This is a genomic window from Micromonospora sp. NPDC002389 (assembly GCF_040296095.1).
GTDB lineage: Bacteria > Actinomycetota > Actinomycetes > Mycobacteriales > Micromonosporaceae > Micromonospora.
The window spans coordinates 222,098-604,620 of the sequence record NZ_JBEOWP010000003.1; the positions used below are offsets into that span (position 1 = coordinate 222,098).

Genomic DNA, 382,523 nt, shown 5'->3' on the forward strand with positions numbered 1-382,523 from the left:
ACCGAATAGATCAGGCACCCGGTCCGCTCCCGGCCCGAGTTCTCCGTCCAGGCCCGGGCCAACTCCAGGAACCTCTCCCGGGGCAGGCCACACACCCGCTCCACCATCTCCGGCGTGTAGCGGGCGAAGTGCCGCTTGAGGATCTGGTAGACGCAGCGCGGATGTTGCAGCGTCTCGTCCCGGTCGGTCCGACCCGCCACCGGCGCACCGTGCGACTCGTGGCGCAGCCCCGCGGCGGTGTCCCGCTCGTCGGCGGTGCCACCGCTGCCCGAGTCGCCCTCGTGGCCCGCGTACTGCCAACTGTCCTGCACGTAGCTGCCGGTCTCCGGGTCCCACCCGGAGAACAGCCCCTCGGCGTCCTCGGCGTCGACGAAGTCGTCACTGACGATCGTCGCCGCGTTGGTGTACGCCAGCACGTACTCCCGGAAGTCCAACTCGTTGGCGAGGATGTGGTTCACCACCGCACCCAGCAGCACGATGTCCGTGCCCGCCCGGATCGGCAGGTACGCGTCGGCGACCGCGCTGGTCCGGGTGAACCGAGGATCGACGTGGAAGACCTTCGCCCCGCGCTTCTTCGCCTCCATCACCCACTGGAAGCCCACCGGATGGGCCTCGGCCATGTTCGAGCCCTGGATGACGATGACGTCAGCGTTCGCCACGTCCTGTTGGAAGACCGTCGCACCACCGCGACCGAAACTGGCTCCCAGACCGGGAACCGTGGCGGAGTGTCAAATCCGGGCCTGGTTCTCGATCTGCAACGCGCCCGCCGCGGTGAACAACTTCTTGATGAGGTAGTTCTCCTCGTTGTCCAGCGTCGCCCCACCCAGGCTGGCGAAGCCCAGCGTGCGGTTCAACGGACGGCCCTGCGCGTCGACGTCCTCCCAGGTCTCGGCCCGCGCGGCCAGCACCCGATCCGCGATCATGTCCAGCGCGGTATCGAGGTCGAGGTCCTCCCACTCGGTCCCGTACGGCCGGCGGTACCGCACCGTCGTCTGCCGCAACGGACTGGTCACCAGACTCTTGCTGGCCGCACCCTTCGGGCAGAGCCGTCCCCGGGAGATCGGGCTGTCCGGGTCGCCCTCGATCTGCGTCACCCGGCCGTCACGGACGAAGACCCGCTGACCACACCCCACCGCGCAGTACGGGCAGACCGACCTGGCCACCTCGTCGGCGTCCTCGGTGCGGGCGGTGAGCCCGGCGCTGCGCGCGGACTGGGCGGCGGCACCTCGACCCAGCGGGTCGGTGCCGGTGAGCTGCCGGTACACCGGCCACCCCAGCAGCACGTCCCGCAGTCCCACGCCCGCCTCCTCGGTCCCCGCTCTGTCCTGACCTTAGGCCAGCACCGGCAGGTAGGCGAGCGGGGCGGCAGAACCGACTCGGAACGGACGTCGCCCCCGACCCGTATCGGGCCGGGGGCGACGGTGGGTGTCGGTGTGCAGGTCGCCTCTCGGCGAGTGGCGCGACGCGGCTCCAGCCGAACGGTATTCCGCGACGGCGATATAGGTGAGGCCCGGGGACACTGGATCACACCGACGCTCGGTACAACCGACCCACGCCCACTCTTGTTCCCCCTCCCCCACCTTTCCAACCCCTCGCCCTGCTGTTGTGTAAGGAGGGGTCCCCTGCTATCGCCTGGTGTATAGGAAGGGACCCCTCCTAACATCTCCGCCACAGCAGACGCAGACGCCGCCGGCCGGCACCCCGGGTTGCGGGTGCCGGCCAGCGGCGTTGTTGCTTCCCCTGATTCGAGGAAAGTCTGCGGTTAGCTGTTCCAGTGTGCGGCGACCAGGTCAGCGGCCTGCTGCTCCCACTGCGCGTAGTGGTCGGGGAACGCCGACACCTGCACCGTCTGGGCGGCCACGGTCAGCGGCATGTCCTGCCAACCGTCGACCTGCTTCAGGCCCTTGAGGAAGGCGAGGGTGGAGTACTCGGGGTCGGTGATCTGCTCGACCGTGCCCCAACCCGAGGACGGGCGCTGCTGGAACAAGCCCTGCGAGTCGTGGTCGTTGCGGTCACCGAGGTGGCCCAGGTTCTCCAGCTTCGACTCCTGAAACGCGGTACCGATCGCGATCACCGCGGCACGCTCGTCCATACCGGCCTTCTTGGTAGCGGCGATGATGGCCTTCGCGTTGGCGACCTGCTCGTCGTCCAGATCGATGCGGGACTGGGCGCCCTGCACACCATGCGGAATCAACTTGCCCGTGTCGGGCTTGTCCGCCTGCACCGCCACCACCGAGGTCGCGACGGGGGTGGCGTCGGCCTGCGTAATCGGGCCGGCGAACACACCACCGGCGAACGCGAGACCAGCAACACCGAGAACGCTCTTACGCAGCAGCTTCGAGTTCATCACAAGCTCCATTCGGGGGTAGACGCCACCAGCCCAAGGGGGGACAGACAGGCGACGCGAACGCCGTCAGGCGCTAAGAAGAAGAGGGGAACCGACGCACCAGATCCGAGGGGGTCAGCGGGCCGTGCGGCGTCGGGTCGATGCACAACCACCTGCCGGGCCGGACCATTCCCCGGGGGAGGGTATCCGGGAGGCCCTTGCGGCGTCGGGATCACAACCACCGACCCGGCCACATCATTCCCGGGACCAACCACGAGCCCTCACGGCGTCGCGACCAGGTACAACGACCGACCGAGCCAGGCCATTCCGGCATCCGCCCACCAGCGTGGGGTCCTGCTCGGCCAGCCACCGGTTACAACGCCACCGACCCCACCCCGATTCCGCCCAGGCGTACCCGAGATTCGGACATTCGACGCGCCGAGGCTGAGATAGGCATACCCATCCACGGCATCCGTACCGCCTCGGAGCACCCGTACCCCTGCCTTTTTAGGGCGTCGCGCGGGCCGGGTGAGCGGGCGTTCCGGCAGGTGGGTGAAGCTCGTGGGTTCGATACGGGATCGGCTGGGGTTACCCTGACAGCATGCAGGCGGTCTCCCCCACCACGTCCGGCGTGGCCTTTCTGGCCCGGCCCGGTCGACCCACCCTGGTGACCGGGACGTTGACCGAGCTGCGCGGACCCACCCGGGGCGTGGTCGAGCTGCCGGTCCGCCTGATGTGGTGCGCCGACCGCGCCTTCGACCTGGCCGACCACGACCAGTTGCTCTGGATGTACGAGAACGTCCTGCGGGAGACCACAAACGTCGACGACCTGCGCAGTCTCGTCGACGGCTGGACGTTGCGGCGCGTGTGGCGACAGTTGAACCTGCCACGGGGCGTACGGCTGGCCTGGGAGACCCGGCACCGGGGTCTCCGATCGGCGTGACCGGACGACCGCACCCGCACGAGTTCTACCGCGAGGTGGCCCGGGTGGCGCTGGACGTCGCCGGGCCACACCGCTTCGTCCTCGGCGGCGGGGTCGCGTGGGCCGCGTACGGGCTGGTCACCCGCCCCACCGAGGACGTCGACCTGTTCGCGGACGTGGAGGGCGCGGCGGCGGCAGCGGCGACCGGGGTGCGGGAGGCGCTGGAGGCAGCGGGGTTCGAGGTGGCCGACGCGGACCCGGACAGTGACCTCGGCGGCCTCTTCGAGGGCTTCGACCGGGACATGCGGGACTTCGTGGTCGCCCGGAACGGCCGGCAGATCCGGCTCAGCCTGGCGCGGCTGGACCGACACCGTAGCCCGGTGGTGATGGAGTTCGGGCCGGTGATGGACGTCCGCGACCTGATCGCCAACAAGACCGCCGCCCTGGTCAACCGGCGGGAGGTACGCGACTACATCGACGTCGCCTCCGCGTTGGAGCATCGCTCCGTGGACGAGCTGCTGGGGTTGGCCCGGCAACTCGATCCGGCGCTCGACGACGAGGACGTACGGGAGGCCGGGCGCTACCTCGACCGGATCCCGAACGGGCGGTTCGCCCGGTATGGCCTCGGCCCGGCCGACATCGACCGGATCCGCCGACACCTGGCCGCCTGGCCCCGCTGACTCACCCGACGTCCGCGCCGTGCCCAGCGGGCGATGGCCGCCTCCGGCGCCGGGGTTTCGTGTTAGGAAGGGTCCCCTGCTATGCACGAGGCGTTAGCAGGGGACCCTTCCTTGCACCTCACTTGGTGAAGCGGCCGCCCGTGACGCCGAGGATCTCGCCGGTGATGAAGCTCGACTCCTGCGAGGCGAAGAAGACGTACGCGGGCGCCAACTCGGCGGGCTGACCGGGCCGGCCGACCGGCGTGTCCTGGCCGAACTGCTTGACCTTCTCCTCCGGCATGGTCGCCGGGATCAGCGGGGTCCAGATCGGCCCCGGCGCGACCGCGTTCACCCGGATACCCCGGTCCACCACGTCGGCGGCGAGCGCCTTGGTGAAGTTCGCGATCGCCGCCTTGGTAGTGGCGTAGTCCAGCAGCTGCGGCGACGGGTCGAACGCCTGGATCGACGAGGTGTTGATGATCGTCGCGCCGTCGCCCATGTGCGGCAGGGCCGCCTTGCACAGCCAGAACATCGCGTACAGGTTGGTCTTGAAGACCCGGTCGAACTGCTCGGTGCTGATGCCCGCGATGCCCTTCTCCTGGGCCATCTGGTAGGCCGCGTTGTTGACCAGGATGTCGATGCCGCCGAGGTCGCTGACCGCCCGCTCGATCAGCGTCTCGCAGTTGCGTTCATCGGCGATGTCGCCGCGAATCGCGATCCCCCTGCGGCCGGCGGCCTCGATCAGCCGTACGGTCTCCCGGGCGTCGGCGTCCTCCTCCTCGCCGAGGTACGAGATCAGCACGTCCGCGCCCTCGCGGGCGTAGGCGATCGCCACCGCCCGCCCGATGCCGGAGTCACCGCCGGTGATCACCGCCTTCTTGCCGTCGAGCTTGCCGGTGCCCCGGTACGTCTTCTCGCCGTGGTCCGGCTCGGGCGCCATCTCGTCGGTCCGCCCCGGCGGCGACTGCTGCTGGCTCGGCTGACCCGACTGCTGGCCGTACTGCTCGGTCGGGTCCTGCGGGGTGTGCTGGTTCTGGCTCACGGGTGTCTCCTCGGTGCGCTGACGGATGCCCTCATCGATCGCCCTACCCGACGTCGGTGGCCGGAAACAGCTGGGCACTCGTGAGACTGGCGTGCTTCTCGAGGCACTGTTCCGGTGCGGCGACGCTCACCCTCGCTAGGGCATCCTAGGATCCTGGTAGAAAAGGGATCAAGGGGCGGCGGGGGTACGCGGTCGGGGCAGCCGGGCGGCCACCGCCAGGGCCAACCGCACCGGCGCCTGGGCGACCAACTCGTCGAAACCGGCCTGCCCGGAGCAGAACCGGGTGAACGCGCGCCAGCCCGGTGGCGTCGCGATCGCCGCGTGCAGGATCTCCGGCCGCCGGGCGAACGCGTCGAGCAGGCGGTACCCGGCCCGCATGGACGGCACCAGCCGCTGGGCCACCGCCCGTTCGTAGCCGACCAGATCCCCGTCCACGACCGCGTCACCGGCCAGCTCGCCGGAGCGCAGGGCGTAGCTGATCCCCTCCCGGGTCCAGGGTTCCAGCAGGCCGGCGGCGTCCCCGGCGACCAGCACCCGCCCGCGCCGCAACGGCGAGTCCTCCGCCCGGCAACGGGTCAGGTGCCCCGAGTCGTGCGCCGGACGGATCCCGGCCAGGCCGAGCCGGTCCACGAACCGGCGTAGGTACTCACGGGTCCGGTCCCCCTCGCCGCGACCGGCGATCACCCCCACCGTCAGCCGGTCGCCCTTGGGGAACACCCAGCCGTACGACCCGGGCAGCGGACCCCAGTCGAGCAGTACCCGGTGTCGCCACTGATCCTGCTGCGCCGGCGGCACCGGCAACTCCAACTCCAATCCGAGATCCACCTGCCGGTGCCGCACCCCGACGTGCCGGCCGCTGACCCCGGAAGAGCCGTCGGCACCGACCACGGTCCGGGCCAGCACCGTGTCGCCGTCGGCCAGCCGCAGGCGTACCACCTCGGGGGTCTGATCGAGCGCGCGAACCGCGACCCGCTCGCGGACCTCCGCGCCGACCGCCACCGCAGCGGCCCGCAACCGGTCGTCGAACTCCTCCCGGCGCACCATGCTCACCAGCGGACCGTCCCGGTGCCGGCGGGTGAGCGCGCGTCGCCCGTCCAGGGTGAAGGTGACCCGGTCGACGACGTCGTGGGCGGGTACCTCGATCCGACCGGCCACGGCGGCGAGCGAGACACCCGTCAAGCCACCGCCGCACGTCTTGTACCGGGGGTGCGCGGCCCGTTCGAGGACCAGGGTGCGTACCCCTCGCCGGGCGGCGGTGTAGGCGGCGGAGAGGCCGGCGGGACCGCCGCCGATCACCACGAGTTCCCAGACGGTCACCGCAGCAGCCTAGGTCAGCCGCGACGCCGTGTGGGGGGCGGCGCGCCACCCCCGTCCGGGGTGCATCTTCGTCGCCGCGCCGGGTAAGCGCCCGACGCAGACCGCCCGTGACCGGCGGTGGAGCCCTAGGAGGAAGCCATGCAGCAGGTCCAGCTGTCGGACGTCGAGGCTCGGGTGTACGACGCGGTGGCGGCCCTGGAGGTACGCGGACAGGTCCCCTACCCCGACCTGATCGCCCAGGAGTGCGGCCTCACCGAGGAGGAGTTGCAGACCCCGCTGCACCTGCTCACCGAGAAGAACCTGTTGCACCGGGAGGACTCGCCGATGGCCGGGCTCGACTTCGGCCCACGCTTCTGCGCCCAGCAGCTCACCTGACGTCGTGGGTCCCGCACCGGGGCCGCGCCGGACGACGCCGATCGGGACAGGGGGACGATGAGTTCCACCGGCCCCGACACGTACGACGACCGGCGACGCTGGCAGGCCCTCGGCGTCGGGCTGGTCGCGGCGTTCATGACGCTGCTCGACATCAGCATCGTCAACGTGGCCATCCCGTCGCTGGACCGGGCCCTGAACGCCGGGCCGAGCGACCTGCAGTGGGTGCTATCCGGGTACGCGTTGACCTTCGGTCTGGTGCTGGTGCCGGCCGGCCGGTTCGGTGACGTGCACGGCCGGCGCAACGCCTTCGTGTTCGGCATCGCCCTGTTCACCGTGACCAGCGCCCTCGCCGGACTCGCCCAGTCACCCGGCTGGCTGGTCGCCGCCCGACTGCTCCAGGGCGCCGCCGCCGGTCTGGTGAACCCGCAGGTGACCGGCCTCATCCAGCAACTGTTCCAGGGGCCGGAACGAGCCCGACCGTTCGGGCTGCTCGGCGCCACCATCGGCATCTCCACCGCAATCGGACCGCTGCTCGGCGGCCTGCTGATCGCCGCCGGTGGCCCCGAACACGGCTGGCGGTGGGTCTTCTTCGTCAACGTGCCGGTCGGCATCGTCGCGGTGATCCTCGGCTGGCGGCTGCTGCCCCGCCACCCGATCGGCCAGGTGGTACGCCGTCGCCCCGACCCGGTCGGCGTGGTGCTGCTCGGCGTCGGCGTGACCCTGGTGCTGCTGCCGCTGGTGCAGCGGGAACAGTGGCACGGCCCGGCCAAGTGGCTGCTGCTCCCCGCCGGCCTGGTCACCCTGGTCGGTTTCGCACTCTGGGAGCGGCGGTACGCACGCCAGGGCCCACCCCTGTTCGACGTACGCCTGTTCACCCGCCAGTCGTACGCGCTGGGTTCGCTGATCGCGTTGATCTACTTCGGTGGCTTCACCGCGATCTTCTTCATCTTCACGCTGTACCTGCAGAACGGACGCGGTTACAGCGCACTGGTCGCCGGTCTGGCGATCACCCCGTTCGCCCTCGGGTCGGCCGTCGCCTCGGCCGTCGGCGGGCGGATCGTCAACCGCTTCGGTCGACCGCTGGTCGCCGTCGGGCTGCTCGCCGTGGTGGTCGGGCTCGGTCTGGTCGCGCTCGCCATCCAGCTGGCGCCGCACGCGCCCGTGCCCTGGGTGACCGCGGCGCCGCTGCTGCTGGCAGGGCTGGGCAGCGGCCTGGTGATCGCCCCCAACCAGACGCTGACCCTGTCACAGGTGCCGGTCCCGCAGGCGGGCAGCGGCGCGGGCATGCTCCAGACCGGTCAGCGCATCGGTTCGGCGGCCGGGATCGCCGCCGTCGGCGCGGTCTTCTTCTCGGTCGTGGCCAGCGGGAACGACGCTTGGTCGAAAGCCTTCGAGCGGTCCCTGCTGGTGTCCGCCGGCATCATCGCCCTGGCGCTGGTCGTAGCCCTCGTCGACATCGCCCGCCACCACCGCCGTCGGGGTGGGGTGTAAGGAGGGGTCCCCTGCTAACGCCTGGTGCATAGGAAGGGACCCCTCCTAACATCTCCGCCACCGCAGACGCAGACGCCGCCGGCCGGCACCCCGGGTTGCGGGTACCGGCCAGCGGCGTTGTTGCTCCCCCTGATTCGAGGAAAGTCTGCGGTCAGCTGTTCCAGTGCTCGGCGACCAGGTCAGCGGCCTGCTGCTCCCACTGCGCGTAGTGGTCGGGGAACGCCGACACCTGCACCGTCTGGGCGGCCACGGTCAGCGGCATGTCCTGCCAACCGTCCACCTGCTTCAAACCCTTCAAGAAGGCGAGGGTGGAGTACTCGGGGTCGGTGATCTGCTCCACCGTGCCCCAACCACTGGACGGACGCTGCTGGAACAGACCCTGCGAGTCGTGATCGTTGCGGTCACCCAGATGACCCAGGTTCTCCAACTTCGACTCCTGAAACGCCGTACCGATCGCGATCACCGCGGCACGCTCATCCATACCGGCCTTCTTCGTCGCCGCGATGATGGCCTTCGCGTTGGCGACCTGCTCGTCGTCCAGATCGATGCGGGACTGGGCGCCCTGCACACCATGCGGAATCAACTTGCCCGTGTCCGGCTTGTCCGCCTGCACCGCAACGGGCGAGGTGGCGACGGGGACGGCGTCAGCCTGACCGATCGGGCCGGCGAACACACCACCAGCAAACGCCAGACCAGCAACACCCAGAACACTCTTACGCAGCAGCTTCGAGTTCATCACAAGCTCCATTCGGGGGTAGACGCCACCCACCGGGGGAAGGGGTGACGCGAACGCCGTCAGGCGCTAAGAAGAAGAGGGGAACCGACGCACCAGATCCGAGGGGATTCACCGGACCAGGCTTACGGCGCCGGGTCGATGCACAACCACCTGCCGGGCCGGACCATTCCCCGGGGGAGGGATATCCGGAAGGCCCTGAGGGATATCCGGGAGATCCTTGCGGCGTCGGGATCACAACCACCGACCCGGCCACATCATTCCCGGGACCAACCACGAGCCCTCGCGGCCTCGGGACCAGGTATAACGACCGACCGGGCCAGGTCATTCCGGCATCCGCCCACCACCCGCCAGCGGGGTGAGGTCCTGCTCGGCCAGCCACCGGTTACAACGCCACCGACCCCACCCCGATTCCGCCGCGCACCCGCCCACCCGAACCCGAGAACCGGACATCCGGCCACGTCCGGGACGGACCTGCCCTCAGCTTCCCGGGTAGCGGCTCGATCTGCCTCGCCCCGCCGACCTCCCGGTTGACCAAGAGGTTTTAGTGCGGACACGACAGACATCCCGACTCAAACTTCTTGATCAACGAGGCGATCGCGGGGACGGGGGCGATCGCGGGGACGGGGGCGATCGCGGGGACGGGCGCGGGGTGGGGATGGGACGGCCGGCCCCTTGGTGGGGCCGGCCGGTGTGTCGGAGGGTGTCACCAGAGCTGGGTGACGATGTCCGCCGACTGCTCCTCCCACTGCGCGTAGTGGAACGGGTACGCCGACACCTGCACCGTCTGCGCGGCCGTGGTCAGCGGCAGATCCTGCCAGCCGCCGACGTTCTTGAGGGCCTCGAAGAACACCGTCGAGGAGTACTCGGGGTCGGTGATCTGGTCCACGCTGCCCCAGCCGGTGGACGGGCGCTGCTGGAACAGGCCCTGGGAGTCGTGGTCGTTGTACGCGCCCAGGTGGCCGAGGTTGTAGAGCTTCGACTCCTGAAGTGCGGTGGCGATGCCGATGACCGCGCCCCGCTCGCCGACGCCGGTCTCCTTGGCGACCTCGATGATGGTCTTGGCGTTCTGGCGCTGGGCGTTGTCGAGGGGAACCCGCGACTGGGCGCCCTGCACCCCGTGCGGGATCAGGTCGTCGCGGCTGGGCTTGCCGGCTCGGGGCTTGTCGGTGCTGCCGCCGGTGGTCAGGCCGGACTCGACGGTGACGCCGCTGGAGTTGCGTCCGGTGGCCTTGTCGATGGCGGCCACGGCGCCCTGGTGCGGGCCGGCGGTGATCGGCGCGGCCACGGCGGTGGGGCCGAGGGCCAGCCCGGCGAGGGCGGTCACGCCCACCACGCTCAGAGTGGTCTTCCGGTTCGGGTTCGTCGCGATGGCCGGGAGCCATCGAGTGAAGTCCAGCTTCACGATGGTTGCCCTTTCGATCGTACGAGCCGCTCGGGGTGAGCCGCTCTCGGGGGAACTGCCGCCGGTCGGGGTGTGGATGCCGGCGCTATGGGGAACACAACCCACCCGACGTGTCGGTCATTCCGGGCATGCCCGAGATGCCCGACGGCGTGACCCGGGTCACGCGCGAGACCCGGATCTCCGGTGCCAGAACCGAACAGAAGACTCAGACCTCGTACGGGGTGCCGAAGCGGACCAGGACGTGCCAGATCTGCTTGAGGTGTTGCAGCGTCTCGGCCGTGGACCCGCGATCGGCCCAACGGCCGGGGTCGGTGACCACCGAGGCGGCGGCCCGACCGATCAGCGCGGCGTGCACCGGCTCCCCCGACCCGGCGAACTCGGCGTGCACCCGGGCTGCCAGCGGCGGGATGGCCGGCCCCCGGAACTCGGCGTCGACCCGGTCCACCGGCAGGGCGAACCCGGCGTGCCAGCGCAGCGGGAAGCCGTACCGCTCGGCGGCGGACGCGAGGGTGACGCCGGTCGCGGTGCCCCGGAACGAGGGGTCGACCACCAGTTCGCGTACGTCCCGGGCCAGCGTGACCGGCCCGTGCACCTGCGCCTCGACGTAGTCGTCCAGCGCACGGCCGGCGCTGCGGGACACGGTGTCGGCCTCCCCGCGGCGGCGCAGCAACTCCTCGACCAGGGTCAGCACGTCCGTGCCCGGCCGCCCCAACGTGCTGCCGGTGTCGACGGTCGCCGTGAGCAGCGCCGCCAGCACCGGTTCGACCACGTCGACGGTGCCGACGTCCCGTGGGCCGAGGTGGCTGTCGCCGAGACAGAACGTGGTGCGGGTCAGCACCTCGGGGCGCAGCCGCAGGTGACACGAGCCGAAGCGCGGGCACGCGCCGTCCGGGTGGTCGAGCAGGTTCAGGCCGCCGTACTTCGGGCGGTCCGCCGGGCGCACACCCGGTCGCTGGTACGCGCCGCCGAACAGTCGCCGTTCCCACCGGTCCCGGTCGCCGCCCGGGTACGCGCTGAGCCCGCCGTTGGAGATGCCCGTCTCGAACTGGCTGCGGTAGACGCCCTCGGTGGCGAGCGCCTCGGCCACCGTCCGCCCGTCGGCGAGCAGTCGGTCGGGGTGGAAGTTGAGCGTCACGCGCCCGGCCCGGCCGAACGCGGACACCAGGCGTTCCGGATCGTGCCGGACGCCGCTGCCGGCCAGCGCCCGACCGATCCGGGCCAACGCGGCGGGACGGTCGCCCAACGCCACCTGCCGGACGTGGCGCAGCGCCGCACTCTGGGCGGCGGTCAGCGCGGCTCGCGGGACGGACATCCGCCGAGTGTGGCCAGGCCGACGGGCCGACGCCAACTCGTACCCGGCCGCAGGGGCGGCGAGGACACCCCTGCGGCCGTCAGGTCAGTGGCCCCGGGCCAGCCACTCGGATAGCTGGGGGGCCTCCGCGCCGATGGTGGTGCTGTCGCCGTGGCCGGTGTGCACCACGGTCTGTGGCGGCAGCGTGAGCAGCCGGTCCCGGATCGAGTCGACGATGGTGCCGAAGTCGCTGTACGAGCGGCCGGTGGCGCCCGGTCCGCCGGCGAACAGGGTGTCGCCGGTGAACACCACGTCGAGGTCGGCGGCGTACAGGCAGCAGGCGCCGGGGCTGTGCCCGGGAGTGTGCAGCACGGTCAGCGTGGTGCCGGCCACCGTGATCGCCTCGCCGTCGGCGAGCGGGCCGCCGGGTGCCTCGTCGGGGTGCACCATGTCCCAGAGCACCCGGTCGGCGGGGTGCAGCAGCACGGGCGCGCCGGTGACGCGGGACAGCTCCGGGGCGACGCGGACGTGGTCGTCGTGGGCGTGGGTGGCGATGATCGCGGTGACCCGGCGTCCGGCGACCACGGCGAGGATCGCGTCCACGTCGTGCGGGGCGTCGACGACGACGCATTCGGTGTCGTCGCCGATCACCCAGACGTTGTTGTCGACGTGGAAGGTCTGTCCGTCCAGGGAGAAGGTGCCGGAGGTGACGGTGTGGTCGATCCGGGCGGCCATCAGAAGACCACCACCGAGCGAAGGACGTCGCCGCGGTGCATCCGGGCGAACGCCTCCTCGACGCCGTCGAGCGGGATCTCCTCGGTGACGAAGGCGTCCAGGTCGAGGCGGCCCTGGAGATAGAGCTCGGTCAGCATCGGGAAGTCGCGGCTGGGTAGGCAGTCGCCGTACCAGCTCGACTTCAGCGCACCGCCCCGGCCGAAGACGTCCAGCAGGGGCAGCTCGATCCGCATGTCGGGGGTGGGTACGCCGACCAGCACGACGGTGCCGGCCAGGTCGCGGGCGTAGAAGGCCTGCTTCCAGGTCTCCGGACCACCGACGGCGTCGATCACTACGTCGGCGCCGAAGCCGCCGGTGGCGGCCTGGATCTCGGCCACCGGGTCGGACTCGGAGGCGTTGACGGTGTGGGTGGCGCCGAAGCGGCGGGCCCAGTCGAGCTTGCGGGAGTCGGTGTCCACCGCGATGATCGTCGTCGCGCCGGCCAGGGCGGCACCGGCGACCGCCGCGTCCCCGACGCCACCGCAGCCGATCACGGCCACCGAGTCGCCCCGGGTCACGTTGCCGGTGTTCATGGCCGCGCCGAGACCGGCCATCACGCCGCAGCCGAGCAGCCCGACGGCGGCCGGGCGGGCCGCCTGGTCCACCTTGGTGCACTGGCCGGCGTGCACCAGCGTCTTCTCCGCGAACGCGCCGATGCCCAGGGCCGGGGCGAGTTCGGTGCCGTCGACCAGGGTCATCTTCTGGGCGGCGTTGTGGGTGGCGAAGCAGTACCAGGGGCGACCCCGTCGGCAGGCCCGGCACACGCCGCAGACGGCCCGCCAGTTGAGGATCACGAAATCGCCCGGCGCGACCGCGTCGACTCCGGCACCGACCTGTTCGACGATGCCCGCCGCCTCGTGGCCGAGCAGGAACGGGTAGTCGTCGTTGATGCCGCCCTCGCGGTAGTGCAGGTCGGTGTGGCAGACCCCGCAGGACTGCACGCGTACCACCGCCTCGCCGGGCCCCGGGTCGGGTACGACGATGTCGGTGACCTCGACGGGCGCGCCCTTGCTCCGCGAGATGACTCCCTTGACCTGCTGGCTCACGCTCTCCTCCTCGTCCGCACCGACGCGAAGCGCCGCCGCCGTTGCGCCGCGACGTCGCCGGTGGGGCGGCGACGCGCGCGGTCACTCCCGCTGGCGAACCTACCTGCGGGCGGGCGGCTGGGCACAGCTTCGGCGCGGGTCGCCGCCGGTCGGTGCCCGCCCTGGTCGCGGCGGGCGGCGTTGCGCCAGCGCAGCACCTGCACCACGCCGAGCGCCCAGAGCACGTACTGCGCCGAGAAGGCCCAGCGGTACGCGGTCAGGTCGGGGGCGGCCTGGCCCGCCGGGGTGACCAGGTCCAACACCACCCCGACGGTGAGCACCAGCGTGATCGAGGCGACGAAGCCGCCGACGTTGACGATCCCGGCGGCGCTGCCGAGGCGGCTGACCGGGTTGAAGGTCCGGGCGTAGTCGAGGCCGATCATCGAGCCGGGGCCGCTGAGGGCCAGCACCAGCACCAGCGTGACGAGCAGCCAGCCGGGTGCCCGGCCCGGCCAGGCGAGCAGCACCGTCCAGACGGTGGCGGTGACGCCGACGACGGTGAAGACCAGCACCGAGCGGTGCTGCGGGTGGCGGGCGCACAGATGCGCGACCAGCGGCGCGGTCAGCAGCATGCCCAACGTCAGGACGGTGAGCAGGGAGGCGGCGGCGGTCGGGCTGAGGCCCTGCCCCTGCACCAGGAACGGGAAGCCCCAGAGCAGGGCGAAGACGGTGCCGGAGAACTGGGTGACGAAGTGGGTCCAGAGCCCGAGCCGGGTGCCCGGGTGCGCCCAGGCGGCGGCGAGCCGCCCACCGCCGGAGGCGGGGGTGGGTACGGCGGGCCGGTGCGGGGTGTCCCGGACGGCGGCGACCGTCACCAGCAGCACGGCCGCGCCGCCGCCGGCGGCGGTGAGGAAGGCGGTGGTCCAGCCGGTGTGGTGCAGCAGCGTCACCAGCGGTACGGCGGCGAGGACCGCGCCGAGCTGGCCGAGCGTCCCGGTCAACTGGACCAGCAGCGGGTTGCGGCGGCCCGGGAACCAGAACGCGATCAGGCGCAGCACGCTGATGAAGCTCATCGCGTCGCCGAGACCGATCAGGACGCGGGCCGCCACGGCCAGGCGTACGTCGGTGACCAGGGCGAAGGCGAGCTGACCGGCGACCATCAGGACGCCGCCGGTGATCAGGAGCCGGCGCGAGCCGTACCGGTCGAGGAGCATCCCGACCGGCACCTGCATCACCGCGTACACGGCGAGTTGGGCGACGGTGAGGGTGGCCAGGGTGGCGGCGCTGATGTCGAAGCGTTGCGCCGCCTCCACCCCGGTCACGCCGAGGGAGGTGCGGTGGAAGATCGACGCGATGTACGCGCTGAGCGCCACCGCCCAGACCAGCACGGCCCGTCCGGGGGGCGCCGGCAGTGGGGCCGGCCCGACGCTGGACGCGCTCACGAGGAGGTACCGGTGTGCGGCGCCATCACCGGGGACCCAGGAACACGCGTGCGGAGGTGTCGATGTGCGCGGCCACGGCGGCCACCCACGCCTGCGGGTCGTCGCCGTCGAGGGCGGCGAGTTGTGCGGCGTGCTCGGTCAGGGCCGCCTCGGCCCAGCGGGGCGAGAGCCGGAAGCTCGCCTCGCCCATGCGGACCTGCCGGTCCCGCAGCCGTTGGTACAGCTCGGCGAGGATCTCGTTGCCGGCGGCGTCGACCACGGTGGCGTGGAACGCCCGGTCGGCGGCCATCAGGGCGGTCAGGTCACCGGCGGCGTGCGCGACGCGCATCTCGGCGAGCCGTTCGGCCAACCGGTCACGGATCTCGGCGCGTCGGGGCCAGATCCGCTCGGCGGCGTGCACCTCGACCAGTCGACGGGCCTCCACCACGTCGGCGATCTCGCGGGCGGACACCGGCAGGATCAACGCGCCCCGCTTGGGATAGAGGCGGACCAGCCCTTCGGTCTCCAGGCGCAGCAGCGCCTCCCGGACCGGGGTCCGGGACACGCCGGTCGCCTCGGCGATCTCGCCCTCGCTGACCAGGGCACCGCCGGGGTGCAACTGCTCCAGGATGGCGCGTTTCAGGTGGCGGTAGGCCCGTTCGGCGGCGGACGGCGCGGCGGTGCGGCCGACCACCGAGGGATGCGTCATGTATCTATCATCTGTCCGACCATGGGCGTCGATGCGATCGGGGTGACCGGTGCGGGCTTCGCGCCCCGTGTCGGCACGCGACGCACCTGTGGTGTGGCTGAGCCGCCCCGGTCCCGATGACCCGGTGGCCAGGCTAGTGCGGGCGGCGTACCCGGCTGCGGTTTTTGAGGGCGGTCAGCAGGCGGCCGTGACCGACCGGCGCGACCCGGGCCATCAGGTCCGGCAGCCGGGCCGACCAGCCGATCAGGACCCGACCCCGGCGGCGGGCCACGCCACGCAACACCGCCTCGGCGGCGGTCTGCGGGGCGATGGTGAGCAGTCGCTCGAACCGCTGCCGACCCACCTCGTACTCGGCCCGGTCGACGCCGCTGCCCACCCGGGCGTCGCGGGCGATGCGGGTGCGGATGCCACCGGGGTGCACGCAGGTCACGCCGATGCCATCGGCGGCGAGTTCGTGGCGCAGCGCCTCGGTGAAGCCGCGCACGGCGAACTTGCTGGCCGCGTAGGCGACCTGCCCGGGCGGGGCGATCAGGCCGAAGAGACTGGAGACGGTGACCAGGTGCGCCCCGGGCGCGGCCTTCAGCGCCGGCAGCAGGGCGTGGGTCAGCTGCGCCACGGCCCGGAAGTTGACCTCCATCACCCAGCTGAACTCGTCGAAGGTCACCTCGTCGAAGCGCCCGCCGAGCGCCACCCCGGCGTTGTTGACCAGCAGTCGGATCGCCGGATGCCGGTCCCGGACCTGTCCGGCGACCACCCCGGTGGCCGCCGCGTCGGCCAGGTCCACCACGTACGTGTCGACCGCCCGTCCGGGGTGTGCGGCGCGGACGGCGTCGGCCACCGCGTCGAGCCCGGCGGCGTCGCGGTCCAGCAGGACCAGTGCCGCGCCGCGCCGGGCCAGGCCGTGGGCCAGCGCCGCCCCGATGCCACCGGCCGCGCCGGTCACCACGGCGGTGCCGTCGGTGAAGTCGAACCTACGCATCGACGGCACTCCCCCGTGGCGCGCCCGCCGCGTCGAAGCGGACCCCGGCGTCGGTGACCCGCCCGTAGCGCAGCATCAGCAGGTCACGCGGATAGTTCTGGTGCAGCCGCCAGGGTGGGCGGTGCCCCTGCGACGGCAGGTGCGCCAGGCTACGGCGGACGTACCCGGAGGTCAGGTCGATCAGCGGCGCCCGCCGCCCATCGGGCGGGGCGAGCGGGGTGACCACCCGGCTCCCGGTGCGGTCCAGGTGGCGCAGCAGCCGGCACACGTACTCGGCGACCAGGTCGGACTTGAGCGTCCAGGAGGCGTTGGTGTAGCCGAGCGTCATGGCGAAGTTCGGCACGCCGGAGAGCATCATGCCCTTGTAGGCGACGGTGGCCGGCAGGTCCACGTCGGCGCCGTCGACCCGCAGCGTCATGCCGCCGAGCGCGAGCAGGTCGAGCCCGGTGGCGGTGACCACCACGTCGGCCGCCAGTTCCGCGCCGCCGGTGAGCCGGACGCCGTGCGCGGTGAACGTCTCGACGGTGTCGGTCACCACGCTGGCCCGCCCGGCGGACAGGGCGTCGAACAGGTCCCCGTCGGGCACCACGCAGAGCCGCTGGTCCCACGGGTCGTAGCGGGGTGTGAAGTGGCGGTCGACGTCGTACCCGGCCGGCAGCCGTCGGGTCACGGCCCGCCGCAGCAGCGCGCGGACCAGCCCGGGCGCACGCCGGCTGAGCTGGTAGGTGGCGGCGGTGGCCAGCACGTTCTTCGACCGGATCAGCGGGTACGCCAGGCGGGCGGGCAGGCGTCGTCGCAGCGTGTCGGCGAACGCGTCGCGGGCGGGCAGCGCCAGCACGTACGTCGGGGACCGTTGCAGCATGGTCACGTGGGCGGCCCGCCGCGCCAGCGCCGGGACCAGCGTGACGGCGGTGGCGCCGCTGCCGATCACCACCACGGTACGACCCGAGTGGTCGAGGTCGGCCGGCCAGTGCTGCGGGTGCACGATCCGCCCGGCGAACCGCTCCTGCCCCGGGAAGTGCGGGGCGTGTCCGGCGTCGTAGCGGTAGTAGCCGGTGCAGGCGTACAGGAAGTCGCAGGTGAGCACCGTGGTGTCGGCGGTGTCGGCGCGCTGCACGTGCACCGTCCAGCGAGCATGCTCGCTGTCCCACTCGGCGCGGACGACCCGGTGCCGGAAGCGGATGTGCCGGGTCACGTCGTATGCGTCAGCGGTGCGCCGCAGGTAGTCGAGGATGGTGCGGCCCTCGGCGATCGCCGTCGGGGCGGTCCACGGCGCGAAGGAGTAGCCGAGGGTGAACATGTCGGAGTCCGAGCGCACCCCGGGGTAACGAAACAGGTCCCAGGTGCCGCCGAGGTCGTCGCGGGCCTCCAGCACGGCGTACGTCTTGTCCGGACAGCGACGGCGCAGGTGGCAGGCGGCGCCGATGCCGGAGAGCCCGGCGCCCACGATGAGCACGTCGACATGGTCGGACATCGGCTCGCCTCCCGCTGGCCTGCTGGTGCCCCGGACCCTACCGGGCGGCGTGCCCGGCCCCGGGTGCCGCTGGTCGGCTACCGTCCGGCAGCGGCGAGCAGGGTCGCTGCCGGGACGAGCAGGGCCCGTTCGTCGGCGCTCTGGGTGGGGTCGGCGCGGCGTCGCGCCACGGCCGCGTCGACCAGCGGTACGGCGTGACCGTGGATCGCGCGCAGGTAGGCGTGCAGCAGGTCCCCCGCCTCGGTGGCCACCGGCTGGTCCCGGTCCACGGCGACCTGGGCGAGGATCAGGGCGGTCATCGCCACGTCCAGCCCCGGCGCGCCGTGCCGCACGTTGCGCCAGTCGATCAGCACCGGTCCGGACGGGTCGAGGACGACGTTGTCCGGATGCAGGTCCAGGTGCAGGATCCGCTCCCCCTCGTCCGCCTCGGGTAGCGGCGCGACGGCGTGCAGGCGGCGGTGCAGGTCGGCCAGGACCGCGGCGGCCGCCTCGACGTCGATCCCGCCGGTGAGCAGGGCGTGCAGCATGGTCGGGCCGGACACCCGCCGCATCACCAGGTCGGTGCCGTCGGCGTGGTGCACCCGGGGCACCGGGAAGCCGGCCGCGTACAGGTGGGCCATGAACCGGGCCTCGACGGTCACGTCGCCGCCGTCCCGGTAGCGGCGCAGCACGCGCGCGGAGTCCAGCGCGAACACGTCGGCTTCCCGGCCGGAGGCCAGTGGGGTCGGGTCCGTCACGACAGCGACGGTAGCCCGTCGGTGATGCGGTTCCACCGTGGACCGCCGGGGACACCGTGCGTGGTCGACCTGTGTCACTCTGAACGGCGACGGTAGTCCGGAGGTGATGGTCACGTTACGCACGCAGGACCTCGTCGCCGTGCCGGACGTCCCACCGCTCGACGTCGAGGTGCCGATCGGGACGACGACGGCGCTGGTCGCCGAGCCCGGCGTGGGCACCGCCCTGGCCCGGGTGGTGGTCGGCCTGGTCACGCCGATCAGCGGCCGGATCCTGGTCGGCGAGCGGGACGTCACCGATCTGCCGCCGCCGCGTCGGCGCATCGGGTACGTGCCGGCCGGCGGCGCCCTGCTGCCGCACCTGACCGTCGCCGGCAACATCTCCTACGGTCAGCGCCGCCGCCAGCGGGTGCACGACGTCGCCGACGACTGGGCGTCCACCCTGGTCAGGCGGCTCGAACTCGCCCCGACTCTGGGGCTGCGCCCGCACCAGGTCTCGGAGGCGCAGCGGTTCCGGGTCGCCCTCGCGCGGGCCATGGCGTGTCTGCCCGAGGTGCTGGTGGTCGACCTGCCCACCCCGGTCGACGGGGTGCGCCTCACCCCGCTGCTCGACCGGCTGTCCCCACCGGACTCCCCCGGCGTGACCGTGCTGCTCTGCACGGGGCACCCCGAGGTGCTGACCGAGGTGTCCGCACGGGTCCGGGTGGGGGCCGCCGACGAGGCACCGGCGTGAACCCGGCCGGGCGGCTGCGCCGCCGTACCCTGCTGCGGGCCGCCGTGACGGCGACCGTGGCCGGGGCCGCCGGCTGCGCGCGAGGCCCCCGCCCGGTGCAGGTGGCGGTGGTGTGGAGCGGCAGCGAGCTGGCCCGGTTCCGCGAGGTGGTCGACGGCTTCCCCGACCCGGTCCGGGTGATCGGGGTGGGCAACGACATCGACGCCTTCCTGACCGCCCGGATGCTCGCCGGCACCAGCCCCGACGTGGCGATCCTGCCCCGGCCGGGGCTGATCGTCGAGTACGCCCGCCGGGGGTGGCTCGACCGGGTCGCCCCGGCCAGCAGCTACCTGGCGCCGACCGGGATGGCCGACCTGCTCACCGTCGACGGGCACCGGTACGGCCTGTGGATCAAGGCGGCGCACAAGTCGCTGTTCTGGCACTTCCCGTCGACGCTGGCAGAGCCGCCCCGCACCTGGGACGCGCTGGTCGAAACGACCCGTCGGCTCGGGGCACGGCACCGGGCCGCCGAAGGCCCGGCCCCGCTGGCGATCGGTGCCGCCGACGGGTGGGTGCTCACCGACTGGTTCGAGAACTCCCTCGCCGACATCGCCACTCCCGGCCGCTACGAGGCGCTGGCCCGGGGCGAGGCCGACTGGCAGGACCGGCCGGTACGCGACGCCCTCGACCGGCTCGCCGAGCTGTGGAGCGTCGACGGCGCGTTCCCCGGCGGCGGTCGACGCGCCCTGCTCACCCAGTTCGAGGAGTCGGTGATCCAGGTGGCGCACCACCGGGCCGCCGTCATGGTGTTCGAGGCCGACTTCGTCGACGGCGTGGCCGCCCGCTTCCGGCGCGGCACCGAGCCGCTGGTCACCTTCCGGTTCCCCGGTTCGCGGGTGGCCGACCAGCCGCTGGTCGTCGGCGGCGACGCGGCGGTCGCCTTCGCCGGCTCGACCTCCGGGGTGGAGCTGGTGCGCTGGCTCAGCGACGCGGCGGCGTTCCGGCCCTGGCTGGAGGCCGGCGGCTACCTCTCCCCCAACCTGGTGGTGCCGGTGAACCGCTACCGCGACCCGCTGCGTCGGCGGCTGGCGGCGGAGTTCCAGGCCGTCGAGGCGCTGCGCTACGACCTCTCGGACCGGCTGCCGGGCACCTTCACCGGCACCGACGGCGTCGGGATCTGGCGCATCATGCAGGACTTCTTCATGGACGTGACCGACGGGGTGGCCGCCCGGGAGGCGGTCCGGCGGGCCACCGGTCAGCTCGCCGCGGCGGCCCGGGCGGCGAGGAGCGGACGATGAGCCGGGAACCCCTGCTCGGTCAACTCGCCCTGCTCGACGACGTGGGACCGCCCCGGCGCGGGCGCGCGTACCCGGCGACCGGCGCCACCTGGGCGCTGCTCGCCCCGGCCGGGCTCCTGCTCGGTGGGCTGCTGGCCTGGCCGGTGCTGCGGACGGTGCAGGCCAGCGTCACCACCGACGGGCGGTGGGTGGGCGCCGAGCACTACCGGGCCGCCCTCACCGCGCCCGGTGCCGGTGCCGCGGTAGGCCGGACCGTGCTCTGGGCGCTGCTGGTGCCGACCGTGGTCACCGTCCTGGGGTACCTGCTCGCCGCCGCCTCGCGCCGGTCCCAGGAGGGCTGGCTGGTCCGGTTCATCCTGGTGGTGCCGACCGCGTTGCCGCTGGTGGTCACCGGGGTCACGTTCCGGCTGCTCTACGACCCGGACCCACAGCGGGGTCCGGTCACCCTGCTGCTGGCCCGGCTGACCGGCACACCCGAGCAGGTGCCGCACCTGCTCGGACCACGGCTGGTGACGGTGGCGGTGATGTCGGCGTTCGTGTGGGCCTGGGTCGGGCTGGCCGTGCTGGTGTTCCGGGCCGCACTCGACACCGTGCCCGCCGACCTGGTCGACGCGGTACGCGCCTTCGGCGGCTCCCGGCGCGACGTGTTCTGGGACGCCCAGTGGCGACCGTTGATGCTGCGTACGGTGGCGGTGGTCTTCGCCCTGGTCGCCGTCGGCACCAGCCGCACCTTCGACCTGATCCTGGTGATGACGCCAGGCTCGGTCCGGGACGAGGCGTCGGTGCTGGCGCTGCGGATCTGGCAGACGTCCGGGGCGACGACCACCGGGCAGGGCGCCGCCCTGGGGGTGATCTGGCTGGTCGCGGTGACCGCCGGCATGCTCGTGGTGGCGATGTTCATCCGGCAGGCGTGGCCCCCGCCACCGCAGCCGGCCGCACCCGCCCCCGCGCCCCCGCAGCGACGACTGGTCCGCCTGCTCGCCGCGGGGGCCGCCGTGGCGTGGCTGCTGCCGCTCGGGGTACTCGCGGCCACCTCGTTGCAGAGCCCGGTGCGGGCGGCCACCGACGCCTGGTGGTCCGGGCCACCGGGTCTCGACTCGTACCGGGCGGTGCTCGGCGGGGCGGGCCTGTGGCGCAGCCTGGGCTTCACGCTGGTGCTGGCCCTGGTCGTCACCGCCGTCGTGCTCTGCGTGGCACTGCTGGCCGCGTACCCGCTGGCCTGGCTGGCCGGGCCGCCCGCCCAGGCCGTCGGACTGGTGCTGCTGGCCGCCGCGGTGGTCCCGGTGCAGGTCGTCGCGGGGCCGATCAACGAGGTGCTCGGGGTGGCGCAATCCTCCGGCACCGCACGCGGACTGGCGCTGGTGCACATCGCGCTGGGGGTTCCGTTCGCTGTGCTGGTGCTGCGCAACGCCTTCGCCGATCTGCCCGCCGACCAGGTCCGGGCCGCCCACCTCGGCGGGCGTCACCTGTGGGACACGCTGCGACGGCTGGCCCGCCACCACCGCACCGCCGTGGTGGCGGTGGCCGTGCTGGAGTTCGTCCAGGTGTGGAACGACCTGGTGGTGGGTCTGCTGTTCAGCGGCCCGGACGCCACCCCGCTCGGCTGGTTCCTGGCCGAGCAGACCCGGGGTTTCGTGACCGCCAGCGGCACGCTCTCGGCCGGATCGGTGCTCGCCTCGATCCTGCCGGTGCTGGTGTTCGTGCTGGGCCGTCGACACATCGTCGCCGGACTGGTCGCCGGAGGCGTACGGTGACCGGCCCGAGCCGGCCCACCCGGCGACCTCGCCTGCTCAGCGTGCTGCTGGCCCTCGGCGGGGTGCTCGGCGCCGGGGTCAGCGCGCTGCTCGGCAACATCACCGGCAACCTGCTCTCCGAGTTGTCCGTCACCGCCCTCGGCTCGGCCAGCCTGGGTCTGGCGGCGCTCGGCGTGGCCGCCTCCTTCCTGGTGGAGTGGCGACGTCGGCAACGGACGCCGACGCCGGCCGACGACCACGCCGTCACCCCGTCGACCGTCAACGCCCCCACCCTGCCCCGGTCGGGCGGGTTCACCGGACGCCCCGGACAGGCGGAGGCGGTGGTCGCGCTGCTCGACCCCAAGCACGCGGTGGCGGTGGTGGGTCGGCGGGGCATCGGCACCTCCTGGTGCGCGATCAGGGCCGCCGACCTGTGCAAGGACCGGTTCCCCGACGGGCAGTACTACCTCGACCTGCGCCGAGGTGGCCGGGCGCGGTCGCCCCGGGAGGTCCTCACCGCGTTGGCCCGCATCCTCGGCACCGCTCCACCGGACTCGGGACGCGCCGACGACCTCGCCGACGCCGCGGACGCGCTGCGCGGCCAGGTCGACGGCCGCAAGGTCCTGCTGGTGCTGGACAACGTGGACAGCCCGGCTCAGGTCCGCGCGCTGCTGCCGCCGACCACCCGGGTCTGCCAGCTCCTGCTGGCCGGCACCGGACGGCTCGCCGCGCTCAACGGGGTGGCCCCCTACGGGCTGGAGGAGCCCACCGCACAGGACGCGGTGGAGATGTTCGCCGTCGCCGCCGCCGGGGCGCACCGACCGCCCCGCGACGACCCGCGCCTGGACCCCGACGTCCACGCGATCGTGGCGCTGTGCGGCCGCCAGCCCCGTGCCGTGACCGCACTGGGTCGACAGACCACCAACCACGGCTGGCGACACGCCGACGTGCTGCGCGCGCTGCGCCGTGCCGCCGACACACCGCCGCACCAGCGGGTCGACTTCTCGCCGATGGCCGAGCTGGTCGTCGCGCAGGACACCGCGTACCACGCGCTCGGCGACGAGGCGCGGCGGCTGTGGCGGCTGATGGCGCTCAGCCCGGTGCCGTTGGACCGGTCGAGCATCGCCGCGCTGGCCCGACGCCGCCCGGACCGGGTCGCCGCGCTGATCGACGAGCTGGCCGACGGCGCCTTCGTGGCCGCCGCGCCCGGCGACCGGTACGAGGTACGGGACCTGCTCGCCCCGTACGCCCGGATGCACCTGCGGGCGACGGTGCCGGTGCGCCGCCGGGTGAACGCCCAGGCGCGGCTGACCCGGCACCTGGCCCGCCGGGCCGAACGGCAGGTGACCGGGCTGGCGGCGACCGGCCCGGCGGAGGCGGACCGGCGGTTGCCCACCGTCGACCCGTACGACTGGTTCACCCTGCATCAGGACCTGCTGCTGGCCGTGGTCAAGGTGCCGGCCGGCGCGGTGGAGGCGCTGCCCCGGCGGGTCCGGGGCTGGTGGTTCCGGTTGGCGGTGGCGTCGTGCGGTTGGCTCGCCCATGCCGAGCGGCGCGACGAGTGGGAGGACCTGTGCCGGACGGTGCTGGCCAACCCGACCGCCCGGCAGCGACCGGAGATCGCCGGTTGGGCCCACAACCAACTGGGCGTGGTGCTGCGGCACCGGCACGACCCGCACGGCGCGATGGCCGAGCTGAGCCTGGCGGTGACCGCGCAGGGACGCCGGGACACCGCCCAGGCCCGGATGAACCTCGGTCTTGCCCTGCTGGACCTGGGGCGGCTGGACGAGGCCGTCGCCCATCTGGAGTTGTCCCGTCGGCACCGGGCCGGCGGTGACCGCGCCGGGCAGGCCCTCAGCGACCTGGGGTTGGGTGCGGCACGGCTGGCGCGCGGCGACCGGGAGACCGCCCACGACCTGCTGGTGCGGGCGGCGAACACGTTCCGCTCGCTGGGCGACTCGCGCGGCTACGCGGCGGCGCTGACCAACCTCGTCCTGGTGCACGCCGCGATGGGCGAGTACCTGGACGCGGCCCAGGCGTGGCGGGCCGCGCTGCGCGAGTACGAGACGGTCGGCGATCCGACCAACCGGGCGGCGGCGCTGCTCAACGCGGGGGCGGCGCTGCTCGGCACCACACCGGGCCAGGCCGACCAGGCGTCGGCGTGGCTGACCGAGAGCCTGCGGTTGCGCGAGGGGGGCCGGGTCGACGCCGGGTTGGGGCGGACGCTGTTGCACCTGGGCGACGCGGAGGCCGCACGGGAACGCCACGACATCGCCCGCCGACACTGGATCGACGCGTCGGCGGTCTGCGAGTCGGTCGGCGACGAGGATGGTCAGCGGGCGGCCGACGATCGCCTGGCCGGCACCCCCGGGTCGACGTCGGGTTGATCCGGCGGGCTTGCGGGCAGCGCTGCAGGAGTGGGTGTACTTGGTGATCCGCACGACGTGACGCTATGCGGATCGGCCGCCGGGCGTGGTCCCGCGACGGCGTCGGCGGGCGGACGGGTCGTCGGCTGCCGCCTCGACCGCCTGGCACAGGTCCACCAGCGGGTCGTCGGCCTGCGCCGCGCAGGCCACCTGCCTGAGCAGGTCCCGCAGTTCGCCGCGCTGCGCGGGGGTGAGCGCCTGGAGCAGTCGCGTCTCGACACCCGCCAGTGCCTCGCGCCGACGTCGGGCCGCGTCGCGTCCGGCGTCGGTGAGGGTGACCAGGCGGCTGCGACGGTCGGCGGGGTCGGGACGACGCACCACCAGCCCGTCGCGCTCCAGGTCGTCGATCAGGTACGTCAGGACGGTGCGGTCGATGCCCAACTCCTCGGCGACGGCTCCCTGGTTGCGGGCGGGCTCCCGGTCGGCGGCGACGAGCACCTGATAGCCGCGCGGGCCGCCGGGCAGGTCACCGGCGACGTGGTCGGCCGCGCGGATGTAGGCCCGGAAGACGACGCCGAGCATCCACCCGAGGTCGTCGGTGATCGGGTCGGTGCGGGGATCACTGGCCTGCGGACCGGTCATGCCCACAGATTAACCCAGATCACAGATTTTATTTAGCAAAGATGTTCTGTTCGCAATAACATCTGTGGCACGGGGTGATCGCCTCGTGAACGGGAAGGAAGGCAGACATGAGCGACTACGGGCACCCCCTGACCTTCGGGTCGTTCCTGACGCCCGGCAACGCCGACCCGGCCGGGCCGGTCGGCCTGGCCATGCTCTCCGAGCAGGTCGGGCTGGACCTGGTGACCTTCCAGGACCACCCCTACCAGCCGGCCTTCCTGGACACCTGGACGCTGCTCAGCTTCGTCGCCGCGCGTACCGAACGGGTGCGGCTGGCCGCCAACGTGACGAACCTGCCGCTGCGACCGCCCGCCGTGCTCGCCCGCAGCGTCGCCTCCCTCGACCTGCTCAGCGCCGGTCGGATCGAACTCGGGCTGGGTGCCGGGGCGTTCTGGGACGCCATCGAGGCGATGGGTGGTCGACGTCTGACCCCGGGCCAGGGCGTCCGGGCCCTGGAGGAGGCGATCGAGATCATCCGCCAGATATGGGACGCCGACGCCCGTGGCGGTGTCCGGGTCGACGGCGAGTTCCACCGGGCGGTCGGCGCCAAACGCGGTCCGGCGCCCGCCCACGACGTCGGCATCTGGCTCGGCGCGTACAAGCCCCGGATGCTCGCGCTGACCGGGCGGCGGGCCGACGGCTGGTTGCCCTCGCTGGCCTACCTGCAACCCGGGGACCTGGCCAAGGGGAACACGATCATCGACGACGCGGCCACCGAGGCCGGCCGGTCGCCGGGCGACGTACGACGGCTGCTCAACGTCAACGGGCGGTTCGCGGCGACCGGTCGCGGGCCGCTGGACGGCCCGGCCGAGCAGTGGGCCGAGGAGCTCGCCGACCTCGCCCTGACCGACGGCGTCAGCACCTTCATCCTCGGCACCGACGACCCGGACGATCTGCGGCGGTTCGCGGCCGAGGTGGCGCCGGCCACCCGGGAGCTGGTCGCCGCCGAGCGCGCCTCCGGTCGCGGTGGCGGCACGCCCGCGCCGGCCGACTCGCCGCCGGGTGAGACGACCCCGACCACCGCCACACGGACCGCCCGGCCGGCGCGCCCCCGGGCCGTGCTCGGGTCGAGCGCCTTCGCCGTGGTGCCCACACCCGACGACGGCGTACGCCGCAGCGACGTCCGGGTCTGGGACGAGTCGGCCCGCCCCACCGGCCCGGCACCGGACCCGACGCGCACCTACACGGCACACGAGCAGGCCGGCGCCCAGCACCTGATCGACGTGCACGACGGCCTGCGCAGCGAGCTGGCCCAGATCCAGGACCTGATCGAGCAGGTCGCGGCCGGGCTGGTCGACGTGGGCACCGCCCGGTCCCACATCAACACCATGACCATGCGGCAGAACAAGTGGACGCTGGGCACCTACTGCGAGTCCTACTGCCGGGTGGTGACCACGCACCACACCCTCGAGGACCGTGCGCTCTTCCCGCACCTGCGCCGCACCGACCCGCGACTCACGCCGGTGATCGACCGGTTGGAGGCGGAGCACCACGCCATCCACGACGTGCTGGAAGGTGTCGACCGGGCACTTGTCGCGTTCGTCGCCACCCCGGACGGGATGGCCGAGCTGCGCGCCGCCGTCGACCTGCTCAGCGACACGTTGCTGTCGCACCTGGCGTACGAGGAGCGGGAGCTGGTCGAGCCGATCGCCCGCCTGGGCGCGCACTGACCGGCGGCGGGGCCGTCCCCGTCAGGCTGCGGGTGCCCGGCGCATCCCCCACACCCGGGGGCCGCCGTCGGGCACCCGCACCTCACCGGTGACCAGGAAACCGAGCCGCCGGTAGAAGCCGACGTTGCTCTCCGACGAGGTCTCCAGCACCACCGGGAGGTGCGCGCGCGCCGCGTCGGCCAGCCCCGGCCCGAGCACCCGGGAGCCGAGACCGCTGCCCCACCGGTCGCGGCGCACGCCGACGGTGGCCAGCAGGTACGCCGGGTCCGCGGTGCGAAGTGGGGCACACGCGGCCTCGGCGGTCACGGCGGCCTCGTGCCGGTCGCCGGCCAGCTCCGCGTTCCGGGCGGCGAGGTCGGCCCAGATCTGGTCCGGTACCGGCCGGTCCGGTCCCAGCCACACCGCGACCGCGACGATCCGACCGGCCGGTTCGGCCGCCGCCCACACGTCGCCGTACGGCAGGCCCACCGCTTCGACGGTGAGGGCGAACAGCTCGGTCAGCCGCTCCCGGTGCCGGTCCGCCGCCACCGTCCAGGCGGTCCACGGGTACCCGTCGAACGCGTCGGCCAGCGTCTGCGCCGCCTCGGCCACCTCGCCGGCCGCCAGCCGCCGTACCCCGATCTCCATCCGTCGTCCCTCCCCCGTCGGCACCGGCAGGCATCCTCGCACGTCGTCCCCGCTCCGGCGGACGCCATGCGGTGACGGAGCGACCGACAGGGGCGGGGACAATCGTGCTGTCGGACGAGGCGGGGAGGTCGGGTGTCACAGTCCACGGGGTCGGCCGGAGCGGACGGGGAGACGCACCGCAGCGGCGCGGACGACCGGCTGCGGGCCGACTGTGCGCGATGCTTCGGGCTCTGCTGCGTGGCCCCGGCGTTCGCCGCGTCGGCCGACTTCGCGGTCGACAAGCCCGCCGGGCAGCCCTGCCGCCACCTGCGGACCGACTTCGCCTGCGACATCCACGTCGACCTGCGTGCTCGTGGCTTCCCGGGCTGCACGGTCTTCGACTGCCACGGGGCCGGCCAGCGTGTCGCGCAGGAGACCTTCGGCGGCCGGGACTGGCGGGCCGCCCCGGAGACCGCACCGCTGATGTTCGACGTCTTCGCGGTGATGCGTCCGCTGCACGAGCTGCTCTGGTACCTCACCGAGGCGTTGGCCCTGCGGCCACCCGCCGCGCTGCGCGAGGAGCTGGCCGCCGCGCTCGCCGAGACCGATCGGCTCGCCGGGGGCAGCCCGCAGGAGCTGCTGGCCGTCGACGTCGAGACGCACCGGGGGGAGGTCAACCGGCTGCTGTCGCGTACCGGCGACCTGGCTCGGGCCCGTGGCGGCGCACCGGGCGCGGACCGGCGTGGCGCCGTGCTGGTCGGCCGCGACCTGCGCCGGACCGACCTGCGGGGGGCGAACCTGCGCGGCGCGGTGCTGATCGGCGCCGACCTGCGCGGGGTGGACCTGACCCGGGCCGACCTGACCGGCGCGGACCTGCGCGGGGCGGCGCTGGACGGAGCCGACCTGACCGGTGCGCTGTTCCTGCACCAGTCACAGGTCGACGCCGCGCGCGGCGACAAACTGACCCGGCTGCCGGATCGGGTGACCCGACCGGCGCACTGGTCGGCGCTGTCGCTGACCCCTCGTCCGGCGGGCCGCCGGCCGAGGCGACGCTAGCGGCGGGCCGCGGCGACGGCCGCCCGCGCCTCGGTCATCCCCTGGTTGGCCAGCGCGTCGGCCCGCTCGTTCTCCGGGTGCCCGTTGTGGCCCTTGACCCACAGCCAGGTGACCTGGTGCCGGGCGCAGGCCGCCTCCAGCCGCTGCCACAGGTCGGCGTTCTTCACCGGTTGCTTCGCCGCGGTCCGCCAGCCGTTGCGCTTCCACGAGGCCAGCCAACTGGTGATGCCGTTGCGGACGTACGTGCTGTCGGTGTGCAGCTCGACGGTGACCGGCCGGGTCAGGCTCTCCAGGGCCTCGATGGCGGCCATCAGCTCCATCCGGTTGTTGGTGGTCGGCGTCGCCTCACCACCGCAGAGCTCCCGCTCGTGGGAACCGTAGCGCAGCAGGACACCCCAGCCGCCCGGGCCGGGATTGCCGCTGCACGCGCCGTCGGTCCAGATCCGCACCACCCGACCGGCCGCCTCGTCCACCATGGGGCAAACCTACCGAAGGCTTGCCCGGCGGCCGGGCCCGGCACCCCGGTCGACAGGCACCCGCGCGGCGGCTGAGCGCGGCGAGACGTGGGCGCCACCGGGCGGGCGAGCGCGGCGGGACGTCGGCGCGACCGGGCGGGTCAGTGCGGCGGGGCCTCCGCGTCCGACGGTCCGACCACGGCGGGCGGGACCGTCCAGGCCGGACGGCGCCCCGGCGCGATCCGGTCGCGGAGCCGACCGGCCGCGTCGGCCACGCCGGCGGTCACCATCGGCAGCGTCCGGGTGGAGCGCATCACCGCCAGATCCTCGGCGCGGGTGGTGCAGCCGTCGAGGAACCGCAGCACCCGTGACGCCGGGTTACGGTCGAACAGCCGACCGAAGAACTCCGGACCACCGACCAGGTCCCGGTCCAGGGCCCGCAACGCCACCGCGTCCATCCAGCGGTGCCGAGGCGGGTACGCGGACGCCGGCACCGGGTCCCGCCCGGCGGCCACCGCCCGGGCCACCTGCTCGGCCTGCCGGTGCATGGCGGAGAAGGTGAAACCGGTCGACGGTCGGGTGGCGCCGCCGGCGGTGCCGAGCCGGACCACCCGGGGCGAGGGGCGGGCCACGAACGGCCCGTCGGTCATCGGGATGACGCCGTTCTCCACCTCGGTCACCGTGAGCCGGGCCGGGTCGAGCCCGAGCAGGTCCCGATAGCCGTGCAGCGCCGTGTCGTACGCCGCCGAGGTGAGCAGGTCCGGTCCGAACTCGGTGTACTCGACGAGCGCGTACCGGCTGTCGACCGGCAACACGTAGCCGAACGAGACGCCCCGCGCCGGCTGCGGGGTGCGGAAGTCCATCAGCACGGCCCGTTCCGGGTCGAACACCGGCCGATCCGCCGCCAGCCACCAGCCACGGAAGTGCTGCAACCAGTTCGTCCGACCGGGTCGTCGCGGTGGCCGGGGCCGGGAGTCCAGCACCCAGGCGGCGCACAGCGGACCGTCGCCGGTACGCACCACCACCCGGTCACCGTCGTCGTGCACCTCCTCGGCACCGGCGACGATCCGGCGTACCCCGAGACGCCGTTCCGCCTCGGCGGCCCGGTCGTAGATCGGGCCGGAGCGCAGCATCGCGTACCGCAGGGGGGCCAGGTCCAGGGTGCGGTGCGTGCCGGGCGTGACCACCTCGACCTGCGTCCAGCTCGCCGTCAGCAGCTCGTCCAGGTCGTTGCCGGGCTCGTCCCAGAACGCCCAGGTGCGGTCCTGGCCGCGCCGGTGCACCGGGTCGACGACGGCGATCCGCAGGTCGCGGACGCCGTGCCGGGCCAACGCGGCCAGCACCAGCGAGGCGGCGCCGCCCCCGCCGACGAGGGCGAGGTCGACGTCGACCGGCGCGGAACTCATCCGGTCACGCTGTCACACCGGCCGTGCCGTGGTGGTGTCAGGCCCCGAACCGGGGCGGCGCGACGGTCGATAGGGTCACCGGACCGGCGCGTCACCGTGCCACGTGCCGTCACCGGAGGACGTCATGAGTACCCGCGCCGCGAACACGCTCACCGCCCGCTGGACCGCCACCCTGGACGACGAGGCCACCGTGCTCTCCGGCGCGGGCGTGCATCCGCTGCTGGCGCTGCTCGCCCGGTACGCGGACGGGCCGGCCCGGGCCAAACTGTCGGCCGTGGTCGGCGACCCGACGGACGTGGACCTCACCGACTCCCCGAGCACCCGGATGGCGCTCGGTTTCTGGTCGCGGCGCGGCCTGCCGCTGTCCGAGCGGTGGCGCACCGAGGTGCCGGCCGCCCTGCGCGGCGAGCTGACCGGGGACGAGACCGTCGACCAGGCGGCGCTGGACGCGTGGGCGGCCGCGCAGACCGACGGTCGGATCACCGCCATGCCGGTACGCGCCAGCAGCGGGACGGCGATGGTCCTCGCCAGCGCGCTGTCGGTGCTCACCACCTGGAAGCAGCCCTTCCACAGCACGCCGTGCCGACCCACCGACGGGCCCTGGGCGGGGCGGGACCTCGCCGGCCTGCGCCGACGCGGCCGTGACCTGCACGCCCTGCGGGTGGTCGACACCGTCGCCGGGCCGGTGAGCCTGCTGACGGTCGAGGGCGCCGAGGACGTCGACGTCGTCCTCGGCCTCGGTCCCGCCGGACACGGTCCCGCCGAGGTGCTGCCCGCCGCGATCGGCGCACTCGACGGCGAGGTCCCCGCCCTGCCGCTCACCGCCGGGCCGGGCGTGACCGAGCAGATCGTCGACGCCTCGGACGCCACCCCGGAGTTGACGGTCTCCACCGTCGCGTTCACCGTCGACGCCGCCCACGACCTGCTGCGACAGCCCGGCCTGTTCGGGTTGACGACCGCGACCGACGCCACCGGGGACCACTTCCCCGGCATCACCGAGCGGTTGTACGTGGCGCAGGCCGTCCAGAACGCCACCGCCACGTTCAACGCCACCGGCTTCTCCGCCGCCGTGGTGACGGCGTTCGCGATGCGGGCCGGTGCGATGCGGCCGCCCGTCACCGTACGCAAACGGCTGGTCAGTCTGACCGTCGACCGGCCGTTCGGCTTCGTCGCCGTACACCGACCGACGAACCTCGTCCTCGTCGCCGGCTGGGTAACCCACCCCACCGCGGCATAGGGGTTCGGTGTAAGGAGGGGTCCCCTGCTAACGCCTGGTGTATAGGAAGGGACCCCTCCTAACATCTCCGCCACCGCAGACGCAGACGCCGCCGGCCGGCACCCCGGGTTGCGGGTACCGGCCAGCGGCGTTCTTGCTTCCCCTGATTCGAGGAAAGTGTGGGGGTCAGCTGTTCCAGTGTGCGGCGACCAGGTCAGCGGCCTGCTGCTCCCACTGGGCGTAGTGGTCGGGGAACGCCGACACCTGCACCGTCTGGGCGGCCACGGTCAGCGGCATGTCCTGCCACCCGTCGACCTGCTTCAAACCCTTCAAGAAGGCGAGGGTGGAGTACTCGGGGTCGGTGATCTGCTCGACCGTGCCCCAACCCGAGGACGGGCGCTGCTGGAACAGACCCTGCGAGTCGTGGTCGTTACGGTCACCCAGGTGACCCAGGTTCTCCAGCTTCGACTCCTGGAACGCCGTACCGATCGCGATCACCGCGGCACGCTCGTCCATACCGGCCTTCTTCGTCGCCGCGATGATGGCCTTCGCGTTGGCGACCTGCTCGTCGTTCAGGTCGATGCGGGACTGGGCGCCCTGCACACCATGCGGAATCAACTTGCCGGCATCCGGCTTGTCCGCCTGCACCGCCACCGCCGAGGTCGCGACGGGGACGGCGTCAGCCTGCATCGTCGGGCCAGCGAACACACCACCAGCGAACGCGAGACCAGCAACACCGAGAACGCTCTTACGCAGCAGCTTTGAGTTCATCACAAGCTCCATTCGGGGGTAGACGCCACCCACCGGGGGAAGGGGTGACGCGAACGCCGTCAGGCGCCAGAAGACAAAGAGGGAACCGCGCGGCTCGTGAAGAAGGGGCATCAACGAACCGGCTCTTGCGGCGTCGGGATCACAACCACCGACCGAACCGCATCATTCCCGGGGCCAACCGCGAGCCTTCGCGGCGCCGGGACCAGGTATAACGACTGACCGAGCCAGGTCATTCCGACATCCGCCCGCCACCCGCCGCGGGGTGGGGTCCTGCTCGGCCAGCCACCGGATTACAACGCCAGCGACCCCACCCCGATTCCGCCCCGAAGCCACCCACCGGCGCACACGAAAGCGGACATTAAATCACGAACGACGCATACCCCATCCTCGCTTCCCACAGGGTCGCCTGGCCGCCCACCCGGGCCCCGCCCATTCCCCGTTGATCAAGAAGTTTTGGCGTGAATGCCGGGGGATCCACGGCTCAAACCTCTTGATCAACTCGTCCGAGTCCGAGTCCGAGTCCGAGTCCGAGTCCGAGTCCGAGTCCGAGCGGCCGGGGCTGGGTCCGGGGGGTGGTGGGAACGTCGGAGACCCGGTCGCCGCGAACCGGACGGGTGCCACGATCGGCGCGACACCGCGCCGACCTCGCCTTCCGCCCACCGGTCACGACGTGCGGCAGGCGGACATCGACCGGATGCCGGTGCCCGCCCGACTCGTGGCGGGACCTTCCGCGACGCCCGAGTCGGTCGGGCGGACACGTGACGGCAACGAAGATTTCTCATTTTCACCGGATCGGGTCCCAAGCCCACCTAGTGTTGGGCACACCGGTGCTAGTCGCGGAGTTGGCCACCCGAACGACGTCCCACGCAGTCAGCGGACGAAAAGTGAGGGAAGACGCGTATGAAGGCAACCAGAGTTCTCGTACCGGCTGCGGGCAGCATCGCCTTGGGCGCGCTGCTCATGCCCGGAGTCGCATGGGCGGACACCACGGTGTCACCGGCGACGACCCCGGTCGGGGGGACCGTCGTGCTCACCGCGACCACCTGCAACCCGAGCACCGGCGACGCGCTGTTCCGCGTCACCGGCCCCGACCGGGACCAGAACGTCCGCTCCACCACCGCCGCAGCCGGCGGCGGCCTGAGCGCCGAACTGTTCACCGCCGGTTTCACCCTCGGCACGTACACGGTGGCCGCCACCTGCGGGGACGGCACCTCGGACGGCAGCACCACGTTCACGGTCACCCCGATCGGTGGCGCCCAGGCCGGGGGCCGCACGAGCGACGACGGACTGGGCACCCTGGCCACCGGGGCGACCCTGATCGCCACCGCGCTCGGTGGCGGCGTCATCCTGGCCCGTCGCCGCCGGCACGCCGAGGCCGCCGCGCGTCTCTGACGCGCCAGCACTCCATCCATCCTGCGACGGGTGCCCGCGCCGTACGCCACGGTGCGGGCACCCGAGGGACACCGCACACCCGGTGTCCCGCCGACCGTCCGACATCCGGGAGCGGAGGTGACCGTGCGGGCGTACCACGGGGGACGCATGCTGCTCGCGCTGGTCGCGGCCGTCGGGGTGGCGCTGGTCGGCGCGGGGCTCGGACGGATGCCGGCCGGACCGCCGCAGCCCGACGGCGCTGCGCAGCGGGCGGGCACCGCGCCGAGCCTGCCGCCGCTGCCGCGCGCCGACCCCGTCGAGGTGCGGATCGAGGCCATCGGCGTACGCGCACCGCTGGTGCCGGTCGCCGCCGACGCCTCGGGCGCGTTGGAGGTGCCGCCGCTGGACCGCCCGCAGGTCGCCGGGTGGTACCGGCCCGGTGCCAGCCCGGGTGAGATCGGAAACGCGGTCCTGGTGGGCCACGTCGACTCCCGGGACGGCCCGGCCGTCTTCTTCGAGTTGGGGCGGTTGCGGCCCGGCGACACCGTCCACATCGCCCGGGTCGACGCCACGGTGGCCCGTTTCACCGTGGACGCCGTCGAGGCGTACCCGAAGGAGCGGTTCCCCACCGACCTGGTCTACGGCCCCGGCGGCCTGGCCGGGCTGCGGTTGATTACCTGCGGCGGCCGGTTCGACCCGACACGCGGCGAGTACGCCGACAACGTGATCGTCTTCGCCACCCGCACCGCGTGAGCCCGACACGGTGAGCCCGCACCGCGTGAGCCCGCGCGACTGGTGGCACGCGTTCGACCATCCGGACGCCGGGAAGACCCGAGCGTCCACGACAGACCCGAGGAGTAACGATGGCCCAGGCAGCGATCAGGAAGAGCACCGGAGCAGGCACGGCGGCGAAGCGGTCCACCGGGACGGCAGCCGCCAGGAAGACGACCGCCAAGGCGACCGGCGGCAGAGCCACCACCGGCAAGGCAGCCACCAGCACGACAGCCACCCGCAAGACGACGACCAGCAAGGCGGCGGCCGGTAAGGCCACCGGCAGGAAGGCCACGACCGGTACGACAGCGGCGACCTCCGCCCGTACGGCGCGGAAGAAGGCCGTCTCCGCCACCGCGAGCCCGACCCGGCGGCCCACCGCGAAGGCGACCGCCGCGAAGAAGGCCGCCGTCGCGAAGAAGGCGCCTGCGGCGAAGAAGACAGCGGCGAGGAAGACAGCGGCGAGGAAGACAGCGACCAGGAAGACAGCGGCGAGGAAGACAGCGACCAGGAAGGCACCGGCGGGCAAGGCCACCGGTGGTCGGGCGCCGGCCACGAAGACCGCCACGAAGAAGGCGGCGACCCGGAAAACATCGGCCAGCCAGGCCACCGCCGCGCGGTCCCGGGCAGCGAGCGCGCCCAGGCCGACGCGGAAGGCGACCACGATGGAGTCGTTCGGCAGCCGGCGCGGCGCACGGACCCGCTGACCGGCGCGCTACCCGTCGGACAGCCGGCTGAGGAAGCCCCGGACCTGCTCGCGGGCCCGTTCGGTGATCTCCGGACCGTGGGTGAAGGCGACCGCGTCGTACTCCAGCTCGCCGAGTACGTGGGCGGTCTGCTGGGTCATCTCGAAGTCGGTGCAGAACGCCTTGACCGGCCACCGGATGCCCGCCACGTTGAACAGCGCGTCGCCGGTGATCAACACCCGGGTCGGCTCGTGCAGCAGCGACACGTGTCCCGGCGAGTGGCCGGGGGTGTGCACGACGCGCAGTCCACCGCCGACATCGAGCAGGTCCCCGTCGGTCAACGGCTGCGCCACCTCGAAGGCCGGGAAGCGGCCCCCGGCGAGGCGGCCGAACAGCCGGGCACCACCGACGGTCGGATCCCTCGGCGGCGGGGTGCCGGACTCGGCGTACGGCATGTCGGCGGCGTGCAACGCGATCGGCGCACCGGTACGGCGAGCCACCTCGGCCGCCCCACCGACGTGATCGGGATGGGCGTGGGTGAGCACGATCCGGGTCACGTCTGCCGGGTGCTTGCCGATGGCGGCCAGCCCGCGCACGATCCGGGCCGGTGCGCGACGTATCCCGCAGTCGACCAGGGTGACGCTGCCGTCGTCGTCGACCAGGGCGTACGAGTTGATGAAGGACCTGCCCACGGTGGGGATACGCCAGACACCCGGGGCGATGGCCGCTGCGGCTGACCGCGCCATCGGCGCACCATACCATCCACCTTCCCCGATGTCCGGGGCGCGCCATGCCCCCGGCGTCACCCGTCGGGTCCGGTGCCGAGAGGATGACGAGGTGGCGAAGCGGAACAGGCGGACCGAGGTGACCGGGGTGTGCCCGTGCGGGCAGGGCATGCCGTACGCGGACTGCTGCGGACGACTGCACCGTGGCGAGGCGGACGCGCCGACGGCCGAGGCGCTGATGCGCTCCCGGTACGCGGCGTTCGCCGTCGGTGACCGGGACTACCTGCTGCGCAGTTGGCACTCCCGCACCCGCCCGCCCCGGCTGCACCTGGACCCGGCGCAGCGGTGGACCGGGCTGGAGGTCGTCGGCATCGGCGGTGGCGGGCTGTTCGACAGCACCGGGACCGTGGAGTTCCGCGCCCACTACCGCGAGGGCCGCGATCCCGGCACGGTGACCGAACGCAGCCGCTTCGTCCGGGAGGACGGCCGCTGGGTCTATCTGGACGCCGAGCGGCCCTGAGCCGGGCACGCTCACGCGTCGATCCGGGCGGACGGCACGTCGACCGGTGCGCGTCGGGTCCGACCCACGCGGAGCATCTGTGCCGCCGCGACCAGCAGGTACGGAACGACGGCCAGGGCGAACGCCCACGCGTTGTCCGTGGCCGTGGCGAGCAGGCCGAAGCCGACGTACACCGCGATCGTGGTCAGGTCGGTGAGCGTGCCCGCCAGCGAGGTGACGGTGGCCCGGGCCGGGCCGCTGATCCGGGCCTGGAGGCGGGCGTCGGCCAGCACCGAGGCGAGTTGGAAACCGGCGAACGCGGCCGCGACCAGCAGGAACCCCACCGGTCGGCGGAGCAGTGCCCCCGCCGCCAGGACCACCGCCGAGGCGGCCAGCAGCAGGGCGTACCCGCCGGTGCGCAGCCGCTGCCCGGCCGGGGCGAGCAGCCCGCCGGCCATCTGCCCGAGGGTGACCACCAGCAGCAACAGCGGCACGGTGGTCAGGGCGACGCCGGTGTCCCGGGCCAGCAGCGGGAGGTACTCCTCCAGCGCGCCCCAGATCGCGCTGACCACCGCCACCAGCAGCACCGCCGCGCGTACGGGCCGGTTGCCGCGCGCCTCGGCGACGCCCAGTCGTAGCCCCTGCCACCAGCCGGGCTCGTCCGGTTCGGACGGCTCGGCGGCGGGACGCCGGTGTTCGGGGAAGCGGGTCGCGACGGCGGCGGCCAGCAGGCAGGCCGCGACGCTGGCCGCCCCGACCGCCGGGTAGCCGCCGAGCCCGAGCACCGGCCCGGCGAGCAGGATCGACCCGAGCACCCCGGCGGTGCCGGCGGTCCGGGCACGACCGATGGTCCGGGCGTACCGGTCGGCGGCGCCGACGTGGTCGAGCTCGTCGAAGACCAGCGCCTCCAGCGCGCCGGAGGCGAGCGCACCACCGGCTCCCCAGAGCACGAACCCGACGGCGAACGCCGGATAGGACGGCAGGACCGTCCAGAGGCCGAAGCCGACGGCGCTGCACAGCGGTGCCAGGGCGAGCACCAGGCGTCGGGAGGTCGCGTCGGCCCAGGCACCGGCGGGGACCTCCAGCACCAGACCGGCCAGCGACCAGATCACGAACAGCGAGGAGATCTGCCCGACCGACAGCCCGGTGTCGGAGAAGAGCAGCACGTACACCGGGTAGAGCAGGATCAGGTCGGTGAGGAACGTGTACGCGTAGAGAGTGGCCGCCAGGCGACGGCCGGCGGCGGAAGCGAGGGTCATCGAGGCCGTCCGGATGGGTGGGGGCGATTACGGACACCGGTGTGCACGGTGTCCGAGGGCGGCCCCCGGCCTCGGTCGAGGCATCAATGTCGCCAGGTCATGCGGTGATCGTAGGCGGCCTCACCACCCGGTGCCACCCCGTTGCGGGCTCCGGCGGGGCGTCGCCCGGAGACGAAGACTGCCGGACGCGTCGCGGGACGGGACCGACCGGTCCCGTCCCGCGAGGTGACGCCGTCGGCTCAGCGACCGGGCGGGTCGTCGGACTTCGGCAGGATGATCGTCGACTCGCTCTCGTCGGCCGAGGTTCGCGGCGCCGGCACGTTCGGGCCGGTCGACGTGACCTGGGTGGTGTCCGCGTCGCCGGTCGTCGCGGCGGACTGGCGCGGGAACGCGGTGGTGGCGTCGGGGTCCTCAAGGCCCGCCGCCGACTGACGCGGGAACGCCGTGGTGGCGTCCGGGTCGTCGTGGGTCGCGGTGGACTGACGCGGCATCACCGTGGTGGCGTCGGAGCCGACGTGGGGCGGGGTGACGACCTGGGTCGCCTCCGGGTCGTCCGACACCGGCGTACCCGCCGACGTTCCGGTCGCGAACACCGGCGTGGCGGGCGGCGGGTCGGCGGCCGGCGCGCCGAAGGTCGCCCCGCCGGGCGGTACGGGTGCCGCCGCCGACTCGGCCAGCCGGCGCTCGGCGGCGATCCGCTGCTCCTCGCGCTCGCGGGCAGCCTGCGCCTCGCGCTCCCGGGCCGCCTGCGCCTCGCGCTCCCGGGCGGCCTGCGCCTCGCGCTCCCGGGCCGCCTGGGCCTCGCGCTCTCGGCGGCTGGCGGAGTAGGCGCGGGCGTGCTCGGCGATGGTCCGCGACTCCGCCTCGGCGCGGGACAGCCAGGACTCCCAGCGGTTCTGCATCGGACGGATCAGCCCGCCGCCGACCCCGACGACGAGGATGCCGCCGACGGTGGCGAGCACCGCGATCAGCACCGGAGTGGTGACGGCGGTGGCCACGCCGATCTGGTTCAGCGCCGCGATGATGCCGAGACCGAGGATGAACGCCGAGGCGATGGTGGCCAGCAGCCGGCCGTACGACAGCCCGCCGAGCGCACCGGAAATCAGGTCCTTGACGGCGCTGGCGATGGCGGCGGCGACCACCACGATGACGATGGCGACGAAGGCCCTCGGCAGCCAGGCGATGACGCCGGCGATCAGGTCCGAGATCGGGTTCGGTCCCCAGATGCCGAACGCCAGGTAGAGGGTGAGCAGCAGGATCCCGTAGTACGCGAGCCGCGCCACGATGTCGCTGGCGTCGTACCGGGAGCGGGCCAGCGCCCGACGGATGCCGCCACGTTCGACCGCCCGGTCGAAGCCGACGCGTTCCAGCAGCCGGCCGACGAGTTTCAGCACCGCCTTGGCGATCAGCCAGCCGGCGACCAGGATCGCCACGAAGGCGACGGCTTTGGGAAGGAAGAGGAGTATGGCGCGGAGGGTGTCCCCCACCGCATCGCCGAAGTTGTCTCGCATCCAATGGTCCTTTGCACGGGCGGTCGGTCGGTCCGGCCCGACCTACCCCCGGGCGTCGCGCGAGAAACGTCGCGGGTGTCCGCCTCTCAGCCCGGACAGGAGTACGCGACCTCGGTGACCGCTTGCGCCGACGACGGCGAGACGACGTTCACGGTGGCCGTCTCGGTGGTGCTGCCCACCCCGCTGAACGTCCACCGCAGGGTCAGCTCCACGGTCCGCTGCCCCGGGCCCACCCGCTCGGTCAGCAGGGCCCCCGGCGCGCTCCCGGACCGTAGCCACTGGTACTCGACGGTGCCCGGGCGGCCGTTGGTGCGTACCGTGGCGACCACGTCGACGGTGACGTCGCACCGCTGTCCCGCCGGCTGCGGCACCGCCACGCTGACGCCGCTGATCTCCAGCGGGTTCAGCCGCTGCCAGATCCAGAGCCCGACCGCCGCCAGCAGTGCGAGGGTGAGCAGCATGGACAGCACCGACAACGAGCGACGCCAGCGGGACCTGCGGCGCGGTGCCGGTGCGGGGGTCGGCCACGCGGGGGCCGACGGCGGGGCGGCCGGCACGCCGGGCCCGAAGCGCAGTTCACCGCCGGGTCCGGTGGTCGGCGCCGCGAACGCACCACCCCGCGCGGCGCTCGTACGCACCGTTGGGGTCCCTGCCGGGTACGCAGCCGGTCGCGCAGTGGTCGTGCCGGGCGGCGGGTAGGTCGCCCCCTGGGTGGCGTCGAGGTCCGAGGTGGCCCACGGTGCCGTGACGCCGAGACGGGTGGTCGGATCGGCGTCGGCCCAGCGGACCGTCGGTTCGTCGGACGGTGACACCGGCTGGGGCGGCAGTGCGTGGGTCGGGTCGTCGGGCTGGGTCACGGCGGGTCTCCCGGGTCGTGGTGGTGCACGCGCCCGGTCAGCCCGGCGTGCAGTAGGAGTAGAGGGTGACGTACGTCGGATCACCGGTGGTGGTGTTGCCGGCGGCGTCGGTCGCCACCACCGTCACCGGGATCCGGGCGGTGTTCCCGGGGCGGGGCAGGTCCGCGAGGACGCCCTGGAAGCGGCCGCCGCCGGCCGGAGCCATCCGCCGCTCGTACGTCTGCTTCTCGATCGTGTAGCGGACGCGGACCCGCAGGTCGTCGGCGTCCGTGCGGTCGTCCTGGACGAGTGCGGTGACGGTGCTCGCGGTCGGCCCGTACGGGCAGCCGGCGGGATCGAGTGTGGTCGGGCTCGCGGCGACCCGACCGACGGTGGGTGCGGTGACGTCCGGTGGCGGCGGCGGGCTGGTGCTCGTCGACGGCGACGGATCGGCCGTGGACGGTGTGGGTTCGCCGATGGGGGTCGCCGAGTCGGTCGGGTCGGCCGTGGCGGTGCCGCCGGTCGGGGTGGGGGGCGTGACGGACGTCGGGGTGGGAGTGGCGGTGAGGCCGCGCGTCGGCGTGGGGGTCGGTGCGGCCTCGGTCGGCGCGGGTGCCCCGGTCAGGTCGGTGGTCGCCTCGGACGCCGCACCGGTCGGCACCGGCGGCTCCTCCATCGCGTAGCCGAGCCCGGCGCCGCCGACCAGCATGGCCGCCACCAGGCCACCACCGACCAGCGCGGCCCGGGCCCGACCGGTCCGCCGCGACGCCGGTCGGCGGCCGGAGCCGTCGTCGGCGGTGCGCGCGCCGAGCGCGGTGGCGGCCACGCTGACGGTGCCACCGCTGCCGTCCCGGAACGGGAACAGGGCCGCCAGCAGCACGGCCCGCTGGGCCAGCTCGCGCAGCCCGCGCTCCTCCCAGTCCGCCCCGTACGCGCCGACGGCCGTCTCCTCCAGCTCGGCGAGGAAGACCCGGGCGGGCTGTGGCCGGTCGGCGGGACGTTTGGCCATGCCGTGCCGCAGCAGCCCGTGCACCGGTCGCGGGGCTCCGTCGGTGGGGATCGGCGCCCGCGCGTGCTGTCGGCGCAGGGTGGCCAGATCGCCCCCGTCGTACGGGGGGCGGCCGGTCAGGCACTCGAAGAAGGTCGCGGTGGCGGCGTAGATGTCGCACGCGGGTTCGGCCGGGGCGCCGGTCCACTGCTCCGGGGCCATGTAGCGGGGGGTGCCGGTGACGCTGCCACCGGCGTCGGCGCCGACCGGCATGGCGATGCCGAAGTCCGCCAACTTGCTGGTGCCCTCGGCGGTGACCAGCACGTTCTCCGGCTTGTAGTCGCGGTGCACCACCCCGTGCGCGTGCGCGGCGGCCAGCCCGGCCAGTGATCCCTTGAGGACACAGAGCGCCGACTCGGGTGTGGTGGGCCCCTGCGCGCGCAGCATTTGGCGCAGCGAGACGCCGTTCACCAACTCCATCACGATGGCCGCGCCGTCGGGTGCCTCGACGTACTCGTAGAGGCGGCAGACGTACGGGTCGTCGATCTCGGCCAGCAGTCGGGCCTCGTCCCGGAAGGCGTACCGGAACAGGTCGTCGTGGAGCTGCCCGGTCAGGTACTTGATCGCGACCGGGGTGCCGGTGACGTCGTGCACGGCGAGGTCGACGGTGCCGGACGCGCCGGCACCGAGCCGCCGGACCAGGGTGTATCCGGGAACCTGCCATCCGGTCATGTCGCCGCTCCCCGCGCTCCGCCCAGCGTGAGGGTGGGCACGCTGCTCATTGTGGCCGCCCGTGGGGGCGGGACCATCCGCCCGACAGGTGCCGTCGTCGGCCGGGTGGCCGCCCGACGGCTCGTCCGATCGACGAGGTGGCCGCCGGACGATCCGGCGGCCACCGCGCGATGGTCGGTCTCGGACACGCCGTCAGAGGTAGCACCTCGGGTCAACACCTACGGCGCGATCGCCACGGCGGGTCCGGATGTCGACCTCCGTCGACCTCTGGCGCCGAGCACGGCTCCGGCAATATCCTCCACCTCAGGAGTTTCTCGTGGCGCTGATTTTCACGCGCGCGCCCATCCCGGAGGAGACGCCATGCCTGCCGAGCACACCGAGTGGAACCGCCGGACGATGCTGCGCGCGGGCCTGGGCGCCGCCACGGTCGCCGTCGTCGGGACCGGCCTCGCCCGCCCCACACCGGCCCGGGCCGGCGACGACCTCGACTGGATCATCGGCTGCGACGAGTGGGGCGCCCGACCGCCGACCGGCCCACTGGCGGTCAGCGCGACACCCACCAACAAGATCATCGTGCACCACATGGCCTTCCCCAACGTCACCGACCACTCGCGGGAAAGGGCGGTCGCGCTCGCCCGGGAGTGCCAGGACCTGCACGTCGACGGCAACGGCTGGTCGGACACCGGCCAGCACTTCACGGTCAGCCGGGGCGGGTACGTCCTGGAGGGCCGACACGGCAGTCTGGACCGGCTACGGGCCGGTGACCGGCAGATGATCGCCGCCCACTGCCCCGGGGAGAACGGGCGGGCCATCGGCATCGAGAACGAGGGCACGTACGTCGACCAGACCCCGCCGGCCGCGCTGCTGGACTCGCTGGTGCGGCTCTGCGTGGCCGTGTGCCGCCGGTACGGTCTGCACGCGCACGACATCTTCGGACACTGGGACTTCCGCACCACCCAGTGTCCCGGCGCGGCCTTCTACCGGCAGTTCCCGACGCTGCGCCGCCGGGTCTTCCAAGCCCTGGGCACGCCACGGCGCGACGTGCCGGTCCGCCGTTGGCCGGACGTGTGGCGCTTCGTCAACGCCCCCACCGTCCGCGTGGCGCAGCACCTGCTCGCCCACCACGGCTACCCCGTAGAGCCGACCGGCACCTTCGACCCGGCCACCGTGGCGGCGGTGCAGGACTGGCAGGCCCGCCAGGCGCTCCCCGTCGACGTGGACGCCACGCTGACCGCCGCCACCTGGGAGACCCTCGCCCCGGACCTGGGCCGAGGTGGCGTCGGGCGGCCGGTCACCGCCGCGCAGGAGCTGCTCGCCGTCAAGGGATACGCGGACGTGGCGCCGACGGGTGTGCTCGACGAGCCGACCCGACGGGCGGTCCGCGACCTCCAGGCGCTGCACCGCCTGCCCCGCACCGGCACCGTCGACACCGACACCTGGTGCGCGATCGTCGGCGGGGTGGTGCGGCAGTCCCTGGTCCGTGGCTGAGCCGGGACGTTTGACCTGGCCCGGAGTCGGAAAGTGTGGCGGGATGAGATGGGCTCGTCACGCCGTACCCGCCGCCGTCGCCGCACTCGCCGCGCTCGCCGCACGCGATTTGCTCCAACGCGAACACGCGCTGCGTCGCAACTTCCCGGTGCTCGGCCGGGCACGCTACCTGCTGGAGTCGATCGGGCCGGAACTACGGCAGTACATCGTCGCCGGCAACAACGAGGAACGCCCGTTCACCCGCGACCAGCGCCGGTGGGTGTACGCCTCGGCGAAGCAGGAGAACAACTACTTCGGGTTCGGCACCGACAACGACATCGAGTACACCGCCGGTTATCCGATCATCAAGCACCGTACCTTCGGTCGGCCGGTCCCCCCGTCGATCCCGACCATGGGCCACGACGCACGGCTGCCGGTCGCCAAGGTGCTCGGCGCCGCCCGGGGTCGCGCCCGCGCCTTCCGGCCCGAGTCGGTGGTGTCCATCAGCGGAATGAGCTTCGGTTCGCTGTCCGGCCGGGCCGTCGAGGCACTGAACCGGGGCGCGGCCCTCGCCGGCTGCCTGCACAACACCGGCGAGGGCGGGGTGTCCCCGTACCACCGCAACGGCGGTGAGCTGATCCTGCAGATCGGCACCGCGTACTTCGGGTGCCGCGACGACCGGGGCCGGTTCGACCTGGCCCGACTCAAGGACGTGGTGGCCGCCAACCCGGTCCGAGCGTTGGAGATCAAGCTCAGCCAGGGCGCCAAGCCGAGCCTCGGCGGGCTGCTGCCGGCGGCGAAGGTCTCCGCCGAGATCGCCGAGACCCGGGGCATCCCGGTCGGCCGGGACTGCGTGAGCCCGTCCCGGCACGCCGAGTTCTCCGACTGCGACAGTCTGCTCGACTGGGTGGAGCTGCTGGCCGCCGAGACCGGCCTGCCGGTCGGCATCAAGTCCGCCGTCGGCGACCTGGGGTTCTGGACCGAGCTGGCGGACCTGATGCGGGACACCGACCGGGGCGTCGACTTCGTCAGCGTCGACGGCGGCGAGGGCGGCACCGGCGCCGCACCGATGATCTTCACCGACTCCGTGTCGCTGCCGTTCCAGCAGGGCTTCGCCCGGGTCTATCCGATCTTCGCCGAGCGTGGCCTGCACGAGCAGGTGGTCTTCATCGGCGCCGGCAAGCTCGGCCTGCCCGACAACGCGGTGGTCGCGTTCGCGCTCGGCTGCGACATGCTCGCCGTCGGGCGGGAGGCGATGCTGGCCATCGGCTGTATCCAGGCGCAGAAGTGCCACGACGACAGCTGCCCGACCGGAGTCGCCACCCAGAACGCCTGGCTGGCCCGGGGCCTGGACCCGACGTCGAAGGCCGACCGCGCCGCGCACTACATCAAGACCCTGCGGCGCGACCTGATGAAGGTGGCCGAGGCCTGCGGGGTGGAACACCCCGGTCTCATCGACGCCGACTCCGTCGAGATCCTCGGCGGCCGCACCAGCTCCACCCCACTGCGCGAGGTGTACGGCTACCAGCCCGACTGGGGCCTGCCCTCGGACGCCGACCGGAAGGCGATCGTGGACCTGATGTCCACCGAGGCCCCCCAGGGCGGCAGCGCTCCCCCGTCGCGCACCGCCCGCAGATGAGTTCCCGAACGCTCTGACCGGCCACCTAACCGCAGTTCATCGCTTGCTTTAGTGCAGGTGTGCGATGGTGGCGGCGTGTCGGTCGACGCCATCATCGCGCACGCGGACCTGGACGCGTTCGGCGACTGGCCGGGGCACCGGCCCGGAGATGCCGCTGCTGCCCGACCCCTGACCTCGGGCGGCGCGGGCCGGGCGGACCCGAGGACCGGTGCCGTGACCGGGTCGAGCCTCATACAGCCCGGTCACCGGACGAGCCGGGCGTCCGCGTCGACGGCGGGAAGGGCGGTGGCGCGGGGTGCGGCGATGCCCGCGCCGGACCGGACGTCGGAGAGTCGGTCGAGGCGGGCCTGCGGTGCGGGCCGCCAGAGCCCGGTCACCGGGTGCCCGTCCGCCCGGACGAGGCGGCACCGCTCCTGGTAGCCGGCGCGGCGATAGAGGCGGCGGTCGGCACCGTGGTGCGCCTCGGCGTAGGTGGGCAGCCCGAGCGCGTCCATCCACTGGTGACTCCCGGCGAGGAGGGTGGCCGCCTGCCCCACCCGGTCGGTGTCCGGCGGCGCAGCGAGCAGGGCCAGGTGCTGGTGGGGTTCCTCGGGGCGCCGTGCGGCGAGAACCTCGTCGAACCGGCGGAAGCGTCCGGCGTGCCCGCCGCAGGCGTCGTCGAGCCGCTCGTCGTAGCGGGGCGGTGGCGGGATCGGCCGGTACCGGTGGAACCAGACGCTGGCCGCCGCCCCGTTCGCCAACAGGAACGCGTCGCCGAAGAGGAGGGCGTGTTCGACCCAGATCCGGGCCACGGCGGCGAGGACGGCGGGGCGCCGTCGCGGATCGGGTACGAGCCACCCCCCGGCGGCGGTCGGCGCGACGGCGGCGGTGACGAGGTCGACGATCCAGTCGATGTCGCTCCAGCGGGCGCGGTGGACCGGCGGGGTGACCTGCACGGGGGCTCCTGTGTCGTCGGGCCGGTCCGCTTCGGTGACACGGACGTCGGAGAAGGCCGGTGCCGTACGGTCACGACCGGCGAACGCGACCGACCCTAACCCACAGCGATGCTCCGATCACAGAGTGCTCGATGTGTCGTGACAATGACACATCGGACGGACTGCTCCCACCAGTTGACGAGTGGAGGTGCACTGGGCACACTGCCCGGCATGGCATTCGGCCCCGTCACTCGGTCGTCCGCTGGCCGGCGGAACGGGCCGACGGACGCCCTCGGCCCGACGCGCCGCGTGGACCGGGTGGCGCGTACCCGGCGCGGCACGCCCTGGTTCTGGGCGTTCCTGGTGGTGGCGGTCGTGGAGCTGGTCGCCGTGGCGGTCGACGCGACCCCGGTGCAGTGGCTGGCCAAGCCGCTGCTCGCGCCGCTGCTGCTGGTCTGGCTGTGGCGGGTACGCGGACAGACCGGCCCGGTCGCTCTCGCGCTGGTCTTCGCCACCGCCGGTGACATCGCGCTGCTGGTGCCGGGCGAGGCCGCGTTCCTGGTGGGGATGGGCTGCTTCCTCGGTACGCAACTGGCGCTGATCACCGCGTTCGTCCGGCATCGGCGGCCGCCGGCGCCCGCGCTGGCCGGATACCTGCTGCTCTGGGCAGGCGCGATCGCGCTGCTGTGGCCGCGCCTCGGCGACCTGCGCTGGCCGGTGCTCGGGTACGGCCTGGCGCTGAGCCTGATGGCCGCGACCGCGACCAGCGTCAACCGCCGGGTCGCGGTCGGCGCCGCCCTGTTCCTCGTGTCGGACCTGCTGATCGGCCTCGGCGCGGCCGGCGCCACGCTGCCCGCACACGGGGTGCTGGTGATGACGACCTACAGCGCGGCACTCTTGCTGATCACCACCGGCTGGGCGGCGCGCGCCGACGAGCCCGCTCAGACCGGCGGCATCAGCCCGCCCCGGTAGGCGGCGGCGACGGCCTGGGCACGGTCGCGCAGTCCGAGTTTCATCAGGACCCGGCCGACGTGGGTCTTCACCGTCGCGTCGCCGATGTGCAGCCGGGCGGCGATCTCGGCGTTGGACAGCCCGTGCGCCATCTGCACCAGCACCTGCCGCTCCCGGTCGGTGAGCCGGTCCAGCTCGGCGGTGGTGGGCGCGCGGTGCTCGCCGAGCGCCGCGAACTCGGTCAGCAGCGTCCGGGTCACCGCCGGGTCCAGCCACGCCTCCCCGGCCGCGACCGCGCGGACCGCCAGGGTCAGTTCGTCGGGTACGGCGTCCTTGAGCAGGAACCCGGACGCGCCGGCCCGCAGCGCGGCGCGGACCGCGTCGTCCACGTGGTAGGTGGTGAGGACGAGTACCCGCACCTCGGCGGTGTCGGTGGTGATCTGGCGGGTGGCTTCCACCCCGTCGGTGCCCGGCATCCGCACGTCCATCAGCACCACGTCGGGGCGGATCCGGCGGGCCAGCTCGACCGCGGCGGCACCGTCGTCGCACTCGCCGACCACCTCGATGTCCGCCTCGGCGGCGAGCAACATGGCGATCCCGGACCGCACCAGCGGCTGGTCGTCGGCGAGCAGCACCCGGATCACGAGGTCACCGCCACCGCCGGTGCGGCGCGCAGCGGCAGGCGCGCGTACACCCGGAAGCCCTCGCCCGGCAGCGGCCCGGCGGCCAGCTCGCCGCCGACCACGGCGACCCGCTCGCGCAGGCCGAGCAGGCCCCGCCCGGTGGACGGCAGTCCGCCGGTCGCCGTGCCGCCGGTGTCGCGGACCTCGACCTCCAGGTCGTCGCCCCAGGTGAGCCGCACGGTGGCGGTGGCCTGCGGGCCGGCGTATCGGGCGGTGTTGGTCAGCGCCTCCTGCACAGTCCGGTAGGCGGCCAGGCCCACGCTCGGGTCCACCGGTCGCGGCGGGCCGTCGACGGTCAGGGTGACCGGGAGTCCGGCGTCCCGCATCCGGACCACCAGCTCGTCGACCTCGGCGGGCCCCGGATGCCGGTCCTCGGCGGGTGCCGGCGGGTCGCCGGGCGCGATGACGGCGAGCATCCGCCGCAGTTCCTCGACGGCCTGCCGGCCGGCCTGCTCGATGTGGGCCAGCGCCTGACCGGCCCGGTCCGGGTCGGTCGTCACGATCCGGCGGGCGCCGCCGGCCTGCAACACCATCACCGTGACGCTGTGCGCGACGATGTCGTGCAACTCTCGGGAGATCCGGGCCCGTTCGTCGGTGACCGCACGCTGCGCCTCGACCACCCGCAGCCGCTCGGCGGCGGCGAGCCGACGCCGGTTGCTGCCGGCCCACCGGCCCAGCGCCCACGTCCCGGCGACGACCGTGGCGTAGACCAGGGCGAGCCCGACGAAGACGGCGGTACGGCGACCGGCGTCCTCCCGTCCCGCCAGCCACGCCTCGTTGGCGGCGATCACCAGGTAGGGCGCCAGCGCCGGGACGGTGGCCCAGGCCCGGTCGGCCGGCGCGTGGGCGCCCACCGCGTAGAGGGCCACCAGCACGCCGAGCACCGGCTGGTAGCCGGGCACCACCGCGGTGCCGACCAGGCCGAGCGCCCAGACCAGCGCGAACACGATGACCGGTGCCCGGCGACGCCAGAGCAGGGCGACCGGGGCGAGCGCCGCGAACGCCACCAGCAGGAGCGTCGAACCGTCGGGTCCGGCCCGACCCAGGTCGGAGCCGGCGGTGGAGAAGATCGCCAGGTCGAGCACCCAGACCGCCGCGGCGACCAGGACGTCCCGCCCGGCCGGTCGGCGGGTACCAGCCGACGGGTCCAGGGCCGAGGGTGCCGGGGTGGCCTGCGTGGGCGGGGACCCGGTGGCGGTCGGAGGTCTGGGTGGGGTGGTCATCGGGGGCCGTGCGGCTGGCAGAAGCAGAACAGGATGCAGAAGCCGCCGGTCAGTTCCCGCAGCGAGTCGAACCGGTGCTCGGCGCGGCGCGGCTCGCGTTGGGCCTGCTCCAGCTCGCCGGCCCGACGGAGCAGGTCGTCGTCGATCAGGTGGATGTCGTCCCGGACGATCTCCTGCCGACGCAGCGCCTCCCACAGGTCACCACCGGCGGCCTCGATCGCCTCGGCCAGCGCGGCCGGGTCGGCGGCCCCGACCTGGGTGCGATAGCCGGAGGTCCGGCCGAGTGCGGCGACGAGCGCCAGCGGCGCCCGGTCGGTCAGCCCGAAACGCCGCCACTTCCACACCGGCGCCACCTCGACCGGCAGGTGTTCGGCCAGTCCGGCGGGGAAGATCACGACCTCGAGGTCGGCGTGCGGATCCAGCAGCGACTTCGGCGGGTCGGGTACGAGCACCTGGTCGCCGTCGATCAACACACCGGCGGCGAGGTGACCGGCGGCCCGGTCGGTCGCACGACGGTCCTGGATGGAGACTCTGATCTCGGCGCGGATGGCCGTGTCGACGCACACTCTGGTTCCTCCGGGGCAGCGGGTGCGTGAACCGTAGGCCGAAAACGATCATCCGGCTGTCAGATACCGACACCGAATCCGTCCATCCGCCGCTTGACAACTCCCCCCTCCCGCCTCCCGCCCCCCTCCCCCCCTCCCCCCCTCCCACCTCCCCTCCCCGCCCCACCCCCGTCCGGGTTGATCAAGGAGTTTGGGTCACGATCCACGAGCAGACAGGGCCCAAACTCCTTGATCAACGAGGCAAGGGTGGGTGGGTGGGGGTGGGGGGTCAGGGTTGGGGGTAGAGGGCGGCTATGTCGTCGGCGAAGTGGGACTCGACGGCGTTTCTCTTGATCTTGAGAGTGGGGGTCAGCTCGCCGTCGGCTTCGGTCAGGTCCCGGACCAGGATGCGGAAGGTCTTGACCTGTTCGGCGCGGGAGACCGTGCGGTTGGCCTTGTCGATGGCGTGCTGGATCTCGCCGCGCAGGTGCGGGTCGTCGCGCAGGGACGCGAGCGAGGCACCGGAGTGGCCGTGCGTCTCCCGCCACCGGAGCCACGCCTGCGGGTCGACCGTGACCAGCGCGCCCACGTACGGACGGCCGTCGCCGACCAGCATCGACTGGCTGACCAGCGGATGCGCGCGGATGAGTTCCTCGATCGGCGCGGGCGCGACGTTCTTGCCCGCCGCAGTCACCATGATCTCCTTCGTACGGCCGGTGATCCGCAGGTAACCGTCGTCGTCGAGCCGACCGAGGTCACCGGTGCGCAGCCAGCCGTCGTCGGTCTTCGCCTCCCGGGTGGCCTCGGGATTGTTCCAGTACCCCGGGAACACCACCTCGCTGCGGACGTGGATCTCCCCGTCGTCGGCGATGCGGACGCGCACCCCGGGCAGCGGCCGACCGACCGTGCCGATGCGGATCGCGGTCGGCAGGTTGGCGGCGAGGGCCGGGGAGGTCTCGGTCAGCCCGTACCCCTCCAGCACCGTGATGCCCGCGCCCCGGAAGAAGTGTCCGAGCCGCTCTCCCAGTGGCGCTCCGCCGACGATCGCCATGCGGCACCGCCCGCCGAGGGCGGCCCGCAGCCGGCGGTACGCGACGAGGTCGAACACCAGGCGGGCCAGGCCCAGCGGCAGTCCGGGCCCGCCCGGGTGGTCCAGGGCCCGGCTGTACCGAACGGCCACCTTCTCGGCGAGGGTGAACAGCACGCCCCGGTGACCGTCCTGCGCCGTCTGCCGGGCCTGGTCGTACATCTTCTCGAACATCCGGGGCACGGTGAGGATGAACGTGGGCCGGAAGCGGCGGAGTTGGTCGAGCACGCCGGACATGTCGGCGCTGTGCACCATGGTGGCCCGGCTGTGCACCATGCCGACCTGGATCAGCCGGGCGAAGGCGTGCGCCAGCGGCAGGAACAGCAGCGTCGACGCGCCAGGGTGCAGCAGTTCGGGCAGTACGGCGGTGGCGTTGCCGATGTCGGTGGAGATGTTGCAGTGGGTCAGCACGCAGCCCTTCGGCGCGCCGGTGGTGCCGCTGGTGTAGACGATCGTGGCGATGTCCCGGCCGGTCACCGCCGCGCGGCGGCGGTCCACCTCGTCGGCCTCGACGGCGCGACCCTGGGCCGTCAACGTGATCAGGTCGCCGGCGTCGATGCGCCAGGTCTGGTGCAGCTCGGGCAGGTCCGGCCGCAGTCCGGTCACCGTGGCGGCGTGGTCCGCGGTCTCCACTACGCACCCGACCGCACCGGAGTTGCTCAGGATCCAGCGGATCTGGTCGGTGCTGGAGGTGTCGTAGATCGGCACGGTGACCGCGCCGATGGACCAGAGCGCATAGTCGACCACGGTCCACTCGTACCGGGTCCGGCTGAGCAGCCCCACCCGGTCGCCGTGCGCGATGCCGACCGCGAGGAGGCCCCGGGCCAGCGCCAGCACGTCGTCGCGGAACTGCCGGCAGGTCACCGGCAGCGGGCCGCCGCGCCCGTAGCGGCGTACCGGCCAGGACCGAGGGTCGGGGTCGGGGCGTACGAACTGCACGGCGTCCGGGTCCTCCGCCGCGTTGCGCCACACCCGGTCGGCCAGGCTGCCGTCCTCGCCGCCGACGATCGGATCAACCGCTGTCTCCCGCACGTCCGCCCACCTGCCGTCGCGTCCCCGTCCGGCTGATGGTGGCCCGGTGGCGCGCGCCCGGTCCCGGGAACGCGAAAACCCGTCCCACACCACCCGGCCCGTGCTATCGCCCGCGCCGCCGCCCGGCCGCCCCGGCGAACCGGCCCGAGGAACGCGGACGGCGGTGGCCCGGCCGGGACAAGCCGGGACCACCGCCCCCCACGCGCCGTCCGACGGGTTACGCCGGAGGCTCGGCCACCGCAGGTACGCCGGCGGCCAGGTCACGCACCGGTAGGCCGAGTCGCCGTACCGCCGCCTCGATCAGTTCCCCGGTGGTCAGTTGCAGGTCGAGCACCACACCGCGCTCGTCGCGCCAGAGCGGTTCCAGCGTCGCGGTCTGCGAGTCCAGCAGACTCGCCGGCATGTAGTGGTCGGCCCGCAGCGACATCCGTTGCCGGATCGTCTCGGTCGGGCCGTCCAGGTGCACGAAGTCGACGCTCGGCGGGCCCTGCCGCAGCACGTCCCGGTAGGAGCGCTTCAACGCCGAGCAGGCCAGCACCGTCGACACGCCCTCCCGGTGCCGGTCGGCCATCCACCCGGCGAGAGCCCGCAGCCACGGCCAGCGGGCGTCGTCGTCGAGCGGTACGCCCGCCCGCATCCGCGCCACGTTTGCCTCGGAGTGGAACTCGTCGGCCTCGGCGAACACCAGCCCGGTCAGCGCGGCGACGCCCTGGGCCACGGTGGTCTTGCCCGCGCCCGACACCCCCATCACCACGATGTGCCGGGTCGCTGAGTCACCAGTCATGGACCGTGCCGTCCATCAGCCGGTTGAACGGCAGATAGGCCGGCTGGTACGGGTACCGCGCGGCGGCCTCCTCGTCGAGTTCGACACCGATGCCCGGCTGCTCGCCCGGGTGCAGGTAGCCGTCGGCGAAGGTGAACGACTGGCGGAACACCTCGTTGGTGAGCGGGCCGTGGCGCATGTACTCCTGGATGCCGAAGTTGTGGATGGCCAGGTCCAGGTGCAGCGCGGCGGCCATGCCGACCGGCGAGATGTCGGTCGGGCCGTGGATGCCGGACTTGATCTGGTACTGCGCGGCGAAGTCGAGCAGCTTGCGCATCGCCGTGATGCCACCGGTGTGGGTGACGGCGGAGCGCACGTAGTCGATGAGCTGCTCCCGGATCAGGGTCTGGTAGTCCCACACGGTGTTGAAGATCTCGCCGATGGCCAGCGGCGTGGTGGTGTGGTGGCGCACCAGCCGCAGCGCCTCCTGGTTCTCCGCCGGGGTGCAGTCCTCCAGCCAGAACAGGTCGTACGGCTCCAGCGCCTTGCCCAGCTTGGCGGCCTGGATCGGGGTCATCCGGTGGTGGCCGTCGTGCAGCAGCGGCAGCTCCGGGCCGAACTCGCTACGGACCGCCTCGAAGACACCGGGCAGGTGACGCATGTACGCGCGGGTGTCCCAGTCCTCCTCGGCCGGCAGCGGGGTGCGCTGGGCCGGCTCGTAGTCGTAGCGCTTGCCGCCGGTGCTGGGCTGCGCGGCGACCCCGTACACGGCGTTGATGCCGGGCACCGACGTCTGCACCCGGATCGACCGGTAGCCCTGGTCGAGGTGCGCGCGGATCGAGTCGAACAGCTCCGGCAGGTCCCGCCCCGAGGCGTGCCCGTACGCCATGATGCCGGTGCGGGACGCGCCACCGAGAAGCTGGTAGAGCGGCATCCCGGCGGCCTTGGCCTTGATGTCCCAGAGCGCCACGTCGACCGCGGCGATGGCGGCCATGGTCACCGGTCCCCGCCGCCAGTACGCCGAGCGGTAGAGGAACTGCCAGGCGTCCTCGATGCGGTGCGCGTCCCGGCCGATCAGCAGCGGGACGACGTGGTCGCGCAGGTACGAGGCGACCGAGAGTTCACGCCCGTTGAGTGTGCCGTCGCCCAGGCCGGTGATGCCATCCTCGGTTGTGATCTTCAAGGTGACGAAGTTGCGGTCCGGACTGGAGACGATGACGTCTGCAGCGACGATCTTCACGAGGGGTGCCTTTCTCGCAGGTGATGCTCAGCGAAGGGTGGTGCCGGCGGCGCTGCCGGTGATCAGGGACAACTCGTCGCGGCGGGGTAGGCCCTCCCAGTCGCCGTGTCCGGCGACCGCGAACGCCCCGAGCGCCACCGCGCGCCGGAGCCGGTCGGTCAGGTCCAGCCCGTCCAGGTGCCCGGAGAGGTAGCCGGCGGTGAACGCGTCACCCGCACCGACGGTGTCGACGGCGGTGACCGGCACCGCCGGCACGTGCTCCACTCCGTCGACGGTCCAGGCGCGGACGCCGTCGGCACCGAGCTTGACCAGCACCGTCGACACGCCCCGCCGGAGCAGGTCGGCGGCGGCGTCGCGCTCGTCGGCCCCGGCCTCGGCGACCAGGTCCAGCTCGTCGGTGGAGGCCACGACGACCGAGGCGTACCCGGCCAGCGGGGTCAGGGTCGCCCGAGCCTCCTCCCGGGACCACAGCCCGGCCCGGTAGTTGACGTCCAGGCTGACCGGGATACCGGACTCGGCCGCGGTGCGGACCGCCCAGCTCACCGCAGCCCGCGCGCTGTCGGACAGGGCCGGGGTGATCCCGCTCAGGTGCAGCAGGCGGGCACCGGCGGCGAGCGGAGCACGCAGGTCGTCGACGGCGAGCGCCGCGCCCGCCGAACCGGCCCGCAGGTAACGCACCCGGGACACGTCGGCGGTCCGCCGCTCCAGGAACATCACCCCGGGCGGGCGCTGCGGGTCCCGCCGTACGTCGGTGGTGTCGACGCCCTCGGCGCGCAACTGCCGCAGCACGAACTCGCCCAGTTCGTCGTCGCTGATCCGACCGGCCCAGGCCGCCCGGTGACCGAGCCGCGCCACCCCGATGGCCACGTTGGACTCGGCACCGGCCAGATGCATGGTCAACGGCCCGCCGGCCGCCAGCGGGCCGGACGACCGCAACGACACCAGCGCCTCACCGATGGTGAGCAGATCCCGCTGACGCTCGCTCATGTCAACGCACCGCGTCGAGGTAGCGGCGGGCACGGTCGCGTAGCGCGTCGAGGTCGCCGCCGGAGGCGGCGTCGCCCACCAGCGGGCCGCCGACGCCGACGGCGATCGCGCCGACCGCCAGGTAGCCGGGCAGCTCGGCCAGGCCGACCCCGCCGACCGCGACGAACGGGATGTCCGGGAACGGGTCGCGGAGCGCCTTGAGGTACCCGGGTCCGCCGACCGAGGCCGGGAAGAGCTTGACCACGCTCGCCCCCGACCGCACCGCCGTGTACGCCTCGGTCGGGGTCAGCGCGCCGGCCGCCACCGGCAAGCCCCGCCGGGCCGCCTCGGCGATCGACTCGACCACGGCCGGCGTCACCACGAACTGCGCGCCGGCCGCCGCCACGTCGGCCACGTCGGCCACGGTGAGCACCGTGCCGGCGCCGACGAACGTGTCGGCCGGGGCGTCGGCCCGGATGGCCGCGATGGCGTCGAGCGCATTCGGGGTGGTCAGCGCCACCTCCACCGCGCGTACGCCCTCGGCCAGCAGGGCGGTGCCGGCGGCGATGGCGGCGGCGGTGTCGGTGCCCCGGATGATGGCCAGCATCCGGGAGCGGGTGAGTTCGGCGGTGAGATCGAAGGTCATGGTCACCACTCCGCGTACGAGCCGTCGGGGTGCCGGAACATCGGGCTGCGCCAGGCGTGGCCGCGCTTGTCGGCCGCCCGCACCGCCTGCTCGTCGATCTCGATGCCCAGCCCCGGTGCGGTGAGCCGCTGCACGTACCCGTCGACGAAGGTCAGCGGCTGCTGGTCGACGCAGTAGTCCAGCACCTCGGCCCCGAGGTTGTAGTGGATGCCGATGCTCTGCTCCTGGATGAGATAGTTCGGCGTGGCGAAGCCGACCTGGAGGCAGGCGGCCAGCGCGATCGGCCCGAGCGGGCAGTGCGGGGCGAGCTGCACGTCGAACGTCTCGGCCAGCGCGGCGATCTTGCGTACCTCGGTGATGCCACCGGCGTGCGCGAGGTCCGGCTGGGCGACCGCGATGCCGGCCTGGAGCACCGGCAGGAACTCCTGCCGGTTGTACAGCCGCTCCCCGGTGGAGACCGGCGTGCTGGTGGAGCGGACGAACTCGCCGATCAGGTGGGAGTTCTCCGGCACCACCGGCTCCTCCAGGAACAGCGGCCGGAACGGCTCCAGCAGCGGCGCGACCCGGCGGGCGTTGGCCAGGGTGAACCGGCCGTGGAAGTCCACGGCCACATCCCGCTCGTCGCCGAGCACCTCCCGGGCGGCGGCGACCCGCTGCACCACCGCGTCGAGTTCGGCGACGGAGGCGAGCGGGCTCATCCGCCCGGACGCGTTCATCTTGACCGCGGTCAGGCCGGACTCGACCCGCGCCGCGATGTGGTCCCGGACCTCGTTCGGCTCGTCACCGCCGACCCAGCCGTAGACCCGGATCCGGTCCCGGACGGGCCCACCGAGCAACTGGTGCACGGGCGCACCGTACCGCTTGCCGGCGATGTCCCACAGCGCCTGGTCCAGGCCGGCGACAGCGCTGGCCAGGATCGCCCCGCCGCGATAGAAGGAGCCCTTGGTCATCACCTGCCAGTGGTCCTCGATGCGCAGCGCGTCCTGCCCGACGAGCAGCTCGGAGAGCTGCTCGACGGCGGTGCGGACGGTCTCCGAGCGGCCCTCGCAGGTGGCCTCGCCCCAGCCGACGATGCCGTCGGTGGTCTCCACCCGGACGAACAGCCAGCGGGGTGCGACGAGGAAGGTCTCGACGCGGGCAATGGTGGTCATGATCGGGTCAGCCCTTCGTCGCACCGGCGGTGAGACCGGAGACCACGTACTTCTGCACGAACAGGGCGATCAGCATGATCGGCAGGGTGACCACCGTGGTCGCCGCCATCAGGCCGCCCCAGTCGATGCTGGCGTATCCGACGAAGTCGAAGATCGCCACCGGCAGGGTCTTCGTGCTCGCACCGGAGAGCACCAGCGCGAACATGAAGTTGTTCCAGGAGAAGATGAAGGACAGGATGCCGGCGGTGGCGATGCCCGGGACGGACAGCGGCAGGGTGATCCGCCGGAACGCGCCGATCGGGGTCAGCCCGTCGACCAGCGCCGCCTCCTCCAACTCCTCCGGCAGGCCGTCGAAGTAGCCCATCATGATGTAAACGATGAGCGGCAGCGAGACGAACATGTGGCTCAGGATCAGCACGCTGAACCCGCCGACCATGCGCAGGTTCGAGAAGACGTAGTACCACGGCACCAGCAGCGAGACGCCGGGGATGATCCGGGCCATCAACACGACCAGTGCCGACTTCTTCATGTTGAAGCGGCTCATCGAGTACGCCGCCGGCACGCCCAGCAGCAACGACAGCGTCGTCGCCGCGAACGCCACCCAGAGGCTGTTGACGATGAACTGGACGTAGTTGGCCTGCTGCAGGACCGTGTTGTAGTTGTCCAGCGTGGGCGTGAAGACCAGTGCCTTGCTGGAGTCGTAGATGTCGACGTTGGTCTTGAACGACGCGGCGACCATCCAGATCAGCGGCGCCACCAGCGACAGCACCACGACGATCAGCGCGACCACCCGGAAGATCTTGAAACCCTTACCCGGTTTCATCGGCCCTCCTCCTTCTTCTTGCGCGCGGTGAGGACCCACATCAGGGCGATGATGAGCAGGAAGAACAGGATCAACACGGTCGACGACAGGCCGTACTCGTTGTAGTCGAAGCTCAGGCCGTACGCGTACACGTTGAGCGTCTCGACCTCGTTGAACGAACCACCGCCGCGCCCCTTGGTGGCGTACAGGATGTCGAAGGTCTTCAGCGCGTCGATACCGCGCAGCAGCACCGCGACGATCACGGTGGGCATCAGCAGCGGCAGGGTGACGTGCCGGAAGCGCTGCCAGGCGCTGGCGCCGTCGATCATCGCGGCTTCCTGCGGCTCGTCGGAGAGCGAGGTGAGCCCGGCGAGCAGGATCAGCACGACCATCGGCGTCCACTGCCAGATGTCGATGAAGATCGTGGTGGGCAACGCGGTGTGCTGACCGGCGAGCCACGGCTGCGGGCCGATGCCGACCCAGCCGAGCGCCTGGTTGGCCAGACCGATGTTCGGGTCGAAGATGAGCCGCCACATCATGCCGACCGCGACCGGGGTGGCCACCAGCGGCAGCAGGATGGCGACGCGGACCCACTTCTCGCCCCGGAACGGCCGCCACAGCAGCAGGGCGATCGCCATGCCGAGCACGACCTCGACGAGCAAGGCGACGCCGGTGAAGGCACCGGTACGCGCGACGGCGGGCCAGAACCGGTCGGTGTCGGTGAGGACGTCGACGTAGTTCCGGAAACCGATGAACTCCGACTCGGCGCGGACCGACCCCGAGGAGTCTGTGAGGCTGAGGTACGCCGTCCAGGCGAGCGGGAAGATGATCAGCGCGGCGACGAAGGCCATGGCCGGGGCCGCGAAGAGCCACTTGCGATGGTCGTTGGCCCAACGCGCCCAACCGGGCGTGTCGGGCATGACAGAGGCGCTACTGGTCGCCCGCTCGGGGGCGCTGACTGCTGACATCAGATCTCCGTGATGGGAAGGCCGGGCGGGGGTGGCGGGGCGATCGGCCCCACCACCCCCGCGCTCGGACCTAGCGGGCCTCGTCGTCCAGGAACTTCTGGAACGCCTCGTGGGCGGTGTCCGCCGAGGCGGCGGCGTCCCGACCGGTGATGGCGTCAACGATCGGCTGACCGACGATCTCCCGGGCCTGCGCCACGCGCTCGACCACGGGCCGGTCGTGACCCACGCCGTTGGCGAGGCTCACGGTGATCGCCTGCGCCATGTCCTCCGGGTAGGTCGAGGTGCCCTCCGGGTTCTCGAAGACGGAGGCGCGGGCGCCGGGGGTGCCGGCCTTCTGCTGCTCCAGCGACTGCTCCTTGCCGGCCGCCCACTCGATGAACTTCCAGGCGTTGGTCTGGTTGCCCGAGGCCTCGTTGATCGCCAGGCCCCACGAGGGGATGTTGTACGGCTTGGAGCCGGCCGGACCGGCCGGGAACGGCGCGAACCCGACGTTCTCGGAGACCCGCGACTTGCTCGGGTCGGTGGCGTTCGCGTAGAGCGAGTTGGCCTCCGGGTAGAAGGCGGCCTGGCCCTGGGTGAAGATGGCCATCGCCTCGGACCAGCTCATGTCGGTGCTGATGTTGGCCGGACCCTGCTCGCGCAGCAGCCCGCCGTAGAAGGCGTACGCCTGCTTGGCGGCCTCGCTGTTGACGGCGGAGTTGCCGGCCTCGTCGACGAAGTCGCCGCCGAAGCTGTAGAGGAAGCTGGAGAACTGGGTGACGGCGGCGGCCTTACCGGTCCGGGCCACGAAGCCGGCCACGCCCGGGTTGTCCGCCTGGATCTTGGTCGCCTGCGCCTTAAGCTCGTCGAGCGTCTGCGGCGGGGCGCTGAAGCCGGACTTCTCCAGCAGGTCCTTGCGGTAGTAGAGCACCTGCTGCTCGGTGATGATCGGGATGCCCACCACCTTCTCCTCGTAGGTGGTGGCGCTCACCGGGGCGTCCTGGAAGTCGGCGAAGTCGAAGTCCGCGCTGTCCTTGGCCTTGTCGGTCAGGTCGGCCAGATACCCGTTCTTGGCGAACAGCCGGCCTTCCTGCAGCGGCCGGTACATCATCACGTCGATGTCGTCCGAGCCGGCGTTGAGCTTCACGTTGTACTGGTCCGACAGCTGGTCCTCGCCGAGCTGGGTGACCTCGACCTTGAGACCGGTCTGCTGCTCGAACTCGGGCAGCGCCTTCCGGATGTTCTCGGTCCAGACGTGGTTGACCAGCGTCACGCGCACGGTGTCCGACGCGCCGCTGTCCTCACCACCACCGCCACAGGCGGAGAGGGTCATGGCGGCCACGACCGCCAGAGATGTCCCAACTATTGATCGACGTCCCACGTCCGTCTCTCCTTCTGTCCTGGCCGACGCCTCGGGGGGACGGGCGCGACCTCGGGCTGTTACATCCGCTTAACGTCCGGATGTTAGGCCGATAAAGCAGACTTATACAAGGGGGAGACCTAACTGATATGATCCGAGCCGTGAAGGTTCCCTCACCCGGGGTGACACCCGCCCAAACCACCCGGACCGAGAACGGTCTGCACGGCCGTGTCCTCGACCACCTCGGTACGGCCATCTGCGGCGGTGAGCTGACCTCCGGAGCGGTGCTCAACATCGACGACCTGGTGGACCGCTACGCCGTGTCCCGCTCGGTGATCCGGGAGGTCCTCCGGGTGCTGGCGTCGATGGGCTTCATCGAGACCCGCCGCCGGGTCGGTGTCATGATCCGCCCGGCCCACCACTGGAACGTCTTCGATCCCCAGGTGATCCGCTGGCGACTCGCCTCCGTCGGCCGCATCGCCCAGATCCGGTCGATCACCGAGCTGCGGACCGCGGTGGAGCCGCACGCCGCCTGGCTCGCCGCCCACCGGATCGACCACGACGAGGCCAGCGACCTGGTCGGCCTCGCCGCCAAGCTGTGGGCCGCCGGCAAGGCCGGCGACGAGAAGCGCTTCCTCGACCTCGACATCGAGTTCCACCAGCGGGTGCTGCGCGCCTCCGGCAACGAGATGTTCGTCAAGCTCCAGGACCTGGTCGCCGAGGTCCTGATCGGACGCCACCACTACCACCTGATGCCGCACTACCCCCACGAGCAGGCACTGCAACTGCACGCGGACGTCGCCCAGTCGATCCAGCGCCACGACGGCGAGACCGCGCGCGAGGCGATGGTGCAGATCATGGAGCATGCGTTCGAGGAGATGTCCTCGATCTGGGAGCAGGGAGTCACCCCCGAGCCGACACTCGCCCCCGAATCCGGGCCGACACTCGCCCCCGCGCCCGAGCCGGCCTGACCGGATCGGGACCGGCCAGGTCGGCGTGGTCGACCTGTTCCGCCCGGGTCCGGCACGCCCTGCCGACCGCGCCCCGCCGGTCTGGACATGCCGGCGGGGCGGTCGACCGGGTCAGACCGCCCCGCGGTCGACCAGGCTGAACGTGGTGTCGACCTCGGCGTCGCCGAGGAACTCCACGTAGATCACCTTTCGGCTCCGGCTCCACTGCACGAAGCCGTGCTCCTCGTTGTACAGCACATGGGTGGGGCGGCCCCGGTCGTCCTTGCCACCTTCGATGGGCCTGACGCTGAACAGCGTCGCCTGGGTCGCCACACAATCGGCACCCACCAACAAGGAGGACGTGCTGGGCTGGCGTTTCACCCCGAGGCAGGGCTTGTGCGCGATATCGGGGTTCAATGATTTGATCATGTAGTCGACGCCGAACGGCTGAAGGACGAAGACGGCGTCCGGACCGGTGCCGTCACCGACGTGGACCCTGCCGTCGCCGTCGACCGACAGGTCACGGTCGATCTCCACGACATGCAGCAGGGCCCGACGCTGGCCGTTGAGAATGCCGAGGGTGGCGTCGGCGGGAGACGGTGCGGTCGTCGGCCCACCCGATCCGGCGGACACCGAGTCCAGACTGCTGGAGGCGGACGGACCGGGGGTCGGCTCGGCGCCACCGAGGACGCCGCGCACCAGACGCGGGCCGACCAGAACGGCCGGCACCAGCAGCGCCGCCGCGACCACCGTGGCGACCAGCAACAGCCGGCTCCGCCGTTTACCCACCCGATCGCCGGACACCGGCTCCAGTGACACTGGGGCGTCGCTCCCGCGACCGAGGGCTTCGTTGCCGTCCACCGCGGACGCCGAGGAGACGACGGCGGGGCCGGTGGATGCCGACGCCGCAGCGGCCAACATGCCACGGGCGTCGCTCGACGACGGCGCCGTCGTCAACAGTTCGTCGAGCAGCGTCCGGGCCGTAGGACGCTCGGCCGGATCCTTCGCCAGCGCCCGCTCCACCAACCCGCGCAACGGCTGACCGAGGCCGGTGAGGTCCGGCGGCTGGCTGAGGATCCGCATCGCGGTGGCGGCCGGTGAGTCCCCGGCGAACGGGGTACGCCCGGTGGCGGCGTAGGCGACCACCGCGCCCCAGGCGAAGACGTCCGCGGCCGGACCGACCGTACGGTCCCGCCCGGTCTCGAACCGCTCCGGCGCCATGTACGCGATGGTGCCCACCATCTGGTTCGTTCGGGTGTGCTGACTGGTCGCCTCGAAGGCACGGGCGAGGCCGAAGTCGATGACCTTGATGCCGCCCAACGCGACCAGGACGTTGGCCGGCTTGAGATCCCGGTGGATCACCCCTGCGCCGTGGATCGCGGCCAGCGCCGTCGCCACCCCGACGGCCATGCTGTGCAGCGCGCCCGCGCCGAGTGGCCCCTGCGCCCGGATCACCTGGGCGAGGCTCGGCCCGTCGACGTACTCCACCACCAGGTACGGCGGATCGTGATCCGGATCGGCGTCCAACACCTCGGCGGTGCAGAACGGCGGCACCTGGCGAGCCTGGTTCACCTCACTGCGGAACCGAGCCCGGAACTCGCGTTCGTCGGAGAGGTCCGGGCGGATCATCTTGATCGCCACCTGCCGGCCCTGCCCACTCCGGGCCAGGAACACCTCACCCATCCCGCCCTCACCGAGCCGTCCGAGCAGGTCGTACCCGCCGAGCCGGACCGGATCACCGGGGCGCAACGGCTGGTTCACGTCCCCATTCCACAGTTCGTGGCCGACCCGTGAACCGTTCTGCGCATGATCTTCCCCTACGGATACTCGGAGGTCGATTCGACACCCTACCGCCACTCCTGATCGGCGCCACCAACGGTGAGTGGGGCTCCTGATCGTGGCGGTGTGGCTGTTCGCGCATCGGCGTGGCGGGCAGTCACACCGCCACGATCAGCGGAGTGGGCGTCCGTACGATGCGGGCATGGCGTTGCTGCACCGGGCGGAACTGCGCCCCACCAAACTGGAACTGTTGGCGACGTGGCTGCCCAGCCGCGTCTGGTATCGCGGAGACGCCGACGCCGAGGTGGTCCGCGTCGGCGCGTACCGGTTCGACGACCCGGCCGGCGAGGTCGGGATGGAGACCCTGCTGGTACGCGCCGGAACCGGCCCGGTGCACCAGGTGCCGCTCACCTATCGTGGCGAGCCGCTGGCCGGTGCGGAGGAGTGGCTGGTCGGGACGATGGAGCATTCGGCGCTCGGCCGGCGGTGGATCTACGACGCCTGCGGCGACCCGGTGTACGCCGCCGCACTCGCCGACGCGGTGCTCGCCGACGCCGGTCAGGCCGAGGAGTACTTCGAGGAGGACGGCGAGCGGCAGGTACGCCCACCGAACATGGAGATCGCCAGCGACGCCCCGGCAGCCGAGGCGCCCCCGGTCGGTGCGGTGCGTGCGGTGGCGGACGGCGACCTGACCGTGATCGTCACGGACGGCGTCGAGCTGACCGTGGTCCGCCGTCCGAGCTCGGGCGCGGCGGCGACCGGGGTCGCGTTGATCGGCACCTGGGACGACGTGAGCGCACCACTGGCGTACGCCGCACCGCGCTGACCACCGCCGATACGGCTTCCCCAGCCAGAGGCCGCCCACTGCATACCGAGTATGCTTCAGCGCCATGCGACCCGCCCCCGACCACCGACGCGTGGCACTCGTCGCCGTGCTCGGCGGTTTCCTGCTCGGCTTCCTCGACTTCGTGTGGATCAAGTACGTGCCGTACCCCTTCGCCAACCTGGGCAACTCCAGCGCGGTGTGGGCGGTGGCCGCGTTCGCCTTCGGGTTCTGGGTCCGCTCCGGCCTCGTCCGCGCGGCCGTCGGTGCCGCCGTCGCGCTCGTCGTCGCGGTGCCCAGCTACTACGTCGCGGCGGCCCTCATCCAGGGCGACGACTGGGCGGTGCTGTGGGCGACCACCTCGCTGACCTGGATGGCGTTCGGGGTACTCGCCGGAGTGATCTTCGGCGTCGGCGGCGTCTGGGCACGCGGGTCGGGGTGGCGGCGGGTGACCGGCACGGCGCTGCCCGCCGCCGTGCTGTTCGCCGAGGCGCTGCTGCAGGCGCAACGGATCAACCACCCGAGCTACGGGATCGAACCGCTCTGGAACGCCCTGATCAACGCGGTGCTCGGCGTCCTGGTCGTGGTCCTGGTCGGCCGCACCGCCCGGCAGCGACTGGTCGCGCTGGGCACGGCCGTGCCGCTGGCGCTGGCCGGGTACGTCGCGTTCCGGCTGGCGGGCTTCGCCTGACCGCCCGCGTCAGTCGGTGAACGCGGCGAGATCCAGCACGTCCAGGCGCTCCGGATCGGCGATCACGTCGATCTCGGCGATGCGTCCACCCACGACGGTGAAGGCCATCACCGACAACGGCCGACCTGCGGCGGTCACCACCACCCCGGCGACGCCGTTGACCAGCGCCGGCCGGGCGAACGGCGAGAACCTGCCGAACGAGGTGGCCTCGGCGGCGACGCTGGTGGCGCCCCTGATCACGGTGGTGAACCGGGCGCGACCGGCACCGCCGTCCGACCGCAGCACCACCTCCGGGTGCAGCACGGCGACCAGGGCGTCGAAGTCGCCGTCCCGGGCGGCGGTCAGGAACGCGTCGACCACCTCGCGCTGACGGGCGAGGTCGGCGTCCGGCAGCGGCGACTGCCCCCGCACCCGGCGGCGGGCCCGACTGGCCAGTTGACGCGCGGCCGCCGGCGTCCGGTCGATCATCGGGGCGATCTCGTCGAACGGCACCGCGAACATGTCGTGCAGGACGAACGCCAGCCGCTCCGCCGGGCCGAGCGTGTCGAGCACCACCAGCAGCGCCAGCCCGACCGAGTCGGCCAGCACCACGGCGTGCTCCGGATCGTCGGTGCCCTCCGGGCTGACCAGCGGATCGGGCACCCTGGCGTCGAGCGGCTCCTCGCCGCGACGCCGACGGGTCCGCAGGGCGTTCAGACAGACCCGCGCCACCACCGTGGTCAGCCAGGCGGGCAGGTTGTCCAGCGCGGCGGCGTCCGTACGGGCCAGGCGCAGCCACGTCTCCTGCACGGCGTCGTCGGCCTCCCCCAGGGAGCCCAGCATCCGGTAGGCCACCGCCCGCAGGTGCGGCCGGTGCTCCTCGAACCGCGCGGCCAGCCAGTCGGACTCGATCATCGTTCGCCCTCCTCCGGGTCCACCCACTCGACCCCGCCGCGCCCGGCGATGTGACGTCGGCCGGTCACATCCGGCGTCCGTGCGGAGTCGACCCCGGTGAAGCCACGAACGGTAGCCGACCGCACGACGGGCGGTCGCGACGCAGGGAGAGACGATGAACCCACCGATCCTGGTCACCGGCGGTACCGGCACCCTGGGCCGCCTGGTCACCCCGCTGCTGCGCGACACCGGCCGCCCGGTACGCGTGCTGAGCCGGCGAGGTGGCCGCAGCGTCCCCGGAATCGCGCACGTCCGGGCCGACCTGCTGACCGGCGAGGGCGTGGAGAGGGCGGTACGCGGTGTCGACACGGTGCTGCACCTGGCCGGCGGCCAGCAGGGCGACGACACGCTGGCCCGCACCCTGGTCGACGCCGCACGGCAGGCGGACGTACGGCATCTGGTCTTCGTCTCGGTTGTCGGCGCGGACCGCGTCCCGCTCGCCTGGCTGCGAACCAAGCTGCACGCCGAGGAGGCGATCAGCGGCTCCGGCCTGCCCTGGACCATCCTGCGGGCCGCGCAGCTCCACGACCTGGTGCTCACCATGGCGCAGAAGCTGACCGCCCTGCCGGTGGTGCCGCTGCCCGGTCTGCGGTTGCAGTCGGTGGACGGCCGCGAGGTCGCCGACCGGCTCGCCGAACTGACCCTGGGCACCCCGGCGGGTCTGGTGCCCGACATCGTCGGCCCCCAGGTGCACACCACGGGTGAACTGATCCGTGGCTATCTGCGGGCCAGCGGGAAGCGGCGGCTCACCCTGCCGGTCCGCCTGCCCGGAAAGGCGGGACGCGCCTACCGCGACGGGGCGAACCTGACGCTGCGCGGCGCCACCGTCGGCACCCGGACCTGGGAGGCGTTCCTCGCCGAACGGGTCGTCGCCGCCCGGTAGCCACGCGGGACAGCACGCAGCGCCACCGGTTGGTAACGTGGCGGCGTTCTGCGGTGGTGTCCCTTGGGGAGGGTCGCGTGTGGGCGGACGAGGCGGCCTTGGACGCGACGCAGCGCCGCCTCGACGAGTGGGAGTCCGCCGTCGCCGACCGGGCGCGGCGGGCCCAGTCGCTGGCGGCCCGGGTCGCGGCGCTCACCGGCACCGCACACAGCCCGGACCGCACCGTCACCGTCACCGTCGACTCGGCCGGGCTGCTCGTCGACCTGCGGCTTGACGACCGCGTACGCCAGCACCCCGCCGCCCACACCGCGCGCCTGATCGTGGCCACCACCCGCGCCGCACACGCGGACCTGCTGCGCCGCGTCACCACGACGACCCGCGAGACAGTCGGTGCGGACGACCCGACGGGACAGGCCGTCGTCGACTCCTACCGGCGACGGCTGGGCCACGAGCGAAGCCAGCCGGATGCCGACCGATGACGCGGTCCGGGTCGACCCGGACGACCTGACCACCCACGCGGAGCGCCTCGACCGGCACGCCGACACCCTCGACACCGCCCGCCGGGCCGGCCAGCAGGTCCGGCTCGACACCGGCGCGTACGGGCAGCTCTGCGCGTTCATGCCGACGTTGCTCGACGGCCTGCACCGCGTCCTGGTCGACGGGATCGGCACCGCCACCACCTCGGTCCGCGACACCGCCACCCGCCTGCGCACCGGCGCCGACCGATACCGGGCCGCCGACACGCGCGCCCGACACCGGCTCGACCGGGTGCGGGACCGGCGTGCCGGGTAATCCGCTCGTCGCCGCCCCGGCGCAGGTCGCGCCCAGCGCCTGGGCCGGGGTCTGGATCTGCGAGGACATCGAGCTCATCGCCCGGGGCGTACGCGAGGGAAGCTGGATCGACGGCAGCCTCGGCGTGGTCAGCGCCGGCCTGGACGCCCTCGCCTTCGTCTCCGACCCGGTCGGCGCCCTCCTCCAGTACGGTGTCGCCTGGCTCATCGAGCACGTCAAGCCACTCAGCGAGGCGCTGGACTGGCTGGCGGGCGACCCCGCGCAGATCACCGCACACGCCCAGACCTGGCGCAACGTCGCCGCCTCGCTGCGCGCCGAGGCAACCGGCCTCACCGACGCCGTCCGCACCCAGGTGACCGGCTGGGACGGCAGCGCCGGGAACGCCTACCGGACCTGGGCCGCCGAGCAGCACCAGGCCGTCACCGATTTGGCCCAGGGCGCCGAGACGATGGCCGCCATCACCGAGGGCACCGCAGGACTGGTCGCCGCCGTCCGGCTCCTGGTCCGCGACGCCATCGCCACCTGCGTCTCCCGCCTCACCGTGTACGCCGCCGAACTCCTCGCCACCGCCGGACTGGCCACCCCACTGGTAGTGGAGCAGGTCACCACGCTTGTCGCGTCCTGGGCGGCCCGCATCGCCAAACTGCTGCGCGGTCTGCTGAACAGCCTCCGGGCGATCATCCCCCACATCCGCCGCCTCGCCGACCTCATCGACCACCTCAAACGCGCCCTGAACCGGCTTCGGCGAGAGCCTCCAGCGCCTCACACGCCTGACGATCCCAGGCCGACCCGCACGCCAACTGACGCCCGCCAGCCCGATTTCACGAGTCCGGACATCGACCCGAAGAAGATCACGGCGTACGCCATGAATCCGGACCATCCCGTCGGCAAGAACAAGTACCGGGTCATCAACTCCGCCACCGGGCTGGGCCCCGACGACTCGGAGTCGATCCTTCAGCAGGTCAGAGACGGTGTCCACGCCGGCAGCCCGCTACGGGGGAAGTCAGATCAGTTCGGCGAGCGGTGGAGCGTCGACCTGCCGCTGACCGGTCCGAAAGGAACGATCATCGTCCGCACCGCATGGATACTTGAGAGCGGTGCCTCCACGCCTCGCATGGTGACCATCTCGTTCCCGCCGAAAGAAGGCTGACCGTTGAACCTGTATGACGTGGTCGAGTTGCGAGAGGCCATCCCGGACGAGAATCTGGCCCCCGGGGCGGTCGGCACGATCGTGCACGTCTTCGATCACGTCCCGATTGCGTACGAGGTGGAGTTCGCCGACTCGGACGGACGGACGACAGGCATGGTGACCCTCACCATCGATCAGATCCGTCCGCTCCACGCCCCGTCCTGACTGCTGTGGCTGAGGAAGCGCCTCAGGTCAGGATGATGGGGTTGGTGAGGGCGGCCATCTGGTGGGTGGGGTGGCGGACCTCGACGCGGACGTAGCCGGCCTCGTCCGCCGTGGTGTGCCACCGGGTCGTACCCGTTCCGGCGGGAGACAGCGCCTCGCGGTGCACGGTGCCGCGTTCGGTGTGCAGGGTGACGACACCGGACGGCACGCCGGACACCTCGACGCGTACCGTGACCTGCTCGCCGCCGGTGGGTAGGCGTTGGCCGACGGCGGCGACGCGGTCGGCGGTCGACGCCTCGACCTTGAGGTGGACGCCGGTCGACTCGGCGATCCAGCTCCGGCCCTGGCGGAGGCCGGCGAGGATCGCCTCGGTGCTCAGATCCTGCGCGAACACGACGGTGTGCGGGGTGCCGAGCTGGCCGGCAAGGTGGGTGTCGCTGTTGCCGACCGCCGGGCGCCAGCGTCCCCGGTGGACATCGTGGGCCAGGGTGCGTCCCCACTCGGCCAGGGCGGCCTCGTTGTCGGCGTTCCACGGCAGGTCCGAGGCCCAGCGGCCGTTCCACACCTCCACCGCGTCGAACCAACGGTACGGGTAGGCAGACGTCCCCGAGGGGTACGGCGCGTACGGGTGGGCCAGCACGCACAGTCCACCCGCGTCACGTACCCGGTGCAGGTGGCGCTCGACGGTGTCGTCGCGGATGCCGTAGCCGGAGTCGACGTGTTGCTCCGGTGGGAGACCGAGGGCCAGCCAGTGGCCGGTGCGGGTGGTGACCTCCTGCCCGAGGATCACCAGCAGGTCGTCGCCGGAGTGGGGTGGGGCCCACTGCGCGTGGCCACGGACCGTGTCGTGTTCGGTGGTGGCGACGAAGTCCAGCCCGAGCGCGCGGGCCGCCGTCGCGAGCTGCGGCACGCTCAAATCCGCGCCCTGGGAGAGCGTCGAGTGCAGGTGACAGTCTCCCCGGTACCAGGCAGGGCCACGGCCCGTCGCCCGAGCGGCCGGAAACCGGGGTGCGGCGTCCGGTCGGGTGACCATGCCGGCAGCGTACGCGGATCGCGTCCGCGCCAGGGGCACTCCCCCGGTCCGAGGCCCGAGGTACGGGAGCCACCTCCGACCTGGGTAGGAGACGCCCCTCGGACCGACGGCCGCAGGTGGGGCCGCTGGTCGGGCGCTTCCGGGTCGCCGCCCGAACAGCATCAGGACATGACTTCCGCGCTGCCCCTGCGGGCACCATGGCACCGTCCCCTGCTGGTCTTCGTCTCGGCGATGGCGGTCCTCGCCGTCGTCTGCGCCGTCGGCGTCTTCGCCGATCCCCGGGTACTGACCGGCGCGCCGATCTGGCTCAAGCCGCTCAAGTTCTCCGTCTCGTTGATGCTGTATGGCGCCACCCTGGCCTGGATGCTCACCCTGCTGCCCCGGCGCAGCCGGGTCGCGGAATGGGCCGGCACCGTCATCGTCGCCATGGGGGTGGTGGAGATGGTGATCATCGTCGGGCAGGTGCTGCGGGGCACCACCAGCCACTTCAACGTGAGCAGCCCGCTGAACGCCGCCCTCTGGCAGGCGATGGGGATAGCGATCAACGTGCTGATGGTCGCGCACCTGGTCATCGGCGTGGCGGTGCTGCGGCGACCGATTCCCGACCGGGTCGGCCGGTACGCGGTGGGGCTGGGTCTGGGTCTGACGCTGCTCGGCATGCTGACCGCGGTCCCGATGACGATGAACGGCGCGGAGTCGGCCGTCGCCGGGATCGCCGGGGCGCACAGTGTCGGCGTGCCGGACGGCGGCCCCGGGCTGCCGATCCTGGGCTGGAGCACCACCGGTGGGGACCTGCGGATCCCGCACTTCGTGGGCATGCACGCGTTGCAGGTGCTGCCGGTCCTGGCGCTGCTGCTGGGCCGGTTCCGCAACGAGCGGCTGGATCAGCGTGACCAGGTGCGGCTGCTGGTGGTCGCCGGCGCGGCGTACGGCGCAGGGACTCTGCTGCTGACCTGGCAGGCGCTGCGCGGACAGCCGCTGCTGGGCCCGGACGCGCTGACCCTGGGCGCCGCCGCGGCGCTGCTGGCCGCGACCGTGGTCGCCACCGGTGCGGTGCTCGTGCGGCGACGTCGACCCGAACCGGTGGCCACGCCCGTCGACGGCCCGGAGCAGGCCGACACCGAGCGGGTCGAGGTGACGGTGTGACCGGCGCCCTGTTCACGCTGACGTTCGCGCTGGCCGCACCCTTCTGGGTGCTGATGATCCTGCTGCCGCGCTGGCCCCTGACCGCCCGGATCATCTCCTCGCCACTGATCGTGGCACCGACCCTGGCGATCTATGCGGTGCTGGTGCTCCCCGCGCTGGGCGACGTGCTGCCGGCGGTGGCCTCGCCGACCCTGAACGGCATCCGCGACCTGCTGGGCACCGACGACGGTGCGGCGGCGGCCTGGGCGCACATGATCGCGTTCGACCTTTTCGTCGGGAGGTGGGCGTGGCTGGACAGCCGCGAGCGGCGGATGCCCGCACTGGTGATGGCGCCGGTGCTGGTATCGACGATCCTGCTCGGGCCGATCGGGCTGGCCGTCTATCTGGCGGTGCGTACCCGCTGGACACGGCCGATCTCGCCGTCGGACAGCAGGGCCTAGGCTTGGTCACCGTGGGATGGCTGGGACGCTTGTTCGACGCGCGGGACGCCCGCGTGCGGATGGCCCTGGTCATCATCGCGGGCGTCTTCTATCTGTCCTTCGGTGAGCTGCACGCCGGTACGCCCACCACCACCCAGTTGGTCCTCGCGATGGCCGCGTTCACCGCCGGGTTGCTGCTGTTCCGCCGGCTGGTGGGCAACCTGCTGGTGCAGGTGGCGTTGCTGGCGGTCGCGATCCACGTCATCGACGACGTGATGATCAACCAGGTGGGCGCCGGGTGGGCGTTGCTGGAGCTGACCGTGCGGGCGCGCCGGACCCGCACGGTCTGGTGGGGCGCCGGCCTGCTGGCCCTGGTCGACCTGACCGGCGTACGGGGCGAACCGGTCGAGTGGCTTCTCGCCGCGGCGTCCGGGCTGTTGGTGGACGTCGGCGTGCCGGTGCTGCTGGGCCTGGTCATCCGGACCACGCAGGAGCTGGGCCGGCAGGCGCAGCAACGCGCCGAGGAGGAGCAGCTTCGGCGCGAGTCGGAGAGCCGCGCCGCCCGGGCCGACGAGCGCAGCGCCATCGCGCGGGAACTGCACGACGTCGTCGCGCACCACGTGGCGTCGATGGTGCTGCGGGTCGGGGTGGCCCGGCACGTGCTGACCGACCTGGATCCACGGGTGAACGAGGTGTTCGACGACGTGCACGGCACCGGCAGCGCCGCCCTGGCCGACCTGCGCCGACTGGTCGCGGTGCTGCGCGACCCGGACGGCGTACGCGGTGACGCGGCACTCACCGCGATCGAACCGTCGGCGGTGCCGGCCGCCATCGGCGCGGCGGTGGACCGGGCCCGCCAGGCCGGGGTGACGGTGGAGGCGGAGGTCGACCCGGCGGTCGCGTCACTCGACGCGGTACGGGGTCTGGCGGTGCTGCGCCTGACCCAGGAGTCGCTGACCAACGTCGCCAAACACGCCGGTGCCGCCGCGCTGGCCCGGTTGAGCGTCAGCGTGGTCGACGGCGCGGTGCACCTGGAGGTGACGGACAACGGGCGCGGCGCGGTCCCGACGGCGGTGCCGGCGGGCGGCGGCCACGGCATCACCGGGATGCGGGAACGGGTCGAGGTCCTCGGTGGCCACCTGGAGGCCGGGCCGACCGGCGGCGGCTGGCGGGTCCGTACGATCCTGCCCGCCACGCCGGACCGTAACGTGCCACAGGCGAGGGAGGCGTCATGATCCGTGTGCTGCTGGTGGACGACCAACATCTGATCCGCGCCGGGTTGCGCATGCTCTGCGACGCGCAGCCCGACATCGAGGTGGTCGGTGAGGCCGACAACGGCCGCGAGGCGATCACGATGGCCGCGCGGCTGGTGCCCGACGTGGTGGTGATGGACCTGCGCATGCCGGGCGTCGACGGGATCACCGCGACCAGCCGCATCCTGGCCGACCGGCCCGCCACCCGGGTGCTGGTGCTGACCACGTTCGGCGACGACGACCACCTCTATCCGGCGCTCACCGCCGGTGCCTGCGGTTTCCTGCTCAAGGACGCACCGCCCACCGAACTGCTGGACGGCGTCCGGCGGGCCGCCGTCGGCGACAGCCCGTTCAGCCAGGACGTGCTGCGACGTCTGGTGACCCGGGCGGTGCACGCCCGCGCCGAGACACCGGCACCAGTCGACGGCCTGACCACCCGGGAGCAGGACGTGCTGGACCTGGTCGCGGAGGGCCTGTCCAACGCGGAGATCGGCGAGCGCCTGCACATCGGTGTGACCACGGTGAAGACCCACATCACCAGCCTGATGACCAAGACCGGCAGCCCCAACCGGGTACGGCTGGCGCTGTTCGCCCGTGGGCTGTGAGCCCGGCTATCCCCCGGCCATCGCGGAGGGCGGCTATCCCCCGGCCATCGCGCCCAGGACGATGTACGGCTCCGCGCCGGTGAGCACCGCCTCGGGCAGTGGTGCGTCGGGTGGGGAGTGGGAGAGGTCCTCCTCGCAGGCGTAGAAGCGGACGAAGGCGCGACGCTTGCCGCTGTGCCGGTCCCGGATGGTGCCGAGCAGCATCGGGTAGCGCGCCTCCAACGCGTCCAGCACCAGCCGCTGGGTGGCCGGCCCGCCGTCCGGACCGACCACCTCCAGGCGTACCTCGCCGGTGACCCGGGCGAGGGTCTTCAGGTGGGCCGGGAGGACGACCCGAATCACGGCAACACCTGGACTTCCACGGAGAGCACCGGGGGCAGGTCCCGGACGATCGGCGCCCAGGTGTCACCGCCGTTCGCCGAGTGGTAGACCTGCCCGCCGGTGGTGCCGACGTAGATGCCGCACTCGTCGAGCGTGTCGACCGCCATCGCGTCGCGCAGGACGTTGACGTAGCAGTGGGACTGCGGCAGCCCGTCGGTCAGCGGCTCCCACTCGTCGCCACCGGTGCGGCTGCGGTAGACCCGCAACCGCCCCTCCGGCGGGTAGTGCTCGGAGTCGCTCTTGATCGGTACGACGTAGATCGTCTCCGGCTCGTGGGCGTGCACCGCGATCGGGAACCCGAAGTCCGACGGCAGGTCGCCGCTGATCTCACGCCAGTTAGCGCCGGCGTCGTCGCTGCGCATCACGTCCCAGTGCTTCTGCATGAACAGCGTGTCCGGCCGCGACGGGTGCTGGGTGATGTGGTGCACGCAGTGGCCCACCTCGGCGTCGGTGTCGGGGATCTCCCCCGACCGCAGTCCCTTGTTGATCGGCAGCCAGCTCGCGCCCGAGTCGTCGCTGCGGAACGCGCCCGCCGCCGAGATGGCGGTGTAGATCCGGCCCGGGTGCACCGGGTCCAGGATGATCGTGTGCAGGCACAGGCCACCCGCGCCGGGCTGCCACGACGGGCCGGTCCGATGGGTCCGCAACGCGGTCAGCTCGGTCCACTTCTGGCCGCCGTCGCCGGAGACGTAGAGGGCGGCGTCCTCGGCACCGGCGTAGACCGTGTCCGGGTCGTCGCGGGACGGCTCCAGGTGCCAGATCCGCTTGAACTCCCACGGGCGCGGCGTGCCGTCGTACCAGAGGTGCTCGCCGACCTCGCCGGTGTAGGCGAAGTCGTTGCCGACGGTGGCCCAGGTCCGGCCGCCGTCGTCGGAGCGCTGGATCAACTGCCCGAACCAGCCGCCGGACTGCGAGGCGTAGACCCGGTCCGGGTCGGCCGGGGAACCGGTGAGGTGGAAGATCTCCCAGCCGCCGAAGTGCGGCCCGTCGACCGTCCAGTCGGCGCGTCGACCGTCCGAGGTGAGCACGAACGCGCCCTTGCGGGTGCCGACCAGCACCCGTACGCCGGTCATCGCGGCTCTCCCCGGAGCGCCGTACCGACCTGGTGTGGTGTTCGTTGTCGTGTGGCCATGTCGCTATTCTCCTGTCGTGTCCGATGAACCCCGATTGCCACGCCGGACCATTCACTGACGGTCATACTCGCCGGGTACGACAGGATCCGCCCGGCGGGCGCGGCACTCGTCCGCCCGGCGGGCTGACGAGTAGGGGTCGAACAGCTCAGCTCGACATCACGCGGGCGTGCAGGTCGGACACCACCTTGCGGGCCGACTCGAAGGCACCGGCCTGCCAGGCGATGTAGTGGCTGAGGTGGTCACCGGCGAAGTAGACCCGGCCGTCCGGCTCCAGCAGACGCCCGTAGTGCCCGCCGCTGGTCCGCGAGGGCCAGGACATCCAGCCGCCCTCGCTGTAGCGGGTCCGCTCCCAGGCCACCGAGAACGACGTCTCCACCTCGGTGCGGTACGCCTCGCCGTGGATCTTCACCCCCTGGGCGACGGCACGGGCCTCCCGCTCGGCGTGCGGCAGGGCCGCGTACGACTGGGCGTTGGCACCGAAGTTGTAGTAGCCGATGACCAGGCCCTTGGCGCCGTGGTAGCCGTACGACGGGTACCAGATCGCGGACAGGTCCAGGTTGGTGTTGGTGATGCCGGCGTAGATGTTCTCGTCCTGCTCCCACCAGCGCCGACGGTACTGCAACCCGATCTTGCCGGTGGCGTTCGGCACCGCGTAGCCGAGGGCGTCCCGGACCGGCTGCGACAGGTTCGACGGGATCCTCGCCAGCACCGGCGGTGGGATGGTGCAGACGCAGAAGTCCGCGGTGACGGTCCGCACCCGACCGCCGGGTCCGGCGTGGACGACCGAGACGCCGGACCCGGTGTTCGAGATCGACCGCACCTGGGCGCCGTAGGTGATGCGCCCGCGCCCCACGGCCTCCTCCAGGGCGTACGCGATGCGGTCCATCCCGCCGACCGGTTGGAACATCAGCATCGCCTGGTCGTAGCCGAACTCGAAGGAGAAGTACCGGCCGACACCGCTTGCCAGCACGTCCGTCAGGGAGTGCGGGGTCAGTTTCGGCGTACCCGCCTCGTGGCCGGCGCCCGGTTCGACCTGGTAGCCACGGCGGTTGGTGCCCGCGTACCGCCAACTCGCCGCCGGTTCGCCCGCCACCCGACCGCCGATCGCGCCGAACCCGCGCAGGAACTCCAGCAGCCGCTCCTTGTCGTCGGCGGTGAGGTGCCCGTCGAGCGCGCCCTGGTCGGTGGCCTTGGCGAGCAGCTCGGAGACGTAGCCGTAGACGTCCGCCTTCGCCTCGCGGTGCCGGATCGGCGTGCCGGAGAGCGGGCCGACGTTCTCGTTGTAGTAGTAGCCGTCGGCGTTCTGGTTGCCGAAGATCTCGACCGGTACGCCCAGCTCCCGGCAGTAGTCCATGGTCACCATGTGCTGGGCGATCCGCGCCGGACCGGCGTTCATGTACTGCCCGCCGGTGAACCGGGCCCGTTGGGTGCGCCCGTCCAGGTCGGTCTCGCTGGTGCCACCGCGCACCGTCCAGTTACGCCCACCCGGGCGGGTACGCGCCTCCAGCACGGTCACCCGGTAACCGGCCTTGCCGAGCTCGTACGCCGTCGTCAGTCCGGCGATGCCGGCGCCGAGCACGACGACGGACTTCGCGGACCGGCCGGTCAGCGTGAAGTCCGACCGGCTCGGCGCCCGGAACGGCGGCGCCGCCTGCGCGGCGGGGGCCAACCCGAGCGCGCCCATCGTCCCGTAGAGCACCCCAGCGCCGCCGGAGACCCCGACCGCCTGGAGGAACTGCCGTCGTGTGGTGGGTGTCGTCATCGCCGCCTCCTAGATCGATGGACGACGATCTCAGCGGTGTGTTTCATCGCCGTAGCCCATCGGTAACACCCGCCCGACCGGTCACCGAATCCGTGCGCCGAGCGCGGCCGCTGTCACCGAGGCGAGACCTGCGTGACCTTCACCAGAACCCTGACCGCCCTCGCCTCGCCGACCGCCGACCTACTGGTGATCATCGGCCTGCATTTGGCGCCGCTATCGCCGCCCAACTCACCAGTACGCCCTCGATCCGAGGCCGCATGGACGCGACACCGACCCGCAGCTCATAAGGCGGTTCTTCACCTGCGGCGCTTGTTCAGACTCGGAAGGCCGCCGGAGACAGTCCGCACGCTGCCGTCCGGGTTGCTACGGCCCGGTTTCTGCGGTGCCTCGATGACCCGCCGACCGGCAAGGTCTGCGGCGCTCAGGTTGACGACGGCACGATCCGAGGACCGCCAACTCCGCACTGCAGCGAACGCCTGCTGGTCGTCGGCGATGCCGGTCAGCGTACGTATCGCCGGCATCGCCCTGGACGGGTCAGCGAGCAGGAGTTGGGCGGCATCGGCGGAGCTCAGGCTGCGCGGCGAGCTGTTGTCAGCAGGTGCGAGGGAGGCGTGGATCTTCCCGTCCTGGAGCCGCAGCCACACCGGCCGCTTGCCGTCGCCGGCCCGAATCACCGGGGTAGCTGGTCTGGACGACTGTGCCGGGGAGACCGGCTTAGCTGTCAGGTGGGCTCGCAACCTGGCTGTCGGCCGAGCCTGTCGCCGCGACTGAGGCGGAACATCGACAGCCGTGCGGGATACCCCTTCCGGCGGCGATACCTTCGTCCTGGGTTGCGGGCCTGTTGCCTGGACCGCTTGCCGTTGCCGCACGAACCAACCGGCATGTTCCCACTGCTGCGGCGTGAACCTCACCGGAACGACCTCAGTGAGGTGTGGCGACGCCGGGTCCTGCAATGAGAGATGTGCGCGGCGCCTCGCGTGGTCGGCCGCAGTGAGCGACCCGATCTCGAGGACCGCAGTCAGCGGTATCCGACGGAGGTCCGCCTTCGGCCAGGGCAGCAGACGTCGGCGCCGGAGAACGAGGTGTTCCCCCTCGAAGCGGGCAACCCAGCGTCGCACTTGCACCACCTCCCGTGCTGCGCACGTTAGCGGCAAGACGACTGCCGCTGCCTCGGCACAATGGCCAGTTGAGACGGCAAGTCGTCCGGTTGTGTCAGCGACGCCACCAACCGCGACATCCTCCGGGGCGTACGTTCCTTACGTGTGCTCGATGGAGCGGTCCGAACGCGCGGCACCGACGTCGGACAGGAACGGACTGGGCGGACCACTCCATGAGACGTGCAGAGCTTCTCGGGCCCGGGTACTGGCAACGAAGAGTAGGCAGCGTTCCCGGAGCAGATCACTTCCGTGCTGGATGGAATCCACCTCGGGCGGCGTGACCTCCTTCGCGAACGGCACCGCCTTGGCCGTGACACCGACTATCGCGACACAGCGGAACTCCAGGCCCTTCATCGCGTGCATGGTGGCGAGCCGCACTCCGTCGACGTCGGCACCCGGCTGGTCTCGTACCCGGACCGACGGAACTCCGGCTCCGGCCAGCTCGTCCTGCACACTGCTCAACGTCGTGTTGAAGCGGGAGCAGACAGCGATCTCGCTCGGTCCCACGCCCTGCGCCAGCCACTCCCCCACCCGCTTGACGAGCCCCGCGATCTCGGCCTGCGACGAGGGATGTCCCTGCACGGTCGGTCGCTTGCCGTGCAACAGCGACCGGTAGCCGGTCAGGCTGTCCTCGCCCTCGCCGCCGAGGTCCTCGACCGGCGCCCTGACGAGGACCCTTGTGGACCAGGTGAGGATCTCCTCGGTGCTGCGGTAGTTGATCCGCAATCGGCTGCTACGGCCGGTGACCGAGATGCCGAGCGCGCTGAGTGACACCCGCGAGTCGTAGATCCGCTGGTGCGGGTCGCCGGTGATGAACAGGTCGTCGGGGCCGGGCGGCACGGCTGCCCGCAGCACCCGCCACTGCGCGGGGTGCAGATCCTGCGCCTCGTCGACCACCACGTGGTCGTACCCGTGATCAGCCAGGTCGGCGTCGCCGAGCAGCTTGGCCGCCTGCGCGCAGATCTGCAGGTGGGTGGCGGTGCCGGCGGCCGACAGTTCAGCGGTGAACATCTCGACGGCGTCCCACACCCGGTCGCGCTGCCGCGTAGCCAGCCCGGCGCCCCGGCCGCGCCGGCTGGCGACACGGTACGCCTCTCGCGTCTGCACGTCGTGGGCGAGGATGACATGCCGATATTCCTGGGCCAGGAACTGCTCGGTCCAGGGCAGAGTCAGCTTCCGGCACACCCGCCGCCAGGTCTGCCGCTCGTCGACGTCGCCGATCGGCGTCGACACCCGGCCGGCGAGGGCACGCACCGCGCGGTTGGCGACGGCGTTCACGGTGGTCACCTCCACCCGCGCCAACTGCTCCTCGTCGCCGAGAAGCAGCGCCAGGTTCTCCCGCAGGCTGGCGGCCAAAGCATTGGTGTACGTGGTGAGCAGCACCCGACTGTGTGGCGTACGGGAAAGCAAATGCTTGACCCGGTGCAGCGCAGCTACCGTTTTCCCGGTGCCCGGCCCACCGGTCACCTGAGCCGGACCGGTGTACGTCACCCGGTAGGCGACTCGCCGCTGCGAGGGATGCAGGAACACTCGCCAGGCAGCGAACGGCTTGTCGAGGATCTCGGCCAGTTCGTCGGGCCGGGTCACCAGGGTGATCCGGCTGGCGGTGTTGGCGATCGCGATTTCCAGGCTGTCGCTCGGGTCCGGCGTCGCGTCGACCGGTCGACGCGCGGTCACCAGGTCGCGGTAGACCTCGTCCGGGCTGAACCCCTCGGCGAGGTACTGCAACACCTCGAACTGATCCTCCGGCAACAGCGTCCCGAACGCCTCCAACTGCGACTTGTCAACGATCGTGCGGACCGCCCGCAACACCTGGTCATCAATGCCGAGGTGGCGCAGCACGGTGTCGGAATGTTTGGCGAACAACAGGCTCGGTGCCTGCGCGGCAGCCTTCTCCAGCGCCGGGGTGAGCTGCTCGATGGCGACGACGTTACGGACCTCCAGAGCACGGGTCGCGCTGTTGACCGTGTAGAGCCGCTTCGCGGCCCAGCCGTACGCGTCGTCGTGCGGCACGACGTTGAGCAGTAGGAACGTGTCGCTGCCGTCGTCCGGCGCGAGGACCACCCCCCGCCAGAAGTCGGTGATCCGGATGGTTCGCATCCGTGGATCACGGGCGTTGTTGACGGACTCCAGGTGCAGTCCCTTGTCGGCGTGCAACTCGGCGACGGTGAGCTGCTGGAACTTCTCCATCGCCTTGCGTACACCGGCCTTGACCGGCCTTTCGAGGACGTCGTAGCTCTGCCAGAAGGTGTTGGCGAGGGCGAGCTGCGGCACGGAGCCTCCTGCCTGATGATCGATTACGGCGGTGGATGCGACCCTACCGGCGATCCGTCGGGCTGCTCCCACGACGGAGCCGAGCTTGGTCCAGCCGGGCAACCCCGTAGTCGCTCTTCCGCCCCGTTCCAACAACGGCTTTTCAGCATGAGCGGAAGAATAATGAGTCGGATTCACGACACCTTCCGCCAGGAGTAGTCGTCTAGGCTGCGGCGACCTGAAATCAAGGGGACGGGCGAATATTCCGTGACGGACGCAACCAACAGTCAACACATCTGTCGGCAGTGCGGCGTGATCTGCGTCCAGTCTGGTAGCACCTGGGTCCACCCGGAACCGTGGCGCACCCTCAAGGCCCGGCGCATTTGCGAGCGCCCTGAGCCGCTTCGTGCAGCCACCCGCCAGGAGATCAAGAACGGCGCCATGGAACTGGTGCGACGCGACAGGTGGATCCAGGAGGAGCAACTCCAACCACTTGTCACCGCTGAGGGTAGTCCCATCGAAGTCGCAGTCGTCGGTTGCTACCAGTTACATCCGACCGGGCACGAGCACCCCCGTGGCTGGGGTTATCTGGCCGACGACGGCCACTACGGTTTTGGCGCGACAACCACACAGCGGCGCTTTGACGGCGATGGCGAGTTGGCGGCCGAGGCGAGGGCGCTGTTCTGGGCGCTGCACCGGCTTCTCCGGCGATACCGGGTGACGGTCGTGACCGACTATCCAGCGATCGCCGAGATGGTCGACGCCTGGCGCCGTGGCGAGCTGACTGCGGCGCCACCGGGATACGACCGATCCGATCGTCCGTCGGGTCGGCAGGCCAAGCTGATGTATCTGGCACCTCGTGTCCATCAGTACGCCGACCAGGTGTCTGTTCGGGTTGTCGGCGGATACGAGGACACCATCCTCGGCCGTGCGGCGAACGAACTGTCCGTCCTTGGCTGGAAGTGGAGCGCCGGTGAGCTGAGCAAATTCAGCGCCCGGGAACGTGGCCTTTCAGTCGCCAGCGACGCCCTCGGTGTCGAGCCGACTCTCGTGCCTCGCATGGATGGGAGCGACAGCCCCGACGAGCCGCGTACCAACCAGTCGCGAGGAGCAGGTTCCTCTCACGTACGGCAGAACGGAAGCACGAGAATGTCGAACGGTTCGTCATCCCGGAGCCGTCGGGAACTTCTGATCAACGGCCGCCGGGTCCGCATTGCCGACCTGATCGAGGCCGGATTGCTCACCGTCGGCGCAGAGCTGACCTTTCAGCAACGAATCGGCGAGGCGCCTTACCAGGCAACGGTTACGCAGCGGGGACAGCTCCGCCTGCCGGACGGCCGAGAGTTCCCTACCCCGTCTCGTGCCGCGGCGGAGTCCGCCGGGCTCGTCGCAGTGCCGGGTTGGGCGGTCTGGCGGGTCCAGCCCGGCGGGGAGACCTTGCACCAGTTGCGGGCCAAGCTACTCAAGGACGTGGCCGACGAGGTATCAGCCGACGAGGAGCAGCCCGATGAACAAGCAGAGGCTGTACGCCGCCGCTTCACGGTGCTCGAAGAGGCCCGGTCAGAAGCCGACGCCGGCAAGCCACGCAGCCTGACCGTCCGCGAATTTATCAAGTACTGGGGCTTGGAGGACCGCGACCGGACCGCCAGCGCGCAGATCGACGCGGACCTCGCGAACCACGGCCTGACCACAGCTCCCGACTTCCGTACCGTCAGCTTGGACAAGACGATCCGGATCATTTTGCAACCTGAGGGGGACGAAGCTGGCACCAAGGACGGGGGTGACATCTCTGACCCCTTGCAGTCCAGCAGCGACGAGGAAAGCGTCGACGTTGGACTGACGCTGGGCAACATGCTGCCGGACGATATGTCGCTGACCTGGGTGTCTCCCACGGCCTCGTTCGAAGAAGCCATCACGGCGATGCAGGTCGATGACTTTTCTCAGATCGCGGTGCTGGCCAACCCGTACACCCTTCATGGCGCCGTGAGCTGGGAGTCGATCGCTGCGGCGAAGCACCGCGATGCCAATGCCACGTTCAGCGAGGCGATCGATCGGCGCGCGGCTGCCCGAGTCTTCGATTACGACGTGCGCCTGCTCGACGTGCTGGAAACACTTCAGAAAAACGGCTTCATCTTTGTCCGAGACGACCAGCGGAAGATCAGCGGCATCGTCACCGCAGCCGACGTGGTACGCAAGTACGACGAAACAGCAACACCGTTCTTCCTCATCGGCGAGATCGACCAGGAGCTGCGGCAGCTCCTCCAGAACACGTTTGATGAGGAGACCGTCAAGCAGGCGTGTTCGGCGGCAGGCTCCTCCTTCAAGTCCTTCGACTCCATGTCGATCGGACAGTACCAAGCAGTGCTCGACAACCCGGACTGTTGGAAGCAACTCGGTTGGCCACTTGACCGAAAGACCTTCGTCAAACGCCTTGACCGGCTACGCAAGGTCCGCAACAACGTCATGCACTTCAACCCCGATCCGGTGCGACCAGCGGATGTCGGCAGGCTTCGCAACTTCCTCGACCTGATTCGCCGCTACAGCAAGTGAGAACCGAGGTTCTGCATGCCCGCATTGACGGCTGAGGTGAAGGACGCGAACAGTCCGGTGGCCCGATGGCTTCGGTCGACCTTCCCGCACCACGGGCAGGTGCAGGACGAGTACCGGCAAGCTGCGGGAGTTGCCCATGTGCTGCCCGGCCCTGCGGTGGCGCCGGGCACCCAGGGTGCGGCGATCGACTGGTGGCTGCGGTTCCTGATCGACCCGGCCCCGTCGGTCGGCCTGGCGGCAGCTGGGTTGCGCTCGGGTCGGGCACCCTGTCTCCGGGCTGGTGCTGAGCTCCTGGGCGAGCTGGGCGCGATCGATCACCACACACGCCAGCTGGCCTCGGTGGAGCCAGCCCGATTCGCCCACCGGGACGACGAATGGTGGGCCCGGGTGTCGTACGCCCTTGCCCTGCTTGCGGAGTTGTACCGGGCACCCCGAGTTGACGGCTCCCGGCTGATGCGTCTCAACCCCGACGACGGGGCAGCGCAATTGCTGGCGCTGGCCAATGCCGACGAGGTCGCCGACCTGGTCGCCATGCGTGACCTCGCGGTGAAGCGACTGCTACCGGCGCTGCCGCCGGGGCAGGTAGTCAGTGGGCCGACCTTCGAAGGCAGCGCGGACCTCAACGCCGACGCCGACCTGATCGTCGGCGGATTGCTGATGGACTTCAAGGCAAGCCAGGGCGGTCGACCTCGCTCGGACGGCACCCGGGCGGCGGCGCTGTCCCGCGCCGACCTGGACCAACTCCTGGGTTACGTGCTGCTGGACTATTCGGATGGCTTCCGGCTGGATGCCGTGGCGATCTACGCCGTGCGCTTCGGCCACTTCCAGACCTGGCCGTTGAGGGAACTCTGCACCAGGATGGCCGGTCATCCAGTTGACCTCGCGCTGCTCCGCAAGCAGTTCGCCGTCCTGCTCCGCCGATAGACCGCCCGCCGCTCAATCACCTCTCGTAAGGAGTTCCAGGCATGGCAACAGATGCCTTCGACGGGCCAGTCCCGGCAGCGGCCGCACCTGGGCAGCGAGTACTCGACCTTCTGGACAAGGCCATCGACATCCAGGGCCCACTGGTGCGCAAGAACATCGCCCGTGCCCGCCAGCGGAATCCAGAGGCGACACCGGCGCAGGTGATCCGCAGTCTGGAGCGGATGTACGTCAGTGCCCTGACCGGGACCGGCGCCGCAGTCGGGGGAACTGCGGCCGCGCCCGGCGTCGGCACGGGAATCGCACTGGCGCTGTCGGCAGGCGAGATCTTCTCGTCTCTTGAGCTGAGCGCGCTCTTCGCGCTCTCGATCGCCGAGGTCCACGGCGTCCCCATCGACGAGGTGGAACGCCGCCGGACGATCGTGTTGGGGATCATGCTCGGCGGGAGCGGCTCCGCCACCATCACCAAGGTCGCTGAGCGTACGGGGCAACACTGGGGACGTCAGGTCGTCTCCAAGGTGCCTGCCGAGACGTTGCGCCAGATCAACAAGATCCTGGGCAGACACTTCGTCACGAAGTACGGCACCAAGCAGGGCATCGTCGTCCTCGGAAGAGTGGCACCGTTCGGGATCGGAGCGGTGATCGGTGGTGCCGCCAACGCCGCCATGGCCTCCCTGGCGGTGAAGGCGGCCCGTCACGCATTCGGCCCACCCCCGTCGGAATGGTCGTGAACGCAGGGCGGTGAGGTGCCGCAGCCCGACGCGGCCAGCGATGGCAGCGCGGCGACTCGGGCCAGCACCGGCCGCCACGTGCCGTCCTTACCGTCCGGCCCGATCTCGACGCCTTCGAGCCACACCCACTGTCCGTCGTACCACTGGCTAACGTCCAGCCTGACCCGGACGATCCGCAGCCGCAGCGGACCGGCTGGATACCGGTAGTCGGCCATGTCCAGCCGGACCACGTCGCCGGGCGCGACGCAGACCTGCGGGACCACTGGTACGCGGACCACGGCCGCCCCGATCGGGCACTCCTTGTCGCACGGCAGCCCGACTCGGGCAGTCAGTGCCGCCTGTCGTGCCCGCAGGATCAGCCGGTTGCGGATCTGCGCGGGCGACAGGTCGAAGGCGCTCACCGCAGGTACGTCCGCAGAAAGCGAGTGAGGGTCTCCTCGGCCCAGGCCGCCCGAGGACATGTGCCGTTCGCGCGATAGTCCGGGCACTTCCGGGAACGCGGATCCTCGGCGGGCCGCCGCCAGTGTTGGTTCGTCAGCCGGTTCGCCCGCTCAAGCTGATCCGAGGTGATGTCGTCGCCCGTCCCCGCCCGATCGGGCTCGGCCGGCGGCCCCGCGCAGGCCGGCGTCGGGAACCTCCCCCGGTTCCGCCGCCCGGCCGGGCCGTCGTCGTAGCGCCCCTCCCCCTGGTTCCGCGCCCCCGCCGGACGCTCCTCGGGCTGCTCGTAAACCTCCGCGCCGTCGCAGCGCGAGGTCACCCGCAGCTCCGGTACGACATGCTCCACCGATACCCGCCGAAACCGCCCCGGCACATCCTCGTCCGGCACCGCCTGCCCGGTCAGGTCCAGCGCGACCGGCCCCGGCCGCAAGAACCACTTCCACCGCCTACCCATGTTCCGTCCCCGTTCTGTTGACAAAGGCAACTGTCGCTTTGCTTGCGCTGCGGCCGGTCACCGGTCGTAGCCCCGGGCTCGGGCCTGTGCGGACTGCCAGTCGCGCAAGGCGGCCTTGATCCGGGCGGTCTCCCGGCGACTCTCGGCAAGCGCCTGCTGGACGGCGGCCAGGTCGCCGGCGACCCGGTCGAGGAACGCGTACACCTCGTCGGGTGCCAGACCACGACGGCCTGGCCAGACCCGGCGGAAGCGACGCCCGCGCACCTGCCAGGGCAGCAAGCCGGTGGACGCGGCGGAGCGGTAGGTCGTCATATCGCTGCCTTCCAGGCTGGACGAAAGGGATGCGATCGAAACGCGGCGGCCGTCCGGGGGGAATCGGCCGGCCGCCGCGCTGTAGTCATGCTGCGACAGTCCGCACTGGATCCGCAACGTTCCAGAAGCAGATTTCGCGCATATGCATTGACTTTCTTTCCTGGAACCACTATGTGTTACAGAGAAAGGTGACGCAGCGTTGCGAGTTGGAACCAGGGAGTGCGCTTATGCCCGAAGACATCGGATCGACCGTGCCGCGCCGACAGCTCGGTCGGCTGCTACGCCAGTTCCGCAACGAGGCGGGGGTGACACTCGACGCCGCCGCCGAAGCCCTCGAATACAGTCGGCAGAAGATCTGGCGTCTCGAATGCGGCATGGGCTCGGTCCGCGTGCTCGACGTCAAGGCGATGTGCGAGCTGTACGGGGTGTCGCCGGAGATGACCGAGGCGATGCGCGGCCTGGCCGCCGAGACAAAATCCAAGGGCTGGTGGCACGCCTACGGCGACGCGGTGCCGAGCTGGTTCGAGCTGTACGTCGGCCTGGAGTCCGCCGCCGCCCATCTCCGCGAGTACGCGGAAACCCTCATCCCTGGACAGCTTCAGACGCGCGCCTATGCACTTGGGCTCTACCAGGCTGGAAGCCGGTTGACCGCCGAAGAACACGAACGGGCGGTCGATGTCCGGCTACAACGCCAGACCCTACTCAAACGCCGGCTGCCGCAGCCGCCACGCTTCGACGCGGTGCTCTCCGAGCCGGTGCTCCGACGGGTCGTCGCCAACCGAGAGGTGATGGGCGGGCAGCTCAACCACCTACTCGAAGTCTCCGAGCTGCCGAACGTCTCCGTGCGAGTGATGCCGCTAGCGGCAGGACCGCACCCGGGAGCCGTCGCCGGATCGTTCGTGATCCTGGACTTCCCGACGACCAATGGCGGTCGGACCGCTCCTGAGCCATCGGTGGTCTACAGCGAGTCTCTCACCGGTGCGCTCTACCTCGACAAGCCGGACGAGCTCCGGGCCTATGAGGACACTTGGAAGAGACTAGCCGCCCTTGCCCTTGGCGAGGCAGAATCGAGAGACATGATCAAGAGGACCATCGGGGAGATGCGGCATGACTGACCTGACCGGTGCCACCTGGCGCAAGAGCACCCGCAGCGGCGACAACGGCGGCAACTGCGTCGAGGTCGCCGACAACCTTCCCGGCCTCGTAGCCGTACGCGATTCCAAAGATCCGGCCGGTCCCACTCTCGCCTTCTCTCCCACGGCCTGGACCGCCTTCATCCGGACAGTTCAGCCAGCCAACTGAGTGCCGAACTGCGACTGACGGCTCTCCGCTGATCTGGAGGGCAACACCCCATACCGTTCCCGCTCTGACCTGGTCAGAGCGGGAACCCGACTGCACCTAGCCGATCGACAACCCGGGACAGCTACGACTGAGATGCTCGCCCTCGTGGCGCATCCAGATGACGATGTCGAAGACGCGGATGTCCGATACGTGGACCGGAATATCGGCGGCAACCCGGAGCTCCCGCAGCCGGCGGATCAAGCGAAGGTCGTCGGCGCGGAGCTGTTCGTGGAGCCAGAGCCAGAAGCCAGGGCGCCCACGAAGTGCACACTGCAACACGCTGTCGTAAATCGGGATCAGCCTGGGACGTTTGCGAGCGAGCAGCTTCCCCGCAATGGTCTCTTTCACGCCCGGACGCTCCACCAGTAGATGCCACGCGCGGTCCGCCGGTCCGCCGTCCTGGACGTACGTCCTTGCTCGCTTGTCACTGAGGTCGACCGAGGCCGGGATCTTGCGTAGCTCGTCGCTGATGCGCTGCCCCAGATCGCCTTGCAGGAGTTCGAGTGCGACCGCAGCCGGAACGCGAACCTCCAACAGCTGAACGGCGATCAGATCTTCAGCGGTCACGACATCGCGGTGCAGGGCGGCCGCTCCACCACCCAGCGTCTCGAACTGACTCCCGGTGAAGGGCTTCGGGTAGTTCGCAAAGTAGCGTCGAAGGTTTGGGACAGCGCACTCTTCGTCGAGGACAGCCATGATGTCGTGCAACGGCAGCCACCCGTCAGGCATTCACGCCTCCCCCAACGCGACCCGGCGGCGGATCTCCTTGAGTGTGACCACATCGCCCTTCACTGCGTCTTGTGCCTGCCAGAAGTCGAGCCCATCGGTCGCCTTACGGCTTCCGGTGATGTCCCGGCCATGGAGCGCGATCTTCACTGCCTCCCCCGCTCTGGAGGGTGAGTTGTGGTTCTCCCCCCGGTAGCGCACTCGCCCATCCGCTAACAACTCAGCGGTGTGCTGCTGCCCGAGGTAGCGGGCGATGAGCGTGGTCCCCGGCCGCAGGCGGCCAGCGGCAAGTAGATCCGCCAGCTTCAGCTTCCGCTCATCCGGTGTCACGCGGGTTGAGGCGCGTTGCGGGCGCCTCAACCCTGATGACTGAACTGTCGGCCTCGCAAGGGCCGGCGGAGGTACGGCCTGCTGAACCGAAGGCTGGTACGCCTGCGCCGAGGGCGCTTGCCGCTGAGGTGGCGCGGCCGACATCGGGAAGTCGAAGGTAGCGCGGGCACGGATGAGGCTTTGCCGAATCTCCTCGCGTGTCAGCCTGGACATCCGACTATCGAGCAGGGCGACCAGTTCGGGCGCAGGGTCCGACCCGGCGAACAGGTCCGTCAGTTCGGTGTGGACCTGCCGGTCAACGAAGAAGCCCTTCCACAGCTCCTCAATCCGGTTGTCGCCCATGTTCTGCTTGCTAAGCAGGCTCAGCAGTTCGATAGCGGCGTCGACATCGTCCTCGATCCGGACCGCGCGGAAGAGCTTGTGCTCGATCGGCACCGGTGCGTGCGCGTTGTAGACCCGCCACTCCGCGCCATCGGTCAGGGCAACCCACTCCACGCCGGCCATCGTCGCGTAACCGATGGTCTGGTTGGCCCAGCGCGGGTCGTCAAGGTTCTCACCAAGCCCCTTCGCCTCAATGAACAAACGCGGAGTACGCAGAAGCAGCAGGGCATAGTCAACTGGGTTGTCAACGCCCCGCCGTCGGTACTCTCGGTGTACCTCGTCGAGGTCGACGATATCCCAGCCCAGCGCACCGAGAATCGGCTCGATGAGGCTGGCTTTGGTGTTCTGCTCTCCGATGCGCTGGTGCTGCCGCCGGAACCGCGCCACCCGCTCGACACACTGCTTGATTACGTCTTCGAGTTCGTACATGTTCACTGCCTCTCACGCCGACCCGTGTCGTCCGCCCAGTGGGCCAGTTGTCTCGGAAGCACTACCCTGGTGGCGGGGACCATGACCGGGTAGTGGTGTCAAGGTGGAGGTGTAATTCTCTCCCTCGACGAGTGGATTGGTCAGGCCGACACCCGCAGCAGCCATCCGGTCGTACTCGGCGAGGACCAACTCCTTGGTTCGGTAAGAGCCGAACCTCGCCTCTTCCTTACGCTTGACGATCGGAAAGGTCTCCATGATGTATTCGGCATCAACACGGGATACCCCATAAAGGTGGAAGAAGAGGGCATCCAACTCGACCCGAATGGCAGTTCGCCTCTCCTCATCCCAACGAAAAGGGGCACCGTTATCCCCGAGGTCGAGAGCGAATGGAGCCATGTCGTGGGCAGTGTAAACGAGTTCGAGAACGCGCTCCCTGATGAATCGTTCGTGAGGCTTAAGCTGCGCAGGGGAGGCGACTGGCAACTGATAGGTCGTGAAGAACTTCAGATGAGTGCCTCCCACCTTCTGCCGAGCCGCGAAGTCCAGAACTTGCGAGGTCAGACAGGCAACGAGACCGGCAACTGAACGTTGCGGAAGCATTAGGAGTGTTCCGTCAGGGGCTGCGGCGCGAGGGAAAACGCTATCAATCATCGTTCGCTCATCCGTCGCACGACAGATATCGCGCCAACCAAGAAGCCAGCCCCGCTTCCAGTGCTTGGAGGCGAGCCTCTCGTCCACCTCACGTTCGGCGACCCAGTAGCGAGACACGCTAACAGCGCTCGGGCTCCGCTTCTCACTTAGCGAGAAGCTGCGGGTTAGGCCATCTTGACCATACGTGGCCCAGCGGTGGTCATAGTGGTGGAGCATCTTTGCTTCATAGAGTGGGAGCATTTTGGCGGAGCCCTTGGTAAAGATGTTCCCGGTGATGGTCCAGCCGTCGGATTCGAGTTCCTCGCGCGTGCCAAATAGGTGCGAGTCGCTCGTCATGTTGAACAGGCCCTGCATGAAAGAGACGGCCCACGGGTTACCGTTCGGATCACCCTCTCTGATCAGAACCGGAACGCGGCGGTAGATTCCCAGCGTGATTTCGGCATCTCGCCGGGAGCGGAAGATGGGGCAGGTGCCAGTATTCGGGTTAATCAGGTTGATCTCTTCGGGTGTGAGGGTAAAGACCTTCTCAGGGTCACCAAGTTCGGTCGGATCGTGCAGGAAGAAGGCGAACTTGGCAGCCGCTTCCCGACATACGCTCCCGACCAGGGAGAGGATACTGAACTTCATACGTGAGTCCACAGCGGGAAAGAGACCACTTCGGTTCTCGAAGTCGTAGAGGGCTGCGATTGAGCCGCTGATTACCAGATCCTTGAAGAAGAATTGGGTTGTGGCATCCGTCGCGATACCAGTTGGAAGGATCATTCCCATCCGGCCATCGCGGTCCGCCAAATTGCGCCCTTGCTCGGCGAAGATCGGATCTGTCTTGATCCTGCCACGTCCACAGAGCGGAAATACTCCCGAGCTGCTGGCAAAGTGCCGCATGCCGTCCACCTGGCGCTTCGCGGCCTCGTACGCCTCATGCAGCAAGGGGTTTGCGCTGCTCAGCCCGGCGATAAGCCTCTTCCGCCTTACTCCCGCCGCATCGGCGATCTCGGGCGCCCGCGCCGAAAAGAACTCCTGCTCCTTGAGTTCAAGGTGCTCCCACGGTGGGTTGCCAAGAACGCACGCGAAGCCGCCGATCCACCCCGTCGCCGGGTCGACGCCCGCGTCGTAGTCCGGCACCTCGAAGACCTCAGGAAACTCCAGGTGCCAGTGAAAAAACCGATACTGCTCGCGCAGCCGGACGATCCCGCCGTGAGTCGCCGGCAGTCCAGCCGAGGCGTCAGGATCCTCCAACGCCCGAAACACGTCGTGCGTAATGGCCCGTGGGGCATCCGCTGTCTTCCACCACATGAACGCAGCACACCAGGCGTCGGCGACGTTCAGGGCGCGGGCGTACTCGTCGGAGGTCTTCCAGGTTTGGTAGGCGGACGCCTGCCTGCGAACGTCGCCGAGGTTGTCGGCCGAGGCGGTGGTGATGCGACGCAGATCCTGGGCGAAGACGATGTTGGCGACCTTCGCGCCTCTGTCCACATCAAAGAGCGTGCCCTGTCCCGCCCGCTCTTTGGCGTTCTGCTTCTCTAGGGACTTGGCGTACTTCCTGTCGTCGCCCTCGATGGGCTTGAACGCCTCGTCGGGGATGCCCTTCTTGAGCAGGGCGGGCGTTGCGCCGATCAGGGCGTTGCCGCATTTGATGTGGGCGTCGAGGAAGCTCAGCGGCTTGCCTGGTTCCAGGGCTTCCATCCAGAGGGAGACCTTGGCGAGTTCGACGGCCATCGGGTTGAGGTCTACGCCGTAGATGCAGCGGGCGACGACCTCGTGCAGGGCGCGGCGGACGGCGTCGACGGTGGGTTCGGGGTTGCGTTCGCGGACGGCGGCTACCCGTTTGGCGATGCGGCGGGCTGCGGCGACCAGGAAGTGGCCGGAGCCGCAGGCCGGGTCGCAGACGGTCAGCGACAGCAGTTCATTGACGATGGTGTCGCTCGGGTCGGGTTGGCCGGCGGCGGTGGCGGCCTGCTCGGCACGCTTGACCGCGTCGTCGATGACCGGGTCTAGCGCGGAGTCGAGCAGGCAGTCGATCAGCGAGGACGGGGTGTAGTAGGAGCCGGTGGTCTTGCGGGTGTTACCGGCCAATTCGACCAGCTCGAAGATGCGGTCGACGGCGCTGTGCTTCGGCACCAGTTCCAGCAGCGACTCGTAGATCGAGCCGAGTTCTTCGGCGTCCAGGTTGCGGTAGTCGACCGACCGCCAGCGGCGGGTGCTGGCGTCGCGTACCAACGAAAGGTGCCGGACTGCGGTCAGCAGGTGGTCGTTCGACAGCGACAGGGCGCGCAGCGGTTCATCGGCGTCGGCGTGGTCGAAGAGGCCGCCGAGGCCGGGCAGGCCCAGCTCGGGGCGGCCGTTTTCGTGGCCGAGCGCATCGAGCACGAGGCGTAGCGCCTGGTAGAGGTCGCTGTGGGTGGTGCCTCGGCGACGGCGTGCCTGCGCGCGCAGCCGGGCCGACGAGAAGTAGGCGGCGTAGCGTTCGCGGGCCTGGTCGTCGGCGTCGGGGTGGTGCAGGGCGTCGCGGTCCTCGGCGACGAAGAGGAACAACAGCCGGTACACCAGGCGCAGCAGGGCGTTGTGCAGGGCTTGCGGGTCGATGTCCTCCCGCAGCGCGGCGTTGTCGGGGTGGCGGAGGAAGCCGGTGCCGAGCGCGGTGATCGCGTCCTGTACGCCCTTACGGAGTTGGTCGAGGGCGCGGGTGCCGGCGGCGATCGCCTCGGTGCGCCACTTCTCCAGCCAGCAGGTGGAGGGAGCCGCACCCTCGGTGACCTCGAAGCGGGAAACGTGGAGGAGGCGGTAGAGCAGCACGAATTCGCTGAACAGTTCGCCGTCGAAGATGGCTTCCAGGTCGAACTCGACGTAGGCGGCGGTGGCCAGGGCGTTGGAGTCGCGCAGCAGGCGCAGTTGCCGGCCGTTGGTGAGCACGCCCCACAGGTGGGCCTCGGAGCGGTTCAGCAACTCCTGCACCAGCGACTGCGGCGGCACGGTGCCCGCGCCGGCTGGGCGCTTGTCGAGGGTGGTGTTCCACGGCACCAGGTGGATCGGGACGTGGTTCCAGCGGTGGCTGATTTGGAAGGTCTTGTTGCCGTCGTCGGAGCTGAGGCCGGTGCTGCCGAGTTCGGTGAGCGGGCCGAAGCCGAGTCCTTCTCCGAAGAGAGGCTTCAGCCACTCGGCGACGGCCAGGCCGGTCGGGTCGGCCGGGGTGTCGGCCTGCGGCGCGATGGGGAGTCGGTTGCGCAGTTCCTTCCACACGGACTTGAGGTAGTCCCAGTGTCGTTCGGCGGCGTCGCTCACCGACCGGGAGCCGACCACTTTGTAGTCGGCGGGTTTGGCGCCGTTGACGTCGCGGCCCTCGGAGATGCGCACCAGCATGTCGGCGGGGATCAGCCCGCCGATGGTGTGCACGGCAGAGAAGACCTGGTTGCGGGCGGTGGCGGACATCAGGCGTTGCCTCCGGCGACGGGGGTGGACGCGGGCAGGTAGACGTAGGCGCCGAGGATGTCGGGGCGGTCCTGCGCGGTGACGGTCAGGCCACGGACGATCTCACCGGCGACGCTGCGCACCCGGCGGTGCGAGGCGAGCAGGCCGGCAGCCAGTTCCTCGCCGTACCCGGTCAGGTGGTCGGAGACCTCGGGCAGGCCGTCGAGGATGCGGCGCATGGTGCGTTCGCCGAAGTCCGGGTCGGTGTTCTCGTCGGCGCCTGCGTCGAGCAGCCGCAGCGCGTCGGTGGTGGGCAGCCAGGTGGCGTTGGCAGGTGCGCCGGAGAAGGCGACCAGCCGAGCGTCCTCGGCGACGAGCTGCCGGGTGCCGGACCGCGACGGCAGGGTGAGGTGGAAGCGGTAGCGGACCAGCAGCAGGGTGGTGCGCACGGTCACGGCCCGGGTGCGGATGACGCCGCAGCGGCGGGCCGGGCGTGCGCCGCTCACCTGGTCGTCCAGGGCGGCGTTGAGGACGTACCCGGCGAGCGCTCCCACCGTCGGGTCGGTGCGGACCAGGGCCGCTTCGCCGCGCGCCACGGCGGCGGTGTCGCGGAACGGCACGGGTCTGCCCTTCTCGACGGCGTCGCCGCCGAGCACCGGGGCGAGGGTGTCGCGTAGGCCGGCGGGAGTGCCGCTGACGTCGGCGGTGAAGTCGCCGGAGCGGTCGGGCGCGTCGCGCAGCACGCCGTCGAGGGCACGCAGCGACAGGCGTACGAAGTCACGGATCTCGGCGGCCCGGCCGAGCGTGTCGCGGATCTCGGCGACCTCGCGGGCCACCTCGTCGGGGCGGATGGTCTGCTGGGCGAAGCGGGACCGGGACGCCTTCTCCTTCTCGGCGGCGGACTGCCACTCGCTCTCCAGTGCGGCGGCCTTCTTGTCGACCGTGCGGTACTCCTCGGCGTCGAAGAGGCTGCCCTGCTCCTCCTCCCGGCCGCGCAGCAGCAGCCACTCCACGATCGCGTCGGTCACGCCCTGCGAGGCGGCGTCCGGGACGGAGACGGATACTCCGAGGTCCTTGCGGATCTGCCGGTGCTTGCGGATCAGCACATCGAGGACCTTGCCGTCGATGCCGTTGTCGCTACCCCAGAGCGTGATCACACGGACCTTGTCGCGTTGCTGGCCGTACCGGTCGACGCGGCCCTCGCGCTGGTCGTGGCGGGTGGGGTTCCAGGCCAGGTCGTAGTGGACGACGGCGTCGAAGTGGTGTTGCAAGTTCACGCCCTCGGAGAGGCAGTCGGTGGCCACCAGGACGCGGCGCGCGGCCGGGTCGTCCCCGGCCTCCGTAGCCAGGTCCTCAATGCGCTGGATGCGCTGCTGCGGGGAGAGAGTCCCGGTGACCGCGCGGACCACGGTCTTCTTGCCGAGGACGCCGGCCAGGTGTTCGGCGACGTACTCGGCGGTGGGGATGTAGCGGCAGAAGACGATCGGGTGGTAGCCCTTTTTGAGCAGGTCCTTGAGGTGCTTGATCAGGGCCGCGAGCTTGGGGTCACCGGTCGGACCCTCCAGCTCGGCGGCGCGGTCGGCCAGCTCGACGAGTCGCCGGCCCTGATCGACCTCCACGGCACCGGTCTCCGCACCCGGTGCCACGTCCAGCCCTTCCAGGGCATCGGTCTCGACGGAGTCGCTGGTCAGTGGGGCGCCGAGCCGGTCGGCTTCCTCTGCAGTGTCGGCGGTCGCGGTCGCCGATCGGGTGCGCAGCGTCTGTGCGGCGGCGCGGGGTGAGGAGACCAGGGAACGCAGTAGGGCGATCGCCGACCACCAGGCGATCCTGGCCTCGCGTCGGCCCCGGCTGTCCGCGGCGGTCACCCGCTCGCTGGCGTACGCGATGGCGTCGTCCAACAGCGCCCGGTAGTCCTTGGAGAGCTTGTACGTCTCGTCCTTGAACTCGCGGTCCGAGGGGAACGACGTCTTCTCGGCGAGGCTGTCGTCGGCCAGGCCGTCTTCGCGAGTCAGGTACCGGCGCACGTCGGCACGACGACGGTGCACGAAGTGCTGGGCGAGCAGTCGGCGGCCCGCCTCCGAGCCCAGGTCGACGGTGGCAAGTTCCGGCCGGACCAGGCCGAGCAGGTTACGGAAGGCGCTCTCCTTGCCGCTGTGCGGGGTCGCGGTCACCAGCAGCAGATGCCGTTCGGGGTCGGCGGCGACCCGTTGCAGCAGCTCGAAGCGGAGCTGGTTCTGGGTGGTGGTGTTGTCGTCGGCGGCCACGCAGGTATGTGCCTCGTCGACGATGACCAGGTCCGGGCAGTGCCGGACGAAGTCGTCGCGGTGCCGGGTGGACTTGATGAAGTCGGTGGAGACGATCACCTGCGGGTGTCGGTCGAAGAGCGACTGCCCCAGGTCCAGGCCGCGTTCCAGCCTGGACACCGTGGAGGCCAGCACCAGTTCGGCGTCGAGGCCGAACTTGGTCCGCAGCTCCTCCTGCCACTGCTCGGCCAGGGCCGGTGAGCAGAGCACCGCCAGCCGTGTGGCGCCGCCCTGCGCCAGCAGCTCACTGGCGATTAGACCCGCCTCGACGGTCTTCCCGATCCCCACATCATCGGAGATCAACATCCGTACCGTCTTCTGCCGCAACGCCATCAGCAACGGCACCAGCTGGTAGGCGCGGGGCTCGACGGCGATGCCGGCGAGTGAGCGAAACGGGCCGGCGCCGGAACGGAAGCCGATCCGCAACGCGGAGCGCAAAAGGCCCGCTGCCTGTGCGTCACCCAGATCGGTGGGCGACGGCGGGGCGAACTGTGCGTCGGTGACCGGCTCGAAGTCCGGAAAGACAGCCGCGACGTCGTCGTCGGCCCCGCCGAGCGGACGCAGGACCAGCATGTCGGTGGCGCTCTCAGGCAGCACCACCCACTCACGGCCACGGGCGGAGACGAGGGAACCAGGGGTGTACGAGGCAGGCATGGGGAGGGATCTCTCCGGTGTCGAGGGGGGTCGGCCGGGGATGGATGGTGCGGTGGTGGTTACGAGGTCAGACCGAAGTAGCGCTTGTGCTTGGCGACGATGGCGGCCCAGTCGGCGTCGTGCGGGAAGCGGACCACGTCCCAGGAACTGTCGTAGAGCCGTTCCTCTGCGTCCCGGTCGCGTTCGGCGATCACGGCGTGCTCGTGTACCGGGCCGTCCACGAAGACGGCCACGTTCACGCCGGGTAGCCGGTAGACGAAGTCGGGCCGGGCCACCGCCTCGAGGATGAGGGTCTGGGCCTCGTCGGGCAGGCGCAGCCCGCGTTCCTTGAGCCAGGTGACGAACTTGCTCTCCAGCGCGGTGTCCGACTGGTCGGCCAGCCGCCGAAGTTGCTCGGTGCGTGACTCGCCCTGCCCGGTCGAGGCGGCCGTGGCGGCGGCGAAGCGCAGCAGCAGGTCGCGCACGCTGTGCCGGTCGATGAACCGGTGGTTGAGTTGGTTGCCGTAGGTGAGCAGGCACTCGTAGCAGCCGAGTGCACACGGGCGCCGCTCGTCGGGGCCGCCGAGGTCGGTGCCGTCGGGGGCAAAGTGGCAGATCGCCAGCGCCTCGGCAGCGGCACGGGCGAGGGCACGATGGTCAGCCTGCATCAGGCGCAGCACCCCGGCACCGCCCTCGGCGGCCTCGGTGAAGAGCATCCGTTCGCGGGGGCCCTCGTCGGGCGGGAGGAGTTCGGTGGTCAGCTCCGAGTCCTCCAGCTCGAACGCGGCCTCGATGCCGCGTTCCAGCGCGTACATCAGGGACAGGGCGACCGGCTCGTCCAACGGTTCGTCGAGCTTGAGCACCAGGATGTTGCGCCGGTCCTCCACGTACGGGATGACCCGCTTCTTGCGGCGCTTGTCGTTGCCGTCGGCGTCGACGACGGGCATCTCACTGGAGTCGCCGGACGCCTCCGACGCGTCGCGTTCGTTCATCCACCGTCCGTCGGCCGGGTCCAGCCAGAAGCCGTCCGGCTCGCCGGTCTTGGCCCGTACCCGCCCCACATTGGTGATGCGGACCGTCGCCGAGTCGCCGTACGACAGGGTGGCGAACGCGCCGGCCTGGTCGGCCACGATGGCGTCGCGGCGGCCCGGTCGGGCCCCGTGGTCGTGGAAGCGGTACGAGGTGACCAGCCGATATCCAGCGCGGCGGCGCTCCTCCTCATCCGAGGAGATCCGTTCGCGGCGTTTGGTGTAGACGGTGTGCAGGTGCAGCAGGCCGACGGTCTGCTCCCCCAGCGGCGTGTCGCACATCTGGCAGCGGTCGGCCTTCTCCCGCACATCGTGGTGGTAGCCGCACTGCCCGCAGCGACGTGCCGCGCCGGTGACCACGTCGCCCGCCGCGTCAGGCGGCAGTTGGATGCGGGTGACCTGGTAGCGCGCGCCTTCGTGGTAGATCAGCGCGCCCGGCCCGAACTCCCGGATGGCCAGGAACCGTGGGCGTTGCAGGTAGTCACCGTCACCGAAGCGCCGTCCGGTGGTCGGCACGTAGGCGGCCAGCGGCAGCCGGGGGAACGAGTATCCGGGCAGGAAACCCTCACTCGCCAGGTAGCGGTACGGGTTGAAGTCAGACAGCACCGACTTGCTGTCCACGCTCTCGTTCTTGAGCAGGTTGAGCTGCGTCTCGGCCTCCTTGCGGCGGCCCACGGCGATCCGTCGGTCACGTTCGGAGAGCGTGTGGTCGAGCACCCGCCGGTTCTGCTCCGCCTGGTCGACCAGGGCGGCTCGGAACAGGTCACGCCACCGGTCGAAGGCCCGATCGAACCGCTCGGGTGTGGTGTGCACCGTGTCCTCGATCCACCGGTCGTCCCACCAGCTCGACTGCGCGTAATCGGGTAGCAGGCCGGCGAAGACGCGGCGAGCGGCCCGAGCGGCCCGGTCCTGGGAGTCGGCGTCGTGCAACGCGGCGGTGATGTGGTCGTGCAACGGCAGGGTCGGGTTCGGCACCCGTGAGTCTTCCGGGTAGCTGATGTCGATGTTCTCCGGAATGGTGCGGCCCAGCTTGATGCCGGCCTCCGCCAGCCAGATCGCCTGCACATGCGAGCGCACCAGGTCCTCGTTGGCCAGGTCGAGGCGGGGCGCGGCGACGGCACCGGCGACCATCCGGTCGGAGCGGCGGAAATAGTACTGGTCGTGGCTGTTGCCGGTGGCGCAGTAGGTGGTGACCAGCGCCGGTTGGCCCGACCGCCCGGCCCGACCGCTGCGCTGGGCGTAGTTCGCCGGAGTCGGCGGGACGTTCCGCATCATGACGGCGTTCAGTTCGGAGATGTCGACGCCCAACTCCATCGTGGGCGAGCAGTAGAGCAGCTTCAGCTCAGCCTTGCGGAACGCCTCCTCCCGCTTCTCCCGCTCCAGCGGATCGACCTGGGCAGTGTGCTCACGAGCGGCGAGGCCGGCAAGCGTACCGGCCGCGCTGCGGTAGAGCTCCCGGAAGAAGGTGTTCACCCGGGGGCCGTCTCCGCTGGCGTAGGTGCGGGTGAGCGGGTCGTGGGTGCCGGTCTCGCCGCTTCCGACCCGCCACAGCAGAGCTGCGACGGAGACCCGGTAGCCAGTCGGCGGCGCGGTGTGACGGCGGTAGCGGCCGGGGCGTTGCGGTGCTTCGGTGATCTCGGTGACCTGCCCACCGTCGCTGAGCACCTTCAGCAGTTCCACGATCATCTGCTGGGCGTCGTCGAAGGACAGGGCGGTGCCGAAGTGCGCCCGGCGGAGGTACTTGCCGAACTTGCCACGGCCGGACAGGAACAATCCGGAGCGGTCCAGGCCCGGCTTCGACGACTGTGGGTACGCGGTGCCGACCTTCGGCTGGTCGCTGTTGGCGAGCACCCACGGGTCGACAAGCAACTCCTCGCTCGCCCGCTGGAGAGAGTCGAAGTCTCCGCGGAAGTACTGCACGTCAACGGCGAGCGAGCGGCGCATCTCGTTGAGCAGGACCCTCATGATCTCGGCCCGCTGGCCGGGCTCCGCGTCCCTCAGTCGACGATCCGTCCCGGTCCACCGTTGCGGGGATTGGGCGAGCCAGTCGGCGTCCGGGTAGTCGATCACCAGAAGCCCGGTCTGCTCCAGGTTGGGCATGGTGATCCGCCAGCCTCGCTCCAGATCGAGGTAGAGGCGGTACGCGACCACGTCGCGCAGGGCCTTGCCAACCCGATTCATCATCATCGGCGGCAGATCGTCGCCTCGGGCGTAGTCACCAGGTCGCAGGTGCAGCGCCTCGGTCACCTTCGCGGCGAGGTCCTCGTGAGCGATGCCGTCGCTGGCCTCACTGACCGCCTGATAGAGGGCACCACGCAGTTGAGTGATCTGGACGAAGTCGTTGAAGTGCCCGGCCTGCAGTGAGGCGTCCTGCCGGTTGTCGACGAACGTCAGCAGCTTGCGGGCCTTGGGATCCAGTGTTTCGGCCGGCGCGCTGAGCAGCGAACGGACGATCGACGCCGAGACCAGGGAGGTCGCCGACGAGCGTCCCTCCTGGTCGAGGGTGGCCAGCTTGGCGAAGTCCCGGCCCCGGACCTGCTCGTAGCTGACCGCGCAGTGCAGGCAGAACAGAAAGGGCGACGGGATGAAGGCGGCCCGCAGATCACCACGGCCCTCGAAGCCCTGCGCGTCAACGGTCACGCCAATCGGCAGCCGATCGCGGTAGGAGGCGCGCACGGTCTCCTGACCGTGGTCGTCGGATTCCAGCCACGACTCCGGGAGGCGCCGATCCTCGATCGCTCGCTCCACCGTGGTCGGCCAGGGCCGGTCGGCGTCGACGTACAGATAGCCGTCGCCCGCACGACCGCCGGTGGCGTTGGTGTCTCGACGCGGCTCGTAGACGGCGCCACCGTCCCGGTCACTTCGGAAGACGGTGAGGTACTCCTGGCCACACTCGCGGCAGAACGCCAACGGCAACAGAATCTTGCGGTCCGGCCCAGGCAGGACGAGCTGGTACTCGCGGGTGAGATGGCGGGTGAGTTCGTCTTCGAGCGTCACGTAGACGGTGTCGCCCTTGGCCAGGAACTGGTGCAGCCGGAACGCGAACAGGGGACGCTCGGTTACCGGGTGACGCGCCTCCGAGCCGGCCTTGAGCACATCACGGATGGCCCTGGCGCAGTCGGCGGCGGACAGCCCGCTGCTCTGGGCCAGGTCGACGGCTGCCTGCTCGATCTTGGCGGGACGCTGCCGGACGAGCCGCCCGGTCGGGTCGCTGGCCAGACCGAAGCGGGTCTCGATCCATCGGGCCAGCGGGTCGTGGACCAGGTCCCCGTATGCCCGTGGGGCGCCGGGCGCGCGCAACCGTGCGGCGGAGACGGTGTCGGGGGCGGGGTCGGTGGCACGCACCAGGGTCTCCCCGATGACGTTGTCCGTCGTCACCTCGACGCCGAACAACGTGGTGGCGACCCGGGCGACGGCGACGCGCTGGTCGTCGAGGCTGCCCTCACTCGAAATGGTCGCGGAGGTGCCGACGCATTGGAGTCGATCGGCCCGGCACGCCTCACGAACCCGCCGGATGAGCAGGGCGACATCGGCACCCTGCCGGCCGCGGTACGTGTGCAGCTCGTCGAAGACCAGGAACTCCAGCCCCTCCGCCATCTTGATCAACGATCGCCGATCGTCGGGGCGGGTGAGCATCAGTTCCAGCATCACGTAGTTGGTGAGCAGGATGTCCGGCTTGCTGTCGCGAATCTCCCTGCGACGCTCGTCGCTCTCCTGACCCGTGTACCGGGCGTAGGTGACGGGCTCGCGACCGGGCCCGTAGCCGTCCTGAAGGAACTTGTCGAGTTCCTTGAGCTGGCTGTTCGCCAGCGCGTTCATCGGGTACACGATGATCGCCCGCACCCGCTTCGCCGGCTTGGCGCCCTCCTGCTGGCGGGCCTTGAGCACCCGGTCGACGATCGGGACGATGTAGGACAGCGACTTGCCGGAGCCGGTGCCGGTCGTCAGCACGTACGAGTCGCCCGACTGTGCCCTCTCGATCGCCTCGCGTTGGTGTTGGTGCAGCGTCAGTGGGCGACCGTCGCACTCCGTGCCGCCCTCGGTCTTGCGCGCCTGGAAGATCCGGGCGCACTCCTGGTGCAGTACGCCCTGGGTGAGCAGCTCCAATATGGAGCCGCCGGAGGCAAAGAACGGGTTCAGGGAGACCCAGGGGTCGGGCCACTGGGACTTGGCGTTCAGGTCCTCCTCGACGAACGCCGCGATCCGATCGTTGCGGATGACGGTGCCGCCTTCGGTGAAGGCCCGGTAGTCCTTGATGAGTCGCTCGTGTACGCCGAAGACGTCCATACCGGTGGGGTCCGCTGCGGCGAACACACCGTCGGCGGGTTGCGCGGGCGGCTTCGGAGTCGTCACGTCTTGGCGCGTCGTCGTGGCCAGGTGCCGGACCGGGTTGAACTCCTCCCATCCCGGCACGCTGTCGGTGCCCTTGGCATATGTCTCTAGTGACTCGCGGACGGTCGCCGCGTCGTCCGGACGGTCGGCGGGGTCTTTCGCGAGCAGTTGTGTGATCAGGCGCGCCAGCTCGGCCGGTACGTCCGACCGCATCATCCGGATATCGGGTACAGGTTCCTCGCGGTGCTTCTGACTCAGCTCGTACGCGGATTCGCTGAGGAAGGGCGGCACGCCGGTCAGGAGCTCGAACAGCACACAGCCCAGCGCATACAAATCGGCGGCCTGGGTGACGGCCGCAGCCTGGAATTGCTCCGGAGCCATGTAACGAGCGGTACCGACGGTGACGCCCGTGCTGGTCACCCAGCCCGCGTCACGGTCGTCGACGATGCGGCCCATACCAAAGTCAAGGACTTTGACCACGCCACCGCGCAACAGCATCACGTTGGCGGGCTTGAGATCCCGGTGCACCACACCGACGCCGTGCGCAGCGGCCAGTCCAGCGGCGGTTTGCGCACCTATCCCGGCCACCCAGGAAGTCGGCAGTTGTGGGTGCTCCGAGACCAGATCCCGCAATGTCTCGCCGTCCAGCAGTTCCATGGCGATGAAGGGCAACTCCCCAGCCTGGGCGGCGCCGGCGATGATGCGCGGCAGGTTGGCGTGGTCGAGCTTGCGCATGATGCGCACCTCGCGCTCGAAGCGCTGCCGCGCCCCACTGTCGGCGGCTGTGTCGATCACCGCGCCCGATCGGCTGCGCAGGATCATCTTCAGCGCCACGATCCGATCAGGAGACTCCTCCGCGGCGGACATGTCCTCCGCACGGTGGACCTCGCCCATGTTGCCCTTGCCGACCGCAGCCAGGATGCGGAACCGACCCGCAACCCAGTCGTTGATCCCCGTCACCCTCAGCGCCCCCAGCTCGTTGGTCCGTGAAGTATTACGGTCCACTAGGGAGATCAAATCGTCCGATTGGTGGAAACAACCAACCGGATGTGCGGCGACAAGGGGATTCAGGCTATCTATCTACATAGGTTCTGAGCAGCACGGTTGGGTCCCAGTTTAGGCATTCACCCAGATAGAGCTGCCAGATTGCGGCCCTACCAGGGCTTTCGTTAGCTGGGAACGTGCGACCGTCCACATCCGAAGTCGACAGACTGAGACCGCTCTGGCCTAACAGGACTGAGATAGGTCCAGTTCATCGGCGCCTGTCGGATCTCCGACTCATCTCGGCCAGCCACCCGGCCATACGCCGGATCGCCACCTCAGCGGTGAGATCGCTCGTTGTCGGCTGGTCATCGAGGGTCGGTCTTGGGTAGCAGTGACCCACGGGCCAGGCCGTCGGCGGTCAGCCGGACCAGATCCTCGCCGAGCTTCGCGGTCTGCCGGATCGCCGACTCGAAGGCGTCCAGCCGCCGGAACGCCTCCCCGTGTGCCCGCTGCTCGTCGAGGGAGAGCCGCCGCACCTGGGCCCGTCTGATGTCAAAGCGCAACGTGCCGGAGAGGCTCGACGCCTGCTTCTCGTTCGTCGACGTCCGCAACTGCCCGGCCAGGAACCACGGGTCCAGCGCCGCCGGGTTGGGCCGCAGCAGATAGAGGTTGCGCCCCAGCAGCGCCCCGTCGACCGACACCACTCGGGCGGTGAGGCTCCGGGCGATCATCGGTACCACCACGTCGCCGACGGCGAGCGGGATCTCCTGGCCGAGGCGACCGTCGTCGCGACCGGACGGACCTTCGCCGTTGATCACGTCCTGCACGGTGAGTACCTGCGGTCCACCGCTGGCCGCCTCGCTCTCGTCTGTCGATGCGGCTCGGACTGGGCCGAGTAGGTGCAGTGCGCCGGATTTGGCCAACTCCCCCACCGTCAGGAACTCACCGTCCGGCCCGTCGGGGGTGGGCGTGACCTGCGGCATCAGCGCCGCGAGGTCGCCGACGACGGCAGCGAGTCGTTCTCTGGTGCGTACCAGATGCGCTCCGGTGTCCACGCCCGATGCGGCGGGCTGCCGGCGCGCGGGGGTCAGGTCGACCTCCTCGTCCAGCAGCTCGATCACCGGGACCTCATGCGCGAAGCCGGTCTCCCCGATGTCGGCGTCGGCGTCGAAGGCTCGCCAGGCGGCGAGGATCCGGGGCGCGGTCTCGGCCAGGTCAGCGCCGGCGGCGTCGATCAGCAGCGCCCGCACCGGTGGCGGCGCGTCGGGCGCGGGTCGCCGCAGCACCCAGAGGTGCAGCGGTACGCCGTGCGGCGGCGCCGCCCCCGCCGCCAGCGCGATCACGGCCCGCAGTGCGCCACGGCGCAGCAGTTCGGCGCGGATCCGTCGGCCCGCGCGGCGGCTGGCCACGGTGGGCGGCATCAGGAGTACGGCAGTTGCCTCGGGCCGCAGGTGGGCCAGGGCGTGCTGGACCCAGGCCAACTCCGGTTCGGTACGCGGGGTGCTGCCGACTATCCAGCGGGGGTCGTGGCCGAGTTCGTCGTCGCCCCAGTTGGTGGCACCGAACGGCGGGTGGCAGACGACGGCGTCGAACGTCTCGCCGGCAAACCGGTCGCCGCGTAGGGAGTCGCCGACGTGCACCTCGCCGGGCACCTCCCGCAGGGCGAGCCACAGTCCGGCGAGGCGGCCCAGGTCGTCGTCCAGTTCCTGCCCGTACGCCGAGGTGTATCCGGCACGGACGGCGGCCCGCAGCAGGGCGCCGGAGCCGGCGGCCGGGTCGAGGACGGACCCGTCGCCCGGACCGGTCAGCCCGATCATCAGGTCGGCGAGTGCGTCAGGGGTGGCGAAGGCACGACCGGGGCCGGGTGCGGAGAAGCGTTGCCACAGCTCGTCGAACGCCCCCTGTGGACCGAGTTCGTCGGTGAGGGTGTCGAGGTCGGGCACCAGCGGTGCGAGGTGTGGGTCCTCGGGACGGGGGCGTCCCCCGCGTTGCCGGGCCAGCAGCAGCGCGCCGACGGCGGCGAGGCCAGCGGCGGAGGAGTCCTTCGTGGCGGCGAGGCGTCGCCAGAGCCGGTCGGCGGTGGCGAGTTCGGGGAGTTTGCCCTGGGCGCGTAGCCACTGCTCGACCTGGATCAGGTCGAATTCGGGGCTGGCCGGGGTGCCGCCGATCGGGTGGGGGAAGTCGGCGTGCCGTTTGCGCCAGTTGCTGACGGCGGCCCGACCGACGCCGGCGAGCCGGGCGATCTCCGCCGCCGTGATGGTCGGTGTCTCCTGCACGGTCGAAGTGTGTCACACCCGTCAAGCATGATGTCTGTTGACATGGTTCACGGACGATGCTCTTATTGACGCCGCCACACTCACATCAGGAGGACAACGATGCGTAAGACCACGACTTTCGCCCTGCTCGCCACCGCTCTCGTCGCGCTGGGCTGCGGCGCCGGCGCCACCGAGGAGGTCGCCGGCACGGCTGGTGCCAGCGGGGAGAAGGGCGAGAAGAAGGCCACGAAGATCGGTGACGCGGCTCGGGACGGGAAATTCGAGTTCACCGTCGAGTCCAGCAAGTGCGGGGTCAAGAAGGTGGGCAGCGACCTGCTCGGGGCCAAGGCTCAGGGCCAGTTCTGCCTGGTCACCGTCAACGTCAAGAACATCGGCAAGGAGTCGCAGATGTTCGACGGCAGCAGCCAGAAGGCGTACGCGGCCGACGGCACCGAGTACTCCGCCGACGGCTCCGCCGCCCTCTACGCCAACAAGAACGCCGAGACGTTCCTGAACGACATCAACCCCGGCAACCAGGTCACCGGCGTGATCGTCTTCGACATCCCCAAGGATGTCGAGCTCACCAAGCTCTCGCTGCACGACTCGATGTTCTCCGGCGGCGTGGTCGTCGCACTGAGCTGAGACGGCGGCACATCGCCTCTCGGGGCGGGTCCCGCGAAGCCCGCCCCACCAGCGCGTCCCTCCCCCGCACCACCCTCATTTCGAATCTCTACGCGAGGAGATCCGCCATGAACCGTGCGACGCCACGGACGAGCAGTCCTTTCGGTCGCCCGATGAGCCGCCGGGACAGCCGGCGCCCTCACCAGCCGGCTCTCTTCGAGGCCACGCTTACCGAACCGCCGCCCCGCGAGCTGTCGTCCACCTACCCGACGACCGTCTATCGGCTGCGCACCACGCCGACGTACGACGGTCTCACTACTGCGCTGCACCACCGCTACCTGCGGGAACAAGGTTTCACCGCGCAGCGACGCATCGTCGGCGACTCGCCGGCGCTGCTGGTGTACGGCGCCGTCGCCCGGCAGCGCGCCGACTGGTGCAACGCGCTTGCCTCGCTGACCGGTGAGGAGATGGAGCTGGGCTACAGCACCGGCGGCTCCGCTCTACTGCTGGGGGTCGACGAGCAGGCCTACGCGCTGACGTACGGCACGCTCGGCCGATTCATGATCGCCGAAGACGCCGTGGACTCCACGTTCGGCATCGACTTCGCCGTGCGCGCGCTGGTACCCGAGGACATCCGCCAGATCAGGCGCCGGGTGATGGGTACGCGCGGGCGGGTCGACCGCAGCCTGGTGCCCGGCGGCACGCACATCCGGATGTACGGCATCGACAAGTGGGGAGAGATCGTCGGGCAGATCAGTGGCCGGACCGACAACCCGAGGCTCACCGAATGTCGCCGCACACAGCGCTCGATGCGGGTGACCGGGAGTGACTCCCTCCAGCTCCGGCTGGCTGTCGAGCCTGCTGGCCTTCGGGCTGACCTACGCGAGGTGGCCCGGGTCTGCCGCCAGGCGTCACCGCTGGCGGATCTGGAGTTCATCACGCAGATCCGTCCGGTCCGGTCCACCGACAGCCGGTTGGCCACGCTGAACGACGAACTCGATCGGCAGTTGGGACAGGACGTTCCCGCAGACGTCGGTGTGGCGGTGCCGGGACACGCGGTGGAGGTCGTGGGACAGGCCGGCTCGTACAAGATCCGAATTCCTCGGTCAGGGCGCCGCCGGTCGGTCTCTCCCGACCTGGAGCTGGCCGACCTCCTCGCACACACCCGTGGAGTTCCCCCGGGCCGGCGGTGGGAAAGCATGCGGACGGGGCAGATCACCGTGTGCGCCGATGCGGGGGGTCAGGACGAGATCGCCACCGCTCCCGCCTCGCGCTGGCTTACCGCCCAACTGTCGCACGGCACGAGTCAGCTCATGCTGCACGAGGGCCGCTGGTACGAGATCGGCGACCAGCACCGGCGGTTCCTGCGCGACGAGATCGACCAGATCCTGGCCCGCCCCAGCGGAGTCACCCTGCCGGCCTGGCCGTTCGGGGAGAACGAGCAGACCTACAACCGGCGCTCGGCGGGCACGGGCATGGTGCTGCTGGACCGCAAGCTGCTGCGTACGGGCCAGCATCCCCGGGGTATCGAGGGCTGCGACCTGCTCGGGCCCGATGACGAATTGGTACACGTCAAGCGGGCGGACACGAGCGCACCGCTCAGCCATCTGTTCGCCCAGGGCGCGGTCTCCGTCGACGCGCTGCTCTACGACGAGGACGCGCGACGGGCGCTGATCGAGATGGTGGCGCAACAGTCCGGGCGGAGGTTGGCACCAGGCTTTCGGCCGCGGAAGGTCGTCTACGCCATCGCCCTGGGTTCTGGTCGCCCGGTCACCTCGGCGACGCTGTTCACGTTCGCGCAGGTGGCGCTCTATCGGGCAGTGAAGTCACTGCGTGCCGAGGGCGTGGAAGTCGAGGTCGTCGGGATCAACGCACCCGAATCGGCCTGACATCCGGTGACCATTCCGTCTCTCACCCCACAACGATCGGGAGGGAACCGCTGTGCCGAACGACCGGAACATGCCGCCAGACGCGGAGACTCTCGAAACCGGCGCGGACCAGATCATCGTGCGCCGGTACGTGCAGGAACGGTTGGCCGGACTGCCGACCCGGCCGGAGGATGTCGACGCCCGACTTCGCGGCCTGCTGGACCTCTACGAGGAGTTGAACGCGCGGGGCCATCCGGAGCCATTGACACTACTGGCCAGCGTACTGGGCATACCGGTAGAGATCCTGGTCGGTCATCTCCGGGCAGCGCAACGGAGGTGAGCAGTCCGACCAACCCGGTCCTACCGATGGTCCGGGTTCCGCAGCGTCGGCCTGCGTCTCGACAGCACGTACGGGTCAGCTCGACAGCAGCCGAAGCGGACACGGTGGCCTGGGCCACGAGCCCATGCCACCGTATCCACGTCGGCGGAGACGGCGCCGGCCGCTCCCGTGACGGCCGAGACCGCTCACCCGCCGGGGACGCGGGTGCGTTGGGTCCACACCACACAGACCAGCACGACCAGCGCGGCGAGGATCGACGCCGCGCTCACGGTCTCGGCGAGCAGCAGCGCGGACCAGAGCAGCGTGAGCACCGGCTGGGCGAGTTGGATCTGGCCGACCTGGGCGATGCCGCCTCGGGCCAGGCCCGCGTACCAGGCGAAGAAGCCCAGGAACATGGAGACCGTGGTCAGGTAGCCGAAGGCCGACCAGGCGGCGACGTCGGCCGTCGGCGGGTGGGTCACGGCGGAGGCGACGGTGACGGGCAGGGTGACCGGCAGCGAGAGCAGCAGGGCCCAGCAGATGGTCCGAGCGCCGCCGAGTTCGCGGGCAAGCGCGCCGCCTTCGGCGTATCCGAGGCCGCAGAGTACGACGGCGGCCAGGAGATAGAGGTCGGCCAGGGACAGGGCACCGTGCACGGTGCCGGTGGCGACGAGGAAGGCGAGGACGGCGAGCAGTCCGGCGGCACCGACGAACCAGAACCGCCTCGGTGGGCGTTCGCCGGCGCGCAGCACGGCGAAGACGGCGGTCATGGCGGGCAGGACGGTGACGACGACGGCACCGTGGGCGGCGGTCTGGGTGGTCAGGGCCAGCGAGGTGAACAGCGGGAACCCGACGACCACGCCGAGGGCGACGGTCGCCAGGCGTCGCCACTGGCGGCGGGTGGGTGGTGGGGCGGCGGTGAGTCGCAGGTACGCCCCGGCGAGCAGCGCGGCACCGACGGCTCGGCCGAAGGCGACGAACCAGGGGTCGAGGTGGTGCACGGCGACGCGGGTCGCGGGCAGCGACAGGGAGAAGGCGAGGACGCCGAGCGCGCCGAGGGCGAGGCCGAGCGGCCGGTCCACCGTTATCGCCGTGCGGACAGTACCGCTACTCTGTGCTCTCATGGATCACGATAACGCACCCGCTCGCGTTGTCCTGGACCTGCGGCGGCTGGTGACGACTGCGGAGCCCGGTGCCCGACTGCCGTCGGTGCGCGAGCTGACCGCCCGGCACCGCGCGTCGCCGGTCACCGTCGCCGAGGCCATCCGGCAGTTGGTGGGCGAAGGGCTGATCGAGGCGCGGTCCGGCCGGGGCACCTTCGTGGCCGCCCGACCGGACGAGCCACCGGCACCCGACCTGTCCTGGCAGACGGTGGCACTCGGGCCGCGCCCGGCCGGCGAGGAGGAGATGCAGGCGTTACTGGCGTTACCCCCGGATGGCGCGATCCCGTTGTCCGGTGGGTACCTGGGCGCGGAGTTGCAGCCGGCCGCCGCGCTCGGTGCCGCGCTCGCGCGCGCCGCCCGGCAGCCCGCCGCGTGGCAGCGCGGACCGACCGAGGGGCGGGCGGACCTGCGTGCCTGGTTCGCCCGCGAGGCGGGCGGCGGGTTGCGCGCCGAGGACATGGTGATCTGTCCGGGCGGGCAGGCCGCGTTGTCGACGGCGGTCCGGGCGCTCGCCGCGCCGGGCGACACCGTGCTCGTCGAATCGCCGACCTATCTGGGCGCGTTGGCCGCCGCGCGGGCCGCCGGGCTGCGGGTGGTGCCGGTGCCCGCCGACGCCGACGGCGTACGCCCCGACCAGCTCGCCGCCGCCTTCGCCCGGACCGGCGCGCGACTGTTCTACTGCCAGCCACTGCACGCCAACCCGCACGGTGCCACGTTGGCGGCCGACCGGCGAACCTCGGTCGCCGAGGCGGTACGGGACGCGGGGGCGTTCCTGATCGAGGACGACTACGCCCGCGATCTCACTCTGGACGGGGTGGCCCCGGCACCGTTGGCCGCCGACGACCCGCACGGGCACGTCGTCTATCTGCGGTCGCTGACCAAGTCGGCCGCTCCCGGTCTGCGGGTCGCGGCGATCGGGGCACGGGGTCCGGCCGGTGCCCGGCTGCGCGCGGCCCGACTACTCGACGACTTCTTCGTCGCCGGGCCGTTGCAGCAGGCCACCATCGAGGTCGTCACCGCACCGGCCTGGGCGCGACACCGCCGGGCGCTGCGGACCACACTGCGTACCCGTCGCGAAGCGCTGCTGGCCGCGCTGCGTCGGCACCTGCCGGACCTGGCCGGGCAGCCCGTGCCGCGCGGCGGTCTGCACCTCTGGGTACGTCTGCCCGACGGCACCGACGACGTGGCGCTGGCCGCGACCGCAGCCGCCGAAGGGGTCGTCGTCTTCCCCGGACGCCCCTGGTACGCCGCTGAACCACCGGCGCCGCACCTGCGCCTCACCTACGCCGCCGCCCCGCCGGAGGTGATGGACGAGGCCGTCCGCCGACTCGCCCGGGCGCTGCGCGGTCCGTCGTCGCAGGCCCGGTAGGTTCCGCCGCGCCGAGCTGCTGTGCTGCGCCGCCGCTGCCACCATGGGGCGCCGATCTCCTCCGGCCGTGGCCGCTGGCAACGGAGTGGTCACGAACGGCCGCTACCATCGCCGGATGGATCTTCGCGGAACGATCAGCCCGGACCGTCCGTTGCTCGTCCTGGCCATCGCCGAGGAGGCCGCCTACCTCGATGCGCGCCTGCCGGTGCTGCTCACCGGGATGGGGAAGGTGAACGCGGCGGTCGCGGTGGCGGCGACGCTGGCCCGGGGCCCGCTGCCGTCGGCGGTGGTCAACCTCGGTACGGCCGGTGCGCTGCACCCCGACTGGACGGGTACGCACCAGGTGGGCAGTGTGCTCCAGCACGACCTGGACACCGAGTTCATCCGTCGGTTGACGGGGCAGAGCGTCGGTGCCCCGCTGGCGTTGGGCGGTGACGGGCCGGTGCTGGCGACCGGTGACCAGTTCATCGCCGACGACGAGGCGCGCGCCGCACTGGCCGCACGGGCCCAGTTGGTGGACATGGAGGGCTACGCGGTGGCGTCGACCGCGCTGCGGTTCGGCGTACCGGTGCGGCTGGTCAAGCAGGTCAGTGACGAGGCCGGTGCCGGGGCGGACCGGACCTGGAAGGAGTCGGTGGACGACTGCGCGCGGCTGCTCGCCGGCTGGGTCCGGGACCACCTCTGACCGTGTCCCGGACCGTGCCGTGCGATCCTGCCCCCGGCCCCTATCGTCGCTCCGATCGGGACGAGGTCGTTGACGGGTCGGCCGACGGTTCGTCGTCGGCCGGTGGGGCGTCCTGGTCCTGCTCGGAGTAGCGCCACATCGATCGGGTCGCACCCCTGCGGCGGACCCCCGCCGGCCACGAGCGTGCCAGCACCGCGAGCACCAGCAGGACCAGTACGTTGAGCGCGAGCACCGCGCTGGTGAGCGGATCGGGCGGGGCACCGTGGTGGTGACCGGACGACGGGGCCACCGGTGGTGCGCCCGGCTCGGCCTCGCGGAGCGCGAGCGCCACGCCGACGGTGACGATCAGCGCGATCGCCGCGAGTCCCCACCGCCGGTACCGCGATGTCATCAGACGCCGGCGCCGGTGAGTTCGCGGGGTGCGCAGGTGCAGGTCATCTCGTCCGCCTCGTGCGGACCGGGGCGGCGGTGCAGGAACATGGCGACGACCATCGGCAGGAAGACGATGCCGTTGTAGAACAGGTGCAGCTCGACCCGAGGCACGACGAGCTGGGCGATGCTCACCGGGCCGGCCTGGCCGAAGAACGTGGTGCCGGACTGCACCTGGATGAGCAGCAGCAGATGCTCGAAGTGGTGCCAGACCTGAATGCCCAGGGCGACGGTCCACCAGGTCTTGGCCGTGCCGGTGAAGCCGGGGCGCAACGCGATGAACCCGGCCAGCATGATCAGGGCGTAGGCGTAGTGCATCCACTCCTCGGTGACCAGCCACGGGAACGGCATCCCGAGGACGCCCCGGGACTCGGCGGGGGTCCATCCCAGGCCCCAGATCTGGAACGCCTGCACGAGGTGCTCGGCCCAGTGCGCGACCACGATGACGAGGAAGAGCAGCAGCGCGGGACGGTGGTACTGGGAGTTGAGCCGATTCATCGGTGTCCTCACTTCACGGGTGCTCGGAGGTCGGGGGTGGTTGACGAACAGGCGACGCCAGGTGGACGAGATGACGACCCATCACCGTCGATGGGTGGCTCCCGTTTATCGAAACCGAAGAATTGCTTTCCCTCCACGCCGGACCGCAGCGCCTCGCCGCCAGCACGGCCGCCGACGTGGCGGGTGATGAAATACCCGCATCCGTCGCATTCCTCGACTGGATCGTTTCGGTCAGAACCTCTAGCAGCATCGACTCCCTTCAGTGGAGGGTGCCGTATCGAGCCTCTGAAGATTTAGCAACTTGCGCCGCCGAAAGCAAGGGGTCGATCGGCGCAGACAGCCGACGTGACGCCTCCGTCGCGTGCCGGGCCGGCACGCGACGCCGGACGAGCGCCGCCCCTCGTCCGACCGGGCACGGAGGTGGTTCGCCGCTGCGGACAAGGTACTCGACAGTGCGCGGTGTCGTCTTCGCAAACGGTCGTTCAGCACTCGCGTCGGCGGAGTTTCCCCTGGTCAGGGCGGCTAGAATTTGGCTGCCGATTGTCGCGTCTCGATGCTCAGGAGACTCCGTCCCACTTGCGCCGGCCATCTCACCTGTGGGATAACCACCAGTGTGGAAGTTCCGCCGAAGGACGGCGGCACCCACAGTGGACGGTCCCCTCAAGGTTGATTGTCATGGCTGCGGTGGTCGCTTTTCGCGTCCAGGACGCCACCGTTGTCTTCCGCTCAAGCGAACGCGACGCCAGCAGTTCCTCGGTTTCTCGCTGCAGGTTGGCTGGCACTTGAGAACTGGGAGTGCGATGCCGATAGGTTTCCAGGGACGACCGATGTACCAAGCGGCGCTTGTTGCGGTTCCTCTCGTCGCGATAACGCTGGGATTCGTCGTCCCGTCCGCCCCGAGTTCGGCGAGCGCCGAACCCTTTGCCCTCAGTGTCACCCCTATTCAGCCGGCGGTGGATCCGGTCCGGACGGTGCGCCAGGTCAATTCCTCCGTCGACCACATCGCGCCGTGGATCAGCTCGGTCGGTGCCGGCGCCGCCGTCGCCGATCTCGACGGTGACGCGTACGCCAACGAGGTCTGTCTGGTCGATCCACGATCGGATTCCGTCAGCGTGCACCAGATCGACCGGACCACGAAGACCAGCAGCCCGGTGGTGACGCTGCTCGACCAGAACGGGATCGCACCGGGCCCCAGCGGACAGCGACTCGCCTACGACAAGGACACGCAGGCCCCGATGGGCTGTCGACTCGCCGACCTCGACGGGAACGGCTGGACGGACGCGCTGGTCTATTTCTGGGGACGCGGGCCGGTCGCCTACCTCAACTCCGGCGGCATGACGTTCGCGCCGCACGAGGTGCTCGACGGGGGCGCCGACCTCGACTGGTACACGAACACCGCGGTCTTCAGCGACCTCAACGGTGACGGCATCATGGACATCTTCATCGGCAACTACTTCGCCGACGGTGCCCAACTCCTCGACACGGGATCACCGAAGAGAGTCGACATGAACGACTCACTGTCCCGGGCGATGAACGGCGGGAAGAACTACGTGCTGCTGGGCCGGGGCGGATTCCCCGCCGTCTCGTACGAGCTCGTCGCGGACGCCTTCTCCGACGACCACTCGCGGGGCTGGACGTTGGCGGTGGCCGCCGCCGACATGAACGGCGACGCGTTGCCGGAGATCTACGTCGCCAACGACTTCGGCCCCGACCGCTTCTTCGTCAACCGGTCGGTCGACGGCGAACTGAAGTTCGAGAACGTCGACGGCGGTAACAAGGGACTCTTCAACCCGCGCTCGACGATGATCGGCCGGGACTCCTTCAAGGGCATGGGCGTCACGATCGCCGACGTCGACCGCGACAACGAGTACGACGTCTACGTCAGCAACATCACCCACGAGTACGGCCTGTTCGAGAGTCAACTGCTCTTCCTCGGCGACGGTGTGCGGGACGACGGCGTACCCACCTTCCGGCCGGGAGCCGAGGCCCTCGGTCTCGCCCGCACGGCCTTCTCCTGGGACAACAAGGTCGGTGACCTCGACAACGACGGGCGGGTCGAGCTGCTCCAGGCGACCGGTTTCGTCCGCGGCCCGGTGAACCGATGGCCGGAGATCCAGGAACTCGCACTCTCCAACGACACGTTGATCGCCAACCCCCGTGCCTGGCCCGACCTGAGGGACGCGGACATCAGTGGTGCGGCGCCTCGGGTCGTCATGACACCGACAGACGACGGCCGGTACGCGAACGTCGCGGAATCCTCCGGCCTTGACGATGGGGGCGTGATGCGGGGCATCGCACTGGCCGACATCGACGGCGACGGCGACCTGGACTGGATCGAGGCGAACCAGTGGGCGGACGCCCGGCTGGTCGTGAACGACTGCGACGGCTGCGACGGTTTCGTCGGCCTGCGGATCCTGCGCAGCACCGAGGACGCCTCCCCCACCGGCTCCCGTACGCCGCAGGTGATCGAGGGTCTGCGGGCCACCCACGAGGTGCGGGGAGCGGCCGCGATGGGTGCCACGGCCACCGTCACCACCCCGAGCGGCAGCACGTTCCGCTCCTACGTCGACGGCGGCAACGGGCACAGCGGGCAGAGCAGCACCGACGTCCACTTCGGGCTCGGCGACGACGCGGGTGACACGAACACCGTGGCACTGACCTGGCGAGACGCCACCGGGACGGTGCAGAACGCCGAGGTGCAGGTGGGCCGCGGCTGGCACACGGTGGTGCTGCCATGACCGGGACGTTGACGCTTCCCACCCCGACGGCGCCACCCCGCACCCGGCTACGGGACCTGCCCGCCAAGATGCGGCCCACCGACCCGGCGAAGCTGCGCCTCGCGGCGCTGCGTCGGTTCGCCGTTGCGATCATGGTCCTCAACATCGTCGGCCATCTGTTCCTCGGCTTCGAGCAGACCATCGCCCAGATGATCCTCGTGGTCCTGATGTGCTACCTGACCGAGATCGCACTCGAGACGCTCGTGGCCAGGCGGGATTCGCGGCGGCCGGCGTATCTGGCGCGTACCGAGGCGCCCACCCGCCGGGAACGCGTCCTGTCGTTGGTCAACTTCCTCCTGCCGGCGCACATCAGTGGATTCGCGCTGGCGATGCTGCTGTTCATCAGCGATCGCCTCGACCTGTTCGTCGTCGCCGCGGTCGTCACGATCAGCAGCAAGTACATCTTCCGGGTCCGGACCGGGAGGGGCGACAAGCACTTCTTCAACCCCTCGAACTTCGGCATCACGGTGATGCTGGTGCTGTACGCGAGCACCGTCAGCATCGCGCCGCCGTACCAGTTCACCGAGAACCTCGGTCACTTCGGCGACATCGCACTTCCCGCCTTCCTCGCCTGCCTGGGCCTGTTCATCAACTTCATCTTCACCGGCAAGCTCCCGCTGATCTTCGCGTGGATCGGCGGCTTCACCGCCCAGGCGGCCCTCCGCGCGGTGTTCACCGACGACACCTCCTTCCTGGCCGCGATGTCCCCGCTCACCGGGATGGCGCTGCTGCTCTTCACGCTTTACATGATCACCGACCCGGGTACGACGCCGAGGTCCACGTCCGGCCAGATCACGTTCGGCCTCTCGGTCGCCGCGGTCTACGGCGTGCTGATGCTCTTCCACGTGGCCTTCGGCGTCTTCTTCGCGCTCACGATCGTCAGCGCCTGCCGCGGAGCCGGACTGTGGATCGCCGCGCGGCGAGAGTCGCGTACGGCGTCCAGCGAAGCCCGCACCGAGGGGAGCTCGCCGACGATCGCCACGAACCACGCGCCGTAGCGGGCCCCGAACGAGTTAGTCGCCACCTGGCTCCGGCGTTCGCGCCGGTGGACGGGTCGAAAGGAGAAACAGTGGAACTCACCGAGACACTTCGAGAGACGGTCGCGATGTTGGTCATGGCCGAGCCGGAGGAGATCGGCCTCGACACGTCCTTCGCCGAGCTGGGGGTCGACTCGCTGGGTCGCCTCGAACTGATCGCCCACGTCGAACAACACCTGGGCAAGATCCTGCCGGAGAACGAGACCCCACAACTGGACACCATCAACGAGGTCGTCGAGTTCGCCGATTCCCTGGCGGCCGCATGACCGCCAGGACACCCGTGGTCACCGGTCTCGGCGTCGTCAGCGCCGCCGGCATCGGTGCCACGAACTTCTGGCAGGGCCTGCGACAGGGCACACCCCGATTCCGTACGGTGTCGCTGTTCCCGACCGACGACCTGCCGAACCACATCGCAGGCGAGATCGGGCCCTGGACAGACGGCTTCGACACCGTCGACGCCGACCGGCTCGACGGCGACCGTACGGCCACGTTCGCGCTCGCGGCGCTGGACCAGGCGATCGCCGATGCCCGGCTCGGCGACGTCCGGCCGGACCGCGTGCTGGTCGGGACGACGGTCGGCGATGTCGCCGATCACGAGCGGGCCCGGCGCGAGGCCGTACGCAGCGGTGCCGGTCGGCCGGGGGCACTGGACGTGGACACGTCACTGCGTACCCGGATCGCGCGGCATCTCGACGGGTCGGTCCCAGTGGAGTTGTTCGTCACGGCGTGTGCCGCGGGCAACATGGCGCTGATCCGTGCCGCACAACTCGTCGCCGACGGCTCCGCCGACGTCGTGGTGTGCGGTGGGGCCGAGGCGCTCTCGCGGATGGCCTTCACCGGCTTCTCGCGGATGCGCGGCATGGCGCAGGAGCGCTGTCGCCCGTTCAGCGACGCACGGGACGGACTGCTGCTCGGCGAGGGCTCTGCCTTCCTGATCGTGGAGTCGGCCGCGCACGCCGCCGCCCGTGGCGTGCCGGTGCGCGCGACGATCGCCGGCTACGGCCTGACGTGCGACGCGAAGCACCCGGCGGCACCGGACCTGTCCGGCGACGGGGTGGCCCGGGCGATGCGGTCCGCGATCGCCGGCGCGGATCCGGCCGACGTCGCGTACGTCTGCGCCCACGGCACCGGCACGCCGCAGAACGACGCCGCCGAAGCGGCCGCCTACCGCAAGGTCTTCACCGGGTCGCTCCCGCCGATCAGCTCGATCAAGGCACTCATCGGGCACTCCCTCGGCGCCGCCAGCGCGATCGAGGCGGTCGCCTGCACCCTCGTGCTCGCGCACCAGCAGACGATCCCGCAGTGGGGTCTCGACGACGCCGGCACCTCGCTCGGCGTCCGGCCGGCGACCGGCGGTCACGACGAGTCGGCCCGGATCGACCTGGTACTGAACAACGCGTTCGCCTTCGGCGGCAACAACACCTGTGTCGGCCTACGGCGGCCCGCGTACGAGGAGGCCACCGCATGACGAACGAGATCCACTGTGCCACCGCGTCGGTCGCCGCCACCTTCGACCTCGGCCGGGTCGCCCATCTCACCGCTGCCCCGGCGTCATCGAGCGACCTGCCCGCCCTCGTCCGCCGGTACCGGTCGGCGCGTTCCGCCGTCGTGGTCCAGGCCCTGCAGACGTGGCTCCACCGCGCCGGAGCCGAGTTGCCCGCCCCCGAGCGGCGTGGCATCGCCCTCGGCACCGAGACCGGCGCCGGTCCGGACATCGACGAGTTCCTCGACGAGTCGATCCGCCGGGGTGACCACCTCGTCAACCCCGCGCTGTTCCCGATGACCGTCCACAACGCCGCCGCCGGCAACGCGGCGATCGCCGCCCAGTGCCGTGGCCCGAGCGTGGTGGTGAGCGCGGGTACCGACTCGGTGTGGTCGGCGCTCGACACGGCCCGCGCGCTGCTCGTCGACGGCAGCGCCGACATCGTGTTCGTCGGCGGCTTCGAGTCGCAGCGGCTCTCGGACGGCAGCACCGGCACCGTCGCCGCCTTCATCGCTCTCAGCACGGACCCGGCGGCCCTCGGGGACAGTCACCTGGCGCCGCTGGCAGCGCAGTTGCACCGGGCCGGTGTCGCGGCGGGACCGGCGGCGGCGCAGCCCGGCCCGTCCAAGAGGGGCGACGGTGGCGGTGTGGCGGCCCTCGTCGGGTTCGCGAACACGTTCGCCCCGCAGCCCGTCGCGGCAGGCACAGCGGAGGACGTCGCGGGCACGGCGGACGGCGCCGTCGGTGTCTCGGACGCGGTCGCGGCCGGGGCGGTCGCGCGATGACGGCCCCACCAGCGGTCGAGACGGACGCGACGACCGTGGGCCGGACGACGCGGTCGACCACGTTCCTCGTCGGCGCCAGCGGCGACATCGGGCGAGCGGTGGCCACCACCCTCGTCGACGCCGGCCACCGTCTCGCGCTCACCTGCCACGCGAACGAGGAGGCGATGCGCGACCTGCTGGCCCAGGCCGACAAGGCGGGCCTGGACAGCGTCGGCAGCCAGTGCGACACGCGGAGCCCGGCTGCGGTCCGCGCGACCTATGAGCGCTTCGTCGAGGCGCTCGGGCCGCCGGGCGTCCTCGTCTACTGCGCCGGGATCCGACGCGACCGGCCGCTGTTGCAGATGGCCGACGAGGACTGGGCCGACGTCCTCGACACCAATCTGCGGGGCGCGATGCAGTTCGTCCGGCTGGCCGGGGCGGACATGGTCCGCGCCGGTTTCGGCCGGATCATCCTGATCTCGTCCGTCTCCGGGCGGGCCGGCGTGGCGGGCCAGGCGAACTACGGCGCGAGCAAGGGCGGCATGGAGGCGATGATCCGTGCGTTGACCCGCGAGTTCGGGCAGTTCGGCGTCACCATCAACGGCGTCGCGCCGGGTCTGGTGGAGTCCGCCATGACCGCCGACCTTCCGTCCGCCGTCAAGCGCGCCTATCTGAGCCGGATCCCGCTGCGGCGCTTCGCGGAACCGGAGGACATCGCCCCGCTCGTGAGCTTTCTCGTCTCGGACGGCGCTCGATACATCACCGGGCAGACCTTCGTGGTCGACGGTGGGCTGACCGCATAGGAGGCGCGGATGACCAGGCCAGTGGTGATCACGGGACTCGGCGTCGTCAGCGCCGGTGGCATCGGCATCGAGCAGACCTGGCGGACCATCGAGGCCGACCCGCCCTGCGCCGAGCTGGTCGAGCTGCCCTCCGCGCGTCCGGAGGACGGCAAGTTCAAGGTCTTCATGGCCCCGGACTACCGCCTCGCGGACGTCACCGAGACGTACGTCGACGGCGCCCAACTCGAACGCGAGGGCATCGACCGGCAACGCGACATCAAACACCTGGTCGCCGCAGCCGGACTCGCCATCGACGACGCCGGTCTGCGGTCCTTCCCCGACCTCGACCTGCGGGAGGTCGGGCTGGTGGTGGCCGACGAACACCCCGGCGTCGAGCGTCTGGCCCGCACGTTGTACGGGGCGGTGGCCGACGACGCCACCACGGCGCAGGCCGACTACACCGACCTGTCGGAGCAGATCTTCGCACTGAACACGTTCCTCGCGCCCTACCTCGTCGCACGCGCGCTGCACATCGGCGGCGAGTGCGGCTTCGTCAACTCCGCGTGCACGTCCGGCCTCACCGCGATCGACAACGCCGCCACCCAGATCCGGCTCGGCCGCAACCCGCTGGCCATCGCCGTGGCCTCCGACGACCCGCTCAGCTCGGGCAAGTTCCGGTGGTTCGCCGACATGCACCTCTACGCGACGGACGGTGTCCCCCGGCCGTTCGACCCGGCGGCCTCCGGCACCGTCTTCGGCGACGGTGGCGCCGCAGTCGTCCTGGAGGACGAGGAGCACGCCCGACGTCGTGGCGCCCGGATCTACGGTCGCCTGCGCGGTGCCGGGTTCACGCAGGACGGGTGGCGGGTCAGCGCACCCAATCCCGCGAGCGCCAACCAGGAGCGGTCCATCCGGCGGGCGCTGCGCGAGGCGGCCCTCGACCCGGAGCACGTCGATGTCGTCGTGCCGCACGGCACCGGGATCCGGATGATCGACACCTACGAGGCCAGGACGATCCGGCGACTCTGGCCGGACCGAGGCCGCCAACCGGTGTGCCTCCCGCTCAAGCCGTACGTCGGGCACAACCTCGGCGGGTCGTCGCTGCTGGAGACGGCCCTGCTGCTCAAGGCGATGGCGGAGCGGCGGGTACCCGGGACGCCCGGCGCCGGGTCCGCCCACGGCCTCGACCTCCCCACCGCCTGGGAGTCGAGACACATCCGGTACGCCGTCAAGTCCGCCGTCGGTTTCGGCGGGTTCTACGGCGCGATCGTCCTGGAGTCGATCTGACATGCCCGACCAGACCCGGACCCAGACCCAGACCGGCACCGGCCACGTCGACGCCTACGTGGACGAGGCGTACCTCGACGCGTGCGCCGACGCGTGGCAGGTGACCGGCGACCTCGCGCAGTCGATCCTGGACACGCTCGATCCCGAGACGGTGGACCCCACCGACGACCACCGGCGGCACTGCGTCGACTGGCTACGCCGGGCTGCCGAGCGCCGGACACTCCCCCGGCCCACGCAGGTGGCGGACCCGTCGGCGGACGCCCACGCGCCGACGGTCGACCTGCTGCGCCACGCGGCCGGCGCGTACCCCCGGTTCCTGGACGGCACCTCCTCCGGCCGCAAGATCCTGCTCGCCGGTCCGGGCATGCGGCTGTGGCACGGCTACTTCCAGTCCGACAACCTGCTGTACCGGCCGCTGAACGCCGCCGCCGGAGCGGCGGTCGCCCACACCCTGCGGACCGGCGGCGGCACCCGGATCCTCGAAGTGGGCGCCGGCACCGGCGGTGCGACCGCGCACCTGCTGGCGCAGTGGCCCGACGACCTTCGCGGCGCCTACGACTACACCGTCACCGACATGAGCGCCAGCCTCCTGGTCGGCGCCCGCCGCAGGCACAGTGGGAACACCCCGCCCCAGGTACGCCTGGAGTTCCGCCGGTTCGACTTCGACCTCGCCGACGACCAGGGCCTGGCCCCGGAAAGCCACGACGTCGTGCTCGCCGTCAACGCGCTGCACGTGGCCGCCGACATCCCGTCGACGCTGCGCCACCTCCGGTCGCTGGTCCGCCCCGGCGGCGCGCTGGTGCTCAGCGAGTCGCTCTGCGCCACCGGCGACCTCGTGCACCAGGAGTTCATCTTCAACCTCCTGCCGATGCCCGCCGACGCCGTCCGGCGGGGAAGCCGCTTCTATCCGGCGGCAGCCTGGCAGGCGTACTTCGACGCCGCCGGGATCGACGCGGAGATCCAGGTCAACACCGCCGGCCCCGAGCTGGTGATGGTGGCCGTCGCCGCCGCCGAGGCCGCGCGGTGAGCGGACGGGGGGCGCTGCGTACGCCGGATGGCCTCGGTCGCGTACCGGCCGTCGAGGCGGAGGCGGCCGCGCGCCCGGTGCGGGTCCTGGTCACCGGGGCGACGGGTGTCCTCGGCAGGTGGGTCGCCGAGGGGTTCGCCGCACTCGGGGACCACGTCACCACCTTTCCCGGGCGGGAACTCGGCGTGGCGGGGGCGGGAACGGGTCGGGCGTTGCGCAGGGCGGTGGCCGAGGTCGACGCCGTCTGCCATCTCGCCGCCGCCACGCCGTTGCAGCCCGGCCGACGTACCGACCTCACCTACGCGCGGTGCAACGTCGACGCGACGCGCCTGCTCCTCGACGCCGTCGCCGCCACCAGCAGGTGCCGGGTCGTGTTCGCGTCGACCGCGATGGTCAACGGCCTGGGCCCGGCGGACACCAGACGGCACTCGGACCGGGCCGCCTATGCCGAGTCGAAGCTGCTCGCCGAGGGCCTCGTCGAGGCGTACGGCTGCGGTGTCTCGTTGCGGTTCAACGCCCTCGGCGGGCCGCGCACGCCGGCCGACCGGGGCATCGTCGCGGCGGCGCTTCGGGCCGTCGACGAGAACCGGCCGGTCGACGTCTACGGCGACGGGTCGTCGGGCCGCGACTACCTGCACGTCCTCGACGCCGCGCGGGCGGTCGTCTGCGCCGCCCGCCGACCGGTCGCGGGCTACCGGGTCGTCGAGATCGGCAGCGGCCGGTTGTCCACGATCGACGCCGTCATCGCGGCCGTGGAACGCGTCACCCGGCGGCGTGTGCCACGCCGACATCTGCCGGAACGCGCCGACGTCGACGACCGACCCGCCTGCGACCTGGGTCCGGCCCGCGCGGTGCTCGACTGGACACCACACCGGTCCGACCTCGCCACTCTCGTCGGCGACCAGTGGGCCGAGCAGCAGGAGCCGGGCACGTTCTCGGCCGGCCTCCGGTGGGCTCTCGACCCGTCGGGTCGGCCGCTGACCGTCGTCGCGCCGCGAGCAGGAGGCTGACCATGACGAACCCGCACGCCGGGTCGCCGACCGACCGCACACGCGACTTCGACCTGATCGTCGTCGGTGGTGGCGTCGCCGGACTGTCGGCCGCCTTCTACTGGATCACCGACGTCGACCGGGACGCGCGGGTGTTGATCGTCGAGGCCGGTCCGCGGATCGGCGGACCCGCGATCCAGCACACCTTCGACGTCGACGGCCGCCGACTCGTCTCGCCGGGCGGCGCACAGGAACTGACCTTCCCCTCCGCCTTCGCCCCCGCCGTCCGATCCGCCCTGTCCACCGTCGGCGTCGAGGTCGACCGCTTCCACTCCGACACCGTGTCGGCGCACTACACCGACCGGGGCGCCGGAGGGCACGGCTTCGCCTTCGCCGCGTCGATCTGGGGGCGAAGCCACCTGGTCGCCCACGGCCCGTCGGCCGCCGCCGACTTCGCCGACGCGCCGATCGCGCCACGGGCGAGGCCGGAGGTCGCCGCGCTCGTCAACGAACCCACCGACTGGCTGGTCGGCCGGACCGACGACGAGAAGCTCGCCGAACTGCGCGGGCGTAGCTGTGACGAGGTGCTGCGCGACTTCGCCGCGCTCGACGAGGACACCCACCGGTTCCTGCGTTACAGCACGTCCGCGCAGTCCGGCATGACGTTCGACCAGCATCCCGCCCTGGACGCCGCGCTCATCGGATACCTGGGCATGGACGGGATCGGTGTCCGCCCCGGCGGCGACCCGTGGAACGGGCTGACCCGGACCGGCGCGAGATTCTTCCCCCACCTGGACCCGCCGATCTTCCGGTTCCCGGACGGCAACGCCACCGTCGCCCGCGCCCTCGCCCACCACCTGGTCCCCGACCTGTTCGACGCCGACACCGTCGACGACCGGCTGACCGCCGAGATGTCCGTCGACGCGCTGGACCGGCCGGACAACCAGGTGCGGATCCGCCTGAACGCCACGGCCACCGCGCTCCGCCACGACGGCCCCGACACGGTCCTGGTCGAGGTGACACGGGCCGGTGCGGGCACGACCACGTACCGGGCCCGCGCGGCCATCGTCGCCGCCCCCGCCCACGCCACGGCGCGGCTCGTCCCGGAACTCGGGCCGGATCAGCGGGCCACCGCCGCCTGCCTCGGCCGGTACCCGATCGTGTCGGCCTCCGTCGCGGTGCGGAACTGGCGTGCCTGGCAGTCCCTCGGCATCTCCCGGCTCTCCTGGCCCGGCCACCCCACCTGGCAGATCGCCGGGCTGGAGTTCCCGGTCACCATCGGTGCCTGCGCACCGTCCGCGTCGCCCGACGACCCCACGACCGCGACCGCGCTCGGCGCGCTCACCGAGGCCGGTACCGCGCCCGCCGCCGGTGCGGCCACCGGCCGGCGACGGCTACGCGCCGCCACGGCACGCCGGGAGATAGCCACCGAACTGCGGACTCTGCTGGCGGAGGCGCTCGCACCCGGTGGTTTCGTGGCCGATCGCGACATCGTCGACGTCCGCGTCGAGATGTGGCCGCACGGTTACGCGCGGTACGCCACCTCGCGTGACCGTCCCGGCGACGGCAGCGCCGCGACCGAGGACAAACGCCGGCTCGCCGACGGTGTCGGACGGATCGCCGTCGCCGGTGTCGACGTCATCGACCATCCCTTCCTCGACGGCGCGATGGAGTCCGCGCATCTCGCCGTCGATCGTCTCGCGGGCGGCGGAGCCGACCGATGACGAGCCCCGTCTCTGCCCACCGCCCACGGCACCACTCACCACGGAGGAACGACTCGCCATGAGGTTGCTGTTCAGCAGTCTGCCGGCCCACGACCACCTGCTGGAACTGATCCCCGTCGCAGAGGCCGCGAAGCGCTGCGGGCACGACGTCGCCATCGCCGTGTCGGCGCGCTTCGCTGCCACCGTCGAGGCGCTCGGCATCGAGCACATCACCGCCGGTCCGGACTGGGTCGGCGACTTCCTCGACAGCCTCGACGGTGACGTCCTCCCCGAGGAGATGGAGGACTTCACGCAGAACTTCATGGCCGAACTGTTCTGCGGAGAGGCGTGTGTCGCGATGGGCGAGGACGTTGCCAGAGCGATCGCGGACTGGAATCCCGACATCGTGCTGCGCGACACCGGCGAACTCGGCGGATACCTCGCCGCCGAGCGGGCTGGGCTGCCGCACGTCACCGTCGGTGTCCTCGACTTCAACGGCATGATGCTCGGCAAGGGTGTCGTCGCCGCGCTGGACCGCCGCCGGAAGCAGTTCGGGCTGCCTCCGGACCCGGACGGCCTGCGGCAGTACGCCTACGGACACCTCAACATGCTGTCCCCGAGCTTCGCGCCGGAAGAGCTCGACCTGCCCAACGTGTTCACCGTGCGCGTGGACGGCGTCCGGCGCGGCGAGGTGCTGCCGGAGTGGATCGGTGACCTGGTCGACGACCGGCGCCCGCTGGTCTACGCCAGTTTCGGCACGGCGGCCTCGACGATCCCCTCCTACGGGCCGCCGCTGGCCAAGGTGATCGCCGGCATGGGCGCCGTCGACGCGAACGTCATCGTCTCCACGGGCAAGGGGTTGGACTGGCACGGGAAGGAGATCATCGAAGGCGTCCCGGTGCCCGACAACGTCCGCGTCGTCGAGTGGGTGCCGCAGGCGCTGCTCATGCGCTCCATCGACATGCTGCTCACCCACGCCGGCCCGGCCACCGCCCGCCAGGCGATCGTCAACGGTGTGCCCGTCGTCGCGGTGCCGCTGCTCTTCGACGCGTTCGAGATCGCCGAGCGCTTCACGCAGCACGGCATGGGCGTGCAGTTGGACTGGACGAGTTTCACCCCGGAGGACGTGGCGGCGGCGACCACCACCGTCCTCGGCGATCCGGCGTACCGGCGGGCAGCCCGCCGGTTGCAGGCCCGAACGCTGACGGTGCCGCCGATCGACGACGCGGCGGTCGGGTTCATCGAGCGGATCCACGCCGAGAACGCGCGCCGATGACCGGCACCGGCGAACGGGTACGGTCGCGCGTCGCGGCCCGGATGGCCCTCACCGACGAGCGGCTGGACCGTCGGCTCGCGCTGTTCACGCCGGTCGACGCCGCCGTGGGCGATCTCGTCCGCGCCATCAGCCGCGAGTTCGCGTACGGCTTCAACGACACGCTGCGCACGTACGATCCGGCGGCGGTACGCGCTCGGCTCGACGGCATGGCGGACGACTACCTGGCGCCCTTCTATGTCGAGGGTGCCGCGATGGCACTCGCCGCGGCGGGAGCGCTGTACCCGGGCCGGGCCCGTACGGCGCATCACCGCCTGCTCACCACGCTGCCCGGCCACCGGTATCTGATCTTCGCCGGGTGGGGATGGTGGTACGCCGTGCGGCCCTTCGCCGCGCGGGCGATGAGACGCAGTCCGCTCTGGCGTCAGGACGGTCTCTTCACCGGCCTCGGCATCGACGGCATGGCGTTCGCGACGTGCTTCCTCAAGGCGAAGCCACCGCGTTTCGACGTGCCCTGCCCCTTCCCCGAAACGGAGTACGAGACGCTCTGGTTGCAGGGTTACGGTCGGGCGCTCTGGTTCGTCGCCGGTGGTCGCCCCGAGGTTCTCCGGGACCAGTGCGCACGGCTGGCCCCGCAGTCGAGACCGGAGCTGTACGCCGGCCTCGGCCTGGCGACCGCGTTCGCCGGGATGCGCCGGATGCGGTGCATCCCGGAGGCACCCTCGGATCAGGAGTCCGAGCGACGCGCCTACTTCCAGGGGCTGGCGTTCGGCCTGACCGCGCGCCGGGAAGCGTCACCCCGCAGCTTCGAGAGCTTCCTCGACCAGCTCGACCGGTCCAGTGCCGGTTGGGTCGCCACGGTCACCGATCGGTGCCTGCAACCACCCGAACGGGACGCCAGCCTCGACGGCGGCTACGTGGCGTGGCAGCGGCGGCTCCGCACCGAACTCCCGCTCCCCGGACGACCGGCATGAGCAAGCCCCGGCACGTCTGCGCCATCCGCGATCCGATCCCGGCCTACCGGCAGGGCATCGCACGCGAACTCGACAACGCCGGCTACGAGACGGCCGAGCCGGGCGACTGCTACGCCTGGATCCGGCGTTTTCGTCATGCGGCCCACCCGACCGAGTACCGCCTCGCCGTGCTGCTCTCCGTCCGCAGCGACTCCGACATCGAGGTGCTCGCGGCGCTACGGGCACACGACGACGCCGTGGCACTGCTCGCCCTGTTGGTGGACCCCGCCGCCGACGACTACCGGCGCGCGCTCGACGCCGGCGCCTGGGGTGTCGTCGACTATGCGGCGTCACCGGACGAGATCGTGGCCGCGCTCGAAGCGACCTGGGCCGGTGCCGTCCGGCTGCCCAGGGCAGTCGCCGTCGACCTGCTCAGCCGCCCCGGACGGACCGAGGCGGACCTGTCGGTGGACGAGTCCGACGTCCTGCGCCTCGCGGCACTCGCCAGCGGATGGAGTGTCGAACGCCTCGCCAGCCACGAGAACTTCTCGACCCGGGCGATGTTCCGGCACCTCCAGGAGCTGTACCGCACGCTCGGCGTGTCGAACCGGCACGAGGCCGTGGTGGTCGCCGCGCGGCACGGCCTCCTCGACGGCTCCATGGAGGCCATGCGGCAGCGTGCGGCAGACGACGGTCACCGCCGGTCCGCCGTCCGCAACGGCACCGCACCCCGGGCGGTGCTGGCCGACACCGCGCACCGCGTGGACCGGCAGCCTCCCGCGACCGTGTCGGCGGCCCCGAGCCGCCGGTGACGCCCGGCTGATCGCGGAGGCCGACTTCCACGTCGTGCCCGAGCGCCCTGGGCAGACCGAGCCGTGCCGTGGCCGGCCCTGCGGGCGAAGGGGGCCGCACCGCCGGCGAGCCGAGCGCCCCGGACGGTCAGCCGCTCCGCCGCGTCACGCGGCGGACCGTGCGGCCGGGCGCCGCAGCGGGGTCGGGCGCGACAGCGACTCCCCCGCCACGGCGCCGACCAGGCACACCAGCGCGCTGCGCGCCTGCATGTTGACCTGATGGCTGTGCACCAGCATGGCGATCACCTCGCTGACCGGGCACCACCGGAAGCCCGCCGGGGCGTCGCGGTGGTCGACCACCACGACGAGATGCCGGCAGCGACTGTGCAGGAACCGTCCGCCCTCGTCGGAGAGGACCGCGTCGAACAGGACCGCCTCCGGCGGGCTGTCGAGAAGGAGGGTCAGCAGCTCCGCCTCCGCGCTGGATCGTGGCGTCTCGCCGCCCGCGATCTGCACGGTCGGACCCAACTCCACGTCGTCGACGAGGCCGGGCTCGGGACGGGCCTGCATGAGCAGGTGGAGTTCACCGTCGCGGTCGGCGACGGCGAGGCCCACCACGCCGAGACCGACCGGCCGGACCATCGGCTGGCACCACTGGTCGACCTCGCGTCCGGCTGCGTCGACGCTGACGGCGACGACCTCGAAACCCGTACCGTCGTCGCGCCGGAGCGCGTCGGCGCTCCGGCGCCAGCCCTGAAGGTCCGGCAGGGCGACACGGACGGAGACGGACGACTGCCGGGCTCGTTCGGCCGAGAGCCAGCGCGCCAGCGGCCGGACGTCGCACCTGGCGGCACCGGCCAGGGTCCGGGGTAGGACCGGCAACCGCGCCCCGGACACGGCGAACTCACCGGGCAGCGTCCACGGCGCGCACCCCAGGACGGCACGGGTGTCGGCGTGCACGAGGTCGTCGTCATGGAGCAACGCCAGCAGGTCGGCGAGCTCGATCCAGCGGAAGCCGACACCCGGCTCGAAGCGCGGTGTCCGGACGATCATCACCCGATTCCGCTTCCGCCAGAAGACGCCGCCGTGCTCGGACTGCCGCGAGTCGACGATGACGTCGGCCGTCGCGGGATCGAAGAGTTCGAGATACGGCACCGGTCGGCCGCCGTGGACCCGCTCCCGGTTGCTCCGGGTCGCCTGCACGGTCGGCGACAGTTGGATGCCGTTGATGTTGCCGGGCTCGGCCTTCGCCTGCACGAGCGCCGCGTAGCCCCGGTCGGAGGGTGTCACCGCGATCGCCAGCAGGCCGATCTCCGGCTGGTCGACCATCGGCTGCATCCACGAGTGCCGCCCGTCCTCGGTACGCACGCGGTGCCCCCGGACGGCGAAGAACCGGCCGCTGCGATGCGTGAGCGCCGCCTCCCCGACGCCGGTGTTCCAGCCCGGTACGGCATCGAGCGGAAGTCTCGACGGCCGCGCGTACCGGGTGCGACCCATCGCCTCTCGCCACTGTCGTATCTCGTCGAGCAGCGACGGATCTGCCCGCGACTCGACGAGATGCGACGGGGTGGCCACCCGGCGGTCAACCAACCCGCACCTCCGGCACATAACGGATCCACCGGCCGCCCCGGTCGACGAACTCCTGCTCCTTGGCGACGATCTCGTCGGCGTGGTTCCAGGCGAAGAGCAGGAAGGTGTCCGGGTAGTCGGCGAGATCCTGCGGGAACGGCTCGACCGGGATGCGGGAACCGGGAGTCGTGCGGCCCTGCTTCTCCGGCGTGGTGTCGTAGACGACGGGGAGGAGTTCCGGCCCGATGCCGCAGTAGTTCAGGACCGTGGCGCTCTTCGCGGTCGCGGCGTACCCCGCGACGCTCCGGCCGGCCTTCCGCTCTGCCACGAGTACGTCCCGTAGCTGCTCCCGGCGGTCGGCGACGCCGGCCGCGAAGGCCTCCAGCCGAGGCAGGTCGTGCGTCCCGTCCCGCTCCTCGGCGGCGATCAGCGCGCCGACGGCGGGCGCGGGGGTCCGCCCGTCCCGGGCGAGCGTGTAGCGCAGTTCTCCACCGTGGACCCCGAGGTGCTCGACGTCCACCAACGCGAACCCGTGCAACTCGGCGATGCGCGCGACCGAGGTGGCCGAGAAGAGATAGAAGTGCTCGTCGTAGATCTGGTCGAACGAGCCGAGACGCAACACGTCACCGAGATAGGGATCCTCGAAGACGACGACACCGTCTGTGGCCAACAACGTCTCCAGGCCCGTGAAGACACCGCGCAGGTCGGGAATGTGGCACATCGTGTTCGCCGCGTACACCACGTCGGCGGGGCCGAACTCGTCGCGTATCCGGTCGGCGGTGGCGGCGTCGAACCACTCCGCCCGGGCGTTGACCCTGCGGGCCACCGCTTCGTCCACCATGTTGGCGGCCGGGTCGACGCCGAGGTGTCGGATGCCGCGATCGGCGATCGTGGCGAGCATGGTGCCGTCGTTGCTGCCGATCTCGACGACGAAGGGATCCGGGGAGGTCAACCCGGCGACGAGGCGTTCGGCGGTCGCGGCGAAATGAGACGCCATTCGCCGCGACGACGAGGTGCGGAACGGATACTCCTCGTGGAACATCCGCTCGACCGGGACCGGATCGGCGAGTTGGACGACGTGACAACCGTGGCACACCACGGCCCTGAGGTGAAGCCAGAACTCTTCGGAGGGATCGTCGGGGATTCGGAATGCGTCGGACAGCGGTTGCCGGCCCAGATCCAGGAACTGCGTCACCGCGTCGCCACAGGCTCTGCAAGGCATGTAGCGGATGCTAGGTGCTGACCACCGGCTCAGCCTGGCGTCCGTCGTGGATCACCCCGACCGAGGCGCAGCCGCGCCGGTCGGCGTCCCAGGTGCGCCACATTTCCTGGCGTGCCTGTCGGATCGACTGGCGTGATTCGCCGGTGCCCGGTTACGCGATGCGCTCCTAGGGTTGCGATTACGAGCGAACCGCCGACCGGCAGCAATGACACCCGTCAAGACGACTCGCACGAAAGGTCGAAAAGATGATCAAAATCGGTGACATGCTTCTCGAAGAGCTCGACCGCGATCTCCCCAGCGAGATCGCCGACCCGGCCGCCGCCCTGCGGGGCCGCGCCGGCCAGGTGCTCGAGGTCATGACGCCTCGGCGCACCTTCGCCGACGGCAGCCGCGGCTACCACGCGATCGCACAGACCACGATCGAGGTCGTCGCCGGCAAGGACCCCAACGACACGACGATGCCGCGGGAGCGTTTCGAGTTCCCGGAGTCGCCCTGCGTCATCCAGCTCCACGACCCGGTGCTCACGCTCAACGGCGCCCTCCGGCTCGACCTCGAGATCAAGTCCTACCGGGCCGAGGCGACCAGTCAGGTGCTGTTCCCCGGGCAGAAGGTGGCCCTCGGCGTCGGGCGGTCGTTCGACGTCAACCTGCCGCCGTCGGTCGGCCGTCTGGAGATCCCGCTCGGGATCGACTTCGCCGCCGGTGACACGGTGCGCAGCCACCAGATGATCTTCCTGGCCGTCGAGACGCCGATCGGTACGCTGCACAACCCGGACGCGGCGCACATGTTCGCGACGGTCAACAAGGTCCCGCCGATCGGCTTCTCCTACTTCCAGGAGGGCCTCGTCCCGATGGCGAACGCCGACAACGAGGTCGTCGCCATCAAGGTGTTCACCGAGACCGCCCTGCGCCGGGTGGTCACGGACTGACCCGACACCGGGCAGAGGTTCGCTCGACGCTGCCGCCGTACCCTCGTACGAGGGTGCGGCGGCGCTCGCGGTCACCCACTGCCACAGATGCGAGGTCGCCGGTCCGACCAGTACGGACACTGTCGACAATGCGGGTTTCCGAGCGGTCCCGACACGCGACATTGTCGTCCGGCGACCCAGGCGAAATGTATGAAACGCTGATAACGTACACCTTCGCCTACCGCCTTGCGCGGCGCAGAAATTGACGAACAACCAACTGAAGGGACAGCCCAACGTGCCGAACCTGAAGAGTGTCACGGCGGTTCTGCCGGTCTCCGACCACGCCGCTGCTGTCGCCTGGTACAAGCAGTGGATCGGGCGCGACCCCGACGTCGAGCCCCAGGAGGGCGTCGCGGAGTGGCAGATCGCGGAGAACGCGTGGATCCAGGTCTCGCTGGATCCGGAGACCACCGGCAAGACCAACATCGTAATCGGTGTGGACGACATCGACGCCCATGTCGCCAGCCTCGCGAGCGCGGGCGTACCCACCGGCGAGATTCAGGACTTCGACTTCATCAAGCTGGTCGACATCGTGGACCCGGCCGGCAACAAGGTCAACTTCGTGTGGGAGAACCCGAAGTACGAGCCGCCGGCGGAATAGGACCACAGGACGACACCCGTTGACGGGTGTGCATGGTGGCCGGGCGTCGCGTCCGGCAGTTTCACCAGGTCGGGGCACCCGGAACTGATCGCACGACGGATCGGTTCCGGGTGCCCCGCGTCGTGTCGGCCGATCGGTGCCAGCCTCTTGTGGAGTGTGCGTCGGGTGTGCTGATGTGTGCATCGAGGCATTCGAATCTCCACCCCTGGATGGCAGGAGCCGACATGGCAGCGGAAACCTACGGCGAGGGTTACGCCGAACTCTTCGACTTCGTCTACGGCGCCGAGGCGCCCGACTCGATGGTGACGACCCTCGCCGACCTGGCCGAGGGCGGGCCCGTCCTCGAACTGGGCGTCGGTACCGGCCGGGTCGCTATCCCCCTCGCCGCTCGCGGGCTCGCCGTGACCGGTGTGGACAGTTCGACGGCGATGCTGAAGACCCTGGCCGGCAAGCCCGGCGGCGACACGGTGCGGACCGCGCTCAGCGAACTGCCACAGATCGCGGTCGATGGCCGCTACGGGCTCGTCGCGTGTCTCGACAATACGTTTCTGCTGCTGACCACCCAGGACGCACAGACGCAGTGCGTCCTGAACGCCGCCGAGATGCTGACCGACGACGGCCTACTGGTGCTCGAGACCTTCGCCCGCGCACCCGGCGACTTCGGGGTGATGCCCGCGCACCTGGGCGAGAACGCCACCGTGCTCTGGGCCTACCAGGTCGACCCGCTGTCGCAGCAGTTCCACATCCGCGAGATCATCTACGGCGAGAACCTGATGCGTGTCGTGCCGTTCGACGGCCGTGGGGTATCCCCCGCGGAACTCGACCTGATGGCTCGGCTGGCCGGGCTGCGGTTGCGTGAGCGCTGGTGCGACTGGGAGCGGACCCCGATCGAGTCGGACAGCCCACTCGTCATCTCGGTCTTCGAGCGAGCCGACAAGTGAGCTGACCCCGCCTCGACGGGACGGTGGTGGTCACAGACGGGACAGGACGGCGCGCAGCTCGTCGATCACCCGGGCCTGGTCCGACGCCGACAGCGTCGGGTACATCGGCAACGAGAAGACCTCGTTCGCCAGTCGTTCGGTGACCGGCAGCGAGCCGACCTCCTGTCCCAGGTGCGTGAACCCGCTCATGGTGTGCACCGGCCACGGATAGCTGACGTTCAGCATGATCCCGGCCTCCTTCATCTGCCGGATGATCTCGTCGCGGGCGGGGTGCCGCACCACGTACAGGTAGTAGACGTGCTCGTTCCCGGGCAGCACGGTCGGTAGTCCGAGGTCCGTTCCGGCGAACGCCTCGTCGTAGGTGGCCGCGATCGCGCGCCGGGCCGAGACGTACTGGTCCAGTCGCGAGAGCTTCCGGAGCAGGATCTCGGCCTGCACCTCGTCGAGACGGGCGTTGAACCCGGGCGTCTCGACGACGTAGTAGCGGTCCGCCATGCCGTAGTACCGCAGTCGCCGCAGGGCGGCGTCCACCTGGTCGTCGTCGACGACCACGGCGCCCCCGTCCCCGTAGGCGCCGAGCACCTTGGTCGGATAGAAGGAGAACGCCGCCGCGTCACCGAACGACCCGACGATCCGGCCGTCCTGACGGGCACCGTGGGCCTGTGCGCAGTCCTCCAGGACGGCCAGCCCGAAGTCCTGGGCGACCCGGCTCACCGCCCGCATGTCGACCGCCTGGCCGTACAGGTGCACCGGGAGGATGCAGCGGGTGCGTTCGGTGACGGCGTCGGCCAGGTGCGCGACGTCCATCAGTTGCGTTTCGTGGCGTACGTCGACGAAGGTCGGGGTCGCACCGACGGCGTCGATCGCGACGACCGTGGGGGCGGCCGTGTTCGACACGGTGATCACCTCGTCCCCCGGCCCGACACCGAGGCTGCGCAGCGCCAACACCAGCGCGTTCGTGCCGTTGTCGACGCCGACGCAGTGACTCCGCTGATGCATCGCGGCGAACGCCGTCTCGAAGGACCGCACGCTCGCCCCGAGCACCAGTTGACCCGATCTGAACACCTTGTCGACAGCGTCGAGCAGCTCTTCGCGTTCCGCCTCGTACTCGGTGAGGTAGCTCCACACGTTGATGCTCATAGCCGGTAAGGCTAGTGCCGCGACCGGTCGAGGTGGGCACGGGCGGAAACGCATCCGTAACGAATGGGCCTGGCCCGACGCTCTCCACCGGTGTAGACAAGATTCGATCATGCCGTGCGCCGGAACCGGCGGGACGGCGTGGGAGAGGGGGTGCGGTGCGGGGCGAGTTGCAACGCATCGTCGACGCGGTCGCCGCCCACGTCGGCCGTCCCGCACTGATCGAGGACCGGCGGCAACGCGTCGTCGTCTACAGCGAACAGACCGGGCTGATGGACGAGGTCCGCCGCGCGTCGATCCTGCGGCGGCAGACCGCGCCGGAGGTGATCGCCTGGCTGCGCGGCCTCGGCATCACCGACGCCCGCCGGGCGGTACGCACACCGGCCAGCCCGGAACTGGACCTGTTGCCCCGGCTCTGCGTACCGGTGCGTCACCACGACCTGCTGCTCGGTTTCGTCTGGTTCATCGACCCCGACGGGACCATGACCGAGGTCGACCTGGCGGCCACCGGCCTGCTCAAGGAGCTGTCGCTGGCGCTGTACCGGGAGAACCTGCTCGGCGAGTTGGCCGCGCAGAGCGAGACCGAGGCGGCCCGGACCCTGCTGGCCGACAGTCCGGGCAGCCGCGACCAGGCGGTCCGGGCGCTGCTGGAGGCCGGGATGATCAACGCCGACGGGCCACGGACCGCGCTGGTCGCCCGGCTCGTCGCCCCCGAGGAGCGGCAGCCGGACGAACGGGCCCGGATCGCGCTGGAACAGTCGCTGGTGGCCGCGCGCCGTCGGGCCGGTACGCGGGAGGCGCTGCACCTGGTCCGGCACGACCACGGGGTACTCCTGCTGCCGGCCGAACCCGCCGCCGGCCGGCCGACGCCGGAGGTGGCCGCCCGGCAACTCGACGACGACCTGCAACAGGTGACCCGCAGCCTGGGTTCCGTGGAGCGGACGGTGGTCGGGGTCGGCCGGACCAGGCCACGGCTGGCCGACGTCGTCGAGTCGTACGTCGAGGCGCTGCACGCCGCGCGGGTCGGTGCGCAACTGCCGGCGTTGGGCCGGGTGGTCGCCTGGTCCGGCCTGGGTGTCTACCGGGTGCTGGCCCGGCTCGGCGAGCAGCAGCTCACGGTGGCCGACGTCCACCCGGGGCTGGCCCGGCTGGTGTCCACGCCGGGCCACCGCACGCTGCTGACCACCCTGGAGCACTACCTGGACCGGGCCGGCAACGCCCACGCCACCGCCGCCGACCTGCGACTGCACCGGACCACGCTCTACTACCGGCTGCAACGCATCGAGGAGCTCGCCGGCACCGACCTCAAGGACGGCGGCGAGCGGCTCTGCCTGCACCTGGCGCTGAAACTGGCCCGGCTGGCGGAGCGGTACGGCGGCGAGGAGTGACGGTCGACTCCGACAGGCGTAGCAAGCGGAGGCGGAGATCTCCGACAGGTGACCGATGACCGGGCGGCGAGGCGGTCCATAGGTTCGGCGGGACCCGGGGCGTCCGGTGCGTCGGCGGGGAGGGGGCGACGTGGTGAGGGCACGCTGGCTCGGCCGGTATCTGCTGCCCACCCTGGTCGCGCTGCTGTTCGTCGCCCCGCTGTGGTTCATGGTGGTCGGTTCGCTGCGCCCCACCGGTGCCCCGCCACCGCGCTCGTTGGAGTGGTGGCCGGCCACGCCGACCACGGCCGCGTACACCCGCCTGCCGGAGCTGATCCCGATCTTCCGCTATCTGGCGAACTCCGCCCTGGTGGTGGCGCTGGCCGTGCCGCTGACCGTGCTGGTCGCCTCGCTGAGCGGTTTCGGGCTGCGGCTGCTGTCCCGACGCGGGCGGCGGCAGGCGTTGACCGGGCTGCTGGTGCTGCTGCTGGTGCCGGTCACGGCGGTCTGGGCGACCCGGTTCGAGGTGTTCCGGCTGGCCGGGGTGGTCGACACGTACCTGCCGTTGCTGGCGCCGGCGGCACTGGCCGTCAGCCCGTTCCTCGTCCTGCTGTACGCGTGGAGCTTCGGCGGGATACCGGACAGTCAGTTGCAGGCCGCCCGCCTGGAGGGCGCCGGCTGGCTGACCATCTGGCGGCGACTGGCGCTGCCGCAGGTCAAACCGGCCACGCTGGCGGTCGCGGTGTTGGCCTTCACCTTCCACTGGTCCAACTTCATCGACCCGCTGCTCTACCTCACCAGCGGTGACCGCTACACCTGGCCGCTCGGGCTGCGCTTCCTGCTGCTGCTCAACCCGACGGACTGGCCGCTGCTGATGGCCGGCAGCGTGGTCGCCACCGCGCCGTGCGTGCTGGTCTTCCTGTTCGCCCAGCGGGTCCTGCTCGCCGACGACCCGTTGGCGGCGCTTCGACCGAAAGGACGCCGATGACCCCGACCCGGTGGCGCACATGCGCGGCGCTGCTCACCGTCCTGCTCGTCGCCGCCGGCTGTACCTCCGGCGAGCGGGCGGCGGAACGCCGTGGCATCACCGTGGTGCTGTTCGGCGACGCCGAGGAGGTGGCCGGCTACCACACCCTGGTCGACGGTTTCACCGCGGCGAACCCCGACGTCCCGGTCACGCTCTCCCCCGTCGCCACCCAGGACGAGCTGATGGCGCGACTCACCACCTCGTTCGCCGGGGGCCGCCCGCCGGACGTGTTCCTGCTCAACTACCGCCGGTACGGACAGTTCGCGGCGCAGGGCGCGATCGAGCCGGCGCAGTCCTACCTGGACGCCAGTGACACCATCCGGGAGAGCGATTTCAGCACCCGGGCCCTGGACGCGTTCCGGTTCGACGGTGAGGAGCTGACCTGTCTGCCGCAGAATCTCTCCTCGCTGGTCGTCTACTACAACGCCGACCTGTTCGCCGCCGCCGGTGTGCCGACCCCGCGCCCCGGCTGGACGTGGGACGACTTCCTCGCCGCCGGGAAGGCGCTGACCCGCGACGGCCGGTACGGGGTGGGCGTGGAGGCGTCAGTCGCGCGGCTGGCGCCGTTCGTCTGGTCCAACCGGGGCGAGCTGGTCGACCATCCGGACCGGCCGACCCGGCTGACGCTGCGCGACGACCCGGCCGCCCGCGCGGCCGTGGACTGGTTCCTCGACCTGCGACTGCGACACGGCGTCGTGCCGCCGGACGCGGAGGAGCAGAGTGAGTCGAGCGAGGCCCGTTTCCTGCGCGGCACGCTCGGCATGTATCTCAACAGCCGGGTCGCCGTGCCCACCCTGCGGACGATCGACGGATTCACCTGGGATGCCGCGCCACTTCCGGTGGCCCCCGGTGGCGTGCCGGCGTCGATCCTGCACAGCGACGCGTACTGCATGAGCGCCGGCCTGCCGGACCATCGGCCGGCGTGGCGGTTCATCGAGTACGCCATGGGCGCCACCGGCCAGCGGGTGCTGGCCGAGTCGGGGCGGACCGTGCCGTCCCGGCTGGACGTGGCCGACTCCCCCGCCTTCCTCGATCCGGCCCGACCGCCCCGCTCGTCGCAGGTCTTCCTCGACGCCGAACCGCACCTGCGGGCCACGCCCCGCACCGGCACCTGGTCGCGGGTCGAGAAGGAGACGAACACCCTGCTGGAGGAGGTGTTCTATGGCCGGGTGGAGCGGGAGGAGGGGCTGCGTCGGCTGGAGGAGACCGTCCGCCCGCTGTTCGACCTGCCGGTGGGCAAGTGAAGGGTGTCATCCGGCTGGAGGAGCTGACCCGCACGTACGGGCGTACCGTCGCCGTCGACGGTGTCGACCTGGAGGTCCGGGCCGGGGAACTGCTCACCCTGGTCGGGCCCTCCGGCTCGGGCAAGTCCACCATCCTGCGGCTGATCGCCGGGCTGGACCGGCCGGACGCCGGCCGGATCCTGCTCGACGGTGTCGACGTCGCCACGCTGCCGCCGCACCGCCGCGCGGTGGCCATGGTGTTCCAGGACTACGCGCTGTTCCCGCACCTCACCGTGCACGGCAACCTCACCTTCGGGCTGCGGGTACGCCGGGTACGGCGCGCCGACGCGGACCGGCGGGCCCGGGCCGCCGCCGAGCGGCTGGGCATCGCCGACCTGCTCGACCGCTACCCCGACCAGATGTCCGGCGGCCAGCGGCAACGGGTGGCGCTGGCCCGGGCGCTACTGCGCGACCCCAGCGTCTATCTGCTGGACGAACCGCTGGCCAGCCTGGACGCGCCGCTGCGGTTCGCCACCCGGGCGGACCTGCTCGCCCTGCACCGGGAGCTGCGCACCACCACCGTGCACGTGACGCACGACCAGCACGAGGCGATGACCCTCGGCGACCGGGTGGTGGTGCTTGCGGACGGGCGCATCCGGCAGGTCGGCCCGCCGCAGCAGGTGTACGACGCACCGGCCGACACCTTCGTCGCCGGGTTCCTCGGCAGCCCGCCGATGAACCTGGTGCCCGGCGGCGGTGTGCTGGGCGGCGATCCGACGCTGACCGTCGGCGTACGCCCGGAGGACCTGGTGCGCGACGACGCCGGACCGGTCGTCGCCACCGTCGAGGCGGTCGAGGCGCTGGGCAGCGAGGCGATCCTGTTGACCCGCTGCCCGGACGGCACCCGGCTGACCGTCCGCACCGGTCCCCGCCCCGGTGTCGGGCCCGGTGACGAGATCCGGCTGCGGGTCGACCGGCGCCACCTGTTCGACGCGGCCGACGGGCGGCGCCGGTGAGGCGTACCCGCACGTCGGTGACCGGCTGGGTGTTCCTCGCCCCGTACGCGGTCGCGGTGGTCCTGCTGATCGCGGTGCCGGCGCTGCTCAACGTCGGGTACGCGTTCACCGACCACACCGGCCTGACCCGTGATCCGCAGTTCGTCGGGCTGGCCAACGTCCGCCGACTACTCGACGACCGGTTCCTGCTGGACAGTCTGGAGGCGTCGCTGGTGCACGTGGCGCTGGCCGTGCCGCTGCGCTTCGTCGCCGCGGTCGGGCTGGGTCTGCTGCTCGCCGCCCCGCGCGTCGGCGGTCGCTGGTTCCGCACCGCCGTGTACCTGCCCACGGTGGTGCCGGACGTGGCACTGGCGGTGTTGTTCCTCTGGGTGCTCAACCCGCTCTACGGGCCGTTGAACCAGGTGCTCGGGCTGTTCGGGCACGACGGCTACAACTGGCTGGCCGACCCGACCACGGCCCGGGTGGGCGTGGTGCTGATGCTCGCGTTCCCGATCGGCGAGGGCTTCGTGGTGGTGCTGGCCGCCCGGCGGCTGCTCGCCGGTCGGTTGTACGAGGCGGCGGCCTTGGAGGGGTGCGGGCCGTTCGGGCAACTGCGTCGACTGACCCTGCCGCTGCTGGCCCCGGTGCTGGTGCTGCTGGCGGTGCGGGACATCGTGCTCACCCTCCAGGTGAACTTCGTCCCGGCGTACGTGCTCACCGACGGGCGGCCGGCCAACGCCACGCTCTACCTGCCGGTCTACATCTTCGACCAGGCCTTCGAGTTCTCCGGTTTCGCGTACGGCTCGCTGGTCACCATCGTGCTGATGCTGATCACGGCGACCATCATCACCGGGCTGCTGCTCGCCGTCCGCCGCTGGCGGGTACCCCGATGAGCTGGCATCCTGCTGCGGTGAGATTGCGTCACCTCGCCGTCACCGTCGTGCTGCTGCCGGTGCTGGCCGCCTGCGGCGGTGCCGAGACGCCCGGCGGCGGACCACGGGACCTGCTGGCGAACCTGCCCAGTTGTGACCGGGTGCCGCTGGACGAGGACCCGGAGGTCGAGGCGGACGTGCCCGGCCTGGTGCTGCCCGACGGTGCCCGGGTCACCGCCGTGGTGCGGCAGGGCGTGCTGACCACGGTGGAGGCGACCGTCCGGATGTCCCCGCTGGACGTCCGCGCGCACTACGAGCAGCGGGCCGACGTGGACCTGCTGAAGATCGAGGACGAGATCTTCGAGACCGAGGTGCTGACCCGGGCCGAACAGCGCCGGATGTACCTGCGGGCCTCGGCGCTCTGCGCCGACGGCAGCACGCTCACCGTGATGGTCGGCCCGGACTCCGACGACGCCGGACTGCCCGAGTTCCGTAGCGGCAGCTGATCGACCTCGACAGATGTCCTAACCGGGCGGCGCGTTTCCCGACACCTGCTCGGTGACGTTCGCCGATCTCCTGTCTAGCCTGCGCACACAGCACTTTCCGCGCTCGGATCAGGAGAGACCACATGAGGGCCACCTTCGTCCGGCGACATCGCGGGCTGACGGCGACGGCGCTGGTCGCGCTGCTCGCCACGGTCGCGTTGACGGCGTCGTCCGCCACCGTCCCATCGGCCGCCCCGTCGCTGGCCACCAGCTATCCCACCGGACCGATGGAGGTCCCCGACGAGTGGATGACCGCCCAGCGGATGAGCGACGGCAGCCGTGACCTGTCGGTCGTCAAGTACACCCGGGCCCGCGGTGAGGCCGACCGGCTCGCCACCCGGACCCGCAGCGCCTACCGTCCGCTGGCCGAGCGTCCCTGGTCCTTCTTCGGCCCGGCCAACATCGGCGGCCGGGTGGTCGACATCGCGGTGGATCCGCAGGTCCCCGACCAGATCTTCATCGCCGCCGCCTCGGGTGGGGTGTGGAAGTCCAGCGACGCGGGTGCCACCTTCACCCCGGCCTGGCCGGACGGCTGGGCGCAGGCCATCGGCGCGATCGCGATGACCAGCGACGGGGTCCTGTTCGCCGGCACCGGTGAGGCGCAGCCGGGCGGCGGGTCGATCACCTTCGGCGGTGACGGTGTCTACCGCTCCACCGACCGGGGCGCGACCTGGCAACGCGTCGGCCTGGCCGACAGCCACGCCATCGGGCGCTTCGCCGTCGACCCGAGCGACGAGGACCGCGTCTTCGCGGCGGCCAGTGGCAACCTGTTCGTGCCCGGTGGCGAGCGCGGGGTCTACCTGACCGAGGACGGCGGGGACACCTGGCGGCAGGTGCTCGCCCCGCCGAACGACACCACCGGCGCCACCGAGGTCGTGATCGACCCGACCGACCCCGACCGGGTGTACGCCGCCATGTGGGACCACCTGCGCGAGCCGCACCAGCGCACGTACGGGGGTCCGGGTTCCAGTCTGTGGCGCTCCGACGACGGCGGCGAGACCTGGGCGCGGATGACCACCGGCCTGCCCACCGACGCCGACCAGGGCCGCTGGGGACTCACCCTGGCACCGAGCGACCCGCAGCGCCTGTACGCGTACGTGGGCACCGCCCTCGGCCCGTTCCGGGCGTTCTACCGCTCCGACGACGGCGGCGACACCTGGACGCAGACACCGGTCAGCACCAGCCAGGCGTCGCAGTCGACGTTCAGCTGGTGGTTCGGGAAGATCTTCGTCGACCCGGGCAACGCGGACCACGTGTTCCTGATGGGCGTCAACCTGATGCGCTCCACCAACGGCGCCCGGAGCTTCTCCTCCGTCGGCGGTGTGCACGCCGACCAGCACGTGATGCGCTGGGACCCGAAGGTGCCGAACCGGGTCTATCTGGGCAACGACGGTGGCGTCTACCGCTCCCAGACCAACGGCGCCGGCGGGTGGGTGAAGGCCGTCGACGAGCGGTACACCCAGTTCTACACCGTCGACGTGGCGCAGACCGATCCGAGCCTGAAGGTCGGCGGCACCCAGGACAACGGCTGCAACCGGGGCTACAACGGCGTCGGCGGCCCCTGGAACGCGATCGGCTGCGGCGACGGGTTGCAGACCCTGATCCACCCGGAGAACCCGAACATCGTCTTCGGGTGCAGCCAGTACGGCGCCTGCTACCGGTCGGAGACCGCGGGCGGCACCCCGCGCCAGTCGATCGGGACGGGCCAGACCACCTCGCAGCGGCGCAACTGGCTGACCCCGCTCCAGTTCGACCCGAACGACCCGAACGTCATGTACTACGCCGGCAACATCGTGAACCGGTCGACGGACAACGGTCGGACCTGGACGGCGATCAGCCCGGACCTGACCGGCGGCGGCCCCAACGACCCGTCCGGCTACCCGTGGGGCACGATCACCAGCGTCGCCGCCGCGCCGAGCGACAGCGCCACGCTCTATGTGGGCACCGACGACGGCCGGCTCTGGTGGACCCGTGACCTCGGCGCGACCTGGCAGCAGGTCGACCCGGGCCAGTTGCCGGGCACCTGGGTCACCCGGGTGGCGGTCAACCCCAGGGACGCGAACGTCGCGTACGCCACCTTCTCCGCCTTCCGGTCCGGCAGCGACCGGGCGCACGTGATGATGACCCGCGACGGCGGCCGGACCTGGACCGACATCGGACGGGGTCTGCCCGACGCGCCGGTCAACTCGGTGATCCCGACGGCCGACGGCCTGCTGCTGGTCGGCACCGACGTGGGCGTGTTCGTGTCGGCGTGGAACGGCGGCGAGTGGGCCGCGCTCGGCACCACCCTGCCGAAGGCGGCGGTGATGTACCTGCGGTACCACGAGCCGTCGCGGCAGCTCACGGCGGCGACGTTCGGTCGGGGCATCTACGACCTGACGGTCCCCCGCTGCCCGGCCGCGTCCACCCGACTGCCGGTGCGTGACCCGGGGGTCGGGGTGGTGGGCGTCCTGGCGTCCTGCCGGGCCTGAGAGGACCGGGGGCCGTCCTCCCCCGGCCCCGGTCCACCGGAGGCCACCTCCCCACGAGCCAGGGGAGGTGGCCTCCGGTGCTCCGGTCACCGTAACCGGCGCGCTGCGGTCACCGGGAGTGGCGTCCTGCGGTCACCGCAACCGGCGGGCGGGGAACCGGGCCGGTGGGTCGGCGATCGCCTCCTGGGCGGCGACCAGTTGCAGTTCGCGGGTGCCGGCCGCGAGCGTCGCCTCCAGCACCGCGAAGATCGAGGCAGTGGTGCGTTCCAGCGCCGTCGCGGGTGATCCGGTGCTGCGCAGGTGCGCCAGATAGAGCGCGGCGGTGACGTCGCCGCCGCCGTTCGGGCTGATCGGCAACAGTGGCGTGGTCACCGCCCAGGCGCCCTCGTCGGAGACGGCCACCACCTCCAGCGAGTCGGGCGGTGCGTCGCCGTGCAGCACGCTGGTGACCAGGACGTGTCGGGGGCCGGTGGCGCGTACCACGTCGACCGCCGCCAGCACGTCGTCGAGCGAGTGCGTCGACCGGCCGGCGAGGAACTCCAGCTCGAACTGGTTCGGGGTGACGATGTCGGCCCGGGGCACCACCACGTCGCGCAGGTACTCGGGGATGCCGGGCCGGACGAACATGCCTCGGCCGACGTCGCCCATCACCGGGTCGCAGCAATAGACGGCGTCCGGGTTGGCGGTCTTGACCAGGGTCACCGCGTCGAGGATCACCGCGCCCATCGCCGGGTCGCCCTGGTAGCCGGAGAGGATCGCGTCGGCGTCGCCGAGCACCCCACGGTCGGCGATGCCGGCGATCACCTCGGCGACGTCGGCGGGCGCGAGCAGTGGTCCGCGCCAGGCGCCGTACCCGGTGTGGTTGGAGAAGTGCACGGTCAGCACCGGCCAGACCTCGTGCCCGAGCCGTTGCAGCGGGAACACGGCGGCCGAGTTGCCGACGTGGCCGTAGGCGACCGAGGACTGGATCGACAGGATCTTCACCCGTCCATCATCGCGCCTGCCGCTCCCTGCGCGCCGCAGGGGTCGCCCTTCGGCCAGGTCACGGCCGTGCACCGGGTGGGGGCCGCCGTGTGGCGACCCCCACCCGGTGAGGTCCTACTCGAACAGGGACAGGGTCAGCGTCGAGGTGTACTCACCCGCGGCCACGTCCGCCGGAGTGCGCAGGAACAGGTCCGCGTCGACCGAGTACGCGCCACCCGCGACGGCACCGGAGTCGAACGTGGAGACCAGCAGCTCCTGGTCGACCAGACCCACGTTGTTGCCCGGCTGCGTCGGCTCGTCCAACACCGTCACGACCTCTTCACCCTCACTGACCAGACCGGTGTCCCCACCGTCGATCAGCCGCGGCTTCCAGCCCAGGTGCCCGGCACCGATCGGCTCCTGACCCGCCCCACCGGTGAAGTCCGTGGCACTACCCAGCACCGCCCACGCCGCACCCGAGGGCACCTCGTCAGCGGTACGCGTGTCGGTGACCGTCACCGTCGGCAACCCACCGACGAACTGACGCACCAACAACGTCGACCCCTCCTCGGTCAACGCCACCGAGTCACCCGCGACCGTCATCGCCAGCACACCCGGCTCGACCAGCTCCTCGATGTCCACCGTGACGGTGACGTCACCGCTGTCACCCGGGTCGGCCGACACCGGCGCGGCCATCGCCACCGACCCGACCAACAGGGCCCCGGCGGCACCCGCCGCCAGCAACCGCTTCCGATTGTCTGTGCTCATCTGCTTCTCTCCGTGTCGTTCGCGGTCACTGGGCTTGACGGGGGTCGGCGGCACAGTTGGCCGCGGCGTGGTCCCGGGTGACGACGGTGGTGACGCTCTCACCGTCGACCGAGCCGGTCGCCCGGACCGTCGCGGTGCCGGACGGGACCGACGCGGCACGGGTGGTGAACTGCTGGAACGCGCTCGCACCCGGCGCCACGGCCGACACCGACCGCTGCCCGTACGCGCTCTCCAACACCACGTCCACCGGACCGTCGTGATCGTTACGCGCCTGCACCGCCACGTACGCCTTCCCGGCCACACACCGCGCCTGCACGGTGACCGTCACCGGCACCTCGGGCTCGGCGTTCGGGTCGGTCAGCCGCTTGCGGTTGTAGTTGTCGTCCTGACCGTCGGGCTGGTAGTCGCGCTCCACGTTGCCCGCCGCGTCCACCGAGAACCAGTGCACGGTCGTGCCGACCGGGACGGTCAGCGTCTCGCCGCCCTCCCGGATGCCTCCCGAGCCGTAGAGCGTGGACTCGAACGTCGGCCGGCTGCCGTCGAGGGTGTAGAACACCGCCGCCGGTTCGCTGGTGGAGAACGTCACGTCGACCGAGCCCTCGGTGGCGCTGGTGGCCACCTCGACGGAGCTGGTGGGTGCCGACTCGTCGGTGTCGAAGTCGCGGGCCACCCGCAGCATCTCGACCAGGCCGTTGGAGAACTCCATCGTCTCCTCCCGGGCCGACGCCCAGGTCGGCTGGAAGGAGGTGCCGACCTCGAAGTTCCAGGCGTAGATGCCGTACTTGTACCAGAGCATGTCACCGGAGTTGCCGGCCGCCGAGTAGAGCACGTCGGCGATCGGACCGGTGCGCGCCGGGGTGACCGCGAGGTTACGGTGCCGCTTGATCGAGGTCAGGATCCGCGACGACGCACCCCAGAACAGCGACTCCTCGGCCAGCGTCGGACGCGGGGCGGAGACCCGGCCCGGAGTGGCGTACGAGCCCGGCGACCACATGAAGTAGTTGCCCGAGGAGTGCAGGTTCATCGAGAACTTGACGTTCGGCCGGGAGGCCAGCCAGTCGACGTTGCGGCTCTCCGGCTCGGACAGCTCGTCCGGCCCGGCGTACGTGCCGCTGGTGCAACTCGTCGACGCGCCCGAGTAGCCGTCGAAGAGGCTGTACTCGGTGTAGTTGCGGTTGTTGTCCACACCCCAGGAGGTCCGGCCGAGGAAGTCCCCGGAGGTCTCCGGCGTGCAGTGGTTGGTCATGTTCTTGCGCTGCGAGTTGAAGTCGTAGAACGAGTAGTGCCCGCCGTCCGGGTTGATCGACGGCGCGATCCAGATGTCGAGGTTGTCCACCAGCTCGCGGGTGTTCGCGTCGTGCGCGTAGTTGCGCAGCAACCGCTCGGCGGTCTCGATGGTCACCAGCGGAGGCACCCACTCCCGCGCGTGTTCCTGCGCGTAGGCGAGGACACCCATCTTGGAGCCATCGCGGTGCTTGCCGATCCGGATGGCGTACACCGCGTGCGGGTCACGGGAGACCGTCGTCGGCGCGGACAGGCCGTCGGAGAGCGCGGTCGGCGCGGCCGGCGCCACCACACCCGTGCCCGCGTTACCGCGGTAGGTGTACGCGGTGAGCAGCGTGCCCGCCTGGGCGTTGAGCGCGGCGGCCACCTCGGCGGCGGTGCTGGTGACGGTGCCGGCGGCGTCGGTGGCGAGACCGACGCGGACCTGGTTGCCGGTCACGGTCACCGTCAGCGACGCGCTCGCGGTGCCGGGGTTCGCCAGTTCGACGGTGATGTCGTTACCGCCCTGGTGCCCCCAGGCCAGCGAGTCGACGCCGACGCGGCTGGCGTTGGCGGCGCCGAGTACGGCCTGCGCCTTGCGGCGGTAGCCGTTGGTCTTGTGCGGCAGCTCGACGATCTCGGAGATCTCCGGGTACTGCGCGGACATCGACTTGATCCGGTCGTAGAGCTCTGTGGGGGTCAGGTAGCTGGTGACGAAGTCCTTCTGGTAGCCCGGTCCCTCCGGGTCGGTGTCCGGGATGGGCAGCCACTCGTGCACCTTGGCGACCGCCACGTCACCGGTCGGGCTGGTGATCCGTACGTAGTCCGGGCGGCTGGTCACCTGCGCCGCACCCCGGTGGTAGAGGTACACCCCGGCGTCGACGAACCGGGTGATGTTCTGCGTACCGCCGGAGCCGAACTCGGTGCCCGGCCCGCTGTCCCGCTCGACGGTCAGCGCGGTGGCGGCGGTCTGTCCCTGCGCCCACTTCGCCTCCACCGACAGCACCTGGGTGGTGCCCGAGGTGTAGTAGTCGGCACGGATGATCTTGACATCCGAGGCGGCGGACCGGGCGGCGACGGCGGCTCCGGAGAACTCGCGGTTGTCGGCCAGGTGGGCGGCGATGGTCGCCTCCCGCTCGGCGATGCGGTCCTGCGCGTCCTCCTCGGTGTGCAGCACCTTGCCGAAGGTGAAGCCGGCCCGGGTCAGCGTGGCGACCTCGTTGCCGGTCACCACGGCGTGCACCACGATGCCGTCGGCGGTGTGGTGGACGTGGTGGTCGAGGTCGACGCCGGTGGCCACCAGGGCGTCCAGCTCTGTGGTGTCGGCCACCACCACCTCGATCACGCTGGTCTGCTCGTCGGCCAGCCGGCCGAGGTCGGCGGGGGTCTCGGCGCCCGGCGCGGCGGTCTGCGGCACCACGGCCGAGGCCGGACTGACCAGCAGCAGCACGGCCGTGCCGGCGGCCAGCGCGGCGGAGAAGGGTATCCGGCGTCGCCACCGGGAACGGGTACTGAACTCCGACATGAGGCTCGTGGCCCCTTCTCGGCGTGCGGTGGGGGTGTGGGGGTTCGCACCTCACCTCGGCTGTCTCAGCTCCGGGGACAACCACGGCCAGGTACATCCGACATGGACACCGCCCGCATCGCCGATTACGCAGCGTCACACGTCGAGAGGTAGGAGTGATCAGGTTGCGGACCACTCTCACCTGGCGAAGGTCATCTGTCAATCGTCTCGAAGTATGGACAGCGCCGCCGCACGCACCCCCGCTGAGCACGGACGCCGCGTCCGACCCGCCGTCGCGGAAGGGTCGAACGCGGCGCCGTGCGCGGCTTCCGGGTTACGGAAGGCTGTAACCGAGGCTGTACGAGACCAGCGTCTCGCACGTCTCCGGGGTGTCCCTCGGTCCGCAGTGGTCGCGGGACGCCACCACCGTGAAGCTGCCGGTCAGACCCGTCAGCTTGCCGTAGCCCGTACCCGGCGTGATGTCGAAGATCATCGTGAACGTGCCATCGGCGCTCTGCTTACCCTCGGACTCGAAGACGAAGCCGCCCTCCAGCCCGTCCAGGGTGCCGGCGAAGACCCCGGCGCTGTCGATGGTGCCGTTGCCCTCGCGGTCCAGGATCTGGAACTCGACGTCCTCGGTCTCACCGACGAGTCCGCCCACATACTTCATGCCGTACAGGACACGCCACACCGAATGTCCGGCCGGCGTGCCCTTGACCTGCTCGAAAGCGACGTGGCGCGGATACAGGTCGCCGGTCACCACCTTGTACGCACCGGGCGATCCCGGCGAGACGGTGGGCAGCGGCCGGACGATGCGGTCGCGCGCCGCCGCGCGGTCCGATGTCGACCGCACCGCCTCCGACCCGTCGGCCGACGGTGTGGCGCCGGCTCCGGCAAAGCGCGACTGCAACACAGGCGGCACCGACGAAGTGCCCGAGTCGATCGTGGCGGCGGTCCTGGCGGTCGGGGCGGTGGCCTGCGGGACGATGGCGGCGGCGGGGCTGACCAGCAGCACTGCCGCGCCGGCCGCCAACACGGAGGAGACGGCGATCCGGCGTCGCCACGGGGAACGGGTACGGAACTCGGACATGAGGCTTGTGGCCCCTTCTCGGCGCGCGGAGGTGATGGGGTGGGCGTCGCCCCGCGCCTCGGCCCGCGGAAAGCGGGCGGCACGGAGCGTCCGGAGTGGACGCCGCCCGCGTCACCGATTGCGCAGCGTCACACCTCGGATGTGGAGGGTAATCGATTGCGCACAACTTTCACGCAACAAGCGACCACTGTCAATAATCCCGGGGGGCCGAATTTGTCACGCCCGCCTCCCCCGCCAACCCGGCGGTAGGCGTTTGACCTGGGCGCAGAGTGGAGACCAGGAACGGGAAGCTCGACAACGAGGGGGGACATCGCATGTCCGAATACACCACCGAGCGGCCGGATACAACCCACGAGCGCCCCGAACACGTCACAGATCCGCTGCTGTGGCGACTCGCCCTGCACGTCGCCGACGCGCACGCGCCGGCCGAGGACGGGGACTGCGCCCACCTGCTCTGCGCCGGCCAGGAGTGGCCGTGCGCGCCGTGGCAGCAGGCCCAACGCGCGCTCGCCCTGGCCCAGGGCGGCACGGCGAGCGCGCCACCGGCACCCACACGACAGAGCGAATGGTCGACGCAGCCGGCACTGCCGAGTCGGGCCGCGGAGCGTGCGCGCCGCGATTCCGCCGCCGCCTGAGCGGCGGGTCGGCCCGGTCGTCGCCAGGCGACCCGCCGCACTGCTGTCAAGATAACGTTGACACGTGCAGGATCCACTCGGCGACCTGGCCGGCGTCCCGGCAGCCCGAGACCGGCTGGACGAGGCGGAGCTGGATCTCATCGACCGCGCCCGACAGGCCGGCGCGGCCTGGCAGCAGATCGCGGCGGCGCTCGGACTGGGTAGCCGGCAGGCCGCCGAGCAGCGTCGCCAGCGGTTGGCCGCCCGCCGTCGGGCGCGGTTGGCCGAGTCCGACCAGCGCTGGCCGAGTGAGGTCGCCGCGCTTCGTGCCCTGCTCACCGGGTTGCAGCGCTGGATCGACGCCGATCGCCGCTGGGACAGCCGCTTTCCCGGAGCCACGCTGACCCGACACACCACGGCGCTGGCCCTGGAGGCCGCACCCGGCGCCCTGTACGACCTGGCCAGACACGTCGCCGCCGACCTCCGCCGGGCCGGGCGACGGCTGCCGAACCCGGTCCGCACCATCGCGCGACACCTCGACACCGCTCTGTCAACGACTCGTTGACGGGCCTCGACACTATTGCCCCTGGCCGACTCAAGGGTTGAGGCTATGAGTCACCTCGACTCAACCCGGGAGCGGCATGTGCGGCGCAACGCGATCCTGTTCGTGACGATCTCCGTGCTCTCCGGCTGCGGCGGCAGCGCCATGGCCCTGGTCTCCGGAATCTGGATCCTCGACCTGACCCGGTCCAGCAGCCTCGCCGCGCTCGCCGGGCTCTGCGTCTACGCACCCACCCTCGCCGGACCCTGGTGCGGTGCCCTGGTCGACCGGCTACCCCGACGACCGCTCGTCATCGCGGTCAACCTGACCCTGGCCGCCGTCCTGCCAACGCTGCTGGCCGTACGCGGACCCGGGCAGGTGTGGCTCCTGTTCTGCGTCTCCACGGTGTACGGCGTCGCGTACGTGCTCGTCGACGCGGGCGAGAGCGCACTGCTGCCCGCCGCGCTGTCACCGGACGAACTCGGTCACGTCAACGGATGGCGGTCCAGCGCACAGGAGGGCGTCAAAATCGTCGCCCCGCTGGCCGGCGCCGGTCTGTACGCCTGGCAGGGCGGACACCTCGTCGCGCTGCTCGCCGCACTCCTGCCCGCCCTGGTCGCCGCCCTGTACGCCCTGCTCCGGCTGCGGCGTCCCGCACCGGCAACCGCGTCCCGGCGCCCGGGAGTCCGGGCCGGCCTCGCAGTCCTCTGGGAGTCGCCGTCGACGCGGCTGCCGGTGGTCCTCGCGGGCGTGGCGATCGCCGCGTCCGGCTTCACCACCGCCGCCGGGTACGCCGTCGTCACCGACGATCTCGGCCTGCCGGCGACCTTCCTCGGCGTCCTGCTCAGCACGCAGGGCCTCGGCTCGATCGTCGGAGGGTTGGTCGCCGGTCGGCTGATCGCCCGGTTCGGCCCGACCACCGTCGCCGTCGGCGGCGTGGCGCTCTTCGCCGCGAGCTGTCTGGGCCGCTGTCTGCCCTGGTGGCCGGCGGTGGTCGTCGCCTCGGTGGTGGCCGGAGTCGGCCTGCCGTGGGCGCTCGTCGCGGCCGTCACCGCCGTGCAGACGCACAGCCCCGACGAGCTGCTGGGCCGGGCCGCCGCGACCGCCAACACGATCATGTTCGGACCGATCGCGGCGGCGATCCCGCTCGGGTCCGCCGCCGTGCTGCTGGGCGGCCGACCACCGCTCGTCCTCGCCGCCACCGTCTGCCTCGTCGCCGCCGCCGTGGTGTGGCGTCGGCAACGCCGGCTCACCGTGGCGCGGCCGCCGACTCCCCGTCGGGGCAGCAGACGGTCAGGGCAGCGGGTACGACCTTGACCTTGAGGCGCTTCGTCCGCGACCGGGCGCCACCGTCCATCTCGTACGTCTTCGGCTCGGCGAAGCGGACCCTGACCTTGCGACCCCGGGTGATCCGGAGGAACTTCGAGTCCTCGGACCGGCCGGTGGCCATCTTGCCGAGCGTCCGCGCCCAGTCGACGGGACCGCCGGCGATGGAGACACCGATCTCCAGCGAACCGCTGTCCGGGCGGGCGTCGTCGAAGGCGGGTATGCCACCGGTGATCGTGCCGACGTTGCCGAAGAGCACGCAGCTCGCGTCCCCCTCGAACCACAGGTCACCGTCGACGGTGATCCGGGTCCGGGTCAGTTCCCCACGGACGTGGCGCAGGCCGGTCCAGACGTACGCGAGCCGGCCCAGGCGGCCCTTCATGTCCCGGTCCGCCTCCCGGATCAGGTCGCCGTCGAACCCGGCGCCGGCCATCACCGCGAAGTGCTCCCCGTTGAGCCGACCGAGGTCGAGGCGGCACCGTCGGCCGTGCAGGCCGATCCGTACCGCCTCCGGCAGGTCCTCCGGGATGCCCAGGTTGCCGGCGAAGAGGTTGGCGGTGCCGGCCGGCAGGATCGCCATCGGGGTCTGCGTGCCGGCCAGGGTGTCGGCACAGCGCTGCACCATCCCGTCGCCGCCCCAGACGAAGATCAGCTCGGCGCCCTGGTCGAGGGCCTTGCGCACCTTCTTCGGTGCCTTGCGGCTCTTGGGCACCTCGTACCAGAGCAGGTCCCGCACTCCCGCGCCGACCAGCGCGGCGCGCAGTTCGTCCAGGCCACCGCCCAGCGTCTTCTTCCGATGGGCCACCACCGCCACCGTGCCGACCGCCAGGTCGGGGGCCGGCGGCCGGTCCGGGTCCACCACCACACTCGCGCTCATGGCCGCCGCAATACCCCGCCGCCCGAGAATCCACGCCTGGCTCGACTGTCCGCCGACGCCGTTCGGTCCCATCTCGGTGCCGGCCACCGCACACGGGTGACGCGGCGGATCGTGGTACGGGCACGCCCCCCGAAGGGCCGTTCCGCACCAAGATCTGTGAACGGGACACGACATGCGGAAACACGGGTGCCGCCTCGCACGGGCGGGACCTGACGTACCGGAACGCGGGCACACGCCCGGTGTGGGCGCGGCCCGCGTTCCGGTGACCGACTACAACGTGCGGGCGAGGCGGTCGGCGAGGATCCGGGCGAAGCGGGACGGGTCTGCCAGGTCGCCGCCCTCGGCGAGCAGGGCGGTGCCGTACAACAGCTCGGCGGTCTCGGCCAGGGCCGGCTCGGTGTCGCCCTGCTCGTGGGCCTTGCGTAGGCCGGTGACGAGCGGGTGGCCCGGGTTCAGCTCCAGGATGCGCTTGACCTTCGGCACCTCGTGGCCCATCGCCCGGTACATCTTCTCCAGCGTCGGAGTGAGGTCCTGGGCGTCACCGACCACGCAGGCCGGTGAGGTGGTCAGCCGCGAGGAGAGGCGGACCTCCTTCACCGACTCGGCCAGCACCCCGCCCATCCAGTCGAGCAGGGCGGCGTACTCGGTGCGCTGCCGCTCCCGCTCGGCCTCGGCCTCGGTGCGCTCCTCCTCGGTGTCCAGGTCGACCTGGCCCTTGGCGACCGAGCGCAGCGTCCTGCCGTCGTAGCTGCCGACCCGCTCCACCCAGACCTCGTCGACCGGGTCGGTGAGCAGCAGCACCTCGTAGCCCTTGGCCCGGAACGCCTCCATGTGCGGGGAGTTCTCGATGGTGGCCCGGTGCTCGCCGGTGGCGTAGTAGATGTCGGTCTGGCCGTCCTTCATCCGGCTGACGTAGCCGGCCAGGTCGGTCTGCTCCGCCGGGTCGTTCGTGGACGCGACCGAGACGATCTCCAGCAGGGTGTCCCGGTTGTCGGTGTCGTCGACCAGCCCCTCCTTGACCGCCGCGCCGAACTCGGTCCAGAAGGTGCGGTAGCGCTCGGGCTGCCCGGTCTTGAGGTCCTTGACGGTGGCCAGCACCTTCTTGACCAGGCGGCGACGCACCGCGCGGATCTGGCGGTCCTGTTGGAGGATCTCCCGGGAGATGTTCAGGCTCAGGTCGTGCGCGTCCACCACGCCCTTGACGAAGCGCAGGTAGTTGGGCATGAGCGCGTCGCAGTCGTCCATGATGAAGACGCGCTTGACATAGAGCTGCACGCCCCGACGGCCCTGCGCGGCGAAGAGGTCCAACGGCGCGTGCGACGGGATGAACAGCAGCGCGTCGTACTCGAAGGTGCCCTCGCCCCGCATGTGGATGGTCTCGAGGGGATCCGCCCAGTCGTGGCCGACATGCTTGTAGAACTCGTGGTACTCGGCCGGCTCGACCTCGCTGCGCGGGCGGGCCCACAGCGCCTTCATCGAGTTCAGCGTGACCGTCTCGGTGGTGGCCGGGGCGTCGTCCGCGCCGGGCCGCTCGACGGTCGTGCGGATCGGGTGGGCGATGAAGTCGGAGTACCGCTTGACGATCTCGCGGATGGTCCACTCGGCGGTGTAGTCGTGCAGGTTGTCCTCGGTGTCGACGGGCTTGAGGTGCAGCGTCACCGCGGTGCCCTGGGGCGCGTCGTCGAGCGCCTCGACCGTGTACGTGCCGCCACCGTCGGACTCCCAGCGGGTGCCGCCGCTCTCGCCGGCCCGCCGGGTGACCAGCTCGACCTTCTCGGCCACCATGAAGGCGGCGTAGAAACCGACGCCGAACTGGCCGATCAGGTCCTGCGACGCTCCGGCGTCCTTGTTCTCCCGCAACTGGCGCAGCAGCTCGGCGGTGCCGGACTTGGCGATCGTCCCGATGACGGAGACGACCTCGTCGCGGGTCATGCCGATGCCGTTGTCGCGGACGGTCAGGGTGCGGGCGTCCCGGTCGACGTCGAGGGCGATGTGCAGGTCGCCGGTGTCGACGTCGAGATCCTTGTCGACCATCGACGCCAGGCGCAGCTTGTCCAGTGCGTCCGAGGCGTTGGAGATCAACTCGCGGAGGAACACGTCCTTGTTCGAGTAGATCGAGTGGACCATCAACTGAAGCAGTTGACGCGCCTCGGCCTGGAACTCCAAGGTCTCGGTCCGGTCGTTCACGCCGTGTCCTCTCTCGGTCGTACGCATGACGGGTCGCACAAAGGATACGAGCCGTCATGACGTACGTGCGTCCGGTGGTCACCCGAACCGCCAAACGCCGTCGGCCCGCCCCGGGAACACCCCGGAACGGGCCGACGAAGGAGGAGGATCAGCGGCGGCGCCCGTACGCCCCGGCGACGATCGACACGCCGACTGCGGCGAAGGCCACCTGGATGAACAGCTCGATCCAGTCGATGCCGGCGGTGTCGTCCACGCCGAGCAGTCCGGCCACCACCGTGCCGAGGATCGCGGCCACGATACCGATCAGGATCGTCAACAGGATCGGGATCCGCTGCCGGCCCGGCACCACGAGCCGACCGAGCGCGCCGATGACCAGACCGATGACGATGGCCATGAAGAAGCCGGTGATTTCCACGAGAGCCGTCCCTTCGCGCTTTTGGTGTGACGACGTGGTGCCCCTGCCGCCGTACCGGTCAAACGCCACCGCGCGGGGGCTGAGGTGTTTGTCACGCAACCGTCACGAAGCTGCGGAACTCCCGTCATCGAGGACTGACGAGCACCGCGTAGTCGGCGGAGGTGAGCGGATCCGCCGAGAGCGAACCGTCCGCCCGGGGCACCCGCAGCGGAGTGCCGTCACCGTCCAGGAAGATCACCGCCGACACGTCGGGGCGGGCGCTGAGCGTGCTGACGATCTGCCCGTACGCGAGCAGTTCGTCGCTGCGGCCGGTGTCGGCGCCGGCCGGGGTGACCGTCACCCGGGCCTGCCCGCCGACGAGTTGCACCACGGCGGTGCTCAGCGCCCCGGGCAGGGCGCTGCCGACGCCGTCGTCCCGCTCCCCCGGCGTCGGCCCGGCCAGCAGGTCGCGGAGCTGCTCGTCGGGAGTGGGCACCTGGTCGACCCGGCGGGTCACCGGCACCAGCCGGTCGTCGCGCGAGAAGTAGAGCAACTCGGTGAGGGCCCCGGTCTCCGCCGCGGTGGGGGCGGCCGTCGCGGTGTACGGGAACGGGCCCGGCGGCGGCGTCACGGTCCGGGGCTGGTCCTCGGCGGGTACCCCGCACGCGGCGACCAGGGTCAGCACGAGGGCGGCCGAGACCCGCCCGGCGGTACGCCTCATCCGAGGCTGCCCGGCAGCGTGATCCGGAACCGTGCCCCGCCCTCGGGACGGTCGCTGACCGTGGCGTCACCGCCATGCGCGGCGGCGTGCTGGGCCACCAGCGCGAGGCCGAGGCCGGTGCCGTCGCCGCCACCCCGGAAGTTGGCCGCCCGGCCGCGCACGAAGCGGTCGAAGATCGCCTTCCGGTCCTCCATCGGCACCCCCGGTCCCTCGTCGTCGACCTCCACCACGCCGGTGTCACCGTCGCGGGACAGCGACACCGCCACCGGGCCGGCACCGTAGCGTTCGGCGTTGTCGAGCAGGTTGGTCAACACCTGCGCCACGCGTCGCCGGTCCACCTGCCAGGTGGCCGGGGTGTCCGGGGCGAGGTGCACCATCGACTCTGGCAGGTCCCGGTCCCGGCACGCCTGCCGGGCCAGCGCCCCGACGTCGACCGGCTCCCGGTGTGTCGGCTGATCGCTGCGGGCCAGGTCCAGCAGGTCGTTGACGAGCTGCTGGAACCGGGCGATCTCGTCGGCCACCAGCCGGGCGGCGGTGGTGGTCCGCTCGTCCTGGTTCTCCCGCCGCTTGCTCAGCACGCTGGCGGCTGCGGCGAGCGTCTGCAACGGCGACCGCAGCTCGTGGCTGACGTCGGCGGCGAAACGCCGGTCCCGGTCGATGCGGCGGGCCAACTCGTCCACCATCCGGTTGAACGAGGTGGAGAGCCGGGTCAGGTCCGGGTCGGTGTCCGGCGCGAGCCGGGTGGTGAAGTCGCCCGCGGCGATCCGCTCGGCGGCGTCGGCGACGGCGGTGAGCGGGCGCAGCCCGTGCCGGGTGGCGTACCAGCCGAGCGCCGCCCCGGAACCGGCCACCACGATCGCGACGGCGGTGAGCGCCAGCGCGAGCACCTGGAAGGTCTGGTCCAGCTCCCGCAGCGAGACGATCTCATAGAACGCCGCCGAGTCCGACAACGGCACACCCACCAGCACCACCGGTTGGTCGGCGACCCGGACCCGCTGCACGGCGGGCTCGCCGGCCATCACCAGGTCCTGCAACCGCTGTGGGATGGCCGGGGTGGTGCCGGTGTCGGCCCGCCGGCCGTACCACTCGCCGTTGAAGTACAGCACCGCCCGTCGGCTGGTGCCGGTGTCCAGGGCGCGCAGCGCCTCCGCCACGTCCGGCTCGTCGGTGGCCAGGCCCGCCCGGACCACCTCCGCGTCGTAGTACGCCGCTCGCAGCACGGTGCGTTCCCGCTCGTCGAGCAGGGTCCGGCGGGTCAGCTCGTACGACACCAGGGCCATCGAGGCGGACAGCGACAGCGCGCCGACGGCGAACGCCGCGGTGACCCGGGCACGCAGACCGAGGCGTGGTCTCATCTCTGCAGCTTGTAGCCGAGCCCGCGCAGCGTCACCAGGTGCCGGGGGTTGGCCGGATCGAGTTCGATCTTCTGGCGGAGCCGACCCACGTGCACGTCGACGAGCCGTTCGTCGCCGGTGTCGTAACCCCACACCCGGCTGAGCAACTGCTGCCGGGAGAGCACCCGCCCGGCGTGCTCGGCCAGCTCGCAGAGGAGCCGGAACTCGGTGCGGGTGACCGCGACCGGGGTACCGGACCGCCGCACCTCCCCCGCCTCCGGGCTGACCTCCAACTCACCGAAGGCGAGCACCGGCACCGACTCCTCCACCGGAGCCACCGTGCGGGCGCGGCGGCGCAGGGCCCGTAGCCGGGCGGTCAGCTCCTTGATCGCCACCGGCTTGACCACGTAGTCGTCGGCACCGGCCTCCAACGCGGCGACGATGTCGTGGGTGTCGTCGCGGGCGCTGACCACCACGATCGGCACGTCGTCGTCGCGGCGGAGCTGACGGATGCCCTCGAAGCCGTCGATGCCGGGCAGCATCAGGTCGACCAGGACGTAGTCGGCCGGGTCCCGGCGCTGCGAGCGCAGGCCCTCCTCGGCGGTGGCCGCGCCCCGGGCCTCGTAGCCCTCGTCCTCCAGGGCGAGCAGCAGCGCCAACCGGATCCGGTCGTCGTCCTCGATCACCAGTACCGCTGTCATACCGGCATCATCCCCAAGCCCTGGCCGGGCGGCCAACCGCCACCGACCTGCGGGGCTTTTGTCACGCAACTGTCATACGTCCGCGCGGTGCCCGCCAAGCCCGCTGGGCAGGGTGAGAACCGGCCTCGGGTTACCAGGAAGGGGGCCCTCGACGTGACCACGCCACGACGCCCCGAATGCGCGGTGCCGCTGGTCGAGGTGTCCATCACCGAGTTCGACCTGGCCTGCCTGCCGGAGACCGGCGCGGTCTTCGACCAGTTACTGGCCCTGCGGCCCCAGCAGGTCGTGATCGACCTGGCCGGCTGCCGGCACATCGACGCGGCCGCCATCGGCCTGCTGCTCGACGTGCACCGACGGATGGTGCGCCTCGGTGGGGTGCTGGCGGTCCGTAACCCCAACCCCCGTATCACCCGCATCCTGCGGACCGCCCGGCTGGACCAGATCCTGCCGGTGCACGGCGCGGCCGGGACCGCGCCGGAGCCGGGCGGCGACGCCGGGACACCGACCGGCACCACACCGGCCGCACCCGGTGTGGTGCCGCCCCGGCAGCCCGCGTCGCCGGAGGTCACACCACAGCCGGCCGGGTACGGCCGGGCGGCCGTGACCGTACGCACCTGACCCACCGTCGCCGACGCACCGACATCGCGAGTACGAGGAGCAGCATGACCATCGCCGGGATCGCCGCGGCCCTAGTCGTCGGTCTCGCCGTCGGTGCCGTGGGCCGGCTCGTCGTCCCCGGCCGTCCCGCCGTGCCGCTGTGGCTCACGATGACCATCGGCGCGGTCATCGCACTGCTCGGCGCGATCAGTGCCTGGCTCGCCGGCCTCCGCGGATTCAGCCTGTTGGGGCTGGTCGCGCAGGCCGGTCTCGCCGCGGTCGGCGTGGTGATCGTGGTCGCCACCGCCGGCAAGGAACGTTCCGACTCCCTCTGAGAAGTCCGTACGGCGGCGGCGCACCGCACCGACGCCCCCGAGTCCGTGTCCCGGCCGCACGGCTGCGGCACCGGAGAGGAAGCCGAATGACCGTCGTACCGGACGACAACCTGATGACCCTGATCTGCGACGTCTGCGGTGACACCACCACCGGCACCGCGTGTGTGCTGCCCGACGCGGAGGTGGTCTGGACGCTGGTGTCGGATCACGGGTGGAGCGGTTCCCCGTTCGCCACCGGTCCGCACCGCTGCCCCCGGTGCAGTGCCCTGCCGGCCGGCCCGGCCCCGCGCGCCGACGGTACGCCGATCGGCGTCGGCGGTGCCGACGACGCGCCCGTGGTCGCCGTGGGCGGCGAGGCCGTGGCCGGTCCCGAGGACGCGTTGCGCGTCGCGCTGCGGCAGGCGGTCGACGTGCACGGGACGGTCGTGGTGAACCTGGACGGCGTCCACGTCATCGACTCCGCCGGACTCGGCCTGCTGGTGCGGGCCCATCGGGAGGTACGCGAGCGGGGCGGACGGCTGTGCCTGGCCGCGCCGTCGCGGTTCATCCGCACGGTGCTGCACACCATGAAGCTCGACGGGGTGTTCCCGATCTTCGAGAGCCTCGACGAGGCCGTGGCGCAGTTGCGGCAGGCCGCCCTGGCGACGGCGGAGGTCGACGCCGAGGTGGTGGCGGAGCGCAGTCCCGCCGGTCACGTCACGGTCTGATCCCGCGCAGCCGGCACGATTTGCCCGAGGCGACGCCCCACGTCCACCGGTGGCCCGTCTCGCGGCCACCGGTGGACGGACGTGTCAGGAGGCGGCGGAGAACCCGCCCCGGCGGCGCAGCCGGCCGATCCAGCCCTGTGCGGTGTGCCGGGGCACGCCGTAGTGCTCGGCCACCGCGGTGACCGTGCCGGTGCGGTTGAAGACCTCGACGACGTCCTCCGGCATGCGCCGGTAGACCCGCCCCTTCGGCACCGCCGCCTCGGTCCGGCGTCGCGTCGTGCCGGAGCCGGCGCGGTTGGCGCCGGAGCGCACGGACCGGTTGCCGGTGGCCGGGGTGAAGGACTGCTCGGTGGCGGAGACCTCGGTGGGCGACTCGACGACGGAGGCGGGAGTCACCGGCGCGCCGCCGGCCGGGAACAGCGCGCGTAGTAAGAGATTCAGGTCGAACGAGGGAAGCGTCGGTGCCGAGATGCCGCTGCCGGCGCGCATCACGAGTTCGACCACGCGCGGCGTGGAATCGTCGATGTCGACACAGATAACGGTTTCCGTGTCGGCACCCTCGGCCCGGATCGTGATTGTGTAGTCACTCATCGCCACCCTCCGCTGTTCGTCACATCACACTGCACACTCCGGCAGTGTGGTGGTTGAACGCTTCACACCAGATTAGCGGATTGAGCGGCCTACTCACAGAAGCGACCCGGCATATGACGATATCACCGTCGGTAGTTAACAACCGCTTCACGCTCCGTCAGGCCCGGCGGAGCCGTCCGGAATGAAGCGTCCGGGCAATGACTTGAGGCCGTTAACGAAGTTGCTTTCCAGCCGGACGGCGGGTCCGGTCACCTCGAAGCGGGCCAGGTGCGGCACCAGTTCCCGCAGCATCGCCTGCGCCTCCAGCCGGGCCAGATGCGCGCCCAGACAGAAATGCGGGCCCATGCCGAACGACAGGTGTGGGTTGGGATTCCGGTCCAACCGCAGGGCGTCCGGGTCGTCGAAGACGGCACCGTCGCGGTTGGCCGAGACGTACCAGAGCACGACCTTGTCGCCCTCGGCGACGGCCTGACCGCACAACTCGGTGTCCTCAGTGGCGGTACGCCGGAACTGCATGATCGGCGTGACCCACCGCAACAACTCCTCCGTCGCCGCCGGCAACAACGACATGTCCCGCGCCAGCCGGTCCCGCTGCGCCGGCTCGGCCAGCAGTGCCGACACACCACCGGAGATGAGGTGTCGGGTCGTCTCGTTGCCGGCGACCACGAGCAGCAGCCAGAAGCTACAGAACTCACGGTCGGTCAGCCGTCGACCGTCCACCTCGCTGGTCGCCAGCAGCGTCATCAGGTCGTCCTTGGGCGACCGACGCCGTTCACCGGCCACCGCGAGGGCGTACTGGAACGCCTCGACGAAGGTGGTGCGGTACGCCTCCACGTCGCCGCCGCCGTACTCCGGGTCGTCGAAGCCGACCAGGTTGTTGCTCCACCGGTAGAGCAGGTGCCGGTCCTCGCGTGGCAGGCCGAGCAGGTCGGCGAGGACCAGCAGGGGCAGTTCGGCGGCGAGATCGGCGACCACGTCGCACTCGTCCGCAGCGATCGCTCGCCGCACCAGGTCGTGGGCGTGGGCGGCGACGCTGTCGTGCAGCGCCCGCACCGCCCGTGGAGTGAACACCGAGGTGACCAGCCGGCGGATCCGCGAGTGCTGCGGCGCGTCCATGTTGACCAGAAGCTGGCGGGCCTGCTCCAGGTCGGCGGCGGTACGCGGGTCGGGCAGGAACGCCCCCCTGCGCCCGGAGGAGAACAGCTCCGGCTGCCGGGACGCGGCGACCACCGCCTCGTGACTGGTGGCCGCCCAGAAGCCCGATCCCTGGCTGAGCATCCGGCCGCCGCCGCCCCGCCGCCACAGCGCCGGCTCGGGCACCCAGGACACCGGCTCCTCGCGGCGCATCCGGGCGAACTCGACGTGCGGCACCCCGGCGCCGTACGTGGCCGGGTGCGCCACGTCCGGACGCTGCGTCACCGGGCTCACGAGCGTCCCGCCGTGGTCTGCGGACGCAGCAGCTCACGCAGCACGTCGTGGCGGAGCTTGCCGGTGCCGTCACGCGGCAGCTCGGCGACGAACCGCCATCGGCGGGGCACCTTGAAACCGGCCAGCGAACGGCGGCAGAACGCCTCCAGCACCTGGGGGGCGGCGGCCGGGTCGAGCCGGTGCGGATCGAGTTCGACCACGGCCACCACCCGCTCGCCGTACTCGTCGTCGGGTTCCCCGGTCACCGCCGCGTCCCGGACCGCCGGGTGTTCCTGGAGCACCGCCTGGACCTCGGCCGGGTAGATGTTCACCCCACCGGAGATGATCAGGTCACGGGCCCGCCCGGTCAGATAGAGGTAGCCCTCCTCGTCCAGGTGGCCGGTCTCGCCGTAGGTGAAGACGCCGGGACGCAGATGCGCGTCGCGGGTCTTCTCCGGGGCGTTGTGGTATTCGAACGTCTTCCCGGCCCGGCGGACGAAGACCCGCCCCGGGCGACCGGGCGGCAGCACCGCGCCGTCCGGGTCGAGGATGACCACCTCGTTGGGGGGCACCGCCCGACCGACACTGCCCGGCCGACGCAGCCACTCCTCGGCACCGATCAGCGTGACCACCCCCGCCTCGGTCGCCGCGTAGTACTCGACCACCACCGGCCCCCACCACCCGATCATCTGTCGTTTCACCTCGACCGGGCAGGGTCCGCCGCCGTGCCACACCACCCGCAGGCTGCCGACGTCGGCGGCGGCCCGGACCGCGTCGTCCAGCCGCAGCAGGCGGACGAACTGGGTCGGCACCAGATGGCAGGCGGTGATCCGGTGCGCGGCCACCGCGGCCAGGAACGCCTGCGGGTCGAAGCGCTCGTGCAGCACCAGCCGACTGCCGCGCAGCAGCGGCAGCAGCGCGAAGAACAGTTGCGCGGAGTGATACCACGGACCGACCAGCAGCACCGCGCCGCGCGCCGGCACGTGCAGGGCGTGCCCGGCGTACGCCAGCAGCCGCTCCACCCGCCCGAACGGCGCCTCGGCGCGGAACAGTCCGTTGCGGACCCCCTTGGGCGCACCCGTGGTGCCCGAGGTGTAGAGCATGGTGGAGCCGCAGACCTGCTCCGGCGGCTCGTCGGCGGGCAGACTCGCCAGCCGTGGCTCGACCGCGACCGCGTCGCCGACGTCGTGCTCCCCCGTCACGAGCTGCCGTACCCGCACGGCGGCGGTCCGCACCGCCTGGTCCACCACGGACGCGTAGGCCGGCTCGGTCAGCACCAGGCGGCTCTCCGAGTCCGCCAGCAGGTACGCGATCTCCGGCGCGGTCAGGTGCCAGTTGACCGGCACCACCGTCACCCCGGTGTGCAGGGCGGCCAGCAGCGCCTCGAACGTCTCCCGCCGGTTGCCGCAGACCACCGCCATGGTGTCGCCGACCCGCAGCCCCTCGGCGCGCAGCAGCCGGATCCACCGGTTGACCCGGGCGTCCAGGTCGGTCCAGTCCAGCTCGCCGTCGGCGTCGGTCAGTGCCGGCTCGCCGGTGGCCCCGGCCAGGTCCCTCAGCAGTACGGCCATCGCGTTCCCTCCGGCTCAGTCCAGCAGGTCCGGCTGGGCCCGCACGATGTCGGCGTACAGCGGCCGGAAGTTCAGCCGGGCGATCCCCGGGGTGCCGATGACGCGCCGGGTCTCGGCGGCCTCGTCCGGGCCGATCAGGATCGGCCGGCCCGCCGCCTCGGCCAGCAACTGCACCTGGGCGCTGCGGTCCATGGCGATGAACCACCAGGCCGCCTCCGCCACCGAGCCGCCGACGGTCAGCAGCCCGTGGTTGCGCAGCACCACCGCCTTGGTGTCGCCGAGGGCGTCGGCGATCCGCTTGCCCTCCTCGTCGGCGAGCACCACGCCGGTGTAGTCGGCGAACACGGTGTGGTCCTGATAGAAGGCGCAGGCGTCCTGGGTGATCGGGTCCAGCGGCCGACCCAGCGCCGACCAGGCCCGCCCGTGGGTGGAGTGGGTGTGCGCGGCGGCGACCACGTCGGGACGCGCGGCGTGCACGTGCGAGTGGATGACGTACCCGGCCGGGTTGATCCGTCCGGTGCCCTCCAGCACCTCCCCGCCCGCGTCCACCAGCAGCAGGTCGCTGACCCGCACGTGTCCGAAGTGCATCCCGAACGGGTTGATCCAGAACCGGTCCGGGTCCTCCGGGTCGCGGGCCGTCACGTGGCCCCCGGCGCCCTCGTCGAACCCGTAGCGGGCGAAGAGTCGGCAGGTAGCCGCCAGTTGCCGCTGCCGACGCAGACGTTCCTCGGCCGGCGTACGTCCGGTCATCCGCAGCCTCCCGCGGTGTCGGTGTCGAAGGCGGCACCGGCGAGCACCGCCGCCGGGACGGCGGGACTCGGGTCCGCCGTGGGCGTGCTCTCCGGTCGCCACGCGGCCAGGAAGTGGTCCACCCGGTCCAGACCCCAGAAGCGGTGCCGACCGAAGCGCAGGTACGGGATGCCGAAGATGTCGTCGTCGTACGCGGCGGCCAGGCAGTCGACCCCCTCCGCGCGCAGCGTCTCGTCCTGCGGGGCGCTCTGTGCGGCCACCGGGTCGACGCCCGCCTCGGCGGCGGCCCGGGCGACGACCTCCGGGGTGCAGATGTCCTCGCCCCGCTCCCAGCGGGCCGCCACCAGCGCGTCGTAGAAGGGCACCGCCCGACCGGCCCGGCGGGCCAGCAGCCAGGCCAGGTGCGGCAGGTCCCACCACGGGTCCACGTCGATCGGCCAGGCCATCGGCAGCCCGGCCCGCTGTGCCAGCCGCTTGGTGTCCACCAGCAGGTAGCGGTGCTTGGCCCGGCTCATCTGCACGTAGTGCAGCTCGGCGCCCCGCTCGGCCAGTGCCGCGTTGGTCTTCTCGTCCGGGTCCCAGTACGGGAACCAGTCGACCTGCTCGAACAGGTCCGGCACCTCGGCACGCAGCCGGTGCACCGCCAGCCAGCTGTACGGGCTGCGGAAGGAGAAGTACAGCCGGGGCCGCCGCTTCACGCCACACCGCCGGCCAGCGCGCGCAGCACCTCGTCGTCGAACTCGGCCAGCTCGCCGGCGTTCGGGCCGGCGCTGATCGCGTACCCGTGCAGGATGCTCGCGGTCGCGGTGTGCACCAGCCGCTCGCCGCGCCGGACGTAGCAGTCCATCCGCGCGTCGAACATGACCCCGCGCAGCACGTCGGTGACGGTGAGGACGGTGTGCACGTCCTCCTCCATCCGGGCCGCCTCGACCATCCGGACCCGGGCCCGGGAGACCACCGGGATCCAGGAGCGCTCGCGGACCAGCCGGCCGACCGAGATGCCTCGGGCGGCCAGGAAGCGGTCCACCACCTCCTCCAGCGCCCGGACGTAGCCGGAGTGCTGCACCCGGTCGGAGAAGTGGCAGTAGAAGTAGGGCGCCCGCCAGCTCCACAGGAACGACCGGGACCCGACCGGGGTGAGCACGTCGGCGACCGTCTCGCCGGGACGGATCGGCCGGTGGTCGGGGCGGGTCACCGTCGCGGCGGCGCCGAGGGTGGGCACCACCAGTTCCGCCAGGTGCGCGGGGGCGGGCGCGGAGGTGGTGGCGGCGGGCTCGACGACCAGCGCCACCCGGACCTTGCCGCGCAGCACCACCTGCTCGCGGTCGTCGCGGAACACCGTCATCCGCACCGCCAGTCGATCGGCGGACTCGCCGGTGACCTCCACCCGGACCTCGTCGTCGACCTCCAGCACCGCCGGCAACTGCACCGAGCAGTCGACGATCTCGACACCCAGACCGTGCTCATGGAACAGGTCGCGGGCACCGGGGCCACGGTCCCGCAGCCACTGCAGCACCGCCTCCTCGACGAGATAGATGAAGTGCTTGAAACCGATCCAGGTGCGGATGTTGGCCCCCTCGTACCGGGGCCGCCCGACCAGGACGGTCAGCGGGGCGGTGGGCGCACTGGTCATGGTGGCTGCTCCTGTCGTCAGGGACGTACCGTCACCCGGTTCGCCTCACCGACGAACCGGGCGGCCTGATCCGCGACCTCGTCGGCGTGGCGGACGTGGCAGAAGTGGTCGTAGTGCTCGTGCACCAGCAGGGTGGCCCGGGGCATGTCCCGGCCCAGCGTGGCGGCGGCGGCCGGGGACAGGGTCGGGTCGGCCCCGCCGGCGAGGATCAACGTCGGGATGTCCACCGTGGTCAGCGCCAACCCGCCGCTGCTGACGAACTGGTCGAAGACGGTGAGGAAGCCGGCCGGACCGATCCGGTCGATGGCCTTGGCGAACATCGCGTCGAGCAACGCGGCGTCCAGCTTGCGCAGTCGCGCCCCGACACGCAGCCGCAGCCCGTCGCGGACGTGCCGGTCGAAGGTACGCCGGGCCCGGTCGAAGACCTGCCAGGTGATCGGCTGCTCGGGCGGGCAGTACAGCGGGCAGATCAGCACCGTCGCGCGGGCCGCCGGCTGGCCGCCGGCCAGCAGCTCCAGCGTCGCGTTCGCGCCGAAGGAGTGCGCGACGATGGTGTCCGCCGGGCGGGGCAGCCCGGCCAGCCCGGCGGCCAGCCACTGCGCCGGGCTGCCCTGGCGACGCCACCGGTAGTCGTTACCGGCCCGCCACGGCAGGTCCAGGGCGACCACGTGCCAGCGGGGGTCGAAGGCCCGGGCCAGCGGCCGCCACGACTCCCAGGAGTCCTCCAGGCCGTGGGCGAGGACCACCAGGTCTCCCCCGGGCGCACCGGGGGTCAGCTCGTGTCGCGTCGGGGCCGGGATCATCGGCCGGCTCCGGGGGCGGCGTCGAGGAGCAGTTCGCGTACGCCGTCGGTGTCGTCGCCGCAGGCGACCGTGACCGGGCCGGGCGCTCCGGCGTCCAGCAGCGTCGCGGCCAGCGCCAGGTTCACCACGCCGGCCGCGCCGTAGCAGTCCCCCCAGCGGGCCGCCGGGTCGAAGCCACCCGGCCCGATCCGGCGGTACGCGGCCCGCCCGTCGGACGGCCCGAGCACGGGTCCCGTGCCGGGTACGGCGGTGGTGGTGAGCACCAGGCAGGCGGCACCGGCGCGCAGCGGGAAAGCCGGGCGACCCGCCTGGTGCAGTTCAGTGGCCACCTCGTCGGCCGGTTCGGCACCTACCACCAGCACCCGATCGGCCCGTCCGGCGCGCAGCAGCAGCATCGCCGCGCGGACCGCGTCCAGGCCGGCGGTGGCGCCGGAACAGACCATCAGGTTGGCTGCGCCGAAACCGAACCAGAGCGCCACGGTGCTGGCCACCACGTTGCTCGACGCGTTCGGGGCGGCCAGCGGGCTGACCGCGCGACCGCCCTCGGCGTGCACGGTGCGGGCCAGGTCGGCGACGGTGGCGACGTTGCCGAGGTTGCCGGCGACCACCACCGCGGTCCGGGGGTCGACGCCGTCGGGCGGGTGGCGGCCGGGCGGCAGGCCGAGCGCGCGGTGCACCGCGCAGAGCGCGAGCCGGGTGGCGGGTTCCTTGTAGAGCAGGCCCTTGCGGCCGAGGACCTGGTGGGCGCGGTCGGCGGGCACCGCGTCGGCCAGGGTGGCGGTCAGCCGCGACGCCGACGTGTCGGACCACGCGGCCAGGTCGGCGGCGAGACCGTCCGCCTCGGGCAGGTGCAGGCTCCACCCGGCCACCCGCACCGTCACCGAGGCGGTGGTGCCGGTGGACCGGGTCGGGCCGGGGGCGATCAGTGGGCTGGTCACGGGGCCTCCACCAGGGTGACGGCGTTGACGCCGCCGAAGCCGAACGCGTCGGACTGGACCAGCCGGGCCGGGTGCCCGGTCGCCTCGGTGGGAAACCGCAGACCGGCACCCTCCGGCAGCGGACGGCGCAACCCCACCACCGGCGGCACCCGGCCCTGGCTCAGGCAGCGGCGCGCCACGTCGAGGTTGACCAACGCGGCGGCCCCGGAGGTGTGTCCGGTGGCGCCCTTCACGGCGGTCACCAGCGGGTCCGCGCCGCCGCTCACCAGCACCTGCCGGAGCGCCTCGCACTCGGCCGGGTCGTTGAGGGCGGTGCCGGTGCCGTGCGCCACGACCAGGTCGACCTCGGCCGGTTCCCGGCCGGCGCGGGCCAGCGCGTCCCGCATGGCGCGGGTGATCCCGGCCACCGACGGGGCGGTCTCGTGGTGGGCGTCGCAGGACAGGCCGGTGGCCACCACCCGGGCCAGCGCGGGTCGGGTGTCGTCGTCGGGCACCAGCACGGCTGCGGCGGCACCGTCGCCGAGCAGTACGCCCTGCCGGTCGGCGTCGAAGGGCCGTACCGTCTCGGTGGGGTGGTCGACGACGCGGCCGATCATCGCCAGCATCGACTCGGTGGTCGCGTCGACGCCGCAGACCAGCACCGCGTCGGCGTCGCCGAGCATGAGCAGGTCCTCGGCGAGGGCCAGGACGTGCCCACCGGCGCTGCACGCGTTGCTGACGGTCACCACCTCCCGCAGGCCGGGCACGGCCGCGTGCACCGCGTCGCCGAAGTGCAGCCGGTGGGCGGCGAACGCGTCACCGCCGGTGGCGTACGCCTCCACCGCGGCCAGTTCCCGCAGGCCGGTGCCGACCAGGGCGACCACGCGTCGGCGTCGGGGGTCCAGCGCACCAGCGGCGACCGCGCGGGCGGCGCACTCGGCCACCCAGCGGCTGGCCGCGAAGGCCCGGTCCGCGCCGTCGTCGATATGGTAGCCGTGGGCGACGTTGAGGGCGGTCGGTGCGCCGTGTCTCAGCGGGCCGATCCCGCTGGCCCCGGCCAGCAGGCCGGCGAAGGTCCGGTCCCCGTCGCCGAGGCAGGTGCGTAGCTCGCTAGCGGTCAGACGCGCCGGCACCCGGCCACCCCCTGACGATGGCGGCAGCGGTGCCGCCGTCCGGGCTGCGCGAGGTGATCAGCGCCAGGCGCGGCGTGTCGCCGGCCGGTGCGGTGGCGAGGAAGGTGGCCAGCGCGAGCCCACCGGTGGCCGCGTCGCAGCGCCCGAAGAGGCGGCTGGACCGGATCCGGGTCGGCACCCGGCCGAGCGCCGCGCAGGCCGGGTCGAACTCGGCGGTGTCGTCCTCGGCGGTCTCGCCGGTCAGGACGTAGTCCACCTCGGCCGGGTCGACGCCGGCGCGGCGGACCGCCCGGGAGACGCATCCGGTCAACGCCCGGTCGGCGGCCGGGCCGCCACCCGGGCCGTACGCGGTGGCCAGCGCGAGCACCTCGGCCTCCCGGCGCACGCCGGCCCAGGCGGGCTGTTCGGCGCGGGTGAGCACGAAGACCACGGCGGCCTCCCCGGTCGGCACCGGCTGCTCGGGGTGCCCGGTCAGCCAGGTGGTCCAGGCCCGGTGCGGGCTGAACTCCTCCACCGCGCCGACCAGCATCGCGTCGACGTAACCTCGGGCGATGGCGTTGCTGCCGTAACGCAGCGCGTCGAGGAAGGCCAGCGAGCCGGTCGCCACCGTGGCGTTGACCCCGCGCAGGCCGTGCCGGATGGCGGCCTGACCGGCCGCGCAGTTCATCACGGTGTTGGGGAACAGCACCGGGTTGACCAGATACGGCTTCTCCTGGACCAGCGTCTCCCGGGTGTAGTCGCTGGTGGAGCGGAAGCTGCCCAGCGAGGTGCCGAGCACCAGGCCGAGCCGGGCGCGGTTGGTGTCGTCCAGTTCCACGCCCGCGTCGCGAAGCGCGTCGCCGCACGCCACCACGGACAGCGCGGTGGCCCGGTCGTAGAAGCTGGTGCCCTTGCGGCCCAGGTGGTCGCGGACGTTGAAGTCGACCAGCGCGTGTCCGTTCGGGGTGGGCAACGGCTCGTCGCTCAGCGTGGTCACGTCGACCGGTTCGGCCCGGGGTGGCTCGCCCGGTACGCCGGCCGGGACACCCGCCGCGACGGCGGCCAGGCGTTCGGCCAGCGCGGTACGGCCCACCCCGGCCGGGCTGACCGCACTCCATCCGGTGATCACGACCCCGCTCATTCGACGGCTCCGATCAGGACGATGGCGTTGTTGCCGCCGAAGGCGAACCCGTTGTTCTGCACCACCCGGACACCGGCCTGCCGGGCGGTGTTCGGCACCGGGTCCAGCCCGGCCAGGGCCGGGTCCGGATTGGCCCAGTTGATCGTGGGCGGCAGGAAACCGTGCGCGATGGCGAGAGTCCCGGCGATCGCCCCGAAGCCGCTCGCCGCGCCCATGGTGTGCCCGATCATCGACTTGATCGAGCTGACCGGGGGCACCCGGTCACCGAAGACGTCGAAGATGGCCTGGGCCTCCACCGAGTCGTTGGCCGGGGTGCCGGTGCCGTGGGCGCAGATGTAGTCCACGTCGGCCGGCTTGACCGAGGCGTTGCGGTGGGCCGCGCGCATGCAGGCCGCGATGCTGCCCCGGTCCGGTGCGACGGGGTGGTTGGCGTCGCAGTTGACGCCGTACCCGAGGACCTCGGCATAGATCCGTGCGCCCCGGGCACGGGCGTGGTCGAGGGTCTCCAGCATCAGGATCGCCCCGCCCTCGCCGGTGAGGATGCCGGAACGGTCCCGGTCGAAGGGCGAACAGGCGTCGGCGGTGAGCGCCCCCAGGCGGTAGAAGCCGGCGTGCGCCCAGCGGCAGACCGAGTCGGCGCCACCGGCGAACATCACCTCCGCCTCACCGGTGGCCAGCATGTCGTACGCGTAGCCGATCGCGTAGTTGCTGGCCGAGCAGGCGGTGGCCAGGGTCAGCGACTCCCCCGCCAGATCCAGTTCGGTGCTCACCGCGTGTGCGAGCCGACCCGCCGGCACCTGCCGCAGCAGGTCCGGGTCCATGCCCTCGAAGCCGGACTCGACCTGTTGGGCGGTCACCGCCTCGACCACCACCGACTCGCCGCTGGTGGTGCCGACCACCACCCCGGCCCGCTCCGGCGCGACCGCCGCCGGGTCCAGACCGGAGTCGGCCAGGGCCAGGCGTGCGGCGGCGGCCGCGAACTGCGCGGACCGCCCCCAACGCGCCACGTCGATCCGGTTCAGCAGCGCCTCCGGGCGGAACCCGGGTACCTCACCGGCGTTGCGGTGGGGGAAACCGCTGGCGTCGAAGCTGCGGATCGGCGAGATGCCGGATCGGCCTTCACGCAGGCCGTCGGTGAACGCGGAGACGCCGATCCCGATGCTGGACACCGGGCCGAGCCCGGTCACCACGACCCGGTTCATGCTCAGGCCTGGTCGGCTGAGTGACGCACCACCGCGTCGTAGACCGCTTTGAGGTTGTTGAGCTGCGGCAACTCCGACTGCGGAATCTCGATCTTGAACTTCTTGTCGATCCGCGCCAGGATCTCGATCGCCCGCAGCGAGTCGGCCTCGTAGTCCTCGGCGAAGTCGCCGGTCTCGGTGAGCTCCTCCGGCTCGAGCTCCAGCACCTCCGCCACGATCTCGCGGAGTTCGGCCATGCGGGGGTCGGTCTGCGTCATGACAGGTCAGCCTTTCCAGCGGAGGTTTGACGAAGCCGGCGGCACCCCGGGCCGGGAGGACTCCCGTCCGGTGGGGACGCCGACGGTTCCCGAGGTGGCGGTCTCGGCGCCGGCCGTGGCCGTGAGCGCCGTACGCGGGCGTCGGGCCGCCATCAGCGTCCCGACGCGGGCGATGCGGCGGTCGCCGACGTACGTCTCGCCGGTGGCGAAGGCGGTGTCGGCGATCACCCGTTCCAGGTGGACCACGTGACGCAGCACGTCGCCCGGGTAGGCGACGCCGTCGAAGGTGAAGTCGCGCGCCCCGACGAACATCAACACGTGCTCGTCGCCGACCGGGGTGTTCGACCCGGTGAGCCAGAGCAGGGCGGCGGTCTGCCCGAGCGACTCCACCAGCAGCGACGCCGGGTAGGCGTAGTCGCCGGGCGGCGCGTCGTCGGTCAGCGCCCGGTAGCAGGGCTCGGTGGCGGTGACCGTCTTGACCGCCTCGATCCGGTCCCCGGGGGCGAGCCCCAGCACCCGGTCGACCAGCAGCAGCGGGTACCGCTGCGGCAGGAGTGCCCGGACCTGGTGGTGCCCGAGCCCTCCCCCGCTGACGGTGGGCGAGCCCGACGGGTCTGGCCCGGTCGGCTCGACCAGGTCGCCGCCGTCGAAGCGGGCGCGCATCGTCACGGTCACGGTGCCGTCGTCCCGGCGGCCGGAGGCGGTCACCGCCCACCGGTCCGGCCCGTCGGCGACGGCCTTGATGTCCAGGGTCAACCGGTCCGGTGGCAGCAGCGGCGCCAGGAACCGCACGGCCTCGACCGCGCGCGTCCGCAGGCGGGGCCGACCGGCGCCACGCAACGCGATGTCGACCGCCTGCGCGAGGGCCTCGAGGACGAACACGCCGGGGAAGACCGGGAAGCCGGGGAAGTGACCGCACAGGTTCGGGTCGTCCGGGCGGACCGGCACCGCGGCGATCACCTCGACGTGCTCGCCGACGGCGGTGACCTGGAGGTCGTCGACGGCGGCCAGCGGCGCGGCGCCGGGCGGGCAGCGGCGGGTGGTGACGGTCGGGGCGCTCACAACGTGATCCCCCCGTCGACCTGGAACACCTGGCCGGTGATGTACCCGGCGCGCGGCGAGCAGAGGAACTCGACCAGGTCGGCGACGTCCTCGGCGCGGCCGAAGCGGCGCAGGGCGATCTGGCCGAGGGCCTGTTCGCGCAGCTTGCCGGAGAGCGCGTCGGTCATGTCGGTCTCGATGAAGCCGGGGGCGACCACGTTGACCCGGATGTCGTACCGGGCCACCTCCTTGGCCAGCGAGCGGCTCAGCCCGATGATCCCGGCCTTGCTGGCGGCGTACGCGGTCTGGCCGGTGTTGCCGTACACGCCGGCCACCGACGACATGTTGACCACCACGCCGGCCCGACGCTTCATGAAGCGGAAGGTCATCGCGCGGCAGAAGTTCCAGGTGCCGGTGAGGTTGGTCGAGATCACCGCCGACCAGTCCTCCTCCTTGGAGAGCACCAGCGGGCTGTCCCGGGTGATGCCGGCGTTGTTGACCAGACAGTCGATCGGCCCGAGCGCGTCCTCGGCTGCGCCGACGAACGCCTCCACCGCGGCCAGGTCGGTCACGTCGCAGGGCGCGAAGTGCACCGGCACCCCGAACGCCGCGACCTCGGCCCGGGTCTTGGCCGCCGCCTCGCTGGCGGTGCTGTAGCAACCGGCCACCGCGTAGCCCTGTTCGGCGAGCCGCAGCGCCGTCGCGCGCCCGATTCCCCGCGAGACGCCGGTCACCAGAGCTCGAAGCTGAGTGGTCAAGCCAACCTCCCCTGTCGGACGACTGCCGACCGAACGCGATACAACACTCCACTGACGCGTATGTTGTATCTGTTCCGCGCCAACATACTGACCCACCGGCGACGGGCTCAGCAAGTGGTGTCGTATGTTTTTTTTGCCACCTCGACGGGCACCAGACCGAGCTCGTCGAGCACCTGCGCGGTGTGCTGCCCGGGGGCCGGCGCACCGTGTCGCACCCGGGTCGGAGTGCGGGAGAACTTCGCCGCCGGACCGACGATCGGAGCGGTGCTGCCGTCGCTGAGCACGGTGGGTTGCAACATCGCCCGCTGTGCCAGGTACGGATCGGCGGCCACCTCGGCCACGGTGCGGACCCGGGAGACGGTCAGACCCCGCCCGACCAGCTCGGCGACCACGGCGTCCGCTGGCCGTCCCCGGCACCACCCGGCCACCACGGCGTCCACCTCGACCCGGTTGACCAGCCGGTCGGCCGCGCGCCCGAAGCCGGGGGCACGGGCCAGCTCCGGGCGGTCCATCGCCTCGGCCAGGTCCCGCCAGTGCCGGTCCAGCGCGACGGCGAGATAGATCTGCCCGTCGGCGCAGTCGTAGACGTTGGACGGCACCACGAAGTCGGTCTGGTTGCCCCACCTGTCGGGTGGACGCCCGGCGGCGGCGAGGGTGTGCAGGCCGGCGCTGCCGGCGAGCATGGCGTCGAACATCGCCACGTCCACGTGCTGCCCCTCACCGGTGCGCGCCCGGTGCCAGAGGGCCGCCAGCGCGCCGATCGCCCCGTGCAGGCCGGCCAGCTCGTCGGCGAGGAACGTCGGCGCCCGGACCGGACCGGCGTCGGGTGGCCCGTTGAGCGCCATCCACCCGCTGGCCGCCTGCACGATCGGGTCGTAGGCCGCCTCGGTACGCCGGTCGCCGTACTGGCCCCAGCCGGAGATCGAGACGAAGACCAGGTCGGGGCGGACCGCCCGGCACTGCGCCCAGCCCACCCCCCATCCATCCAGCGTGCCGGGGCGGTAGTTCTCCACCACCACGTCGGCGGTGCTGACCAGCCGCAGGAAGGTCTCCCGGCCGGCCGTCTCGCGCAGGTCGAGCCCGGCGCTGCGTTTGTTGCGGTTGACCGTCTGCCGGAACCAGGACAGCCCGGTGCCGGGAATCCGGGGCGGCACCTCGCCGTCGCGCCCGTGCGGCAGCTCCACCCGGATCACGTCGGCGCCCATGTCGGCGAGAATCGCGCTGGTCAGCGGGCCGGACCAGACCTTCGTCACGTCCAGCACCCGGATCCCGTCCAGCGGTCCGGCGAGGTCGTCGCGGGCCTCGCGATAGAAGTCCCCGGCGTCGTGCCCGTGCACCGCGCTCACATCCGTTGCAGGATCGAGGCGGTGCCCAGCGCGCCACCGCAGCACATGGTGACCAGGGCGAGTTCCCGGTCGGTGCGTTCCAGCTCGTGCAGCGCGCTGACCAGCAGCCGGGTGCCGGAGGCGCCCAGCGGGTGGCCCAGCGCGATCGCGCCGCCGTTGACGTTGACCCGCTCCGGGTCGGCGTCGTGTGCCGCCGTCCAGCCGAGCACCACCGCCGCGAACGCCTCGTTGACCTCGGCGACGTCGATGTCGGACAGTCGCATCTTGGCCCGGTCGAGGATCTTGCGGGTGGCCACCACCGGCCCCTCCAGCAGCAGGGCCGGATCGGAGCCGGTGACCACCTGGTGCAACAGGCGGGCCCGCGGTCGCAACCCGAGCGCGGCGGCCCGCTCGGCCGACATCCAGAGGATCGCCGCCGCGCCGTCGGAGATCTGCGAGGTGGTGCCCGCGGTGTGCACGCCGCCCTCGACGGTGGGCTTGAGCGCGGCCAATCCGTCCGGGGTGCTCTCGCGCAGGCCCTGGTCCCGGGTCACCTCGACGGTGTCGCCGTCGGGGCCGGGGGCGCGGACCGGGACCACCTCGGCGTCGAAGCGTCCCTGCGCCCAGGCCGCCGCCGCGCGCCGTTGCGACCGCAGCCCGTACGCGTCGGCGGCGGCCCGGTCGACGCCGTACTTGGCGGCGATCCGCTCCGCGCCGCCGAACTGCGCCTTGGGCGGGTCGTCCCACGGGTAGTCGTCGGTCTTGTAGTGGCCGGGGCCCTGATAGAGGTTGGTGCCCACCGGCACCCGGGTCATCGACTCCACCCCGCAGGCGATCCCCACGTCGATCGCCCCGGCGGTGATCAGCGCGGAGACCAGGTGGTTGGCCTGCTGCGCCGAGCCGCAGGACACGTCCACGGTGGTGCAGGCGACCTCCGGGTCCAGCCCGGTGCTCAGCCAGGCGTTGCGGGTCACGTTGAGACTCTGCTCGCCGACCTGGGTGACGCAACCGCCGATGATCTGGTCCACCGCCGAAGCCGGCAGGTCGACCCGGTCGAGCACCTCCCGCTGCACGGTACGCAGCAGCTCGACCGCCTTGAGCCCGCGCAGCCATCCGTCCCGCCGACCGATCGGGGTACGCGCCGCCGCGACGATCACCGCCTCCGCCACGGCGCTCACTCCCCCCGCAACGACAGGGCGAGTTTCGGGCAGCCGCGTACCGCAGTCTCGACCTGCGGCAACTGCTCCGCCGACGGCTGCTCGACCAGCACGTACATCAGGTCGTCGTCCCGGATCTCGAACACCTCCGGGGCGCTGTCGGCGCAGACCCCGTGGCTGTCACAGCGGTCGTAGTCCACGACTATCCACATCGTCTTCTCCCACGCTTCGGGTTGGCCGGGGCACGCCCACGATAGATGACGCATGTAGGATTCGCCGACCAGAAACAACAGACACTTGCGCGAGAGAAGAAACGTCGCATAGCGTCGGGCGGTCCGCTGCGGCGGGTAGCTTCCCCGATGGCACGTCCTGGAGGCCGAGCATGCTGACCGGATGCGTCCCCTGGCCCGACGAGTTCGCCAAGCGCTACCGCCGCGACGGTATCTGGCGCGGCGAAGTGCTGGGTGACCTGCTGCGACCCTGGGCCGCACGGGACCCGGACCGGATCGCGGTGGTGACCCGGCACGGCCGGCACACGTACCGCGAACTGGACACCCGGGCCGATCGGCTGGCCGCCGGGCTGGTCGCGCTCGGCGTCGGGCCGGGTGACCGGGTGGTCGTGCAACTGCCGAACACCCCCGACTTCGTAGTGACGTGTGTGGCGCTTTTCCGACTCGGCGCGCTGCCGGTGCTGGCGCTGCCCGCGCACCGCCGGGCCGAGCTGGTCTATCTCGCCGAGTATTCCGACGCGGTCGCGCTGGTGGTGCCCGACGTGGTGGCCGGCACCGACCACCGGGACCTGGCCCGCGCGGTACGCCAGGCGGTGCCCTCGGTCCGGCACGTGCTGGTGGCCGGCGAGCCGCAGGAGTTGACCGCGCTGCGCGACGTCGACGCCGAGCCGGTGGACCTGCCCGCCCCCGGCCCGTCGGAGGTGGCGTTCTTCCTCCTCTCCGGCGGCACCACCGGCCTGCCCAAGCTGATCCCGCGCACCCACGACGACTACGCGTTCCAACTGCGCGCCACCGCCGAGGCGATGGGCTTCGACGAGCAAGGCGCGTACCTGGCCGCGCTGCCGGTGGCGCACAACGCCGCGCTCGGCTGCCCCGGGGTGCTGGGGGCGCTGCGGGCCGGCGGTCGCGCCGTGCTCGCCGCCAGCCCGGCCCCGGACGAGGTGTTCCCGCTGGTCGCGGCCGAGCAGGTCACGCTGACCACGCTGATGCCGGCGCTGCTGCCGGTCTGGACCGAGACCGCCGGCATCTTCGGCGCCGACCTGTCGAAGCTGGTCATCGAGGTGGGTGGCGCCACGCTCAGCCCTGAGGTGGCCCGCACGGTGCGCCCGGCCACCGGCGCCACGCTCACCCACTGGTTCGGGATGGCCGAGGGGGTGCTCTGCTTCACCCGCCCGGACGAGGGCGACGAGGCCGCCGCCACCAGCCAGGGCACCCCGCTGAGCCCCGCCGATGAGCTGCGCGTGGTGGACGACGCCGACCGCGACGTGCCCGACGGCGAGGTCGGCGAACTGCTCGCCCGGGGGCCGTGCACGCTGCGCGGCTACTACGCGGTGCCCGAGCACAACCGCACGGTCTTCACCGCCGACGGGTTCCTGCGCACCGGAGACCTGGTCCGCCGCGACGCCGCCGGGCGGCTGGTGGTGACCGGTCGGATCAAGGACGTGGTGAACCGGGGCGGCGAGAAGATCTCCGTCGACGAGGTCGAGGCCCACCTGATCGCACACCCGGCGGTGCGGACCGCCGCCGTGGTGCCGGTGCCGGACGCCCGCCTCGGCGAGAAGACCTGCGCGGTGATCGTCGCCCGGGACACCCCGCCCGACCTCGGGGACCTGCACGACTTCCTGCGCGAGCGCGGACTGGCCGACTTCAAGCTGCCCGACCGGCTGCACGTCGCGCCCGCGCTGCCGTACACGCCGGTCGGCAAGATCGACCGGCGGGCGCTGGCCCGCGAGGTGGCGGCGGCGTGACCCGCCCACCGCCCCTCGCCGGCACCACCGAGCGGGTGCTCTGGCTCGACGGGCTGCCCGCCGACCAGCTCGCCCCCCGCCCGCCGCTGGACGGCGACACCACCGCCGACGTGGCCATCGTCGGCGCCGGGTACACCGGCCTGTGGACCGCGTACTACCTCAGCGTGCACCGCCCCGAGCTGTCCATCGTGGTCGTCGACGCGGGGCGGGCCGGGTTCGGGGCATCCGGACGCAACGGGGGCTGGTGCACCGCCGAGATGCCGGCGCTGCTGCCCGGTCTGATCCGCCGACACGGACCGATGGCCGCGATGCGGCTGTACCGGGCCGGTCAACGCACCCTCGACGAGCTGCGCCGGGTGTTCGCCGCCGAGGACATCGACGCGCACTGGCGGCACGACGGCTCGCTCTACGTCGCCCGCAGCGCACCGCAGGTCGACCGGCTGCGCGGCTGGCAGGAGGTGCGGGACAAGCTCGGCATCACCGGCCTCACGCTCACCGTCGGGCCGTCGGCCGCCGCGCAGATCGGACTGACCGGGGTACGCGCCACCGCGTACACGCCGCACTGCGCCGCCGTGCAGCCGGCCCGCATCGCGCGCGGCCTGCTCGCCGCCGTCGAACGTCGCGGGGTCCGCGTCGCCGAGCGGACCCGGGCCCTGCGGATCGCCCCGGGTCTGCTGGTCACCGACTCCGGCACGGTGCGCGCCCGGTCGGTGCTCTGCGCCACCGAGGGCTACACCGGTCGGCTGCCCGGCCACGCCCGCCGGGTGCTGCCGCTGCACTCGTACGTGCTGGCCACCGAGCCGCTCGACGACGCGACCTGGCAGCGGCTGGGCCTGACCGACCACCGGACCGTCGCCGACGGCCGCTACCAGTTCGGCTACCTGCAACGCACCCTCGACGACCGGCTGGTGCTCGGCGGGCGTGGCGCCTACTACCGGTTCGGCTCGGCCACCGACCGTGGCCGCACCGCCGACCGTCGGGCGCACGACCGGCTGCGCCGCACCCTGGCCGAGCTGCTGCCCGACCTCGCCGACGTGCCGGTGTCGCACCGCTGGAGCGGGGTGTACGGGCTGCATCGGCACACCGAGCCCGAGGTGGTCTACGACCGGGACACCGGGCTCGGACACGCGGGCGGCTACGGCGGCGAGGGCATCGCGCTGAGCAACCTGGCCGCCCGGTCGCTGGCCGCGCTGGTGGCCGGGGTCAGTCGCCCGGAGACCCGACTCTGCTGGGTGGACAACGCGTCCCGCCGGTGGGAGCCGGAACCGTTGCGGTTCATCGGCGTGCGGGGCGTGAGCGCGGTCGCCACCGGAGCCGACCACTACGAGCACCGTATCGACCGGACGGCGCCCCTGGCCCGGCTCGCGCTACGCGCCATCGTGTGAGCCCCCGACCAGCGGTGCCTCCGACCAGCGGTGCCTCCGACCAGCGATGAGGAGCCTGGCATGGACGACCTGCAGAGAATGCGCAAGGTCTGGGAGTTCATCTTCCAGCAGTCGGTCACCGACGACGCCGACTTCTTCACCGATCTCGACGGCGACTCGATGGCCGCCGCCGCCCTCGTGCACCACGTGGCCGAGGAGTTCGGTGTCTCGCTGCCCCTGTTCGAGGTCTTCGACCGCCCGACGCCCGCGGAACTGCTCGCGGCCGTACGGGAACAGCTCACGGTCGGCTGACCGCCGGCCACCCCAGCGAGGAGCACGATGGACCAGCTCACGGCAACCGGGTTCGGACTCAGCGACCTCCAGCAGGCGTACCTGATCGGCGAGCTGGGTGACTTCCAGCTCGGCGGCCCCGCGCTGTTCTACGAGGAGTACGCCGCACCTCCCTTCGACACCGACGCGTTCGCCACGGCCGTGCACGCCCTGGTCCGCCGGCATCCCATGCTGCGCTGCGCGGTCGGCGAGGACGGCCAGGTGCGGATCCTGGACGACCCGCCGTCCCCGCTGTCGGTCCGGTCGCTGCGCGGTGAACCCGCCCACCGCCGCGCCGAACTGCTGGCCGCCGGCCGCCGGGAACTCTCCGGCGACGGACCGCCGCTGACCGGACCGGCGGCCTTCCGGATGCTCGTCTGGTGCGACGACGGGGAGTACCTGGTCCAGATGGCCGGGCGCCTGGTCGTCTTCGACGGCCAGTCCGGCGAGGTCTTCGCCCAGGAGTTGCGCACCCTGCTCGCCGGTGGGGACCTCGCGCCGCTGGACTTCACCTACGAGCGGTACCGCCGGGAGCTGGACCAACGGCGGGACGGCCCGGAGTACGCGGCGGCCCGCCGGTACTGGACCGACCGGCTCGACGACCTGCCCGGTGCGCCGGAGCTGCCGCTGCGCCGGGGTGGACGGCACGACGGCCCGCTCATCCGGCGCGTCTTCACGCTGCCGGTCGCGGTGACCGACGCGTTCTCCGCCGCGCTGCGCCGCCGTCGGCTCACCCCGACGATGGCGGTGGCCGCCGCGTTCGCCCGGGTGCTGCGGCACTGGAGCCGCCAGGAGCGGTTCACCGTCAATATCATGTACGGCGAGCGGCTCAACCTGCACCCGGACGTGTCCCAGTTGATCGGCAGCTTCGCCAGCACCCTGCTGCTGGAGTGCTCACCGGCCGGCGGGGAGAGCGACTTCGCCGCCGACGCCGCCGCGTTGCGGGGCCGGATGCTGCGCGACATGGCGCACGGCGCATTCAGTGGGGTGTCGGTGATCCGGGAGCTGAACCGCCGCTCCGGGACGGTCTCCGGTGCCCGGATGCCGGTGGTGTTCACCAGCATGCTCGGGCTCGGCTCCGACACCGATCCGGTCTTCCTGGAGCTGCTCGGTTGGCAGCGCCGCGAGTCGCTGGTCCGCACCCCGCAGGTCGCCTTCGACCACCAGGTGTTCATGCGTAACGGCGAGATGGTGTTCAGTTGGGACACCGCCGACGGGCTCTACCCGCCCGGCATGGTCGACGAGATGTTCGCCGCGTACCGGGCTCTGCTGGTCGACCTGGCCGGCGACGACGCGGCCTGGTCGACGGCGCGGGGCGACCGGCTCACCCCGGCGCGGCAGCTCGCGGTCCGGGCGCAGGTCAACGACACCGCCGAAGAGGTGGCCGCGCAGACCCTGCACGGCGGCTTCCTGGCCCAGGCCCGCCGCACCCCGGACTCCGACGCGGTGGTCACCTCCGCGGGCACCGTGACATACCGGGAGCTGCGGGCCCGGGCGGGTGCGGTGGCCGCCGCGCTGCGGGCCGCCGGGCGTGGCCCGGGTGACCTGGTGGCGGTCGTCGCCGACCGGGGCGTGGGCCAGATCGCCGCGCTGCTCGGGGTGCTGATGACCGGCGCGGCCTACGTGCCGGTGGCGCCGTCGTGGCCGCTGCCGCGCCGCGCGCAGATCCTCGCCGGGGCGGGCGTGGCCGGGGTACTCGGCGACACCGACGACGATCTCGACGGGGCCCCCGCCGACGCGCTCCGGTGGCGGTTGGCCGACCTGCCACCGGGCGACCTGTCCGACGCCGAGGTCGCCGACGACCCGGAGGCGCTGGCGTACGTGATCTTCACCTCCGGCACCACCGGTACGCCGAAGGGCGTGATGATCCGTCACCAGAGCGCGGCCAACACCATCGTGGACGTGAACACCCGCTTCGGTGTCGGGGCCGCCGACCGGGTGCTGGCCGTCTCGGAGTTCACCTTCGACCTGTCCGTGTACGACGTCTTCGGCCTGCTCGCCGTCGGTGGCGCCGTGGTCGTCCCCGATCCGGGCCAGGCCCGCGAGGTGGTGCACCTGCACGAGCTGGCCGTCCGGGCGGGCGTGACGGTGTGGAACTCGGTGCCGGCCTACCTCGCGATGTTCGTCGACTACGTCCGGGCCGCAGCGGACCGGGAGCGCCCGGAGGCGCTGCGGACGGCGATGGTCAGCGGCGACTGGGTGCCGTTGTCGCTCGGCCGCGAGCTGGCCGAGATCGCCCCGAGGGCCCGGTGTGTGGCGCTCGGCGGGGCCACCGAGGCGTCGATCTGGTCGAACTGGTTCGACGTGCCCGCCCGGGTGCCCCCGGAGTGGACCAGCGTCCCGTACGGCTGGCCGCTGCGGAACCAGCGCTTCCACGTCCTGGACTCCCGGCTCGCCCACCGGCCCGACTGGGTGCCCGGGGACCTGTACATCGCCGGACGCGGGCTGGCCGACGGCTACCTGCACGCGCCGGAGCTGACCGCCGCCGCGTTCGTCACCCACCCGGTCACCGGCGAGCGGCTCTACCGCACCGGCGACCTGGGCCGGTACCGCCCGGACGGGGTGATCGAGTTCCTCGGCCGCGACGACCCGCAGGTGAAGATCAACGGCTTCCGGGTGGAGCTGGGCGAGATCGAGGCGGCACTGGTGGCGCAGCCGGGGGTGACCGACGCCGTGGTGGTCGCCCGCCGGGGCGAGCGGGACGCGTCGCTGGTCGCCTTCGTGGCCGCCGAGACGGCGAAGCCGGACCTCGCCGACGAGGTCCGCGCGGCGCTCGGCGCGACGCTGCCCGCCTACCTGGTGCCGCCGGTGATCGAGGTGCGCGAGGCGTTGCCGCTGACCGGCAACGGCAAGGTGGACCGGGCTGCCCTGGTCGCGGACGCGGCCGGGCTGGCACCGAGCGGCGGGCGGTTCCGCGCCCCGCACACCGCCACCCAGCGGCGGCTGGCCACGCTCTGGTCGGACCTGCTCGACCTGCCCTCGGTCGGCGTCGACGACCCGTTCTTCGCCCTCGGCGGCAGCTCGTTGCAGGCGGCACAACTGATGAATCGGGTCGAGCGGGAGTTCGGCAGCCGACTCCCGCTGGCCGCCCTCTACCAGCACCGGACCGTCGCCGAGCTGGCCCGCCTGCTCGACGAACGGGACGGCACCGCCCGGTCCTCGCCGGTGCAGTCGCTGGCCCCCGGCGACGGCACGCCGGTCGTGCTGATCCACCCGGTCGGCGGCGACCTGCTCTGCTACCGCGAGCTGGTCGCGCGGCTGCCGGAGGGCTGGCCGGTGCTGGGGGTCGCGTCGCCCGCGCTGGACGGTACGGCCACCGTGCCGCCGACCCTGACCGAGCTGGCCCGCGTCTACCGGGACGAGCTGACCGCCGCGCTGCCGGCGGACGCCCCGGTACGCCTGGTCGGCTGGTCGCTCGGCGCGGTGCTGGCGTACGAGGTGGGTCGGCAGTTGACCGAGGCGGGCCGCACCTGCACGGCGGTGCTGATCGACCCCTGGGTCGGTCCGCCCGGTGCGCCCGTCGAGCCGAGCGCCGCCGAACTGGTCCGGGCGTTCCTGACCGACGTGACCCGGGGCGAGGTGTCCGACGACGCCTCGGTGGGCCCGGACGCCTCCGGAGTGGAGGCGTTGCGGGCGGCGTGGCCGCAGGTGGCCGCCGCCCGGCCGGCGCTGGCGTCGCTGGGCCTGGACTCGGCCGAGCGGCTGTTCGGGGTCTTCGCCGCGCACACCCGGGCGCTGGTGCGCTACCCGGTCCCGGCGGCGCCCGGCCTCACCGTGCACCTGCTGGAGGCCCGGACCGCGCTGGGCGGCGCGGCCGGTGGCTATCTGGTGCCGCTGGGCGAGCGGCTGCCCGACGGTGCCGTGACGACCCGGCGGCAGGTGCCCGGCGACCACTTCGCGGTGACCGACCCGGACGCGGTGACGCCGACCGCCGCCGCGGTGACCGACGTCCTGACCGCGTCCTGACCGACGGACGCCCGGGGTACGGAATCCGTACCCCGGGCGCGTGGTCGACGGGTGGTTCAGCCCCAGTGCAGCCGCTCGATCAGATCGGCGCGGATGCCCGGGCGGGTGCCGAAGACCAGCAGGAACAGCGCCTCCCGCATCAGCCGCTCGGCCGGTCGGTGCCGCAGCACGGCCGCGCTGCCGGTGGTGGTGGCCAGCAGTCCGGCGGCGCGCAGGGCCAGGGCGGCGGCCGCGCCCCGGGCCGAGGGCAGCTCCTCCGGGCCGGCGGCGTCGAGGGTGGCCCGGCACTCGTCGATCGCCGCGTCCAGCGGACTCGGCCCGATCAGCCGGGCGCAGCGGGTCGCCACGCCCAGCGGCAGCGATCCGTTGAACCGCAGGGTCGCCGGGTCGCGTTGCAGATAGACCTCGTGCGGAACGACGCCGGTGACCCGCTCCTCCGGCACGAAGTGGCCGGTGAAGGTGACCTGCACGGTGCGGCTCGCCGCCACCGCGACCATGTCGACCGGCGTGACGCTGAGCGTGTCGCTCTCGGTGGCGTCCAGCAGCGACCAGACCAGCGTGTCCGAGGCGTCCCGGGCGGCGGTGAACAGGGTGTCGACCAGACCCCACCCGGTCACCCAGGAGGCGGTGCCGTGCAGCAGCCAGCCGCCGTCCACCGCTTCGGCGCGTACCGCCGGGGGGCCGGGCCGGGTGGCGGAGAGGATGGCCAGGCCGGCGCGTCGCTCGCCCCGGCACAGTGGCTCCAGCCACCGGTCGGAGATGCCCGGCCGCTGGCTGTGCGTCGCCGCCATCACCGCGCTGTGGTGTTGCGCCCAGACGAACGCCGTGGTCAGGCATCCGCTGGCGATGATCTCCAACGCGCGGGCCGCGGTGGCGGTCTCCTCGGCGGCCATCTCGCTGAACTGCGGCGGTCCGGCCAGGCCGTAGAAGCCCTCGGCGGCAAGCAGGTCGAGGTGGGTGCCCGGGACCGTGTCGGCGGCGTCGACCTTCTCCGCCGCCGGGAACAGCACCTCCTCGGCGAGGCGCTCCGCGCGGTCCAGCACCTTGGCAGAGTTGCTCATCAGTCGGTCCACCGTCCGTTCCGTCATCAGTCGGTGTGGGTTCTGCGCACAGCCTAACCAAGGCGTCACCGACAACCTAGAAGCTACATAAAGACAGTGTTGTGTTTGCCGCAGTCACTGGACACTATGCTGAGAACCGTCAATCCACGGGGGAGGTCGCAGGTGACCGAAGATCCAGCAACACGGGCCGAACGGGTCGGTCTGTTCTATGACCTGATGGGCCCGTTCCTCGACGCCGTCTACGGCGACAACCTGCACTACGGCTACTGGTCCGACGAGCACGACCCGGCAGGCGTCGCGCAGGCCCAGGCACGGCTCAACGACGAACTCGCCGTTCGGCTCGCGGTCGGGCCCGGCGACCACGTCCTGGACGTCGGCTGCGGTACGGGCGGCCCGAGTCGCCACGTGGCCCGGGTGACCGGCGCCGAGGTCAGCGGTGTCTCGCTCTCCGGCCGTCAGGTCGAGCGCGCCGGTGAACTCGCGGTCAAGGAGGGCCTGGCCGACCGGGTCCACTTCGCCCGGGCCGACGCCACCGCCCTGCCGTACCCGGACCGGTGGTTCGACGCGGCGCTGGTGCTGGAGGTGCTGGTGCACGTGCCGGGCAAGGCCGCCGCGCTGAGCCAGGTACACCGGGTACTGCGCCCCGGCGGGCGGCTCGTCCTCGCCGAACTCACTCTGGTCCAGCCGATGGACGACGCGCAGGCGCGGATCTGGTCGGGGATGCCGATGTCCACGCCGCCGACCGCCCCGGACTACGTCGAGCTGGTCCGCGCGGCCGGCTTCGAGGTGGTCGACGTCTTCGACGCCGGGGCCCACGTCCGCCGCTCGCACGAGGCCACCCGGGAGGCGGTGGCGCGCGAGCGTGAGCGCCTCGCCGGCACGTACGGGCCCCGGGTGTTGCGCCAGCTCGGCGACGCGGTCCTGGACCTCCAGGCGGTCGCTGAGTCCTGCCTGGGCTACCTGCTGCTCACCGCGCGCAAGCGGGGGTGACACCCGCAGGCCCCGGCCCGGCGGCCGGTGCCGACTCCCGCACTACCCGAGGAGGAACCCGTGTACCGACCACGCGCCCTGCACCGCGCTCTCGCCCGGCTCACCGGGGCGCCCCGGGGGCGTACCTGGCCCGGTGGTTTCACCGACCGGCTCACGCACCCGGTGCCCGGCCCGGCGGCGGTGCTGCGGCTGATGCGCGAGCGCGGCACCCGCCCGGTCGGCGCGACCGGTGGCCGGGTGCCGGTGGTGGACGAGGCGGTGCCCCGGGTCGGTGCCGGGCAGACCGCGGTGACCTGGGTCGGGCACGCCACCTGCCTGGTGCAGATCGGCGGCCGGGCGGTGCTGACCGATCCGGTCTTCGCCGACAAGATCCCGGGTACGCCGCGCCGGTACACCCCGCCCGGGGTGCGCTGGGAGTCGCTGCCGCCGATCGACGCGGTGGTGATCAGCCACAACCACTTCGACCACCTCGACGAGCCGACCGTACGCCGACTGCCCCGGGACACTCCGGTGCTGGTGCCGGCCGGGCTGGCCTGGTGGTTCCAGACGCGGGGTTTCCGCCGGGTGGTGGAGCTGGACTGGTGGGAGTCGACCGTCGTCGGCGGCGTACGGTTCGACTTCACCCCGGCGCACCACTGGAGCCGGCGGGGCCTGTTCGACACCTGCCAGAGCCTCTGGGGCGGGTGGCTGATGACCAGCGAGGACGCACCGACCCACCGGGTCTTCTTCGCCGGTGACTCGGCGTACGGGCCGGCCTTCGCCGAGATCGGCGCGCGCTTCCCCGGCATCGACGTGGCGTTGCTGCCGGTCGGCGCGTTCCGCCCGCGCTGGTTCATGAAGCCGCTGCACATGGACCCGGCCGAGGCGGTCCGCGCCTGCGGCGACCTGGGCGCGGAACGGATGCTCACCATCCACTGGGGCACCTTCGCGCTCTCCGCCGAGCCGGTGCTCGCCCCGGTCGAGCTGGCGCGCAAGGCGTGGGCCGAGTCGGGCCGACCGGCCGACACCCTCTGGGACCTCGCGGTCGGGCAGAGCCGGCTGCTGGACACCACCGACCGGAGCTGAGCTGAGCAGGCGGCCCGGCCGGTGGTGACCGGCCGGGCCGTTGTCGCTGTGGTTCCCGGTCGTCGGGCCGGGCCGCTGCGTGGTGCGAGGGATCAGCGGCTGGCGCCGGCGGCCCGGCGTGCGGCACGTCCGGCGAAGAACGACCGGGGCGCCAGCGCGGCCGGGTGCGGCAGCATCAGCGGCAGCCGGTCACCGGTCTCCTGCCGCCAGATGAACAGGTGCGCGCCCTTGTCGCCCATCGCCCCCTTGGCGAACTTCGGCTGGTTCACCGTCACGTACGCCAGGTCGGTGTACTCGGTGTTCCGCCGCAGCACCAGGTCCCGCAGGATCTTGCCGCCGGTGTGGCTGGGCGCGATCCCGTTGCCGGTGTAGCCGTGCCCGTACACCAGGCCGTCGTCGGTGCGGCCGAACTGCGGGATGAAGGTGCGGCTCCAGCCGATCGGGCCGCCGAAGGCGTGGCTGAACCGGACGTCCCGCCAGGCCGGGAAGAAGCGGGCGAAGGACTCCCGCAGGGCGGCGTGGGCGGCGTCGTTGCGCAGGTGCGAGCGGTCGGTGTCCCGCTGGTCGTAGTAGTACCAGCGACCGCCGGACCAGACCACCCGGTTGTCGGCGGTGAGCCGCGCGGCGTGGGCGAAGGACAGCGAGTTGCTGACCCCCTCCCGGCCGGGCCAGGCGACCCGGGAGAGCTGCGCGTCGGTCAGCGGTTCGGTCACCATCAGGTAGTTCCACACCGGCATGACCTTGGTGTGGGTCTGGGCGAAGCTGTGCTGCCAGGCGTTGGTCGCCAGGACGACCTCGTTGGCGGTGATCGTGCCGGTGGGGGTGGTCACCCGGTACCGTCCGCCGACCTTGCGGACCTCGGTGACCGGGGTCCGCTCGTGGATGTCCACGCCCTGCTCGCGCACGACGCGGGCCAGGCCCTGCACCAGCCGGTGCGGGTTGACCAGCGCGCCGGTGGTCCGCAGCGCGCCGAGCACCTGCGGGGAGCCGATGCGCTGCTGCGCCTCGTCGCGGTCCAGCAGCTTGAACGACCCGCGCAGGCCGGTGCGTTCGCTGCGCTTGACCTGGAGTTCGAGCCGGGCCAACTGCTTGCGGTCGGTGACCACTTGGAGCACGCCGTTCATCGCGAAGTCGGCGTCGATGCCGTACTGGCGGCAGAACCGCCCGATGTCGATGATCGACCGGGCGCCGCTGCGGTAGACACCGGCGGCCTTCTCCCGGCCGTAGTACCACAGCAAGCGGCGCAGCACCTTGCCGGCGGTCAGCCCGACGAAGCCGCCGTTGGCGCTGGACGCGCCGCCACCCACCGCCTCGGCCTCCAGCACCTTGATGTCGGCCGAGGGCTCGGCCTCGGCGAGGAAGTGCGCCGCCCACAGGCCGGTGTAGCCGGCGCCGACGATGCAGATGTCGCAGCTCGCGTCACCGTCGAGGGGCTCGCCGACCTCGACCGGCTCGGTGTCGTGCCAGTAGACGCTGTTCCGGGTCTCTTCCACGTCGCTCTCCAAGTCGTCGGTCCGCACCCCACTATCCATAGTGTGTGTTGTGTTCGGCAAGACCCGACAGTCACTGCCGGTCGGCGGCCACCCGCGCCGCCCGCTCGGCCCGGCGCTGCTGGCGCAGCCGGTCCATGAAGTAGTCGGCGTTGAGCCAGTAGAACTCCAGCCAGATGTTGTCCGGGTCGCGCAACCAGATGCCGTAGCCGGCCTCCAGGAACAGCTCGCGGACACCGGAGTGCTCGGCGCCGACGGCGTCCAGGTGCGCGGACCACTCGTCCAGGTCGGCCAGCTCGGGCACGTGGTAGCCCAGGTGGTGCAGGCCCACCCGACGTTCGTCGAAGGGGGCCGGGTCGGGCTCGACGGCCTGGCCGAGCACGATCGAGGAGAGCGAGCCCCGGTGCACCAACGTGCGGAAGGTGAACCCGGACTCGGCCGGCGTCGCGTCGCGTACCGGCGTGAAGTCCATGACCCGGCAGTACCACTCGGTGCTGCGATCCAGGTCGCGGACGGTCAGGTTGACGTGGTTCCTGCCGTTGAGTTTAGGCACATGAAGCATCATAGAGGCTTCACTTGTATCTTGGGTGTGGCGTGTTGTCGTCGGCAACCGGTAGCGTGTCGTCACCTGGCAGCGCGCTGCCCGTACCGGGCCGGAACGGATGTGAGGAACCGGGCATGCATCTGAACGTGTTCACCCAGTGCTCGCCGTCACCGCAGTTCAAGGGCATGTGGCGGCTCCCCGGCGACCGTACGGCCACCGGATACCGGTCGCTGGAGTACTGGATCTCCCGCGCCCGGCAACTGGAGGCGGCCTGCATCGACGCGTTGTTCTTCGCCGACATCCACGGCGTCTACGACGTCTACCGGGGCTCCTGGGCACCGGCGGTGCGGCACGCGGTGCAGATCCCCTCGATCGACCCGGCGTTGCTGCTGTCGGCCGCGGCGGCGGCCACCCGGCACCTCGGCTTCGCGATCACCTACTCCACCACCTACCACTCCCCCTACGAGTGCGCCCGGCTCTTCTCCTCACTGGACCACCTCACCGGTGGCCGGGTCGGCTGGAACATCGTCACCTCCTACCTGCGCTCGGCCACCGCCAACGGCCTCGGCGAGTACCTCGACCACGACGAGCGCTACGAGCGGGCCGACGAGTACGTCCAGGTCGCCCGCGCTCTGTGGGAGGACAGTTGGGACGCCGACGCGGTGGTCCGCGACGCCGAGCGCGACGTCTTCACCGACCCCGACCGGGTCCGCCAGATCGACCACGAGGGCCGCTGGTTCACCGTCCGGGGCCCGCACCAGTGCGAACCGTCACCGCAGCGCACCCCGGTGCTCTACCAGGCCGGTTCCTCGCCCCGGGGCATCGAGTTCGCCGCCCGGCACGCCGAGGTGGCCTTCCTGACCCTGGCCGATCCCGCCTCGGGCGCGGAGCCGGTGGCCGCCCTGCGCGCCGCGGCGGCCCGGCACGGCCGGGACCCGGGCATGATCAAGGCGTTGCAGGGCGGCATGGTCATGATCGGGCGGGACCGGGCCGAGGCGAAGGCCAAGGCCGAGGCGTACAACACGCTGTGGAGCAGCGAGGGGCAGCTCGCCAAGTGGTGCGGCTGGATGGACATCGACCTCGCCGCCTTCCCCGACGAGACCCCGGTGGACGAGATCCGCAGCCAGGCCAGCCACTCCTTCCTCGGCTTCCTGCGCAAGCTCAGCCCGGACCGCACCTGGACCGTCGGCGACGTGAAGTATCTGGTGTCGCGTCCCCGCCGCCCCCGGGTGGACGCCCCGGTGACGTTGTTCGGCACGCCCGAGCAGGTCGCCGACCGGATGGAGCAGTGGCTGACCGTCGCCGACGTGGACGGGTTCAACCTGATCCCCTGCCCGCCCTCGGACGGCATCGACGACATCTGCGACCTGCTGGTACCGGAGTTGCAACGGCGGGGCCTGTTCCGGACCGCGTACGACCCGGCGGAGACGACGCTGCGCGAACGGTACTTCGGCGCCGGGGTGAGCACCTACCGCGACCCGGCGCGCGTCGTCACCGCGCGGGAGGGCTGAGGGATGCACCTGCGCGACACCCCGCAGGAGGCCGCCTTCCGCCGTGACCTGCGCGCCTGGCTGGCCGAACACGTGCCCCGACACCGCGACGGCGGCGCCCCCGGGGACTGGACCAAGGCCTTGCACGCGGCCGGCTACACCGGACTGACCTGGCCGGCTGCCTACGGCGGGCGTGGCCTGCCCCCGACCTACCAGGGCATCTACGCCGAGGAGAGCGCGCTGGCCGAGGCGCCGGACCACAGCAACGTGATCGGCCTGGGCATGGTGGGACCGACCATCGTCTCGCACGGCAGCCCCGATCAGCAGAAACGCTTCCTGGAGCCGATCCTGTCCGGCGCGTACGTCTTCTGCCAGGGCTTCTCCGAGCCGGACGCGGGCAGTGACCTGGCCGCGGTGCGGACCCGGGCGACGGCCACCGCCGACGGTTGGCGGGTCACCGGCGAGAAGGTCTGGTCGTCCTACGCCCACCAGGCCGACTGGTGTCTGCTGCTGGCCCGCACCCAGCCCGACTCCACCGCGCACACCGGCCTGACCTGCCTGCTTGTCGACATGCGCAGCCCCGGGGTGCAGGTGCTGCCGCTGCGGCAGAGCACCGGCGACGCCGACTTCAACCAGATCGTGCTCGACGACGTGCTGGTGCCCCGCGACTGCGTGCTGGGGCCGGTCGGCGAGGGCTGGCGGATCGCCATGACCACCCTCGCCCACGAACGCGGCACCTTCGGCATCACGCTCACCGCCCGGCTGACCGTCGAGTTCGACCGGCTGCTGCGCACCGTACGCGACCTCGGGCTGGCCGACGACCCGACGGTCCGTGCCGAGGTGGCCGAGTTGCACGTGCAGTTGCAGGCCCTGCGTTGGACCGGTCACCGGACGATGGCGACGCTGGCGCGGACCGGCAAGCCCGGTCCGGAGAGCTCGGTGCTCAAGCTGCACTGGTCGGTCACCAACCAGCGGCTGGCCGCGTTCGCGCTGCGTCTGCTCGGCCCGGCGGCGGTGCTCGACGGCCCGGACAGTCACGCCGCCGGTCACTGGCAGCACCTGCGGTTACGCAGCCGCGCCAACTCGATCGAGGGCGGCACCTCCGAGATCCTGCGCGGCATCATCGCCGAGCGCGTGCTCGGTCTGCCCCGCACCCGGTGACCCGGAGAGGATGACCATGGACTTCGCCCTCACCGACGACCAGCGTGACCTGGCGTCGGCCGCCGCCCGGCTGCTCGCCGACCGGTACCCGGTCGACCGGGTGGCCGCGCTCGCCGAGGCGGGCGACGCCGACCCGGACGGATGGCCGCACCTGCGCCGGCAGGGCTGGTGCGACCCGGAGCTGGGCGTGGTGGAGAAGGGCCTGCTGGCCCAGGAGGCCGGGTACGCGCTGGCCGCCACCGGCTGGTGGAGCACGGTCGGCCTGGCCCACCCGGTCCTCGCGGCGGCCGGGCGTGAGCTGCCGACCGGCCCGCTCACCCTGGCCTGGCAGGACGACCCGGACACCGGCCAGGGCGCCCGCGCCGAGCAGCGCGGCGGCACCTGGCGGGTGACCGGTCGGCGTGGCCTGGTCACCGAGGTGGCGGCGGCCACCGCGCTGGTGGTCGCCGCCGACACCGAGACCGGGCCGGCCCTGTTCCTGGTGGACTCCTCGGCCGACGGGCTCTCCGTCGCACCGCAGCCCGCCCTGGACCGGCTGCGTGGCGCCGCCCGGCTGGACCTCGTCGACACCCCGGCCGAGGTGCTGATCGGGCCGGAGCACGCCGAGCGGGTGCTGGCCGACGCGCGCCGGCACGGCGGCACGTTGCTGGCCTGCGAGGCCGTCGGCGTCGCCCGCCGGGCCCTGGACCTGGCCCGCCGACACGCCCTGGACCGGGTGCAGTTCGGCCGACCGATCGGGGCGTACCAGGCGGTGGCACACCGGCTGGCCGACGGCTACGTGGCACTGGAACTGGCCACCTCGCTCGCCCTGCGGGCCTGCTGGCTGGTCGGCGCCGGGCCGGACGACGCGGCACCGGACGAGACCGCCCAGGCGTACGCCGAAGCCGTCGTCGCGGCCCGCCGGGCCGCCGTCCGCGCCTGCGAGGACGCCCTCCAGGTCACCGGCGGACTCGGCGCGACCTGGGAGTACCCGCTGCACTGGTGGTACCGCCGGGCGCTCTGGCTGGACAGCTTCGACACCCCCACCGACCACCACCTCGCCACCCTTGCCGGTCACCTGCTGAACGGGCGGGCGCAACCGGCACGGCCGGCCGCGTGACCCCACCGGCCGACGGCGCACCGACCGAGACTGACAAGGAGCAGCGATGCTGACGAGACGACGTCCCCGGATCGACGTACCGGCCATCCTGCGGCTGATGGAGGTGGGCGACTACCTGCTGCCGTACACGATCCGGGCGGTCTGCCTGCTGCGGGTGGCCGACCAGCTCGCCGACGGGCCGATGGCCGCCGCCGACCTGGCCCGCGCCTGCGACGCCCACGAGCCCTCGCTGACCAAGGCGCTGCGGTACCTGGCCTCTCGGGACCTGTTCGCCGAGGTCACGCCGGGCGAGTTCGGGCTGACCCCGATGGCCGACCTGCTGCGGGCCGACCACCCGTACTCGGCCCGGGACATCTTCCTCTCCCCCGTGGTGTGCACCCGGGCGATGGAGGGCCTGGACCACACGCTGCGCACCGGTGAGGGCGCCTTCGACGCGGTGCACGGCGTCGGCATGTGGGACCACTTCGGGCAGCACCCCGCCGACGGCGAGGCGTTCGACAAGGTGATGAGCGGGGTCACCGGGATGGAGCTGGAGGCCATCCTGCGCGCCTCGGACTGGTCCCGCTTCGGCACGGTGGTCGACGTCGGCGGCGGCAACGGCCGCTTCCTCGCCGACCTGCTGGGCCGCTTCCCCCGGATGCGCGGTGTGCTGTTCGACAAGCCCGGCGTGGTGGCGAACGCGCCGGAGACGTTCGCCACTGCCGGCGTCACCGACCGGGTACGCGTGGTGCCCGGCAGCTTCCTCACCGACGACATCCCCGCCGGCGGCGACGCGTACGTGCTCAAGCGGATCCTCTACAGCTGGAGCGACGAGGAGGCGACCGGGGTGCTGCGCCGTATCCGGGCCGCGATGTCCCCGCAGGGCCGGGTGTTCATCCTCGAGGCCGGACGGCAGTCCGAGGCGGAGAGCACCCCGCTGGCCCGCCGGATGGACATGCTGATGCTGACGTTGAGCGCGGGCGGCGCGCGCAGCCTGGACGAGCAACGGGCGATCCTGGCCGGGGCCGGGCTGGAACTGGTCGAGGCGACGCAGACCCCGATGTTCCCGGTGATCGAGGCCCGACCGGTATGACCGGGCTGCTGTCCTGGCTGGCGCAGCCGCGCGCCGACCGGGGCATCCGGTTCTCCCGCCCGGACGGGGACTGGGACCGGTGGTCGTACGCGCGGCTGGCCCGGCTGGCCCACGGACACGCCGCCGGGCTGGCCACGCGGGGCGTACGCCCGGACGACGTGGTCGGGGTGGTGCTGCCCTCCGGGCCCGGATTCGTCGGCACCCTGTTCGGCGCGCTGCTGGCCGGGGCGACGGTGTCCCCGCTCGCCCCGCCCGCCGCCTTCGGCGACCCCGACCGGTACGCCGAGCACCTGAGCGCGGCCCTGGCGGCGATGCGCCCCCGGCTGCTGGTGGTCGACGCCGCGTCCGCGCCCTCGGTGGCCCGGGCGGCGGCCGACGCCGGGGTGTCCACGGTCGACGTAGCGGACCTGCCCACCGAGGTGGCGGAGCCGGTGGCGGTCGCGCCGGCCCGGGTGGCGCTGCTCCAGTTCACCTCCGGCACCACCGGCGCGGTACGCGGGGTGCGGGTGCCGCGTACCGCCCTGGAGGCCAACATCGCGGCGGTCCGGGACTGGCTGGAGATGACACCCGACGACGCGACCGCCTCGTGGCTGCCGGTGCACCACGACATGGGCCTGGTCGGGTGCCTGCTGGCACCCGTGGTCACCGGCGCCGACCTGTGGCTGCTCACCCCGGCGGAGTTCGTCCGGCGACCCAGCCGCTATCTGGAGTGCTTCGGCCGCGACGGGGCCCGGCTGACCGCGATGCCCGGCTTCGGACTGGCGCACGTGCTGCGGCGGGTCCGCCCCGAGCAGCTCGCCGGGCTGGACTTCCGGCAGTGGCGGGCGGTCATCGTCGGCGCCGAACGGATCCCACCGGCCACTCTGGCCGCCTTCGCCGACCTGCTCGCTCCGCACGGGCTGCGCCGCGAGGCGCTGCTGCCCGCGTACGGGCTGGCGGAGGCGACGCTGGCGGTGACCGGGGTGCCGCTGCGGACCGGGTGGCGGCAGGTGCCCGGCCCGGACGACGTACCCGTGGTGGGCTGCGGTGGGCCGGTGACCAGGGCCCGGATCGCGGTGGTCGACGACGACGGCCGACCGGTGGGCGACGGCACGGTCGGTGAGATCGTGGTCGGCGGCGCGTCGGTCGCCGACGGTTACGCGGGCGGCCCGCCCTTCGACGGCACGGTCCGCACCGGCGACGCCGGCTTCCTGCGGGACGGGCAGCTCTTCGTGCTGGGTCGCCTCGGCGACAGCCTGAAGGTCCACGGGCGGACCGTCTTCGCCGAGGACGTCGACGCGGTGCTCGGCGCGGCCCTGGACGCGCCGCCCGGGCGGCTGGCCACCGTGCTCGGTCTGGTGGCGGGAGCCCCGACCGTGGTGGTCCACCTGGAACATCCCCGGTCGGACTGGCTGCCCCGGATCCCCGCGCTGGTCGCGCCGCTGGTGCCGGGGGCCGACGTGCAGGTGGTGCCGGTGCCGTCCGGCACCATCCCGCGCACCACCAGCGGCAAGCCGAGGCGGCGTCAGTTGTGGCGGCGGCACCTGGACGGGTCCGCGCACCCGCCGCACGACGCGGCGGGCACGGTCAGGTCAGGCCGAGGCTCCGGATGACGCCGGCCAGCACCTTCGTCCGGTGCGGCACCAGATAGAAGTGGTCGCCGTCGAAGACGGTCAGGTCGAAAGCGGCCCGGGTGTAGCCGGCCCAGGCCGCCACCTCGTCCACCGCCGCCTCGGTGTCCACGTCGCCGACCAGCGCCGAGATGGGCGTGGCCAACGGCGCGGCGTCGACCGGGCGGTAGCTCTCAATCAGCCGGTAGTCCGCCCGCAGCGTCGGCATCAGCGCCGATCGGAGCTGCGGGTTCTCCAGCGCCGCCGGGTCGGTGCCGCCCAACCGGCGCAGCTCGTCCCAGAGGTCGTCGTCCGGGCCGAGGTGTTTGCTGCCCGGCCGGTGGTGGCACGGCGCGGGACGTCCCGAGACGAACAGGTGCGCCAGCGGCGCGGCGTGCCGCCGCTCCAGCCGGCGCGCCACCTCGTACGCGACGGCGGCGCCCATGCTGTGGCCGAACAGGGCGATCGGCAGGTCACGCCGGGGCGCGAGCACGTCGGTGACCATGTCCGCCAGCACCGGCATGGCGGTCAGCGCGGGCTCGGCGATCCGGTCCAGCCGGCCCGGGTACTGCACCGCCAGCACCTCGACGTCGTCCGGCAACTCCCGGGCCCAGCTTCGATAGAACGGGGCGCTGCCGGTGGCGTGCGGAAAGCAGACCAGGCGCACGGTGGCCGCCGGCCGGGGCCGGTAGCAGCGCAGCCACCGTCGCGCACTGGTCTCCACCGAGGTCACCCGCCCACTCCCGCCGGCTCCCGCGGCTGCGCCGGGTCGGCCACCGCCGCCTCACCGGCCGCCGCCAGGGCAGCCAGGTCCTCCGCGCCGAGCATTCGGGGCGGCTCGGCGGAGACCAGCTCCGGGGGGCCGAGGATCGCCGTCAGCTCCTGCCACAGCTGGCACAGCGTCAGGTGGTACTGGCCCTGCCGCAGCGGGTCCTCGCCCCGCTCGACGGTGTCCCGCAGGGTCCACAGTGCCCGGCGTACGCCCTGCGGCCAGGTGGTGCCGAAGACCGTGTCGTAGTGCGGCACCTCGCTCGGGCCGAAGGTGACCGCGCTCGGGGTGCTGGTGTCCCGGTCGGCGGCGAAGTGCGGGTCGGCGCCGATGCCGGCGACCTCGCGGGGGAAGTCGGGCCGGGCGGTCCACACCGTCGGGCCGTGCGTGCCGACCAGGGTGAGGTTGCCGGCCTCGGTGCCGATGGTGATCCGGTGCATCAGGTGGGCGTAGTTGTCCGGGTCGGCCGGGTCCATCTGGTTCTGCACCCGCAGCGTGACCGGCACCCCGGCCAGCACCCCGTCCAGGCTGCGGAACGGCAGGTCCAGCTCGGTCGCCGAGGTGACCGTCGGGGGCAGCGCCGGCAGCTCGGTGAACCGCCACGGTCGCACCCCGCCGAGCGCCTGACCGAGCAGGTCCAGCAGCGAGTACGCCAACTGGAAGCCGCAGGCCACGTCGAGGTAGCGCGGTGGCTGGCGACGCAGCAGCTCGCCCGCCGCGCCGAGGAACCGGCGGACCGGGGTGATGTGCCGGTAGAACGGGTTGAGCTGGTACACCACCTTGTGCCGGCGGGCCTGGCGCAGGCAGCGGGCCAGCTCGTCGTGGTGCAGCGGGTGCTCCTGGAGCACGTGTATGCCCCGCGCCATCAACTCCATGGCCAGCTCGGAGCCACGGCCACCGAGCAGCCCGCCCCGGATGACCACGCAGGCGATGTCGATGTCGTCGGGCAACTGGTCCACCGCCGTGTACAGCGGCACGCCGTAGTGCGCGGCGCAGGCGCGGGACCGGTCGCTGCCACCGGCGAGGACACCGGCGAGCTGGAAGCTCGGGTCCGCCTCGCGGAAGGACTCCAGATAGACCTGGCCGAACCGGGTGCCGCAGACGACCACCCGGGTGGGTCGCTTCATATCACGTCCTCCTCGTACTGCTCGACGGCGGAGACGTCCGCCACCACGGTGGCCAGCGGCACCGCCGGCACCGCCGCCAGTTCGGTGACGGTGGCGATCGGGTCGAGGACCTCGTCGGCGTGCCAGACACCCGGCGGCACCGCGCCGGCCAGCACCGCCCGGGCCGTCAGCGCGGCCATGCTGCCGGTGAGTTCGCTGGCGCCGGTGCTGCGGACCACGGCGGTCCGCTCCCCACTCGGCCCGGAGAGGGTCACCACCAGGTTCTGGTACGCCGGGTGGCCGAACAGGTCCAGCTCCGCCGCCCGGCACAGTCGCTCGCCGGACTCCCGGTGCCCGCCCTCGGCGGCCCCGGGGACGGCCCGCAGCGCGGCCAGCACCCGTTCACCGGCGAAGACCGAATACCAGTCGACCTGTCGCAGCCCCAGCGCGGCGGCCACCCGGGCGGTCTCGGTGCCCAGGTAGGGCTGCGCGGTGACCGGCTCGGGGAACCACGGCAGGGTCAGCTCCGGCACCGGGCGCAGCGCGTTGCGCACCACCCGGCCGTCCCGCCAGGCCGCGGCGGGCCAGCCGAAACTCTCGTCGGCGGCGACGTAGTCCACGGCGGCGGTCAGGGTGAACCGGTCCCGCCCACCGACGTACCCGGTCAGCCGCTCGCCGTCGGGCAGGTGGGCGGCCAACAGCCGGGGCAGCAGCCCGGTCAGTCCGGGCATCATGCCGGCCGACACCACCGCCGCCCGACCGCTGCCGTCGGCCACCGCCGCCACCGCGGCGTGCAGCGCGTCGTCACCGGCCGCGTCGACGTAGTCGGCACCGGCCGCCACCGCCGCGCGGGCCACCCCGTCGACCAGTTCCACGGCCGGGCCGGCGCAGTTGAGCACCACCCGGGCCCCGGCGCAGAACCGGGCCAGGTCGGCCGCGTCGCGGGCGTCCACGACCATCCGGTCGACGCCGTCGAGCTGCGGGGGACGCCGGGCGCCGACCCGCAGCGGGCCGACGTCCCAGGACCGCAGCAGCGCCACCGCCGCCCGCCCGACCGCCCCGGAGGCACCGAGCACGGCGACAGCGGTCACCGCGCCGGCTCCGGGTCGAGGGCCGCCAGCGCGGTACCGGCCGCCGGACCCAGCACCGTCAGGTGGTCGGCGTCCACGTCGACCGTGCGGACGTCGCCCAGGCACAGATCGGCCCAGAACTCCAGGTCCTGCGCGTCGTAGGGCACCGCGCCGGTGGGCCGCAGCACGACGAGGTCACCGGCGTAGAGCGTCGGCTCGTGTCGGACGACGGCCGCCAGTCGCGCGACGAAGTCCTCGCCGGGCTCCCCGGCACCGGTCTCCGCCTGATACACCGCCGCCGGGTCACCGCCGGGGGTGGGCCGCCACGGCGAGATCAGCACCACCGCGTCGACCTGCCCGCCGGCCTCGATCAGCGACCGGGCCACCTCCAGCGTGGCCGTGGCGCCGAGGCCGTACCCGACCAGCCGTACCGCCGGGTGTCCGGCCGCGGTGACCAGCCGGGCCTGCGCGGCGGCGACCCGGAGCAGGTCGTCGGCCGCGCCCGGGGCCAACCCGAGCACCGGACCGGTCGCCGCCAGGTGCGGCACCAGACCCGCGTACGGGTCGGCGTCCGCACCGCCGGGCACCAGCACCCAGGGCACCCCCTCGGCACCCTCGTGCCGCACGGACAGCCCGTCCCCGCTCGACGTGACCGGCTCCGACGCCGACGCGGTGACCGGGGTGGCCGACTCCGCCTCGATGTGCCCGGCGAGGGCGGCCACCGTGGGCTGCTCCAGCACCTGCCGCAGCAACTGGTCGAAGAAGAGCCCGGCGGCCTGCGGGACCTCCTCCAGGATCCGGCCGGTGATCTGCGCCGCGACCAGGGAGTCCCCGCCGAGTTCGAAGAGGTTCTCGTCCCGGCCGACCCGGGGCAGCCGCAGCGCCTCGGCCCAGACCGCCGCGATCCGGCGTTCCAGGTCACTGCCGAGGGCACCGGACGACCCGGCGGCGGTCGCCGTACCCCGCCTGGGCAGTCGACGGCGCAGCGCCGCCCGGTCGACCTTGCCGTTGGCGTTGAGTGGCAGGGCGTCGACGACCTGGACCACCGACGGCACCATGTACTGCGGCAGTCGCCCGGCCAGGTGCTCGGTAAGGTCGTCGCGGGAGATCCGCACCCGGTCGGTCTTGAACCGGGCGGCCAGCACGCACATGCCCAGCTCGGCGATGAAGCCGTCCGGCTCGGGCAGGCACAGCGGCTGCGCCGCGCCCGCCGCGCCCAGCACGTCCAGCCAGGAGCGTCGGTCGAGGAACACCTGCTCGGTGCCCTGCCGCAGGTCGGTGAAGTCGGCCGTGGCCTCGTCCACCCGGACCAGCAGTTCCAGCGACGTCATGATCTGGTGGTGGTCGCGGGTCATCTCGCAGGCGACCAGCCAGCCCTGCGGGGCGAGCACCTCGCGCAGTCGGTCCAGCGCGCGGCCCACGTCGGCGCTGGCGTGCAGCACGTCGCCGGCCACGATGACGTCGAACGAGTTCGGGGACAGGCCCTGCCCGGCCAGGTCCCGGTCGATGTCGACCGCCTCCAGGCGCAGGCCGGGCCGCTCGCCGAACCGGGTCCGCAGCTCGCCCAGGAAGAACGGGGACAGGTCGGTGGCCAGGTAGTCCACCTCGTGCCCGTCCAGCGCGGCGAGTACGGCGGCGGTGGTGCCGCCGGCTCCGGCGCCCACCTCCAGCACCCGCAGCGCCCCGGGCTCGATCCGCTGCTCGGCGATCCGCCGCACCAGGGCCGCCGCCGCCTCGTTGGCCCACCTGTTGAACAGTGTGCGTTCGTAGAGGCCCTGCGAGACGTCCACCCGGCCCTGGGGGAACAGCAGCGCCAGCGGGTCGTCCTCGCCGCGCAGCAGTGCGGGCAGTTGCGCGGTGCTGGCCCGGAAGTAGTCCAGCAGGTCCCGGTCCTCGGCGTCGGCGAGCTGCGCGACCTCCCGCCATCCGGCGTCGGTGTCCGCCGCCGCGCCCGCCGGGGTCAGCCCGTACCGGCCGTCGGCGTCCTGGTCGAGCAGGCCGGCGCCGGTGAGCGCGCGCAACCAGCGCCGGACCAGCCGGTGGTGGCGGGGCGCGACGTGCGCGGTCTCCAGCAGGTCCGTCAGCGGGTGCCGGCTGCCGGCGGCGAACAGCCCGGCGGCGCGGAACGCGTCCACCATGGCCGGCAGCGCGACGTCGTCCAGCCGGTGCGCGTACGCCAGGTAGCGGTCCCGGTCGACACCGGCGAGCGTGCTGTCCGCGTCGGCGCAGGCGTCCACGCCGAGCTGCCCGACGGTCGTCTGGTCGTGCTCGGCCTGTGCGGCGGTGACCGGCCGTCCGGCCGGTTCGACGAACGCGGCCAGCCGGCGCTCCAGCGGGGTGTCCCCGTCGACCACCACGACCGCCCCGGCGACCGCCGGGTGTCCGCCCAACGCCGCCTCGATCTCGGCCAACTCGATCCGGTAGCCCCGGATCTTGACCTGGAGGTCCTCCCGGCCGAGGAACTCGATGGTGCCGTCGGGCAGATACCGGCCCAGGTCACCGGTGCGATACAACCGCTCACCGGTCTGCGGGTGCACGACGAACCGCTCGGCGGTGCGCTCGCGGTCGTTGAGGTAGCCCAGCGCCAGCCCCACGCCGCCGATGTACAGCTCGCCGGTGACCAGGTCCGGGCGGGGCCGCAGCGCCGCATCGAGCACGTGGAAGCTCTGGTTGGTCAGCGGACGACCGTACGGGATGCTGCGCCACTCCGGGTCGACCTGCTCGATCGGATACCAGATCGACCAGATGGACGCCTCGGTCGCCCCGCCGAGGCTGACGATCCGCAGTCCGGGCACCCGGGCGCGGATCTGGTCCGGCAGCGCCACCGGGATCCAGTCGCCGGAGAGCATCGCCAGCCGCAGCCCGGCCGGCACGGTGTCCGTGGCCGAGACGAGGTAGTCGTGCAGCATCTGCAACTGGGCGGGCACCGAGTTCCACACCGTGACGCCGTGCGTGCCGACCAGGTCGGCCCAGTGCGACGGGTCGCCCCGGCGCTGCGGGTCGGGCAGCACCACCGCACCGCCCACCGACAGCGGCCCGAAGATGTCGTACACCGACAGGTCGAAGCCGAGGTTGGAGAGGCCGAGCACCCGGTCGTCGGGCCCGATCCCGAAGCGCTCGTTGATGTCGAGCACCGTGTTCACCGCGCCCCGGTGATTGATCATGACGCCCTTGGGGGTGCCGGTGGAGCCGGAGGTGTGGATGACGTACGCCAACTCTTCCGGGTCGCCGGAGCCCTCGACCGGCTGCGGCTGTCCGGTGCCCAGCAGGTCCACGTCGAGCAGGCGCAGCCCCTCGGCCCAGCCGTCCCGGTCCACTCCGGACTGGGTCAGCGCGCAACGGATCCCGGCGTTGGTCAGGATGGTCCGGCGGCGCGCCGCCGGTTGCGAGGTGTCCACCGGTACGTAGACGCAGCCGGCCAGCAACGCGCCGAGCACCGCGACGACCTGCTCCCAGCCCCGGTCCATGACCACCGCGACCAGTTCCTGGCGGCGGCAGCCGGCGGCGGTCAGCGCCTCGGCCACCCCGGCGGCCCGACCCAGCAGCTCGGCGTAGTCCAGAGTGCGGTCGGCGGAGACGACGGCGGGCCGGTCCGGGGTGCTCAGCGCCTGCAACACCACCCGGTCGTGCAGCATCCCGGCGGGGACCGGCGCGTGCGTCCGGTTGGTCTCGGCGCGGCGGTCCCGCGTCGCCTCGGGCGGGTCCGGGTGCCCGGTCCCGGTCCAGGCCGCGTCGTCGCCGGCCAGCCGGTGCAGCAACGCGTCGTACGCGGCGAACATGTCGTCGACCACGCCGGGCGGGAAGACCTCCTCCCGGACGTCCCAGTTGGACACCAGTCCGCCGTCGCGCTCGATGTTCTGGCAGTCGATCCAGACCTGCGGCGTCTGGCTGATCCCGTAGCCCAGCTCGCCCAGCGGCGCGCCGTCGGCGGCGGCCCCGGCCGAGGTGATGCCGATGGCGCTGGTGAAGACCACCGGGAACAGCGCCGCCTCGGCGCCCTGCCGGCGGGCGATCTCCCGCATCACCTCGATGCCGCTGAACGAGCGGTGGTCCAGGTCCTCCCAGAGCTGGGCCTGCAGGTCCCGGGCCCGCTCGTCGAACCGGCGGGTCGGGTCGGCGTCCACGGCCAGCAGGTCCACCGAGGTGAAGTCACCGACCAGGGCGTTGACCTGATCGTGCACCGGTGCCCGGTTGAGCAGGGTGATGTCGAGGGTGAACCGGGACCGCCGACTGTACGCGGCGATGGTGTCCGAGAACGCGGCCAGCACCGCACCGGACGGGCTGACCCCGTGCCGGCCGGCGCGCTGCCGCAGCCCCTCCCAGACCTGCGGCGACAACCGGGTCTCCCAGCGGCGGAACCGGCCCTCGCTGTCGGCGGGACGGGCCACCGTGGGCAGTTCCGGCGCGGCCGGCAGGTCGTCGACCCGGGCCAGCCACCACTGCTTGTCCCGCTCGTGGCGCGGGCTCTCCCGCACCGCGCGCTCGGCGAGCTGGTAGTCCCGGAAGGTGATCTCCAGGGGCGGCAGCGGCTCGTCCGGCCGGTGATAGAGCCGGTGCAACTCGTCGAGCACCACCTGGACGCTGATGAAGTCGGCGATCAGGAAGTCGATCGACACGTGCAGCACGGTCCGGTGGTCGGCGCGGGTGATCCGGGCGGCGAACAGCGGCCACCGGTCGGGCGTGTGCACCAGGTGGTCCATCTCGGCGCGGACCGCGCTGGCCGCCGCCTCGACCACCGCCTCGGGGCGGCCGGTCAGGTCGATCACCGGCACCTCGAACGGCGGCACCTCCGCCAGCACGCGCTGTGCGCCGTCGGCCTCCACCACCGCGCGGAGCATGTCGTGCCGGGCGATCAGGGCCCGCCAGGCGGCGGTCATCCGCTCCGGGTCCAGCTCGGGATAGACCAGTTCGCCGTAGCCGTGGCAGGCGACGCCGCCGTACGCGAACGTCTCGCCCCGCCCGAGCAGGTACGCCGCCTGCACGTCGGTGACCGGGAACGGGTCGTGCCGGTGCGCCCGGTCGGGGACCAGGGTGCCGTTGCCGGCGGCGTTGTCGAGGTGCGCCACGATCTCGTCGCGGCGGGCGCGCAACGCCTCGCGGCGATCCGGCGTCATCGCCCCCTGCGGTGCCCGGAAGCGCAGTTGACCGGCCTCCAACCAGACCCGTACCCCCACGCTCTCCAGCTCGGCGAGCAGGTCACCGGCGGACGACTGACTCATATCGTGCCCTCCTCGAAGTCACCGGGTTCCACCGCGCCGCGGTGGGCGTCGAAGACGTCTGCCAACTGCGCCACGGTCGGCGCCAGGAACAGTTGCCGCAGCGACAGCTCCACCCCGTGGCGCGACCGCAGCGTCTCCACCAGCCGGGTGGCCAGCAGGCTGTCCCCACCCAGGGCGAAGAAGCTCTGCTGCCGGCCGATCCGCTCGCAGTCGAGCACCTCGGCCCAGATCTCGGCGATCAGCTTCTCGCTGTCCCCGCGCGGGCTCTCGTCGGCCGCGTCGTCGGGTTCGGTGTCCACCTGGGCGGTCAACGCCCGACGGTCCACCTTGCCGTTGGCGGTCAGCGGCAGCCCGGGTACGCCGACCACCCGCTCCGGCACCATGTAGCTGGGCAGCCGAGACGCCAGGAAGCCGACCAGCGCCGCCTCGTCGACCGGCTCGTCGGCGGCGACCACGGCCAGCGCCAGCCGCCGGTGCGTACCCTCGCCGACGGTCAGCCCGACGGCGCGGGCCACCCCGGCGTACGCCTCCGCGGCCGCCTCGATCTCCCCCAGCTCGATCCGGTGCCCACGGATCTTGACCTGGAAGTCGACCCGGCCGAGGAACTCCAGCGTTCCGTCGGGCCAGTACCGGCCGAGGTCCCCGGTGCGGTACCACCGCTGTCCGTCCACGGTGACGAACTGTCGTGCGGTGGTCTCCGGGTCGCCCCGGTAGCTCCGGGCCACCCCGACGCCGCCGATCCACAGTTCACCGGGCACCCAGTCCGGGCAGTCCCGGCCGCGTGGATCGACCACCCGGTAGCGCTGGTTGCGCAGCGGCAGGCCGTACGGCACGGACCGCCAGTGCGCGGGCACCACGTCGACCTCGCAGGCGTTGGACCAGATGGCCGCCTCGGTGGCCCCGCCCAACGCGACGAACCGGGCCTCGGGGCACCGGTCGCGCAGCCGGCCGGGCAGGTCGAGCCCGACCCAGTCGCCGGAGAGCAGGGCCAGCCGCAGCCGGTCGGGCAGACCGTCGGTGTCGGCCGCCACCAGCAGCATGTCCAGCAGCGCGGGCACCGAGTTCCAGACCGTGACACCGGCACTGCGGGCGGCGGCGGCCCACCGGCGCGCCTCCCGCCGATCCTCGTCGGCGACGCAGACCACCGCGCCGCCGACGCCGAGCAGCCCGAACAGGTCGTACACGGAGAGGTCGAAGTCGAGCGCCGAGATGGCCAGCACCCGGTCGTCGGGGCCGACGCCGTAGCGGGTGTTGATGTCGTCGACGGTGTTCAGCGCCGCCCGGTGGGTGATCTCCACGCCCTTCGGCTCGCCGGTGGAGCCGGAGGTGAAGATGATGTAGGCGAGCTGCTCCGGGTCCACCTCGACGGGTGCGGGCAGCGGGGTGGCGGGCGTGTCCGGCGCCACCACCGGATGACCGGTGTCCAGGTCGGGCCGGGCGACGACGGCCCGTACCCCGGCCCGGGCGTAGATCCGGTCGCGGCGTTCGGCCGGCTGGTCGACGCCGACCGGGACGTAGTGGCCGCCGGCCGCGAGCACGCCGAGCACCGCGGCGACCTGGTCCACGCCGCGCGGCAGGGTGACCGCGACGGCGTCGCCGGGCCGGACGCCGTGCGTGCGCAACGCCCCGCCGAGGCGCAGCGCCCGCACGGCGAGTTCGCGGTAGTCGACCGGCACGCCGTCGGCGGTCACCACGGCGGTGGCGTCGGGCGTGGTGGCGGCGTGCGTGAAGAAGCCGGTGTGCAGCAGGCCGGTCGGCAGCGGGCCGGCGGTGTCGTTGACCGTGTCCCGGACCCGCCGCTGCGCCGCCGGCAGCGGCGCCGGGGGCACCGCGTCCCAGTCCGCCGTGGTCAGCCGCAGCAGCAGCGCCCGGTACGCGTCGAACATGGCGTCGAGCAGTCCGGCCGGGAACAGTTCGTCGACCGAGTCCCAGTTGTAGACCAGCCCGCCGTCGCGCTCCATCACCTGGTTGTCGAGCCAGACCTGCGGGGTCTGCGAGATGCCCCAGACCAGCTCGCCGAAGGGGAACGACATCTCGCTCATGCCACCGGCGACGCCGAGCGCGCTGGTGAACACCACCGGCATGCTCACCGCGCCGCCCTGCTGACGGCGGGCGAGTTCGCGCAGCACCCACAGCGCGGAGACCGAGTCGTGGGCCATCCCCTCCCAGACCTGCTCCTGGGTCCGCCGGACCACGTCCAGCCAGGTGTCCCCCTCCCCCGCCCGGTGCGCCAGCAGCAGCAGGGAGGTGAAGTCGCCGAGGATGTTGTTGATGTCGGGGTGCACGTCCCGGCGGTTGAACAGGGTGAGGTTGAGGGTCAGCTCCCCGCGACCGCTCCAGGCCGACAGCACCTCGGCGAAGGCGGCGGCCAGGACGCTGGCCGGGGTCACCCCGTGCCGGCGGGCCTGCTCGGTCAGCCGGGCCCACTGGGTCGGGTCGAGCCGGTCCTCCCGGCGGATGAAGCGCGGGGCGACCACGGTCTCCGGGTCCACGGCCAGCGGCAGCGGCGGCGCGGGCGGGAGGCTGTCCAGCCGCTCCCGCCAGTACCGCTGGTCGTCCTCCACGGCCGACGAGTCGGCCAGCACGTAGTCGCGGAAGGTCACCCCGACCGGCCGCAGCGATGCCGCCGGGTCGGTGTAGAGCGTGGTCAGCTCGTCGAAGAAGATCACGATGCTGAGCGCGTCGAGCACGATGTAGTCGAAGCTGAAACCGATCCGGACCCGGCCGTCGGCGTACCGGACGGCGGCGATCGCCAGCAGCGGCCACCGGCTCGGGTCGGGGACCCGGTGGGCCATCCGCTCCCGCAGGTCGCGCAGTTCGGCGTCACCGCCGTCGTGGACGGTGATCCGGAACCGGTCGACCTCGGCCAGCACCCGCTGGTCGCCGTCGTCGTCGAAGATCGCGCGGAGCATGTCGTGCCGGGTGACCAGCAGGTCGACCGCGTCCTCCAGCCGGTCCAGGTCGACGTCGGCGCCGTCGAACTCCCAGTACCAGTGCGAGCCGACGCCACCGAGGGCGAACTCGCTGCTGCGCCCCAGCCAGTACGCCCGCTGCACGTCGGTGGGCGGGAAGGGCGCGTACCGGTTCGCCGGGTCGGCCCGCAGCTCGACGACGACCGGGCGGCTCCCCTCGGCGCGGCGCAGGGTGGCGGCGAAGTCGGCCAGCACCGGGGTGGCGAAGAGTTGGCGCAGGTTCGCACCGTCCAGCCCGGCGGCGGCGAGCAGGGCCATCGACCGGGTGGCGACCAGGCTGTCGCCACCGGCGGTGAAGAAGCTCTGCCGCCGCCCGACGGCGGGTACCCCGAGCAGGTCGGCCCAGATCCGGGCCACCTCGCGCTCGATGTCGCCGACCGGCGGTTCGAGCTGCTCGGGGCCGGGGCTGGCGGCTTCGACCAGGCGGGTCACCGCCCGTCGGTCGATCTTGGCGTTGGCCGACAGCGGCAGGTCGTCGGTGAGCACCACCCGCTCGGGCACCATGTAGCCGGGCACCTGCTCGGCCAGCCAGTCGCGCAACGCGGCCGGGTCCAGGTCGGTGTCGGTGGTGACGGCGACGGCGAGTTGTCGGGGCGTACCGAGGGCGACCGCGACCGCGCGGCGGACGGCGGGGTGCCGTTCCAACGCGGTCTCGATCTCCCCCAACTCGATCCGGTGACCCCGGATCTTCACCTGGGCGTCGGCCCGGCCGAGGAACTCCACGGTGCCGTCCGGGTGGTAGCGGGCCAGGTCACCGCTGCGGTACCAGCGCACCCCGTCGATCTCGCGGAACTGGGCGGCGGTGCGGGCGGGGTCGCCGCGGTAGCCGTCGGCCACCGACCGGCCGCCGATCCAGAGTTCACCGGTGACCCAGTCGGGCCGGTCCCGGCCCGCCGGGTCGGTCACCCGCATGAGCTGGTTGGCCAGGGGCACGCCGTACGGCACCGAGCGCCAGTCGTCGGGCACCGGCACCGGCACCACCTGGACGGTGGAGTGGATCGCGGTCTCCGTGGTGCCGCCGAGCGCCACCAGGACCGCGCCCGGCGCCTGCGTGGCCAGCCGTCCGGCCAGGTCGAGCCCGACCCAGTCGCCGCCCAGCAGGGCCAGTCGCAGCGGCAGGTCGCCGTCGGTGCCGGCGGTCAGCAGCATGTCCAGCAACGCCGGCACGGACTGCCAGATCGTCACCCGGTGTCGCCGGACCAGTTCCACCCACCGGTCGGCGTCACGCCGCTCGTCCTCGCCGACGCAGACCAGCGCCGCACCGACGCTCAGCATCCCGAACATGTCGTACACGGAGAGGTCGAAGTCGAGGGCCGAGACCGCGAGCACCCGGTCGTCCGGGCCGACGTCGAAGCGCCGGCCGATGTCGTCGATCGTGTTGACCGCCGCCCGGTGCGGCACCTGCACACCCTTCGGCTCACCCGTGGAGCCGGAGGTGAACAGCAGGTAGGCCGGGTCGTCGTCGCTGCCGGGAACCGGTCCGGCCGCCGGGTACGAGCGGTCCGCCACGTCGATCACGCACAGGTCCGTCGGCAGCTCCGGCAGCGCTACGCCGGCCACCACGTGCCGTACCCCGGCCACCGCGTGGATCCTCGCTCGGCGGGCGGCCGGCTGGTCGACGCCGACCGGCACGTACACGCCGCCGGCCCGCAGCACGCCGAGCACCGCGACGACCTGTCGAGGTCCCTTCTCGACGGTGACCGCCACCGGGTCGCCGGGGCGCAGCCCGTTGGCGACCAGCGCTCCGGCGATGCGGTCGGCCTGCGCGGCCAGGTCGCCGTAGTCGAGCCGGCCGTCGGTGCCCCAGAGCAGCGCCGGGCGGTCCGGCTCGGCGGCGGCGCGGGTGAAGAAATCGTCGTGCAGCCGACGACGACGGACCGGACGGGCCGTGTCGTTGGCCGCCGCGCGGACCTGCCGGGTCCGCTCCGGCAGCAGCTCCGGCGGGTACGCGGCCCAGTCGGCGTCGTCGTCGAGCAGCCAGCCGAGGATCCGCAGGTACGCGTCGAACATCTCGCCGACCAGCCCGGCCGGGAAGAGTTCCTCGACGCAGTCCCAGTTCACGAACAGCCCGTGCTCGCGCTCGGTGACCTGCACGTCCAGCCAGACCTGCGGGGTCTGCGACATGGTCCAGCCGGGTGCGCCGAAGCTCTCCCGCACCTCGCCGTCGAACAGTTCACCGAGGCTGAGCGCGCTGGTGAAGACCACCGGGGCGCCGACGGGCGTACCGCCGCGCAGCCGGGTCAGGTCCCGCAGCACGTCCACTCCGGTGTAGCCGGGGTGGGCGGCGTCGGCGCGCAGCCGCTCCTGCACGGCGCGGGCGAAGGCGGCGAAGTCGCGCTCGGCGGTGGTGTCCACCTCCAGCAGCAGCAGGTTGGTGAAGTCGCCGACCAGGTGGGCGACGTCCGGGTGCACCGGCTGCCGGTCGTAGAGCGGCAGGTTGAGCAGGAATCGGCCGGCGGTGCTCCACCGGCCCAGCACGTGCCCGAAGGCGGCCAGGAACAGCACCGGCAGGGTCAGCCCGTAGGTGCGGGCGCGGCGGGTCAGTCGCTCGACCTGGTCGGCGGCGACCCAGTGGTGGTGCCGGACCACCCGCTGGCCGCTGACCTGTTGCGGGTCCACGGCCAGCGGCAGCTCCGGCGGGCCGGGCAGCTCGGACAGCCGCGCCTGCCAGTACGCCTGGTCCGCGTCCCGTTCGCCGACCCGGCGCTCCCGCAGGGTCGCCAGGTAGCTCGGGTAGTCCAGCGCGATCGGGGGCAGCTCGGCGTCCGGGTCCCGATAGAGGCGGGCGAGTTCCGACATCAGGATCCGGAAGCTGTGCGCGTCGGCCACCAGCATCTCGATGTGCACGTGGCAGCGCGTACCGCCGTCGGGCAGCAGCGAGAGCTGCACGTCGAAGACCTCGCCCCGGCCGACCTCCAGCCGCCGGTGCGACAGTCGGTCGCGCAGGTCGAGCAGGGTCCGCTCGGCCTCGGCGTGGTCGTAGGCCCGCAGGTCGTGCACGGTCAGGCCGGGCCAGGGGCTCTCCGGCAGGATGCGCTGCCGGCCGTCGTCGTCGAAGTGGGCCCGCAGCATCCCGTGTCGGCGCAGCAGGGCACGGACCGCGGCGTCGAGCCGGGCCGGGTCCACGCCGCTGCCGTCGAACTCGTTGTAGAAGTGCGCGCCGACGCCGCCGAGGGCCTGGCCGTCGCCCCGCCCCACCCAGTACGCGTGTTGCATCGCGGCGAGGTCGAAGGGTTCGTCCGCGTCGACGACGGTCAGCGGCGGCGCGTCGGGCGTCACCGCGTCGGCGGGGGCCCGCCCGGCGACCATTGCCCACCAGTCGTCCAGGGTGCGTCCCTCGACCAACTCCGCGAAGCTCACCGTCACGCCCCGCTGGTGCCAGCGGGCCACCAGTCGCATCACACCGATCGAGTCGAGACCGAGCTGGAGCAGGTCGGCGTCGTCAGCGACAGTGCCGGGTGGTTCACCGAGGACGGCCGCGATGTCGTCCCGCATGCCGTCCCGGGTGAAGGGTCGTGTGTGTTCGGCCTCGACGCCCAATCTGGGTCTCCCCTGTTCGACGGAGTTGTCCGGCACCGCCACACGAGTCCGTGCCGACGCCAAGGTAACAAGCCGACACGGATACGTACAGTAGAAAGAACATGCTACTTGCAATAGGCTCCACATACGACGGCATGACGGCCGGTCAGACCCCGGTGGTGACCGGCGGAGAGGTGGCACCCGCGATGGTGACCGGCCCGCCCGTGGAGGGCACCTGCCAGGTCTGGTGGGCCGAGGTCGGGTCACCGGACGACGAGCGCCTGCTCGCCCTGCTGTCCGCGCCCGAACGCGACCGGCACGCCGGGTTCACCGACCCGCACTCGCGCGCGACACACCTCACCGCCCGGGCGCTGACCCGGCTGGTGCTCGCCGGGATGCTCGACACCCCGGCCACCGGGTTGCGCTTCGAGGCGGTGTGCCGACAGTGCGGCGGTCCGCACGGCAAGCCGGCGCTGCGCGTACCCGCCGCACCGGTGACGTTCTCCGTCGCGCACTCCGGCCGGTGGTGTGCGGTGGCGTTCGCCGGCCGGACCGAGGTCGGGGTGGACGTCGAACGGATCGCGGTACGCGGACGGGACCTCCCGTGGCGCGCCCTGTCCCCGGTCGAGCGCGCGGTGGTCGCGGCCACCGCCGACCGGGACCGCACGGCCGCCTTCATCCGCTACTGGACCAGGAAGGAGGCACTGGTCAAGGCGACCGGAGACGGCCTGACCGTCGACCCAGCAACGATCACGGTGTCCGCACCGGACCAGCCGGCCCGGATGCTGCGGTGGACCGGCGCGTCCGCGCCCGCCACCCGGCTACACCTCGCCGACCTGGCCGCCCCCACCGGGTACGCCGCCGCACTGGCGAGTCTCGGCAGAAACCTTGTCGTGTCCACTCACGACGGCAATTCACTGCTCGACCCGATCCGCTCCGGTGTGGCGGGTTTCGCATCGACACACATTTCCAATAAGTTGCTGACCTAGCGCGACCGGGTGATCTCCTTCCGTGCCCGGACACCGGGGACGCACCCGCACCGTCACGTCCACCGAACCCCCCAGGAGAGGGATCTGATGTCTGACGACACTCGCACGTCGCCAGGAACCGACACCGACACGGTGTCGGCGCCTGCGCCGGCCGCGACGCCACCCGACGAGTTCGTACCACCGGTCACCGGTCGCAAGCGCACCCTCGCCCTGATCGTGGTGCTCACCGGGTTCGTGCTGGACCTGCTCGACATCACCATCGTCAACGTGGCGCTGCCGTCGATCCGGGACGGCATCAACGCCACCGCCTCCACCATGCAGTGGCTGGTGGCCGGCTACGCGCTCGCCTTCGCCTCGATGCTGATCATTTCCGGTCGGCTCGGCGACATCGTCGGCGTACGGCGGATGTTCCTGATCGGTGTCGCCGGCTTCACCTTCACCTCGCTGCTCGCCGGCATGGCCCAGTCGCCCGAGCAGCTCATCGTGCTGCGCTTCCTGCAGGGCGCGATGGGCGCGGTGATGGTGCCGCAGGTCTACACGCTGATCCAGTTGCTCTACGCCCCCAAGGAACGCGGCCGGGCGTTCGCCGCGCTCAGCGCCGCGCTCGCCTTCGGTACGGTCGGCGGTCCGCTGGTCGGCGCGCTGCTGACCACCGCGAACGTGGGCGGCCTCGGCTGGCGCATGATCTTCCTGGTCAACGTCCCGATCGGCATCGCGGCGTTCTTCGCCGCGCGGGCGCTGCTGCCCGAGTCCGAGCGCAACCGTGGGGAACGGCTCGACGTGGTCGGCGCGACGCTGATCACGGCGGCGGTGATGCTGATCGTCTATCCGCTGGTGCAGGGTCGCGAGCACGGCTGGCCGCTGTGGACGTACGCCATGATGGTCGCCGGTCTGGTGGTGTTCGCGCTGTTCGTGCTGCACCAGCGCTCCCGCACCGAGTCGCCGCTGGTGCCGCTGTCGCTGTTCCGGCACCGCTCGTTCAGCTCCGGCCTGGTGGTGGTCTTCCTCTTCCAGGGCGCGGTGATGTCGTTCTTCCTGGTCATCACGATCTACGTGCAGATCGGCGTGGGCTACAGCATCCTGCGCGCCGGCCTGGCCGGGCTGCCCTGGGACATCGCGGTGCCGCTGCTCGGCTGGCTCTCCGCCCGCTGGATCACGCCGAAGCTCGGTCGGGTGGGCCTCCAGCTCGGGTTGGTGCTGCTGATCGCCAGCATGTTCTGGTTCATGTGGGTGATCGACAGCACCCCGCAGGTGACCATCTGGCAGTTGCTCGTGCCGATGTTCATCGGCGGTGCCGGCATGGGTATGACCTTCCCGCCGCTGATGGGGTACTCCCTGCACGACGTGCCCGGGCATCAGGCCGGATCGGCCTCCGGGGTGGTGAACGCCAACTACCAGATCGGTGTGACGCTGGGCATCGCCGCCTGCGGCACGCTCTTCTTCAGCCTGATCGCCGCCAACGCCCCCACCGCCACCGACGACGTGGGACCGCGTCTGCGGGCGGACCTGGTCGCCGTCGGTGTCGCCGAGGGCCAGGCCGAGCAGATCGGGCAACGTTTCCGGGACTGCGTGACCACCCAGCTCGGCGCCGCCGACCCGACGCTGCCGCCGACCGGTTGCGACAGCGCGACCGTGGCCGCCGGCGGCGGTGACCGGGCCGTCGAAGTGATCGAACAGCGGTCGTTCGAGGCCAGCCAGATCAGCTTCCAACGGGCCATGGTCGGCACGCTCTGGTTCAGCGTGATCAGCTTCGCGCTGGCCCTGCTGGGTAGCTTCCTGCTGCCTCGCCGCTGATCAGGTTCGGCCGACACGAACAGCGGCCCCGGTACCTCCGTCGCGGAGGGTACCGGGGCCGCGGTGTGTCGCGGGTCGGATCAGCCGAGCGCGGTCCGGTAGGTCGCGATGGTCCACACGTGGCCCTGCGGGTCCTGGCAGGTGAACTCGTACGAGTCGTGCGGCTTGCTCTCCGGCGCGAGCAGGATCTCGGCGCCACCGGCGACCGCCTTGGCGTGCAGCGCGTCCACCTCGGTGTCGGTCTCGACGCGGACGAACGTGCCGGCGGTGGCGGCACCGAGCGCCCTCGGCTCGCCGAGCCGCAGCTGACCGTTGGCCGGGTTGATCATGATCAGACCGTGGTCACCGATCTTCAACTCGGCGTGGTACACGTTGCCCTGGCCGTCGTCGAAGACCCCGAGCGTGGTGAAACCGAACGTGTTCACCAGCCACTCGATGGCCTTGGCCGGGTTCTCGTAGGCGATGTAGGGGGCGACGGTGGGCGGCACGGAGGAATCGGCCATGGGTCACTCCTCGGAGTCGATACGGCGAGCCTGTCAGGACGAACAATCACTCTATGTGCTCTTTGCGTCCGGCGGACGACATGAAGCCGACGTTCTGTCGTCGACGGTCAGTCGAGCTTCGGGGCGTAGCTGCCGAAACCCCACAGGTGGCCCTCGAGGTCGCGGACGACGTACTCCCGCGAGCCGTAGTCGGTGTCGGTGAGCGGCATGACCACCTCGGCGCCGGCCGCCACCGCCCGGTCGTGGTGGGCGTCGACGGCGTCACCGACGTAGACGTAGACGCCCTGGCTGGTCATCGGCAGGTCCCGTGGGCTGGCCATGGGCAGGCTGGACGAGCCGGCCGGACCGAGTTGGAACGTGCCGATGCCCCACCGCAGCTCGGCGTGCACCACCTGACCCTCGCCACCGGTGGTCTTCTCCAGCAGCGTGAACCCGAAGGCGGAGCAGAGCCAGTCGATGGCGGCACCCGGGTCCCGGTAGCGAAGGAAAGGGATCACCGGCGCGACCACATCGGACATGTGTGGATCCTCCTGATGTCGACAGACGACATCCACCCTACCCAGCCGCCTCCGGCCCAGACAGCCGACACACCCGGGTCAGCGCGGTCGTACCAGCAACGGTAGCTGGTCGTACGAGCGCAGGCTGGCGTGTCGGCGCCGGACCGGCGGCCCCGCCGGTCCGAGGATCTCCACCGTCCGCACCAACCGCTCGAACACGATCACCGACATCAACCGGGCCATCGCGGTGCCGAGACAGTGGTGCAACCCGCCGCCGAATCCGAGATGCGGGTTGGGGTCACGACCGACGTCCAGGCGCTCGGCGTCGGCGAACACGGTGGCGTCCCGGTTGGCGGCGCCGAGCAGCAGCAGGACGGTCCGACCCGCCCGGATCTTCACGCCCTCCACCTCGACCGGTTCCCGGGCCACCCGGATGACGTTCTGGATCGGGGCGTCGTACCGCAGGAACTCCTCCACCGCGGTGGGCACCAGGCCCGGGTCGGCGCGCAGGCGGCGCAGTTGGTCCGGGTGCGCGAGCAGCGCCGCGACGCCGTTGGAGACCAGGCCCATGGTGGTCTCGAAGCCGGCGTGGAACAGGAAGAGCATGTTGTCCACGAAGTCGGCCACGGACAGCCGGTCGGTGGCCGACTCCTCCCAGTACATCCCGGCCAGCGTCGGTCCGCCGGGCTCGTCGCGGCGGGTGGAGAGCAGCTCGCCGAGGTAGTCGTGCAGCCACGGCAGCGCGGCGTTGATGTCGTGCAGGTCGGCCGGGGTGAGGTTGGCCGCGTCGAACACCTTGGCCAGCGAGATCACCCTGGTCAGCACCTCCGGCCGGTCCTCGGCCGGGATCCCGATCAGGTCGCACACCACCCCGACCGGCAACGGCACCGCGAGGTCGGTCACCACGTCGAGGGTGCCACGTTCCAGGGCGGGGTCGAGCAGCGCGTCGGCCGCCGCACCGATGTGTCCGTTCAGCCGGCGCGCCACCGGGGTACCGAGCGCCCTGCCGATGAACCGCCGCAGTCGGGTGTGGTCAGGCGGGGTACGGGTCAGCACGATCCGGTCCAGGAACTCCGCGCCCGGCCCGTCGCCGAGGGTGATCCGCATGTACTCCGGCGGCATCCGGCTCTCCAGCCGGCCCTCGCGCAGCAGCGTGGACACCAGGGAGTGCCCGGTGACCAGCCACTGACCCAGCTCGGCCCGGGACAGCGGGCCGCGTTCCCGCAGTTGCGCGTAGGCCGGGTACGGGTCGTCCTGGGTCGCCAGGAACGCCGCGGACAGGTGAGGACGCGCGGTCTCGGCTCGCATACAGAGCACTATCCGGGAGAGCCTGGCGAGCGGCAAGACCCTACATACATCTATCGCCACAGTCGACAAGGTCCACGGGCTGTTCTAGGCTCGGTCCGTGGCTCAGCTCGTGCGTGAGGAACCCGCTTCCGTCGGTCAACGCCTCCTGGCCCTGATGGACCACTACCGGGGACGGGACAGCGCTCTCAACGAACAGGTGCTGTGGCGCCTGCGTGGTCCGTACGACCACGAGGCGATGACCCGGGCGGTGGCCGCCCTGACCGCCCGGCACGAGCCGCTGCGGACCACGTACCCACGGGGTCGCCGGATGCGCCAGCAGATCCACGAGCCGCGCCCGGTGCCGGTGCCGGTGACCGACGTGTCGGCCGAGGCCGACCCGGCCGCCGCCGCCCGGGAGATCGTCGCCACGGAGGTGGCAGGCGGGGTCGACGCCTCGGTGTGGCCACTGCGACCACGGGTGGTCCGGCTCGACCCGGAGCACCACCTGGTGGTGCTCACCCTGCACCACTACTGCTCCGACGACTACTCCAACGCGTTGCTCGCCCGCGACCTGCGGGCGCTGTACGCGGCCGAGACCGGCGAGACGGTCGACCTGCCCGCCCCGCAGTGGCAGTACGCGCAGTGGGCCCGCTGGCAGGCCGAGCAGCTCTCCGGTGCGAACCTGGAGCGGCTCACCGACTACTGGACCGGCAAGCTGAGCGGCGCGCGTCTGGTGGAGCTGCCGGCCCGCAGGCGGCGTCCGGTGCCCGAGGGCGAACCGCCGTGGATCTCGGTCGAGCACTACGTGGACGCCGAGACCACGGCCGCCCTGCGACAGCTCGCCCGTCGGCACCGCACCACGCTGTTCCCGGTCACGCTGGCGGTGTTCTACGCCCTGCTGTACGCCGAGACCGGCGCCGACGACCTCACCGTGGCCTCGCTGTTCGCCAACCGTGGGCAGCCGCAGGTACGCGACACCGTGGGCTTCTTCGCCAGCATGGTGTTGCTTCGGGAACGCTTCACGCCGGACACCACACTGAGCGACCTGATCGCCCAGGCCCGGACCACCGTGATGGACGCGATGCGGCACCAGGACCTGCCGCACCAACTGCTCCCGCCGGACACCGTGGCGGGCGGCACCGGGCGCACCGACGACGTGCTGTTCCAACTGCTCGGCAGCCTGATGACCCGGGCGGACATGGCCGGCGAGGAGCTCGACGACATGGAGGCCCAGCTCGAACGGCGGCGCTTCGCGCTGGAGTTCGTCGTGGTGCCGCAGGGCGACCAGCTCTCCGCCCTGCTGTTGTGTTCCCGGGCGGAGTTCGACCCACTGTGGGCGGACACCTTCGTCCGCGACTATGTCACCCTGGTGCGACGCGCGGTCGCCGACGCCGACGTCCCGCTCGCCCGGCTGCGCGGCGCACCGGTGACCTGAGCCCGCCGGTCCGCTCCGGGCCGGCACGACCCGGAGAAGGCCGGGATGATCACTGAGGACGAGGTCCGGCGGATCGCGCTGGGCCTGCCCGAGGCGCACGCGCCCCGACGTCTGGTGGCGGCGTTCGACGCGGCGCGTCCGGGCGAGGGTGATGTCGGGTAGCCGGCTCCCCCGGCCGACCGGAACAGGCGACATCCGACAACGCAATTGATTGAAGCCGCAATTATCGACGTCGCACGAATCGAGCCATTCCCGACCGACGTGGCACCGTCGACCACGAATGCAAATTGCAGATCTCGCCGCGCGGATAATCCGGTTAAGTCTTTCTGAATCGGACCGAAACGGCACACATATATTTTCGGACCGACCGCCCCGCACCCCCGCAGATCCGGTCAGCCCCGATTGCGCCCGGCGAGTGGACCGGGGCACCAGCGCACCACCCGCGCCTCCGCCACCGCCGGTCGTGACCTGCGCCGACGCACCAGGAACTGCAGGTGCAGCCGCAGCATGCGGCCGATCTGCTCGGACGCCACGCCGCGCCCGCTGCGCCGCCCCTCCAGCATCGCCCGCTCCGCCCCGCAGCGCACGACCACCGCGGCCCCCGCCGCGCTCGCACCGGCCGCGACGTCGACGAGCGAGGTGAAGCCCACCTCGTCCACGCCGGTGACGTCGGTCAGGTCCAGTTCCACCTGGTCGGGCAGCAGGTCACCGTGGTCCAACATGTACTCGGCGACGCGGGTGACGTACCCCGCCGTGCTCCGATCCACGCTGCCGCTGACGGAAATCGCTACGGCGGTTCGACTCACCCTCCGGGCCTTGACCATAGGCAACACAATTCCCCCCTCCTGCTGATCTCACACCATAGAACGCACTCGCGCGGCATGGGAATAACCGATCGGCTTCAATACTGGTACGTCCGCGTGCTATCTGCGGCTGATGATTCTGATGGACCACAATGCACGTTACTTTCCGTGCCTACACAGGAAGATCTCCGGCCGCCCGACCCCGGCCCCGGGCGCTGGCCCGGGGCCGCGACGGTGAGCAGCGTCTTCGACCTGGAGGCCAGGACACGCGTACCGCGTGGCAGCGGGCGGAACCACGGGTGCCCGTTCGGGCGCAACGGTCACCGCACGTGATCGACCTCCGACCATCGGCGGAACATCCGACAAAAGTCGACGGAGCCCCTGACCGGCACGGATCGGACGTCCCGACCGAGCCGACGGAGTGTGTGGTGTGTCGTCATCGCTCTTGCCCGACGGCGGCAACCCGACAGACACTAGGCAGATGAGCGCACCGACCCTCGCACCCCGGTTCGACGCCCTGGACCCGAACGTCGTCGAGGACCCCTACCCCGAGTACGCCCGGCTGCGCGCCGCCGGCCCGCTGTGCCGGATCGGGCCGGGTAGTTGGGGTGTCACCCGCTTCGCCGACGTGGTGGCCCTGCAACACGATCCCCGGCTGGGCAGCGAGTTCCCGGCCGGCTACCACGAGGTGTCCGTGGGCGACGGCCCCGCCAGTGCCTTCTTCCAGCGCATCATGCTCTACCGCGACCCGCCGGACCACGTGCGGCTGCGCCGGCTGATGAGCCGCGCGTTCAGCCCCGCGGTCGTCCGTCAACTGCGGTCCTACGTCGAGGAACTGGTCGACGAGATGCTCACGCCGGCTGTGGCGGCGGGTCGGATGGACCTGGTCCCCGAGCTGGCCTACCCGCTGCCGGTGCGGGTGGTCTGCCGGCTGATGGGCATTCCGCCGGAGTCCACCGACGACGTCCGTCGGCACGCGATGAACCTCGGTCGCGCCTTCACCGCCGTGGTCCCCGAGCACGCCCGCGCCGACGCCGACGTGGCCGTACGCTGGCTGCGCGAGCACATCGGCGACCTGCTCGACCAGCGTCGCTCCCGCCGGGGCGACGACCTGCTCTCCCGGCTGCTCGACGTGGAGGAGTCCGGCGACAGCCTGAGCCACGACGAGATCGTCGACAACACCGTCTTCTCGTTCTTCGCCGGCTTCGAGACCACCGTACACATGATCACCACCGGCACCGCCGCGCTGCTGGCCCACCCGGACCAGCTCGACCGGCTACGGGCCGACCCGTCCCTGGCGACCACCGCGGTCGACGAGTTCCTGCGCTGGGACGCCCCGATCCAGGGCACGGCCCGCTACGTGCACGAGCCGATCGAGATCGGCGGGCGCACGGTCCGCAAGGGGCGGGTCCTGGTGCTCATGATCGGCTCGGCGAACCACGACGAGCGCCGGTTCACCCGGCCGGACCGGCTGGACGTGGGCCGCACCGACAACCCGCACCTCGCCTTCGGGGGCGGCGCCCACCTGTGCCTCGGTGCCTTCCTGGCCCGGATGGAGGGTGCCGTGGTGTTCGACCGGCTGGCCCGCCTCGCCGTGCTCGAACCGGACGGCCCGACCGTACGCGAACGCGACACCCCGTTCCGCGCGTACGCGTCGGTGCCGATCCGGCTCGGCTGACGGACGGCCGACAGCGACCGGCGACAGGACCTCGGCTCGGTCACCGCCCTGTCGCCGGTCGCTGTGGAGCGGGCGTGCTCAGTCGGCGGGCAACGCCTCGATCGCGGTCAGCGTGGGTGTACCGATGACCTGGGTCAGTCGCAGCCCGGCCCGCTCCAGCAGCCGACCGGTCTCCTCGGCGCTGCGGTGCGCGCCACCGGTGAGCACCATCGCGTGCACGTCGAAGAGCTTCGCCATGTCGAAGGCGTCCCCGGGCGGGAGCACCGCCTCCAGCAGGACCAGCCGCGAGTCGGGCCGCATCGCGGCGCGCACGGTGCCGAGGATGCGCGCCGCGTCGTCGTCGTCGAAGCCCGGCAGCACGGTCTTGAGCAGGTAGCCGTCACCACCGGCGGGCACCGCGCCGAAGGCGTCGCCGGGCACCACCTCGCAGCGGTCGGCCACGCCGGCCTCGGCCAGCACCTTCGGCGCACCGGCCACCACGTGCGGCAGGTCGAACAGCACCCCGCGTACGCCGGGGAAGCGGGTGAGCAGGCCGGCCAGGAACCCGCCGGTCCCGCCGCCGACGTCCACCAGGGTGCCGAACCGACGCCACGGGTACGCCCCGAGCACGGTCCGCAGGTGCAGGTGGTTGACGCTGCGCATCCAGTCGTCGACCCGGGCGCTCTCCTGCGGGTGGTCGGCAAGGTAGCTCCAGTAGTCCTGGCCGTGCACGTGCCCGAAGGCCGGTTCCCCGGTGCGCAGCGTGTGCCCGATCGCGGCCCAGGCCCGCACGTCGGATTCGAGCAGCGTGAAGCTGTCGCGTAGCGACATCGGGTGGTCGCCGCGCAACGGCTCGGCCAGCGGGGTGAGCGCGAAGGTGGCGTCGGCGACCTCGCTGAACACGCCCCGGGCGGCCAGCGCCCGCAGCAGGCGCAGCAGCGCCCCGGGATGCGCGCCGGCCGAGGCGGCCAGCTCCGGCACCGGTCGCGGACCGTCGACCAGCAGGTCGGCGATGCGCAGGTCACAGGCGGCCCGCAGGGCGAACGGGGTGATCTGGTCCCCCAACTCGCCGAGCCGGACCACGGCGGTCAGGTCGAGATTGCGTCGGGTGGCCGTCATGCCAGTCTCCCCCTTCGGATACGCAGCCGCTCACCGGCGAACTGCAACAGGCCCAGCTTGTCCAGTCCGGTGCGGACCGGTTCGGTCATCAGGCCGATCTGCCCGAGCGCCACCGCCACCCGCGAGAACACCGCCTGCCGGTACTTGATCATCAGGTCGTGGTTGGTGGCGAAGGCGACGCCCTCGGCTCGGTTGACCTCCAGCCGTTCCCAGATGTCGTCGAGCAGGAACCGCCGACGGATCAGGGCCGCAGCGTCCAGGACCAGCTCCTCCCGCTCGGCCCGCTCGGCCGTGGTGAGCTGGTCGTAGAGCCCGGAGAGGGAGAGCACGCCGAAGGTGACGTGCCGGGCCTCGTCCCGGGCCACGAGATGGGTCAGCTCCTTGATCAGCGGATCGTGGAAGCTGCTGTTGGAGAGCCGGAACGAGGCCATCGCGATCGCCTCGACCATGATCTGCATGCCGAGCGCGGTGACGTCCCAGCGCGAGTCGGACAGGACGTCGGTGAGCAGTTCCCGCAGCGGCTCGGAGACCGGGTACGGTTCGGGGATCTTCTCCCGCAGGTACCGGGAGAAGACCTCCACGTGCCGGGCCTCGTCCACGGCCTGGGTGGCGGCGTAGAACTTGCTGTCCAGGTCCGGCACGGTCTCCACCAGCCGGGCCGCGACGATCATCGCGGCCTGCTCGCCGTGCAGGAACTGACTGACCATCCAGGACTGGAACTCCCAGCGGAACGCGTCCCAGGCCCGGGGACCACGCGGCGCGAGCGGCGACTCGGCGAACGCGGCCATCGCGAAGGCGGAGTCGTCCGGCAGCGGTTCGCCGAACGGCACCGGCACCGACCAGTCGACGTCGGAGACCTTCCACTGGGCTTCCTTGGCCCGTTCGTAAAGCGCCACGAGCCGTGGATCGGAGGCTTCGTAGTCCCAGGTGAGTGTGGTGTCGACGCGGGCCGGCACAACAAAGCTCATACGACACAAGGTACCCAGAGACCTCACCGATGCCAATGCGGTGACGCTATGGTCCGTGCGTGGAGACACAACAGACACCAGCTTCCGTGGCCCAACGACTCCTCTGGATGATCAAGCACTACCGCACCGACTTCGGTGCGCTGAGCTGCCCGCTGCTGTGTCGGCTCACCGGTCGGGTCGACGCCGACGCGCTGGACGCCGCGTTGTCCGCCCTCACCGTCCGGCACGAGTCGCTGCGCACCACCTTCACCGGTCGGGGCGCGCGGTTGGCCCAGGTGGTGCACCCGCCGGCACCGGCCGCCGCCCGCCGGGTGGACCTGTCCGACCGGCCGGACCCGGCCGCCGCCGTCGACCAGGCGGTACGCGCCGAGCTGCGGACCGCGATCGATCCGACCGAGTGGCCGTCGCGCAGCACGCTGTGGCGGCTCGGGCCGGACGAGCACGTCCTCTGCCTGAACCTGCACCACCTGGTCACCGACGCCTGGTCCACCGGCATCCTCTTCCGGGACCTCGGCGTGCTCTACGCGCAGGCCATCGGGGTGCCGGCGCGACTGCCCGCCACCGGCTGGCAGTACGCGGAGTTCGTCCGCTGGCAGCAGGAGCTGCTCGACGGCGACGGGTTGCGCCGGCACCGGGACTACTGGCGGCGGCAACTGACCGGCAGCGAGCTGCCGGCGGTGGGCACGTCGGCAGTCGCCGCTACGCCGTCGGACGGTCCATCCACCTCGGACGTGGCGGTCGACCTGGACCGGGAGGCGGTGGCCCGGCTGCGCGCGGTGGCGCGTACCCAGCGGAGCACCCTGTTCGCGGTGCTGCTGGCGGTCTTCTATCACCACCTGCACCGCATCACCGGTCAGGACGACCTCGCGGTGGCCTCGATGTTCGCCAACCGGTCGCGTCCGGAGCTGCGGGAGACCGTCGGCCTGCTGGCCAACATGGTGCTGCTGCGGGCGAAGGTCGGGCAGGCCGAGACCTTCGCCGACCTGGTCGGGCAGGCACATGCGGCGGCGATCGGCGCCTTCACCTACCAGGACCTGCCCTACCAGATGCTGCCGCTGGACGTGGTGCAGACCGGCGGCCGGCGCGCCGACGACGTGCTGTTCAACGTGATGGCCGAGGTGCAGCACCGGACGGTGTCGGCGGGCGTCGGCTTCGAGCTGCTGGTGCCGCCGGGGCTGGGCAGCCGGTTCCAGTTCGAGCTGGCAGTGGCCCCGGTCGGTACGGCGGACCTGCGTGCGGTCTTCTACCACAGCACCGCCGCGTACCCGCCTGCCGAGGCGCAGGCGTTCCTGACCGGCTACGCGGACCTGGCCGCCCGGCTGGCCGCCGAGCCGACCGCACCGCTGCGGACCAGGCGCGGCGGCTGACACCACGACGGAGAAGCGCCACACAACACGACACTGGCGTCACACACTCTTGACACCGCATCCGGGTGCTGAGAGGCTTCGACCAGCCCTACCTGGTAGCGCGCAGGGAGCGGGGGTGCCTGTACCCGCCGGACGCGACCGCTCACACGACCACTGCTGTGACAGGAAGGTCCACATGCCACTTCACCTGCACTGGTTCCTCCCGTCCCACGGTGACGGCCGTGAGGTGGCGAAGACCCCGCAGGGCGCGCCCGTCGACCCGGCGGACAACGTCCGGCGCGCGCCGGACATCGACTACCTGGCGCAGGTGGCAGCGGCCGCCGACCGGTTCGGTTTCACCGGCGCCCTGGTGCCGACCGGGCTGTTCTGCGAGGACCCCTGGCTGGTGTCGGCCGCCCTGGCGGACCGGACCCGCCGGCTGCACTTCATGGTCGCGGTACGCCCCGGCTCGGTGGCCCCGACGATCGCCGCGCAGATGGCCGCCACCCTGCAACGCCTCTCCGGCGGCCGGTTGCTGCTCAACGTGGTCACCGGCGGCGACCGCGACGAGCAGTTGCGCTACGGCGACTGGCTCGACCACGACCAGCGCTACGCCCGGGCCGAGGAGTTCCTCGACGTGTTCGGCCGCGCCTGGTCCGGCGGCACGTACGACTTCGAGGGCACCCACTACCGGGTCCGGGCCGGGCGACTGACCCGGGCACACCCGGTCACCCCGCCGGTCTTCCTCGGCGGCTCCTCGGCCGCCGCGCACGACGTGGCCGCCCGGCACGCCGACGTCTACCTGGCCTGGGGCGAACCGCCCGAGCAACTCGCCGCCCTGGTGAAGAAGGTCCGGGACCGGGCCGACGCGCAGGGCCGCGAGCTGTCCTACGGCTCCCGGTTCCACGTGATCAGCCGGGACACCGCCGAGGAGGCGTGGGACGTCGCGCACCGCCTGGTGGCCGGGATGCACCCGGACACCATCGCCGCCGCCCAACGGCGCTTTGCGCGCACCGAGTCCGAGGGGCAACGCCGGATGGCCGCCCTGCACCAGGGCCGCACCGAGAGCCTCGAGGTCTATCCGAACGTGTGGGCCGGCTACGGGCTGGTCCGCCCGGGCGCCGGTGCGGCGCTGGTCGGCAGCCACGTCGAGGTGGCCGACCGGATCGAGGAGTACCACGCCCTCGGACTGGACCATCTGATCCTCTCCGGCCAGCCGCATCTGGAGGAGGCGTACACCTTCGGCGAGGGTGTGCTGCCGATCCTCCGCAGGCGGGGACTGCTGGCCGAACCGGAAGGAGACCGGTGACCGACCTGCGGCAGCACGCGCCCGAGCGGATGATCCCTCCGACGGATCCCCGGTCCGTACCGACCACCGTCCTGATCGGCAACCCGCGCCGGGGCTCGCGCACCCTCACCGTGGCCCGGCACGTGACCGGCGCTCTGCGTACCGGTCTGGCCGACCTCGGCGTACACCTCGGCGAGCCGCACCTGGTCGACCTGGCCGAGCTCGGCGCGGACCTGCCGTCCCGGCTGATCGCCGGCACCGCCGCCCACGCGCCCCTGGAACGGCTGGTCGCCCGGGTCCGCGGACCCGGCCTGCTGGTGGTGGTGAGCCCGACCTTCAAGGGTTCCTACACCGGCCTGCTGAAGCTCTTCCTCGACATGCTCCCCCGCGAGGGCCTGCGACCGGGCACGGTCGCCGTACCGGTGACGACCGCCGGCTGGGCGCAGCACCGGTACGTCGCCGACGCCCAGCTTCGACCACTGCTGGTGGAGTTGGGCGCCGTGGTGCCGGTCCGCGGTCTGGCGGTGCTCGAGGAGGAGTTCGGCGACCTCGACGCGGCGGTCGCCGGATGGACCACGGCCGCGGTGCCGGTGCTCGCCGCCGTGCTGCGTAGTTGCCAGACCCCGTCTGTGGGACCGCACCGACCCGCGGAACCCGTTCCCGTCCATCAACCCGCACAGCTCCGGTGAGCCGGGCGATCCGGAAGGAAGTAGCGACCATGAGTGAGCAGACCCCGACGGTCGTGGGGCCGAAGCAGTCCGACGAGCAGATCCGCGCTCAGGTCCAGGCCATCGTGCTCGACCTGGCGCCCAACCCCGACGGCCTGCGTGGGGAGGAGACGGCCCTGGTCCAGGACCTCGGCTTCCACTCGCTGGCCCTGATGGAACTCGCCTTCGCGCTGGAGGACGAGTTCGACCTGGAACCGATCGACGAGAAGACGGCCCGGTCGATCACCTCCCTCGGCGCGGTGCAGGAGCACGTGCTACGCCGGATCGCGGAGCGTGACGCCGGGGCCTGATCCTCGCCAACGGCAACGGCCGGCCACCCACAAGGTGGTCGGCCGTTTCGTCGGCCGTTTCGTCGTCCGCCGGGTGCGACGTCGGCGGGCGGCGGGCGGGACGGCGGCGGCGGGCGGGACGGCGGCGGCGGGCCGGAACGGCGGGGTGCTCAGCCGATCAGCCGGTACAGCCGGTGGAAGCGGTCGTCGATGGGCAGTTGGGTGACCGCCACGAATCCGGCCTCGGTCGCGAGGTCCCGGACGGCGTCCGGGCGCAGCGCCGTGCCGGTGCCGGCCGAGGGCTGCTGACTGCGGCTCGCCGGCAGGCAGTGCAGCACGCTGGTGGCGTACTGGAAGCGTTCGATCTCGTCGGCCGGTGCGGCGAACCGCTCCGCCACCCGGGCGTCCAGCACCAGCACACTGCCGCCGTCGGCGCACAGCCGCCGGCAGGCCCGCAGCACCTCCACCGGGCGGGCGATCTCGTGCAGCGCGTCGAAGAGGCAGACCAGGTCGTACGTGCCGGCCAGGTCGGGATCGGCGGCGTCCCGGGCGGCGAAGGTGACCCGGTCGCTCAGCCCGGCGTCCGCCGCGTGCCCGGTGGCGTCCGCGATCACCTCGGGGTCGATGTCGTACCCGTCGACGGTGATCCCAGGGAAGGACCGGGCCAATCCGATGCCCGCCCAGCCCGCGCCGCAGGCCACGTCCGCTACCCGGGCCGGGGTGCCGACCAGTCGGGTGTGGATGTCCGGGGCGTGCCGGCGCAGCCAGCCGGCCATCTGGTGGGTGAACATCGCCCGGTTCGCCCCGGCGTGCCCCTCCCGCCAGTCGACGCCGTAGACCGCGTCGGCCACGCCGTCGCCGCTGCGGTACGCGGAAAGCAGCGCCGGCAGCGCCGCCGCCACACCGCCCAGCGGCAGCACGGCCAGCGCCGACATGGACAGCGGGCTGTCCGAGACGGTCAGCACCTCGGCGTGCGCGGCGGGCAGCGTGAACACCCGCTCGTCGGCCGGGGCCGAGGCGTCGTCGACGGTCAGGACACCGGCCACCGCCTGCTGTTCCAGCCACTCGCGGGCGTACCGAGGGTCGACCCCGACGCGGGCGGCGATCTCCCCCACCGTGCCGGGTCCCTTGGCCGCGAGGTCGTCGTAGAGCCCGAGGCGGACACCGAGATAGGTGGCGAGCAGTTCCTGGGTGGCCAGCAGCGAGGTCCACATCCGGACCGCGAAGACCCGAGCCTGCGGGTCGACGGGAGTCGTCATCGGTATCCCCTCCGGCGACACATGTGTGTGTTGTTTTCTCGACACACTCTATCCACGCGGGCGCGCCATGGACAGCACCCGGCGGCGGGAGATAGCGTCCGAACACGACACACCGAACACAGGAGGGGGCCGACGTGAACCCAACGCTGTCCCGGGTACGCGAGCTGGCGTCCCGAGTGGCGAAGCACGCCGAGGAGATCGAGCAGCGGCGCGGCCTCCCCGACGACCTCGTGGACGACCTCCGCGCGGCCGGCTGCTTCCGGATGTTCGCTCCCGCCAGTCACGGCGGCGACCAGCTCGACCTGCCGGACGTACTCGCCGTGCTGGAGGAACTCGCCCGCGCCGACGCGGCCACCTCGTGGACGGTGGGTCAGGTGGCGCTGTCGCACCTGATCGTGCGGTGCGGTCCGGCCGCCGCGCTGGACGAGGTCTTCGCCGACGGCGCGGACACCCTGGTCGCCGGTGCGGTGGCGCCCAAGGGCCGGGCCCGTACCGGCGACGACGGCTGGCGGGTGACCGGCCGCTGGCCCTTCGTCACCGGGTGCCCCCGGGCCGCCTGGTTCTATCTGAACTGCGTGCTGGTGTCCGGTCGCAGCGTGCCGGTCGGCCCGGACGGGGCACCCGCCACCCGCATCCTGTTCGTCCCGGCCCGCGACGTGCGCGTTCTCGACACCTGGCAGGTGCTGGGGCTGTGCGGCACCGCCAGCCACGACGTGACGGTCGACGACGCGCGGGTGCCGGAGCATCTCGCGGTCTCCCCGCAGGACGATGACGCCGCGCACCGCATCGCACAGTCCAGCCTGATCATCGGTGCGGTGGCGGTCGGTCTGGCCGACGGCGCGCTGACCGACCTGGTGCGCCTGGCCGCCGACGGCAAACGTCCGGCGCTGAGCGCGCGGCGGCTCGCCGACTCGCCGGTCTTCCTCGACCGGCTGGGCGAGGCGCAGACCATGCACCGGGCGGCCCGGGCGCTGCTGTACGCGGAGGCGGCCGAGGCCACGACGGCACCCGACTCCGCGTCGCCGGGTGGCCGGGCCCGGCTGCGCGCGGCGGCGGCCCAGGTGACCAGCCTCTGCGCGCAGGTCGTCGACGCCACGTACACGTTGTCCGGGGGTACCGGGGTGTACGACACCTCGCCGCTGCAACGGCGGATGCGGGACATGCGTACCGCAACCCAGCACTTCGTGGCGGGTCGCGACTCGTACGCCACGTTGGGCGCGCTCGCGGTGGACGAGGAGACGTCCGCCGGGCCGCGCTGACCCGAGTCGTCGCGGGGCCGGCCGTGGACCGGCGCCGCTGAGAGCACATCGTCTGTGGAGGTTCCAATGAGTGAGTTGTTCTCGGTCGCCGGCAAGACGGCACTGGTCACCGGCGGCACCCAGGGCATCGGCCGGATGATCGCGGAGGGTTTCGTCGCCGCCGGTGTGCGGGTCTACCTGACCGCGCGGACCAAGTCCGACTGCGAGGACGTGGCCCAGGAGCTCTCGGCCGGCGGTGGGACGTGCGTGGCGATCCCCGCCGACCTCTCCGACGAGTCGGAGTGCGTCCGGCTGGCGCGGGAGATCGGCGAGCGGGAGTCCGCGCTGCACATCCTGGTGAACAACGCGGGCACCGCCTGGACCGCGCCGGTGGAGCAGTTCCCCGCCAACGCCTGGGACAGCGTGCTCGACCTGGGCCTGAAGGCACCGCTGTTCCTGGTGCGGGAGCTGGCCGGACTGCTGCGGGCGGCGGGCACCGCCGAGGATCCGGCACGCATCGTCAACATCGGCAGCGCGGACGCCCAGCGGGTGCCGGAGATGCCGACCTACTCGGCCGCCGCGGCCAAGGCGGCGATCCACCACATCACCCGGATGCTGGCGCACGACTTCGCGCCCACGGTGACCGCGAACGTGATCGCGCCGGGCAGCTTCCCGTCCCGGATGATGGCCGGCGTGCTGGAGGCGATGGGTGAGGAGATCGCCGCGGTGACGCCGTTGCAGCGCATCGGACGGCCGGACGACATCGTCGGCACCGCCATCTACCTGTGCAGCCGCGCCGGGTCGTACGTGACCGGCACGGTGGTCACGGTCGACGGCGGGCTCTCCACCGCCCGGACCGGATACGTGCCGGGCCGGTTCCTCACCGACGAGCAGTGACGGGGCGACCCGCCGGAGACCGCGCGGGGGCCGGGTGTCCGATCGGACACCCGGCCCCCGCGCCGCGCTCAGTTCTTCGGCTTGGGCGGTACGTGCAGGCCGAAGGCGAGCCCCTGGTTGTCCCGGCACTCCGCGAACGCCCCCCACTCCTCGGTGGCCGGGCGCATCGGCTCGACCTCGCCGCCGAGTTCCTGCACCCGCTTGATGGCGGCGTCGATGTCGTCCACCCGGAAGTAGAGGTAGTGCTGCGGCGGCCCGGGATCGCGGTGGAAGCCGCCCGGCACCGCCGCCTCCCCGGTGTCGATCGACCCACCGTGTTCCTGCGCCTGCACCTTCCAGCCGAACAACTCGGCATAGAAGCTGCTGGCCACCGCGACGTCCGGCACCCCGAACTCGAAGTACGACAGCTCTCCTGACACGACCGGCCTCCTCGGTCAAACGATCCGGTGCGCCCACCGACCGACCGTCCGGACGGGGGGCTATCTAACGCAACAAACTACACTAGGATTCGACCCAACATACTCCGCTGACCGTCGCCAACGGATGGCGCGCCGAGCCGGAAGAGGTGTCACCACGTGCCCGTCACCGCCGCTCCGACCGAACTGATCCCGGACACCGCCGCCCTGATCGGCGCCACCCGTACGGCCACCACCACCGGCGGCGTGCACGAGCACGTGTATGCCGCCGACGGACGCGTCACCGCCGCCGTGCCGCTGGGCGGCGCCGCCGAGATGGACGCGGCGGTCCGTGCCGCAGGCGAGGCCCTCGACGGCTGGCGGGCCACTCCCGGCAACGTACGCCGGGACCTGCTGCTCGCCCTGGCCGACCTGGTCGAGCGGCACGCCACCGAGCTGGGTGCGTTGCAGACGCTGGAGAACGGCTGCCCCCGGCAGTTCGCCTCGGTGATGCCCCGGGTCGCCGTGGACCACCTGCGGTACAACGCCGGATGGGCGGACAAGGTCGGCGGCGAGGTCGTCCCGACGTGGCCGGTGCGGGCCGTCGACTACACGCTTGACGAACCGTACGGCGTGGTGGCCCTGATCATTCCCTGGAACGGCCCGCTGGTGTCGGTCGCGCAGATGCTCGGCCCCGCGCTCGCGGCCGGCAACACCATCGTGCTCAAGCCCTCCGAGCTGGCGCCGTTCACCGCGTTGCGCATCGGTGAGCTGGCGCTGGAGGCGGGTTTCCCGCCCGGCGTGCTCAACGTGGTGCCCGGCGGGGCGGCCGGCGGCGAGGCGCTGGTCCGGCATCCGGGCGTGGACAAGGTGCACTTCACCGGCGGCGGCACCACCGCCCGGCGGATCCTCGCCACCGCCGCCGAGCGGCTCCTGCCGGTGGGTCTGGAACTGGGCGGCAAGTCGGCCCACGTCATCTTCGCCGACGCCGACGTACGGATGGCGGCCCGGCTGGCGATGAGCGGCGTCGTCGCGCTCAGCGGCCAGGGCTGCGCCAACGGCACCCGGGTGCTGGTGCACTCGTCCGTCTACGACGAGGTGCTGCGGACCGTCGCCGCCCGGCTGGCCCGGGTGCCGCTCGGTGATCCCGCGCAGGAGCGCACCATGATGGGCCCGGTCGTCAGTGAGCAGGCGTGCCACCGGATCCTGGGCGTGGTGGACCGGGCCCGGGACAAGGGCCAGGGGCGGCTGGTGACCGGCGGCGAACGGCTCGGCGGCGATCTCGGCGACGGGTACTTCATCGCGCCGACGGTGTTCGGGGAGGTCGACCCGGACAGCGAGCTGGCGCAGGAGGAGATCTTCGGGCCGGTGCTGGCGTTCACCTCCTTCGACACCGAGGAGGAGGCGATCCGGCTGGCCAACGGCACCCGCTACGGACTCGGGGCGTACCTGCACACCACCGACCTGCGCACAGCGCACCGGGTGAGTCGCGCGGTGGCGGCGGGCAGCGTCTGGGTCAACGGGGTACCCGGCGTGCTGCCGTCGGCCCCGTTCGGCGGGGTGCGGCAGAGCGGCTGGGGCCGGATCGGCGGCGAGGCCGGCGTCCGGGAGTTCCTGCGGCCGAAGAACGTCTGGATCGCCGCCTGAGGTCGTCCCGGCTCCGGCCGGGACAGCCCGGAGACCGTTGACCCGCCTGGCGGGCGGTCGTCGGCCGCCCGCCGACGGCTACAGCCGCCAGGACCGGGTCGCCTCCTGCTCGGCCCACATCCGCGCGTACCGCCCGTCGCGGGCCAGGAGGTCGTCGTGCCGTCCCACCTCGACGACCTCTCCACCGTCGAGGACCACGATCCGGTCGGCGTGCCGCACCGTGCCCAGTCGGTGCGCGACCACCAGCACCGTACGGTCCCGGATCAGGCCGGACAGGGCCTGCTGGACGTGGCGCTCGTTGGTGGCGTCCATCGCGGCGGTCGGCTCGTCCAGCAGCACGATCGGTGCGTCCTTGAGGATGGCCCGGGCCAGCGACAACCGCTGCCGCTCCCCACCGGAGAGCGTGGCCCCGCCCTCACCGACCAGGGTGTCCGCGCCCTGCGGCAGCCGGGCCACGATCTCGTCCACCCGGGCCTGCGCCGCCGCGCGGTCCACCTCGTCGTCGTCGGCCTCCGGCCGTCCGAAGCGGATGTTGTCCCGCACCGACTCGCTGAACAGGTAGCTGTCCTGGAAGACCACGGTCACCGCGTCGAAGAGGGTCCGGCTGTCCAGCTCCCGGATGTCGACCCCGCCGATCCGGATCGTCCCGGCGTCCGGCGCGAAGAACTGGGCCAGCAGGTGCAGGCAGGTGGTCTTGCCGGCGCCGCTGCTGCCGACCAGCGCGGTCACCGTGCCCGTGGTGGCCTCGAAGCTGACCGACCGCAGCGCCGGGCGGGACGCTCCCGGATAGGTGTAGGAGACGCGGTCGAACTCGACGTCGTGGCCCTGCGGCGCCGGTCCGGCCCGGACCTCCGCCGGCACCGGTTCGGCCAGCAGCGCGCCGAGCCGGTCCACGGCCGCCTCGCCGACCCGCAGGCTCTCGGTCTGCTCGCCCATCGCCCGCAGCGGCCCGTGGATGCGCAGCGACAGCACCGCGAACACCAGGAAGGTGGCCGGCGCCAGGTCGCCGCCGATCAGCAGGAAGGCCCCGGCCAGGAGCACCACCGGCAGCCCCAGCTCGATCACGGTCAGGAAGAGCACCAGCGGGACGACCAGCTTGTTGACCAGCCCGATGCTCGCCTCCCGGTGCCGGACCAGGGCCTGCGCGAGGCGACTGGAGCGCTCACCCGTGGCGCCGTGCGCGCGGGCCACCGCGATGCCCGAGACGTACTCCTGGAAACGGGCCGCGGCCTGGCCGCTGGCCTGGGCGCGTTCCGCCGCGAGCCGGGCGAAGGTCCGCTGCGACCAGGCGTAGACCAGCATCGCCAGCGGGATGGTGGCCAGCGCGGCCAGGCCCATCCGCCAGTCCTCGACCAGCAGGCCGACCGCGATCACCAGCGGCAGCAGGGCCGCGCCGATGATGGTGGGTACGGCGCCGAAGACCACCGGCTCCAGCTCGCTGAGATGGTGCGTGACCAGCGCGGTGAGGTCACCGGTCTGCCGTTTGGTGTGGTAGCCGAGCGGGAGCCGACGTAGGTGTTCCAGCGCCCGCAGGCGCAGCTCGCCGAGGAGTTCGAAGGAGGCCACCCAGCTCTGCCGCTGGGCGAGCAGGTCGAAGCCGAACTGGCCGACGGTCGCCGCCACCACGGCGGCGCTCCACAGGAGCACCTCGCGTTGGCTGATCGGCGGTCCGCCGAGGTTGGCCTCGCGGAGTCGTTGCAGGACCACGACGAGCAGCCAGATCGGCACCGCGATGCAGACCGCCGCCGCCATCCGGGCGGCGATCCCCCACAGTTGCTGACGACGCAGCCGGGGATCGGACAGCTCCCAGAGCCGGCGGATCAGCGCCACGGTGCGTCCGGCCACCGTACGGACCGGCGGGGCGTCCTGCTGACCGCCGAGGGGTGAGGTCAGGGTGCTCATCCGCGCGCTCCGCTCCGCTCGTCGCTGGCGCCGAGACTCCATCGGGCGCTGGTGGTGGCGTCGGCCCAGAGCCGCGCGTACGTGCCGTCGGCGGCCACCAGGTCGTCGTGGCGGCCCGTCTCGACCGCTCGGCCGTCGGTCAGCACCACGATCCGGTCGGCGTCCCGGATGGTGCTGAGCCGGTGCGCGATGACCAGCAGGGTGCGTCCGGTGGCCAGGTTCGCCACCGCCTGCTGGATGGCGATCTCGTTCTCCGGGTCGGTGGAGGCGGTCGCCTCGTCCAGCACCACCACCGGCGCGTCCTTGAGCAGGGCGCGGGCGATCGAGATGCGTTGCCGCTCGCCGCCGGAGAGGGTGGCGCCCCGCTCACCGACCACGGTGTCGTAGCCCTGGGGCAGGGAGAGGATGAAGTCGTGGCAGCGCGCCGCGCGGGCGGCCCGGTGCACGGTCTCGTCGTCCAGGTCGGGGCGGCCCAGGGTCAGGTTGGCCCGGACCGTGTCGTGGAACAGGAACGGGTCCTGGAACACCACCGCGACCGTGTCCATGAGCTGGTCGACGGCCATCTCCCGGACGTCGACACCGCCGACCCGTACGCTGCCGGCGTCCACGTCGAAGAACCGGGAGACCAACCGGGCGACGGTGCTCTTGCCCGAGCCGCTGGGGCCGACGACGGCGGTGACCCGGCCCGCCTCGGCGTGGATGCTCACCCCGTCGAGGGCGCGCCGGTCGGGGGTGTAGCCGAACGAGACGTCCGCCAGCTCGACCGAGGCCGGGCCGAGCGGCACCCGGCGACCGGTGTCCGGCAACGCCGGGCTGTTCAGCAGGGCGGCGATCTCGTCGGCGCCGAACCGCACCTGGCGCAACTGCGAGCTGTAGCCGGTGAGCTTGGTCAGCGGCGCGGTGTAGCCGAGGGCGAGCAGCAGGAACAGCAGCAGGGTGGGCACGTCGACCGCGCCGTCGCGATAGAGCCAGAGCCCCACCGGTACGACGACGGCCACGTTGGCCGCCATGATCGTGAAGTACGCGGCCCCGCCGGGCAGGAAGGCCAGCCCCCAGCGGGTCTCCGAGTCGACGTACCGGCGGACCGCGTCGGTGGCCCGGGCCACGGTGTCGGTCTGCCGGTTGAACACCTTGACGGCCTTGATGCCGTGCAGGAACTCGGTGACCGTCTGGTTCATGGCCATTCCGGCGCCGTGCCACTGCGCCACCCACGCACCGGAGCCCCGGGTGGCGTGCCGCATCGCCAGCATGGCCAGCGGGACGACCGCCACCGCCGCCAGCGCCAGCCGCCAGTCGATGACGAAGAGCCAGACGGTGGTGGCCGCGACCACGGTCAACGCGGCGACCGCGTCGGGCAGCATGTGCGCGACGAAGACCTCGATGCGTTCGACGTCCTCCATGGCGAGCTTGCCGACCCCGCCGCTGCCGCGCCGGGTCACCTCGCCCAGCGGCAGCACCGAGACGCGTTCGGCGATGCGCTGGCGCAGCCGGTGCAGCAGCCAGTACGCGCAGACGTGGCTGATCGCCAGGGCTCCGCCCATCAGCGCGGTGCCGGCCGCGATGGCGACCAGTGCGACGACGGCGTACCGGATCAGGGAACCGCCGTCGGGATCCGCCTCGGTGACCAGCTCGACCGCGACCCGGTAGGCCATCAGGTAGGGCACGAGTTGGAACGCCACCGCCGCGACGGCGAGCAGCACGGCCGAGGTGAGTCGGCCTCGTTGTGCGCGTACCAGTGATCGGAGCAGTTCGCGGCCGCCACCACCGGCGTCCGTGTCGGTCCCGGCGGCCATCGCCCACCCCGTCTCGTCGGCGGTCGTCGGTCCCTTGAGGACCTCCCGAGCGGTGTAATGGTAGTCGTTATCGATGTCGTGAGACAGGTTCCCCGCGCGCAAATGTCGCCGACGGTGGGCCGACCGACCGCTCAGGGTGATCGACACCTGTCCGAACGGACCACCCCGGGCAGCGCCTCGACCGTCCGAGCAAGGTTCTCCCGCGCCGATTGAACCGATGCACCGCCGCCACCCGTACGTCTTGGGCGAAGGGAGAGGCCCATGAAGCGCATGACCCCGTTGCTCACCCTCCTCTCGGGGGCGGTGACGGCCGCCGTGCTGTTCACGATGAGTGCGCAGGCTTCCCCGCCGGGAACCCAGCCCGCCGCCGGGAACGGACCACCGGTCGCCGCGCCGGCACCGTCGACCGGGATCGAGGCCGATGTCGAGGACGACGTCGAGGACGAGGTGGACGACCCCGCCGAGCCGGAGGTCGACCCGGACGCCCCGGACGGCGCACGGCCGGGCGTGACCTCGCCACCGGCCGGCCGGGACCCGTCGTCGGCCGGTTCCGAGGTCAACTCGGTGGAGCAGAACTGGATCGGCGAGCTGGAGAACGGCGCCACCATCGCGATCACCGTCAAGAACGGCAAGGCGGAGGCGTACGTCTGCGACGGCCGGGAGATGGAGGTCTGGCTGTCCGGCACGGTCCGCGACGGCAAGATCGAGCTGACCGGCAAGGACGCCAAGCTCTCCGGCGTGATCCGGGGCGACGTGGCCAGCGGCGAGATGATCGTCGGCGTACGCCGGTGGAAGTTCACCGCCCGGCCCGAGCAGAAGACCGACGACAGCCCGGTGGTCAAGTCCGGCTCCGGCACCGCCCCGGCGATCTACCGGGCGACCGAGGACATCCGTGCGGCCGGCATCGACGGTGGCTGGATCATGCTGCCGGACGGTACCCAGATCGGGATCGTCACCTGGAACGGCAAGCCCATCCCGGCACCACCGCTGGACCCGGCCTTCTTCACCACCAAGGTCAACGGGGTCACCATCACCGCCGCGCCGGTCGTCCCCGGAGCACGGTGATGTCCCAGCACCGCCACGGCAGCGTGCGGACCGTGCCCCGCCGCCCCCGGGAGCCGTCCATGGAGGTGATGCGCGACTTCGACGGCCCGCCGCCGAGCGCTCCGGCGCCGCGTCCCTCGATGGTGGTCCCGCTGCTGGTCGGGGCGGGGGTCGCGGTGGCGTTGGGGGTGTACGGCCGCACCCACACCCCGACCGGCATCGCGGTCAACGTGGCGGGGTTCTCCTCGCCGCTGACGGTGAAGGTGTGGCTGGGCACCGGCGCGGCGTTCTTCGCCGTCGTCCAACTGCTCTCGGCGCTGTCCATGTGGGGCCGGCTCGGCGGGTTCTCCCCGTCCTGGGCCGGTGCCGCGCACCGCTGGTCGGGACGGATCGCCTTCCTGCTCACCGTGCCGGTCGCGGTGCACTGCCTGTACGCGCTCGGTTTCGCCGACTTCGACACCCGGGTGCTGATGCACTCCCTGCTGGGCTGCTTCTTCTTCGGCGTGTTCGCCACCAAGATGCTGACCCTGCCCAAGCGTGGTCTCGCCGGGTGGGTGCTGCCGGTGGTCGGCGGAGTCGTGTTCGTCGCCCTGATCGGCGTCTTCCTGACCTCGTCGGTCTGGTACTTCACCACGTTCGGTTTCCAGCTCTGACGGAAAGGCACCTCGGATGAACCACGAGCAGGCCGGCTGCTGCCGGTCGCGACGGGCCATGCTGGCCGGCACCGGTGCGGTGGGCGTGGCCGCGCTGACCGGATGCGCCACGTACGGCCAGCCGACCTCGGCGCCCCCGCCACCGCCGCCGCCTGCCGGGGACCCCAGCGCCGACCCGTCCGCGTCGGGCGCGCCGGACGCCGGTGGCGGCCCGCCGGCCCTGGCCACCCTGGCCGACATCCCGGTCGGTGGTGGACAGATCTACGCCGACGCCGGGGTGGTGATCACCCAGCCGACGCCGGGGACCATCAAGGCGTACTCGTCGACCTGCACCCACCAGGGCTGCACGGTCACCTCGGTGACGAACGGCACCATCGTCTGCGCCTGCCACAACAGCGTGTTCGACATCGCCGACGGTTCGGTGCGCAGCGGACCGGCGGGGTCCCCGCTGCCCGCCGCGAACGTCTCCGTCGACGGGGACGCCATCCGGCTGGCCTAGGCGGCGCGAACACCCAGGACGCGGCCCACTCCAGGCCCGGGCCGCGCGGGGCCGTCCGGAGTGGCGTCGCGACACCGGACGGCCCCTGCCTCACCCGGGGGCGGGTGGGGCAGGGGTCCCGGAGCCTGCGGCGGGCTCAGACCGCGAGCGCCTGCCGTACGGTCGACTCGGCCGTGGCCCCGCCCTCGCCGGCCGAGGTGACCCGTCCCGACTCCAGCACGTGGTAGCGGTCGGCCACCCGGAGCGCGAACCCGAGGTGCTGCTCGACCAGGAGCACGCTGAAACCGCGCTGCGCGATCAGCGCCACGATCCGCTCCTGGATCTCGGTCACCACCGACGGCTGGATGCCCTCGGTCGGCTCGTCGAGCATCAGCAGCCGGGGCCGGGTGATCAGGGCCCGCGCGATGGCCAACTGCTGGCGCTGACCGCCGGAGAGCAGTCCCGCCCGACGGCGCAGCAACGGTCGCAGCGCGGGGAACAGGTCCAGCACCTCGGCGGTGGCCGCCGCGCCGTCACGCCGACCGTCGGCGACCAGCCGCAGGTTCTCCGCCGCCGTCAGGTGCGGAAAGCACTGCTGGCCCTGCGGCACGTACGCGATGCCCCGCGCGACCCGCTCGTGCGGGGCCAGCCGGGTGATGTCCACCCCGTCCAGCTCGACCCGACCGCCGCTGGGCCGCAGCAGCCCGGCGGCGACGCGCAGCAGGGTGGACTTGCCGGCACCGTTGTGCCCGAGGACCGCCGCCACCCCGTCGTCGGGCACCTCGACGTCGACGCCGTGCAGCACCCGGCTGCGGCCGTAACCGGCGTGCACGCCGCGCAGACTGAGCATCATGCCTCCGTAGCCGTCGGGGCTGCCCCGGCGTCGACCGGGTGACCGAGGTAGACCTCCTGCACACGCGGGTCGGCCTGCACCTGCGCCACGGTGCCCTCGCTGAGCACCCGACCGGCGTGCAGCACGGTGACCGTCCGCGCGAAGCGGCGCAGGAAGTCCATGTCGTGCTCGATCACCACCACCGTGCGGTCCCGGCCGACCTTCTCCAACAGGCGACCGGTGGCGTCGCGTTCCTCGTGGCTCATCCCGGCCACCGGTTCGTCGAGCAGCAGCAGCCGGGCGTCCTGGACGAGCAGCATGCCGATCTCCAGCCACTGCTTCTGCCCGTGCGCCAGGGTGCCGGCGAGCTGTTCGGCCCGGTCGGTCAGGCCGATCACGTCGAGCGCCTCGGCCACCTCGTCGGGCACCCCGTGCCGGCGGCGCAGCAGCGTCGCCCAGCTCCGCCGCGCACCGGCCGCGATGTCAAGGTTCTGCACCACGGTCAGCTCCTCGAACACCGTCGAGGTCTGGAACGTGCGTCCCACGCCGAGGCGACTGATCCGGTGCACCGGCCGCCCGAGCAGTTCCCGGTCGCCGAAGCGGACCGAGCCGCCGGCCCGGACCAGCCCGGTGACGGCGTCGACCAGGGTGGTCTTGCCGGCGCCGTTGGGTCCGATGAGGAACCGGATGTCACCGGGTGCGACGTCCAGACTGACGCCGTCCACGGCGGTGAAGCCGTCGAAACTGACCCGCAGGTCGCGCACGGTGAGCCCGTGCAGTTGCCCGGTCACGAGGTCGCCTCCGCCTTCCGCCGCCGCAGCCGGCCGAACCGGCCGGGACGTTCGTCGCCGTCGTCACGGCGGCGGACCAGGCCGACCAGCGACGCCAGGCCGCCGGGCAGGAAGGCCACCACCACCACGAACAACAGGCCCTGCAGGTACGTCCAGGTGCCCGGGAACCGCTCCGACAGGGCGGTCCGGGCCCACGCCACCGCGACCGCGCCGAGGACCGGCCCGAGCAGGGTGGCCCGACCGCCGATGGCGACACCGATGACGAACTCGATGGACGGCACGATCCCGATCAGCGCCGGCGAGATGATGCCGACCGCAGGGACGAACAGCGCCCCGGCCAGCCCGGCCATCCCCGCCGCCACCACGTACGCGACCAGCTTGACGGTGGCCGGGTCGTAGCCGAGGAAACGGACCCGCTCCTCACCGTCGCGGACCGCGACGAGCAGTTCGCCGTAGCGGCTCTGCATCAGGTGCCGGGTCAGGGCCAGCAGCGCCAACAGGGTGCCGGCGATGATGAAGTAGACCATCCGCTGGTTGACCGGGTCGTCCAGGTCGTAGCCGAAGAAGCCCTGGATGTCGGTGAGGCCGTTGGTGCCGCCGGTGGTGCCCTGCTGACCGATCAGCAGAATCACCATGGCGGCGGCGAGGGCCTGGCTGAGGATGGCGAAGTAGGCACCCCGGACCCGGCGGCGGAACACCAGCGACCCGAGGACGAAGGCCACCGCCATCGGCAGCAGCACCGTGGCGGGCAGGGCGAACCACGGGCTGGCGAACGGTCGCCACCACAGCGGCAACTCGTCGAGTTGCCCGTACAGCATCATGAAGTCGGGCATGGTGCCCGGACCCGCGTCGGCGAGCTTGAGGTGCATCGCCATCGCGTAGCCGCCGAGACCGAAGAAGACGCCCTGGCCGAGGGCCAGCATGCCGCCGCGTCCCCAGGCCAGGCCGATGCCGACCGCGACCATCGCCACGCAGAGGTACTTGGCCAGCAGGGAGAGCCGGAAGTCGGAGAGCAGCAGCGGAGCGACGGCGAACAGCAGGGCGGCGCCGAACGCGAACCCGGCGGCGGCCCGGAACCGGTGCCGGGACGGACCGGCGGCGGGGGTGACCGGCGGCGGCGCGGGTACGTCGGCGCTGACGGGATCTCTGGCGACGGTGGTCATGCCAAACTCCTGGTACGCAGCGTGAACAGGCCCTGCGGTCGCCACTGGAGGAACGCGACGATGGCGACGAACACCATCACCTTGGCGACGCTGAGGGTGGTCAGGTATTCGCCGGAGGCTTGGAGCACGCCCAGCGCGAAGGCGACGATCACGGTGCCCTTGAGCTGGCCGATGCCGCCGACCACGACGACCAGGAAGGCGTCGATGATCAGGTTGGTGCCCATGGTGGGACCGATCGGCCCGAGCAGGGTCAGCGCGACCCCGGCGATGCCGGCCAGGCCGGACCCGATGAAGAAGGTCGTCCGGTCCACCCGGGCGGTGGCGATGCCGGAGACGGCCGCCAGGTCGCGGTTCTGCACCACGGCGCGGATCCGGCGACCCAGCGGGGTGAGGCGCAACGCGAGCGTCAGCGCGACCACCGCGCCACCGGCCAGGGCCAGGATGAACAGCCGGTTGTTGGCGACGGTGATCCCGCCGGGCAGCGCGATGTTGCCGGTGAGCAGTTCCGGGGCCCGGGTCTGCACGTTGGGGCTGCCGAAGACGTCCCGGGCGAGCTGTTGCAGGATCAGCGAGACGCCCCAGGTGACCAACAACGTGTCCAGCGGCCGGGCGTAGAGGCGCCGGATCAGCAGCATCTCCAGCAGGACGCCCATCGCGCCGGCCACCACGAAGGCGACCGGCAGCGCCACCAGCAGCGACCACCCGGCCGCGGTGATGACCTGTTGCAGGACGTAGGTGGTGTAGGCGCCGGCCATGATGAACTCGCCGTGCGCCATGTTGATCACGCCCATCTGGCCGAAGGTGAGCGCCAGGCCCAGCGCGATCAGCAGCAGCACCGCGCCGATGCTGACGCCGGTGAAGAGTTGACCGATGAGAACTGTCACGGTGGGTACTCCGAACTGCGGGTGGGGGCCCGGGCGGGACGGGTCCCGCCCGGGCCGTGGGACCGGGGCGTCGGTCAGCTCAGGCCGCCGGCCCAGGGGTAGCTCTTGAGGTACGGGTCCGGCGTGATCGGCTGGCCGGAGTTCCAGACCTCGGCGATCAGTCCGTCCGCGCCGACCTTGCCGACCCGGGCCGTCTTGGCGATGTGCTGGGTCGCGCCGTCCACGGTGACCAGACCCTCCGGCGCCTCGAAGGTGATGCCGTCGGAGGCCTCCCGGACCTTCTCCACGTCGAACGTGCCGGCCTTCTCCACCATCGCCTTCCACAGATAGACCGAGACGTACGCGGCCTCCATCGGGTCGCTGGTCGGCTTGTCCGCACCGAACTTGGCCTTGTACGCGGCCACGAACTTGTCGTTCGCCGCGCCCGGCGTGGTCTGGTAGTAGTTCCAGGCGGTGAGCTGGCCCTCCAGGTACTGGGTGCCGATGCTCTTGACCTCCTCCTCGGCGATGGAGACCGAAACCACCGGCATGGCGGCGGCGGTCAGACCGGCGGACTTGTACTCCTTGAAGAACGCCACGTTGCTGTCGCCGTTGAGGGTGTTGAAGACCGCGTCCGCCCCGGCGGACTTCACCTTGTTGGTGATGGTGCCGAACTCGGTGGACCCGAGCGGGGCGTAGTCCTCGCCCAGCACGGTCATTCCGTTGGCCTGGGCGTACGCCTTGATGATTTTGTTCGCGGTGCGCGGGAAGACGTAGTCGGACCCGACCAGATAGAGCGACTTGGCGCCCTGTGCCTTGAGATACTCCAGGCCGGGAACGATCTGCTGGTTCGTGGTCGCGCCGGTGTAGAAGATGTACGGCGACTGTTCCAGTCCCTCGTACTGCACGGGATAGAACAGCAACGCCTTGTTCTTCTCGAAGACCGGCTTGACGGCCTTGCGACTGGCCGAGGTCCAGCATCCGAAGACGGCGGCGACGCGGTCCTCACGGATCAGTTTCTCGGCCTTCTCGGCGAACGTCGGCCAGTCCGAGGCGCCGTCCTCGCCGACCGGCTGGATCTTCTTGCCGAGTACGCCACCGGCGCCGTTGATCTCCTCGATCGCCAGCGTGATCGCGTCGCGGACGGTCACCTCGCTGATGGCCATGGTGCCGGAGAGGGAGTTGAGCAGGCCCACCTTGACGGTGTCGCCGGAGACGTCGGCGCTGACGCCGGCAGAGGTGTTCCCATCGGTGGTCTTGCTGCCGCACGCGGCCAGTGCGGCTGCGGCGACCAGGGTCATGGCACCCGCCAGGATGCGGCGGCCCCGGATCAGTGTCATCAATGCTCCCTGCTTCGCGCCTGGGCGTGGAGTCAGTGCCCGGGAACGAGCGTCGGTCCCGGGTCGAGAAGTGCGGATTCTGCGTGTGCGGTGCGGTCCGTGAAGTCGTGTCGCGCTGCCCGGCACGGCGGGTGGACGCCGGTCCGGGCACCGATTCGGATATCGGGCAGGGAAAGCTTCGATCCGCTTCGTTGCGCGAATGTTTCCCGATCCTCAATAGACTGTTTCCGCTGGCTGATGCTGATCGCAGGCGCGGATGCAGAAAATGCCGGAGCCCCGCCGCGAGAATCGGCGGAATGGCACCGGCACATGAATATGGACCGCGACGGCGGGCAATTTTCGATCACCGTCGGGTGGGTGGTCGTATCCCGCCCGCGGGCCGGATACTTCACGCAGGAAGTATCTTATGTGGCCGGTGCGCGACCCTGTCAAGGCACGGTCGGGTCACGCCGCCGATCGACCCCCGCCGTTCGCTCGACCGCAGACGGGCAGCCGCCTCACAGCTCGGCGAGGACGGTGAAGTCCAGGCCGTCGGCCTCGGCCAGATAGATGCGCTGGCGTACGTGCCGACGCCGCAGCCGCAGTTCACCACGCGGCCCGTCGTACGACACCACGTCGGCGGACGCCTCCACCGCCCGCACGTCCAGCGTGCCGGCCTTGGCGATGAGGGCGGACAGCAGCATCACGCCCTCGTAACAGGACTCACCGAGGCTGCCCAGCGGCGGCGCCTCCAACCCGAAGCGACGGGCGAACTGGCCGTGGAAGTCGAGATTCTCCGGCGTGACCAGCCCGGCGAAGAAGCCGGCCGTGCTGAACAGGCCCCGCGTGTTCGTCGCGCCGCTGGCCAGCAGCATGTTCTCGTCCATCAGCGTGCTCAACCGCAGGCAGCGCTGGTCCAACCGGGACCGCGCGAAGGCCCGGTTGAACCGGACCGCGTCGGCCCCGACCAGCAGCATCAGCACCGCGTCGGCGTCGCTGCGCTCGATGCGCCGCAACACCTCGACGTAGTCGTGCGTCTCCAACGGCAGGAAGTGGTGCCCGACCACCCGGCCGCCGCTGCGCAGCGCGTACCGGTAGGCGGCCCGGGTGGTCCGGCGTGGCCAGACGTAGTCATTGCCGACCACGAACCAACGCCGGATTCCGAGGTCGGCGGCGAGCACCCGCATCGCCGGCCACAGTTGCGCGTCCGGCGTCTCGCTGGTCAGGAAGACCCCCTCGGTACGCTCCCCGCCCTCGTACAGGGCGGTGTAGACGTACGGCACCCGGTGCGCGATGCGCGGTGCGACCGCCTGTCGTACCGAGGAGATGTGCCAGCCGGTGACGCCCTGCACGGCGCCCGTCGACACCAGCGCCTCCACCTCGGCGGCCACCTCGGCCGGCGGCGCACCACCGTCGACCGGCACCAGCCGCAGCTCGCGACCGAGCACCCCGCCGCGCTGGTTGACCTCCTCCACCGCGAGCTGGGCGCACTGCTCACAGCTCGGGCCGAACATGCCGGCCGGGCCACGCATCGGGTACACCAGCGCGATACTGACCACGCCCCGGTCGACGGTGAGCCAGGACGCCCCGGCGGCGAGCCTCTCCCCCGCCTGCGGACGCCCGTACCCCGGTGCCGGCGCGGACATGAACACATCGTGGCCGCAGCCGAGGATGATGACCAGACCTCCCCAGCAGACGGGACGTCTCGGTACGATGACCCGGCAACCGCCAGGCGGGAGTGCCATGTCAGACCTTCCCGGCTCCGCAGCCGACCTGCTACCCCTGCTCACCCGCGCCGAGCGGCTGCTCGCCCGCCGGGTCGGCACGGTGCTCGCCGTCGAGTCGCTCACCATCGAGGCGTGGCGGGTGCTCTGCCTACTCGCCGACGGTCGGGGGCACCCGATGAGCGAGGTCGCCGTCGAGGCGTCCCTGCCACCGGGCACCCTGACCAAGCTGGTCGACCAGCTCGTGGACCGCAACCTGGTGTTCCGGCGGGTCGATCCGTTCGACCGGCGGCGCATCCGGGCGTACCTGACCGACCGGGGGCGACGCGAGCACGAACGGATCGCCGCGCAGATCCACACCGACCTGTCCGGGCTCAGCGCGTCGGGCGACGCGGACCTGGCCGGGCACCTCGACGACCTGATCGGACGGCTGGAGCCGGACCGCCGCCCGGCCCACACCCGGGTCTGACGCCGCCGTCCCGCCCCGCCCTGACGGCGCATCCGGCCAGCGGACGGTTCACGTCCGCTGGCCGGTGTCGCTGCCGGGTGGAGCTTCTCAGCCGCCGTTGACCGGGCGGAACCGGTTGACGGAGTGGCGGGCCCGTGCCGCGCCGTTGGTGACCGGCCCGACGGCGTCGAACATCGCCCGGCCCAGGGTCGCGTGGGCGCGTACCGCCGGGTGGGTGCCGCCGTAGTTGTCCAGGTCGCCGAGGGAGTCGGCGAAGAAGGCGTAGGTCAGCGTCGGCGCGCCGGTCGCGTCGAACATGATCCCGGCCTCGTGCCGGGCCGCGCCCAGCGTGTCGTAGTCCGCGCCGTACTTGGTGGCCACCCGGCTGCGTTCCGCCGACGACATGTCGCGACGGATCCCGTCGTGGTAGCCGTTCACCCAGCGCAGGATGCCCAGCAGGAAGTCGCACGACCGGGTCGACAGCAGGGTCTTGTTGGCCAGCCGCCAGAGCAGGTCGTGCGTCTCGCGCGGAGTGGTCACCCCGAGGAAGAAGCGGTTCGGGTTGGCCACCGGCTCGACCCGCGTGTGCGTGAAGCCCTTGGCCGCGAGGATCTCGTTGATCTCCAGTGCCGGCACCACCCGCCCGCACATCCGCACCGACGTGTTGTCGGAGACGAGCAGCATCGCGGTGAGGAAGTTCGCCACGGTGATCTCGTCGCCCCACACGGTGTGCAGGAAATAGATTCCGCTGCCGCCGAGGATGATGTCGCCGGTCAGGTCGAGACGCTGACCGAGCGCCAGCTCACCCCGGTCGATCTTGTCCATCACCGCCACCGCGACGGCCAGCTTCTGCACGCTGTACCCGTACGTCACCCGGTCGGCGTCGTCGTCCACCACGGTCCGCAGCGCCCCGGCGGTGTCCACCATCGCTACGTGCGAGTGCCACACGCCGCCCGCCCGCGCCTTCTGCTGCCGATAGGTACGCCCGATCAGCGCCTGCGCTCCACCAGGGCCGGACGCGGCGGTGCCAGCCGGGGCACTGGGCGCGGCAGCGGCACCGCTCGGTGTCGCCACCAGTGCCGCCGCAGCGGCCCCGATCCCGATCGCGGCCCGACGACTCATCTGCTCGGCCATTGCCACTCCTCTGGTCCGGCGTGCCACCGGCGGGATTGCCGGCACCGGACACACCCTGCCATACCCACCCATCTTCCGCTGGACCTCACTCCAGAGTGGAGCGGAACGGTCTTCGGGATGGCCTCACCCGACTCGGGCAATCCGGTCGTCGGCCGGGAACGCCGTCGCCGTTGGGGTCAGGTACGTCCGCAGGGTGTGCGCGTCCGGGGCGGTGGCGGTCCACAGCGTGGCCGGACCGCCGGCCAGCGGTAGCCGGGCGACCGTGCCCCGTACCGCCGGAGGCTCGGCCGGTGCGGCGGGGTCGACCAGGAGCAGTGAGCCGGTGGCGGGAGCACCGCCGAGCACCGCCGGTCCGGCCCAGCCGGGTGCGTCCGGCCCTACCGCCAGCGACTGTCGCAGCAGCGGCCGACCGCCGAGGTCGACCCGGGTGACGACCTCGGCGTTGCCGGGTGCCTCCCGGTGTCGGCCGCAGATCAGTTCGTCGCGCCAGTGCAGGGTGCCGCCCTCGGCGACGTCCACCTGGGCGTCGGCCAGGTGCGCGCAACCCGCCGCCGCGACCAGTTGCTCCGGCAGCCAGTGCAGCGTGGCGTCGGCGGCCACGGTCGCCCGGACCAGCATCCGGGAGACCGCGCCGGGACGGCCGGGCAGGGCGATCGAGGCCGCCACGGTACGGACGTCGACCACCGCACCGGGGCCCACCTCGACGTCCAGCCGCAGGTCGTCGCCGGCGAGCGGACCGGCCGCTCCGCCGACGACGTACACCGTGACGCCACCGCCCGACGCCGGCACCTGCCGCAGCAGCAGCGGGCTCTCCCCGCGCAGTTCGGCCAGCACCGTACGGCCGTGCCGGTCGGCGCGGGCCACCAGCCGGGCGGTGGCCCGCATCAGACCTGCCCGGCGGGCACCGCGGCGACCGGCCTGGCGCCCTCGGGTCCGACCGGAGAAGCGGTCGCGGCCCGGTGGTGGGCCAGTTCGTGCCGGATCCACTCGGCGACCCGGGTGGCCAGGGGATCCTCGGCGATGGACTGGAACACGGTGGGCAGGTCGCCCCGGCGGGCTCGCGCGTCACGGTCCATCACCGACAGGTCGGCACCGACCATCGGGGCCAGATCCGTCTTGTTGATCACCAGCAGGTCGGCGGCGGTCACGCCCGGGCCGCCCTTGCGCGGCACCTTGTCCCCACCGGCCACGTCGACCACGAAGATCTGCCGGTCGACCAGACCTCGGCTGAAGGTCGCGGTGAGGTTGTCCCCGCCGCTCTCCACCAGCACCAGGTCCAACGGACCCAGCGCCTCGGCCAGTTCGTCGACCGCGTCCAGGTTGGCACCGATGTCGTCGCGGATGGCGGTGTGCGGGCAGCAGCCGGTCTCCACGGCCCGGATCCGGTCCGGATCCAGCACCCCGGCCCGCTTGAGGAAGTCGGCGTCCTCGGTGGTGTAGATGTCGTTGGTCACCACCGCCAGCCGCAGCTCGTCGACGAAGGCCCGGCACAGCGCGGCGACCAGCGCCGTCTTGCCGGATCCGACCGGGCCGCCGATGCCGACCCGTAGCGCCCGCGACGCGGCGGGCAGCGGGGCGTGCGGGTCGACTCCGGGCTCCGGGTGGGTGTGGGGAACGGACTCGTCGTGATCGGTCTCAGGACGCAAAGAGACGCACCTCCCAGGTGGCGTGAACTTCGGCATGGATGTCGGCCAGCGGAGCGGCAGCGGCCGGCAGCCGCTCCGGTGGTTCCTCGGCGGCCCGCGCCGCCCGCGCCGCGGTGGCGTCGCAGGCGACCGCGAGCCGCACCAGCAGGGCCTGCACCCGGTAGGGGTCGAGGCCGAGCAGACGTACGGCGGCGCTGGCCGACCCGGTCACCGTCGCGTGGGCGGCGACCGTGGCGACCTGCGCCGGGTCCAGACCGGCGGCGGCACCGACCAGCCCCAGCACCAGCGGCTGGTGCGGGCCGGACGGCACGGCGGGCAGGTCGTCGAAGGTGTCGCCGGGCCAGATCTCGCGTCCGGCCCGTAGCAGTGCCCGGCCCTGCCGTCGGGACACCGCCCGCTGGGCCGGCGACGCGGTGCGGGCGTCCAGTTCGGCGTCGAGCCGCGCCAGCAGGTCCCGACGTCCGGCCGATCGGGCCGCCCGCCGGGACGCCGCCGCGAACGCCGCCGCGACCAGCCCGGCGGTGGCCAGCCGTCCGCGCAGGTACTCCCCCAGCGTGGCCAGGTCGGTCACCCGCCCGGCCGCGACGGCCGCCTCCAGGCCCGACGAGTGGGCGTGTGCCCCGGCCGGGAACCGCCCGTCGGCAAGCAGCAACAGCAGGGTCGGCGCGGTCATCAGAACAGGAAGTAACGCTGGGCCATCGGCAACTCGGTCACCGGGTCGGGGTCGACCACCTCGCCGTCGATGCGGACGGTGAAGGTGTCCGGGTCCACCTCGATGCGCGGCAGCGCACCGTTTTCCGGCAGGTCGGCCTTGCCGCGCGACCGCACGTCGGCGACCGGCACCACCCGGCGACGCACGTCCAGGCGCAGCCCGGCGTCGAGCGCGGCGGGTGCCACGAACGCCAGGCTGGTGGCGGCGGCCGCGACGCCGTACGCGCCGAACATGGGTCGGAGCAGCATCGGCTGCGGCGTCGGGATGGAGGCGTTCGCGTCCCCCATCTGCGCGTACGCGATGAAGCCGCCCTTGATGACCAGGTGCGGCCGGACGCCGAAGAACGCCGGCTCCCACAGCACCAGATCGGCGAGCTTGCCCGGCTCGACCGAGCCGATCTCGTGGTCGAGCCCGTTGGCCATGGCCGCGCAGATGGTGTACTTCGCCACGTACCGTCGGGCCCGGTGGTTGTCGGCGGCGCCGTCACCGGCGAGCGCCCCCACCCGCGCCTTCATCACGTGCGCGCTCTGCCAGGTCCGCAGCACGACCTCGCCGACCCGGCCCATCGCCTGCGAGTCCGAGCCGATGATGGAGATCGCGCCCAGGTCGTGCAGCAGGTCCTCGGCGGCCATCGTGGACGGTCGGATCCGACTCTCCGCGAACGCCAGGTCCTCCGGCACCGCCGGGTTCAGGTGGTGGCAGACCATCAGCATGTCGAGGTGCTCGGCCAGCGTGTTGCGGGTGTACGGGCGGGTCGGGTTGGTCGACGAGGGCAGCACGTTCGGTTCCCCGGCGACGGTGATGATGTCCGGCGCGTGCCCGCCCCCGGCCCCCTCGGTGTGGTAGGAGTGGATCGCCCGGCCGCCGATCGCCCGCAGGGTGTCCGCGACGAACCCGGCCTCGTTGAGGGTGTCGGTGTGGATGGACACCTGCACGCCCGAGGCGTCCGCGACCCGCAGGCACGCGTCGATCGCCGCCGGGGTGGTGCCCCAGTCCTCGTGCAGCTTGAAACCGCCGGCACCGGCCCGCAACTGCTCCCAGAGCGCCTCGGCGGAGACCGTGTTGCCCTTGCCGAGCAGCAGCACGTTGACCGGGAACGCGTCCAGGGCCTCGTGCATCCGGGCCAGGTGCCAGGCATTCGGCGTGACGGTGGTGGCCCTGGTCCCCTCGGCCGGTCCGGTGCCGCCACCGACCAGGGTGGTGACCCCGCCGGCCAGCGCCTCGGTGACGATCTGCGGGCAGATGAAGTGCACGTGGGTGTCGACCGCCCCAGCGGTGAGGATCCGGCCGTTGCCGGCGATCACCTCGGTCGCTGGACCGATCACCAGATCCGGGTGCACACCGTCCATGGTGTCCGGGTTGCCCGCCCGGCCCAGCGCGACGATCCGCCCGTCGCGTATCCCCACGTCGGCCTTGACCACGCCCCAGTGGTCGAGGACCACCGCGCCCGTGACGACCGTGTCCAGGGCGCCCTCGGCCCGGGTGGCCCGGGACTGGCCCATCGACTCGCGGATCACCTTGCCGCCGCCGAAGACCGCCTCGTCGCCGCCGGCACAGTGGTCGTGCTCGACCTCGATCAGCAGGTTCGTGTCGGCCAACCGGATCCGGTCGCCGGTGCTCGGCCCGTAGAGCGCGACGTAGCGCTCCCGCTCCACCAGGCTCATGCCGCCGCTCCGCTGCGCTGCGCGCCGCCGCCACATGTCCCGAACCGATGATTCGCTCGCTGACGCTCACTCATGCTTCTCGTCCTCCGTCCAGCGGGCCGGCGCACTCGCCGCGCAGGCCGGGCACGATCCGCGCGCCGCGCAGTGGCACCAGGTCCACGGTGCGGCTCACGCCCGGTTCGAAACGCACGGACGTCCCGGCCGGTACGGCGAGACGCTGTCCCCAGGCGGCGGCCCGGTCGAAGTCCAGGGCCGGGTTGGCCTCGGCGAAGTGGTAGTGCGACCCGACCTGCACCGGTCGGTCGCCGGTGTTCACCACGAGCAGCGTGGTCACCGGACGCCCGGCGTTGATCTCCACCGGCCGGGGCGCCGGCAGGATCTCCCCGGGGATCACGGGATCGGGTGGTGCACCGTCACCAGCTTGGTGCCGTCCGGGAACGTCGCCTCCACCTGCACCTCCCTCAGCAACTCGGGGATGCCGTCCTGCACGTCGTCCCGGGTCAGGACGGTGCGGCCGGAGGCCATCAGGTCGACCACGGTCGCCCCGTCGCGGGCGCCTTCGAGCAGGAAGGCGGTGAGCACCGCGACGGCTTCCGGGTAGTTGAGGCGCAGGCCGCGCTCGCGGCGACGCCGGGCGACGTCCGCCGCCACGTGGACGAGCAGGCGGTCCTGCTCGTGGGGGGTGAGATACACGGGGTGCTCCCGGTGGGTGTCCGCGCCCCCGGACACCGTCGGCCCGGCGCCTCGACGCGCCGACCGCCGGTCGGGGTTCGCCCGCCGGTCCCGACCGCCACGTGCGCGGGGCCCGGGGTTTCCACCTCCCCGGTCCGCGTGACGGACCACCGGCGGTGTCGGGTCGGATGCGGACCGCACCGCCCACCGCTGAGCAGACCGTAAGGGATCACGCGGGCGGCGGGCAACACCCCGCGTGAGGGTCGTCATAACGGGTGGACGCTGCCCCGTCACCGGCTGCTAGCCTCGGCGACAGGTCAAGAGCGCCAGCGTCAAGCCCCGGCTCGCTGGCCGGCAACCCTCGTCCGCGCAGGGGTGCCCCGGGTGAGGACCAGGCATCGGAGCGACCTCCGGTGCAAGCGTGGCCTGGTGTCCCAGGTCATCACGACCTCGAGGAGAACCATGGCGTACCCCGATCGACCTGTGGCCTGCCTGGGCCTGACCCGGCGCCGGCACGTCGACATGATGCGGGTGTGCAGCGCCGCGTGTAGCTGACCGCGTCGCTACCCGGCCGCCGACCCACCCGGTCGGACGAGCACCTCGTTCCCTTTCCCACCCTTCGCGGTCCGTCCCACGGCGGACCGTCGGCGTGGCACGTGCGTGCCCGCCGTCGCTCGATCAGGAGACACCTGTGCGCTTCCTTCCTGCCCTCACCCGGGCCGCCGCCGTCGGCGTCACCGCCGTGCTCGCCGCCACCGCCCTCACCGCCTGCGGCGCGGACGGTGACACCGCCGACAACCCGTACAACCTGCTCCAGCCGGGGGTGCTGCGGGCCGGCACGCTCACCGACGCGCCGCCGAACGTCTATCTCAAGGACGGCGAGTTCACCGGGTTCGACAACGACCTGCTGGTCGCCGCCGCCGACAAGCTCGGGCTGCGGGTGGAGTTCGTCGGCACCGACTTCTCCGGGCTGCTGGCCCAGGTCAACAACCGCAAGTTCGACGTCGGCAGCTCCTCGATCACGATCACCGAGGCGCGGAAGAAGACGGTCGACTTCGGCAACGGCTACGACTTCGGGTACTTCGGGCTCGACGTGCCCGCCGGCTCGACGCTGGCCAGCTTCGACGAGTTGTCCGGCAAGCGGGTGGTGGTCGTGCAGGGCACCGTCCAGGACGACTACGCCACCGGGCGTGGCCTCGACCCGGTGCGGGTGCCGGACTACAACGGCGCGATCAACCAGCTCAAGGCCGGCACCGCGGACGCCTGGATCGCCCCGGCCGAGATCGGTGAGAAGACCGCCGCCGACAGCGGCGGCAGGATCAAGGTCGCGGCGAAGGAACTCAGCCCGGCACCCACCGCGTACGCCGTGGCCAAGGGCAACGACCCGCTGCGCGAGGCGCTGAACCGGGCCCTGGACGAGGTCATCGCCGACGGCACCTGGACCCGACTCCAGGAGCAGTACTACCCGGGTCGGCCCATCCCGGCCGACTTCACCCCGGGCAGCGGCGACGTGTCGGCGCCGGCCGCCTCCTGAGGTAGGACGACGAGCGAGTAGGGCGGAGGTTGACCGTGGATCCGTTGCGCACCCTGTGGGAGACGTTCTTCGACTGGGAGTCGATGCGCGAGGCGCTGCCCGAGATGATCACCGTCGGGTTGCCGAACACGCTGATCCTGGCGGTCACCGCCGCCCTGCTCGGCTCGGCCATGGGCATCGTGCTGGCCGTCGCGGGCATCTCGCGTACCCGCTGGTTGCGGTGGCCGGCCCGGGTCTACACCGACGTGTTCCGTGGCCTGCCGGCGGCGGCGACGATCCTGCTGATCGGGGTCGGTCTGGCGCCGTTGGGCATGCAGGTGTGGGGACCGAACCCGTACCCGCTGGGGATCCTGGCGCTGTCGCTGATCGCGGCGGCGTACATCGGGGAGATCTTCCGCTCCGGCATCCAGTCGGTGGAGGCGACCCAGGTGGAGGCCGCTCGCGCGCTGGGTTTCTCCTGGTGGGAGGCGATGCGGGTGGTGGTGATCCCGCAGGGTGTCCGGCGGGTCCTGCCAGCCTGGGTGAACCAGCTCATCGCGCTGATCAAGGACTCCAGCCTGGTCTACTTCCTCGGTCTGCTGGCCAGCCAGCGGGAGCTGTTCCGGATCGGGCAGGACTACGCGGCCAACACCGGCAACCAGTCGGCGTTGCTGCTGGCCGGGCTCTTCTATCTGACGCTGACCGTGCCGCTGACGCACGTCGTCAACTGGATCGACCGACGGCTGCGGCACGGCCGCCCGGCCGGACCGGCCGGTGACGACCCCGACGACCTCGACCTGGCGCTGCCCGGCGCCGCCGGAGGCAACCAACGATGAGCACCTCGGTCAGCCTGAGCCTGCGCGACGTACACCTGGCCTTCGGCCGTCACCAGGTGCTGCGCGGGGTGGACCTGGACGTCGCACGCGGCGCGACCGCCTGCGTGATCGGCCCGTCCGGATCCGGCAAGTCGACGCTGCTGCGTACCGTCAACCGGCTGCTCGAACCGGACCGGGGCGACGTGTTGCTGGACGGCCGCAGCGTGCTGCGCGACGACCCGGACGCCCTGCGGCAACGGGTCGGCATGGTGTTCCAGCAGTTCAACCTGTTTCCGCACATGAGCGTGCTGCGCAACATCACCGTCGCGTTGCGGCGCATCCGCAAGCTCGGCGAGGACGAGGCGGTGGCGGTGGCGCGTACCCACCTGGACCGGGTGGGGCTGGCGGCGAAGGCCGACGCCCGGCCGGCGCACCTGTCCGGCGGGCAGCAGCAGCGGGTGGCCATCGCCCGGGCGCTGGCCATGCAGCCGCAGGTGATGCTCTTCGACGAGGCCACCTCGGCGCTGGACCCGGAGCTGGTCAAGGGCGTGCTGACGCTGATGGCGGACCTCTCGTCGCAGGGCATGACCATGGTGGTGGTGACCCACGAGATGGGTTTCGCCCGCGAGGTCGCCGACACCGTCGCGTTCATGGACGCCGGGGTGGTGCTGGAGGCCGGCGAGCCGGCCTCGATCTTCGAGTCGGCCGAGCATCCGCGTCTGCGCCGGTTCCTGTCCCAGGTTCTCTGACGCGAACGCAAGCACTCCAACATCACCCTCCGGCACGGGAGGATGCGCACCGCGTAGCGTCGACCGCCTTCGGAACGCCACAACAGGCTCCTCAGCCTCGATATCTAACGGCCGGTATAGGCTGTCGCTCGAATCTGCAACATCCAACTCAACCGGGAGGTCAGCGTTGAGCGACCGGGTCATCGACAACCCGATCATCAACTCGCCATACGGCCGCCCCACCCGCCACTTCGCCTTCGACCGGGACGGCATCACCGACCGGGTCGAGGAGCAGCGGCGGCCGTCGAGCTTCTTCATCCCGGTGCCGCGACCTCGCAAGCGGGGACAGCAGCTTGAGTTGCAGGTCTTCACCGAAGACGACATCAAGCCCAACAAGCAGGTCAATGATGTCCGGGAACGGGTCGACGCGTGGCGGACGGCGGGCTGGCCCAACGTCACCCCGGTGACCCGCCGCCTGCTGGAGTACTGGAGCGATCCGGAGCGGGACAACAAAATCCTGTTCTGCCAGCGTGAGGCGGTCGAGACGGCGATCTTCCTTGCCGAGGGAGCGACCAAGTGGCAGGGAAGTTGGATCAACAACGATCTGGACGCGCACAACGCTGAGCACAACAACGGTCTGCCACGAGCCGCCCTCAAGATGGCGACCGGCACCGGCAAGACGGTGGTGATGGCCATGTTGATCGCGTGGCAGACGATCAACAAGGTCCATGCGCCGTACGACAGGACCTTCGCGAAACGGTTCCTCGTGGTGACCCCCGGCCTCACCATCCGCGACCGGCTGCGGGTCCTGCTGCCCGAGGATCCGGGCAACTACTACCGCGAGCGTGATCTGGTGCCGGCCGAGTTCGCCGACGACCTCGGCCAGGCAAAGCTGGTCATCACCAATTTCCACGCCTTCCAGCTCCGCGAAACCCGCTTCGGCCGCAACGCGACCGGAAACACCAAGGCACTGGTGGCGCCCGGTCGACCCGACCCGTTCCGGGAGACCCCAGCCCAGATGGTCACCCGGGTGCTGCGCGAACTCGGCGGATCGTCGGAGATCGTTGTCTTCAACGACGAGGCACACCACTGCTACCGGGGACGTGCCGGTGAGCCAGAGCCGGACGCCGACACCGTCGAGGATCTGCGCGGCGACGAGCGCAAAGAGGCTGCCGACCGGGCCGAGGAGGCCCGCATATGGTTCAGCGGCCTGGAAGCGGTCCGCGCCAAGGTCGGCATCAAGAGGGTGTACGACCTCTCTGCGACCCCCTTCTTCCTAGCCGGATCCGGCTACCGGGAGGGCACGCTCTTTCCCTGGGTGGTCAGCGACTTCTCGCTGATCGACGCCATCGAGGCCGGCATCGTCAAGATCCCCCGGGTACCGGTCGACGACGACCGGGTCGCCAACCGCGTGACCTACCTGAATCTCTGGCAGGAGATCCGCGACGCCCTGCCCAAGGGCGGACGCCGATCCCACCAGGACTTCACCGCAGCGGATCTACCTGGCGCGTTGACCGCCGCCCTGCACAGTCTCTATGGCTCCTACGTGTCAGCGTTCGAGGCGTGGGAGAAGTCGGAGGCTGCCGCCCACGGGCAACCGCCACCCGTCTTCATCGTCGTCTGCAGCAACACGACAATCTCGAAGGCCGTCTATGAGTGGATCGGCGGCTACGACCGTGAGCAGGCCGGACATCTGCTGCCGACCGCCGGACAGCTACCCCTGTTCAGCAACGTGGCGGACGGGCAGTGGCTGCACCGGCAACAAACGATCCTGGTCGACGCTGCGGAGTTCGAGTCCGGCAGCCTGTCACCGGAGTTCCGCCGTACCGCAGCACGAGAGATCGCGGAGTTCAAACAGGAGTACGCCGAGCGTTTCCCCGGCCGGAGCGCCGACGACATCGGCGACGCGGAACTGATGCGGGAGGTGATGAACACCGTCGGCAAACCGGGGAAGCTCGGTGAGCCGGTGCGGTGTGTCGTCAGCGTCTCCATGCTGACGGAGGGCTGGGACGCCAACACGGTCACCCACATCCTGGGAGTGCGGGCCTTCGGCACGCAACTGCTCTGCGAGCAGGTGGTCGGCCGGGGCCTGCGGCGACGCTCATACGTCGCCGATGAGAACGGCATGTTCACTCCCGAGTATGCGGATGTCTACGGCGTTCCGTTCCAGTTCATCCCCACGGTGGCGGTGAGCCGGGAACTGCCGATGAAGCCGGTCCGCAATGTGCGGGCCGAGCCGGACCGCGACGCGGCGAAGCTTGAGATCACCTTCCCGCGGGTGGTCGGATACCACCTGGAGATACCCGACGCGCCACTGGTCGGCGATTTCAGAGATCCCGACCTCAAGATGGTCTTGTCTCGACAGGACCTACCGACGAAGACCATGGTGGCGGGACAGGTCGGCGAGGAGGATGTGCACGATCTCGAACGGTTGAAGCGCCTCCGTGGACAGTTCGTCGCCTACCGACTGGCCAGTGAAGTACTGAGGCGCAAGTTGCGCACCGGAGACGGCGACCTGCGGCCGTGGTATTTCCCGCAGGTGCTGGAGATCGCTCAACAGTGGCTCCGTCGATGCGTCGACGTCCGGGACGACCAGGCAGTCGGTCTGATCCTGCTTCGGGAGGCCGAGGCGGTAGAGAAGGTCTGGCAGTCGATCACCTGGCAGGGCGGCCGGCGGGAACGGTGGGTGCTGCCGGTGCTGCGGACGGCGGACCCGGTCGGCACCACTTCGAGCGTCGACTTCCGAACGACCAGGGAGGTCTGGCCGACGGACCCGCGACGGTGCCAGGTCAACCTCGTGACCCTCGACGGTAAGGACGGAAACGCCTGGGAGCGGGCCGTCGCCCAGGCTATCGAGTCGCTGCCGGAGGACCAGGTCGCCGCGTACGTCCGCAACGACCACCTCGACTTCTTCATCCCGTACGAGCACGCCGGGCGGAGCCGGAAGTTCTACCCGGACTTCCTGGTGAGGCTGGCCAGTACCGGCGATGAGATCACCCGGACCCTGATCGTGGAGGTGTCGGGCGGTCGCAAGTCGCAGTCCGAGGCCGCGCAGAAGGCATGGGCCGCCCGCAATCTCTGGGTGCAGGCGGTCAACAACAGCGGCCGGTTCGGGCGCTGGAGCTTCTGCGAAATTCGTGACCCGACCACCGCCAAACGCGACCTTCGACCTGCCATCGATGCGCTGTTCGCCCTGCAAGGCGCGTCGGCGCTCACCGACGCCGCACCCGCCGACGAGGAGTTGGTCTGATGCCCCCGAGGAGTCGCAAGCCCACCGTCAGCAACGTGCCGGTGCAGGCGATCGCGCACCCGACGGAGCGTCGGGTGCATCTGCCGACAGCGGACGGCCAGGAGTTCGTCTCGCCTGACGCCGCCCGGATCGAGCAGGTCAAGAAGGAGCGCGATCCGAGTCTGGACCCGCAGCTCGTCTGGATCGGCAAAGAGGAACAGGACGCCGAGGACCTGGTGGTCGAGGCCCCGCCGATCTACGTCCAGGAGAAGGTCGCCCCGCGCACCCTGGTCGAGGAGTTGCGCAGGGCCAGCGAGAAGTCCCGCCCTCGGGAGAACGAACAGCTCGGTCTCTTCGCCGACGACTACGCAGACTTCGACGGGCTGGACAACTGGCAGTCGGTCGAGTACTACCAGCACGAGGCCAACTGGTCCAACCGCATGATCCTCGGCGACTCGCTGCGCGTCATGGCGTCGCTTGCCGAGAAGGAGCGGCTGCGCGGCAAGGTCCAGATGATCTACATCGACCCGCCGTACGGCATCAAGTTCGGCTCCAACTGGCAGATGTCAGCCCGCAAGCGGGACGTTAAGGACGGCAACCTCGCGGACGTCACCCGCGAGGTCGAGCAGATCAAGGCGTTCCGGGACACCTGGGAGTTGGGCATCAACTCCTACCTGGCCTACCTGCGCGACCGGCTGATCGTCGCCCGGGACCTGCTCACCGAGTCCGGCAGCGTCTTCGTCCAGATCGGCGACGAAAACGTCCACCTCGTCCGCTGCCTCCTCGACGAAGTCTTCGGCCCGGAGAACTTTGTTTCCCAAATTTGCGTAGCCAAGACGGCCGGATCAAGCAGCGAGTTGCTTGCAGGGGTTGCCGATTACATCATTTGGTTCGGCAAGGACATAAAGCACACTTACTATCAACCACTCTACAGCTTGAAGACTCCCGGCGAAAGCGGAGCACTTTCCTACAACTACGTTGAGGAAGCGGACGGAACGCGACGACGTAGAACTGCGAAAGATGCCGACCGGCGCGACCTCCGCGCTCTCACCTTCGACAACTTCACAAGTCAACGACCTCCAGGCAACTTCCCGATTGAATTCCAAGGCCAGACCTATCGACCCACGCCGGGATTTTGGAAAACGGGAGAAGGAGAACCCGTTGAACGGCTTGTGCGAGCTCGACGACTGGCCGTAACAGGAAAGACTCTCCGCTACGTTAGATACCTCGACGATTTCCCCGTCACCACTCGATCTAACGTTTGGACGGATACCGGGACTGGCAGCTTCACTGAGGCGAAGACCTACGTAGTACAGACGGGCACGAAAATCATCGAGCGCTGCGTCCTGATGACCACTCGCCCTGGCGACCTCGTTCTTGACCCGACCTGCGGTTCAGGGACCACCGCATACGTGGCTGAGCACTGGGGTCGGCGGTGGATCACCATTGACACCTCGCGGGTGGCGATCACGCTCGCGCGGCAGCGGCTGGTCGGTGCGAAGTACCCCGCCTACCTGCTCGCCGATTCTGTTGAGGGTCGGGCCAAGGAGCGCGAGCTGTCCGGCACCGAGGCGGCCCCTACACCGCCCGGCCATGACATCCGCAAGGGCTTCGTGTACGAGCGTGTCCCGCACGTGACGCTCAAGTCCATCGCCAACAACCCGGACATCAAGGAGGGCATGAGCCGCAAGGAGATCGACGCGGCGATCGCCCGGCACGCCGAAACCGAACTGCTCTACGACCGGCCATACGAGGACAAGAAGCGCATCCGGGTGGCGGGCAAGTTCACCGTGGAGAGCCTGTCACCGCATCGGTCGGCAAACTTCTCGATCGGCGAGGAGCAGACCGAAGGAGGCGATGTCAACGCCTACGTCAAGACGATCCTGGACAACCTGACCAAGGCAGGTGTACAGAACGGCTGGCGTAACGAGCGGCTGGAGTTCGCCTCGCTGAACCCGTACCCGGGCAAGTTTGTCCACGCGGAGGCCGCGCGACGCAACGACGACGAGGGCACGTCGGCGCGGATCGCTGTGAGCGTGGGCCCTCAGTACGGCACAGTGGACGCCGACTTCGTCAAGTACGCGGCGCGGGAGGCACTCAAGGGTATCGGTTTCGACCTGCTGCTGGTGTGTGCGTTCGGCTTCGATGGGCGGGCCAGCGAGGCAGCCGGCGAGTTCGCTCCGGAGGGCGACGACTTCGCAACGGTGGCGGAGCAGCGGCAGCTCGGCCGACTTCCGATCCTGCTCGTCCGGATGAACGCCGACCTGGCCATGGGTGACACGCTGCTCAAGAAGACCGGAACGGCCAATCTCTTCACGGTCTTCGGCGAGCCGGACATCGCCATCGACCCGGTGCCGGATGGGCTCGTTGTCGAGATCCGTGGCGTTGATGTCTACAACCCCACCACCGGGGAACTGCGGCCGGACAACGGCGTCGGCGACATCGCACTGTGGATGATCGACACCGACTACAACGAGGAAGAGTTCTTCGTCCGGCACATCTACTTCGCCGGGAGCGAAGGCAAGCCGGACGGGCTGGACCCGTACTCTCGGCTGCGCAAGGCGCTGCGCGCGCAGATCGACGAGTCCGCCTGGTCCAGCCTCTACGGCCACCACTCGCGCCCGTTCCCTCGACCCAAGTCACGAAAGATCGCGGTGAAGGTGGTCAACCACTATGGCGACGAGGTGGTCAAGGTCTACGAAGTCTGAGCAGGCGAGTAGCCGTACTCGGCCAACCGATTCCGGGCGATGTCGAGTTCCTCCTCGGTGAAGAGCCCGGCGAACCGGTCTTGCAGCACCACCGCCTCGACTGCGAGGTCGAGTCTGCCCTTCTCCCACAGGGTGGTGAAGCCGCTGGAGACCGAACTTGCCCTGATTAGCCGGCGGGCCGCCTCAAGCCCGCCTACTTGCTGCACCATCTGTAGGAAGTAGCCCGCGTTGTAGTTCAACTCCTTCTTGGCCCTGCGGTAACCATCCAGCATGGCTGCGTGGAACTCGGCGGCCACCTTCGGATCGCGCTCGTTCGCCACCCGTTCGCCACTCGTGGCAGAGCTAAGACGCGGTTCCGGGGCCGGACGCGGCGCCGCAGCCGGCGGAGTTGCTGGCCGATAGGCGGGGTTACGAGTCAGCGCGATGTGGTCGGCCAAGCCGGTGCCGAGACGCTGCGGGCGGGGCATCCCCCTCGCCGGCAGCGCCCGAGTCAGCGCCAGGTAGATGTCGCCAAGCGTCAGCAGTGCGCCGCCACCCGTGACGCCCTGCCGCAACGTACGCAACAACTCGCCGGTAAAAGCGGTGAACTGTGCACCAACAGGGGCAACTGCCGTCTCGTGTGCCGGCGCGGACGCCAGAGTGTAGGTCCCATGGATGTCGAGGTTCCCGCTGATCGCCGGGGCGGTGCCCGACATAGCCTCGGTAGCGTGGCCCGAGAAGCAGCAGTCCAGGATCAGGACCCTATTGCGTGCAGGGCTGTCGGCCAGTGCGGACCGGAGCCAGCTCATCGGAACACCAAAGTAGTGGACCCGACGCGGATCCGGGTCGGTGGATTCAACGGCCAGAAACAGTTCACCGCGCTGGTTCAGCATGCCGTGGCCTGAGTAGTACACCACGATCGTGTCCAGCGCTTCGTTGACGACGGCGTCAATCGCATCCCCGACCTCCTGCGGAGTCGCCGGGTCGATCAACATCCGGCAGCCTGACGGATCTAGGCCACCCAAGTCCGGATCGGTGAGGGAATCAGCCAACGACTGCACGTTGTTGACGGTTGCCGGAAGATCATGCAGGCCGTCGTGCGAGAAGCGGGACGACCCGATCAGCAGGGCGCGCGATCCATCTCGCTCCGGAAGCCTCGCGTTCATGACACCTTCCGGTCTGCCGAGAGCGTGTCGTACAGCTCTTTGACTGCGCCTGCGTTGCCGGCCTCGATCTCGACCTTACGGAGAGTTTCACCCGTCTCCTCGACGACGAACTCCACGCTGATCCGAGCACGCCGCGATTGCAACCACGTGTTGAGCGCACCTGCCAGCACCGCAGCCGCTCCACCACTGCCGAGCGCAACGGAGATGATCTCCATGGCGCCACCCATCTCGTCTGGACCGGGCTGCCGAGACAGCGTCCGCACCCTGCCACGGAGTTCGTCGGTGCGCTGGAGCCAACCAAACAGAGAGTGCAGTTCGCCTGGTCTTCCGTCGAGCAGTGACACTTTGATCAACGCCATGGTATGCATTATCCAATATGGCCGGAGGAAGTCAGCCAGCACCCGACACCAACCTTCCACCACCATCGACACAGCGACCAACTGGGAAGTGAGGGTTTTGCGCGTCCGCGCCATCCATGGACACTGATCAACTCCTAACTCTTCCCGGCTCCGGAAGCTGCGCGTACCGTGAGGTACACGATGTACCCCATGTAATGAGGTGTGGTTCGTGATCAGTGATCAGCAGCTAAAGCCGGGCCAGCGTGTCGAGCGGCTACGTCGTGCCGCCGGGCTCTCCCGTGAACGCCTCGCCAACTTGAGCGGACTATCAGCGACAACGGTGAAGTTCATCGAGAACGGACGTCGATCGTTGACCCTTCGTGCCGCACAGCAGATGGCACCACACCTCGGGGTTCGGGATCTCGGTGATCTCTTCGGACCGTCCGTGGCACTGTCTCTCGATGGTCGGGCCAGCCATCCCGCAGTAACGGAGGTCCGCCATGCGTTGACCGCCTGGCACCTCGCCGTCGACGGCGAACCGGAGAGCACCGACTATCTCCGAGGCGCGGTCGATTCCGCATGGCAGACCTGGCACACATCTCGACACCAGCGCACGGCGGCAGGGGAAATCCTGCCCGGCCTGCTGAATGCCACCCAGCGAGCGGCTCGGTTGCATTCGGGCGATGATCGACGCACGAGCCTCGCCCTACTCGCGCAGACTTACCATCTCGCTCAGGCGTATCTGGCGTGGCATGGCGACCGTGAACTGGTCTGGTTGACCGTTGATCGCGGAATGAACGCCGCCCTGGACGCGGACGACCCACTCGCTATCGCACAGGCGACCTGGTATGCCGCACACCTGCTACGCGCGGTGGGTCGCGGAGACGAAGCGTTGGAGCGACTTCGGGAAGCACGCGGGCTTATCGAACCACGCCTAGCGGATGGCGGCCCCGAATGGGCGGAAGTCCTCGCCGATCTGCACCTTTGCGCAGCCCTGACGCGTTCTCGGATCGGTGACCAAGGCGCGTGGTCGGATTGGGACACCGCTCGGTCGATCGTCGACCGGGCGCTGCCCGAGGGGTTCGTAGGCTTGCGGACCCGCGTGTCGCGGCCCTTGGTCGACGTGTACGCGGTCATGTGCGCAGTAGACCTCGGTGATCCGGACGAGGCGCAACGCCGCGCCCACGCCCTCGACCCGGCATCGATCCCCTCGACAGAGCGTCGGGGTCGGCATTACGTGGAACTGGCACGTTCGGCCGATCTGGAGGGCGCGAAGGAAGCGACCCTTCATCTGCTGACGCGTGCCGAGGCGACGTCACCGGAGACGGTCCGCTACTCGCCTGCGGCGCAGGATCTGATCACCCGGCTGTCCCAAGAGTCGCCCGCCTCAATCCGCGCCGAGGCGGTTGACCTCGCCCGTCGAATGAGTGCCACCGACCTTTAGGTACGCCCCGTCACCGGGTACACCACGTACCCAGACTCGAACGCTCGATTCCTTAGCGTAATCGAGCGGTGACAGCGTGGGCTGGTCTGGACCTTTCCGCTGCCGCCTCTGATGACGAAGGAGTCGGGAATGATCGGCCAGAACGATGGCGGCACGCCAAGCAGGGGCGAGCAGATCCAGGCGAACGAACGGGAAGCGGCGAAGCGGCGGGTGCTCGCCCAGGCCGAGGCGGAGCGCGTACCGGTCGAGGAGACGACCCGGGCGGTACCGGATCGGCGGTGGCGGCGTGGGTGACGAGTTGTTGCCGATCGGTCGGCGGGTGGCTTACTGGCGAGGGCGGCGGCGGATGTCGCAGCAGGTGTTCGCCGATCGGATGGGCAAGTCGAAGAGCTGGGTCGACAAGGTCGAGCGTGGTGCGCGGTCGCTGGACAAGGTGTCCACGATCGCGGAGATCGCCGCCGTGTTGCGAGTCGAGCAGTCGGTGCTGCTGGGCCGCCAGGTCCGCACCGCTGCCGTCAACGAGCGGGCGGCGGGTGTGGAGCGGATCCGGGCGGCACTGTCCGCGTACGACATCGTGGCGGGCCGGTGGGAGCCGGAGCGTCGGGTACCGGCGGCGGATCAACTGGCCGGTGGCGTGGCTTACGCCTGGAACACCTACCAGCATGCCCAATACCCCCAGTTGATCGACCTGCTGCCCGGGCTGATCACCGGGGCGCAGCGCGGTTACGCCTGCGATCCGGGATCGGGGCGCGTACCGCTGGTGGAGGCGTACCGGGTCGGCTCGGCACTGCTGACGAAGCTCGGTGAGACCGAGCTTGCCTGGCTGGCCGCCGACCGGGCGATGGCGCTCGCCACCGGCGATGCGGTGCTGGTGGCGACGGCGGCGGTGCAGCTCGGGCCGGTGTTGCGCGCCGCCGGGCAAGCGGGCGCGGCGGTGTCGACCATGCGGACCACCGCGTACCGGATCACCCCGCCGGACCTCGACGGCAGCCCGTCGGCGTACCTGTCCCTGTGCGGCACGCTGCTCGTGCAGGGCGCGTTGGCGGCGGCCGGCGACGGCAAAGAGCGCGGCGCCGCCAACCTGCTCGATGAGGCCGCCGACCTGTCCGACCAGGTGGGCGACGGCCACGACTACCATCGCACCGCCTTCGGACCCACCGCCGTGGCCGCAGCGCGCACCCTGGCGGCGCTGGAATTGGGCGATGCGGGTGAGGCGCTGGCCTGGCATCAGAGGGCCACCGAAGGCCTCGGCTGGCGGTGGCTGCCTGTCGAGCATCGCGCCGCACACCTGATCGACGCTGCTCGCGCGCACCTGCACGCTCACGATGCCACGAGCGCCGCCCGGACCCTGCGGCAGGCCCAGAGCATCGCACCCGCCGAGGTCCGGCACCGCCCCGCCGCCCGCGACCTGCTTGTCCAGGTGCTCCGGAGCCCGCACGCCCCGACGACGATCGTCCAGCTCGCTGCCGCCCTTGGGGTTCCGGCGACATGACGGCACCGCAGTTGTCAGACGGAGGCGGGTTAGCGCGGGTTCGGTGTAAGGAGGGGACCCCTGCTATGCACGAGGCGTTAGCAGGGGTCCCCTCCTTACACTCAGGTCGGGGTGTCGCGACGGCGGAACGCGCTCAGTCCGACGGCCAGCAGCACGGCGGCCACGGCGGTGAGCACCACCAGGGGCAGGACCGTGAGGTCGGCGGCGGGCACCGACGGCACGTGCGTGAAGGGCGACAGGTTCAGCGCCGCCTGCGGCAGCTCCAGCACCGCGCCCAGCTGCCCGAGCAGCAGGAAGGCGATCAGCACCGCCCAGCTCAGCGCCACCGACCAGCGGGGCACCGCGCCGAACAGGGCGGTCACCACCCCGACGAGCACCAGCAGGGCGGGCAACCGCAGCAGCGCCGCGCCGCCCAACTCGACCGTCCAGCCGACCGCGTCACCAGCCGCCAGGCCGTACCCGAGGCCGGTGGTGAGCCCGGCCAGCAGCACCAGCCACACCGCGCCGAGCACCGCGCCGCACACCTGGGTCCCGAGCCACCGGGTCCGGCTCACCGCCGTCGCCAGCAACGCCTCCAGGATGCCGTCGGACTCGTCGTTGCGCGTCCGCAGCAGGGCCTGCACGACGTACGCGCCGATGGTCAACGCGTACAGGCCGAGGATCGCGGCCAGGTACGCGTCGACGAGTTCCGCCCCACCTCCGAGCTGGGCGATCGCCTCGGCCGCCGCCGGGTTCTCGGCGATCATCGCGTCCACCTCGTGACCGGCCACCCCCATGGAGAGGCCGAGCACCACCACGGCCACGGTCCAACCGGCCAGTGCGCCCCGCTGCAACCGCCAGGTCAGGCCGACCGGCCCGAGCAGCCCCGAGCCCGCTCGGGCCGGTCCACGCCGCGCGGCCAGCAGCCCGGCGCCGAGGTCACGGCGTTCGGCCAGCAGGTACGCCAGCGCGACCCCGGCCATCAGCAGGGCCAGCGGCAGTGCGAGGACCCACCATCGTTCGGTGCCGAAGGCGCGTACCTGGGTGCCCCAGCCGAGCGGCGAGAGCCAGGTCGGCCAGGCGCTGTCCAGCCGGGTGCCGTCGCCGCCACGCTCGCCGAGCACGTCACCGGCGGCGCGCAGCAGGAACGCGACGCCCACGGTGGCCGCGGCGAGCGCGTTCGCGCTGCGGGAGCTGACCGAGACCTGGGCGGTGACGGCCGCGACGCCGGTGAAGGCGACACCGACCCCGCCGATCGCGGCGGCGGCGGCCACCGAGCCGACGACCGGGAGCCCGGCGCCGACGAAGGCCAGGACGAGCAGCGCGGCGGAGGCCAGGTTCGCGCCGACCACCACCAGCAGGGCGGCGGTCAGCAGGGCGTACCGGCCGACGACGTTGGCGCCGAGCAGTTCGGCGCGCCCGGTCTCCTCGTTCTGCCGGGTGTGCCGGACCACGGCGAAGGTGCTCAGCAGCGCGGCGAGCAGGGTGAGGGTGAGGTACGTCTCGGCGACCACCACCGCGCCGAGGTCGGCGCTGGCGATCGGGCCGTTGAAGGCGCGGGCGACCACACTGGACAGCGCGGTCTCGGCGTACCCGAGTCGGGTCTGCTCGTCCGGGTAGAGGCCGGCGACGCTCTCGGCCAGGCCGTAGCCGATCAGCGGGGTGCCGAGGATCCAGACGGCCAGCCGGGTCCGGTCCCGACGCAGCGCGAGGCGGGCGAGTCGCCCGGTGCCGGTGAAGGCGCTCATCGGGCACCTCCGGCGGTGGTCTGCCGCTCGTTGTCGGTCCCCGGCCGCTCGACGTCGGCGCTGTCGCCGTAGTGCCGCAGGAACAGCTCCTCCAGCGTGGGCGGCGTGCTGGTCAGGGCGCGGACCTCGAAGCGGACCAGGTGACCGAGGAGACTGTCCAGGTGCGCCGGCTCCACCTCCAGCTTGACCCGGCCGTCGACCGGCCGGACCTCGTGTACGCCGGGCAGCTCCTCCAGCCCGGTCAGCGGCCGTGCGGTCTCGACGGTCACCGTGGTACGCGCCAGGTGGCGCAGCTCGGCGAGGCTGCCGGACTCCACGGTGCGCCCGTCCCGGATGATGCTGACCCGGTCGCAGAGCGCCTCCACCTCGGCGAGCACGTGGCTGGAGAGCAGCACGCTCGCACCGGCCTGGGTGAGCGTGCGGACCTCCTCCTGGAACACCGCCTCCATCAGCGGGTCCAGACCGGACGTGGGTTCGTCCAGGACATACAGCTCCACGCCGGAGGCGAAGGCGGCGACGATGGCGACCTTCTGCCGGTTGCCCTTCGAATAGGTGCGGCACTTCTTCGTCGGGTCCAGCTCGAAGCGTCGCAGCAGCTCGTCGCGGCGGCGTTCGTCGAGACCGCCGCGCAACGCGCCGAAGAGGTCGATCGCCTCGCCGCCGGTCAGGTTGGGCCAGAGGTTGACGTCACCGGGTACGTACGCCAACCGCCGGTGCAGCGCGACCGCGTCCCGCCACGGGTCGCCGTCGAGGACGCGTACCTGCCCGGAGTCACGGCGCAGCAGGCCGAGCACGATACGGATGGTGGTGGACTTGCCCGCGCCGTTCGGTCCCAGGAAGCCGTGCACCTCCCCCGGTTCCACCGTCAGGTCGAGCCCGTCGAGGGCACGTACTCCGCCGAAGGTCTTGACGAGGTTCTCGATCGAGATCACGGACATGGGTGCCTCCTGTCGCTCGGTGTGCCGACCACCCCACTGTACTGACCGACGGTAAGTGGTTTCGCGCAGGTCCCCGTCCGACGGTCAGGAGGGGCTAGGCTGAACGCCATGACCTGGGAGGAAGTCGACGACACGCGCAGCCGGATCCTGCGTACGGCCCTGCAGATGTTCACCGAGCAGGGCTATCAACGCACCTCGCTACGCCAGATCGCCGAACGCCTGCGACTGACCAAGGCGGCGATCCTCTATCACTTCCCCAGCAAGGCACACCTGCTCAGCGATCTCGCCGAGCCGTTCGTGCGGGACCTGGAGCAGCTGCTCGACCGGGCCGAGGCGCTACCGGCACGGCAGGCCCGGTGGACGCTGCTGGAGGGCTGGGTGGACGTCATGCTCACCCACCGACACTCGCTGGGCATGCTCTATCACGACCTGGCGCTGGTCGGCCGGGGCACCGACTACCAGAGCCTGATGCAGATCGCCATGCGGGCCAACGAAATCGTGGCCGGGCCGAACCCCGGCGTACGGGAACGCGTCCGAGCGGTGCAGGCGCTCGCGATGTGCGGCGACCCGGTGCTCTTCCTCGCCGAGGTGCCCGCACAGGCGCTGCGCGAGGACATGCTCGACGGCGTCCGCCGCCTGCTGGCAGACCCCCCGCCGGCCACGTCGCCGACCGCCCGGTCGACTGCCGCCGACCCCGCCGCGCCCCCCACCGCCGGAAGCGCCCCCACCGCCGACCCCACCGAGGCAAGCCCCGCCCAAGCCAAGGCCGCCAAAGCAGACGGAGGCGGAGGCGGAGCCGCCACCGCCCGTGGTGACACCGTCGGTGGTGACACCACCGGCACTGGTGCGGCCGGGCCGACCACCCCGGCAGCCGGCCCGCGCCCACGAGCCGGCCGACGGCGCCCGGGACGCCCGCGTTCGATGAGCCCGGACCAGGTGTCGGCAGCCCGCCGGATGCACCTGGCGGGCACCCACTCGGCCGACGAGATCGCCGCCGAGTTCGGGGTGTCCCGAGCCACCGTCTACCGCCATCTCGAATCCGACAATGATAGTGAGACGGTTTTGAGCTAATTGCGAGACGCCACCAACCAGCCCACTCCCACCTCCACCCCGCCCCACCCCACCCCGCCCCGCCCCAAACTCCGCGTTGATCAAGAAGTTTGGGCACGATTCACGCGCCCAGGGCGACCAAAACTTCTTGATCAACCGGTGGCGGACGGGGGCCGGGTGGGGGTGGGAGGAGAGGGGGTTAGCGGATCAGGTTGAGGTTTGGGTATGTGCGGGTGTGGGCTGGGAAGTTCTCGTCGGTGTACGGGGCGTAGATCCAGGTACGCAGCGAGTTCGCAGCGGTGTCGATCTCCACCAGTCGGACCGGGTTGGTCCGGGGCGAGTGGAACGTCTGTAGGAACGAGTGGATCCGGTTGCCGTGTAGCCCGGTGTCCACCCGCGACGCGGCGGTCCCGGTGTGTCCGGAGAAGACGAACCGGATGTTGGCGTACCGCCGGATCAGGTTGTCGAAGACGTACTGCGGGCTCGTCGACCCGAAGCCGGCGCTCTGGCCGATGGTGGCGTCGCTCTCCAGGAAGTGGTGGGTCACCACGATCACGTTGTGCCGGGGGTGCGCCTCGACGACCTGCTGCGCCCAGGCGACCGCCGCCCGTCGGGGCCACAGTTCCAGGGTCAACACCAGCCACTGCACCCCACCGGCGCGGTAGGTGGCGAAGACGTTGTCCACCTTGCCCGGCTCGAACCGCCCCCCGGCCACCCCGAAGCGGTCGACGGTGAAGTACCGGTTGAAGGTGGTGGTGTCACGCAGCAACGGCCCGGCCGGGCTGCGCAGCGCGCCGTCGGGACCGAAGACCTGGGTGTCGTGGTTGCCGACCGCCAGGGTGTACGGCAGGCCGGCCGCCTCCAGGGGACGCAGGGCGGCACTGGCCCGGGCGTACTGCACGTGGTCGGGGGTGTCGTAGTTGACCACGTCCCCGGAGTGGGTGACGAAGCGCAGGTCCAGGGCGGTGCGCTGGGCCACCAGCCAGTCGATGCGCTGCCGCATCCGGGTGTCGCCCGCGGTCAGCACCTCCTCCTGGGTGTCCGGCACCACCGCGAAGCCGAACGTGGTGTCGACCGGCCCGGCCTCCTGCGTCCGGGCGTACGCGACGTGCACGTTGCGGTCGCAGGTGGCGGTGAAGCGGTCGTTGACCAGCTCGATGCGGACGGAGTGCCGCCCGTACGCCAGCGGCGCACCGACGAGGTAGCTGCCGTAGTCGGTGTTGCTCGCGACGGTCACCTCGCCGACCGGCTGGCCGCCCACGCTGACCCGGACGACCGGCCAGCCGTCGCACTCGTCGCCGATCGCGCCGAACACCAGTTGGCCGGAGCCCTGCAACACGGTGGTGGCGTGACTGCTGTTGCGCCAGAGCGTGGCGTGGGTGCCCGACGCAGGCACGGGCGTGCCGGTCGACGGGTTGATCGACCCGTTGACCACCGTGAACGGTGACGGTTCCGCCGCGTTCGCCGTGCCCGCGAGCACGCCGGCCGACAACACGACCACGATCGCCACGATGGCCCGCGTGATCCGCATGTTTGCCCCTCCCTGTCCCACACCGGCACCTGCCGGACATCGGGATGCTAAGGCAGACCGACCGGACATCCCGGGAACGCGACACCAACACGCAGTAATGGCGGGCAAACGAAACGTGACCGAAATGCCGACGGTCGCATCGGCGTCCCGGTCAGTCCACGTCGACCCAGTCGAGGGTGCGGCGTACCGCCTTCTGCCAGCCGGCGTAGCCGGTCGCCCGCTCCTGCGGCGACCAGGTCGGCTGCCAGCGACGGCTCTCGTTCCAGTTCGCCCGCAGCTCGTCGGTGTCCCGCCAGAAGCCGACCGCCAACCCGGCGGCGTACGCGGCACCGAGGGCGGTGGTCTCGGCGACCACCGGCCGACTCACCGGCACCCCGAGGATGTCCGCCTGCAACTGCATGCACAGGTCGTTGACGGTGACCCCGCCGTCGACCTTCAGGCACTCCAGGGCAACCCCCGAGTCCTGGGCCATCGCCTCGGCCACGTCCCGGCTCTGGTAGCAGATGGCCTCCAGGGTGGCCCGCGCGACGTGGGCGTCGGTGTTGTAGCGGGACAGACCGACGATGGCCCCGCGCGCGTCGGACCGCCAGTACGGGGCGAACAGTCCGGAGAAGGCGGGTACGAAGTACACCCCGCCGTTGTCGGAGACCTGGCGGGCCAGGTCCTCACTCTGCGCCGCGCTGTTGATGATCTTGAGCTGGTCGCGCAGCCACTGCACAGCCGAGCCGGTGACCGCGATCGACCCCTCCAACGCATAGACCGGGTCCGCTCCGGCGAACTGGTAGCACACGGTGGTGAGCAGGCCCGCCTTCGACCGGACCAGCTCCGTACCGGTGTTGAGCAGCATGAAGTTGCCCGTGCCGTAGGTGTTCTTGGCCTCGCCGGGCGCGAAGCAGACCTGCCCTACGGTGGCCGCCTGCTGGTCCCCCAGGTCGCCGGTGATCCGGACCGGCCCACCGAAGGGTCCGTCGGGCCGGGTGCTGCCGTAGGCGTCCGGGTCGGACGAGGGACGGATGGCCGGCAGCATGGCCCGGGGGATGTCGAAGAACGACAGCAGCTCGTCGTCCCAGTCCAGCGTCTCCAGGTCCATCAGCATGGTCCGGCTGGCGTTGGTGACATCGGTGACGTGCACCCCGCCGTCCGGGCCGCCGGTGAGGTGCCAGAGCAGCCAGGTGTCGGTGGTGCCGAAGACCGCCTCGCCGCGACCGGCTGCGGCCCGTACCCCGTCGACGTTCTCCAGGATCCACTGGATCTTGCCGGCGGAGAAGTAGGTCGCCGGGGGCAGGCCGGCCCGGCGGCGGATCACGTCGCCCCGGCCGTCGCGCTCCAGCGCCGCGGCGATCCGGTCGGTACGGGTGTCCTGCCAGACGATGGCGTTGTAGTACGGCTGACCGGTGCGCGGGTTCCACACCACCGTCGTCTCCCGCTGGTTGGTGACGCCCAGCGCCGCGAGGTCGGCGGCGGCGATGCCGTGCGCGTTCAGGGCGGTGCGCACGACGGTCCGGGTCCGCTCCCAGATCTCCAGCGGGTTGTGCTCCACCCACCCGGCGCGCGGCAGGATCTGCTGGTGTTCGAGCTGGTGACGGCCGATCTCGTTACCGCCGTGGTCGAAGATCATGAAGCGGGTGCTGGTGGTGCCCTGGTCCACGGCGCCGACGAAGTCAGCCATGCGGGGGTCTCCTTCTCGTCGTGGTCGTCGGGCCGATCCTTCCCGATGTCCGCCCCGATGTCCGCAGCAGGACGACGCCGAAATAGGCCACCGACGCCCGGTCGGTGCCTCCGACGAGCTGCCGCCCGGCGGTCGCGGTACGGTCTGGATCCGTCCCGTCGCCCACCGCGCCACCACCACCGGCGGCGCCGACCGGGACAGGGAGCACGCCGATGCGGTACGACCTTCGCGACCGGACGATCCTGATCACCGGAGCGGCCCGGGGCATCGGCGCCGCGCTGGCCCGGGGCGCCGCCGCCCGAGGCGCCCGCGTCGCGCTGGTCGGCCTGGAGCCGGCGCTGCTGCGGCAGCTCGCCGCCGAGCTGAACGGGCACTGGTACGAGGCGGACGTGACCGACCAGTCCGCGCTGGACGACGCCGTCACCTCCACCGTCGAGCGGTACGGCGGCATCGACGTGGTGGTGGCCAACGCCGGCATCGCGAACCTGGGGACGGTCGCGCTCGGGCCGGTCGACGCGCTCGCGCGCACCATCGAGGTCAACCTCACCGGCGTGGTGCGTACCGTCAGCGCCGCCCTGCCGCAGGTGCTCGCCGCCCGGGGTCACGTGCTGATCGTCTCCTCGGCGGCGGCCTTCGGCGCGATGCCCGGGATGGCCGCGTACTGCGCGTCGAAGGCGGGTGCGGAGCAGTTCGGCAACGTCCTACGCCTGGAGAACCGCCGGCACGGCCTCACCGTGGGTACCGCGCACCCGATCTGGATCGACACCGACCTGGTCCGAGACCTGCGCGACGACCTGGCCTCGTTCCGGCAGGCCCAACGCCGGCTGCCCTGGCCGCTGAACACCGTGGTCGGCGTCGAGCGGTGCGCCGAGGAGCTGCTGCGCGGCATCGAGCGCCGCCGCCGCAAGGTGTACGTGCCACGCGCGATCGGCCTGGTCCAGGCGTTGCGGCCGATCGCGCAGAGCCGGCTGGCCGACGCGGTGATCAGCCGCTTCGGCGGTACGACCATGGTCGCGCAGATGGAGGACGAGGTGCGGCTGCTCGGGCGCTCCTTCGGGCGTACCTCGGTGGAGGGGGGCGGCTCGTGACGCTGCGTTTCCGGCGGGCCGGGACCGGGCAACCGCTGTTGCTCGTGCACGGCATCGGGCACCGGCACCAGGCGTGGGACCCGGTCTTCGACCGCCTCGCCGCGCATCACGACGTGATCGCGATCGACCTGCCCGGCTTCGGCGAGTCCCCGGTGCCGCCGACCGGGATGCCCACCGACATGGCGGCCATCGTCGCGACGATCCGGCCGGTACTCGCCGACTGGGGGCTGGACCGGCCGCACGTCGCCGGCTACAGCCTCGGCGGCGCGATCGGCCTGGAGCTGGCCGCCTCCGGACTGGCCGCCTCGGTGACCGCGCTCTCCCCCGCCGGATTCTTCACCGACGCCGAACGCCGCCGGGCGCTGCGCGCCCTGAGCTGGATGCGGGTCACCAGCCACCTGCCCACGCCGCTGATCCGGGCCGCGCTGCGGTCGCCGGGGCTGCGCGCGTGGTGCTTCGGCCCGCTGGTGGCCCGTCCGGCGGCGCTGGACGCCGAGCGGGCCCTGGCCGACGCCCTCGCCCTGCGCCGGTGCGCCGGTTTCGGCACCGTCGCCCGCGCCGCCCGGGGTTACCGGGTCGACTGCGCCGCACTGGGCGCGTGCGCGACACCGGTCACCATCGGCTGGGGTGACCGAGATCGCATCTTCGGCGTCCACCAGGCCGAGCGGGCCCGCGCCGACCTGCCGGGTGCCCGTGTGCAGACCCTGTCCGGCTGCGGGCACGTACCGATGAGCGACGATCCCGAGGCGGTCGCCACGCTGATCCTGGAGACCACTGGCGCGCTGCCCCGCCCGGCCGACCGCCCGGCTACGGCAGGCTGATCGGACCCCGGCTCACCGCCGTCGGAACCCGTTCAGTGCCGGCGGAACAGGCAGAACTCGTTGCCCTCCGGGTCGCTGAGCACGGTCCAGCGCGGCAGCGTACGCCGCACGGTGGCCCCGGCGGCCACCACCGCCGCCAGTTCGTCGTCCTCGGCGGCCAGGTCCAGGTGGATCCGGCCGACCGGCGGCAGGTCCCCGGCGGGGGCGATCCAGATGTCCGGTCCGGTCCCGGCCGGGTCGCTGAGCAGCACCGACTCGGTGGGCCCGAGAGTGCGTTCGGTGAGTTTGACGCGGTCGTCGGGCGCCACCGGCAGACCGGTGACCCGGCTCCAGAACGGGGCCATCAGGTACGGGTCACGGCAATGGATGACGATCGCGGCGAGCTGCGGCATTCGATCATGCTAGCCAGCGCCCGAGCAGCACCCGAACCGCGATGCTTGCTGTTCAGCAAGAGTCGCAGATGCTGGAGGACGACGTAATCTGCCTGCATGAGTAACCTCGCCCAACCGGACGCCGGCGGCACCGGCGGCCCGATGTCGGGGGTCGGCGAGGAGATCTGCCTACTGTCCGAGTCGTTCACTTCGCAGACGGTGACGCCTTTGCGGCACCTGCTCGCCGCGCAGATCGCCGCCGCCGGTCTCACCGGCGACCTGGCCGAGGATCTCGTCCTGGCCGTACACGAGCTGGTCACCAACGCCGTGCTGCACGGCGGCGGCCAGGGGCGTCTGGACCTGATCCGCCGCGCCGACCTGCTCGTCTGCGAGGTCTCCGACCACGGGGACCAACCCGACGCCGACCTCACGGTGCACCTGCCACCCAGCACCACCGCCGGCGGGCGCGGCCTCTGGCTGGCCCACCAGCTCACCGGAGCGCTGACCCTCACCCGCCGCCCCGACGGCATGACCGCCACCGTCACCGCCAGCCTGATCGACCCGCCGGCCGCGCTGCCGGGGCCGCCTCCCGGCGGCCTGCCCGCCGACCGGCGTGGCGGCGACGAGGGGCTGCCGCGCCGGTAGGCGCGGCAGCCGGCACCCGCGTCAGCCGTTGTGCTTCTGCTGACAGGGCACGCAGAACCGGGCGTGCGGCAGGATCTCGAGGCGCTCCCGAGGGATCGTGGTGCCGCACTTCTCGCAGCTGCCGTAGCTGCCGCTGGCGAGACGGCGCAGCGCACCGGTGATCTGCTCCAGGCTCTGCCGGGTGGCGGCGATCAGCGCGGCGTTGGTGTGCGCCTCCGCCGGGTCGCCGGTGTCGGCCGTCAGCTCGGTCAGCCGGGCCGTCTGCGCCTCGAACTCGTGGGTCAACGTCGCCTGGAGTTCGGTGCGCCACTGCTGGTCATACGTACTCGTACTCATCTGCGGTCCTGTCCCTTTCTCGGAAAATAGAAAAGGGCCGAAGCTGTCCGCTTCGCCCCTGGCCGTCGATATGTGCGACGAGATGCCGGGGGGCCCCGACCGGTGGGACGCGGCTGGCCGTGTCCGGCCCGCGCGGACACCCACGCCGGTCGAGTCGCGGCGCACCGCCCCAGCGCAGCCGCCAGCGGCACCGCCGTGGTGACGGCGGCGCGGTCCAGCGATGCGGCGGGATGCATCGGACCACCATAGGCGGCGCGGCACGGCAATCCAATGGCAAATCCGGGCGGTCGCCGCAGCAGACCCGCACGTATGCGTACCAAAGCCGCTAAGGTGACAGATACCGCAGCTTGACCGGCACGTCCGCCGCGCCCTGGGGCGGTCGCCGTCCGCTGCCGCCGGTCCGCAGGAGGTGGTGCGATGTCCGAGGCGGTGCACCACTTCTTCGACGGGCTCGCGCGTAACGGCGGTCGCATGCTGCGCCAGGTCTGCGGCACGGTCCGCTTCGACCTGCGTTACCCCGACCACGTCGACCACTGGCTGGTCACCATCGACCACGGGCGGGTGACGGTCTCCCGGGGCGACGCGGCCCCCGCCGACACCGTGATCGGCACCTATGAGGCCCTGTTCCTGCGGATGGCGCACGGCGAGGTCAAGCCGCTACCCGCCTGGCTGCGCAACGACTTCACCGCGGACGGCGAGTTCCGGTTCGTGATCATGCTTGAGCGGATCTTCGCTCCGCCACCGGGTGCCCGCCATCCCCGGGAGGTAGCCGGTGGCGGCACCCCGGCCCAGGAGCGGACCTGACGTGAAGAAGCTGGTCCGCATCCTCGACGGCAACGTCTTCGCGCTCAGCGGGGACAACGGCGACATGGCGTTCAGCCCCACCAATCCGAGCGGCTTCTTCGCCTTCGACACCCGGTTCCTGTCCACCTGGCGGCTGAGCCTGGACGGGGAGCAGCTGAACCCGCTGGCCGTGCACGACCCCAGCTACTACGAGATCAGGTTCTTCCTGGTACCCGGTCACCCGACCCACTACGTGGACGCCAAGGTGTCGGTGATCCGGGACCGGTGGATCTCGGGCTGCGGGTTCGTCGAGCAGTTGACCGTGCTCAACCACACCGGTGAGGCGGTCGACCACGTCCTGCGCGTCGAGGTGGACAGCGACTTCGCCCCGATCTACAACGTCGTGTGGCCGCGCGCCTCGACGCTGCGCGGCTACCGCGAGGTGTCCGACGGCCGCCTGCGACTGGGTTACCGGCGGGAGAAGTTCCACCGGCTCACCGACGTCTCCTCCAGCGAGCCCGCCGAGGTCGACGAGCGCGGGCTGACGTTCCGGATCCGGGTCGACCGGCAGGGCAAGTGGAGCACGAGACTCCAGGTGACCGGCCTGGCCCCCAGCCCGAACGGCGAGGACATCCGGACCCGGCTGGGCCACCACGGGCACCAGAAGGGTGCGCGGCTGCGCCACGACCTGAGCGAGTGGCTGGCCGACGCACCCCAGCTCACCTGCGACTGGGAACCGATGGCCGTCACCTACCGGCGTGGTCTGGTGGACCTGGCCGGTCTGCGCTACACACCGCTGGCCGCGCCGCACGAGTCCATGCCGGCGGCCGGACTGCCCTGGTCGGCGACGATCATCGGCCGCGACAGCATCTTCACCTGCTTCCAGACGCTGCCCTTCGTACCCCGCCTGGCCACCACCACGCTGCGCCTGCTCGCCCTGAACCAGGGCACGGTGCTCGACGACTTCCGGGACGAGGAGCCCGGGAAGATCCTCAACGAGTTCCGGTACGGCGAGATGGCGGCCTTCGAGGAACGCCCGCAGTCGCCGTACTTCGGCGGGGCGGACGTCACGCCGCTCTTCGTCGTCCTGCTCGACGAGTACGAACGCTGGACCGGTGACGGTGCGCTGGTCCGGGAGTTGGAGGACGCCGCCCGGGCCGCGTTGCGCTGGATCGACGAGTACGGCGACGTACGCGGCGACGGGTACATCTGGTACCAGCCACGCAACGAACGCAGCGGGGCGAAAAACCACTGCTGGAAGGACACCCCGGAGGCGATCTGCTACCGCGACGGCCGGCTGCCCGGGCTACCCCGCGCCACCTGCGAGTTGCAGGGCTACGCGTACGACGCGAAGCGGCGCGGCGCCCGGCTGGCCCGCGAGTTCTGGGGCGACCCGGCGTACGCCGACCGCCTGGAGCAGCAGGCGGCGGAGCTCAAGCAGCGGTTCAACCGGGACTTCTGGATCGACGACGGCGGGTACTTCGCGCTGGCGCTGGGGCCCGACGGCGACCGGGTGGACGCCCTGGCGTCGAACATGGGGCACCTGTTGTGGAGCGGCATCGCCGACGACGACAAGGCCGCCTCGGTCGCCGACCATCTGCTCGGCCCCCGGCTGTTCTCCGGCTGGGGAGTCCGGACGCTCGCCACCGAGCAGGTCAGCTACAACCCGCTCGGCTACCACGTCGGCACCGTGTGGCCGTTCGACAACTCGTTGATCGCGATGGGGCTGCGCCGGTACGGCTTCCTCGCCGAGGCCGGCGTCATCGCGGAGAGCATCGTCGACGCGGCGCAGCACTTCGCCGGGCGGGTACCGGAGGCGTTCGCGGGCTACGACCGGGAGCTGACCCGCTTCCCGGTGCCGTACCCGGCGGCGAACAGCCCGCAGGCCTCCGCCACCGGGGCGATCTTCCTGCTGCTGCGGACCCTGCTCGGCCTGGAGCCGTACGGCGAGCACCTGGTGGTGCATCCGGCGATCCCGCAGCGGTTCGGCCGGATCGAGCTGCTCGACATCCCGGGTCGCTGGGGTCACAAGGACGCGATCGGCAACGCCCGCGCGGGTGCGCCCTGAGCCAATAGAAGTTATTGCTTATATAAGATTCCACTGTTATAAAGTCCTCGTGCATGCCTTCGACGTGCTCGGCGACCCGGTCCGGCGACGGATTCTGGAGCTGCTCGCGAACGGCGAGATGACTTCCGGCGGCATCTGCGAGGTGATCCAGACCGAGTTCGGCATCTCGCAGCCCGCCGTGTCCCAGCACCTCAGGCTGCTCCGCGACGCCGGCTTCACCACCGTGCGGCCGGAGGGGACGCGGCGGCACTACGCCGTCGACCCCCGCCCTTTGCAGGAGGTCGACCGGTGGCTCGAAGGATTCCGCCGGTTCTGGACGCCACCGCTGGCCGCGCTCGCCACCGAACTCGCCCGTGGCAAGCGCGAACGGCGGCGGCAGGCCGAGGGCGACCACCAACAGAGCGAGACAGGGGACAACCATGAATGACGCCAACGCTCAGATCGACGCCGTCCAGCGCCGGCTCGGCAGCCGTACGCTGGCGGCCGGCGAGGCCCGGGTGATGACCATCAGCCAGACGTACGACTCGACCCCGGAGGACGTCTGGGACGCCTGCACCACCCAGGAACGGCTGACCCGCTGGTTCGGACCGGTCTCCGGCGAGCTGCGACTGCACGGCCGCTACCAGATGGAGGGCAACATCAGCGGCACCGTCGAGCGGTGCGACCCGCCGAAGTCGTTCGCGGCCACGTGGGAGTTCGGCGGCGAGGTGAGCTGGATCGAGGTCCGCCTGGACCCGACCGACGACGGACGGACCCGGCTCCACCTCGAACATGTTGCCCACGTCAACGACGAGTTCTGGCTCCAGTACGGGCCCGGGGCCGTCGGTGTCGGCTGGGACGTCGCCCTGTTCGGCCTCGCCTGCGAACTCGCCGGGACGGGCCGCGACGTCCCCCTGGAGCAGGACCCGGAGTGGGCGGGATCGAGTGCCCACCGCGAGTTCGTGACCGCCAGCAGCCAACGGTGGCGCGAGGCGAGTGTCGCCGCCGGTACGGACCCCGAGCAGGCACGGACCGCCGCCGACCGGACCACCGACTTCTACACCGCGCCGCCACAGGGCTGACCGTCGGCACCGCCCCGCCGGTCGAGGTAACGTGCAGCGGCATGACCGGCCTGCCGTACTCGCACTGCTCGTACTGTGGTGCCGCCTACCCGGCGGACGCCGGGTGGCCCCGCATCTGCGCGGCCTGCGGCCAGACGGTCTGGCGCAACCCGTTGCCGGTGGCCGTGGCGCTGCTGCCGGTACAGACCGCCGACGGCCTCGGGCTGGTCGTCGTCCGGCGGGACATCGAGCCGGCGCGCGGCCTGCTCGCGCTGCCCGGTGGCTTCGTCGAACACGGTGAGGACTGGCGCGAGGCGCTGGTGCGGGAGCTGTGGGAGGAGACCTGGCTGCGCGCGGAGGCGGCCGACGCGCGGCTGGTCGCGGTGCACAGCGCTCCGGCCGGCGGCACCCTGATGATCTTCGGTGAGTTGCCGGCCCGCCGGGTCGAGGAGCTTCCGCCGTCGGCGCCGACGGCGGAGGCCACCGAATGGCTGGTGCTGACCGAGCCGACCGAGCTGGCGTTCTCCACCCACACCCGGGTACTGGCCGACTTCTTCGCCGCCCGTCGCTGACGCCGCCCACCTCCGCGCGGATCAGGGCCGTCCGGCCGGCACCGGCGGGGTGGCGAACGGGATGCCGGCGGGCTGCGACACCGCCGGAGCGCCGGCCGGGTGGTGCCACAGCCCCCGCGCGCGCAGGATCGGCAGCACCCCCTCGCCGAACCAGTAGGCCTCCTCCACGTGCGGGTGCCCGGAGAGCACGAACTCGTCCAGGCCGAGCGCGTGGTACTCGGCGATCCGGTCGGCGACCTCGGTGTGGCTGCCCACCAGGGCGGTGCCCGCGCCACCTCGGACCAGGCCGACGCCGGCCCACAGGTTCGGGCTGATCTCCAGGCCGTCCCGGGACCCGCCGTGCAGGTCGAGCATCCGCCGCTGCCCCTCGGACTCGCTGCGGCGCAGCCCCTCCTGCGCGGCGGCGATGTCGGCGTCGGCGATGCCGTCGAGCAACCGCCGGGCCTGCGTCCACGCCTCGTCACTGGTGTCCCGCGAGATGACGTGCAGCCGGATGCCGAACCGGACGGTCCGGCCGGCCTCGGCGGCCAGCTTGCGGATCCAGTCCAGTTTGCCGGCGACCTGCGCCGGCGGCTCGCCCCAGGTCAGATAGACGTCGCTGTGCCGGGCGGCGACCGGGCCGGCCGCCGCCGACGAGCCGCCGAAGTAGACCGGCGGGGCCGGCTCGGGCAGCCGGGCCAGGCGGGCCTGCTCGACGCGCACGTGAGCACCGGCGTGGTCGACCGTCTCACCGCGCCAGAGCGCCCGCACCACGTGCAGGAACTCGTCGGTACGCGCGTACCGGGCGTCCTTGTCCAGGAAGTCGCCGTACGCCCGTTGCTCGTGCGACTCGCCGCCGGTGACCACGTTGACCAGCAGACGTCCCTCGGAGAGTCGCTGGAAGGTGGCGCCCATCTGCGCGGCGAGGGTCGGCGAGAGCAGGCCGGGCCGGAAGGCGACCAGGAACTTCAGCCGTTCGGTGACCTCGGTGAGCATGGCGGTGGTCAGCCAGGCGTCCTCGCACCAGGCCCCGGTCGGGGTGAGCGCGCCGACGAAGCCGAGTTGCTCCGCCGTGCGAGCGATCTGGCCGAGGTAGCCGATGGTGGGCGGACGGGAGCCGCCGGCCCTTCCCGCCGACATGCCGTGCCCGCCGCCGACGATGTCCCGGCTGTCGCCGTACGTGGGCAGGAACCAGTGAAACGTCAACGACATGACTCGATCCTTCTGGCGCGCAGGGGTGGGTCCGGCCGTCCACTCCTGAGAGATGAGACGACCACACGGACAGGCTACCGATAAAACCTATCGGTTTAGTAGGCTGCTGCCGTCACGGACTCGTGTCGATGTCCGGCGATCCCCCTTCGCTGTGTCCAGGAGACCTCATGCGTACCCCTTCCCCACGTCGTGCCCGCACCGCGCTGCTCACGGCGCTCGCCCTGGTCGCCGCGGTCGGCCTCACCGCGTGCGGCGGGTCGGCCAGCGGCGACGACGACACTCCCCGACTGCGCATCGGCTACCAGCGGTTCGGCGGACTGAGCCTGGTCAAGGCGCGCGGCGAGGCCCCGGACGCCGAATGGTCGCTGTTCGAGAGCGGCCCGGCGCTGACCGAGGCGCTCAAGGCCGGATCGATCGACATCGGACAGACCGGGGAGGCACCGCCGATCTTCGCCGCCGCCGGCAAGATCCCGTTCTCCGTCATCGGGACCTCCGAGCCGATCCCGCAGGGCGAGGCGGTGCTGGTCAAGGAGGACTCCGGGATCCGCACCTTCGCCGACCTGAAGGGACGCACGGTCGCCCTGAACAAGGGCTCCAACGTGCACTGGCTGCTGGTGCGGCTGTTGGAGGCGAACAACCTGACGTTGCAGGACATCAACGTCAAGTACCTCAAGCCCTCCGAGGGGCGACCCGCCTTCGACAACGGGCAGGTCGACGCCTGGGTGATCTGGGACCCGTACTTCGCCCTCGCCGAGCGCCCCGGGGTCCGGATCCTGGCCGACGCCACCGGCCTGGCCAGCAACCGCGAGTACGTGCTGGCCCACCCGGACGCGCTGGCGGACAAGTCCCCGCAGATCGAGTCGTTCCTGCGTACCTACCGGACGGTCACCGACTGGGGCATCGCCAACCCCGCCGAACGCGCCGCAGTGCTCGCCCCCGAGCTGAAGATCGCCGAGGACGTCACCAGCCGGGCCCTGGACCGCAGCGCCCGCGCCCTGGCCCCGGTCACCCCCGCCGTCGGCGACGAGTTGCAGGCCATCGCGGACGGCTTCGCCACGCTGGAACTCATCCCCGGCCCGGTCGACATCCGTTCCCGGATCGACGACCGCTTCAACGAGGTGTACCAGTGACCAGGGCGACCGCACCCCCTGTCGTGGCACCGGCGGCATCAGGCACGGCAGATCTCGGTACGCCGAAGCCCCGCGAAGGGCGTCGACGTACCAAGATCTCCACGATCGCCTGGTGGCGGCTGGCCAGTCCGGTGCTGCTGGTGGGCGGCTGGGAACTGGCCGCCCGGGCCGGACTGCTCGCCCCGGAGAAGTTGCCCGCACCGAGCACCGTGCTGGCCACCGGTTGGCGCCTGGCCAGCGACGGCACCCTGCTGACCCACCTGCTCGACTCGCTCAGCCGGGCCGGTGCCGGGCTGCTCATCGGCGGCGGGCTCGCCCTGCTTCTCGGCGCCGTCGCCGGGCTGCTGCGCCTCGGTGACGACCTGATCGACCCACCGGTGCAGATGGCCCGGATGCTGCCGCACCTCGGACTGGTACCGCTGCTGATCATCTGGGTCGGCATCGGTGAGTCGCTGAAGATCAGCCTGGTCGCCCTCGGGGCGTTCTTCCCGCTCTACTTCAACACCTACGCCGGCATCCGGGACATCGACGAACGACTGGTCGAGGCGGCCCGTACCTGCGGGCTGGGGTCGCTCGCCCGGCTGCGGCACGTGGTGCTGCCCGGCGCGCTGCCTGCCCTGTTCCTGGGGCTACGGCTGGCCATCGGCGCCGCCTGGCTCAGCCTGGTGGTCGGGGAACAGGTCAACGCGCAGACCGGCATCGGCTTCCTGATGATGGAGGCCCGCGAGTTCAGCCAGACCGACGTGGTCGTCCTCGGCCTCCTGGTCTACGCCCTGCTCGGACTGCTCTCCGACGTGGCCATCCGCACCCTGGAAAGGAGGACGCTGTCATGGCGACGCGGACTTCGGGCAACCTGACCGCCGGGACGGCGGTGCTGACCGCGACCGGCGTACGCCGTGACTTCGGCACCACCACCGTGCTGGCCGGCACCTCGCTGAGCATCGCGCCGGGCGAGGTCGTCGCCCTGCTCGGCGGCAGCGGCTCCGGCAAGAGCACCCTGCTGCGCGTACTCGCCGGCCTCGACGAGGAGGCCACCGGCGAGACCGTCCTGCGTGGCACCGCCGCAGTCGTCTTCCAGGAGCACCGGCTGCTGCCGTGGAAACGGGTCGCCGACAACGTCGCGCTCGGGCTCTCCGGCCCGGACGTGGCAGGCCGCGTCGACCGGGCGCTGGCCGAGGTCGGCCTCGCCGACCGGCACCGCGCCTGGCCCGCCGAACTCTCCGGCGGCCAGGCACAGCGGGTCGCGGTCGCCCGAGCCCTGGTACGCGAACCCGACGTGCTGCTGCTCGACGAACCGTTCGGCGCGCTCGACGCGCTCACCCGGCTCCGGATGCAGGCGCTGCTGCGTCGACTACGCACCGAACACGGCTTCGCCGCGCTGCTGGTCACCCACGACGTCGAGGAGGCGCTGCTGCTCGCCGACCGACTGCTCCTGCTGGAGTCCGGCGTCATCGCCGAGGAACTGGACGTACCCCTCGGCCCGACCCGGACTCCCGACGACCCGGCCTTCGGCGCACTACGACGCCGCCTGCTCGAACGACTCGGCGTACCCACCTGAGGACAGGAGTTTCGCCGCTCAGGCGGTGAGTCTGCCGCCCTTGACGCCCCGGACGAAGCCGGCCCACTGGTCGGAGCTGAACGACAGCACCGGCCCCTGCCGATCCTTACTGTCCCGCACCGCGACCACGGCCGGGAGATTGTCGGCCACCTCGACACAGTTCCCGGTCGACCCCGACCGGGTGCTCTTGCGCCAGGTCAGGCGACTCGGGTTCATGCGGGTCCTACTTGACCAACTCCTCGGCCAACGCGAGCAGCCTATCCCGAGTGGGCTTCGGTCCCAGAGCCACAGCTTGAAGCTGTTCATGAGCAGTGGCATTTTCCGAGATTTCGGCCGGGAACCGGCGGGAGGAACCGGTTCCCGGCCACGCGTCCGACCCGCCTCAGCTCGTCGAGAAGCCGGCGAACAGCACCGAGGCCAGTCCCAGCGCGAGGACCAGGTTGAACACGGTGGCGGCACCGAAGACCGCCACCGGCCGCCACCCGGCCTGCCGCAGCGCCGCCACCCGCACTTCCAGGCCGATGCTGACGAAGGCCAGGATGAAGAACCAGGTCCGCAGGTCGTTGACGATCGCGATGGTGGCCTTGCCGTCCGCACCGGCGACGTCGAGGTACCAGGTGGCGATCACCGACGCGGCGACGAAGCCGAGGACGAACTTCGGGAACCGGCGCCACAGCTCACCGATCCCCGGACGGGCCGCGCCGGCCCGGCGCTCGACGTGCAGCGCGAAGTACGCGGTCAGCGCCACCGCGACCACGCCCATCAGCGCGTTCTGGGTGACCTTGACGATGCTGGCGATCTGCAACGCCTCGTCACCGGCCAGCGCACCGGCGGCGGTGACGGCGGCGGTGGTGTCGATGTTGCCGCCGATCCAGGCACCGGCCACCGCCGACTCCAACCCGAGCACGTCGGCCAGCCAGGGCAGCAGGAAGATCGACGGCAACGCGAAGACGATCACCAGGCTGGCCGTGTACGCCAGTTGCTCCCGCCGGGCGCGTACCGCACCGGCGGCGGCGATGGCGGCGCTGACTCCGCAGATGGAGACGGCGGAGGCGAGCAGGGCGCGCAGCTTGTCGTCCAGACCGAGCCGCCCGGCGAGCCACCAGGTGAACAGGAACACGCCGCTGATCAGCAGCAACGCCTGGGCGATGGCCGGACCGGCGGCGCTGGCGATGACCGCCAGGTTGATCGACGCACCGAGCAGCACCAGACCGGTCTTGATGAAGAACTCGGTGCGGAACGCGGCGGCGATGCGGTCCCGCAGCCCGGTCAGCGTCACCACCACGTTGCCGAGCAGGCCGAGCAGGATGGCGTACACCGGATATTCGATCGCCCCCGCGACGTCCTCGACCGCCGTGCCCTCGGCCCACGCGGGCACGTTCTGTTCGAGATAGCGGGTCAGCACGGCGAGGACGAGGACGACCAGTAGGCCCACGGCGGTCCAGGCCCAGAAGGAGCCGCCGGGCGGCGGTGTCGCGGCGGGCGGCAGGCCCGCCGGTCCGGCGGGTGCCGATTCGGTGTGTACGGGCGCGCCGGTCGCGCCCGCTGCGGAGCCGTCCGTGGTGGCCGTCGAGCCGGTGGTGGTCCCGGGGTCGACCGGGGCGGTGGAGTCCGCCTCGGCGGGTGCGGTGGTGCCGGTCGCGGGTCGGCTGGCGTCGGTGGTCATCAGGGCACCAGCCCGGCGGGGATGACGCCGATCAGGACCAGCCCGAGCAGGGCCAGGCCGAGGAGGGTGGCGGCCCAGTCCTCGTTGATGGCGAACCGGCTCTCCGGCGTGGTGGGGGTGGGCGGTGGTTCGGGGGCACTCATGGCGGTTCCTCCGGGGGTGTGAGGGCACGGCGACGCCGAGGGCGTACGGACGCGTTTGGTGATCGGATCCGCCGGGTGACACGGGCGGACGGGCTCGATGTCGGGCTCGCGCCGGTCAGGCGCGGCCCGAGCAGGTACAGAGCTCCGAGGCGACCCGCATCAGGTCGACGAACCGGCGGGAGGTGAGTCGAGGATCGGTGACCACCGAACTATATTCCTACCGGCAAAGTAGGAATACAAGGGCTGTCCACGTTTCGGGCGAACCACATGTCCCTCGACGAGGGCCGAGTCGCCGGGCCACGGCGATGGATCGGCACGGTGCCGCGCCGGTGCCCTAGATGCGGGCGCTCACCGTCTCGACACCGTCGCCGGTGATGTCCGCGAGGTAGGCACGTCGGCCCGCGAGAACCATCACCAGCGCCTCCGTCGTCCCCCGGACGACCGGGCCGGCACCGCTGCGGAACGGCCCGTCGGTCGCCTCCCACCGCAGGTCCTTCGCCACGTTGCGACTGTTGACGGCGAAGTTCCTGGACACGAAGAACTCGGCGACCGTGGTGGCCGCCTCGACCGTCGGCCCGCCGGGCAGCCCCAGCGGGCGGCGGATGTCCTGGCCGTGCACGACGACCTCGCCCAGCCACGCGGCGGTGTGCCCCGACGGGGCGGTCGTGGCGGGCACGGCGGCCCGGAACGTCGCCAGCGTGTCGGCGGGCGTGGCACCGAGCTGCTCGCGCAGGCGACGCCGGTTGTGCACGTCCGGGCGGAAACCGGCTGCGGCCATGCTGCGGATCCAGCGGAACGGAGTCATCCGCGCGGCCGAGGTCAGATGCGCCAGCGTCTCCTCGACGGTCCAGGAGCCGCAGAGCGAGCGGGTGGCCCACTGGGCATCGGTCAGGTCGGCGAGATCGTCGGCCAGGGCACCACGGGCAGCGACGATCTGGTCGGCGGTGCGCGCGGAATCGCTGGAGTCGGCGGAGTTCATCGCCGGGCAGCCTACCGACCTGGTCCCGGCGGCCCGACGTGACCTGGCGCACGGGTCGCCGAGAAGGTCCACCGGACCGGAGGGGTTCCGCGCGCCGAGGAGGCCCGCCGGACGGCGGCCGGTCGACGGGGCCGGGTGAGCCTGCGCGACCGGGGCGGCCAGGCACTATCCTTCGCCGGGTGGGCACCTCCGGTGGCAGCGAGCGGACGGTTGTCGCGTCGAACCGCAAGGCGCGGCACGACTACACGATCCTGAAGACGTACGAGGCGGGGATCGTGCTGGCCGGCACCGAGGTCAAGTCGCTGCGGGAGAAGCGGGTCTCGCTCGTCGACGCCTTCGCCCAGGAACTCGACGGCGAGATCATGTTGTACGGCCTGCACATCGCGGAGTACGGCTACGGCACCTGGACGAACCATGCGCCTCGGCGGACCCGGAAGCTGCTGCTGCGCCGGGTGGAGATCGAGCGCATCCTGGCGCAGACCCGCGAGGGCGGGATCACGTTGGTGCCGCTGTCGATGTATTTCTCGGGCGGCTGGGCCAAGGTCGAGCTGGCGCTGGCCAAGGGCCGCAAGGCGTACGACAAGCGGCAGGCGTTGGCCGCCCGGGACGCCGACCGGGAGATCGCCCGGGAGATGGGCCGTCGCCTGAAGGGGCGGACGGGCCGGTACGCCGAGGGGCGCGGGACCGGTCGGTGATCAGCCGGCGAGCAGGTGTTCGTGCGCCGCGCGCAGCCGGTCGAGCGCCGGGTCACCGCCGGCCGGAGCGCGTCGCTCCAGCTCCGCCCAGACCTCGGCGAGCGCGGTCGTCACCGCGCGCAGCTCGGCGGCGTGTCGACGGCCGCTCTGCTCCCGTTGGGCCTCCAGCCGGCGAGCCCAGCCGGCGGTGACCTCGGCGAGCCGGTCGGCGTCGGCGCGGGCCTGGGTGGCGGTGCGCACCGCGCCCGGCGGCACGATCGCGGCGACCGGCCGGGGATCGCCGTCGCGGGTGATCACGGTGACGGTGTCGGTCAGCTCCGCCATGGCGACGAGCTGACTCAGTCGGGTGCGCGCCTCGCGCAACGGCAGCGAGCGCGGCGGGACGGCGCCTGGGGTGAGGGCGGGGACAGCCATGAATACATGGTGGGTGCGGGGTACGACACTTTCCGCAACCGTCCATCAGGGAGCGTGCCGACCGGACGGCCACCGAACCCTGGACATCTACAGTAAACAATCTTAATAATTGTGCATCCGTCGATCGACGGCCCTCGTCCCCCGGGAGGTCCGGATGCGTCGCCCCACCCGACATCTACTGCTCACCGCCGTCGCGGCCCTGGCCACCGTCGCCGCCACCACGCTGGTGGCGGCCACCCCGGCACAGGCCGCCGGCCCCACCGCCAGCTTCGTGAAGACCGCCGACTGGGGCACCGGCTGGGAGGGCAGGTACACCGTCACCAACGGCGGCAGCAGCACGATCACCTCCTGGCAGGTCGCCTTCACGCTGCCCGCCGGGACCACCCTGGGCTCCTTCTGGGACGCCACCGTCAGCAGCGCCGGTCAGCGGCACACCTTCACCAACCGGTCCTGGAACGGCACCCTCGCCCCGGGTGCCTCGGCCTCCTTCGGCTTCCTGGCCACCGGACCCGGATCACCCACCGACTGCCTGGTCAACGGCGCGTCCTGCGGCGGCGGCACACCGACCACCCCGCCGACCACCGCGCCACCCACCACACCGCCGCCCACCACGACACCACCCAGCACCCCACCGCCGACCACCGCGCCACCCACCACGCCGCCGCCCACCACGACACCGCCCAGCACACCGCCGCCGACCACGCCGCCCACCGGCGGGCTGCCCCGACGGGCTCTGATCGGCTACCTGCACGCCAGCTTCGCCAACGGCTCCGGCTACCTGCGGATGGCCGACGTACCGGCCGACTGGGACGTCATCAACCTCGCCTTCGGCGAGCCCACCACGGTCACCTCCGGCGACATCCGGTTCCAGCTCTGCCCGGCCAGCGAATGTCCGGGTGTGGAGAGCGAGGCCGAGTTCACCGCCGCGATCAGGGCCAAGCAGCAGCAGGGCAAGAAGGTGCTGCTCTCCATCGGCGGGCAGAACGGGCAGGTCCAGCTCACCACCACCGCCGCCCGGGACACCTTCGTCCGCTCGGTGTCGGCGATCGTCGACCGGTACGGCCTCGACGGGCTCGACATCGACTTCGAGGGCCATTCCCTGTACCTGAATCCCGGCGACACCGACTTCCGCAACCCGACCACCCCGGTCGTGGTGAACCTGATCTCGGCGATCCGTACGCTCAAGCAGCGCTACGGGTCCGGTTTCCTGCTCACCATGGCGCCGGAGACGTTCTTCGTCCAGCTCGGTCACCAGTTCTACGGGCCGGGCCCGTGGGGCGGGCAGGACCCGCGCGCCGGGTCGTACCTGCCGGTGATCCACGCGCTGCGGGACCACCTGACCGTGCTGCACGTGCAGAACTACAACTCGGGCCCGATCGTCGGGCTGGACGGCCAGTACCACACCATGGGCGGGGCCGACTTCCACATCGCGATGACCGACATGCTGCTCGCCGGCTTCCCGGTGGCCGGCAACCCGGACCGCGTCTTCCCCGCGCTGCGGGAGGACCAGGTCGCCTTCGGCGCGCCGTCGTCGGTCAGCGCGGGCAACGGCTACGTCGCCCCGGCCGGAGTCCAGGCGGCCGTCACCTGCCTGGTGCGGGGACAGAACTGCGGCGGTTACACGCCCCGCAGCGGCACCAACCCGAACTTCCGTGGCCTGATGACGTGGTCGATCAACTGGGACCGCTTCTACCAGTGGGAGTTCGGCCGCAACCACGGCCCGTTCCTCAAGGCGCTGCCCTGACCGGTGGCCACACACGATGGTGGCCCCGAGCGCCGTTGCTCGGGGCCACCACCGGCCCGGGGGCCGGGCCGACGCTCAGCGCGTCGGACGGTCCCGGCGGGACGGAAACTGCGCACCGGGCCGGGCCAGGCTCGACCGGGCGCGCAGCCCGACCGGATCGGGCGCGGTGACCGCGGCCGGTACCGGCGCGGTGGCGGCCGGGTCGCGCAGCGAGTCCAGGTACGCCATCGCCGCCCGGTCCTCCTCTGTCGGGGCAGCGAGCAGGGCGTACACCAGGCCCACCACGCCGAAGATCACCAGCAGGACGATCGGCAGCAGCATGGTGCTGACCGTGGCCCCGGCCAGCTCGGTCCGATGGTCGTGCAGATGCACCGACATCGCGCTCATCCCGGTGAAGTGCATGCCGTTGACCGCCACACCCATCACCAGCGCCGAACCGAAGATCGCCAGCCCGCGACGGACGGTGACCGCGAGCCAGAGCGCCACGGTGGCGGCAACCACCGCGATCACGATCGACGCCGCCACGCGCAGCGGGTCGTAACCGATCTGGCCGTCCAACCGCATCGCGGCCATGCCGCTGTAGTGCATCGCCGCCACACCGAGACCGGTGAACAGGCCGCCGGCCAGGATGCGGACCGCGGACAGCCGGCCGGTGCCCACGATGGCCAGACCGATGCCGACCGCGATCACCGCCAACAGGGCGCTGGCGACGGTGATCGGCACGTCGTACCGGATCCGCGAGCCGGTCACCGCGAAGCCGAGCATCGCCATGAAGTGCATCGTCCAGATCGCGGTGCCACCGAGCGCCCACGCCGCGAGCGTCCCCCACCAGATCTTCTGCCCCGTGGACTGCGCGATCCTTATCCGGCCCGCGAAGATCAGGCCGAGGATGGAACCCAGCACGGACAGGGCGTAACTGATCCCCGGCGTGATCCATCCGTATTCAAAATGATTGATTTCCGCCACAATGGGCTCCCCCCAGAGCTGCTACCAGCGCGTAGCGACGCGCCGAAGACATGATCGGGGAGCACCAGAGCAGGCACAATAGGCGTTCGGGGGCACTTCGCGCCGTGTTGTCGCGCTCACTCAGCGATGCGTCGATTCCCGACGGTGACACTCACGCGGGCGAATGGTAGGCCAGCACTCCCCGGTTCACTGCCGCGATCGCCTGCCGGGCCGTGGCCCGCAACTCGGTCGAGGCGCCACCCGAGTCGGCCAACTGCCCGAGCAGGTCCACCACCTGACGCGCCCACCGGACGAAGTCACCGGCCGGCATCTCGCCGTCGAACTCGTGCCCGCTGGACAGCACCTTCGCCAACGCCTCACCCCGGGCCCAGCGGTAGACCGGCCAGGCGAAGCCCAGATCGGGCTCCCGCGTGACGGCCAGGCCCCGTGCCGCCTCGTCGGCCTCGATCTCGCTCCACAGCTTCAACGTGGCGTCGACCGACTCGGCGACCGCGCCACGCGGCAGCGACGCCCGCTCGTCGACGTCCCGGCGCGCCTCGAAGACCACCACCGAGACCGCCGCCGCCAGCTCGGCCGGGGACAACCCGTCCCAGATCCCGCGCCGCAGGCACTCCGCCACCAGCAGGTCGGTCTCCGTCCAGATCCGCCCCAGCATCCGCCCGGCGTCGGTCACCGCGCCCTCGGCGGTCAGGTAGCCGCGCGCGGTGAGCAGGGCCACGATCCGGTCGAACGTACGCGCCAACGACCCCGTCCGGCCGGAGACCCGCTGCCGCAGCTCCTCGGTGTCCCGCTCCAGCCGACGGCGACGCTCCGCCCAGCGGGCGTGTTCCTCCCGCTCCGGGCAGGCGTGGCAGGGATGCCGCCGCATCTCGGTGCGGAGCTGGGTCAGCCGGTGGTCCTCCCCCGACTGCCGGCCGCGCGCGCCCCGCCGGGAGTGCCGGTCCAATCCGGTGCCGCTGACCTGGGCCGCCAGGTCCCGTCGGGCGGCCGGGTTGCGGTGGTTGAAGTGCTTGGGCACCCGGATGCGCGCCAGTACCTCGGCCGGGGTGGTGAAGTCGCCGGGGCTGATCCGGCCCGCCCACCGGTCCTGCGTGAGCACCAACGGCCGGGGCTCGCTGAACCCACCGGCCGCCGGGTCGAGCACCACGGCCAGACCGGCCCGGCGCCCGGACGGCACCCGGATCACGTCACCCACCCGCAGGCGTTCCAGCGCCGCCACCGCCGCCGCCCGGCGCTGACTCTGCCCCTGGCGGGCGATCGCCCGTTCCCGGTCGGCGATGGCCACCCGCAGCGCGAAGTACTCGTCGAAGTCGCCGTGGTGGCAGGCCGCCTCCGCGCCGTACGCCTCGATGGTCTCGGTGTTGCGCTGCACCTGCCGGGCCAGGCCGACCACCGACCGGTCCGCCTGGAACTGCGCGAACGACGACTCCAGCAGCTCGCGGGCGGGTGCCGCGCCGACGCTGCCGACCAGGTTGACCGACATGTTGTAGGAGGGCCGGAAGCTGGACCGCAGCGGGTACGTCCGGGTGGAGGCCAGCCCCGCCACGTGCCGCGGATCGGTCTCCGGGGACCACACCACCACGGCGTGCCCCTCGACGTCGATGCCCCGCCGCCCGGCCCGCCCGGTGAGCTGCGTGTACTCCCCCGGGGTCAGGTCGACGTGGGCCTCGCCGTTGTACTTGACCAGGCGTTCCAGCACCACGCATCGGGCCGGCATGTTGATACCCAGGGCAAGCGTCTCGGTGGCGAAGACCGCCTTCACCAGCCCCCGGACGAACAGCTCCTCGACGACCTCCTTGAACGCCGGCAGCATGCCGGCGTGGTGGGCGGCCAGCCCGCGCTCCAGACCGTCGAGCCACTCCCAGTAGCCCAGCACCGACAGGTCCTCGCCCGGAATGGCGGTGATCCGGGACTCCACCACCCGCCGGATCTCCGACCGCTCCTCGGGCGAGGTGAGCCGCAGCCCGGCCGCCAGACACTGCTGCACCGCCGCGTCGCAGCCGGCCCGGCTGAAGATGAACAGGATCGCCGGCAACAGGCCCTCGCGGTCCAGCCGGTCCACGATGTCCGGCCGCAACGGCCCACGCCAGCGCGGCCCCCGCCGCCCGGCACCCGGCCCGGCGGACCGCCCCTCGCCCAGGTCGAGGCGGCGCACCGTGTCCCGGGTGTACCGCAGCAGCTCCGGGTGCACGTCGTGCTTGCGGGCGGCGTCCGCGTCGTGGAACAGGTCGAACATCCGCTTGCCGACCAGCATGTGCTGCCACAACGGCACCGGACGGTGCTCGCTGACCACCACCGTGGTCTCGCCGCGCACGGTGATCAGCCAGTCGGCGAACTCCTCGGCGTTGGACACGGTCGCCGACAGCGACACCAGCGTGACCGAGGCGGGCAGGTGGATGATGACCTCCTCCCACACCCCGCCCCGGAACCGGTCGGCCAGGTAGTGGACCTCGTCCATCACCACGTACGCGAGGCCCTGGAGGGTGCTCGACCCGGCGTAGAGCATGTTGCGCAGCACCTCGGTGGTCATCACCACCACGGGCGCGTCACCGTTGATGGCGTTGTCGCCGGTGAGCAGCCCGACCTGCTCGGCACCGTAGCGGTCGACCAGGTCGTGGTACTTCTGGTTGGACAGCGCCTTGATCGGCGTGGTGTAGAAGCACTTGCGGCGGGCGCCGTCGGCCGGCGCCGGCTGCCCGGGGGCACCCCGCAACGCCAGGTGTACGGCGAACTCGCCGACCACGGTCTTGCCGGCCCCGGTCGGGGCGCACACCAGCACCCCGCTGCCCCGCTCCAGCGCCTGGCACGACTCACGCTGGAAGTCGTCGAGGTCGAACCCGAGATCGGCGGTGAACTCTTCCAGCGCCGGGAACTGTGAGGCCTGGGCGGCCCGGCGACGTGCCGCGGCGTACCGCTCGGCGGGGCTCGACATGTCACCAAGATTAGTGCGTGCCACCGACGGCCACCCGACAAGGCCGTCCGACAGGGCTGTCCGGGTGGGTCGGTAGGGTGCACGTCGTGCCGGATCATCCCGAACCGACCGATGCCCTCCCCGGCGTCGACCACACCCGCCGCGAGCCGTCCCGCCGGCCCGTACGGGCGGTGCTGCTCGACTTCCACGGCACGCTCGCGCAGGTCGAGGAGCCCAGGGAGTGGGTGCTGGCCGCTGCGGCGGCGTGCGGCGTGACGCTGGACCGGATGCGCGCCACCTCGTTGGCCGACCGACTGCTCACCGCCGGCCGGGCCGGTGGACCGCTGCCCGGCCGGGTGCCGCCCCGACTGGCCGAGCTCTGGGCCGACCGTGACCTCTACGAGCACGCCCACCGGGGCGCGTACACCGGGCTGGCCGCCACGGTCGACGCCGGGATCGACGGGTTCGCCGACGCCCTCTACGAGCGCGTGCTGGTGCCGGAGGGCTGGGTGCCGTACCCGGACACCGCCCCGACGCTGGCCGGGCTACGGGCGGCCGGCGTACGCGTGGGCGTGGTCAGCAACATCGGCTTCGACCTGCGACCCATCTTCGACGCCTGGGGCCTCGCCGACCTGGTCGACGCGTTCGTGCTCTCCTACGAGGTGGGCCGCTGCAAGCCCGACCCGGCGATCTTCTGGCGCGCCTGCGGGATGCTCGGCGTCGACCCGGAGGAGTCGCTGATGGTCGGCGACACCCCCGCCGACGCCGGAGCCGTGGCCGCCGGATGCGCTGTCCTGGTCCTACCCCCCGCCGACCCCGGCCGCCCCAACGGCCTCGGCTCCGTCCTGGACCTCCTCCCCCACCCCTAACCCCCTCCCCCACCCCTCCCCACCCTCCCGCCTTCCCCGCCGGCACCTGCCCGCCCGGGGGTCCGGTTGATCAAGGAGTTTGCGTCACCCGCCGCCTCTAGGCGCGACCAAACTCCTTGATCAACGAGGCGGGCTCGGGCGCGGGCTCGGGCTCGGGCAGCTCTCGCGATCATGGAGTTGTGGTCGCTGGTTCGCGGCTTTTGTTCGCATTCTCGGCCGCCACAACTCCTTGATCGGCGGCGTCAGCGTGAGGTGCGGAAAGTCGGCGGCGGGCGTGCGACCTGGCGTAGGCAGGGAGTGCGGCGGGCGTGCGGGCCAGGGCGGCCTGACGTGCGCAGGGAAGACGACGGCCGTGCGGACGGGAACGGTCTGACGTGCGCAGGGAGAACAACGGCCGTGCGGACGGGAACGGCCTGACGTGCGCGGGGAGTGCGGCGGGCGTGCGGGCGGGGGCAGCAGGGGCAGAGGGACGAGGGCGGCCTGTGAGAGCGGCCAGGGCGGAGGCGGCTGCGGGGGCGAAGGGTGGAGCGGGGAGCGCAGGGTGAGAGCAGGGGTCAGCGGAGGAGGTGGAGGGCGGCCGGGACGGCGGTGACGGTGACCGGGAGGGGTAGCGAGCGCTCGCCGTCGGCGTACGTGGTGATGTCCTCGGCAGCCACGGTCACCGTGCGTGCGCGGTAGGTGCGTACCAGCGGGTGCTCGACGTGCGTGCCAGCGTAGATGCGCGGCTTGACGCGGATCAGGGTACGACGGTCGAACCGGCCGCCGACCACCACGTCGAGCAGCCCGTCGGTCGGGTCCGCGTCCGGGCAGATCCGCATCCCGCCGCCGTAGCTGGCGCTGTTGCCGACCGCCACCAGCACCGCGTCGACCTCGATCAGCTCGCCGTCGAGGGTGAGGGTGTACCGACGTGGACGCAGTCGGGCCAACTCCACCAGGATCGCCAGGTCGTAGCGGCGGGCGCCCTTCGGCCGGCGCATCCGGTTGGCCCGCTCGTTGACGATCGCGTCGAAGCCGGCCGCGAGCACCGCCCCGTACCAGCGCACCGTGTCGTCGTACCCGGTCATCCTGGCCAGGTCTACCGGCCGGCTGCGGCCCTCGCGCAGTGCCGCCGCGATGGTGTCCGCCGCCGCGCGCGGGTCGCTCGGGAATCCGGTCTCGATCGCGAAGTCGTTGCCGGTGCCAGCGGGTACCGGGGCGAACGGTACCGTGGTGCCGGCCACCGCCTGCATCGCCCGGTGCACCGTGCCGTCGCCACCCACCGCGACCAGCGCGGACACGCCCTCGGCGACCGCCACCCGACAGGCCGCCTCCGCCTCGAGCGCGCTGCCCGCGCGCAGCAGCCGCACCGGGCGTCCGGCGGTCGAGAGGCGATCCACCAGGTCCGGCAGCAGGCCCCGGTGCCGGCCACGCCCGGCGGTCGGATTCGCCAGTACGGCGACAGGCCCGTCGGGGTTCGGGAGGTGATCGTCTGCGGTCACGGCGTGCACCGTACCCGCCATCCGGTCCCCCGGTCAGCGGGGAAAGGGCCGAATTCCCCGGACCGCACAGCACGAACGCCGCCCCGTGGCGGGAGCGGCGTTCGTGGTGATCAGTCCGGTCAGGTCACGTCGTCGAAGCGCCGCTCGATCGGCCTGGGTGCGATGACCGGCTCGGGGGCGTCGATCGGGCTGGACGCCTCCACCCGCGCGCCCGCCTGTACCGGCTCCGGGTCGGTCTCCAGCGGGGAGACCTCGTCGTCGTCGAGACCGGCGTAGACCTCCTTGCCGCGCCCGCGCCGCTTATCGTTGAGGAACGCCACCCCGACGGCGGCGAAGTAGAGCGCGCACAGACACAGTGCCAGCGCGGTCATGCCGAACGGGTCCGGCGTCGGCGTGACCACCGCGGCGAAGGCGAAGAACAGGAAGACGGCGATCCGCCACCAGCCGAGCAGCTTCTTCGCGCTGGCGATACCGACGAAGTTGAGCATCAGCACGATCAGCGGGAACTCGAACGCCACCCCGAACAGCAGGATCAGGTTGGTGACGAACGATATGTAGCGGGTGATGTCCAGCGTCGTGTTGATGTCGTCGCCGGAGACCTGGAGCAGAAACTCCAGGCCCTTGGAGGTGACGAAGTACGCCAGCACGGCGCCGGCCGCGAACAGCGGCGCCGCCAGGGCGGTGAAGACGTACGCGTACCGCCGCTCGTTGCGGTGCAGGCCCGGCGCGATGAACGCCCAGAGCTGGTACAGCCAGATCGGCGCGGCAATGATCAACCCGACCCACAACCCGATCTTCAGGTTGAGCAGGAAGAGGTCCGCCGGCCCGAGCTGGACGAAGTTGCATCGACCGTCGGGCGTCGTACTGCCGGGAAGCTGGCAGTACGGCTGCGACAACAAATGACGGACCGGACCAGCCAGCCAGATTCCGATGCCGAAGCCGACCAGGATGGCCAGCGACGCCTTGAACAGCCGGGTGCGCAGCTCACGGAAGTGCTCGACCAGGGTCATCGAGCCGTCGGCGGCCCGCTCGAAGTTGCTCGGCCCGCGTTTGCGGAGTCCGAAGGCCACGGTGATCGGCCTCCGGAATCAGTTCTCGCGGACGCGCTGCACCGGGTCGGCGACCGGCTGCTGCACGGAACCCTGGTACGGCGGTTGCACAGTGCCCTGGTACGGCGGCTGCTGGGGGGCCTGCTGGGGCTGCTGCGGCGGGTACGGCTGGTAGCCGGCCTGCGCGTCGGCCTTGCCGGCGAGGTCGCGGTCGTCGTCGGCGAGGCTCTTGGTCTCAGCCTTGATGATCCGCAGCGAGCGGCCCAGGGAGCGCGCCGCGTCGGGAAGCCGCTTCGCACCGAAGAGCAGGATCATCACGACCACGAGTACGGCGATGTGCCAGGGCCTGAGGGCACCCATGGGAAACTCCAGTCGCTCTGTGTCGATGAGGGTGTACCGCAGCCCATCGTACGTGCGTCATCGGCTGTTGCCACCCGCCGGGCGAAGGGGCGTCCCGGTGGGTGAAGTCTCGACCACGTACGAGCATCCCGTCAACCACCGAATCGATCATGCGGGGCCGGATCAGGGCAGGTCGGCGCTCAGTCGCCCCGGCGCGCGCGGATCAGGGTCAGCCGCTGCTCGGTCGTCTCCAACCGGCTCTGCAGGCTCTCGGCGCGCTGCTGGAGGCTCTCCGCGGCGGCGCTCAGCGCGACGGCCTCGTCGGCCCGCCGCTGCAACCGCCCGACCGCCCGGCGCAGATGCGGCAACCGGGCCAGCACCGGACGAACCGCCAGCGCGAGGACGACCAACGGCACCAGCACCAGCGCGAGCACGATCCACTTCAGCACGGGCGCCAGCCTACTGCCTGACCGCCTGCGCCGCCGGGTCCGCACCCGGTGACACCGGCGTCGCGTACGCCTCCAGGGCCGCCACGGCCGCGTCCCGCACCTGCTCGGCCAGCTCGGCCGGAGCCACGACGGTGACGTCCGGCCCGAGGCCGAGCACGAACCGGCGGGCCCAGCCCAGGTCGGTGACGCGCAGCGAGACCACCCAGCGTTCGCCGTCGGACTCGATCCGCTCACAGGGGTAGTACTCGGTGATCCACCGCTCCCCCCGCCCGATCCGCAGCGTGATCAGCGGCAGCTCCGACGAGGGCCGGAACACGCCCTCGCTGAGGTCCTGCGGGCGGGCCTGTGGCGGCACCACGGCAGGCTCGGCCAGCTCGGTGACCGCGTCGATCCGGTCGGCCCGGAACAACCGGACCGCCTCGGCCCGGCGGCACCACGCCTCGACGTACGTCCGCCCGCTGACCATCAGCACCCGCAGCGGATCGATGACGCGTTCGGTGGTCTCGTCCCGCGCCGCCGTGTAGTACGTGATGCGCAGCGCACGGCCGCCCTCCACGGCGGCACGGAGCTGCTCCACCCGGCCGGTGTCGCCGGGCAGCCGTACCTCCACCGGGGCCGCCACCTGGTCACCGGCGGCGTCCTCGATCTTGGCGAGGGCCCGTTCGACCGCGTCCCGGTTGGCCACGCCCGGCGTCTCGGCCAGCATCCGCAGCGCCACCACCAGGGCCAGCGCCTCGTCGGGCGTGAGCCGCAGCGGCCGGTCGATCCCGGCGTCGTAGGTGATGGTCACCCGGTCGCCGTCGAAGGCCATGTCGATCAGGTCACCGGGGCCGTACCCGGGCAGCCCGCAGACCCACAGCAGCTCCAGGTCCTCACGGAGCTGGCGCTCGGTGACGCCCAGGTCGCCGGCCGCCTCGGCGATCTCGATGCCGGGCCGGGCGAGCAGGTACGGCACCAGGTTGAGCAGCCGGGCCAGCCGGTCGGCGGACGTGCGGGAGGAGGTCTTCGCACTCACTGAGCTGGCCTTCCGTTCGCGACTGCGGGGCTCGCAAGCTCACTCCTCGCGCTCACCGAACCGACCCTCCGCTCGCGACTGCGGGGCTCGCAAGCTCACTCCTCGCGCTCACCGCGATACCGCCATCTCGTCGTGCCGGACGGCGATCTCCTTGAGGCGCTGGATGACCGCCTCGCGGACCTCCGGAGGGTCGAGCACGCGCACGTCGGGCCCGTAGCCGACCAGGTGCCCGGCCAGGGAGTCGGCGTCGGCGTAGGGCAGGACCAGCCGGTCGCCCTCCGGCCCGACGGTCACCTCCACCGCCCAGCGGCGCAGCCCGGCGGCCCGCCCCGAGGCCACCAGCACGGTGGCCCGACCGGGCCGTTCGGTCGGCCCGAACCAGCGGGCCACGTGGCTGATCAGGTCGACGTCGGCCGGTGGCTGGTAGGCGCCCGAGGAGCCGGTGGCCCGGACCGCACCGGCGACCCGGGACAGCCGGAAGCAGCGGGCGGCGTCGCGGTCCAGGTCGTGGCCGACCACGTACCACCGGCCACGCCAGCAGACCACCCCCCACGGTTGCAGCCGGCGGCGGGTGGGTGCGTCCTGGTCCGGTACCCGGTAGTCGAAGCGGACCTCGCGCCGGTCCCGCGCGGCGGCGGTCAGCGGGGCGAACGCCGGGTCGACCGTCACCATGGGTTCCAGACCGAGGGTGGCCTGCGGGTCCACGTCCACCCCGGCGGCGCGCAGCTTCGCCAACCCGGAGGAGGCGGCGGCGGCCAGCCCGGCGTGCTGCCACAGCCGGGCGGCGATGCCGACGGCGGCGGCCTCGTCCGGTTTCAGGGGAATGTCGGGGAGGGCGTACTCGCGCTGGGCGATTCGGTAACCCGGCTCGGTATCGAAGGCGCTCGCCGTCCCGGTCTCCAGCGGTACGCCCAACTCCCGCAGTTCGGCCTTGTCACGCTCGAACTTGCGCTGGAACGCCTCGTGTTCCCGGGCGTCGTCGGGGTGGTGCTCGTAGCCGGGCACGGTCGCGGCGATCTGCGCAGCGGTCAGGAACCGCCGCGTGGACAGCAGGCAGATCACCAGGTTGACCAGGCGTTCGGTGCGACTTCGCGACACGGCGTAGACGCTAGCAGCCGCGCCGCTTCCGCCACGCACCCGCGCCGCCCCCGGATGCCTCCGGATGTAAGGAGGGGTCCCCTACTAACGCCTCGTGTATAGGAAGGGTCCCTTCCTTACATCCGTACCCGGGCGTGAGCGGGCGGCGGGGTGGGGGTTAGCGTGCGGGGATGGTGCGATGGCGGGCGGGCGTGGTGGTGGCACTGCGGCGACGGTGGACCGGAGCCGTGGAACTCGACGTCGAGCTGACCGACGGCACATCGATGCGCGCGCTGGCGTACCCGGAGCTGGTGGGTGAGCCCGAGCCCGGTGACCGGGTGCTGCTCAACGCCGGAGCACTGCTGATGGGGCTGGGAACCGGCGGGTACGCCCTGGTGGTGGCGATGCCCGACCGGCTGCCGCCGGACCCCCCGCAGTCCCTCGACTCCCGCGACGCGGGCCACCTGGTCAAGGCGCGTTACACCCCGTTGCAGCCGATCCTGCTCGGAGTGGACGAGGAGGCGTCGCCGCACCGCGAGGTGCTGGCCGCGGCCGAGGAGCTGGGCGGTCTGCCGGTGGTGACCGCCGACCTGCACTCGGCGTTGCCGGCGATCCTGGCCGGCATCCGGGCCGACGCGCCGCACGCGCGGGTGGCGTACCTGCTCACCGACGGTGGGGCGCTGCCCGCCTGGTTCTCCCGGACGCTGGCCGGGCTGCGCGACGAGTTGGTCGGCACGATCAGCGTCGGGCAGGCGTTCGGCGGCGACCTGGAGGCGGCGACCCTGCACACCGGGCTGCTCGCGGCCCGGTACGTCCTGCACGCCGACGTCGCCGTGGTGGCGCAGGGCCCGGGCAACCTGGGCACCGGCACCCGATGGGGTTTCTCCGGGGTCGCCGTGGGCGAGGCGGTCAACGCGATCGCCGCGCTGGGCGGGCGGCCGATCGGCTCGCTCCGGATCTCCGACGCCGACCCCCGGCCCCGACACCGGGGCGTCTCACACCACAGCCTGACCTCGTACGGGCGGGTGGCGCTGGCCCGCGCGGAGCTGGTGGTGCCCGACGGCCTGGACCCGGCGCTGACGGCCGAGGTCGACGCCGCGCTGGCGCCGCTGGCCGACCGGCACACGCTGGTACGGGTCGACGACGCGGGCCTGGACGCGGCGCTGCGGCGCAGCCCGGTGCCGCTGTCGACGATGGGGCGCGGCCTGGACGCCGATCATGCCTACTTCCTGGCCGCTGCGGCAGCCGGCCGGTACGCGGCCCGCCTCACGTCGACGACGCCCCCGCCGCCCGCCGCCCCCTGAGGCACCCGATGCCGCCAGCGCATCGTGCTGGCACTCGGCCCGGGAGGCGCGGCGAGACGGATCGCGCCAGCGGCTGCTGGCACCCCACGCGGACGACGCCGTGAGCGGGATTCGCAGAGCGTGTTAGCAGGGGTCCCCTGCTATACCGCAGGCGTTAACAGGGGGCCCTTCCTTACACCTCAGGCTTACACCTCAGGCGAAGATGATCAAGGCTAGCCAGCCGCCGATCATCGCGGCCAGGGCCAGCGCGAGCACCCAGGTGGGGACGGTGTACTCGCCTCGACGGTTGCGCTCGACTTCGGCGCGCACCTTCTCGCGGCGGCGTTCGAGCCAACTCTGCCGCTCGGTGCCGGGGGTGGGGGGTTCGGGAGGAAGCATGGCCCGACCAGCCTACCCGGGCCCGTCCGACGTGCGGACAGGCCCGGGTGCGCCCGGTCACATGCTGGCGATCAACCGCTCCACCCGCTCGTCGTACGCCCGGAACGGGTCCTTGCACAGCACGGTCCGCTGCGCCTGGTCGTTGAGCTTGAGGTGCACCCAGTCGACGGTGAAGTCCCGCCGCTTCTCCTGGGCGTGCCGGATGAACTCGCCCCGCAGTCGGGCCCGGGTGGTCTGCGGCGGCGTCTCCTTCGCCTCGAAGATCTCCGGGTCGGTGGCCACCCGGTCCACGTCGCCACGCCGCTCCAGCAGGGCGTAGAGCCCTCGCCCGCGCCGCAGGTCGTGGTAGGCGAGGTCCATCTGCGCCACCCGGGGGTGCGACAGCGGCAGGTCGTGCTTGCGCTGGTAGCGCTCGATCAGCCGGAGCTTGGTGACCCAGTCGATCTCGCGGGAGACCGGCTCCAGGTCACCACTCTCCACCGCGCTGAGTACCCGACCCCACAGCTCGACCACCCGCTTGGCGGTCTGGTCGCCGCCGCGCCGCTCGACGAACTCGGTGGCCTTGGACAGGTACTCCTGCTGGATCTCCAGGGCGCTGATCTCCTTGCCGGAGGCCAGCCGCACCTTGCGGCGACCGGTGATGTCGTGCGACACCTCGCGGATGGCCCGGATCGGGTTCTCCAGGGTGAGGTCGCGCATCACCACCCCGGCCTCGATCATCCGCAGCACGATGTCGGCGGTGCCGACCTTGAGCAGCGTGGTCACCTCGTTCATGTTGGAGTCGCCGACGATGACGTGCAGGCGGCGGTACCGCTCGGCGTCGGCGTGCGGCTCGTCCCGGGTGTTGATGATCGGACGGCTGCGGGTGGTCGCCGAGGAGACGCCCTCCCAGATGTGCTCGGCCCGCTGGGACAGGCAGTAGACGGCACCGCGCGGCGTCTGCAGCACCTTCCCGGCGCCACAGATCAACTGCCGGGTGACCAGGAACGGGATCAGGACATCGGCGAGCCGGCCGAACTCCCCGTGCCGGGACACCAGGTAGTTCTCGTGGCAGCCGTAGGAGTTGCCGGCCGAGTCGGTGTTGTTCTTGAACAGGTAGATCTCACCGGCGATGCCCTCGTCGTGCAGCCGCTTCTCCGCGTCGATGAGCAGCCCTTCCAGGATCCGCTCACCGGCCCGGTCGTGGGCGACCAGGTCGACCACCGAGTCGCACTCCGGGGTGGCGTACTCGGGGTGCGAGCCGACGTCGAGATAGAGGCGTGCGCCGTTGCGGAGGAAGACGTTGCTCGACCGGCCCCAGGACACCACTCGGCGGAACAGGTATCTGGCTACCTCGTCAGGGGACAGCCGCCGCTGCCCACGGTAGGTGCAGGTGACGCCGTACTCGGTCTCCAGACCGAAGATTCGCCGCTCCATGATGAGACATTAGCCGTACCGGGGCCCAGTTCGTCACTGTCGCGGCCCGTACGCGTCGATGAGGCCAGGTCAGGACGCCCCGGGAAGCCCCGCGCCGGCCAGTCCCGCCGTGTACGCGCGACACGTGTCGTAGTCCGGCAGCAACCCCCGTTGCCGCACCTCGGCGAGGCTCGGCGCGGCGGCGTCACGGGCGGAGAGCTGCGGTGACCCGGTCGGCCACTCGATGCCCAGCTCCTCGTCGAGCGGGTGCACCGCGTGCTCGCCGGTGGGGTTGTAGGTGGTCGAGCAGACGTAGCTGAGCGTCGCGTCGTCGGTCAACGCGCAGAAGCCGTGGCCGAGTCCCTCGGCCAGATAGACCGCGCGTCGGTCCACGTCGTCCAGGCGTACGCCCTCCCAGCGGCCGAAGGTCGGCGAGCCGATCCGCAGGTCCACCACCACGTCGAGCACCGCACCCCGCACGCACGTGACGTACTTGGCCTGCCCGGGCGGCACGTCGGCGAAGTGGATGCCGCGCACCACGTCGCGGGCCGACACGGAGAGGTTGCCCTGTGCCAGCCGCAGCGGATGCCCGACCGCCTCGGCGAGCCGGTCGAAGCGGTACCACTCCAGGAACAGCCCGCGCGCGTCGCCGTGCTGCTGCGGGACGATCTCCCAGGCTCCCTCGATGCCCAGTGGCCGGATCTTCACGGGGTCACCTGCACCGGCACGGTCCGGTCGATCAGGTCGCCGCGCTCGCGGGCGAGCAGGTCGAGCAGGTAGTCGCCGTAGCCGCTCCTGGTCAACGGCTCGGCCAGCGCCCGCAGTTGCGCGTCGTCGATCAGACCGGCCCGCCAGGCCACCTCCTCGACACAGCCGATCTTCATGCCCTGCCGTTCCTCAATGACCCGGACGAACTCGGCGGCCTGCATCAGCGAGGTGAAGGTGCCGGTGTCCAGCCAGGCGGTGCCCCGGTCCAGCACGGTCACCGACAGCTCCCCGGCCCGCCGGTACGCCTCGTTCACCGCGGTGATCTCCAGCTCGCCCCGGGCGCTCGGGGTCAGGCCACGGGCGATCTCCACCACCCGGTTGTCATAGAAGTACAGGCCGGGTACCGCGTACCGGGACCGGGGCCGGGCCGGCTTCTCCTCGATCGACAGCACCCGACCGTCGTCGTCGAAGTGCACGACGCCGTACGCCTGTGGGTTGGCCACCGGGTAGGCGAAGATCCGCCCGCCGACGGGGTCGCCCGCGGCGGCGAGCTGACCGCCCAGGCCGACGCCGTGGAAGATGTTGTCGCCCAGGATCAGCGCGACGGCCTCGTCGGCGATGAAGTCCGCGCCGAGCACGAACGCCTGGGCGATGCCCTCCGGGCGGGGTTGGACGACGTACTCCAGGCGCAGCCCGAACTGGCTGCCGTCACCGAGCAGGCGCAGGAACTGGCCCTGCTCCTCGGGGGTGGTGATCACCAGGATCTCCCGCACCCCGGCCATCACCAGGGTGGAGAGCGGGTAATAGATCATCGGTTTGTCGAAGACCGGCATCAGTTGCTTCGACACCGCCCGAGTGATCGGCCACAGTCGGCTTCCGGTGCCACCGGCGAGCAGGATTCCACGCACCTGCGGAGCGTACCGGGAGGAACCGGCACAGGGCGCGCGGCGCAACCGCTGGTTTGCGGCTGTTTCGCGTAGACTTTCGGATCCGTGAGGATCCTGGTCACCGGCGGCGCCGGATTCATCGGTTCGGAGTACGTCCGGCTGCTGCTGGGCGTGCCGGGCGGCAGCACGCAGGGGGTTTCCCCGGTGCAGACGGCGGGCGTCACCGTGCTGGACGCGTTGACCTACTCCGGCAACCCGGCCAATCTCGATCCGATCCGCGACGACCCACGGTTCCGGTTCGTGCGGGGCGACATCCGCGACGCCGAGGTGGTGGACGAGGTCGTTCCGGGGCACGACGTGATCGTGCACTTCGCCGCCGAGTCGCACGTCGACCGCTCGATCGCCGGGGCCGCGCCGTTCGTCACCACCAACGTGCTGGGCACCCAGACGCTGCTCGACGCCGCGCTGCGGCACGGCACCGGACGGTTCGTGCACGTCTCCACCGACGAGGTGTACGGCTCGATCGCGGACGGTTCGTGGACCGAGGACTGGCCGCTGGCGCCCAACTCGCCGTACTCGGCGTCGAAGGCCGGATCGGACCTGCTGGCGTTGGCGTACCACCGCACGCACGGTCTGGACGTGGTGGTGACCCGCTGCTCCAACAACTACGGTCCGTACCAGTTCCCGGAGAAGGTCATCCCGCTGTTCGTGACGAACCTGCTCGACGGGCGGACCGTGCCGCTCTACGGCGACGGCGGCAACGTGCGGGACTGGCTGCACGTGCACGACCACTGCCGGGGCATCGCGCTGGTGCAGCAGCAGGGCCGCGCCGGCGAGATCTACCACATCGGCGGCGGCACCGAGCTGACCAACAAGGAGCTGACCGCGCTGCTGCTCGACGCGTGCGGCGCCGACTGGGACCGGGTGGTGGCGGTACCCGACCGTAAGGGCCACGACCGTCGCTACTCGCTGGACATCTCGAAGATCAACAAAGAGCTGGGGTACACCCCCAGCATCCCGCTGGAGGCCGGCCTCGCCGACACCGTCCGGTGGTACCGGGACAACCGGTCCTGGTGGGAACCGCTGACCCGGGCGCAGTCCGCGTGAGGGCGCTGGTCACGGGTGCCGGCGGGATGCTCGGACGGGACGTGGTGGAGGTCCTCACCGCCGCGCACTCGGTGACCCCCGCCACCCGGGCCGACCTCGACATCACCGACGCCGCCGCCGTGCACGCCGCGGTGGCCGGTCACGACGTGGTGATCAACACCGCCGCGTGGACCGACGTCGACGGCGCCGAGTCGAACGAGGCGGCGGCCACCCTCGTCAACGGCGCGGCGGTGGCGCACCTCGCCACGGCCTGCGCCGCGCACGGCGCCCGCCTGATCCACCTCTCCACCGACTACGTCTTCCCGGGCGACGCGGACACCCCGTACCAGGAGGACACGCCGACCGCGCCGATCAACGCGTACGGCCGGAGCAAGCGCGCCGGGGAGCGGGCCGTGACCCGGCTTCTGCCCGACGCCGGTCACGTGGTCCGCACCGCCTGGCTGTACGGCACCCACGGCCGCAACTTCGTCAGCACCATGCTCGGCCTGGCGGCCCAGCGCGAGTTCCTCGACGTCGTGGACGACCAGCGGGGCCAGCCCACCTGGTCGTACGCGCTGGCGCGGCAGTTGGTGGCCCTGGCCGAGGCGGCCCTGGCCGGTCAGGCGGCCCCCGGCGTCTACCACGGCACCTGCGCCGGCGAGACCACCTGGTACGGCCTGGCCCGGGCCGCGTTCGCCCTGCACGGGCTCGATCCGGACCGGATCCGGCCGACCACCAGCGACCGCTTCCCGCGTCCCGCCGCCCGACCGGCGTACAGTGTGCTAGGGCACGACCGATGGGCCGCCGCCGGGTTGTCACCCCTCCCGGACTGGCACACCACACTGGGCGACGCGCTCGCCCTCGCCGCTCCACCCTCCCCGTGGAAGGTCGCATGAGGCTCACCCTGGTCACCGGCTTGACCGGCCTGGTCCTGCTGGCCACGATCGTCGAGTTGCTGCGCCGCCGACAGCTCCGCGAGAAGTACGGCATGCTCTGGCTCGGGCTGCTGTTCGTGGTCATCCCCCTGTCGCTGTTCCCCCGGCTGCTCGACGGCGTCGCCGACCTGCTCGGCGTGGCCTCCGGCGTCAGCCTCGTGCTCTTCCTCGGCATCGTCTTCCTCCTGCTCGTCTGCATCCACCTGAGCTGGGAGGTCAGTGCGCTGGAGGAGGAGACCCGCACGCTCGCCGAAGAGATCGCGCTGATCCGCGCCGAGATCGAGGCCGACCGGGCCGCACGGGACGAGTTGGTGTCCCGCGATGGTTAACGGCAAGCGGCTCCTGGTCGTCATCCCGGCGCTCAACGAGGCCGGGTCGATCGCCGACGTGGTCCGCGAGGTCCGTGGCGAGCTGCCCGGCGTCGACGTCCTCGTGGTGGACGACGGCTCCACCGACCGCACCTCGGCAGTCGCCGCCGCCGCCGGTGCCCGGGTCGCCCGGCTGCCGTACAACCTCGGCGTCGGCGGGGCCATGCGCCTCGGCTACCGGTACGCGTACGACCACGACTACGACGTGGCGGTGCAGATCGACGCCGACGGCCAGCACGACCCCCGGTACGTGCCGAAGCTGGTCGACCTGCTCGACGAGCACGACCTGGTGATCGGTGCCCGGTTCGCCGGTGAGGGCGAGTACGCCGTGCACGGACCCCGACGCTGGGCGATGGGGATGCTGTCGATGGTGCTCTCCAGGCTGTCCGGCACCACACTGACCGACACCACGTCGGGGTTCCGCGCCGCCAACCGGCGGATGATCGAGATGTTCGCCCAGTGGTACCCCGCCGAGTACCTCGGCGACACCGTCGAGACGCTGGTGCACACCGCCCGCCGGGGCTACCGCATCCACCAGGTGCCCGTGGCGATGCGGCGGCGGATGGCCGGTACCCCGAGCCACTCCCCCGCCCGGGCGATGATCTATCTCGGCCGGGCGCTGGCCGTGCTCACGCTGGCCCTCATCCGCCGGTGATCGGTCGCCTGCTCCGTCTCGTCCCGCCCGGCACCGTTCCGGTCGGCGCGGGTCTGGCCATCGTGGGCCTGGCCTCGTACGTGCACCTGGCGGTGGCCGGGCACAACCTCACCGCCGGGGACTACTCGTCGCTGTCGGTGCTCTGGTCCTTCGTGTTCACCGTGGGCCTCGGCGTGTTCCTGCCGGTCGAGCAGGAGGTGGCCCGGCTGGTCGCCGCCCGCCGCACCCGTGGGTTGCCGCCCGGCCCGGTGCTGGCGCGGGGCGCCGCCGTCGCCGCCGTCACGCTGGGCCTGCTGGTGCTGGTCTGCGTCGCCGCCGCCGACGTGCTCGCCGACCGCCTCTTCGCCGGTGACACCGGGCTGGTGTGGGCGCTCTGCGGCGCACTCGCCGCGCTGGCCGTGGCACACACCACCCGGGGCGTGCTCTCCGGGCTGCGGCAGTTCGGCTGGTACGGCAGCCAACTCGGGATCGACGGCGGGCTGCGCATCGGGCTGGTGGCCCTCCTCGGCCTGGCCGGGGTCGACTCGCCGATGGCGTACGCGCTGGTGCTGGTCGTGGCCCCGCTGGTGGGCGTCGCGTCGACCGTGCCACCGGTGATCCGGGCGGCCGGTGGCGGCGCGGCCCTGCCCTGGCCGGCCCTGCTGCGCGGGCTGGCCCTGCTCACCGTCTCCAGCCTGCTCGCCCAGGTCGTGGTCAACGTCGGCGTGATCAACGTACGGCTACTCGCCCCGGCCGATGTGGCGACCGCCGGCGCGCTGCTCTCCGCGCTGGTGCTGGTCCGCATCCCGTTGTTCGTGTTCGGCTCGATGCAGGCCGCGCTGCTGCCCGGCCTGTCCACCGCCGCCGCCACCGGCGACCAGGCGGCCTTCGGCACCCTGCTGCGCCGGGCCCTGGCCGTCGTCACCGCGCTCGGCGTGCTCGGCGGCGTGCTGGCCGCGCTGCTCGGCCCGTGGCTGGTCCAGGTCCTCTTCGACGCCCCGGACGTCCTCGGTCACGGCGACTTCGCCTGGCTCGGCGTGGCCACCCTGGCCTACCTGTGGGCGATGGTCCTCGGGCAGGCGCTGCTCGCCCGCGACCAGCACCAGGCGCAGGCCGTCGCGTGGATCGTCGGGGTCGCCGCGCTGGTCGTCGCCACCCTCGCCCCGCTGAGTATCGCGCTGCGCGTCGAACTCGGCTACACGGTGGGTTCCCTGGTGGTCGTCGCGGTGATGCTCACCCGGCTGCGTCGGGGCACCACCCCCACCCCGCCCGTCGCGGTCCCGGTGTCCGCGAGCACCCCCGGAGGCATCCGATGAGCCCACCTCGCGTGACCGCGGTGATGCTCGCCTACGGCCCCGAGCCCTGGTTGGTCGACGCCGCCGACGCCGTCCTGGCCAGCACCGGCGTCGACCTCGACCTGGTCGTGGTGGACAACGGCTGCACCGGCGACGGCATCGACGTGGTCAAGGGCCTGCCGGGGGTCCAGGTGATCCGGCCGGACGAGAACACCGGTTACTCCGGCGGGTGCAACGTCGGCGCGGCCGAGGCCACCGGCGACTGGCTCGCCTTCGTCAACTCCGACGCGGTCGTCGCCCCCGACGCGCTCGCGAAGGTGGTCGCGGTGGCCGCCGAACCGGGCGTGGGCGCCGCGATGGCCTCCATCCGGCTCGCCCACGACCCCGACCTGATCAACACTTCCGGCAACCCGCTGCACTTCACCGGCCTGTCCTGGGCCGGCGGCAACGGCGAACCCGCGAGCGAACACGCCCGCCGGACCGTCGTACCGTCGCTGAGCGGCTGCTGCTTCGTGATCGGCCGGTCCCGCTGGACCGATCTGGGTGGCTTCCCCACCGAGTACTTCGCCTACCACGAGGACACCGAACTCAGCCTGCGGCTGTGGCAACGCGGCCAGCGGTTGGAGTACGTGCCGGACGCCGTGGTGCGGCACCACTACGAGTTCTCCCGCAACGACCTCAAGCTCTACCTGGTCGAACGTAACCGGCTGCTGACCCTGCTCACCGCCTACCAGGGCCGTACCCTGGCGCTGCTGGCACCGATGCTGCTGCTCACCGAGGTCGCCATGCTGGCCGCCGCGCTCGCCGGTGGCTGGTCCCGGCAGAAGACGCGCGGCTGGGGCTGGCTCTGGCGCCACCGCGACTGGGTACGCGCCCGCCGCCGCCGGTTGCAGTCGGAACGCATCGTCGGCGACGGGGTGATCGCCGACCTGATGACCGCCCGGGTGGCCCCCTCGAACGTGGCCGCTCCCCCGGGGATGGGGGTCTTCAACGCCCTCGCCGCCGCCTGGTGGGCGCTGGTACGGCCACTGCTCGCGCGGCGCTGAGCTACGGCGAGTTGCTGGAGCGAGCCCGCGATCGAGGGCTCCGGGGACGACGCGGCGCCCGACAGTTGCGAACTGTCGGGCGCCGGGGAACTCCAGGTCGTCGAGGCTCGGGACGGCGTCAGGCGTCGGGCTTGTCGCCCGGCTTGTCCTCCAGGTCCGCCGAGCCGGCCGACGTGGTCGGCTTGTGCGCCTCCTCGGTCGGCGTGGTCGGGGTCTCCGCCCGGTCGCCCTCCGCCGCCGCCTCGCCCTCCGCGCCGCCGTCGAGCAGGCCGGTCAGCGCCGCACCGGTGATCCGTCGGAAGGTACGCCCCACCCGGTTGCGGTCCAGGACCGCCACCTCCAGTTGGTCGGCGGCGATCGTCCGGGCGGCACCGCCCTCGCCACCGACGCTGCCCAGCGCCTGCACCGCCACCTTCACCGCCTCGCCGAGCGACATGTCCGGCCGGTGGTTCGACTTGAGCACCCCGGAGATGGCGTCGGCCTGGCCGCCCATCGCCATCCGGCCCGGCTCGTCCGTCACCGAACCGTCGTAGGTCAGGCGGTAGAGCGAGTCGTCCTCCGACGTGGCACCCACCTCGGCGACGCAGATCTCCACCTCGAACGGCTTGGACTGCTCGGTGAAGATCGTGCCGAGGATCTGCGCGAACGTGTTGGCCAGCGCCAGGCCGGTGACGTCGCGCCGGTCGTAGCTCAACCCGTTGAGGTCGGCCATCCGCACCCCGGCCCGGCGCAGGTTCTCGAACTCGTTGTAGCGACCGACGGCCGCGAAGCCGATCCGGTCGTAGATCTCGCCGACCTTGTGCAGGGTGCTGGAGAGGTTCTCCGCGACGAAGAGAACCCCACCGGCGTAGCTCAGGACCACCGCGCTGCGTCCCCGGGCGATGCCCTTGCGGGCCAGCTCGGAACGGTCGCGCATGATCTGTTCGGGCGAGGCGTAGAACTGCATGGCCACGGCGGCGGCTCTCCTTCGGGCGCTGTGCTGGGGGAACTGCGTTCAGGTGGGGGCGGGGACGGGCTCAGCCGCCCGGATTCTCCATCCGACCGGCGACCACGCTCTCACCGAGCGCCGCCGTCTCCGCGTCGGTCAGCCGGTACGTCCCCTCCGCCGTCGCGGTCATCACCACCGGGAAGATCCGCCGGGTCAGGTCGGGTCCGCCGGTCGCGGTGTCGTCGTCGGCGGCGTCGTAGAGCGCCTCCACCGCCAGCCGCGTCGCGTCGTCGACGGAGAGCCCGGGCCGGAACCGCTTCTTCAACGCCGACCGGGCGAACAGCGAACCGGAGCCGATCGCGTCGTAGCCGGTCTCCTCGTAGGGGCCACCGGTCACGTCGAAGCTGAAGATCCGCCCGGCCCGCGCCGGGTCCCTCGCCGCCAGGTCGAACCCGGCGAACAGCGGGATCACCGCCAGCCCCTGCATCGCCGCCCCGAGGTTGCCCCGGATCATCGCGGCGAGCCGGTTGGCCTTGCCGTCGAGCGAGAGCATGGCGCCCTCGATCTTCTCGTAGTGCTCCAGCTCCACCTGGAACAGCCGCATCAGCTCGATGCCGATCCCGGCGGTCCCGGCGATCCCCACCAGCGAGTACGCGTCGGCGGGGTGGACCTTCTCGATGTCGCGCTGCGCGATCAGGTTGCCCATGGTGGCCCGCCGGTCGCCGGCCATCACCACACCGCCGTCGGCGACGATGGCGACGATCGTGGTGGCGTGCGGGGCCAGGTCGGCGGCCATGCCCGGCGGCAGCGGCCGACGGCCGGGCAGCAACTCGGGGGCCACCTTGCTCAGGAACGTGGTGAAGGAGGACGTCCCCGCGTTGGTGAACACATCTGGTAGACGCCCGGATGGATCAAAACCCGCTGCCACGTGGTTCCTCTCAGGTACGTGATGGCCCTGGCCAGCCTCGTAGGACTGTCCCGGAACTGGCCAAGACCACCGGTGCAGTTGAAGCAGATTATCCCGCGCACCCACCCGGTGCGATGATCGTGGTCCACAAGTTCCGGATCGGGTTCACCACATACCGCGCAGCGGTTGCGGCACGGCCGGAGAACCGGACACTAGTCCTATTCTCCGCCCTTCTGGACGTACCCCCTCACGAACTCCTCGGCGTTCTCCTCCAGGACGGAGTCGATCTCGTCGAGCAGATCGTCCACGTCCTCGGTGATCTCGGCGTGCCGCTCGGCGACCTCCGGGTTCGCCTCGACGGTGACGTCCTCGATCTCCTCACCCTGACGGGACTTGCCCGTCTGCGACTGACCGCCGCTGTCACGAGTGGCCACTGTTGCCTCCTCCACGATCGCCTGCGATGAACTTACCTCGCGGGAACGACGAAACGCCCGTCGCGCGCCGGTACCGGACCGGCGCGCGAGCACCGAACGAGAGCACGGCCGGTACGGCTCAGCCGCCGGTCAGCGTCTCCAGCAGGTCCTTGGCACTGGCACACTTGTCGAACAGCGCACCCACGTGCCGCCGGGTGCCCCGCTCCGGCTCCATCATCGGCACCCGGACCAGCGACTCCCGCCCGACGTCGAAGATCACCGAGTCCCAACTGGCGGCGACCACCTCGGAGGCGTACTGCGCCAGGCAGCGGCCCCGGAAGTAGGCGCGGGTGTCCTCCGGCGGCTCGGTCATCGCGGCCTGCGTCTCGGCCTCGGGCAGCAGCGTCTTCATCGCCCCCCGCGAGACCAGGCGGTGGTAGAGCCCCTTCTCCGGACGGACGTCGGAGTACTGCAGGTCGACCAGTTGGAGCTTGTGCGAGCCCCACCCGAGCTTCTCCCGCTCCCGGTAGCCCTCCAGCAGCCGCAGCTTGGCCACCCAGTCCAGCTCGTCGGCGCAGAGCATGACGTCGCGGCCGAGCCGGTCCAGCACGTTCTCCCACCGGTCCAGCACGTCGGTGGTCTGCTCGTCGACGTCGCTGCCGTACCGGTCCTCCACGAAGGCCCGCACCCGCTCCAGGTACGCCCACTGGACGTCCAACGCGGTCAGCCGGCGGCCGTCGCGCAGCCGCATCCGGTGGGTCAGCGACGGATCGTGACTGACCGCGCGGAGTTCACCGACCGGGTCGGCGATACCGAGGTCGGGGCCGAGCGCCTTCTCCTCGATCATGGTGAGGATCAGCGCGCTGGTGCCCACCTTGAGGTAGGTGGAGATCTCCGACAGGTTCGCGTCGCCGATGATGACGTGCAGGCGGCGGTACTTGTCGGCGTCGGCGTGCGGCTCGTCCCGGGTGTTGATGATGGGCCGCTTGAGCGTGGTCTCCAGCCCCACCTCGACCTCGAAGAAGTCGGCCCGCTGCGAGATCTGGAAGCCGCTCTGGCCGCCGTCCTGCCCGATGCCGACGCGACCGGCGCCGCAGACGATCTGCCGGGTCACGAAGAACGGGGTCAGGTACGCCACGATGTCGGCGAAGGCGGTCTGCCGGCGCATGAGGTAGTTCTCGTGCGCGCCGTAGCTGGCGCCCTTGTTGTCGGTGTTGTTCTTGTAGAGGTGGATCGGCGCGCTGCCCGGGATGGTGGCCGCCCGGCGCGCCGCCTCGGCCATCACCCGCTCCCCCGCCTTGTCCCAGCGCACCAGGTCCCGAGGGTTGGTCACCTCCGGAGTGGAGTACTCCGGGTGCGCGTGGTCGACGTAGAGCCGGGCCCCGTTGGTGAGGATCACGTTGGCCAGCCCGAGGTCGTCGTCGGCGAGCGCCTCGGCCGGGTCGTACGCGGCCCCGGAGTAGGTGAAGCCGCGGGCGTCCCGCAGCGGTGACTCCTCCTCATAGTCCCACCGGGCCCGACCGCCCCGGTTCAGTTCCGGGCGGGCGCCGTAGGCGTTCACCACCTGGGAGGAGGTGACCATCGGGTTGGCACCGGCCTGACCGGGCACGGAAATGCCGTACTCGACCTCGGTGCCCATGATCCGTCTTACGCTCATCGACCTACCCGCTTCGCTTGCCCGACCGGTCCCCCGTCACGTCGAGCGTAGTCGCCGCTCGCGCACGCGGGGCGGTGCCGGTGGGGTCGGAACGCCACGGGTCGCACCGCTCAGTCCCCGGACCGCTCGACGATCATGGCCTCGACGGTGACCCGCTCGCGTATCCCGGGCAGCGAACGCCGCAGTCTCCTGGCCCGGGAGTGCTCGCCGGAGTCGGTGGCCACCAGGCGGATCCGGCCGGGCGTCGCGTGCAGCATCTGCCAGGTCCGACCCGGTTCGACGACGTCCTCACCGCCGCGCGGAGGTACGCGACGGGGCCCGTGACATCGCGTCACGGGCCCCGGTGGCGCGACCGGTCAGAGGTACTGGCCGGTGTTGCTCGCGGTCTCGATTGAGCGACCGGCTTCGGCGCCCTTGCCGCCGGAGACGAGCGTGCGGATGTAGACGATCCGCTCGCCCTTCTTACCGGAGATGCGGGCCCAGTCGTCGGGGTTGGTGGTGTTGGGCAGGTCCTCGTTCTCGCGGAACTCGTCGACGCACGCGTCGAGCAGGTGCTGCAGGCGGAGCCCCTTGCGACCGGAGGTGAGGAACTCCTTGATGGCCATCTTCTTGCCACGGTCCACGATGTTCTGGATCATCGCGCCCGAGTTGAAGTCCTTGAAGTACAGGACCTCCTTGTCGCCGTTGGCGTAGGTGACCTCGAGGAAGCGGTTCTCCTCGGTCTCCGAGTACATCCGCAGCACCACCGCGTCGATCATCGCCGCGACGGTGGCCTGGGCGTCCTGACCGTGTTCGGCCAGGTCGTCCGCGGAGAGCGGCAGGCCGGAGAGGATGTACTTGGAGAAGATGTCCTTGGCCGCCTCGGCGTCCGGACGCTCGATCTTGATCTTCACGTCGAGCCGACCCGGCCGCAGGATCGCCGGGTCGATCATGTCCTCCCGGTTGGAGGCACCGATGACGATGACGTTCTCCAGGCCCTCGACACCGTCGATCTCGCTGAGAAGCTGCGGGACGATGGTGTTCTCCACGTCGGAGGAGACACCGGAGCCTCGGGTCCGGAAGATCGAGTCCATCTCGTCGAAGAAGACGATCACCGGAGTGCCCTCGCCGGCCTTCTCCCGCGCCCGCTGGAAGATCAGCCGGATGTGCCGCTCGGTCTCACCGACGTACTTGTTGAGCAGCTCAGGACCCTTGATGTTGAGGAAGAAGCTGGTGTGCTTCTCCTCACCCCGCCGCTCGGCGATCTTCTTCGCCAACGAGTTGGCGACCGCCTTGGCGATGAGCGTCTTACCGCAGCCGGGCGGACCGTAGAGCAGGATGCCCTTCGGCGGCCGGAGCTGGTGCTCCCGGAACAGGTCGGCGTGCAGGAACGGGAGTTCCACCGCGTCCCTGATCTGCTCGATCTGGGACTGCAGGCCGCCGATGTCGGCGTAGTCGACGTCCGGCACCTCCTCCAGGACCAGTTCCTCGACCTCGCTCTTGGGAATCCGCTCGTACGCGTACGCCGAGCGGGGTTCGATCATGAGCGAGTCGCCGGCCCGGATCGCACTGCCGATCAGGGTCTCGGCCAGGTGCACGATCCGCTCCTCGTCGGAGTGCGAGACCACCAGCGCCCGGTCGCCCGGGACACCGTCGGGGCCCGCCAGCACCTCCTTGAGCATGACCACCTCGCCGACCCGCTCGAACCCGAACGCGTCGACGATGTTGAGTGCGTCGTTGAGCAGGACCTCCTGGCCGCGTCGCAGCTCACCCACGTCCAGCGAGGGTGAGACGGCCACGCGCAGTTTGCGCCCGCCGGTGAAGACGTCGACCGTGCCGTCCTCGTGCCGGGCCAGGAAGACGCCGTAGCCACTGGGGGGCTGGGCGAGACGGTCGATCTCCTCTTTGAGCGTCACGATCTGCGCGCGAGCCTCCTTCAAGGTGCTCACGAGCCGTTCGTTGTTCTCGGTCAGCCGCGCCAACTGCGCCTGGGTGGCCGCCAGCCGCTCTTCGAGCTGCCGGACGTGTCGGGGGCTTTCGGTCAACTTGCGCCGCACGAGAGCGAGTTCCTCTTGCAGGAACGCGACCTGCGTGGAGAGATCGTGGGCCTCCTTCTCCCACCGTGCGGCGCGCGAGTCCGCGTCGTCGCTGCGTGCCACGTCCCACCTCCCCGGGGGGCTCGAACGTTCTGCCCTAACACTAGCCGCTATGAGCCCGATTCGGTCCTCCGCAACGCGCCCGTCACCGAAGCTTGATCGCCAAGGGTGGGTAGCTGGGCGGGTACGGGCATTCGGGTACCGTCGTGGGGTGGGACGGGAGAACATGGGGGGTGCACCGGTGGTCGAGGTCGCGACCGACCAACTGCAGGTCTGGGTGGATCAGGACCTGTGCACGGGTGACGGGTTGTGCGTGCAGTACGCGCCGGACGTCTTCGAGTTCGACGTCGACGGCCTGGCCTACGTCAAGGGCCCCGACGGCGAGCTCCAGCAGGCCCCGGGCGCCCGGGTGGACGTGCCGGAGCACCTGCGCCTTGAGGTGATCGACTCGGCGAAGGAGTGCCCGGGCGAGTGCATCCACGTCGTACGCGGCAGCGACGGCGTCGAGGTGGCCGGCCCGGACGCCGAGGACTGACCGGCCCGGCCGAGCTACGGCGACGGCCGGGCGACCGGCCGCTACAGCAGTGGCCGGCCGACCACCGAGGCGACCAGCCGGGCGAACTCCTCCAGACGGGCGATCTGCCCGGCACCGCCGTCGTCGAGCGTCTTGCCGAACCGCAGCGCGTCGTGCCGGGGCCCACCGGCGGCCTCCTCGCTTGGCGGTGACTCGTCCAGCGAGGTCAGCAGCAGGTAGACGTCGATGCTGTCGACCCGGATCTCACCGTTGTCGTGGCGGAACAGCCGACGTCGGCAGCCCACCTCGGTGACCGAGGAGACCGGCACCACCCGCAGGGACGAGGTCATCGAACCGGGCGGGCCCTCCCCCGGTGGCACGTCCTCGCCGTGCCAGAGCACCAGCCGGCTGCCGTCGCAGACGACGACCTCCTGCCACACCCCGTTGACCTCGTTGACGAAGCGTTCCAGCGTGAAGCCGAGCACCGAGGCGCCGCGCAGCACGCCGCCGAGTGCCTCCAGGGCCACGTCGGGGTCCCGCAGGTAGGCGCGGGCCGCCGATTCGAGGTCGGTGTAGGGGGACCAGTCCGGAAAGACCGCCGGCAGGTCGCCACCGCCGAAACCGGGACGGCTCATGCCGTCACCCCACCCCGCCGGCCCGGACCGGCAGCACCGGCCCACGTCGACCCGCGTCGAGGATCAGCCCGTTCACTCCGCGCCGCCCCAATCCGCCGTCACGGCCTGTCCGTCTCCTGCGTCGTGTCGGGTTCGGCACCGTCGGTCGGTGCCTGTCGGGCTGCCTCCGCCGCGCGCAGCGCCTGGCGCCGTTGCGCGTACGCCTCGCTGCCCTTGCTGGGCTTGCGCCGGCGGGGCGGGGCGGTGACTCCGGGGGCGAGCTTACGCGCGGAGACAAGGAAGGCGGTGTGGGCGATCATCCGGTGGTCGGGCCGGACCGCCAGCCCCTCGGCGTGCCAGTCCCGCACCAGCGACTCCCAGGCCCGCGGCTCGGTCCAGCCACCCCGCTCGCGCAGCGCCTCGACCAGCTCGGACAACTGTGGGGTGGTGGCCACGTAGCCGATGAACACACCGCCGGGCAGCAGCGCCCGCTCGACCATGTCGAGGTTCTCCCACGGGGTCAGCATGTCCAGGATGATCCGGTCGAAGCCGGTCTCCGGGCACCCGGCCACCTCGCCCACGTGCAGGTGCCAGGCGGGGTGCGGCCCGTTGAAGAACGCCTCGACGTTACGCCGGGCGATCTGGGCGAAGTCGTCCCGCACCTCGTACGAGTGCAACTCGCCGGAGGCGCCCACGGCCCGCAGCAGCGAGCAGCTCAGCGCGCCGGAGCCGGCGCCCGCCTCCAGGACCTTCGCGCCCGGGAAGATGTCGCCCATGGCGACGATCTGCGCCGAGTCCTTGGGATAGATCACCTGGGCGCCGCGCGGCATCGACAGCACGTAGTCCGACAGCAGCGGACGCAGCGCCAGGAAGGCGGTGCCCCCGCCGGAGGTGCTGACCACGCTGCCGTCGGGCAGGCCGATCAGCGCGTCGTGCGCGAGGATGCCCCGGTGGGTGTGGAACTCCTTGCCCGGCTCCAGGGTGATGGTGTGCATCCGGCCCTTCGGGTCGGTCAGCTGCACCCGGTCACCGGGGCGGAACGGCCCGCGGTGCACGGCGGGCGGCTCCGCTTTCTCGGCGGGCAGTTCGGTGCCCGGGGTGGCCGGGCCGGCGGAGTGGGTCACGGTCACGTGTTCATCTTCCGGTGAGGTTCGAGCAGTCGCGCCAGATCCGCGATGTGCAGAATGCCGACGACATCTTCGCCTGCCGTCACGAGGTACTGCGCGGCCGGGTGGGCCTGCACCCCCTCCAGCACCCGTTCCCCGTCGGTCTCGACCGGCAGGGTGGGCAGGTCGGCGATGGAACGCGCCACCGCGTCGACGGCGATCCAGGGGCGGCGGGCCTCCGGCACGGCCGCCGCGGCGGCCGGGTCCACCACCGCCACCGGCCGTCCCGCCGAGTCGGTGACCAGCAGCGCCGCGCTCGACCCCCGCGCCCGGTCGTCGGGACCGACGGCGCTCGACGCTCCGACGTCCGGCGAGGTCACCCCGGTCGCGTGCGGCTCCACTGTCGCGGACCGCTGCGCCGCCGCCTCGGCGGCGCGACGCTGTGCCTCGGCGAGCGGGGTGCCGGTGGGTACGCCGAAGGTCGGTCGGGCCAGCCGGGCCAGGTCGACCAGGGGCAGCCGGCGGCCGATCCGGGACATCCGGATCGACTGCCCGGCGCCGTGCCAGAGGGTGAGCGCGACCAGTGCCGTCAGCGGCAGGGCGAGCAGGCTCAGCACGTCCACCGCGTAGAGCACCGCCACCAGCAGGGCGGTGCCGACGGCGAGGACCCGCCCGGCCCAGCCGGCGATCTCGGTGGCGGCGTGCCGGTTGCGGGTGACCGCCCAGATCACCGCCCGCAGTGCCCGCCCGCCGTCCAGCGGCAGGCCGGGCAGGATGTTGAAGACCGCGACGATGATGTTGCTCGCCGCCAGTTGGAACGCCAGTTGGTCGGCCACGGTGCGGTCGGGCAGGGCCAGCGTGGCGGCGACCGCGATCGCCCCGAGCACCGCGGAGACCGCCGGACCGGCCAGGGACACGTACAGGTCGACCCGGGGGGACGGGGCGTCGCGGTCCATCTCGGTGTACCCGCCGAGCAGTTCCAGGGTGATCCCGCGCACCCCGATGCCGAACCGTCGGGCGGTGAGGGCGTGCCCGAGTTCGTGCAGGAGCACCGAGCCGAGCAGCGACACGACGAACCCGGCGCCGACCAGGTAACCGCCGAGCGGGGAGAGTTGCAGGCGCTGGCCGGCCAGCTCCCCGTAGAGCACGATGATCAGTACGGCGAGCAGCAGGATCGAGGCGTTCAGGTACAGCGGCACCCCGAAGACCCGGCCCACCCGCATGCCGGTACGCCGGCCGGCGCGCGGTCGACTCCCTTGTTCCACCGGCCCGATGCTACGCGGCGGGAGATCACCTCCCGGTGCGGTGCCGGTGGTCCTGTCACACTCGTGCCCTAACCTTCCGGACATGACGGCGGATCCGGTGATCACTCGACAGGCCCCGACTCCGACGCAACCGCCGGCGACGGTGCGCGCCTCACTCTCGCCGTCGCGGGCGGCCGACTTCAAGACCTGCCCGCTGCTCTACCGCTTCCGCAGCATCGACCGTCTCCCCGAGCGGACCACCGTCGAGCAGGCCCGGGGCACGCTGGTGCACGCGGTGCTGGAGCGCCTGTTCGACCTGCCGTCGGCCGGGCGTACCCCGGAGGCGGCCGGTGACCTGGTGGCGCCGCAGTGGGACCGGTTGGTCACCGAGCAGCCGGAGCTGTCCGGGATCTTCGAGGGTGACGACCCGGCCGCCGTGACGCAGTTCCTGACCTCGGCGGCGGCGCTGCTGGAGGGCTACTTCACGGTCGAGGACCCGCGCCGCCTGGAGCCGGCCGAGCGGGAGAGTCTGATCTCGGCGGTGGTCGACGACGAGCTGTTGATCCGGGGCTACCTGGACCGGCTCGACGTGGCGCCGGACGGCGCGCTGCGGGTGGTCGACTACAAGACCGGCGGCGCACCGCGGGAGGCGTTCGAGGCCCGCGCCCTGTTCCAGCTCAAGTTCTATGCGCTGGTGCTCTGGCGGACCCGGGGCGTGGTGCCCAAGGTGCTGCGGCTGCTCTATCTCAAGGACGCCGAGGTGTGCGACTACGCGCCCGACGCCGAGGAGCTGGTGCGCTTCGAGCGCACCGTGGTGGCGTTGTGGCGGGCGATCGAGCAGGCCACCGCCAACCAGGACTTCCGTCCCCGGCCGAGCCGGCTCTGCGACTGGTGCAGCCACCAGGCCCGGTGCCCCACCTTCGGCGGCACCCCGCCGCCCTTTCCCGAGCAGGTCGCGGCGGCGGATCCGCTGCGCGACGCCCGGTCCCGCCCGGCGGCTCCGGGCGCCGACGAGTAGGGACCTCTCCTCCCCAGGGAGGAGAGCAGGTCACCGCAGGAGACGATCTTTCGCCCGAACGGGCGGATAGCGTCGGAGCGTGGGTACGGATCCGAGGGACTGGCTGCGGCGGCACCCGCTGGCCGCGGACGGGCTGCTGGTCGTCGGGCTGGTGGTCGCGGAGGTCGTGCTCACCCTGCTGACGCCACGGGACTTCTGGCCCCGGCCAATCTTCGCCGCGATGGGCTGGAGCCTGGTGTGCGCCGCGCCCGTGCTGGTGCGCCGCACGGCACCGTGGCCGGCGGTGCTGGCCTCGCTGGCGACCCTGGCCCTGCCGCTCACGCTGGAGGTCTCCCCGGCGACGCAGAGCTTCACCTTCGTGGTGCTCACCTACACGATGGCCGCGTACCGGCCGGTGCGCCCGGCGGTGGTCGCGGCGGTGGTGCTCTGGCTGCCGGTGGCGCTGGTGGCCACGCTGACGCCCTTCGAGGCCATGCCGCAGGTCAACTCCGCCTACCTGGTGGCGAACAACCTCCTGATCGGCATCGTGTCGTTCTCGGTGGGCCGTACGGTGCACGCCCGGCGGGCCAGCACCCAGGCGCTGCGGGAGCGGGCCCGGATCGCCGAGGCCACCCAGCGCGCCCTGGCCGAGCAGGCGGTCGCCGACGAGCGGCGGCGCATCGCCCGGGAACTGCACGACGTGGTGGCCCACCACGTGAGCGTGATGGGCGTGCTGGCCACCGGGGTACGGCGGGTGCTGCGGCGTGACCCGGACGCCGCCGAGGAGGCGATCGGCACCATCGAGGAGACCAGCCGGGCCACCCTGCGGGAGCTGCGCCGGCTGCTCGACGTGCTGCGTACCGAGGCGGAGCCGGCGGCCGAGTTGGCCCCGCAGCCGGGGATCGCCGGCATCGAGGCGCTGGCCGAGCAGGTACGCGAGGCGGGTCTGCCGGTGACGCTGACGGTGCGGGGCGCGCCCGCCGCGTTGGCGGAGGGCGAGGCGCTGACCGTGTACCGGATCGTGCAGGAGGCGCTGACGAACGCGCTCAAGCACGCCGGTACGGCCACCGCGCAGGTCCGGGTGAGCTTCGCCGACGACGCGGTGGAGGTCGAGGTCACCGACACCGGTCGGGGCCCGACGCCGGACACCGACCGGGTCGGGCACGGATTGGTCGGGATGCGGGAGCGGGTCGCCCTCTACGGTGGTGTCCTGCGCACCGGCGCGCGGCCCGGCGGTGGTTACCGGGTGCACGCGAGGATCCCGGTGGAGACCCTGCTGGACGCCGGGACGTCCAGGTGACGGCGAACGTGGAGGACGAGATGACCGAAGCGACGCCGTCGCGCCGACCGATCCGCATCCTGCTCGCCGACGACCAGCCGCTGCTGCGTACCGGCTTCCGGATGGTGCTCGGCGCGGAGACCGACCTGGACATCGTGGCCGAGGCCGGCGACGGCGCGGAGGCGGTGGAGCTGTCCCGGCGGCTGCTGCCCGACGTGGTGCTGATGGACATCCGGATGCCCCGGATGGACGGGGTCACCGCGACCCGGGCCATCGTCGACGCACGGCTGCCGGTCCGGGTGCTGATCCTGACCACCTTCGACCTCGACGAGTACGTGGTGGGCTCGCTGCGGGCCGGCGCGAGCGGCTTCCTGGCCAAGGACGTACCGGCCGAGGACCTGGTCACCGCGATCCGTACGGTGGCCGCGGGCGACGCGGTGGTGGCCCCGCGCATCCTGCGTCGGCTGCTGGACCGCTTCGCCGAGGCCCTGCCCGACCCGGCGGCGGCGCCCCCGAAGGGCCTCAACACGCTGACCGAGCGGGAGCGGGAGGTGCTGGTGCAGGTCGCCCGAGGGCTGTCCAACGCGGAGATCGCCCGGGCGCTGACGGTGAGCGAGACCACCGTCAAGACCCACGTCGGGCACGTGCTGACCAAGCTCGGGCTGCGCGACCGGGTGCAGGCCGTGGTACTGGCGTACGAGTCGGGCCTGGTCCGGCCCGGCGCGTAACGCCCGCGTTGCATTGGTCACCTACAGTGACCGCCGGTGGCGGAAACGGGTTGACCCTCACCCGGCGGCACCGTTCACGATGATCTCGCCCGGCCGCGAGGGGGTGGCCGAGTGGCGCGGCGTCGGGGGCAACCCTGACGGCGCTTAGGGGGTACCCGCACCCGGAAATCCGCCTCGTCTCCGCCCGGAGTCGGACGGATCCGCGTCGGGCAGCACAGAAGATGGACTCGTGCCGGACCAGCGGGGGCGGCGCGATTCGAGACCGACGGAGAGGTACGAGACGTGACCGCTACGACAGGCCAGTCGGCACCGGCCGCAGCCCGGGCGAGCGATGTATGGAAGGTGTACGGCAGCGGCGAGGCCCAGGTCGTCGCGCTACGGGGGGTCAGCGCCGAGTTCGAGCGTGGCCGGTTCACGGCCATCATGGGCCCGTCCGGGTCCGGCAAGTCGACGCTGATGCACTGCCTGGCGGGGCTGGACACGGTCACCCGGGGGACGGTGCACGTCGGCGACACGACGGTCACCGGTCTCGGTGACTCGGGCCTGACGAAGCTGCGCCGGGACAAGATCGGCTTCATCTTCCAGCAGTTCAACCTGCTGCCCACGCTGACCGCCAAGGAGAACATCCTGCTGCCGCTGTCGATCGCCGGCCGCAAACCCGACCCGGCCTGGTACGACGTGGTGATCGACACGGTCGGCCTGCGGGATCGGCTGGACCACCGGCCGGCGCAGCTCTCCGGCGGTCAGCAGCAGCGGGTGGCGTGCGCCCGGGCGCTGGTGGCCCGCCCCGAGGTGATCTTCGCGGACGAGCCGACCGGCAACCTCGACTCGCGGGCCGGCGCGGAGGTGCTCAACTTCCTGCGCAACTCGGTGCGTGAGCACGGCCAGACCATCGTCATGGTGACCCACGACCCGACCGCCGCCGCGTACGCCGACCGGGTGGTGTTCCTCGCCGACGGTCAGATCGTCTCCGAGCTGATCGAGCCGACGGCCGACACGGTGCTGGACACGATGAAGAAGCTGGACACGCCCACCGAGGTGGCCGGCTGATGTTCCGGGCGACTCTGAAGAGCCTGCTGGCGCGGAAGGTCCGACTCGTCCTGTCCGGCCTGGCCGTGGTGCTCGGCGTCATGTTCGTCTCCGGCGCCTTCGTGCTCACCGACACGCTCGGGCGCACCTTCGACCAACTCTTCGCCGAGGCGTACGAGGAGGTCGACGTCAGCGTGTCGGCGAAGCCGAAGCTCGCGGTCAACGAGATGGAGGGCGAGCAGGTCCAGGCGCCCTTCCCGGCCGACACGGTGGAGACCGTCCGGGCGGTGCCGGGCGTGGCCGACGCCACCGGTGTGGTGGTCTCCGACGGAGCGCGGATGATCGGCAGCAACGGCAAGGTCGTCGCCTCCTTCGGGCCGCCGCAGCTCGGTGGCAACTGGCTCGGCGAGAGCGACCTGGTGCGGTTGCGCGAGGGGCGCGGGCCACAGGCCGACGACGAGATCGTGATCAACCAGTCGTTGGCGAACGCGGGCAAGGTCGCCGTCGGTGACCGGGTGGGCGTGCTCACGCTGAGCCCACGGCAGGACTTCACCATCGTCGGCGTCTTCGGCTACAGCGGTGACCGGGACTCCCTCGGTGGCGTCAACGAGGTCATGTTCACCACCCCGACGGCCCAACGGCTGATGCTCGGCGAGCCGGACGTGTTCAACAGCATCACGGTCACCTCCGCGTCGGGCGTCACCGACGACGCGTTGCGCGACAGCGTGGCCGCGGCGCTCGGCGACGACTACGTGGTCAAGACCGGCGAGCAGCTCTCCGCCGACGCCGCCGCCGGGCTGAAGGAGGGGCTGACCTTCTTCAACCGGATCCTGCTCGGCTTCGCCGCAGTGGCGCTGCTGGTCGGCACGTTCCTCATCCTGAACACGTTCTCGATCATCGTGGCCCAGCGGACCCGCGAGTTGGCGTTGCTGCGGGCGGTCGGTGCCAGCGGCAAGCAGATCATCGGCTCGGTGGTGCTGGAGGCGATCGCCGTCGGCCTGATCGCCTCGGTGCTCGGCCTGGCGGCCGGCTTCGGCGTCGGCGCGCTGCTGGCGTACCTGTTCAGCTCCGTCGCCGGTGGGCTGGAACTGACCGGGTTGAGCATGCCCGCCTCGGCGGTGATCGGCGCGTTCTCGGTCGGCCTGGTGATCACGGTGCTGGCGGCGCTGCTGCCGGCGCTGCGGGCCGCCCGGATCCCCCCGATCGCGGCGATGCAGGACGTGGCGACCCCGGACCGCCCACTGACCAAGATCACTATCGCCGGGGCGCTGGTGACCGGGATCGGTGCCGTCCTGCTCTTCCTCGGGCTGGGTGGTCACGCGGGCGGCAACACCCTGGCCACCATCCTCGGCGGCGTGCTGTTCGCGTTCATCGGGGTGGCCCTGCTGACGCCGCTGATCAGCAAGCCGGTGGTGGCGGCGCTCGGCTGGGTCTTCTCCGGTTGGGTGCCGGGCAAGCTGGGCCGGCTCAACTCCGGCCGCAACCCGCGCCGCACCGCGATCACCGCCGCCGCGCTGATGGTCGGTATCGCGCTGGTCACCGGCATCACGGTGATCCTGGACTCGGCCAAGAGCAGCATCAGTGGCCTGGCCCGGGACAGCATCAAGGCCGAACTGGTGATCGCCGGGGCGCAGAGCGGTCCCCGTCCGCCCACCTTCGACCCGGCGGTGCTCCAGGAGGCGAAGGCGATCCCCGGGGTACGCGTCGCCGACGGTCTCTACGGCGACCTGGCCATGGTCGACGACGAGCGCACCTTCGTCGGCGCGGTGACCGAGCCGGCCGCCCTGCGCCAGGTCTACAGCCTCAACGCCGCCGCCGGTGACATCGACCGGATCGGTGCGGGGCAGATGCTGGTCAGTGAGGAGACCGCGAAGGCGCGGGGGCTGTCGGTCGGTTCGACGACGTCGGTGCAGTTGGCCCGGGGCGAGCCGAGCACGTACACGGTGACCGGCATCTTCGAGGACACTCCCCTGTTCACCGGCGTGCAGATGGTGCTGCCGACGGAGGTCGCCCGCAACTTCACCGTGCCGCAGCCGAGCCAGGGATTCATCCAGCTCGAACCGGGCACGTCGGTCGCGGACGTCCAGCCGCGCATCGAGACGCTGCTGGCGGACAGCCCCGAGGTGTCGGTGGTCGACCTGAACGCCTTCGTGGAGCAGCAGGCCGGTCAGCTCGACACGTTGCTCACGATGATCCAGATCCTGCTGGCGCTGGCCATCGTGATCGCCGTACTCGGCATCATCAACACCCTGGCCCTGTCGGTGCTGGAACGGACCCGCGAGCTGGGCCTGCTGCGCGCCATCGGCCTGCGACGGTCGCAGACGATGGGCATGATCACCGTGGAGGCGGTGGTGATCTCGGTGTTCGGCGCGCTGCTCGGCGTGGTGGTCGGCACCGGCCTCGGTGCCGCGGTGGTCGAGGCGCTGCGCAGCGAGGGGATCAACAAGCTGGTGCTGCCCTGGGGCCAGATGGGACTCTTCCTCGGTCTGGCCGCGATCATCGGTGTGGTCGCCGCCGTCCTGCCGGCGATCCGGGCCGCCCGGATCAACGTCCTGGGCGCGATCGCCCACGACTGAGCGGCACGTCACGGGCCCCAACACCACGTCACCGTGGTGTCGGGGCCCGGTCGTTTCCGTTGTGCCGGCGTCAGGGCCGGTCGTTCCCGTGGCGCGGGTGTCAGGCCCGCGACCGCACCAGCAGCGCGGCGAGCAGGTCCAGGTCCGCGGTGAGCAGACTCTCCAGTTGGTGTACGCCGTCGCGCGGGCTCAGCGGCACCTCGGCCGGCACGGCCAGGACCGCCGCCCCGGCGGCGACCGCGCTGGCCACCCCGGTCGCCGAGTCCTCGATCGCCACACATTCCTCGATCGGTACGCCGAGCAGCCGCGCCGCCGTCAGGTACGGCTCCGGATGCGGCTTGGTGGAGTCGACCTCGTCACCGCAGACCACCACGTCGAAGCTGTCCCGGCTGAGGGTGTCCAGGGCGATCTCGACCAGGGCCCGGCCACTGGAGGTGACCAGCGCGGTCGGGATCCGGGCCTCCCGGACGGCGCCGAGCAGCGCCAGCGCGCCGGGACGCCACTGCAGGCCGGTGCGGAACAGCTCCAGGATGCGGGCGTTGATCCACTCGGCGCTCACCTGCGGATCCCGGTGCGGCTGCCTCAGGTCGTCGTGCAGGATACGCATCGAGTCGGCCATCCCGGTGCCGACGATCGCGCGACGGGCGTCGGCGGAGAGGGTGCCGCCGTAGCTCTCCGCGAGTTCCTGCAGGGCGACGTCCCACAACCGCTCGCTGTCGACCAGCGTGCCGTCCATGTCGAAGAGCACTGCGGCCGGTCGGGCGCTGCTCACCGGATCCTCCTCGGGTCGGGTACCCGGTCGATCCTTCCAGCCCGCCGGAGCCGCCTGTCGCGCGACGCCCGGCACGGTGACGTTCGTCAACCGAGATCGCAGGCGGCCAGGGAGCGCTCGTAACCCCGGAAGAACATCTCGGAGCGCTGCTCCGGGGTGCCGTGCGAGCCCTCGGCGAACCACGGCTGGCCGGGGTCGTCGCCGACGGCCAGCAGGCCCTCGTTGAACTCGTCCAGGTCACCCTCGTCGAGGGTCAGCGTGCCGGCGCGTACCGAGTCGCCGAGATAGGCCCCGGCCATGCAGTCGGCCTGCAACTCCTGCTGGATGGTGAACTCGTAGCGGATGCCGAGCCGGGTCTGGACACCGTGCGCGTACTCGTGCCCGAGCAGATAGAACACGAACGCGTCGCCGATCTGCCGGAACGCCCGGAACGACCAGTTGACGTCGTAGGCGATGTAGTCGCTGACGGTGCAGTAGACCGCGTTGTTGCGGGGCACCTCCTGCCCGCCGCAGGAGATCTCACCGTCCCGCTCGTACGGGATGATCCGGCGGATCGGCTGGAACGACCGGCCGGAGGCCCGGAAGTACTCGGCCCAGTACCGTTCGGCGAGGCGCGTGGCGTCGGCCATGTCCTGCTCGAACTCCTCGACCGTGTCGGTGCCGTCTGCCCGGGTCACCTCGGTGCTCGGCGACGCCGGTGCCGGTGGCTCGGCGGGCCCGGTCGGTGCGGCCACCGGCTCCACCATGCACGCGGTGGCCGCCACCAGCGCCACCGCCAGACCGGCGAGCCTTCCCCGGCTTCGCTGCCCCGCACCTACCCGCACCCTGTGCCTCCCGCCTCGACGCCGGACCAGTACCCCGACGGTAGGACCGTCACGCCCGTCACCGTCTGGTACGCCGTACCGGCCGGTCCGGTTCACCTGATCCTTAGCGCCGGGCGCGACGTGACCTCAGGGCTGGCAACGTGGCTGCCGCAGGCTGGGCCGCAGGGCTGGCGACGTGGCCGCAGGGACTTTCGGTCTGGCCTCAAGAGTCACGGCGTGACCTCAGTGGCTCGCAGCCTGGCCTCAGGGGCTGGCGGCGAGGAAGACGAAGGCGGCCAGCAGCACCAGGTGCACCCCGCCCTGTAGGAGGGTGGCCCGACCCGGCACCACGGTCAGCACGCCGGTGACCACGGTCAGCGCGAGCAGGGTCACCTGGGTGCCGCCCAGGCCGAGCAGCAGCGGCCCCTCCAGCCAGATCGAGGCGATCGCGATCGCCGGGATGGTCAGCCCGATGCTGGCCATCGCCGAGCCGAGCGCGAGGTTCAGGCTGATCTGCACCCGGTCCCGGCGGGCCGCGCGGGCGGCGGCGAGCGTCTCCGGCAGCAGCACCAGCAACGCGATGATGACGCCGACGAACGCCGGCGGCAGGTTCACCGCGGCCACGCCCGCCTCGATCGCCGGGGAGACCGACTTGGCGTCGCCGACCACGGCCACCAGGGCGACCAGCAGCAGCCCGAGGCTCGCCATGGCCTGCCGGGTCGACGGCGGATCGGCGTGTGCCTCCTCCGGCAACACCTCCCCCTCGCTGCCGACGGGCAGGAAGTAGTCCCGGTGGCGGCCGGTCTGCACCATCACGAACAGCGCGTAGAGCGCGAGCGACACCACCGCCGCGAAGGTGAGCTGGGCCGGGCTGAACTGCGGGCCGGCGCGGCCGATGGTGAACGTCGGCACCACCAGGCACAACGTGGCGAGGGTGGCCACGGTGGCCAGCGCACCGCCGGTTCCCTCCGGGTTGAACACGGCCAGCCGGCGGCGCAGCGCGCCGATGAGCAGCGACAGGCCGAGGATGCCGTTGCAGGTGATCATCACGGCGGCGAAGACGGTGTCCCGGGCCAGCGACTCGGTCTTCTCCCCGCCGCTGATCATCAGCGTGACGATCAGCGCCACCTCGATGACGGTGACGGCCACCGCCAGCACCAACGACCCGTACGGCTCGCCGACCTTGTGCGCGACCACCTCGGCGTGGTGCACGGCCGCCAGCACCGCGCCGGCCAGGAAGAGCGCCACCACGACGACCATCACGCCGGTGAGCTTGCGGTCCCAGGTCAGCCCCAGCACCAGGAGCGCGGCGATGGGCACCGAGACGGTCCAGGTGGTCATGGCGCGGCGCAACGCGAGCATGATCTGGATCCTGCCAGCAATAATGATCATGAGCGGCGAACCGGCGAAGACTCCCCCGACCGCGCCCGGCCCTGATGTTAGGAAGGGACCCTTCCTATACCGGAGGCGTTAGTAGGGGGCCCTTCCTTGCACGCAGCCCTCACTCGACCCGCGCGTCGACGGGGCCGAGCCGCAGCACGCCGTCGGTCAGCGGCGTGCAGCGCACGCCGCCCTTCCCGCGCAGCCCGCGCCACGCGCCGGGACCGATCGTCACGTCCATCCAGGCGCACGGGTGCGCCGGCCGGTTGACCCGGAGCCGGACCGGTCCCTGCCCCGAGTCCAGCACCAGCACCGACCCGACCAGGCCGTCCACGTCGACACCGTGGATCAGGACGTTGCGCCGGACCTGCGCCAGCCCCGCGCCGGGCGGCAACGACTCGACCGCGATGACGGTCACGCTCGCCCCACGGTGCGCCGGCTTGCCGAAGTAACGGTCGCCCACGATGCCCAGCTCCGCGCGTACCCGGATCTCGTCGACCAACTCGCCGTCGGGCGCGGGCGCCGGCCCGTCCGAGGGCCGCCCCACGTAACGGTGCGTGGGCGAGGCCAGCAGCTCGACGATCTCCGGCATGGCACGACTGTACGGGCGGGCGACGCCTACCCGTTGCTGACCGGTGGGTCCGGTCGGGTCGACCGCCGACGTCGGACGGCCAGCACTACACCGGCGACGACACCGGCACCCGCCAGCCCCCACGCCGCCAGTTGGCCGAGTGCGACAGCCCGAGGGCCATACATTCGAGGCGGATCACCGGCCGCCAGGTCCCAGTTCGCCACCGCGGTGCAGGTCACCTCGTAACGGCCTGCCGGCTCGGCGCTGAGCAGCAGCAGCCCGTGCCACAGTATGCCGTCGACCGTCCGCTCGATGTCGGTGTCGAGCAGGCGCAGCTCGGAGTACGCCTCGATCTCCGGACCGCCTGCTGCGGACACGGCACAACTGACGTCCTGCCCGTTCGATTCCACACCACTGCCCCACACCATCGTCTTCTTCGACGAGAGGTGGAGGATTACCGGTTGCCCCACCGCGAACCGCTGTCCCAGATCGCCTCCGGAGTCGGGCAGAAACCTCGACAGGCCGACGACGCCCAGCAGTACGGTGCCGGCGGCGAGGACCGCCGCGACGACGAGTCGACGGTGAGGCCGCCGCGACCCGACGGGGGCGGTGGAAGGATCGGGCAGCATCAGGAGATTATGGCGACACCTGGAACACCACGACACATCACATTGTCGTCGGACTCGACGCGCTGACCCGATGGACGACGCCCCCACCGTCGGAGCTGCCGCCCGCGACCGGGTGAGGTGACCGCGCGGGCCGCTCGTACTTTGGGCCGATCCGGCGGAGCCGTCCCGTTCCTACGATGGATGCGTGTCCGGTCTGCTGCGCTCGGTGTGGGAGGAACCCGCCCCGCCCGGCGCGCCGCGTCGTGTGTGGCGGGACTGGCTGCTGCTCGCGATCCTCGCGCCGGTCGCGCTCGTCGAGGGGCTCGTCCGGCCCGATCTGGCCTGGCGACCGCTGTCGGTGGCCGTGGCGGTGGCGCTGACGGCCACGGTGCTCTGGCGCCGGACCCGGCCGCTGCCGATGGTCGCGCTCGCCTTCGGCATCTGCGGGCTGGTTCCGCTGCTGACCGACCGGGACGCTCTCCAACAGGACGTCCTGGCCTTCGTCCTGCTGCTGGTGTACGCCCTGTTCCGCTGGGGCTCCGGGCAGGAGGTCGTGCTCGGCGGCGTGATCGTGGTGGGCAAGCTGGGACTGTGGACCGCCGCCGGTCAGGCCGGTCTCGCGGACACCGTCGCCGCCTTCGTCGTCCTGTTCGCGGCCGCCACGCTGGGCACCAGCGTGCGGTACCGGGCGCGGGCCCGGCAGCGCGAGCTGGACCAGGTCACGCTGCTCGAACGGGAACGGCTCGCCCGCGACCTGCACGACACCGTCGCGCACCACGTGTCGGCGATGGCGATCCGGGCCCAGGCCGGGCTCGCCGTGGCGGCCACCCACCCGCAGGCGGCGATCGAGGCGTTGCAGCTCATCGAGGCCGAGGCGTCGCGGGCGCTGGCCGAGATGCGCGGCCTCGTCCGGGTGCTGCGGACCGACGAGCCCGCCGCACTGGCGCCCACGCCGCGCATCGCGGACCTGGCCGAGTTCGCGGCGGACGCACCGGACGGCCCGGTCGTGGAGGTGCAGATCGTCGGCGACGCCGGCGGCCTCGCGCCGTCCGTGGACCGCGCGGTCTACCGGCTCGTGCAGGAGTCGGTCACCAACGCCCGCCGGCACGCGCGGCACGCGACCCGCATCCGGGTACGCGTCGAGGTGGACGACGCCTCGGTACGGCTCCGTGTCAGCGACGACGGCGAGAGCCCGGCCGGACCGCTTCCCGGTTCCGGGTACGGACTCGCCGGGATGGCCGAACGCGCGGCACTGCTAGGCGGCAGTTGTGCCGCCGGACCCGGTCCCGAACAGGGGTGGATCGTCGACGCGGTGCTGCCCCGGGCCGGGGCAGCCGCGTGACCCGACCGACCACCGGACGACCGAACCCGTCCGGCGACGACGGCGACCGGCGGATCCGGGTGGCCGTCGCGGACGACCAGGAGATCATCCGGAGCGGACTCACGATGATCCTCGACGCCCAGCCGGGCATCGAGGTCGTCGGTACGGCCGCCGACGGCCACCACGCTGTGGAACTGGCCCGGCGGCTGCGTCCGGACGTGTGCCTGTTCGACATCCGGATGCCCGGTGTGGACGGTATCGAGGCGACCCGACGGCTCGCCGGGCCCCGGGTCACCGAACCGCTCGCCGTCGTCGTCATCACCACCTTCGACCTCGACGAGTACGTCTATGCCGCGCTGCGCGCCGGAGCCCGGGGGTTCCTGCTCAAGGACGCCGGCACGGCGCTGCTGACCCAGGCGGTACGTGCCGCGGCCGACGGTGACGCGCTCATCGCGCCCAGCGTCACCACCCGCCTGTTGCACGCCTTCGCCGACGCCGGACCGGCCGCGCCGCCCCGGCAACCCGTCGACCCGCTCACCGAACGGGAGGAGCAGATCCTGACGGCGGTGGCCCGGGGACGGACCAACAGCGAGATCGCGGGCGAGTTCCACGTCAGTCTCAGCACGGTGAAGACGCACGTGGCGAGTCTGATGGCCAAGCTCGGCGCACGGAACCGGGTGGAGATCGCCATCTGGGCGTACGAGACGCACCGGGTACGCGGCCGGTAGCACTCCCCCGGTCGGCGCGGCCGCCGTAAGTACGAGCATCGGCTCACTCCGAGGACCGACGGGGCCCGAGCCCATGCACCGATGAGTTCGCGCCGTCGCGAACCCAGCATCGATTCATGTCCACGAACCGGTTCCTCCGCAGACACGAGTGGGCGATACCCACCGGCCTGATCCTGCTCGCCCTCGTCCCGGTGGTCGCCGGGGCCGTCCGGACCGTCGAGCTGTCCGGCGATCCGACGGTGACGCCCGGCAACGCCCGCTTCGTCGCCGACCCGGTGCCGGTGCTGGTGCACATCGTCACGGCGAGCGTGTACTGCCTGCTGGGTGCCTTCCAGTTCATGCCCGGCTTCCGGCGTCGGCGACCGGGATGGCACCGCGTCGCGGGTCGGCTGCTGGTGCCGGCCGGGATCCTCGCCGCGCTCTCCGGCATGTGGATGGCCGCGTTCTATCCCCTCATGCCCATCGACGGTGCGTTCCTCATCGGGCTGCGGCTGTTCTTCGGCGGCGCGATGGCCGGCTGCATCGTCCTCGGCCTCCACGCGATCCTGCGGCGGGACGTCAGCCGGCACCGCGCGTGGATGATCCGTGGGTACGCCATCGGTCAGGGCGCCGGCACCCAGTTCCTGACCCACCTGCCGTGGCTCGTGGTCGCCGAACCGCCGGGCGAGTTGACCCGGGCGTGGCTGCACGCCGCCGGCTGGCTGATCAATCTTGCGGTGGCCGAGTGGATCATCCGCCACGGGTCGGCGGCGCCTGCCGGTCCCGGCCGCCCGTCGGCGCCGGCGTCGCCCGCGTCGGTGGACTCCGGGGCGGCGACCGACACGGACCGTGGCGGGCCGAGAACGCCGCTGAGACCGGCCGGCCGATTCAGCCCATGGACTTCGCGCCGTCGATCGCCTCTCGGATGATGTCGGCGTGCCCGGCGTGCTGCGACGTCTCGGCGATGACGTGCAGCAGCACCCGTCGGGCCGTCCAGCGGGCACCCGGCTCGAACCAGGGTGCGGCGGGCAGCGGCTGGCTGACGTCCAGGTCTGGCAGGCTCCGGACCAGCTCGTCGGTGCGGGCCGCGACATCGTCGTACGTGGCGAGCAGGCCGGCCAGGGTCTCGCCCGGCAGCAGCCGGAACGACTGCGCATGGCGCTCGTGGACGGCGGGGTCGGTGTGGTCCGGCGCCTCGGCCGGGCCGTCGACGATGAAGTCGGCCCAGCCTCGTTCGACGTCCGCGACGTGCTTGATCAGGCCGCCGATGCACAGCTCACTGACCGTGCTGCACGTCGCCGCCTGCGCGTCGGTCAACTCCCGCGCGGTGTTGCGCAGGAAGAAGCGTTGCTGACGCAGGGCCTGCAGCAGGTCCGCGCGTTCCGGCGACAGGCTGCTCTCGGGCTGTGGGCTGCTCTCGGGCTGTGGGCTGCTTCCCGCCACGGCTGGTCCCTTCGTCGGCGTCCACCCGACGCTATCGGTGACCACCGACAACTTCCGGGACGTTCGGACGGGCGGGACCGCGCCGCGGCTACCGGCGGCCGGTCAGCACCTCGCGCATCCGGTTGATCTCGACGCCCTGCTCGACGACGACGCTGCTGGCGAACTCGTTGATGATGATGTCGGTGCCCAGCGTCAGGACCTCGTTCGCCATCGCGATGGCGCCCTGGTGGTGCTCGGTCATCATCGTGACGAACATCCGGTCGAACTCGGCGCCACGGGCGGCGGTCAGCCGGTTCAGCGCCTCCGCCGTCTGCATGCCGGCCATCTCGTGCCGGTGCCCGTCGCCGGAGTTGCGGTCCAGCCCCCGGTCGGTCAACCAGGTCTCCAGGGTCTTGATCTCCGGGTCCTGGGCAGCCAGGATCCGGTCCGCGATGATCTTCAGGTTCGAGTTCTCGGCCCGGTCACCGACCAGTTTGGCCATCACCAGGGCCTGCTCGTGGTGCGGGATCATCATGGTGACGAAGCGGGTGTCGGCGTTGTTGTGCGGAGGCCGGGCCATCGGCGACATCTCGTTGGCCGACAGGGTCTTCGCCGGCTCGCCGGGGCCGCCCGGCATCAGCACCGGTGCGGTGGCGTCCGGGATGCCGGGCAGGTCGAGCGGCGGTGGCTCGTTCGTCTGCGCCGTCGGCGCGGGGGGCTCGCTGTCCGGCCACGACACGGCCACCGCGATCCCGACGGCCAGCACCGCGAGCACGGCCAACTCGATCAGCACAAGCTTCCGGGACTGCCGCAGCAGCCCACGGATCCGCACACCTAGCACAACTCGACTCCCGCCGTTCACAGTTGGCCGGGATGGTAGCGCGGGCCTGAGCTGCGACGGGAGGGTTGCGAACGACAGAACGATCGTTTAGCCCCACCTGCGGCAGTTTGCGCCGGGGCATCGGCGGTCGTGTTGCTAAACCGTGACCACATGGCCGACGATCGAGCACCCACCGCAGGGTTAACCTCCGCTAACCCTGCACATCCCTGACGAAGGGTGTTCCTACATGTTCAGACCGACCCCACGAGGGAGCCGAAGGCTGGGAATCAGCCTGGCCGCCACAGGTGCCCTTCTCGTCGCGGGCGTCGCGGTGGCGCCATCGAGCAGCGCCGCCGAGACCGCCGCGAACACCATCCCGGCCGTCGACGAGATCGTCAGCAGCCCGAACCTCACCCAGATCGCCAACGTCCCGAAGTTCGGCGGGTTCGCCAGCGAGGCCGCGTACAACTCGGACCTGGCGTTCCAGGACAACCACGTCATCGCCGGCAACTACAACGGGTTCAGCATCTTCGACGTCAGCAACCCGGCCTCACCCCAGGTGGTCAGCCAGGTCGTCTGCGTCGGAGCGCAGGGTGACCCGTCGGTCTACGGGAACCTGCTGTTCCTCGCGGTCGACTCGCCCCGCAGCGACGACTCGTGCAGCAGCAACGCCGGCTCGGTGGCCCAGCAGAGCGCCTGGGAGGGCGTCCGGATCTTCGACATCAGCGACAAGGCGAACCCGCGCTACATCAAGTCGGTCCGTACCGACTGCGGGTCGCACACCCTGACGCTGGTGCCGAGCAAGGACGACAAGAGCGTCTACGTGTACGTCCAGTCGTACAGCCCGTCGAACAACGCGTTCTACTGCAAGCCGCCGCACGACAAGATCTCCATCATCGACGTGCCGCTGGACAACCCGACCAGCGCCTCCGTGGTCGCCACCCCGGTCCTCTTCCCGGACGGCGGCAACACCAACACCAGCGGCTGCCACGACATCACCGCCTACCCGGACCTGGACCTGGCCGCCGGCGCCTGCATGGGTGACGGCGTCCTGATGGACATCTCCGACCCGGTGAACCCGGTGGTCCTGAGCCAGGTGCGCGACACCAACTTCGCGTTCTGGCACTCGGCCACGTTCAACAACGCCGGCACCAAGGTCGTCTTCACCGACGAGCTCGGCGGCGGCAGCGGTGCCATCTGCACCCCGGCCTACCGGGCCAACCAGGGCGCGAACGCGCTGTACGACATCGTCGGCTCCGGTGCCGACCGTCGACTGGTCTTCAAGAGCTACTTCAAGATCCCGCGGGAGAACTCCGCCCTCGAGAACTGTGTGGCGCACAACGGCTCGCTGATCCCGGCGATGGGCCGCGACATCATGGTCCAGGCGTGGTACCAGGGTGGCATCTCGGTCATCGACTTCACCGACTCGGCCAACCCGGTCGAGATCGCCTTCTGGGAGCGGGGCCCGCTGTCGGACACCCGTCGGATCCTCGGCGGCGCCTGGTCGACGTACTACCACAACGGTTACATCTACTCCAACGACATCCAGAAGGGACTTGACGTCCTCAAGTTGGACGACCCGCTGACGAACAACGCCCGCGCGGTCGTCGCCTTCGACGAGCTGAACGTGCAGACCCAGCCCAGCTACCCGGAGTGCACCACCGTCCTGCGCGGTCGGCACAACGGCAGCATGACGATCTCCTCCGGCATCACCTGCATGGACGGGGTCACCCAGAACGGCGCCATCAAGGTCAACCCGGGTGCCGGTCTGATCGTGTTCAACTCGAACCTGAACGGCGCGATCCACGCGCACAACGCCTCGGTGGTCTCGATCGTGGAGAGCCGGGTCAACGGTTCGGTGAACGCCATCGGCGCGACCATCCGTGACACCAAGGTCAACGGGTCGGTGCGGACGAGCTGATCCGCACACCCCGTAGGCAGCACCACCTCCGGCCCGGCGGTCTCCGCCGGGCCGGAGCCCGTCCCAGCCCGGGGACGGCGGGTGACCTACCGGACCGGGCCTGTCGGAGCGGCCTGTTACGGTCTCGCCGCCATCGCGGTCAGGTCGGAGGTTGAGAGTGTTCAGAACGCACGTGTCGTCGTTCGCCGGGCTTCCGGTGCTCCCGTTCACATCGGGAATGGAGGTGCCGGCGGATCCGTCGGCGGTGGCCTGGCGGCTGGAGGTGGGGGAACTCGGCGACGAGCCCGAGCCCGAGGAGTTCGTCGCCCTGGTCGAAGCGATGCTCGAGGAGGTCCCGGCCGAGTCGGTCCGCGCCGTCGTGGTGGGCGAGTGGGGGATGGCCTACGAACGGCCGCTGCCGGTGGAACTCCTGGTCGACGCGGCGTCCCGGTGGACCGGGCTCCGGGCGCTCTTCCTCGCCGACCTGCTCTCCGAGCAGTGCGAGCTCTCCTGGCTGACCCACGACGACATCACCGGGCTGCTGGCGGCCTACCCGCAGTTGGAGACGCTGTGGGTGCGCGGCGGCGAGGGCCTGCGGTTGGAAGCCGTCAAGCACGCCGGCCTGCGGGATTTGCGGTTCGAGTCCGGTGGTCTGCCCGGCGCGGTGGTGCGGGCGGTCGGCGAGTGCGACCTGCCGGCCCTGGAGCGGCTGGACATGTGGCTGGGCCGATCGGACTACGGCGGCGACGCCACCCTCGACGACCTCGCCCCGCTGCTCGCCGGTGCCGGAACGCCGGAGCTGCGGCGGTTGGGATTGCGCAACGCCGAGATCGCCGACGTGGTCGCCAGAGTGGTCGCCACCGCACCGGTGGTGCCCCGGCTCTCGGTGCTCGACCTGTCGATGGGCAACCTCACCGACAAGGGTCTGGAGGCGCTCCTGGCCGGGCAGCCGCTGACCCACCTGACCGAGCTCGACCTGCACCACCACTACCTGTCCGAGCAGGCGCAACAGCGGGTCGTCGCGGCCCTGCCCGGCGTACGCGTGGACGTGTCCGAGGGACGTACCCCGGACGTGTTCAACGGCCGCACCTACCGCTTCACCGCAGTCGGGGAGTGAGCAGACATGACGTTCTCTTCGCACGTCGCCGAGTTCGCCGGCCGTCCGGTGGTCGAGTTTCCGCTTGAGGGGCCGCTGCCGACCGTGACCGGCCCGGTCTCGTGGCGCGTCACCCATCCGGAGTTCGACGACGACAAGGAAGGCGCGCTCTCCAAGGAGTTCGCCGCCACCTTCGAGCGATTCGTCGCGCAGGTCGGCGACACGGTGGAGTCACTGGTCATCGGCGCCTGGGGGTACGCGGCCTTCAACCCCGCGCCGATCGCACAGATCTGCGCGGCGGCCGATCGACTGCCGGCACTGCGGGCACTGTTCCTCGGTGACATGATCTTCGAGGAGTGCGAGGTCTCCTGGATGAAGGTCGGCGACGTCAGTCCGCTGCTGACGGCGTTCCCGGACCTGGAGGTGCTGTGGGTGCGCGGGGGCGAGGAGTTCAACTTCTCCCCCGTCCAGCACGCCAACCTCCGCGAACTGGTGGTGCAGAGCGGCGGGCTGTCCCGCGAGTTCGTCCGCGCGGTGCTCGACTCCGACCTGCCCGAGCTGGCCGACCTCGAACTGTGGCTCGGCACCGACGACTACGGCGGCACCACCGAGCTGGCGGACCTCGCCCCGCTGCTGGCCGACGAGCGTTTCCCGGCGCTGCGCCGCCTGGGCCTGTGCAACTCGATGATCACCGACGACATCGCGGTGGCCCTGGCGACCGCGCCCGTGGTGCGCCGCCTGGAGGTGCTGGACCTGTCCAACGGCACTCTCGGCGACGAGGGGGCGGAGGCGCTGCTCGCCGGTCAGCCGCTGACCCACCTGACGGTGCTGGACCTGCACCACCACTACCTCTCCGCGGAGGTCGCCGCGTCGGTGGTCGCCGCCCTGCCGGACGTCCGGGTGAACGTCTCCGACCCGCAGGAGGCGGACGAGGAGGACGACGGCGAGAGCTACCGCTACACGGCGGTGTCGGAGTGACATGCGGTTGACCGTGGTCGGCAATCCCGGCAACCGTCGGGTGTCGATGTTCACCGACGCGGTGCTGGCCGCCGGTCTGCCCCGGCCCGAGGTGCTGCCCTGGGTCGAGGTGCTGACCGGGGCCGCACCGCCCCCGGCCGGCACGCTGGTGCGGGTGGACTCGCCCGGGGAGGACGCCCGGGTCGACCAGTTGCTGCGCCGGTCGGCCACCGTCGCGCGGCACGGCGAACTGGTCGGCCTCGCCGACGCGTACGCCGGTCTGGTGGACGGCATGGCCCGGGTGTCCGCAGGCGGCGCAACCCTGCTCAACCCGCCGGAGGACGTCGCGGTGCTCTGCGACAAGCGGCGCTGCCACGCGCGGCTGGCGGCGGCCGGGGTGCCGGTGCCGGACGCGCTGCCGCAGGTCGGTGGCTACGCCGAGCTGCGGTCGGCGATGGCGCAGGCCGGTTGGGGCCGGGTGTTCGTCAAGCCGGCGCACGGCTCCTCGGCCGCCGGGATCATCGCGTTGGCGGTCGGCACCGGCCGGGTGCAGGCGGTCACCACCATCGAGCACACCCCCGAGGCGCTGTTCAACTCGCTGCGGTTACGCCGCTACACCGACGAGACGCAGGTCGCGGCCATCGTGGACCGGCTCGCGCCGGAGGGTCTGCACGTGGAGCGGTGGCTGCCCAAGGCCGGGATCGGTGACCGGGTGGTCGACCTGCGGGTGCTGGTGATCGCCGGTCGGCCGGACCACGTGGTGGTCCGGGCGGCGCACGGGCCGCTGACCAACCTGCACCTGGGCAACGCGCGCGGTGATCTCGACGAGGTACGGCGGGCGGCCGGGACCCGGCAGTGGTCGGCCGCGATGGAGACGTGCGAGCGGGTGGCCGCCTGCTTTCCCGACTCGCTGCACGTCGGCGTGGACCTGATGTTCCTGGTCGGTTGGCGGCGGCACGCGGTGGCCGAGGTCAACGCCTTCGGTGACCTGCTGCCCGGGGTGCTGGCCGACGGCCGGGACAGCTACGCCGCTCAGGTGCACGCGCTGACCGAGGGCGGGTGGCGTCCCGGGCGGGCGCGCACGGTCTCGCCGGAGGTGGTCGGATGCGGAGCCTGATCGGTGGCCACGACCTGCTGCTGGTCACCCTCGACACGCTGCGCTACGACGTGGCGGCCGAGCTGGCGGCGGCAGGCCGGACGCCGCACCTGACGCGGGCGTTGCCGGGCGGCCGGTGGGAACGCCGGCACTCCCCGGCCAGCTTCACCTACGCCGCGCACCACGCCTTCTTCGCCGGTTTCCTGCCCACGCCGGTGCCCCCGGGGCGACACGAACGGCTGTACGCGGCGGCCTTCCCGGGCAGCGAGACCTCCGGTGCCGACACGTGGGTGTTCGACGCGCCGGACCTGCCGAGCGCGCTCGCCGACGTCGGCTACCACACGCTGTGCCTGGGCGGCGTCGGCTTCTTCAACCGACGCAGCCCGCTCGGGGCGGTCCTGCCGGGGCTGTTCCGCGAGGCGCACTGGGAGCCGGAGTTCGGCGTCACGTCGCCCACCTGCGTGGACGCCCAGCTCGACCGGTTGGCGACGGTGGTGGCCGACCTGCCGCCGACCCGGCCGTTGTTCACCTTCCTCAACGTGGCCGCCCTGCACCAGCCGAACCGGCACCACCTGCCCGGCGCCGAGGAGGACGACCGGGCCAGTCACGCCGCCGCCCTGGAGTACGTGGACGGCCGGATGGAGCGACTGTTCGGCCTGGTCACCGGCCGAGGGCGGCCGGTGTTCACGATCATCTGCTCCGACCACGGCACCGCGTACGGCGAGGACGGGCACACCGGGCACCGGATCGGCCACGACGTGGTGTGGACCGTCCCGTACGCGCACTTCACCCTGCACCCTGGAGAATGGTGACCAGCACCGACGCGAGTCTTGACGGCTCGCCGTACCAGCAGTATCTCTACGCCTACCCGCACAAGACCTCGTACCGGGCGTTGCACCCCCGCCCGTCGTTGACCGACGTGTGGCGGGACCAGGCACGGGACGCCCTCTTCCTCTATCTGCACGTGCCGTTCTGCGAGATGCGCTGCGGCTTCTGCAACCTGTTCACCCGGGCCAACGCACCCGCCGAGCAGGTCACCGCCTACCTGCGGCAGCTTCGTCGGCAGGCCGAGCAGGTCGCCGAGGCGCTCGGCGGCTCGACCGGGTACGCCCGCGCGGCCTTCGGCGGCGGCACCCCCACCCATCTGACCGCCGACGAGCTGACCGAGCTGTTCGACATCGCCACCACGACCCTCGGGGCGCGGCTGCCCGGCGTACCGCTGTCGGTGGAGACGTCACCGGCCACCGCGACGCCGGACCGGCTCGCGGTGCTGGCCGCGTACGGCACCACCCGGGTCAGCATCGGGGTACAGAGCTTCCTCGACGTCGAGGCCCGCGCCGCCGGTCGACCGCAACGGCGCACGGAGGTGGAGAAGGCGCTGGCGGCGATCCGCGACGCTCGTGTCCCGGTGCTCAACATCGACCTGATCTACGGCATCGACGGGCAGACGGCCGACACCTGGCGGGAGAGCCTCGACGCGGCGTTGGCCTGGCGTCCCGAGGAGCTGTACCTCTACCCGCTCTACGTCCGGCCGCTCACCGGTCTGGGCCGGCGCACGCACGCCCGCGCGGACTGGGACGCGCAGCGCCTCGCGCTCTACCGGCAGGCCGTGGAGACGCTCGGCGCGGCCGGCTACCGGCAGGAGTCGATGCGCCAGTTCCGCCGGGCCGACGTGCCGGCCCCGGACGGCCCCGACTACTGCTGCCAGGACGACGGCATGGTCGGTCTGGGGTGCGGTGCCCGCTCGTACACCACCGCGCTGCACTACTCCTTCGACTACGCGGTCAGCGTCTCGCAGGTGCGCGCGGTGCTCGACGACTACCTGGCCCGACCGGCCGACGACTTCCGGTACGCCGAGTTCGGGTACCACCTCGACGGCACCGAGCAGCGCCGTCGGTGGCTGCTGAAGTCGCTGCTGCGCGTCGACGGGGTCGACCCGGACGCCTACCGGGCCCGGTTCGGTCGCCTGCCGGGTGAGGACTTCCCGCAGCTCGACCGGCTGGTCGAGCGGGGCTGGGCCACCGACGGCGGGCTCCGCCTCACCCCCTCCGGGCTGGCCCGGTCGGACGCCGTCGGCCCCTGGTTGACCTCCGCCGAGGTGCAGCACGCAATGGCCGGGTACGTGCTGCGATGAACCTGGCGATCCTCTACCGTGGCCCGCTGGCGAGCTGCAACTACGACTGCCCGTACTGCCCGTTCGCCAAGCGCCGTGACCCGCCGGAGCTGCTCCGCGCCGACCGGGAGGCGTTGGCGCGGTTCACCGACTGGGTGGGCGCGACCACCGACGTCCGGCTGTCGGTGCTGTTCACGCCCTGGGGCGAGGGCTTGACCCGGCGCTGGTACCGGGACGCGATGGTGTCGCTGTCCCACCTGCCGCACGTGGAGCGGGTGGTCATCCAGACCAACCTGGCGGCCCGGGTGGACTGGCTCGCCGAGGCCGACCCGAGCGCCGCCGCGCTCTGGACCACGTACCACCCGGGGCAGGTCACCCGGGAGCGGTTCCTGCGACGCTGCGCCCGCCTGTCCGAGCTGGGTGTCCGGTACTCGGTCGGGGTGGTCGGGCTGCCCGAGCACCTGGCCGAGGCGCGGGCGCTGCGGTCCCTGCTGCCCGACGAGGTCTATCTGTGGGTCAACGCCGCCGAGGGACGTCGCTACGACGCCGCCGAGGAGGCGACCTGGACGGAGGTGGACCCACACTTCGGCTACAGCGTGCGTCCGCACCTGTCCCTGGACCGGCCCTGCCACGCCGGGGAGACCGCGATCTCCGTGCGCGGCGACGGCACGGTCCGCCGCTGCCACTTCATCGACACCCCGATCGGCAACCTGTACGACGGGTCGTGGCGGACCGCGCTGGCACCCCGGCCGTGCAGCAACGCGATCTGCGACTGCCACATCGGCTACGTCCACCTCAAGCCGCTGGGGTTGCGGGACGTCTTCGCGGGCGGGGTGCTGGAACGTATCCCGGCCGGGTGGCCGGGAAGGCCGGCCGGGTCGGTCTGACCAGGAACGTCACCGCCGACGGTGCACACTCCGGAGCGCCGCTGCGATCAGGGTCGGGTCGCCATCCGGCGGGTCAGTTCGGTAGCCCGGAACGCCGCGACCTGACGGGCCTGTCCCGCCACGAAGCGCCGCAGCAGCAGCGGGGCACCGGCGGTGACCGACTCCCGGATCCGCGTACCGCCGGTCTCGGCCGTCAGGTCGACCACCGCGCGCAGCCAGACCCACCCCGGGCTCCGCACGTCGCTGACGATCTGGCTGCCGGGCCGGGTCGCCACCATCCGTACCCGGATGGGGTTGTCCCAGCGCAGCGGGCCGACCATCCGAAACCGTTCGACGGCGACGTAGTCGGTGACCGCGCGGCCGTCGGCGTCCCGGTCGGTCCGCACGTCGGAGACCGCCACGATCAGCGGCGACAAGCCGATGTAGCTGTGCGGGTCGGTCAGGTGGCGGTAGACCTCGTCCGGCGACGCGGCGACGACACAGCTCGTCTCGAACGTGATCGACGGTCTCCGATCATCGGGCACGCCTCATCCTGCCACGCCCTCACCCGGCGCGGTCGCGCAGGATGATGTCGCGCAGGGAGCCCATCCCGTACCGGTCCTCGTCGCTGGACATCGCGGCCACCTCCGCCAGGACCGGATCCACGTCGATCCCGGCCCGCCGGGCCCGGTCGCACATGGCCTGCAACGACATGATCTCGTCGCGGGTGTCGGCACCCTGGTCACGGGCGGAGAGATGGACGAGGTCGTCCCGGAACTCCTCGGCCGTCCGGCAGTCGGTGGGCAGGTGCGCCGCCCAGCGGAACGACGGGTACCGGTCGAACATCCGCCGGATCTCGACCCGGGCGGTCTCGTCGGCGGCGTACCTGTCGACGATGGCGCGGAGCACGCGCTCGGCGCGGTCCTGTACACCCAGCGCTGTCAGCTCCGCGTCGACGGCGGCACCGAGCTCCGCCAACCGGTCCAGTGCGGTGACGTCGACCGGCTTGCTCGCCACCGAGCGGTAGCGGGCGTCCAGGTCCGCCATCTCGGTCTCGATCTCCGCCATATCCACGGACACCGTTATATCGCACCGACGCCGTCCTCCTGCCGGCAGCGCACACCGGTCGAGGTGCGGACGACTGGCATACTCGACCCGACCAGGTGGGGACCGGACAGTGTGGTGGTCAGGTGCAGTTCCGCATGTTGGGACCGCTGGAGGCCGTCCGGGACGGGCACACCGTGCCGCTCGGTGGGCCGAAGCAGCGGGCGCTGCTCGCGCTCTTCCTGCTGCGCCCGAACCGGTTCGTCGCCACCGACTGGCTGGTCGACGCGCTCTGGGACGGACGGCCGCCGGCCAGCGCCGAGATGACGCTGCGCACCTATGTGGCCGGACTACGCCGCGCGGTCGAACCGCAGCGCAGCCGTCGCGAGCCGGCCCGCGTGCTGCGCAGCCACCCCAGGGGGTACGAGCTGCGCGTCCGGCCGGAGGACGTCGACGCGGTCCGCTTCCAGCGTCTGGCGGCGTACGCGACACACACGCTCGCGGCCGGCGACGCCGTCTCGGCCGAGCGGGGCTTCGCCGAGGCGCTGGCACTCTGGCGAGGCGAGCCGCTGACCGGTGCGGCCGAGCTGACGGCGGTGCGTCCCGAGGCCGCCCGGCTGACCGAGGCACGCCTCGGTGCCGAAGAGGGACGGTTCACGGCTGCCGTGGCGGCCGGACGGCACGCCACCGTACTCGCCGAGTTGCGCCACTTCGTGGCCGCACACCCGGTCCGCGAGACCGCCCGTGCCCAGTTGATGCTCGCGCTCTACCGGTCCGGGCGACAGACCGAGGCGCTGGCCGCCTTCGACGAGGGCCGTCGGGTCCTGGCCGGCGAGTACGGCATCGACCCGGGCGAAGAGCTGCGCGAGCTGCACGGCCGGATCCTGGCCCAGTCCGTGCCGCCGCCGGCCACGCCTGTCACCGCTGTCGCGCCGGACGCTACGCCGACCGGGGTGGCCGGCCCGTCCGCGTCCACTCCGGCCGGCCGGGCCGGTCCGGTCCACCTGACGACCAGCGTGGACGGGCCGGCTCCGGCGGAGCGGACGGACTCCCTGGTCGGCCGGGACGCCGAACTGACCGGGCTGATGACGGCGCTGACCGAGGCCATCACCGGCGGCGGTGGCCGGATCGCCGTCGTGGTGGGTGAGCCGGGGATCGGCAAGACAACGCTCGCCGCCGCGCTCGCCGGGACGCGGGGCGTACCGGCGGTGTGGGGTCGCTGCCCCGACGTCGGGCAGACACCGCCGTTCTGGCTGTGGAACCAGGTGGTGCGGACGCTGGCGGCGATGCCGCAGGCGGGCACGACCGGATCGACGCGCCGGTTGGACGGCTTCGCGGCCGGACCGGCGGACGGGTCGACCGGCGATGCGGCACCCGACCCGACGGCGCGGTTCCGCGCGTACGAGGCGGTGGCGGACCTGGTCCGGACGGTCGCCGATGCGGACGGCCTGCTGGTGGTGCTGGACGACCTGCACGCCGCCGACCCGGACTCGCTGCTGCTGTTGCGGTTCCTCGCCACGACCCTGTCCGACGCCCGGGTTCTCGTGCTGGCCACGATGCGCCCCTACGAGCACCACCCGGCGCTGGTGGCGACGGTGGCCGACCTGGCCCGTGGTGCGGGTTTCCGCCACCTGCGGCTGACCGGGCTGACCGACACCGACGTGGCCGACCTGGTCCGCCGACGCACCGGCACGCCCCCGCAGCGGCAGGTGGCGGCGCGCCTGGCCACCCGGACCGGGGGCAACCCGTTCTTCATCACCGAGCTGCTGCGCGCCGGCACCGACCCGGCCGACGCGGACCTGCCGCCGAGCGTCCGGGACACCGTCCGGCTGCGCCTCGGTGCCCTGCCCGACGCGGCCCGCGACTGTCTGGAACTGCTCGGCGTGGCCGGACGCGACCTGGACACGCAGACGATGGCGACGGTGCTGGAGGTGTCGGCGGCGCACATCACCGAGGGGTTGACGGCGGCGTACGCGGCAGCGCTGGTCGCCGAGGCCGGGCCGGGTGCGGTGCGGTTCCGCCATCCGCTGTTCGCCGAGGTGGCGTACACGCAGTTGCCGCCGCCCCGACGCGCCGCGCTGCACGCCCGGCTGGCCCTGGCGTACCAGCGGGTCGGCGGCGTCGCCCCGGCCGAGCTGGCCCACCACTTCGGGCAGGCGATCGGACTCGGGCACGGCGAGGACCATCTGCGCTGGTCACTGGCGGCGGCCGACGACGCGACGCGGCGGTTCGCGTACGAGGACGCGCTCGGCCACCTGGACCGGGCGGCCCGGCGACTGTCGCCGCTCGCCGGCACCGCACCGTCGGCGGCGGGCACCGAACTCGCCGTCCAGTTGCACCGGGCCGCCCTGTTGCAGATGACCGTCGGCGTCGGCGCCGACGCCGTCGACGAGGTCTGCGCCCGGGCCCGGGAGCTGCTGGCGCTCGTCGGAGCGGAGACCGACGTACGGCCCGCGTTGTGGGCGCTCGGCGAGCTGGCCGCCAACCAGGCCGACTACGCCGGCTGCGGGGAGTTGGCCGAGCGGCTGGTCCGGGCCGACGACGGCACCGGGCTGATCGCCGCGGCCGGAGAGTACCTGCGGGGTGTGGTCGGCTACTTCACCGGCGCGCTGGTCGAGGCCGACCAGCGGCTCACCGCCGCCGTCGATCGGCTGCGCACGGTCGACCCGGATCTGCTGGGCCGCCAGGTCGGTCGGTTGCCGGTGTTGGCCGCGTACAACTTCCGGGCCCTGGTCCGGTCGCTGCGCGGAGCGACCGAGGACGCCCGGCGGGACATCGCCGAGGCGGAGCGGCTGGCCGAGCGGCTCGCCGACCCGTACGGCCGGGCGAACGCGGCACTCTTCGCGGCCTGGATGGGGATGCAGGAACGCGACGTGGCGGCGGTACGCGCGGCGGCGCACCGGTGCCGCGAGATCGGTGCCGCCAACGGCATGCCGCACTTCGTGACCACGGGCGGCTTCTTCCTGGAGTGGGCGGCCGCGCGGGGCGGCGAGCACGACCGGCTCCCGGCGATGCGGGCCGCGGTGGAGGGCATCTACCGCCCCGGGCTGCGGGCCACCCGCACCGTCACGTACAGCGCGATGGCCGAGGCGTACCTGGCGGCGGGTGACACCTCGACGGCGGCGGAACTGGCCGACGAGGGCCTGTCGGTGGTGGACCGCCTGGGCGAGTCGGTCCTCGCGCCCGAACTGCACCGCATCCGCGGCATCGCCCGCCGCGACCCCACCGCCCTGGCCACCGGCGCCCGCCTGGCCGCCGCCCAAGGCAACACCCTTCTACAATCCCGCTTCCCCACCCACCCCCACCCCTGACCACCCCACCAAGCCCAAGACCAACCAGACCAGACTCCCGACAGGCCAAGCCCCTTACGCCAGCACCCACCAGATCAGAATTTCCACAGGCCGAACCGTCCGCCCCAGACCCACCGAATCAGAATCTCCGGCAAGCCGAGCCGTCCGCCCCAGACCAACCAGGTCAGGTTTCCGGCAGGCCAAACCATCCACCCCAGACCAGACCAACCAGGTCAGGTATCCGGCAGGCCCGACCCGCGCAGGGATCAAGCCTGACCGCCCGGAGCGGGTCGGGCCTGCCGGAAACCTCACCGCAATTCCACAGAACCTCCACACGCACCCGCTCTGCTGGACCACGTACAACAGTCCCCGCCCGGAGGCTCCGGGCGGCCAGGTGGTGGAGGAACGAGATGAACCCGGCCCAGTCGTCGTCGCCCGGCGAGGTCCAGGAGGTCGACGTCGTCATCGTCGGGTGTGGTCCGGTCGGTGCGCTGGCCGCGAACCTGCTCGGCATGCGGGGCGTCCGCACGCTCGTCGTGGAGCGGAGCACGGAACCGCACGGGCAGCCGCGCGCGTTCTCCTGTGACGACGAGGCGCTGCGCATCTATCAGCAGGCTGGCCTGCTCGACCGGATCGTCGGCGACCTGCACCAACCGGTACGCGCCGACTACGTCAACGCCGCCGGCCGGCGGTTCGCCACCATCGCCTTCGACGAGGTCGACTTCGGGTTCGGGCACGCGCCGCTGAACTTCTTCGACCAGCCGTTGCTGGAGCAGGCTCTGCGTACCGGGCTGGAGCGGTTCGCGCACGTGACGCTGCGGCTGGGCACGGAACTGGTCGACCTGCGGCAGGACGAGGACGGCGCGGATCTGGTGGTGCGGGACGTGGTGGCCGACCGGTCGTACCCGGTGCGGGCCCGGTTCGTGCTCGGCTGCGACGGTGCGCGGAGCACCACCCGCACGGCGGTACGGATCCCGCTGGCGGGGGCGAGTTACGCCGAGCCGTGGCTGGCGGTCTCCGGTGACGTGGCCCCGGACGGGATCCGCACGCCGCACACCACCTTCGTCTGTGACTGGCGACGTCCGGCGTTCGTCTCCCCCGGGTCGCGGGGCAGCTATCGGGCGGAGTTCATGCTCCAACCGGGCGAGACCGAGGCCGACATGCGGGAACCGGCGAAGATCGCCGAGCTGGTGTCGCCGTACGTGGACCCGGACCGTTTCACCGTCACCCGCGCCGTGGTCTACACGTTCCACCACCTCATCGCCGCCAGGTGGCGGGAGGGACGGGTGTTCCTGCTGGGCGACGCCGCCCACCAGATGCCGCCGTTCCTCGGGCAGGGGCTGTGCAGCGGACTGCGGGACGCGGCGAACCTGACCTGGAAACTGGCACTGGTGCTGTCCGGCGGGGCCGCCCCGGCGCTGCTCGACACGTACGAGACGGAACGTCGGCCGCACACGGCGGCGATGGCGGAGACGAGCGTCCGTCTGGGTCGGGTGTTCCTGGCCCGCAGTCGGCGGGCCGCGTGGGTCCGCGACAGCGTGCTGCGGGCGGTGCAGACCGTGCCCCGGGTACGCCGATTCGTGCGGCACTTCGAGTTCAAGCCGCTGCCCGCGTACGAACGTGGACTGTTCGCCGGTGGCCGGCGCGACGGTGCCGTCGGGGCGATGTTCCCGCAGCCCCGGGTGGCTGTCGGCGGCGATCCGACGCCCCGCCTGCTCGACGATCTGCTCGGCGACGGCTTCGCGCTGGTCGGGCGTGGCCTTCCGGCGGAACTGCCCGGGCTGCCGGGGCCGGCGCGGTCCGTCGTGACGCATCCCGCCGGCACCGATCCGGCGCGCCTGCCGGCGGGCGACGCCGCCCAGGTCCACGTCGTCGACCTGGACGGGACCGTCGACGCCTGGCTGCGGCGGCACCGGGCGGACGCCGTCCTGCTGCGACCGGACCGGTTCGTCTTCGCCGTCGCAGGAAGCGACGGCCTGGACGAGGTGACCCGCACGCTCGCGGTCGACCTCGGTGTAACCGCTTCCCGCCAGCCCACCGGTTAGGCCACCTGACGGCACCGGACGCAGGCGGCGCGCGGGCTGCGGGATCCGTCGCCCGCGCGCTACTGCCGGTCGGTGTTCCGGGAAGGGGCGGTGACGTGCCAGGATGCGGCCATGCGTGCCGTGATCTTCGACGAGTTCGGTGTCCCGCCGCAGGTCCGCGATCTGCCGGACCCGACGCCACCGGCCGGTGGCGCGGTCGTCCGGGTCGAGGCGACCGGATTGTGCCGCAGCGACTGGCACGGCTGGCAGGGACACGATCCGGACGTCGTCGTGCCGCACGTACCCGGGCACGAGTTCGCCGGTGTCGTCACCGCCGTCGGCACCGGCGTGCGGGGCTGGCGAGCGGGTGACCGGGTCACCGCACCCTTCGTCTGCGCCTGCGGACGCTGCCCGTCGTGCCAGGCAGGCGAGCAGCAGGTCTGCGAACGGCAGAGCCAGCCCGGCTTCACGCACTGGGGTTCGTTCGCCGAATACGTGACCGTCCACGACGCCGACGTCAACCTGGTCCGGCTCCCCGACGAGCTGGACTTCCCGGCCGCCGCCGCGCTCGGCTGCCGGTTCGCCACCGCGTTTCGGGCCGTGGTCACGCAGGGCAGGGTCGCGGCCGGCGAGTGGGTGGCCGTGCACGGCTGCGGCGGGGTGGGGTTGTCGGCGGTCATGATCGCGCAGGCGTGCGGGGCCCGGGTGGTGGCGATCGATATCGCCCCCGGCGCGCTCGACCTGGCCCGGAGCCTCGGCGCGGCGGTCTGTCTGGACGGACGCGCCCTGGACGGCCCGGAGGCGGTGGCCGAGGCGGTCCGGGAGGCGACCGACGGCGGCGCGCACCTGTCCCTGGACGCGCTGGGCAGTCCCGCCACCTGCACCGCCTCGGTCCGGAGCCTGCGTCGCCGGGGACGACACGTGCAGGTCGGGCTCCTGCCCGCCGCCCAGGGACACCCGGCGGTGCCGATGGACCTCGTGATCGCGTACGAGTTGGAGCTACGCGGAAGTCACGGCATGCCGGCGCACGCCTATCCGGAGCTGCTCCGGCTCGTCACCGCCGGCGTGCTACGTCCGGCCGCACTGGTCACCCGCACCATCGGCCTCGCCGACGCGCCGCACGCGCTGGCCACCATGGACGGTCCGACCGGTGGCGGGATGTGCTTGATCCGGCCATGATCCCGGCCGGTTCCGAATCACCGGCGCAGGCGGTCACCGGGGCGGTGGCGACGACGGCGACCCGCCGCTCGCCGAGAGTCAGCACGACCACGGCGCCGAGCAGCACCGCCGATCCGACGGTGGCCGCCGGGGTGAGACGCTCGTCGAGGAACAGCACCGCGATGACCGCAGCGGTGACCGGTTCGACCAGGGCGATCACCGATGCGGTGGTGGCCCGGACCGAGACCAGAGCGGCGAAGAACAACGCGTACGCCAGCGCGGTGGGCACCGCCCCGAGATAGGCGAGCAGACCGAGCACCCGGCCGAGGTCGCCCGCCGTGGGCAGGATCCCTTCGAGCAGCGCCAGGGGCAGCAGGCAGAGCATCCCCACCGCGAAGCCGCCCAGGGCGGTGGTACTGGCGGCCCCGCCGGTGCCGTCCCGGCCACGTCTGCGATGCAGCAGGGTGACGAGGGCGTACCCGGCGGCGGAGAGCAGCGCGCAGGCCAGGCCGAGCAGCGGCGCGGACCCCTCGCCCGCGCTGCCGCCGCCGACGAGCAGGAGCAGCCCGACCAGCGCCGAGGTCACGGTGAGGATGCCGGTACGTCCCAACCGCTCCCCCATCGTCAGCCGGGCTCCGACCGCGATCAGCACCGGTCCGGAGCCGAGGGTCACCACGGTGGCGACCGCCAGTCCGGCGTACCCGACGGCGGCGAAGTAGGCGGTCTGGTAGACGGCCAGGCCGACGCCGGTGGTCACCAGCGCGCTCCAGCGGTCACCTGGTCTGGCATCGGGGGCCTGCCGGGGCGTGTCGCCCGATCGGGCCGGACGCCGGTGGCGGAGCACCAGATGCCCGGCGGAGAGCAGCAGGACGCCGCCCGCGAACCGCCAGAAGGAGACCGCGACGGGCCCCATTCCGCTGATGTCGTAGAGGATCGCGGCGACCGCTCCACCGGTCCCCCAGGCGACCGCCGCGATGAGGATGTACGAAACTCCCCGTCCCACGGACGGGGGCATGTTGATGTGCACAGGATTCTCCGTTGTCGTCACCGCCCGGGCAGCACGGACACCCCCGGGCTCGAAAAGGTCAGAGCCGGGTCGGCGATAGCGCCGTTACCGGGTGGGTGGTGGCGACACGACGGAGAAGGTCACCGGGGCAGCGTACCGGTCCGGACACGGGCCGGTACCCGCGGTAAGGGAGCTGCCCGGCACCGCACGACATCGCCGTACATCTATTGACAAACGTCCTTAACAATCAGAGTCTGAGAGAGCGCTCTCTCACGCCGTGTCACCACCGAACGGAGGAGTACCCGTGGTTGTCCGAAGAAGACTGCTGGCGGTCGCCGCCGCTCTGATCACCGCCGTCCCGACCGCGCTCGTCGCCGCCGCGCCCGCCCAGGCCGTCGGCCCCGCGTTGCTGCCCGTCACCGTCACCAACAACACCGGCCGGTCCGGAGCCGTCCACGTGTACGTCATCGGCGTACAGCTCTCCTCCGGCCGCCTCGGCTACGTCAACCAGGCCGGCACGTTCATCCCCTGGTCCGGTGGACAGATCCCGCCGTCACCCGCGCCGGACGCCTCGATTCCCGGACCGACCAACGGCGCCAGCGCCACGGTCCGCTTCCCGCGTGGCTTCTCCGGCCGGGTCTACTTCTCCTTCGGCGAGAAGCTCAAGTTCTTCCTCACCCCGACCGGCCTGGTGCAGCCCGCCCCGTGGGCGGCCGGCGACGCCAACCGCGACATCCTGTTCGACTGGAGCGAGTTCACCTACAACGACGCGGGGCTCTGGCTCAACAGCTCCCAGGTGGACATGTTCGCGGTGCCGCACGCCGTCACCGTGACCGGCGCCAACGGCGTCACCAAGCGGACCGGCGACGTCGTCGCCAACGGCCGCACCGCGATCATCAACGGCGTACGGTCCCAGTCCGGCTGGGCGAACACCGTGTACACCCGCGCCGACGGCACGGTGCTGCGGGTGCTGGCACCGGGCAAGGCCGCCGGGGCGGGCCTGTTCAGCAGCACCTACCTGGACTCCTACATCGCCTCGGCGTGGAACGCGTACACCAGCCGTACGCTGACCGTGGTGCCGTTCGGCGACCGGCCCGACGTCCGCTACTTCGGGCGTACCTCAGGCCGGGTGATGACCTTCACCAACAGCGCCGGACAGGTCGTCGCCTCGTTCAACCGCCCCTCGTCGGCGAGCGTGTGGGGCTGCGACGGCGACCTGCCCGCTCCCAACGACCAGGTGGTCGGGCCGATCTCCCGTACGCTCTGCGCCGCGCTGAACCGGGGCACCCTCGGCACCATCCACACCCAACCCAGCACCAACGCCGCCGAGTTCTACCGCAGCAACCCGACCAACCAGTACGCCCGGATCATCCACGCCAACATGCGCGACGGTAAGGCGTACGCCTTCGCCTTCGACGACGTCGGCGCCTTCGAGTCGCTCGTGCACGACGGCGACCCCCGCGCCGCCGGCCTGGTACTCAGCCCGTTCTGACCACGGCGACACGCCCGTCGGGATGCCGAACCGGCATCCCGACGGGCGTGCACGGGTGCGGACCGTAGCGGTCAGCCAACGCCGCCCCGCTCCTCGCACGTCGCACGTCGCCGGGGCACGAAACGCTGGTGGCGGGAGGCGCACCCGCCTTCTGTCAGGTTCGCGACGCTCTGCGCGCGACGACCCGGTCCGGACCGGAGCACACCCCGCCACATGCCCTTTGAGCTGGGAAAACTGGCAAGCTTTCACCAGTCCCGCCCCCTGATCGAGGGGCGGTTCGAGTGTTCCGCCGGTCATCCACTCGGTGCAGGGGCATCAGGCACGCGCTACAGGCAGGAACCGCACGACCGCCGCCCCCTCTCTCCGCAGTGGCCCATCGTCACCCGAGAGGGGAACCTCCATGTCCCTGGCGCACCGTCTCCACCCACGGGCGGCCTTCGCCGTCGCCCTGGTCATGCTCCTCAGCCTGCTCGTCGCCCCCACCCCGGCCTCGGCCCGGCAATCGCACCGCTCCGCACCACCGGCCACGGTCTCCACCGCGAACAGTCGACCGCTCGCCGCGCCGACCGACACCCTCGCCCCAGAACCGAGACCTCCGGGGGCACCGGCCGCCCCCACCGCCACCCGCTTCGGCAGCACCGCCACCGTCACCTGGAAAGCACCGCCCTCCCCGGGCGGCGCCATCACCGGATACACGGTGACCAGTTACCACAACGGCAGCAAAGGCCGGTCGGTCTCCTTCGACGCGTCGAAGACCAGCCGGACCATCTCCGGGCTGTCCAAGCAGGGCACCCACCGATTCACCGTCACCGCGAAGAACGCCGTCGGAACCAGCCCGGCCAGCCCCCGCTCGAAGGCTGCGAAGCTACTCGCCCTCCCGGGCGCGCCGACCGTCATCGCCGTCACCGCCGACACCGCGTCGGCGTTGCTGAGCTGGACCCCCGGACCGGACGGCGGCTCACCGATCACCGGCTACGAGGTGACTCCATGGGCGGCCGGGGTACGACAGGCCACCCAGACTTTCGGCCCGGCCACCACGAACACGGTCACCGGCCTTTCCCCGACCACCACCTACACCTTCACCGTGGCCGCCCGCACCTCGGCGGGCACCGGGCCACAGTCCGCGCCGTCGGAGGCGGTCACCGCCAACGTCTCGCCGACCCTGCTGTTCCCCGCCCCGACCGCGGCCACCGTCGGAATCGCCTACACCGCGACCCTGAACGTCACCCACGGTGTGCCACCGTTCACCTGGTCGATAGCCTCCGGCACGCTCCCGCCGGGGCTGATCCTCAACGCCACGTCCAGCAGCATCTCCGGGGTGCCGACCACCGCCGGCGAATACCCGGTGGTGATCCGGGTGGTCGACTCGGCGGCCCGCTCCGGCACCCGACTGATCGTATTGACGGTCAACCAGGTGCCCACCCTGGTCTTCCCGGCGCCGCCGCTGGCCGAAGTGGACGCGGCCTACGCCTACCTGCTCACCGTCGTCGGAGGCACCGCGCCCTTCGTCTGGAACCTGGCCGACGGCTCCCTACCGCCGGGCCTGACCCTGGACCCGGCCACCGGCCTGATCTCCGGCCGACCCACCGTCGCCGGCGCCTTCCCGGCCACCGTCCGGGTCACCGACGCCAACGGATTCAGCGCCACCAAGGCCATCCGCCTGTTGGTGCAACCACACAGCGTGGTCACCCTGACCGCCTCCACCAACGCCACCACCTTCGGCACCCCCGTGCACTTCGAGGTGGTCGTCGGGCCGGGCCAGGCCGACGGGACCGTGACGCTGATCGAGCTGTCGCCCAACGGCGTCGAGACCCGGCTCGGCACTTTCCCGCTGGCGCTCAACAGATCCTCGTTCGACCTGCAACTGCCGGCTTTCGGCTTCAACCAGTTCCGAGCCCAGTACGACGGGGTCAACCCCAACGCCGACGCGGTCTCCAACACGGTCGAGATCGAGGTGTCGGCCGTCCCGGGTCAACTGCTGATCGAGCAGTTCGCCCAGTCCGGCATCGGTGGACTCACCGACCAGTACGTGTCCGTGACCAACACCACGGCACTCGACCTGCCGATCGCCGGTTGGCGGATCGAGGCGCCGGGCGGGGTGGTCGTGCCGGTGCCGGGCAGCGCCCGACCGCTGCCGCCGCGCCGCGGCTTCCTGGTCGCCGCCACCGGATACTCCCTCACCAACATCCAGCCCGACCTCGTCGTGCCCACCCTCGGTCAGGGCGGCCTGCGGCTGATCGCGCCGGACACCGCGAACACCCGGGTGGACGCGGCCGGCTCCACCGTCGGCTTCTCGGAGGGCACCCCACTGCCGGCCTTCGGCAGCCCGCCCTTCGTGCCGCACGCCTGGAACCGATTGACGGTCGGCGGCAAGCCACAGGACACGGTGAACAACACGGCCGACTTCCGACTGGTGGCGACCGTGCTCGGCCCGATCAACGGGGTGCCGTCGGCGTTGGGTACCCCGTCACCCCAGAACAGCCTGGGCACCTATCAGCAGAACACCGCGATGCAGTCGACGCTTCTCGACCCCGGCGTCGCCCAGAGCGCGGTGCCGAACCGGGTCCGCACCGCCGGCAGCCCCGGCACGCTGGTGATCCGACGGACCATCACCAACCGGTCCAGTGTCCCGATCACCCAGGCCCGGGTCCGGATCACCAGCCTCAGTCAGGAGAACGGCGCGCCGTTGCCCGGCGGACCGTCGCCGGCCGTGCACTCTCACCTGCGGCTGGTCAACCCGGCCAATCCGACCAGCTCGATAACCGTCAGCAACGGTCAGACCCTGCTGGTCCGGAACCTCTCGATGGATCCGCCGGCCAGCAACCCACCGGGCGGTGGTCTGGCCACCACCCTGACTATCCCGTTCGATCTCGGCGGTCTGCGACCCGGCGGACAGGTGCACATCGCCCTGACCTTCGCCATCGACACGCCGGGGACATTCTGGCTCGCCTATGACATCGACGCGCTCGGCCTGGGTGACACGCCGAACTCGGCGAGCAACGCCAAGCAGGCCAAGGCGACCAAGGCCACGTCGGCGAAGCAGCGGGCGCTGGACGCCCGCCGGCTGGCCGAGTCCAAGAAGCTGAGCGTGGTCACCGGCACCGTGCGCTGAGCACGGGTTCGCCGGGGTGCGGGTGGCGCCCCAGGGCAGCGCCACCCGCACCGTCTCCGCAGCGACAGTCGTTGATCAGGTCATGACCGGGGAGACCATGGGCACGACCGGACGGTCCGTCTACGGACTGTGCGTACACGGGCTGGACGACGTGCGGGAACTCCCACCCGTCGACCTCCTCCGAACAGGCCAGCCATCGGTGTTCGTCCGGCAGACCACCGCCGAGGCGCCGCCGCTGGTGCCGACCGACCTCGACGGTGGGGTGCGGCTGCTCGCCGACGGGCGGACACTCGCCGTCGAGCGAATCCGGGGCACCGCCACCTTCCACGGCCCCCCGCTCGCCCCTGATGTGCTGGCACACCCCTATCTCGCACCGGTGGTCACGATCTTCAACCGCTGGCTCGGGCGGGAGACCTTCCACAGTGGCGCCTTCGTACACGCCGATCGTGCGTGGGCGGTGATCGGTCCGCGTACCGCCGGCAAGAGCAGCCTGCTCGCCGCGTTGGCCGCCCGGGACGTCCCGGTGGTCGCCGACGACATCCTGGTCGTCGACGACGCCCACGTGTACGCCGGTCCACGCTGCATCGACCTGCGACGCCCGGTGCCCGGGGTGTCACTGACCACCCGCCTGGCCCGGGCCGGCGACCGGCGACGTGTCGCGCTGCCCCCGACGGCCGACCGGACCCCACTGGGCGGCTGGATCTTCCTCGGCTGGGGCCGGACCCTGACGATGTCCCGGCTCGCCGGCCACGACCTGCTCACCCGGCTGGCCGCCCGCCGGTCCTGGCAGCACCTGCCCACCGACCCGAGCGCGCTGCTGAGCCTCGCCGCGCTGCCGTCGTGGCAACTGACCCGGCCGCGCGACTGGGCGGCCCTCGGACCGACTTTGAGGCTGGTCGAAGAGACCCTGACCGCCGTCACCGAGGCAGTGGCGGTCCCGCAATGACCGCCACGCCGAGAGCTGCGGGTGCCTTGTGGCACCTCGCGCTCGACTCGACGGCCGTGACGACCTGTGCCCGGCTGGCCGAGCGTGGGGTGCCATCCGTCCTGCTCAAGGGTGCCGGGCTGGCCCGTCGGCTCGGCACCGAGGGCCACCGGGTCTACGCCGACGTCGATCTGCTGGTCGCACCGGACACCTTCGACCTCGCGGAGCGCTCGCTCGCCGCATCGGGCTTCCGCAGCCGGCTACCCGCGGGGCGCCCCGATCACCGGCTGCTCTGGTACGAACGGCCGTGGCGGGCCCCCGGTCCGGTCGACATCGTCGTCGACCTGCACCGAGGCTTCCACGGAGTGGCCAACCCCGAGGAACTCTGGACGCTGGTGTTCGGGTCGGCCGAACGAATCGCGCTGGCCGGCGGAGAAGTTCTCGTCCCGGACGCCGCCGCGGCAGCCCTGCTGGTCGCGCTGCACGCCGCCGCGCCGGGACGCTCCCACCGGCCGTACGCCGACTTGCTGCGTGCGCTGGAGGTCCTCCCGCCGCAGGTGTGGCAGGCGGCGGCCGGGCTCGCCGACCGGACCGGTGCGGCGCCGCTGTTCGGCTTCGGGCTGCGTCTGACACCGGACGGGGCGAAGCTGGCGAACGACATCGGGCTGCCTGACCGATCGACCCCACTCCAGTGGATCCGGGTACGTCGCGTCGCCGGGCCGGCGCATGTGCTGGCGCAGCTCGCCGAGTTGCCCACCCACCGGGGCCGGCTCCGGCACCTGTGGCCGTACCTCTTCCCGCCGCGCGGGGTGATGCGACACACCGACCCGCTGGCCCGGTACGGTCCGGCGGGTCTGCTGGCGGCGTACCTCCTCCGGATCGTCCGGCACGTCCGCCGTCTGCCCCAGGCGGTGACGGAGTTGCGGACCGTGGCTCTACTCGCCCGACGGTCGAATCGTGACTGATCGACTACGATCCGCGCCGAGGGCCGTGGGGCGGACTCTGCGTCGTGGTGGCGTGCCGGCGCTGCGGACCGCCCTGTGGGCAGGATGGGCGGTGCGCCGGGTACGGACACAACTCCCGCAGTGCGGCATCGACGACGTCCGGTTGCCGATTCCGCCTCCCGACGCCGCCGCACACCACGCCGTGGTGCTCGGCGTTCTGCGCCGGACAGAGGCCAACTGCCTGGAGCGGGCACTGGTGCTGCAACGCTGGTACGGCAGCCAACGGATCGCCCGGACGATCGTCATCGGGGTCACCGCACCCAGCGCCGGCTTCCACGCCCACGCCTGGCTCGACGGCGACACCGACGCCGAACGCGAGGCGATGGTGGAGATCCTGCGCCGCCCCACTCCGCCGGCCTGGCTTGCCGGCAGCCCCTGAGGGCCGGTCAGGGACGCGGCAACAGGCCGTGTCCATGCAGTTCGTCGAGGAAGGCCGAGACATCGGCCCGCGCCTGGGCCGGGTCAACCGGCTCGTCCTGCACCAGCGCGGCGACCAGGTCGCTGTGGGTCGCGCCGTCGACCAGGCGGTGCCACAGCAGCGCGCCCGGACGGGCCAGTCCGAAGTAGACGGACTGGGCGGTGTCCAGCACCACCACCTCGTCGCCCGCCGCCCGCCAGACCACCCGGGTGGCGTCCACCCGATACACGTTCTCCTGCTGGTTCACGAGGTGACCTCCGTGTCGGATCCGGATCGGGTCGGCGGGATCGGCGGGGTGGGGCTGGCCGGTGTGGCCTGTGGCGAGTACCGAGGCGGGGGTGCCGGAGCCGTCGTCATCCAGATCTGCTGCACCAGGGCCGCCGTACCGCCCGGGATCGGCCAACGGGACCAGATGTCCCGCAGCGCCGGCACGTCGACCAGGTCAGGGTCCACCCCGGTGCCGTCCCAGGACTGGACGAACTCCCGGGTGGTCTGTCGAAGGAAGACATCCCGGAAGCGAGCCTTGGGCCGGGGCGCGATGATGTCGGGCGGCAGTGCGATGCCGACGATCTCGGCCAGCAGGTCGTCGCGGGTGCATCGACGGCGGCGTCCGGCCATCGCCGTCAACGCGGCCAGGAATCCGCAGTCGAGCAACGGGTGCAACGGAGTCACTTCGTGATCACCGGCGACGGCGGCGAAAGCCGACTGGGTGATCACCAGGTCACGACGGCGCGCGTGCCAGGCGGTACGCGGGCCGAGGCGGCGCGGTTCCGCGCGCTGCTCCGCCCGTAGCGCCCGGTGGGCCTGTCGCGCCACGTCCCCATGCAGCCAGGGAAACAGCAGTTGCGCCGGTCGGTGCCGACGCGGCAGTTCGCGGACGAGAGCACGGATCCGTGCCAGGCGGGCCCGGGTGGGACGGGTGGCCGGTCGCCGCCAACCCGACAACATCTGGTCACCGCCCAGTCCGGTGAGCACGCTGCCGCCCGTGGCCAACTCCACCACCGGCAGGTGCAGATGCAGGTTCACCGGGTGCTGCAGCCCATAGTGGTGCAGGAGGCGACCGGCAATCGGGCCGATCAGGTCCAGGTCGTCGTCAGCCCGGAGGATCTGCCAGGTGGCGCTCAAATCCAACGCTGCGATGATCCGCTCCTGCCAGGAAGACTCGTCGGCCCCGGGCGCGCCGGTGAACCGCCAGGTGACCGGCACGGGCTCGGGGAGCCCGTGCCGCCGGGCCACCCGGACGGCCACGGCAAGGACCAGCGACGAGTCCAAGCCACCGGAGAAGCTCACCACGCACGGTGGGCGACGCAGCGCGGGCAGCACCGCCTGCTCCAGTGCGGCGAGCGGATTCTTCGCGACCGGGGGCACGGACCAGAGCCTCGGTGGTGGACCCACACCCAGCACGGTGCCGGTCGCGATGTCGAACGGGGTTGGCTGGAGCATGGCACCTCAATCGCGAGTCAGGGTTCCCCGGGTCGCGGCGATCCGCAACGCGCGCCCGAAGGCCCAGGTGGACAGCGGCAGCAGCAGCACGGACACGGCCAGCAGGGTCAGTACCGAGGGAGCCCAGGCACCGCCGGACAGTGCGGCACGCAGACCGTCCAGGGCAATCCGGCTCGGCAACACGGCGGTCAGCACGGGCAGCACGCCGGGTAGTGCGGTCACCGGGAAGTACGTCCCGGACAGAAAGGACAGCCCGACGACCAGCAGCCGGGCAGCGGCCTCGCCGTGCCCGACGGCGACGGCGAACGCGCTCAGTCCGATTCCGACCCCCATCATCGCCCCGCTGCCCGCCACCAGCACGGCGGTCACCCCCCACCAGTCGGCCCGCTCGGTGTGCAGGCCAAGCACCGTGTGCAGGAGGAGCAGGTAGACACCGGCGCGCATCAGCGCCAGAAGGAACGGATGGCCCGCGAGACCGACCGCCAGGGCGGCCGTCGGCACCGGCTGGGCGGCCAGCATCTCCAGGGTGGCACCCCGCTGTTCCCGCACTACCCGGCCGGTGAGGTGCGTCATCGCGGCCTGGAGGACGAGCATGAAGATGATGCCGACCGCGACGAAGTCGAAGTAGCTCGTCCCCACGAACGGGTGCTGCGCACCCCCGGGGGTCAGCACCCGCGAGATGAAGAGGAACACGACCAGGTTGACCAACCCGAACGCCAGGTCCAACAGCAGTGGCACCCGGAACGTCTGCCGATCGCTCAGGTCCCGACGGATCAGCGCGAGGACCGCGTTGGCGCCGCCTCGGGCGGGTCGGTGGTGCGGGGCGGTGCGCGCCCGCACGGGCGTCGGGCGGGCCTGGGCGGGTGGGTGGACCGATGGGGTCATCGGACCGGCTCCAGGACGAGGTGCCGCTGGCAGCGGCTCCGGTCATCGGCGTCGTGCGAGGCGATGACGCAGGTCAACTCCGCCCGCCGGTCGATGGCCTGCCACAACAGGTGCCGGGCGTTCTCGTCGAGGGATCGGGTCGGCTCGTCGAGCAGCAGGAGATCGGGGTCGGCGACGAGGGCGCGGGCGATGCTGACCCGGGCGCGTACCCCGGCAGAGCAGCGGGCGACCGGCACGCCGGCGTACCGGGTGATGTCGAACTCCTGCTCGATCCCGGCGACACCGGGGCGGACTGCGCGGCGCGGCATCCGCATCCGGGCGACGAGAGCGATGTTCTCGTGTGCCGTGAGTTTCTCGTAGAGGCCCTGTTCCGGGGCCAGACACACCCCGGTGGCGCGCCGGGCGGCGGGCGAGCCGACCGGGTGGCCGGCGACGGTGGCCTGTCCGGCGCTCAGGGCGAGCGTCCCGGACAGGCACCGCAGCAGGGTGGTCTTGCCTGAGCCGTTGGGTCCGCCCAGGAACACCCGCTCACCGGCCGCGACGTGGAGGTCGAGGCCGGTGAAGACGGGACGTCGACCGAACCGCCGTGCGGCCTGTCGGAGGTGCAGCATGGGAATCCGGCGTCCGCCGTAGGTCAGAGCGAGCCGTCGCCCTGACCACCGAGCCCGTCGTCGGGACCGACCGTACCGCCGCGGGTCAGTTCGGCCAGGGTCCCCAGCCGGGTGATGGTCGGGCGCTGGTAGCCGGTGACGACAGGGGCGCCTGATGTCTCGTCCACGTGACGGGAAGACTTCATGCCGTTTCCATTCTCGAGTAGATTTCTCCGCTGGCCCGTGCCGTGCCACCTGGCCTGTCATCGAAAGAAGACTTGCAATCAACGGCAGGCGGCGCTGCTTTTCAGCGCGCGCACCGCGGACAGCACACCGGGGCTGCCAGAACAACGTCCGGGCAGCATCAACAGTTACTAGCCCGGGTCGACCGCCAGTCGACCGAATCGCCGAGACAATCACCATCACCCCGGAGCCGCCACGCAGGGTGTGCGACCGATGCCACCGGAGCGCGCCACGGCAACCCTTGCAGCTACGGCGCTCCCGTCCGGACCATCTGTCCACAGTGCTCCGTAGGTGCCGTCCGGCAGGAGCGGTCCCAAACCGAGCCACCGGTCGGACAACCGGCTTCCCATCGTGAGTGAAGTGCACTTGCGGCAACCACACGCTTCGTTTCCGGAAACGCTCCAGCCGGCGCGGCAATGCCAGGTTCTTATCATCAGGACAGGACGATGCTTCGCCTTTTTGAACCTTGCTGCGCGAACCGGAAGGCATCCGGCGCACAAAGGCACTGTGCGATGCGCGGGCACTTCTCCGTGGCCCACCCGGTTGTTTATAGTGCGACATCAGTCGACATCGCCAGGAAGGGCCAGCCCGATGTCGTGATCGCGGGGAGGCACCCGATGGCGGAATATCGACCGCCGAAGGCACGGCGAGAATCGGTGATCCCTTCTCAGCCCACCGACACCGCCGTCGGGACGGGACCGTCGCCGTGGCGACGGCTTGCCATCACCGGCGTGGACGAGGTGCACGCCTTCTTCGCAGCCACCTTCGCCAACAACAAGATTCTCCTGTCGGACACGAGGTCCCACACCGCGCACCTGCGGGGGATGGGGGCAACGCTCGACGACATCGTGTTGACCGGTTTGCGGTATCCGGTGCTCACCCGGATGGAACGCCTGTCAGACGACCTCGTCAACTTCATCCACATCCGCACTGGACGGCTCACCGTCACCGACCGCCATGACGACGCCCATGTGACGCCTGGTCACACGATCGCCTTACCGACGGGCCTTCCCCTGCAGGCAGAGTTCGAAGCGGTCGAGTCGTTCACCGTGGGGATCCCCCAGTCGCTGCTCGACGAGATCGCCCGAATCCACTCCGGAGGCGTCGTCGGGAAGGTGCAGTTCGAGCAGCAGAGTCGACCGTCGCCCGAGCTGGAGCGCCACTGGCTCGGCACGCTCGGGTACGTACGGCAGGTGGTGATGGCCGACACGGAACTCGCCGCCAACCCGTTGATCATCGGTCAGATCCGGCAACTGCTGGCCTCGGCGGCGCTGGCCGTGTTCCCGAACACAGCCCCCGAACTCGCACGCAGAGGCCCCGGCCACGTCTCGCGAACGGTGGTGAGTCGGGCCATGGGGTACGTGGAATCCCACGCCGACCGGTACGTCTCGCTCACGGAGATGGCGGACGCGGCCGGCGTGTCCGCCCGAGCGTTGCAGTACGCGTTCCGCCGCCACGAGGACACCACCCCCGCCCGGTACGCCCGCCGGCTCCGGCTCGAACACGCCCACCGGGAACTACAGACCAGCGATCCGACCACGGGAGCCACGGTGACCGCCATCGCCGCCAGATGGGGGTTCGTGGACGCGAAGAGGTTCGCCACCGACTACCGCGCCGCCTACGGTCACCCCCCGAGTCAGACCCTGCGCAACTGACCGGGCCACGAGTGCGCGGTGCAGCCAAGGATGGGTGGATCTGGTGTCGCCCCAACGACAACAGATCCACCCACCGGCGCTCAGTCGGCGTCAGGTGCGGGCACCTCGCGCAGGCCGTCGCCGTCGAGACGCAGCCACCGTCGTACGCCGATGTCGTGCAGGAAGCGCTCGTCGTGGCTGACCACCACGAACGCGCCCCGGTAGGCGTTCAGCGCGTTCTCCAACTGGCCCACGCTGACCAGGTCGAGGTTGTTCGTGGGTTCGTCGAGCAGCAGCAGGTGCGGGGCGGGTTGGGCGTAGAGGACACAGGCGAGAGTGGCCCGCAGCCGTTCCCCGCCGGAGAGCACACCGACCGGCAACTGGGCCCGGGCACCCCGGAACAGGAAGCGGGCCAACAGGTTCATTCGCTCCGACTGCGGTCGCTCCGGGGCGTACGCGGCGAGGTTCTCCGCCACCGTACGGTCGAGGTCGAGCAGGTCCAACCGCTGCGACAGGTACGCCATCCGGCCGTCGGCCCGACGGACCTGCCCGCCGTCGGACGCCGTCTGGCCGGTGAGCAGCCGCAGCAGGGTGGACTTGCCGACGCCGTTGGGGCCGGTGAGCGCGATCCGCTCCGGGCCCCGGATGGTCAGCTCCAGACCGTCGCCGGGGAACAGTGGACGGCCGTCGTGGCGCACCTGCATCCGCTGACCCTCGACGAGCGTCCGACCGGCGGGTACGTCGGTCTCCGGCAGGTCCAGCGTGAGCGCCTGGTCGTCGCGCAGCGCCCGGCTGGCCTCGTCCAGGCGGCCCTGGGCATCGCTGACCCGGCTGGCGTGCGCCTGCTGGGCCCGTCCGGCCGACTCCTGCGCGCTGCGCTTGAGCCCACCGGCGACGATCCGGGCCAGGCCGGCGTTGCCGAGGTTGCGCGCGGCGTTGCCGGCCCGGCGGTCGGCCCGCTCCCGGGCCTGCTGCATCTCCCGCTTCTCCCGCTTGACCTCCAACTCGGCGCTGCGCACGGTGCGCTCGGCCAGTTCCCGGGCGGCCCGGGCGGCCTCCTCGTAGGCGGTGAAGTTCCCGCCGAACAACCGGAGCTGCCCGCCGTCGAGTTCGGCGATGCGGTCCATGCGGTCCAGCAGCATCCGGTCGTGGCTGACCAGCAGCAGGCAGCCGGACCAGTTCTCCAGCACCGAGTACAGCCGGTGCCTGGCGTCGACGTCGAGGTTGTTGGTGGGTTCGTCGAGCAGCAGCACGTCGGGGCGGCGCAACAGTTGGGCGGCCAGGCCGAGGGAGACGACCTGCCCGCCGCTGAGCGTGTGCAGCGGCCGGTCGAGCGCCACCTCGTCCAGACCGAGCCGGTCGAGTTCGACGCGACTGCGTTCCTCGACGTCCCAGTCGTCGCCGACGACGGTGAAGTTCTCCTCGCTGGCGTCACCGGCCTCGATCGCCCGCAGCGCCGCTATCGCCGGTGCCACGCCCAGCACCTGCGCGACGGTCAGTTCACCGGCGAGCGGAAGGTTCTGCGGCAGGTAGCCGAGCACCCCCTCGACCGTCACGGTGCCGCCGGTGGGAGTCAGCTCACCGGCGATCAGGCGCAGCAGGGTCGACTTGCCGGCGCCGTTCGGGGCGACCAGGCCGGTGCGGCCGGGCGGCACGGTGAAGGACAGGTCCCGGAACACGGGGGTGTCGTCGGGCCAGGAGAAGGACAGGTTGGTGCAGACGACGCAGACGTCGGACATGGCAGTGAGACCTCGGGAGGAAGGCCGGGACGCGACCGGCGCCCCGGTCGGACAGACAGGGCGGTGACATGACAGGCCGCCTGCGGCAGTGGCCGGTCGGCGGCGGGGCCGCTCACCCCGAGATGTCGTCGTCCCCCGACAGCATGTCGCGCTCCTCGTCGCAGATCGCGCGGCTGACCCGCGCGCAGCCAGCCTAACAACTGCACGGCATGGTCGCGCACGTCAATTCCGCAGCCGTCGGGCCGTCAGCGGTGAGAGCCGACCACCGCCACCGGCGGGCCGCGCGAGGCCGCCGGTCAGTCGGATCGGCGGCGGTGCCGGGGCGATGGGGCGTTGAGGTGGCTGGTGAGCACCACCAGCAGCTCGAAACGGGTCGCCGGGTCGTCCAGGTCGGCGCCGTAGAGGTCGCGTAGGCGCTTGAGCCGGTAGCTGACCGTCTGCGGGTGGACGAACAGTTCGGCGGCGACCTCGGCCCGCGAGCCCCAGTGCCGCAGCCATGAGTGCAGCGTGACCAGCAGGTTGTCCCGCTGGGCCGGGCGCAGGTGGGCCAGTGGCGCCAGCCGGCGGGCGGTGAGCACCGCCAGGGCCCCCGGTTCGCCGCGCAGGGTCAACGGGATCAGGTGGTCGTCGGCGAAGACCGGGCCGGGGTCGGGGCCGACCAGGCCGGCGGCCAGCTCGGCGAGGCGTACGGCGGCCGGCACCTGGGGCCAGTCCAGTTCCGGGCCGACCACCGCCCGCCGACCGGCCAGCGCCTCGGCCAGCGGGGCGCGGGCCGCCCGGGGACCGGCCCGCAGCAGCAGCACCGCGTCCCGGCCGCGCTCGATGACCAGGCCGTCGACGCCGTAGCGGAACCGGGCGTCGCGGGCCTGGTCGGGCGGCAGGAGCACCGGCACCACGGTGTCCAGCTCCGGCCAGCCGATCCGGGCGGCGGCTGCGGCCACCGCACTCGGCATACCGTCGCCGCGCAGCAGCAGTTCGGCGAGTTGCCGGCGGCGGTCGCCCTCGCCGGCCTGCTCGCGCACCTGGAGGGCGTACCCGTCGGTGCTCGCCGCGGCCAGCTCGGCGACGTACGCGCTGACCGCGTCGGAGAGGTCGATCAGTTCCTCGGTGCCGACCGGGCGGAGCCGGGCCAGCGACTGCGAGGCGGTGCGCAGCAGCAGCCGGGCGGCCATGCGCAGGGCCGCGAGCAGGGCCTCCGGTCCCCGGTCCTCGCGGGCCTCGGCGGCACCGAGGGCGACGAAGACCTCCCGGATCCGGGGCGGCAGCGCGGGCTCGTCGGTGCCGACCAGGTCGAGGAAGCGGTCGAGGGCCACCTGCACGGCGGTGTGCACGTCGCGGGCGAACTTGTCGTCGGCGATGCCGGCGAAGGCGGGCGTGGCCTCGGTGACCGCGCCCGCCACGGCGGCGACCGTCGACGGCAGGTGCGGACGCATGGAGGCGGCCAGGTCGGCGGGGAGACGCCGCCAGGGGGTGGCGGAGACGGGGGCGCTCACGGGACCGATTTTGTCACGGCGGGATAAAAGAGCCGCCGATTCTCGCTGCCGGCAGGACGGTGTTTCGACCGGTACGCCCGGGCGAGGATGGAGCCCGCCGCCGATCCGACCGAGGAGCCCACCGTGCAGCACCGACTCTCCCGACAGCACGTGGTCGACATGTGCCGGACGATGCTCGCCCGGGGATATCTCAAGGCCACCGAAGGCAACGTCTCGGTACGGGTGCCCGGCCACCGGCTGTACGCGGTGACCCCGAGCAACTACGACTACGACCGGATGCGGGTCGAGGACATCTGCCTCGTCGACTTCGACGGCAAACACGTGCCCGACGGCTCCGGTGCCGACCTCAAGCCGTCCATCGAGTGCGGGATGCACGCCAACATCTATCGGGAACGCCCGGACGTCAACGCGATCGTGCACACCCACCAGCCGTACGCGTCGGCGCTGGCCTTCCTGCGCAAGCCGATCCCGGCGCTCACCGACGAGCAGGTGCGCTTCCTCGGCCGGGAGGTGGCGATCATCGACTACGCCCCGTCCGGCACCGGGTTCCTGGCGCGCAACGTGCAGAAGAAGGTGGCCAGCGGGGACAACGCCTTCATCATCGCCAACCACGGCGTGGTGGCCGTGGGCACCGACCCGGACCGGGCGGTGTTCAACATGGCGTTGCTGGAGAAGGTCTCCATCGCGTACCTGCTGGCGTTGACCAGCGAGACGGGCAAGGTCTACACCATCCCGACCGCGATCCGCGAGATCGCCTTCGGCAAGCTGCGCGCCGACGAGAAGCGGATCGCCGCGCAGATCACCGAGGCGGTCGAGCCGCTGCGGGTACCCGCCGACGAGGACCTGCCCAGCGCCGACGCCACCGCCGCCGCCCAGGCCGCCGACGCCCAGACCGCCGCCGACGCTGAGGCCGACGCCGGGACCGCTGCCGACGTTGAGGCCGGGACCGTGGACGCCCCGGCCGCCGCCGAGGTCGAGGTGCCGGGGGCGGAGTCCGCCCGACTCGGGTACGCCATCAGCGAGTATCCGGACGTCGACGACGTGATGCACCGACTCAAGGCGCTGACCGCCCAGCCGCTGCGCGGGCTGCGCCACGACGCGATGCTCGACGTGCTGAACTACTTCGAGACGAAGTGCCGGGCCAGCAGGGAGATCACCGACCGGGCCAAGCAGCGCATCCCCGGCGGGGTGCAGCACAACCTGGCCTTCAACTACCCGTTCCCGCTCGCGATCGAGAAAGCCGACGGGGCGTACCTGGTCGACCGGGACGGCAACACCTACATCGACTTCCTCCAGGCCGGTGGGCCGACGATCCTGGGCAGCAACTACGGCCCGGTCAACGAGCGGGTGGCCGAGGTGGTCCGCGCCTCCGGGCCGGTCACCGGCCTGTTCCACGAGTACGAACTCAAGCTCGCCGAGATCATCCATCGGTACATGCCGCACGTGGAGATGTACCGCTCCCTCGGGTCCGGCACCGAGGCGGTGATGGCGGCGGTCCGGGGTGCCCGCGCGTTCACCGGCAAGAAGATGGTGATCAAGGTCGGCGGCGCGTACCACGGCTGGTCCGACACGATGGTGTACGGGCTGCGGGTGCCCGGCACGTACCGGATGAACGCCAAGGGCATCCCGTTCGGCGCCACCAGCCGGACCCGGGAGGCGTTCCCACACGACCTCGGGCAGCTCAAGCGCAAGCTGGTGGAGAACCGGCTGCGCGGCGGCACGGCGGCGGTGGTGGTGGAACCGGTCGGCCCGGAGTCCGGCACCCGGCCGGCTCCCCGCGATTTCAACGCCGGGGTCCGCGAGCTGTGCGACGAGTTCGGCGCGCTGCTCGTCTTCGACGAGGTGGTCACCGGTTTCCGCCTCGGGTTGGGCGGCGCGGCCGGCTACTTCGGCGTGACCCCGGACCTCACCGTGCTGGGCAAGGCGGTCTCCGGTGGGTACCCGATGGCCGGTGGGGTCGGCGGACGCTCCGACGTGATGGCGGTCTTCGGCTCCGGGCTGGACGGCAAGAGCGGCGCACACATCCAGGTCGGCGGGACGCTGTCGGCCAACCCGCTGTCCTGCGCGGCCGGGTACTTCGCGATCGAGGAGATGGCGCGCACCAACGCGCCGGTGATCGCCGGCCGCGCCGGTGACCGGCTCACCCGGGGCCTGCAACGGCTGATCGACACGTACGGCCTGCCGTACGTCGCGTACAACCAGGGCTCGATCGTGCACCTGGAGTGCAGCGGCGTGATGCTGCTGGACATGCGCAACCCGGTGAAGCTGCTGCGCGAGAACAAGGCCCGCAAGCGGCTCATGGAGCAGATGGGCGCCGCGTACACCGCGCACGGGATCGTCACGCTGGCCGGCTCCCGGATGTACACCTCGATGGCCGACACCGACGCGGTGATCGACGACGCGCTGGCCCGGTTCGACCGGGTCTTCGCGCAGGTCGAGGGGGTCTGAGGCGGGTGGCCGCCAGCGCGCCGCAGATCCTGGCGATCGACCTCGGCACGTCCGGGATGAAGGCGGCCCTGGTCGCCGCCGACGGCACGGTGACCGGGTGGGCCGAGCGGCCGGTACCGCTGCACGTGCTGCCCGGTGGCGGCGCCGAGCAGGACCCGCTGGCCTGGTGGACCGCGCTCGGGGAGGTCGCCGCCGAGTTGGGCCGGGGGCATCCGGAGCAGATGCGGGCGGTCCGCGCGGTGTGCGCCTCCACGCAGGGCGAGGGCACCATCGCGGTGGACGCCGCCGGGGACCCGCTGACGGCGTGCATCAGTTGGCTCGACATGCGCGGTGCACCCCACCTGCGTCGACAGTTCGGCGGCTTCCCGGCGTACCAGGGGATGTCGGTGCACCGCATCGCGCGGTGGCTGCGGCTCACCGGCGGGATGCCCTCGCCCACCGGCAAGGACCCGGCCGCGCACATGCTGCTGGTCCGCGACGAGATGCCGCAGGTGTACGCGCGGACCGCGTCGTTCCTCAACGTGCTCGACTGGATCAACCTGAAGCTGACCGGGCGGACGGTGGCCACCGTCGACTCGATCCTCACCTCGTGGGTGACCGACAACCGGCGGCCCGGCGACATCCGCTACTCCCCCGCCCTGGTCGCCGACTGTGGCATCGACCGCGACAAGCTGCCCCCGATCGTGGCCTGCACCGACGTCATCGGCACGCTGACCCCGGCCGCCGCCGCGCACCTCGGGTTACCGGAGTCGGTCGAGGTGGTGGCCGGCGCGATCGACAACACCGCGGCGGCGATCGGCGCGGGCACCACCGGCGACCACGAGCCCCACCTGTATCTCGGCACCTCGTCCTGGATCGCGGCGCACGTGCCGGGCAAGAAGACCGACGTGACGGCGGGCATCGCGTCGGTGCCCTGCGCGATCGGTGACCGCTACCTGATGACCGCCCTCCAGGCCACCGCCGGGGCCAACCTGACCTGGCTGCGGGACAAGATCGTGGAGTACGACGACCCGCTGCTCGGCGCCGGGCACGTCAGTCGGGACGAGGGCACCATCTTCGACGCGTTCGACGCGATCATCCCGACCGTGCCGGCGGGCGCCAACGGCGTGCTCTACACCCCCTGGCTGTACGGCGAACGCGCCCCCGTCGACGACCCGAACCTGCGCGCCGCGTTCCTCAACATCTCGCTCGACACCAACCGCTCCGACCTGCTGCGGGCGGTCTTCGAGGGGGTCGCCTTCAACACCCGCTGGCTGGCCGGCGCGGTGGACCGGTTCCTCGGCTCCCGGGTCACCTCGATGGCGATCACCGGCGGTGGCGCGCTGTCGGACTCCTGGTGCCAGATCTTCGCCGACGTGCTCGATGTGGAGATCCGGCGCGACGCCCAGCCGCTGGCGGTCAACGCCCGGGGCGCGGGCTGGATCGGCGCGGTCGGCACCGGACTGCTCACCTTCGCCGACATCCCCGCGCTGATGCGGACCGACCGGGTCTTCGCACCGGACCCGGCGCTGCGGGCCACCTACGACGAGATCTTCACCGACTACCGGGAACTACACAAACGGCTCGCCCCGGTCTACCGGCGACTGAACCGCCCCGACCGGCTGCGCTGACCTCGTCTCGCCTCGCCTCGCCTGATCGTGGCACTCCAACTGTCCGACACGCCGGGCCGGCGCCAGCCACAGTGCCACGATCAGGCCTCTCGGTCGCAGCTTTTGCGGTATGCCCGACGGCGTCGGGCGTGCTCGGTGAGACTGACGCCATGGGCGACGTCAGGCGTTACGTGGCCGAGTTCCTCGGCACATTCCTGCTGGTGTTCCTCGGCGTGGGCAGCGCGGTCGCGGCCCGCGTCGAGGGTGGCGTGGTGGTGGTCGCGCTGTCGTTCGGGTTCGTCATGCTGGCGCTGGTCTACACCATCGGGCAGCTCTCCGGCAGCCACGTGAACCCGGCGGTGACCCTCGGCGTCCTGCTCACCGGCAAGATCTCACCGGTCGGGGCGGTGGCGTACTGGATCGCGCAGTTCGCCGGTGCCGCCCTGGGCGCGTTCCTGCTCTGGGTGCTGGTCCGCTGGGGCGGCGTGACCGACCAGACGGGTGTGCTGGGCGCCAACGGCTACGGCACCCACATCAACGCCGGTGGCGCGATGCTGTTGGAGACCGTCCTGACGTTCCTGTTCGTCCTGGTGGTGCTGGTGGTGGGCAAGCGCAGCACCGACCTGTCCGGCTTCGCCGGCCTGGCCATCGGGATGGCCCTCGCCGTGGCGAACCTGGTCGGCGTGGCGCTGACCGGGGCGGCGGTGAACCCGGCGCGGGCTTTCGGTCCGGCGATCTTCGAAGGCGGGCTCGCCCTCCGTCAGCTCTGGGTGTTCATCGTCTTCCCGCTGCTCGGCGGGGTCCTCGCCGCACTGGTCGCGCCGCTGGTCGAGCACGGATCCGGCGTCAGCCGGGTCGGTACGCCCCGACCGGCGGGACGCTGAGCGTCCGCCTCACCGGTCGGCGCCCATCGGCGCCCGGACCAGGGCTCCGTCGATGTAGCAGTACCGCCAGTCCTCCCCCTCCTCCAGCGACCGGATCAACGGGTGACCGGTCTGCCGGTAGTGCTCCTCGGCGTGGTTGTTGGCCGAGTCGCTGCAACAGCCGACCGCGCCGCAGGTGAGGCACATCCGCAGTTGCACCCAGTCGTCGCCGGTCTCCAGGCACTGCGGGCACGCCTCGGCGTCGCTCTCGGTGATCTGGATGCGGTCCAGGTGGGTGCAGGCGGTGCTCATCGTCTCCTCCCGCACATACCGCCAACTGGCGTGCAGCAGCCGGTCCGGGATGATCCGGGCCAGGTAGCGCGAGTTCGCCGCGAGCAGCGGACTCGCCACCGCCAGCACCAGCACGTACAGGGCGATGAACGGGCCGAGGCGCTCGTCCAGACCGGCGCCGAGGGCGAGGGTCGCCAGGATCAGTGAGAACTCGCCGCGTCCCAGCACCGTCAGGCCGACGTTGGCCGCACCCCGCTGGTTGAGCCCGAACAGCCGCCCGGCGATCAGACCGGCCAGCACGTTGGTGACGATGGTCAGCGCGACGGCCGCCAGCACCGGCAGCGCCACCGAGCCGAAGTCGCCCACGTCGATGCTCAGGCCGAAGACCACGAAGAAGACCGCCGCGAAGACGTCCCGCAGCGGCAGCACCAGGCGTTCGGCCCGTTCCCGGATGGGGGTACGGGCCACCACCAGACCGATCATCAGCGCACCGATGGCGTCGGAGACGCCGATCTCGGCCGAGATGCCGGCGACCAGCACCACCAGCCCGACCATCAGGACCGCCAGCAGCTCGTCCTCGTGGCTGTCGATCACCTTGCCGACCAGGCGGGCACCGAACCGGGCGACCGCGAACAGGAGAACCAGGTACGCGAAGCTCAGCCCGATGCGCAGCGTGAGTTCACCGGCCGACCCGGCGCCGGAGAGCAGCGGCGACAGCAGCGCCAGATACAGCGCGAGGAAGAGGTCCTCGATCACGATGATGCCGAGGATCACCGGTGTCTCGGCGTTGGCCAGCCGGCGTAACTCGATGAGCAGTTTGGTGACGATGGCCGACGAGGAGATGCCGAGCGCCCCGGCGATCACGAACGCCTCGTAGCCGCCCCAGCCGAGCGCGTACCCGAAGAGGAGCCCCGCGCCGACGTTCAGGGCGATGTACGAGGCGGCGGCGACGAACAGCCGTTTGCCGCTGCCGAGCACCTGCTCGACCGGGAACTCGACGCCCAGGTGGAACAGCAGGAGCACCAGACCGAGGGAGGCCAGCAGGCTGAGGTCCTCGGGGTGGGCGACCAACACGGGCCCCGGGGTGCCCGGCCCGAACAGGATGCCGGCGAGCATGAAGAACGGCACGGTCGGCAGGTTGATCCGGCGGCCGAAGCGGGCCAGCAACCCGGCGATGAGCACAAGGGCGCCGAAGCCCACGAGGTCAGCGTGCACGGTGAGGACTCCTGGAGCGGGCTAGAGGGAGCGGAGCGGGCGGCGCGCCGGTTACTCGGAGAAGTACGTGCCGGACAGCAGGGCGCCCACCTTGCGGGCCTGCTCCTCGGACATCTCGATCACGGCCACCGGATCGTCCGCGCCGGCGGCGAAGACGTACAGGTCGCGGTTGCCGTCGCGGCGTACCACGATCGAGATCCGCTGGGTGTTGCTGCCCAGGTCGACGTCGTACCGCTTGCCGATGCCCGGCAGTTCCTGCACGTAGATGCCCTTGCCCATGACCCCTCCCCGCTGTCCTGTCCACGATCCCGGGGCAATCGTACGAGCCCGCCGGCCTCCCGTGGCACATAGACCGCAGGGTGGATTCACCACCTGCTCGTCCGCCGCGGCGAGCCGCCGGCCCCGGCGCCGTCGTGGCGCCGGGGCCGGCCCGGGTCACTGCCCGGTCAGGACGTCAGGCGGAAGGTGGCGTCGTTACGCGCCTGGGTGTCGCCGACCGGGTCGAGCCGCAACTGGTAGTCGTAGTGCCGGATGTAGCGGTCGGGGTAGTTGTAGGACTGGAATGAACTCCAGGACGCGTTGCCCAGCCCGGCGACCTGCCGGAAGGTGGCGTCGGCGGCGAACACCGCGCTGCCGTCGTTGGCCGCCAGCACGAAGTCGAAACCGTAGTGCCGCAGGTAGTACCCGGGATGGTTGACGGACTCGAAGGAGACGTGTCCGGACGCGTTCGCCAGCCCGGGCACCACCCGGAACTGGGCGTCCTGGGCCGGGTTGACGTTCGGGTCGATGCGGACGTCGTAGTTGACGTGCCGCACGTACCGGTCCTGGTGGGTGTACGCCTGGATCCGGTTGACCGGCGTGCTGGTGCCCCAGCGGGCGAGCACCCGGCTCTCCTCGGCCGCGGTCAGGTTGAGGATCGAGCCGTGTCGTTTACGGGTGCCGCCCATGGCGTAGTCGGTGCGGGTCCGGAAGTTGCTGACGCTGCCCAGGTTCGTCGAGGTGATCGGCAGGTAGCCGCGCCCGGTGGCGTACTGGTCCAGCCAGAGCGCCCACTCGTTGCGGCCGTTGAACTGGGCCCACATCGGCCCCTCCACCACGTTGCCGCCGCCGGTGCCGTTGGAGATGCCGAGGTGCGACAGGTTGCCCAGGGTGGTCCACGAGCCGAGGATCGAGTTGCTGGCCTCGATGGTGATGTGCCCGTCGGCGGAGGCGCGGTAGTAGCGGTAGCCGCCGACGCTGTTCGGCACCTCGACGATCTGCGTGTCGATCAGCCCCTGGGTGCCGGGGCGTTCGATGTAGAGCTGGGGTGCGGTGAAGCTGCGGAAGTCGGTGGTCCGCACGTACCAGATGCGGTGTTTGGTGACGCCGTTTCGCGCGGAGTTGGTGGCCCAGTAGACGACGTAGTCGCCGGTGGCCTGGTTGTAGATCGCCTCGGGTGCCCAGGCGTTGCCGGCGCCGGGGATCGCCCCGGCGACGTTGATCAGCCACGGGGCGGACCAGTTCACCAGGTCGCGTGACTCCCACACGACCAGGTTGGTGCTGCCCCGGTTGGCCGCGTCGCTCCACGAGGTGCCGCTGGCGATGCGCAGGTCGGTGGCGACGATCCAGTAGCGGTCACCGGCCGGTGAGCGGACCAGGGCGGGGTCCCGCACGCCCCTCGTGCCGATCGTGGAGAGCAGGACGGGCGCGCCATTGTTCAGGTCGCGCCAGGTCAGCCCGTCGCGGCTGTGGGCGAGGTAGAGCTGTTCCCCGTTCGCCGACTCCCCGATGAAGTGCGCCATCAGGTACCCGGTGAACGGGTCGAGTGCGGCGGCGTCGGCGCGCGGCGCGGGCGCGGCGGACACCATCAGCAGGAAGGCGGTGAGCAGGGCGCTCACCCGGGCCAGGACTCTCGGCATCGGCGACTCTCCTCGGACGCACCGGATCGGAACGACTGTTAGCGCTAACAAGCCCCTGGAAACCGATCGGCGAGAATCACTGTTTCGGGCTTGTTTCGAAGTCTCGACGCCCCTTCGTCGACTGTCAAGACGGGTGTCGACTCGGTCGTGCGCCGCGCCCGACACGGCGGTGTGAGCGTGCGCCACAACGCCCGCTCCGCACCCGTTGGACCGCCCCGAGATCAGATCGCGTCGGCCCGCCGCGCAAGCGGGTGTGCCGACCCGGCCCGGCCGCTCTTGGCACACTGCCGGCATGTCGCACCCGAGCCCGCAGGAGCAACCCGACGACCGCGTCCGCCCGAACGAGACCACCGTGCCCCTGCTGCCCTGCACCTCGGCGGAGGAGATGCTCGCCTTCTGGCGGGCACTCGGCTTCACCGTGACGTACGAGCAGCGCAAGCCGTACGTCTATCTGGCCTTCCGGTGGAGCGGCTTCGAGCTGCACTACGGCCCGGCACCGCGCGGCCTCGACCCGGCGGCCGAGCACACCGGCAGTTGTCTGGTGCTGGTCGACTCGGTCGCGCCCTACCACGCGACGTTCACCGAGGCGATGCGTCGCACCTACGGCAAGGTGCTCTCCCGAGGGCTGCCCCGGATCACCCGCTACCGGCCCGGCGCGTCGCGGTTCAGCATCGTCGACCCGTCCGGCAACACCGTCATCTTCATCCGACGCGACGAGCCGGCGGAGCTCGACTACGGCGGCGCGAAGGAGCTGACCGGACTGGCCCGGGTGCTGGACAACGCGCGGATCCTGCGCGAGTTCAAGCGCGACGACCGGGCGGCGTTCCGGGCGCTCAACTCGGGGCTGCGCCGGCACGGCGATGCCGCGCCACCGGTGGAGCAGGCGGTGGCGCTGGCCTGCCTGATCGAGCTGTCGGACGCGCTGGACGAGCCGGAGCGGGTACCCGAGCGGGGCGAGCGGCTGCGGTCCCTCCGCCTGACCTTGGCGGAACAGGAGCGGGTCCGGCAGGCCGTCGCGGCACCGGACAGCCTCGACCCCTGGCTGTCCGAGCCGCGCTGAGCGCTGGAGCCGCGTCCGGTGTTAGGAGGGGTCCCCTGCTATACACCAGGCGTTAGCAGGGGACCCCTCCTAACATAAAGAGCCGCCGCGCTAGAGCCGTTCGGGGGCGTCGATGCCGAGCAGACCCAGGCCGGTACGCAGGGTGTCGCCGGTGAGGCGGCACAGCGCCAACCGGTTGCCCCGGTACGGCGGCTCGGCCCGCAGCACCGGACACCGCTCGTAGAACGTGGTGAAGCTCTGCGCCAGCCGGTGCAGGTGCCCGCAGAGCCGGTGCGGCTCGTACCCGGCCACCACCTCGTCGAGGACGTCGGCGAAGGCGTCCAGGTCGAGGATCAGCGCGCGTTCCGCCGGGTCCAGCGCGACACCCGGGTCGACGGTCTCGTCGGCGCCGTCGGCCCGGGCCAGGATGGAGCGCACCCGGGCGTGCGCGTACTGGAGGTAGACCCCGGTGTTGCCGGTCAGCGCCAGCATCCGGTCCGGGTCGTAGGTGTAGTCGCGGGTCCGGCTGGTGGCCAGATCCGCGTACTTGACCGCACCGATGCCGACCTGCCGGGCCCGTTCGTCGCGCGCCGCGTCGATCAGGCCGGGGTTCTTGGCGGCGACCACCTCGCGGGCCCGGTCCACCGCCTCGGTGAGCAGGTCGACCAGGCGGACGGTGTCTCCGGCCCGGGTCTTGAACGGCCGCCCGTCGGCGCCGAGGACCGTGCCGAACGCGACGTGGGCGGCGGGCACGTCCGGTGGCAGCCAGCCGGCCCGCCGGGCGGTGTCGAACACCATCCGGAAGTGCAGGGCCTGCCGGGCGTCGACCACGTACAGCAGCCGGTCGGCGTGCAGCTCGCTGACCCGTTGCCGCAGCGCGGCGAGGTCGGTGGCGGCGTACCCGAACCCGCCGTCGCGCTTGCGCACGATCAACGGCGTCGGCTCGCCGTCCGGTCCGCGTACGTCGTCGAAGAAGACGCAGAGCGCGCCGTCGCTGGGCACCGCCGTCCGCTTTGCGGCGAGGTCGGCGGCCACCCCGGGCAGTGCGGCGTTGTACGCGCTCTCCCCCACCGCGTCGGCGTCGGTCAACCGCACGCCGAGCAGGTCGTAGACCTCGGTGAAGTACCGGGTCGACTCGGCCACGATCTGCCGCCACGCGTGCGTGGTCTCCGGGTCGCCGCCCTGCAGGGCCACCACCCGCTGCCGGGACCGCTCGGCGAACGCCGGGTCGGCGTCGAACGCCGCCCGTGCCCGGCGGTAGAGCAGGGCCAGCCCGCGCATGGAGGAGTCCTCGGTGACCGGAGCGGGATGCTCGGACCGGTACTGGATCAACATCCCGAACTGCGTGCCCCAGTCGCCGACGTGGTTGCGTCGCACCACCGTCCCGCCCAGGTGCTCCAGGATCCGCACCAGCGCGTCGCCGATGATCGTGGAGCGCAGATGACCGACGTGCATCTCCTTCGCGATGTTCGGCTGCGAGTAGTCGACCACGGTGACGACGCCCGCCTCGGGGGTGCCGACGCCGAGCCGGGGATCGGCGAGCCGGCCGGCGACCTGAGACAGCAACCCGGTGTCGGTCAGACCGAGGTTGACGAAGCCCGGCCCGGCGACCTCGGCGGTGGCCACCAGACCACCGGCTGGCAGGGCCGCGACGATCTCCGCCGCCACGTCCCGGGGGTTGCGTCGCAGCGCCCGCGCCGCCGCCAGCGCCCCGTCGGCCTGGAAGTCGGCCCGCTCGGATCGGCGCACCAGCGGGACGAATCCCGGCAGCTCGGCGGCGGCGGTGGTGACGGCGGCGGACAACGACGAGGCCAGCGAAGGCACGGTCACGGGGACTCCCGGTGGGGATCGAGCAGGATCGTCACGAGACACGTCGCGCGCACGCGCGGGGGCGGGCACGACGGGAGGAACGCGCGGAGAGGCGGACGACTATCGTCGTCGCAGGCGCGAGCGGCGGACGGTGACCAGCACCATGTCCATCACCGCCTCGCGCGAGGGCCGCGATCCGCGGCCAGGTGCCGACCAGTGTACGCGGCGACGGTCACGCCATCCGTCGCGACCGGCGTGCCGGTCACGCCGACCGGGGATCGACCCGCCGTCCCGTGCCCATCTCGCCCGCCTCGTCGTCGGTGACGACGGCGACGACACCCGGCGGCACCCCGTCGAGGGCGGCGACCCGGCGGGCGGCGGTGAGCAGCGTCGCCTCGTCCGCGCCGGTGACGAAGAAGACGTATGCGTCCCCGAACTCCTCGCCGTCGTCGTACACCTCGATGCCGAGGTCGTCCTCTAGGTCGACGAGGAGATCGTCGACCTCGTCGATCCACGGGAATCCGTCCTCGTCGGCACGGCCGGGCGCCGCGACCAGCGGCACGTGGATCTCGACGATCATCGTGGACACCTGACGATCCTCACACGTCGGCGCCCCGCTGTCCGATCACCGAGCGCCGACGTTGGCGCAGGTCGCGGCCACCTTTCGGCCGGACGATCCGGCCGTTCGACGGGTACCGGCGTCAACCGACGAGGTCCGGCACCGCCACGACCTCGTCGTCGGCCCACCCTATGCAGTGCCCGATTCCGTTGCGGTGGCGGGAGATCGGGGTGGACGGGACCGCAAACCGTTGTCGGGAAAGCGATCCGGTCGCCTTCCCGGCAGTGAGAAAACGAGCAACGCTCATACTCCCTGCGGGAAGTGCTCCTGCCACGAGAGGACAGCATGCGAGTCAGCACCATCACGCGCCGGTTCCTGGCCGTCGCGACCGCGATCGCGCTGGGGGTCGCGTCGCTGGCCACACCGGTGACGGCGGCACCGGCCGTCGGCGGTACGGATCCGCTCGCCCGGGCCGCCGCGAGCACGGCTCCGGTCACCCGGCAGATCGTCGGCGCGGTCGCGGTGGGCGACAGGTATCCGTACGTGTTCGTCATCGGGACCGACGGCAACCTCTGGATCAACTGGCAGGACCAGTCGGAGCAGTGGAACTGGTCGAACATGGGCACACCGCCGGGGGTCGGCCTGCGGATGCCGATCGGCGTGACCGTCGTCGACGGCTTCAGCCGCCCGTACGCCTTCGTCCTCGGCACCGACCAGAACGTCTGGAGCCTGTGGCGGTCGGCGACGAGTTGGCAGTGGCGCAACCAGGGCAGCCCGCCGGGGGCCAACTTCGTAAGCTGGCCGAGCTTCGCCGCCGTCGCCGTGGACGACACCAGCCCGTACCTCTTCGTCCGCAGCGACGGCGACGAGACGGTGTGGGTCAACTGGTGGAACGGTGCCGTGTGGAACTGGACGAACATCGGCTCGCCGCCCGACGGCATCGCGGCCACCGGCCCGGTCGGTGTGCTGCTGGAGAACGGCACGCCGCAGGTCTACACCGTCAGCAACTACGGCCGGCTCTGGACCACGCGCTTCGACGACACGGCCGCGCCCTGGGTCGACCTCGGCCAGCCGCCCGGCGTCTGGCTCACCGACGCGGGTACGCCCTACGGTGCCCGCAGCGCGGTGCAGGTCGCGCCGGACGCCCGGCCGTACCTGATCGCTACCGGCAGCGACGACAACGCCTGGCTGCGCTGGTGGACCGGCACCCAGTGGGAGTGGCACAACCTGGGCTCACCGCCGGGGCAACTGGTCCCGGGCACGCTCGGCGCCCTCTCCGTGAACGGCACCTCGCCGTTCTCCTTCTTCGCCACCGACGGGGGCGGGCTGTGGATCAACTACTGGGACGGGCTCAACTGGTACTGGAGTGACCAGAGCCCACCGTTCCGGCCCGCCCTGAACGGCGCCGCGGTCCTCGCGCCGCAGAACTCCACCCGGCCGGCGATCTTCCTGCGGGACACCGCCGGCAACCTGTGGAGCCGCTGGTGGAACGGCAGCTACTGGAGCTGGACGAACCGCAGCCTCTGAGCAGCGGCCACGCCACCGGCACCACGGGCCGGCGGCGTGGCCGGCGGACCAGCGGCGGGACAGCGGGCCGGTGGCGGGTCAGCGGCGGGTCAGCGGGCCGGTGGCGGGTCGTCCGCGACCGGTGCCGGGCCGCCGTCGGTGCCGAACCCGTCGAGCGCGGCGCGCTCGTCGAGGGTGCGCAGCTCCTGGAAGACGGTGATGTGCAGGTCGGCGGGCGCGTCGAGGCGGGCGTTGACCGACTGCCAGGGCGTGGTGGTCGGCGGGGCCACCTCGGCGGCGCCACCGTCGACCAGCCGTTGCGTGGTGGCCCGGGCGTCGTCGACCTCGAACGCGATCCGGATGCGGGGTGCGACCTGGCGGCCCACCTCGACGTCGTCGATCATCCGCTTCTGCGCCGGGTTGGCGATCTCCAACGTGGCGCGGCCGGCGTCCAGGATCACCACCTCGGCGCCGTCGCCGCCGGAGTACGCCGCCTGCTCGGGCAGGCCCAGCACGTCGCGGTAGAACCGGACGGCCGCCTCGTAGTCGTCGGCCTCGATCACCAGCCGCAACTGGCGTACCGGTGGCACCGCACCCGGACTCGTCACGGTCGTCCCCCTCCGCTCCGGCGCGACACCGCACGCCACGACACCCGCCCGACCATACCGGCGAGCCCACGGCACAGGCCCGGCAGCGAGGGGCGGGCCGGTAGCAGCGAGCAGGGCCGGTGCGGTAGGCCGGTGCCCGCGCTGCCGCACCGACCCGGGCAACGTCGGTGCTGGGCAACGTCGGTGGGACGTGGCACCATTCGGCGGGTGACCAGCAGCGCCACCGAAGCGGCCCACCTGCGCGATCTCGCGCGACTGCGCCGCGTCCGGGACCGGATCGACCGCGAGTACGCGCAGCCGCTCGACGTCGAGGCGCTCGCCCGGGGCGTGAACATGTCCGCCGGGCACCTGAGCCGCCAGTTCCGCCTCGCCTACGGCGAGTCGCCGTACGGCTATCTGATGACCCGGCGCATCGAACGCGCGATGGCGTTGCTGCGACGTGGCGACCTCAGCGTCACCGATGTCTGTTTCGCGGTCGGTTGCGCCTCGCTGGGCACCTTCAGCACCCGCTTCACCGAGCTGGTCGGTGTGCCGCCGAGTGTCTACCGGCGCGAGGCGGCCCAGGCGACGGCGGGCATCCCGGCGTGCCTGTCGAAGCAGGTCACCAGACCGATCAGGAATCGAGAAGCACAGGTCAGGCAGCCGCAACTAACGTGACCGGCATGGACATCACCATTCACGCGAGCTTCCTCCCGCAGACCGACCCGGAGGCCGCGTTGCGCTTCTATCGGGACACGCTCGGCTTCGAGGTCCGCAACGACGTCGGGTACGGCGGGATGCGCTGGATCACGGTCGGTCCACCCGACCAGCCCGGCACCTCCATCGTCCTGCACCCGCCGAACGCCGACCCGGGCGTCACCGACGACGAGCGGCGCACCGTCGCCGAGATGATGGCCAAGGGCACCTACGCCGGCATCGTGCTGGCGACCAGGGACGTCGACGCCACCTTCGAGCAGTTGCAGGCCGGCGACACCGACATCGTGCAGGAGCCGACCGACCAGCCGTACGGCATCCGCGACTGCGCCGTCCGCGACCCCGCCGGCAACCTGATCCGCATCCAGCAGATCGCCTGAGACGCCGTCCGGCCGGGAGCCGACGCTCGACGGCCGGGAACGGGATGCGTCACGGCCGCCGGTGCGGTGGGACAGCCGCCGGTCGGTGAGACAGAGGGAGACACGATGAGCACGGTCCCGAAGAGCCGCTCGCAGGCGGGCGCGGCGCACGTCGCCGACAGCCACGACCTGATCCGGGTGCACGGCGCACGGGAGAACAACCTGGCCGACGTCAGCATCGAGATCCCCAAACGCCGGCTCACGGTGTTCACCGGGGTCTCCGGGTCGGGCAAGAGCTCGCTGGTGTTCGACACCATCGCCGCCGAGTCGCAGCGGCTGATCAACGAGACCTACAGCACCTTCGTGCAGGGCTTCATGCCGACGCTGGCCCGGCCCGAGGTGGACGTGCTCGACGGGCTGACCACCGCGATCATCATCGACCAGCAGCGGATGGGCGCCGATCCCCGCTCCACGGTCGGCACCGCCACCGACGCCAACGCCATGCTGCGCATCCTGTTCAGCCGGCTCGGGAAACCGCACATCGGCTCGCCCAACGCGTTCTCCTTCAACGTCGCCTCGGTCAAGGCCAGCGGCACGATCACCGTCGACCGTGGGGCGGGCAGGACGACGCGGCAGACCTTCACGCGTACCGGTGGGATGTGTCCGCGCTGCGAGGGCCGGGGCTCGGTCTCCGACATCGACCTGAGTCAGCTCTACGACGACTCCAAGTCGATCGCCGAGGGGGCCTTCACCATCCCGGGCTGGAAGTCGGACAGTTGGTGGACGGTGCGGACGTACGCGGAGTCCGGTTTCCTCGACCCGCACAAGCCGATCCGGAAGTTCACCAAGAAGGAGATGCAGGACTTCCTCTATCGGGAGCCGACGAAGGTGAAGGTCGAGGGGGTCAATCTCACCTACGAGGGGCTGATCCCCAGGGTGCAGCGCTCGTTCCTGGCCAAGGACAAGGAGTCGCTCCAGCCGCACATCCGGGCCTTCGTGGACCGGGCGGTCACGTTCGCCACCTGCCCGGACTGTGGCGGCACCCGGCTCAGTGAGGCGGCCCGGTCCTCGAAGATCAAGGGTGTCTCCATCGCCGACGCCTGCGCGATGCAGATCAGTGACCTGGCGCAGTGGGTCCGTGGACTGGCCGAGCCCTCGGTGGCTCCGCTGCTGGCCGCCCTGGGGCACACCCTGGACTCGTTCGTGGAGATCGGGCTGGGCTATCTGTCGCTCGACCGGCCGGCGGGCACGCTCTCCGGCGGCGAGGCGCAGCGCACCAAGATGATCCGCCACCTGGGTTCCTCGCTCACCGACGCCACGTACGTCTTCGACGAGCCCACCACCGGGCTGCACCCGCACGACATCGCCCGGATGAACGACCTGCTGCTGCGGTTGCGGGACAAGGGCAACACGGTGCTGGTGGTGGAGCACGAGCCGGACACCATCGCGATCGCCGACCACGTGGTCGACCTCGGTCCCGGCGCGGGCACGGACGGTGGCACGGTCTGTTTCGAGGGCACCGTCGAGGGGCTGCGGGCCAGCGGCACCGTCACCGGTCGACACCTGGACGACCGGGTCGCCCTGAAGGAGTCGGTCCGCAAGCCCACCGGCACGCTGGAGATCCGGGGCGCGAGCGCGCACAACCTGCGGGGCGTCGACGTCGACATCCCGCTCGGCGTGCTGGTGGCGGTGACCGGGGTGGCCGGCTCCGGCAAGAGTTCGCTGGTGCACGGCTCGATTCCGCCCGGTGCGGACGTGGTGTCGGTGGACCAGACGCCGATCCGGGGTTCGCGCCGCAGCAACCCGGCCACCTACACCGGCCTGCTCGACCCGATCCGCAAGGCGTTCGCCAAGGCGAACGGCGTGAAGCCCGCCCTTTTCAGCCCGAACTCCGAGGGCGCCTGCCCGGCCTGCAACGGCGCCGGGGTGCTCTACACCGACCTGGGGATCATGGCCGGTGTGGCCACCACCTGCGAGGAGTGCGAGGGCCGACGGTTCGACGCCTCGGTGCTGGAATACCAGCTCGGCGATCGGGACATCAGCGAGGTGCTCGCGATGCCGGTGAGCGAGGCCCGGGAGTTCTTCGGCACCGGTGCGGCGCGTACCCCGGCCGCGCACACCATCCTCGGACGGCTGGTCGACGTCGGCCTCGGCTACCTCAGCCTCGGGCAGCCGCTCACCACGCTCTCCGGCGGCGAGCGGCAGCGGCTCAAGCTCGCCACCCACATGGGCGACAAGGGCGGCGTCTGGGTCCTCGACGAGCCGACCACCGGCCTGCACCTCGCCGACGTCACGCACCTGCTCGGCCTGCTCGACCGCCTCGTGGACGCCGGCCGGTCGGTCATCGTGGTGGAGCACCACCAGGCGGTGATGGCGCACGCCGACTGGATCATCGACCTCGGTCCGGGCGCGGGCCACGACGGCGGCCGGATCGTCTTCGAGGGCACCCCGGCCGACCTGGTCGCCGCCCGCTCCACCCTCACCGGCGAGCACCTGGCGGCCTACGTGGGCCGCTGAGCGTCAGTAGCTCAGCGGGGCAGGTGGGTGGGCATGCTGGTCACCACGATGCCGGGGTGCCGGCGCAGGGCCCGGCGCAGGCGCTGCTCGGTGCGATAGTGCAACAGCCGCTGCCAGGGGTGCTCCACGACCACGTCCGGCACCACGACGGTCAGGGTCAGGTCGGGACGGCTACGCCGCAGCGCGCTGACGTACCCGGCCAGCGGCGGGATGATCACGCGGTGCGGCGACAGGATCGTCTCCAGCGGGACGTGGTCGCCCCAGGTGGCCCACTCCGCGCGGAACCGGTCCGCCTCGACCCGCTCCGGGCTGACGTGCAGGGCGAGCGCCGGTTGGCCGAGCGAGCCGACGTAGGCGAGGGTGCGCAGTGCCGCCTGGTTGAGCCGGGCCACCGGGACCAGGAACAGGTGCCGGACCTGCTGCGGGACGATCGACGGGGGCTCGTCCCCGGTCGGTCCCGTGCCGCCGGTCTGCGCCACCGGGTGCAGCCCGAGGGCCTGCTGGACGTGGTCGTAGTGGCGGCGGACCCGGCGGAACAGGTGGATCAACAGCGGTACGGCGAGCACCACCACCCAGGCACCGGCGGTGAACTTCGTGACCGCGGCGGTCACCAGCACCAGCGCCGACAGTGCCGCGCCGATGCCGTTGAGGGTGGCGCGCCGCCGCCAGCCCGACTCGCGGTGTCGCCGCCAGTGGCGGACCATGCCGGTCTGGGAGAGCGTGAAGGCGAGGAAGACACCGACCGCGTAGAGCGGGATCAGCGAATGGGTGCGACCCCCGAAGGCAACCAGGAGCACCGCGGCGGCGACCGCGAGCACGATCAGCCCGTTGCTCAACGCCAGCCGGTCCCCCAAGTGCAGGAAGCGGCGCGGGACGTAGCCGTCGCGGGCCATGAAGTACAGCAGGCGCGGCAGGTCGTTGAAGGCGGTGTTCGCGGCCAGCAGCAGCACCAGGGCGGTGGCGGCCTGCACGAGCGCGTACCAGGGGCCGGTGGGAAAGGTGTGCCGGGCCAGTTGGGACAGCAGCGTCTGGTCGGCGCGGGGCGTCAGGCCGTTGAGGTGGAACAGCACCACCAGACCGACGAAGATCACGATCAGGATGCCGACCATCCAGGTGAGCACGGTGCGGGCGTTGCGCCACTCGGTGGGACGGAAGACCGGCACCGCGTTGGAGACCGCCTCGATGCCGGTCATCGACGTCGCGCCGGAGGCGAAGGCCCGCAGCACCAGGAGCAGCCCGAGCCCCTCCACGGCCGGTGTCGGCGGTGGGGCGACGACGGTGAACCCGTCGGCTGCGGCGCGCACCAGCCCGACGGCGACCAGCCCGAGCACGGCGACCAGGAAGAAGTACGTCGGCGCGGCGAACACGTTGCCGGCGACCCGGATGCCGCGCAGGTTGCCGGTCAGCAGCAGGCCGATGACGACCAGCGCGAACGGCACACTGTACGGCGCGAGGGCGGGCAGCGCCGAGGTGATCGCGGCGGCACCGGCGGACACCGACACCGCGACCGTGAGCACGTAGTCGAGGACGAGACCGGCCGCCGCGCCCAGGCCCGCGCGAGGCCCGAGGGTGTCGCTGGCCACCAGGTACGACCCGGCGCCGTGCGGGTACGCGTACACGGTCTGCCGGTACGACGTGCCGACCGCCAGCATCAGCACCACCAGTCCCGCCGCGATCGGCAGCGACAGTCCCAGCGCGCCGCTGCCGGCGAGGACCAGCACGGTCAGCATCGCCTCCGGCCCGTACGCGACCGAGGAGAGCAGGTCGGAGGCGAGCACCGGCAGCGCGAGGAACTTCGGCATCCGCTCGCGCAGGATCGCCCCACTGGTCAGCGGCGGCCCGAGCAGCAGTCGACGCAGGCGGCCGAGCGCTCGCCCCTCCACGGTGTCCTGCCGTTCGGCGGTGGGGGTGGCGGTGAGCCGACCCGCCTCGTCCGGCACGAACAGCACCCGGTGCCGGCCCGCCCCCTCGGCGGTACGCACCTCGTCCGCCTGCGGGTCCACCGGCAGCGCCCGTACGGTGTCGTCGACCCGCCACCGCGCGCCGAGTCGCCGCAGCACGTCGAGGTCGGCCGGAGACGGCGGCGGCAGTTCCGCGGACGGGCTAAAGGTCACCGACCCCACGTCCTGCTCCGGGTCCTGTCCCGACCTGCCCACCGTGCCTCCGCCTCGTGCCCGCTGCCCGCACCGTCGACCATTCCAGGAACACGGTGCGGGCAACGCCGATCGGCGGAAGCCGCACCGCCTCGTGGCGGGTCAGGCGGTGGCGGACCGGACGGCCACCGCGTTGGCCGTCACGACGACGGCGATGCCGAGCCACTCGTGCGGTCGGAGCACCTGACCGAGCAGCAGCAGACCGGCGAGCGCGGCCAGCACCGGGTGCACGCTCATGAAGACGCCGAAGAACCGGGCCGGCACGGTGCGCAGCGCGACGAGGTCGGCCGCGTACGGCACCACCGAGGCGAGGACACCGGCGGCGACGGCGAACAGCAGCGCGGTGCCGGCCAGCCGTCCCTGGGCGAGCAACGACACCGCGACCGGCAGGGCGAGCAGCGCGGAGACCAGGCTCGCCGCGGCCGGGGCCTGCAACCCCGGCAGCCGGGCCCCGACGAGCCGGTTGAGCAGGATGTACGACGCCCAGCACGCCGCCGCGAGCAGACCCAGCGCCACCCCGAACAGGTCGCTGCTCGGGCCCGGCAGGACCAGCACGTAGACGCCGAAGCACGCGCCGAGGGCGCAGAGCAGGTCGCGGCGGGTCCGGGAGCCAGCCAGTGCGACGGCGAGCGGGCCGAGGAACTCCAGGGTGACGGCCAGGCCGAGACCGATCCGGTCGACCGCGCTGTAGAGGCTGAGGTTCATCGCGGCGAAGACCACCCCGAGCAGCAGCGTCGGCCACCACTGCGCCCAGGTGAAGCGGCGCAGGTCGGGGCGTACGGTCGGCAGCAGCACCGCCGCCGCGACGAGTTGCCGGACGGCCACCACCCCGGCGGGCCCGATGGCACCGAAGGCGTGCGCCCCCAGGGCCGCCCCGACCTGGTTGCTCGCCGCGCTGCCGGTCATCGTGACGATCCCGCGCACCAGCGGACCCCGGCCGACACCGGCCACCGGGCCGTCGCTCCGGGTGACGTCGTCACGCCGCACTGTCCCCACCGTCATGAGAGCAGTGTCGAGCGCCCCGACTGATACCGGAAATGCATGGACCGCGTCACCTATACGCTCAGCGTATGGATGTGCAGCTACGCCAACTCCGTACCCTGGTCGCGGTGGTCGACGCCGGCACGTTCACCGACGCGGCGGTGGTCCTCGGGGTCTCCCAGGCGGCCGTCTCCCGATCGATCGGCGCGCTGGAGGCCACGCTCGGTGCCCGGCTGCTCCAACGGACCACCCGACACGTCTCGCTCACCGGCACCGGCACCCGGGTCCTCGCCGCCGCGCGTCGGGTTCTCGACGACGTTGCCCACCTGCACCGGATCGTCGAGGAGTCCCGCACCGAACTGCGCTTCGGCTACGCCTGGGCGGCGTTGGGCAAGCACACCCGACGGCTGCAACGCGCCTGGGCCGCAGCCCACCCGCAGGTGCCGTTGATGTTCGTGCACTGCAACACCCCGACCGCCGGGCTCAGCGAGGGCAGCGCCGACGTCGCCGTGGTCCGGCGGCAGCTCACCGACCCCCGCTTCGACAGCGCCCTGCTCGGGACCGAGTCCCGCTACGCCGCCGTGGCCACCGACAACCCGCTGGCCCGGCGACGGTCGGTACGCGTCGCCGACCTGACCCGCTATCCGGTCGCCATCGACAGCCGCACCGGCACCACCACCCCCGCGTTGTTCCCGCCGGGTGCGGCACCCGGCACCATCCGCACCACGCACAGCGTCGACGAGTGGCTCACGCTGATCGCGGCCGGTCAGGCGGTCGGCATCACCTCGGAGGCCACCGCCAACCAGAATCCCCGCCCCGGGGTGGCGTACCGGGCCGTCCGCGACACCCCGCCGATCCCGGTCTGGTTGGCGTGGTGGAAGGACGACCCGCCGGCCCACCTCACCGAGCTGGTCACCCTGGCCTGCGAGGCGTACCGCAGCGGCCGACCCGCAGCGGAGCAGGCCGGGTAGCCCTCAGGAGCCGGGCGGCGGGAGCGGCAGCTCGACGGGGGACGCCTCGCCGACCCGCGTGGCGGAGTGCGCCGGCGGCTGCATGTCGGTGCGCGGCAGCCGACTGTGCAGACGTCCGCCGGTCGGGTCCGTCCGCCCGGACACCTCGCAGGTGACCATCAGGATCGGCGGCGGCGGAGCAGTGAACCGGCCGGACCCCCACCGCACCCACAGCGGCACGCGCCCGGCGTCGGCCTCGGCGAGCAGCTTGTCCCAGGTACGCCGCCGGGTGCCGTGGTCGACCTCGACGACGACCGGCGGCCCGTCCGGGCGGGCACACGCCACGTCGAGGACCGACTGCCGGTCCGACATCGGCGGCGGCAACGGCACCACGCTGGGCGCGCGCCGATAGACCCGCCAGCCCCGCTCCCCCGCCCAGTGCACGACCTCGTCGATCAGCCGGGCGGTGACCTGGTCGACGGTCAGGTCGGTGAAGGTGACCGCGTCGAGCCGCACCGCCAACGACGCCGCCAACCGTTCCGCGTCGTCAGCCACCGCCGCAGGGTAGCGGTCGCGGCCGACGGGCCGCACCGGCGGCCCGGGGTCCGGGGTCCGGGGTCCGGCCGGACGTCAGCACCGGCGGCCCGGTGCCCGGACGGCGACCGGCCCGGCGTCACCGGTCCGACGAACCACCGCGCCGGCCCTGGAGGAAGGCGATGACGCACCAGACGACGAATCCGAGCAGCGCCACGGTGATCACCACAGCGGTGAGGTGCCAGGGCTTCACGTGGTCCTCCTCTGTCGCCGACTGTCGCACACACAGTAGTCGCCGATGTCGACCACGGGTTCGCGGATCACTGCTCGACGACCGCCGGGCGGAAGGTCGCCTGGTTGCCGCCCGCGCGTTTCGCCGCGTACATGGCACGGTCGGCCTGGGTGAGGGCGTCGCCGACCGCGTACACCGGCCCGCTGGCCACACCGACGCTGACCCGGGCGCGCCACACCGCCATCCCGGCCACCGCGTCCACGGCCCGCCGGGCGACCTTCGTGCCGTCGGCGGTGTCGGCGTCGGGCAGGATCGCGACGAACTCGTCACCGCCGAGCCGGGCCACGAAGTCGCCCTTGCGGACGCTGGCGGTGAGCACCTGCGCGACGGCGCGCAGCACCTCGTCGCCGGCCGCGTGGCCCAGCGAGTCGTTGATGTGCTTGAACCGGTCGATGTCCACCGCCAGCACCGCCACCAGCCGGTCGGCCGGGGCGCCCGAGGCGGCCAGGGTCCGCAGGAAGACGTCGAGTCCCCGCCGGTTGGCGACGCCGGTGAGCGGATCGGTCTGCGCCGCCCGTTCGGCCTGCTCGTGCTGCCACCGCAACACGTCGTACGACTGCATGGTCATCGCCGTGTGGAGCCAGCGGTGCCGTTGCCGCCAGAGCAGTTCGGCGAGCGCGTCACCGTAGGTGAGCCCCGGTACGGCGTCCGACGATCCGTTGATGGTCAGCAGCACCGCGTGCGTCCGGTGCAGGGCCGCCGAGATCAGCCAGTCGGTCTCGACCGGCAGGGCGGACACCGCCTGCTGGATGACCCGTAGCGCCTCACCCGGTCGCCCCGAGCGGCGCAACGCGACGGCGTGGAACGGTCGGCACAGCAGCAGTTCCTGCTGTTGCCGCAGGCCGGATTCCTCCAGCAGGGCCGCGTACCGGGGAATGTCGGCCGCCGCGCCGGCCGGGTCCTGGCGGTCGGCGCGGGCGCAGGCGGCGTAGAGCAGCGCCAGCAGCCGCCACACCCGCGCCTGAGGGCCGGACGCCTCGGCCGCCGCGCGGGTCGCGTGCGCCTCGGCGACGGTGGTGTGCCCCTCCGCCACCGCGACCTGACCCACCTGATACAACTCCAGCGCCCACAGCAGGTTGAGTTCGGCGAGGTTGCACAGCCACATGGCCCGGTTGCCGTTGTCCGGGTAGTCCGGGTGCCGCGTCGTCTCGTAGGCCGCCTCGAACTGCGGTGCGGCCAACTCGTAGAGCCGCAGTTGGGCGTAGCCGATGGCGATCCCGGTGTGCGCGTTGCCCATGATCACCGGGTCGGGTTCGTCGACGAGCAGGGCGGTCTCGGCGCTGACCAGGTCCCGCAGCACCGTCTCCACGTCGTACTCGGAGATGTCCTTGTCACCGACGCGCAGCCGCCGGGTGGCGCGCAGCGACAGCGCGCACGACCGCCATCCGGCGCTGCCCTCGCGGTCCGCAGCGGCCAGCATCAGGTCGGCGGCGGCGACGGCGGCCCGCAGCTCACCGAGCCGGGTCAGCGCCACGACCCGGGCGAAGTGCAGCGCCGCCGGTCCGTCGGCGATCTCCCCGGTGGCCTCGCGCAGCGTCGTCTCGGCGGTCGCCAACGCCGGGGCGGCGGCGCCGGTCTGGGCCTCCTCGACGAGTCGCAGCGCCCGGAGGGTCACATCGTCCATGCGGTCCTCCGCACCGCCCAGGAAAGAAACAGGACGATGTTACGACATGAATCCGCCATCACGATTCGCCGCCGTTCGGTGTGCGATCACGGATCGGGGTTGTACGAGGTCATCCGGCTTGATGGTGCTCGTCCCGGTCGGGTTCGGCTGGAACGGTTGCTGTACTTCGCTGCTGTGCGTCCGGCGGCTGTCGGGTCCAGCCGATGAAGCGGCGGTGCAGGGTGCCGGCTGGTGCCCAGGGCATGTCCTCGGCGGCCTGGATGAGGTAGGCCCCAAGGTAGAGGGCCAGCGACACCGGCGCGTCCGCGTACTCCGCGCGCAGCTCCCGCCGCCGGGTCGGACACGGCCAGGGAAGGTCACAGCCGCCGCAGCTCCAGATCGGCATGACCGGGCCGTGGGCGGTCACCGCGCACCGCCCAGAAACCAGCCGTCGCGTCCGCGAAGGTGACCCGCCAGAATCGCCAGCTCTGCGCCGCTGGTCACCGCTCACCGGTCCCGGGCCAGTGGCCGCGCTCGATCGGGATTCGGTGCTGGGCCTGGCAGGGCAAGTCGGCTCCGCACCGGCAGACCCGCCGCCATCGCCGCCAACACCAGATGTCGGCTCCGCCTGAAAACTGACCCCGTGGTTCCGGTTGAATTTTGACCCCTTCCGGAAGCATCGGGAGGTGCTGAGCGTGGAGGACTGGGCGG

At 71.8% G+C, this 382,523-nt stretch carries 338 protein-coding genes, 3 pseudogenes and 1 riboswitch (1 of these 342 cut by a window edge); of the genes and pseudogenes, 158 read left to right on the forward strand and 183 right to left on the reverse strand.

Going from position 1 to position 382,523, the window contains the following annotated elements:
* Both fdh and ABT008_RS07205 read right to left on the reverse strand, forming a co-directional pair.
* Positions 1 to 1,298, reverse strand: a pseudogene (fdh, locus tag ABT008_RS07200) (formate dehydrogenase) (its annotated part extends 2,009 nt beyond the left edge of the window); the annotation flags it as partial.
* A 464-nt stretch (positions 1,299 to 1,762) separates the two neighbouring features.
* Positions 1,763 to 2,347, reverse strand: a complete 585-nt coding sequence (locus ABT008_RS07205) for a hypothetical protein (RefSeq protein ID WP_350694407.1) — start codon at positions 2,345 to 2,347, stop codon at positions 1,763 to 1,765.
* A gap of 580 nt (positions 2,348 to 2,927) precedes the next feature.
* Here ABT008_RS07205 and ABT008_RS07210 point away from each other — a divergent pair.
* Both ABT008_RS07210 and ABT008_RS07215 read left to right on the forward strand, forming a co-directional pair.
* Positions 2,928 to 3,269 (forward strand): hypothetical protein, encoded by a 342-nt coding sequence (locus tag ABT008_RS07210; protein WP_350694409.1) that lies wholly within the window; start codon positions 2,928 to 2,930, stop codon positions 3,267 to 3,269.
* On the forward strand, positions 3,266 to 3,928 hold the full coding sequence (locus tag ABT008_RS07215; RefSeq protein ID WP_350694411.1) for a nucleotidyl transferase AbiEii/AbiGii toxin family protein: 663 nt from the start codon (positions 3,266 to 3,268) through the stop codon (positions 3,926 to 3,928). The genes ABT008_RS07210 and ABT008_RS07215 overlap by 4 nt, the downstream gene beginning before the upstream one ends.
* 118 nt (positions 3,929 to 4,046) lie before the next feature.
* On the opposite strand, the gene ABT008_RS07220 is transcribed toward ABT008_RS07215, so the two are convergent.
* On the reverse strand, positions 4,047 to 4,949 hold the full coding sequence (locus ABT008_RS07220; RefSeq protein ID WP_350694412.1) for an SDR family oxidoreductase: 903 nt from the start codon (positions 4,947 to 4,949) through the stop codon (positions 4,047 to 4,049).
* Between the two features lie 168 nt (positions 4,950 to 5,117).
* On the reverse strand, positions 5,118 to 6,266 hold the full coding sequence (locus ABT008_RS07225) for a geranylgeranyl reductase family protein (protein ID WP_350694413.1): 1,149 nt from the start codon (positions 6,264 to 6,266) through the stop codon (positions 5,118 to 5,120).
* Between the two features lie 138 nt (positions 6,267 to 6,404).
* Here ABT008_RS07225 and ABT008_RS07230 point away from each other — a divergent pair, with 138 nt between their 5' ends.
* Both ABT008_RS07230 and ABT008_RS07235 read left to right on the forward strand, forming a co-directional pair.
* Positions 6,405 to 6,641: a hypothetical protein gene (locus ABT008_RS07230; RefSeq protein WP_350694415.1), complete on the forward strand. Its 237-nt coding sequence runs from the start codon at positions 6,405 to 6,407 to the stop codon at positions 6,639 to 6,641.
* Positions 6,642 to 6,698: 57 nt separating this feature from the next.
* Complete coding sequence (locus tag ABT008_RS07235) at positions 6,699 to 8,132, forward strand: MFS transporter (protein WP_350694417.1); 1,434 nt, start codon at positions 6,699 to 6,701, stop codon at positions 8,130 to 8,132.
* A 151-nt stretch (positions 8,133 to 8,283) separates the two neighbouring features.
* Here ABT008_RS07235 and ABT008_RS07240 read toward each other — a convergent pair whose 3' ends face one another.
* From ABT008_RS07240 to ABT008_RS07285, 10 genes are all read right to left on the reverse strand, one after another.
* Complete coding sequence (locus ABT008_RS07240; protein WP_350694419.1) at positions 8,284 to 8,868, reverse strand: hypothetical protein; 585 nt, start codon at positions 8,866 to 8,868, stop codon at positions 8,284 to 8,286.
* A gap of 703 nt (positions 8,869 to 9,571) precedes the next feature.
* Positions 9,572 to 10,270, reverse strand: a complete 699-nt coding sequence (locus ABT008_RS07245; RefSeq protein WP_350694420.1) for a hypothetical protein — start codon at positions 10,268 to 10,270, stop codon at positions 9,572 to 9,574.
* A gap of 205 nt (positions 10,271 to 10,475) precedes the next feature.
* Positions 10,476 to 11,582, reverse strand: a complete 1,107-nt coding sequence (locus ABT008_RS07250) for a DUF3626 domain-containing protein (protein WP_350694422.1) — start codon at positions 11,580 to 11,582, stop codon at positions 10,476 to 10,478.
* 84 nt (positions 11,583 to 11,666) lie between these two features.
* A complete protein-coding gene (locus ABT008_RS07255) occupies positions 11,667 to 12,296 on the reverse strand; it encodes an MBL fold metallo-hydrolase (protein ID WP_350694423.1) in 630 nt (209 codons plus the stop codon).
* A complete protein-coding gene (locus ABT008_RS07260) occupies positions 12,296 to 13,381 on the reverse strand; it encodes an S-(hydroxymethyl)mycothiol dehydrogenase (protein ID WP_350694424.1) in 1,086 nt (361 codons plus the stop codon). The genes ABT008_RS07255 and ABT008_RS07260 overlap by 1 nt, the downstream gene beginning before the upstream one ends.
* Entirely contained in the window at positions 13,378 to 14,802 is a 1,425-nt protein-coding gene (locus tag ABT008_RS07265) for an MFS transporter (protein WP_350694426.1), read from the reverse strand. Before ABT008_RS07265 ends, ABT008_RS07260 begins: the two co-directional genes overlap by 4 nt.
* Before the next feature lie 25 nt (positions 14,803 to 14,827).
* Positions 14,828 to 15,490, reverse strand: a complete 663-nt coding sequence (locus tag ABT008_RS07270) for a GntR family transcriptional regulator (protein ID WP_350694427.1) — start codon at positions 15,488 to 15,490, stop codon at positions 14,828 to 14,830.
* Between the two features lie 133 nt (positions 15,491 to 15,623).
* Entirely contained in the window at positions 15,624 to 16,469 is an 846-nt protein-coding gene (locus tag ABT008_RS07275; RefSeq protein ID WP_350694428.1) for an SDR family NAD(P)-dependent oxidoreductase, read from the reverse strand.
* Positions 16,462 to 17,943 (reverse strand): flavin-containing monooxygenase, encoded by a 1,482-nt coding sequence (locus ABT008_RS07280; protein ID WP_350694430.1) that lies wholly within the window; start codon positions 17,941 to 17,943, stop codon positions 16,462 to 16,464. The genes ABT008_RS07275 and ABT008_RS07280 overlap by 8 nt, the downstream gene beginning before the upstream one ends.
* A gap of 77 nt (positions 17,944 to 18,020) precedes the next feature.
* Positions 18,021 to 18,680, reverse strand: coding sequence for a phosphotransferase (locus ABT008_RS07285; protein WP_350694431.1), 660 nt, complete (start codon positions 18,678 to 18,680; stop codon positions 18,021 to 18,023).
* Positions 18,681 to 18,786: 106 nt separating this feature from the next.
* Between ABT008_RS07285 and ABT008_RS07290 the strand changes: the two genes are divergently transcribed.
* The 4 genes from ABT008_RS07290 to ABT008_RS07305 are packed head-to-tail and all read left to right on the forward strand — an operon-like array spanning position 18,787 to position 24,807.
* The gene (locus ABT008_RS07290; RefSeq protein WP_350694433.1) at positions 18,787 to 19,410 is read left to right on the forward strand and encodes an ATP-binding cassette domain-containing protein; all 624 of its coding nucleotides are present in this window, start codon (positions 18,787 to 18,789) and stop codon (positions 19,408 to 19,410) included.
* A complete protein-coding gene (locus tag ABT008_RS07295) occupies positions 19,407 to 20,687 on the forward strand; it encodes an extracellular solute-binding protein (protein ID WP_350694435.1) in 1,281 nt (426 codons plus the stop codon). Before ABT008_RS07290 ends, ABT008_RS07295 begins: the two co-directional genes overlap by 4 nt.
* Complete coding sequence (locus ABT008_RS07300; RefSeq protein WP_350694437.1) at positions 20,684 to 22,441, forward strand: ABC transporter permease; 1,758 nt, start codon at positions 20,684 to 20,686, stop codon at positions 22,439 to 22,441. Before ABT008_RS07295 ends, ABT008_RS07300 begins: the two co-directional genes overlap by 4 nt.
* Positions 22,438 to 24,807: a tetratricopeptide repeat protein gene (locus tag ABT008_RS07305; protein ID WP_350694439.1), complete on the forward strand. Its 2,370-nt coding sequence runs from the start codon at positions 22,438 to 22,440 to the stop codon at positions 24,805 to 24,807. Before ABT008_RS07300 ends, ABT008_RS07305 begins: the two co-directional genes overlap by 4 nt.
* A 63-nt stretch (positions 24,808 to 24,870) precedes the next feature.
* On the opposite strand, the gene ABT008_RS07310 is transcribed toward ABT008_RS07305, so the two are convergent.
* Positions 24,871 to 25,428 (reverse strand): MarR family winged helix-turn-helix transcriptional regulator, encoded by a 558-nt coding sequence (locus tag ABT008_RS07310; RefSeq protein WP_350694441.1) that lies wholly within the window; start codon positions 25,426 to 25,428, stop codon positions 24,871 to 24,873.
* Positions 25,429 to 25,535: 107 nt separating this feature from the next.
* On the opposite strand from ABT008_RS07310, the gene ABT008_RS07315 reads away from it, so the two are divergent.
* Positions 25,536 to 27,137, forward strand: coding sequence for an LLM class flavin-dependent oxidoreductase (locus ABT008_RS07315; protein ID WP_350694443.1), 1,602 nt, complete (start codon positions 25,536 to 25,538; stop codon positions 27,135 to 27,137).
* A gap of 21 nt (positions 27,138 to 27,158) precedes the next feature.
* On the opposite strand, the gene ABT008_RS07320 is transcribed toward ABT008_RS07315, so the two are convergent.
* The gene (locus ABT008_RS07320) at positions 27,159 to 27,764 is read right to left on the reverse strand and encodes a GNAT family N-acetyltransferase (protein ID WP_502890374.1); all 606 of its coding nucleotides are present in this window, start codon (positions 27,762 to 27,764) and stop codon (positions 27,159 to 27,161) included.
* A 132-nt stretch (positions 27,765 to 27,896) separates the two neighbouring features.
* On the opposite strand from ABT008_RS07320, the gene ABT008_RS07325 reads away from it, so the two are divergent.
* A complete protein-coding gene (locus ABT008_RS07325; protein ID WP_350694444.1) occupies positions 27,897 to 28,799 on the forward strand; it encodes a pentapeptide repeat-containing protein in 903 nt (300 codons plus the stop codon).
* On the opposite strand, the gene rnhA is transcribed toward ABT008_RS07325, so the two are convergent.
* Positions 28,796 to 29,275 (reverse strand): ribonuclease HI, encoded by a 480-nt coding sequence (rnhA, locus tag ABT008_RS07330; protein ID WP_350694446.1) that lies wholly within the window; start codon positions 29,273 to 29,275, stop codon positions 28,796 to 28,798. The two genes, ABT008_RS07325 and rnhA, sit on opposite strands and share 4 nt — an antisense overlap.
* A gap of 140 nt (positions 29,276 to 29,415) precedes the next feature.
* The gene (locus ABT008_RS07335; RefSeq protein ID WP_350694447.1) at positions 29,416 to 30,660 is read right to left on the reverse strand and encodes a lycopene cyclase family protein; all 1,245 of its coding nucleotides are present in this window, start codon (positions 30,658 to 30,660) and stop codon (positions 29,416 to 29,418) included.
* 124 nt (positions 30,661 to 30,784) lie between these two features.
* Between ABT008_RS07335 and ABT008_RS07340 the strand changes: the two genes are divergently transcribed.
* Entirely contained in the window at positions 30,785 to 31,897 is a 1,113-nt protein-coding gene (locus ABT008_RS07340; RefSeq protein WP_350694449.1) for a serpin family protein, read from the forward strand.
* A gap of 165 nt (positions 31,898 to 32,062) precedes the next feature.
* Here the strand turns inward: ABT008_RS07340 and ABT008_RS07345 are convergent, their stop codons facing one another.
* Positions 32,063 to 32,647: a hypothetical protein gene (locus ABT008_RS07345; protein ID WP_350694450.1), complete on the reverse strand. Its 585-nt coding sequence runs from the start codon at positions 32,645 to 32,647 to the stop codon at positions 32,063 to 32,065.
* A gap of 900 nt (positions 32,648 to 33,547) precedes the next feature.
* Here ABT008_RS07345 and ABT008_RS07350 point away from each other — a divergent pair.
* Both ABT008_RS07350 and ABT008_RS07355 read left to right on the forward strand, forming a co-directional pair.
* The gene (locus ABT008_RS07350) at positions 33,548 to 34,039 is read left to right on the forward strand and encodes a hypothetical protein (RefSeq protein WP_350694451.1); all 492 of its coding nucleotides are present in this window, start codon (positions 33,548 to 33,550) and stop codon (positions 34,037 to 34,039) included.
* 147 nt (positions 34,040 to 34,186) lie between these two features.
* Complete coding sequence (locus tag ABT008_RS07355; protein ID WP_350694941.1) at positions 34,187 to 34,771, forward strand: class F sortase; 585 nt, start codon at positions 34,187 to 34,189, stop codon at positions 34,769 to 34,771.
* Here ABT008_RS07355 and ABT008_RS07360 read toward each other — a convergent pair.
* Both ABT008_RS07360 and ABT008_RS07365 read right to left on the reverse strand, forming a co-directional pair.
* The gene (locus ABT008_RS07360; protein ID WP_350694452.1) at positions 34,692 to 35,399 is read right to left on the reverse strand and encodes a hypothetical protein; all 708 of its coding nucleotides are present in this window, start codon (positions 35,397 to 35,399) and stop codon (positions 34,692 to 34,694) included. The genes ABT008_RS07355 and ABT008_RS07360 overlap by 80 nt on opposite strands.
* A gap of 105 nt (positions 35,400 to 35,504) precedes the next feature.
* Positions 35,505 to 36,221 carry an MBL fold metallo-hydrolase gene (locus ABT008_RS07365; RefSeq protein ID WP_350694453.1) on the reverse strand — a complete coding sequence of 239 codons (717 nt, stop codon included), beginning with the start codon at positions 36,219 to 36,221 and terminating at the stop codon, positions 35,505 to 35,507.
* Between the two features lie 91 nt (positions 36,222 to 36,312).
* On the opposite strand from ABT008_RS07365, the gene ABT008_RS07370 reads away from it, so the two are divergent.
* On the forward strand, positions 36,313 to 36,720 hold the full coding sequence (locus ABT008_RS07370) for a YchJ family protein (protein ID WP_502890364.1): 408 nt from the start codon (positions 36,313 to 36,315) through the stop codon (positions 36,718 to 36,720).
* Between the two features lie 11 nt (positions 36,721 to 36,731).
* Here ABT008_RS07370 and ABT008_RS07375 read toward each other — a convergent pair whose 3' ends face one another.
* From ABT008_RS07375 to ABT008_RS07390, 4 genes and pseudogenes are all read right to left on the reverse strand, one after another.
* Positions 36,732 to 37,958, reverse strand: a complete 1,227-nt coding sequence (locus ABT008_RS07375; protein ID WP_350694454.1) for an MFS transporter — start codon at positions 37,956 to 37,958, stop codon at positions 36,732 to 36,734.
* 740 nt (positions 37,959 to 38,698) lie between these two features.
* Positions 38,699 to 39,469: pseudogene (locus tag ABT008_RS07380) on the reverse strand (mechanosensitive ion channel family protein); the annotation flags it as partial.
* Between the two features lie 86 nt (positions 39,470 to 39,555).
* On the reverse strand, positions 39,556 to 40,326 hold the full coding sequence (locus tag ABT008_RS07385; RefSeq protein WP_350694456.1) for a hypothetical protein: 771 nt from the start codon (positions 40,324 to 40,326) through the stop codon (positions 39,556 to 39,558).
* 37 nt (positions 40,327 to 40,363) lie between these two features.
* Positions 40,364 to 42,025, reverse strand: coding sequence for a serine/threonine-protein kinase (locus ABT008_RS07390; RefSeq protein ID WP_350694458.1), 1,662 nt, complete (start codon positions 42,023 to 42,025; stop codon positions 40,364 to 40,366).
* 360 nt (positions 42,026 to 42,385) lie between these two features.
* Here ABT008_RS07390 and ABT008_RS07395 point away from each other — a divergent pair, with 360 nt between their 5' ends.
* Positions 42,386 to 43,513: a peptidoglycan recognition protein family protein gene (locus ABT008_RS07395; protein WP_350694460.1), complete on the forward strand. Its 1,128-nt coding sequence runs from the start codon at positions 42,386 to 42,388 to the stop codon at positions 43,511 to 43,513.
* Positions 43,514 to 43,556: 43 nt separating this feature from the next.
* Positions 43,557 to 45,131, forward strand: coding sequence for a glutamate synthase-related protein (locus ABT008_RS07400; protein WP_350694461.1), 1,575 nt, complete (start codon positions 43,557 to 43,559; stop codon positions 45,129 to 45,131).
* A gap of 242 nt (positions 45,132 to 45,373) precedes the next feature.
* Here the strand turns inward: ABT008_RS07400 and ABT008_RS07405 are convergent, their stop codons facing one another.
* Entirely contained in the window at positions 45,374 to 46,066 is a 693-nt protein-coding gene (locus ABT008_RS07405) for a hypothetical protein (RefSeq protein WP_350694462.1), read from the reverse strand.
* A 210-nt stretch (positions 46,067 to 46,276) separates the two neighbouring features.
* On the opposite strand from ABT008_RS07405, the gene ABT008_RS07410 reads away from it, so the two are divergent.
* Positions 46,277 to 47,017, forward strand: a complete 741-nt coding sequence (locus tag ABT008_RS07410) for a lysoplasmalogenase (RefSeq protein WP_350694464.1) — start codon at positions 46,277 to 46,279, stop codon at positions 47,015 to 47,017.
* Here ABT008_RS07410 and ABT008_RS07415 read toward each other — a convergent pair.
* From ABT008_RS07415 to ABT008_RS07470, 12 genes are all read right to left on the reverse strand, one after another.
* Positions 46,987 to 47,640 (reverse strand): response regulator, encoded by a 654-nt coding sequence (locus tag ABT008_RS07415; RefSeq protein ID WP_350694466.1) that lies wholly within the window; start codon positions 47,638 to 47,640, stop codon positions 46,987 to 46,989. The two genes, ABT008_RS07410 and ABT008_RS07415, sit on opposite strands and share 31 nt — an antisense overlap.
* Positions 47,637 to 48,902 carry a sensor histidine kinase gene (locus ABT008_RS07420; protein WP_350694467.1) on the reverse strand — a complete coding sequence of 422 codons (1,266 nt, stop codon included), beginning with the start codon at positions 48,900 to 48,902 and terminating at the stop codon, positions 47,637 to 47,639. Before ABT008_RS07420 ends, ABT008_RS07415 begins: the two co-directional genes overlap by 4 nt.
* Entirely contained in the window at positions 48,899 to 49,468 is a 570-nt protein-coding gene (locus tag ABT008_RS07425) for a hypothetical protein (protein WP_350694469.1), read from the reverse strand. The genes ABT008_RS07420 and ABT008_RS07425 overlap by 4 nt, the downstream gene beginning before the upstream one ends.
* Before the next feature lie 268 nt (positions 49,469 to 49,736).
* Positions 49,737 to 51,566, reverse strand: coding sequence for an AMP-dependent synthetase/ligase (locus ABT008_RS07430; RefSeq protein ID WP_350694471.1), 1,830 nt, complete (start codon positions 51,564 to 51,566; stop codon positions 49,737 to 49,739).
* A gap of 217 nt (positions 51,567 to 51,783) precedes the next feature.
* The gene (locus ABT008_RS07435; RefSeq protein WP_350694472.1) at positions 51,784 to 52,350 is read right to left on the reverse strand and encodes a gluconokinase; all 567 of its coding nucleotides are present in this window, start codon (positions 52,348 to 52,350) and stop codon (positions 51,784 to 51,786) included.
* Positions 52,340 to 53,569, reverse strand: coding sequence for a D-mannonate dehydratase ManD (gene manD, locus ABT008_RS07440; protein ID WP_350694473.1), 1,230 nt, complete (start codon positions 53,567 to 53,569; stop codon positions 52,340 to 52,342). Before manD ends, ABT008_RS07435 begins: the two co-directional genes overlap by 11 nt.
* Positions 53,570 to 53,596: 27 nt before the next feature.
* A complete protein-coding gene (locus tag ABT008_RS07445; RefSeq protein WP_350694475.1) occupies positions 53,597 to 54,556 on the reverse strand; it encodes a sugar kinase in 960 nt (319 codons plus the stop codon).
* A gap of 1 nt (position 54,557) precedes the next feature.
* Entirely contained in the window at positions 54,558 to 55,181 is a 624-nt protein-coding gene (locus ABT008_RS07450; RefSeq protein WP_350694477.1) for a bifunctional 4-hydroxy-2-oxoglutarate aldolase/2-dehydro-3-deoxy-phosphogluconate aldolase, read from the reverse strand.
* A gap of 2 nt (positions 55,182 to 55,183) precedes the next feature.
* Complete coding sequence (gene dgoD / locus ABT008_RS07455) at positions 55,184 to 56,332, reverse strand: galactonate dehydratase (protein ID WP_350694479.1); 1,149 nt, start codon at positions 56,330 to 56,332, stop codon at positions 55,184 to 55,186.
* Positions 56,333 to 56,339: 7 nt separating this feature from the next.
* On the reverse strand, positions 56,340 to 57,155 hold the full coding sequence (locus ABT008_RS07460) for a carbohydrate ABC transporter permease (RefSeq protein WP_350694480.1): 816 nt from the start codon (positions 57,153 to 57,155) through the stop codon (positions 56,340 to 56,342).
* Complete coding sequence (locus ABT008_RS07465; RefSeq protein ID WP_350694482.1) at positions 57,152 to 58,102, reverse strand: carbohydrate ABC transporter permease; 951 nt, start codon at positions 58,100 to 58,102, stop codon at positions 57,152 to 57,154. The genes ABT008_RS07460 and ABT008_RS07465 overlap by 4 nt, the downstream gene beginning before the upstream one ends.
* Before the next feature lie 70 nt (positions 58,103 to 58,172).
* Positions 58,173 to 59,414 carry an ABC transporter substrate-binding protein gene (locus tag ABT008_RS07470; protein ID WP_350694484.1) on the reverse strand — a complete coding sequence of 414 codons (1,242 nt, stop codon included), beginning with the start codon at positions 59,412 to 59,414 and terminating at the stop codon, positions 58,173 to 58,175.
* Positions 59,415 to 59,602: 188 nt separating this feature from the next.
* Here ABT008_RS07470 and ABT008_RS07475 point away from each other — a divergent pair, with 188 nt between their 5' ends.
* A complete protein-coding gene (locus tag ABT008_RS07475; protein WP_350694485.1) occupies positions 59,603 to 60,412 on the forward strand; it encodes a FadR/GntR family transcriptional regulator in 810 nt (269 codons plus the stop codon).
* A gap of 111 nt (positions 60,413 to 60,523) precedes the next feature.
* Here ABT008_RS07475 and ABT008_RS07480 read toward each other — a convergent pair whose 3' ends face one another.
* On the reverse strand, positions 60,524 to 62,152 hold the full coding sequence (locus tag ABT008_RS07480) for a serine/threonine-protein kinase (protein ID WP_350694486.1): 1,629 nt from the start codon (positions 62,150 to 62,152) through the stop codon (positions 60,524 to 60,526).
* 220 nt (positions 62,153 to 62,372) lie between these two features.
* Between ABT008_RS07480 and ABT008_RS07485 the strand changes: the two genes are divergently transcribed.
* Together ABT008_RS07485 and ABT008_RS07490 are read left to right on the forward strand one after the other, a co-directional pair.
* On the forward strand, positions 62,373 to 62,996 hold the full coding sequence (locus tag ABT008_RS07485) for a CG0192-related protein (RefSeq protein WP_350694487.1): 624 nt from the start codon (positions 62,373 to 62,375) through the stop codon (positions 62,994 to 62,996).
* A gap of 64 nt (positions 62,997 to 63,060) precedes the next feature.
* Positions 63,061 to 63,684 carry a DUF6518 family protein gene (locus ABT008_RS07490; protein WP_350694488.1) on the forward strand — a complete coding sequence of 208 codons (624 nt, stop codon included), beginning with the start codon at positions 63,061 to 63,063 and terminating at the stop codon, positions 63,682 to 63,684.
* A 9-nt stretch (positions 63,685 to 63,693) separates the two neighbouring features.
* Here the strand turns inward: ABT008_RS07490 and sigJ are convergent, their stop codons facing one another.
* Positions 63,694 to 64,578, reverse strand: coding sequence for an RNA polymerase sigma factor SigJ (sigJ, locus tag ABT008_RS07495; RefSeq protein ID WP_350694490.1), 885 nt, complete (start codon positions 64,576 to 64,578; stop codon positions 63,694 to 63,696).
* Between the two features lie 154 nt (positions 64,579 to 64,732).
* Here sigJ and ABT008_RS07500 point away from each other — a divergent pair, with 154 nt between their 5' ends.
* The 5 genes from ABT008_RS07500 (at position 64,733) to ABT008_RS07520 (ending at position 67,646) form a co-directional block, all read left to right on the forward strand.
* Positions 64,733 to 65,500 carry an SDR family oxidoreductase gene (locus ABT008_RS07500; RefSeq protein ID WP_350694491.1) on the forward strand — a complete coding sequence of 256 codons (768 nt, stop codon included), beginning with the start codon at positions 64,733 to 64,735 and terminating at the stop codon, positions 65,498 to 65,500.
* Positions 65,501 to 65,577: 77 nt separating this feature from the next.
* Positions 65,578 to 65,979: a YbaB/EbfC family nucleoid-associated protein gene (locus ABT008_RS07505; RefSeq protein WP_350694492.1), complete on the forward strand. Its 402-nt coding sequence runs from the start codon at positions 65,578 to 65,580 to the stop codon at positions 65,977 to 65,979.
* Positions 65,966 to 66,292, forward strand: coding sequence for a type VII secretion target (locus ABT008_RS07510; RefSeq protein ID WP_350694494.1), 327 nt, complete (start codon positions 65,966 to 65,968; stop codon positions 66,290 to 66,292). The genes ABT008_RS07505 and ABT008_RS07510 overlap by 14 nt, the downstream gene beginning before the upstream one ends.
* Positions 66,282 to 67,442, forward strand: coding sequence for a WXG100 family type VII secretion target (locus tag ABT008_RS07515; protein ID WP_350694496.1), 1,161 nt, complete (start codon positions 66,282 to 66,284; stop codon positions 67,440 to 67,442). The genes ABT008_RS07510 and ABT008_RS07515 overlap by 11 nt, the downstream gene beginning before the upstream one ends.
* Before the next feature lie 18 nt (positions 67,443 to 67,460).
* Positions 67,461 to 67,646: a DUF4926 domain-containing protein gene (locus ABT008_RS07520; protein WP_350694498.1), complete on the forward strand. Its 186-nt coding sequence runs from the start codon at positions 67,461 to 67,463 to the stop codon at positions 67,644 to 67,646.
* 22 nt (positions 67,647 to 67,668) lie between these two features.
* Here the strand turns inward: ABT008_RS07520 and ABT008_RS07525 are convergent, their stop codons facing one another.
* Complete coding sequence (locus ABT008_RS07525) at positions 67,669 to 68,679, reverse strand: CehA/McbA family metallohydrolase (protein ID WP_350694499.1); 1,011 nt, start codon at positions 68,677 to 68,679, stop codon at positions 67,669 to 67,671.
* A gap of 168 nt (positions 68,680 to 68,847) precedes the next feature.
* Between ABT008_RS07525 and ABT008_RS07530 the strand changes: the two genes are divergently transcribed.
* Genes ABT008_RS07530 through ABT008_RS07545 form a run of 4 tightly spaced genes read left to right on the forward strand, consistent with a single transcriptional unit; the run spans position 68,848 to position 72,102 of the window.
* Complete coding sequence (locus tag ABT008_RS07530) at positions 68,848 to 69,825, forward strand: hypothetical protein (protein ID WP_350694500.1); 978 nt, start codon at positions 68,848 to 68,850, stop codon at positions 69,823 to 69,825.
* A complete protein-coding gene (locus ABT008_RS07535; protein ID WP_350694501.1) occupies positions 69,822 to 70,265 on the forward strand; it encodes an ABA4-like family protein in 444 nt (147 codons plus the stop codon). Before ABT008_RS07530 ends, ABT008_RS07535 begins: the two co-directional genes overlap by 4 nt.
* Positions 70,266 to 70,276: 11 nt before the next feature.
* Positions 70,277 to 71,479 (forward strand): sensor histidine kinase, encoded by a 1,203-nt coding sequence (locus ABT008_RS07540; RefSeq protein ID WP_350694503.1) that lies wholly within the window; start codon positions 70,277 to 70,279, stop codon positions 71,477 to 71,479.
* On the forward strand, positions 71,476 to 72,102 hold the full coding sequence (locus ABT008_RS07545; RefSeq protein ID WP_350694505.1) for a response regulator transcription factor: 627 nt from the start codon (positions 71,476 to 71,478) through the stop codon (positions 72,100 to 72,102). The genes ABT008_RS07540 and ABT008_RS07545 overlap by 4 nt, the downstream gene beginning before the upstream one ends.
* Before the next feature lie 33 nt (positions 72,103 to 72,135).
* Here ABT008_RS07545 and ABT008_RS07550 read toward each other — a convergent pair whose 3' ends face one another.
* The 5 genes from ABT008_RS07550 to ABT008_RS07570 form a co-directional block, all read right to left on the reverse strand.
* Complete coding sequence (locus ABT008_RS07550; RefSeq protein WP_350694506.1) at positions 72,136 to 72,444, reverse strand: MoaD/ThiS family protein; 309 nt, start codon at positions 72,442 to 72,444, stop codon at positions 72,136 to 72,138.
* Entirely contained in the window at positions 72,441 to 73,556 is a 1,116-nt protein-coding gene (locus ABT008_RS07555) for a WD40/YVTN/BNR-like repeat-containing protein (RefSeq protein ID WP_350694507.1), read from the reverse strand. The genes ABT008_RS07550 and ABT008_RS07555 overlap by 4 nt, the downstream gene beginning before the upstream one ends.
* 205 nt (positions 73,557 to 73,761) lie before the next feature.
* Positions 73,762 to 75,378: a flavin monoamine oxidase family protein gene (locus ABT008_RS07560; RefSeq protein WP_350694509.1), complete on the reverse strand. Its 1,617-nt coding sequence runs from the start codon at positions 75,376 to 75,378 to the stop codon at positions 73,762 to 73,764.
* Positions 75,379 to 75,674: 296 nt separating this feature from the next.
* A complete protein-coding gene (locus ABT008_RS07565) occupies positions 75,675 to 76,052 on the reverse strand; it encodes a hypothetical protein (protein WP_350694511.1) in 378 nt (125 codons plus the stop codon).
* Positions 76,053 to 76,634: 582 nt separating this feature from the next.
* Positions 76,635 to 78,809, reverse strand: a complete 2,175-nt coding sequence (locus tag ABT008_RS07570) for a UvrD-helicase domain-containing protein (RefSeq protein ID WP_350694512.1) — start codon at positions 78,807 to 78,809, stop codon at positions 76,635 to 76,637.
* A 246-nt stretch (positions 78,810 to 79,055) separates the two neighbouring features.
* Between ABT008_RS07570 and ABT008_RS07575 the strand changes: the two genes are divergently transcribed.
* The 3 genes from ABT008_RS07575 to ABT008_RS07585 all read left to right on the forward strand — a co-directional run bounded on the left by ABT008_RS07575 (position 79,056) and on the right by ABT008_RS07585 (position 82,990).
* Entirely contained in the window at positions 79,056 to 81,338 is a 2,283-nt protein-coding gene (locus ABT008_RS07575; RefSeq protein ID WP_350694514.1) for a CBS domain-containing anti-phage protein, read from the forward strand.
* Positions 81,339 to 81,437: 99 nt separating this feature from the next.
* Complete coding sequence (locus ABT008_RS07580) at positions 81,438 to 82,262, forward strand: hypothetical protein (protein ID WP_350694515.1); 825 nt, start codon at positions 81,438 to 81,440, stop codon at positions 82,260 to 82,262.
* Positions 82,263 to 82,303: 41 nt separating this feature from the next.
* Positions 82,304 to 82,990 (forward strand): hypothetical protein, encoded by a 687-nt coding sequence (locus ABT008_RS07585; protein ID WP_350694516.1) that lies wholly within the window; start codon positions 82,304 to 82,306, stop codon positions 82,988 to 82,990.
* Here the strand turns inward: ABT008_RS07585 and ABT008_RS07590 are convergent.
* The 3 genes from ABT008_RS07590 to ABT008_RS07600 all read right to left on the reverse strand — a co-directional run bounded on the left by ABT008_RS07590 (position 82,954) and on the right by ABT008_RS07600 (position 84,194).
* The gene (locus ABT008_RS07590) at positions 82,954 to 83,391 is read right to left on the reverse strand and encodes a hypothetical protein (RefSeq protein WP_350694518.1); all 438 of its coding nucleotides are present in this window, start codon (positions 83,389 to 83,391) and stop codon (positions 82,954 to 82,956) included. The genes ABT008_RS07585 and ABT008_RS07590 overlap by 37 nt on opposite strands.
* Positions 83,388 to 83,858 (reverse strand): hypothetical protein, encoded by a 471-nt coding sequence (locus ABT008_RS07595; protein WP_350694520.1) that lies wholly within the window; start codon positions 83,856 to 83,858, stop codon positions 83,388 to 83,390. The genes ABT008_RS07590 and ABT008_RS07595 overlap by 4 nt, the downstream gene beginning before the upstream one ends.
* A gap of 81 nt (positions 83,859 to 83,939) precedes the next feature.
* Positions 83,940 to 84,194: a DivIVA domain-containing protein gene (locus ABT008_RS07600; RefSeq protein ID WP_350694522.1), complete on the reverse strand. Its 255-nt coding sequence runs from the start codon at positions 84,192 to 84,194 to the stop codon at positions 83,940 to 83,942.
* A 227-nt stretch (positions 84,195 to 84,421) separates the two neighbouring features.
* On the opposite strand from ABT008_RS07600, the gene ABT008_RS07605 reads away from it, so the two are divergent.
* Complete coding sequence (locus ABT008_RS07605; protein ID WP_350694524.1) at positions 84,422 to 85,309, forward strand: helix-turn-helix domain-containing protein; 888 nt, start codon at positions 84,422 to 84,424, stop codon at positions 85,307 to 85,309.
* Complete coding sequence (locus ABT008_RS07610) at positions 85,302 to 85,496, forward strand: DUF397 domain-containing protein (RefSeq protein WP_350694526.1); 195 nt, start codon at positions 85,302 to 85,304, stop codon at positions 85,494 to 85,496. The genes ABT008_RS07605 and ABT008_RS07610 overlap by 8 nt, the downstream gene beginning before the upstream one ends.
* Positions 85,497 to 85,592: 96 nt before the next feature.
* On the opposite strand, the gene ABT008_RS07615 is transcribed toward ABT008_RS07610, so the two are convergent.
* The 6 genes from ABT008_RS07615 to ABT008_RS07640 form a co-directional block, all read right to left on the reverse strand.
* Complete coding sequence (locus tag ABT008_RS07615; RefSeq protein ID WP_350694528.1) at positions 85,593 to 86,264, reverse strand: DUF6308 family protein; 672 nt, start codon at positions 86,262 to 86,264, stop codon at positions 85,593 to 85,595.
* Positions 86,265 to 87,401, reverse strand: coding sequence for a restriction system modified-DNA reader domain-containing protein (locus ABT008_RS07620; protein ID WP_350694529.1), 1,137 nt, complete (start codon positions 87,399 to 87,401; stop codon positions 86,265 to 86,267).
* 12 nt (positions 87,402 to 87,413) lie between these two features.
* Positions 87,414 to 91,478, reverse strand: a complete 4,065-nt coding sequence (locus ABT008_RS07625) for an Eco57I restriction-modification methylase domain-containing protein (protein WP_350694531.1) — start codon at positions 91,476 to 91,478, stop codon at positions 87,414 to 87,416.
* Positions 91,478 to 94,414: a DUF8741 domain-containing protein gene (locus ABT008_RS07630; protein ID WP_350694533.1), complete on the reverse strand. Its 2,937-nt coding sequence runs from the start codon at positions 94,412 to 94,414 to the stop codon at positions 91,478 to 91,480. The genes ABT008_RS07625 and ABT008_RS07630 overlap by 1 nt, the downstream gene beginning before the upstream one ends.
* 59 nt (positions 94,415 to 94,473) lie before the next feature.
* Positions 94,474 to 100,713, reverse strand: coding sequence for a protein kinase domain-containing protein (locus tag ABT008_RS07635; protein WP_350694535.1), 6,240 nt, complete (start codon positions 100,711 to 100,713; stop codon positions 94,474 to 94,476).
* Positions 100,714 to 101,102: 389 nt separating this feature from the next.
* Positions 101,103 to 103,013, reverse strand: a complete 1,911-nt coding sequence (locus ABT008_RS07640; RefSeq protein ID WP_350694537.1) for an N-6 DNA methylase — start codon at positions 103,011 to 103,013, stop codon at positions 101,103 to 101,105.
* A 99-nt stretch (positions 103,014 to 103,112) separates the two neighbouring features.
* On the opposite strand from ABT008_RS07640, the gene ABT008_RS07645 reads away from it, so the two are divergent.
* From ABT008_RS07645 to ABT008_RS07655, 3 genes are all read left to right on the forward strand, one after another.
* A complete protein-coding gene (locus tag ABT008_RS07645) occupies positions 103,113 to 103,634 on the forward strand; it encodes a DUF4352 domain-containing protein (RefSeq protein ID WP_350694539.1) in 522 nt (173 codons plus the stop codon).
* A 152-nt stretch (positions 103,635 to 103,786) separates the two neighbouring features.
* Complete coding sequence (locus ABT008_RS07650) at positions 103,787 to 105,502, forward strand: DUF6119 family protein (protein ID WP_350694540.1); 1,716 nt, start codon at positions 103,787 to 103,789, stop codon at positions 105,500 to 105,502.
* Between the two features lie 70 nt (positions 105,503 to 105,572).
* Positions 105,573 to 105,821, forward strand: a complete 249-nt coding sequence (locus tag ABT008_RS07655; protein ID WP_350694541.1) for a hypothetical protein — start codon at positions 105,573 to 105,575, stop codon at positions 105,819 to 105,821.
* 185 nt (positions 105,822 to 106,006) lie between these two features.
* Here ABT008_RS07655 and ABT008_RS07660 read toward each other — a convergent pair whose 3' ends face one another.
* Complete coding sequence (locus ABT008_RS07660; protein ID WP_350694543.1) at positions 106,007 to 106,882, reverse strand: DMT family transporter; 876 nt, start codon at positions 106,880 to 106,882, stop codon at positions 106,007 to 106,009.
* A gap of 40 nt (positions 106,883 to 106,922) precedes the next feature.
* Between ABT008_RS07660 and ABT008_RS07665 the strand changes: the two genes are divergently transcribed.
* Together ABT008_RS07665 and ABT008_RS07670 are read left to right on the forward strand one after the other, a co-directional pair.
* Positions 106,923 to 108,332: an aminotransferase-like domain-containing protein gene (locus tag ABT008_RS07665; protein ID WP_350694544.1), complete on the forward strand. Its 1,410-nt coding sequence runs from the start codon at positions 106,923 to 106,925 to the stop codon at positions 108,330 to 108,332.
* A gap of 115 nt (positions 108,333 to 108,447) precedes the next feature.
* Entirely contained in the window at positions 108,448 to 109,017 is a 570-nt protein-coding gene (locus ABT008_RS07670; protein ID WP_350694546.1) for a nucleosidase, read from the forward strand.
* 40 nt (positions 109,018 to 109,057) lie between these two features.
* Here ABT008_RS07670 and ABT008_RS07675 read toward each other — a convergent pair whose 3' ends face one another.
* The gene (locus ABT008_RS07675) at positions 109,058 to 109,408 is read right to left on the reverse strand and encodes a hypothetical protein (RefSeq protein ID WP_350694547.1); all 351 of its coding nucleotides are present in this window, start codon (positions 109,406 to 109,408) and stop codon (positions 109,058 to 109,060) included.
* Positions 109,408 to 109,944 (reverse strand): hypothetical protein, encoded by a 537-nt coding sequence (locus ABT008_RS07680; protein WP_350694549.1) that lies wholly within the window; start codon positions 109,942 to 109,944, stop codon positions 109,408 to 109,410. The genes ABT008_RS07675 and ABT008_RS07680 overlap by 1 nt, the downstream gene beginning before the upstream one ends.
* A 971-nt stretch (positions 109,945 to 110,915) precedes the next feature.
* Here ABT008_RS07680 and ABT008_RS07685 point away from each other — a divergent pair.
* From ABT008_RS07685 to ABT008_RS07745, 13 genes are all read left to right on the forward strand, one after another.
* A complete protein-coding gene (locus tag ABT008_RS07685) occupies positions 110,916 to 112,682 on the forward strand; it encodes a CRTAC1 family protein (protein ID WP_350694551.1) in 1,767 nt (588 codons plus the stop codon).
* Positions 112,679 to 113,719 carry an enediyne biosynthesis protein UnbU gene (locus ABT008_RS07690; RefSeq protein ID WP_350694553.1) on the forward strand — a complete coding sequence of 347 codons (1,041 nt, stop codon included), beginning with the start codon at positions 112,679 to 112,681 and terminating at the stop codon, positions 113,717 to 113,719. Before ABT008_RS07685 ends, ABT008_RS07690 begins: the two co-directional genes overlap by 4 nt.
* A gap of 71 nt (positions 113,720 to 113,790) precedes the next feature.
* Entirely contained in the window at positions 113,791 to 114,024 is a 234-nt protein-coding gene (locus ABT008_RS07695; RefSeq protein WP_350694554.1) for an acyl carrier protein, read from the forward strand.
* Entirely contained in the window at positions 114,021 to 115,226 is a 1,206-nt protein-coding gene (locus ABT008_RS07700; protein WP_350694556.1) for a beta-ketoacyl-[acyl-carrier-protein] synthase family protein, read from the forward strand. Before ABT008_RS07695 ends, ABT008_RS07700 begins: the two co-directional genes overlap by 4 nt.
* Positions 115,223 to 116,026 carry a beta-ketoacyl synthase chain length factor gene (locus ABT008_RS07705; RefSeq protein WP_350694558.1) on the forward strand — a complete coding sequence of 268 codons (804 nt, stop codon included), beginning with the start codon at positions 115,223 to 115,225 and terminating at the stop codon, positions 116,024 to 116,026. The genes ABT008_RS07700 and ABT008_RS07705 overlap by 4 nt, the downstream gene beginning before the upstream one ends.
* Positions 116,023 to 116,808, forward strand: coding sequence for a 3-oxoacyl-ACP reductase FabG (fabG, locus tag ABT008_RS07710; protein WP_350694560.1), 786 nt, complete (start codon positions 116,023 to 116,025; stop codon positions 116,806 to 116,808). Before ABT008_RS07705 ends, fabG (ABT008_RS07710) begins: the two co-directional genes overlap by 4 nt.
* A 9-nt stretch (positions 116,809 to 116,817) precedes the next feature.
* Positions 116,818 to 118,074, forward strand: a complete 1,257-nt coding sequence (locus tag ABT008_RS07715; RefSeq protein WP_350694561.1) for a beta-ketoacyl-[acyl-carrier-protein] synthase family protein — start codon at positions 116,818 to 116,820, stop codon at positions 118,072 to 118,074.
* 1 nt (position 118,075) lies between these two features.
* Positions 118,076 to 119,101 (forward strand): class I SAM-dependent methyltransferase, encoded by a 1,026-nt coding sequence (locus tag ABT008_RS07720; protein ID WP_350694563.1) that lies wholly within the window; start codon positions 118,076 to 118,078, stop codon positions 119,099 to 119,101.
* A complete protein-coding gene (locus ABT008_RS07725; RefSeq protein ID WP_350694565.1) occupies positions 119,098 to 120,111 on the forward strand; it encodes an NAD-dependent epimerase/dehydratase family protein in 1,014 nt (337 codons plus the stop codon). Before ABT008_RS07720 ends, ABT008_RS07725 begins: the two co-directional genes overlap by 4 nt.
* Positions 120,112 to 120,113: 2 nt before the next feature.
* On the forward strand, positions 120,114 to 121,814 hold the full coding sequence (locus ABT008_RS07730; RefSeq protein WP_350694566.1) for an FAD-dependent oxidoreductase: 1,701 nt from the start codon (positions 120,114 to 120,116) through the stop codon (positions 121,812 to 121,814).
* A 58-nt stretch (positions 121,815 to 121,872) separates the two neighbouring features.
* Complete coding sequence (locus tag ABT008_RS07735; RefSeq protein ID WP_350694568.1) at positions 121,873 to 123,069, forward strand: glycosyltransferase; 1,197 nt, start codon at positions 121,873 to 121,875, stop codon at positions 123,067 to 123,069.
* Positions 123,066 to 124,040: a DUF1702 family protein gene (locus ABT008_RS07740; protein ID WP_350694570.1), complete on the forward strand. Its 975-nt coding sequence runs from the start codon at positions 123,066 to 123,068 to the stop codon at positions 124,038 to 124,040. Before ABT008_RS07735 ends, ABT008_RS07740 begins: the two co-directional genes overlap by 4 nt.
* The gene (locus ABT008_RS07745) at positions 124,037 to 124,831 is read left to right on the forward strand and encodes a response regulator transcription factor (protein WP_350694571.1); all 795 of its coding nucleotides are present in this window, start codon (positions 124,037 to 124,039) and stop codon (positions 124,829 to 124,831) included. The genes ABT008_RS07740 and ABT008_RS07745 overlap by 4 nt, the downstream gene beginning before the upstream one ends.
* A 144-nt stretch (positions 124,832 to 124,975) precedes the next feature.
* On the opposite strand, the gene ABT008_RS07750 is transcribed toward ABT008_RS07745, so the two are convergent.
* On the reverse strand, positions 124,976 to 126,400 hold the full coding sequence (locus ABT008_RS07750) for an NDP-hexose 2,3-dehydratase family protein (protein WP_350694573.1): 1,425 nt from the start codon (positions 126,398 to 126,400) through the stop codon (positions 124,976 to 124,978).
* Positions 126,393 to 127,601: a methyltransferase domain-containing protein gene (locus tag ABT008_RS07755; RefSeq protein ID WP_350694575.1), complete on the reverse strand. Its 1,209-nt coding sequence runs from the start codon at positions 127,599 to 127,601 to the stop codon at positions 126,393 to 126,395. The genes ABT008_RS07750 and ABT008_RS07755 overlap by 8 nt, the downstream gene beginning before the upstream one ends.
* A 263-nt stretch (positions 127,602 to 127,864) precedes the next feature.
* Between ABT008_RS07755 and ABT008_RS07760 the strand changes: the two genes are divergently transcribed.
* The 3 genes from ABT008_RS07760 to ABT008_RS07770 all read left to right on the forward strand — a co-directional run bounded on the left by ABT008_RS07760 (position 127,865) and on the right by ABT008_RS07770 (position 130,111).
* A complete protein-coding gene (locus ABT008_RS07760) occupies positions 127,865 to 128,530 on the forward strand; it encodes a hypothetical protein (RefSeq protein WP_191088645.1) in 666 nt (221 codons plus the stop codon).
* Positions 128,531 to 128,804: 274 nt separating this feature from the next.
* A complete protein-coding gene (locus tag ABT008_RS07765) occupies positions 128,805 to 129,170 on the forward strand; it encodes a VOC family protein (protein ID WP_350694576.1) in 366 nt (121 codons plus the stop codon).
* A 224-nt stretch (positions 129,171 to 129,394) separates the two neighbouring features.
* Entirely contained in the window at positions 129,395 to 130,111 is a 717-nt protein-coding gene (locus ABT008_RS07770) for a class I SAM-dependent DNA methyltransferase (protein ID WP_350694577.1), read from the forward strand.
* A 30-nt stretch (positions 130,112 to 130,141) separates the two neighbouring features.
* Here ABT008_RS07770 and ABT008_RS07775 read toward each other — a convergent pair whose 3' ends face one another.
* Positions 130,142 to 131,251 carry a DegT/DnrJ/EryC1/StrS family aminotransferase gene (locus tag ABT008_RS07775; RefSeq protein ID WP_350694579.1) on the reverse strand — a complete coding sequence of 370 codons (1,110 nt, stop codon included), beginning with the start codon at positions 131,249 to 131,251 and terminating at the stop codon, positions 130,142 to 130,144.
* A 155-nt stretch (positions 131,252 to 131,406) separates the two neighbouring features.
* Here ABT008_RS07775 and ABT008_RS07780 point away from each other — a divergent pair, with 155 nt between their 5' ends.
* The 7 genes from ABT008_RS07780 to ABT008_RS07810 all read left to right on the forward strand — a co-directional run bounded on the left by ABT008_RS07780 (position 131,407) and on the right by ABT008_RS07810 (position 139,748).
* Complete coding sequence (locus ABT008_RS07780) at positions 131,407 to 132,636, forward strand: PucR family transcriptional regulator (protein ID WP_350694581.1); 1,230 nt, start codon at positions 131,407 to 131,409, stop codon at positions 132,634 to 132,636.
* Between the two features lie 130 nt (positions 132,637 to 132,766).
* Positions 132,767 to 133,603: a carbohydrate ABC transporter permease gene (locus ABT008_RS07785; RefSeq protein ID WP_350694582.1), complete on the forward strand. Its 837-nt coding sequence runs from the start codon at positions 132,767 to 132,769 to the stop codon at positions 133,601 to 133,603.
* Positions 133,600 to 134,886 carry an ABC transporter substrate-binding protein gene (locus ABT008_RS07790; RefSeq protein WP_350694584.1) on the forward strand — a complete coding sequence of 429 codons (1,287 nt, stop codon included), beginning with the start codon at positions 133,600 to 133,602 and terminating at the stop codon, positions 134,884 to 134,886. The genes ABT008_RS07785 and ABT008_RS07790 overlap by 4 nt, the downstream gene beginning before the upstream one ends.
* The gene (locus ABT008_RS07795) at positions 134,883 to 135,881 is read left to right on the forward strand and encodes an ABC transporter ATP-binding protein (protein ID WP_350694585.1); all 999 of its coding nucleotides are present in this window, start codon (positions 134,883 to 134,885) and stop codon (positions 135,879 to 135,881) included. The genes ABT008_RS07790 and ABT008_RS07795 overlap by 4 nt, the downstream gene beginning before the upstream one ends.
* A gap of 17 nt (positions 135,882 to 135,898) precedes the next feature.
* Positions 135,899 to 136,753, forward strand: a complete 855-nt coding sequence (locus ABT008_RS07800; RefSeq protein ID WP_350694587.1) for a carbohydrate ABC transporter permease — start codon at positions 135,899 to 135,901, stop codon at positions 136,751 to 136,753.
* A 17-nt stretch (positions 136,754 to 136,770) separates the two neighbouring features.
* On the forward strand, positions 136,771 to 137,238 hold the full coding sequence (locus ABT008_RS07805; protein WP_350694588.1) for a hypothetical protein: 468 nt from the start codon (positions 136,771 to 136,773) through the stop codon (positions 137,236 to 137,238).
* A gap of 122 nt (positions 137,239 to 137,360) precedes the next feature.
* A complete protein-coding gene (locus ABT008_RS07810; protein WP_350694590.1) occupies positions 137,361 to 139,748 on the forward strand; it encodes a WD40/YVTN/BNR-like repeat-containing protein in 2,388 nt (795 codons plus the stop codon).
* 132 nt (positions 139,749 to 139,880) lie between these two features.
* Here ABT008_RS07810 and pdxY read toward each other — a convergent pair whose 3' ends face one another.
* From pdxY to ABT008_RS07830, 4 genes are all read right to left on the reverse strand, one after another.
* Positions 139,881 to 140,732 carry a pyridoxal kinase PdxY gene (gene pdxY, locus ABT008_RS07815; RefSeq protein ID WP_350694592.1) on the reverse strand — a complete coding sequence of 284 codons (852 nt, stop codon included), beginning with the start codon at positions 140,730 to 140,732 and terminating at the stop codon, positions 139,881 to 139,883.
* Between the two features lie 114 nt (positions 140,733 to 140,846).
* The gene (locus ABT008_RS07820) at positions 140,847 to 141,479 is read right to left on the reverse strand and encodes a hypothetical protein (protein WP_350694594.1); all 633 of its coding nucleotides are present in this window, start codon (positions 141,477 to 141,479) and stop codon (positions 140,847 to 140,849) included.
* Positions 141,480 to 141,504: 25 nt separating this feature from the next.
* A complete protein-coding gene (locus ABT008_RS07825; RefSeq protein ID WP_350694596.1) occupies positions 141,505 to 144,267 on the reverse strand; it encodes a M14 family metallopeptidase in 2,763 nt (920 codons plus the stop codon).
* A gap of 313 nt (positions 144,268 to 144,580) precedes the next feature.
* Positions 144,581 to 145,336 (reverse strand): DUF3224 domain-containing protein, encoded by a 756-nt coding sequence (locus tag ABT008_RS07830; RefSeq protein WP_350694597.1) that lies wholly within the window; start codon positions 145,334 to 145,336, stop codon positions 144,581 to 144,583.
* Between the two features lie 314 nt (positions 145,337 to 145,650).
* Between ABT008_RS07830 and ABT008_RS07835 the strand changes: the two genes are divergently transcribed.
* The 3 genes from ABT008_RS07835 to ABT008_RS07845 all read left to right on the forward strand — a co-directional run bounded on the left by ABT008_RS07835 (position 145,651) and on the right by ABT008_RS07845 (position 147,808).
* A complete protein-coding gene (locus ABT008_RS07835; RefSeq protein WP_350694598.1) occupies positions 145,651 to 145,971 on the forward strand; it encodes a hypothetical protein in 321 nt (106 codons plus the stop codon).
* Between the two features lie 64 nt (positions 145,972 to 146,035).
* The gene (locus ABT008_RS07840; protein ID WP_350694599.1) at positions 146,036 to 146,515 is read left to right on the forward strand and encodes a hypothetical protein; all 480 of its coding nucleotides are present in this window, start codon (positions 146,036 to 146,038) and stop codon (positions 146,513 to 146,515) included.
* A 78-nt stretch (positions 146,516 to 146,593) separates the two neighbouring features.
* Positions 146,594 to 147,808, forward strand: a complete 1,215-nt coding sequence (locus ABT008_RS07845; RefSeq protein WP_350694945.1) for an MFS transporter — start codon at positions 146,594 to 146,596, stop codon at positions 147,806 to 147,808.
* Here the strand turns inward: ABT008_RS07845 and ABT008_RS07850 are convergent.
* From ABT008_RS07850 to ABT008_RS07875, 6 genes are all read right to left on the reverse strand, one after another.
* A complete protein-coding gene (locus tag ABT008_RS07850) occupies positions 147,741 to 148,694 on the reverse strand; it encodes a diacylglycerol/lipid kinase family protein (RefSeq protein WP_350694601.1) in 954 nt (317 codons plus the stop codon). The genes ABT008_RS07845 and ABT008_RS07850 overlap by 68 nt on opposite strands.
* A 270-nt stretch (positions 148,695 to 148,964) precedes the next feature.
* Complete coding sequence (gene htpG, locus ABT008_RS07855; RefSeq protein ID WP_350694603.1) at positions 148,965 to 150,881, reverse strand: molecular chaperone HtpG; 1,917 nt, start codon at positions 150,879 to 150,881, stop codon at positions 148,965 to 148,967.
* Between the two features lie 148 nt (positions 150,882 to 151,029).
* Complete coding sequence (locus ABT008_RS07860) at positions 151,030 to 151,296, reverse strand: GlsB/YeaQ/YmgE family stress response membrane protein (RefSeq protein WP_350694605.1); 267 nt, start codon at positions 151,294 to 151,296, stop codon at positions 151,030 to 151,032.
* A 124-nt stretch (positions 151,297 to 151,420) separates the two neighbouring features.
* Positions 151,421 to 151,996 carry a GerMN domain-containing protein gene (locus ABT008_RS07865; RefSeq protein ID WP_350694606.1) on the reverse strand — a complete coding sequence of 192 codons (576 nt, stop codon included), beginning with the start codon at positions 151,994 to 151,996 and terminating at the stop codon, positions 151,421 to 151,423.
* Entirely contained in the window at positions 151,993 to 153,351 is a 1,359-nt protein-coding gene (locus ABT008_RS07870; protein WP_350694608.1) for a sensor histidine kinase, read from the reverse strand. Before ABT008_RS07870 ends, ABT008_RS07865 begins: the two co-directional genes overlap by 4 nt.
* Entirely contained in the window at positions 153,348 to 154,031 is a 684-nt protein-coding gene (locus tag ABT008_RS07875) for a response regulator transcription factor (RefSeq protein WP_350694610.1), read from the reverse strand. The genes ABT008_RS07870 and ABT008_RS07875 overlap by 4 nt, the downstream gene beginning before the upstream one ends.
* Before the next feature lie 153 nt (positions 154,032 to 154,184).
* On the opposite strand from ABT008_RS07875, the gene ABT008_RS07880 reads away from it, so the two are divergent.
* The 3 genes from ABT008_RS07880 to ABT008_RS07890 all read left to right on the forward strand — a co-directional run bounded on the left by ABT008_RS07880 (position 154,185) and on the right by ABT008_RS07890 (position 155,670).
* Positions 154,185 to 154,649 (forward strand): STAS domain-containing protein, encoded by a 465-nt coding sequence (locus ABT008_RS07880; protein WP_350694612.1) that lies wholly within the window; start codon positions 154,185 to 154,187, stop codon positions 154,647 to 154,649.
* Between the two features lie 44 nt (positions 154,650 to 154,693).
* A complete protein-coding gene (locus tag ABT008_RS07885; protein ID WP_131053910.1) occupies positions 154,694 to 154,963 on the forward strand; it encodes a GlsB/YeaQ/YmgE family stress response membrane protein in 270 nt (89 codons plus the stop codon).
* A gap of 86 nt (positions 154,964 to 155,049) precedes the next feature.
* Positions 155,050 to 155,670, forward strand: a complete 621-nt coding sequence (locus ABT008_RS07890; protein ID WP_350694614.1) for an STAS domain-containing protein — start codon at positions 155,050 to 155,052, stop codon at positions 155,668 to 155,670.
* A gap of 84 nt (positions 155,671 to 155,754) precedes the next feature.
* Here ABT008_RS07890 and ABT008_RS07895 read toward each other — a convergent pair whose 3' ends face one another.
* From ABT008_RS07895 to ABT008_RS07975, 17 genes are all read right to left on the reverse strand, one after another.
* Complete coding sequence (locus ABT008_RS07895) at positions 155,755 to 156,261, reverse strand: hypothetical protein (RefSeq protein ID WP_350694615.1); 507 nt, start codon at positions 156,259 to 156,261, stop codon at positions 155,755 to 155,757.
* 147 nt (positions 156,262 to 156,408) lie between these two features.
* Positions 156,409 to 157,680 carry a cytochrome P450 gene (locus ABT008_RS07900; RefSeq protein ID WP_350694617.1) on the reverse strand — a complete coding sequence of 424 codons (1,272 nt, stop codon included), beginning with the start codon at positions 157,678 to 157,680 and terminating at the stop codon, positions 156,409 to 156,411.
* Between the two features lie 5 nt (positions 157,681 to 157,685).
* Positions 157,686 to 159,239 carry an AMP-binding protein gene (locus tag ABT008_RS07905; protein ID WP_350694619.1) on the reverse strand — a complete coding sequence of 518 codons (1,554 nt, stop codon included), beginning with the start codon at positions 159,237 to 159,239 and terminating at the stop codon, positions 157,686 to 157,688.
* A 15-nt stretch (positions 159,240 to 159,254) separates the two neighbouring features.
* A complete protein-coding gene (locus ABT008_RS07910; protein ID WP_117227770.1) occupies positions 159,255 to 159,989 on the reverse strand; it encodes a class II aldolase/adducin family protein in 735 nt (244 codons plus the stop codon).
* Positions 159,986 to 160,687 carry a 2-hydroxychromene-2-carboxylate isomerase gene (locus ABT008_RS07915; protein WP_350694621.1) on the reverse strand — a complete coding sequence of 234 codons (702 nt, stop codon included), beginning with the start codon at positions 160,685 to 160,687 and terminating at the stop codon, positions 159,986 to 159,988. Before ABT008_RS07915 ends, ABT008_RS07910 begins: the two co-directional genes overlap by 4 nt.
* A complete protein-coding gene (locus ABT008_RS07920) occupies positions 160,684 to 161,622 on the reverse strand; it encodes a thioesterase family protein (protein ID WP_350694622.1) in 939 nt (312 codons plus the stop codon). The genes ABT008_RS07915 and ABT008_RS07920 overlap by 4 nt, the downstream gene beginning before the upstream one ends.
* Before the next feature lie 17 nt (positions 161,623 to 161,639).
* Positions 161,640 to 162,425 carry an alpha/beta fold hydrolase gene (locus tag ABT008_RS07925; protein ID WP_350694623.1) on the reverse strand — a complete coding sequence of 262 codons (786 nt, stop codon included), beginning with the start codon at positions 162,423 to 162,425 and terminating at the stop codon, positions 161,640 to 161,642.
* Positions 162,422 to 163,363 (reverse strand): beta-ketoacyl synthase N-terminal-like domain-containing protein, encoded by a 942-nt coding sequence (locus tag ABT008_RS07930; protein WP_350694625.1) that lies wholly within the window; start codon positions 163,361 to 163,363, stop codon positions 162,422 to 162,424. The genes ABT008_RS07925 and ABT008_RS07930 overlap by 4 nt, the downstream gene beginning before the upstream one ends.
* Positions 163,360 to 164,475, reverse strand: a complete 1,116-nt coding sequence (locus ABT008_RS07935) for a beta-ketoacyl synthase N-terminal-like domain-containing protein (protein ID WP_350694627.1) — start codon at positions 164,473 to 164,475, stop codon at positions 163,360 to 163,362. The genes ABT008_RS07930 and ABT008_RS07935 overlap by 4 nt, the downstream gene beginning before the upstream one ends.
* Positions 164,453 to 165,595, reverse strand: coding sequence for a beta-ketoacyl synthase N-terminal-like domain-containing protein (locus ABT008_RS07940; RefSeq protein WP_350694629.1), 1,143 nt, complete (start codon positions 165,593 to 165,595; stop codon positions 164,453 to 164,455). The genes ABT008_RS07935 and ABT008_RS07940 overlap by 23 nt, the downstream gene beginning before the upstream one ends.
* Positions 165,592 to 166,797 carry a beta-ketoacyl-[acyl-carrier-protein] synthase family protein gene (locus ABT008_RS07945; protein ID WP_350694631.1) on the reverse strand — a complete coding sequence of 402 codons (1,206 nt, stop codon included), beginning with the start codon at positions 166,795 to 166,797 and terminating at the stop codon, positions 165,592 to 165,594. The genes ABT008_RS07940 and ABT008_RS07945 overlap by 4 nt, the downstream gene beginning before the upstream one ends.
* 2 nt (positions 166,798 to 166,799) lie before the next feature.
* A complete protein-coding gene (locus ABT008_RS07950) occupies positions 166,800 to 167,054 on the reverse strand; it encodes an acyl carrier protein (protein ID WP_117227778.1) in 255 nt (84 codons plus the stop codon).
* 6 nt (positions 167,055 to 167,060) lie between these two features.
* Entirely contained in the window at positions 167,061 to 168,116 is a 1,056-nt protein-coding gene (locus ABT008_RS07955) for a 3-hydroxyacyl-ACP dehydratase FabZ family protein (protein WP_350694633.1), read from the reverse strand.
* A complete protein-coding gene (fabG, locus tag ABT008_RS07960; protein ID WP_350694635.1) occupies positions 168,113 to 168,853 on the reverse strand; it encodes a 3-oxoacyl-[acyl-carrier-protein] reductase in 741 nt (246 codons plus the stop codon). Before fabG (ABT008_RS07960) ends, ABT008_RS07955 begins: the two co-directional genes overlap by 4 nt.
* 107 nt (positions 168,854 to 168,960) lie before the next feature.
* On the reverse strand, positions 168,961 to 170,199 hold the full coding sequence (locus tag ABT008_RS07965; protein ID WP_350694636.1) for a CaiB/BaiF CoA transferase family protein: 1,239 nt from the start codon (positions 170,197 to 170,199) through the stop codon (positions 168,961 to 168,963).
* Positions 170,196 to 171,347 carry a steroid 3-ketoacyl-CoA thiolase gene (locus ABT008_RS07970; protein ID WP_350694637.1) on the reverse strand — a complete coding sequence of 384 codons (1,152 nt, stop codon included), beginning with the start codon at positions 171,345 to 171,347 and terminating at the stop codon, positions 170,196 to 170,198. The genes ABT008_RS07965 and ABT008_RS07970 overlap by 4 nt, the downstream gene beginning before the upstream one ends.
* Before the next feature lie 5 nt (positions 171,348 to 171,352).
* On the reverse strand, positions 171,353 to 171,547 hold the full coding sequence (locus ABT008_RS07975) for a ferredoxin (protein ID WP_350694639.1): 195 nt from the start codon (positions 171,545 to 171,547) through the stop codon (positions 171,353 to 171,355).
* 170 nt (positions 171,548 to 171,717) lie between these two features.
* Here ABT008_RS07975 and ABT008_RS07980 point away from each other — a divergent pair, with 170 nt between their 5' ends.
* From ABT008_RS07980 to ABT008_RS07995, 4 genes are read left to right on the forward strand one after another with little or no spacing between them, the layout of a single operon-like run.
* Positions 171,718 to 173,313 (forward strand): (2,3-dihydroxybenzoyl)adenylate synthase, encoded by a 1,596-nt coding sequence (locus ABT008_RS07980; RefSeq protein WP_350694640.1) that lies wholly within the window; start codon positions 171,718 to 171,720, stop codon positions 173,311 to 173,313.
* The gene (locus ABT008_RS07985) at positions 173,310 to 174,698 is read left to right on the forward strand and encodes an NAD(P)/FAD-dependent oxidoreductase (RefSeq protein ID WP_350694641.1); all 1,389 of its coding nucleotides are present in this window, start codon (positions 173,310 to 173,312) and stop codon (positions 174,696 to 174,698) included. The genes ABT008_RS07980 and ABT008_RS07985 overlap by 4 nt, the downstream gene beginning before the upstream one ends.
* Before the next feature lie 60 nt (positions 174,699 to 174,758).
* On the forward strand, positions 174,759 to 174,989 hold the full coding sequence (locus tag ABT008_RS07990) for an acyl carrier protein (RefSeq protein WP_350694643.1): 231 nt from the start codon (positions 174,759 to 174,761) through the stop codon (positions 174,987 to 174,989).
* 27 nt (positions 174,990 to 175,016) lie between these two features.
* Positions 175,017 to 178,973: a non-ribosomal peptide synthetase gene (locus ABT008_RS07995; RefSeq protein WP_350694644.1), complete on the forward strand. Its 3,957-nt coding sequence runs from the start codon at positions 175,017 to 175,019 to the stop codon at positions 178,971 to 178,973.
* Between the two features lie 56 nt (positions 178,974 to 179,029).
* Here ABT008_RS07995 and ABT008_RS08000 read toward each other — a convergent pair whose 3' ends face one another.
* On the reverse strand, positions 179,030 to 180,034 hold the full coding sequence (locus tag ABT008_RS08000) for an acyl-CoA dehydrogenase family protein (RefSeq protein ID WP_350694645.1): 1,005 nt from the start codon (positions 180,032 to 180,034) through the stop codon (positions 179,030 to 179,032).
* A gap of 162 nt (positions 180,035 to 180,196) precedes the next feature.
* On the opposite strand from ABT008_RS08000, the gene ABT008_RS08005 reads away from it, so the two are divergent.
* Together ABT008_RS08005 and ABT008_RS08010 are read left to right on the forward strand one after the other, a co-directional pair.
* Positions 180,197 to 181,024 carry a class I SAM-dependent methyltransferase gene (locus ABT008_RS08005; protein WP_350694646.1) on the forward strand — a complete coding sequence of 276 codons (828 nt, stop codon included), beginning with the start codon at positions 180,197 to 180,199 and terminating at the stop codon, positions 181,022 to 181,024.
* A gap of 60 nt (positions 181,025 to 181,084) precedes the next feature.
* Complete coding sequence (locus tag ABT008_RS08010) at positions 181,085 to 182,089, forward strand: MBL fold metallo-hydrolase (RefSeq protein ID WP_350694647.1); 1,005 nt, start codon at positions 181,085 to 181,087, stop codon at positions 182,087 to 182,089.
* Between the two features lie 92 nt (positions 182,090 to 182,181).
* Here ABT008_RS08010 and ABT008_RS08015 read toward each other — a convergent pair whose 3' ends face one another.
* On the reverse strand, positions 182,182 to 183,609 hold the full coding sequence (locus tag ABT008_RS08015) for an NAD(P)/FAD-dependent oxidoreductase (RefSeq protein ID WP_502890366.1): 1,428 nt from the start codon (positions 183,607 to 183,609) through the stop codon (positions 182,182 to 182,184).
* Positions 183,610 to 183,652: 43 nt separating this feature from the next.
* Positions 183,653 to 184,141 carry a VOC family protein gene (locus ABT008_RS08020; protein ID WP_350694650.1) on the reverse strand — a complete coding sequence of 163 codons (489 nt, stop codon included), beginning with the start codon at positions 184,139 to 184,141 and terminating at the stop codon, positions 183,653 to 183,655.
* 116 nt (positions 184,142 to 184,257) lie between these two features.
* On the opposite strand from ABT008_RS08020, the gene ABT008_RS08025 reads away from it, so the two are divergent.
* From ABT008_RS08025 to ABT008_RS08045, 5 genes are read left to right on the forward strand one after another with little or no spacing between them, the layout of a single operon-like run.
* Positions 184,258 to 185,634: an NtaA/DmoA family FMN-dependent monooxygenase gene (locus ABT008_RS08025; RefSeq protein WP_350694651.1), complete on the forward strand. Its 1,377-nt coding sequence runs from the start codon at positions 184,258 to 184,260 to the stop codon at positions 185,632 to 185,634.
* Positions 185,635 to 185,637: 3 nt separating this feature from the next.
* Complete coding sequence (locus ABT008_RS08030; RefSeq protein WP_350694652.1) at positions 185,638 to 186,774, forward strand: acyl-CoA dehydrogenase family protein; 1,137 nt, start codon at positions 185,638 to 185,640, stop codon at positions 186,772 to 186,774.
* A 16-nt stretch (positions 186,775 to 186,790) separates the two neighbouring features.
* Positions 186,791 to 187,873, forward strand: a complete 1,083-nt coding sequence (locus tag ABT008_RS08035; RefSeq protein ID WP_350694654.1) for an acyl-CoA dehydrogenase family protein — start codon at positions 186,791 to 186,793, stop codon at positions 187,871 to 187,873.
* Between the two features lie 46 nt (positions 187,874 to 187,919).
* Positions 187,920 to 188,945 carry a methyltransferase gene (locus ABT008_RS08040; protein ID WP_350694656.1) on the forward strand — a complete coding sequence of 342 codons (1,026 nt, stop codon included), beginning with the start codon at positions 187,920 to 187,922 and terminating at the stop codon, positions 188,943 to 188,945.
* Positions 188,942 to 190,537, forward strand: a complete 1,596-nt coding sequence (locus ABT008_RS08045) for an AMP-binding protein (RefSeq protein WP_350694657.1) — start codon at positions 188,942 to 188,944, stop codon at positions 190,535 to 190,537. The genes ABT008_RS08040 and ABT008_RS08045 overlap by 4 nt, the downstream gene beginning before the upstream one ends.
* Here ABT008_RS08045 and ABT008_RS08050 read toward each other — a convergent pair.
* From ABT008_RS08050 to ABT008_RS08070, 5 genes are read right to left on the reverse strand one after another with little or no spacing between them, the layout of a single operon-like run.
* Positions 190,512 to 191,267: a thioesterase II family protein gene (locus ABT008_RS08050; RefSeq protein WP_350694659.1), complete on the reverse strand. Its 756-nt coding sequence runs from the start codon at positions 191,265 to 191,267 to the stop codon at positions 190,512 to 190,514. The two genes, ABT008_RS08045 and ABT008_RS08050, sit on opposite strands and share 26 nt — an antisense overlap.
* Positions 191,264 to 192,430 (reverse strand): Gfo/Idh/MocA family oxidoreductase, encoded by a 1,167-nt coding sequence (locus tag ABT008_RS08055; RefSeq protein ID WP_350694661.1) that lies wholly within the window; start codon positions 192,428 to 192,430, stop codon positions 191,264 to 191,266. The genes ABT008_RS08050 and ABT008_RS08055 overlap by 4 nt, the downstream gene beginning before the upstream one ends.
* Positions 192,427 to 193,500, reverse strand: coding sequence for a saccharopine dehydrogenase NADP-binding domain-containing protein (locus ABT008_RS08060; RefSeq protein ID WP_350694663.1), 1,074 nt, complete (start codon positions 193,498 to 193,500; stop codon positions 192,427 to 192,429). Before ABT008_RS08060 ends, ABT008_RS08055 begins: the two co-directional genes overlap by 4 nt.
* On the reverse strand, positions 193,497 to 198,698 hold the full coding sequence (locus ABT008_RS08065; protein WP_350694665.1) for a non-ribosomal peptide synthetase: 5,202 nt from the start codon (positions 198,696 to 198,698) through the stop codon (positions 193,497 to 193,499). The genes ABT008_RS08060 and ABT008_RS08065 overlap by 4 nt, the downstream gene beginning before the upstream one ends.
* Positions 198,695 to 205,165 carry a non-ribosomal peptide synthetase gene (locus ABT008_RS08070; protein WP_350694667.1) on the reverse strand — a complete coding sequence of 2,157 codons (6,471 nt, stop codon included), beginning with the start codon at positions 205,163 to 205,165 and terminating at the stop codon, positions 198,695 to 198,697. The genes ABT008_RS08065 and ABT008_RS08070 overlap by 4 nt, the downstream gene beginning before the upstream one ends.
* Positions 205,166 to 205,344: 179 nt before the next feature.
* On the opposite strand from ABT008_RS08070, the gene ABT008_RS08075 reads away from it, so the two are divergent.
* Positions 205,345 to 206,178 (forward strand): 4'-phosphopantetheinyl transferase family protein, encoded by an 834-nt coding sequence (locus ABT008_RS08075; RefSeq protein ID WP_350694669.1) that lies wholly within the window; start codon positions 205,345 to 205,347, stop codon positions 206,176 to 206,178.
* An 87-nt stretch (positions 206,179 to 206,265) separates the two neighbouring features.
* On the forward strand, positions 206,266 to 207,972 hold the full coding sequence (locus tag ABT008_RS08080; RefSeq protein ID WP_350694671.1) for an MFS transporter: 1,707 nt from the start codon (positions 206,266 to 206,268) through the stop codon (positions 207,970 to 207,972).
* A gap of 80 nt (positions 207,973 to 208,052) precedes the next feature.
* On the opposite strand, the gene ABT008_RS08085 is transcribed toward ABT008_RS08080, so the two are convergent.
* The 3 genes from ABT008_RS08085 to ABT008_RS08095 form a co-directional block, all read right to left on the reverse strand.
* Positions 208,053 to 208,475: a VOC family protein gene (locus ABT008_RS08085; RefSeq protein WP_350694673.1), complete on the reverse strand. Its 423-nt coding sequence runs from the start codon at positions 208,473 to 208,475 to the stop codon at positions 208,053 to 208,055.
* A gap of 107 nt (positions 208,476 to 208,582) precedes the next feature.
* Complete coding sequence (locus tag ABT008_RS08090) at positions 208,583 to 208,993, reverse strand: VOC family protein (protein WP_350694674.1); 411 nt, start codon at positions 208,991 to 208,993, stop codon at positions 208,583 to 208,585.
* Between the two features lie 78 nt (positions 208,994 to 209,071).
* A complete protein-coding gene (locus ABT008_RS08095; protein WP_350694676.1) occupies positions 209,072 to 210,280 on the reverse strand; it encodes a cytochrome P450 in 1,209 nt (402 codons plus the stop codon).
* Between the two features lie 154 nt (positions 210,281 to 210,434).
* Here ABT008_RS08095 and ABT008_RS08100 point away from each other — a divergent pair, with 154 nt between their 5' ends.
* Positions 210,435 to 211,694, forward strand: coding sequence for a condensation domain-containing protein (locus tag ABT008_RS08100; RefSeq protein ID WP_502890376.1), 1,260 nt, complete (start codon positions 210,435 to 210,437; stop codon positions 211,692 to 211,694).
* 392 nt (positions 211,695 to 212,086) lie between these two features.
* On the opposite strand, the gene ABT008_RS08105 is transcribed toward ABT008_RS08100, so the two are convergent.
* Positions 212,087 to 212,518, reverse strand: a complete 432-nt coding sequence (locus ABT008_RS08105) for an STAS domain-containing protein (protein ID WP_502890367.1) — start codon at positions 212,516 to 212,518, stop codon at positions 212,087 to 212,089.
* Positions 212,519 to 212,978: 460 nt separating this feature from the next.
* Here ABT008_RS08105 and ABT008_RS08110 point away from each other — a divergent pair, with 460 nt between their 5' ends.
* Entirely contained in the window at positions 212,979 to 214,175 is a 1,197-nt protein-coding gene (locus ABT008_RS08110; RefSeq protein WP_350694680.1) for a cytochrome P450, read from the forward strand.
* Positions 214,176 to 214,253: 78 nt separating this feature from the next.
* Here ABT008_RS08110 and ABT008_RS08115 read toward each other — a convergent pair whose 3' ends face one another.
* Positions 214,254 to 215,273 (reverse strand): methyltransferase, encoded by a 1,020-nt coding sequence (locus ABT008_RS08115; protein ID WP_350694681.1) that lies wholly within the window; start codon positions 215,271 to 215,273, stop codon positions 214,254 to 214,256.
* Entirely contained in the window at positions 215,270 to 216,241 is a 972-nt protein-coding gene (locus ABT008_RS08120; protein WP_350694683.1) for a ferritin-like domain-containing protein, read from the reverse strand. Before ABT008_RS08120 ends, ABT008_RS08115 begins: the two co-directional genes overlap by 4 nt.
* 59 nt (positions 216,242 to 216,300) lie before the next feature.
* Here ABT008_RS08120 and ABT008_RS08125 point away from each other — a divergent pair, with 59 nt between their 5' ends.
* From ABT008_RS08125 to ABT008_RS08140, 4 genes are all read left to right on the forward strand, one after another.
* Positions 216,301 to 217,608, forward strand: coding sequence for a condensation domain-containing protein (locus ABT008_RS08125; RefSeq protein ID WP_350694684.1), 1,308 nt, complete (start codon positions 216,301 to 216,303; stop codon positions 217,606 to 217,608).
* Positions 217,609 to 217,783: 175 nt separating this feature from the next.
* Positions 217,784 to 218,896 carry an LLM class flavin-dependent oxidoreductase gene (locus tag ABT008_RS08130; protein ID WP_350694685.1) on the forward strand — a complete coding sequence of 371 codons (1,113 nt, stop codon included), beginning with the start codon at positions 217,784 to 217,786 and terminating at the stop codon, positions 218,894 to 218,896.
* Positions 218,893 to 219,564: an NADPH-dependent FMN reductase gene (locus ABT008_RS08135; RefSeq protein WP_350694687.1), complete on the forward strand. Its 672-nt coding sequence runs from the start codon at positions 218,893 to 218,895 to the stop codon at positions 219,562 to 219,564. The genes ABT008_RS08130 and ABT008_RS08135 overlap by 4 nt, the downstream gene beginning before the upstream one ends.
* Positions 219,565 to 219,593: 29 nt before the next feature.
* Complete coding sequence (locus ABT008_RS08140; protein WP_131057237.1) at positions 219,594 to 219,893, forward strand: acyl carrier protein; 300 nt, start codon at positions 219,594 to 219,596, stop codon at positions 219,891 to 219,893.
* Positions 219,894 to 220,042: 149 nt separating this feature from the next.
* Here the strand turns inward: ABT008_RS08140 and ABT008_RS08145 are convergent, their stop codons facing one another.
* Positions 220,043 to 221,131 (reverse strand): class I SAM-dependent methyltransferase, encoded by a 1,089-nt coding sequence (locus tag ABT008_RS08145; protein ID WP_350694689.1) that lies wholly within the window; start codon positions 221,129 to 221,131, stop codon positions 220,043 to 220,045.
* Positions 221,132 to 221,265: 134 nt separating this feature from the next.
* Here ABT008_RS08145 and ABT008_RS08150 point away from each other — a divergent pair, with 134 nt between their 5' ends.
* Together ABT008_RS08150 and ABT008_RS08155 are read left to right on the forward strand one after the other, a co-directional pair.
* Positions 221,266 to 222,390, forward strand: a complete 1,125-nt coding sequence (locus ABT008_RS08150; protein WP_350694691.1) for an acyl-CoA dehydrogenase family protein — start codon at positions 221,266 to 221,268, stop codon at positions 222,388 to 222,390.
* A gap of 66 nt (positions 222,391 to 222,456) precedes the next feature.
* On the forward strand, positions 222,457 to 223,266 hold the full coding sequence (locus ABT008_RS08155; protein WP_350694693.1) for an SDR family oxidoreductase: 810 nt from the start codon (positions 222,457 to 222,459) through the stop codon (positions 223,264 to 223,266).
* 68 nt (positions 223,267 to 223,334) lie between these two features.
* On the opposite strand, the gene ABT008_RS08160 is transcribed toward ABT008_RS08155, so the two are convergent.
* Positions 223,335 to 223,685: a VOC family protein gene (locus ABT008_RS08160; protein WP_350694694.1), complete on the reverse strand. Its 351-nt coding sequence runs from the start codon at positions 223,683 to 223,685 to the stop codon at positions 223,335 to 223,337.
* A 156-nt stretch (positions 223,686 to 223,841) separates the two neighbouring features.
* Between ABT008_RS08160 and ABT008_RS08165 the strand changes: the two genes are divergently transcribed.
* The gene (locus ABT008_RS08165) at positions 223,842 to 225,308 is read left to right on the forward strand and encodes an aldehyde dehydrogenase family protein (protein WP_350694696.1); all 1,467 of its coding nucleotides are present in this window, start codon (positions 223,842 to 223,844) and stop codon (positions 225,306 to 225,308) included.
* A gap of 78 nt (positions 225,309 to 225,386) precedes the next feature.
* Here ABT008_RS08165 and ABT008_RS08170 read toward each other — a convergent pair whose 3' ends face one another.
* Together ABT008_RS08170 and ABT008_RS08175 are read right to left on the reverse strand one after the other, a co-directional pair.
* Positions 225,387 to 227,210 carry an ABC transporter ATP-binding protein gene (locus tag ABT008_RS08170; protein WP_350694697.1) on the reverse strand — a complete coding sequence of 608 codons (1,824 nt, stop codon included), beginning with the start codon at positions 227,208 to 227,210 and terminating at the stop codon, positions 225,387 to 225,389.
* On the reverse strand, positions 227,207 to 229,003 hold the full coding sequence (locus ABT008_RS08175) for an ABC transporter ATP-binding protein (protein ID WP_350694698.1): 1,797 nt from the start codon (positions 229,001 to 229,003) through the stop codon (positions 227,207 to 227,209). Before ABT008_RS08175 ends, ABT008_RS08170 begins: the two co-directional genes overlap by 4 nt.
* Before the next feature lie 261 nt (positions 229,004 to 229,264).
* On the opposite strand from ABT008_RS08175, the gene ABT008_RS08180 reads away from it, so the two are divergent.
* The 3 genes from ABT008_RS08180 (at position 229,265) to ABT008_RS08190 (ending at position 231,199) form a co-directional block, all read left to right on the forward strand.
* Positions 229,265 to 230,068 carry a hypothetical protein gene (locus ABT008_RS08180; protein WP_350694700.1) on the forward strand — a complete coding sequence of 268 codons (804 nt, stop codon included), beginning with the start codon at positions 229,265 to 229,267 and terminating at the stop codon, positions 230,066 to 230,068.
* Between the two features lie 68 nt (positions 230,069 to 230,136).
* On the forward strand, positions 230,137 to 230,700 hold the full coding sequence (locus ABT008_RS08185; protein WP_502890377.1) for a DUF6529 family protein: 564 nt from the start codon (positions 230,137 to 230,139) through the stop codon (positions 230,698 to 230,700).
* A gap of 16 nt (positions 230,701 to 230,716) precedes the next feature.
* Positions 230,717 to 231,199: a Rieske (2Fe-2S) protein gene (locus tag ABT008_RS08190; protein ID WP_350694701.1), complete on the forward strand. Its 483-nt coding sequence runs from the start codon at positions 230,717 to 230,719 to the stop codon at positions 231,197 to 231,199.
* A gap of 136 nt (positions 231,200 to 231,335) precedes the next feature.
* Here ABT008_RS08190 and urtE read toward each other — a convergent pair whose 3' ends face one another.
* From urtE to ABT008_RS08220, 6 genes are all read right to left on the reverse strand, one after another.
* On the reverse strand, positions 231,336 to 232,028 hold the full coding sequence (gene urtE, locus ABT008_RS08195; protein ID WP_350694703.1) for an urea ABC transporter ATP-binding subunit UrtE: 693 nt from the start codon (positions 232,026 to 232,028) through the stop codon (positions 231,336 to 231,338).
* Positions 232,028 to 232,801, reverse strand: a complete 774-nt coding sequence (urtD, locus tag ABT008_RS08200; RefSeq protein ID WP_350694705.1) for an urea ABC transporter ATP-binding protein UrtD — start codon at positions 232,799 to 232,801, stop codon at positions 232,028 to 232,030. The genes urtE and urtD overlap by 1 nt, the downstream gene beginning before the upstream one ends.
* On the reverse strand, positions 232,798 to 233,964 hold the full coding sequence (urtC, locus tag ABT008_RS08205; protein WP_350694707.1) for an urea ABC transporter permease subunit UrtC: 1,167 nt from the start codon (positions 233,962 to 233,964) through the stop codon (positions 232,798 to 232,800). The genes urtD and urtC overlap by 4 nt, the downstream gene beginning before the upstream one ends.
* A complete protein-coding gene (urtB, locus tag ABT008_RS08210) occupies positions 233,961 to 234,848 on the reverse strand; it encodes an urea ABC transporter permease subunit UrtB (protein WP_350694709.1) in 888 nt (295 codons plus the stop codon). Before urtB ends, urtC begins: the two co-directional genes overlap by 4 nt.
* A 74-nt stretch (positions 234,849 to 234,922) precedes the next feature.
* On the reverse strand, positions 234,923 to 236,167 hold the full coding sequence (gene urtA, locus ABT008_RS08215; RefSeq protein ID WP_350694711.1) for an urea ABC transporter substrate-binding protein: 1,245 nt from the start codon (positions 236,165 to 236,167) through the stop codon (positions 234,923 to 234,925).
* Between the two features lie 497 nt (positions 236,168 to 236,664).
* Positions 236,665 to 237,792, reverse strand: coding sequence for a substrate-binding domain-containing protein (locus ABT008_RS08220; RefSeq protein ID WP_350694712.1), 1,128 nt, complete (start codon positions 237,790 to 237,792; stop codon positions 236,665 to 236,667).
* Positions 237,793 to 237,889: 97 nt separating this feature from the next.
* Between ABT008_RS08220 and ABT008_RS08225 the strand changes: the two genes are divergently transcribed.
* The gene (locus ABT008_RS08225; protein ID WP_350694714.1) at positions 237,890 to 238,339 is read left to right on the forward strand and encodes a MarR family winged helix-turn-helix transcriptional regulator; all 450 of its coding nucleotides are present in this window, start codon (positions 237,890 to 237,892) and stop codon (positions 238,337 to 238,339) included.
* A gap of 87 nt (positions 238,340 to 238,426) precedes the next feature.
* Here the strand turns inward: ABT008_RS08225 and ABT008_RS08230 are convergent, their stop codons facing one another.
* From ABT008_RS08230 to ABT008_RS08260, 7 genes are all read right to left on the reverse strand, one after another.
* Entirely contained in the window at positions 238,427 to 239,452 is a 1,026-nt protein-coding gene (locus tag ABT008_RS08230) for a serine hydrolase (RefSeq protein WP_350694716.1), read from the reverse strand.
* 123 nt (positions 239,453 to 239,575) lie between these two features.
* Positions 239,576 to 240,337: an urease accessory protein UreD gene (locus ABT008_RS08235; protein WP_350694718.1), complete on the reverse strand. Its 762-nt coding sequence runs from the start codon at positions 240,335 to 240,337 to the stop codon at positions 239,576 to 239,578.
* A complete protein-coding gene (ureG, locus tag ABT008_RS08240) occupies positions 240,337 to 241,098 on the reverse strand; it encodes an urease accessory protein UreG (RefSeq protein WP_350694720.1) in 762 nt (253 codons plus the stop codon). The genes ABT008_RS08235 and ureG overlap by 1 nt, the downstream gene beginning before the upstream one ends.
* Positions 241,088 to 241,771, reverse strand: a complete 684-nt coding sequence (locus ABT008_RS08245) for an urease accessory protein UreF (RefSeq protein WP_350694722.1) — start codon at positions 241,769 to 241,771, stop codon at positions 241,088 to 241,090. Before ABT008_RS08245 ends, ureG begins: the two co-directional genes overlap by 11 nt.
* Positions 241,771 to 243,474: an urease subunit alpha gene (locus tag ABT008_RS08250; protein ID WP_350694724.1), complete on the reverse strand. Its 1,704-nt coding sequence runs from the start codon at positions 243,472 to 243,474 to the stop codon at positions 241,771 to 241,773. Before ABT008_RS08250 ends, ABT008_RS08245 begins: the two co-directional genes overlap by 1 nt.
* A gap of 70 nt (positions 243,475 to 243,544) precedes the next feature.
* Positions 243,545 to 243,868, reverse strand: a complete 324-nt coding sequence (locus ABT008_RS08255) for an urease subunit beta (RefSeq protein WP_350694726.1) — start codon at positions 243,866 to 243,868, stop codon at positions 243,545 to 243,547.
* Positions 243,865 to 244,167, reverse strand: a complete 303-nt coding sequence (locus ABT008_RS08260; protein ID WP_350694727.1) for an urease subunit gamma — start codon at positions 244,165 to 244,167, stop codon at positions 243,865 to 243,867. Before ABT008_RS08260 ends, ABT008_RS08255 begins: the two co-directional genes overlap by 4 nt.
* Before the next feature lie 294 nt (positions 244,168 to 244,461).
* A riboswitch (SAM riboswitch) is annotated at positions 244,462 to 244,574 on the forward strand.
* 263 nt (positions 244,575 to 244,837) lie between these two features.
* Between ABT008_RS08260 and ABT008_RS08265 the strand changes: the two genes are divergently transcribed.
* The 5 genes from ABT008_RS08265 (at position 244,838) to ABT008_RS08285 (ending at position 253,139) form a co-directional block, all read left to right on the forward strand.
* On the forward strand, positions 244,838 to 245,680 hold the full coding sequence (locus tag ABT008_RS08265; RefSeq protein WP_350694729.1) for an ABC transporter substrate-binding protein: 843 nt from the start codon (positions 244,838 to 244,840) through the stop codon (positions 245,678 to 245,680).
* A gap of 35 nt (positions 245,681 to 245,715) precedes the next feature.
* Complete coding sequence (locus tag ABT008_RS08270) at positions 245,716 to 246,495, forward strand: amino acid ABC transporter permease (RefSeq protein ID WP_350694730.1); 780 nt, start codon at positions 245,716 to 245,718, stop codon at positions 246,493 to 246,495.
* Entirely contained in the window at positions 246,492 to 247,223 is a 732-nt protein-coding gene (locus ABT008_RS08275; RefSeq protein WP_350694732.1) for an amino acid ABC transporter ATP-binding protein, read from the forward strand. The genes ABT008_RS08270 and ABT008_RS08275 overlap by 4 nt, the downstream gene beginning before the upstream one ends.
* A 166-nt stretch (positions 247,224 to 247,389) precedes the next feature.
* Entirely contained in the window at positions 247,390 to 250,452 is a 3,063-nt protein-coding gene (locus ABT008_RS08280; RefSeq protein WP_350694733.1) for a BPTD_3080 family restriction endonuclease, read from the forward strand.
* A gap of 35 nt (positions 250,453 to 250,487) precedes the next feature.
* Complete coding sequence (locus ABT008_RS08285; protein ID WP_350694734.1) at positions 250,488 to 253,139, forward strand: site-specific DNA-methyltransferase; 2,652 nt, start codon at positions 250,488 to 250,490, stop codon at positions 253,137 to 253,139.
* Here the strand turns inward: ABT008_RS08285 and ABT008_RS08290 are convergent.
* Together ABT008_RS08290 and ABT008_RS08295 are read right to left on the reverse strand one after the other, a co-directional pair.
* The gene (locus ABT008_RS08290; protein ID WP_350694736.1) at positions 253,127 to 254,284 is read right to left on the reverse strand and encodes a caspase family protein; all 1,158 of its coding nucleotides are present in this window, start codon (positions 254,282 to 254,284) and stop codon (positions 253,127 to 253,129) included. The genes ABT008_RS08285 and ABT008_RS08290 overlap by 13 nt on opposite strands.
* Positions 254,281 to 254,643 (reverse strand): effector-associated constant component EACC1, encoded by a 363-nt coding sequence (locus tag ABT008_RS08295; protein WP_176094282.1) that lies wholly within the window; start codon positions 254,641 to 254,643, stop codon positions 254,281 to 254,283. Before ABT008_RS08295 ends, ABT008_RS08290 begins: the two co-directional genes overlap by 4 nt.
* 211 nt (positions 254,644 to 254,854) lie before the next feature.
* Between ABT008_RS08295 and ABT008_RS08300 the strand changes: the two genes are divergently transcribed.
* The 3 genes from ABT008_RS08300 (at position 254,855) to ABT008_RS08310 (ending at position 257,558) form a co-directional block, all read left to right on the forward strand.
* Positions 254,855 to 256,066 (forward strand): helix-turn-helix domain-containing protein, encoded by a 1,212-nt coding sequence (locus ABT008_RS08300; RefSeq protein ID WP_350694948.1) that lies wholly within the window; start codon positions 254,855 to 254,857, stop codon positions 256,064 to 256,066.
* A gap of 129 nt (positions 256,067 to 256,195) precedes the next feature.
* Complete coding sequence (locus ABT008_RS08305; RefSeq protein WP_350694738.1) at positions 256,196 to 256,360, forward strand: hypothetical protein; 165 nt, start codon at positions 256,196 to 256,198, stop codon at positions 256,358 to 256,360.
* Entirely contained in the window at positions 256,353 to 257,558 is a 1,206-nt protein-coding gene (locus ABT008_RS08310; RefSeq protein WP_350694740.1) for a helix-turn-helix domain-containing protein, read from the forward strand. Before ABT008_RS08305 ends, ABT008_RS08310 begins: the two co-directional genes overlap by 8 nt.
* Before the next feature lie 101 nt (positions 257,559 to 257,659).
* Here ABT008_RS08310 and ABT008_RS08315 read toward each other — a convergent pair whose 3' ends face one another.
* Together ABT008_RS08315 and ABT008_RS08320 are read right to left on the reverse strand one after the other, a co-directional pair.
* Positions 257,660 to 259,285 (reverse strand): ABC transporter permease, encoded by a 1,626-nt coding sequence (locus ABT008_RS08315; protein WP_350694742.1) that lies wholly within the window; start codon positions 259,283 to 259,285, stop codon positions 257,660 to 257,662.
* Positions 259,282 to 260,223, reverse strand: a complete 942-nt coding sequence (locus ABT008_RS08320; protein ID WP_350694743.1) for an ABC transporter ATP-binding protein — start codon at positions 260,221 to 260,223, stop codon at positions 259,282 to 259,284. Before ABT008_RS08320 ends, ABT008_RS08315 begins: the two co-directional genes overlap by 4 nt.
* 108 nt (positions 260,224 to 260,331) lie before the next feature.
* Here ABT008_RS08320 and ABT008_RS08325 point away from each other — a divergent pair, with 108 nt between their 5' ends.
* Entirely contained in the window at positions 260,332 to 261,294 is a 963-nt protein-coding gene (locus ABT008_RS08325) for a TetR family transcriptional regulator (RefSeq protein ID WP_350694745.1), read from the forward strand.
* Positions 261,295 to 261,472: 178 nt separating this feature from the next.
* Here ABT008_RS08325 and ABT008_RS08330 read toward each other — a convergent pair whose 3' ends face one another.
* Both ABT008_RS08330 and glpK read right to left on the reverse strand, forming a co-directional pair.
* Positions 261,473 to 262,804, reverse strand: a complete 1,332-nt coding sequence (locus ABT008_RS08330) for a carbohydrate-binding domain-containing protein (RefSeq protein WP_350694747.1) — start codon at positions 262,802 to 262,804, stop codon at positions 261,473 to 261,475.
* Positions 262,805 to 262,955: 151 nt separating this feature from the next.
* A complete protein-coding gene (glpK, locus tag ABT008_RS08335) occupies positions 262,956 to 264,473 on the reverse strand; it encodes a glycerol kinase GlpK (protein ID WP_350694748.1) in 1,518 nt (505 codons plus the stop codon).
* A 212-nt stretch (positions 264,474 to 264,685) separates the two neighbouring features.
* Between glpK and ABT008_RS08340 the strand changes: the two genes are divergently transcribed.
* Together ABT008_RS08340 and ABT008_RS08345 are read left to right on the forward strand one after the other, a co-directional pair.
* Complete coding sequence (locus ABT008_RS08340) at positions 264,686 to 265,561, forward strand: SDR family oxidoreductase (RefSeq protein ID WP_350694749.1); 876 nt, start codon at positions 264,686 to 264,688, stop codon at positions 265,559 to 265,561.
* Positions 265,558 to 266,382, forward strand: coding sequence for an alpha/beta fold hydrolase (locus tag ABT008_RS08345; protein ID WP_350694750.1), 825 nt, complete (start codon positions 265,558 to 265,560; stop codon positions 266,380 to 266,382). The genes ABT008_RS08340 and ABT008_RS08345 overlap by 4 nt, the downstream gene beginning before the upstream one ends.
* Before the next feature lie 32 nt (positions 266,383 to 266,414).
* Here the strand turns inward: ABT008_RS08345 and ABT008_RS08350 are convergent, their stop codons facing one another.
* Entirely contained in the window at positions 266,415 to 266,774 is a 360-nt protein-coding gene (locus tag ABT008_RS08350; RefSeq protein ID WP_350694751.1) for a VOC family protein, read from the reverse strand.
* A gap of 96 nt (positions 266,775 to 266,870) precedes the next feature.
* Here ABT008_RS08350 and ABT008_RS08355 point away from each other — a divergent pair, with 96 nt between their 5' ends.
* The gene (locus tag ABT008_RS08355; RefSeq protein ID WP_350694753.1) at positions 266,871 to 267,398 is read left to right on the forward strand and encodes an ATP-binding protein; all 528 of its coding nucleotides are present in this window, start codon (positions 266,871 to 266,873) and stop codon (positions 267,396 to 267,398) included.
* Positions 267,399 to 267,419: 21 nt separating this feature from the next.
* Here ABT008_RS08355 and ABT008_RS08360 read toward each other — a convergent pair whose 3' ends face one another.
* Positions 267,420 to 267,734, reverse strand: coding sequence for a TraR/DksA family transcriptional regulator (locus ABT008_RS08360; protein WP_350694754.1), 315 nt, complete (start codon positions 267,732 to 267,734; stop codon positions 267,420 to 267,422).
* Between the two features lie 417 nt (positions 267,735 to 268,151).
* Here ABT008_RS08360 and ABT008_RS08365 point away from each other — a divergent pair, with 417 nt between their 5' ends.
* The 5 genes from ABT008_RS08365 to ABT008_RS08385 are packed head-to-tail and all read left to right on the forward strand — an operon-like array spanning position 268,152 to position 272,197.
* Positions 268,152 to 268,538 carry an SCP2 sterol-binding domain-containing protein gene (locus ABT008_RS08365; protein WP_350694755.1) on the forward strand — a complete coding sequence of 129 codons (387 nt, stop codon included), beginning with the start codon at positions 268,152 to 268,154 and terminating at the stop codon, positions 268,536 to 268,538.
* Position 268,539: 1 nt separating this feature from the next.
* Positions 268,540 to 270,585, forward strand: coding sequence for an amylo-alpha-1,6-glucosidase (locus ABT008_RS08370; protein WP_350694757.1), 2,046 nt, complete (start codon positions 268,540 to 268,542; stop codon positions 270,583 to 270,585).
* Positions 270,586 to 270,634: 49 nt separating this feature from the next.
* On the forward strand, positions 270,635 to 271,012 hold the full coding sequence (locus ABT008_RS08375; protein WP_350694759.1) for an ArsR/SmtB family transcription factor: 378 nt from the start codon (positions 270,635 to 270,637) through the stop codon (positions 271,010 to 271,012).
* A complete protein-coding gene (locus ABT008_RS08380) occupies positions 271,005 to 271,646 on the forward strand; it encodes an SRPBCC family protein (RefSeq protein ID WP_350694761.1) in 642 nt (213 codons plus the stop codon). The genes ABT008_RS08375 and ABT008_RS08380 overlap by 8 nt, the downstream gene beginning before the upstream one ends.
* Positions 271,647 to 271,687: 41 nt before the next feature.
* Entirely contained in the window at positions 271,688 to 272,197 is a 510-nt protein-coding gene (locus tag ABT008_RS08385) for an NUDIX domain-containing protein (protein WP_350694762.1), read from the forward strand.
* 21 nt (positions 272,198 to 272,218) lie between these two features.
* On the opposite strand, the gene ABT008_RS08390 is transcribed toward ABT008_RS08385, so the two are convergent.
* On the reverse strand, positions 272,219 to 273,388 hold the full coding sequence (locus tag ABT008_RS08390) for an LLM class flavin-dependent oxidoreductase (RefSeq protein WP_350694763.1): 1,170 nt from the start codon (positions 273,386 to 273,388) through the stop codon (positions 272,219 to 272,221).
* 167 nt (positions 273,389 to 273,555) lie between these two features.
* On the opposite strand from ABT008_RS08390, the gene ABT008_RS08395 reads away from it, so the two are divergent.
* Genes ABT008_RS08395 through ABT008_RS08405 form a run of 3 tightly spaced genes read left to right on the forward strand, consistent with a single transcriptional unit; the run spans position 273,556 to position 276,076 of the window.
* Positions 273,556 to 274,518, forward strand: coding sequence for an aliphatic sulfonate ABC transporter substrate-binding protein (locus ABT008_RS08395; protein ID WP_350694764.1), 963 nt, complete (start codon positions 273,556 to 273,558; stop codon positions 274,516 to 274,518).
* The gene (locus tag ABT008_RS08400) at positions 274,515 to 275,375 is read left to right on the forward strand and encodes an ABC transporter permease (RefSeq protein ID WP_350694765.1); all 861 of its coding nucleotides are present in this window, start codon (positions 274,515 to 274,517) and stop codon (positions 275,373 to 275,375) included. The genes ABT008_RS08395 and ABT008_RS08400 overlap by 4 nt, the downstream gene beginning before the upstream one ends.
* A complete protein-coding gene (locus ABT008_RS08405; RefSeq protein ID WP_350694767.1) occupies positions 275,348 to 276,076 on the forward strand; it encodes an ABC transporter ATP-binding protein in 729 nt (242 codons plus the stop codon). Before ABT008_RS08400 ends, ABT008_RS08405 begins: the two co-directional genes overlap by 28 nt.
* An 18-nt stretch (positions 276,077 to 276,094) precedes the next feature.
* Here the strand turns inward: ABT008_RS08405 and ABT008_RS08410 are convergent, their stop codons facing one another.
* The 4 genes from ABT008_RS08410 to ABT008_RS08425 form a co-directional block, all read right to left on the reverse strand.
* Entirely contained in the window at positions 276,095 to 276,292 is a 198-nt protein-coding gene (locus ABT008_RS08410) for a DUF397 domain-containing protein (protein ID WP_350694768.1), read from the reverse strand.
* A 166-nt stretch (positions 276,293 to 276,458) separates the two neighbouring features.
* On the reverse strand, positions 276,459 to 277,742 hold the full coding sequence (locus ABT008_RS08415; RefSeq protein ID WP_350694770.1) for a YeiH family protein: 1,284 nt from the start codon (positions 277,740 to 277,742) through the stop codon (positions 276,459 to 276,461).
* Entirely contained in the window at positions 277,742 to 277,885 is a 144-nt protein-coding gene (locus ABT008_RS08420; RefSeq protein WP_350694771.1) for a hypothetical protein, read from the reverse strand. Before ABT008_RS08420 ends, ABT008_RS08415 begins: the two co-directional genes overlap by 1 nt.
* A 334-nt stretch (positions 277,886 to 278,219) precedes the next feature.
* Positions 278,220 to 278,864: a maleylpyruvate isomerase family mycothiol-dependent enzyme gene (locus ABT008_RS08425; RefSeq protein ID WP_350694772.1), complete on the reverse strand. Its 645-nt coding sequence runs from the start codon at positions 278,862 to 278,864 to the stop codon at positions 278,220 to 278,222.
* Between the two features lie 179 nt (positions 278,865 to 279,043).
* On the opposite strand from ABT008_RS08425, the gene smpB reads away from it, so the two are divergent.
* Positions 279,044 to 279,559 carry an SsrA-binding protein SmpB gene (gene smpB / locus ABT008_RS08430; protein ID WP_350694774.1) on the forward strand — a complete coding sequence of 172 codons (516 nt, stop codon included), beginning with the start codon at positions 279,044 to 279,046 and terminating at the stop codon, positions 279,557 to 279,559.
* On the opposite strand, the gene ABT008_RS08435 is transcribed toward smpB, so the two are convergent.
* Positions 279,560 to 279,973 carry a type II toxin-antitoxin system Phd/YefM family antitoxin gene (locus tag ABT008_RS08435; protein ID WP_350694775.1) on the reverse strand — a complete coding sequence of 138 codons (414 nt, stop codon included), beginning with the start codon at positions 279,971 to 279,973 and terminating at the stop codon, positions 279,560 to 279,562.
* Positions 279,974 to 280,127: 154 nt separating this feature from the next.
* On the opposite strand from ABT008_RS08435, the gene ABT008_RS08440 reads away from it, so the two are divergent.
* The gene (locus tag ABT008_RS08440) at positions 280,128 to 281,717 is read left to right on the forward strand and encodes a chitinase (RefSeq protein WP_350694776.1); all 1,590 of its coding nucleotides are present in this window, start codon (positions 280,128 to 280,130) and stop codon (positions 281,715 to 281,717) included.
* Between the two features lie 75 nt (positions 281,718 to 281,792).
* Here the strand turns inward: ABT008_RS08440 and ABT008_RS08445 are convergent, their stop codons facing one another.
* Positions 281,793 to 282,683, reverse strand: a complete 891-nt coding sequence (locus ABT008_RS08445) for an MHYT domain-containing protein (protein WP_350694778.1) — start codon at positions 282,681 to 282,683, stop codon at positions 281,793 to 281,795.
* Between the two features lie 151 nt (positions 282,684 to 282,834).
* Positions 282,835 to 285,615: a DEAD/DEAH box helicase gene (locus ABT008_RS08450; protein ID WP_350694779.1), complete on the reverse strand. Its 2,781-nt coding sequence runs from the start codon at positions 285,613 to 285,615 to the stop codon at positions 282,835 to 282,837.
* Between the two features lie 86 nt (positions 285,616 to 285,701).
* Here ABT008_RS08450 and ABT008_RS08455 point away from each other — a divergent pair, with 86 nt between their 5' ends.
* The gene (locus tag ABT008_RS08455) at positions 285,702 to 286,463 is read left to right on the forward strand and encodes an HAD family hydrolase (RefSeq protein WP_350694780.1); all 762 of its coding nucleotides are present in this window, start codon (positions 285,702 to 285,704) and stop codon (positions 286,461 to 286,463) included.
* 554 nt (positions 286,464 to 287,017) lie between these two features.
* Here ABT008_RS08455 and ABT008_RS08460 read toward each other — a convergent pair.
* The 6 genes from ABT008_RS08460 to ABT008_RS08485 all read right to left on the reverse strand — a co-directional run bounded on the left by ABT008_RS08460 (position 287,018) and on the right by ABT008_RS08485 (position 291,891).
* Entirely contained in the window at positions 287,018 to 287,962 is a 945-nt protein-coding gene (locus ABT008_RS08460) for a diacylglycerol kinase (protein WP_350694781.1), read from the reverse strand.
* 98 nt (positions 287,963 to 288,060) lie between these two features.
* The gene (tatC, locus tag ABT008_RS08465) at positions 288,061 to 289,011 is read right to left on the reverse strand and encodes a twin-arginine translocase subunit TatC (protein WP_350694783.1); all 951 of its coding nucleotides are present in this window, start codon (positions 289,009 to 289,011) and stop codon (positions 288,061 to 288,063) included.
* Between the two features lie 18 nt (positions 289,012 to 289,029).
* Positions 289,030 to 289,350, reverse strand: coding sequence for a Sec-independent protein translocase subunit TatA (gene tatA, locus ABT008_RS08470; protein ID WP_131052329.1), 321 nt, complete (start codon positions 289,348 to 289,350; stop codon positions 289,030 to 289,032).
* A gap of 179 nt (positions 289,351 to 289,529) precedes the next feature.
* A complete protein-coding gene (locus ABT008_RS08475) occupies positions 289,530 to 289,778 on the reverse strand; it encodes a hypothetical protein (protein ID WP_350694785.1) in 249 nt (82 codons plus the stop codon).
* Positions 289,779 to 289,788: 10 nt separating this feature from the next.
* Positions 289,789 to 290,793: a helix-turn-helix transcriptional regulator gene (locus ABT008_RS08480; protein ID WP_350694786.1), complete on the reverse strand. Its 1,005-nt coding sequence runs from the start codon at positions 290,791 to 290,793 to the stop codon at positions 289,789 to 289,791.
* A 108-nt stretch (positions 290,794 to 290,901) separates the two neighbouring features.
* On the reverse strand, positions 290,902 to 291,891 hold the full coding sequence (locus tag ABT008_RS08485; RefSeq protein ID WP_350694788.1) for a helix-turn-helix transcriptional regulator: 990 nt from the start codon (positions 291,889 to 291,891) through the stop codon (positions 290,902 to 290,904).
* 170 nt (positions 291,892 to 292,061) lie between these two features.
* Between ABT008_RS08485 and ABT008_RS08490 the strand changes: the two genes are divergently transcribed.
* Entirely contained in the window at positions 292,062 to 293,174 is a 1,113-nt protein-coding gene (locus tag ABT008_RS08490; protein WP_350694790.1) for a DUF3866 family protein, read from the forward strand.
* 192 nt (positions 293,175 to 293,366) lie between these two features.
* On the opposite strand, the gene ABT008_RS08495 is transcribed toward ABT008_RS08490, so the two are convergent.
* The 4 genes from ABT008_RS08495 to rfbA form a co-directional block, all read right to left on the reverse strand.
* Positions 293,367 to 293,552, reverse strand: coding sequence for a hypothetical protein (locus tag ABT008_RS08495; RefSeq protein WP_350694791.1), 186 nt, complete (start codon positions 293,550 to 293,552; stop codon positions 293,367 to 293,369).
* A 57-nt stretch (positions 293,553 to 293,609) separates the two neighbouring features.
* Positions 293,610 to 294,968, reverse strand: a complete 1,359-nt coding sequence (pafA, locus tag ABT008_RS08500; RefSeq protein ID WP_350694793.1) for a Pup--protein ligase — start codon at positions 294,966 to 294,968, stop codon at positions 293,610 to 293,612.
* Between the two features lie 69 nt (positions 294,969 to 295,037).
* Positions 295,038 to 295,655, reverse strand: coding sequence for a dTDP-4-dehydrorhamnose 3,5-epimerase family protein (locus tag ABT008_RS08505; RefSeq protein ID WP_350694795.1), 618 nt, complete (start codon positions 295,653 to 295,655; stop codon positions 295,038 to 295,040).
* Complete coding sequence (gene rfbA, locus ABT008_RS08510) at positions 295,652 to 296,563, reverse strand: glucose-1-phosphate thymidylyltransferase RfbA (RefSeq protein WP_350694797.1); 912 nt, start codon at positions 296,561 to 296,563, stop codon at positions 295,652 to 295,654. The genes ABT008_RS08505 and rfbA overlap by 4 nt, the downstream gene beginning before the upstream one ends.
* A gap of 84 nt (positions 296,564 to 296,647) precedes the next feature.
* Between rfbA and rfbB the strand changes: the two genes are divergently transcribed.
* Genes rfbB through ABT008_RS08540 form a run of 6 tightly spaced genes read left to right on the forward strand, consistent with a single transcriptional unit; the run spans position 296,648 to position 301,906 of the window.
* A complete protein-coding gene (gene rfbB, locus ABT008_RS08515) occupies positions 296,648 to 297,649 on the forward strand; it encodes a dTDP-glucose 4,6-dehydratase (RefSeq protein ID WP_350694799.1) in 1,002 nt (333 codons plus the stop codon).
* The gene (gene rfbD / locus ABT008_RS08520; protein WP_350694801.1) at positions 297,646 to 298,524 is read left to right on the forward strand and encodes a dTDP-4-dehydrorhamnose reductase; all 879 of its coding nucleotides are present in this window, start codon (positions 297,646 to 297,648) and stop codon (positions 298,522 to 298,524) included. The genes rfbB and rfbD overlap by 4 nt, the downstream gene beginning before the upstream one ends.
* On the forward strand, positions 298,521 to 298,892 hold the full coding sequence (locus ABT008_RS08525) for a DUF2304 domain-containing protein (RefSeq protein ID WP_350694802.1): 372 nt from the start codon (positions 298,521 to 298,523) through the stop codon (positions 298,890 to 298,892). Before rfbD ends, ABT008_RS08525 begins: the two co-directional genes overlap by 4 nt.
* Positions 298,885 to 299,586, forward strand: a complete 702-nt coding sequence (locus ABT008_RS08530; RefSeq protein ID WP_350694804.1) for a glycosyltransferase family 2 protein — start codon at positions 298,885 to 298,887, stop codon at positions 299,584 to 299,586. The genes ABT008_RS08525 and ABT008_RS08530 overlap by 8 nt, the downstream gene beginning before the upstream one ends.
* A complete protein-coding gene (locus ABT008_RS08535; RefSeq protein WP_350694806.1) occupies positions 299,583 to 300,881 on the forward strand; it encodes a lipopolysaccharide biosynthesis protein in 1,299 nt (432 codons plus the stop codon). Before ABT008_RS08530 ends, ABT008_RS08535 begins: the two co-directional genes overlap by 4 nt.
* Positions 300,878 to 301,906 carry a glycosyltransferase family 2 protein gene (locus tag ABT008_RS08540; protein ID WP_350694807.1) on the forward strand — a complete coding sequence of 343 codons (1,029 nt, stop codon included), beginning with the start codon at positions 300,878 to 300,880 and terminating at the stop codon, positions 301,904 to 301,906. Before ABT008_RS08535 ends, ABT008_RS08540 begins: the two co-directional genes overlap by 4 nt.
* 118 nt (positions 301,907 to 302,024) lie before the next feature.
* On the opposite strand, the gene prcA is transcribed toward ABT008_RS08540, so the two are convergent.
* From prcA to arc, 7 genes are all read right to left on the reverse strand, one after another.
* Positions 302,025 to 302,858, reverse strand: a complete 834-nt coding sequence (gene prcA, locus ABT008_RS08545; protein ID WP_350694808.1) for a proteasome subunit alpha — start codon at positions 302,856 to 302,858, stop codon at positions 302,025 to 302,027.
* Between the two features lie 64 nt (positions 302,859 to 302,922).
* Positions 302,923 to 303,762 carry a proteasome subunit beta gene (gene prcB, locus ABT008_RS08550; RefSeq protein ID WP_350694809.1) on the reverse strand — a complete coding sequence of 280 codons (840 nt, stop codon included), beginning with the start codon at positions 303,760 to 303,762 and terminating at the stop codon, positions 302,923 to 302,925.
* Positions 303,681 to 303,890 (reverse strand): endonuclease domain-containing protein, encoded by a 210-nt coding sequence (locus tag ABT008_RS08555; RefSeq protein WP_350694810.1) that lies wholly within the window; start codon positions 303,888 to 303,890, stop codon positions 303,681 to 303,683. The genes prcB and ABT008_RS08555 overlap by 82 nt, the downstream gene beginning before the upstream one ends.
* Before the next feature lie 69 nt (positions 303,891 to 303,959).
* A complete protein-coding gene (locus ABT008_RS08560) occupies positions 303,960 to 304,175 on the reverse strand; it encodes a ubiquitin-like protein Pup (RefSeq protein WP_111218203.1) in 216 nt (71 codons plus the stop codon).
* 118 nt (positions 304,176 to 304,293) lie between these two features.
* Complete coding sequence (dop, locus tag ABT008_RS08565) at positions 304,294 to 305,811, reverse strand: depupylase/deamidase Dop (protein WP_350694812.1); 1,518 nt, start codon at positions 305,809 to 305,811, stop codon at positions 304,294 to 304,296.
* Positions 305,812 to 305,921: 110 nt separating this feature from the next.
* Positions 305,922 to 306,068, reverse strand: a complete 147-nt coding sequence (locus tag ABT008_RS08570) for a hypothetical protein (RefSeq protein ID WP_350694814.1) — start codon at positions 306,066 to 306,068, stop codon at positions 305,922 to 305,924.
* Between the two features lie 99 nt (positions 306,069 to 306,167).
* Positions 306,168 to 307,949 (reverse strand): proteasome ATPase, encoded by a 1,782-nt coding sequence (gene arc, locus ABT008_RS08575; RefSeq protein ID WP_350694816.1) that lies wholly within the window; start codon positions 307,947 to 307,949, stop codon positions 306,168 to 306,170.
* 178 nt (positions 307,950 to 308,127) lie between these two features.
* Here arc and ABT008_RS08580 point away from each other — a divergent pair, with 178 nt between their 5' ends.
* Complete coding sequence (locus ABT008_RS08580) at positions 308,128 to 308,421, forward strand: ferredoxin (RefSeq protein WP_350694950.1); 294 nt, start codon at positions 308,128 to 308,130, stop codon at positions 308,419 to 308,421.
* Between the two features lie 41 nt (positions 308,422 to 308,462).
* Here ABT008_RS08580 and ABT008_RS08585 read toward each other — a convergent pair whose 3' ends face one another.
* From ABT008_RS08585 to ABT008_RS08595, 3 genes are all read right to left on the reverse strand, one after another.
* The gene (locus tag ABT008_RS08585; RefSeq protein WP_117227855.1) at positions 308,463 to 309,035 is read right to left on the reverse strand and encodes a hypothetical protein; all 573 of its coding nucleotides are present in this window, start codon (positions 309,033 to 309,035) and stop codon (positions 308,463 to 308,465) included.
* Between the two features lie 98 nt (positions 309,036 to 309,133).
* Complete coding sequence (locus ABT008_RS08590; RefSeq protein WP_350694951.1) at positions 309,134 to 310,099, reverse strand: tRNA (adenine-N1)-methyltransferase; 966 nt, start codon at positions 310,097 to 310,099, stop codon at positions 309,134 to 309,136.
* Positions 310,100 to 310,140: 41 nt separating this feature from the next.
* Positions 310,141 to 311,343 (reverse strand): site-2 protease family protein, encoded by a 1,203-nt coding sequence (locus ABT008_RS08595; protein ID WP_350694953.1) that lies wholly within the window; start codon positions 311,341 to 311,343, stop codon positions 310,141 to 310,143.
* A 124-nt stretch (positions 311,344 to 311,467) separates the two neighbouring features.
* On the opposite strand from ABT008_RS08595, the gene ABT008_RS08600 reads away from it, so the two are divergent.
* The 5 genes from ABT008_RS08600 to ABT008_RS08620 all read left to right on the forward strand — a co-directional run bounded on the left by ABT008_RS08600 (position 311,468) and on the right by ABT008_RS08620 (position 317,973).
* Positions 311,468 to 312,382, forward strand: a complete 915-nt coding sequence (locus ABT008_RS08600; RefSeq protein ID WP_350694818.1) for a RecB family exonuclease — start codon at positions 311,468 to 311,470, stop codon at positions 312,380 to 312,382.
* A 79-nt stretch (positions 312,383 to 312,461) separates the two neighbouring features.
* A complete protein-coding gene (locus ABT008_RS08605; protein WP_350694820.1) occupies positions 312,462 to 313,661 on the forward strand; it encodes a sensor histidine kinase in 1,200 nt (399 codons plus the stop codon).
* A gap of 20 nt (positions 313,662 to 313,681) precedes the next feature.
* Positions 313,682 to 314,368 (forward strand): response regulator, encoded by a 687-nt coding sequence (locus ABT008_RS08610; RefSeq protein WP_350694955.1) that lies wholly within the window; start codon positions 313,682 to 313,684, stop codon positions 314,366 to 314,368.
* A 282-nt stretch (positions 314,369 to 314,650) separates the two neighbouring features.
* Positions 314,651 to 315,418, forward strand: a complete 768-nt coding sequence (locus ABT008_RS08615; protein WP_350694821.1) for an ABC transporter ATP-binding protein — start codon at positions 314,651 to 314,653, stop codon at positions 315,416 to 315,418.
* Positions 315,418 to 317,973, forward strand: coding sequence for an ABC transporter permease (locus tag ABT008_RS08620; protein ID WP_350694823.1), 2,556 nt, complete (start codon positions 315,418 to 315,420; stop codon positions 317,971 to 317,973). Before ABT008_RS08615 ends, ABT008_RS08620 begins: the two co-directional genes overlap by 1 nt.
* Before the next feature lie 100 nt (positions 317,974 to 318,073).
* Here ABT008_RS08620 and ABT008_RS08625 read toward each other — a convergent pair whose 3' ends face one another.
* From ABT008_RS08625 to ABT008_RS08645, 5 genes are all read right to left on the reverse strand, one after another.
* Positions 318,074 to 318,721 carry an HAD family hydrolase gene (locus ABT008_RS08625; protein ID WP_350694957.1) on the reverse strand — a complete coding sequence of 216 codons (648 nt, stop codon included), beginning with the start codon at positions 318,719 to 318,721 and terminating at the stop codon, positions 318,074 to 318,076.
* A gap of 110 nt (positions 318,722 to 318,831) precedes the next feature.
* Positions 318,832 to 319,569, reverse strand: coding sequence for a neutral zinc metallopeptidase (locus ABT008_RS08630; protein WP_350694824.1), 738 nt, complete (start codon positions 319,567 to 319,569; stop codon positions 318,832 to 318,834).
* Between the two features lie 243 nt (positions 319,570 to 319,812).
* Positions 319,813 to 320,910, reverse strand: a complete 1,098-nt coding sequence (locus ABT008_RS08635) for a calcium:cation antiporter (RefSeq protein WP_350694825.1) — start codon at positions 320,908 to 320,910, stop codon at positions 319,813 to 319,815.
* Between the two features lie 139 nt (positions 320,911 to 321,049).
* Complete coding sequence (locus tag ABT008_RS08640) at positions 321,050 to 321,520, reverse strand: molybdenum cofactor biosysynthesis protein (protein WP_350694827.1); 471 nt, start codon at positions 321,518 to 321,520, stop codon at positions 321,050 to 321,052.
* A 26-nt stretch (positions 321,521 to 321,546) separates the two neighbouring features.
* Complete coding sequence (locus tag ABT008_RS08645) at positions 321,547 to 322,128, reverse strand: hypothetical protein (RefSeq protein WP_350694829.1); 582 nt, start codon at positions 322,126 to 322,128, stop codon at positions 321,547 to 321,549.
* Between the two features lie 184 nt (positions 322,129 to 322,312).
* Here ABT008_RS08645 and ABT008_RS08650 point away from each other — a divergent pair, with 184 nt between their 5' ends.
* The 3 genes from ABT008_RS08650 to ABT008_RS08660 all read left to right on the forward strand — a co-directional run bounded on the left by ABT008_RS08650 (position 322,313) and on the right by ABT008_RS08660 (position 325,064).
* Positions 322,313 to 323,449 (forward strand): sensor histidine kinase, encoded by a 1,137-nt coding sequence (locus ABT008_RS08650; RefSeq protein WP_350694830.1) that lies wholly within the window; start codon positions 322,313 to 322,315, stop codon positions 323,447 to 323,449.
* A 104-nt stretch (positions 323,450 to 323,553) separates the two neighbouring features.
* Positions 323,554 to 324,156, forward strand: a complete 603-nt coding sequence (locus tag ABT008_RS08655) for a response regulator (RefSeq protein ID WP_502890378.1) — start codon at positions 323,554 to 323,556, stop codon at positions 324,154 to 324,156.
* A 116-nt stretch (positions 324,157 to 324,272) separates the two neighbouring features.
* Positions 324,273 to 325,064, forward strand: a complete 792-nt coding sequence (locus ABT008_RS08660) for a DUF2306 domain-containing protein (protein ID WP_350694834.1) — start codon at positions 324,273 to 324,275, stop codon at positions 325,062 to 325,064.
* Here ABT008_RS08660 and ABT008_RS08665 read toward each other — a convergent pair.
* Entirely contained in the window at positions 325,024 to 325,578 is a 555-nt protein-coding gene (locus ABT008_RS08665) for a DinB family protein (RefSeq protein ID WP_350694835.1), read from the reverse strand. The genes ABT008_RS08660 and ABT008_RS08665 overlap by 41 nt on opposite strands.
* Before the next feature lie 88 nt (positions 325,579 to 325,666).
* On the reverse strand, positions 325,667 to 326,389 hold the full coding sequence (locus ABT008_RS08670; RefSeq protein ID WP_350694837.1) for a DUF305 domain-containing protein: 723 nt from the start codon (positions 326,387 to 326,389) through the stop codon (positions 325,667 to 325,669).
* Positions 326,390 to 326,624: 235 nt separating this feature from the next.
* Between ABT008_RS08670 and ABT008_RS08675 the strand changes: the two are divergent.
* From ABT008_RS08675 to ABT008_RS08705, 7 genes and pseudogenes are all read left to right on the forward strand, one after another.
* A pseudogene (locus ABT008_RS08675) lies at positions 326,625 to 328,016 on the forward strand (LVIVD repeat-containing protein); the annotation flags it as partial.
* 439 nt (positions 328,017 to 328,455) lie between these two features.
* On the forward strand, positions 328,456 to 329,394 hold the full coding sequence (locus ABT008_RS08680) for an STM4015 family protein (protein WP_350694839.1): 939 nt from the start codon (positions 328,456 to 328,458) through the stop codon (positions 329,392 to 329,394).
* 6 nt (positions 329,395 to 329,400) lie between these two features.
* Complete coding sequence (locus ABT008_RS08685) at positions 329,401 to 330,351, forward strand: STM4015 family protein (protein ID WP_350694840.1); 951 nt, start codon at positions 329,401 to 329,403, stop codon at positions 330,349 to 330,351.
* A 1-nt stretch (position 330,352) separates the two neighbouring features.
* Entirely contained in the window at positions 330,353 to 331,447 is a 1,095-nt protein-coding gene (locus tag ABT008_RS08690) for an STM4014 family protein (protein WP_350694842.1), read from the forward strand.
* Complete coding sequence (locus ABT008_RS08695) at positions 331,435 to 332,238, forward strand: STM4013/SEN3800 family hydrolase (protein WP_350694843.1); 804 nt, start codon at positions 331,435 to 331,437, stop codon at positions 332,236 to 332,238. Before ABT008_RS08690 ends, ABT008_RS08695 begins: the two co-directional genes overlap by 13 nt.
* Positions 332,235 to 333,560, forward strand: a complete 1,326-nt coding sequence (locus ABT008_RS08700) for an STM4012 family radical SAM protein (RefSeq protein ID WP_350694845.1) — start codon at positions 332,235 to 332,237, stop codon at positions 333,558 to 333,560. The genes ABT008_RS08695 and ABT008_RS08700 overlap by 4 nt, the downstream gene beginning before the upstream one ends.
* Entirely contained in the window at positions 333,557 to 334,426 is an 870-nt protein-coding gene (locus tag ABT008_RS08705; protein WP_350694847.1) for an STM4011 family radical SAM protein, read from the forward strand. The genes ABT008_RS08700 and ABT008_RS08705 overlap by 4 nt, the downstream gene beginning before the upstream one ends.
* A 47-nt stretch (positions 334,427 to 334,473) precedes the next feature.
* On the opposite strand, the gene ABT008_RS08710 is transcribed toward ABT008_RS08705, so the two are convergent.
* Entirely contained in the window at positions 334,474 to 334,950 is a 477-nt protein-coding gene (locus tag ABT008_RS08710) for an SRPBCC family protein (protein ID WP_350694849.1), read from the reverse strand.
* Between the two features lie 19 nt (positions 334,951 to 334,969).
* Entirely contained in the window at positions 334,970 to 335,485 is a 516-nt protein-coding gene (locus ABT008_RS08715; RefSeq protein ID WP_350694851.1) for a hypothetical protein, read from the reverse strand.
* Between the two features lie 122 nt (positions 335,486 to 335,607).
* Between ABT008_RS08715 and ABT008_RS08720 the strand changes: the two genes are divergently transcribed.
* The 3 genes from ABT008_RS08720 (at position 335,608) to ABT008_RS08730 (ending at position 341,942) form a co-directional block, all read left to right on the forward strand.
* Positions 335,608 to 338,760, forward strand: coding sequence for an ATP-binding protein (locus ABT008_RS08720; protein ID WP_350694853.1), 3,153 nt, complete (start codon positions 335,608 to 335,610; stop codon positions 338,758 to 338,760).
* A gap of 389 nt (positions 338,761 to 339,149) precedes the next feature.
* Positions 339,150 to 340,784 carry a bifunctional 3-(3-hydroxy-phenyl)propionate/3-hydroxycinnamic acid hydroxylase MhpA gene (gene mhpA, locus ABT008_RS08725; protein WP_350694854.1) on the forward strand — a complete coding sequence of 545 codons (1,635 nt, stop codon included), beginning with the start codon at positions 339,150 to 339,152 and terminating at the stop codon, positions 340,782 to 340,784.
* A gap of 111 nt (positions 340,785 to 340,895) precedes the next feature.
* Positions 340,896 to 341,942, forward strand: a complete 1,047-nt coding sequence (locus ABT008_RS08730; RefSeq protein WP_350694856.1) for a zinc-dependent alcohol dehydrogenase family protein — start codon at positions 340,896 to 340,898, stop codon at positions 341,940 to 341,942.
* Here the strand turns inward: ABT008_RS08730 and ABT008_RS08735 are convergent.
* A complete protein-coding gene (locus ABT008_RS08735) occupies positions 341,851 to 342,924 on the reverse strand; it encodes a DMT family transporter (RefSeq protein WP_350694857.1) in 1,074 nt (357 codons plus the stop codon). The genes ABT008_RS08730 and ABT008_RS08735 overlap by 92 nt on opposite strands.
* Positions 342,925 to 343,231: 307 nt before the next feature.
* On the opposite strand from ABT008_RS08735, the gene ABT008_RS08740 reads away from it, so the two are divergent.
* The 5 genes from ABT008_RS08740 to ABT008_RS08760 all read left to right on the forward strand — a co-directional run bounded on the left by ABT008_RS08740 (position 343,232) and on the right by ABT008_RS08760 (position 349,839).
* Positions 343,232 to 344,419 (forward strand): beta-1,3-glucanase family protein, encoded by a 1,188-nt coding sequence (locus ABT008_RS08740; RefSeq protein WP_350694859.1) that lies wholly within the window; start codon positions 343,232 to 343,234, stop codon positions 344,417 to 344,419.
* 400 nt (positions 344,420 to 344,819) lie between these two features.
* On the forward strand, positions 344,820 to 347,531 hold the full coding sequence (locus tag ABT008_RS08745) for a fibronectin type III domain-containing protein (RefSeq protein WP_350694860.1): 2,712 nt from the start codon (positions 344,820 to 344,822) through the stop codon (positions 347,529 to 347,531).
* 82 nt (positions 347,532 to 347,613) lie between these two features.
* Positions 347,614 to 348,477, forward strand: coding sequence for a hypothetical protein (locus ABT008_RS08750; protein WP_350694862.1), 864 nt, complete (start codon positions 347,614 to 347,616; stop codon positions 348,475 to 348,477).
* Positions 348,478 to 348,533: 56 nt separating this feature from the next.
* Positions 348,534 to 349,421: a nucleotidyltransferase family protein gene (locus ABT008_RS08755; RefSeq protein WP_350694863.1), complete on the forward strand. Its 888-nt coding sequence runs from the start codon at positions 348,534 to 348,536 to the stop codon at positions 349,419 to 349,421.
* 25 nt (positions 349,422 to 349,446) lie between these two features.
* Positions 349,447 to 349,839, forward strand: coding sequence for a lasso peptide biosynthesis B2 protein (locus tag ABT008_RS08760; protein ID WP_350694865.1), 393 nt, complete (start codon positions 349,447 to 349,449; stop codon positions 349,837 to 349,839).
* Between the two features lie 7 nt (positions 349,840 to 349,846).
* On the opposite strand, the gene ABT008_RS08765 is transcribed toward ABT008_RS08760, so the two are convergent.
* From ABT008_RS08765 to ABT008_RS08785, 5 genes are read right to left on the reverse strand one after another with little or no spacing between them, the layout of a single operon-like run.
* A complete protein-coding gene (locus tag ABT008_RS08765) occupies positions 349,847 to 350,125 on the reverse strand; it encodes a PqqD family protein (protein ID WP_350694867.1) in 279 nt (92 codons plus the stop codon).
* Positions 350,122 to 351,321, reverse strand: coding sequence for an asparagine synthase-related protein (locus tag ABT008_RS08770; protein ID WP_350694868.1), 1,200 nt, complete (start codon positions 351,319 to 351,321; stop codon positions 350,122 to 350,124). Before ABT008_RS08770 ends, ABT008_RS08765 begins: the two co-directional genes overlap by 4 nt.
* Positions 351,322 to 351,327: 6 nt before the next feature.
* Complete coding sequence (locus tag ABT008_RS08775; RefSeq protein ID WP_350694870.1) at positions 351,328 to 352,206, reverse strand: ABC transporter permease; 879 nt, start codon at positions 352,204 to 352,206, stop codon at positions 351,328 to 351,330.
* Positions 352,203 to 352,817 (reverse strand): ABC transporter ATP-binding protein, encoded by a 615-nt coding sequence (locus ABT008_RS08780; protein ID WP_350694872.1) that lies wholly within the window; start codon positions 352,815 to 352,817, stop codon positions 352,203 to 352,205. The genes ABT008_RS08775 and ABT008_RS08780 overlap by 4 nt, the downstream gene beginning before the upstream one ends.
* 23 nt (positions 352,818 to 352,840) lie before the next feature.
* Positions 352,841 to 353,002 carry a lasso RiPP family leader peptide-containing protein gene (locus ABT008_RS08785; protein ID WP_350694873.1) on the reverse strand — a complete coding sequence of 54 codons (162 nt, stop codon included), beginning with the start codon at positions 353,000 to 353,002 and terminating at the stop codon, positions 352,841 to 352,843.
* A gap of 693 nt (positions 353,003 to 353,695) precedes the next feature.
* On the opposite strand from ABT008_RS08785, the gene ABT008_RS08790 reads away from it, so the two are divergent.
* Positions 353,696 to 354,694: an AraC family transcriptional regulator gene (locus ABT008_RS08790; RefSeq protein ID WP_350694875.1), complete on the forward strand. Its 999-nt coding sequence runs from the start codon at positions 353,696 to 353,698 to the stop codon at positions 354,692 to 354,694.
* Between the two features lie 80 nt (positions 354,695 to 354,774).
* Here ABT008_RS08790 and abc-f read toward each other — a convergent pair whose 3' ends face one another.
* Together abc-f and ABT008_RS08800 are read right to left on the reverse strand one after the other, a co-directional pair.
* Positions 354,775 to 356,412, reverse strand: coding sequence for a ribosomal protection-like ABC-F family protein (gene abc-f, locus ABT008_RS08795; protein ID WP_350694877.1), 1,638 nt, complete (start codon positions 356,410 to 356,412; stop codon positions 354,775 to 354,777).
* A 296-nt stretch (positions 356,413 to 356,708) separates the two neighbouring features.
* Positions 356,709 to 357,905, reverse strand: a complete 1,197-nt coding sequence (locus ABT008_RS08800) for a PucR family transcriptional regulator (RefSeq protein ID WP_350694878.1) — start codon at positions 357,903 to 357,905, stop codon at positions 356,709 to 356,711.
* A 123-nt stretch (positions 357,906 to 358,028) separates the two neighbouring features.
* Between ABT008_RS08800 and ABT008_RS08805 the strand changes: the two genes are divergently transcribed.
* The 3 genes from ABT008_RS08805 to ABT008_RS08815 all read left to right on the forward strand — a co-directional run bounded on the left by ABT008_RS08805 (position 358,029) and on the right by ABT008_RS08815 (position 362,826).
* Positions 358,029 to 360,353, forward strand: a complete 2,325-nt coding sequence (locus ABT008_RS08805) for an aminotransferase class III-fold pyridoxal phosphate-dependent enzyme (RefSeq protein WP_350694880.1) — start codon at positions 358,029 to 358,031, stop codon at positions 360,351 to 360,353.
* A 5-nt stretch (positions 360,354 to 360,358) separates the two neighbouring features.
* Positions 360,359 to 361,963 carry a xylulokinase gene (locus ABT008_RS08810; protein ID WP_350694881.1) on the forward strand — a complete coding sequence of 535 codons (1,605 nt, stop codon included), beginning with the start codon at positions 360,359 to 360,361 and terminating at the stop codon, positions 361,961 to 361,963.
* A 149-nt stretch (positions 361,964 to 362,112) separates the two neighbouring features.
* A complete protein-coding gene (locus tag ABT008_RS08815; protein ID WP_350694883.1) occupies positions 362,113 to 362,826 on the forward strand; it encodes an MIP/aquaporin family protein in 714 nt (237 codons plus the stop codon).
* A 9-nt stretch (positions 362,827 to 362,835) separates the two neighbouring features.
* Here ABT008_RS08815 and ABT008_RS08820 read toward each other — a convergent pair whose 3' ends face one another.
* From ABT008_RS08820 to ABT008_RS08830, 3 genes are all read right to left on the reverse strand, one after another.
* Positions 362,836 to 364,311 (reverse strand): cation:proton antiporter domain-containing protein, encoded by a 1,476-nt coding sequence (locus ABT008_RS08820; protein WP_350694885.1) that lies wholly within the window; start codon positions 364,309 to 364,311, stop codon positions 362,836 to 362,838.
* Between the two features lie 51 nt (positions 364,312 to 364,362).
* A complete protein-coding gene (locus ABT008_RS08825; RefSeq protein ID WP_131053759.1) occupies positions 364,363 to 364,590 on the reverse strand; it encodes a cation:proton antiporter regulatory subunit in 228 nt (75 codons plus the stop codon).
* A 167-nt stretch (positions 364,591 to 364,757) separates the two neighbouring features.
* Positions 364,758 to 366,209, reverse strand: coding sequence for a glycoside hydrolase family 43 protein (locus tag ABT008_RS08830; protein WP_350694887.1), 1,452 nt, complete (start codon positions 366,207 to 366,209; stop codon positions 364,758 to 364,760).
* Between the two features lie 292 nt (positions 366,210 to 366,501).
* On the opposite strand from ABT008_RS08830, the gene ABT008_RS08835 reads away from it, so the two are divergent.
* Complete coding sequence (locus ABT008_RS08835; RefSeq protein ID WP_350694889.1) at positions 366,502 to 367,269, forward strand: DUF8817 family protein; 768 nt, start codon at positions 366,502 to 366,504, stop codon at positions 367,267 to 367,269.
* 90 nt (positions 367,270 to 367,359) lie between these two features.
* Here the strand turns inward: ABT008_RS08835 and argS are convergent, their stop codons facing one another.
* Together argS and ABT008_RS08845 are read right to left on the reverse strand one after the other, a co-directional pair.
* A complete protein-coding gene (gene argS / locus ABT008_RS08840; protein ID WP_350694891.1) occupies positions 367,360 to 369,078 on the reverse strand; it encodes an arginine--tRNA ligase in 1,719 nt (572 codons plus the stop codon).
* A gap of 241 nt (positions 369,079 to 369,319) precedes the next feature.
* The gene (locus ABT008_RS08845; RefSeq protein ID WP_350694958.1) at positions 369,320 to 369,637 is read right to left on the reverse strand and encodes a hypothetical protein; all 318 of its coding nucleotides are present in this window, start codon (positions 369,635 to 369,637) and stop codon (positions 369,320 to 369,322) included.
* Positions 369,638 to 369,961: 324 nt separating this feature from the next.
* Between ABT008_RS08845 and ABT008_RS08850 the strand changes: the two genes are divergently transcribed.
* Positions 369,962 to 371,143 (forward strand): PLL family lectin, encoded by a 1,182-nt coding sequence (locus ABT008_RS08850; protein WP_350694893.1) that lies wholly within the window; start codon positions 369,962 to 369,964, stop codon positions 371,141 to 371,143.
* A gap of 89 nt (positions 371,144 to 371,232) precedes the next feature.
* Here ABT008_RS08850 and ABT008_RS08855 read toward each other — a convergent pair whose 3' ends face one another.
* A complete protein-coding gene (locus ABT008_RS08855; protein ID WP_350694895.1) occupies positions 371,233 to 371,730 on the reverse strand; it encodes a VOC family protein in 498 nt (165 codons plus the stop codon).
* 207 nt (positions 371,731 to 371,937) lie between these two features.
* Here ABT008_RS08855 and ABT008_RS08860 point away from each other — a divergent pair, with 207 nt between their 5' ends.
* The 3 genes from ABT008_RS08860 (at position 371,938) to ABT008_RS08870 (ending at position 375,299) form a co-directional block, all read left to right on the forward strand.
* On the forward strand, positions 371,938 to 372,387 hold the full coding sequence (locus ABT008_RS08860; RefSeq protein WP_350694897.1) for a helix-turn-helix transcriptional regulator: 450 nt from the start codon (positions 371,938 to 371,940) through the stop codon (positions 372,385 to 372,387).
* A gap of 5 nt (positions 372,388 to 372,392) precedes the next feature.
* Entirely contained in the window at positions 372,393 to 372,803 is a 411-nt protein-coding gene (locus ABT008_RS08865) for a VOC family protein (protein WP_350694899.1), read from the forward strand.
* A 105-nt stretch (positions 372,804 to 372,908) separates the two neighbouring features.
* Positions 372,909 to 375,299 (forward strand): excinuclease ABC subunit UvrA, encoded by a 2,391-nt coding sequence (locus tag ABT008_RS08870; protein ID WP_350694901.1) that lies wholly within the window; start codon positions 372,909 to 372,911, stop codon positions 375,297 to 375,299.
* Between the two features lie 11 nt (positions 375,300 to 375,310).
* Here the strand turns inward: ABT008_RS08870 and ABT008_RS08875 are convergent, their stop codons facing one another.
* Both ABT008_RS08875 and ABT008_RS08880 read right to left on the reverse strand, forming a co-directional pair.
* The gene (locus ABT008_RS08875) at positions 375,311 to 377,413 is read right to left on the reverse strand and encodes an APC family permease (RefSeq protein ID WP_350694902.1); all 2,103 of its coding nucleotides are present in this window, start codon (positions 377,411 to 377,413) and stop codon (positions 375,311 to 375,313) included.
* 141 nt (positions 377,414 to 377,554) lie between these two features.
* On the reverse strand, positions 377,555 to 378,454 hold the full coding sequence (locus ABT008_RS08880) for an EamA family transporter (RefSeq protein WP_350694904.1): 900 nt from the start codon (positions 378,452 to 378,454) through the stop codon (positions 377,555 to 377,557).
* A 68-nt stretch (positions 378,455 to 378,522) separates the two neighbouring features.
* Here ABT008_RS08880 and ABT008_RS08885 point away from each other — a divergent pair, with 68 nt between their 5' ends.
* Complete coding sequence (locus tag ABT008_RS08885) at positions 378,523 to 379,404, forward strand: LysR family transcriptional regulator (RefSeq protein ID WP_350694906.1); 882 nt, start codon at positions 378,523 to 378,525, stop codon at positions 379,402 to 379,404.
* A gap of 3 nt (positions 379,405 to 379,407) precedes the next feature.
* Here ABT008_RS08885 and ABT008_RS08890 read toward each other — a convergent pair whose 3' ends face one another.
* From ABT008_RS08890 to ABT008_RS08900, 3 genes are all read right to left on the reverse strand, one after another.
* Positions 379,408 to 379,938: a hypothetical protein gene (locus tag ABT008_RS08890; RefSeq protein WP_350694907.1), complete on the reverse strand. Its 531-nt coding sequence runs from the start codon at positions 379,936 to 379,938 to the stop codon at positions 379,408 to 379,410.
* A gap of 299 nt (positions 379,939 to 380,237) precedes the next feature.
* Positions 380,238 to 381,833, reverse strand: a complete 1,596-nt coding sequence (locus ABT008_RS08895) for a GGDEF domain-containing protein (RefSeq protein ID WP_350694908.1) — start codon at positions 381,831 to 381,833, stop codon at positions 380,238 to 380,240.
* Positions 381,834 to 381,942: 109 nt separating this feature from the next.
* Positions 381,943 to 382,239 carry a hypothetical protein gene (locus ABT008_RS08900; RefSeq protein ID WP_350694909.1) on the reverse strand — a complete coding sequence of 99 codons (297 nt, stop codon included), beginning with the start codon at positions 382,237 to 382,239 and terminating at the stop codon, positions 381,943 to 381,945.
* Positions 382,240 to 382,523 lie beyond the last annotated feature (284 nt).

Coding starts and splice junctions, on each gene's coding strand:
- ABT008_RS07205 (WP_350694407.1), bottom strand. CDS start 2,347: ATGAACTCGAAGCTGCTGCGTAAGAGCGTTCTCGGTGTTGCTGGTCTC.
- ABT008_RS07210 (WP_350694409.1), top strand. CDS start 2,928: ATGCAGGCGGTCTCCCCCACCACGTCCGGCGTGGCCTTTCTGGCCCGG.
- ABT008_RS07230 (WP_350694415.1), top strand. CDS start 6,405: ATGCAGCAGGTCCAGCTGTCGGACGTCGAGGCTCGGGTGTACGACGCG.
- ABT008_RS07235 (WP_350694417.1), top strand. CDS start 6,699: ATGAGTTCCACCGGCCCCGACACGTACGACGACCGGCGACGCTGGCAG.
- ABT008_RS07240 (WP_350694419.1), bottom strand. CDS start 8,868: ATGAACTCGAAGCTGCTGCGTAAGAGTGTTCTGGGTGTTGCTGGTCTG.
- ABT008_RS07250 (WP_350694422.1), bottom strand. CDS start 11,582: ATGTCCGTCCCGCGAGCCGCGCTGACCGCCGCCCAGAGTGCGGCGCTG.
- ABT008_RS07255 (WP_350694423.1), bottom strand. CDS start 12,296: ATGGCCGCCCGGATCGACCACACCGTCACCTCCGGCACCTTCTCCCTG.
- ABT008_RS07270 (WP_350694427.1), bottom strand. CDS start 15,490: ATGACGCATCCCTCGGTGGTCGGCCGCACCGCCGCGCCGTCCGCCGCC.
- ABT008_RS07275 (WP_350694428.1), bottom strand. CDS start 16,469: ATGCGTAGGTTCGACTTCACCGACGGCACCGCCGTGGTGACCGGCGCG.
- ABT008_RS07280 (WP_350694430.1), bottom strand. CDS start 17,943: ATGTCCGACCATGTCGACGTGCTCATCGTGGGCGCCGGGCTCTCCGGC.
- ABT008_RS07290 (WP_350694433.1), top strand. CDS start 18,787: ATGGTCACGTTACGCACGCAGGACCTCGTCGCCGTGCCGGACGTCCCA.
- ABT008_RS07300 (WP_350694437.1), top strand. CDS start 20,684: ATGAGCCGGGAACCCCTGCTCGGTCAACTCGCCCTGCTCGACGACGTG.
- ABT008_RS07310 (WP_350694441.1), bottom strand. CDS start 25,428: ATGACCGGTCCGCAGGCCAGTGATCCCCGCACCGACCCGATCACCGAC.
- ABT008_RS07315 (WP_350694443.1), top strand. CDS start 25,536: ATGAGCGACTACGGGCACCCCCTGACCTTCGGGTCGTTCCTGACGCCC.
- ABT008_RS07320 (WP_502890374.1), bottom strand. CDS start 27,764: ATGGAGATCGGGGTACGGCGGCTGGCGGCCGGCGAGGTGGCCGAGGCG.
- rnhA (WP_350694446.1), bottom strand. CDS start 29,275: ATGGTGGACGAGGCGGCCGGTCGGGTGGTGCGGATCTGGACCGACGGC.
- ABT008_RS07335 (WP_350694447.1), bottom strand. CDS start 30,660: ATGAGTTCCGCGCCGGTCGACGTCGACCTCGCCCTCGTCGGCGGGGGC.
- ABT008_RS07340 (WP_350694449.1), top strand. CDS start 30,785: ATGAGTACCCGCGCCGCGAACACGCTCACCGCCCGCTGGACCGCCACC.
- ABT008_RS07345 (WP_350694450.1), bottom strand. CDS start 32,647: ATGAACTCAAAGCTGCTGCGTAAGAGCGTTCTCGGTGTTGCTGGTCTC.
- ABT008_RS07350 (WP_350694451.1), top strand. CDS start 33,548: ATGAAGGCAACCAGAGTTCTCGTACCGGCTGCGGGCAGCATCGCCTTG.
- ABT008_RS07355 (WP_350694941.1), top strand. CDS start 34,187: ATGCTGCTCGCGCTGGTCGCGGCCGTCGGGGTGGCGCTGGTCGGCGCG.
- ABT008_RS07365 (WP_350694453.1), bottom strand. CDS start 36,221: ATGGCGCGGTCAGCCGCAGCGGCCATCGCCCCGGGTGTCTGGCGTATC.
- ABT008_RS07375 (WP_350694454.1), bottom strand. CDS start 37,958: ATGACCCTCGCTTCCGCCGCCGGCCGTCGCCTGGCGGCCACTCTCTAC.
- ABT008_RS07390 (WP_350694458.1), bottom strand. CDS start 42,025: ATGACCGGATGGCAGGTTCCCGGATACACCCTGGTCCGGCGGCTCGGT.
- ABT008_RS07395 (WP_350694460.1), top strand. CDS start 42,386: ATGCCTGCCGAGCACACCGAGTGGAACCGCCGGACGATGCTGCGCGCG.
- ABT008_RS07400 (WP_350694461.1), top strand. CDS start 43,557: ATGAGATGGGCTCGTCACGCCGTACCCGCCGCCGTCGCCGCACTCGCC.
- ABT008_RS07410 (WP_350694464.1), top strand. CDS start 46,277: ATGGCATTCGGCCCCGTCACTCGGTCGTCCGCTGGCCGGCGGAACGGG.
- ABT008_RS07420 (WP_350694467.1), bottom strand. CDS start 48,902: ATGACCACCCCACCCAGACCTCCGACCGCCACCGGGTCCCCGCCCACG.
- ABT008_RS07435 (WP_350694472.1), bottom strand. CDS start 52,350: ATGACTGGTGACTCAGCGACCCGGCACATCGTGGTGATGGGGGTGTCG.
- ABT008_RS07445 (WP_350694475.1), bottom strand. CDS start 54,556: ATGAGCGAGCGTCAGCGGGATCTGCTCACCATCGGTGAGGCGCTGGTG.
- ABT008_RS07450 (WP_350694477.1), bottom strand. CDS start 55,181: ATGACCTTCGATCTCACCGCCGAACTCACCCGCTCCCGGATGCTGGCC.
- dgoD (WP_350694479.1), bottom strand. CDS start 56,332: ATGACCACCATTGCCCGCGTCGAGACCTTCCTCGTCGCACCCCGCTGG.
- ABT008_RS07460 (WP_350694480.1), bottom strand. CDS start 57,155: ATGAAACCGGGTAAGGGTTTCAAGATCTTCCGGGTGGTCGCGCTGATC.
- ABT008_RS07465 (WP_350694482.1), bottom strand. CDS start 58,102: ATGTCAGCAGTCAGCGCCCCCGAGCGGGCGACCAGTAGCGCCTCTGTC.
- ABT008_RS07470 (WP_350694484.1), bottom strand. CDS start 59,414: ATGACCCTCTCCGCCTGTGGCGGTGGTGGTGAGGACAGCGGCGCGTCG.
- ABT008_RS07485 (WP_350694487.1), top strand. CDS start 62,373: ATGGCGTTGCTGCACCGGGCGGAACTGCGCCCCACCAAACTGGAACTG.
- ABT008_RS07490 (WP_350694488.1), top strand. CDS start 63,061: ATGCGACCCGCCCCCGACCACCGACGCGTGGCACTCGTCGCCGTGCTC.
- sigJ (WP_350694490.1), bottom strand. CDS start 64,578: ATGATCGAGTCCGACTGGCTGGCCGCGCGGTTCGAGGAGCACCGGCCG.
- ABT008_RS07500 (WP_350694491.1), top strand. CDS start 64,733: ATGAACCCACCGATCCTGGTCACCGGCGGTACCGGCACCCTGGGCCGC.
- ABT008_RS07510 (WP_350694494.1), top strand. CDS start 65,966: ATGCCGACCGATGACGCGGTCCGGGTCGACCCGGACGACCTGACCACC.
- ABT008_RS07525 (WP_350694499.1), bottom strand. CDS start 68,679: ATGGTCACCCGACCGGACGCCGCACCCCGGTTTCCGGCCGCTCGGGCG.
- ABT008_RS07530 (WP_350694500.1), top strand. CDS start 68,848: ATGACTTCCGCGCTGCCCCTGCGGGCACCATGGCACCGTCCCCTGCTG.
- ABT008_RS07545 (WP_350694505.1), top strand. CDS start 71,476: ATGATCCGTGTGCTGCTGGTGGACGACCAACATCTGATCCGCGCCGGG.
- ABT008_RS07555 (WP_350694507.1), bottom strand. CDS start 73,556: ATGACCGGCGTACGGGTGCTGGTCGGCACCCGCAAGGGCGCGTTCGTG.
- ABT008_RS07560 (WP_350694509.1), bottom strand. CDS start 75,378: ATGACGACACCCACCACACGACGGCAGTTCCTCCAGGCGGTCGGGGTC.
- ABT008_RS07585 (WP_350694516.1), top strand. CDS start 82,304: ATGGCAACAGATGCCTTCGACGGGCCAGTCCCGGCAGCGGCCGCACCT.
- ABT008_RS07600 (WP_350694522.1), bottom strand. CDS start 84,194: ATGACGACCTACCGCTCCGCCGCGTCCACCGGCTTGCTGCCCTGGCAG.
- ABT008_RS07605 (WP_350694524.1), top strand. CDS start 84,422: ATGCCCGAAGACATCGGATCGACCGTGCCGCGCCGACAGCTCGGTCGG.
- ABT008_RS07610 (WP_350694526.1), top strand. CDS start 85,302: ATGACTGACCTGACCGGTGCCACCTGGCGCAAGAGCACCCGCAGCGGC.
- ABT008_RS07615 (WP_350694528.1), bottom strand. CDS start 86,264: ATGCCTGACGGGTGGCTGCCGTTGCACGACATCATGGCTGTCCTCGAC.
- ABT008_RS07620 (WP_350694529.1), bottom strand. CDS start 87,401: ATGTACGAACTCGAAGACGTAATCAAGCAGTGTGTCGAGCGGGTGGCG.
- ABT008_RS07625 (WP_350694531.1), bottom strand. CDS start 91,478: ATGTCCGCCACCGCCCGCAACCAGGTCTTCTCTGCCGTGCACACCATC.
- ABT008_RS07630 (WP_350694533.1), bottom strand. CDS start 94,414: ATGCCTGCCTCGTACACCCCTGGTTCCCTCGTCTCCGCCCGTGGCCGT.
- ABT008_RS07645 (WP_350694539.1), top strand. CDS start 103,113: ATGCGTAAGACCACGACTTTCGCCCTGCTCGCCACCGCTCTCGTCGCG.
- ABT008_RS07650 (WP_350694540.1), top strand. CDS start 103,787: ATGAGCCGCCGGGACAGCCGGCGCCCTCACCAGCCGGCTCTCTTCGAG.
- ABT008_RS07655 (WP_350694541.1), top strand. CDS start 105,573: ATGCCGCCAGACGCGGAGACTCTCGAAACCGGCGCGGACCAGATCATC.
- ABT008_RS07665 (WP_350694544.1), top strand. CDS start 106,923: ATGGATCACGATAACGCACCCGCTCGCGTTGTCCTGGACCTGCGGCGG.
- ABT008_RS07670 (WP_350694546.1), top strand. CDS start 108,448: ATGGATCTTCGCGGAACGATCAGCCCGGACCGTCCGTTGCTCGTCCTG.
- ABT008_RS07675 (WP_350694547.1), bottom strand. CDS start 109,408: ATGACATCGCGGTACCGGCGGTGGGGACTCGCGGCGATCGCGCTGATC.
- ABT008_RS07680 (WP_350694549.1), bottom strand. CDS start 109,944: ATGAATCGGCTCAACTCCCAGTACCACCGTCCCGCGCTGCTGCTCTTC.
- ABT008_RS07690 (WP_350694553.1), top strand. CDS start 112,679: ATGACCGGGACGTTGACGCTTCCCACCCCGACGGCGCCACCCCGCACC.
- ABT008_RS07700 (WP_350694556.1), top strand. CDS start 114,021: ATGACCGCCAGGACACCCGTGGTCACCGGTCTCGGCGTCGTCAGCGCC.
- ABT008_RS07705 (WP_350694558.1), top strand. CDS start 115,223: ATGACGAACGAGATCCACTGTGCCACCGCGTCGGTCGCCGCCACCTTC.
- fabG (WP_350694560.1), top strand. CDS start 116,023: ATGACGGCCCCACCAGCGGTCGAGACGGACGCGACGACCGTGGGCCGG.
- ABT008_RS07715 (WP_350694561.1), top strand. CDS start 116,818: ATGACCAGGCCAGTGGTGATCACGGGACTCGGCGTCGTCAGCGCCGGT.
- ABT008_RS07720 (WP_350694563.1), top strand. CDS start 118,076: ATGCCCGACCAGACCCGGACCCAGACCCAGACCGGCACCGGCCACGTC.
- ABT008_RS07730 (WP_350694566.1), top strand. CDS start 120,114: ATGACGAACCCGCACGCCGGGTCGCCGACCGACCGCACACGCGACTTC.
- ABT008_RS07735 (WP_350694568.1), top strand. CDS start 121,873: ATGAGGTTGCTGTTCAGCAGTCTGCCGGCCCACGACCACCTGCTGGAA.
- ABT008_RS07740 (WP_350694570.1), top strand. CDS start 123,066: ATGACCGGCACCGGCGAACGGGTACGGTCGCGCGTCGCGGCCCGGATG.
- ABT008_RS07745 (WP_350694571.1), top strand. CDS start 124,037: ATGAGCAAGCCCCGGCACGTCTGCGCCATCCGCGATCCGATCCCGGCC.
- ABT008_RS07755 (WP_350694575.1), bottom strand. CDS start 127,601: ATGCCTTGCAGAGCCTGTGGCGACGCGGTGACGCAGTTCCTGGATCTG.
- ABT008_RS07760 (WP_191088645.1), top strand. CDS start 127,865: ATGCTTCTCGAAGAGCTCGACCGCGATCTCCCCAGCGAGATCGCCGAC.
- ABT008_RS07770 (WP_350694577.1), top strand. CDS start 129,395: ATGGCAGCGGAAACCTACGGCGAGGGTTACGCCGAACTCTTCGACTTC.
- ABT008_RS07775 (WP_350694579.1), bottom strand. CDS start 131,251: ATGAGCATCAACGTGTGGAGCTACCTCACCGAGTACGAGGCGGAACGC.
- ABT008_RS07790 (WP_350694584.1), top strand. CDS start 133,600: ATGACCCCGACCCGGTGGCGCACATGCGCGGCGCTGCTCACCGTCCTG.
- ABT008_RS07810 (WP_350694590.1), top strand. CDS start 137,361: ATGAGGGCCACCTTCGTCCGGCGACATCGCGGGCTGACGGCGACGGCG.
- ABT008_RS07820 (WP_350694594.1), bottom strand. CDS start 141,479: ATGAGCACAGACAATCGGAAGCGGTTGCTGGCGGCGGGTGCCGCCGGG.
- ABT008_RS07825 (WP_350694596.1), bottom strand. CDS start 144,267: ATGTCGGAGTTCAGTACCCGTTCCCGGTGGCGACGCCGGATACCCTTC.
- ABT008_RS07830 (WP_350694597.1), bottom strand. CDS start 145,336: ATGTCCGAGTTCCGTACCCGTTCCCCGTGGCGACGCCGGATCGCCGTC.
- ABT008_RS07835 (WP_350694598.1), top strand. CDS start 145,651: ATGTCCGAATACACCACCGAGCGGCCGGATACAACCCACGAGCGCCCC.
- ABT008_RS07850 (WP_350694601.1), bottom strand. CDS start 148,694: ATGAGCGCGAGTGTGGTGGTGGACCCGGACCGGCCGCCGGCCCCCGAC.
- ABT008_RS07865 (WP_350694606.1), bottom strand. CDS start 151,996: ATGAGGCGTACCGCCGGGCGGGTCTCGGCCGCCCTCGTGCTGACCCTG.
- ABT008_RS07870 (WP_350694608.1), bottom strand. CDS start 153,351: ATGAGACCACGCCTCGGTCTGCGTGCCCGGGTCACCGCGGCGTTCGCC.
- ABT008_RS07875 (WP_350694610.1), bottom strand. CDS start 154,031: ATGACAGCGGTACTGGTGATCGAGGACGACGACCGGATCCGGTTGGCG.
- ABT008_RS07885 (WP_131053910.1), top strand. CDS start 154,694: ATGACCATCGCCGGGATCGCCGCGGCCCTAGTCGTCGGTCTCGCCGTC.
- ABT008_RS07890 (WP_350694614.1), top strand. CDS start 155,050: ATGACCGTCGTACCGGACGACAACCTGATGACCCTGATCTGCGACGTC.
- ABT008_RS07895 (WP_350694615.1), bottom strand. CDS start 156,261: ATGAGTGACTACACAATCACGATCCGGGCCGAGGGTGCCGACACGGAA.
- ABT008_RS07905 (WP_350694619.1), bottom strand. CDS start 159,239: ATGGCCGTACTGCTGAGGGACCTGGCCGGGGCCACCGGCGAGCCGGCA.
- ABT008_RS07910 (WP_117227770.1), bottom strand. CDS start 159,989: ATGACCGGACGTACGCCGGCCGAGGAACGTCTGCGTCGGCAGCGGCAA.
- ABT008_RS07920 (WP_350694622.1), bottom strand. CDS start 161,622: ATGACCAGTGCGCCCACCGCCCCGCTGACCGTCCTGGTCGGGCGGCCC.
- ABT008_RS07925 (WP_350694623.1), bottom strand. CDS start 162,425: ATGATCCCGGCCCCGACGCGACACGAGCTGACCCCCGGTGCGCCCGGG.
- ABT008_RS07940 (WP_350694629.1), bottom strand. CDS start 165,595: ATGAGCGGGGTCGTGATCACCGGATGGAGTGCGGTCAGCCCGGCCGGG.
- ABT008_RS07945 (WP_350694631.1), bottom strand. CDS start 166,797: ATGAACCGGGTCGTGGTGACCGGGCTCGGCCCGGTGTCCAGCATCGGG.
- ABT008_RS07950 (WP_117227778.1), bottom strand. CDS start 167,054: ATGACGCAGACCGACCCCCGCATGGCCGAACTCCGCGAGATCGTGGCG.
- ABT008_RS07975 (WP_350694639.1), bottom strand. CDS start 171,547: ATGTGGATAGTCGTGGACTACGACCGCTGTGACAGCCACGGGGTCTGC.
- ABT008_RS07980 (WP_350694640.1), top strand. CDS start 171,718: ATGCTGACCGGATGCGTCCCCTGGCCCGACGAGTTCGCCAAGCGCTAC.
- ABT008_RS07990 (WP_350694643.1), top strand. CDS start 174,759: ATGGACGACCTGCAGAGAATGCGCAAGGTCTGGGAGTTCATCTTCCAG.
- ABT008_RS07995 (WP_350694644.1), top strand. CDS start 175,017: ATGGACCAGCTCACGGCAACCGGGTTCGGACTCAGCGACCTCCAGCAG.
- ABT008_RS08000 (WP_350694645.1), bottom strand. CDS start 180,034: ATGAGCAACTCTGCCAAGGTGCTGGACCGCGCGGAGCGCCTCGCCGAG.
- ABT008_RS08020 (WP_350694650.1), bottom strand. CDS start 184,141: ATGCTTCATGTGCCTAAACTCAACGGCAGGAACCACGTCAACCTGACC.
- ABT008_RS08025 (WP_350694651.1), top strand. CDS start 184,258: ATGCATCTGAACGTGTTCACCCAGTGCTCGCCGTCACCGCAGTTCAAG.
- ABT008_RS08030 (WP_350694652.1), top strand. CDS start 185,638: ATGCACCTGCGCGACACCCCGCAGGAGGCCGCCTTCCGCCGTGACCTG.
- ABT008_RS08035 (WP_350694654.1), top strand. CDS start 186,791: ATGGACTTCGCCCTCACCGACGACCAGCGTGACCTGGCGTCGGCCGCC.
- ABT008_RS08040 (WP_350694656.1), top strand. CDS start 187,920: ATGCTGACGAGACGACGTCCCCGGATCGACGTACCGGCCATCCTGCGG.
- ABT008_RS08045 (WP_350694657.1), top strand. CDS start 188,942: ATGACCGGGCTGCTGTCCTGGCTGGCGCAGCCGCGCGCCGACCGGGGC.
- ABT008_RS08055 (WP_350694661.1), bottom strand. CDS start 192,430: ATGAAGCGACCCACCCGGGTGGTCGTCTGCGGCACCCGGTTCGGCCAG.
- ABT008_RS08065 (WP_350694665.1), bottom strand. CDS start 198,698: ATGAGTCAGTCGTCCGCCGGTGACCTGCTCGCCGAGCTGGAGAGCGTG.
- ABT008_RS08070 (WP_350694667.1), bottom strand. CDS start 205,165: ATGCGGGACGACATCGCGGCCGTCCTCGGTGAACCACCCGGCACTGTC.
- ABT008_RS08075 (WP_350694669.1), top strand. CDS start 205,345: ATGACGGCCGGTCAGACCCCGGTGGTGACCGGCGGAGAGGTGGCACCC.
- ABT008_RS08080 (WP_350694671.1), top strand. CDS start 206,266: ATGTCTGACGACACTCGCACGTCGCCAGGAACCGACACCGACACGGTG.
- ABT008_RS08085 (WP_350694673.1), bottom strand. CDS start 208,475: ATGGCCGATTCCTCCGTGCCGCCCACCGTCGCCCCCTACATCGCCTAC.
- ABT008_RS08090 (WP_350694674.1), bottom strand. CDS start 208,993: ATGTCCGATGTGGTCGCGCCGGTGATCCCTTTCCTTCGCTACCGGGAC.
- ABT008_RS08095 (WP_350694676.1), bottom strand. CDS start 210,280: ATGCGAGCCGAGACCGCGCGTCCTCACCTGTCCGCGGCGTTCCTGGCG.
- ABT008_RS08100 (WP_502890376.1), top strand. CDS start 210,435: ATGGACCACTACCGGGGACGGGACAGCGCTCTCAACGAACAGGTGCTG.
- ABT008_RS08105 (WP_502890367.1), bottom strand. CDS start 212,518: ATGGTCAAGGCCCGGAGGGTGAGTCGAACCGCCGTAGCGATTTCCGTC.
- ABT008_RS08110 (WP_350694680.1), top strand. CDS start 212,979: ATGAGCGCACCGACCCTCGCACCCCGGTTCGACGCCCTGGACCCGAAC.
- ABT008_RS08115 (WP_350694681.1), bottom strand. CDS start 215,273: ATGACGGCCACCCGACGCAATCTCGACCTGACCGCCGTGGTCCGGCTC.
- ABT008_RS08120 (WP_350694683.1), bottom strand. CDS start 216,241: ATGAGCTTTGTTGTGCCGGCCCGCGTCGACACCACACTCACCTGGGAC.
- ABT008_RS08130 (WP_350694685.1), top strand. CDS start 217,784: ATGCCACTTCACCTGCACTGGTTCCTCCCGTCCCACGGTGACGGCCGT.
- ABT008_RS08140 (WP_131057237.1), top strand. CDS start 219,594: ATGAGTGAGCAGACCCCGACGGTCGTGGGGCCGAAGCAGTCCGACGAG.
- ABT008_RS08145 (WP_350694689.1), bottom strand. CDS start 221,131: ATGACGACTCCCGTCGACCCGCAGGCTCGGGTCTTCGCGGTCCGGATG.
- ABT008_RS08155 (WP_350694693.1), top strand. CDS start 222,457: ATGAGTGAGTTGTTCTCGGTCGCCGGCAAGACGGCACTGGTCACCGGC.
- ABT008_RS08170 (WP_350694697.1), bottom strand. CDS start 227,210: ATGAGCACCCTGACCTCACCCCTCGGCGGTCAGCAGGACGCCCCGCCG.
- ABT008_RS08175 (WP_350694698.1), bottom strand. CDS start 229,003: ATGGCCGCCGGGACCGACACGGACGCCGGTGGTGGCGGCCGCGAACTG.
- ABT008_RS08180 (WP_350694700.1), top strand. CDS start 229,265: ATGAAGCGCATGACCCCGTTGCTCACCCTCCTCTCGGGGGCGGTGACG.
- ABT008_RS08185 (WP_502890377.1), top strand. CDS start 230,137: ATGCGCGACTTCGACGGCCCGCCGCCGAGCGCTCCGGCGCCGCGTCCC.
- ABT008_RS08190 (WP_350694701.1), top strand. CDS start 230,717: ATGAACCACGAGCAGGCCGGCTGCTGCCGGTCGCGACGGGCCATGCTG.
- urtE (WP_350694703.1), bottom strand. CDS start 232,028: ATGCTCAGTCTGCGCGGCGTGCACGCCGGTTACGGCCGCAGCCGGGTG.
- urtC (WP_350694707.1), bottom strand. CDS start 233,964: ATGACCACCGTCGCCAGAGATCCCGTCAGCGCCGACGTACCCGCGCCG.
- urtA (WP_350694711.1), bottom strand. CDS start 236,167: ATGACACTGATCCGGGGCCGCCGCATCCTGGCGGGTGCCATGACCCTG.
- ABT008_RS08220 (WP_350694712.1), bottom strand. CDS start 237,792: ATGTCCGCGCCGGCACCGGGGTACGGGCGTCCGCAGGCGGGGGAGAGG.
- ABT008_RS08225 (WP_350694714.1), top strand. CDS start 237,890: ATGTCAGACCTTCCCGGCTCCGCAGCCGACCTGCTACCCCTGCTCACC.
- ABT008_RS08230 (WP_350694716.1), bottom strand. CDS start 239,452: ATGGCCGAGCAGATGAGTCGTCGGGCCGCGATCGGGATCGGGGCCGCT.
- ABT008_RS08235 (WP_350694718.1), bottom strand. CDS start 240,337: ATGCGGGCCACCGCCCGGCTGGTGGCCCGCGCCGACCGGCACGGCCGT.
- ABT008_RS08245 (WP_350694722.1), bottom strand. CDS start 241,771: ATGACCGCGCCGACCCTGCTGTTGCTGCTTGCCGACGGGCGGTTCCCG.
- ABT008_RS08250 (WP_350694724.1), bottom strand. CDS start 243,474: ATGAGCCTGGTGGAGCGGGAGCGCTACGTCGCGCTCTACGGGCCGAGC.
- ABT008_RS08275 (WP_350694732.1), top strand. CDS start 246,492: ATGAGCACCTCGGTCAGCCTGAGCCTGCGCGACGTACACCTGGCCTTC.
- ABT008_RS08290 (WP_350694736.1), bottom strand. CDS start 254,284: ATGAACGCGAGGCTTCCGGAGCGAGATGGATCGCGCGCCCTGCTGATC.
- ABT008_RS08295 (WP_176094282.1), bottom strand. CDS start 254,643: ATGGCGTTGATCAAAGTGTCACTGCTCGACGGAAGACCAGGCGAACTG.
- ABT008_RS08305 (WP_350694738.1), top strand. CDS start 256,196: ATGATCGGCCAGAACGATGGCGGCACGCCAAGCAGGGGCGAGCAGATC.
- ABT008_RS08315 (WP_350694742.1), bottom strand. CDS start 259,285: ATGAGCGCCTTCACCGGCACCGGGCGACTCGCCCGCCTCGCGCTGCGT.
- ABT008_RS08320 (WP_350694743.1), bottom strand. CDS start 260,223: ATGTCCGTGATCTCGATCGAGAACCTCGTCAAGACCTTCGGCGGAGTA.
- ABT008_RS08325 (WP_350694745.1), top strand. CDS start 260,332: ATGACCTGGGAGGAAGTCGACGACACGCGCAGCCGGATCCTGCGTACG.
- ABT008_RS08330 (WP_350694747.1), bottom strand. CDS start 262,804: ATGCGGATCACGCGGGCCATCGTGGCGATCGTGGTCGTGTTGTCGGCC.
- glpK (WP_350694748.1), bottom strand. CDS start 264,473: ATGGCTGACTTCGTCGGCGCCGTGGACCAGGGCACCACCAGCACCCGC.
- ABT008_RS08340 (WP_350694749.1), top strand. CDS start 264,686: ATGCGGTACGACCTTCGCGACCGGACGATCCTGATCACCGGAGCGGCC.
- ABT008_RS08350 (WP_350694751.1), bottom strand. CDS start 266,774: ATGCCGCAGCTCGCCGCGATCGTCATCCATTGCCGTGACCCGTACCTG.
- ABT008_RS08355 (WP_350694753.1), top strand. CDS start 266,871: ATGAGTAACCTCGCCCAACCGGACGCCGGCGGCACCGGCGGCCCGATG.
- ABT008_RS08360 (WP_350694754.1), bottom strand. CDS start 267,734: ATGAGTACGAGTACGTATGACCAGCAGTGGCGCACCGAACTCCAGGCG.
- ABT008_RS08365 (WP_350694755.1), top strand. CDS start 268,152: ATGTCCGAGGCGGTGCACCACTTCTTCGACGGGCTCGCGCGTAACGGC.
- ABT008_RS08380 (WP_350694761.1), top strand. CDS start 271,005: ATGAATGACGCCAACGCTCAGATCGACGCCGTCCAGCGCCGGCTCGGC.
- ABT008_RS08385 (WP_350694762.1), top strand. CDS start 271,688: ATGACCGGCCTGCCGTACTCGCACTGCTCGTACTGTGGTGCCGCCTAC.
- ABT008_RS08390 (WP_350694763.1), bottom strand. CDS start 273,388: ATGTCGTTGACGTTTCACTGGTTCCTGCCCACGTACGGCGACAGCCGG.
- ABT008_RS08395 (WP_350694764.1), top strand. CDS start 273,556: ATGCGTACCCCTTCCCCACGTCGTGCCCGCACCGCGCTGCTCACGGCG.
- ABT008_RS08405 (WP_350694767.1), top strand. CDS start 275,348: ATGGCGACGCGGACTTCGGGCAACCTGACCGCCGGGACGGCGGTGCTG.
- ABT008_RS08410 (WP_350694768.1), bottom strand. CDS start 276,292: ATGAACCCGAGTCGCCTGACCTGGCGCAAGAGCACCCGGTCGGGGTCG.
- ABT008_RS08415 (WP_350694770.1), bottom strand. CDS start 277,742: ATGACCACCGACGCCAGCCGACCCGCGACCGGCACCACCGCACCCGCC.
- ABT008_RS08420 (WP_350694771.1), bottom strand. CDS start 277,885: ATGAGTGCCCCCGAACCACCGCCCACCCCCACCACGCCGGAGAGCCGG.
- ABT008_RS08425 (WP_350694772.1), bottom strand. CDS start 278,864: ATGAACTCCGCCGACTCCAGCGATTCCGCGCGCACCGCCGACCAGATC.
- ABT008_RS08435 (WP_350694775.1), bottom strand. CDS start 279,973: ATGGCTGTCCCCGCCCTCACCCCAGGCGCCGTCCCGCCGCGCTCGCTG.
- ABT008_RS08440 (WP_350694776.1), top strand. CDS start 280,128: ATGCGTCGCCCCACCCGACATCTACTGCTCACCGCCGTCGCGGCCCTG.
- ABT008_RS08450 (WP_350694779.1), bottom strand. CDS start 285,615: ATGTCGAGCCCCGCCGAGCGGTACGCCGCGGCACGTCGCCGGGCCGCC.
- ABT008_RS08460 (WP_350694781.1), bottom strand. CDS start 287,962: ATGGCGGGTACGGTGCACGCCGTGACCGCAGACGATCACCTCCCGAAC.
- tatA (WP_131052329.1), bottom strand. CDS start 289,350: ATGGGTGCCCTCAGGCCCTGGCACATCGCCGTACTCGTGGTCGTGATG.
- ABT008_RS08490 (WP_350694790.1), top strand. CDS start 292,062: ATGGTGCGATGGCGGGCGGGCGTGGTGGTGGCACTGCGGCGACGGTGG.
- ABT008_RS08495 (WP_350694791.1), bottom strand. CDS start 293,552: ATGCTTCCTCCCGAACCCCCCACCCCCGGCACCGAGCGGCAGAGTTGG.
- pafA (WP_350694793.1), bottom strand. CDS start 294,968: ATGGAGCGGCGAATCTTCGGTCTGGAGACCGAGTACGGCGTCACCTGC.
- ABT008_RS08525 (WP_350694802.1), top strand. CDS start 298,521: ATGAGGCTCACCCTGGTCACCGGCTTGACCGGCCTGGTCCTGCTGGCC.
- ABT008_RS08530 (WP_350694804.1), top strand. CDS start 298,885: ATGGTTAACGGCAAGCGGCTCCTGGTCGTCATCCCGGCGCTCAACGAG.
- ABT008_RS08540 (WP_350694807.1), top strand. CDS start 300,878: ATGAGCCCACCTCGCGTGACCGCGGTGATGCTCGCCTACGGCCCCGAG.
- dop (WP_350694812.1), bottom strand. CDS start 305,811: ATGAGCGTAAGACGGATCATGGGCACCGAGGTCGAGTACGGCATTTCC.
- ABT008_RS08570 (WP_350694814.1), bottom strand. CDS start 306,068: ATGCTGCACGCGACGCCCGGCCGGATCCGCCTGGTGGCCACCGACTCC.
- ABT008_RS08585 (WP_117227855.1), bottom strand. CDS start 309,035: ATGAGCCGTCCCGGTTTCGGCGGTGGCGACCTGCCGGCGGTCTTTCCG.
- ABT008_RS08595 (WP_350694953.1), bottom strand. CDS start 311,343: ATGCGGGTGGGCCGGGTCTTCGGGGTGCCGCTGTACCTGAACGCCTCG.
- ABT008_RS08600 (WP_350694818.1), top strand. CDS start 311,468: ATGACGGCGGATCCGGTGATCACTCGACAGGCCCCGACTCCGACGCAA.
- ABT008_RS08610 (WP_350694955.1), top strand. CDS start 313,682: ATGACCGAAGCGACGCCGTCGCGCCGACCGATCCGCATCCTGCTCGCC.
- ABT008_RS08620 (WP_350694823.1), top strand. CDS start 315,418: ATGTTCCGGGCGACTCTGAAGAGCCTGCTGGCGCGGAAGGTCCGACTC.
- ABT008_RS08635 (WP_350694825.1), bottom strand. CDS start 320,910: ATGCTCGCGTTGCGCCGCGCCATGACCACCTGGACCGTCTCGGTGCCC.
- ABT008_RS08640 (WP_350694827.1), bottom strand. CDS start 321,520: ATGCCGGAGATCGTCGAGCTGCTGGCCTCGCCCACGCACCGTTACGTG.
- ABT008_RS08645 (WP_350694829.1), bottom strand. CDS start 322,128: ATGCTGCCCGATCCTTCCACCGCCCCCGTCGGGTCGCGGCGGCCTCAC.
- ABT008_RS08655 (WP_502890378.1), top strand. CDS start 323,554: ATGATCCTCGACGCCCAGCCGGGCATCGAGGTCGTCGGTACGGCCGCC.
- ABT008_RS08660 (WP_350694834.1), top strand. CDS start 324,273: ATGTCCACGAACCGGTTCCTCCGCAGACACGAGTGGGCGATACCCACC.
- ABT008_RS08685 (WP_350694840.1), top strand. CDS start 329,401: ATGACGTTCTCTTCGCACGTCGCCGAGTTCGCCGGCCGTCCGGTGGTC.
- ABT008_RS08690 (WP_350694842.1), top strand. CDS start 330,353: ATGCGGTTGACCGTGGTCGGCAATCCCGGCAACCGTCGGGTGTCGATG.
- ABT008_RS08695 (WP_350694843.1), top strand. CDS start 331,435: ATGCGGAGCCTGATCGGTGGCCACGACCTGCTGCTGGTCACCCTCGAC.
- ABT008_RS08705 (WP_350694847.1), top strand. CDS start 333,557: ATGAACCTGGCGATCCTCTACCGTGGCCCGCTGGCGAGCTGCAACTAC.
- ABT008_RS08720 (WP_350694853.1), top strand. CDS start 335,608: ATGTTGGGACCGCTGGAGGCCGTCCGGGACGGGCACACCGTGCCGCTC.
- mhpA (WP_350694854.1), top strand. CDS start 339,150: ATGAACCCGGCCCAGTCGTCGTCGCCCGGCGAGGTCCAGGAGGTCGAC.
- ABT008_RS08730 (WP_350694856.1), top strand. CDS start 340,896: ATGCGTGCCGTGATCTTCGACGAGTTCGGTGTCCCGCCGCAGGTCCGC.
- ABT008_RS08745 (WP_350694860.1), top strand. CDS start 344,820: ATGTCCCTGGCGCACCGTCTCCACCCACGGGCGGCCTTCGCCGTCGCC.
- ABT008_RS08750 (WP_350694862.1), top strand. CDS start 347,614: ATGACCGGGGAGACCATGGGCACGACCGGACGGTCCGTCTACGGACTG.
- ABT008_RS08770 (WP_350694868.1), bottom strand. CDS start 351,321: ATGCTCCAGCCAACCCCGTTCGACATCGCGACCGGCACCGTGCTGGGT.
- ABT008_RS08775 (WP_350694870.1), bottom strand. CDS start 352,206: ATGACCCCATCGGTCCACCCACCCGCCCAGGCCCGCCCGACGCCCGTG.
- ABT008_RS08780 (WP_350694872.1), bottom strand. CDS start 352,817: ATGCTGCACCTCCGACAGGCCGCACGGCGGTTCGGTCGACGTCCCGTC.
- ABT008_RS08785 (WP_350694873.1), bottom strand. CDS start 353,002: ATGAAGTCTTCCCGTCACGTGGACGAGACATCAGGCGCCCCTGTCGTC.
- abc-f (WP_350694877.1), bottom strand. CDS start 356,412: ATGTCCGACGTCTGCGTCGTCTGCACCAACCTGTCCTTCTCCTGGCCC.
- ABT008_RS08815 (WP_350694883.1), top strand. CDS start 362,113: ATGGGCGACGTCAGGCGTTACGTGGCCGAGTTCCTCGGCACATTCCTG.
- ABT008_RS08825 (WP_131053759.1), bottom strand. CDS start 364,590: ATGGGCAAGGGCATCTACGTGCAGGAACTGCCGGGCATCGGCAAGCGG.
- ABT008_RS08830 (WP_350694887.1), bottom strand. CDS start 366,209: ATGCCGAGAGTCCTGGCCCGGGTGAGCGCCCTGCTCACCGCCTTCCTG.
- ABT008_RS08835 (WP_350694889.1), top strand. CDS start 366,502: ATGTCGCACCCGAGCCCGCAGGAGCAACCCGACGACCGCGTCCGCCCG.
- ABT008_RS08845 (WP_350694958.1), bottom strand. CDS start 369,637: ATGATCGTCGAGATCCACGTGCCGCTGGTCGCGGCGCCCGGCCGTGCC.
- ABT008_RS08850 (WP_350694893.1), top strand. CDS start 369,962: ATGCGAGTCAGCACCATCACGCGCCGGTTCCTGGCCGTCGCGACCGCG.
- ABT008_RS08865 (WP_350694899.1), top strand. CDS start 372,393: ATGGACATCACCATTCACGCGAGCTTCCTCCCGCAGACCGACCCGGAG.
- ABT008_RS08870 (WP_350694901.1), top strand. CDS start 372,909: ATGAGCACGGTCCCGAAGAGCCGCTCGCAGGCGGGCGCGGCGCACGTC.
- ABT008_RS08880 (WP_350694904.1), bottom strand. CDS start 378,454: ATGACGGTGGGGACAGTGCGGCGTGACGACGTCACCCGGAGCGACGGC.
- ABT008_RS08885 (WP_350694906.1), top strand. CDS start 378,523: ATGGATGTGCAGCTACGCCAACTCCGTACCCTGGTCGCGGTGGTCGAC.
- ABT008_RS08895 (WP_350694908.1), bottom strand. CDS start 381,833: ATGGACGATGTGACCCTCCGGGCGCTGCGACTCGTCGAGGAGGCCCAG.